Genomic DNA, 461,373 nt, shown 5'->3' with positions numbered 1-461,373 from the left:
TTTGTGCGATTTGTCGTGGATAAAGGGCTCACAGACAAACACGAAATCAAGGTCGAAACCGCCAGTGGCGTGATTACGCTCAAATTACAAGAAGACGGACAAGTCACCGTGAATATGGGCGCGCCTCGTTTTACACCCGCGCAGATCCCATTTGAGGCTGAGCAACAAGCAACCACTTATGAATTGCCATTGGCGAGCGAAACCATCACAGTCAGCGCAGTATCCATGGGCAACCCGCATGCAGTCATGCTGGTAGACAATGTGCATACGGCCGAAGTCGCCAGCCTTGGTCCGCAAATAGAATCGCATCCTCAATTTCCGCAACGCGTGAATGCGGGTTTTATGCAGGTCCTGAACGAGCATGAGATCAATTTGCGTGTCTATGAACGCGGCAGTGGTGAAACGCTGGCTTGCGGCACTGGCGCCTGCGCGGCAGCCGTCAGTGGCATCCAACTGGGTACACTACAAAGCCCGATCAAAGTCCATACCCGTGGCGGCATCCTCACCATCCAATGGGCAGGCGGAGAGTCGCCCGTCTTGATGACCGGGCCGGCAGAGATTGTATTTGACGGCGAAATTGAAATTTAAAACAAAGAACTTTAAGATAAAGAACAGCAGTATCATGGAAGAAAGCATCAACGAAAATGACATCAAGCATTACCTCAAAGCACATCCTGATTTCTTTGAGCGTCATGCCCACTTACTGGCAGAGCTGTTCCTGCCCAGCCCACATGGCAAAGGCACCATTTCACTGGCAGAACGTCAGCAAATTGCACAACGTGACAAAATCCGAGTCCTGGAGTCTAGATTTACCGAGCTGATCCTGACTGCTGAAGAAAACGAAACCACGGCCAACAAGGTGCACGAGCTGACTTTAGGCTTACTGTATGCCAAAGACGTGCCGGCCTTGCATGCGCATCTGGTCGAGTTTTTGTCCAGCCAGTTTCAGTTGCCAAATACGCAACTCAAACTATGGGCCAATGACGCCCATGCGCCAGACAGCCTGTTTATTGCGGCAGAAGACTCGCTCAAAAACTGGGCCAAAGACTTGAGCCAACCTTACTGTGGCACGCTGCCGACCATGGATATTGCTGGCTGGTTTAGTGAAACTCCGGCTTCGCTGGCCGTGATTCCGATGCGCTACCAGGAAGTGACGTTTGGTTTGATGGCCATCCCCAGCGAGCAACGCAGCCGCTTTTATGCGGGCATGGGCACCCTGTTCCTTAACCGCATTGGTGAACTGGTCAGCGCCTCGCTGGCACGCTATATCGTATGAAAGCCCCCGCTGAGGTTTCCGCCAAGAGGGATCTTCTTGCGGCAATTGTCAGCGTAAATCAACCATGGCAACGCGGCCAGATTGCAGCGTTAGCTGTGACCCAGAGTCCGCATGAACAAGCATGGTCACTCCAACTGCTGCGGGCACTGGCTGCCGCCCACTCATCTTTAAAGTACTGCGGATACTCGCATGCATGAATTGCTAGATGACTATCTCGATTTTCTGCATTTCGAGCGCGGTCTCAGTGAACACACCCGCAACAACTACCAGCGTGACCTCGAACAACTGCTCGCGCAACACGGGCAAACGCTACAATCGATCACCCCGCAACACATCCGTCGGAGCATCGCCACCCTGCACAGCCAAGGCCTGAGTGGCCGCAGCATCGCACGTATGCTCTCCAGCTGGCGTGGCTTCTTCCGTTATCTGGTCCTGCATCACCAATTCCCCTCCAATCCGGTCATCGGCTTGCGCGCACCCAAAGCCGCCAAAACGCTGCCACACGCGTTATCTATCGAGCAAACCATCAAACTGGTCGAACTGGAGGGCGATACCGCCATCGTTGTGCGCGACCGCGCCATGCTGGAACTGTTCTACTCCTCAGGCTTGCGACTGAGCGAACTGGTCGGCCTCAATCTGGACCGGCTGGATTTAAACGAAGGCATGGTCACCGTCATCGGCAAAGGCAATAAAACACGGATGGTCCCGCTGGGGAGCAAAGCCGTTGCTGCACTGAAGGCCTGGTTGGCCCAGCGGCCACTGTGGCTGCTCAAACAGCCACAGCAACCCGCGGTCTTCATTAGCCAGCAAGGCCGCCGCCTCAACGGTCGCAGCATCCAAAAGCGCATCAGTGACTGGGCCATCAAGCAGGGCCTACATAGCCATGTGCATCCCCATATGCTGCGTCACAGCTTTGCCAGTCATGTGCTGCAAAGTAGTGGCGATTTACGGGCCGTTCAAGAAATGCTCGGGCACGCCAATATCAGCACTACCCAGGTGTATACCCATCTGGATTTTCAGCACTTGAGCAAAGTGTATGACGCTGCACACCCGCGTGCCAAAAAAAAATAAATGGCTGAATCAATGGCCTAGCTTTTACCCTAGTCCTCACATGGTTTTGCAAGTGCATAAATTGTGGCAAAATAACCCTACTAAATTGGTAAACTTTCTACCAGTCTCGTGACTCTAAAGTCACATCGCCTGCGTTTAGTCATGACAGGCAGTTATTTCAATCAAACCTAAAAAAGGAAATTCCATGGAACACGTCTTACCAGCATTGCCTTTTGCAAAAAATGCATTAGCCCCACACATGTCTGAAGAAACTTTTGACTATCACTATGGCAAACACCACCAAGCCTACGTCACCAACCTCAACAACCTGATCAAAGGCACCGAGTTTGAAAATGCCAGCCTGGAAGAGATTGTGAAAAAATCTTCTGCTGGCATCTACAACAACTCTGCACAAATCTGGAACCATACCTTCTTCTGGAACTGCCTGTCACCCAACGGTGGCGGCGAGCCAACCGGTGCATTGGCTGCAGCCATCAATGCCAAATGGGGCTCTTATGAAGAGTTCAAAAAAGCCTTCCAAGCTTCAGCAGTCGGCAACTTTGGTTCAGGCTGGACCTGGTTGGTGAAAAAAGCCGACGGTTCTGTAGACATCGTTAACATGGGCGCCGCGGGCACCCCATTGACCACAGGCGACACTGCATTGTTGACCATCGACGTTTGGGAACACGCCTACTACATCGACCACCGCAATGCCCGTCCTAAGTTTGTGGAAACATTCCTCAATCACCTGGTGAACTGGGAATTTGCCGCGAAGAACTTTGCGTAAGCGATACGCCTAAAAGACAAAAAACCTCAAGCCTGTCGCTTGAGGTTTTTTTATCTTACTTAATCAAACGATACTATCCGCACATTTGAATAGACAGGCCCTCTCGTGCCTGCACCGCCAAAATGACTACTGGTGCCTATGTGCAGATAATTGAATTTATCTACAGGCTCATACTGCAAACCTTCAAAGTGTAATACCTTGTCGTCGATCCAGGTCGTCACTTTGCCATCATGCCATTCCACCCGGAAACGATAGGTATGCTGCGGGTCAAACGGTCCATCAAAGGGCACCCATTCTTTGGCTTTCCCAAACCCTCGGGCGTGATATTCGATCTTGAACTGCGCATGCGCTTTGCCTACCCTGAGTTCCCAATTGTCTGTTTCCGGCAGATTCATCCGCTCGTGATTGTTAAAAAGGTTGCCCCATAACCCAAGGAAAATATTTTTATTAGCCGTCAATTGTGTTCGAGGATCAAAGTTACGGATATCGACTTCAAGCAATCCATGAGAAGACATCGGCGGGATTTTCCAGACGATCCGGTCATTATCATTGAGCAGTGTCCATCCCCCGCCATCAACAAACTGACCGCCTTGTACCTGCCCTTGGCTGTTGCCATGTAAGCTGTCAGAGAGTACCACCTTGCCAACTTGATCTCTTAAGTGGGCTTTATAAATTGCGCTAGAACCATCCTCAAATGCCACCTGAAATGCCAGACCATCGGATGTTGCAGACTCCAGACTGAGATTAAAGCTTTTTGGGGTTTTACCGGAAAGCTTGATTTCAGGATGCACGATGGGAAAGCGGCTTCCCTTCTTCCAGGCATAGATACTCGCATGTCCCTGGGTATTTTTTCCAATAAAAAATACCCGATCCTTAAAGATATTGGGTTTGCTAAAGCTGCTGAAGTTGACCGAGCCACCGGCCATTTCTGCCTTGTTATCCGCTAACGTGTAGAGTTTACTGTCTATCCATGCATACATGCCGTTTAAGGTATTGTCTTTGGATGCCGTTTTGAACGCATAGTTTTGCGTCGCATAAGAGCGGTCTACAGTCCCGTCATTCAGGCCCTGAAAGGTTGCGTTAGGTGCATCGGGGATAGGGGTTGAAGCGTCGATTAGAGGAAGAATCGCACCACTTTGTTTGACGTAGATCCCGGTTTTCCCAAGCTGGTCTGAAGCAGTCAACAACACGCGATCATGGCTGACTGTCACATCATCCATTGCGCCAAAATAGCGCAACTGATGCGGGATTTTTGTTGTCCAGTCTGCAACAACACTGAGCTGCCCTGTTTGAATATCGTATTGATAAGCACCCTGATATTGGTGCGTTTCTTTCTTCTCCTTGACGTCGCCCCGGCCTACAAATACGACTGTCCTGCCATCGAAGACCGGGCGCTTGAAAGCGGTAAACCTGATTTCGCTATGGGGCATCAGGGTGTTGAGGTCAACAATCTTGCTAATCTTGCCTGCTGCATAGTGGTAAATGCCTTGTTGATGATCTGTTCCTACTCCACGAAAAACCAGTTGATCACCCACGCCCATCGGTGCGCCTTCAAAACTAATGAATTTGCCCACGCCTCCGGGGATATCATCCAGAGAACTGACCAGCATATCGATATTGCCCAGCCTGCTTTTAAAAATACCGGTTAATCCGTTGTCACGTGTGGCAGAAAAGAATATGGCGTCACCATCAACCACGGGCGCGGTTGCAAACTCTTTAAACTTGCCCCCTTCCCCCGAGAATATCGTGCTGGCATCGGCAATCAGCTCAAAGTTAATCACGGGAACAGGGCCTTCTGCTGCGAAGGCTGGATGCCAGGCCAGCATCAAAACCAAAAATAGTGTTTTACCAAACATCAAAACAGCACCTCCAGGCTCACCCTGGCATTGGCTGGCATGCCAGGGAAGATGGATTGCGCACCATTGCCGAAGTAATAGACTTTATCGGTGATATTTTCTGCATTAAAACGCCAAATTGCTTTATGGTTACCCAGATTGTGTTTGTAACTGGCGCCTATATCGTAACGGGTATAACCACTTAATTTGAAGGTATTGGCCGGGTCACCAAACACCTCACTTTGGCTGAATGCGCCGCCGTAGATGGATAAATTCCTGAATGGTCCGCTGGTGAAATCATAGGAAGTCCACACCTTGAACGCATTGGAAGGTGCTTGGTTCAGCGCGTTGCCCTTGTTGGTGCCCTCTTTGATTTCGGAATCAAGATAGGCATAAGAGGCCATGATATTCCAGCCATCCGCCACTTCGCCAATCGCTTCCAGTTCAAAGCCTTTACTTTGTACCTCGCCTACCAGCGTCACGGTGTTGGTAGAGACATCGGTAAACGTTAAATTGCCACGGGTTAACTCATACACGGCGGCATTGATGGCCAGTTTGTTATCCAGCCACATTGTTTTAATACCAGCCTCATATTGCTTACCGGTTTGGGGATCAAGCACCTGTCCGGCATTGGCAAAGGTTGGGCCCACACGACCATTTGGATTGAATGCACGGCTATAGCTGGCATACAAGGTGACTGGCTCGAAAGGTGTGTAAAGGAGGCCTGCACGGGGAGTAAAGTCACTGTTCCTGACGGTGTCACTTGCCGCTCCTGTTGCTGGGAATTTTGAACCTTGACTGAACCGGTCATAACGCCCGCCAATCATCAGGTTAAGCTTGGAGGTCAGCCCTATAAAATCCTCAGCATATACCCCCTGAAATAAATTGTTATTTTCTTGGGTAGGTAAGGCAACCATTGGAAGAGGTCTGCGTACAAAAGTGGCCGGGTTAAAAATATTGGATGCATAGACATTGCCAGTCCCGCTTTGCGAGTGGATAGTACGCTCCAGATCGACGCGCTGATAGCCAAAAACCGTTCTGTGCCGCATGCCCCAAATTGTATTATCCCCGATCAAATCAAAGATATAAGAGCGGGCATCCACATCCTGGGTCGAGCGTTGCTCGGTCACATTGAAATTACCCGTCACAACATTGGGCGCGGATTTGTTAGATTGATGTCGATCAATAAAATAATCCTGATAGGTATACTGATGTTTGAGCTTCCATTGATCGTTCAATTTCCAGTCTACCTCATACCCCAATGTGGTATTGACGGAAGATTGACTGCCCCATGGCAGCTCAAAGTAACGGCTTCTCGGCACATCATTCACGGCACCACGATAATAAAACTGGCCATTATCCCAAGGCGTGTCACGATTGACATAGTCGGCAAGCAAAGTGACTTTTAAATTATCAGTCACTTGCGCATCCAAGACCAAGCCAAGCACATCTCGATCTAAATAAACATTATCTCTAAAGCTGTCACTGCGCTCCCTCGCGACGTTAATCCTGTAGCCAATATGCTCATAATCCGGGACACGTCCCCCTGCGTCCAATTGCATGTGATTGTAGTCATAACTGCCCTTGCTCACCTTAAACGATGTAAACCTCTCTTGTGTTGGTCTTTTACGGATCAAGTTAACCACACCACCAGGTTGTGCGCGTCCATACTGAATGGATGCGGGGCCCCGCAAAAACTCCACCCGGTCCAACAGTTCAACTGGCTGATCAAGCAAACCATACAACGGCTGCCCATCGACAAAATAACCTGTTTCGTCGTCCAGCAGAAAACCTCGCGACCGAAGTGCAGCTTGTCGTCCTGCATTAAAACTTTCCTGATTAATTGAGGCAATATTTTTAGCCACATCAGCAAGCACTCTCACCGCTTGCTGATCCATGATTTTCTTTGGTATGACAGTGACTGAAACTGGAGACTCCTTAATTTCGAGCGGAATTCTGGATGCAGTTGAAGACTCCTTCTGCAAAAACTGCTGACCAGGCTCATCAATGATGAATTTATCAGTCACCTGGACTTCGGGTAAAACAGATACATTTTCTTCCGACTGTCTAACCGTTTTTTTGAGTAAAAAACTATTGGTTTCAATTTGCATGACCGACAGGCCGCTGCCTTGAAGCAAAACATCGAACCCCTGATGCAGACTGTAAGCGCCATTGAGTCCCATCGTCTGCTTGTTTTGAGTTAACTGAGGATCAAATGACAGCAGTACACCGGCCTGCGCGGCATACGCAGATAGCGCCGCCCCTAACGGACCAGCACTGATGTTGTAAGATTTTTTTGTAGTTTCTGCGACGGTGTTTTCAGCGGCGATCAATGACGTATGCCAGGACTGAGTCAACACCAAGGAAGCGGCAACCATCAAATGCAAGCGGCGCTTTTTGCTTGGTTTTAATGGAAGAAGATTTGAATGGGTAAATAACATATTGCACTCCTGAAAATATTGTTCTCATTAGCTATGCCAATCGAAAACTCAAAAGTGACAATACATTTATAAAAATTTACTGATTAAGAGGCAGGATCATTATCAAAAAACGTGTGTAGCGCTGAATTCTGACTGGAAATGTGTGGGCCAGACTGCGTAATGAAGCGTCGACATCATCTACCGAAAATGACCCTGAAATCATCAACTGCTCAATATCTCTGTGGCATTTTATAATTCCGTAACGGTATCTTTCCATTTCTTCGGCAAAATACTTGAGCGGCATATTATCCAACTCCAGATAACCGCTCTGCCAAGAGGGGGATAAGACACTTAACCGGCGCCTGAAAACAACACTACTGGAATACATGTCAATTTCTTGCTGAGGATGGATGAAAACGTGTTCACCACTTTGTTGGGGGGCTAGCTTGAGCACGCCCTCAAAAAGGGATACACGTGAGAATTGATCAAATCGCCGAACATTAAATGCAGTACCCAATGGAAGAATCCGACCATGACCGGTTTCAATCATCAATACTTGCGTTTTTTGATCTGACTTGGAAGTCGACACCAACACCTCACCATGATGCAATTGAACCATCATTGTGTGACGAGAAGAATGAATCGTGACCGCTGTTTTAGTGTTCAAGACAAGGTTGGTGCCATCCTTGAGGGTAATATTTTTTCGCTCTCCAACGTCAGTAGAATAGCCATCATTAATCTGTCCAAACAAAGCCTCTTTGAACACATATCCGGTTGGCAATAACACAGCGGCAAGTAATCCCAGCGCTTTGATAGCCTCTCTACGCTGAGGATTCACTTTAATTGGTGGTCGGCTAAGTACCTCAACGCCAAGATTGGATGGAATCCCCTCGAAGATGGAGAGCTTGCGTTTAATGTCTTCCCAAGCTTGCCGATGCATATCGGATTCATACATCCACCGATCCCATGCCTGCCGCTCTGCGTCAGTCACATGCTCGGATGAAAGCAGTACATACCAATTCACTGCTTCCGCAACGACATCTTCATGGGAGCGCATATTTAATTTTTATGCTGCATCAGATGTAGTAATGCTGTTGAAATATATTTCCGCACACTACTCACTGACACTTGCATTTCATTCGCAATGGCACCGTGAGCCATGCCTTCCAGTTGTGACAGCAGAAAAGCCTTCTTCACTTTTTGTTCCAGTCCATCCAGGATTAAATCAATTTGGTATAAGGTTTCTAAAATAATCGTCCGGGTTTCCACCGAATCATGAAATTCTTCAGAATGTTGGCTTAAGAATTCCAGATACTTAGACTCAATCTCTTTCCGCCTGAAATGATTAACCATTAAGCCATGGGCAAGATTGGTTAAAAAAGCGCGTGGCTCGATAATCTTATTTATGTCGCCCTTCAAAATTAACTTCAAGAAGGTATCGTTGGTTAAATCATAAGCATCTTCTACATTTCTGAGACGCTTTTTTAGATAAGACAAAATCCAGTGATGGTGGTCGGTATACAGTTTTGACACTAAAGTAGTTGACGAATGACTCATTTTCTAAACGCCCTATGATTATGAAAAATAATGAATCATGACTAGGAGCATAATCATTTAAAGGCACAAATCATTCCAATAAGCTAATCTATTGATTTGGCAAGATAAAAATTTGATTGCGATTAAAAATCGGCTGAAAGCATAAAATAAACTTCTGGAAGGTGGCTGCTATCAACCTTTTTAAGGCAGATTATCGTTACACTTAGGATTCAAAAGGCGGGTTAAATTACGTATTAATTTTTTGAACTGATAGTGTCTTGTGAGGCACACTGACAAAAATTACGCATTTATCAAAGCTTGTCTATTTTTCTAAATCTCTAAACCCAATAAAACTGGACTGGTGAGTTACGTATTAATTAACGTTAAATAGTCGTTGGCGACAATAAACTAAAAGTCGCAAACATTAACCTGTATATTAAAAGCGTTGTTTGGTGATACCAAACACCTGCGCTAAAGCCCCGGACCTTCTGGGGCTTTATTTTTTCCTGGTTGATCAGTTTGAATAGAGACGCTTAGTAATCATGCCTTTGTGAGGTGAGGCTGACTCTCTCTGAAAGTATTTTCTCTGTCATTTACAAGTGAATGATTGCATTTTTATCGTATTGCACGATTTTAATCACGCCCAAACTTGGACTTAACGCACTATCAAAGTGCATAAATATTGATCAATTTTATATAAAATCCATTTAAAACAAGGATTTACTGACTGGCATGTTAGTTGCTAGTTTAGTCATGTGGGGCAGCAGGTATGAACGCTGCATTACCTAATGGTTGGCTAGGGTTCCGACTTACGTGAGTGAGTGCTGGTCCGAGAGCTGACGACCTCCAAGAGGTTACACGGCGGGATAAAAGCCCGGGAGATAGCAACATTTTGAATGTTAGCTGCTCCCTTGCCGAATAATTTACTTGGAGTTCTCCTATGCTAGTTCGACGCTTTACAATCGCACTGACACTGCTTTGCTTTTCTCTGTTCAATACCACAGCATTCGCTGCTGACTCAAAAAAACAATTCAATATTTGCTGGACCATTTATGCTGGATGGATGCCATGGGATTATGCGCAAGCAAAAGGCATCGTCGCCAAATGGGCAAAGAAATACGGCATCACGATTAAAGTCACTCAGTTGAACGATTATGCTGAGTCCATTAATCAATACACTGCGGGGCAATTTGATGGTTGCAGTATGGCCAATCTGGATGCATTGGTTGTGCCAGCGGCGGGTGGCGTTGACTCCACCGCATTAATTGTCGGCGACTATTCAAATGGTAACGACGGTATTGTCATTAAGGGTGCGAATAAACAGATCAAGGACCTCAAGGGGCAAAGCGTACATTTAGTTCAATATTCTGTATCGCATTACTTACTGGCGAGAGCCCTGGAACAGGCCGGACTCGCCCAGAAGGACTTGAAGTTAGTCAATGTCTCAGATGCAGATGTTGTCGCCGCCTTTAGCACGCCGTCAGTCAAAGCCATGGCAACCTGGAACCCTCAACTCTCTGAGTTGGCCGCGCTGCCAAATACCTCAAAGGCATTCACCTCCAGCCAGATTCCTGGCGAAATCATCGACTTGATGGTCGTCAATACAGACACTTTACGAAAAAACCCCTCGCTAGGGAAAGCTTTAACGGGCGCATGGTTTGAAGTGATGGCACTCATGAAAGCAAAAGATAAAGAGGCGTTGCAATACATGGCAAAGCACTCTGGCACAACCCTGGATTCATACATGCAGCAAATTTCCACCACAGCCCTGTTTTATGAACCTGCTGCCTCACTGGCCTTTGTCAGGGACGCGAAACTGCCAACGGTGATGCAAAAGGTCTCTAGTTTTTCTTTCGAGAATGGATTGCTAGGGCCTGCAGCAAAATCCGCAACCGCCATTGGCATTGAATATCCCAACGGCGTCGTCACCGGTAATAGCAAAAATATCAAGCTCAGATTCACTGACACGTATCTGCAAATGGCGGTTGATGGCAAGCTCTAAACAGGTCAATCATGAGATTAATTAATCAACACCCCAGCCGGGGGACGAGATGGATGCTTGCCGCAATACCAATGATCTTGATCATTGTTGTGTATTTGGTGAACTCACATCTTCGCCTGGTTGAAAATCCAGAGGACAAGCTCCTGCCTAGTGTTTCTCAGATGTGGGAAGCCCTGAAGCTGATGGCCTTTACAGAAGATCCCTCCACTGGGACCTTTCTGATGCTGGATGACACTTTGTCCAGTTTGAAGCGACTAGGGATGAGCTTAGCCATTGTTGCATCGCTTGGGTTAACGCTCGGTATTTTATTAGGGTCGATCCCGTTGTTACGGGCATCACTCTCCCCCTTGGTCGCGATCATCTCCATGGTGCCGCCGCTGGCGATTCTTCCCATCCTGTTTATCGTGTTTGGCCTGGATGAGCTCTCTAAAGTCATGCTGATTGTGATCGGACTCACGCCCATGCTGGCGCGCGACCTGGAACAACGGGCACGAGAATTGCCCAAGGAAATCATCATTAAAGCGCAGACCTTAGGCGCTAACTCATGGACGTTAATGATACGGGTGGTACTACCGCAATTACTGGCAAGATTGATGACTTCCCTGCGCTTACTGATGGGTTCAGCCTGGTTGTTTCTGATTTCTGCGGAAGCCATCTCATCCACAGAAGGCTTGGGATATCGCATCTTTCTAGTGCGTAGATATCTCGCGATGGATGTGATCTTGCCCTATGTTTTGTGGATCACCTTGCTGGCTTGGCTGACAGATTACGCCCTCAAAAAACTGCACCAAGTCTGCTTTCCTTGGGCTGAAGGAGCGGACGCATGAGTTTTATAGAGTTTAAGAATGTGTGGCGAAGCTACGGAGACCATGTCGTTTTAGAAGGCCTGAATCTGAAGGTTGAAGAAGGCGAGTTTTGCACGCTGGTAGGCGCTTCCGGATGCGGAAAATCTACATTCCTGCGCATGCTACTGGGGCAGGAGACCCCCACCAAAGGTGAGATTCTTTTGGATGGGCAAAAACTTCCGGCAGAGCCAGACCCATCCCGCGGGGTGGTATTCCAAAAATACTCGGTGTTCCCGCACCTGACGGTTCTGGAAAATGTAGTCATAGGTATGGAGTTTTCGGCATCGCCTTTTTGGGGGCGCCTGTGGGGAGCTAAAAAGAAAGAAGCAAGACTGAGGGCCACGCAAATACTCACCCGTGTCGGGCTAGATCACCATTTACATCAATACCCTTCTGCGCTATCGGGCGGCATGCAGCAACGCCTCGCCATCGCGCAGGCATTGATTGCTCAACCTCGCATCCTGTTGCTGGACGAACCCTTTGGCGCGCTGGATCCTGGCATTCGCAAAGATATGCATGCACTCATGTTAGAGCTATGCAAAGAGACAAAATTGACGGTCTTCATGGTCACCCATGACTTGTCTGAGGGCTTTCATTTGGGCACCCGATTGATGGTATTTGATAAGGTGAGAGTCGATCCACATGCGCCCAAAGCCTACGGTGCGCGTATCACCTACGACATCAAGCTCAATCAAGACAGACGCCAGCAACAAGCACAGGTGGCGACATTGCCCACCCATGTGCTTAATCAAACGAATTAAAAGGTTTACCCATGAAAAACGATACAAATACATCCAACATCCTCTATGAAGAGTTTGTTCCAGGGGGCGGTCACACCTCCTTCATCCTGAAAAAAGATCAGGTTTTGCGCATGACCGACGTCGAAGGTCACGCCAATGTCAGCCTCATGATGTTGAATGCACATCAACACAGCGAGCGACTGAACTTACCAGACACCTTAAAAGCGCAACACACTGCCAAGCTCACAAAAGGACATTGCTTTTACTCGGACATGGGGAGAGTACTCGCCGCCATCACAGAGGACACATGCGGTTGGCATGACAGTTTGGGCGGGGTATTAAACGCTCAAGAAGTTAAAACGAAATATGGCGTTGGCCGCTATCAGGAACTCAGAAATAATTTCTATCGAAATGGTACCGACAATCTTTTGGTGGAGATGGGTAAATGGAACCTTGATCTTCAAGACTTGCTCATGGTCGTCAACTTTTTTAGCAAAGTGACCGTGGATGAGGAGGGATCCCTGTTCTTTGAGCCCAACCATTCTTGTGCAGGCAATTACGTGGAGTTGTATGCCCCGATGGATACCTTGGTGATTCTGACCGCCATTCAACATCCATTGGATCCCAATCCTGAATACCACCCACGCCCAGTACAACTGTCATGGCGCAAAGCAGAGACTGAAAGTATCAGTGAAGTGTGTCGACAGTCTCGACCGGAAAACGGTAGAGCTTTTCATAACACTGAACGCTTCTACCTGTGAGGAAAGAATGAATATGAACATCATCTCAAGCCAATTAGTTGCTGAAAACGCCTTTTTCCACCATGTCATTCCGGCAGGCGAACCTTACTTGTTTGAAGTCAAAGCAGGACAGACATTCAGGCTGTTAGACAGTGAAGGTAACCAGGCCGTGGATACCCTTTTTTATAGCGCGAGCAATCCAAGAGAGCGTTATGACGCGCAACGGACCATGCGCAATCAGAACAAGGTTTACCTGACGACGGGTACAACGCTGTACTCAAATCTGGGCAATCCATTAGCCACGATTGTGGCAGATACCTGCGGTCGCCACGACACGCTGGGAGGCGCATGCGCTCAGGAAAGCAACACCGTGCGTTATTCACTCGACAAGCGCTATATGCATAGTTGCAGAGACAATTTCATGTGCGCATGTTTACATGATGGCAGATTGAACAAGCGGGATATTGGCGCAAACATTAACTTCTTTATGAATGTTCCGGTCACTCAAGAAGGCGGCTTGACCTTTGCAGATGGCATTTCAGCGCCAGGCAAATATGTGGAATTAAAAGCGCACCAGGATCTAATTGTGTTGATCTCGAATTGCCCACAACTTAACAACCCATGTAATGGATGGAACCCAACCCAAGCGGAGGTGTTTGTATGGAATTAAGGCTTAAAAAAAGTATGCCCAGTGTCTTTAGAAAAATGCTCACGACGCTCTATCAAGGAATGGTTGCAAGAGCAGACTTTTCCAAATAGCGCGCTTTTAGCAAGTCACGCCGGCTACCCAAACGATCACCTAGCCAGTGGATCCCGCTGTGGACGACCTCAGCGTGGTTTCGTATATGCGGGACGACCCGCCCTCAGAAGATCATTTGTATGTTCAATAAACTACTGATTGCAAATCGAGGGGCAATTGCTTGCCGCATCCTCCGCACCCTAAAAGCCCTGAACGTGAAAGGGGTGGCGGTTTATTCAGAATCGGATATTGCCAGCTTACATATTCAGCAGGCCGACGAGGCGATTAGCCTAGGTGAAGGCCCGGCTGCAAATACTTATCTCAATGTAGCGCGAATACTTGAAGTCGCAAAAACCACAGGGGCGACTGCCATTCATCCTGGGTATGGTTTTTTATCTGAGAATGCAGCGTTCGCAGAAGCCTGCGAACAAGCAGGCATCGCCTTTATTGGCCCAACCCCGGAACAATTACGCGTTTTCGGGCTTAAGCACACGGCAAGGGCCATTGCAAAAGCCCATCAGGTGCCCATGCTGGAGGGCACTGAGTTGTTGGAGAGCGTGCACGAGGCGACCGCTGCAGCCAAGCAGGTAGGTTACCCGGTCATGCTGAAAAGTACCGCAGGTGGTGGTGGCATAGGCATGCGCGTATGCTGGAACGAACGCGACCTTGCCGAAGCGTTTGAAGCCGTGAGGCGCCTGGGACAGAACAACTTTAGTGACTCTGGTGTATTTATTGAAAAATACATTGAACGCGCCAGACACTTAGAGGTTCAGGTGTTTGGGGATGGCAAAGGCGAGGTCATTGCCTTGGGGGTGCGTGATTGCTCTGTGCAGCGCAGAAACCAAAAAGTATTAGAAGAAACCCCGGCGCCCAATTTGCCGGACGGCATGGCGCAGGCGCTATGTGAAGCGGCGATTAAATTAGCAAAAGCGGTTAATTACCGCAGTGCTGGCACCGTAGAATTTGTGTATGACAGCCTTGCCGAGCAATTTTATTTCCTCGAAGTGAATACCCGCTTACAGGTAGAGCATGGTGTTACCGAGCAAGTATGGGGCGTTGACCTGGTGCGTTGGATGATTGAATTGGCGGCTGGCGATTTACCGCCTTTGTCAGACATTCGCCAAACACTGCAACCCCATGGCCACGCAATACAAGCCCGCCTGTATGCCGAAGATCCGGGAAAAGACTTTCAACCCAGCCCTGGTTTGTTGACCAATGTTGCGTTTCCTCACGCGGATGGAAAAGCATTGCGTGTAGACACATGGGTTGAGGCAGGGTGTGAAGTGCCGCCCTATTTTGACCCCATGATTGCAAAAGTGATTAGCTGGTCAGCCACCAGGGAGGAGGCCAGAAAGCGTCTGGATGACGCGCTCGCAGAGACCGTGCTATACGGCGTAGAGACCAACCGTGACTACCTCAGACAAATATTATCCGACCAGCCATTTTCAGAAGGCCATCCCTGGACGCGCTGCCTTGAGTGTTTAGCCTATCAATCTCACACATTTGAAGTCCTTGTTCCGGGCACGCAAACCACCATTCAGGATTATCCTGGTCGCCAGGGATATTGGGCCGTCGGTGTTCCACCCTCAGGCCCAATGGATAGCCTTGCTTTCCGTTTGGGGAATCGTTTGCTGGGGAACGAAGAACGTGCCGCCGGATTGGAAATCACCATGAGTGGTCCCACCTTGCGCTTCAATACGGATGCCGTTGTCGCTATCACGGGTGCAAACATCCCGGTAAAAGTGGATGGCGAGCAGGCGCCACAACATGTCTCTCTCCACATCAAGCGAGGGTCAACGTTAACCTTAGGCAAAATTGCCGAAACAGGCGCCCGCAGCTATTTGCTTTTCAGGGGCGGCCTGGAGATTCCTGAATATTTGGGCAGTAAAAGTACGTTTACGCTGGGCCAATTCGGCGGGCATGCGGGGCGCGCTTTAAGGGCCGGGGATGTCATCCACCTGCCAGCATTAGAGGATGCTGCTGCGGGCATCGCGCTACCGCCAGACCTCTACCCCCCCCTTGCTGAGACCAGGCAGATCCGAGTCATTTATGGCCCGCATGGCGCCCCGGAATATTTCACCCAGCGCTACATCGAACAGTTTTTAAGCACAGATTGGGAAGTACATTTCAACTCCAGCAGGACCGGCGTTCGCCTGATTGGACCGAAACCTGAATGGGTCCGAGAAAGCGGGGGTGAAGCGGGTTTACACCCTTCCAATATTCACGATAATCCCTATGCGATAGGTGCGGTTGATTTCACCGGTGACATGCCGGTGATTCTCGGGCCTGATGGGCCCAGCCTGGGCGGCTTTGTCTGCCCGGTGACGATGATTGAAGCAGATTTATGGCACCTGGGACAACTGAAGGCAGGAGACAAAGTTCGCTTTATCCCGGTGACCATCGCCACCGCCAGACAGGCTTTTAAAGAACAACAGCAACAAATCGCAGGCCTGAGTCCAATCACTGCATCTTGGCAGGCGGCAGAACTGCAGTCGCCTATCGTGCTGGAAATTGGGGAAAAGGATGCCAAGCTCGTCGCAAGACTATCCGGCGATACGCACTTGTTGATTGAGATCGGCGCGCCTGAGCTAGACCTTGTCTTACGATTCAAAGCACATGCATTGATGCAAGCCATCGAACAAAGCAACCCTGCCGGCATTATTGACCTCACCCCTGGCATACGCTCCTTGCAAGTGCATTACCAGCCTGAACAGCTGCCATTAAAAACATTATTGGCGTTGATCCAAGAAATTTGGGGCAAACTCAGTTCAACGCAAGACATTACCGTGCCATCCAGGGTAGTGCATTTGCCATTGTCCTGGGACGATCCCGCTTGCCAATTGGCGATCGAAAAATATATGACCACCGTGCGTAAAAATGCGCCTTGGTGCCCGAGCAACCTGGAGTTTATCCGCCGCATTAATGAATTGCCGGATATTCAAAAAGTGCAGGAAATCGTTTTTGACGCCAGTTACCTGGTCATGGGGCTGGGTGATGTTTACCTTGGCGCACCAGTCGCGACCCCTTTGGATCCAAGGCACAGATTAGTCACTACCAAATACAACCCGGCCAGAACCTGGACGGCCGAGAACTCCGTCGGCATTGGCGGCGCTTACATGTGCGTTTACGGTATGGAGGGCCCAGGGGGTTACCAGTTTGTGGGTCGCACCCTGCAAATGTGGAGTCGCTATAAAAAGGTAGCTGCGTTTGAAGGAAAGCCATGGTTATTGAATTTCTTTGACCAGATTCGCTTTTACCCCGTGTCGGCCGAAGAATTACTTGTCATCCGGCGTGATTTTCCACTCGGTCGCTATCCATTAAAGATTGAAGAGACCAGCCTCAATCTTTCGCAATATCAGTCCTTCTTGGCGCGGGAAGCATCATCGATTCAAGCGTTCAGAACCCATCAAAAAAAGGCATTCGATGCGGAGCGTCAGCGCTGGATTGACACTGGGCAGGCAAATTTTGAAATAGATGAACAGTTAGCCAGTGACACTGAAGAATCCGCATTGGCCGAGGGTCAGGTCGGCGTGGAAAGTCACATTGCCGGCAATTTGTGGCAAGTCGTTGTGCAGATTGGGCAACAGGTGACCGCTGGTGAATCTTTAATCATTCTTGAATCCATGAAAATGGAAATTGAAATCCAAGCACCTGTCGATGGTGTCGTGGCAGAGATACGGGTCTCCCCTGGCTCACCAGTCAAAGCCGGGCAGTGTGTGGTCGTGATTAACGAAGCTTAAAGGACATTGAAATGAAACACCCATATAACCTGCAATTGGATGCCCTTAAAAGTGCGTATGCCAACCATGCATTCTCACCCCGTGAACTCATTCAAGCATTGCGCGAAAGAGCCCTCCAGTTAAATCCAGAATACAAGCTCTTCATCCACATTCTGACCGAAGAAGAATTAGCGCCTTATCTGGCAAATCTAGAGGCAACCGGGCCGGAAAGCTTACCGCTGTATGGCGTCCCATTTGCGGTCAAGGATAACATCGACCTGGCCGGTGTCCCGACCACGGCGGCATGTCCTGAGTTTAGTTACATCCCGGCAAAAAATGCCACCATTGTTGCGCAGTTGATCGCACTAGGCGCGATCCCCATCGGTAAAACGAATCTTGATCAGTTTGCAACTGGCCTGAACGGCACCCGCTCCCCCTATGGACTCTGCCGCAATAGCGTCCTTGCTGAATATCCCAGTGGCGGCTCCAGTGCAGGCTCCGCGCTGGCAGTGGCATTGGGACTGGCATCGTTTGCACTCGGGACGGATACCGCAGGCAGCGGGCGTGTTCCGGCAGCGCTCAACAACCTGATTGGATTGAAAGCCACCAAGGGCTTAATTTCAACAGCTGGCGTGGTGCCAGCTTGTCGCACACTGGATTGCACGACCTTTTTTACCGCGACTGCATTGGAAGCAAGCAAACTGCTCGCACTCACTGCGCATAAGGATCCAGAAGACGAATACAGTCGTGCCAATGTTGGCTGGAACACGGGCAGATCGTTTGGCATCCCCACCACTGGATTTAAGTTTGGCGTCCCTAAACAGTTAGAGTTTCTAGGCTGCGCTGAAAGTCAGGCCCTGTTTGAGCGTTCAGTCTCCACACTTGAGAACATGGGAGGCATCGCCATTGAAATAGACTTCAGTGCCTTTCTGGAGGCTGCGAAGCTTCTTTACGAAGGCCCTTGGGTCGCTGAGAGATACAGCGTCGTTGGCGAGTTGATTGAGAACAATCCAGAAGCGGTACTGCCTGTGATTAGAGATGTGCTGCAGAAAGCACCAACTGCCACAGCGGTGCAAGCGTTTAGAGCGCAATACAAATTACAAGCCCTGAAAGTCAAGACGGATGCCATCCTTGCTGAGCTGGACTTCATGATCACGCCAGCCTATCCGCGCCCAGTCACCTTGGCCGAGCTAGCGGCAGAGCCTGTGAAACGTAACTCTGATTTGGGGACTTACACCAACTTCATGAATCTGCTGGACTATGCGGCGGTAGCAGTTCCGGCTGGATTCATGCGGAATGGCCTGCCTTCAGGGGTGACTTTGTTTGGGCGGGCATTCTGTGACCAATATCTTTTAAGTATTGCTGACAGTTTTCAGCGCACCTCAAAACTACCGCTGATTGGTCAATTCGAACACATGGCCGCGCCCCCGACAACATTGGCAAAAAATGATCGCTCACAGCTTCTGGTGTGTGGCGCACATTTAGACGGTTTGCCCTTGAATTGGCAATTAAAAGATAAAGGCGGGCAATTACTCAAGAAAACACAGACCTCCCCTGCTTACCAGTTTTATGCCTTGGCGGGCTCACCGCCCAAACGACCAGGTTTAAGAAGAGTTGCAACCGGTGGCCGGTCATTTGAGGTGGAAATCTGGGAAATCCCCACCCAAGAGCTAGGCGCCTTTCTAAATGATATTCCGGCGCCATTAGGACTGGGCAAGGTTGAACTGATAGATGGCTCATGGGTCACCGGATTTATTTGTGAGGATTACGCCCTGGAAACTGCAGATGAAATTTCTCAGTTTTCTGGATGGCGAGATTACTTGCAACACCAATAGCTTTGCTGGGTCTGTCAGCGGACCGCTGACGTTTCCCTGATCCATTCAAAAATCTTTTTTGCTTTTAATAGGGATGTTGCACAAAAAGATGACTATCTTTAGCGCAGTGGGGAGGCCCTCCAGCCATTGCGTTTGCACAGGACAGCTTGGCTTCACTTTAGGACAATTTATGGCTTGGTTACAACTTTTCGCCGCTGGCATTCTGGAAATCATCTTCGCTTACGCGATCAAAGAGTCTGATGGTTTTTCAAAACTGCTACCGTCACTCATGACGCTGCTTACAGTGATAGGAAGCTTTTGGTTGCTGTCTTCAGCGATGCGCACGATCCCCATGGGCACTGCTTACACTGTTTGGACGGGGATTGGTGGCGTTGGTGCATTTATCGTTGGCATCACGGTGCTCTCTGAACCCATCACAATGTTGCGATTACTTGCGGCAACCTTAATCATTTCTGGGCTGATACTCATGAAAGTTGGCGGATCATAAACCATGAAATGGCAACAGCACTCGCCCTAAAGGGTCGCTCACTTAACGCTCACCTTGCGTGAGACGACGTATTTATTCTTTTAACAGCACGTCTGTGATCAAGCAGACTCTGCTGATGTAGCTTACTTTGTTGCAATTACCCAAGCTTGTACGATTCAAGCCCAACCTTAGGCAATCTATAGCGCGCAACCCATCATTGCGAAAATGGGATAGTTGAATTCACACGAAACTCGCATGATACGACCATGATTTTTAATTGCAAGGGGAAGCTGTCATGAGCGTATCGTTAAAGCCAACGCTGAATGGTTGGCATTTATGGGGACTGGCCGTCGGGCTGGTGATTTCCGGCGAATATTTTGGCTGGAGTTATGGCTGGGATAAAGCGGGAACCTTGGGTTTTTTGGTGACCACGCTCTTTATCGCGCTGATGTACACCACCTTTATTTTCAGTTTTACCGAACTGACTACTTCTATTCCACATGCCGGTGGGCCGTTTGCTTACGCCAGACGGGCTTTTGGTCCTAAGATGGCGTATGTTGCCGGTTATGCCACCTTGATTGAGTTTTTATTCGCACCGCCGGCCATTGCGATGGCGATTGGCGCCTATCTGAATGTGCAATATCCGGGCATAGACCCCAAGCTTTTTGCCGTGGGTGCTTATATTGTATTTGTCAGTTTGAATATTGTTGGGGTGCATATCGCTGCCACCTTTGAACTGCTGGTCACCTTGCTCGCGATTATTGAGTTATTGGTGTTTATGGGCGTGGTTGCCCCCGGTTTCTCGATGACAAACTTTGTCGCACATGGCTGGGCAGGTAATGACGTTTTTAGCAGCGCAGCGATTCCAGGCATGGTGGCGGCGATTCCATTTGCCATTTGGTTTTTTCTCGCCATTGAAGGCGTGGCCATGGCGGCAGAAGAAGCCAAAGATCCGAGAAGAACGATCCCCAAAGCCTATATTGCCGGGATTCTGACGCTGGTGTTTCTGGCCATAGGCGTGATGTTATATGCAGGTGGCGTAGGTGACTGGAGAACCCTGGCCAATGTCAACGATCCTATTCCACAGGCAATGAAAGTGGTGGTGGGTGAGAACAGTGGCTGGTTACATATGCTGGTTTGGATTGGCTTGTTAGGATTGATTGCCTCTTTTCACGGAATTTTGCTTGGTTGCTCACGGCAGATTTTTGCCCTGGCACGCGCCGGATTTATGCCGAAATACTTTGAGGCCACGCATGCGCGCTTTAAAACGCCTCATCGCGCATTGGTTGCAGGGGCAGTGGTCGGCCTGGCTGCTATTTTGAGTGATGACTTACAGTTTAATGGCATGACACTCACGGCAAACCTGATCACGATGGCGGTATTCGGGGCCATCGTCATGTATATCGTTTCGATGCTGAGCTTTTTTGCGCTGAGAAAAAACGAGCCTGCGCTGGAGCGCCCGTTCCGTACCATGGGTTATCCGTTGTTTCCGGCGGTTGCCTTAAGCCTTGCCGTGATCAGTTTGCTAACCATGATCTACTACAATCAGGCATTGGCGCTGGTGTTTGCCGTGCTGATGGCAGTGGGCTATATTTATTTCAGCCTGACAAAAGGGCAACGCGACACCGCGACTGACCGTTAAACGCGGGCAATCCATGCAGGGTACGTAAAGGAGTCCCCTGTTGATTCCTTGGAGAGTGAGAAAAAGATGGCTTACAGTTACAGCGTCGGAGTACATCAGTATCAGTTTAAAGACTTGAAAGAAGTGATGGCAAAAGCCTCACCGCCGCGCTCTGGCGACTTTCTCGCAGGCGTGGCTGCAGAGACTTATGTCGAACGGATGGCCGCCAGAATGTGTCTCGCCAGTGTGCCGCTCAAACGCTTTTTAGAGGAGTTGCTGCTGCCTTATGAACAAGACGAAGTGACTCGCTTGATCATTGATACGCATGATGCGCAGGCATTTAGTGAAATCAGCCATCTCACTGTAGGCGACTTTCGAGACTGGTTGTTGCTGGATACCACGGATACCGCCACGCTGACGCGCGTGGCCAAAGGTATCACACCGGAAATGGCGGCTGCAGTCAGCAAGCTGATGCGCAACCAGGACTTGATCCTGGTCGCCAAAAAATGCCAAGTGACGACCGCATTTCGAAATACCATCGGCCTGCCAGGTCGTTTGTCTGTGCGCCTGCAACCCAACCACCCGACTGACGATGCCCGCGGCATTGCCGCCTCTCTACTCGACGGATTATTGTATGGCTCGGGGGATGCCGTGATCGGCATCAACCCGGCCACCGATAGCATTCCTGGCTTGATGAACTTATATTACCTGGTTGATGAAATCATTAACCAATATGAGATTCCCACCCAGTCGTGCATCCTGACCCATGTCACCAACCAGATTCAACTGATCGAAAAAGGTGCGCCGATTGATTTGGTGTTTCAGTCGATTGCCGGCACCGAACAAGCCAATAAAACCTTTGGGATTAATCTTTCCATCCTGGATGAAGCTTATTCTGCAGCCTTGTCATTGCAACGCGGCACCGTTGGCCAAAACGTCATGTATTTTGAAACCGGCCAGGGCTCGGCACTCTCAGCCAACGCCAATTTTGGCATGGACCAGCAAACCTGCGAGGCACGTGCCTATGCCGTCGCCCGCCACTTTTCTCCCTTACTCACCAATACGGTGGTGGGCTTTATCGGGCCTGAATACCTGTACGATGGCAAACAGATCATCCGCGCCGGTCTGGAAGATCATTTCTGCGGTAAGTTGCTGGGCCTGCCGTTGGGGTGTGATGTCTGCTATACCAACCATGCCGAGGCAGATCAAGACGACATGGACACCTTGATGACCTTGCTGTCTGTGGCAGGCATCACCTTCATCATGGGCATTCCAGGGGCGGATGACATCATGCTCAATTATCAGACCACCTCCTTTCACGATGCGCTCTATTTGCGTAAAACGCTCAATCTGAAGCCAGCACCGGAGTTTGAGCAGTGGCTACAACGCATGAACCTGATGGATCACACCGGCATGATCCGCCCGGTAGACAATAGCCATGCCTTGTTACAAAATAAACCCAAGCAATTAATGAATACCCCTTAATATGCATCAGCCACCGGCAGACCCTAGTACAGGCATCGTCAGTGAAGATCCCTGGTCACAGCTCAAAAGCTTCACGCAAGCGAGGATTGCCCTCGGCCGGGTAGGCAGCAGCCTGCCTACACAAGAAGTCCTGGATTTCAGCTTGAGCCATGCATTGGCCAGGGATGCGGTTCATCTTGGCCTGGATACTCAGGCGTTGATGGCACAAATTCAAGCGACATTGTCAGTCGAGGTCCATCAGGTTCATAGCAAGGCGCCAGACCGGGCCTCTTATTTATTAAGGCCCGATTGGGGCCGTCAACTGAGTGAAGACAGCGGGCTACACCTCAAAGCAGCCAAACCAAAACAAACCATTGATTTATTACTGGTGGTGGCGGATGGCTTGTCTTCACTGGCGATCAAAAATCACGCGCTGCCGTTATTGCAGGAAATTCATGCGCAAGCCCCTGCGGAATGGCAACTGGGGCCGGTAGTGATCGCCTCTCAGGCAAGGGTTGCACTGGCCGATGAAGTGGGCGAAATGCTAGGCGCAAACATGGTGGCCATGCTGATTGGCGAGCGGCCTGGACTCAGCTCGCCGGATAGTCTGGGGATTTATTTGACACATCAGCCACGACTTGGGCGTAGTGATGCGGACAGAAACTGTATTTCCAATGTCAGGCCAGATGGCCTGGGTTATGCCGCCGCCGCAAAAAAATTGTTATGGCTGGCAAAAGAAGCCAACCGTTTAAAATTGTCCGGCGTTGCACTCAAAGATGAAAGCGATGTCGTCATGGTTCAAGACGCGTCTTCCTGCCAATGACGCTAAACTGCCACCTCATCCATGAAAGCGCTTGAAGGTGGTAGAGGGCGCTTCACCAAACATCTTTTTATACTCCTGCGAAAAATGTCCAAAATGCCAGAAACCCCATGACGTGGCTGCCTCCGTCACAGAATTGGCATGCCTCAGCATTTGACGGACGCCGTTCAACCGCTCGGTGCGCAGGTAGACGATCGGACTTTTCTCCAGGGTTCTTTGAAAGTGATATTGCAAGGTGCGGTGGCTCATGGCCAAAGACTCGCACAACTCGACGACACTGATAGGATCATCCTGGCGTTCACGCACGATTTTTCGGGTTTTGGTGACCACTTGCCAGGATTGATGCTGATAATAAACCGTCCTTGGCGCCGAATCGTCACAGAGCAATGTATCGGCCACCATTTGCAAAGCCATCATTTGTGTTTCTTGCACCAGCGTAGGGTATTGAATAAAGCCGGGCAATGCCTTTAGCGTCGCAAATACTGAACGTAAAAAGCGCACCAGGTTCAGATACTTCGTTTGGTTCAAATATAAAATCTTGGCACTCTTGCACTGCTGGTCCAGTCGCTCCTGATCGTCATCTGACAAGTACTGCATCAGAAATTTTCTCGAAATCACAATCAGGCCGATGGTGAGGTTTGCGGGCGAGACAAACTCAAAACCGTTTCTGCCAGAAAAAATATGCACCGCCTGCTGTTCGCAGAGGCTGCCACAAAACATGCCCTTTTGAATGCTATTCATCGGCACCCCGATGGAGATTTTTTCCTCATCCAGATAGCCTTGTTGATGGAGTTGCTGATTAGTAAACTCAAGGAATAATGACACCTCAGGCAAGTGTACATGGGTCAAAAAGCCATTAAAGTGCCCGGCCGAGAGCTGTGAGTAATCCTGATGCCAGCCTTGCAGGAACTGAGACTGCTCATCAAAATCCTGACTTTCCCTATGCAAATAGTTTGACTGTGGCAGCGTCAATAATGCCGCAGTGCGCGCGCAGTGTTCTAACATTATGGTATCCCTGAGTCTGCTTTATTATTGTGTGAGCTAACTGTAGTGCTGTGTTAGCAAATAACATTCCAACTCTCCTGTTTTAGCACACCGCCCAGCATTCAGCTTGCCATGCAGGTTTACAAAGCATTTCCTGCGCGCTTTTATTTCGTAGCATTGGTTACCCTCATCACAAAGTTATCAATCCAGGTGCAATTAGGCATGCTGCGCCTATTTTTAGTGCATTGCATGGGCGCAAAAAGCACTGTCTGCGCAGCAGGTTGCTCACCTAATCCTCAAACCTCCCATCGCCATTTTTATCTGCATCTTTGCCGATTTGGGATAGCCGCAGGGCACTGCAATCCGCAGAATGAGCTCACATTATTCATTAACAGGGACCCTCTTTATGCGTAAATCTATCCTTTTTTCTCTTGCACTCGTCTCCGCAAGTTTCGTCTCCACGCTTAGCCAGGCAGAAGAAAAGTCTGCCTGGACATTGTCCAGAAATGTGGCCTTTGTGTCGGACTACTACTCCCGCGGCATCTCTCAGTCATGGCACAAGCCTGCCGTGCAGGCCGGGATGGATCTTGCCCATGAGAGCGGCTTTTATGCAGGCGTTTGGGGGTCTAGTATCACGCCACAAACCTATGTCGACAGTACCACCGAGATTGATATTTACACGGGCTACAATGGTAGTTTCGCTGCAGTTGAAAAGCTCGCCTGGTCAGCTGGGCTGATTGGCTACCTCTATCCAGGCGGCAATTGGAACAAATGTAACTGTAAACGCAGCGACGGGGTTACCAGAGTGGGTAGCCAGCGCTTTGACACTTATGAAGCAAATGTTGCCCTCAGTTATGACTGGATTAGTGCAAAAGCCTCTGTCACGCTCACGGACTGGTTTGGCGCCAATAAGAGTACCGGTTTTGACAGTGATAGCCGTGGCTCCACTTACATCGAGTTAAATGCCAACTATCCGCTGCCGTTTTATGACCTGATTCTGGTGGGACACGTTGGGATGCTTGATGTAGCGGCCAAGGTAACACCACTCTCTTATGGTGACTACTCTGCTGGTAAAGGGAATCCAGACAACACTGACTACAAAATTGGATTGAGTAAAACGCTGGCAGTAGCGAATACGACTGGGCTGAACCTTGGCGTGTACTATGTGGGGGCGAATGACACTGGCTACTGGAGTCCCCAAGGTTACGGTGGCTCCAGTTTTAATGGCGGAAGCCGGTCCAAAGACCTGACAGATAATCGCTGGATAATCACGCTGAGTTCTACCTTCTGATCAACACCGCGTTTGATCCGTGGTCGCGCGTCAGTCTGATGCGACTGGCGCAGCCTGGAGCGCCACTCCAGGCCGTTAGCGACCACACACAGTCCTCTCTCATACTCCCGGTTGACCGGGAGTTTTTTTATGTAAGGCGCGTTAGATGCTGGCGCTGCCAAGCATCAGCCTGTCATGACAGACTGTCCGGTTGCGACTAAACGTTCAAAATCCTGCGTACGCTGCGGAACGGAGAAGTAATAGCCCTGGAACGTATTACATCCCAAACGGGTGAGAAGGTCGAGCTGCGCTTCGGTCTCCACCCCTTCGGCCAATACGTCGAGTTGCAGGCTGATCCCTAGTGAAATAATGGCATTGACGATACTTTGGTGATCCTGCCCCTGTAACATGTCGCGTACAAACGACTGGTCGATCTTGAGCTGATCAAACGGGAAGCGCTTGAGATAGGACAGTGAAGAATAGCCCGTGCCAAAATCATCCAGCGAAAAACTGACACCCGCCGCTTTGAGCGCGGTCATTTTGGCGATGATATCTTCCACATTGTCGATCAACATGCTTTCCGTCAACTCAAGTTGCAGTCGACCCGGGGCAATGTTGGCCTCGGTCAGCAACAGCTGCACCTCCGTGACAAATGCTGATTGCAGGTACTGCTTGGGACTGACATTCACGGCCAGCACCATTTGACTGAGTTGCGGATGAAATGCCCACTGCTGCAATAAGGCACAGGCCTGCTGTAAGACCCAGCGTCCCAGGGCGACAATTTGTCCGCTAGCCTCGGCGAGGGCAATAAACTCACCGGGCATGATCAGGCCACGTTCAGGATGTTGCCAGCGCAACAGTGCTTCTGCACCGACCATCTGATGCTGCTGGTTATATTGTGGCTGCAAATGCAAGACAAACTCCTGCTTTTGTATGGCCTCATGTACCTCCGCCTCCAGCGCCACGCGCTGACGGAGCTCGATTTCCATCTGCGCATCAAAAAACCGGTAGCCATTTCTGCCGGCCTCTTTGGCTTTATACATGGCCATATCGGCGCGTCTGAGCAGCTCATCTGTCTGACTCATGTCAGGATCAAACAAGACGACGCCGATGCTGGGGGTCGTGTAATGCTGGTAGTGATTGAGTTTGAACGGCTTTTTAAAGGCGCCTACGATTTTTTCACAAATTTTGCGCGCCTGCTTTTCCGCTTGGTCCGCCGCGGATGCCAAACTATCGAGCACGACCACAAACTCGTCGCCGCCCAGGCGGCTAACCGTATCCTGCCGCCGCACAGAGTGTTTAATGCGTTTGGCGACCTCAATCAGCAAGGCATCACCTACCGCATGGCCATGCGTATCGTTGAGTGTTTTGAAGTTATCAATATCGATAAACATCAAGGCACCACCGGTTTTTTTAAGTTGGGATTTACGGATATGGGCCGCCAGCCTGTCTTGCAGCAACAGCCGGTTGGGGAGGCCGGTCATGGTGTCGTAGTAGGCCAATTGGCGAATTTGCGCATCGGTGCGCTTGCGTTCGCTGATGTCTCTGAGTACAGCCACCCAATGCGTCACACGGCCACGCTTGTCATGCAGCGGCAAGGCATCCATTTCCAATGAAATGCCGTTACCTTGATGATCGACAGTCACCACTTCCGTTTTAATCGGTAATTGCTGCTGCCAGGCTTCCTTAATGCGTTGCAAATCGTTGGCAGGCGTACTGTTTTTAAACAGCTCAAACGGCGAAAGATGATTGTACTGGTCCACGGCCAAGCCGGTGATACGTGTAAACGCATCATTTAAAAAGACAATTTTTTGCTGTAACGGGGTGTGTACCGGCGCCTCAGTGATCATCACCATATCATTCAGCCGTGACACTCCGCTTTGTAACAGCTTCAATTGTTCATCGGCCTGCTCGCGCTCAATCGCCAACCCGAGAATATGGGCATAACTCTCGACCATGTCCAGCTCGGCTGTCTCTGGCAGGTGGCGTGACTGACGATACATCGCCAGCATGCCAAGCACCCGTTGGCTGCGTGAGAAGATGGGCAAGCTCCAGCAGGCACGCAAGCCATGTTTCAGCGCAAGGTCTGCATAGTCGGCCCATAGCGGATGCGTGCTGATGTCTTCGGCTATCACCCGGTTCTGGGTCAAACTGAGCATGCCATAACCTGCAACAGGCAGCTGACTCATCGCTTGTACGTAGCTGGCTGGCAAGCGGTGCGAGGCGGCATGATGCAGATGCCGCCCATCCTGATCCATTTGTAAAATCACACAATAGACCTCGGAAAAATGCGCCTCGATGAGCTGCACGGCCGCATGCAAAATCTCAGGTAACGGGATATCCGCCAGTAGCATCGCCTGTATTTTGTCTTGTCCCTGCTTGATCGCTTCAAGTTGTTTTTGTACCGTAATATCCTGTAACGAGCCTTGCACCTGAACAATCCGGCCGTGCTCATCGCGCAACGCCTGCCCCATTGCGCGCACCCAGAACCGGCGGCCATGCACGGTGACCTTTTCCAGCTCCAGATCATAGGGGGCTCCCTCCGACATGCATTTCTCAAGCGCGCTGGACATGATCGCCCGATAGGCTGGCACAAAAAGGCCCATGCCTTCCTCAAGGCTGGGAGAGTATCCAGGTGGCAATTCATGTAAGGCCGCCACTTCGTCAGACCAGCGCATGCGCTTTGTAGGCAGGTCTATGACCCAGCCACCGATTTTTGCCACATTGCCCGCCACTTTGAGCAAATACTCAGTCTGGCGCCGCTGATCTATTTCCTCTTGCAAGGCCCGCGTTCGCTCAGAGACCTGCCTGCGCATTTGCAGGTTCCACAACACGGTGACAGCCACCACCAGCACGAGTGTAAACACCCCGCGTATCAGCCAGTTCACATAGGGGCGTTCTATAGAAACATCATGGTGGTAGATAAAGCCTTGTAGTTGCGCATTGGCAGGAACCAGTCCCAGCGCGGCATAGGTCTGGGCAATCGACTGCCAGCGCTCTTCATTCATATGTCCCCAGGGCACCACCTCAGACAACACATAAGGCGCCATTAAACGCGCCTCCTGCAACAGAGACTGTTGATTGATATCGCGTTGCGCAACGCCAGGCATGCTGGCTATCGCATTGGCCATGGCCTCTTGATGATTGAACGCGTATTTCCAGCCTTTTTTGGTGGCGCGCAAAAAAGCCTCAACCCGTGCGGGATGTTGCAACAGCTCCTGTTCAGTCGTGAACAGTACATCGCCATAAAAATCTGCGCCATAGGCCTGGTTGCTAAGAATAGCGGGTGCATGGCCTCTTTGCTGTAATTGCATGGGCTCATCCATCGCATAGGCCATCATGGCGTCAACGCGCCCCTCAATCAAATCATCCAGATTTGAGCGATAAGGCAGAAGCGTCATTTGGTGAATATCCAGATGCTGCTTGAATAGCATGGCTTGAAATTGCAGACGGCCATGTTCACCCGAAAGCATAATGCGTTTGCCGATCAGATCTTGAGGCCGCTTGATTCCGCTGTTTTGCAAACTCAGTAACACATACGGGGAGTGCTGAAAAATGGCGGCCAGAGCGATTAGCGGCTGGCCAGACAAGCGTGAAATCAGAATTTCGGAATCGCCGATGGCGTAATCTGCTTGATCAGACAAGACCTGCTTTAAGGGATCGATGGACTGGTTACCCTCGATAATCTCGACCGCCAAGCCTTCATCACGGTAGTAACCCTGTTGCAAGGCAGCGTAATAACCGGCGAATTGAAACTGGTGATGCCATTTGAGTTGTAAGCGGATAGGCTCAGTCGGGGGTGCCGCATAGGCGAATACTGACCAAACCATGGCCAGCAGCGAGGTGCAGACTAAAACAATCCATCGGCGTGTCATGCGGATCCAGACAACATGAAAGATATCCTGACTGGATGCAAGGTGTTCTGTCAGGCCCAACTGTATTTATACGGCAGTGATATGCAAACAGATTGCAGAAATAAACACAGAATCCATGAGGTATCCGGAGAATTGATCTCATTAATGCTCCGGGTGTGAGTTAACAAGCCGGTTTAGCCCGACATGCAGGCATTGCCTGTGATCTCAGTTGCTCGTGTAAAATAGCGGCAAATCAACGCCAGCACGGCTTGTTGCACTGAATTTAAGGGGAAGATGGTTGAAACTCGCTACTTGGAATGTTAACTCGCTGACCGTGCGTTTGCCGCATGTGCTGGACTGGCTCAGTGCGAATCAACCGGATGTACTGTGCTTGCAGGAAACCAAACAGGAAGATAGCAAGTTTCCGTATGCGGCGCTCAAAGAGGCTGGCTACAATGCCGTGCATAACGGCCAGAAAACCTATAATGGCGTGGCGATCCTAAGCCCGCATGCAATAGAGGCTGTTCACCTGGACTTGCCAGACTATGCTGACACGCAAAAACGCATAATTGCGGCCACCATACAAGGCATTCGGGTGATTTGTGCCTATGTCGTCAATGGCCAGGCAGTAGACTCAGAAAAATACCATTACAAGCTGGCATGGCTTAATGGACTGCAAAGCTGGCTTCAAGCAGAACTGAGTCAACATGAAAAACTGGTAGTTCTTGGCGATTACAATATTGCACCAGATGACCGTGACTGCCACGACCCGCAGGCCTGGCTGGGCCAGGTGCTGGTAAGTCCGGCTGAGCGGGCCGCCTTTCAGCAATTGCTGGCCTTAGGCTTGCATGATAGCTTCAGGTTGTTTAATGATCAGGCAGGCGAGTTTAGCTGGTGGGATTACCGCATGGCCGCCTTCCGCCGTAATATGGGCATGCGAATTGATCACATTCTCGTCAGCAACGCCCTCAAACCACACTGCGAAAGCTGCGTGATAGATAAAACACCACGCAAGCTGGAACGCCCCAGCGACCATACGCCTGTGGTGCTGACCCTGGCCAACGCAATCCCTTAAACCTTTGGCATCACAAACTTGATGCCCTGCAACACCTCCAGAATGCGTGACTTAAGCCGTTTGTTCATGTCGTCTTCCATCGCCTGCAGTTGCATCGCCACCAAGGCAGCGACCTTTTCTTGCATGCTGGCAGCATTGACCGACAAGTCGTCCTGCATGCCCTGCTTGAAGGCCTCCAGTTGTTGTGCAGACAGTTCGTTAAACACTTGCTGCAACGATTGCTTATAGTCTGCAGCCAGGGTCGCCGCAGCCAGCTCATGGCTGGCGGACAAACGAGACTTGGCTTGTTCCTGTAATTGCTGCAAATGCGTCTCCAACGTTGATTCCAGTTGGCTACGCAATGCCAATACTCTGCTTTCGAGTTCGGTTTGCTGTTGCGCCAACAAACTGGCGAGCCGTTCATCCAGCCATTGCTGGCTATTGGCCTCCAACCGCTCAAGCAGTGTTTGTTGGGTAGCGGCAAATGTGGCCTGCTGCGACGCATTCAGCTGGACCAGCTTATCTTCGACCGCCTGCAACTGTTGCTCGGACTGACTTTCCAGCGCCTCGGTAAACGCTTGTTCACGTTGTTGCATCTGAGCGAGCTGCCCCTCTGTCAGCGCGCTCAGGCGCGCCTCCAGACCCTCCACCTGTTGCTTGCTGACATTGCCCATCGCTTCACGAAAAGCTTGCTCAATCGACTGTATGCTTTCGCCGATTTGGGTTTGCGCCTGTGATAACACGGTCTGTTGCAACGCGTTGGCATACTGGGTCAGCCCTTGCTGGTGCTGCGCGAGCGACTCACTGGACTGCTCGGCCAACTGCGTCGTGATGAGTTGCGTGATCTCAGGCAATAAAGCCTGTTTGAGCTGTGCCACCAGTTCGTTCATGTCTGGCATCACCACCTCGGCCACTGGCGCCGCAGATTTTTGAACAACTTTGGTTAACACCGGAATTTCTGAAGTTTCCACACACCCTCCCCGTTATGCTTGTGACTGCATGGACTTGATATGCTGAATCTCATAGCCCCGATCACGGTAAAACGCCCAGCGCTGGCGACCAGCCGCTTTTTCAGTTTCGTCTTGCCCAATGATTTCGAACACATGCCGAAAACGGCTAAAAAACTTGGGCAATGCTGTTTGGCAGTTAAACAATAAATCATCCTGCCGGATCTGCTCAGGCGCCCAGGCAATCTGCACAGGCGTCAGCGCTGCATGGTCGGCATCGGCGAGCACATGCGGTAAAAAGCCTTCAACCGGCTGCTGCCAAAGCTGAGTACTCAACTGCTCAGCCTGCTGACGATCTGACAAATAGACGGTGACACTGCGCTGCCTGGAAAACGCCTGCGATATTAAATGTTGCATCAATGCAGGCGTATCAGGCACATCCGTATAAAAACGAATTTTGGTCATGCCTTTTATTGTGCGGCTTGCGCCAACAGATAACTCATGAGCAAAGGCACTGGCCGGCCAGTGCCGCCTTTTTCCTTGCCTGATTTCCAGGCAGTGCCTGCGATATCCAGATGTGCCCAGTCATACTTTTTGGTATAGCGCGACAGGAAGCAGGCGGCTGTAATACTGCCCGCGGCGCGCCCGCCAATATTTGCCATGTCGGCAAAATTGCTGTCCAGTTGCGCTTGATAGTCATCCCACAAGGGCATTTGCCAGGCACGGTCACCGGCTTGCTCACCCGCCTCCAGCAACGCTTTGGCCAGCTGGTCATTATTGGCAAACAAGCCACTGACATGATGGCCGAGTGCAATCACGCAGGCACCGGTCAAGGTTGCAATATCAATCACCGCGGCAGGCTCAAAGCGCTCGGCATAGGTCAAGGCATCACACAGAATCAAACGGCCTTCGGCGTCGGTATTCAATACTTCTATTGTTTGGCCAGACATACTGGTCAAAATATCGCCAGGTTTGGTCGCGCGGCCGCTTGGCATATTCTCACAGGTCGGGATCAAGCCAACCACGTTGAGTGGCAGCTTCAACTCACCCAAGGCCTTGAACACGCCAAACACGGATGCCGCGCCGCACATGTCATACTTCATCTCATCCATCTCAGCGCCTGGCTTGAGTGAAATACCGCCAGTATCAAACGTAATGCCCTTACCCACCAGCACCACCGGTTTTTGCGATTTTTTACCGTGCAAATGCTGCATGACAATAAAGCGCGGCGGCTCTTCGCTGCCACGGGTCACGCCTAAAAATGAGCCCATATTCAGTTTTTCAATCGCAGCCTGATCCAGCACTTCGACCTTGAAGCCATATTCCTTGGCTAACTTTTCAGCCTGCTTGCCCAAATAGCTGGGCGTACAGATATTTGGTGGCAAATTGCCCAGATCCTTGGCCAACGCCACGCCCTGGCCAACGCTCTGCCCTTGTTTCAGCCCCAGCTCGGCCTCGGCTTGTGCGGATTTTTCAAGCAACACGCTGACGGATTGCAGCGGATGCGGCTCCACCGATTTCTCTTTGACCGCATTCACTTTGTAAGTGGCATCGAGCGCCACCTCGGCCAAAGCTGCCGTTTTTTGCTGCACACTGACTTTTTTCAACGCAAGCGCGGCAAAGTCGGTGGCGAGGTGATCTACGCCTGCTGGCAACGCTTTAATCGCGGCGCGGAAACTGGCACGCAATCCTTTGAGATTCAGCTCATCGGCTTTACCCAAGCCGACCAGCAGCACTCTGGGCGCCGCGACGCCTGCCAACTGGCGCAACATCAGAGTGGTACCAGCCTTACCTTCCATATCGCCAGACTTGACGGCCGCCGAGATGGCTTTCTCAGTGGCGCCATCCAGCAGCTTGGCTAAATCGCTGAGTTTACGGCCTTCAAAAATGCCCACCAGCAAGCAATCTGTACGCAATTTTTCCGGGGAAGTGCTTTTTATGCTAAATTCCATCTTTATCCTTTTTGGTTCCATGCAACTAGCTTAAGTGATGGTTGTATTATCTAGTGTTTTATGCTGATTTCAAAGCGGTGCATTTAAATTGAAAATTTTCAAACGTGCATTGTCTGCAGAGCTGATGTCTTCTGCCTCTGCCATCTTCCTGATTATCCTCGGCATCGTTGTCGCTCAGCGCGCGGGCAATATCGTACGCCAGGTCTCCAGAGGCATTTTACCTAACGATGCCATTGGCACCATCCTGACCTTTAGCCTGGTGCAATTCATGCCCATGATGATGTCGCTAGCCGTTTTTCTGGCCGTGCTATTGACGCTGACACGCTGGCACCGCGACTCGGAAATGGTGATCTGGATGTCCGCAGGGCTGAGTTTAAGACAATGGGTCTTGCCTATCATGCGGTTTCTGGCGCCGATTGTGCTCATCATCAGTCTGTTCAGCCTGATAATTATGCCTTGGGCCAGTGGCAAGGCTGACAGCTACCGCGAGCAGCTCAAAAAACGGGATGAACTGTCATCGATCAGCCCCGGGACCTTTAAGGAGTCGAGCGCGGGCGATCGCATTTACTTTATTGAGAGCTTTGACAAGCTTGGCTACGAAGTCAAAAACGTGTTCGTCCAATCCAAACAAAACGGCAAAATTGGCATTATTACTGCGAATCGTGGCAGCCGCTACAAAGCCAGTAACGGTGATAATTTTTTACGGCTGGAACATGGCCGGCGTTATGAAACCACGCCCAACAGTCTGGAGGTCATGACCACCGAGTTTGAGCGCTATGATATCCGGGTCGAAGCCAAAGAAACTGCGCCCGCCACCACCACCGCGCAGATTAAGTCCACGCAATCGCTGCTGAGCGATGCCAGCGCCGCAGACCATGCCGAGCTGCACTGGCGCATGGCGATTCCGATCTCAACCATCGTCATGGTCCTGCTTGCCATCCCGCTCAGTTTTGTCGATCCACGCGCAGGCCGCTCGCTCAACATCATGTTTGCGATCCTGATCTTTATCATCTACAACAACCTGCTCAGCATTTTTCAGGCCTGGATTACGCAAGGCAAAATCTCGGTACTGGTGGGATTGTGGCCCGTGCATCTGAGTTTTATCCTGCTCGGCTGGTATCTTTACCACCGACGCAAACATCTGAAACCGTTGATGCCGGGCTGGCTCAAACGCACTCCAAAAATCGCTAAGCCATGACCCTGACCCGTTTAAACCGTTATTTCTGGCAAGAGATCAGCTTCAGCATCATGCTGGTGCTGTTGGGCCTGCTTGCCATGTTTTCCTTCTTTGACCTGCTACAGGAGCTGGACAGCCTGGGGCGAGGTCACTATGGCATCAACAGCATGCTCACCTATGTCGCCCTGAGTATCCCTGGCCATATATACGAGGTGGCACCAGTCGCCGTATTGCTGGGCATCGTCTATACCTTGGGCGCGATGGCTGGGAACTCGGAGCTGATTGTCATGCGCACCAGCGGCATTTCATTGCAATCCATTGCCATGATTCTGCTTAAAATCGGCCTAGTGTTTGCATTAGTGACCTTTCTGATTGGCGAGATCATTGCACCCATCAGTGAAAAACTGGCGCAACGCATCCGTATTCAAGCCACTGATTCCGTCGTCGCGCAGGACTTTCAATCCGGCCTCTGGATTAAAGACGGCAGCAGTTTTGTCAATGTCAGCTCGGTCATGCCAGACACCAGCCTGGTCGATATCCGCATTTATGATTTTGATCCCCAGTTCAAGTTAAAGCACATCAGCCATGCCGAGAAAGGCTACTTTCAGGATGACCACTGGGTGCTGTCTAACGTCACCCAGACCAATATCAATCACAGCAAACAGATTCAGGATAACTCGATCACTTCACAGTTTTTCAAGCAGACGCGCTGGGAGTCACTGATCCGGCCAGAACTGTTGAATGTGCTGCTGGTATTGCCAGAAAAAATGTCGGCCTGGAACCTGTATAGCTTCATTCAATACTTGCATCAAAATGGACAACGCAGTACCCGCTATCAGGTCGCACTGTGGGCTAAGCTGGTCTATCCACTGGCCTGTTTGGTGATGGTGGTACTGGCCTTACCGTTTGGCTTTTTGCAACAGCGTGCCGGTGGTATCAGCGCCAAAATCTTTGCCGGTATTTTTCTGGGCGTGGTCTACCAGATCATGAACCGCGTGTTCGTGCATTTGGGTGTGCTCAATGACTGGCCACCGCTGGTGAGTGCCATCAGCCCGACGCTACTGTTTTTGCTGGTCGGCCTGGGCATGCTTTACTACGTAGAGCGGCGTTAAAACCAGCCTGACTCGTGCTTATGTGATGCTGATTATCCGCGTGCCAAGCAGCCGGTCATGCAAAAACTGCTGCTCGCGATCCAGTACTGCCCACCACAATGTCAGCCCAGCCGGGAGCAACAACAGTGTTGCCACCCCATAGCGCAGCAAAGCCAGGCGCCAGTCCAGCAAACGGCCCTCGGCATCTACCACTTTCAGCTTCCAGGTCTGGCTGGCCAGCGTTTGGCCGGTCACCACCCAACAGCGCACAAAGTAAGCGCCTATCGACAGCCACAACAGCATCTGCAAACCTAAACGCCGCCAGCCATGACTGGCATCCCCCACCACCAGCACATAAGCGGCGGTCAGTGCCAAGGCCAAGGCTAGCATCAACAAGGCTTCATAAATCACGGTCAGATATCGTTTAATTAAATATTTCATTGCGCGTCTGCCCACTTTCGCCGGATAACAAAAACCCCGCACATGCGGGGCCTATCTCACACAGGATAAACGGGGGATCCTGACTTATTTCTGATCCCAGCTATCTTCCCACATGCAGTGCTTGATTTTGTGACGGTTAGCAATCAGCTCATCAATGCTAGGCTCGTCGTTCAACGCGCGTTTCAAGGCCAGCTTGATCGCTTCGTAGTTGTTTTTGTACAGATCGGCTTTGTCCAGATTGGCTTCTTTGGCACAGCCCGGATCAATCCACAGCAAGGCAATAATGCACAGATCATTGACCAGCTCTTTAGGAACAATGCCTTCGATCACTGCATCGGTAATGCCATCAGCCACACCAGCTTGCACCACACCACCGAACAATTCGATATTCAAGGAATCTTTCAAGGTGACTTTTGGCACCATCATGGTCGCTGGACGCACCATCTGGTTGATGTCACGCACGGCAAACATGGCTGTGTGGCCTTTGGTTTGCGCCATCATGTTCGCGAAAGCCGTACCCACTGGGCCGTCCACGGCACCGATCACGATTTCTGGCATCGCGGCGGTCACGTCCTTGCCTTCGGAAAACACGGTAGCTTCACCCGCTTTAAATACGATTTTTGACATGAGAATTCCTTTGTATGTCTGGATGTTGGAGAAAATTCAAACCGTGATTATATCAGTTCAAGCTGCATATCGACATGCAGGATATTGGCATCCAGATACGGCTCGCTGCAAACCACAAACCCGGCTTGCTCATAAAAGCCAATTGCATGCCTCTGCGCCGACAAGCGCACATCGCTGAGCTCCCATTGCCGACAGATCTGTATTGCCTGCAACAGCATGGCCTCGCCAATTCCTCGCCGCCGCCATGCGGGCAATACCGCCATGCGGCCTATATAGCCCCCGGGCAGAACGCGGGCGCACGCCACGGCATCATGCGCGTGATGCGCTAACAGATGCACTGCAGTGTCATCGGCAGCATCCCACTCCAGCGCTTCGGGCACCTGTTGTTCATGTATGAAGACCTGTTGCCGTATCCGGCTACAGTCTGCCCATAAAGGATCTTGCTTGCTCAGTGTGCTGATTCGGAGCTCAATGCGCTTTACAGACATGACAGCCTCCAGAGCAAATATTGCAATTGTCACAGCCCGCAGGCATCATACATCCTTTATTAAAACAGGATTTGAGGAAAAGTTATGTGTCGTTTTCAAACCGCAGCGGCCAGGATTTTACTGGGGCTGGTGTTTTTTGGGGTGGTGATTTTAAAGCTGATGGCCATTTTAAATACGCCTGATGGTTATCTGCAATACCAAATGATGTTAGGGCAATTTGGCCTGCCAGCCGTCTTTGCACCATTGCTGATTTTCATTCAGTTTGTGTTTGGTCTGTTGCTGATCGTGGGGTACAAAACCCAACTCTCTGCGCGCGTTTTAGGCGTGTTGGCGGTATTTATGGCACTGGTGCTGGGCCAGGCTTCGCTGGACGCGTTTTTTGCCTACCTGGGCATCGCCGGTGGCATGTGGTTGTTGAGTATTTATCCGCAAACTGCTTGCAGTCTGGATAACCGCAACAAATAAACGATTCAGTCGTAAAAAGCCGGGTTAGCCCGGCTTTTTTTATCCCTTGATTTTGATCCCCAGCTGTTTGAGCTTGCGATAGAGGTGTGTCCGCTCCAGCCCCGAAATTTCTGACAACCGGCTCATATTATTTTTGACCAGCCGCATGTGGTACTGGAAGTAAAAACGCTCAAAGTCATCGCGCGCTTCACGCAAAGGCTGATCCAGATTAAGCGGCATATGCTGCTCGGACGACTCGCCGCGCTGCCCTTGAAAATTGGCCAGAACACGCTGCACATCGGTCTGGGTAATGCTTTCACCCAAACTGGTCATGAGCAGGTTCTGTACCACGGACTCCAGCTCGTCCAAATCACCAGGCCAGTCAGCATTGCGCAGCGCATTCAGCGCCGCCACATCAAACGCCTTGTAGTCAATCTTGCTGGCTTCAACCATCAAGGTCGCCATCGCATTGACCAGATCGGGAATATCCTCTTTGTGCTCATCCAGGCAAGGCACCTTGACCGCTGACCCGGCCAGCGTTTGCAGCAAGGCCTGCTCCAGCATGGCTTTTTCAATCAGTTGCGGCAAGCCATGCTCACTGGCACAAATCACGCGTACCCCGTATTTTTCGGATTTATTGATGAGCAGGTGCAGGCCTTTTTGTTCGGTCTTGCCCAGCCTGGTGACTTCATCCACAAACACCACACCTTCGCGGGCCTGCTCGAGAATTTCCATCGGTGCGGTGACCAGCTTCTCATACTCGGTCAAGGCCACCCACGGCGTATTCTGCGGACGCAAAAACTTGGCGCACAATGGCACACTGCCGCCTTTTTTACCAATCAGGAACAAGGTGTTTTTATGGCGCGCCAGCTGCTCCAAGCGCTGCTTGAGCTCCTGAATGACGGCACTTTTGCCAAAGCTGGACAGGTTAATTTCGGTATGCGCCAGATGCTCGGTATGTTTGATCGCTGCGCCTACGGTTTTGAGCAGCTTTTGCAAGGCAATCGGTTTTTCGAGGAAGTCGAACGCCCCGAGGCGAGTGGCCTCGACCGCGGTATCTATGGTGCCATGCCCAGACATCATGATCACCGGCATGGTCAGCAAGCCGGCATTGGCCCATTCTTTAAGCAGGCTGATGCCATCACAATCGGGCATCCAGATATCAAGCAACACCAGATCCGGTCGCTGCTTGAGCCGCTCGTCCCTGGCAATTTGTGCATTTTCTGCCAGGCGCACGACGTGCCCCTCATCCCGCAAGATATCGCTTAATAACTCCCTGATGCCGATTTCATCATCGACGACCAAAATATTACGTGAAGCCATGGTACTTCCTTACACGATGCGCTCAACGCGCCGACGTTGTTGTTGTTTATCGACCGGCAAGCTGATGGTGACGCTGGCGCCCCCTTGTGGCAGATTATCAATGCGTATCTGTCCACGCTGCTCTTCTATCATTTTTTTGACAATGGCTAATCCCAACCCGGTACCGTGTGACTTGGTTGTGACGTAAGGTTCAAACACCCTCGCCATCACCTCGGTGGGAAAACCACTGCCGTTATCCGTCACTGACAATTTTATACGCTCGCCATCATAATCGGTCAAGATCACAATTTGCGGTTGTTCAGTTTGCACCAATGCATCTTGGGCATTTTGCAGCAGGTTATGCAGGATTTGGCGCATCATGGTGGCATCGGCATAAATCTCGGGCAGCTGCTCATGCAGGGACAGCACCAGCTTGACCACAGAGGCGTTATAAAGGCGGCTCACATCGCGGATCAAGGCATTCAAATCCAGCCTTACCAGTTGGGCGGCAGGCGTTCTGGCATACTCACTAAATTCATTGACCATATTCTTCATCGCCTGCACCTGGTTGACGATGGTATCGGTAGACTTAAACAGCATCTCCGCATCCTTTTCTTCCAGTTTGTCGCGCAGCTTCAGCTGCAAGCGCTCGGCAGACAGCTGTATCGGTGTCAGCGGATTCTTGATTTCGTGCGCCAGCCGTCTGGCTACCTCGGCCCAGGCGGCATCGCGCTGAGCTTGCGCCATGGCGGTCACATCATCAAACACCACTACCAGGCCGTGCCCCGCCCCTTCCGGCAACCGCGTCACCCGCAGCATCAGCATCTGCTTGCCATGCACGCCTTCAATTTCGATCTGGCTGCTTAAATGCCGTTCATGATGGTCAAATTGCAACGTGTCTTCATAGTGCTGCATCACCAACGCTGTAAAAGGCGTGAGGTAATCATTTTCGGCCGCAATGTCGGTAAAGACTTTGTTTTTAAAGCCCACCAGCGAAATCCCCAAAATATTGGTGGCAGCCAGATTGTAAACACGCAGTTCCGCCTGTTCATTAATGGTCATCACGCCTGAGCTCAGGTGCGACAAAATGGCTTCCAGGTAAGCACGTGCAGACTCCACATGCTGACGGCTCTGCTCGGAAGCATTTTTCGCTTCCTGCAACTGGCGCGTCATGCTGTTGAACGACTTCACCAGCACACTGAGTTCATCCTTGCCAAACGATGGCAATTGCTGCGAATAATCGCCACTGGCAATCAGCCGCGTCCCTTCCGCCAGCACCGTCAATGGTTGCGCCATGCGCCGACTCAGCGCAAATGCGATGGTCAATGCGCCCAGCATGGACAGCAGCAAAATCATGGTCAGCGTCAGCATGAAAATGTCTTTGAGTGACTGCCGGCTGTACGACAAGGTCTGGTACTCGCGGTAGACCTCCTGCACCGATTCGGCAGTATTCGAAAGCGCCTTGGGCACCGGTTGCATCAATTGCAGAATCCGCATCTCGCCCGTGATCCCCAAGGACTCCACTGGAATAAGCACACGCATGTACAGGCCTTTGCCGGGGATAGGCTCGATTTTGCCGTAGATACGGCTACGTGCCTGGCGCAACTGCGGCACAGAAGGCAGTTCGGGTAAAAAGCTGCTGGGGTCAGAGCTGCTGACAGCCAGAATCGCACCTTGCGGGGTCAGCAATGCCGCATCCTGAACGCCAGCCTTTTCACGCAGATCGTTCAGTTGTCCATAATGTGAGCGGGCCGTTTGCAGTGATAGCGAGACCGCCATGCTTTGCGCTTTTTCCTTGACGTCCTCCAGCATGATATCCAGCGCCCGTTGCCCCAGATTCAGACCTCCATCCAGTGCGGATTCGACTTTGACGTTAAACCAAGACTCAATCGAGCGTGACAGGAAGTTCACAGAAACCAGATAAACGATCATGCCTGGAATCAATGCCATCAGGGCAAAAGACACCAGCAATCTGAAATTCAGCTTGCTGCCTACCTGTTTGGCTTTGGTGGTCTGGTAAAGATGGCGTAACTGGTAGGCAATCACCCCCAGCAACAACACGGCGAGGCCAGCATTGATATACAGCAGGATCAGGTAATAATCCCCACTGATGGCGGTGTTGGCACTGGCGAGAGACAGCAGGTACAGCAGGGCTGCCGCCAGTAGAATGGACAAAATCAGGACATACCGCATAGGGCTAACGCTGGGTGTCCTTTACCCACCAGCTAAACGTCGGCGTGACCAGCTCCCAGTCACTTTCGCCCAGGGCATCCAGCTGCAAGGCTTTAGGCAGCTTGCTGGTATCCAGATGCATTTTCAGCGCCGCCTGATAGGGCTGATTTTTTTCTAGTGTGGCATGCGGCGTCAAGCGCCAGTCGCGGATCAGGCCCAACTCACGTCTGGCTTCAGCCAGGCTGTCGAATCCTTTTTGCTGTTGCGGATAATTAAGCAGATATTGCTTGGTCAACGCGTGATAGTTGAGCGTGACGGCGCGACGCTCAGTCACCACCTCATCATCAAACCAGTACTTCATGGGTTTGATGATCTGGCATTCATACAAAAATGTCAGGGCGATGCCCTTACTCAAAGCTTCCTCAAGCGCGCGGCCAAAATGGATGTCCAGATCCGCATCCAGCGCCCAGGTATCTTCACGCAATACCAGCTCGGCACTTTTGACATGGGCATGATTGTTATTGGCAGCCAGTGCCAATGCTGTCATGGTCAGCAGAAAAAAAAGCGCCGAATAATATTTAATGTTTTTGTAAAAGCGCATAAAACAATCCGTCATGCGCGGCAGTGGGCAGCAATTGCCCGCCAATGGACTGCTGGCAAGGGAGGCCCGAGGCATCAAACTGCACTGGCAACCTGACCGCATCTGCATGCATGGTTAAAAACTGTTGAATCTGCATTTCATTTTCTTGTTGAAAAATCGAACAGGTGACGTACAGCAATTTACCGCCTTTTGCCAGCATATGCCACAAATTCAATAATATTTGCTGTTGCATCTGGGCAAATACCGTCAAATCCTGTGGCCGACGCAACCATTTCATATCGACATGCCTGCGCACGATGCCTGAGGCGCTGCAGGGCACATCAGCCAGAATGCGGTCAAATAACTGACCATCAAACCAGTCGGCTTTTGCCGCATCGCCTGTCCTGACCTTGGCTTGCAAGCCCAGACGCTGCAGGTTGTCGTGGACGCGGCGCAGGCGCTCTGCCTCCACATCCAGGGCAAGCAAGTCAATATCACTGGCTTCAAGCAAGTGACAAGTTTTACCGCCCGGCGCGCTACAGGCATCCAGCACGCGCATGCCTGCTTGCACATCCAGCAAAGGAACCGCCCACTGTGCGCCAGCATCCTGCACACTGAGCCAGCCTTGATCAAAATGCGGCAGCTTGTGCACCGGCAACGGCTGCTGCAACTGAATCGCCGTACCGCCCAACGCTTGCGCCGCAATCCCCGCATCATCCAGCGCCTGCATGTAGCTGGCGACATCCGTTTTGCGCTGATTAATGCGTAATGTCATGGGTGGGTGGCTGTTGCCTACGGTCAGAATCGACTGCCAATGCTGAGGATATTGTTGTTTGAGGGTATCAATCCACCATTGCGGATAGTTAAATTGCACCGTTTCCGACTGGCTCACTTGCGCCTGCAAGGTTGACCGTTGGCGCAAAAAATTACGCAATACCGCATTGACCAGCCCTTTTGCCCAGCGCAGCCCGGTTTTGCCCGCAGCCTCCACAGCCTGATTGACCACCGTAAAATCATCTTCGGCCCCATGCAACAGCTGCGACAGGGCAACCAGCAACAGCGCGTGTACACGTGTATCCGTCACTGGCTTGGCCGTCAGCGCCTGCAAATAAGCCGCTGCTTCGGCATACAAGCGCAATGTGAGGTAGCTGTAATCCTGTGCAGCCGCCTGCTGTTGCGGCGTCGCCGACTTGACCCTGCGCAATGCCTTGGGCATGGAAACAGTCAGGTTATGTCCGGCCAACACTTCGGCCACCGCAGATGCGGCTATGAGCTGGGCAACTTGCAAAAGGATACTCTGGTGAAAAAAAGACTATTCTACTTGATGCGCCCCAAATACACAGACAAAAACACACACAATAAAAAAGGCTTTCTTGCGAAAGCCTTTTTTGTCTGTTGAAATCGCGTTTAATACTGGTTAGCCAGCGCCAATAACCGGCGGATCCGCTCTTCGGTCTGCGGGTGGGTGCTGAACAGCCCCGCCAGATCTGCGCCTGATAAGGGGTTGATAATCATCATCTGCCCGGTTTCCGGGTGTTGCTCGGCAGTCATATTGGGAATCTGATGCGCATAATTGTGAATTTTCTCCAGCGCGGCCGCCAAGGCTTTCGGGTCGCGACTGATCTCAGCCCCCATGCGGTCTGCTTCATATTCACGCGACCGTGAAATCGCCATCTGGATCAGCGAAGCGGCCAAGGGTGCCAGAATCATAATCAAAATACCAATAATGGGATTGGGTCGGTCTTCGCCCTCCCGATGCCCGCCAAACATCAGACCAAATTGCGCAATCGATGAAATGGCCCCGGCCACGGTGGCGGAAATAGTAGAGATCAAGGTATCGCGGTGTTTCACGTGCGCCAGCTCATGTGCCATCACACCGCGCAATTCGCGCTCACTCAAAATCTGCATGATGCCGGTAGTAGCTGCCACGGCAGCGTTCTCGGGGTTGCGGCCGGTAGCAAACGCATTCGGCTGGCTTTCATTGATCACGAACACACGCGGCATGGGTAGTTGGGCCCGCTCGGCCAGCTCTTTGACCATGTTGTAATAGTTGCGGAACTGCCCATTACCAAAATTATTTTCAGCATTGATCTCAACTGCGCCATACATTTTCAGCACCGCCTGGTCGCTAAACCAGTAGGCATAAAAGTTCATGCCGCCTGCCAGCAACAGCGCCAGCAACATGCCGCCCTGGCCACCCAGCGCGCCGCCCACCGCAACAAACAGGGCAGTAATCGCGGCCATCAACACAAAGGTTTTGGTCCAGTTACCTAACATAGTGACTCCTTCACAATTCGGTGAGTAATATCGACTTTAATATGCGGGGATGGCAGGCATTTTTCAATGCCTGCACCAGATTGACTAGAAAAAGCGGTCGCCGACTTGCACATGCTGGCCCTGCACAAACTGTTGTGCCGTTTGGCGCTTGCCACCTGGCATCTGCAACTCGTGCAGTTCTAATGCGCCTTCGCCACAAGCCACCTGCAGCGGATGTGTCTGCAACACAGTGCCTGGCTCGCCTTGACCAGCCACAGCTTGAGCAAACCACAGTTTGCAGACTTGATCATTAAATTTGGCTGTAGCGACCGGAAAGGGATTAAATGCACGAACCTGACGTGACAGTTGCTGGGCAGATTGCGTCCAGTCAATGGCTGACTCGGCTTTTTCGAGCTTGTGCGCATAGGTCACCAGCGCCTCGTCCTGTACTTCAGAGGCCAGGCAACCGGTATCTTGCAAGGTCTGCATCGCCTCGACCATCAAGCGCGCGCCTTCACGACTGATCGCATCATGCAAGGTCAGCGTGGTATCCGCTGCAGTAATCGCCACCGACCATTTACTGATCATATTGCCGGCATCCAGCTTGGGCACCACCTCCATGATGGTGACGCCCGTCTCGGTGTCCCCGGCCAGAATGGCCCGGTGGATGGGCGCAGCCCCGCGCCAGCGTGGCAGCAAGGAGCCATGGATGTTGTAACAGCCTCGCGTCGGGATGTTCAGCACCGCGGTCGGAATAATCAGGCCATAGGCCGCAACGATCAGCACCTCGGCGTTGACCGCTGCAATCTCGGACTGCACCTCGGCGGGCTTAAGGCTTTCTGGCTGAAAAACACGTAAGCCGTGTTGCAAGGCGAGCTGTTTGACCGGACTCGCTTTTAACTGCATGCCACGGCCCGCGGGGCGGTCTGGTTGCGTCAACACCATGACAATGTCATGGCCCGCGTCTATGAGTCCTTGCAAAGCCGGTACTGCAAACTCCGGGGTCCCGGCATAAATAATACGCATGCAACCTTCCTGACTTAATAACTGTTGCGCTCGATTTCACGCGCGTGCTTGACCATTCTGGTCCGGATACGGTTACGTTTGAGCGTGGAGAGATACTCCACAAACACCTTGCCCAGCAAATGATCCATTTCATGCTGGATACAGACGCTCAGCAATCCATCCGCATCCAACCTGAAAGTGTTGCCATGCACATCTTTCGCTTCGACGGTAATAAATTCAGCGCGCGTGACACTTTCATAGATACCAGGCACTGACAGGCAACCCTCTTCATAATCCTGGCTACCCGACTGGGCAATGATTTTAGGATTGATCAGCACCAGCAAATCGTCTTTTTCCTTGCTCAAGTCAATCACGATCAACTGGATGTGCTGGTCGACCTGCGTAGCAGCCAAGCCTATGCCTGGCGCATCATACATGGTCTCAGCCATATCGCTGACCAGTTGCTGTAATGCCTCATCAAATACTTGCACCGGTTTGGCCACCGTATGCAGGCGTGGATCCGGATATTGCAAAATTGGAAGTAGTGCCATGCTCTACAAATCTTTCCATTCAAATAGTTTGTGCAAAAACAGGGCAAAACGCCTGCTTTTTCACCTTGATCAGAACTTTAAAGCCATGCTAGATTGGTTGATATTGCGCAGTGGCTGTGCGCAGGTACAGCCCATCCATTTGTGTCGCATAAAACAGAGACGCCACATGACGAAAATTGTTCAAATTATAACCTCGCTTGCGCTGGCTTGTAGCAGCTTATTGTTACAGGCAGAAGAAATTCCGTTGCGGCCGCAGCACCCCGACCGGCATGTCGTCGTCAAAGGCGATACCTTGTGGGATATTTCGGCCAAGTTTCTGAAAAATCCATGGCAATGGCCACAGATTTGGCAATTAAACCGGTCTAGCATTAAAGATCCGCACTGGATTTATCCGGGGGATGTCATCGTGCTCGACACCAGCAGCGGCCAACCCGTACTCAAACTGGTGCGCGAATCTGTCACCCTGGAGCCTGGCATGATAGTCACGCCAATCAAAGGCGATGCCATCCCCGCCATACAGCCCAATATCATCCAGCCCTTTTTGACCAAGCCCATGCTAATTGCACCAGAGGCGCTCAAGTCGGCGCCCAGAATTGTGGCGGCGCAGGAAGAACGTGAGATTCTGAGTCCTGGCACACGCATTTATGTGCAGGGCCTGCCAGACGGTCCACGCAACGCCTGGGCAATCTACCGAGAGGGGGAGGCGATCAAAAACCCTGAAAATGGTGAGCTGCTAGGCACAGAAGCCCATTATCTGGGGGAGGCTAAGCTGCTGCACGCAGGCCAACCTGCCACCTTGACCGTGACCCAGGCCAAAGAGGAAATTGCGGTTAAAGACAAACTGATTGCGATGGAAGATTCTCTCAGCCCGCCTTATGTGCCGCATGCGCCCGAACGCCAGATTGAAGGCCAGATTGCACGCGTGAGCGAAGGCATCAACGAAACTGGATATGGCCGTGTGGTGGTGCTCAATCGCGGCGAAGCGCAAGGCCTGGAGCACGGTCATGTGCTTTCGGTGCTGCGCAAAGGCGACAGCATGGTAGACCCCGAATCCCCAGACCCTAAACATCCGGTCACGATCCAGTTGCCGGATGAGCCTGTCGGCTTGGTGATGGTCTTCAAAACCTTTCCCAAGCTGTCATACGCGCTCGTCATGCAGGCCTCGCAACCTATCCATGTGGAAGACGTGGTGCGTACCCCCTGATCTCCGCACTGATGGTCACAGATCCTGAAGAGAGCGCAGCCTGGATTGCCTTAAGCCTGGTCGAAGGGCTGGGTAGTGTCACCTATTGCCAGCTGTTGCTGCACTTTAAAACCCCGCAGGCGATTCTGGCCGCCTCCTACAGCAGCTTGTGCGAACTGGTCAGCAAAGACGTCGCCGAAGGGATACAAAAAGCGCCAGAAGACCCGCATATTGCCAAGACACTGGATTGGCTCTCACAACCAGATAACCACCTGATCACATTGGCGGATGCCTACTATCCGCAACGCCTGCTCAGCATAGACCAGCCGCCGCCCGTGCTCTATGCCAAAGGCAACCTGCAAATGCTCAAGCGGCCTGGCCTGGCCATTGTCGGTAGCCGCCATGCCACACCGCAAGGCGAGTCAACCGCCGAACAGTTTGCCGAAAGCTTGTGCCGGGCCGGATTTGCCGTAGTCAGCGGGCTGGCATTAGGCATAGACGGCGCCGCACACAGAGGCGCGCTCAAAGCAGATGGTGCCACGATTGCCGTGGTCGGCACCGGGCTGGATATTGTCTATCCGGCACGGCATAAAGCCTTGGCCCATCAGATTGTGCAGTATGGCTTGTTGCTCTCCGAGTATCCACTAGGGACGCCATCTTTGACACACAATTTTCCCAGACGCAACCGTATTATCAGTGGCCTGTCTGAAGGCTGCCTGGTGGTAGAGGCCAATATTGATAGCGGCTCACTGATCACGGCAAGACTAGCGATCGAACAGGGCCGTGAAGTCTTCGCCATTCCGGGCTCTATTCACTCGCCGGTGTCCAAAGGGTGCCATGCGCTGATCAAACAAGGGGCAAAGCTCGTCGAGTCCACCGAGGACATTGTCAGCGAATTGAAGCATGTCCGCCTGCCCAACCCCGCACTTTCGATTAGCCCGAATGGGTCACTACCCGATTGGACTAATCTACCCGCCGAAGCCAGTCCTGTCCTGGCTTGCATGGGGTTTGACCCCATCTTTGCAGAGCTCATTGCGGCCCGCGCCGGGTTGACGCCCGAACAAGTTTCCACCATGCTAACACTACTTGAATTAGAAGGTGTGGTCAGCCATCTCGCCAACGGCCAATTCCAGCGATTGGTTTAAAGCTCGGTTCAGACCCACCCCAGTATCGCTGCTATTCACTACTAATAGCGGAGCAGCGTGTTTGAGGAGAATTTAGACATGTTGGAAGTACTGATATTTATCTATCAAAATTATTGGGATAAGCATGATGCGTTTGAGCTGAAAGAAACAGACGAAACCATCATGGCCTATGAGCTCTCCCAGGCCGGGTTTAACCACCAGGATATTTTACATGCCGTGGGCTGGGTGAAAGACCTGCGTCGCTCGGTGCAACAGCCGCAATACCAGCACGACCCGTTTGCGATTCGCGTCTATTGCGAGATGGAACGCAACAAGATCAGTGACGACAGTCTGAACTTTCTGGGCTTGCTACAAAGAAGCGACATCATCACGGCTTATGAGCGCGACCTGATTATTGATCGTGCCATGGTCTTGCCGCAAGAAACCTTGAGCATGGAAGATATCCGCTGGATCACCATGATGGTGCTGTGGGACGAAACGCGCAAGCAGGATTACCTGTTTGTTGAAGATGCCTTGTTTAACCCGCAAGGTTTGTCATTGCAATAACCCAACAGAGCGACACAAAAAAAAGCGCGGCTGATTCAGTCCGCGCTTTTTTGTTTACCAGTATTTTTACGACTACAGTTGCCTGATAATCTGGCCAATAATGCCGGCCTGGTTCAGGGTGTAGAAGTGCATTTTATCTACGCCTGCCTCAATCAGTTTGGTACAGATATCAGTGACCACCTCCGCGCCAAAAGCGCGCAATGAAGCCATATCATCGCCATAGGCTTCCAGCCGCATACGCAGCCAGCGTGGAATCTCGGCACCACACACACTGGAGAAGCGCGCCAGTTGCGTATAGTTATAAATCGGCATGATGCCGGGAATAATCGGTGCAGTGACACCCAGCTTCTGCGCCGCTTCTACAAAACGGAAATAGGCATCCACATTGTAAAAATACTGTGTAATGGCCGAATCTGCGCCAGCATCGATTTTACGCTTGAAGTTTTCAAGGTCTTTTTGTGCCGAGCCGGCTTCCGGGTGAAACTCGGGGTAAGCCGCCACCTCCAGGTGAAACCAGTCGCCGGTCTCGGCGCGGATAAAACTCACCAACTCATTGGCATATTTAAAATCCCCCGCACTCACTTCGCCTGAGGGAATATCGCCACGCAAGGTCACCAGTCTATTGATGCCTTTCGCCTGATAGGCTTGCAGCAATTCGCGGATTTCTTCTTTGCTGGAAGAAATACAGGAGATATGTGGGGCTGCACCATGGCCTTCAGCCTGGATTTCGAGCACACTGTCCATGGTACGGTCGCGGGTTGAGCCCCCCGCACCAAACGTGACGGAAAAAAACTCGGGAGAGAATACGGCCAGCTCTTTGCGTACTTGACGCAGGTTCGCCATGCCTTCCGCCGTTTTGGGCGGAAAAAACTCAAAACTGTAAGCGATTTTTTGATTCACTGTTTTCTCTTTTATTTCTAAACGCGTGATTTCAGGCAGATGCGGGGATGGTCAGGGGTCAGTCTTTTTCGTTGAACACAATCGCACTCAGGATCCAGGCAATCACGCTATACACCAGGGCGCCTATGACGCCAGTCATCACACTATTGACGACAAAGCCTTGCAACAGGTGGCCGACAAACCAGAAGAGCAGACCATTGATGACTAACAGAAACAGTCCCAACGTCAGCAAGGTAATCGGCAAGGTCAACAGCACCAGAATCGGCTTCACCAGCATATTGGCCAGACCAATCACGACAGCAGCCACCAGCGCAGCGCTGAAATTGGCCACTTGAATGCCTGGGACCAGATAAGCCACGGCCATCAGTGCCAATGCATTGAGTACCCAAACAACCAGTAGTTTAAACATGCCGCCTCCTTGGATGAAAGATGAGGCAAAGTGTACACCAAATCTGCGCCAGAACATCTGGCGCAGGGGCGGCATGGTTTAGCGCACGCTGAAAAGCGCGTGATTAATAGCGATAATGCTCAGGCTTGAATGGGCCGGTTTTGCTCACGCCAATGTAGGCTGCTTGTGCATCGGTCAAGGTGGTCAATTGCGCATTGAGTTTCTTCAACTGCAAGATCGCCACTTTTTCATCCAGATGTTTAGGCAGGGTGTAAACGCCAACCGGATACTTGTCGGTCTGGGTAAACAACTCAATCTGCGCAATGGTCTGGTTGGCAAAGCTGGAGCTCATCACATAGCTTGGATGACCTGTGCCGCAGCCCAAATTGACCAGACGGCCCTTGGCCAGCAAGATGATGCGCTTACCGTCCGGGAAAATCACGTGATCGACTTGTGGCTTGATCTCTTCCCACTGGTATTTTTCGATGCTGGCAACATCGATTTCATTGTCGAAGTGACCAATGTTACACACAATCGCCTGATCCTTCATTTTGGCCATGTGCTCATGCGTGATAACGTGGTAGTTACCCGTCGCTGTGACAAAAATGTCCGCATGTTCAGCGGCATAATCCATGGTCACAACGCGATAGCCTTCCATCGCGGCTTGCAGGGCACAAATCGGGTCAATCTCGGTCACCCAAACCTGGGCAGACAAGGCACGCAATGCTTGTGCAGACCCTTTACCCACGTCACCGTAACCCGCAACAACGGCAATCTTGCCTGCGATCATGACATCGGTCGCACGCTTGATGCCATCCACCAGAGACTCACGGCAACCATACAAGTTATCAAACTTGGACTTGGTCACAGAGTCATTCACGTTAATCGCAGGGAAAGCCAGCTTGCCTTCTTTATGCATTTGATACAAACGGTGCACGCCCGTGGTGGTTTCTTCGGTCACGCCTTTAATCGCAGCCAAACGCACGGAGTACCAGGTAGGGTCTGTTTTCAGCTTGGCCTTGATGGCGTTAAACAAACAGATTTCTTCTTCTGAAGTGGGGTTCGCCACCACAGACAAATCTTTTTCGGCACGGCTACCCAAATGCAGCAACAGGGTCGCATCGCCACCATCATCCAAAATCATGTTGGAGTAACCACCATCCGTCCACTCAAAAATACGGTGGGTGTAATCCCAATACTCTTCCAGCGTTTCGCCTTTCACGGCAAACACGGCAGTACCCGTCGCGGCAATCGCAGCGGCGGCATGGTCCTGGGTTGAGAAAATATTGCAAGAAGCCCAGCGCACTTCAGCACCCAAATCCTTCAGTGTTTCAATCAGCACAGCGGTCTGGATAGTCATATGCAGAGAGCCAGTAATGCGCGCGCCTTTCAGTGGCTGTTGCGCCGCGTACTCTTCGCGGATTGCCATCAGGCCAGGCATTTCAGTCTCGGCAATCGCAATTTCCTTGCGACCCCAGGCGGCCAGGCCCATGTCTGCGACTACATAATCTTTGATATCAGCTACAGTATTCATGTTTCAAATCCTTAAAAAAATGAAAACTGAGCAGGAAAAGTTCGATAAGAACCGGTGGCAACGTTGTTCACCTTTTTTCCGTGCTCGCACAGTGAAAAGTGAACGCCGTTGAGATGCTTTACAGCAAATGCTCTGAGCCTGGGAGTCGAGTGACTCTCGCAGCGTTCCTCAGAAGTTGCGAATTATACGCGAACCCAAGGATTTTACAAAAAACAAATCCTGAGCAATCAAAGAACAACCACTGAAAACCTGCTCAAATAGCTGCCTAGAAATACCCTCTTTACCGATTCATTAAATTGACCGAATTACCTGCTGCTACTCTGTCAAATCAGTTTCACCCGCCTGTGCCATGATGACATCACGTTCTCAAATATCCTCATTTAGTATAGAAAGGTGATTACTATGACCATGTATCAAGTAATGGATGAAGAAAATCATTGCATCGCAACCTTTCATCATTTTCAGGAAGCCATGTATACCGCACAAGACTTCACCCTGTGGGATGATGAACATTACTATCATGTCGAAGAGCTGGATCTGGCCGTCGCCTAAGCAAACCGTCCCGACATCAAAAGAAAAAAGCGCCAGTTAAGGCGCTTTTGTATTGGGGCTGACACAACACCGCCAGCCTCGCATCAAGGCAAGGTTTTCATCGCCACTTTGAGCTCTTCAGCCTTTTCGGCATCCAGCTGTGTCAGCGTATCCACATTGGCCAAGGCTTCGATATGTTTACCGTTGGACTCCGCAATCAGTCCCAGGTAATAAAAAGCCTGACTATGCTGATCGTTCATGCTGACGACACGGTGCAAGTGTTGCTCAGCCATGGTGAGATCCTTGGTTTCATATTCAGCGGCGGCCAGATAAAACCATGCTTCTGTATTATGAGGTTCCTGAGTCGTCCATTGCTGGGCAATTGTTTTCAGACCAGCCCAGTCCTTGTGCAGGTAAGGAAACACCACTTTCATGAAATAAGGCCATTCAGCTGCCGGCTTGCCCCAGAAAGGCAGCTCGCTTTTGACTACAATCGGGCCCGCTGGCTGCGCGATCAAAGCCTGAACCCAATCAATCGACATGTAATAGTAGTAGGCATCTTTACCAGGGCTCTTGAGTGTAATCAGGCCGACCAACGCACCCGTCTCATCAAACAGACCACCACCACTGGCGCCTTGTCTAAAACTGCTGGTTGCCCGCACAATCACGGAGTCATCCATGGCAAACAGCCCCTTGACCACCCCTTGGCTGCTCACAGGCGCGGCGACAAAACTCGGATAGCCGATATTAAACACTGCCTGTTCGTATTTGAGATCGCGGCTGGACTTCATGGTGACTGGGCTAATCGGCAGGTCATCCATTTGCAGCATGCAAACATCATGCTTCCAATCCGGTTTGACACCCACGGCATGGTAAGCCGCCCCGCCACTGACCACGCTGATACTAGTGGCATTGGCAACCACATGGCAGTTGGTCACGACCTGATTTTCAGCCACCACGACGCCTGAACCCAGCCCGTATTGCCCGTTTTTCAGGCCGACTTGCACACGCAGCACGCGGCTGTTCAACGCCTGCATGAGCTCGGCAGAAGGCTCTGCCATCAATGGGATTGCCAGGCAACCTAACAAACATCCGATCAACCATTTTGCCATGTCTTGCTCCAATCTGCGAAGGTAGGCAACAAGGAATGCACTACCTGTAATACGTTTTGGAAAGCTTCTTAAACTGTTTATAGCAAAACGTATTCCAAGCTGGAGAATGCGGGCTCACTTACCGCCAGACTATGGGGAGACCATGAGAAAGAAAGGAGAGATTTTATATTTATATATACAAATCAATGAGATACGGAAAAATAACTGTCGTATCACTGTAGTCTCTCAGTCGACTGCTTGAGCGAGCGGCCAGAAGTGCCGCAGCAGACCGCTCAGCACACGCACAAAATCAGTGCGCAAAATCAGTGCATGCACTACCGAGTCGCACACCTTATCGGTTTTGCAAACACCAGCAACGGGTGAACGGCTAAAACTGCAGTGAAAGCTGGGATGCTGCCAAGCTTTGTGCACTCACGGAAGCCGCACTCCGATTTGATTTTTTGCGGAGACTGCCACGGTCTACCTTGGGAAAATGGCGCGACTTGCGCGAAGCATGCCGCTGCAAAATATCTGCGACAGCATGCGCTGGCATGGTCTGCCTGATTGCAAACCAATCCTGCTTGGCTGTCTGGATGGCCTCGCCAATATCAACCATGGGCATAGGATAGTCGCGGCCAATCAGGCAGCCATACCGCCGCTGTAAACTCGGAGGCATGCGCCAGGGTTCAAAAATCCAGCTGTCTGGCACCTGTCTCAAAACAGGCAGCCACTGGCGGACAAACACCCCCTGAGGGTCCTGAGTCAAGGCTTGTTTAACCGGATGGTAAATGCGCAATGTATTGATGCCGGTCGTGCCAGACTGCATTTGCACTTGCGGCCAATGAATCCCCGGCTCGTAATCAACAAAAGCACTGGCCAGATGCAACCCGCTTGGCCGCCAGGGCAGTTGCAACAAATAGCTGGCGGTACTCATGAGCATGGCGCGCATGCGAAAATTCAGCCAACCGCTTTGATTGAGCATCTGCATGCAGGCATCTACCAGTGGCCAGCCGGTCTGGGCAGCCTGCCAGGCTTGTAAACGTAAGGCGACCCCAGCATCGGGTAACCGGGACTGTAGTGCCTCGAAGCCCCGGTAAAAACTCTGGTGTTCAATCCGCGGTTCGCTTTCAAGCTTTTGCATAAAATGGCAATGCCAGTGCAAGCGGCTTTCAAAACTGTGCAGCTGACGGCGCTGTTGCACGTTTTCAGTCTGCTGCGCACGGGCCCGGGTAGCCTGTACCACGGTACGCAGGCTCACAGCGCCCCATGCCAGATAAGGTGACAGGCGGCTACAGGCCTGGACAGCACTGAGCGGGCTGGAAATCCCCCGCTGATAACCATGTACGCGGCGCGTCAAAAAATCCGCCATCACCGCCTCAGCCATCCCTATACCGCCAACCTGACGTTCCGCTTGCGCGTGGCCAGCCACTGCTGGCAACCGCTCCAAGCCATGATCCGGTAACCGAACAGCAAGTCCGGATGCAGGCACCGCAATGACAGGGGCCTGCATGCGTAACGCCCACTGCGCTTGCCACTGTTGCCGGTCTGACAGGCGTCTCACCACCCCATTCTGCGGCCATTCCTGCCAGACGATTCCTTGCATCCTGCACCACGCTTGTACCTGCCGGTCGATGGTATAGGTGTGATGATTGCCGGTTTCTTCGTGGCTATACAGTCCGGCGATCCCAAATTTTGCATGCAGCCTCTGTAACAGCGTCAAGGGGTCGTGATGATAGACATGCAAATGCAATCCCAGCTGTTGCAAGGCATCTGCCAGCCCCTGCAAACACTCGCGCACGAACATGGCCTGACTGAGGCTGGCATCCTCTGCCGACCACACTTGTGGGGCCCAGATAAAGAGCGGCAAAACCGGCCCAGCCTCACAGGCGGCAGACAGCGCGGCATGATCCGCGACACGTAAATCGCGCTTAAACCAGACCACATGCACATCACGCAGAGGCATGCTGGCCAATCCAGTCGCAAATATCTTGCAGCAATGGACTGTTGCCGCGCAGGGGTCTGGCCAGCTTGGCGACCATATCCACATGGTTGTAGTTGGCATAAGTCAGCAACTTGACCTCGCTGCCTTGCGCCTCAAGCGCACGCGCCAGATTGATCGAGTTTCTGGGCCAAACGGTTTGGTCTTTCAGGCCGGCCAGCAGCAGTAAAGGCGGATGTTGGCCGCTGACAAAACGGATAGGCTGTGATTGCCACTCCTGCTCAGCAGGTGCAAAAATCGCGCGCAACGTATCCGAAGTGAGCGGCAAAAAGTCATAAGGCCCGGCCAGGCCTATGGTGCCTTTAATCGCCGTGGGTGATAATCCGACAGCCGCCAGATAGGCAGCATTCAGGGTCAGCATGACGGCCAGATGTGCGCCTGCAGAATGCCCCATCAAGAAGACACGCGACGCATCGCCTTGATACTCGGCCACGTGTTGCTTGACCCATTGCAATGCCAGAGCGGGGTCTTGCATCAATTGCGGAAACTTAAGTTCGGGATAGAGCCTGTAATCGGCAATCACAACCAGCATGCCTTGTGACGTCAACGCCTCCGCCACAAACAGGTAATCTTGCTTGCTGCCAGACTCCCAGCTACCGCCATAAAAAAACAACACCACAGGGCGTGGTGTTGCAGCATGGTCACGTGGCTGATAAATATCCAGGCGCTGCCTGCTGTACGGCCCAAAAGCGATATCGCGATGGATGCGCATACCTTTATCGGGAATCACCGCGTTTAACAAAGTGACTGGCCGACAGGCCGAAAGCAGCAGACCGGCCAAGCCAGTCAACCAGCTACGCCGCGTCAATTGAGGATTTTGCAGATTCATAGGCATTGATGACCATGCCCAAGATAGAAAATTCCCGTCGCAATAATGATTGCTATCGTTAATGATTGGCAATATAGACGCGGTTACGGCCCTGCTGCTTGGCCGTGTACAAAGCAAAATCTGCCATTTTCATCAGCTGCGTCAAGCCATCCTGCGTCCCCAATTGCGCGGTAGACACCAGCCCAAAAGAGGCCGTGTAGTGAATTTGCTCTCCTTGCTCGCTCATCACACTGTGATCAATTTCCGAGCGCAAGCGCTCAATCACATGTGCCGCTTCATGCAGATCCGTCATCGGCATCAGAATGCCAAACTCTTCGCCCCCCAGACGCCCAACCATGTCGCTGGTACGCAAGGCACTCACGCAGCGCAGGCAGAAGTTCTGCAAAACCAGGTCGCCAGCATGATGTCCATATTGGTCATTAATCTTTTTAAAAAAATCGATGTCCACCATGGCGAATGAAAACGAGGAGCCATAACGCTGATAGCGCCTGATTTCTGACTCCAACTCATGAATGAAGTGCCGCCGGTTGGCGATCCCGGTTAAAAAGTCAGTAAAGGCAAATTTGTCTGCTTCAAGATGCAAATGGTATATGCGGCCCCCAACAAAGAGGCCTACCAGCAAAAACAGGGTCACCAGCAGCGCTGCGTAAGTGATGCCTTGATGGGTGTGCCGCTCCATGCGCTTTTCACTCTCGGCCACATACTCGTTGGCGCGCAAGTCCGCATGCGCGAGTATGGCTTCGTTGAGCTTTGCCACCTTGGCAAAGCGCGCATTCCAGGCCGTCTCAATCAGGGTGCTTGCTTCGGTATACTGTCCCTCAGCCAATTGCTTGATTACCGAGGCTGTCATTTCGTCCAGCGCTTGAATATTCTGTTTGAGCAGCGGTAATGGCGCACGATCTCCCGAATAATTACGTTCTATGCTGGCGATTTTTTGTTGGGCAGCGGCCTCATGCCCCTTAATCGCAGCCACGGTATTGATCAAATGCACGCTGTCCGCCTGAATCAGCGTGGCATAGAGCAAATCGCTTCGGATCTGATGCAGCTGAGACTCCAGCGCCTGCGCAGCGTTGGAAACCGTAAAAGACTGCTCATAGAAATTGCGAGTGGTCTGGTGCATCTCCCGCATACTGGAAAAATAAATCCAGAGGAATAGCAGCACACCGATCAGAACGATCATAAAACCGGCGACAAGGATATACAAGACTGCTTTTCTACGCCTGATACTCATATCATGTACGCCACCAAAGTCGCCAAAGAGAAGGTTAAGTGCTGAGCAGGGCCGTGATAAACGCCCACTCTTTGGGATCGACCGGGGTAATCGACAAGCGGTTCCCTTTTTGCAAGACACGCATGGTGGCCAGGGCAGGCGTTTCCCGCATCTCTTTCAAACTCAGCAATCGCGTTTTGCGCACGAGCTTGACATCTACGTTCACCCAGCGTGGACTTTCCGGTGTAGACTTGGGATCAAAATACTTGTGCCCTTGCACAAACTGAAAACGGTCGGGATAGGCCAAGGTGCTGACCTCGCAAATGCCGACGATGCCAGGCTCAGCACAATTGGAGTGATAAAACAACACGCCATCGCCCACCTTCATCTGGTCACGCATGAAGTTGCGCGCCTGATAATTGCGTATCCCATACCAGTCTACAGTTTGATTGGGGAATCCCGCCAAATCATCAATGGAGACATCCGAGGGTTCGGATTTCATTAACCAGTAACGCGCCATGCCTGAAAACCTTCTTTACACATCTAAATGCCAGTATCATAAACCAAGTTAGAGCACAGTTGAAAATCATGACAAAAAACGTTTTAGGCACCCTTCTGATCCCTTGCAGTATGCAACCAGTCACAGGCTTTATGCGTGATGGTTGTTGCAGTCACCACCCGGAAGATTTAGGTAAACATACCGTCTGCGCAGAAATGACAGATGAGTTTCTGGCGTTTTCGCAAGCGCAAGGCAATGACTTGTCCACCCCCAGACCAGACTATGCATTTCCCGGGCTCAAGGCTGGTGATCGGTGGTGCCTGTGTGCGAGAAGATGGCTGGAAGCCAGTGAAGCCGGTTACGCGCCGCCAGTGATTCTGGAGTCTTGCCACGAAAACTGCCTGGAAATCATTAGCCTGGCGGACCTGAAATACCACGCCTTGAGATAACAAGACAAAGGTGCGAGAGGGGATGTGCTAAGGGGTTACCTGAGCCGCTAATCCTGAACCAAAAAAGTTCAGGTGGTAACAGCCTAAGGTACATTAGGTTCGCACGCCAAGGGCGTCTTAAAAGACCGCCCAACTTAGTGCGATCGCACCGCACCTGATGAGCCGAAACCTATAACAAAGACTAGTTCAAGGAATTTTGGACTCAGGCAACGCCTTAGCACACCACATTTATGATACGTCATTTAATACTAATGACGGTTAAAATTTTGTGAAATGAAGCGGATTACAATAATTTGTGCTGGCCGGACAAAACATCATCGATCTGCTGCTGCATGGTAGAAATGCGCTTTTTCACATCGCCCACATCAACCCCGCCGCTACGCGTATTCAACAACTCATGGGTAATGTTCAGCGCGGCCATGATCGCAATCCGCTCCACACTCACCATCTTGCCCACATCACGAATTTCGCGCATTTTACCATCAAGGTAACCCACCGCCTGCAATAAACTGTCGCGCTCTTCGTCGGTACAGGTCACGCTAAACGCGCGACCCATGATCTCGATATCAATCGGCTGCTTGGCCATGACTAACGACCTTCCTCAGGCAATGCCGACAACAACCGCTCCAGCTGTACACTGGCTTGCGTCATGTTCAGCTTTAGAGATTGTGACTCCTGATGCAAACGCGTGACCTCCTGACGTAACTCCACGTTTTCGTCACGCAGCTGGCTGCACAAAGCAATCAGCTTCGTCACACGCTCTTCAAGACTTTTCAAATCGGCATCCATCAGCCCATTATCTTTTAAAAAAACGAGTGTGGTCAATAGCTAAGCGCATTTTTTCAAAGTAAATTAAGAATTTGAAGCCCCTCGCAAGACACCATGCAACTGGTCAAAGTCAGTGCTTTAGACTAGAATGCCGAACAGTTGTCAGGTGCCTGCGTCTGCGTTCTTGCAGACAAGGGTGAAACTGGGAAACAGGTGCGCGAACCTCGTTCGCAATGCCTGTGCTGCCCCCGCAACGGTAAGCAAGTGCGGGTCTATCCATACGCCACTGAGTAAAAACTTGGGAAGGCGATAGACCAAAACTTGCCAGCCCGGAGACCGGCCTTATAACTTAAATAAGCATGGAAATACCGCGGGGTGACGGTTTCAAAACGAATGACATTCTCAAGCTATTAAATGTCTCCATCAATGTCTTTGATGTTGAGCCTGTCTACCTTGCGTTTCCTTTTTACTTTTTGCATGCGGGGTCGCATGCATTATCGGAAACAATCATGAATAAAAAAATCATTTTGGGACTCATCGCCCTTTCTCCTACGCTTACTCAAGCGCAAGAAGTCTTTTCAAATAGTAGTAGTGAAATTGCTTCACTGTCTTTGGATGAAGTTACTGTAACGGCAGCCAGGGTTCCCGTTTCGACTAAAACAGCTACTGGAGATGTTACTGTCATTACTCACGATGAAATTGATCGTTTAAAAGGCAGTTCACTTCCTGACTTGCTCAGACTGCAACCGGGTTTACAAATTTCCACCAATGGAGGCATGGGAACCGCAAGCAATGTATTTTTACGTGGCACCAATGCGGAACAGGTTGTGATTTTAGTGGATGGCTTGCGCATTAATTCGGCAACATTGGGTACGACTGCGATTGAAAACCTGCCGCTTGCGTTGATAGATAGAATAGAAATTCTTCGTGGCCCAGCTTCCAGCCTGTATGGCGCAGATGCCATTGGCGGAGTTATTCAGATATTTACTCGGCGGGGGAAAACCGATCAAACAAGATTTTTTGGTAGCGTAGGCGCAGGTAGCTATGATACCTACACAGGTAGCGCAGGGTTTGGCAGCCGCTATCGTGCCTTGCAATTTGGGGGGCAAATAAACAGCTATGACACACGCGGCATATCTGCCAAGAAACACCCACCTCAAGCCATTGATCGCGATCGGGACGGCTATCGTAACTTGAGTGGAAGTGCCTATGCCGACTTAGAGTTCAGAGAGGGACACAGCCTGGGCGTCAACTTCATGGAATCTGATGGACGGAATGATTTTGACAATGCATATAACAACTACTCTACAACCAATCAGCAGGCCTATGGCGCAACGCTCAAAAATCAACTTACTGAACATTGGAACAGTACCTTAAAATATGGAATCGGTCGCGAGCGCTCGTTTAGCCTGAATAGCGCTACCAGTAATAGTAAATTCGACTCAAAGCAGACTCAGATCACATGGCAACACGATTACTCCCTAGCTGTTGGGACCTTAACATTTGCCTACGATAGACTCGAACAAGATGTAGATACTTTGTCAAATGGCATTCCAAGCATTAGCAGAACAAGAAATGATGACGGCTTTCTTGTGAGCTTTGTGGGAAACCGTGCTGCACACAGCACCCAGATGTCAGTGCGTGAAGACCATAACAGTCAATATGGCAACTACGTTACGGGCGGTTTTGGTTATGGTTATACATTTTCGCCAGAATGGAAAGTCACTGCTCAATATGGTTCTGCGTTTAGAGCACCTACATTTAACCAATTGTATTTCCCTAGCTTTGGTGATCCAACGCTCAAACCAGAAAAGTCTGATAACTTTGAAACGAGCCTGCGGTACCAAAACACCGCCATACAGGCCAAAATGACTGTATTTGAGAATCACATTCGCGACCTGATTCAGAACGTTGGGCCTGCAACCTCAGGATGTTCCTTTACAGGATTCTGCCCCGTCAATGCCGGTAAAGTTGTTATTCAAGGACTAACCATCGAGGGAGGTGCCATGCTGGACGATGAATGGCAACTCGCTGGAAACCTCACTATTCAGTCCCCAAGAAGCGATGATACAAATAAACTGCTGCCAAGAAGAAGTCAGCGCTATGGCAATTTGCAGTTGCTATATAAATCAGGCAATTGGAATGCTAGCACCGAACTCTCAGCATCATCAGCTCGTTACAACGACGCGGAAAATAATTTCAGATTAGGGGGCTACACTTTATTAAACGCTTCGCTTGGCTATCAGTTAGCTTCCCACTGGAAACTTCTCGCGCGGGCAAACAACCTTTTGAATAAAGATTATGTATTGGCAACCACCAAGAGCTCGTTTTCCCCCAACGCGCCTGATTACAACACCATGGGTACCAACGTCTTTATCAGCCTGAATTACGATATGAAGTAAACCGGGAACGGGGGATTTTGCCCAAGCCCGTGCGAATTGGGCTAAAATCCACGTCTTATAATTAACCTTAATTTTGGAGTCGTTGGCATGCCACGTAACCTTTCAACTCAGTCTCTGGCAATTGGCTTTCTCATTGCCTTGATGGTCATTATCACGCGTGGTCATCATTTTGCTTCGATTGATTTTTTACCGAGCGCTTCTTATGCAGCGTTTTTTATCGCGGGTTATTACCTGCGCTCAACGCTGGTGTTTGTGGCCTTGCTGGGATTGTGTGCTGCGCTGGATATGGCAGCCATCACCTGGGGCGGTGTGAGTAATTTCTGCGTGACCCCTGCTTATGGCTTTTTGTTGCCGGCTTATGGCAGCATGTGGCTGGCTGGCCGTTGGACTGCGTCGAACACCACCTGGCAATTAAGCAGCCTGTTCAAGCTGACAGGGGCGGTATTGGTGGGATCTGTGCTTGCTGAGCTGTTTTCCAGCGGTGGGTTTTACTTCTTTGGTGGCCGCTACGCCGAACCGACCCTGGTTGAGTTTGGCGCGCGTCTGGTCAAATACTTCCCGAAACAAATTGAAGCGATTGCATTTTGGGTTGTGGTTGCAGTGATTGCACATGTGGCATTTGGCCTGGCCAAGCGCTCCGTGCGCGAAAACGCTTAAGTATTCCGCACCATGGAAACCAATGATCGCGACAGTCGCCACAAGGCGCGCATGATCCGCAAAAAAGCGGTCATTGACGAAAAAATCGAGCAGGCCAACCAAGAAAAGGGCCTGCTACTCATCCTCACAGGCAACGGCAAAGGCAAAAGCTCTTCTGCCTTTGGCATGGTGGCCCGCTCGCTGGGCCACGGCATGCGTGTTGGTGTCGCCCAATTCATCAAAGGCCGTTCAGATACGGGCGAAGAAGCCTTTTTTCGCCAGCATCCTGCTGTCACCTGGCATGTGCTGGGCGAAGGCTTTACCTGGAACACACAAGACCGCCAACGCGACACCGAAACCGCCATGCGTGGCTGGCAGATTGTGGCCGGGATGCTGCAAGACCCGGCCATTCAGCTGGTGGTGCTGGATGAGCTCACCTACACCTTCAAATATGGCTACCTCGATGAACAAATGGTGTTGGATGCCATCGCCAAACGCCCACCCATGCAACATGTGGTCATCACTGGCCGCGGCGCTTCCGAGGCATTGAGAAACGCTGCCGATACGGTGTCTGAACTGATGGATGTCAAGCATGCCTGGCGTGCAGGCATCAAGGCCCAGGCCGGGATAGATCTGTAATGCAAGCAACGGCGGCAAGCTGCCGAGCCATGTTAATGGCGGCCCCGGCGTCTGGGCAAGGCAAAACCATGGCTACCGCGGCATTGGCGCGCGTGTACCGCAACCGCGGCTTACGCGTGCAGGCGTTCAAATGCGGGCCGGACTTTATCGACGGCATGATTCTGCAAGTGGCAACTGGCAAGCCAGTGTATAACCTGGACCTTGGCATGTGTGGTGAAGCCGATGCACAACGGCTGCTGCACAAGGCCGCCCAAGACAATGACGTGATTCTGCTCGAAGGGGTGATGGGGCTATATGATGGCAAGCCTTCATGCGCCGATATTGCCGAGCGCTTTGGCATCCCTGTCGCACTGGTGCTTAATGCCAAAGCCATGGCACAGACCTGTGCCGCGGTTGCCTATGGTTTGTATGGCTTTCGGCCCGCCCTGCAGCGCGCCGGAGTGATTGCCAACCAGGTCGGCAGCGAGGGTCATGCCAATATGATTAAAGAAGCACTCCCCACGGACATCCCCTGGCTGGGTGCCATGAAATATGACACGCAACTGAGCTTGCCAGAGCGCCATCTGGGCTTGCATCTTGCTCAGGAAATCACGGACATAGACCAGCGCATAGAAGCCGCTGCGCAACTGCTGGGGCAAGACATGCCATTGCCGCCGAGCGTGCAGTTTGCCGCACCCGAACAGCAGGCGATAACACCATTATTGCAAGGCAAAACCATTGCCGTGGCTAAAGATGCTGCTTTCTGTTTTACCTATCAGGCCAATCTGGATCTGCTACAGACACTGGGCGCACAGATTGCATTTTTTTCACCCTTGCACGATACGCAATTACCGGCTGCGGATGCTTACTGGCTGCCGGGTGGCTACCCGGAATTGCATCTGGAGCGACTGCACCACAACCACAGCATGCGTGAAGGCTTACGCGCAGCCGCCGAATCAGGCAAACCCATATTGGCTGAATGTGGCGGCATGCTCGCACTGGGTGAAACACTAAATGGACAACCCGCCTTCGGTCTGTTGCCCGGCAGCGCCGCGCTTCAGCCCAAATTGCAAGGCCTGGGGACGCAGCATGCAACCTTTTCAGCGGCTGACAACAGCGCAACTGGCGATGACGCGGCGACGATTGGCGCGCACACTTTTCACTATGCCCGCTTTGAGACCAACTTGGCGGTCATTGCGCAAGGCAAAGGTAAATATGGCGCTGGCGAGCCAGTCTATCGGCACCAATCCATCACTGCCAGCTTTCTGCACTTTTACTTCCCATCCAATCCGGCCTTGGCCGCCCAATTTTTTCTGTCATGAGTTTCGCCTACCCTGATACCGACAAAGCGGCGATTTACAAAGTGATTGCCGAACGACGCGATATGCGGCATTTTTTACCCACGCCTATCGCCCCCGAGTTATTGCAGAAATTACTGCAAGCTGCCCATCACGCGCCCAGTGTCGGCCTGATGCAGCCATGGCGGTTTATTCGCATCAGCGATGTCGCACTGCGAAAAGCCATCCACACGCTGGTCGATGAAGAACGCAAACTCACGGCCCAGGCCATCGGCGAAGTTGAAGACACGGCGCGCATGGCCGAGTTTATGCGCCTCAAGGTGGAAGGCATTTTGGACTGTGGCGAAGTGCTGGTAGCCACCTTGTGCGACCAGCGTGAAAAACACATTTTTGGCCGCCGCACATTGCCAGAAATGGACCTGGCCTCGGTCAGCTGTGCGATTCAAAACTTGTGGCTGGCGGCGCGTGCCGAAGGCATAGGCTTGGGTTGGGTCAGCCTGTTTGACCCGCACCAACTGGCGCAATTATTGAATCTGCCCGAGGGCGCCAAACCAGTCGCCATTTTATGCTTGGGCTATGTGAATACGTTTTACAAATCGCCCATGCTGGTGGAAGAAGGCTGGACGACAGAAAAACCGCTCGCTGACATGCTGATGGAAAATGGCTGGCAACCTCACGAAAGCACACACACATGAAACGCTGGCCACAACGCATCGTCTGCCTGACCACCGAAACGGTGGAGGTACTCTACTTGCTGGGTGAGCAGGACCGTATTGTCGGTATTTCCGGCTTTACCACGCGCCCGGCCATCGCCCGCAAAGAAAAACCCAAGATCAGTGCCTTTACCAGCGCCAATATTGAAAAAATCCTGGCGCTGCAGCCTGATCTGGTGCTGTGCTTCTCTAACTTGCAGGCCGATATCGCGGCCTCACTGATCAAAGCCGGTTGCCAGGTGCATGTGTTTAACCAGCGCAGCCTGAATGAAACACTGCAGATGATACTCACCGTCGGTAATCTGGTCGGGGCCAGCGAAAAAGCAGAAGATTTAGTAGCTCGCTACCAGGCACAATTGGGGGCAGCCCGCCAGCAGGCAGCCAATTGGCCGCGCAAACCCAAGGTCTATTTTGAAGAGTGGGATGAACCCATGATGTGCAGCATCCGCTGGGCGGCTGAATTGATTGAAGCCGCCGGGGGCGAAGATTGCTTCCCAGAACTCAGCGCCTTTCATAGCGCACGTGACCGCACAGTCACGGCAGAACAAGTGCTGGCCAGACAACCGGATATCATCATCGGCTCGTGGTGTGGCAAGAAATTTCAGCCAGAAAAAGTCAAAGCACGCGAAGGCTGGCAAGCCATGCCTGCGATTCGTGACGGGCATGTTTACGAAATCAAATCTGTTGATATTTTGCAGCCTGGGCCTGCCCTGTTTAGCGAAGGCCTCCCGCAACTGCAGGCGATTATTCAACGCTGGCAACAGCAAAGGAGCGACACATGAGCACCCATTTGATTTTAGGCGGCGCCCGCAGTGGCAAAAGTGCCTACGCCGAGCGCCTGGCCTCTGTGCTTGAGCTGCCGGTCACTTATATTGCCACCGCGCAGGTCTACGACGATGAGTTCGCCAAACGCGTGGAGCATCACAAAACCCGCCGCCCGCCTTACTGGGGCTTAGTAGAAGCGCCATTTAACCTAGGCCAGACCTTGCTGGAAAATGATGCACCCGACACCTGCCTGATTGTGGATTGCCTGACTTTATGGCTTGCGCAATGTATCTGCCCGGACTGCGACAAACCTGAACGGCTGGACTGGCAGGCGGAAAAACAGGCACTGCTGGCGGCCTTGCCGCAATTGCAAGCACACGTATTTTTAGTGAGCAACGAGGTCGGCATGGGCATTGTGCCCTTGGGTGAAATCAACCGCCAGTTTCAGGATGAACAAGGTCGCCTCAACCAGCACGTGGCAGCGGTTGCAAACCACGTTAGTTTTATTGCCGCAGGCTTGCCATTAACGCTTAAATAACAAGAAAGACCTGTATGAAAAGATTGTCCCTCGCCCTGCTCGCTTTAGTCACCGCTTTGGCTGCCGAGGCGCATGTGCCCTTTTTAAAACCTAACCAGTTCAATGTGACGCATCATCGGCTAACCATTGAATCTGCGTTTACCGAGTTTCCATTCCAGGCCGACTTCGCCATGGACTCGCCTAACTTCACCATCACGTCCCCTGCCGGCGAAGTGACTGCCATCAAACCGATCGCCAAAACCAAGGCGGCGGTGTATCTGGAGCCCGAATTAAAAGAAGAAGGCACTTACCGCATCAGCACCGGCCAGCGTGTAGGGCCTGTTTATAAAGCAGTAGAGACGCCGGATAAAAAACTGTATTTTGCGGCCGACATGAAACGGGTTAGCGGCAAGCCGACCACCATGAACTATTACAGTTATGCCGACACTTATATTTTCAAAGGACAACAGAAATACAAACCTGTGCCTTTAAACAAAGGCCTGGAAATTATCCCCTTGGCCTCGCCCAATGGGGTGCAATTAGGGGGTGAACTCAGCTTGCAAGTCCTCGAACATGGCAAGCCGGTGCCTAATGCCCGCATTATCGTGGTTACCGATAACGAGCACTTTAGCAAGCGCCGCATAGAGGACCTTTACGATGTTGAAAACGTCAGGCCATCCAACCTCCATGCCAATCAGCAAGGCGAGTTTACCTTCAAACCACAAAAAGCCGGCTTGAACTTCCTGTTTGTGACGGTGCATCACCAGCTCAATGAACACCTGTGGGAAAGCCTGAACGCTTCGCTGACGCTGGAAGTGAATTTACCGCCAGAGACGGCAAACAAGCCTTAAAATGACTGCTTTGAGGTATTGAAGGGAAACACCATGCAAACGACGACTTTTGAACTGAGAGGCGAATACATCGCGCTCTGTGACTTGCTCAAACTCGAAGGGGTAGCCGACAGTGGCGGTCAGGGTAAGTCTATGGTGGCGGAAGGATTGATCAAGGTTGATGGCGAAATTGAACGCCGAAAAACCGCCAAAATCCGCGCCGGACAAGTGGTGCAGGCGTTTGAACAGACTATCCAGGTCGTGGCTGCTTAATCTGGCTTAAAGTCTTGCGGCAGATAAGCCGCCAGCGCAGACCAGTTGAAGTGCTGCTGCACACTGTCTGCCAATTTTTCCAGGCTCTGCTCGCGCAATTGCGTGTAATCGTAAGCCACTTGCTCAGACAAACCAGCCCATTGTAACCAGGCAGCGCAAGCTTGAGGATGGTCAAACAGGCCATGGATATAACTGCCTGCCACCTGCCCATCTTCGGATAACGCACCCTCTGCCTGGCCACTCAGCAGATGCACCGGGCGTGCTAATGCCCGTCCGGTACTGACGCCCATATGAATTTCATAGCCTTGCAATTGGGCATTGGCAAACGCCAACTGACCTGACACCTGCTTGAGCTGTTTGTGCGCCTCTAGGGTGGTTTCCATTTCCAGCCAGCCCAAGCCGGCACTACGGCCTATCTCGCCCTCCAGCCCTAGTGGATCATGCAATTGCTGGCCCAGCATCTGAAAGCCACCGCAAATGCCCAGCACTTTGCCACCGTAACGCAAATGGCGCGCGATCCGGGGCTCCCAGCCATGTTCACGCAAGGCCGCCAGGTCACCGCGTACATTTTTGCTACCAGGCAGGATGATAAGATCAGCCGCCGGCATCTCTTCACTCAACCGCACAAATCTGAGATCGACCTGCGGGTGCAAACGCAAGGCATCAAAATCAGTATGGTTGGCGATATGCGGCAATACGGGCACGACGATGGTCAACTGTATGTCTGATTTGCGTGCGCTTGTGGTGGCTACCGCATCTTCGGCTTCCAGATGCAAGTCATGCAGATACGGCAACACGCCAATCACGGGCTTGCCTGTGCGTTGCTCCAGCCAATCCAGCCCCGGTTGCAGCAAAGCAAGATCGCCGCGGAATTTATTAATCACAAACCCGACCACTCTGGCCTGTTCGCTTTCAGATAACAACGCCAGCGTGCCAACCAGGTGGGCAAATACACCACCCTTATCAATATCAGCCACCAGAATGACCGGACAATTCACTGCTTCGGCAAAGCCCATATTGGCAATATCGTTAGCGCGCAGATTGATTTCAGCCGGGCTGCCCGCCCCTTCTACCACGATGCAGCCATATTGCTGCTGCAAGCGCTGGTAGGATTGCAGCACGGCTTGCATGGCGGTCTTTTTGTAGTCATGGTAAGTACTCGCTTCCTGGTTACCCACCACCCGGCCATGAATGATCACCTGGCAGCCGGTATCCGAGTTAGGCTTGAGCAAGACCGGGTTCATATCGGTATGTGGCGGCAATCCGCAGGCCATGGCCTGCACCGCTTGCGCACGGCCAATCTCGCCGCCGTCTTCAGTCACCGCCGCATTGAGCGCCATGTTTTGCGGCTTGAATGGCGCCACCGCCACCCCGCTGCGGTACAATACGCGGCACAATCCTGCCACCAGCGTACTTTTACCGGCATCCGACGTGGTGCCTTGAACCATTAATGTTTTCACTGCCTGCTTATCCATCCCCTGATTATCTCACACTCGCCGGGCTTGCCTGTGGCGCGGTGCTGCTGGATGCCTGGCTGGGAGAGCCTCGGCGCTGGCATCCATTGGTCGGTTTTGGCTGGTTAGCGTCCACCCTTGAAAAACGGTTGAATCCCTTATCCATGCAACCGTTAGGCAGACAATATATCAGTGGTATCGTTGGTGTGCTCCTGCTGGCGTTACCAGTGCTGATTGCGTTGGTATTACTGATGCAAGTCTCCGTCTGGCTCGCGCTCGCATTGCATGTGTATTGCCTGTACTTTGCCATTGGTCAGCGCAGCTTGCGCCAGCATGGGCTGGCTGTTTATCAGGCCTTGCTGGCCGGGCAATTTAAGCAGGCACAGCTTGCCACCTCGTATATGGTCAGCCGCGATGTGGAGGCGATAGAGCCGGTCAGCGCAACCATAGAATCCGTGTTGGAAAATGGCAACGATAGTGTATTCGGCGCCCTGTTCTGGTTTTTTGTCGCGGGTGGCCCTGGGGCGCTGGCTTACCGCCTTGTGAATACGCTGGACGCCATGTGGGGCTATAAAACGCCACGTTATTTTTATTTTGGCTGGGCCGCCGCACGGCTGGATGATGTATTGAATTACATTCCGGCCCGCCTCACAGCCATCACCTATGCACTGCTCGGACACACCCGCCTTGCCTGGCAATCCTGGCGATCACAGGCATCGTTATGGGATAGCCCGAACGCAGGCCCGGTCATGTCCGCTGGGGCAGGCGCACTCAATGTACAGCTCGGCGGGCGCGCCCGCTATCATGGCGAATGGCATGAGCGCCCGCGTCTGGGCACCCACACGACCCCTACTGCAGAGGATATCCCACGCGCCTTGCAACTGGTGCGCAATGGCATGCTGAGCTGGCTGATGGTGGCGCTATTGATTGGAGGGTTAGCCTATGCTTGAGCACGGCGGCAACCTGCAGCAAGCGGCGCAGCAATACGGCAGACCACTGGCCGACTGGCTGGATCTCTCGACCGGCATCAACCCGCAACATTACCCGATCGCCGCACTGCCTGCCGCCTTGTTTCATCGGCTGCCTGCTGCGGCATACAGTTTGCACGCCATGGCAAAAGCCTATTACGGCGCACCGCATGTGCTCGCCTGTGCGGGCTCACAAGCGGCCCTGCAAGTGTTGCCGCGTTTGCGCGCGCCTTGCCACGTCGCCATGCCGCGCACCATGTATCAGGAACACGCACATGCCTGGCAACAAGCCGGTCACCAACTGCACTTTTTTGAACAGTCCCCAGACGACGTCCTGTTGCAACAATGCGAGGTGTTACTGGTCTGCAACCCCAACAACCCGACCGGCCAGAAGTACGCCGCTGAGACGCTGCTTGCCTGGCATGCCGCATTAGCGCGGCGGGGCGGCTGGCTGGTGGTGGATGAAGCGTTTATGGACAGCACGCCACAACACAGCCTCGCCAGCCAGAGCGGTCAGGCAGGGTTATGGGTGTTGCGTTCTCTAGGCAAGTTTTTTGGACTGGCCGGGCTCAGGGTCGGCTTTTTACTGGGGGAGCCTACGGCCCTGGCGCAAGTGGCCGCTCTGCTTGGCCCCTGGACCCTTGCCGGCCCCAGCCAATACCTGGCCGAGTTGGCCCTGGCGGATCGGTCATGGCAGCAACAGATGCGTGCACAGTTGCCTGTGCAATCGGCGAACTTAGCGCAACTGCTGACGCAATATGGACTGCCCCCTTACGGCGGCACGGATTTATTTCAATATGTACAACATCCTGGCGCGCACCAGTTTCACCAGTCTTTGGCCCAACATGGTGTGTGGACGCGTTATTTTTCTGCGCCACAAGCGCTGCGGTTTGGATTGCCCTCTGAGGTCGACTGGCCGCGGTTGGCGCAGGCGCTGGGATCACTTACCGTTTAACCCATTCACCGCCTGCACAATGGCAGCCAGGTCCCTGGCATGCGACGCCTCACTTGCCTGCAAGCCCTGCCATACGCCTTGCTGATTCTCCAGCGGCTGATTCTGGCTCACCTTCCATTTGCCAGTCAGTTGCGTGATTTCTATCGAGATGCCCACAGTCGCCTGCATCATCCGCTCAATATCGTCAGCCGGTGCATCTTCAAGCTGCCACGGCTGTTCAAACTCGGCCTCATGCTGCGCAGTCAGCACCCGCAAATGCTCGCGCAACCAATCCGCCTCTTCAATCAACCGTAATTGACCTTGCACGTGGACCACCACGTAATTCCAGGTGGGCACCCCTTTTCCGCGCTGCGCTTTGCTGTGGTACCAGGAGGGCGAAACATACGCATGCGGACCATGAAAAACCGCCATCACGGCTTGCGCTGACGCATTCTGTCGCCAGTGTTGCCAAAGCGGATTGGCACGCGCCAAATGCCCGCATAAGCGACCAGCCTGCAAAGACAGTGGCAGGTGGTTCACCTCCAGCCCGGTCGGCAACGAGGTAATCAATGTCGCAAAAGGATAGCGATGGATCAATGACAGCAGGGCTTCGTCACTCGGTGCAGAAAAATGTTTAGGGAGATACATTTGATTCATCCTGCGACTGAGCCTTAGCCTGTGACTGACTTGTGACCTGCGATTGATTGGTGACAGGCGATACCCACAACACCTGCCCCCTGACCATCACAGCCGCCTGTCGCGTTTGGTTACCAGGGTCGCATCCCAAAGGACGAGTCAGGTTTTGCAGGCATACCGGCGGCTGGCTGGGGGATAGCGCTTGTTGGTGAAAGGGATGTGCAGGGATCACACATGCAGCCAGTAGTGTCAGCACCAGCACACTGCTCAGAACCAAAGACATGATGACGCTCCTTCATGAAAGATAGCGTGATCGTAATCGCCAAAACCAGTACACTACATATACACTTTATGCATCAATCTACAAAACTGTACAGGCCCATCTACCATGCCAGTCACACAGCCGCTAATCACCATTAACCCGCTTGAACCGATACCACTGGTTGAGCAAATTGTCAGCGGGATCCAACAACAGATCGCTCAGCGGGTGCTACGCACCGGTGCGCGCCTGCCGTCTATCCGTGATTTTGCCGCGCAACATGGGGTCAGCCGCTTTACCGTGGTCGATGCTTACGACCGCCTGGTCGCGCTGGGCTACCTGCTGTCGCGGCGCGGCTCTGGCTTTTATGTGGCTCCCGTCACCCCTTTGCAAACGGCGGTAACAGATACGTCTTATCTGGAGCGGGCAGATGATGTATTGTGGCTGTTGCATAATACTTTCAGGGATGTGCCAGAGGCGATCCGGCCGGGCTGCGGCTGGCTACCCAAGGATTGGCTGGATCAAAAAGTCATTCAAAAAAGTCTGAATGAATTATCCAGAAAGTCTGGCGGCTTTTTAACGAGTTATGGCGACGTCAGCGGCTATTTACCGCTCAGGCAGTTGCTCGCCCAAAAAATCCTGGGCGAGATCGGTATCCACGCTGAGGCCTCGCAACTGCTCATCACCAACGGCGCTTCGCATGGGCTGGACCTGATCGCCAGACTCATGATCAAAGCGGGCGATGTGGTGCTGGTGGATGATCCCGGCTATTACACCTTATTTGGCCTGCTCAAATCCATGGGCGCCCAGATTGTTGGCGTGCCGCGCGGGCTCCATGGCCCAGATATCGCACAACTGGAGCAGCTGTTGCACATACACAAGCCCAAGCTGTTTTTCACCAACACCGTGCTGCATAACCCGACCGGCACCAGCACCAGCCTGGCGGTGGCACACCAGTTGTTACAGCTGGCAGAAAAATATGGTTTTTATCTGGTGGAAGATGATATTTATGGTGACTTTCACCCACAGACGGCGGTCAGGCTCGCCGCCCTGGACCAGCTCAACCGCGTCATCTATGTCAGTAGTTACTCCAAAACCATTTCTGCCAGCCTGCGTGTGGGCTTTATCGCCTGCCAGGCAGAATTGGCGCGCAGGCTGCTAGACCTCAAGCTCCTGACAGGGCTGACCAGCTCTGAAATCAACCAGCGCGTGATGTACCAGATCCTGGTGGAGGGCAGGTATCGCAAGCATATGGAGAAAGTACGCAACCGCCTGGCAGTCAAAAGAGGGCAAGTCATTCAGGCGCTGGAGCAATGCGGGCTGACGCTTTACACCGAACCGGCCGGAGGCATGTTCGTCTGGGCCAGCCTGGGCCATGGCAGGCAGGCGGCCGAAATCGCCAGTCTGGCGACCAGACAGAACGTCATGCTGGCCCCTGGCAACTTGTTCAGACCCTATCAAGAGCCTTCATCGTGGTTGCGCTTTAACGTGGCGCATTGCGAGGGCGACAAGGTATTTGAGCTATTAAGCACCGCCTAGCGTCTTAACGGGTTTACAAAACCGATCTTGGGAATCGCGCCTGACACATCCAGGTGGCGATGCTGGCAACGTGACGCTGCTGCCGCTCAGGGGTATAACAAGCGACCCAAGAGTAGGCGTCGACGTTAAGAGCACCCGGGCCGATCAGGCAACTGGTGCTGTGCCTGATCTTCGATGACCACGCGCCGATTGGGTTGCAAACATAGAATCAGTGGCTCTCCATGTATGCCCTGACAGCTGACTTTGGGATCGGCCTCGCCTTTGCCTACACTTTTCAGTCGGCCGGACGCTACGCCTGCCTGCACCAGATAGTCTTTGACCTGATTGGCTCTTTGTTCAGAAAGCCGCTGATTGTATTGTTGCTTGCCGATGCGGTCGCTGTAGCCGGTCACCATCACCAGCTCAAATTCAGGATGCGCGTTTAACTTGCTCACCACGTCATCCAGCAATGGTTTTGCGCCTTCACGCATCTGGGCTTTATCAAAATCAAACAGCTTTTCTGCCGACAGCGTAATTGTTTCAAACTGGGCTTTGCAATCAGGAGGCGGCGCGGCGACCGGGAGAGTCGCAGTTGTTCTGGGCTCAGATTGTGTGGCTGGTGGCATGGGGCGTGTGACCGGGGCATTGGGTGGCGGCATGTCGTTTACAGCCATAATGGCCGGCGGCGGTGCGCCAAAACGCCACATACCACCGACATTGAACAGATCGTTAGCAATGGTGCCTGAGGTATCCACGCTGGTACCCGGTGCATGGGCATCAGACTTTGACCATTGCCGTCGCCAATCCACCTGTACGCCAAAGCGATCGCTGATGATCCATTGCGCGCCCAGACCGGCATTGCCCATCCAGGAGGTGCGCATTTCATGATGCAGCCCAGGCAGATTGCTGTAATCCACATTATTACGTGCGACGCCACCGCCTATCAGTAGAAATGGCCGTAGCGCCTGACGGCTGAACAGATATAACACGTCAGCACCCAGGGTGATTTGTTTGTAATGCCCGCCGACGCCGGCGATGCCGGTATCTTCAGCCACGCGATTGTAAGTAAAACCGCCTTGCACATCCCAGTCAGGCGAGAGCTCCTTGCCCAGCTTGATAAAAAAGCCGCCGCCATGCTGTTTGGCATCCAGTTGGTCATCGGTGCGCAGGCTGCTGGCCCCCGGTAACACATACCAGTCGCCCTGATACATCTGCCCGGCATGTACCATGCCGATGTTCAGGGATAGCAAGGTGGCTATAGTTATAGTTTTAAGCGGAACATTCATGACAGCAGGATGCATACGATGCCTTAAGTAAGTAAAAATGGGGTGCATGAACCAGTGCGCAAGCCTGGCCAGGCGACATGTTGTCAGTCAATTAAATCCGTCCGGTCAACAGCAAGATGAGCAACACCAGCAATATCACCCCCAGCCCGCCGCTGGGCAGATAGCCCCAGTTCTGGCTATGCGGCCAGCGCGGCAAAGCACCAATCAGCATCAATATAAAAACAAGGATCAAAATCTGTATCATGGTCATGGTCTTCTCCGTAGGCAGCGTCAGCAAGTGCGCTTATTGGTGCGTGATGTTGTCACGCAAGGCATCAATCTGGTCATGCGTGAGCGTGCACTCTGCCGCTGTATGGTTTCGAGTGATCTTCAATATGAACCCGGCGCATCTCCGCGCCTGAGTTTTGTCTCTGTTAAAAAACTACTGTATCTTCAATTGATTATCGACTTTGCTCACCTCGGGCATCGCTTGCACAATCTCCACGGCCTTATCGCGGCTGGCCAGCGAAGTGACCACCCCATTCAGAGTGACGACCCCGTTGAGGGTGCTGACCGCAATATCCATGCTGGCAAGACTGGACTCGGCCAGAAACGCAGCTTTAACCTTAGTGGTAATAGCCGTATCAGAGAGCGCTTCCTTTGCGGCATCCGTCTTGTTTTCCAGTGGGTCTTGGGCCTGGCCCAGACGCTGCTCGGCACTTTCGACGGCCTGGTCTATCTCCTTACCCACATCCTGTGCGTTCTTGGGGTCATTGCAGGCGGTCACGGCCAGACCACACAGCCCGGCGATAAAAATATGCCTGATTGCTAAACGATTCATTCCCTGCTCCTCAATTTGTTAATCGCAGCCAGGTGACGATTGCATCACGCCTGCCCGGCCATGCTGAAAACACAAGCTGCATGTTGATTGCTGCCATTATTGGAATGAATGCACCCGGGGTCTGTGCGTTAGCGCGCTTAGCGGGCAGCCACCGGAATCATGGTCAGCCATTGCATCTACAGCTAGCGCACAGACTAAGTGTTGATGCGGAGATAAGCTCTTTGTCTACGCTTACTCAACCCTGACTCAAGAGGTCTCAACATGAATACGATGAATCACAAAAGCAACAAGCTGCTGGCTGCCATACTGTTTATATTGCTGACAGGATGCAGTGGCATGACCACACGAGATAAAAGTACAGCGATTGGCGCTGGCGTGGGCGGTGTAGCGGGTGCAGTGCTGACGGGTGGAGGTGCACTGGGTACGGTGGGTGGGGCAGCCGTTGGCGGCATCATTGGCAACCAGATTGGCAAAGACAAAAAATAAGCGGCTAGCTATGCCGCAGCGTCCTCGGACGCTGTCGCCCCACACAAAAAAACATCCCCCGCGGCGGATGCCAACAAGAGATGCAAGACGATGCGCTACACTACTTTAGTTGGCCGATGCCGAGCTTTTCCAATCCTTCATGGCTTGCTCACCAGAGCGATCTACCTGAATCTGATTGTTTTCTGTTGAAACGACCCAGCTCAGCGGGATAAAGTGGTGCTGGCCGCTTTTATCCTTCATTAATTTAATCGTTTGCTCACCTTCCATATGGTCGACCTTGGCAAACTCATTGTTTTGCGAACAGACCACCGACATATCCGGCTTGATGTCACTTGCTTTGACTGTATTCATTGTTCTCCATTCCACTTGTACCAAGTGTTTGCGTTTAGGGCCTTAGAGTGTCGCAGCCTTTTTAAGCCCCGACTGTACGCTAGCCCACGCTTGGTCAGACAGCGACGAAGCGGAATTCCCCTCCTGCCAATGGCAGAACAGACTGGTTTTTAGAGACGCATGCGTGGTGACCCACATGGAGAGCGTGCCTGCAGGTGATACAAGCCTGATACTAACGATTCACAAACGTAATTTTGGGAATGTCCCCGAAAAATTCCATGCGGGTCAAACTGGCGTAATCGATATGCAACCGGAACAAGCCTTTGAGTTGCATATTCAGCACATGCGCAATCAGCGCGCGTATCATGCCGCCATGGGTGACTACCAGCACATGTTCACCGGCATGGCGGGCTTGTATCTCTTGCAAAAAGTCCACACCGCGCGCCTGTAACTGGGCAAAGGTTTCGCCTTGTGGCGGCGAAAGTTCGGCATAGTTTTTGGCCCAGACATCAAATCGCTCACGCGGAATATCGTTCCAAGCCTGCATCTCCCATTCGCCAAAGTGCAGCTCCTTGAGGCGCACATCGGCCTGAATGTCTCCAGCATGCCCCAGGCCGTGGGCCAGACCCAGTGCGAGTTTGTGGCAGCGCTGCAAAGGGCTGGTATAGAGGGCGTGGAAAGCATCGGCTTGCAGCTTTTGCTGCACGCTGGCCAACTCGTGATGAAAGTTGGCCGAGACATCGACATCGCTTTGTCCGTAACAGATGCCTTCAGCGATTTGTAAACTGGTGTGTCTCACCAACGTCAATTTCATGCCAAGCGCTCCCAGGCCAGCAGGCCCAAATAAAAAGCGACTTCAGTCAGTTGCTGTGTCGCACCCAGCGTATCGCCGGTATACCCTTGAATCTGTCGTAACATCGTTTGCCGCCACATCTGCCAGACCACGAGCACAGGCAAGCTGGTGATCAGTAAAAAATGTCCGGCAGCCATCAATGACTGATTGATGCCCAGCATCAGGGCAAAGCCCAGCCAGCACAGCAGGCCGAAGACGCTGGCGTATACAATATCCTGCCGGGTCAGCGTAGTGGCTAGCGGTTTGGCCTTGCCCGCAGTGCGCACATAGTTGGCCGTCGCCATCACATACACCGCCGCCAGTCTGCTCAGGGCATGGCTGGCAATCAGGGCAAACGGCAAGATAGCGGGCGCCAGCGCAGACAAAGCCTCAAACTTGAACAGCAAGATGCCCACCAGCGCAATGGCGCCGTAGCTGCCAAGGCGAGAGTCATGCATGATCTCCAGCTTGCGCTCGCGCGTCATGCCTCCGCCCAAGCCGTCCGCACTGTCGGCCAGGCCATCTTCATGAAAGGCGCCTGTGGCAAGGATGGTGGCAGCCATGCTGCACAACACGGCCAATGCCGGGTTGAAGAGCCCATGCGCCAGCCACCAGACCATGGCGGCCAGTAAGCCCACCAACAGGCCGACCAACGGGAAATAGCGGGCCGCCTGATTCAGATCACTTTCTTTAAAGTCAGGCAGTGCAGGCACCGGGATACGCGTAAAGAACCCCACGGCCAGCAAAAAGGAACGCCATTGCGATTTCACTGCACTTGCTCGCTGACGCCAGCACTCTCAAAGCTGGCCATTTCGGTGAGAAAGGCAACCGCAGACTGCAACAGGGGATAAGCCAGTACGGCGCCGGTGCCTTCGCCCAGACGCAAGGACAAATGCAGCAAGGGCTGCGCCTTGAGGTGCGCCAGCATGATGCCATGGCCACTTTCGTCGGAACAATGCGCAAATACGCAATAGTCGACCACCTGCGGATACAGCTTGGCGGCCACCAGCAAGGCCGAGGTGGCAATAAAACCATCAATGAGCAAGGTGACACGGGCTTCGGCAGCGGCAAGCAATGCCCCAACCATCATGGCGACTTCAAAGCCGCCAAATACGGCCAATGCATGCAGAGGATCGCTGGCAGGCACATGATGCGCTTGCAAGGCAGAAGTGAGCACCGCCAGTTTGTGCTGCAACCCCTTGTCGCTGACACCGGTGCCACGCCCCACACATTGATGCATGGGTAAGCCACACAGCACACTCATGAGGCAACTGGCGCTGGAGGTATTGCCGATGCCCATCTCGCCCAGTGCCAGCACATTACAGCCCTGGGTAATGGCATCCCTGGCAATTTGCGAGCCGCGGTAAATCGCCTGTGCGCATTGCTCGGCCGTCATCGCCGGCTGATGCAGAAAACTGGCGGTGCCCATGCCCACCTTGGCATCAATCAACTTGGGGTGCGGGGCGAATACGGCATTGACGCCGCTATCCACCACATGCAGCTCAAATCCATGCTGGCGCGCAAACACATTAATGGCGGCACCGCCATTTAAAAAGTTGAATACCATTTGCGCCGTCACCGCTTGCGGATAAGGGCTGACGCCTTCGGCGACGATGCCATGATCACCTGCAAACACCAGCATGGTGGGCTGTTGCAACACCGGATGTACGGTTTGCTGGATCAGCCCCAGTTGCATAGCCAGGGCTTCCAGCCGCCCAAGGGCGCCTAAGGGTTTGGTTTTTTGGTTGATCTGCTGGGCCAGCGCGGCTTGCAGGGTCTGGTCTTCGATGGGGGTGATTTGAAATGTTTGCATATTGTTATTTTACCGGGCAAAAAGGTCAGTCTGGCAGAATTGTTAAACGCTTTGGCGTCTACACCGCTGCCTGAATAAAAAAGCCCCGCAACTGCGGGGCAAATGGCTAAGGAAGCAACACGTGAATCAACCTATTTTAACGGGAACATAGAGTTTGCTGTCCCCACGCATGACCAATAGGGCCACATTCTTGCTGTTTTGCGTTAACTTGTCCTGCAACTGGCTGACGCTTTTCACCTGATCGCCATTGACGGCCAGAATGACGTCACCTGGCTGGATGCCGGCATTGGCGGCAGGACCTTTGCCCACCTCTTCCACCAGCAAGCCCTGCTTAAGTTGCGTCTGCGCCAGCTCTTGCGAAGTGAGCGGGCGCACACTCACCCCTAATCTGGCTTGCTTGCTATCCATGCTGGCAGCAGGGTCTGCCTGCGCAGTTTGCATTTCATCAATACGCACAGTCAGTTTTTTGAGCTGTTTGTTGCGCCAGACTTCAACGCTGACCGTACTGCCCGGCTTGATACTGCCCACCATGGGCGGCAAGTCGCTGGAGCGGTCTATGCTCTGACCATTAAACTTCAAGATCACATCGCCAGGTTCTAGGCCGGCTTTATCCGCAGGGCCATTTTTCTCGACATTGCTGACCAGGGCGCCATTGGGGGCCTGCAAGCCAAATGAAGAAGCCAAATCCTGGTTAATGGCTTGCACACCAATGCCCAGACGGCCACGGCTGACTTTGCCTTTTTCGAGCAACTGCTGCTCAATGCCCATGGCCACATCAATCGGGATCGCAAATGACAGGCCCTGATAGCCACCGCTACGGCTGTAAATTTGCGAGTTAATGCCAATGACCTCACCATTCAGGTTGAAGAGCGGCCCGCCAGAGTTACCTGGGTTAATGGCCACGTCAGTCTGCAGGAAAGGTACATAGCCTTCGTCTGGCAAGGCGCGGGATTTGGCCGAGATAATGCCTGCCGTCACCGTGTTGTCAAAGCCGAAGGGCGAGCCTATTGCCACGACCCAGTCCCCCACATTGCTGCTCTTGGTACTGCCAATACGGACAGTCGGCAAATCTTTGGCATCAATTTTCAGCACCGCCACATCGGTCAGCTTGTCCACGCCGACCACCTTGGCTTGGAACTCACGCTTGTCAGACAGTTTGACGGTCACCACATCGGCTTTATCCACCACGTGGGCATTGGTCAGGATCACGCCATCAGACTTGACGATAAAGCCTGAACCCAGGCCATTCATCGGCGTTTCGGTTTGTGGCATATTGGGCTGAAAACGGCGGAATAACTCAAACATGGGGTCACTAGGATCCATGCCCGGAATCCCGGCGGTTTTCACGGTGCCACTGACGCTGATATTGACCACGGCAGCGCCCTGGGTAGAAGCGATACTGGCAAAATTAGGCAGCGTGATATAAGCACTTGGTGCGGTCATGGTTTTGGCCGACACCGGCGCAGTCGCCTGCGCATGATTCACCAGCGTGTAGCCTTTCATCCAGTAGCCAGCACCAAACAGTGCTGCCACGGCCAACGGCACAGACACCCAATGCGTCAATTTTGATTGTAAGAACGATTGCATCACAGTTTCCTTTCTTCTGCATCAATCAAGTTGTGTCCTTTCTTGCAGGACCATTCAGCGCTTATGAGCTTTAAAACAGGGCCTAAGTTTCCGAATTTTTGTAACCGAATTGTATCGGGAGAAATTCCCACTCATCGTCACACCAACATCCCCCCTAAAAAGGGTCCGTGTTACACTGCGGTCTTTGCTTTTTTGAGTTGGAATGGCAAAGCTCGCCCGTTTTTTAAAGCCTTATTGGCCGCGGCGCATGACCGGGTCGTTGCGCGATTACGCACGGGCGGCGCTGGGCGCGGGCCTGGGAATTTTGCTCACTGGCGGGATGGCCGGCCTAGTCATCGCAGAAGCGCCAGCGGCAGACTGGCATACTGCTGTGTTCCTGATTGCACCCATGGGGGCCTCGGCCGTCATTTTGTTTTGTTTGCCATCCAGCCCGCTGGCACAACCGTGGGCCTTGCTGGCAGGCAATACGCTGGCCGCCTTAAGCGGGGTATTGTTTGCACAATGGTTGCCAGATTTTCCGGTCGCCGCCGCAGCACTTGCTATGCTGTCGGCGATTGCGTTAATGTTTGCCTTTCGTTGCCTGCATCCGCCTAGCGGCGCGGTGGCCCTGACTGCCGTGTTGGGCGGCGAATCAATCTGGCAACTCGGCTTTGGCTTTATCTGGTGGCCGGTGCTGGCAAACAGCCTGTTACTGGTACTCACAGCCTGGATTTACCATCGTATGACCGGCTATCGATACCCGGTGGCGGATCATGACCATGCCGCAGCGACGCCCACGCACATGCGCTACCAGTTTGGATTCACGCCTGAAGATTTGCAGCAGGCACTGGGGCAGTCTCACGAAGTGCTGGACATTCACCCCTCGCAATTACAACACCTGCTTGAGCAAACCGAATTGATTGCCTACCACCGTAAACTGGAGGCGATTACCTGCGAACAGATCATGCGGCCAGTGGAGACCACCTTTGAATATGGCGACCCTCTGGAAGCCGCCTGGCACACCATGCTGGCGCAGACCGAGCCTGCGGTGCCTGTAGTCAACAAGGCAAAGCTGGTGATAGGGATATTGAGCCTGTCAGACTTTGTGCGGCATGCCCAGGCGAGCAGTTATCGCGAAGTGGGGCCTGCCCTGCAGCGACTGATCCGCTGGTCACCCACCACGCATAGCGACAAAGCGGAAGTTGTCGGCCAAATCATGACCACGCCAGCCATCACCATCCAGGCCCAGATGCATCTCATGCATACCATTCCGCTCATGACCAGCCATCACTTGCAACTGTTGCCCGTGGTGGATGCCTCCAACAAACTGGTCGGCCTGCTGACACAAACCGACGTGATCCGCGCACTTTACCGCTAGGACTTGCCCGCCTGCTTGCGCGCCGGTTTTTCCAATTGCTGATACGGCACGATCACTTCGCGTGAGGCAAGCACAATCTCGCGCAAGAAACACAGCAGTCCCAATATCAGTGACGCCATCGAGATAATAAACGACACCATCACCAGGTGCGGCAAGCGCAAGCCGGTTTCCACCGAAATAAACATGCTGGCGATAGAGACACAAATACACAAGGCGGCAAACGTGGCCAGGCCAATCGCCCGGCGTAGCCATTTGGTGCGCCTGACAATAATCTTGAGCTCATCCTTGAACCGCTCACGCTTCTCCTCCGGCGTATCGGTTAAAAACCTGGCACGGTCAATTGAGCGGCCCAGGCGGCCAATTAACACGCCGAGAATCGACCCGATGCCAGTGAGTAAAAACACGGGCGCCACCGCATCACGGATCGCTTCCGACACACTGTGGATTTCTATCATGGTATTAATCATGCGCTGGCGAACTCAGGAAAAAGGAAGGCCTATTTTGACATGAAAAACACCAGACACGCGTGCACCATTTTAGCCAACTGCGCACCAACAAAAGGCATGCGCACAAAGCAGGTAGCGTTTATTTGACCAATCACCAGCGAAATCATGTCCCTCAGGTTTTAATATTTAAATAAAAGCATTTTTCTTGCCATTGTTTTGCAATTCGACCCCGCTAAATGGGAACCATTCTTGCTATAAATAGGCGGAATTAATTGCAATCATGGAAGAACACTAGAAATATATGCACCCACAACCTTTGACTGAAGAGCTCGCCAGCCATTTTAAAAAGGTCAACGATTTCCGTTCACACATCTACCAGCTACAAAATGCCTGGGACAGTCTTGCGCTGATGGCGCAACTGTCCGGCACCGGCTCCGAAATGGAAGAAACACGCACGGCATTCAACAAAATCTCGAATGCCGTGTTACGCCACCTGTCAGAAGAAACCTTGCACAAAACGGCGGCACAGCTGACATCCAAGGCATTTGAGGTCATTAACCTGCTGATCCGCAACCTGTTTGAACGCACGGCGGATATCGGCTTTTTTGCCACCGACGATGATGTCAGGGGCTACCTTGAAAAACATGCGGCAGGCGCAGTCACGGCACATGAGCAATTGCGTATCACGCACCGCTTTCAGGAATATCAAAAGAAATATACCGTCTACGAAAATATTGCCCTTTTTGATATGGCGGGCAACTTGCTGCATCAGCTGGATGCCTCCCAGCAGACGCTGGTAGACCAACACGCAATTTTCAAGCTGGCAGTACAATCCAGTGCGCCTTATGTCGAGTATTTTTATGAAACGGAAATCAACGGCAAACCTTACCAATCCCTGATGTATGCGCATGAAGTACGCAGCAGTGATGGCCTGCGGCCTTTAGGCGTCCTGTGCTTGTGCTTCAAGTTTGTGAACGAACTGCAAACCATTTTTCAAAACCTGATTTCTGGCTCGGACTGGACCATAGGCATCCTGCTGGATGAGCATCGTCACGTGATTGCCTCTAGCGATCCACACCAAATCCCCATTGGCATCACCCTCTGTGCAGACACGGACAAGGACTGGTTTGTGGCACGGTTTGCGGGCCGTGAATACCTGTGTGTCACCAAGCAGGCCGAGAATTATCAAGGCTACTCAGGGCCAGGCTGGCTGGGACAAGCCATGATTCCGCTTGAGTATGCATTCAACCAGAGCATGCAGGGCATGATCAGCAATATTGATGCGGAAATCTTGCGCAAGGTGATGCGCAGCCCGCTGATTTTTTCTGAAAGCCTGCTGAATATTCCAAAACAGGCGGCCAACATTCAGAGCAAGCTGAACCAGTCGGTGTGGAACGGCAATATCTGGCAGAGCAACTACGTCAACACCCAGCAAAAGAACTTCTCCAAAAGCCTGCTCTCGGAGATCAGCAATACCGGACATAAAACCCAGCAAATTATTGAGGGCATGGTCTCTGAGCTGTATCAAACAGTGGTCTCGGTGATGCTCGAAAACTCCAGTTTTTATGCGCAGCTGGCGGTAGAGATCATGGACCGCAACCTGTACGAGCGGGCGAATGACGTCCGTTGGTGGGCACTCACCCACGTCTTCAGAGAATGCCTAGGTAACGCCCAGCTCTCTGCGCAGGATAAAAACCAGATCAGCTCAATTCTGCGCTACATCAATGGCTTGTATACCGTTTACGACAACCTGATCGTCTTTGACCGGCAAGGCACGGTGATTGCCGTGTCCAACCCACGTTACAATGAGTTGATCGACAGCCAGCTCACCGAAGAATGGGTAGGCCGCACGCGCAGCTGCACTTCCAGTCAGGACTATGTAGTGTCGCAGTTTGAACCGACGCCCTTGTACAACCATCAGGCAACCTATATTTATGCAGCGCCGATCCGGCATTTGGATGGCAACAGTATTGTCGGTGGCATAGGCATTGTGTTTGACAGCAAGCCGCAATTCCAGGCCATGCTCCGTGATGTGATTCCACGCGACAAAACCGATACACCGGTCAGCGGCAGCTTTACGCTGTTTGTCAACGAACAGCTCAAGGTGATCTCCAGCACGCATGCAGACTTTGCCACCGGCGATGACTTTGCGTTGATGCCGGAAATCAGCAATCTCAATGAAGGCCAGCGACTGTTTGATATTGCCATTTACCATCACACCTACTATGCGGTAGGGGTGCACGCGGCGTATGGTTATCGTGAATTCAAGGGGGCAGAAGACAACTACCGGAATAAAGTCTTTGCCTTGATCTTTACCCCGCTTGGCAATGTCAACGAAATCAACCAGCGCATCACGGCAGAGTCGCAGGTCATCCACAACAAATTTAACCCCAACCTGTTCCTGCAAAATGCTGAAGACAGCCAGGAGTACGCAACCTTTTATGTCGGCAACAGCTGGCTAGGGATAGAGGCCCGCTTTGTCCGCGAAGCGATTGACGAAGTGCAGTTACGCACGCTGCCAGAGTCGGCGCCGTTTATTGCGGGCATGCACCCCTATGGCGATCAGGTCATCCCTATTATTGACCTGGCGCGCATGCTGGGTCACGCGCACTACTTTACCGATTACCGGCAGATTGTGGTGATTGAAGACAAGGCAGCCGCCCTCAAATTCGGGGTCTTTGTCTCGGCGCTGGGCGAGATTCCTTACCTTGCCCCCAGCCAGATTCAGCCCATGAATACTTTTTTCAAGGGGATTAGCAACAACCCCGGCATTGCCATTGCCAATCTCGCCCAGCAAAGCATGCTGACCCTGATGAATGCCCAAAGCCTGTGGGAAAAAGTCACTATCGGCCAGCAAAGGCAAACTGAACAGGCGATGCTGTAATGCGTGGCCAGATCAACTGGGACATGATGCAAACACAAATCGTCGATGCCTTAATGACCTCACAGCAACAACGGCTGTTGGATACGCTACTGGATAATCTGGATGGCATGATATACCGCTGCCTGTATGATGATCAGTGGACCATGATTTATGTCAGCAAAGGCTGTGAGTCACTGACCGGCTATGCTCCGCAAGACTTGATCCTGAACAAGGTCAAGTCCTACGAACGGATCACGCACACTGAAGACCGTGCACAGGCGCGCAAAATCATTCATGAAGCGGTCAGTCGCAAACAACGGTTTGCACTTGAATACCGCATTGTGCGTGCCGATGGCGAAATCAGCTGGGTGGCCGAACGCGGCAGCGGCGTCTTTGATCCCGAGGGCAAACCCGTCGCCCTTGAAGGCATTATTCAGGACATCACGGAACGCAAACGCATTGAGCAGGCGCTCTACAGCACCGAGCAAAAATACCGCTCCATGTTCGAGAACTCGACGCTTGGCATGTTCCAGACCACAGAATCTGGCACCTACCTGAATGCCAACCTGGCGCTGGCCAAGCTCTATGGCTATGCCTCGCCGGCGGAGCTGATCAGCGACCTCAACAATATCAGCACGCAACTGTATGTAGAAGACAGCCGCCGTCACGACTTTACCGAAGCCATCCGCCTGCAGGGGCGTGTGCAGAATTTTGAGTCGCAAGTCTACCGGCTGAATGGCGAAACCATCTGGATCTCGGAAAACGCGCATGCCGTCTATGATGCACAAGGCAGTATTCTTTACTACGAGGGCACGGTCGAAGACATCACCGACCGTAAAAACTATGAGTTGCAAATCCGCCAACTGGCGGTGACAGACAACCTGACCGGGTTGTTAAACCGCCATGCCTTCAGTGGCAAACTGGCCAGCCTGATTGCGGAAGCCGACAAGTTTCACTACAAAATCGCGATTGCCTTTATTGACCTCGACCATTTCAAACTCATTAACGACACGCTGGGCCACCGCGCCGGTGACAAGCTGCTGGAGAACGTCGCGCAAAGGTTGATTCAGAGTACACGCCCGACGGATGCCATTGTGCGGTTTGGCGGCGATGAGTTTGTCATGCTCTACCCCGGCCTGCGCTCGGCAGAAGATGCCCAACCCTTGCTGTCACGGGTCATGGAAGCCATTTCGCAACCGATTGCCATTGGCGACTATGTGTTTAACATGACTTGTAGCGTTGGCGTCAGCATCTACCCGGACCATGCCCAAGACATTGATACCTTGCTGACGTGCGCCGACTCTGCACTGTATAGCGCTAAAAATGCCGGTAAAAATAAAGTGCAAATGTTTAGTGGCTCCCTGGCACAGCAACTGGGCGAACGTAACGAAATTGAATATGGCCTCGGACACGCCCTGCAACGGCAAGAACTCATGCTGTATTACCAGCCGCAAATCAATATGCAACACGGCAATATCAGCGCGCTGGAAGCCCTGATCCGCTGGCAGCACCCGGAGCGCGGCCTGATTCCGCCTGACCAGTTTATTCCGGTGGCTGAAGAAACCGGCCATATTTTTGCCATCGGTGAATGGGTCTTGCAGACTGCCTGCAAGAAAATCAAAGCCATGCAAACCGAATGGGGCTATCTGGTGCCGATTGCGGTCAACGTCTCGCCTATCCAGTTTTTGCGCGGCAACTTGGTGGAGACGGTGCAGCGGGTCTTACGGCAGGAACGCGTCCCGCCACATTTGATTACGCTGGAAGTGACCGAGAATGCGCGCTTTAAGGATGAAGCCATGTTTACGCGGACACTGGAGCAACTCAAACGCCTGGGCGTATGTATTGCCATTGATGACTTCGGCATCGGCTACTCCAATATGGCCTATCTGAAAAACTATCCGATTGACGAACTCAAGATTGACAAAGCGTTTGTGCAGGACCTGGAACAAAGCGTGACCAATGGCAATATCCTGCTGGCATTGATCAATCTGGGTAAAAGCTTGCATAAATCAGTGACCGCAGAAGGCATAGAAAACGAGTACCAGCACCGCTTTTTATTGCACAGCGGCTGCGATGTTGGCCAGGGCTATTATTACAGCAAGCCCTTGTCGGATGAAGCACTGGCACAGTTCATGCGCGAGCAACGGCCCAAGTTTGACCATTTGCAGGTGAGCCGCTAGGCGGTCACCTGCGATGTCCAGCTTGCAACCGACTAAGCGTTGCTGCGCTCGATTTCAGGCAGCGCTTCGTGTTTAATGGCTGCTTCAAATGCAGTCAACCGTTTGTAAACCGACAGCAGCTCGACAATGGTGGTCCAGGAGTTGACCAGATATTGAAACGAGTTACTCACTTGTGAGAACGCCGTCAGAATCTGCTGCAAAATACCAAACGTGATTTTACCCGCCGCAATGGTAGGCACCAGAATCAAGTAGGCAAAGATATTATCCGCCTGCAAATACAGGCTGCGCGCCACATTGAAATACATGTAGTGAAAATACAAGCGGAAGTAGTTTTTACGCACATCCAGAAACAAGGCTTTTAGCGTCTCAGGTTGCGCGCGTGCCGGGTCATCTTCGCCATACACCAGCTCTTTACGATACGCCGCTTCTACCCGCTGGTTTCTGAATTCCAGGCCTGGCAACTTAATCCCGACCGCAGCCAACAAAAAGGTACCGAACACAGACCAGGCAATTGCCGCCGTGAACAGCGGCGCAGGCACCGCCCCAAACACGGGCAGCTCACTTACATACGCAGACAAGCTCCACAACACCGGCAAAAACGCAAACAAGGTCATCACCGCCTCCACCATAGACACGCCCAGGCCCTCCATGATGGTCGCAAAGCGCATGGTGTCTTCCTGTACCCGTTGCGATGCCCCTTCAATGTTGCGCACCTGCGGCCACTGGTGGGTATAAAAATCGTTCATCGCCGTACGCCAGCGGAAGATATAGTGGCTGACAAAAAAGCGAGTCAGGACATAAATAAAAATGGCCACGAACGCGATTTCGGCAAACTGCAACATGAGGATATACAACTGCGCGGTCGTGACCTTGGAGTTGGGCGAAAGCGCCGCTTGCACCGCATCAAAGAAAGGCCGGCGCCAGTTATTGAGCGCTACCGATACCTGCACAGAGTAATAGGTCGAGAACAAAATAAAGGCGCTACCGACAATCGACCACCACTGCCAGCGGCTAGGTTTAAGCTTGAACCACATCAGCGCAAAAATCGCGACGCTCACCAGGTAATACAGATAAAACAGCTTGAACGGGTCAGTGACAAAATGCCCGAGTCCGATCACCGGCTCCTTCTCTACCATGGATAAACCCAATGCCGTGCCAATGGCAGAAGAATACTCGAACCATACGCCGCAACAGACCATTGCCCACAGAATGACAGAAGGCCAGAACCAGCGGGAGTCGGGAAAAAAGGATTTGAACATAGGCGATTGATATTCTTATTAACAAGTGTTCAGTGTATTGGCTCTTGCCCTGGCCTGCAACAAGGTCATGCAATCAGATTCATCAAGTTTTGCAGATCAAATAACGTCCGGCAACAAAAAAGCCCCCATGTGGGAGCTTGAGTATTGTGCGGGGAAAATGTTCAAAATCTTTTACATAGCCGACTTTAAAGCGGTCGTGTTAACTGTAATTGCCTCTAAAGCAGCACCCTAAAGGGGAGTTGCTTTGATAGCTGGCGCGTTGAAGCATAACTTTAGCCTTGGGTGAAGATTTGTGGCTGACCAGCCGGCGTTTTACCGGCGCTTTTCTTGCAGGCTCCTCCTTAACGGGTGTGGCTTGAACTGGCGTGGCTTGTGCGGCATCAACCATGGCGTCACTAGCCTCAGCCAATTGCACGTGCTGCTCAGGCTCAGGCTTAGCCCCTTCACCTGCATTCACAGCTTTAAGAAAATACCGGTTATCGGCAGGCGCTTCATGTTCAAAGGTAATCATCATCAAGGCCAACATGTTGAGGAAAATCAGTTTGGGAAGCATATACGATTTGTGGGAATGCATTTTATGCTCAATATTTGAAGGTTGAGTCAGGCACCATCTTAATGGTAAGCGCCGCACTTAGACGTAGGCTGCCGCTGATTTGCCTGTCAGAAAATGCTTACTCGCACCGTCCCGAAAACGTTTTTGATCCTGACAGGTCTTACCGCTTAAGAATTTGTTACTTAAACATCCGACAGACCTGAATAAAGAATAGAGGGGTTATGAAGTCAATCTTGCTCACCAGCTTGCTTTTGCTGACCAATGTTTTAAATGCTCAGCCCAGTATTGTTGATACGCTGGAACTCGGACACTCGATTGTCATGGTCACCACCGACTTGCCGGATGGCTCAAACGGCAGGGGCTCTGGTGTAGTGGTCAGCCCCGAATACGTGGCGACCAACTGTCATGTGATTGCCAATAGCAAAGGTGTGAATATCGCCAAATTTAGAGATGGTTATCAGCCGATAGGTCTGAAAGCCAACTGGAAACGCGATGTCTGCCTGCTCAAGTTTGACCCGCTGCCATTCAAACCCATCCCCATGCGAGACAGTCAAAGCCTGCAATATGAAGAAGAAGTCTTTAGCATGAGTTTTCCAGCCGGTGCGCCGGTGCCCCAGCTGTCTTATGGCGCGATCAAGGGCATTTATCCGTTTGATGGCAGCCTGATTGTGCGCTCGAACGCCTCTTTTTACATGGGCTCTAGCGGCGGCGCCTTGTTTGACCAGCACTACAACCTGATCGGCCTGACCACGTTCAAAAGCCCGGGCCAGCCAGCGTTTTATTACAGCCTGCCGGTCGAGTGGATCAAGGAGTTGATGGCGGCGCCTGAAACCACGTCACTCAAAACCAATGATGTCCCTTTCTGGGCGTTGCCGCTGGAACAACGGCCTTATTTCATGCAGGTGGTAATTCCTTATCAAAATGCAGACTGGCGTGATTTGAAAACCATTGCCGGACAATGGACGGGCCAAGAACCGGCTTCTGCCGATGCCTGGTATTTTTTAGGGCTGGCGGAAGAAGGCTTGCAGCATTATGTGCAGGCAGAGCAGGACCTGAAAAAAGCCTATGACCTTAACCAGCGCGATGTTGATGCCATGCTTGCGCTGTCCAGAGTCGCTTTTGTGCAAAAAGATCTGGCGACGCTTGAGTCTATACAGCCAGCGATTCAGGCGATAGACCCGGAACAAGGCGAAAAAGTCACGCAACAAATCCAGGCCTTGAAGCAAGCCAGTCCCTGAGCTGGTCTAATCTGACGCTGGCCTGGCTTTTAAAACTGCAACACCAGCATCGCGCACAAACACACTGTCACCAGCAGCGTGATTTGTGTGCGCAACTGGTAAAACCAGCGTTCAATCAGCCCCTCAGCCACCAGCTTGCGGTCTATCAGCCATAAAACGATAAAGGCGGCGATCTGCACCAGATATTGGGTGACCGGCACCACAAAAAACAGGGTAGCCCAGGCAAGTAGGGCCAGCAAATTGCTGGTGACCAGCAAATTCAGGCGGGTGTCTTGGGCATGGTTCAAAAACAAGCCCCAGTGTATCCCACATAAAAATGAGATAATAACGGCGCCATAGGTCAGCGCCAGATAGCCGGTATGATAATGCGCCATCCCCTGCATCTGCGCTACCACGGCGCCGGCAAAAGGCAGCGCGCCCATAAAGGTCAATGTTTTAGCCAGCTGAATATGTATAGGTCGCATGTGTTTTCTCCTCTTTGCAGCGATGTGACCATGGTCAATCATTTTGGTTTTGGGGCTGCAGACGAAAAAGCCTGCATGGCATGCGGGAACTAAATCAGCCGTTAAGCGCTCATGCCATCAACATAAAATAATACACGGATACACACCATGAACTTTCATCACGCATTGCCCGTGATTGGCACTTGTATGGCCATCACCTTCTTCAGTCCGCTTACATCTGCCGAATCCCGCATAGACCGGCAAACAGAAACTGCCGTACCCAGAGCACAAAACCTGTATGGGATTGGCGTTGGCGTCCTGCCAAAGACCTCTGGCTCTGATGAATACCGCGCGCTGGTGTTGCCGATTATTAACGCGAACTATGGCGACCGTTTTTTTATCAATGCCCTGCAAGCGGGCGCCTGGTTAGTGGATAGCGAGGATAAACGCTTACGCTTTGGCCTGTCTGCCGAGGCCAAGTTTGGCTGGGATGCCAGCAAGGGAGACCGTACGCGCGGCATGGATAACCGCGACTTTTCGATTTTTGTTGGGCCGCTGCTCCGCTGGCAAACCGACTATGGCACATTGAATGCGCAATGGACTACGGATGCCAGTGGCAACAGTAATGGCCAGCAGTTTCAGGTGCAATACATCAAGAGCCTGTTAAGGTCGCCAAACTTGCGTCTGAACGGCCTGGTGGGGGCGACCTGGAACAGCCAGAAATTCAACAACTATTACTTTGGGGTGCGCAACAATGAAGTCAACGCCAGTCGGCCGTTTTACCGCGCGGGATCCGGCGTTGAATGGCAGGCAGGCATCAATGGCATGATGCCTGTGATGACGAATCACTCACTGCTGTTTGGAGCATTCATCACCCGACTCAGTGATGAACAATACGACAGCCCGATCACAGAAACACGCATACAACCCATGGCTTACGTCGGCTATAGCATCCCGTTTTAACATAAACCGCCCATCGCGGCGGACATGCCGACGGAGGCTTAATGGCGGCCATTGGCATTGAAAAAGGCCCAGATCACATCGTTGGCGTCAATCGCCGTTGATCCAGCCTCCCCACCACGGGGTTTGCTGCCCCCCGGCCAGGAATGTCCGCCGCTGTCGGTGACACAGAGCTGTGCAGGCGCCAACCCGCCACGATGCACCTCACAATAGGCACCGCTGACTTCAAGGATACGCTCCGCCTGTGGATTGGCCTGGTTGAGCTTTACCCATTTCTGGATAGTGGCAGGCACCGAATTAAAACTGACATCTGTCATGGATTTCTCGCCCGGACCACCATTGAATGGGACATGGTCATCGTCTTTGGCGTGAATATGCAAAATCGCCACCGGTTTGCTGGGCAGACATTGCCTGGTATTGTCTGTCCCGGCGACAGCCGCGATCGCGCTGATGGTGCCTGACAACTCGCAGGCCAGCCGATAAGCCATCATGCCGCCATTGGACATGCCATCGACAAAAATGCGGTTGGCATCAATGGCTGTCTTTTGCTGCATGGCTTGAATCATGGCCCGGATCACACCCACATCATCACTTTGTTTTTTGAGCGCTGGACCACAACAGTTACCGGCATTCCAGGTGGCGAACTTGCCGCCCGGCAACCGGCTGTAACCATTAGGAAACACGGCAATATAGCCATGTTTTTCGGCCGCAGAAATCTGGTGATAAAACCGTTCGGTGGCCTGCACCTGCATATTGCCCATCCCGCCATGCAGCACCAGCACCATGGGCAAGGCCTGGCCTGCGCCGACCTGCTTGGGCACATGCACGAGATACTCGCGCGTCTCACCACCAACATTGACCTCAAAGGCATAATCGCCAGAGGCGAGATTTGCCCGGCACAGGGCGGGCAAACAGGTTACACTGCACAGCAAATACACCATCAAGCGCCGAAACCAGGACATGGGGACCCCCTCAACCAGAACAGAATATTGTCATGAACGCTCAAGTATACGATGATGTTGACGCAGCGCTGTAGCTGAACCCACCGCCTTATGTTAGAAAAGCATTTTTTAGACGATCAGGCCCAGATGCATACGCACCTTCCCTCTGACGCCCCCCCTGTAGGCCTGCTGTTAGCCGCTGGCTTCTCCCGCCGGTTTGGTGCGCAAAACAAACTCTTACAGCCCTTGCCTAATGGTGAGTGCATGGCAGTAGTGGCCGCCCGCAGCCTGATCACCGCCTTGCCTCACAGTGTCGCCGTGATACGCGCCAATGTGCCTGAGTTGAGTGCCGCACTCAAGGCCTTGGGATTGATAGTGGTCGAATGTGGCGAGCAGGAGCAGGTCATGGCCGATAGTCTCAAGCTGGGGTTGAACACCGTGTTAACGGCCTTTCCGCAGTACGCCGGCGTGGTGATCGCCTTGGCAGACATGCCCTTTATCCAGCCGCAGACCATACAGCATGTCGCGAATGCCTTGGCTCAGCATCCATTGGCACAACCGGTCATGGCAGGCAAAGCCGGTCATCCGGTGGGTTTCAGCCGTGCGCTGATTCCTGAATTAATCCGGGTGGAAGGCGACCAGGGCGCGCGGGAGGTGGTGCGCGCCCATCAGGGACAGAGCATACACATTGCGTGCGAGGACCCGGGCATCTTCAGGGATATTGATACCCCCGCCGACCTGAAATGATCAGGCCATCGCCAGCCTGTGCGCCCGTGAGACCAGGCCCGTTTGCTGCAACTGTGCGCGTTCCTGAATCAACTCAGCCAGGATAGACACGGCAATTTCGGCCGGCGTGCGGCTGCCGATACGCAGACCGACCGGGCCATGCAGGCGGTTCACCTCTTGCTCGGTGAGGTCAAAACTGCGCAAGCGCTGTTTGCGTTTTTCCTGATTTTTGACGGAGCCCAAGGCGCCAATATAAAACGCGTCTGACTTGAGCGCTTCAAGCAACGCCATGTCGTCCAGTTTGGGATCATGGGTGACGGCCACAATCGCCGTGTGTGGATCAGGCGCCATCTCCAACACCACATCGTCAGGCATGCCAGGCAACCAGTCTGCGCCTTCCACATGCCATTCAGCACGCATTTCCTCACGCGGATCGCAGATCATGACGTGAAAATCCAGCGCTTGTGCCATGGCCGCCAACACGGAGCCCAGTTGGTTGGCGCCAATAATCAGCAAGCGCCATTGCGGGCCAAAATAACTGTGAAACCAGTCACTTTCCAGATAAGGCTGTCCTTCAGGCAGCACGTATTGATGCCGCACCTCACCACTGTGTAAATGGACGGAGCGCTTAAGCAACCGCCGTTGTGACAAGCTCTCCAGCATAGGCGCTAATTGCGCCGTTTGCGTGAGCGGCTCGGCAAAAATCTTGAGCTGGCCACCACAAGGGATGCCAAAACGCTGTGCTTCTGCCTGATTGACGCCATACTCCATGATCGCTGGCCGCGCGGGCAGTTGTTGATGGCGGGCTTTGTCTGCCAGATCATCTTCAATACAGCCGCCAGAGACAGAGCCGACCAGATGGCCATCTTCACGCACCACCAGTATGGCACCTGGCAACCGGGGTGCTGAGCCCCAGGTCTGGATCACGGTAAACAGATGCGCGCCATAGCCCTGGTCCAGCCAGTCACGGGCACGTTGTAACACTTCCCAATCAGAGGACTGCATAGGGCTTAAGCCAGCTGATCACCAATCGGCAACCGGCGGATACGCTTGCCAGTCGCAGCAAAAATGGCGTTGGTCACGGCAGGTGCCAGCGGCGGCACGCCAGGCTCACCCACCCCACCCATTTTTTCGGTGCTGGGCACAATATGCACCTCCACTTTGGGCATATCTTTCATGCGTAACACCTGGTAGTTGTGGAAGTTGGATTGTTCTACCTGGCCGTCTTTGAAGCTCACCTCGCTACTGAGCGCGGCACCCAGCGCAAAGGCGACACAAGACTCCATCTGCGCTTTGACACCATCCGGGTTCACGGCCAGCCCGCAATCAATCGCCATCACCACGCGGTGCACTTTGACCTCGCCGTCTTTGACGGAGACTTCGGCCACCTGCGCCACATAACTGCCAAACGATTCGTGGACGGCAATGCCACGGAACACGCCAGTAGGCAACGGTTTGCCCCAGCCCGCTTTATCGGCCGCCAGATTGAGTGCCGCCAGATGACGGGGATGGTCTTTCAGCAACTGGCGGCGATACGCCAGCGGATCCTGTTTGCTGGCATGCGCCAGTTCATCAATCAGGCTTTCCATGACAAAGGCGGAATGGCTATGCCCGACCGATCGCCACCACAACACCGGCACATCACTTTGCACCGAGTGCAACTGCACCTCATGATGCGGAGTGCCTTTCACATAGGGCGAATCAGCCACGCCTTCCACCGAGGTGGCATCAATGCCGTCCTTGATCATGACGCCTTCAAAGGGCGTGCCTTTGATGATGGACTGTCCGACCAGCGTCTGCTGCCAGGCCAGCGGTTTGCCCTGTTTGTCGAGCGCGATACTGGCTTTGTGAACAAACATCGGCCGGTAGAACCCCCCCTTGATATCGTCTTCGCGGCTCCAAACCGTTTTCACCGGCATGCCTGCCGCTTTGGCCACTTCAACCGCTTCAGACACAAAGTCTGCACGGGGATTGGCGCGACGGCCAAAACCGCCCCCTAAAAACAGCGTGTGAATTTTCACTTGTTCTGGTTTCAGGCCCAGAATCTTGGCAGCTGACGCCTGGTCCGTGGTTTGCATTTGCGTCCCGGTCCAGATTTCACAACCCTGATCAGAGATTTTGACGGCACAGTTCAAAGGTTCCATCGGTGCATGCGCCAGATAAGGCAACACATATTCCGCCTGTATGGTTTGCTTGGCCTGCTTGCTGGCCGTGGCGACATCGCCCGCTTTCGCAGCCTGCAAGCCTGGCTTTTGCGCCAGCGCCTGATATTGCTTGAGCAAGGCAGGGGTATCCGGTTTGTCATGCCCGGCCAGCGCCCACTCCAGCTTGAGGGCCTCGCGCCCCTGCTTGGCGGCCCAGTAATGCTCGGCAATCACGGCAACCCCCGTGGGCACTTTGACCACCTTGATCACGCCCGGCACTTTGCGTGCAGCGGCATCATCCAGGCTTTTGAGTGTGGAGCCAAACACCGGCGCACGTGCCACCATGGCGACTTTGAGTCCTTCAAACTGCACATCCTGACCAAACTTGGCCGTGCCATTGATTTTTTCTGCGCTGTCCAGACGCTTGGTGGCCTTGCCGATCAATTTCCACTGCTCCGGTTTTTTAAGCGTGACGCTGGTCGGTGTCGGCAATTGACTGGCGGTCTCCACCAGCTTGCCATAACTGAGCTTTTGCGTGCCGTTGATGACAAAACCATTTTCGGTGCGCAAGCCAGCTACTGGTACCTTCCATTGCTTGGCCGCCGCCTCCAGCAACAGAACACGTGTCAATGCGCCCGCCTGGCGATAGCGGTCAAATTCTGACCAGGTGGTGGAAGAGCCGCCGGTAATCTGGATACCATATGCGGTATGCACATAAGCAGGCGCCGCAGGCGCATGCTCGACCTTGATCTTGCTCCAGTCGGCATCCAGCTCATCTGCAATCAGCATGGGCAAGGTGGTCCAAACACCCTGCCCCATTTCGCTATGCGCCAACATCACGGTAATACTGTCATCGGCGCCGATGCGCAAAAAGGCATTGGGCGCAGGCAGCGGCAGCGCCTCTGCCGCATTGGCTACACCCATAAAGCGTTTGGCTTGCGGAATACTGAATGCCACCACAAGGCCGCCAGCGACCAGGGCCGTGCTTTTGATAAAACTGCGGCGTGAGAGGTTAATGAGATCATTCATGGGGTCTCTCCTTAAGCCAGTTTGGCAGCGGCTTCGTGGATTGCTGCCCGGATACGTTGATAAGTCCCGCAACGGCAAATATTGCCACTCATGGCCGCATCAATATCGGCGTCGCTGGGTTTGGGGTTTTGCTTGAGCAGTGAGGTCGCAGACATGATCTGGCCGGATTGGCAGTAGCCACACTGCACCACATCAATCTGTTGCCAGGCGGCTTGTACGGCCTGGCCCACCTTGTCGTCATGCATGGCTTCTATGGTGGTGATTTTTTTACCCGCGGCCGCACTGACCGGGGTCACACAAGAGCGAATGGCCTGACCATCCAGATGCACAGTACAGGCCCCACATTGCGCCATGCCACAGCCAAACTTGGTGCCGGTCATGCCAGCCACATCGCGGATTGCCCATAAAAGAGGCATGTCATCGCTCACGTTGAGCTCGGTCTCTTTGCCATTGATATTGAGTTTCATCGTGTTTGTTCCTTTTTAAAATCTGATGCTGCAGTCGCAAAACCAATCTAAGGTTGGCTATCGTGAAAAATACTAACATACATGATTGTATGTATGGGCGTCCCGGAGCTGCATAAGTTTAAATTTAATCGTGTTAAGTCTACAGTATGCAGCCCGCGATGCAGCTAGTCGCGCAGCCGCTTTACATCTGTCGATCCAATCAGGACGAGATCCTGAAACAGTCTTTACATTACCTTCACTCCCGTCCGCCTGCTGGTGCCAGGCGATTTACTTTGTCTGCAAGTCAGGGCAGAATCAAACGCTTACCGTGAACACTCATCCCTATGAATACAATCCCCATGTCACGCTTGATTAGGAGAACGCCATGACGAAAGCCATTATTCTGCAACCGGGCGGCGGTTATCAAAATGTCACCGTCGGCACACGCGAAGCCCCTGCGCCAACTGCCGGGCAAATCACCGTCAGGCTGCATGCAAACTCGCTCAATTACCATGATTTTGCCGTGGTCAGCGGCATGTGGGGGCCCAGCGAGCCGCGTATCCCGATGGCGGATGGCGCGGGTGAAGTAGTCGCGGTCGGCGCAGGCGTCACCGAATTCAAAGTAGGCGATGCCGTAGTCAGTACTTTTTTCCCCACCTGGCAAGCGGGTGAACCGCTGGTTGAAGGCTTTGCCACCGTGCCAGGCGATGGTGTGGATGGCTACGCGCGTGAAATCGTCACCGCCAGCGTGGAATCTTTTACGCTGGCCCCCAAAGGCTGGAGCCATATCGAATCCTCCACCTTGACTACCGCTGCCCTGACGGCCTGGCGTGCGCTGATGTCTGATGATCAGCTCACGCCTGGCGATACTGTGCTGGTGCAAGGCACGGGTGGCGTTTCCCTCTTTGCCTTGCAATTTGCCAAGCTGGCAGGCGCAACCGTGATTGCCACCTCGTCCAGCGAAGCCAAGCTGGAAAAACTCAAGGCCATGGGTGCAGATCACCTGATCAATTACAAAACCACCCCGGCCTGGGGAACGCTGGCGCGCGAACTGACGGGCGGCCGTGGCGTCGATCACGTCGTCGAGGTGGGCGGTCCGGCCACCCTCGAACAGTCCATGCTGGCGGCGCGCGTCGGTGGCCACGTCTCTGTCATTGGTATCTTGACCGGCTTGGCGGGCGACTTTCCCTTGGTCACGGCCCTGATCAAGCAACTGCGCCTGCAAGGTGTGCTGGTGGGTAGCCGCAGCATGCAGCAAGCCATGATCAAGGCCATAGACGCGAATGGCCTGAAACCGGTGGTAGATAAGGTGTTTGCACTGGAGGAAATGGTGCAGGCCTTCCAGTATCAGGAGACCAATCAGCACTTTGGCAAAATTTGCCTGCAGATTTAACGGAGTAAAGCCCCCTGCTGCCGAAAAGCGCGGGGGGGGTCACCAAACTGCTGCTTAAAGGCCCGGCTGAAATGTGCAAAATCGTTAAAGCCGCAAGCCAGCGCGATCTCGGAAATGCTCCGGTGCTGCCAGGCCGGTTGCTTAAGGTATTGCGCACTCAGCGCCAGCCGCTGTTGCCAGACATAGCGCATCAAAGACGTCTGTTCATCGGCAAACAATTGATTGATATACCGGCTGGAAAATCCGGTGGCAGCGGCAATGGCGTCACTATCCAGGTCTGCATCCTGTAGATGCTTACTGAGCCACTGCTTGATTTGCAACAACGATAAACTGCGGCCAGGCGAACGCGGCAGCGCATGGTCTTGCAGGGTTTCAAGCGCATTGCCCAGCATGTCCAGCATAGGCACCGCGCTGGCTTCAAATGCCTGCATGGAGAGTTGATTCAGCTGACGCGTGAGCTGTTGCAAAAACGGCGACAACATGGCGGTCATGCCGTGCTGCAATCGCATGGGCATCGCCGTCAGATGCCCGGCCTGCGGCAAACGCTGATGCAACAAGGTTCTTGGGATAGAAACAATCAGCTTGGAAAACGCCTCTGGACAATGGATATAGTGCGGCACCGTGGCATCATAAATAGTCATGTCGCCAGGGCGCAAAAACACTTCCCGCCCTTGCTGTTGCAGACAATACCGGCCTTGCAGCAACAGGACGGCAAAATAATTATCCAACTGCGGACGACAGATTTCTCGCGTCCCGCGCTGGATGGTCAGGCTGTTGGAATGGATCACGGATAGTTGCAACGCCTGCCAAGGATAGAGCGTCATCTCGTTGTAAAGCGGGGCAGCCGTGGGCGGGACGATGTCCACCTCTGCATATTCACGTCCAATCACCTCACACAACCATGCCTTGCGCTGACTGGGTGCGACCAGATCGGAGCTATATTTGCGACCTGTCGCTGCGACTACTGTCCTTGCTTGCTGCGCCATGACCCTCTCCTTTGCTGAGCGAAATTAAGTCACAAACAGCTAGATTTCGCAAGCGAGTCATCTCCGTTTCAGTCAAGCGTGAGCTCCGTCCAGGTCAAGCAGGGCATGACAGATCGGCTATGCTGGGGACACGATATCCCCCAGGAGACTTTGATGCAATCGACCCCACAAGCCCACCAGATGTTATTGAAAGGGGCCGCATGCTGGCTGCTGATGGCGTTGTTACTGGCATGGTGTATGGTGGGCCTGAACTTTGGTGTGGCCCCACTCAAGGCGATTTTCGCGGGAAAATTCACGCGGCTGTTGCAAGCACATATCGATTTTCTGCTGATGACCGCCCTCATTTTTGGCATTGCGGCCAGCCGGGTCTCTTTGCCATGGCATGTACGCTGGGCGATGGTGATAGGCGCATTTACCAACTCTAGCCTGTTTTTGCTGATGGCCATTTTCCCGGCGCTGGACAATCCTGAGCTCCCGCCGCCCTTGCTGTTCCAGGTTTACCTGTTTGCCAGCCTGATCACAACCTCTTATGGGTTTGGCAAGGCTTCGGTATTGATTCTAAAATCTTCGCTCCGGCCTTAGGTCATCATTTTGCAGCACATGGGCGTGGCCGAGTCCGGCGCCCATGCAAAAAACCATGGTCGCGTTCAACCTATCATTGCTCTGGGTGACGACACTGATCGCAGCCACCCGACTCCAGCCACATGGCATTAAGGATGGCAAGCAGTACAGCAAAACCGACGCCTAACAACCAGGTAAAGTACCACATGTGTATTCTCCTTTAGTAGGCCTGATGACTGTTGGCTTGTATATCAGCCACGGTGACTTTGCCGCGCATGACGTGATAGGCCCAGCCGGTATAAAAAATAATCAGTGGCATGAAAATCAACGTGGCAAAAAACATCAGTTGCAGTGTCAGGTGACTGGAGACACTGTCCCACACGGTCAGGCTGGCGTTGGGCTGTGTCGAAGATGGCATGACAAACGGGAACATGGCGGCGCCTGCTGTCCCAATCACGCCGAATATACTCAGCGATGAAGCCACAAATGCACGCAGGGTCCGGCCTGACTGCACCAGCCAGGCGGCCAGTAAGGCGCCACAGATTGCCAGACAAGGCAACAACCATAACATGGGCTGCGCCCGATAATTCTGCCACCAGCCTTCCGCTGAACGTACCACGGTTTTGGCCAGTGGATCTGGTAAAGCTGCCGCATCCACACTGGAGGTGATGACATAGCCATCGATATGACCAAAACGCAGCCACACCCCAGCCAGCACAAAAGCCGCCACCATGACCCAGGCGCAGTATGCAGCCAGCGAAATGCTGCGAATCTGTATGCGGCCTTCGGTACGATGCGCCAGATACATTCCTCCCTGCATGGTGATCATGGCACTCGAAACCACGCCGCACAGCAGGGCAAATGGGTTGAGTAACGCCCAGAAGCTGCCGCTGTAATGCGACACCAGATTGTTATCCAGACTGAATGGAACGCCTTGCAGCAGATTGCCAAAGGCCACGCCGAAAATGAGCGGCGGTACGGCGCCGCCGACAAACAGGCCCCAATCCCAGGTGCTGCGCCAGCGGGCATTGTGAATTTTGCTGCGGTAATCAAAGCCCACCGGACGGAAAAACAGTGCCCACAAGACCGCCAGCATGGCCCAGTAAAAGCCGCTAAAGGCAGTGGCATAGACCAGCGGCCAGGCGGCAAAAATGGCCCCGCCACCGGTAATAAACCAGACCTGGTTACCATCCCAGTGCGGACCGACCGTGTTGATGACGACGCGTCGTTCATCATCGTTTTTACCGACAAACGGTAGCAGTGTGCCTACCCCCATGTCGTGGCCGTCCATGATGGCAAACCCGACCAGCAAAACGCCTACCAGCAGCCACCAGATGATTTTCAGGGTTGTGTAATCCAGCATGGTGTTCTCCTAAGCATGTACTTCCTGATCATAACGGCCGGTGCCCAGCGAGCCTGGTCCTTGCCGGGCAAACTTGACCATCAGATATAACTCGACCACCAGCAACACCGTGTAAAAGCCAACAAAGCCGATCAATGAACCATACAAGCTGGCCGAGCTCAGCGTGGATACCGATAAATGGGTAGGCAGCACACCATAAATGGTCCAGGGCTGGCGGCCATATTCGGCCACAAACCAGCCAAGTTCGGCGGCAATCCATGGCATAGGGAGCATCAACACCGCCCACTTCAGCAACCATGGTTTTTCGGTAAAACAGCCTTTGAGACTGCTCCACATGGCCAGCGCAAACAGCGCCAGCATAGCAAAGCCCAGACCCACCATGATGCGGAACGACCAGAACATCGACGCCACACGCGGCACGGTGTCATCCACCGCCTGTGCAATCATGGCTGGCGTGGCCTCAGCGACCTTATCGGTATAGCGCTTGAGCAACAGGCCAAACCCCAAGTCATGGATATGGGCCTTGAGCGTCACCTCGGCTTCGCTGTTATTGCGATCGGCCCGCAATTGCTCCAGCGCCACCACGGCGGGGATGCCATTCAGAATACGTTCGCGGTTTTTGGCCTTGATTTCGTCTATGCCGGGGATGGTTTTACTCAGCGAGCGGGTGCCAATCACTCCCATCACATAAGGCAGCTCAATTTCCCAGTTGTTTTTGTGCTCGGCCTCGTTGATGCCAGCCAGCAAGGTCAGCCCGGCCGGGGCCGGTTTGGTCTGCCACATGGCTTCAATCGCCGCCATTTTGGTTTGCTGTGCTTCACCCACGGTGTAACCGGACTCATCCCCGAGCACAATCACGCTGGCCGAAGCAGCCAGCCCAAAAGCGGCGGCGACGCTAAAGCTGCGTTTGGCAAATTCTACATTGCGTTTTTTGAGCAGATACCAGCTTGAAATAGAGAGCACAAACATGGCGCCGGTGACATAACCTGCCGAGACGGTGTGTACAAATTTCACCTGTGCATCCGGGTTCATCAGAATATCCCAGAAATTGGTCATTTCCATGCGCATGGTGTGCCAGTTAAACTCGGCGCCGACCGGATTTTGCATCCAGCCGTTGGCGATTAATATCCACAACGCCGACAGGTTGGTGCCTATGGCCATGAGCAGGGTCACCATCAGGTGCTTTGGTTTGGACAGCTTGTCCCAACCAAAGAAAAACAGGCCGATAAAGGTGGATTCCAGAAAAAATGCCATCAGGCCTTCTATGGCCAGCGGTGCGCCAAAAATATCGCCCACATAATGCGAGTAATAAGCCCAGTTGGTGCCAAACTGAAACTCCATGGTAATGCCGGTGGTGACGCCCAGCGCAAAGTTGATGCCAAACAGCTTGCCCCAGAAGCGTGTCATGTCTTTCCAGATCACCTTGCCGGTCATGACGTAAACGCTTTCCATGATCACCAGTAGCCAGACCATGCCCAGCGTCAGCGGCACAAACAGAAAGTGGTACATGGCGGTGGCGGCAAATTGTAGGCGGGACAAGTCCACCAGTTCGTGAGAAATCATTTTGAACCTCCAGTCTCTGCAGGGGATTTCGCCGACACACTGACCAAATGCCTGAACACACTTTCAATATCCGGGTGTTGCTTCTGCGGCTTGACGATACAGAACCAAAGCATCCACAGCAGAATCACTTTGATCAGCAACACCCACGTCAAATGACGAAACAGGACGCTGCTGCGATAATGCGTCACCAGTTTTTTCATGTTCACGACCAGGCCTGGTTAGGGAAAAAGATTGACGGATGCGCTACTTGCGAAACAGGGAGTACACTGGGCACCAGCCAATCAGCCCGGTTGCTAAAGGCACCACCCCCAGCCAGCCCCAGACCGCCCCCTCAAAAAACAGCGTCCATAGCAACAAGCCTCCCCCAACGATCACTCTTAAATATCGCTCGAACTGATTGATGTTATCTGCCATCACGGCCTCCTTGCTGTTGATCAAAATATTCTTGTTAATGACAGGACAGCGCTGCATAAGCCTGATGTTGGGTCAGATAAATCTTGCCATTGAGCTGCTGCCTGAGTGGAGCATGTTGCAACATGTCCATCACAGGGCCTTTGACCTCGGACAAATGAAAGCCAATTCCCAATGCAGATAAATGGTGATTGATCGCCTCAAGCACCTCCAGGGCACTGCCATCTACCTCGTTGACGGCGGAGCACATCAGGATCACATGTTTCAATGCCGGGTTGTCGGCGACCACTTCGAGCACTTTTTGCTCGAGATAGCGCGCATTGGCAAAATACAAACTCTCATCCACACGTAAAGTAATCACATCCGGGCACACACTGACCGCATGCCGCGCCACGTTTCTAAAATGCTCGGTACCCGGCACCTGCCCGACAATGGCAATGTGCGGCCGACTGCTGCGGTATAGATGCATGGCCATGGACAGCAACACGCCTGCACTGATGCCATGTTCAATATCGACCAGCAAGGTGATCATAAAAGTCACCAGCAAGGCGGCAAAGTCACTGCGGTTACGCCGCCAGGTCTCGATAAACACGCGTCCGTCCACCAGGCTCATCACCGCAACGATAATCGTGCTGGCCAAAATAAATCTGGGTAACGCACTGAGCCACGAGGCCAGAAAAACCGTGGCCAGCCACATGCCCAATGCGGTAAACAAACCCGCTGCCGGCGTTTGCGCACCCGCATCCATATTCACCACTGAGCGCGACACGCCGCCGGTGACCGGCTGTCCCCCACTCATGCTGGCCGCCAGATTGGCGCCGCCCAAGGCAATCAGCTCCTGGTCAGGATCTATGCGTTCGCGCCGCTTCATGGCCAGACTCTGCGCGACAGAAATCGACTCCACCGTGCCGATGATGGAAATCAGCAAGGCAGGGGCCAATAAAGACTGCCACATTGCCAGACTCCCATGCGGCAAGGCCAGCGCAGGCAGCCCGGCGGGAATCTGCCCCACGGTCCGCACCCCGGTGAGCAGGGCCCAACCGGCATGCATGACAATCGTCCCGATCAACACCAGCAGCGCAGGCACTGCCCGCACCAACGCCTGCGCCCAAAACGGCGAGCAGCCCAGACTTAGCAACAGCGATTGCCCTTGCCGCCTGGCCAGCACCAGCAATAGCAGGGTGAGCACCGACAGCATGGCCGTCGCGAGATGAATCTGCGGCCATTGCCCCAGCATACTCTGCCAGAGCGCCAGTACATGACTGCCCTCGGCCCGGATACCGAGCAAGGTGGGTAGCTGGCTACTGGCAATCACCAGGCTGGCGCCAGCAATAAAGCCGCTCATGACGGGGTGCGATAGAAAATTCGCCAGAAAGCCTAATTTGAACATCCCGGCCAGCATCAGAAACAGGCCAGACAAACACGCCAGGATCAGCGCCGCTTGCAGCCCCAGCGCGGGACTCTGTGCTGAATAAGGCGCCACTGCGGTCGCAGTCATCAGCGCCGCCACCGCCACCGGGCCTACAGCCAGCGTCGCACTGGTGCCTAACAAAGCATAGACGATTAACGGCAACAGGCTGGCATACAGGCCGACTTGTGGCGGCAAGCCCGCCAGGATGGCATAGGCCAGCGCCTGCGGAACCAGCATCAGGGTCACCGTCAGCGCCGCCATCAGGTCATGCATGGCCTGCTCGCGCCGATAATGCCGCCCCCAGCGGAGGGCGGGCACGTAATGGGCCAGCCGAGTCAACATCGCTGTGCTCATGCCGACTGCTTGATCACCACTTGCCCGCAAGCCTGGTTGGCAGGCAAGGCTACATCAATTTGTTTGGGATAGGCCAGCTTGAGATTGGCCATGATATTGATAAATTCAGCGCGGGAAGTTTGCCCGCCCAAGCGCTTGTTTTCACGCTTCTCGTGGCCGACCGTGGAGACGGTCCTACCGTGATAATCGTGGCCGGGATAAATCAGCGTATCCTCAGGCAAGCTGAAAATTTTGGCATGTATGCTGTCATACAACTGCCCGGCATTGCCCTGCTGAAAGTCGGTGCGGCCACAGCCATCAATGAGCAAGGCATCGCCGGTAAAGATGCGGTCACCGACCAGATAACTGACACAGCCGTTGGTGTGCCCGGGGGTGTAACGGACCTCGATATCCAGCGTGCCAACTTGCAAGTGCACGCCATCGGTCACCAGCACATCGCCGCATTGCGCGCCTGCATCACGATGCACCACACTTTTACTGCCCAGACGCTCGCGCAAGGTGGCGGCAGCGGTGACATGATCGGCGTGCACATGCGTTTCCAGGGTAAACACCAGCGTCAACCCATGCTGTTGCAAAGCCGCCACATACTTGTCTACCTCGCTGCCTACTGTATCAATCATCACCGCCTGCCGGGTTTCTTTACAGCCTAGCAGATAGGTATAAGTGCTACTTTCAGGCTCAAAAAATTGCTTGAAAATCATCCGCGTGCTCCTTATCAAGATGGCGTTGATTCAGCAAAACCAGTGCCAATGTTTCAATAAAAATTTAAAAACAGTAAAATCAATGACTTATATAAAAATATCACTTGCCCACCCCCGCCAAAAATGTTTCAATGAAACACAAAACCACAATCATGAAACGTTTCAAATAAAAAATGGAACAAACCACCCCCGATTTTTTCAGCCAGCAGGCCGGCCTGAGCCGCGCACAGGGCGAATCGCTGGCCCGCATGATTTCATTGATCATGCCAGATGCAGCCGTGTTTACCGTCGATGCTCAAAAGCGGATCAGTTACTGGAGCCCGGGTGCCGAAAAACTGCTAGGCTTCACCCAGGCTGCGCTCTTGGGTGAAAACTGCCTGACCGCCAACCGCTGCGAACAGTGTATGCGCGGCTGTGGGCTCACCGAGTCTGGCAAGGTCGAGGGCGCCCCCCTGCTGCTGCACCGGTCTGATGGTGAACGACAGGCAGTGTTGAAATATGCCATGGCCTACTTGCCTGAAGATGGCGCGTTTGCGGGCGGCCTCGAAATCCTGCTGCCCCAGCAGGCGGACGCAGGCAAGACCGCCGCACAATCCTCGCTGGGTGAAAAATATGGCTTGATCAGCCATGCGCCCGAAATGCAAAAAGTGTTTGAAATGATACGCCGCGTGGCAGTGACAGATATACCGGTGTTGATCCGCGGCGACTCCGGCACAGGCAAAGAGCTGGTGGCCCGCGCCATTCATGGCGAGAGTCTGCGTCACCGCGGCGCCTTTGTCGCCATCAACTGTGCCACGCTCAATGCGGGCATGCTGGAGAGTGAGCTGTTCGGCCACGTCAAGGGTGCCTTCACCGGTGCCATTCGTGATCACCAGGGCCTGTTTGGCCGGGCCGAGGGCGGCACGCTGTTTCTGGATGAAATCGCCGAACTGCCTTACGAATTACAGGCCAAACTGTTGCGCGTACTAGAAACCGGTGAATACCTGCCCGTCGGGGCCAGTCAGGCCATGCAAGCCAATGTCCGCATTGTTGCCGCCACACACAAAGCCTTGCGCGAAGAGGTTAAAGCCGGGCGTTTCCGGCAGGACTTGTTGTTCCGCTTGCGCGTGGTGCCCATCTTCTTACCCAGCTTGCAGGCGCGCAAACAGGATATTCCGCTCATCGTGCGTCACCTGCTTAAACAGCAATTTACCGGGGAACAGCTGCCCGTAGTGAAGGCCGCCGTCATGCAGCAACTGATGGCCTATGACTGGCCAGGCAATGTGCGCGAACTGCGCAATGTGTTGAATTACGCACTGGTGATGTCAGATGGCAAGCAGATCGATACCGCAGACTTGCCGCCCGAACTGCAAACGATACCCGCGTCAACACAGACAATGGCAGCGCCAGTCGCCAAACCAGGCCGCCAGGCGCTTTCAGAAGCCGCCATCGTGCAAGCCGTCACTGACTGCCAGGGCAACCTGACCCAGGCGGCCAAGCAACTTGGGATTGGCCGCACCACACTGTGGCGTTACCGCAAACTTTGGCAAAAAGACTGATACGGTCACAACCAGCCGCGACGCACCGCCAGCGTATGCACGGCCATGCCTGCCAGCATGCTGGCGACAAACAGCCAGACCGCCGGGCCACCCGTCAAGAGTGAGGCGATGGCTGGGCCGGGACAAAATCCGGCAATGCCCCAGCCGGTGCCAAAGATCACCGCCCCCAGCACCAGTTTGCGGTCAATCAGACGCGTGCCTGGTAACTGCACAGGCAGGCCCAAGACACTGGCGGAGTGCCTGGCCGCAGACTTGAAGGCAAAAAAGCCTACCGCAATCGCACCCATCATCACAAATGCCAGTGACGGATCCCAGTCACCGGTCACATCCAGAAAGGCCAACACCTTGGCTGGATTGGTCATCCCGCCTACAATCAACCCCACACCGAAGATCAGCCCGGCGATCAATGCCATCAGATTTGCCATCTTGCTTCTACCCTATCATCCACACATGGCGCCATAGCCAGACCACCAGCATCGCCACCAGCATAAACGTAAATGTCGCCACCAGCGAACGTGGCGACAGCCGTGACAAGCCGCAAACCCCATGACCACTGGTGCACCCCGACCCCAGGCGACTACCAAAGCCCACCAGCAATCCCGCCACGATCAACCAGGGCGTGGACGCCTGAATCTCCACCATAGGCAACGGCCGTGCCAGGACATAAACCAATGGCGACAGCACCAGACCCGCGACAAAAGCCAGGCGCCAGGCACGGTCACCGGCGGCGGCCGACCAGACCTGACCCACAATGCCACTGATGCCAGTGACCTTGCCCAGCCAGCGGATCATCAGCAAGGTGGAAAAACCTATGAGCAATCCACCCATCAGTGATTGCCAGGGGGTAAAAGAAATCATGCTTTTTTCTACATCCTCAACAGCGTTTATGAACAGGCCTAGCCAGCGTGATCACTCCTCAATCGACTTCGTCGGCCATGTCCTCATGGGCGGGTTCCGCAAGCTGGTTACATTCAAAACCGGCTTTTTCCAGCGCAACCCGATACTCGCAGCCGGGCAAATGCCCTTCCAGCTTGCCGTTGATATGGGTGGTTTCCTGCTTGCAGTAGGCGCAACGGTAACGGTGGGCCTGTCCTTCAAAGTGCTCTTGCGGATAGTCGATATAAAACAGTCGTTTCATGTTAATTGCTCCTCATCACAGCACTAGACAAGACCTATGCTACGCTGTCGACAGGAGGCTGGCAATACACAAAAAATCGCCTTGAGCAAGTTTTTTCATCAAATAATTTTAACGTGCATATTTTAATCAGGCCTAATTTCACACATAAAATCAATCAGTTAAGACACTCACCCACAGCTCACCATAAAAGTTATCCACAAAAAATGTGGACAGGCGCCCTTAACCACGGCTATGTAAGGCAGCGATTTCCTGAATGTCCAGATCACGTTCCATCAAATGCAGCAACTCGTCATGAATCTGCCCCGAGCGATGCAGTCTAAGCAGCTCTTCGCGACCGGCCGCCACGGCGGCCAGTACCACATTAAAATGCGCTTTGCGGAGGTCATCGGGCAGACTGTCTTCATGTTTATGTTTGTCTGACAGACTTTGCCGGTAGCTGTACTGCTCCAGCAACCGCGGGTGCATTAATGCGCCATGTTCGTTATAGGCCAGTTTGTTAACCACTGAAAACTGTGCCTGCTCAATCCGGGCCCACACCTGTGGCTCATTAAGGTAAATGTGCTCATGCTTGCTCGCCTTCAGTTTAAATGCCCGGATCACCTGGCCAATTGTCGTCCCCTGCACCACCACCGTCACCAGGATCACAGCAAATGCGCACATCAGCATCAAATCGCGTCCCGGCACCTGCGCGGGGACCGCCAGTGCCGCCGCCAGCGTGACCACGCCACGCATGCCTGCCCAGCTTTTGACAAAAGACTCGCCCCAGGTGCTGTGTCCATGCGCCGCATGCGGCTTGCGGATGAGTCTGGCCAGCCCATCAACCATGAAAATCCAGACAAAGCGTGACAAGATCACCACAGCCAGCACCAGCAACACTTCCAGTCCATAAGCCTCCAGGGACTTGTCGGCATGGGCGACACGCTCCCAGACGCCGCGCAAAGAGAGGCCGATAAAGATAAATACCAGCGATTCAAAGATAAAAATCATGATTTCCCAAAACGCGGCACCGCGCCGGCGCGCCGTGGCCGACATGATTTCATGCTGGTGCCAGCCCAGCATCATGCCGTAGGTGACCGTGGCGATCACGCCTGAGACACCGATGTGCTCGCCCACGACATAACAAATCCACCCCGGCAAGGCCGAGGCCAGCACCATGAGCTCAGTGCCATGCAGATAGCGCAGGGTTTTAAACACCACATAGCCCATGGCCGCGCCAAACAATACGCCCCCAACACTGAGCCAGGCAAAAGTTTCGAGCGCACCGCTCAGTGAAAACACGCCGGTCAGCAAGGCGACAATCGAAAACTTGTACAGCACCAGCCCGGTGGCGTCATTGAGCAAGCTCTCGCCTTCGAGCAACACCAGCAGCTTGCGTGGCAAGGCCACGCGTTGCAGCACGGCTTTGGCGGCAATCGCATCCGGCGGTGACACAATTGCGCCCAAGGCAAAACAGGCCGCCCACGGCAAGCTAGGGTTGAAGCTATGCAAGGCCAGCCCGACCGCCAGCGTGGTGAACAGCACCGCACCAATCGCCAGCAGTAAAATGCCGCCCAGGTGCCGCCTGAACTCATGCCAGACCGTGAAATAGGCTCCCGCCATCAGCAACGGCGGTAAAAACACCTCCATGACCAGGGCAGGATCAATCTCAAACGCCGGTAATTCTGGCACCAGCGCAATCAGGGCGCCACCCGCCAGCTGTGCTACCGCAGGCGGCCAGCGCAGCCGGTTGGCCAGGACCTCGAGTGCAATAATCGCCACCAGAAAAAACAGGATTAAATTGAAATAAAACGAATTACTCATGATAGACCGAGAGGGTCAGGCCCTCATGTAAACAGATGAAACCGCACCACTGAGGCGCGCCAGTGCCGCTAATCTAACACAGGCAGCTTGCGCCAGGCTTGCGTTAACAGGATTTGTCTGTTGTGAGTGTGCGGGGAAGCGCCTGTTTGACGCGGGCTTGAACTTGCATGCCCGCAATGGCTCAAACACAAAGAGTGTCCTTTTCAAAGATGAAGTGGCCGCACTGAATGCCATCAAGTTGGAGTAAGATGACGGCAGTCCGACACAGGATAAGGAGTAAACATGTTTAGCTTGAAAAAATGGATATGGCGGCAATGGCAGGCCTGGCGCGGTGCAGATCGGGCGTATGCCAAATATCTGGCGCATTTTCAGCATTACCAGTCGCAAGTGGTGGATCCCGCCTTGCAACAAAGTTTGCAACTGCAACCCATGAGCAAAGAAGCGTTTTTGCAAGCCTGGCAACAAAAAGGCCTCAAGCCTGCGGGTAAATCCTGCGGCTGCAAACCCGGCTGCTGCGGCTAGACCCTGATGGACATGATCAACACCCATGCCGGCAAGTTGCGTGCGATTGGCTATGATGCAGGCAAGCGGGCGTTGCGCGTGAGGCTGGAAGACGGCAGCACCCTCGAATATGCCAATGTCAGCGAAAGCGTCTGGCGTAGCTTCAAAAGCGCCAGTGCCCAATGGAGTTACTACCGCGACAACATTGAAGAAGCCTATCGTTGCCAACGGGTGAGCCCCTCAGTTACCTCGGCCCCGACCTTGGTCCGCAACCCGCTGGATGATTTGTTCCAGTAACCGCGGGGACAGAGACGCATTCAAGCCCCGCTTGCCGCAGATTGAGCAGCCGTTTGCCTGGCCTGTTGCCACCATAACAAAATCGCCAGCACCGCCACCCCTGTTAGCAAGGTAAAACTCATGGCGTAGCCATAACGCTGCGCGACCCAGCCTGCCATGGCCGGACTCAAGGCTGCCCCCAGGCCCTGGATGGTCAACACAAATCCCAGCCCGACATTGAAATGCCCACTGCCTTGCAACATCTTGGCCACCAGTCCTGGCAAAGCCACCCCTAACAGCCCCGCGCCGACGCCATCCAGTAGCTGCACGGGCACCACCGCCCAGGGCGAGTTCCAGGTCGACGCAATCACGCCGCGCACCGGCAAGGCAAGCAAGGCCAGCGTGACCAGCCGTTCGTAACTAAACTGCTCGGCATAACGCCCGGCTAGCAATGCCATGGGGATCATCACCAGTTGCGCAATCATTACCGTCAAAGCCGCAAACAGGCTGGCGTTGACCAGACCTTGCGACACCATGGTTTGCCCCAGCAAAGGCAGCATGGCGGCATTGGCAAGATGAAACAGCATCATGATGCAAGCCAGCATCAATAAGGGGCGTGACTGCAGCAAGGCCTTCCATACGGCACGGCCAGAATCACTGACCGCAGCATGTGACTCCAGACCGCGCGCCGCATGGTAATCAATCTCCTGCGGGCGAATGCGGCGGATGCACAGCAGCGCCAGCACCGCCATCACCGCCAATAGCATAAAGACGGCAGACAAGCCCCAGAAATAACCAAGCACGCCTGCCACGGAGACCGACACCAGGCTACCGGCATGACTCCAGGCCTCGTTCTGACCAAGCTGCCTGGACAAATATTTAGACCCGACCAGGCCCAGGCTGATACTGGCAATCGCGGGCCCAATCATGGCACGGACCACACCGGTAGCCGCTTGCGACAAGGCAATCGCCGCAAACGAGTGCCACAGCAACAACACCAGGCAACCGACCACCATCAGGATGGCGCACACAGACAGCCACAAGCGCTTGGCATGTGTGCGGTCCATCAGGGCACCCGCCGGAATTCCCGCCACCATGGTTGCCAACCCGCCTATGGTCATCACATAGCCGATCTCATCCGCCTGCCAGGACTGTGCCAACAAATACACGCCGAGAAAGGCGCCCAGCCCGTCGCGGACATCGGCCATGAAAAAATTCATTACCGCCAGCCATTGGCGGGAATCTGCAGGCCGTTTGAATAGACGCATGCTGTGCTCCTTAGACCACGGGGGCTTTAAAGATAAAAAAGGCACCCAAAGCAATCAGGGCAAAGCCGACGAAATGGCTGGAAGTGAAATGCTCGCCGAGGGAATACACCGAAAACACTACAAACACGCTGAGTGAAATGACTTCCTGCATGGTTTTGAGCGCTGCCACCGAATACACGGTATGGCCGATCCGGTTGGCCGGCACCGCAAAACAATACTCAAACAGGGCAATCAACCAGCTCACCACAATCACCACATACAGCGGCTTTTCGGTGAACTTGAGATGGCCATACCAGGCCACCGTCATAAACACATTGGAGATCAGTAACAATAGAATCGGGGCTAATTTTGCAATCATGATGCATCCTGTCAAAAGAGGGCGTCCAGCGTGGGCGGCGGCCTTTGGGCAGCACCGCTGTTGCCCAAAGCGCTTTAAGCAACACCTAACTTGCTTAAATCGCAGGCGACGCCGGATGAAGCGTTGGCTTGGGCTAAATCAGGGTCTAGCACTGGCCGGCTACCGCAGCCGCTGGCTGACAAGCTGGGGCCGCGGGCGCATAGAGTGGCTGCATCGTAGCGGCGGAGCTTCCCATGCGGATCGCCTCCAGCGACACACCATTGGCCGTCTTGGTCCCTAGACCCGCCACCGCAATACGCACCCCTGGGCGCAATGGCACACTCAGGCTTTCAGGCGGAAAGTGAACAATGCTCTGGTTATCCAGGATGACACCATCGACTTCGCCGCGCGGACCATTCAGGATCAGATCGACCTTGCCTTCCACCTGCAACGGCTGCAATGACTGCGCCCGCAAATGTGGAGGTAACAAGGGCAGGTTATTGGCGGGTGGCTGGTCCACCACAATATTGCCGGTGGTCACGTTGATAATGGCATCGGCTTTAACCATGGCTGGCGTTTCAGCATGCCCGAGAATACGCACATGCTGACCGGGTTGCACTGCGCCTAGCAAGGCCTGCGAACGGTGCGGGGGGAATTTGACAATCACGTCATTCGCCAAGCGCAAGCCATCCGCTTCCCCATACGGATTAAACAGGATGGCCTTGACAGTCGCCTCAGCTACCGCGGGCAGCGCCGCCGTCGCCTGTAAATCCAGCGCGCCTGCAGGCGCAAGCGGAGCGGGGACCATAGGCGAAGGCGCCAGTGGTGTCGATGCGCCTGGCCCCAGATTAAGTGGTGCAGGCGTCAGCGGAGAAGGATTCGCAGCTAAGGGCGGCAAGGCAAATGCTTGCAGGGGCAAACTTAGGGTGGTGATGAGCAGCGCGGCGCGCAGAGGACGGCTACCACGTGCAAGATGGCTGCTACGTATACATACAGAAGAAGTTAACATGAAATGCTCCTTGTCATCGATAGAGGTTATCTCCTCAATTGCAAGGGGCATGCCAGATAAAAAGTTATTTAAAATCAATTGCTTGAAAATAAACCTTGGCGCACTTGTCCGCTTTGGTGACACAACACTGTCCGCTGGGCGGACAGCTGTCAGCGCTTATGTCAGGCCATGTTCTTCGAGCTTGCGGTAAAGTTGCTGACGGGACAACCCCAGTTTACGCGCCGCTTCACTGCGGTTGTCACCGCTCTCGCGCAATGCGCGTTCTATCATCTCGCGTTCGACTTGCTGCAGGGTCTCGGCCAGCGTGCCGGTGGGAGCGCCACGACCAGAAGCGTCTGCCGCTTGAGGACGTGGCGTAAAAGAAATATGTTCAGCCTCGATCCAGGCATGATGACTCAAAATCTGCGCGCGCGCGATGGTGTTGCGGAGTTCGCGGATATTCCCCGGCCAGTCATGTTGTACCAGCTGTTGTGCGGCTTCAGCGGTCAGACGCTTGGGGGTACCCGCAGCTTCACTGGCCAAAAAATGCTGCGCCAGCAGTAACAGATCTTCACCGCGCGCGCGTAGTGGCGGCAAGGCAATCGGCATCACCTGCAGCCGGTACCATAAATCTTCACGAAACTGCCCGGCGCGGACGGCGGCAGGTAAATCTCTATGGGTGGCTGCAATGATGCGCGCATCCAGCGCAAGCACCGTTTGCGCGCCGACCGGGCTAAACTCGCGCGCCTCCAGCACCCGCAAAATCTTGGCTTGCAGCGCCAGCGGCATATCGCCAATCTCGTCGAGGAACAGGGTGCCGCCAGTCGCTTGCCGCAAATAACCTTTACGGTCAGCCACCGCCCCTGTGAACGCACCTTTGACATGCCCAAACAGCTCGCTTTCCATCAGTTCTGCCGGGATGGCGGCACAGTTGACAGCCACAAAAGGGCCATGAGCGCGCAAGCTGTTACGGTGCAATGCACGCGCCACCTCTTCCTTGCCGGTACCGGTCTCGCCCAAAATCAGCACGGTTGCCTCGGTCGCCGCAGCCAGGCCGATGTGTTTGAACACCTCGCGCATGCATTCACTGTTGCCAATCAAGCGTTCCGCCGTTGGGTTGTCTGCGGTTAGCGTGGCGTCGGCCTCCAGGCGAGACTCGCGGTCAGCGCTGCGCTCGGGCAGTGCGCGTTGCAAGGTTTCCATTAGCTTCTGCCGTGACACTGGCTTGGTCAAATGGTCAAACGCACCCAGCCGCATGGCCTCAATCGTGTTGTTGCCACTGGCATAGGCGGTAAGCATGATGCAGGGCACCGCCTTGATCGCCTGCGCCTGACGCAAGAAGGACAAGCCGTCTTCCCCGGTGAGTTTGAGATCGGTGATCACCAGCTCTACCGGCGCCGTCCGCAAGCAGTGCAGGCCCGCCTGCACATGGCCGGCTTCCAGCACATGGTGCCCCAGGTCAGACAGCATTTCAGACAGGCTGCTTCTAAAGGCGGGATCATCGTCAATAATCAGGAGGTGTGCCATGGTAATTCAATCTCAAAACGGGCGCCCGCGGCAGTATCGGCCAAGCGTAGCTCGCCGCCATGCGCCTGGACAATCTCGCGCGCCAGGGCCAGGCCCAGGCCGGTACCACCACTGCGCGCCGTACTAAAAGGTTCAAACACCTGGGGGCGCAAATGCGCGGGCACGCCACTGCCATTGTCGGCCACCCACAATCGCAGGTGCCCCGAAGTGACGCTGTCCAGCCCCAACTCAATCTCGCCTCCCACGGGGATATGCGCCAGCGCATTCAGGATCAGATTGTCCATCACTTGCGCCATTTTATCTGGGTCGAGCACGGCCTGCGCTTGAGCACGTGTCACTACGGCATCACTCAGGGTTAACTTCCAGCGTGCCTGCTGCGCAGTCAAGGCCTCTTGATGCAAGCTGGTCAGGCTGGTCAGCCAGGCGCGCAAATCCACTGCCTGCTTATGTAGTTGCAAGGGATGGGTCAGTGCCAGCAAACTGGAGATCAGGCTTTCGAGGCGCGAGGTTTGCGCCAGCACCGCCTCAAAGGCACTCTGGCTGCGTTGCTGATAGCGCTCAGGGGCCGCGGCCATGGCATTTTCAACCTTCATGCGCATGGTGGCCAGCGGATTACGGATTTCATGTGCCAACCCGGCAGAGACCCGGCCCAGCGTCGCCATGCGCTCAGACTGTGCCAGCTGTTGCATCAGTGTAGCCATCTGGCGCTGCCAGCGCAGCAGCATCCAGGCCAGCCAGGCGCCAGACATCACGACCAGGCCTATCAGCAGCGCCAACGCCAGGCTCAAATGATTGAGCACCTCAGCCTGAATCAGCAACACGCGTTTCATCACCCAGGCAACAGACGTGCCGGGGGCTTGGGTCAGTGGGCAGGCAGCAAACACAATGGCTTCACGCAAGCCGGGGCGCACCTCCAGAATCAACTGATGGCTGCGGCTGGCCAGTTCGGCCGTGGCAGTGATTTTTTCAAGTTCGGCCACCGGTGGATCACGCTTGACGCCGGTGCCATCATACGTAGGAAAGGCATACGCAAACACACCTTGGTCTGGCCGCCAAAAGCCGCCTTCACTGCCGGGCTCTTCGCGCAAGGCAAGATCTATCACCGCCTGCCAGCCTGCCTGCGCAGAAGCACTCTCCAGCCTCGCAAGGTGTACCCCATGTTGCATGGCCTGGCAGCTGGCAGCCGCATGCAGCCTGGCCTCGGCAATCTGCGAGGCCGCGCCCTGGCGGCTCAGTTCGATCAACAGCCAGACCAGCAAGGCCGAGACGGCCGCAATCACAGCCCAGAGCAGGAGCAGGTCTCGGCGCACCTTGTGGGTATGGGTCTGCATAAAAAGCCTGTGTAGAGTCGATGGTGTGAGTAAGAAGGTTAACGCGGCAACCACACGGTAGCACATCACTCACAGCGCTTCAATCAGGCTGGCGCTGACAAGCCTTGGCAGCTGACCAAGCGCACCGCAGGACTGGTCCCCGTGCGATTGTAAGCCCGCTGTAATCCAGCTTTGTTAGTCTGGTCATGGCTGTTAGTATTTCTGTTCCCACTCACGTCTGGAGTCGATGATGACGGATGACGCATTGATCATTGATCAACGTTTTGGCCTGGGCGCACGCGCCGCGGCCACTACGCCCTCAAATAGTGTCTCGCGGGCATTGCTGGACGAATTTAGCCGTTACCAGGCCTTGCCGCCATTGTGGCAGCAATACCAGCAAGCGCTACCGACCATTGCGCAAGAGATGCAGGAAATGCGCATGATCAATCAGGCCGGATCACCTGAGGACAAACTGCAGTTACGCCGCCAGATGCGTAACGAAGCGCGGGACAGCTATACCGAGGCAGTCCAGGTGCGGGCACAAGTGGCGCAGCAGACCGATACCCCGTTTGTGGAAAGACTGGTGCATTTCTGGTCCAACCATTTTGCAATCTCGGCACAAAAATCGCAGGTCACACAACTGGCCGGATTGTTTGAACTGCAAGCCATCCGTCCGTTTGTACTGGGCACGTTTAAAGACATGTTGTTTGCGGTCGAGAAGCATCCGGCCATGTTGATCTACCTAGACCAGCAGCAATCACGCGGGCCACAAAGCGAAGCCGTACAACGGCAAATGCGCCGCCAGCCGGACAAGAAAAGTGGCCTCAACGAGAACCTTGCCCGCGAAATTCTGGAACTGCACACGCTGGGCGTACGCAGCGGTTATAGCCAACAGGATGTGACCGAATTTGCACGCGCACTGACCGGCTGGACCGTGCCCGGTCCCAAGCTCACAGGCGAGACCGATGCGCGCTATCCTGGCTTTGTCTTTAATGAGCGCGTACACGAGCCTGATGTCCGTCAGTTACTCGGCAAAACCTATGCGCAACCGGGCGTGCAACAAGCCGAAGCCATCCTCACTGACTTGGCCGCCGCCCCGGCCACGGCCACGCATGTGGCGACCAAACTGGCCTGCCATTTTGCTGGCGACCAGCCACCGCCCGCTCTGATTAACCGGCTACGCGACACCTATCTGCAAACCGGGGGCCAACTTCCGGCACTGTATCGCGTGCTGATAGAAGCGCCGGAGTGCCGCGTGCCCACGCCGGTCAAGTTCAAAACCCCATGGGAGTGGCTGATTAGCAGTGTACGGGCGCTGGACATTGACCTTTCGCATGTCCGCGTCTCGCAAGTCATGACCCAGCTGGGACAACCGATCTGGAAACCAGGCTCCCCCGCCGGTTATGACGATGTGGCCGAAAGCTGGCTCGCCTCCAACGCCTTGTTGCGCCGGGTGGAGTATGCGCAGCGGCTGGCTTCGCTGACCAAGCTGAGCATGCCACCCGCGGTGCTGGCCAATACCGTCCTGCGCGGCAGGCTCAGCCAGGAGACCTTGCAGCAAGTGAGTCGCGCCGAATCTGCGCACACCGGTTTTGCCCTCCTGCTGGTCAGCCCTGAATTTTTAAGGAGATAGCCATGCAGCGCAGACAATTTGTGAAATTATGCGGCGCCGGGCTGGCCGCCTTTTGGCTCCCCAGCTTGAGTTTTGCGGCAGCAGCGACCGAACAACGTTTTATTTTCATCATCCAGCGCGGCGCGGCCGATGGTTTGAACACCGTGATTCCGTATGCAGATCCCGATTACCAGCGCTTGCGTGGCGCCTTGGCCGTGCAAGACATCAATGACACCAAGTTGGACAGCCTGTTTGCGCTACACCCTTCTCTGGTTACGGCCAAGGCGCTTTACCAGCAGCAACATGCACTGTTTGTACATGCGGTGGCCTCGGCCTACCGCGAGCGTTCCCATTTTGACGGGCAGAATGTGCTGGAAAGTGGGGGTACGCGTGCTTATCAGCTCAAAGATGGCTGGTTGAACCGCTTGCTCGGCCTGCTGCCGCCCGCCCAAAACGAGGCGATTGCATTTTCCCCCACCATTCCGCTGGCCTTGCGTGGCAACTATCAGGTCGATGCCTATGCCAGTGCCAAGCTGCCACAACCCTCCGATGATTTACTGTTAAGAGTCAGCCAGCTTTACCAGCAGGATGCCCAATTACATGCCGCCTGGGAAAGTGCGATGCAAGTCGAGAATATGGCGGACAAAGGCATGCAAGGACAAAACAGCCAGCAACCAGCAGCGCTGGGCAACATGGTCGGTGATTTTTTAAGCCGGCCAGACGGCCCGCGCATTGCCATGCTGGAAACCGGCGGCTGGGATACCCATAGCGCCCAAAACAGCCGTCTAAGCAAACAGTTGTCCGACCTGGATACCCTGCTCGCCAGCCTGCAAACCAATCTGGGGAGTCACTGGCAGCAAACGCTGATCATCGTCGCCACCGAATTTGGCCGCACCGCCGCCGCCAATGGGACAGGCGGCACTGACCACGGCACAGGCGCCGCCATGCTGGCATTTGGGGGCGCCCTGCCCGCCATCACGGCAAGCAATCGAAGCTGGACAGCCGGCAAAGTCATCGCCGACTGGCCCAGCCTCAAAGACAGCCAGCTGTATCAGGGGCGCGACTTGCAACCCACACTGGCGCTGGATAAGGCAATCACGGCATTGGTGAGCGCACACTATGGCTTGGAGCCAGGCAAGGTCGCCCGCACACTGTTTCCGGCATCCAGCTGATGTTTTTGCAGGGCGCCCCATAACAAATACACCCGGCAATCAAACTCATATTGCATGTAGTCGGGTTCCATATGCAGACAGAGCTGGTAAAACGCCTTGTCATGCTCGCGCTCTTTGAGATGTGCCAGTTCGTGTACCACGATCATGTTGAGAAATGCCAGCGGCGCCGTTTTAAAAAAAGCCGAAATCCGGATTTCTTTTTTGGCTTTGAGCTTGCCGCCCTGCACCCGCGAAATGGCGGCATTGAGCCCCAGTGTCTGCTTTTCTATGGTGAGCCGGTTGTCGAAATAGACCTTGTCGAGCAAGGGCGCGTTTTTCAAATAGCGCTGCTTGAGCGCATTACAAAAATCATACAGCGCCTTGTCACTTTGAATCGTGTGCGTCTCGGGATAACGCTGCTGCAGATAATGGCCCAGTTGGCCCTGGGCATGCAACTGGGCAATTTGCGCACGTAAATGCGCGGGATACCCCGGCAGAAATTGTTGAATCAAGGTCGCAGACATGCCGCCATTTTAAACGGCAACGGCCACAACATTCAAAAATCAGTTACATTGAAAAATCGGAAGACAAATCCATGGTGTTGGGACCAGTGTCCTCCTGATAGGTAGATGTCGTCACCGGCGGTGCTGACGCCCGTTTCCAGGCATCATATGCCTGTTGATCGACAGGACTCAGCTGCGCGATGGCCTCCGCATTCAGGCTCGCAAAAGGGCGGCCATCTTGCGTCGTCATGCCCGCATCTGCCGCGCAGGCCACCCCGACCACTGCAGACAAGATCGTCGCCAATATCCATACATTAGTGAAAGGTCTCATTGTTGGCCCGCTTGCATACCTATGACCGCATACACTAAGCCAGCTGCCGCCAGGCCACAACAGGAAAGCTTCCTGTTAACAGCTGTTTAAACCAGTTCATCCTGCGTCAGGCCCATCAAACCATCACAGGCCGGCCAATTTTCTGCCTCATCTACCGTCGCGCATGCGCGGTATCCATCAAAAATGCCATGAACACTGCGCGCGTGCAAAGACCATATAGATATCGCGTAAATATTGCAGTATGCTAATTACTCTGCTATGGACAATCGCACTTCGCCCTGGTCAACATTGGTAGCGCAAAAAACATCGCATGATCACGCATAAAAAGTTATTAACTCGCTTGACCGTTGTGCTCTGGATAGAACTTGTGCTCGCACTGTCTGTGCTTGGCGGCTTGATTGCGCTCAATATTTACCATGAGCGTGCGCAAATTGAAGCGAATGAACGCGACCGCCTGATTACCCAAGCCAATGTCATTTCAAAAAACCTGGCCTTCCAGTTTCAAGGTGCCAATCAAGCCTTACTGGCCATTATTCAAGAAATCCCGGAGTGGAAACATCAACAGCAAGTCGCGACCAAACGCTTGACAACCATGGCGAGCACCATGCCAGGAATACGAGGATTTGACGTGTTTGATGCCGATGGAACACTGATATACACTAGTTTTCCAGAATATCTCGGCATGAACTTCAGTTACCGTGATTATTACCAGACCGCCCGGCGGGTTCGAGATCCCGATAGGCTTTACGTTTCGCCCCCTTTCACCGGCATGAGCGGTAACTATATACTCAACCTGACCCGGATCATTCCTGGCAAGCAGGGTGAATTTTCCGGGATTGTCACTGCCATTCTGGATCCCGAATATTTTAAACCGCTGCTAGCCTCTGTGTTATACACGCAGGATAGCCGCAGTTCCCTGATACATAGCAAAGGCGTGCTGTTCATGAGCGTGCCCGACAACGGGCTCAAGCCGGGCACAAATCTGGCAACTCCTGGTTCATTTTTTACCCGGCATATCCAAAGCGGCAAAGCGGTGACCGTATTTAGTGGTCAGTTATATTCAACCCGGCAGCAGCGTATGGTGGCTCAAACCACACTGGCCCCCGGCGACCTCAAACTGCATAGCACACTCATGGTGGCGGTCAGCCGCGACCTTGAACGCATTTTTAGATACTGGTACGAAAATGCCATGATTCAGATCATCTGCTTCAGTATTTTTGCACTCTTTACATTCACTATGTTGTTTGTATTCCAACGCCGTGAAAGCAAACACGCGCGAATGGCGGCTGAACATTCACACGCCCTGTTTCAATCCGAAAAACTGTTTCGCTCAACCTATGACTCCGCAGCCATCGGCATGGCTTTGCTAGGCCTCGATGGCAGGTTTATGCAGGCAAATCGGGCCTTATGCCATATGCTGGGGGAAGATGAAGCGGCGTTATGCCAGAAAACCATCCAGCAGATCACCCACCCTGACGACCACCAACTTGACCATCTGCTGCTGGACTCGCTGCTCACTAGCCAGCGAGATAACTATCAGGTAGAAAAGCGCTTTTTTCATAGCCAAGGTCATACGCTTTGGGTCTTGTTGACCTACTCCTCCATTAAAGATGAAGCCGGCCAGCTCCAGCACTTTGTCGTACAAATACAAGATATTACTGAGTACAAGGCGCTACAGGAAAAATTGCAGAAGCAAGCCAATCAAGACTTTTTAACCGGATTGCCCAATCGACGACACTTTATCCAAGAGGCCAATATCGCGCTGGCAAGACTCAAGCGCCGTGGCGGCGCCATCGCTTTATTAATGATAGACATCGATCATTTCAAGAAAATCAATGACAACTATGGCCACCAGGCTGGCGATGTTGTATTGCAAGCGTTTGCCCGGCAATGTCAGACGCAGTTGCGCGATATTGATTTGATCAGCCGCTATGGTGGTGAGGAGTTTGCGATCTTGTTGCCAGATACGCAGAAAGAACAAGCGATAGAAGTCGCGGAGCGCTTGCGAACGACTGCAGCCAACACCGAAATGCACCTTGGAAACCACCGCGCTCTTCACCTGACTATTTCGATTGGCTTAGCTGCCACCTCGGAGACCAGCACCAGCTTGGAAAAACTGCTGATCAAGGCAGATGCGGCTCTCTATCAGGCCAAACAGTCTGGACGGAACGCCGTCAGTATTGCGCAAGCAGACTGACCAGAACGTATGCTGGACTGTCCGACAGCAAGATTATCCACGCTGATGTACTATACAAGAGTCAGCATGATGGGTGTAGACTGTGACTCATTATAAAAACCACAGTTCAGCGAGCGGCAAGAGTACTTTTGCAGCATCAGCTCTCTCGGCAGCATAGTGGTCGCATGTGCTTCTTTTCAACAGTGCAACATTAACTATTAAAATAAAATATTAAGTGCAGTCACCATGGGAGATTGGGTATGCATGATGAAAGTGGAGACGTTGCGCGTGCCAATCTGCGCTTCCGGCAAGTAGTAGAAGCCGCCCCGACCGCCATGGTGATGGTGAACAGTCGTGGCCTAATCGAACTCGTCAATACACAGACAGAGCTCATTTTTGGCTACCCCAGAGAGGAGTTGCTGGGACAAACCATAGACATTTTGCTACCTGAGCGCTTCCGACATCAGCACCCGCATCATCGCGCCGCCTTTTTCTCAGACCTCAGACCACGCGCCATGGGCAGCGGACGGGACTTGTATGGCCGCCGCAAGGATGGCACCGAGTTTCCTGTCGAGGTCGGGCTCAATCCCATCGAAACCGATGATGGCGTCAAAGTCTTGTCTGCCATTACCGACATTTCGGCACGCAAGCGCATGGAAGCGCGCTTTCGCCAGGTCGTCGAAGCTGCCCCCAATGCCATGGTGATGGTGAATAAAAATGGCTTGATCGAAATGGTCAATCCGCAAACAGAACGTATTTTCGGCTACCCGCGCGAGGAGCTGCTGGGGCAAACCATAGATATGTTGCTGCCCGAGCGCTTGCGCCATCAACATGCCCATCACCGGGCCTTCTTTTTTTCTGAGCTGAGTCCGCGAGCCATGGGCACCGGGCGGGACTTGTATGGCCGCCGAAAGGACGGCAGTGAGTTTCCTGTCGAGGTCGGGCTCAATCCGATAGAAACCGATGACGGCGTCAAGGTCCTGTCGGCCATTACGGACATTTCTGCCCGTGTCAAAGCCAGTGAAAAGCTGGCGCAACACCGCGATGAACTGGAGCGCAGCAATAAAGAATTGGCCACTTTTGCCTATGTGGCCTCCCATGACCTCAAATCGCCATTGCGCGGCATTTTCCAAATTTCGCACTGGATCGAAGAAGACCTTAACCAGGGCAAAGTGGAGGCCATTAGTGGACACATGACCCTCTTGCGCGGACGGTTGCGCAGAATGGAACGCCTGCTGGATGATTTACTCGCCTATTCGCGCGCCGGACGTTTGGAGGGCAGCGTCAGCCAGGTCGACCTGGGCAAAGTAGCGCAGTCCATTTTTGAGATGCAAGCCCCGCCTGCAGGCTTTAGCCTGAAGATAGCAGACGATTTGCCCACGTTTTATACGCTGGCCACCCCACTGGAACAGGTGCTGCGCAATCTGTTTAGCAATGCCATCAAACACCACGATCAAACGCGCGGCAGCATTCAGTTGCAATGGCAGCAGGCCAACCCGCATTACTATGAGTTCAGCGTCATTGATGATGGGCCGGGCATCTCTCCAGAATACCAGGAACGGGTTTATATCATGTTCCAGACCTTGAGGCCGCGCGATGAGGTGGAAGGTAGCGGCATGGGATTGGCACTGGTTAAAAAAATCGTCGAAGCCTATGGTGGCAGTACCAGCATCCGCTCCGATGGTCAGCGCGGCTGTGCGATCACGTTCACCTGGCCGATCAATATAGAAGAAAGGTTGATGCGTGCAAATCCTGCCCAAACATCGTTATAAGGAAGTATCGTTGCTGATTGTTGACGATGACGACATTGATGCCATCTCGCTGGAGCGCGCATTACGCAAATTAAGACTGTTGAACACCCTGTTTCGTGCCCGCGATGGCCGTGAAGCGCTGGAGTTGCTGCGTTCGGGCCAGATTCCTGCACCCTATATTATCCTGCTTGACCTGAATATGCCGCGCATGAATGGCCTGGAGTTTCTGGAAGCGTTACGCACGGATCCATTATTAACCCATGCTGTGGTGTTTGTGCTGACGACGTCAAAATCAGACGAGGACCTGGTCGCAGCCTACCGCAAACATGTCGCGGGCTATGTGTTCAAGCAGCACATGGACCGCGACTTTATGGAAGTCATGGGGCTAATTGAGCATTATTGGCGCATTGTTGAGCTGCCAGCCACGAAGGAGTAACCATGCGCCTGCTACTGGTAGATGATGATGAATTGGACCGCATGGCTGTGGTACGGGTGTTGCAAAACCCATCACTGGTGAAGGATATTGTGCATGCAAATACCGCCGTCAAAGCCTTGAAACTGTATGAAGAAAACGATTTTGATATCGTACTGCTCGACTACCGCCTGCCCGATATGGAATGCCTGGATGTGTTAAGCCAACTCACACAACACACAGAAAAGCAGGCCGCCGTGGTGATCCTGACCGGCATGGAAGATAACGAGACCATAGAAAGAAATTGCATCTTCGCCGGGGCCCAGGATTTTTTACTTAAAAAAGAGCTGTCTGAGCGACACCTGACCAAAGCGCTGGTACACGCGCAAGCCCGCCATGCCCTGAACAACAAGTTGATTGAAACGCACAAGCGATTGAAGTATCTGGCAGAGAATGACCCGATGACCGGATTATCAAACAGATATTATTTTGAAGAGCATTTGCGCAATGCCATGCAACGTGCGCATCGCCTCAACGTTCAACTCGGCTTAATTTATCTGGACATTGATAATTTCAAGTTGGTCAATGACAGCCTGGGACATGACTCTGGCGATCACCTGCTGAAGCAGGTCGCACAGCGACTGCAGGAAGTGGTCAGAGAAGGCGACATGGTCTGCCGCCTGGGAGGGGACGAGTTTGCCATTATCGTGCACGATCTGGAAAATGAAACCGCCGTCGGCGCCTTATCGCAGCGCATCCTCGAACAGGTGCGTGAGCCTTTTGCGCTGAATCAAACCGAACAATTTATTACCTGCAGCATAGGCATTGCCACCTTTCCCCGCTGCGCAAGCACGGCAGAAGACATGTTAAAGCGTGCCGACCTGGCGATGTATCATGCCAAGCGTGCAGGGCGAAATGGCTTTCACTTTTTCAGCGAAGTACTGCAAGAGCAGATTATCCATCGCATGATGGTAGAGAACGAACTGCGTTCGCAACGCCTGCAAAACCAGTTGGTGCAGTACTACCAACCGGTATTGAATGCACAAGACTTTACCGTGTGCGGTGCAGAAATGCTCATGCGCTGGCAGCATCCCACGCAAGGTCTGCTGCCACCGGCGGCCTTTATCGATGTGGTGGAAGAGCTTGGCTTTTTTGCCGAGATCGACAGCAGAAACCGGCAACTGGCCTGCTTACAGTTTGCACGCTGGCGCCAGAGCGGTCTGATTGACGCGGACTGCGTACTCGCAGTGAATGCCAGCGCACAATGGTTACAACATGAACACATGCTGACTGAAATTGAGCGTGATTTAAGGCAGATTGACCTGCCTGGCAGCTGTTTGTTACTGGAAGTTACCGAAAGTGTACTGGTGTCTGACTTTGACAAAACCTCGGCAAGACTCCGTCACCTCAAGCAGTTTGGGCTCAAAGTGGCACTGGATGATTTTGGCATAGGCTACTCGTCCATGACCTATTTGAAACACCTGCCTGCCTCTATCCTGAAAATAGACCGCAGCTTTGTGCAAAATGTGCCAGAGAATGAGGCGGATTGTCGCCTGCTCAAAGCCATGATCGTCATGGCCAAAAGTCTGGATCTTGAAGTCATTGTCGAAGGCATAGAAACCCTGCCACAAGCCACCCTGTGCCGAGCACTGGGTGCAGACAAGCTGCAAGGATTCCTGTTTGCAAAACCCTTGTCGCCTGACGACTTTGAACATTTTTTAAGCTCGCATCAGCCCGCCCGTTACCTGTCACTGTATGGCGAGCCAGACCAGGCAGGATGAGTCAGGCGTGATCAGGCAAGCAGTCTCAGCGCGGCATGTTGGAAAATTACCGGGGCTTGGGCAAGCGCCCAGCCATCAACACATCATTTTCAGCAGGCGCCACAAAACTTAGTCATCCGATTGATACTCGAACCAGACATACATAGATTGCAGCAGGCGCTCAAGCCTGTTCACCGCCCCCGACGATGATGGAGAATCCACCATGACCCAAGACCTCAAAACATCCAAGCTCGAAGCGCACTTGCAAGCCATCGAGGCCCATAAAAGCCTGCTGGAGAAACTGCATTTACATGATAACCAACCGCTGGATGAGGTGAATGCCTCACTGCAAAGATTGACGCTGACGCTGGAGGAATATCTCAAGCTGGTCGGCCTGCCTTAAACCGTTGCGTGCTGAAAGCCCGGAGTATCCCTTTCAGAACCAGCCTCGCGCAGACAACGCTTTGTACCCTTTTCCGGAACCGCCATGCCTATTTTAGACAGAATCCAACACTACAACGCCGGCCGCGACCCTGAGCGTCTGCACATGAAACTGGCCGCCATGTGCAAAGACCCGTTCGTGTTTTTGCGCGGCACCTGCCATTTGTTTTATGAAGACTGGCATCCAGCCCTCGCAAAGCTAAAAAGCCCTGCCGCCTGGATTTGCGGCGACCTGCATCTGGAAAACTTTGGCAGCTACAAAGCCGAAAACGGCCTGGCCTATTTTGACCTCAACGACTTTGATGAAGCCGCCCTGGCGCCTTGCCTGTGGGAGCTGACGCGCTTGCTGACCAGCCTGCTGGTCGCCCAGGACACACTCAAGCTCAAACCCAAACAAACCACTGCACTGCTTGACATCATGGTGCAGAACTACGCGCAGGCACTGGCGGAAGGCAAACCCAAATGGGTAGAGCGCAAAACGGCCCGTGGCTCGATCAGGCATCTGTTGTCAGACTTGAGCAAGCGCAGCAACCAGGCCTTTATCGCAAGCCGGACCAATGCCAAAGCACCGGACACACTCCTGATAGACGGCAAACGTGCGCTGGCCTTGGACAAAGCGCAAAAACAAGCCGCTTTGGAAAAATACATGAAGGCCATGCAAGTGCAGTCTAAAAAAGACTTCTTTTATCCGCTGGATATTGCGCGCCGCATTGCTGGCACCGGTAGCCTGGGCCTGGAACGCTATGTCGTGCTCGTGAACGGCAAAGGGTCAGAGCGCCGCGCACTCATAGACATGAAAGCCAGCAACCAGAGTGCACTAAGCCCTTACCTGAACACCGCAGCAATCAAACTCACGCAACCTGACTGGACGCTGGAATCTCAACGCGTCGCGACCATACAGGCAGGCGCCCAAGTCCTGCCGCCCGCCCTTCTCAAAGCCGTGTGCGTAGACAAACAGTCTTATTTGATCAAAGCGCTGCAACCCTCACAAGACCGGGTAGACCTCACGCAGTGGGATGGCAAACTCAGCGTGCTGGATAATATTTTTGCCAGCATGGCCGCCCTCACCGCCTGGGCCCATTTGCGCAATGCCGGTTATCTGGGCGCCGCCAACCGCGAAGCCTTGATGGCATTTGGGGCGCAAGTCGCCGACTGGCGAGGCCCCGTGCTCACGCTGGCGAAACAGGTGGCCGATCAGACCATCCATCAATGGCAGGACTATGTGAGCGCCTACCAGGCCGCCTTCAAGAAATCCTCTTAAGGCTGAAGGATCAGCAACGCCCAAGGCCGCGTTGAATGCGGGTGCCGCCTGCTTTGTGCCATGCGTCATGGCCGCAGGTTTTTTAGTCTGCTGGCGAGCCGGGATGAGGTGCTTAAGTTTGTCTGCGTAGCTTCAAGCATGCGCTCCCATCCACCCAGAACCTTCGCCCAAGCAAACGGGTCATAGTGTTTGTCTGTTTCATCAAGGAACTGCCATGGACCATGATCCGATACAGGAAAACGACCTCGTAATGCTGAGCTATACCAGCATTGCCGACCACCTGATGTCCAGCCAGGAGCTGATCCAGCTACTCGCCATGGCGCGAGAGAACAACCGCCACCTGCACATCACCGGCATGCTGCTGTACATGGAAGGATGTTTCTTTCAAGTGCTGGAAGGGGAGCGGGCGGTGATCGATGCCCTCTATGAAAAAATCGCGCATGATCAGCGCCACCATCATGTGATGAAGCTGATTGAAGAACCCATTGATGCGCGCAGTTTTAACGACTGGAGTATGGGGTATCGCCATGTGACGCGTGAAGACTTGGCTCATGTGACTGGATTGACCGACTTCCTGGATAGGGATCAACCCGGTTTTGACGGCATGCACAGTGAGCGGGCGAAAACCCTGATCAACGCATTTAGACAGGGTCGCTGGCAGACCCGTAATACCCAACAATACCGCTATCAGCACGTCGCTTAAGTCTGCTGACTCATCTACGTGCACACCTCAACCTCACTTGCACAACACAGGTCTCCACATGGGCGGTGTTGCTTGGGTCAAACACCCCTGCAACGCTGCTCGGATTCGCGTCTAAGGAATGGCGTTTTGACTGAAAACCACGCCTGACCCTGCAGGAATCAGAATCGCTGCCGTAATAACTGTATCCTAAAAATTAGGGCGGTTCTGTGTCTGTTTTTGTTGCCTCAACCTGACTACGATAAACACCATCCGCAATCCGCACAACCCACTGACAGACAAGTTGAATCTCGCCTGTTGTCACTGTTAAACGTACTGACGCAATCTTACTGGAAACTATGTCGCAATCCAAAGCTGTGATTAAACCGTATCACCACCCGGCCGCTGGCTGGGGCGCATTGAAGCAAGTGGCCGCCCAACTGGCGCTGCAAAAAATCCCTGTCAAAGGCGTGATGACGCTATTGTCACAAAACCAGCCCGATGGCTTTGACTGCCCAGGTTGTGCCTGGCCGGACAAAGAACACACCTCTACCTTTGAGTTTTGTGAAAACGGCGTGAAGGCGGTGGCCGCTGAGGCCACGGCCAAACGTGTCCCACCGGCTTTTTTTGCCCAACATACGGTGACGGAACTGATGGGCTGGAGCGACTTCGCCCTGGAAAATGAAGGCCGCCTGACCCACCCCATGCGTTATAACGCGGTCACCGACAAATATGAAGAAGTGTCCTGGGACGAGGCCTTTGCGCTGATGGCAACACAGCTTAACGGTCTGGATCATCCAGATGAGGCCGTGTTTTACACCTCGGGCCGCGCCAGCAATGAAGCCGCCTTTCTCTACCAGCTGTTTGTGCGTGCATTTGGCACCAACAACTTTCCTGATTGCTCCAACCTGTGCCATGAATCCACCAGTATTGCCTTGCCTGCCACGGTGGGCATCGGCAAAGGCTCAGTGACCCTGCATGACTTTGAGCATGCCGATACGCTGCTGATTTTTGGCCAAAATCCGGCCACCAACCATCCGCGCATGCTGGGTGAGTTACGTGAAGCGGCTAAACGCGGCGCACGCATTGTCGCCATCAACCCGCTCAAAGAGCGTGGCCTGGAACGTTTTGCCGACCCGCAAAGCCCGTTTGACATGCTGAGCTTTAAAGGCAGCAAGATCAGCAGCCTGTTTATCCAGCCCAAGCTGGGCGGGGACCTGGCGCTGATCAAAGGCATGATCAAGTTCGTCATTCAGTGGGATGACGAAGCCATTCTGCATGGCACCGAGCGCGTGGTCGATGTCGATTTCATTGCCGAACACACCAATAACTTTGCGGCGATTGCCGCAGATGCGCGTCTGGAAAGCTGGGACGTGATTGTTGAAGAGTCCGGCGTCCCCTTGGCACAAATTGAGGAAATTGCCCGTATTTATGCCACGGGGGATCGCGTCATTGCCACCTGGGGCATGGGCATTACCCAGCACAAACATGGCGTGGCCACCATTAAAACCCTGGTCAACCTGATGCTGTTGCGCGGCAATATCGGCAAGGAAGGCGCAGGCCTGTGCCCGGTACGCGGCCATAGCAATGTACAGGGCAACCGCACGGTGGGCATTTATGAAAAAATGCCGCTGGAGTTTCTGCAACGGCTAGACCAGGTGTTTGACCTCAATGTCCCCAAAGCACCAGGTTATGATGCGGTAGGCGCCATCGAAGCCATGATTGCAGGCAAAGTGAAATTCTTTTTTGGCCTGGGCGGTAACTTTTCAATATCCACGCCAGATACTGACCGCACCTGGCAAGGCATGCGCAATTGCGAGATGACCGCGCATGTCACCACCAAACTCAACCGCAGTCACCTGGTGCATGGCAAACAGGCCTTGATACTGCCCTGTCTGGGTCGCACCGAAATCGACACGCAAGCCACAGGCCCGCAAGGCGTGACGGTGGAAGACTCCATGAGCATGGTGCATATTTCTTATGGCATGAACAAACCTGCTTCCCCGCACTTGTTGTCAGAGCCGGCGATTGTGGCGCGCCTGGCCGCGGCAACGCTTAAAACAAGTACCATCCCCTGGCTGGCGCTGATTGAGGATTACAGCAAAATCCGTGACCTGATTGAACAAACCCTGCCGGTGGCGTTTAAAGACTATAACGAGCGCATCAAACGCCCGGGCGGTTTCCGCCTGCCCGTGCCGTCTAGCGAGCGCATCTGGAATACCGCCTCTGGCAAGGCTGAGTTCACGCTGCAAGCCATCCCTAAAAACTCGCCCATCCATCAGGCCCGTGAGCAATATGGCGATCAGTTATTTGTGCTGATGACCACGCGCTCACATGACCAGTACAACACTACCATTTATGGCATGGATGACCGCTACCGCGGCGTCTTTGGCGAGCGCCGTGTCATCTTCATGAACCCGGCCGATATTGCGCGCCAGGGTCTGCAAGCAGGGGACTGGATCAACCTGGTCAGCGTCTGGCAGGATGGCATCACACGCCGCGCAGACAAATTTTTGGTGGTGGCTTACGATATTCCGGCAGGCTGCCTGAGTGGCTATTACCCGGAAACCAATAACCTGGTACCGCTGGAAAGCGTAGCCGACGATTCGCGTACCCCAACCTCCAAATCGATTCCGGTAATCATCGAGAAAACCACTGCCCCCGAGGTCGCCCATGCTGCTTGAACGTGACCACACCTTACAGTCCATGCTCGAGGCAGAGGTGACACTGCCCTCTGCGGTTGAAGACTCGCAGGCTCGGGAAGACACTTCAATCAACCTGACCCCGCTGGACCCGAGTGCGGTCATGCTGCTCAGCATCCTCGAATGCCTGTATGCGGAACACAGCCAGGGCCGCGCGCACATGCCGCTGGCCGCGCTATGCAAACGTCTCGAGCTGCGCATGAGTACACTGCAGCGTCTGTTAACTGCGCTCGATGACCAGGCGCTGGTCAAGGTATGCGCACAAAAGGACCGGCTGGTGGCCAGTCTGACTGCCACTGGGGCTGAGGTTGCGCTGGCCTTGCAAACAGCCTGATCTTTTTTGATTCACCCAAGTGCGTTTAAACAGGGCAAGTGTGTTTAAACGCAGGCTGTTGTATCGTTGTTCTGGCAAATCCTCGCCCGCTGGCTTCACGTATAATGGTGAACATCTTGATACTCGCAAGCCTTGCCATCCATGAAGCTTTACGTCTCGCTCGCCGCCCGCATCCGCGCCATGATAGACGAAGGCGTCTTGCGGCCAGGTGAAAAAATCTTCTCGGTACGGCAAGCCAGCCAGCAATATGGCTTGAGTATCAGCACGGTGTTGCGTGCCTATTTATTGCTGGAGCAAGAAGGCGTCATCAGCAGCCATCCGCAATCCGGCTATTACGTCACCCCACGCAAACGCCTGCAGCAAAAGGCCGCCTCGCCGCTGGCCAAAGACCTGAATCTGGCCGAAGTCGACGCCAGCAAGTTAGTCCTCACTACGCTTAAATCCATCCGCGAATTTGGCACGGTGCCGCTGGGATCGCCATTCCCGGATCCGCAGCTATTCCCGCTCAAAAAAATCCACCAGTATGAAAAAGCGCTGACCGATGATCAGGGCGAATGGGGGGTCTTGAGTGATTTGCCCCCAGGCAACGAGTTATTACGCCAGCAGATTGCGCGGCGTTACCTGGCGCATGGCATGGATGTGTCGCCCGATGATATTGTCATTACCCACGGCGCAACCGAGGCGATTACCCTGTGCCTGCAAGCCGTGGCTAAAGCGGGCGATACCATCGCACTCGAATCGCCCGGCTACTATGCATTGGCACATACCGTCGAACGCCTGGGCATGAAAGTCGCCGAGCTACGCACCGACCCGCTCACGGGCATAGACCTCGACGCCTTGCAGGCCGTGAGCAACAACGTGCGTATTGCCGCCGTGATCCTCACCACCAACTTCCAGAATCCGCTTGGCTTTGCCATGCCAGAAGCCAAAAAGCAAGCACTGGTGAGCTTTCTGGCAGCGCAGCAAATCCCGCTGATTGAAGATGACGTGTACAGTGAGCTCTATTTCAGTGACGCGCCGCCCAAGCCTGCCAAAGCCTATGACCAGCAAGGCATGGTGCTGCATTGTTCGTCCTTCTCCAAATCGCTGGCGCCTGGCTACCGCGTCGGCTGGACCGTGGCAGGACGCTATCGTCAGGAAGTCGAGCGGCTCATGTTTCTCAACAGTCTGTCACTGCCTTCGCCGCCACAAATTGCCATTGCCAAATTCATGCAGCGCGACAGCTTTGAGCAGCACCTCAAACAGCTGCGCCACACCCTGCGCTCCAACTACGTGCTGATCCGCAACGTCATCGAGCAAAGTTTTCCGGCGGGCACCCAGCTGTCCGTGCCACAAGGCGGTTATGTGATCTGGGTCAAACTGTCACCCAGCATTGATGCGCTTGCCCTTTACCGTGCCGCCATTGATAACGGCATCACCGTCGCGCCAGGCACCATCTTCTCGCGCAAAAAAGAATTCACGCACTACATCCGCCTTAATTTCAGTCACTTGTGGACACTGGCCATTGAACAGGCCGTGCGTGAAGTGGGTGCGCTGGCGAACGCCATGCTGGTCAACGATTCATCCGCGCAGTGACCACCCCGTATGCTTGATGGCAGTGCGCCGATGGACATTAATGCTTTTTGTAGTGCCGCTCCAGCCAATGATCCAGCGAAGCCTTGCCTGCACCACAAATCGCCAGCCAGGTAAACACGGCAAAGTAAGTCGCCTCCTCAAAGCCGAGCAAGGTTTCCAGCGAATCGATATCCGCCAGTTTTGCCGAAATAATCGCTACCACCATCACCACCGCCAGTGCCCCGCCACAAATACGCGTCATCAACCCCAGAATCAGGCCTAACCCACCGAAAAACTCCCAGCCGGCTACAAATGGCGTCATGAATTCAGGGAAAGGGATGCCCCAGCTTTGAAAGTTCTCAATGATAGCGGGCAGGTTATTCAGCTTGCCCCAGCCCGTGAGCATAAAGGTGTAGCCCACCACGACGCGGGCGACCAACGGGCCCAGCCATTCAAAATGCGCAGCCACTTTTTTCGGCCAAGCGATCAATCCCTCAAACAAAATATGCATGTGTTTCCTCCTTTTGCAGATGAGTGGTGTCAGCCGCGGTAGCGTCAATCGTCGCCTCCAACTGAGTTGCGGCCAGCAAGCCGTTTCTCATCCATTTTGAAAAATAGGCCATGACCTCGGGGCCTGCTGCGTCATCCAGCCCAGCTAACGCCTCGCCCACGGTCGCCCCGCCAAACAAGGTACTGAGCAATGCGAACTCCTGCGCCTCCAGCGTCATGCGCCAAACCACATCCTCATGGCGATACACCACCAGATACTCGTCAACGGCTTCGTCCATCGGCGTCGGCAGCTCGTCCATCACGGACTGATAGTATGCATTCACACCGTGGCTAAAGTGCGCCAGTGATAACGCGGCCCTGGGCATCAGTTGCAAGTCCATCAATCCATCCGGCGTGAGCCCCTGTAGCTGCGAAGCTTGCAGCACAGGCGTTTCAGCCGGGTCCATCATTTGTGCGACCAGCGTTTCCAACTGGCAGAGCGCATGGGCAAAACCATGCTTAGGCAGCGCAATTTGAATAAACGCAGGCAGCTTAAGTGCAAAGCGGCCGATATTAAAATGGTCTGGTTGCACCGCCGCAATAAAATCCCACAGCAGCCGGTCAAAGACTGGCGGCGTTAAATAATGCGCCAACACCGGATAATCTTCAGCCACCACGTCAAACAAGCGGTAACGGTAGGCCTCGGTATACACCGACAACTGTGCCTCTGGCGCAAACTCGGCCTTGGCGCGTATCCACTCTGCCGGACGACTGTCCATGCGATCGCCCAGCACAATGGCTTGCTGAAAGTGGGTTTGCGCCTGCAGTAAAGACGGTTGCATGGCTGGGCTAGATGCCTCAACCGGCTTGGCTGTGTCTGGCAAGGCATAGGCGCTGGCCTGGCTGGCCACTTGCCGGGCTTTCTCCAGCTCAGCAGCCAACACCGGAAACTCCGGGATTTGGTCATCCCACTCAATCATGGTATTCGGCACGCGGCCAGCACGGTGCACCACATATTGGTACAGCCCCCACACCGCATCCGTCACATGGTCATCGTGGGTATCAACGATGTGACTGCCTTTGTTGCGGTGCCCCGAAAGATGCACCTGAATCACCCGCTCCATTGGCAAGGCATCCAGATAGGCTTGTGCATCCAGCCGGTGGTTGTAGCTCGTCACATAGACATTATTCACATCCAGCAGCAAATGGCAGTCTGCCGCTTGCGCCATGGCCGCAATAAACTCGGCTTCTGGAATGGTGGAATGCTTGAACTCCAGATAGGTAGACGGATTTTCGAGCGCGATTCTGCGGCCCAGCCTGTCCTGCACCTGGCAGATACGCTGCACCATATGCTTGAGCGACTCTTCGGTGTAGGGCAGCGGCAGCAAATCATGGGTATTTTTATGTGCCACGCCAGTCCAGCACAGATGATCCGACACCCAGGCCGGTTGCACCCAGTCAATCAGCGCCTTGAGCTTGGTCAGGTATTCAGAATTCAATGCATCCACACTGCCGATGGACATCGACACACCATGCATGACAATCGGGTATTGCTCTTTGATACGCGCCAGGTTGCGCTTGGGCTTGCCGTCGGTATCCATAAAATTTTCCGAAATAATTTCGAACCAGTCCACCGGTGGCTGATGTTCAAAAATATACGGATAGTGCGTGGGCCTGAGGCCCAGTCCAAAGCCCAGATGGGGTAATGCATTGGGTAAGGGATTGGGTAAGGGATTGGTCAGCGGCATGACAACTCACTCCTTGCAAAGCAGCAGGGCCACTGCCCCGCCGCCTTGACATGATTCAAGAAAATGACCAGCTTACTTACTGCCGTCCGTTGCGCATGAACCATGCCCTTTACACGCATTCTTGCCATCACCGCCCTGGCCTTTACAGGAATTTTTGCCTTTGCATGCATGCTTCTCTTTACCGTCAGCAGTTTTGCAATTGGCCTTTTCCATCTTGGCGTTATCTTTGCCATTGCAGCCAGACTTGCCTTCATCCCCAGCAAATGCCGGGCTTGCACTCATCACCGTTGCAGTGAACAAACCTAACAATGCTGCGCTGGCCAATTTTTGAGTCGTTTTCATACTATCTCCTAAGGATTCAATTAAAAAGTTAAACAGAAAATGTGTTCTGTAACCCTTAGTCGAGGCAAGCAACGCGGCCTTACAGATTTTTTGAAAATAATTTAAAAATAGTTGTGTGCTTGCAAAAGACGGCCTGAACAGCGCCGTCCTGGCAACAAAGATTGTGTCAGTGCCATGTTAAACTGGGGCCAACATTTCTCAGGCAATCGGCATGATTCAATACAACCCCAAAGACTGGCTGACCTTCATCTTTCGTTTTCACGAGTCAGATACCTTCCGCCAACTGATGCCGATGATGCTACTGATTGGCGCCTATGCCGGAGGCGTCGCCTATCTTGAAATCGAATACTGGAAGCTGGCCGACAGCAGCCATGTCAAAAATCTGTCGCTGATACACACCACCGTCGGTTTTGTCTTGTCCTTGTTGCTGGCCTACCGCACCAATACCGCCTACGACCGCTGGTGGGAGGGCCGCAAAGCCTGGGGGGCGCTGGTCAATAACAGCCGCAATCTGGCAATCAAGCTATCGGCTTATCTGGGCGATGACCATGATCGTGATTTTTTCAGAAAAATTATCCCCACGTATGCCACCGTGCTTTCCCAACATTTGATGAATGCCGAGGTGAGCAAAATGCTGTTTGAAGGCCTGGATCTGGACATTGACCACCATGAGCACCACCCGAACCAGATCGCCAAGCGCATTTTTCAACAAGCCAACCTGCTTTATACCTCAGGCAAAATCAGCGGTGACCAGTTTTTTATTATTCATGACGAACTCAAAGCCTTCACCGAAGTGTGCGGGGTGTGCGAACGCATCAAAAACACGCCCATCCCCTACTCTTATAGCGCGTTCATCAAAAAATTCATCTTCTTCTACGTGATGACGCTACCGTTCGGCTTTGTGTTTAGCCTGGGTTACTACGTGATCCCGGTGGTGGTGTTTATCTTTTACGTCTTAGCCAGCCTGGAGCTGATTGCCGAAGAAATTGAAGACCCGTTTGGCACCGACACCAATGATTTGCCCACCCCAAAAATGGCGGCAAATATCAAAAAGCACGTCGAAGAGTTACTTTAAACGTCATAACAAGTATTTATGCTCATCATATTTGTTATGATGTAAGTGCATTCTGTTAAAGCCTGTGCTCATGAACTTAAGTTTAGTGCATCGCGCAAGCACCCACTCCCGGTAAACTGGCAGCGATACCTCCATGCTGAACGACCTGAAAAATATCCTCGCCTCCATCAAAATGACTGATGTGCATCTGTGGCTAGGCCGTCTGATCATCTGGTCGGCGGCCATCATCACCGGGCTGGTCATTGTGTTGTTTGCCCGTGCCACCGAGTATGCCATCGCCTGGTTTGATCAGATGCAATCGGCGCTCTGGTGGCTACCGCTCATCGTCATGCCCGTGGTAGGCATTTTTATAGTCTGGGCGACCAAGCGCTGGTTCGCCGGCGCTGCCGGCAGCGGCATCCCGCAGACCATGGCGGCGCTGTCGTACGCAGAACACCAGCCGATTGGCCATTTGGTATCGATTAAAATTGCGGTCTCCAAAATGGGGCTGGTCATCCTCGGCCTGGCCGCAGGCTTTTCCGCAGGCAGAGAAGGTCCTTCGGTACAGGTGGGGGCCAGCATCATGCATGCCTTTCGCCGTTTTTTGCCGCAAACCTTTCAAATCGACCCTAAACACCTGATTCTGGCCGGTGGGGCCGCGGGCATTTCGGCGGCGTTCAATACCCCGCTGGCAGGGATTATCTTTGCCATAGAAGAGCTCAGCCGCAAATTTGAGCAAAGAACCAATGGCGTGATGATTTCGGCCATTGTCTTGTCCGGGCTGGTTTCGATTTCATTGCAAGGCAATTACACCTATTTTGGCAGCCTGAGCGTGAGTCCGATTGATACGCAAATTTTACTGCCCGTACTGATTGGCGGACTGGTGTGTGGCGTGTTTGGTGGTATCTTCAGCAAAACCCTGATTGAACTCACAGAAAACCTGCCCGGCAGAATCACCCGCTTGCGTACCCGTCATCCGCTGTACTGGACGGGCTTTTGTGCGCTGCTGGTAGCCGGCCTGGGCATTGTCAGTCATGGTGCCGCCAATGGCTCAGGGTATTCACTCACAAAAGCCATGCTCAATGGCTCCATCAATGAAACCTGGTACTACCCTGTGGTCAAATACCTCTCCACCATCTTCACCTATTTAAGCGGGATCCCCGGCGGCATTTTTGCCCCGGCACTCTCCATAGGCGCAGGCATAGGCTATGACTTAGCCAGCATTTTTCATTACCACCACCTCACCATTGCCTTTAGTGCCTTGTGCATGGCCGGCTTTCTGGCTGGCGTAACACAAGCGCCCATCACCTCGTTTATTATTGTCATGGAAATGATAGACGGCCATGAAATGGTGATCAGCCTGATGGCGGTGTCACTGATTGCCACCGTCACCTCGCGCATCTTCAGCCGCCCGCTTTATTCGGTACTTGCTGGCCAGTTTACCGCGGGCCCGCCAGATCAAAAGCGGCTGGATCACCCCTGAGGCCAGGCAGCCGTCAGAGAACCACTAGCCGACCAAGTTTCGGCGTAGACTGGTGACCTCAATGACCGCGCACGCAGGCAGGCGAATCGTTTGCCCGCCTCGCAGATGCCGTGCTTAGTCAACCTCACAACGTCAGGAGTCCGCCTTATGGAAGCGTCACTACACAGCCTCAACAATCTGTTTGCCCAACTCGGCTTGCCGAATAGTGATGCCGAGATTGAACAGTTTATCCACACGCATCGTCAACTGGCAGGCACCATTTCACTGGAGGATGCCCCGTATTGGACACCGGCGCAAGCCGCTTTTTTAAGAGAAGAAATATTGAAGGATGCGGACTGGGCAGAGGTCATCGACCAGCTGAATGCCAGGCTACATGCCAAATAAGGCGGAATGACTGTGCTGCTAAGCCTGTACAGCCTCTGATAAAAAAGCCGCACTAGGTGGCTTTTTTATCGGGCATGTCTGCCGTGCAAGGCCTGATACATCACCGGCAAAATAAATAACGAAATCACTGACGAGAAGAACAACCCCCATACGATTACCGTCGCCAGCGGACGTTGTACATCCGAGCCCAGCCCCGTCGCGAGTGAGGCGGGCAGCAAGCCCAATATCGCGACCAATGAGGCCATCATGACTGGCCGCATGCAAACGCTGGCCCCCTCAATAATCGCGGTATGCAAGGCCTGCCCCGGCGTTGAATAGTTTTTAATGGTTTTAACCATCAGTACCCCACTCATGATCGACACCCCAAACACGGCGGCAAAGCCAACCCCGGTAGACACATTCAGATGCATGCCGCGCATGAACAGCGCCAACAGCCCGCCCGCCAGCGCGGCGGGCAACACAGACAACACCACCAGCGTATCGCGATAGGATTTAAAAAAGAAAAACAGGATGGCAAAGATGATGGCCATGGTCAGCGGCACCAGCACCTTGAAGTGGTTGGCAGCACGGTCCAGATTTTCATACATGCCGATCCAGCTCATCCGGTAGCCGTTTGGAATCACCATTTTTTGTGCCAGCAACTGTTGCGCTTCGGCGACGAAGCCGCCCTGATCGCGGCCACGGATGTCGCTGCGCACGGTAATTCTATGCTTGCCATCGCCGCGGGCGATAATCGTTTGCCCATCCACCACGCGGATGGTAGCGACCTGCGACAGCGGGATCGTCACGCCATCGGTGTTGGTCACCGGCAAGCGCTCTATGGCATTGACAGAGCTGATGGCCGCCTTGTCAAACTTGGCCACAATATCAAACCTGCGCTCGCCTTCGTAAATCACGCCCACCGGGGCACCGCCAATCGCATTATCAATAAACGCCGAAAGATCATGAATATTGACTTTGTAGCGCGCGCACAAGGCACGGTTGGGCGTAATCACCAGCTGCGGCTGCGGCCCCTCCTGCTCGATATTCACATCCACCGCACCGTCCACCGTTTTCAGCCAATCCTCGGACTGTCTGGCCAAGCCCAGTAACACATCAAGGTCTGGCCCGGAAAACTCCACCGCCATATCGGCCGAGGTGCCGTTGGAATCCTCGGTCACACTGTCGATAATAGGCTGGGTAAAGTTGAATCGGGTGGTTGGAAACTCATTTCTGAACGCCTGCCCCAGGGCAACAATCAACTCCGCCTTGGTGGCAAACTGCTGCCAGCGCTCATGCGGTTGCGGCACAATCATCATCTCGATCCGGCTTGGCGGATACGGGTCGGTGCCGCTGTCATTGCGGCCGGTCTGAATGGTGGCATACTTCACCTCCGGGTACTGCAGCGCAATTTCGCGCAAGCGCTTGCCAAACAGTGCGGTCTGCTCAAGCGACGTCCCCTCCGGGAAATTGGCGCGTACCCAGACCACGCCTTCATCCATATACGGTAAAAACTCACTGCCGATTTTGGGCACCACCCACACCAGCAGCAAGACCAGGCTGGCAAACACCGCCAGCAGCGTTTTCGAGGCATGGCGCAACAAGTGCGTGATGCCACGGGTATACCACTGATTCACGCGCTCGAGGACTGGGTTGTGCCGCTCCTTGAATCCCTGTTTAAAGATCATGGTCGCCAGCACCGGCACCACAAAGAATGAGAATAAACTGGCGCCTATCAGTGCAAAAATAATGGTCATGGCCATGGGCCGGAATAACAAGCCCTCAATATGCGTGAGCGAGATCAGGGGCAAAAAGCCACCAATAATCAGCAAAATTGAAACGAATACTGGTTTTTCCACCTCCAGCGTGGCATTGAGCACCGTGAGCTCCACCGATGGCGGATCCGCGGCATGATTGCGCTCATCCAGACGTCTGGCTATGTTTTCAGAAATGATGATCGCCCCATCCACCAGCACACCGAAATCAATCGCACCCAAGGACAACAAGCCAATCGGGATATCGGTCAAATACATCACCAGCAAGGCAAACACCAACGCCACCGGAATAGTCAGCGCCACCAGAATAGCCAGCGAGGGCCGTCCAAAAAACAAGAACAGCACCAGCAACACCAGCGCAATGCCTAACACCACGCTATGCGTCACCGTATGCAAGGTGCTGTTGATTAGCTCACTGCGGTCATAAAATGGCACCAGCTGGACGCCCTTGGGCAGCATGCCGTCGTTCAACTCCTGTATCGCCTGTTTGACCCTGGCCAGCACCTCGGAGGGGTTTTCGCCTTTTCTGAGCAAGACGATGCCTTCGACGGATTCATCCACCGTATTCTTGCTAAAAATCCCGGCCGGAATCTTTTTGTTGATTTGCACACTGGCCACATCGCGCACGTAAATGGGCTGGCCATCGATATTCTTGAGAAAACTATCCTCAATATTTTTCTTGCTCTTGATCGCACCTTCACCGCGAATGACAAACGACATACTGCCTCGCGACAGCAGGCTGCCGCCCGAGTTGGCGTTGTTTAATTGCACCGCCTCAATCACATCATTCACCGACACATCGTAGCGACGCAATTGCGAGGGATTCAGAATAATGCCGTACTGTTTCTCATAGCCGCCGAAATTGGTGACCTCGGCTACCCCATCCGCCCGTAACAGCCTGGGGATCACCACCCAGTCATTCAGGGTACGCAACTGCACCAGATCGCTGCCCTCACCGCCGGTTAATTGATAGCGCACCATCTCCCCATACGCCGTCGCCAGTGGCCCTAGCTCGGCCTCAGCCCCCGGCGGCAACGTAAACAGTGAAAGTTTTTCCTGCACGCGCTGCCGGGCCCAGTAACTTTCGGTGCCTTCCTTGAAAATAAGCTGAATCACCGACAAACCAAAGATGGTCCGCGAGCGGACGGTCTCCACATTGGGGACATTTTTCATCAGGATTTCGAGCGGCACCGTGACCTGGCGCTCGACATCCTCGGGTGCCTTGCCCGGAAACACCGTAATGATCTGCACCATTTGCGATGAAATATCCGGATAGGCATCGATTTTCATGCGCGACAGGGAATACAGACTCAACAGACTCAGCGCCACCAGCACGCCGATGACGATCCATTTGTACTGCAATGCCTGGCGAATCAATTTCGCCATCATGATGCAGCACTCTCGTCCGCATTCACAATCTCTACCGCCTTGATGGCCAAGGGCTTGAGCAAAATGGCGCCATGCGCAATGATGGTGTCGTTTTCTCGCAAGCCGGACAGGACTTCAACCGATTTACGATCAAAATTATCGCCGATGGTCACTTCCACCAGCTTCCAGGTATTCGGCTGGCTCAAGACAAAGACATAGTCTTTTTTATTGAGATGAATCAGGGCCTCATTCGACACCAGCATTTTTTTGCGCTGTTCAGTGCCTAACTGGATATCGGCAAACATGCCGGGCCTGAGCTGATGCAGGCTGTCCTGCAGCGCATAGTAAATGCGTAAGGAACGCTTCTCAAATGACACCAGCGGAGAAATGCTCGCCAGCTTGCCCGCAAACGGTTTATCCGCATTGCCGTAAAACACGGTGGTCAGGGCCTGGCCCGCATACACCTTGCCAGCATTCATTTCCGGCACATCGCCCGCCACCAGCACTTCATCCGCCTTCAGGCGGATCAGTAAATCAATGTCTATGCCCTGCTGAAACAGCTGACGTTCCGCATCCGCACGGTTGTTTCTTGCCTGGTTTAAAGCGCTCTGAATATCAAATAGTGCTTTCTGCCCTTCCAGCTGCGCCTGCAGCAAGTTGGCTTCCGACAGGCTCAAGTCTCTGGCAGCTTCTGTGCCGATATCCACCAGTTTTTTCAGGCGCTCCACCTCTATCCGTTGCGAGTGCAACTTGGCCTCGTTCAGCTCGGCAGTTTTCTTGTACTGCTTGCTCAAAAACTCGATTTCATTGCCATCGTTTTTCCAGTTGGCATACAAACTGGAGATTTGCTGATTGATGAACTCATACTGCTCATCGTCGGCCGCGCTGGTCGGTTTTCGTTTGGCAATAATGCTGCCGGTCACGGTCAAGTCCGGCAAACTGACCGCTTGCAGTTGCAGCTGCTCGCGAAGAATCTTGCGATTAAAGGTAGAAGCCGGATCAATCAGGATTTGCCCGTTCCGCAACAGCGTCACTGCCTGACCCTGCTGGGCCGGTGCCGATGCGACCGCAGGCTTGACCGAGCGTGTAGCCATGTAATAGAGGCCGGCACCTACTATTCCCAACAACACCAGTGCAACCAGGGCGCCTTTTTTTTGTAATTGACTCATTTTAAAACCTGCTTCCCAATGGCTGCATTCAAAGCGTAGAGCGAATGCCAATAGTTGGATAACGTCATAATGTGTACGCGATTGGTTTCGCGGTAGTTTCTTTGCGCATCCAACAGCTCGAACAGACTCTTGCCGCCCAGCGCGTAAGCCGCTTTCATCTTGTCTCGGATCACTTTAGAAACACCCAGCTTGGTGTCTGCCTCATTGACCAGCACCAGATACGAAGCGTCATAGATCTGGTAATTTCGCTCAATTTCAGACCTGAGCTCAATCAACTGCGTGTCCAGATCCAGCTCACTCTGTCTTTTGAGTGATTTGGCCTTGGCAATATTGCCCTGGTTGCGGTCAAATACCGGCAAGGAAACATCAACGCCTATGCCCCAGGCATTCTGATCCGGGAAACCAATCGCCTCTTTCTGAAACTGGCGGGTCACCCCCACATGGGTCACCACCGAGGGATAAGCCTTGACCTCTTCGAGCTCGATATTGCCGACTGACTGTTCGATTTGCCTTTTTAGCATGGCGATATCCGGCCGGTTTTCCTCGGCCATCTGGATCAAATGCTCAGGATCACTGATCGGCTGCGGATGCTCAATCTCCAGGCTGCCAACTACGTGGATGACTTTGTTCTTTTGCATGCCAAGAAAGGCCTTCAGGCGGCTGATGGCATTTTCCACAGCCACCCGTTTGGCGCGCAACTCGGTTTGGCTGGAGAGCAAAGACAAATTCACTCTATCCAGCTCGATAGACCCGGCCCCGCCGATTAACACCCGTTTTTCCGTCAACTCCTTCAGGGCCGCCAGCTCGGTGAAATCCTCCTGCGCCAGCGCTTGCAGATTTTGCGCCTCCAGCACATCGTAAAAAGCTGCAATCGCCCCAGCAATGCGCAACCGGATAGTGTCATTCACACTCGCCCTGGCCACCTCCACCCCGAGTTGGGCAGCACGCATCTCAGCCGCACGCTTGCCAAACACAAACCAATCAATCGGATATGCCACCCCGAGGTCGAACTGCGGAGGGCCGCCTTGGCGATTGACGTTAAAAGACTGATTCAGCGGCATCAAGGTATTGGAGACGTTCATCACCGGGTTAGGCGGCAACTTGGCCGTGACCAGGTCCGCCTCGGCCTGATAAATGCCTTCCACCGCAGACTTGATTTGCGGGTCTGCCTGAAGTGCGAGATAGATGGTTTTGTTGAGATCGAGCGCCGTGTCTTCCAGCTGCTCAGCAGCCAGCGGTGAATGATTTTGATCGGGTAACCGGGCGGAGAGGCCGTCTTTGACAAAAGCGGGCGGAGCAATAACCTCCGCTGCAAAAGCAGGCATCTGCACGGCTGCCAACAGGAGCAGTAACAGCGGTCGGAGATGCGGAAACAATGACTTCATAAAGGCGGCATTTCAAATGTCGTCCATCATGAATCCATTTTGTGAAGGATTTATTACAACCGCCTAAAATGCCTGGTTTTCATGCCTAAAGCGCCTTTGCATGCCAGCCAGCATCGTAGCGAGATTGCAAGCCTGCAGCACTCATACCATCAGTGCGCTGACACCCTTGCAGAAAAACGGTTGAATGCTCACTTGTACCACACTTAAAATAGGTCACTATGATCGCCCGCTACGACTACAATCTACCCCCAGCACACAGCATCGTAAGGTTGCAAAACTTAAGCGTCACCGAGCAATCCCGGCTGCTGCCAAAAGTGTTTGCCCTTGCCCGCGAGCAATACCCGGAATGGCCCGCAGAGCAGTTGCCTAATTGGCTGGCTGCCTTGGCGGGCGGCAATGCCAACGGCACCAAAATGGCTGTGTCGGTGGTGCTGGATGCGCAGGGTGAAGTCGCTGCCGCCAGTGCGCTGGAGCTGTATCGCAACGGCACCGCCATGATCAACTACAGCCTGGCCCGAAAAAGTGTCGAGCATGCTAGTGCCGAGCGTGATAGTGCCAAGCATAGTAGTCCCGAACAGAGCGCCGCGCTGATTTACGCCGCGACCAAAGACATGGCGGCGGGGATTCAAGCCTTGCAGGCACAAGGCGAACCCATCCACTTTGTCGGCAAAGAGCATCATTTGCAAAGCCTGCGCGCGATTGCAGGCTATTATGCGGTGGGCCAGGTGCCGATTGACGGCCCGACCTCTTTGCTCATGCGTGAGGTGAAATATTACGAGGTCGCCTATGGTGACCCGAAACAAGTTGAAACTCAGGCCAGAATAGACCATGCACTCATGCTGGCTGACCCTAAAGCAGGCTACTCCCAAGAGGAGAATGTGCACCTGTGGCTGCTGGGTGACTTTATCCCCAGCGCGCCCAACAAGCCCTTGGCCGAATCGCTGCGAGCGCTGGCAGACACCTATGCCCAAGAGCACAGCATCTTCCGCGAAAAAGACATATGCTTAGACCCTGGCTACAGATCGCTACACCAGCTGGCTGACCATTTGCCAGCAACGGCTACCTATCAACAAGCCGTGCAGGCCTCAGCGGTGGGCGCGGCGCAATGGCTGGGTTTAATTGAATAACAGCCTTGCCGCCGTTTGCTGCGCACCCTATCCATCGCTACGACACAAATGCGTATCGTGCATTCAAATTGAACCAATCATTTCAAATGCTATTCAATAAACAAGCGCTGCCTGGGGATTTACATTCCCCCTGTGTGCGCTTATTTTCCAATCTCTAAAGATGCGCTTGATAGACAGGCCACGAAACCAATCACGACAGACATGACCAAACCTCCTCATCGCAGCCTTCTACTCAGCCAGGATCACACATCGCTCACCCGTGAGCAGATACGGGCTTATTTTCATGAGACCTCAGATATCTATGAAGCCTTGTTTACGTTACTCAGCAACGAGCAAGCGTACTACGTGAAACCCATTGCGCTGAGACATCCGCTGATTTTTTACTACGGCCATACCCATACCTTTTTTATCAACAAGCTGATTCTGGCCGGGCTCATCACCGAACGCGTGAATCCCAGGTTTGAGTCCATGTTTGCGGTCGGCGTCGATGAAATGGGCTGGGATGATGTGAACGAAGCCCACTACCAATGGCCAACGCCAGCGGAGGTGAAAGCCTATCGTGCACAGGTGCGCGAAGTGGTTGACCAACTGATCATGCGCCTGCCTTTTGAGCTGCCGATTGATTGGGAGAGCCCGTGGTGGCCGATTCTGATGGGCATTGAGCATGAGCGCATCCATCTGGAAACCAGCTCGGTACTGATCCGGCAACATGCCTTACAGTATGTTCGCCCCTCCCCCACATGGGCACCCTCTGCTGCGCGGGATGTAGTCGCCCCTGAAAATCGCTTGGTGCCTATCCCGGCGCGTGAAATTGTGTTGCGCAAGTCAGATGCGTATTACGGCTGGGATAACGAATACGGTCAATTTCACGGCCACTGTCCGGCCTTTGAGGCGGCCAAATACCTGACCTCTAATGCCGAGTTTTTACGCTTTGTGGAAGCGGGCGGCTACCAGGCAGAGGCCTACTGGCAAGAAGAAGGCTGGGCCTGGCGCACCTATACGCAAGCCGAGCATCCCACGTTTTGGATCAAACAAGCCTCCGGCTGGCAACTGCGCCTGCTGACGGAAGAAATCGACATGCCATGGAGCTGGCCGGTAGAAGTCAATTACCATGAGGCCAAAGCGTTTTGCAATTGGCTGTCGGCACAGCTGGGCAAACCAGTGCGTCTGCCCAGCGAGCAGGAGTGGTATAGTCTGTATGAACATGCAGGCTTGTCCGACGCCCAGGTCGCCAACGGCCATCATGCCAATCTGTTTTTAGACCATGGAGCATCGTCTTGCCCGGTCAATCAGTTTGCGCACGGTGAGCTGTATGATGTGGTGGGCAATGTCTGGCAATGGACAGAAACACCCATTTTTCCGTTTGATGGCTTTAAAGTACACCCGTTGTACGATGACTTTACCACCCCGACCTATGATGGCCGCCATAATCTCATCAAGGGCGGCTCCTGGATCTCAACGGGCAACGAGGCGATTAAAAGTGCGCGCTACGCCTTTCGCCGACATTTTTTTCAACATGCAGGATTCCGCTATATTGTGACTGATACCCCCGTAGAAAATAACAGCTCGTATTACGAATCTGACAAGCAGCTGTCGGAGTATGCCGAATTCCATTATGGTGACAGCTATTTTGGCGTACCCAACTTCCCCAAAGCGCTGAGCGATTATGCCCTGCAGCATTTGCAAGCCAAACCAAAACGCAAAGCACTCGATTTAGGCTGTGCCACCGGCCGTGCCACTTTTGAGCTGGCCACACAGTTTGAGCACGTCACCGGCATAGACTTTTCTGCCCGCTTTATTGGCTTGGCGTTACAAGCGGCCGAGCAAGGCGTGTTGCGTTACACCATGGTCAATGAGGGCGACTTGGTCAGCTACCAGGAGCGCACACTGAGTGCCTTAGGCTTAGACCAGGTAGTCGACAAGGTGGAATTCTGGCAGGGCGATGCCTGCAACCTCAAGCCTCAATTCACCGGCTACGACTTTATTCTGGCCGCCAATTTAATTGACCGGCTCTATCGGCCACGCCAGTTTTTGAGCACGATTCATGAGCGCTTGAATATCGGTGGCGTACTCATGATCACCTCGCCGTATACCTGGCTGGAAGAGCACACCCCGCGTGAGGAATGGATAGGCGGCTACAAGCAAGATGGCGAAAATGTGACCACGCTGGATGGCCTGAAAGCGCTGCTAAGCCCCCACTTCAAACGCATGCAAGCCCCGGTAGAGATTCCGTTTGTGATTCGTGAAACCTGCCACAAATTCCAGCATACGCTGTCAGAAGTGACGCTGTGGGAGCGCGTGCGTTGAGCAGCCGCTTTGACCAGCCCATCGCGCGGGAAGGTAGCGGCGCATTAAAATACGATGGCCGCCAGCAGACCTTCGGTACCAGCGAGATCATGCCCATGTGGGTGGCCGACATGGATTTTGCCGTGCCCGCAGCAGTGACCGAGGCGCTGCAAGCGCGCATCGCCCATCCGGTGTTTGGTTATTCCCTCGCACCCGATAGCCTGTATCAAGCGCTGATGGATTGGCTACTAATCAAGCACGGTTGGCCAGTCCAGCGCGAATGGATTGTGCTCACACCCGGCGTGGTGCCCTCGCTCAACCTGGTCGTCGCTGCCCTCACCGCCCCAGACGAAGGCGTGATCGTGCAACCACCCGTGTATTTTCCGTTTTTTTCAGCGGTCACCGGGCAGCAACGTCACTTAGTTGAAAACCCGTTGCGCCTGACCTCAGATCACGCACACCAGCCGCAATATCAGATGGATATGGACCACCTGACGGCGTGCGCGCAACAGGCGCGCATGCTGCTCCTCTGCTCACCGCATAATCCGGTAGGTCGGGTGTGGCAAACGGCAGAAATGGAAGCTATTTTAAGCATCGCCGACCAGCACGACTTAGTTGTGCTCTCCGACGAAATCCATGCCGATTTAGTCTATGCAGAAGCGCAACACCAACCGCTTAGCCGTTTGGCCATGCAAGCCGAAACCACCGAGCAAACCGCGTTGTCCCACCGCGTGATTACCGCCGTCTCGCCCAGCAAAACCTTCAATATTCCAGGCCTGGGTCTCTCAGCCTTGATTGTGCCAAACACCGCGCATCGGCAAGCCATTCAACGCCAGCTCAACACGCTAGGCCTCTCAGTGACCAACCCACTCAATATGGCCGCCTTTGAAGCGGCCTATCGCGGCGGCGGCAACTGGCTAAATGAGCTGATGCCTTATCTGCAAGCTACACGCGATGCGGCAGTGGCGTATATTCAGGCAGAGCTGCCCAGTATCAAAGTCATCGTTCCGCAAGCCACTTATCTGCTATGGCTGGATTGCCGCGCCCTCAATCTGCATGACGCCGCATTAAAACGCTTTTTTATTGAAGAAGCACAACTCGGCCTCTCGCCCGGTGCGATGTTTGGTCATGGCGGCGAAGGCTTTATGCGCATGAACATAGGCACACCCCAAGCCAAGGTGCTCGCGGCGCTGGCGCAATTAAAAGCCGCCTGCAGCCGTCACGGTCTCTCAACTTAAAACTCACCTCACCACACGCTAGGAACAGCCATGACGCAAGCAGCTAAAACAATGTTGGCGCAGTTATTCAGCAAAGCAATCTCCACCGCATTGATGCTGTGCGCGCTGTGTGCAGCCAGCCTCACGCAGGCAAACACGCTAGAAGAAGCCAGACAGAAGCTACTGCAAAAAGACTATGCCGCCGCCCACGCCATTTATCTGTCGCTCGCCAGTCAAAACGATGCCAAAGCCTGCTACAACCTGGCCCTGATGTCGCAGAACGGCGATGGCGTGCCCAAAAGCATGGACGAAGCGGTCAAGTGGTACACAAAATCGGCCGAGTTGAATTACAAAGAGGCGCAGTACACGCTGGGTTCACTGGTATTTCAGCGCCAGATTCAAAGCATCAGCTACCCGCAAGCGGTGGCCTATTACGAGCAAGCAGCCAAGCAAGGTCATGTAAAATCGCAACTCAATTTAGGCATGCTGTATTTGCGGGGCGAAGTGATTGCGCAAGACATGCCCGCCGCCGTGCACTGGTTAAGCCAGGCCGCCAGCAACAACAATAGTGAAGCCCAGGGCTACCTGGCCGAGCTTTACCAGCAAGGGGCCGGCGTTGAACAAAGCACCCTCAAAGCGGCGATGTGGTTGATATTGGCAACCCAAAACGAAGAAAAACGCCTGGTGAATCGCCACAGCAAAATGCTGAATTATCTTTATGCGCAAATGAGCGAGGAGCAAAAAGCCGCGGCCACCCAATTGGCTGCACAGTGTAAAAGCCAGCAACTGCAAGGCTGTTAAACGAGGATATGCGAAAAAAACCATGTAAACAGTGAGGTATTACGCGATTAATGTATCTAATTGATTAAAATAGGTTTAGTGTAGCAAGTACACTACAGCCTAATATTAGTGTGCAGTTCCTTTCGATTTTTTTGAAGCGCAGTATTTTTGAAAAGGAAATACAAATGATGCTCCCCAAGAAATTTGGCATACTAATCCTATTGTTCTTTTTAGCAGGCACTCAATCTGTCAACGCAAACGTCACGTTTGATTACGCCAATACGAGCAACTGCTTTCCCTTTGGCAGTTGTCCGGTCAATGAAACTATCGAGTACCAGCAGCTTTATTCGCATTATCAGTTTGGCACTGACCCTTTAGAAATTACAGGGATCAGTTTTAAGCCAGCACAAGGTGTCTCAGGTGCGTTTGACCCCACCCCGCTGAGCTTCACCTTGACGCTATCCACCACGCTGAGCAATGTCGGCTCTTTTTATGGAGATTACGCTGATCAAGCTCCTGCAAGTTCGTTTGCAGGGAACCTTGGGGTGAATACAGTGGCCGTCTTCTCAGGCACAGTCTCATTATCTTCCAGTGGTGATGATGTTTTCGATATTGCAATCCCATTTGCCACACCTTACTTGTACGACCCTCATGCCGGCAATCTTGTGATCGGGATTACAAACATCAGCGGCGGCATTCCGCTAAAAGGCTTTGCAGCGGGCTACTCTCCGTTAATGAGCCGGTTTGTGAATGGCATGTATGGCGGCAACCCCAACATCTTCTTTGAAGCCGGGTTTGGCTTAGCAACACAATTTATCTCATCCGCCTCACCAACACCTGAACCGTTCCCTGCTGGCCCACCGCAATATGTGCCTGAGCCTACTGCGTCGGCAATGCTTTTAGCCGGATTAGGGTTATTGTGCTTTTGGCGTAGCCGTAAAGCATTAAAAAGTCACTAAGTCACCGCGCTTTTAGCGATCCCATCAAGGGCTGCGTCAGGCAGCCCTTAGTCTGCAGGTTAAGCGCATCTCTCATCCTCAAGCACGTTGTCTAAGTCAACCGCGCCAAGAACTGATTAAAATAAACCGTGTCTAGGTGACTTGCACCCCATTGGTTCAGGGACAAAAAGCCGCTGCCACCCAATTGGCTGCGCAGTGTAAAAGCCAGCAACTGCAAGGCTGTTAAACAAGGATCACACGATGCCAATCACCACCCTTCAACGCGCAGACCGAATGCGCGGCGCCCTCTGGGGTATGTTTATTGGCGATGCGCTGGCCATGCCCGTGCACTGGTATTACAACATCGCCGCCCTCTGGCAAGACTTTGGTCAAATTCGCGACTATCAAGCGCCCAAAGCCAGCCACCCCAGCTCCATCATGCCCCTGGCCAGCACAGGCAAGGCAGGCCGCGGCACACAAGCGGGCGATATTGTCGGCAGTGTTATTTTAAAAGGCAAAAAACAATTCTGGGGCCTGCCTAACGGCCACTATCACCAAGGCATGCAGGCAGGCGACAACACGCTTAACCTGCTGTGTGCCCGTGTGTTGCTGCGCTCCCTTATCGCCCAAGGCCAGCATGATCCCGCAAACTTTTTGCAAGCCTATGTGCGCTTTATGACCGAACCAGATCAGCACAACGACACTTATGCTGAGTCCTACCACCGAGATTTTTTTGCCAACTATGCCAAAGGCGCGGCCCCGGAAAAATGTGCGGGCGACGAAGGCCATGACACCGCCTCCATCGGCGGCCTGGTGAACATTCCTATGGTGGTCATGGCCAGCGTGAAGGCGAACGGCCTGGCCGCCTGCAACCAAGCCGCCTTAACGCAACAAAACCTCACCCACCGCTCAACCGAGTTAGAGCGCCATACGCTGGCACTGAGCCAACTCTTGTTTGAAATTTTCAACTCACCACACCCTGACAACGAACAACTCGCCAGCGCTGCGGCCAGTCAGTTAGGATTCCCGGCCGCCAAAGTGGTGGCGCAAGTGCGTGCCACACAAAAATCTGACCTCGACGTGATTGGCGGCCTACTCAGCCCTGCCTGCTACATAGACCAATCATTTCCATCTGTGCTCTACCTCGCCACCCGCTATCACGATGACTTTGAAAGCGCGCTTATTGCCAACACCAATGTCGGCGGAGATAACTGCCACCGCGGTGCCGTGCTGGGTGCAATTTTGGGTGCTTCGTTGGGGTTGGAGGCGATTCCGCCACGCTGGATCAAAGGCCTCACCGCGCACGATGCCATTCACCACGAAGTTGAGCAGTTTGTGGCGCAGTTTGCCTAAACATTTTGACTAATCAGGCGGTGAAAACCATGCTTACAAAAATATTAGCAACCCTCTTTATGATGCGCTGCAGTGTTGCCTTTGCTGCCAATGACTTGAGCTTTATGACTGAAGGCAAACCATACAACGAGGTCAAGCAAACGCTGATTGATCAAGGGTGGGCGCCGATTAAAAACACCAAGATTGATCGGGCTAGTCTATACGCGCAAGAAATCTACAACATGGGCATGACAGAGGTCACCGACTGCATCTCGATGGAAATTGACGGCTGCACATTCCTCTACCAAAAAGGCAAGCAAACACTGGAAATCAAAACCATCACCAGGCAGTTGAGTGTAGAGTCTTTCCGTGTGTATAAGAAAAATACGCGGTGAATGCTTAAGGCAATTGTTTTTATGTAGCTCCCGCGCATGGTGCGTTGTATTTGAAATGAACCATGCGGCGCACTGAAAGCGAGTCCGCCCTACCGCGTTGGCATAAAATCATCGCTCACCGTCAAGTTAGCATTAAAAAAGCTATCCCAGGTTTCAGCAATCGGCGTGATAATGCGCTCGTTACCAAGTGCACGCACTTTCACCAGTTTCACATCCTCTGGCAAGCGCATTTCAGCAGGCAGGCGTACAGCTTGCGTGCGATTATTAATAAACACAGTGCTTATAGCCATCGTTCATCCCTCTCGTCAACACGCATGTAGCATTAGCGTATAGCACGAAAAATATAGTTGCAAACCTGCTTAATTCAAAGCGCATTAAACTGTGCGGCAGTCAAAATAGAGATGCCTTGAAAAGGATGCAACACCAACAAGTCAGCATCGCCCGTGATGATCATCGATGCACCACCATTCACGGCGACTTCTAAAAATTGATTGTCTTTTGGGTCACGGCAGGCATTCACGGGGTAGACAATATTCACACGTTCATACATGCGACTAAACAGTCTAAAAAAAGCTTGCCTGTCTTCAAGCGAAATATAGCGGTCAAACTTTGGGCGAGATAATACGTCCGCCAGTTCATTGAGCGTAGACTCTGACACCAGCAATACACCTCGCTCAAAAGCTTTACGCACGGCAATTGATGAAACGCTGTTCGGTAACAGCAAATAACTGATCAAAGTATTGGTGTCACAGACTACCCGTAACGCCTCACTCATTGGTCAGCAACTCGGCTAATTTGTCCTCGGTTAAGCCATTTGCCACCGCCTGCTGCCCGACACGGTCACAAAATGATTGAAACTCAGCCAGATTCAGCCCGCGCAAGCGTTGATATTCAGCGGGAGAAAGCACAATCGCAACATCACGGTTTTGACGACGAATCGTCACTGGCTCTCGTTGTGCCGTATCAATTAAAGCCGCCATATTTTGTTTAGCATCTGTTGCAGAAACATATTGCATAATCAACTCTCCTATTTGCCCAATAATAGTACAAAATGTCTATTTTGTACATTTTGAACAAACCATCGCATTTAGTCTTGAAACTGTGTCGGAGAACAAATACGTGTAAGGCATCAACAAGTCACACGACCAATCCACTCCAGCCAATTGATGGAGTGCCGTCATGAAAAAACAACCTCTGCTCACCGCTTTATGCGCCATCGTGTTTGCGTCAAACGTCATCGCGCAACCACAATGCAGTGCCGTCAGCGGCCCAAAAACCAATGCCCTGGTTGAGCTATATACCTCAGAAGGCTGTAGCAGTTGCCCGCCCGCTGACCAGTGGTTAACGCACCTGAAAACGCAAGGCAATCAGTTGGGCAACATCGTGCCGATGGCCTTACATGTGGATTATTGGGATTACATAGGCTGGAAAGACAACTTTGCCAACCCTGCCTTTGCCAGGCGGCAGCGTGACATGGCCGCCGCAGGGCATGCACGCGGCGTGTATACCCCACAAATTGCCATCAATGGTCAGGATACCCGCAGTTGGTTAAGTGAATCGCGCTTTAAAAATGAGATTGCCAGCATCAACCGCATACCTGCCAAAGCTGAAATTCGCCTTGCAGTAAATTCCACCACGGCAAAGTCGCTGCAAGTATCCACAAACATCAAAACCTCTGAGGCAGGGCCATTGGTCTATTACCTCGCGCTACAAGAAAACAACCTGCAATCCACCGTGAATGCAGGGGAAAACCGTGGCGAGCTATTGCGCCACGATTATGTCGTGCGCCAGTGGTTAGGGCCGTTTAAGGTGGGTGCCTATGGCAAAACGAGTGCAAGTCATGAAATTCAGCTTCAACCAGTTTGGAAGCAGCGTGATCTTAGCGTGGTGGCTTTTGTGCAGAGTCCTGCAACGGGGGAAATTTTGCAAGTACTCGCATTAGGCTTTTGTGAAGACTAGTTTACTCTGAGTTACTACACTCCGACCCCGATTATTTGATTGGTCACTCAAGATGGTGAGAGGGATAGTCTGGCGAACCAATTCTACTAAAAAACCCGCCCAACCGTTCAACCAAAGCCGGTAAAAATTCTGGTGCCAATGTGGCGAAACGTTGACTGTTCAATGATGCTAACAGCTCTTCTGATTTTTTTTCCGACCGAATGCAATCAAATCTGACAAACCATGGGCCTTCAATATTTCCATCCTTGTTAAACATTGGAGGTAAGAAATGTATAACGTTCTTTGATCGATGCTTAATAAAGCTTGAAATTTTATTCTTTGCCTTTTCTACTGTTTTTTTATCCTCAACTGTAAGATTAGCATGAGCCTCATTCCATTCGACTGATATATCTTCGCACTGCGCCAACTGAAGCGTTATAGATTTATCACTATGTGCGATATCGCAGCGTGGTGTAACAACAATCTCTATTGCTCCGGATTCATTTCTAATCATATCTCCGGTAGATATGCCACTCGAAGAGATTGCTGGCACAAAATACCACTCTTCGGAATGAGCCACCTCGTTTGTTGACTCCAATAGATCAGCATGCAAATGTGAGACGAAATGCCGGGTAAGCGCTGAAATTAACAAATCTGAATTTGCACCTGAAAATCTAGAATGAGTGCTCCAATTTTTCCATCTTGGCCAAATCGACCCATGAAATGTTAGTGCAATTTTGGACCGAATGATTTCTCCAACTTTCTGGATGTGAAATAGCATTTCACCTTGACCTTTAAGCCACTGCATTGGGGTTTCAAGTCCATCATCTTTAGGAATCACCTCTATTTTGCTTGTTCCATTAGGAAGCTGTGCCTCTTCTGGCTGACCGGTATAAATTGCCACCGCTGCCATTTCAGCATTAGCCAGAAGCTTCACCACTTCGTTACCATCTGCATTGTGATGTCCTCCCCCACCCGGGACTTTCAGGCGTAAATCTACGATTGCCGCATCAAAATTTGTGGCAACTATTGCCTCTTTTGCGAGCTCAAATGACTCAGCAAAAGTTGGGATAATTTCAAAAGATTTGTCATCCTCTGCATTGTGCCGCTCGAAATGCTTACCCCACTCATTAATTGCGGCAGCATCATCTTCTACAATTAGCAATCGTATTGAGAATTTCACTTTTCTAATCTCCCATTGGTATTTTTATTAAGAACTTAGTGAACTCAGATGTTTCATCGAAAAATAAATCACCTTTACTTCTTCGCAAAGCCTCTTTTGAAATGGCCAATCCTAAACCTGTTCCATCAGATTTGAGAGTAAACCCAACGTCAAATAACCTCGAAAAATATGACTCATCAACTACGGGCCCATTGTTTTCAATGCCAATGGTAATCAATTTGGGAGTACAAGAACAATCAATAGAAATACGTCGCTCCCCATCAATCGTAGACACCCAATGAACAGCATTATCAATAATGTTTAATAAAGCGGCTTGAAAATCAGACTCATAACCATGTGAGGTAAGACTTTTGTTAACTTCGACGGAAACCCGGATATTATTTTCAGCAATAGCGTCTTTAAACAGATCTAAACAGCGAGTGACAATTACGTTAACATTGAAATTGGAAGGCCTTCCCCGCTTACGACCAGAAAGGGGATCCAACTTCCTTAGCAACTGACCCAACCCTTTTACACCTTGGTACACAGTTCCAGCGTTGTCTGGTAATTGCTTTAAGTATATTCGCCCTCTGTTGCTATCCTCAGAAGCATAACCAACACCATCCATCAAGGCTTTAGCTGATGACATAACAGGGTTTATTAACCTTCGTCCCTCATGAATAACCTCAGCTACCACCAAACCTAGAGCTGAGCGTGATTGCAATATTTGCTGATATTCATCAATTTCAGATAACTCAATAGCCAGATTACTGGCATCTCTTTTAATGGCAGTCTCTATTTTTTCTCTGAACTCTAAAGGCAGAGCACGAGCAGCTCGTGTAATATTCTTCAAAGTGGCTGTATCTTTGACTTTAGCAAGATCTCCTTTGACTTTACGACTAAGTCCGGCCTTGTCTCGAAATTGGAATCGACGCTCTTCAGCATGCAACAAAAGATTTCCTACAAGTCGTTTAAGCCGCTCAAAGGCACCATTATGCTCCAAACCTTCCCTGCTACTTCTTTCATACAAATGGGAAACGCTTTCGTCTTCAATATCTAGATACCCGGATACTTGAGTAAGGCCCAGTCGCTTGGACGGGTCTTGGACACGTTGTCTTTCGAGCTCAAGCCAATCGAAATCCGGAGTACCATAAGGCCTAATTCTAAAGCCTCGTCTAAAAATAGAAATGCCTGCATTCTCAGTCAAGATTCTTCTAGCAACCATTACTCCAATATGGCCAAAATTTATTCCCATTCTTTCAAATAGTGCTTGAACAGCCTCTTTTTCTCGATCATAAATATTAATTGACACAGAAAAAGGTCCGCAATTAAACTCTTCCTCGGTTAAAACCAAGGGGGGAATTTGAATGTGCTGTATAGCATTGTCACCTCTAGAAATTATAAACTCACCGACGAACGCGCCTTGAGCATCAAAACTTCCCTTAAGAAAATAATCTGCATGATTTTGCAGGCCAAAAGGTCTTATTAAGAAAGGGTCATTATCGCCTTCAGACTCATGGGTTATTGGATTGACGTTTAATGTTTCCAATAAGCTTTGACCATCAAAGCCGCTATTATCCTCTGTAAAGTCACTGATATCTAACCGAATACGGAAGTTGGATATTTCATCTTCAATGGGGGAGGCAACTCGTTTTAACTCTCGTATTAGAGTCTCAAGATTTTTCTTTGTCCAAGTATCTCGCAGATCCGAAATTGTTAGCTTTATACCCGTATGTATCTCGGCATCAGGATCATTCCTTATTTCACTTAAAACATCTAATTCAACTTCATCCAAGTATTTTGAAGACTCGAACCAACTCCAGTCAATTTCCACTTTACTAATTTGTTTTACTTTACCTTCAAGTTCATAGACGCTTTCCAAAACCGTAAATCCGCCTAGCCTGGATGCGGCAAAACGACCGATGCCTTTTGCACCCAACATCCGGCGACCTAATGGACTTGTTCGTCTCTTGAGTTTTTCGTCAGTAGCAGGTTCAAACCATTTATTAATGATGTCATCCTCAGACATCCCATGACCTCCATCCGTCACAATAATTGAATCAGATATGGAAGGTGGTGTAATTTTTATTAAAATATAGGGAGAATCTGCATCATATGAATTTTTAACAAGCTCAATCAATGCGGCCTCTGGCCCACTTATTAGCTGATCACCGATTGTCCTTATAATTCGAGCACGAGGGCGAAGTTTTGCCATAACGAATCCATTATTTTATTTTTGACTTCAAGAGTCTCTTACGATTCAAATCAAATCAGGATATGGTAAATAAGTCAAATTTCTGTGATATCTGAATTTTCTTTATCCAGAAAATTCGCGACTATTTCTCCAATTTTCCGAGCCAAGAACGGCGGAACAGCATTACCGGCTTGATGGTATTGTTGAGTTCTATTACCTTGAAAAAAATAATTATCAGGAAAAGTCTGGAGTCTAGCTGCCTCTCTCACAGTAAGACTACGGCATTGTGCTGGATCAGGATGTATAAAATAATGCCCATCCTTAGATATATGACTAGTGACAGTCGTAGAGGGCCTATCATAGAGCTGAACCCTGAAACGATCAGCAAACTTTCCTGTCTCCCAATTGTCGTGATTGGGCTTCAATCCTTTGAGATTAAATTGCTCATGCCCTTTGGGTGAAATACCATTTACCTTAGCAAAAGATGAAGCATAAATATAGCGTCTTAAATCGCTAGTCATATGCCCTCTAGTCTCATGATTTAACCAATGAGTGAGTCTATCATCTCGGTACCATTGATGCAGGTCAGATGTACCCCAATGATTGTTATCCGTAATTTTTAATCGAAGTGCTCCATAATCAATATGTTTAGATAACTTTTTAGCAGCTTCTTTAAAGACTTTAGCAAGCTCACTTAAACTTTCATTTAGCTCGGCCTCTGCAAGAAGCTCTTCAATATGTTTGTTTACAACCGCTTGCCAGTTTCCAGAACTATCCTCTCGTTTACTCAAACGGCTCCGCAAAGCCGGTAAATTACCTATAGCATCCTTAACCGATAAAATCGAATCACTTTTTTTGAGCTGACCGGGACGATTATTCAGATCCTCTCGAACCCCTATTAAAATAACCCTATGGCGTGCCTGCGGGATACCATAGTCCTCAGCTCGAATAATGAAATCATGCACGTTGATGGAGTTAGGATCCATACCTCGTTTGAATACCGTAGGTAAAGTAAGAGAGTAAATCTTATAACCGACATCACACTTATGCCCTAATGCGGAATCAGGATCACTCAAGTCCTGCAAAATTGAATGGAATATCATTTTCCCTTCAATTTTTGAAGAGAGAATACCTTTAACATTTTCCATAACAAATACTGCTGGCTTGTATTTCTGAATAACTTTGAGATACTCGCGATAAAGATAATGCCTATCATCTTCTTCGGCCTTATATCCTTCTTTACCTCGATTACGTGCTCGACCAACAAGCGAGTAAGCTTGGCATGGTGGACCACCTATCAAAAGCCAAGGCTTCGCTTTACTCAAACCAGCTTTATCAATGATGCTGTAAAGCTTTTTATTGTCCGCTTCAATGCCAAGAGTTAGTTGCTGAGCCTCACTGCATGCATGTTCCCATGCAGATAACGTGTTGTCATCGTAAGGTTTTAGCGTTATACCATTACAGAAGTTGTAGTAGCTATTAAGGGCATCCACGCCTTTTAACTTGAGATTGCGATAAAACGCCCGCAATTTAAGCGTACTGTGAGCTGCGCCATCCATTTCTGCCGAAACAAGAATTTTAAAAGCTTTCCCATCGTTAACAGACGAGAATCCTTCCCCCAAGCCTCCCGGGCCAGCAAAAAGATCAACAATTGGAATGTAATTAGATTGATGCATGAACTGTTATAGTTATTTTATTTAGATGTCTTAATTCGCCAGGTTACCAAGAATGATAGATATAGTCGATACCCAAACACGCTCTCGCATGATGTCTGGCATAAGAAGCAGAAATACCAAACCGGAAATTATTGTGAGAAAGTTTTTACATGCGAACGGCTTCAGATATAGGTTGCACGACAAAAAACTTCCAGGCAGGCCAGATATAGTTTTACTAAAGTACAATTTGGCAATTTTTGTACATGGTTGTTTTTGGCACAGACATACCGGTTGCCGCCTTGTTTCTCAACCAAATCAAAACCAACAAAAGTGGGAAGAGAAATTTAAACAAAATATTGATCGGGATAAAAAACATATAGCCACTCTATCTTCTGCAGGATGGAGAATTTTAATCATTTGGGAGTGTGGTCTTCGGAAAGCCAATCCTGGTCTTTTATGGCTTCCAGAGTTTGTGAAAGGCCATCAAAAACTTACAGAATGGCCCTGCATCAATGGTGAAAAAGAGGCCGAAGCCCCTTTTCTAATTTAACCGCACTTACTATCGCCACAATTCAAGCAGGTCATACATCCATCCATCAAAATACTTGCTTTGGTATTACACTTTTTGCAAAGCTGAGCCCCTTTGGGGAAGCCTTCGTCGTTTGATTCTTCACCTGACTTGGCGTGTTTTTCCAGGTATTCGGCTTTTTTCTCTTCTACCAGTTTTTGCTGGTGTTCGTCTAAGCCCGGTTTTTTCAGCATGCCGATTTCTTGCAGGTGTTTTTCTACCACTTCACCGATCTCGGCCACCAGACTAGGCACAAACTTGCCGCCTTTTTTGAAGTAACCGCCTGAAGGTTCAAACACGCTTTTGAGTTCTTCTACCAGGAAAGTGACATCGCCACCTTTACGGAACACGGCGGACATGACGCGGGTGAGCGCGACGATCCACTGAAAGTGCTCCATGTTTTTGGAGTTGATGAAGATCTCAAACGGGCGGCGGTGCTCTTGTGGCGTGCCTTCGTTCATGATGACGTCGTTGATGGTGATGTAGAGCGCGTGCTCGGTCACCGGGGTTTTGATCTTGTAGGTGTTACCCACAAGCATGTCTGGGCGGCTTAATGGTTCGCCCATTTGGATAATATTCGTGACAGGCGCTGCTGCGGCCTCGGCTGCTTTTTTGTCTTCATCGGTCACCAGTTTGTAGGCGGTGATTTTTTTGTCGATCTTGATTGCCATGTTGTTCTCCCTATTGGAGTAATCAGTTCTTTATAAATTCAATCATTAAAAATAGTGCAATTTAGACAGAGTCAAACGAAGCGAGTGATGTTAAGACTAGGCGCGTTTGGATTTTTAACCGGAGTGTACAAGTAGTACATGAGGATTAAAAATTCAAACGCAACAACGTATTAACGAACGCAGTCGTTTGAAATGGCTAAATTTAGAATTTGCCGTAATATCCTTCTTTAAACGCATCAAACAGGTTCGCTGCCGTGTGAATCTCACCATCATATTCAATCTCTTCGTTGCCTTTGGCTTCGACCTCGGTGCCATCTTCCAGCGTAAACTTGTAAGTGGTGCTTTCCAAATCTTTCTCGGTCACCAGAACCCCTTGGAATGCCTCGGGATTAAACCTAAAGGTCGTGCAACCTTTGAGGCCTTTGTCATACGCGTAGAGGTAGATGTTTTTAAAGTCCTCAAAGTCGTAATCGGTAGGCACGTTAATGGTTTTTGAGATGGAGCTATCAATCCATTTTTGCGCCGCGGCCTGAATATCCACGTGGGCTTTTGCCATGATGGTGGATGAATCGAGGAAGTAATCTGGCAACTGCTCTTCTGGTTTATCACTAAACGGCATGGCGTTTGGGTTCACCAGTTCACGGTAAGCCAGCAACTCGTAGCTGAATACATCGACTTTCTCTTTCGATTTTTTGCCTTCACGGATCACGTTACGTGCATAGTGGTGGGCAAAGCTAGGCTCGATACCGTTGCTGGCGTTGTTGGCCAGGCTCAGGGAAATCGTACCGGTTGGTGCGATGGAGCTGTGGTGCGTAAAGCGTACACCCTTGGTCGCGATCTGGTTACGCAGGCCTTCCGGGAACTGCTGCATGTAGCGGCTGTATTTACCCAGCAATACTTTACCCGCCAGTTTCTGGCCAACCTTGATGCCGTCAGCCGCCATTTCCGGGCGCACGCGCAGCATGTCGGCAGTCACTTCAAATTTTTCATCCATGATCGGTGCCGGGCCTTTTTCTTCAGCCAGCTGCACGCCTACTTCCCAGCCCACTTCGGCCATGATGCGGGTGACTTCTTCAGTGAACTTCACTGAGTCTTCTTCACCGTACTTCATTTTGAGCATGGTGAGTGTTGAGCCCAGGCCCAGGTAGCCCATGCCGTGGCGGCGTTTGCGGGCGATTTCCTGGCGTTGCTGCTCGAGTGGCAGGCCGTTGATTTCAACCACGTTGTCTAGCATGCGGGTGAACACGGCCACCACTTCGCGGTATTCGTCCCAGTCAAAATGCGCGTTGTCGGTGAATGGCTCGCGCACAAATTTGGTCAAGTTGACTGAGCCCAGCAGGCAGGCGCCGTATGGCGGCAGTGGTTGCTCACCACATGGGTTGGTCGCGCGGATGTTTTCGCAGAACCAGTTGTTGTTCATCTCGTTGACGCGGTCAATCAAAATAAAGCCAGGCTCGGCAAAGTCGTAGGTGGAGGACATAATCACATCCCACAGACGTCGTGCCTTGATGGTTTTGTAAATGCGGCAAGCCACTTTACCGGCCTCAGGGCCTTCGGTTTTGGTCAGGTATTTGTGTTTAACCGGCCAATCACGCCACACCACTTGTGATTCGTCGTTGACATTGAGGCCGTCAATAATGGCTTCTTTTTCAGTCACCGGGAAAGCCAGGCGCCATTCGGCATCGGCTTTCACGGCTTCCATAAATTCTTTGGTGATGAGGCAGCTCAGGTTGAACTGGCGCAAACGGCCGTTTTCACGCTTGGCCTTGATAAAGTCAGTCACGTCTGGATGCGAAATATCAAAGGTGGCCATTTGTGCACCACGACGGCCACCGGCGCTGGACACGGTGAAACACATCTTGTCGTAGATATCCATAAAGCTTAATGGGCCGGAAGTATAGGCACCGGCACCGGCCACAAATGCGCCTTTTGGACGTAGCGTAGAAAACTCGTAACCAATGCCGCAACCGGCTTTGAGCGTCAGGCCGGCTTCGTGCACTTTGCCTAAAATATCGTCCATGCTGTCGGCAATCACGCCAGACACGGTGCAGTTGATGGTAGAGGTGGCTGGTTTGTGTTCTAACGCGCCCGCATTAGAGGTGATGCGGCCTGCCGGAATCGCACCACGGCGCAATGCCCACAAAAACTTTTCGTGCCATTCATTTTTCTTTTCTTCGGTGGTCTCGACGTCTGCCAGCGCGCGCGCAACGCGGCGATAAGAATCGTCCATGTCCTGATCCACATGTTCGCCCGACTTAGTTTTGAGACGGTATTTCTTGTCCCAAATATCGAGTGAGACGGGCTGCACTGGAATCTCCACGGCAACGCCTTCTGACTGGACTTTCTTTTGTTCAACAGCTTTTAACATCGAGTTCTCCCACACCTTGGTGATTCTTATTGGTTTGACAAACAGGGTTGTTACAACAAACATCCGCCACAAGCTTGGCAACGGCTGGGGCGGGATGCGTTTTGGAACGGGGCCAGGGTATGACAAGCTTTGTTGTGTATTTATGCCGCTTGCCCGGCCTGCACAGCGACATGGGTGCGGGCCCTGACCAAACACAATATCTTGTGTTGCTGGCGATAATTTATGCCTATAGCTAGTTGCCGTCAACCGATTTTTTGCGCTTTTTTTGATGCTTTTTTGCGTGCAACATCTTGCATTTTTTTTAGCGTGATAGAAACAGGCGCTACGGCATAGGTGAGTCATCACTCACCTGCTTTTGCTGGTGTCGGCAATACGCAACAGGTCAGTGTTGGGCAAATATGCGAAAATACCGCCATGCCTAGATTTGTCTACACCCTGCTCATGACCGTGATCGCCTTCCTGCTACCGCTCAAGCTGTTCTGGCGCGGCCTCAAGCAGCCGGAATACCGCCAGCATGTGGCTGAGCGCTACGGCTTTTACCGCCAATCGGTACGTGGTCCGCTGATCTGGGTGCATTGTGTCTCGGTGGGCGAAACACGTGCCACTCAACCGCTGATTCACGCCTTGCTGAGCACCTACCCGCAACACCAGCTGCTGATCACGCACGGCACGCCGACCGGCCGCGCGACCAGCAGCCAGTTATTCAGCGCCGAGATTGCCAGTGGCCGTGTCCTGCAAGCCTACCTGCCGGTAGACACGCCCGGCGCAGCCAGGCGCTTTCTCGCCCACTTTAAGCCGGCATTCGGCGTGCTGATGGAAACCGAGCTCTGGTTTCACTTAATTGACCAGGCCAGCCGCCAGCACATCCCCATGGCCTTGCTCAGCGCCCGCCTCTCGGAAAAGTCCGCGCGTGGCTATGCCAAACTCGGCAGCCTCACCCGCCAGGGCTTGCAGCAACTCACCCTCATCGCCGCCCAAACCCAGGCCGATGCCCAACGCCTGCACACCCTGGGCGCCGCCCAACCGATGATTTGCGGCAACCTCAAGTTTGATGTCACGCCCCCCGCAGACAGCACCGACAAAGGGACGGCCTTGCGCCAGCAACTAGGCCCACACCGCACGGTATGCATGGCCGCCAGCACGCGCGAAGGCGAAGAATCGCTGATTCTCGATGCCGTGCAAGGCCTAGATGTGCTCACCCTGCTGGTGCCCCGCCATCCACAACGCTTTGCCGAGGTGGAAGCGCTGCTCAAAGCCCGTGGCCTGCGCTATGTGTTGCGCACCGAACTGGTCCAGCCATTGCCTGCCGATGTGCAAGTCGTGCTGGGCAACAGCATGGGTGAAATGTACACCTACTATGCCGCCAGCGACTTTGCCGTGATGGGCGGCAGCCTGCAGCCGCTGGGCGGGCAAAACCTGATTGAAGCCGCCGCCATGGGCGTGCCGACCATACTGGGACCGCATATGTTTAATTTTGCGCAAGTGGCGCAAGCGGCGGTCATGGCGGATGCGGCGGTACAGCTAAAGGATGTGAGTGAGTTGCATGGCATGGTTGCTGCCTTGGCGGCAGATAAAACGAGAGTGCGAACAATGGCGGAAGCAGCAAAGGGGTTTACCTTGCAGCATAGAGGGACAACGGAAAGGTTGATGGCGGCGATAGGGCCGTTATTCAAAAGGTGATTTTTAGGCAAATAGTAGATCACATCGTTTAAGCCACATTTTATTTCGCCCGTAGGCGAGTTACTTTCTGTTGCTTGCCCCACAGAAAGTAACCAAAGAAGAGGGCACCCAGCCATCACGGCCTAAAGGCTACCTTGATTTCATTACTCGTCAGTCGCGGTTGCAGAACTCAACCTGGCAGCTTACACAACCCGTAAGCTGCTGCGGGATTCAAACAAGCTGCAACCTTATTCCGCCTGCCAAGCAATGAAATCAAGCGTGATGGGATGGGATTCATCTCGCCAAACGCTCACTGTTGAAGCTTGGACCGTTCAAAAACTCAAATTCGTTCTTTAATTCACAAAAGGTGGCGCTCACGGATTTTTCGGGCCCCTATCTGCCGCGCCGAGTAGCGCAGGCAAAACAAGAATAAAGGGAGCGACTGTTCGAGTCCCGCAGCAGCTCACGTATTTTGTGAGCTGCCAGGTCGAGTTTCGTGACCGCTTGTTTTGGTGAGCAACGCAGGGAACAAGCGGAAGCTAGGGTGCATTTCTTTTGGTGACTTATTCTTTGGGCAAGCAAAGAAAAGTCACTCGCTGAAAAAGCGAAAAGCAACCTAACAAACAACCACTTACGCGTGAGCATGCATACCCTACCCTACAACGCTCGCTTGTAGCATTGAGCTCAGTATTCACGCTACCTGGATTCCGGCCTACACCAGAATGACGGATCAAAGCACGACATTCAATCCATAAACAAAAAAGCGCACTATTCAGTACGCTTTTTCATCTGCCCTTACCCTAGGTTAGGCGCTAACCACCGCTCCAACCAAGCCTTATCCACATTCCTTCTCTGTGCCATGTCTTCCACCTGATCATTGCCAATCTTATCGACACTGAAATAGCGCGACTCAGGGTGCGCGAGGTAGAAGCCACTGACAGCCGCCGCCGGAATCATGGCGTAGCTATCGGTGAGTTGCATGTCAATTTCTTCTGCCTGCAACACCTTGAACATCTCGGACTTCACGGTGTGGTCCGGGCAGGCCGGGTAGCCGGGTGCCGGGCGGATGCCGCGGTATTGCTCTTTAATCAGCGCTTCGTTGCTCAAGTCTTCATCGGCGGCATAGCCCCAGAAATCGGTACGCACACGCTCGTGCATGTATTCGGCAAAAGCTTCAGCCAAACGGTCGGCCAGTGACTTGAACATGATGGCGTTGTAGTCATCGTGGTTTTTCTCAAACTCGGCCAGGCGTTTTTCCATGCCCAGACCCGCGGTGACGGCAAACAGGCCAATGTAATCGTCGACCCCTTTAGGCGCAATAAAGTCGGCCATGCACTGGTTGGGGCGGGCGACGCCATCGATCACCGGTTTTTGCGTTTGCTGACGCATGCCGTACCAGGTCAAGGCGACCTGGCTGCGGCTGTCGTCGGTGTAGATTTCGATATCGTCCGTATTCACCTGGTTGGCAGGCAGCAAGGCGATCACGCCATTGGCGCTGAGCCAGCGGCCATCAATGATGCGCTTGAGCATGATTTGCGCTTCAGCAAACACCTTGGTGGCGGCTTCGCCGACGACTTCGTCCTTTAAAATCGCCGGATAAAACCCGGCCAGGTCCCAGGTCTGAAAGAAAGGGCCCCAGTCAATATATTGCGCGATAAGCGCGAGGTCGATGTTTTTGAACACGCGGCGGCCAATAAACTTGGGTTTCAGTGGCGCATAATCACCCGTGAAAGTGAGTTGTGCGGCATTGGCGCGTGCTTCAGCCAGGCTCAGCATGGGCACGCCTTTTTTATTGGCGTGTTGCTGGCGGGCTTTTTCATAGTCGGCCTGGATCTCAGCCAGGTAAGCCCCACGCGTTTCCGGCGTGAGCAGGTTTTGCATGACGCTGACCGAGCGTGAGGCATCGGGCACGTAAATGACCGGGCCGGTGTAATTGGGTGCAATTTTTACCGCAGTGTGCGCACGTGAGGTGGTCGCGCCACCGATCAGCAAGGGGGTTTGCTGCTCAACAAAGTGCGGGTCGCGCTGCATCTCTTTGGCGATATAGGCCATTTCTTCGAGGGATGGTGTGATCAGGCCAGACAGGCCGATAATGTCAGCATTCTCGCGTTTAGCCATCTCCAGGATTTCAGCGGCGGGCACCATGACGCCCATATTCACCACCTCGAAGTTGTTGCACTGCAACACCACTGAGACGATGTTTTTACCAATATCGTGCACATCACCTTTGACTGTGGCAATCACCACTTTGCCCTTGGGCTTGGCGACCATGCCTGTGCGGCGCTCTTCGGCAGCTTTTTCTTCTTCAATAAACGGGATCAGGTGCGCCACGGCGGATTTCATGACGCGCGCGGACTTCACCACTTGCGGCAAAAACATCTTGCCTTGGCCAAACAGGTCACCGACCACGTTCATGCCATCCATGAGTGGCCCTTCAATCACGTGAATCGGACGGCCGCCCTTGCTCATGATGTCCTGACGCACTTCTTCAGTGTCGGCGACGATAAAGTCGGTGATGCCATGTACCAGCGCATATTCGAGGCGTTTATTGGCAGGCACCGGGTTTTCAGGGGTGCCGCGCCAAGCCAGCGTGGCTTCTGCTTTTTTGCCGCCTGCGACCAGCGTGCCGGCGATTTCGATCATGCGCTCGGTGGCAGCTAATGGATTGTCAGGGTCCACCACGCGGTTAAGCACCACGTCTTCGACGCGCTCGCGTAGCTCAGGCGCAATATCGTCATAGACACCGACCATGCCTGCGTTGACGATGCCCATGGTCATGCCGGCTTTAATCGCATGGTAGAGGAACACGGTATGAATGGCTTCACGCGCCGGCTCGTTGCCGCGGAAGCTGAAGCTCACATTAGACACCCCGCCGGAAATACGCGCATAGGGCAGGTTTTGCTTGATCCAGCGCGTGGCTTCGATAAAGTCCACGGCGTAGTTGTTGTGCTCTTCGATGCCGGTGGCAATGGCGAAAATATTCGGGTCAAAAATAATGTCTTCAGGCGGGAAGCCAGTGCTCACTAACAAGTCATAGGCCCGCTTACAGATCTCAGTTTTACGGGCAAAGGTATCAGCCTGGCCCTTTTCATCAAAGGCCATCACGATGACCGAAGCCCCGTAGCGGCGGCATAATTTGGCCTGGCGTAAAAACTCGGCTTCGCCTTCTTTCATCGAGATGGAGTTGACGATGGCTTTGCCCTGCACGCACTTGAGGCCGGCTTCAATCACGTTCCACTTGGAGGAGTCGATCATGATGGGCACACGGGCAATATCCGGCTCGGAAGCAACCAGATTGAGGAAATGCGTCATGGCCTTAACCGCATCCAGCATGCCTTCGTCCATGTTGATATCGATGACCTGGGCGCCGTTTTCCACCTGCTGGCGCGCGACGCTGAGCGCTTCTTCGTATTGCTCGTTGATGATCATGCGCGCAAACGCTTTGGAGCCGGTGACGTTGGTCCGCTCACCAACGTTGACAAACAGCGACTGCTCATCAATCACAAACGGTTCCAGGCCTGACAACTTGGTCGTCACCGGCAAGGTGGGCACCTGGCGTGGTGGCAGGTCTTTAATCGCGTTATAAATGGCGTTGATATGCGGTGGTGTGGTCCCGCAGCAGCCACCGGCAATATTGATAAAGCCGCTTTGCGCAAATTCTTTGACCAGGCTGGCGGTGATGTCGGGCGTCTCATCAAAGCCGGTATCAGACATCGGGTTGGGCAAACCTGCATTCGGGTAAATACAGACAAAGGTATCGGCTACTTTGCTCAGCTCTTCGGCATACGGGCGCATCAGGGTCGCACCCAGTGCACAGTTGAGGCCGACGGTCAGCGGTCTGGCATGGCGTACCGAATGCCAGAAGGCAGTCACGGTCTGGCCGGACAGGATGCGGCCAGAGGCATCAGTCACGGTACCGGAGATCATGATCGGCCAGGTCTTGCCCTGTTCTTCAAAAAAACTGTCGATGGCAAACAGCGCGGCCTTGCAGTTAAGCGTATCAAAAATGGTTTCCACCATGAGGATATCGGCGCCGCCTTCGACCAGGCCACGGATTTGTTCCAGGTAAGCAGTCACCAGCTGGTCAAAACTGACGTTACGGGCTGCGGGGTCGTTGACATCCGGCGAGATGGAGGCGGTTTTTGGCGTAGGCCCGAGGGCGCCCGCCACAAAACGCGGCTTGTCCGGCGTGCTGTATTTGACGCAGGCGGCCTTGGCCAGCTTGGCGGCTTCGACGTTCATCTCGTACACCAGATGCGCCATATGGTAATCATCTTGCGCCACACTGGTGGCACCAAAGGTATTGGTTTCAATGATGTCGGCACCCGCGGCCAGGTATTGCTCGTGAATTTCCTGAATCACCTGCGGTTGCGTGAGTGTCAGCAGCTCGTTGTTGCCTTTGACAAACAGCTCGCGTTCGCCTGCCGGGCCCTGAAAATCCTTGAAGCGCTCGCCACGGTAATCGGCTTCGGTCAACTTGTAGCGCTGGATCATGGTACCCATGGCACCATCCAGAATCAGGATGCGTTGGGAAAGCGCCTCACGGAGCCATTGTTCAGTCGCGGAAACCGGCAGTTGCGTCATGCGTATCAACTTGAAAACAAAAGTAATATTTTATCACAAGCACAAGGCGGCTCCTTGCCTGTCGGCGCAAGGCTTAATCTGGAGCATTGGGTGGAAATCCCGAGCTCGCCTAAACCGGATAGGCGAAATAAAAAAATGCATTTAACATAGCGCTGATTCAAAGGCGTATGGCTTTATCCATCACGCAGGGACCACACAGACAAACGGATTCACAGATGATTTCAGGCTTGGTACAACTTTTTTTATGGCAGGGGCTGGGCGAGCTGCTCAGTAAATTCTTTTTACCCGGCATCCCCGGACCGGTGCTGGGCCTGCTGCTCTTGCTGGTGTTTTTATGTGCCCGTGGGCAGGTGAATGCCGACCTCGGCCTGGTGGCCGACAGTTTCCGCCAGCATCTGGGATTGTTATTTGTACCCGCCTCGGTCGGCGTGCTGCTGTTTCTGCCCGAGCTGCAAACGCATGCCCTGGCGGTAGGCACTGCCCTGCTGGTGAGCGTGATTCTGACCATCGCCGTCACCGCCATTGTGCTCAAACTATTCTGGTATGTTTCACTCAAGCGCAATAAGGGGCACCGCCATGAGTAAGCGCCTGCCAATTGCCGAAATTTGGGTCTACCTGTCGGGTGACCCACTGTTTGCGCTGATTATTACGCTGGCCAGTTATCAGCTCGGCTACCTGTTGTATGTGCGCGCCAAGCGTCATCCGCTGGTCAATCCGGTCGCCATTTCGGTGCTGCTCACCTGCCTGACCATAGACCTGCTGGACATGCCTTATGAAAAATACTTTGAAGGTGCGCAGTTTGTGCACTTTTTGCTGGGCACGGCGACCGTCGCCCTGGCAGTGCCGATATACAACGGCTTCAAGCGCATGCAAGGCAAGATTTTTCACATCTGGGTGGCGCTCACCGTGGGCAGTACGGTGTCTATTGCCAGCGCGGTGGCCATTGCCAAGCTGATGGGCGCGACCGACAACATTGTGGGCAGCATGTATGCCAAATCGGTGACGGCGCCGATTGCCATGGGCATTGCCGAGCGCCTGAACGTGTCGCCGACGCTGACGGCGGTGTTTACCGTGATCACCGGCATGCTGGGGGCGATTCTGGCCCCCTATATCCTCAATGCGGTCAAAGTTCAGCAGTGGTGGATACGCGGCACGGCGATTGGGGTGGGCGCGCATGGTCTGGGCATTACACGCGCGTTTAGTGTCAATGAAGAAGCCGGGGTGTTTGCCAGCATGGCGATGGGGCTCAATGGCGTGATCAGTGCCATCGGCCTGCCCATTGTATTGACCTATTTACGGCCACATTTGGGCTTCTAGCTGACACCCAGCTTACAAACGGCCATTTTGGCCGAACTTGGCGCAAAATCGTATTGTCATTCCAAACGTAAAAGGGTTTAATGTAAGCATTGTAAATCCCATTTACGGCGATCAATGTGTGAAAGCGTCACCTGGCTGATCAAAACGATTAGCCAGTGAAAACAGTGCCTTATCACAGCAATAAACCGTAAACATACACCCCATACTAACAACTATTGATGATAGCCATTCACTGATATATGGATAAACCTCTGAATACAGCCGCATACAAGCTCAGACTGTGGGTCGTCACAGTGCTGCTGGCTGTGCTCGGGGTGGCCCTGGTGGCAGAGTTCTCTGACCACTCCAGCTACCGTGATGATGTGGTGCGCGTGCGGATTGCCGAGATTAGCGAACCTTCCGCCGATGGTGAATCGCCGTTTCCCTCATTATTGCCTTTGATTAACCTGCCCGCAAGCTTCGTCATTGCCTGCGTGATTCCGTTTGCGCTACTGGCTTTGCCACGTCAGCGCCTGATCAAACACCGCACGGTGGTTCGCCACCTGCACTCACGGGCTCCCCCCGCATCTGTTTAGGCCACTCTGTGCCCATGCGCATGCTGTTACTACCCGATTCAAGTTGATAGTGTTTGTAACCGATGCGCCCTCCCTGTCCTGCATCATGTCCGGTGACATGGTACTGGCGCCCAGAGTCCAACGGTGGGTGAACATTCCCTGGCGGCATACGCCTACAAGATGCCAGATGGCTGTTTAACCAGTATTCCTCTTCAATTTAATTAAGATAAGAACACACTTATGATGAAACAGCACTTAATCGTTTTAGGCTTGCTTGGCTCCCTGCTAGGCGCTTGTCATAAAGAAGAAGCGCCCAAGGAAGAGCTTCCCAAACTGGAAGTCACCACCCCGATGCGCAAAGACACCACGCTGATTAAAGAGTATGTCTGCCAGATCCATGCCATCCGGCATATTGAAATGCGCGCGCTGGAGCGTGGCTACTTGCAGGATATCTTTGTCGACGAAGGCAAATATGTCAAAGCTGGCCAGCCCATGTTCAAGATCATGCCGAATATCTACCAGGCGGAATTGATGCGCGCCAAGGCTGAGGCCAATGCCATTCAGATTGAATACGAAAACACCAAGGCGCTGGCCGAAAAAAATGTTGTGTCGCTAAACGAGCTGGCGATTGCCAAAGCCAAACTCGACAAGGCGCTGGCTGAAGTGAACCTGCACCAGACGCACTTGAACTTTACCGACATCAATGCGCCGTTTGACGGCATCATGGACCACCTGTTTGTGCGGAAAGGTAGCCTGATGCAAGAGGGTGACTTGCTGACCACGCTGTCTGACATCAGCAAAATGTGGGTCTACTTTAACGTGCCAGAATCCGAGTATCTGGACTTTAAAGCCCGTCATGAAGATGAAAAACAGGTCAAGGTGCATCTGCGCATGGCCAATGGCCAGGTGTTTAACCAGCAGGGGGTCATCGAAACCATCGAAGCCGACTTTGACAACAAAACCGGTAACATCGAGTTCCGGGCAGGCTTCATGAACCCTGAGCGTCTGTTACGTCATGGCGAGACCGGTAACATCATGATGGATATCCCTTACAAAAACGCCATGCTGATTCCACAAAAAGCGATTTTTGAAATTCTCGACCAACAGTATGTGTTCGTGGTGGGCAAGGATCACAAACTGGAACAACGACTGGTTAAAGTGGCGGCTGACATTCAAGACATGTCCATCATCGAGAGCGGCCTGCAAGACACCGATCATGTGTTGATTGAAGGCCTGCGCCGCGTCACCAAAGGTGACAAGATCATTGAGGACTTTAAAACACCCGACAAGGTTGTTCCTGAACTGAAGCTGTACGCAGAATAACGAAACATCAGGTGAACACATATGCTTAACATATTCCTCAAACGCCCAGTACTGGCCATCGTACTGTCCCTGCTCCTGACGTTTACTGGCTTCTTGTCCATTAAAAGTCTGCCGGTCGAGCAGTTTCCAGACATTGCGCCACCGCGCGTATTGATCTTCCTGGCTTATCCTGGCTCCAGCGCCAGCGTGCTGGTGCAATCGTCACTGATTACACTTGAGCGCGCCATTAACGGTGTGCCCGGCATGAAATACATCGTGTCCGACGCGACCAGTGCGGGTGAAGCCACCATCCAGGTCTATTTTGACCAGGGGGTAGACCCGAACGAAGCGATGGTGAACACCAAGGTCAGGCTGGACCAGGTCATCAACCGTCTGCCACAGCTGGTACAACTGGAAGGGGTGATCCTGAACAAGGTACAGCCTAGCATGTTGATGTACGTGAACATGTACAGTACCGATAAAAACGCGGACCAGAAATTCCTCTACAACTACTCACAAATTAACGTGATTCCTGAAATCCAGCGCGTGAACGGCATTGCCTGGGCGCAGATTTTGGGTAGCCGTCAATATGCCATGCGGGTGTATTTAAACCCTGACCGCATGCGGGCTTACAACGTGTCTTCCAAAGAAGTCATGGATGCGATGTCCAACCAGAGTTTGATTGGTCGTCCCGGCCGTTTGGGGCAAAGCTCGGGGCTGCAGGCGCAAGCCAAGGAATACACCCTGGTGTATAGCGCCAGCCGCTATGAAAAGCCTGAGCAATATGAAAATATTGTGATCCGCTCCACCCCCTCAGGTGAGATTCTGCGCCTGAAAGACATTGCCAAAGTCATGCTGGGCAGTGAGTTCTACGACATTTACTCCAACAAAGACGGTTATCCTTCTGCCTCGATTGTGTTGAAGCAAAACTACAACACCAACGCGAAAGAAGTGATTGAAAACGTCAAGAAAACGCTGGAAGAGCTCAAACCGACCTTCCCGGCTGGCATGACCTATGAAATCAACTACGACGTGTCACGCTTTGTAGATGCTTCTATCCACAAGGTCTTGCATACGCTGGTTGAAGCGTTTGTGCTGGTATCGCTGGTGGTGTTCATTTTCCTCGGTGACTGGCGCTCTACCCTGATTCCGTTGATCGCGGTGCCCATCTCGCTGATCGGGGCGTTTGCCGTGATGAGCTCCTTCGGCTTGAGTATCAACCTGATTACGCTGTTTGCCATGGTGCTGGCGATCGGGGTGGTCGTCGACGATGCGATTGTGGTGGTGGAAGCGGTACACGCCAAAATGGCCTCTGACCATGTCGGCCCTTACGCCGCGGTACAACGCGTCCTGGGTGAAATCGGCGGCGCGGTGGTCGCGATCACCTTGCTGATGACCTCGGTATTTGTGCCAATTACCTTCCTGCCGGGTCCGGTGGGTGTGTTCTACCGCCAGTTTGCGATCACCATGGCGTCCTCCATCGTGTTGTCAGGCATTATTGCGCTGACCCTGACCCCCGTGCTGTGCGCGATGATCTTGAAGAATACACATGGCCAGCCCAGAAGCCGTAACCCGATCAACCTGTTTTTGGACCTGTTCAACAAGGGCTTTGACAAGGTAACTGATTATTACACGGCCTTCCTTGAAAAACTGGTGACTCAGCGCACGATCACCTTTCTGGTGATTGGGCTGTTCTCTTTCGGGATTGTTTCGATTGTTAAAATCATTCCAGAGGGCTTCATTCCCGGTGAAGACCAGGGCATGATTTATGCAATTATCCAGACCCCTCCAGGCTCAACACTGGAAACCACCTATCAGGTGTCACAAGAGCTGCAAAAAGTAGCGAAGAAAATTCCTGCAGTGCAGTCTGTGACCGCCTTGGCGGGTTACGAGGTGCTGACCGAAGGGCGCGGCTCTAACGCCGGTACTTGTATTATCAACCTCAAGGACTGGGAAGAACGTAAAGAGACGGTTGCCGACGTACTCAAATTACTGGAGAAAGCCACCGAAAACTTTGGCGCGCGGATTGAATACTTTGAACCGCCTGCAGTGCCTGGTTATGGTACCGCGTCAGGCCTGGCCTTCCGCTTGCTGGATAAAACCGGCTCGCTGGATTACCAGAAGTTTGATGACATCAACAAAGACTTCATGAAGGCTCTGGCAAAACGCAAAGAATTAACCGGTTTGTTTACCTTCTATGCGGCCAACTATCCACAGTACGACTTGATCATTGATCCGCAACGTGCCATGCAGAAAAAAGTCACGATTGCCGATGCGATGGACAACCTCGACGTGCTGGTGGGCAGTACCTTTGAGCTGGCATTCATCCGCTTTAACTACTACTTCCGGGTGTATACCCAGGCTGCGCCTGAGTTCCGCCGCTTCCCTAGCGACATCCTGAACTACTATGTACGCAATGAAGATGGCGAGATGGTGCCTTACTCAGCCTTCATGACGATGAAGAAACAACAGGGTCCTAACGAAATTACCCGTTACAACTTGTTTAACTCTGCAGCGCTGCGTGCCGAGCCTGCTGAAGGCTACACCACCGCCTCTGCAATCAATGCCATCAAAGAAGCCGCTAAATCTCTGCCTAAAGGCTACTCAGTGGGCTGGGAAGGCTTGAGCTTTGACGAAGAACGCCGTGGCAATGAAAACATCATTATTTTCATGGTGGTGCTGGTATTCGTTTACATGGTGCTGGCCGCACAATATGAAAGCTTCATTATTCCGTTTGCGGTCATGCTGTCGTTGCCAGTTGGTATTTTCGGTAGCTTCCTGTTGCTGAAAATGGCCGGGTTGGCCAATGACGTGTATGCGCAGATTGGCTTGATCATGCTGGTGGGCTTGCTTGGTAAGAACGCAGTGCTGATTGTAGAGTTTGCGGTACAAGCGCGTGAAAAAGGCGCCTCTATCAAAGAGGCCGCCATCGCCGGGGCAAAAGCACGTTTCAGACCAATCTTAATGACCTCGTTTGCCTTTATTGCCGGCCTGATTCCATTGACGGTCGCGACCGGGGCCGGTGCGATTGGTAACCGGACCATCGGTACCTCGGCCTTGGGCGGCATGTTATTCGGGACGCTCTTTGGTGTGGTCGTGATTCCTGGCCTTTACTATATTTTCGCCAGCTTGGCGGACGGTAAAACGCTGATCCGCAAGGAAGATCAGAACCCACTGACTGAGTCCTACGAGTACAACAGACATGAAGAAGAAGACGAACATGACCACTAATAAATATCTGTATTGGCTGGTAAGCGGTGCAGTTGCAGCCATGCTGCAGTCCTGTGCGATCCCCAACATCATGACCAAGGAGGCCGACACCGCCTTACCCGCGCAATATAGTGGTAAAGCGGCCGCGGCCGACACACAAAGCAGTGCCAGTGTGAGCTGGAAAGAGTTCTTCCAGGACCAGAATCTGGTCTCTCTGATTGATACGGCCGTGGCCAACAATAAAGAGATCCAGATGATGGCGCAGCGTATCTCGATGGCGCAGAACGAAATTCAGGCTAGACGCGGTGCTTACCTGCCTTTTGTGAATGCCGGTGGTGGCATTGATTATGAAAAAACCAGCAAGTTTACCCGGCTGGGTGCGGTCGAAGATGGCCTCAAGATTCATAATCAATCCTTCCCGACCTTTCTTGGCGACTACCAGTTTGGGCTGGTAGCCTCCTGGGAAGTCGACATCTGGCACAAACTGCGTAATGCACAACAAGTTGCCGTGCTCGACTACATGGCGACCACAGAAGGCAAAAGCTTCCTGGTCACCAATTTGGTGGCTGAGGTGGCCAACAGCTACTACGAGCTGGTCGCGCTGGATAACCAGTTGCTGACGCTGCAAAAAAACATTGAGATTCAGCAGAATGCGCTCAATGTGATTCGTGAACTGCAGAAATACGCGCGCTCAACCTCACTTGCGGTCAAACGGTTTGAAGCCGAAGTGAAAAAGAACCAGAGCAAGCAGTACGTGATCAAGCAGCAAATTACCGAGGCTGAGAACCGCATCAATATGCTGCTGGGTCGCACCTCGCAACCAATTGCACGCAACAGCGATGGCTTCATGGAACTACAGCCTAAAGCAGTCGAGACTGGCCTGCCATCACAAATGCTGGCCAACCGCCCGGATATCCGTCGCTCAGAGCTCGAACTCGCAGCGGCCAAGCTGAATATTGATGTGGCCAGGGCTAACTTCTATCCCTCGTTCACCATGAACGCCGGACTGGGCTTTCAGGCCTTCAAGCCGCAGTATTTGCTGAATATCCCAGATGCACTGGGCGCTTCACTGGGCGCGGGCTTGATGGGGCCATTGATCAACCGGAACGCGATCATTGCCGAGTATAAAAATGCCAGTGCCTCGCAAATTGAAAAAGCTTACGAGTATGAGCAAACCATCATCAATGCTTATATGGAAGTGGCGAATCAAATTGCCAACGTCGATAACCTGAGCAAAAACTTCAGCCTGAAAACCGACCAGGTTAACCAGTTGACGCAGTCGATTGACGTGGCCAACCAGCTGTTTAAAAATGCCCGCGCGGATTACGGTGAAGTACTGCTGACGCAACGTGATGCGCTGGATGCCAAAATGGAGTTGATAGACACCAAGCAGCAACAGATGTCTGCCATGATCAATCTCTATCGCTCTTTGGGCGGTGGCTGGCGTTAAGCGTAACCCAAACCAAGCCTAAGCAGATCGCCTAGGCTAAAGCAGGCGATCTGACAAAACAAAGGGATTCCGAAAAATGGAATCCCTTTGTTTTTGCTGTCCTGCGAAATCAATCCACAACTTCAACCATCCCTTTTGTCTAAGTCACCTAGACCACCTGAGCGTGACAATGCTTGAGAGCATTCAATCGACCTCGGCACGCAAGTAGACTACATGGCACATGTGCTGTCTTAACGATGCATATGGTACACAGCCTAAGTTGAATAACGAGTAAACACCACTCACCCAATCCGCTCAAAAGCGACCCTCCCCATCACAAATACCATTGCTGCGGGATTTAGGACACCCTATTTAAACAGGCGTGTGCGTAACGAGCGCTGTAGCAGAGCGCCGGAGGGAGGAGTCGTGAAGAGATGCGCCGTATATTGCGTGACGCTGACAAGCACTCACCCGTGCCTAACCAAACAGGCTAGCCACGGGCAAGTTATTAGAATGGGGCTTATTTGCCGAGCAGGTTATCCAGCGAGCGCTGGTCCAGTGCGCCCAAATAGGTCGGGCATTGCTGGTTGATGACGGCGACCCAAGCTGCACAACCGTCTAAAGGTTGCTGGCTGGCTGGCACGGTCAAACCAAAATCTGCTGGTTTGCGCGGCGGGACTGATTTGTTGCCAAACCACATGACGCGCTTGTCCTTAGACAACGCGAAACAGCTCTTGGCCGCTTCACGCAAAGCCTCGCGCGCATCGCTCAGGCTGCCGCAAGCCGCACTGCCGTCAACCTCCATCAATTGTGCACCGACTTCATAGCGGGTTTGGTCCACAGTCAATATCGTACCGGCAGGCTTGTATTCATTCATGACCGCATAAAAGCCAAACAGAAAAATCAGCATGCCCAGGGAAAGACCACGATGCTGCTTCTCAAATACCTCAATGCCAAAATAATTCACCGCCAGCGCCATCAGCGTCAAGGCAAATGCGGCCATAGCCACCATCTTGTGCGGAATCTGTATCTCATAAATCCCCCAGGCAAACGCGATTACCGCGATGGCAAGGGTGACAATCCGCATCATTTTTTTATTCATTGCAACACACGCTCCACTAACTAAAGATAGAGGCAGTAGTGGCCCTCGCCACCGCTCACCCACGCGCAACATCTTAACCGATTTGCCTGAATGATTGATATTGATGCAGCCCGAATGTTCGCAAAGACGGTGCCAAATTAAGCTTGCTGTAAGTTTGCCGCCAGCCAATGCTCAATCACCACCACCAGATACGCCTGTTCCTCCAGGGTCAGCGCTCGGCCGGCAGGAATCTGGTGCCATTTGGATAAACATCCCCGGCAACATGTGGCGGTAGCATGTTGCGCGACAAACACCGGATGTCCGCGCATTGGCGTTTGCTGACCGTCATTGGCCGGAGTAGCCGGGGCCAGCCGCTCGGCAATAAATTTTTCTGCATGGTCTAGCACCACCGCCAACCCTTTTTGTTGCAAATAGTGCTGGTCTTTGGCGTTGAGTTTGAAGCGGGCACGGAAATCTGAGCGTTGCAGGGCTTGAAACAAGGCTTCGAGATCGCGCATGGCGTAGACACCACAATCAGTGCAACTGCGAAAGGTGCAGATCTCGCAGTTTTGGCGCCTTGAACGCCGTCACCCCTACCACTGCCAGCGTCATGCAGCCCCCAAACACCACCGAGGGCACCAACCCCATGAGTCTGGCGGTGAGCCCGGACTCGAACGCACCTAGCTCATTGGAAGAACCGATAAAAATGCCGTTGATGGCCGAGACGCGGCCGCGCATGCCATCGGGCGTGGCCAGTTGCAGAATGGTTTGCCGTAACACCACCGAGACGCCGTCCATCATGCCGGAGATGGCCAGGATCAGCATGGCTAATTCAAAATTGGTACACAAGCCAAATGCAATCATGCACGCACCAAAACCGGCCACGGCAAACAGTAGCCAGCGGCCACTGTGCTCATGAATCGGATGTTTGGCGAGCCAGACGCCGGACACAATGGCGCCCAGTGCGGGTGCGGCACGTAATAACCCCAGGCCTTCGGGGCCCATCTGGTAGATATCGTGCACAAAGGCAGGCAGCATGGCGACAGCACCGCCAAATAGCACGGCGAACATGTCGAGCAGTTGCGCGGCAAGCACCACTTGCGTACGGCGGACAAAGCGCAATCCTTCAGCAATGCTGGCAAAGACTTTCATTGGCTCGTGGCTATGGTGCTCGGTCACGCGCAAGGCCAGCGCAGCCACACAGGCGGCCAGTGCCAGCAGTGCAGACAGCCCATAAGCGATAGATTTGTCAGCAAACCCAATCAGCAAACCGCCGATGGCGGGGCCGACAATGAGCCCAATCTGAAACATGGAGCTGCCGATGCCAGAGGCCTTGGCGATGGAGGCACGCGGGATAATCAGGGCAAATAACGTGTTATAGCTGGGAGAGATCAAGGCGCGGGCAAAGCCGGTCAGGCAGACCGTGCCATAGATCCACCAGGCAGTATGGGCGGGCTGTTGCTGCGTAATCATCACCAGTAACCCGGCGTTCACCGCCAGAAAAAAAGCCGACACGGCGGCAAAACCGCGGCGCGAGAAGTAATGATCCACCGCATGCCCCGCAAACAGTGCGCTACCCATGTAAGGGATCACTTCTGCCAGGCCGACCAGCCCCAAGGACCAGGGATCGTGTGTCAACTCGTAAATATGCCAGCCAATGGCAACCATCATCATCTGGTACGACAGCACCATGAGGATGCGGTAGGCAAGCAACTTGGGGAATGCATAGCCCTGATGGGCAAGTATCTGGCGGATGGACAAAAACATAGGCAAGATTATACGCTATCGCTTCACATGGCTGCGGCGTGCAAAATCGCCTACAATCTGCAAGCGGGTGCGGTGAATCAGGCAGTAGGCGGTAACGCTGATGAGCCGTCGTTGACTCCGTGCGACTCTGCCGATATAGATGGGGCGCACCCGCAAGTCTTAAGCAACCGATTAAATGCGGCAAGATTTAATCGGGTAAGATGCCGGCCTGCTATCGCAAGCAGTCTGCCCCTTAACTAAAGGTTTATTTTCATGACATCACGTATTTCAGTATTCAGTTTGTGTTTTCTCTGGTTTGTGACGCTTTGCGCACATGCAGAGGAAAGTTTCGTCACCAAAGAGCCATTCAGGCAACCGGCAAAAATGCCTTCGGCCATCATGACTTTGCTGGCGCAAGAGCCGTCGGTGGCCAATAGTGCTAGTTGCGGGGAATCCAAGCCTGCCGCTTTACTGGAAACGCAAGTGGTACGCCTGAGCAAAACGGCAAAAGCTTATTTGGTGAAACCAGCACATGCTTGCCTGTGCCGTGAGGCCGCTTGCCCGGTATGGTTGTTTCAAATGAGAGGGGCGGCGGCCAAGCTCATTTGGCATACCCCTGCCGCAATCAAGGTGGCCGTATTAGACAAAAAATTTGATGGCTACCAAAAACTGGGCGAAACCGACGGCGATGCAGCGGCAGGGAGTGAGACGCACTGGTCTTGGGACAATACGCGTTATAAACAAACCTATAAAAATGCCTGGACCATGGACGCCGACAATAAATGCCGCCTGGGCGAGGAAACGATCCATCTGGTGGATGGAAACATTGTGAACCATACCATCAAGTGTCCCCAGGACTAACCCACGAGAAGCTCATGCGAGGCTAAGATGCGCATCGTGATCCAGAGACTGTTGCTGGGACTGGCATTACTGCTGACATCCGCCGCCATGGCGGCGGACACCATGCAACTCTGGATCACCGTCGATTGGGAAGGCTTTTCGCTGGATGAAGACCATCTACAGGCCATGCAACGCTTTCGGCAGCAGTTTCCAGACATTCCGATGTTGCATTTGGTCAATCCGGTCTATTTTATCCAGCCTGGGGTCCATCGCGCCCAGGTAGGCAGCCTGATTCGCAGCACGTTTTTACCGCAGGACACGGTGGGATTGCATCTGCACCCCATGCGCACATTGGTTGAGTATTGCGGGCTCACCTATCAGGCCACGCCCTCGATTTCTGGCCGTGATGAACATTGCAGACAGGCCAGTTGCGGTCACTCAGTTAGCCTGGAGTTTGCTTACAGCGAGACCGAGCTGACGCGGCTAGTACATTGCAGCAGTGATTTGATGGTGCAAAACGGCTTTAACCGTCCCCGGCATTTCCGCGCCGGCGCCTGGCAACTGGGGCCCAAGTTGCAAGCCGCACTGGTTGCGAATGGCTTTTATTGGGATAGCTCGCGCATTGATGCGCGCTTGCTGACCACGCGCTGGCCCAGCGACAGTCCCCTGATCAAGGGATTGCAACAGCTGCATGCGGGCAGCACACCGCTGGAACAACCGTATGCTTTGTCTTATCAATTGATGGAATACCCGGATAACGCCGCCCTGGCGGATTACACCAACACGCAACAACTGTTGCGCCTGTTTGAAGCTTTATTGAACCAGGCCCCTGCCGTCATGGTCATGGGATTTCATCAGGAATCGGCTGCAGACTACCTGTTGCAACTGGAGCGCGCCATTCCCCACATGCAGCGGCTGGCAAAACAGAAAAATGTCACGTTGGTGTGGATGCCCTAATTGCCGCAAGAATGCATGGACTTATTTGCACAAGACACCCCCTCTAAAGTGATGCTGGCCACGGGTGCCTGCTGGTTATCAGGCTTTGCACTGCCCTGCATGCCAGTGCTCTGGCCTTGTCTGGCACAGCATCTGTCTGCCCATCCGCCCCGGCAGATGATGACGCCCATGGGTTACCCGATGTCAGTGCGCACCAGCAGCATGGGTGATTGGGGCTGGGTAGGCAGTGCGGCTGGCTATGGTTACCAGGCGGCTGACCCCGCCAACCATCAACCCTGGCCAGCAATGCCGGAGGTGATTTTACAGCTGGCTGCGACCGCCGCGCAGCAGGCAGGCTATGCCGACTTTGTGCCCGACAGCTGTTTGATCAACGTGTATGCTCCCGGCAGCAAAATGGGCTTGCATCAGGATAAAGATGAGCAGGATTTTACGCAGCCGATTGTGTCAGTGTCGCTCGGCCTGCCCGCCACGTTTCTATTTGGTGGCGCCAGGCGGACGGACAAGCCGGTGAAAATCCCGCTGGTGCATGGCGATGTCGTGGTCTGGGGCGGCGCCAGCCGGCGCTTCTATCATGGCGTGGCGCCAGTCCAGCCTGGGCAGCACCTGCTCATTGGCCCGCAACGCATTAACCTCACCTTGAGAAAAGCGCGTTAGCATCTCGCCCTGACAACGCCTTAACAATAGCAGCATAAACGCTGATGAAGATCAAAAACCCCGCTCACTTCCGGGTTGCATCTGTTTTTCAAAAGAGTAAACTGAAACTGTCTTATCTACCCTAAGTTTTGCTGAATGATCCAGCAAAACCCTGATAAGACCCTTTCCGAAAACAAGGAGTTTGTCATGAATTTACAACTTACAGGACACCATTTAGAAATCACTCCAGCACTGCGTGAGTACGTATCATCGAAGTTCTCGCGTATCAGCAATCACTTTGATCATGTGATTGATGTCAAAGTCACCATGTCTGTTGAAAAGCTTGCCCAAAAGGTTGAAGCGACATTGCATGTGCCAGGCAACGACTTACACGCCGCCTGCTCAGACGAAAACATGTACAGTGCCATCGACATGCTGACCGACAAACTTGACCGCCAGGTCGTGAAACACAAGGAAAAAAATGGCGACCACCACAAATCCGGTGGCGCTGTGAAACACCAGTTAAGCTCATAAGCCTTAACGCCATTCTCTACCCGACCGGGTAGAGAATTCACCCCGCCCCCGCTACTTTTACGCCGTTTCACGCCACCCGAATCAATTCAGTTGTAAAATGAGTCCAACACTTTGTTGATGCGTTAACAACTTATGGCTCAAATCTCCGTAGCCGATTTATACAAGCAGATTCGCAGTAAACTCAAATTGAAATGGGTAGCAGGCGAGTCTGGCGGTCAGAAAATTCTCAATTCAGGCACTGTGACCAAGCCTTCACTGGCACTGGTCGGGCATTTGAATTTTGTGCACCCCAACCGGGTGCAAGTGTTGGGCTGTGCCGAAATGGACTACCTCGGTGGGCTCAGCATCCTGGCCATGCAACAGGCGGTAAGCAACCTGTTTTCAACCGACCTGGCCATGGTCGTGGTCGCCAATGGCGAAAAAGTACCCTCGGTCATGCTGGAAGCCGCACAACAATCGCAAACCCCCTTATTCACGACGCCCATGATCAGCCCGCAACTGATGGAATTACTCAGCCATTATCTGGCGGTGGCGACGGCAGAAACCACCAGCCTGCATGGCGTGTTTATGGAAGTACAAGGCTTTGGCGTGCTGATTACCGGCAGTGCGGCGATTGGTAAAAGCGAGCTGGCGCTAGAGCTGATTTCACGGGGCCATCGGCTGGTGGCAGATGATATTGTGGATTTTTACCGGGTCTCGCCCGAACGCATTGAAGGCCGCTGCCCGGAGCTGTTGCAAGACTTTCTGGAGGTGCGCGGTCTCGGCATTTTGAATATCCGCGCACTCTATGGCGATAATGCAGTCAAACCAACCAAACCGCTGGATATGATGATACAGCTGGAGCTGGCCGACGAATTGAAGCCGCAGGACCTGGACCGGCTCAGTGCCAACCGGCAGACGCAACAAGTGCTGGATGTAGAGATCAGCAAGGTGATTATCCCGATTGCGGCCGGGCGCAACATTGCGGTACTGGTAGAAGCCGCCGTACGCAATCACATGTTGCTGTTGCGTGGTGTCAATGCCACCAAACAACTGACACAGCGGCAAAAACAGATCATGCTCAGAGAAAGCAAATTACGATGACATCCACAGGGTTAAGCACATGCAACTGGTGATTGTGACCGGGCTCTCCGGCTCGGGTAAAACCATTGCCTTGCGCGTGTTTGAAGACAGCGGCTATTACTGCATTGATAACCTGCCTGCCACCTTGCTGCCGCATATCCAGAGCCATGTGGCCAACCGTGATGCGGCCAAAGTGGCGGTGAGTATTGATAGCCGCAGCATTGCGATTGAGTCTTTACCCGACATCCTGAAAACCCTCAAGAGCCAGGGCATTGCCGCGCATCTGCTGTTTCTGGATGCCAGCCTGGAGACGCTGGTCAAGCGCTTTTCTGAAACCCGGCGCAAACACCCGCTCAGCACGCCAGATCAAGCACTGGCCGAGAGCATTAAACATGAGCGTGACTTGCTGTCTGGCCTGAATAATCTGGGCCACCATGTGGATACCAGCAACCTGTCATCCAATGCCTTGCGCAACCACACCCGGGACTGGATGCTGCAAATTGAACAAAGCTATTTGCCCGCCCGCTCGCATTCGCTGGTGCTGTCGTTTATCTCGTTTGGCTTTAAACATGGCATTCCACTCGATGCCGACTTTGTGTTTGATGTGCGCAGCCTGCCCAACCCGCATTACGATCCGATTTTGCGACCCTACAATGGCACGCAGGCGCCGATACAGCAGTTTTTGCAAAATGAATCACAGGTGCTTGAAATGCAGCAAGACATTCAGCACTATATCGAAAAATGGCTACCAAGCTTTTATCACGACCATCGCAGCTATGTCACCGTAGGCATCGGCTGCACCGGGGGGCAACACCGTTCCGTCTATCTGGTGGAACAATTGGGGGCGTATTTCAAGCAACAGCATCAAGTCATGATTCGCCACCGCGAACTGGATGCCGCCGCGATCGCTACCCCGTAACGAGACTCTGAAAGTACATTTATGATTGGTGTTTTGATTATTGCGCACGGTAGCCTGGGACCCAGCCTGATTGACTGCGCCACGCATGTGATGGGCAACCGCCCGGCACAGCTGGATTATCTGGAAATTTCAAAAAATGATGACCCGGCAACGGTACTGCCCAAGGCGCAGGCACTGGTGCAAAGCCTGGACAGTGGCCAGGGGGTGCTGGTGTTGTCAGATATTTATGGCGCAACCCCTTGCAATATCGTCACCAAACTGCTGACACCAGACGAGACCGAGGGCGTGGCTGGCGTGAACCTGCCCATGCTGGTGCGCGTGCTCAACTACCGTCACGAGGGTTTGCACTCCTGCATCCAGAAGGCCCTCAGCGGTGGCCGCGACGGCGTTGTCCACTTTACCAAAACCACTTGTCATCACGCACAATAACCACATAAACCATGGCCAAACTTTCTTTAGAAATCATCAATAAACTCGGCTTGCACGCACGCGCCTCCACCAAATTCACCCAAACTGCCAGCCAGTTCAAGAGCGAAGTCTGGGTGGAAAAGAATGGCCGTCGAGTCAATGCCAAAAGCATTATGGGCGTGATGATGCTGGCCGCCGCCAAGGGCAGCACCATTGACATTGAAGCCACCGGCCCGGATGAAGATCAGGCGCTGGCCGCACTCGAAGCACTGGTTAACGACTATTTTGGCGAGGGTGAATAATTGACCAGCTTTAGTATGCATGGCGTCGGGGTATCGAGTGGCATTGCCATCGGCCATGCACACCTGATTTCGCATGCCCTGCTCGAAGTCGTGCACTTCAAAATTGAGGCGTCTGCCATCGACGAGGAAATTGCCCGCTTTGAACGCGCAATCGGTCTGGTCAAGCACGACCTGGAACAACTCAAAGCGCAACTGCCCAAAAATGCCCCGGCTGAACTGAGTGCCTTTATCAATACCCACTTAGCCATGCTGACTGACAAATCATTGTCAGAAGCGCCTAAAGCCATTATCCGCAATGAGCTGTGTAACGCCGAATGGGCACTTAAACAGCAAATGGATGATATCGTCGCCCAGTTTGACGCGATTGAAGACGCCTATTTGCGTGAGCGCAAGCAGGACGTGGTGCAGGTGGTGGAGCGTGTAATCAAGGTCTTGTTGGGCCGCGACCAACTCGCCGCCAGCGAGAAAAAACTGCAAGCCAGACAAGAGCGCGCCATGATTCTGGTGGCGCATGATGTCTCCCCGGCAGATGCCATCCAGTTCAAACATCACCAGTTTGCAGCCTTTATCACCGATGTCGGCGGGGTCACGTCGCATACGGCGATTCTGGCCCGCAGCCTGAATATTCCGTCCATCGTCGCCTTGCAGCGCGCCCGTGACCTGATCAATGACGGCGAACTGATGATCGTCGATGGCAGCGAGGGTGTGGTCATCGTCAATCCTGACCCTGAGGTGCTGGCGGAGTACCAACTCAAACAAAACCAGTGGCAACTCGCCCAGCAAAAGCTGCAACGGATTAAAACCACCAAAGCCGTCACCGTGGATGGGGTGGCGATTGACTTGCTGGCCAATATTGAAGTGCCGGACGATGTGGTTGCCGCCAAAGCCTCGGGCGCCGTCGGCGTAGGCTTATACCGGACCGAGTTCCTGTTTATGAATCGCACCGAAATGCCCGATGAGCAGGAGCAGTTTGAAGCCTACAAACATGTGGCGGAGGCCATGAAAGGCCAGCCGGTCACCATCCGCACGCTGGATATTGGCGCCGACAAGCAACTGAACCCGGATGAAGTGGTGACGGCCATCAACCCGGCGCTGGGCTTGCGTGCCGTGCGCTATTGCCTGGCCGAGCCGCATATTTTTCACAGCCAATTCCGCGCCCTGTTGCGTGCCTCGCACTATGGCCAGGTGAAAATCCTGATTCCCATGCTGTCCAACCTGGCAGAACTGCGACAAACCAAATTACTGTTCGCCCGTGCCAAAGAATCGCTGCGCCAGCAAGGCATCCCGTTTGACGAGCAAGTGCCTATCGGCGGCATGATCGAAGTACCGGCCGCCGCCATCAATGCTGACGCCTTTGCGCAGGAGCTGGACTTTTTGTCCATAGGCACCAATGACCTGATTCAATATACGCTGGCGATTGACCGTGCCGACGATGCGGTGGCCCATTTGTATAATCCTTTGCACCCAGCCGTCTTGCGCTTGATCCAGATGACGATTGCCGCCGCCGCCAAATATGACAAGCCAGTCTCTGTCTGCGGCGAAATGGCGGGTGACATCAAACTGACGCGCTTGCTGGTCGGCATGGGCATGCGCCAGCTATCTATGCATCCGGCGCATATCCTGAGCGTGAAGTCGCAAATCCTGCAGAGCGAAGAAAACGTGCTGGCCAAACAAGCCAGAAAAATTCTGTCGCTCAATGATCTGGAGAAAATTGACCCGCTGATTAAAAAATTAAATGGCGAAGTGCACTAACGCTGCACGGATGCCCTTGTATTAAACAAAACTCATCACCATCATCAATATATACAATGAGCCAAATGCGAACATTTGGCGAATAATACGCCTCTATCATCTATCGCATTCAACAAAGGATTTGCTGTGAGCACCAACCCATTACTTGCTTTTAGTGGCCTGCCCAAATTTAACGATATCCGTCCAGAGCACGTCTCACCCGCCATTGACCAGTTACTGGCAGAAGGCCGCGCCCTGGTAGAGCGCCTGGCAACTGCCAGCGAGACGCCTGACTGGCAAAACTTTGTGCAGCCGATTGAAGACTACTCGGAAAGACTGTCTCGCAGCTGGGGGCCGGTCGGGCACATGAACGCCGTGGTCAACACGCCAGAACTGCGTGAAGCCTATAACGAAAACCTGGCCAAACTGACCGATTTTTACAGCGACCTGTCACAGGATGAGCGCCTGTACGCCAAATACAAAGCCATCCAGGCCAGCGCGGGTTACGCACAATTGAGCCGGGCACAACGCAAGATTATCGACAACGAAGTGCGTGGCTTCAAACTGGGCGGTGCCGAGCTGCCGCCAGCCGAAAAAGTACGCTTCAAGGAAATCGCCGAACAACTATCCAAACTGGGCAGCAAGTTTGAAGAAAATATCCTTGATACCACCAATGACTTCAAGCATCTGGTGACAGACACAGCCGAGCTCACGGGCTTGCCTGAAGACGCGCTGCAAGCGGCTGCCGAAGCTGCAAAAGCCGAGGAGAAAACCGGCTATCTGTTTACGCTGCACTTCCCGTCTTACATGCCGGTCATGCAATACTGCGACAACCGCGCTCTGCGTGAAACGCTGTATCGGGCCTATGCCACGCGCGCCTCAGAATTCAGTAAACCCGAATGGGATAACACCGCCCTGATCGCTGACCTGCTCAAACTCAAGCAGGAAGAAGCGCAACTGTTAGGCTTTAAAAACTATGCTGAACTGTCGCTGGCGACCAAGATGGCAGATACGCCAGCACAGGTGATTGAATTTCTGGACACCCTGGCCAAGCGGGCCAAACCCTATGCCGAAAAAGACATGGCCGAACTCAAGGCCTATGCCGAAAAGCTGGGCTTTAGCGACATGCAGGCCTGGGATGTGTCCTACATCAGCGAAAAACTGCGCCAGGACAAATACGCGTTTTCAGATCAGGAAGTCAAACAATACTTCCCCGAAGACAAGGTGCTGGCAGGCCTGTTTAAAGTGGTGGAAACCATTTTTGGCGTGCAGGTGCGCAAAACCGATGCGCCGTTATGGCATAAGGATGCGGGTTTTTATGAGATCAGCGACCAGCAGCGCCAGCCAATTGCCTATTTCTATCTGGACTTGTATGCGCGGCATGGCAAACGCGGGGGCGCCTGGATGGATGAGTGCATTACCCGCCGCAAAATTGCTAATGGCATAGAGCTGCCGGTTGCCTACCTGACCTGTAACTTCTCGGCACCCGTTGGCGACAAACCTGCGCTGTTCACCCATGACGAAGTGATCACGCTGTTCCATGAATTTGGTCACGGCCTGCACCACATGCTAACCCAGGTCGAGGAATACAGTGTTTCCGGCATTAAGGGCGTGGAATGGGACGCGGTCGAACTCCCCAGCCAGTTTATGGAAAACTTCTGCTGGGAATGGGACGTGCTGCGCCATATGACGGCGCATGTCGATACTGGCGAGCAACTGCCGCGCGCACTGTTCGACAAAATGGTCGCCGCCAAAAACTTCCAGGCCGGCATGCAAACCGTGCGCCAGATCGAGTTTTCATTGTTTGATATGCGTTTGCACAGCAGCTTTGACCCGGCAGGCAAGCAGACGGCACTCGACGTGCTCGAACAGGTGCGTGATGAAGTGGCCGTGTTGCGTCCGCCGAAATGGAACCGTTTCCCCAATAGCTTTAGCCATATTTTTGCAGGCGGTTATGCCGCAGGCTACTACAGCTACAAATGGGCAGAAGTGCTATCTGCGGATGCCTATAGCCTATTTGAAGAGCTGGGCGTGTTGTCTGCCGAGGCAGGCAGCCGCTTTAAAAACGAGGTGCTGGCACAAGGTGGCGCACGTCCGGCCATGGAGTCTTTTGTTGCCTTTAGAGGTCGCGAGCCGAGTATGGATGCGTTGTTACGCCACAACGGCATGGCAAATTAATCACTTTGTACATCTAGCCAAGTGTCAGACACTTGGCTTTTTTACACGCACCCGCTATGCTAGCCAGATCGTTTTAAGGATTAAAAATGTCTCGTCTGCCCCTCTGTGTGTTACTGATTGCCTTGTTGCCGGCGGTGGCGTTTGCCGCCAAAGAAGAAGCAGATGATATTCAAGCCAAAACCGCCAATGGCGATGAAGTGGTGCTGCACGCCAATGGCTACTGGGAGTTTAAGGATGCCAAAAAAGCCGAGGAAGCCAAAGTCAAAGTCGAGCAATTTGAGCGGAGTAATAGCTGTCCCTTGGGTATGCGGCCCAGCTTTTTGGGTGTCGGCCGTTGCATCGCGTTTGACGATCCCATCCTCAAGCGGGGTTCACTGAGCGGCAAGGGCCGCTAATGTGCGGCCACGCGAACCTCAGACAAGCACTAAAACAGGGCAGCCATCGCTGCCCTGTGTCATTTTCAAATATCCCGCGCACAGCAAGTGCAGGGCACGGGCCGCAAGCACAAGCCATTGTGCGCAATATTTAGCCAACGTCACCCAGCAGGAACGCCACTTGCTTATTTCAGGTTTTAGATGCATTGATGGAGCCTCATGATTAATTCTCTCGATTTTGCCCGCCACGGCGACAAACAAAACTCCGCCTTTTTTGAAGAGTATTTGCAAAAGCTGCTCGAAGAGCGCGACCAGCTCGGGCTGACCGACATGATTCAGGAAATCGATGCGCTGATGATTACGGTAGACCCTGATCATTCGATCCAGTACATCGCCGAACTGTCTTTAATGACCTCTTACCATTATCTGGTGACACTGGAGAGTGAGAAGCACTGGACGCATATTCTGCGCATAGACCTCGACTCACCGGATTTACTGGTCCGAGAGGTGAAAGACCCTAACTTCAGGGGGATTTTCCGCGCACTCAACGAGATCTATCCTGTTGGGGCGCGCAAACCAAATAGCCGCTACATGGGTGAAATCATCCGCGTCACCAATATGCACGAGGTGGTGAAGTTACAGGAAGAACGCGAATTCCGCTTTTTTACCCAGGACGAAGTGCGCAAACTGGAATTGCCGGGCAATGTGGCGATCAGCAAACCTTCGCCCTACACGCATAATATCGTTGGCTATATGAAACGCGAGCCGGATGAATTACGCGTGTATGCGTTGGGTATCAGTACCATCCGCGCCGATGTGCAAGCCGCGTATGAAGAGGCTAAAAACCTGCAGGCCAAGCTGCGCATAGACGATTTGATTTTGCCGGTGGATCACCTGGCCACCCGCGTTTATAGCCAAAACCGTGAGGTGGCGATTCTCGAATACCTGTCCTGGTCCAGCTACTTTTTCTGGGGCGCCTATAACATCTGGGATCAGAACTCCTCCACCAATGTCACCAAGAGCGTGCATGGTTTCCCAGAAACCAAGAGCCCGGCCAAAGTGTTTACCGCCAACAATACGCCTTATTTTGTTAACCACCTGGAAAAACTGCCCTCGCCGACCGAGACCTTTGTGCGTAACTATGGCCCGCGCTTGCACCATATCGCCTTATCAGTCAAAGATGGCACCCGGGACGGTAAGGAAAATATCGAATTTGTCGTCGATGCCATTGCCAGCCAGGGCAAAGGCTTTCTGCTCGATGTGATTGGATCCAAGGAAGAAGGCCTGAAACAGATTTTCTCCAATGCCTCGGAGCACTCCTCGCTAATTATTGAATATGTACAACGCTATGACGGCTTTGATGGCTTTTTCACCCGGGATAATGTAGCCAAGCTAACAGAGGCCGCCGGGGTGGAAGAAGGCGTGCTGGAGCAACAGGCAAGATTGAGTCAGCGCACAGGGAAATAACAGACGCGCACAAGTTGATCTATACTTAAGCTCTTTACGCTCAGGCTTTGACGCCTAGACCAAGGATTTTGTATGGATCACGCATTCTGGCACAGTCGCTGGCAAACCCAGCAAATTGGCTTTCATCTCGACCAAGCCAACCCGCTGCTGGTCAGCCACTTTCATCATCTGGCATTAACGGCTTGGCAGTGTATTTTTGTGCCCTTGTGCGGAAAATCGCTGGATATCCCCTGGCTGTTAGACCAAGGACTACAAGTGGTGGGCATAGAACTGAGCCCACTCGCGGTAAAAGCGTTGTTCCAAGAGCTGGCGCTGACGCCAGAAGTAGACGAGATGGGGGCGATCACCTGTTACCGTGCCGGGCCACTGACTGTGTTTAATGGCGACTTTTTTGCCCTCAGCCAGACGCAATTGAAGCAGGCGCAAGTAGATCAGGTAGATGCGGTCTATGACCGCGCCGCACTGGTGGCCCTGCCCGCCGACATGCGCCCACGCTACAGTCAGCATTTGACCGCCTTGACCGCGCACGCCAAACAAATGCTGGTGAGTTTTGACTACGACCAGTCGCTGCAAGCCGGACCACCGTTTAGTGTCGATGCCCAAGCAGTGCAACAACTGTACGGCAAGGACTTTAAATTAAGCCTGTTGGCCGATGTACCGCTGGCGGGTGGCCTTAAGGGCAAATGCCCGGCACAAGAACAAGTCTGGTTGTTGCAGGCAAAAGAACGAGTTTAGGAACGTCACTCAGCCATGTCGGCGCTTGGCACGCAGCCCATGAGCGCATCATGATGCTGATGCCAGTGCAGCAAGCTTTCCACGACATGAAACGCCTGTGCCCGCACCAGGTCGCCCGGTTGTTTTAAATCAGGCACCACAATCACGCGCAAGCCTGCGGCAATAGCGGCTTGTGCGCCGAGCTCACTGTCTTCAAACGCAATGCATTCGTCCGCCTGCAAGCCCAGTTTTTCCAGGGCCAGCAGGTAGATGTCCGGGTTGGGCTTACCGCGCTGCACCTCCTGGCCACTAGTGACGTGGTCAAAGTAATCCAGCACGCCCGTATGGCTCAGACGGTGGGTAATATGCGGGATGGGGGAAGAAGAAGCGACACTGCAGGTGATGCCTGCGTCACGGTAAAACTGTAATAGCTCAAGCACACCCGTTTTGAGCGGGAATACATGGTTGCGTGCATCAAGATAGGTGTTCAGGCCAGCAATCACCTGCTGCATATGATGTTCGCCGTTGAGTTGCTCTGCCATGATCCGGCTGGAGTCTGACCAGATCCGCCCCACCAGTTGCACATATTGCTGCTCGGTATAAGTGATGCCTATGCTGGCGGCGGCTTCAATACAACCTTGCATGATGATACGTTCAGAATCGATCAGCAGACCGTCCATGTCAAAAATTGCGGCTTTAATCACTGGCAAACCCGTTAGGCGAACAAAGCGTTATTTTATCGCGTCTTTGCAGGTGGGATCACAGGAATATCACGCTTGCTCGGCGTAGGCCACCGGCGTGACGGTGACACTGACCTTGAGTTGTTGCTGACCGCCGCCCAGCACCACGCCGCGCATAGGTGAGACATCACCAAAATCGCGGCCCCAGGCCACGGTAATGTGCTCTTGCTGGACCAGACAATTATTGGTCGGATCAAAGTCTACCCAGCCATAGACCGGGCAATAGACAGACACCCAGGCGTGCGATGCATCGGCGCCGACCAGGCGCGGCTGGCCTGCGGGTGGATGGGTAAGGATATAACCGCTGACATAACGGCAGGCCAAACCGATAGAGCGTAGCGCGCCTATCATCAGATGGGCAAAGTCCTGGCACACACCGCGGCGGCCTTTGAGCACCGTATCCAGCGGGGTAGAGACATCGGTGGCTTGTGGGTCAAATTCAAACTCGGTATAAATTTTTTGCGTCAGCGCCATGGCGGCTTCTAGCAACGGTCGCTGCGGGGTAAAGCAGCTCAGGGCGAAACTGGCCAGCGCTTCGCTACAGGTCACGCGCCTGGTGGCATACACATAGGGCGCAGCATCCAGGTGGTGTGTGTCCTGATCTTTTAACAAAGTCTGCACCTGCTCCCAGGGTGGGCTTTGCACAAGCTCAGCCATCTTTGGCCGTGGCTGGATATCGACCTGGAATCTGGAGGTGACTTCGAGTGACTGGTGCGGTGTCAGTAGCGTGAAGTAGTCATTGTGATTGCCGAAGAAATCCAGCCGCCGCGACTGTTCTGCCGGCTGCGGCTCACAGGCCAGCGTATAAGAAACGCATTGCTGAAATGCGGTTTGCCGGGGCATTAAATGCAGTAATTGCTGTGATTGAATCACAGGCACATCGTAGCGATAAATGGTTTGGTGTTCGACCTGATAGCGCATGCGTGTCCTTAATGCCCAGAGATGACGACCGGACTGGCATAGCTGAAAAAGCGCAGGCTGAGGCGGTCAGACAGCGTTAAAGTCACCTCGTAGGTGTGATTGAGCCAGGCTGACAACTCTGGACTGCCTTGCATAAAGCAGGTGTCCGGGTCCAGTTGCAACAAGGCTTGCCAGCAGGCTTTCAGCTCGGCGGCAATGCCGCCTGCATTATCATGGGCATCCATCTCTTCGAGATATTTCACCAAGCCCTTGATTTGAAAAACGATGGCATTGGGATTATTGCCATCCATCAACAGTAAATCCAGCACAGGCAACCATTCGGGTTGCGAGGCGTAGCGGGCACGGTAAGTGACCAGGTTATTGGTCACTTGTAGCAACCACTCAAGATTACTATGTTGTGGCATTTGCAAGGCACGGCTTAATAACACACACATAAACTGCAAGCGCTCAATCCGCCGTCCGAGCGACATAAACCGCCAGCCCAGATCACGCGTCATCCAGTCCATGGCAAAGCCGGTCAAGGTAACAAAATGATTCACAGCCTGCTCGATATACGACATCGCATCCTGCAAGGTGGCATGCGCGTGCCGGGTAATAAACTGCCGTGACAATACGTTCACGGTCCGCCAGTGGTCATTGGAGATGCGCTCACGCAGGTTGAACGCCTGTTGATACAACTGCTGCACGCTGGTGGCCAGACTGCCGGACTGCTGCGAGAACACGGCTTGTACCAGCAACGGCTCAATATCATCATCACTGTAAGGTTGCCATTTCGCCCATTCTTCATCATCTTTAGGCGAGGGCAACAGGTCAAACCACTGACACAAGCCCTGCATGGTCGGCCACTCGCCTTCGCGCGATTCTGGCGTGTATTCGAGCAAGGCGCGCAAGGTGGCGCGTAACATCATGGCTTTTTGCAGGTTACGCACTGAATAGCGGCCATACCAGAACATGTTTTCTGCCATGCGGCTGGAGAGCGAGGTATTTTCACGCACCAGGTCCTGACTGGAGGTGGTTTTGCGCAACAAACTGAACGCCGACTGCGTAAACTCCGAAAGTACCCAGGTGTCTTTACTGGTGCCGCCACGCTGCATGGTCACCACGCGGCTATCTTTGCCGCTGGCGACGCGGGAAAGGCCGCCTGGCATCACCGCATAGCCATTGGGGGTAGCAAAGGCATAGACACGCAAACTCACTGCCAAGCTGCCCATTTGTGGTTGGTGATGATGATTGCTCAGCACAGGCGCATGTGAAATATCCACTTGTTCCTGGGCAATATAATGGCCGGGCTGCGCACGCAGCTTGGCAATCAGCGCCTCTTTTTGCGTGGCATTGAGATCCTCGCCAAAAATGGGCGAAGATTGCATTTGCGGGTAAGCCGGTTTGATCACCAGATCATCCAGATGCTGGATCACATAGTCAAGCGCCGCAGATTCACCACACCACCAGGTCGCCACCGAAGGCATGTGCAACGACTCCCCGAGCAGCGACTGGCACAAGTTGGGCAAAAAGCCCAGCAAAGCCCCAGATTGCAACAAGTTGGCGCCCAGCGCATTGGCAATCAGCACATTGCCCAGTCGGGCGGCCTGGGTCAACCCGGCCACGCCTAACAGCGACTCGGCGTTGAGTTCCAACGGGTCACAATAATCATCGTCAATGCGGCGCAAAATGGCGTGCACAGGCTTGAGCCCGGCGATGGTTTTGAGCCAGACCACGCCGTTGCGCACCGTCAGGTCGTTGCCTTGCACCAGAGGATAGCCCAGATAACCAGCTAAAAATGACTGCTCGTGGTAGGTTTCGTTATACGGTCCTGGCGTCAAAATCACCACCAGTGGCGGCTCCCCCTGACTCAGTGGGGCAATGCCAGGGACAGTCTGTGCCTGATTTTGTGCAACGCGGTGCCCCCAATGTGCCAGACTGTCACGCATGCTGGCAAAAAAGCCGCTCAAGCGCTCAATATTGAGGTCGCGGAACATTTCGGGGAACACACTGGAAATAATGGTGCGGTTTTCCAGCGCATAGCCAGCCCCGGTGGGCGACTGGGTCCGGTCAGACACCACCCACCACTGCCCGTTGGGCGAGCGCGCAATATCCACGGCATAGTTATGCAGGGCAATATTGTCGTAATGCGGGATGCCGACACAAGAAGGCAAAAAGCCGTTATGCCCGTAAATCAGCGCCGGCGGCAGTTGGCCGCTGGCAAACAGGCGTTGTTCACCATATACGTCCAGTAACACCTGATTGAGTAAGGTGGCCCGCTGCGCCACGGCAGCAGCGATATGCTGCCACTCATGCGAGGGGATAATCAGCGGTAAGACATCCAGATCCCACGGCCGCTGCACGCCATGCGTGTCTGCATAGACGTTATACGTGACGCCATTATCACGAATCTGACGCTGCACGGCCTCCATGCGCTTGCGCATGACGGCAGGCTCTTCACTCTCCAGCTGAGAAACCAGGGCCTGCCAGTGCGGACGTGGCTGGCCCCTGCTATCCAACAGTTCGTTATAGCGGTCAGAAAAATAAAGTTGATTAAGCACTGGTTGCATGCGTGGTTAGGCGAGGATCATGGTGCGACTCAAACGCGCGGCCTCTTAAACAAGACCTTGAGTGTAACAGGATGTTCACACATTCGGCTGCCATCGCAGGTCCAGCGTAAATGGAAAACGTGGATTCGGTGGTTCTTTTACCACAGTCACCTTGCCCGCCGTATGGCCATGCGCCCAGAAGCGTGCAAAACGCCGCGCCTCAGCTTCATTGGCATTCACCGGGAACGTATTGTAATTGCGCCCCCCTGGGTGCGAGACATGGTAGGTACATCCTCCCAGGGATTTTTCACTCCAGGTATCGACCAGATCAAACACCAGCGGCGCTTGCACCGGAATGGTCGGATGCAGCGCTGACCAAGGACTCCAGGCACGGAAGCGAATACCAGCCACATATTCCCCGGCATGGCCGGTTGGTTGCAGCGGCAAGGGTCGGCCATTACAGGTCACGACATGGCGGCCATCGGTCAGGCCCCGCACACGCAACTGCATGCGCTCGACGGAAGAGTCCACGTAACGCGCGGTGCCCCCACCCGCCATTTCTTCACCCAGTACATTCCAAGGCTCTATGGCCTGGCGCAACTCCAGCTCCACGCCATGATAGGCCGCGGTGCCATAGCGCGGAAAACGGAACTCGACAAAGGGCTCAAACCAGCGCTGTTCAAAGGCATAACCTGCATCGCGCAAATCGGCCACCACGTCGGCGATGTCTTGCGCCACAAAGTGCGGCAACATCCAGCGGTCATGCAGTTCGGTGCCCCAGTGCACCAGTTTGCCGGTATATGGCGTTTTCCAGAAGCGGGCCACCAGCGCACGCAGTAACAGGCTTTGCAGCAAACTCATGCGCGCATGCGGCGGCATTTCAAAAGCACGGAATTCCACCAGCCCGAGGCGGCCAGTGGGGCCATCCGGCGAATAGAGTTTGTCGATGGAAAACTCCGAGCGGTGCGTGTTACCGGTTAAATCCACCAGCAAATTGCGCAGTAGCCGGTCAACCAGCCACGGCTGCTCGCTTTCTTTGCCTGCGGGTAAGGCTTGTTCCATCTGCTGAAAAGCAATCGCCAACTCATACAAATTGTCATCTCTGGCCTCATCCACGCGCGGCGCCTGGCTGGTCGGACCAATAAAAGTGCCTGAAAACAGATAAGACAAGGCGGGGTGATTTTGCCAGTAGGTAATCAGACTACGTAATACATCCGGGCGCCGCAACATGGGGCTATCCGCCGGCGTTTCCCCACCCAGCGTGACATGGTTACCGCCACCGGTGCCGGTGTGGCGTCCATCCAGCATGAATTTCTCAGTGCCGAGCCGACACAGACGCGCCTCGTCGTACAAGACATTGATGTTTGTCACTAGCTCTTTCCAGGTTTTCGCCGGGTGGATATTCACTTCGATGACGCCGGGGTCCGGCGTCACACTGAGCAACTTGAGTCTGCTGTCACGCGGCGGGGTATACCCCTCCAGCCACAGCTTGAGTTTCAAATCGGCCGCAGTTTGCTCAATGGCACTTAGCAAATCCAGATAGTCTTCCAGTCGACTCACTGGCGGCATAAACACATACAGCCGGCCATTGCGCACCTGTACGCATAACGCGGTATGGACCACTTCCCGGGCCAGCGGCTGCACTGTTTTGTGCTTGATCCGCACCGTGGGTGATTTGGCGGTCGCCAACGCTGCCTGTGGCTCAAACGGGTCCAGGGGGAATTCTGGCTCCATCTCTGCAGGCAACTGCCATGGCAGCGACGACAAGGGCAAGCGCAAGCCCATGGGCGAGTCGCCACCCAGCAGATACAAATGTTCACGGCGCAACGGCCACTTGCTGGTCAGCCATGCCCCGGCAGACTGGCTCTCGTCCGGCTTGAGCGGCATAACATAGCCAACCACTTGCCCCAAGCCCTGGTTGAGCAAATCTGCCAGCCGTTTGCGCTCTGTCGCATCCTGCAAATCCAGCTTGAGCGGATCGAGATTCACCGGTAACTGCTGCTCTTGTTGCGCGAGACTCATCACGTCTTCATAAGCGGCAATCACACAAGCTTTGGGAAAGCCCAACATGTCGGCCAGATGCTGGGAAAAAGCTTCTGCCTGCGCTACGCCATAGCCGTCATTATGACCTTCGGCTGAAAACAGGCTGGCATCGCGCCACACTGGCTTGCCATCCGGGCGCCAGTAAATATTGATGGCCCAGCGCGGCAAAGGCTCACCGGGATACCACTTGCCCTGGCCATAATGCAAAAAGCCATCCGGGGCAAAGTGCGCTTTCAGGCGCAAAGCCAGGTCACCGGCCAGTTGCCGCTTGTGATCTCCCAGTGCCAGAGTGTTCCATTGTGCGCCATCCATATCATCAATCGACACAAAAGTCGGTTCGCCGCCTTGCGTCAGCCGCACATCGTGTTTTTTGAGCTCAACATCCACCTTGTCACCCAGCTTGAGGATGGCCTGCCAGTCCGCTTCGCTGTAAGGCTTGGTCACGCGCGGGTCTTCGTGAATGCGCGTTACTGTCATCTCATGCGTGAACGTGACCTCGGCGATATCGGTAAAGCCAGTCACTGGCGCTGCCGAGGAAGGGATCGCCGTACACGCCAACGGAATATGCCCCTCTCCGGCCATCAGTCCAGAGGTAGGATCCAGGCCAACCCATCCTGCGCCGGGGATAAACACCTCGGTCCAGGCATGCAAATCGGTAAAATCCTTGTCGGTGCCACTGGGGCCATCCAGCGCCGCAACGTCGGCCTTGAGCTGAATCAGGTAGCCGGAAACAAAGCGCGCGGCCAAGCCCAGGTGGCGCATGATTTGCACCAGCAACCAGGCGGAGTCCCGGCAAGACCCTGTGCGCTTCTGCAGAGACTCTTCCGGGGTTTGTATGCCCGGCTCCATGCGCACGGTATAGCCGATTTCAGCCTGCAAACGCTGATTGACGGCCACCAGAAAGTCGACAATGCCGACTTCGGGTTTGATCACGGCTTGCCGCATTTCCGTCATCCACGCCTGCAACAAGGGCCCGACCGGATCGGGCTGCAAATAGGCGGTCAGCTCGAACGCCTGCTGCTCGGTATAGTTAAACGGGTAATGCTCGGCATATTTCTCGACAAAAAAATCAAACGGATTGATGACGGTCATATCTGCCACCAAATCGACCGTAAAGTCGAGCTCACGCACCATTTCGGGGAATACGTAACGGGCAATGTAGTTGCCGTAGGGGTCTTGCTGCCAGTTGATAAAATGCTGCTCAGGATTAACCGTCAGCGAATACGACAAAATCGGCGTGCGCGCGTGGGCAGCGGGCTTGAGGCGGACTTCGTGTGGCGAAAGATTGACCAGGCGGTCAAATTGATAGCGGGTGCGGTGATGTAAAGCGACGCGTATAGCCACTGCTGATCCTCAATAATATTATGATTTTAAGCAGTGTGATGCAGGAAATATGCCAGCCACGCCAAAACCCAGCGCGTGGCGGCAATTAAACGCTAACCCTGATCGACTTACTTGCTGCCGCCTACCAGATTTTTGACCGCGCTCACCACATCGCCTGGCAGCACCACAATTTTGCTATTGTTGGAGTCGGCCATTTTTTGCATTGATTGAATATAGCGGTCACCCAGCAAAAAGGTGGCGGAGGTATTGTTTTCCTTGACCGCTTCCGCAATCATTTTAATCGCCGCCGCTGAGGCTTGGGCCCCCACCATTTGCGCCTCTGCGTCTTTACGCGCGGCCTCCAGGCGGGCTTCGGCATTCAAGATCAACGACTGCTTGGCGCCTTCGGCTTCGGTCACCACCGCCACACGCTCCCGCTCGGCCGCTGCCTGTCGCTCCATCGCATCCTGCATATTGGCAGAGGGTTTGATGTCTTGAATCTCCACACTTTTCACGGTGAGACCCCAGTCCAGCGCCTCATCGGCAATCGCCTCTTTAAGCTCCGCCTTGATCCGGTCACGCGAGGTCAGCGCATGATTCAGGTCCATGCCGCCGATGATAGAACGCAAACTGGTTTGCACCATATTGCGCATGGCTTCGCGAAAGTTTTCGATGCCGTAGACCGCACGCTCGATATTAGTCACTTTGATAAACGCCACCGCATTGGCCAGAATCACCGCGTTATCACGGGTGATCACCTCCTGCTCTGGGACATCGAGAATGATGTCTTTGGTGGTCACCTTGTAACTGACATTACTGAATACCGGGTTGATCACATTGAGGCCTGGCTTGAGAATGCCGGCAAATTTACCGAGCCGCTCGACCACCCATTCTTCGCCCTGCGGCACAATACGTACCCCTTTCACGATGGCGATCACTACCAGTACGATGACAATGACACTGACTTCGGTCATGACGACTCCCCTCAATAATTAAAACGATTAACCGTGGTGGGCAGGCGCCACACGCAGGCTGTTGCCTTCCACGGCGACAATGATTGCCGCTTGTTGCACAGCCATGGCCGTATCGGCATATGCCACCCATTCGCGGCTACCCAATACCCCTTGTGCAAACCGGATCTTGCCCGGTTGCATGGGAGAAATAGCCTCAATCACCACGCCTTCACGACCGATCTCCTCGCCCTGCGCCTGTCCAACCCGCAAGTCAGGCTTGCGTTTCTCCAGCTTGCGCATGATGGCCAAGGCCAGTGCCGCCAGCACGGCATAATTCAGGGCTTGCAAGGCTAATGACATCTCAGGCCAAAACAGGGTGAGCGCTGCCATTGCCAGTGCGGCAATGCCTAGCCATAACAAGTACAAGGTGCCGAGCAGCATTTCCGAGCATAACAGCACCAGGCCCAATCCGCACCACCATCCTGTCTGCATAACCCGCTCCCCCAAACCACGATGAATAAACGACCACGAATCTTTGAGCGCATGGTATCACTACTTGTGTCAAAATGGGGGAATGACTCAACCGCCTGTCCGCCTTACGCTTGCGACTGACCGCCGGGAACGGCTGGCACAAATCCGCACCTGCTTTCCGCAGGCCAGCGGACCAGATTTGGACGACCGCTGGCAAGGCGGCCGCGTCACGGCATTGCAGCGACTGGCGACCATTGATGCCGATGCGTATCACCAGACCCGGAATCATCTGGATGGCGCAGCCACCCGGCTTTCGCCTTACTTGCGCCATGGCTGTCTGTCCTTGCAAGAGACGGTGAACAGCGTCCGCCAAAGCGCTGGCAAGCGCGGTGTCAAACTGATTGCCGAGCTCAGCTATCGCGACTACTTCAGGCAGGTCTGGTACCGTTTTGGTGAGGCAATCAAACAACCCATGGAGTCACCTAAAGAGACCCTGGGCACACAACCCTTGCCTGACTTTATTGCGCAAGGATTCACCGGGCTGGTATGCATGGATGAAATTGTGCGTCAGCTGCGGCAAGAGGGTTACGTACACAACCATGCCCGCATGTGGTTTGCAGCCTATGTATTGCACTGGTTAAAAGTAGACTGGCGCCAGGCGGCAGAATGGTTTGAACAAAACCTGCTGGATGGTGACCTAGCTTCCAATCACCTCTCATGGCAATGGATAGGCGCCAGCTTTAGCCATAAACCTTATTTCTTCAACAAAGAGAATATCGTCAAATTCGGCGGCGGACACTGGTGCCAGCAATGTCCTGTGCGTTGCCCGTTCGATGCCAGCTACGAAACATTGCATCAACAATTGTTTGGCGCCCCTCCGCCGCAAACAGGTAATGAGGCTGCTGCCAGCCACAGCGTGTATTTGCCTGTGGAAATAACAGCGCAGCATTTGCCCCTTCGTGACAACAGTGCTGTGGTTTGGCTTCATGACGAAATGTTATCGCCAGAGCATGCTCTACTAAAGAGTAAGGCCCCTCGCGTCTTTGCATTTGACCCTGCACTTTATGGGCAATGGCCCCTGAAACGCCTGCAATTCATGGCCGATTGCCTGAGCGAAATTCCAGAGACAGAAATATGGCTTGGCAGCACAGCACAAGTACTGGCAAGCTATTCGCAGAGGCATATCATCAGCCAGAACACTCCGAACGCGCTGCTCAAAGCAGCGGCTGACGATGAACGACTTACTTGGCTACAAGAACCCAGCCTCTATGACACCCACTTCAGCGACCATGAGCTGATGCGGTTTAGCCGCTACTGGAAAAAAGTTGAGCCGCTGGTGTTTGCCAACGACGATTAACGATTTTCAAACGATCCAGCCGCATAAAAAAAGCCGCCCTGCAAAGGCGGCTTTTTACTCACAACAGCTCGATTAGCGCTGACGACGACGTTGCAACCAACCCATCAGAAACAGGCCAGAAATCAGCATCGAAACATTGGCTGGCTCAGGCACGGCACTGACGGACAATGCCTGGTTCACAAATTGACTGCCATTCAAGTCTGCATCGGTAAACTTGAACACGAAGAACTTGTTGTCCCCTGCGATGCCTGGCACAAAGTCATTATCATTGGCCACGTACAGGGTGTGATACAGCACGCCACCCTCCATGATATCCTCGCCAAAAGTCATGCCTTCGAGCTTGGCAGGTATATTAGTATTGCTGATACCAGCATTCACAAGTGCTGTTTTCAGGTCAAGGAACAAGCTTTTTTGCACAGCATAGCTCTGCAGGTTATTTTGGCCACTGATGCCAGCACCACTGTTCAATGAGCCAATATCTACCGCTTGGTCACCCACGACGCCATCGCCATTTGCATCATTCAGGTCGATTTTGTAGATACGTTTCACATCCGCCTTGGAACCATCGCCCGCGCCCTTGCCATCACGCTCAAGCACAAAGAAGGTATGGTCATTGACCGCCAGAATCTCGCTGATGTTGTAGCTCTTGTTTTTATCAGAGAGGAAGTTGTCATAGACATACTGCTTGGTAGCCCCCGTTTTCGTATCAATCGTCACGATACGGTTGGTACGACCACCATCGCCACCATCCTGAATCAGCGGGCTTTGCTCAAAACCAACCAGTGTTTTGCCATCAGGCGTAATGGCCAGGCCTTCCATGCCTTTGTTGGCCACACGGCCGCTGGTATTGCCACTGATTTCATTCGCACCCTGGCTGCTCAAATTTTGCGCAGTAAATGCTGAAGGCAAGTTGTAGACATTGGTTCTGGCGCCGGTCGCGCGGTCAAACTGATAGACATAAGGGCCATATTCATCGCTGATATAAACGCTTTTGCCATCGTTAGAAACGCGGATGGCCTCTGGGTCGAAACGGCCATTATTCGAGTTGCTGGAGTTGGTACCCGCCAAAAAGTTATCTGAACGGCCATTAAAATAATATTTACCTGCATTTACCGTCGCGCCACTGCCCAATGTGTAGTTTTGGCCGCCCACGCTACCTGTGCCAGCGGCCCCGGTGCCGTAGTTAAGTGGCGTATTGCTGTATAACAGCGTGGTGCCAGTTAATGTCGGGGTCAGGTTATAACTGTAGCTCGAACCATTGTAAGTTTGTTGCAAACTGAGATTCAGCGTTTGAAAGCGCGAAATGTAAGAAGTGGTATTGTCTACCAGCGGATTATACTCGGTAGCATTCGGGCCACGGTCTGGCAACGCCAGGAAAGTACTACCACCTGCCCAAGCCAGGCCAGAACCCATGCCACCCAATACATTCTGATGATCCACACCATTTTCCAACATGCCAGTGAAACTGGACAAGTCCGTGGTCCCGGACAAACTGCCCATCGCGATCAATGAAGGGGTTGCATTTGCCAAGGTAGGCAATGCCAGTGAAATCGCCACGGTCATGGCGGCTAGTTTAAAAGTCATGTCAAAACTCCAGAATTAAAAAATTTTGACTAAATTAATCGCTGACAGTGAATTTAATATGACAGGACTAGCGCGACATGGCGGCAAGCACCAGATCAACCAAGCGGCTGTGGTAAAATCACGCGCATGACTACTTCTACTCAAAACGCACAAACACCTCGCGAACTCGCTAAATCCTTTGATCCGAAAACCATTGAAAGCCAGTGGTATGCTTTTTGGGAAGGCAAAGGCTATTACGCCGCCGGCATGAACCCGGAGGTCAAAGATAATTTCTGCATTTTGCTGCCGCCACCCAACGTGACCGGCACGCTGCACATGGGCCACGGTTTTAACCAGACCATCATGGATGCGCTGACCCGCTATCACCGTATGCGCGGGGATAACACCTTGTGGCAACCAGGCACCGACCACGCAGGCATTGCCACGCAGATTGTGGTCGAGCGCCAGCTCGATGCGCAAGGCGTGAGCCGCCATAGCCTTGTTGAAGAGTTTGGGGCTGACGCGGGCCGCAAAAAATTCCTCGAAAAAGTCTGGGAATGGAAAGAATACTCCGGTGGCACCATCACCAAACAAATGCGCCGCCTGGGCACCTCACCCGACTGGAGCCGTGAGCGTTTCACCATGGATGCCGGCCTCAACAAGGTCGTCACCGAAAGCTTTGTCCGTCTGTACAACGAAGGCCTGATTTACCGTGGCAAACGCCTGGTGAACTGGGATGTGAAACTGGGCACTGCCGTTTCTGACCTAGAAGTGGTGCAGGAAGAAGAAGACGGCTCGATGTGGCATATCAACTATCCACTGGCGGATGGTTCCGGCCACTTGACTGTGGCCACTACGCGCCCGGAAACCATGCTGGGTGATGTGGCGGTGATGGTGCACCCTGAGGATGAGCGTTATGCGCATTTGATCGGCAAAAACGTGACTCTTCCGTTGTGTAACCGCGAAATTCCGATTATCGCGGATGATTACGTGGATAAGGAGTTTGGTACTGGTGTGGTCAAGGTCACGCCTGCGCATGACTTTAACGACAATATGGTCGGCCAGCGCCAGGGCTTGGATAAAGTTGTGATCCTGAACCTGCAAGGCTTCGTGCCAGAAGTTGCAGAAGTCTATGCCGCTGATGGCAGTGTCAAACCTGCGATTGCTTTACCCGCCCACTTGGTAGGATTAGAGCGCTTTGCCGCGCGCAAACAAGTGGTGGCCGACCTGGAGACTGGTGGTTTCCTGGTCAAAGTTGAAAAACACAAGCTCAAAGTGCCACGGGGCGACCGTACCAATGTCGTGATTGAACCCATGCTCACCGACCAGTGGTTTGTGGCGATGAGCAAGCCGGGCGAAGATGGCAAAAGCATCACCGAAAAAGCGCTCGAAGTGGTGGCGGATGGCCAGATCAAGTTTTACCCGGAAAACTGGGTAAATACCTATAACCAGTGGCTGAATAATATTCAGGATTGGTGTATTTCACGTCAGTTATGGTGGGGGCATCAAATCCCTGCTTGGTATGGTGAAAACGGCGAAGTGTTTGTCGCGCATGATGAAGCAGAAGCTACCGAGATGGCGGCCAAAGCAGGTTACACCGGTAATTTAAAGCGCGATGATGACGTGTTAGATACCTGGTACTCCTCTGCCCTGTGGCCATTTTCCACCTTAGACTGGACCGGCGACGAAACACTGGACGCGCAGAATCAGGCCTTGCAGCAATACCTGCCCTCCTCAGTATTAGTCACTGGTTTTGACATTATCTTTTTCTGGGTGGCGCGTATGGTCATGATGACCAAGCACCTGACCGGCAAAATCCCGTTCAAGCATGTGTATGTGCACGGCCTGATCCGCGACGCCGAAGGCCAGAAAATGTCCAAGTCCAAGGGCAATGTGCTGGACCCGATTGATTTGATTGATGGCATTGATCTGGAATCGCTGCTGAAAAAACGCACCACCGGCCTGATGAACCCGAAAGATGCGGAAAAAATCGAAAAACGCACCCGCAAGGAATTCCCGGAAGGCATTGCAGCGTATGGTACGGATGCTTTAAGGTTTACTTTTGCCAGCCTGGCTTCACCCGGCCGTGACATCAAGTTTGACCTGCAACGTTGTGAAGGTTACCGTAACTTCTGCAACAAGCTGTGGAACGCCACCCGCTTTGTGCTGATGAATACAGAAGGCAAAGATAATGGCTTTGGCGCCGAGAATTGCGAAGCCGGTGGCCGCAAATTCAGTCAGGCCGACCGCTGGATTGTGAGCTTGCTGCAACGCACCGAAGCCGAAGTGGAGCGCGCCTTTAACGACTACCGCTTTGACCTCGCTGCCAAGGCGATCTACGAGTTTGTCTGGGACCAGTATTGCGACTGGTATCTGGAAATTGCCAAAGTGCAGTTACAAGGTGGCACTGAAGCCGAACAGCGCGCGACCCGTCGTACCCTGTTAAGAGTGCTGGAAACCATCTTGCGGCTGGCACATCCGATTATTCCGTTTATCACCGAAGAGATCTGGCAGACGGTGGCACCGATGACCGAACTCAAGGACAAGTCGCGTGGCACTGAGAGCATTATGTTGCAGGTCTACCCGAAAGCCGATCTGGAGAAAATTGACGAACAGGCCGAAGCCTGGGTAGCCACGCTCAAAACTGCAGTGGAAGCCTGCCGCAGCCTGCGTGGCGAAATGAGCATCTCTCCGGCTGCCAAAGTGCCTCTGATTGCCGCAGGGGATGCCGAGGCATTGACCGCCTATGCGCCTTACCTCAAGTCGCTGGCCAAGCTGGATAATGTAGATATCGTCGCCGACCTGCCAGAAGCCGATGCACCTGTGATGCTGGCGGGTGACTTCAAATTGATGCTCAAGGTAGAAATTGATGTTGCCGCCGAGAAAGAGCGTTTAGGCAAAGAGATCGCCAGACTGCAAGGCGAAATCACCAAAGCCAATGGCAAACTGGGCAACGAAAGCTTTGTCGCCCGTGCCCCGGCGGCCGTGGTCGAGCAGGAAAAAGCCCGTTTGGCCGAGTTTAGCGCTAGCATGGAAAAACTGCAGGCGCAGCTGGCCAAACTCAGTTAATTGGCTCGTCGACATACCGCCTGAGTGCGAACAGCTTAGGCGGGTTGGACGCATCTGCGTAGATTAAACAATGAGATAAACCAATTGCTGTATTGTTGGTCTAGCTTGAAACGAATACGTTAATTGTGAGCACAATCACACTATCTGTCTGCGCTGAGACCCAATACACTTGGGCACAAAAGGAAATATGGCCGACCTGCTTGAAAATGATCCCCGAGAGGTGCTGTGCAGTTGCAGCGGCACCACGCGCGGCCTGATTATCGAGCTAGTCAGGCAAGGTAAAGATCTGGATGGCATCTCGCGCTATTCTGGCGCGCTGTCAGGGTGTGCCGGCTGCGAGTGGGAGATTACGGAACTGGTGGCGTCGTTACAGTCTCAGCCCACAGATTCCGCCTGACCACACACCGCGCAGGAAGGGTCTTTTTTGAGGCGTATGGTGCGCCATTCTGCACTGAGCGCATCCAGCAATAGCAACCTGCCTTTCATGGTCTGGCCCATATTGAGCAATACTTTAATGGCTTCAGCGGCTTGCGCTGTGCCTATCATACCCACCAGCGGAGCAAATACGCCGTTGTCTGCACAACGCAAGGCCTGGTCATCGCCGACGTCTGGATACAAGCAGTGGTAGCAAGGGCTGTCAGCATGGCGGAAATCAAACACGCTCAATTGCCCTTCAAAGCGGATGGCCGCCCCCGAGACCAGAGGCTTTTTACTCTCAAAACAAAGCTGGTTGAGCAAGTAGCGCGTGGCAAAGTTATCCGAGCAATCAATCACCACATCTGCCGCCAAGACCCGTGCGGCAAGCGCCTCGTCATTGAGCCGTGTCGTTTCGACATGGACGTTGACTTCAGGATTGAGGGCCGCAATCGTGGCCTGGGCCGACAAGGCCTTGTTTTGCCCAACCGCTGCCGTAGTATGGATAATTTGACGTTGCAGATTGGTGAGGTCTACCTGATCAAAATCACAAATGGTCAGCGTACCTACCCCGGCTGCGGCCAGATACATCGCCACCGGGGCCCCCAAGCCGCCAGCTCCCACAATCAGGGCATGACTTTGCGTGAGCTTTTCTTGCCCTGCATATTCAATTTGCGGCAACATGATGTGCCGACTGTAGCGTAACAACAAATCGTCTTGCATGTATTTTCCAATTATTCATGGCAGGCGTTGCGCTTGTACCATTTGCTGAATCAACACCTTGGGCGACAGCATGATCAGCCGGTCATCAAACACGGCCGTCCCCGTTTGTTGTTGTGCCTGATCAACAAAGGCCAGGTCGCCATCTGCATTTTCACGCTCATCCGCGTGCTCGGGTGCAGGCATGGCATAGGCGCCGCCGCCAGACACGGATTGTATGCCACCCAGCCCGTTTTCGCCATGTGAAAGGATAATCGCCGCCGGTCGGCTAGGCCCGCTGGTGGCCGGGCCAGTCTCACTGCTGACTTGAATATTGCTGGCACCTTCGGCCGCAGCTACCGAGAACCACTGGCTGTGATGAGTAAACGTGCTGTCTGCGCGATAGCGAAAGAAACGACCCCAGGCATCGGTGGCGACTACCCCTAATTGCTGCGATGGCAACCAGCCCTCATCACTGGCGCAGGTCTGGTTGGATAATACATTCTCCCACCCATCGGGCGGCTGGTCGGTATCAGGACACGGCAGGTAATGATAAATCAGGGCATGGCCAAGCAAGGCCTGTTGCGCCGTATTCAGCCGCTGTTCGGTTTGCTGATATTTCTGCAATCCGTATTGCACCTTGAGGGGCGTCATGAGCCAGCCCATCATCAGGCTTAAAATCACCAAAGCGATCGCCATTTCAAGCAGGCTGAAACCGCGCAGAGCAGATTGCGGTCGAGACAAATGCGCGCTGATATCCTTCATCTGGCGATTTGCTCCAACTGATCATTGCTGGGTGCATCCCATGCGGTAACGCCGGTCAAACCCAACACAGAGACTGTCGACATCTCGATAAAATTTGCATGCTCGCTTTTTTGCGTAGCCGTCTGTCGTAATTGCCCGGCTAACATCTCGCCAGACACAATTAAGAGCACTTGCGAGGACCGCGGCAGATAAAACACCTGCTCCCGCCAGCCATTTTGCTGAAACCAGTGATGCATGGCCTGACCATCCAGCATGGCTTGATTTGCAAGTGGGCCGTGCAGGTCGCTATCGACCGGCAAGCGGCCCAGCGTAGTTGTTTGAGCAGACATACATTGGCCGGCTTGCAATGATTGTGCACCTAAACAACTCGCGTCCGAAATGGATGCTGGCACAGGTAAAGGCGCACATGGCCTGGACGTGCAAGTAAATGCTCGCTTAAGCTCTGATAACACCTGCTTTTGCATGACTTGATGCATGCGACTTGCCGAGATTGGCCAGACCACGTCATTAAATTGTGTAGTCGGAGGCGACATGACAAAGCCGTGATCGCTGTGCTCTGTCGGGTTGGCATTATCCAAGGTCCCATCACTATCCAGATACTCCTTAGCACCATCGTCAGGCTGCAAGCGGCGTTGCTGCCAGCCATCCTGCCTCAACAGCGGCTGCATGGGGGCAATCACCACAGCCACAACGCCATTGCCCACACTGGCATCCCAAGTCGGCCCATTGTTGGCCATCATGCTCCAGCTGCCCTGCGTGTCCAGATTCAAAGGACGCAGGCGCGGATTATTTTTATAGCGCTCTGACACTGCGTACCACAAGCGCTCGCCACTGCCATCACGCAAGTCGCCTAAACCCAGTGTTTTCCAGGGTAACCTGCCCAAGCGGGCGGAGTTACTGCATGAGGTTTCGGCAATGCCGTCGTTATTACGGTCTGGGCAAGGCAAATCGCCCGGGCGAGGGCAGTTCAACTCACAAGGCGTAGTGCCCAAGGGTTGCTGCGCATAGGCAAGCAAGGCCTGCTCGGCCTTGGCCAAGGCCGTCATGGTTTTGTGCAACGACGCCTGACTGGAAAACTCACGGCCCACCAAGGGATAAACCAGCATGCCCGCCATGCCGGACAACAGCAGTAAAAGCGCCCAGATTGCAATTCCTCTTTGAAAATGTGAACAAACAATCATGGCTGCATAGGCGACGGATTGGGAAACATGTCAGGGAAATTAAACAGATGAAGCTCACATTGCGCATCAATCTGAACGAATGACGGCGTCACTGTCCAGACACAATGATGGACTTTAATCGCACCTGCATATTGTTTGGCCAACGCTTGTAACCATGCCAATATGTCTGCTTCATGCTTGACCGACCATGCGAGCTGTAGACGGCTAAGCATCACTTTGATGTCGGCTTGCTGGCCAGAGGATGCTTGCGGCAAACACAGGGCAAGATCACAAGGAGTGGTCGGCAAGAACTCATAGCGTAGATGACTCAGGCCAGATGCCTGCTGCATTTCGGCAAGGGTCTTTTCCCATGCAGGCACATTCAAGGGCGACATCACCCCGATGTTTTGCCATTGCTTGCGAAGCGCCAAATAGGTAGCGATCTCTGCAGCAAAATGCTGCTGATAAGCCGCTTGTTGTTGGCGTTGCTGCCACTGTGCCTCTAGCTGAGACAAGACTTGTTCGGCTTCTTCACGTCTTTGATACTGCAACAGGGTACACACCACTAACAAGCTCATCACGCCTAACCAAACCAAGAAGGTTTGTTTTAATGCCACCCACACTTGCCGAACCATCACCACCCCTCCTGTTGCACGGCTGCCCAAGTCAGCGTGAGCATCGGCTGCAACCCCAGCATGGCTAGCGGATCTGTACTGCCCTGGCGACCATTCGTCGTGCTTTGCTGACTGGAGGTCTCTGTTTGCAGCTGCTTGACTGATGGCAACTGATTTAAACGCTGCATCAACTGTTGCCATTCAAGTACGGCACGCGCGTGCTGACTTGTTTCTCGTTGTTGAAAAGTCATTTTCAATGACTGAGTTTGATGCGCATCAGGGTCTGCTGATTCAGGACGCTCTGCCTGCCATTCGAGTCGGATCAGTTGCCAATCTCGCAAGCCAGTCAGCATCGGCTGCAAGTCATGCAAGGCTTGATCGGGTAATCGGGTGGAGGCGCTGATCGCTTGCATCGTGCGGGTTAAGGCATGAATCGCTGGCAATTGTTCAGCGCGCAGTCCCCCGGCGAATGGCATCGCCTCTGGCTCATCAAGCTGGGCCTTCACCAGCCCGGCTTGCGTATTCAGTTGCTGAGTTGCCAGCGCATTGAAGCCGGCTAGCAGCGCCAATAGCAACGCAAGCCCCACGCCTGCCAAGTGGATATTTCGTTGTAGCCGCTTGAGTTTCTCTGGCAAGAGATTGGCCTCAGGGGCCAAGTTAGGGAGCGCCTGGTCTGCCAATATCGCATGCATGGCGACCCACTCGACCGCGCGGAGACCGGTAGGGAGCGAGCCTTCACCCACGGCCGCAATGAGCGCGGCCTCAGTCAGAGGTTGATATTGAAAAGGGGCGGGTAAAGTGAGCCTCTCAGCCTGCTGTATTTCTGCGATGATGCAAAACACCGGCAGACTTGCAGATTCGGATAAGCCAAACTGGCTGACCAGCTCACGATGCAACTGAGTCAGCGCCGGGATCATAGACGCCACATCCTGCATCCCTTGTGTTGACATTGAAAGGCGGCGCCTTAAACACAACCGTTGATACTTGAAATAACTCAAGTACAGTGTCGTATGCTCAGCGTGCACACAGATACAATCACTCAGGCGTTGAGCGTTTGCAGGCAAGCAATATGGCAACAATATTGCTTGCGTATAAATGCCTTGCAGGCTGAGTGCTGCCGCTTGCAACGCGGGCAAGCAGTGAGTCAGTGGTGGGGAAAACAGCCCGGCAAACAAAAAACGGTTTTCTAAACGGCTCGTCTTGATCGTTTCGAGTAGAAAGGCGGTATGCAAGCCTTGTGCATGTGGCCAAGCCGCCAGCTTGCGCTTGAGTAGTGCACGACCAGCCGCCCCTCGCACTACAGGCATCAGCTCAAGGTGATAGTGCTCCTCTGGCAGATTAGTTAACACCGCCACACGCGCGCCTGGGAAAGTTTGCATCCACCCTAACATGGCCGCTAGCCCTGCTTCATCCGGACCAAACGAACGCAGCTCGCAATACTGATTGCGCTTAAATAAGACCAGCCGCCATGCTTGCGCATCAATCAGGAGAATGAAGCGCTTGGCGGACATCTTTAGTACCTGATGGTTGAAAAGCTGTCATAGACCGGCAACATGACGGCGGCCATCAAAAACAGCAACATCAACCCCAGTGAAATGGTCAGCGCGGGCTCCAACATGCGCAATAGCGACTGGATCCGCGCTTGCACGTCCCGGTCATAATAGTCAGCCAACTGAAACAACATGCGATCCAGTCCACCTGTGGTTTCACCCACCTTGAGCAGGTGTAGCATCAGTGGCGGAAACTGCCCGGTAGCCGCAAAGCTGGCGGTGAGGCTTTCACCGGCCTGTACGCGCGCAGACACATCCTCAAGTGCGCGGGCCATGACACGCTGCGTCAGCAAGGGCTGGCACCATTGCAATGCCTGTAACAGCGGAATCCCGGCCTGGTACATCAATCCAAGAAACCTGCACAGCCGCGTGATCACCCATGCTCTTAGCAAGCGGCCAAACACCGGCAATCGCAACATCATGCTATCCCATTTATAAGCCCATTTTTCCGAGTGCCGCACGATTAGAGTCACACTCACCAGGGACAGCAATATCGCCAATAGCAGATAAGCCCCATAGTGCATGACACCCTCTGACAGGGCTAACAAACATCGTGTACTCCATGGCAGAGACTGCCCCAGGCTTTGCAAAAAACCTGCCATTTGCGGCACCAGAAAGGTCAGCATCACGTATGCGGCAATCATCACCATCACGCATAACACAGCGGGATAGCTCAGTCCCCGCTTGATTTGTGCACTCAGCTCAAATTGCCACGTGAGGGTGGCCTTCAATTGGCCAAATGTTTCAGGGAGCTGACCCGTCCGTTCACCAGCATTGACCAGTTGATAAAACAAGGCTGGGAAGACCTTGGGCTGCGCTTGCAACGCTTGTGAAAGTAATTTGCCCGCCTCAAGATCGCGCAACAAACCACGTAAGGCCTCGGTCATCACCGCCTGTTCGGCTTGTTCTGCCGAGACCGCAATGGCCTGACAGAGAGGCAAGCCGGCTTGCAATAGCTGCTCCAGCTGCACACAAAACACGATCAACATTTTGGGGTGCACGCGTGGCTGTCGCCAGCGCAATGGCTCACCCAGCTTCACCGTCAGCAATTCCAAGCCTTGCTGCTGCAGGGATGCAGCCAGCGCCTCTTCAGAGTCGGAGGTGCCATAGCCCCGTGTTAAGTGGCCCGTCTTATCAATCGCGGTGTATCGGTAGCTTGTCATCGTTTTAAACAGGCCTGCTTACATCCAGCACATTGGCCTCAAGCACACTTAAATCGACCACTCTTTTTAATTCTTGCAGACTAGTTTCGCCTGCCATCACTAATCGCACCCCCTCCTCGGCCAGCGTGGTGTAACCATATGATCGTGCGTTCTGCTGTAACCTTGGCAGCGAGAGTGGCGTGAGCGCCTCCTCCAAGCCAGAATGCATGGACAAAATTTCCATCACCACAGTCCGGCCTTGATAACCACTTTGTCGACAATGCTGACAACCAACCGCTTCAAAACACGTGAAACTTTCAGGAATGCACGCTGAATCGATGTATTGAAACATGGCTAAAAGGTGTGGGTCCGGGGAAGCTTGGCGCTTGCAGTGTTGACATAAGCGTCGCAATAAGCGCTGGGCAATCACCCCAACTAGGCAACCGGCCAGGGTATGCGGCTGAATCCCCAAATCCTGCAAGCGTAAAAAGGCAGCTGCAGCATGATTGGTATGCAAGGTGGTCATCACCAGATGTCCGGTCATGGCGGCGCGCACCGCCATAGCGGCCGTGGCTTCATCTCTGACCTCGCCAATCAGCATAATGTCGGGGTCTTGTCGCAAAATGGCGCGCACACCAGTGACAAAATCCACCTTATTGGCTTCGTTGACGGAGGTTTGCCGCATTAAATGGTGCGGATACTCAACCGGATCTTCCAGGGTCATGATATTCACCCCGGTCTGATTGAGATGCCCAAGCATGGAATAAAGCGTAGTGGTTTTACCGCTCCCGGTCGGGCCCGTCACGATTAACAAGCCCTCCGGTTTTGCCAGCATGGCTTTTAAAGACGCCAACTGCGCGCAGCGTATACCCATCTGCGACAGCGGAATAATGGATTTATGCCTGTCCAGCACGCGCAGCACCAAGTTTTCACCATGCAGGGTAGGATGACTGGAGACCCTGAAATCGACCTCGCGCCCGCACAAGAACAGATTCACGCGGCCGTCTTGCGGCATACGCTGCTCAGCGATATCCATGCCAGCCAAGACTTTGAGGCGCACACACATGGCGGGCCAATAGCGATCGTGCAAACAGCGGATCTGCCAAAGCACGCCATCAATGCGGTAGCGTATCCTGACAAACGCCTGTTCAGGCTCGAAGTGGATATCCGAGGCGCCTTGTTTGACGGCATCGACCAAGATGGCATCCACCAGCCGGATCACGGGATGAGAGGCGGAAGCCACCGGCGAAAGACTAACTGCAGCCTCTTGCTGCTCGATTTCCTGCAACAAGCGCTCTAGCGACAGGCTATGTCCATAACACCGATCCAGCGCCTGCTCTATCTGGACTTCGGTCGCCAGAACAGGCGTCAGTGTAATGCCACCACCTAATAAATGTTTCAGTGCTTCAATCGCGTGTGCGTTCTGGTGATCCTGTACCGCAATCCGCAACGATTGCTGATCTGGTGTCAGATCAAGCGGTAACAAGCGATGTTGCCTGGCAAAGGTTTCTGGCACTTTGGCGATCCACGCCGGGTCGGGCATCACATACTGCAAATCCATACTCTCTTGCACATGCAGCTGTGCCAGCACGTCTCTCACCATGGCGTCGGTGACAAAGTGCAGCCTGACCAACTGCTGACCAAGCAACAATTGTTGCTTGCGTTGCTCGATCAGTGCGATATCAAGCTGATCCGAAGTAATCATGCCTTTCGCCAGCATCCACTCTCCGATCCGCATCACTCTTGCTCCAGTAGTTGCGCAAATAAAGCAGCATTGGCTTCGACCCCTGGCATCAGTTGCCGAACGCGCAGCCAATAGTGCTCGTATTGCGCCTGATCACCCAGCCGTTGGCTGATATAAAGCATGCCGACTAAAGCCTCGAGTTGATGCGGATCTTGCGCCAACAGTTGCGCATAAAGAGGCTGCGCATTTTGCAGTTTCTCCTGTTGTAATGCCGTACGCGCCTGCGCCAGAAGACTGATGGAGGACAAGGTCGGCAATGGTCCACGCTGTACCTGCATGACCCAACGAGGCGGGTTATTTTGACGGAGTGAGGGTGATGGGCTCTGCGCAGGCTCACTCTGACTGGGTGTGGCTACGGAAGGTTGCTCAGCTTTTGCTGGCGCATGTAAAGCAAATACGCTAGGTTCCTCCTGCAATCGAGACTTTTGCTCACCGATTGGTGACGGCTTAACCGGAGTGACGAATGGCTTTGCATCTACCCATCTGGGCGCAGCATGATTGTCCAGCGCGGATGCCGCTGAAAAGATATCCCAGCCTTGTCGCACTACGCAGCAAGACGCAATGATCAGCATCAGCCACAACAATCCCATGATACGCCGCTCAAGCTGCTGCCAATCGGTGATCATCAGCGATTTTGCATATGCATTTTTATTTAAGCGCAAGGGGCGTTTTGAATCAGCCAGCCATGCTTGAAAAGCCATCATGATGGCTCCTCGACATTCATTTCAAATACATCAGTAGGCAAGGCGTCTGGCAGCAAGGGTTGAAACGATCGCAAATCGCCCGTGTTAACATCGGCCCGACCAATCACGGTGGGCCGCAAAAACACAATCAGCTCGGTCTTTTTGGCGGCCTGATTTTTGCCAATAAATGCCTGACCGATGATAGGCAATCGCGAGAGGCCAGGCACGCGGTCACTAAATTCACGCTGATCATCCTGCATCAGGCCGCCCAAAACGGCGATATGGCCGCTGGCTACATTGAGCACAGACTCCATTTCCCGTACCTGGATTTCGGGCACGCTACTCACAATCCGACTGCTGCCACTGCCTAATTGCGGATTGGGGTCTTCGACATAGCGCAGCACCTTGGACACCGTCGGCCTGACATTTAAATTGACGCGCTGGCGACTATTGATTTGTGCCGTGACAGCCATGACCAAGCCTACCGGCACCGTATTGGCCGTGGTCGTCACTGCTTGCAAATTAGCACCGCTATTACTGCTGCTTTGCGAAATTTGCGACTGGATGGTGAAGTAGACCAAGTTATCGACCACCTTGAGAATGGCCGTCTGATTATTGAGCACCATGAGCTTGGGACTGGAGAGGACACGCGTTTTGCCAAACTGCTCAAGCAAGGTGACACTGGCACTTAAATTACCAAAGCGGCTGAGAGGATTTAAGTAGCTCAACATAAACGCCACGTTACCATTGTTCTGACCCAAGGCATTTTTACTGTTATTGCTCTCCCACTGACCAGTGGTGCGGTTAAACTGGGCCGCATCGCTGCCCAAAGATTGCGAAAGCAGCCAGCCCCGTTGTTGCGCCGAGGCTGACAGGCGACTCCAGTCTATGCCCATCTGAAAACTTTTATTCAGCTCAACTTCTACAATGGTAGCTTCAATCAAGACCTGCCTGGCGGCAACCTGCATCACAGATTCCAGATAGGCTTTGACTTGCGCCTGCTGACTCTGCGAGGCACGTATGGTCAAGATGCCAGTTTCGGCGTTTGCAATCAGTTTGGAAGCCCGCCAACGGCGTTGCGCTTGCTGCGTCTTTTCTTGCAATGGCGACGGTAAGATGGGTTCAGCTGATGTTTTGAGTTCACTGACTTCGGCACTGCCTGGCGTGCTATCAGAACCGCTCGATGGCATGATCACGGTTGCGGGCAGGTGATCCATCACTTCTGCCCGTGCACTACCGGCTTTATCCGTTTCATCCAGCAGAAGCTGTACATTGTCTACCACGCTCTCCCACAGGTGATAGCGGGATTGAGAGGTGACTGCGGTTCTGGAACTATTACTACTGCCGCCTTGTGCCGGCAATGCTTGCACCTGCGCATTACTGTTACCGGCTGCGGCCATGCCGCCACGGCCAGCGCCATTGATTTCACTGGCCACGCCAATATAGCCATAGGTATCGCGGCTCATGTTCACATAATTGAGTTTGTAGCTACGAATCACCGGCGTGTCCGGTGTCACCAGCCACACCCCGTCTGACCATTCATAATACATATCGACTTGCCTGGCCATGCGCGCAAGAATCGCGTGCACCGACTGTTGCTGCGCATTTAAAGTGACTTTACCGATCAAGGCCGGATGCACATCAAAATTCAGGCCGCTTTCTTGAGCCATGGCAAACAGGACCTCCTGCACGGGGGCTTCGCGGACGACCAGATTGATCAAGATGGTGGGGATGGCCGACTTGAGCGCGGGGGGCTTGATGGCTGGGGTAGAAACAATGTCTGCCGTTTCAATTTCCGGGAAGCTAGCCGAACCGTTGTCGGCCTGAGGGGTTGAAGGGGTTGAGGGTAAATGCAACTGCGCATGCGTAGCGCTGCCCGGGGGCTGGCTTTTACAGGCAGCGAGTCCAATCACCAACCACAGGATGAGCGCAATACGCATCAACCCCCTCCAAATGATTATTGACATTTTTTAACATATATTAAATATAAGCAATGTTAACTGTCAATCCATCCGGCGCAATCTGGTCAACCAGTGCGAGAGAGGGCGTTTAAAAAAGCTCGATTTCGCCGCTAATGATGCTGTCGTTGAGTAAGCCTTGCTCAACCAGGGATTCGTAGCAGCAGACCTGGTCTCTGCCATGCTCTTTGGCATAATAGAGTGCTTCATCTGCCCGCTCTAGCACAGTGTTCGGCAGCAAATGCGGTGACATTTTGGAATAACCGATACTGATGGTAACTCGCCCGACTTGCGGGAAACGATATTCAGCAAGGGCTTGCTGAAAGCGCTCTAGCAGCATGACGATGTCATCTTTATCAGCACATGAAAATACGCCCACAAACTCTTCACCACCAAAGCGGAACAGCAAATCGCCATCACGGAAGGTTTCCTGCATGAGACGGGATAAAAGCAGCAAGACTTCATCGCCAATCAAATGACCATAGCTGTCATTGATCTTTTTAAAGAAATCGATATCAAAAATAACTAGATAATGGTGTAACGGAAACCGGAATTCTGGCTTGTAGTCATTAAGCAAAATCTTGCTCACACACTTATCAAAGGTTTTGCGGTTAAGCAATCCAGTCAGTGCATCCCGCTCGTTTTCAATAATCAAGCCGGCATAGTGATTAAATACCTGCAAACATTGTTCTACAAGCGCGATCGCTTCTGCGGTTAACTGCGCATGCTGAATCAACAGTATGGCATTTTTATGGGCAACACTTTGTTTGAGCGGAAAAATGTGCAACTTGCCCGCTGCAGTGTCCAGGCAAACAGATTGCCGAGTTTCCTGATCCAGGTAATTTAAAAGCAACGCATAAACATCGCTAGGCCACGCTTCAAAAGCAGGATCCATCTCATCTTGAGAGTCCATCACCGAGACCAACTGCCGACGCGACAATACCTGCATCCGGATCGGCTTTTCCTCGGCAGCAAAAATACACATCCAGTGCTGCATCAACGAGAGTAGCGCTGGATCCAATGCAAGGCTCTCCCTGACCTGTGTCAGGCCGATCAGGCTTTGCATAAATTTTTTCAAATTTAAATGACTAGGCATGTGTTCGACAGATGTTGTTTCGAACACTTTAACAAAGGGAAGAATGATTCTTAATTAGGAAAAGAACCGATTTGTAGGACTAAATTGTGAAGTTGAAGCAGAAAAGTGAAAATGGGGTGGCTAATCGGGCTCGAACCGACGACAACCGGAATCACAATCCGGGGCTCTACCAACTGAGCTATAGCCACCACTGAGAGAAATTGGCTGAAATTTTGGCCTGCCCGACAGGAATCGAACCTGTAACCCCCAGCTTAGAAGGCTGGTGCTCTATCCAGTTGAGCTACGAGCAGATAAAGTAGTTACATGCCGATCAGGCAATCCAGAGAAACTGGTCGGCGTGGAGAGATTCGAACTCCCGACATCCTGCTCCCAAAGCAGGCGCGCTACCAGACTACGCTACACGCCGAAAGCAGAAATATAACCGATTTCACGAATTTGTGTCAATCTCGATGTGATAAAATTATCTTTTTTACGACAAATTTTTTGCTCATGAGCGCTCAGATTATTGATGGCAAGCAAATTGCGAATCAACTATTAGAAGAAATCAAATCCAAAATCGACCAACGGCTGGCTGATGGCAAACGTGCTCCTTGCCTGGCCGTTGTCCTTGTCGGGGATGATCCGGCTTCGGCCATTTATGTGCGCAACAAGCGTCTGGCTTGCGAAAAAGTCGGGATCGTCTCAATTGCGCATAACCTGCCAGCCAACACCACGCAAGAGGCCTTATTCGCGCTCATTCAAACACTGAATGCCGACCCTGACACTGACGGCATTCTGGTGCAATCCCCGCTCCCCCATCATATTGATGAGTCTGCCATTCTGGCGCTGATAGATCCTGGCAAAGATGTGGATGGGTTTCACCCCTACAATATAGGCCGCCTGGCGGTACGCCAGCCCTTATTACGTTCCTGCACGCCTTACGGTGTCATCAAGATGCTGCAAGCCAGCGGGATCTTGATCAAGGGGCTGGACGCCGTTGTCGTTGGCGTGTCTAACCACGTTGGGCGCCCTATGGGCCTGGAGCTACTGTTGGCCGGGTGCACCGTCACCAGCTGTCACCGGCACACCAAAGACTTACAAAGCCATATTAGCCGTGCCGATCTCATTGTGTCCGCGGTGGGCAAGCCTGGCTTGGTCAAGGGTGAGTGGATTAAACCTGGCGCTATTGTGGTCGATATTGGGATTAATCGCCTGCCTGATGGCAAGATCACCGGCGACGTTGACTTTGCGATTGCCAGCCAGCGTGCCAGCCATATTACGCCGGTGCCTGGTGGCGTCGGCCCAATGACTGTAGCCACGCTGATGGAAAATACCTTGAAGGCGCTGGAACTCAGTGAGCAAGCTTAAGCCGAAGCAGTCTTGCCCTTGCGAATAGGCTTTGCAGGGGTTTGAAACTGGTGTAAACTCGCGCGATTGTTGATTGACGTAATGCAATAAACCATGCCGCTACAGGCATTCACTATTCGAAGTTTCGTTCGTTGGAACCATCATGGCAGATACCGTTAACAAATCCTTTACCCCTTACCAGCCCGCCGCCGGTGAGGAATACATGAATAAAAAGCAGCAGGATCACTTCCGCAAAATCCTGAATGACTGGAAAGCAGAATTGAGTCACGATATTGATCGTACCGTGCATACCATGCAGGACGAAGTGACCAGCTTTGCTGACCCGAATGACCGTGCCAGCCAGGAATCTGACATGGCGCTGGAACTGCGCAACCGTGACCGTGAGCGCAAACTGATCAAGAAAATCGACGAAACCTTGCGTAACATCGACAGTGGTGACTACGGATACTGCGAAGGCTGCGGGATCGAAATTGGCCTCAAGCGCCTGGAAGCCCGCCCAACCGCCACCTTGTGCATAGACTGCAAAACGCTGGATGAAATGCGCGAGAAACAAGTCGCCAAATAAGGCTAAAGCTATCAAGCAATAAAAAAGCTGCCTAAGGGCAGCTTTTTTATTGCACTTGTTTTATTGCATCGCAATCATCCACGCACTACCAGTGCTCCTCAACGGCAAACAAGCGTTTGTGCTCACGGATGGCATAACGGTCAGTCATCCCGGCAATGTAGTCAGCCACCGCCCGCGCCTGATCCTGCTTGGCTGCCAATTGGTGCTCGTCAGGCATCAAGGCCGGATTATCCATAAAGGTCTTAAATAACTCTTCAATAATCCGCCTGGCCTTGGCACTCATGCGATTTACCCGGTAGTGCTGATAGAGGTGCTTGCGCAAAAACTGTTTTAATTCGTGATTCTTTTGCACGACCGGCTGGCTAAAGCCGACTAGATAGGCGGGTGCTTTGCGCACATCGTCTAAGCTGCCCGGATTCAACTGCGCAATCGCTTGCTGGCTATGCTGACATAAATCGACCACCAGCACATTGATCATGCGGCGGATGGTTTCATGGATGAGCCGTTTTTCCTCAATCTCGCCATATTGCTTTTTAACCTCATGCATATTTTCGGCAAATAGCTGGATATTGGATAGCTGTTGGATGGTGATGAGGCCGGAACGTAAGCCGTCATCCACGTCATGATTGTTATAGGCAATTTCGTCAGCAAAGTTGGTGACTTGGGCCTCAAGGCTGGGCGACTCACCGCGCAAGAAACGTTCACCGACATCGCCCAGAAGTTGCGCATTTTTGCGCGAGCAATGTTTGAGGATGCCTTCACGGACTTCGAAAGTGAGGTTTAAGCCATCAAAACTGGCATAGCGGTTTTCCAGCAGATCGACCACGCGCAAGGACTGCAGGTTGTGCTCAAAACCGCCATAGTCTTTCATGCAATGATTGAGCGCATCTTGTCCGGCATGGCCAAACGGGGTGTGCCCAAGATCATGCGCCAGCGCGATAGCCTCGGCCAAATCTTCGTGCAAGCCCAAGGTGCGCGCGATACCGCGTGTCAGTTGCGCGACCTCGATACTATGCGTCAGACGCGTGCGAAACAGGTCACCTTCATGGTTTACAAATACCTGCGTTTTGTATTCGAGTCGCCTAAAGGCCGTGGAATGAATAATCCGGTCGCGGTCACGCTGAAAAACATTGCGCAACGGGGACTCCTGCTCGCCGACCTTGCGGCCACGAGACTGTTCTGGATGGGCAGCAAAAACGGCGAGTGTCATCATGGGCTTTCTGAATCAGGCCGCCAGCGAAAGCGTCTGTTTAAGTTTATCTGCATCGTAATCAGCCGTGATCACGGCTTTGCCTATCGCCTGTTGCAGAATCAGGCGAATGCGGCCATCGGCCACTTTCTTGTCCAGTTGCATCAAACGCAAATACTCATCCGCGCCTAAATCAGGGGCAGTCACCGGCAGGCTGGCGGCTTGCATGATGGTTTTGATACGCGCGACTTGTGCCGCATCTAGCCAGCCCATGCGTTGCGATAAGTCAGCCGCCATCACGGTGCCCGCCGCCACTGCCTCGCCATGCAGCCAGACACCGTAACCCATGGCATTTTCGATGGCATGACCAAACGTATGGCCCAGATTGAGCAAGGCGCGTTCGCCTTGCTCATGCTCATCCGCAGCCACCACTTCGGCCTTGTTCTGACATGAACGGTAAATGGCATAGCTGGCTACAGCATGATCCAGCGCCATCAGGGCGGGCATATTGGTTTCCAGCCAATTAAAAAAATCAGCATCCCGAATCAGCCCGTACTTGATAACCTCAGCCACGCCGGCAGACAACTCGCGTTGCGGCAAGGTCCTCAAGGTATCAATATCCGCTAGTACCAGCTTGGGCTGATAAAACGCGCCTATCATGTTTTTACCGAGCGGATGGTTGATGCCGGTTTTACCACCGACACTGGAGTCCACCTGCGAGAGCAGAGTAGTAGGCACCTGAATAAACGGTACGCCCCGCAAATAGGTTGCCGCAGCATAGCCGGTCAAATCGCCAATCACCCCTCCACCCAACGCAATCAGCGTGGTATTCCGCTCACAGCGGTGTTGTAGCAGATGATCATAAATCGTTTGTAAGGTCTCATTATTTTTATAGGCCTCGCCATCCGGCAAAATGATTTCAATCACGCTCACGCCGGCCTCTCGTAGCGGCTGGGCAATGCTCTGCATATACAAAGGCGCGACCGTTGTATTGCTGACAATCGCCACCTGCTTGCGCTTGAGGTGAGGCAATATCAGGTCTGCCTGATGTAACAGGCCATTCCCAATATGGATAGGATAGCTACGGTCAGCCAGGCTGACGGTTAAGGTTTGCATGACGGCTCCAACGCTTTCAGGGCGCTCTCAATTTTCTGGATAATCACTGCGACTGGCTGATGACCGGTATCGACGATCAGATGAGCAGTCTCGGTATAGAGTGGATTGCGGGCATGGAACAATTGTTCCAATTTGGCTTTGACATCGACATTCTGTAGCAGCGGTCGGTTTTTATCGTTGCGCGTGCGTAAATACAGCTCATTCACATTTGCACGCAAATAAATCACATAGCCATATTTTTTGAGAATTTCGCGGTTTTCCGGGGCGATGATGGCACCGCCGCCAGTGGCCAGCACGATATTTTCCTGCTGCGCAAACTCCTCTAGCGTGGCGGTCTCGCGCTTGCGGAAGCCAGCTTCGCCTTCCAGCTCGAAGATGGTCGGGATTTTAACGCCCGTGCGCTGCTCAATGACATGATCCGTGTCGTAGAAGGTCTTGCCCAGACTTTTGGCAATCAATTTGCCAACTGTGGTCTTGCCTGCCCCCATCAACCCGATCAAAAAAATGTTATTTGGTATTTGCGTACCCATAAAAATGCCCAACTGTTCAGTTGGGCATTTTAAGGCAAAGCCTGTCTGCTGTCAGTAATCGTTCAGCAAGCCATGCAATGATCAGTTCAAGGCCAGCGTTTCGTCCATGACTTTAGGCGTGATAAAGATCAGCAACTCCGTTTTATCTTCCTGTCTGGTGTTGCGCTTGAAGGCATAACCCACCACAGGCAAGTCACCGAAAAATGGCACCTTGTCCGTAGATTTACGTGACACTTGCTCATAAATCCCACCTAATACCACGGTCTCACCGTTACCCACCAGCACTTGCGTTTGCACGTTTTGCGTGTTGATCGCGACACCGCCGGACGTTTCTTCACCCTTGCTGTCTTTGCGCACATCCAGATCCATAATAATTTTCTGGTCGGGTGTAATTTGTGGTGTCACCTCCAGACTCAACTCAGCCTTTTTAAAACTGACCGCTGTCGCGCCACTACTCGTTGCGGTTTGATATGGAATTTCCACCCCTTGAGCTATACGCGCCTTTTGCTGATTGGCTGTAGTCACTCGAGGACTTGAAATCACTTTACCCCGCGAATCAGCCTCTAACGCTGAGAGCTCAAGATTCAGTAACAAGTTAGCCGAGAGTTTAAGCAGACTCAGCGCAATCCCGCCGTAAGCATTGGTGACAGGTAAATTTGACATCAAATCCGGCTGACCATTAGAGCTCACAATATAATCCCCAATTGTCGCGCTTTGGACAGTCCCTCCCTGAGTCCCCAAGGTATAAGTGCCATTAGTGCCTGCCGTTGTCGGCGCTGTATAAGCTGTTGTCTTATTTCCAAGACTGCCTCCAATTGACACGTTAGTATTGCTGCCTGGCGTTCCAGTCTGCGAAATTCCAAAACGCGCCCCTAAAGCTTTAGAAAAAGTATTAGAAGCAATCACCATGCGTGATTCAATTATAACTTGCTTAACCGGCACATCCACTTTATTGATTATTGCCTGAACTTCTTCGAGCTTTCTGGGCGTGTCCTGAACGAAAATGGTATTTGTCCTTGCATCAAAGGTGACACTGCCACGTTGAGATAAAATACGATTCATACGTCCAGCTGAAGAACTTGTGGAAGCACTAGACATGCTCGAACTACTGCCGCCTGTGCCTGCCCCTCCGCCCAACAGCATATTTCTAAAATCCATCGCCTTTTGATACTTTAGTGAAAACACTTCTGTACGTAATGTTTCCAGTGTTTCACGCTCAGCCTCAGCGGTCAGCTGTGCTTTTTCTTTAGCTGCAAATTCTTCTGCAGGCGCAATCGAAATAACGCTGCCGTTAACTCGCATATCAAGACCTTTGCTTTTCATAATCACATCCAAAGCCTGATCCCAAGGCACATCTTTCAAACCAATCGTCACACTTCCAGATACCGAGTCGCTAACAACAATATTTTTACCGGTGAAATCAGCGATCACTTTCAGAACATCCCTCACGTCTACTCGCTGAAAGTTTAGAGATAACTTTTCACCAGCGTAGCCCTGTTTAGAGCCTTGTATCAGTTTGTTAGGGTCCTTTGCGATTGGTCGGATATCCACTACTAGCCTTTTATCGGTTTGGTAAGCGGACTGCTCCCAATCGCCCTGTGGTTCAATGACGATTTGCGCTTGGTGGTGGTGACGTAATGCATCAACAAATAGCACGGGCGTGTTGAAGTTAATCACATTCAGGCGTCGCTGCAGTGACTCGGGCAGATCCGTATCTGCAAAATCAATTACCACTGTTTTTCCCGCATTGCGGACATTCACACCAACTCGACTATCGGACAAATCAACTAACACGCGGCCTTCACCATTTTTACCACGCATAAAATCGATACGTTGAATCTTGTGTGCTGCCCCTGCATCTTGCTCTGAAAAACGCTTGGCTGCAGTTGTAGCGACGGGGATCTCTTGCCCTTCCTGAATTAAACCGACCATTAAAGACAAACCATGTAACTCCAATTGATGTTGTACTGGTTTTGTTAAATTCATAACAATACGAGTACGATCATTGGTTTGTGCGATCTGCACTGACTTTAACACCCCTTGATTAATAGGGATCACATTCTTGCCTGTCGAATTGACTGCGTTTGGCAAATCGAATACTACTCTGGGCGGATTACTCAACGTGAAGCTGACAGGGGTAGTTGCCAGAGGTTGCGACAACTGTAGCTGCACATTCAATTTTGCGCCTGGCTGCATGGTGGCTTCAACCACTTGTAGCAGGTTTTTTCCGTCTGCCGGTTCTGCGGCCAGAATACAAGTGGAGACGACCATTGTGGCGGCCAACAAAATGATTCGTGCAAGATTATAGGTAGAAGTATTCATCATTGATGTTCCTGCAATTCCAATATTGTCATTTGCTCAGACCACTCAGCTGTGACCGGATCTTGTATGGTCTCTTTCACTCTTAACTCATACTTCAAAGTCTGGTGATTTTCCCCGAGTGCAGTTACTACGCCAAACTTTTCGCCCAAGTGCGCGCCTGTTTTAATCTGGTAAATATGGCTATCTGGAGTTTGTATGGTGGCATACATACTATTTTTTTTGCTGAGAACCCCGACAAATTTAAGGCTTTCTAGCGGATAGGCTTCCAGAGGTTCTTTAGGCCGATTCAAATCGGGCTGATTCGCATTTTGTATTGCGGCTTTGCGCGGATAAAACGGATCATGTAAGACGCCGTCCGCGTTATACATTTTCGGCGCAAATCCTTGCACCTCCGGCAAAGCCTCTACAGGTGCAAGCATGGTCTGATTCGCGTCATTCATAAACTGGGTTAAATCGTCATTTTGTGCATGCCCACATGCAGCCAGCAAAATTATCAACGCAGCTGGTAAAAGTTTTGATTTCAACCTCATTTTTTATTTGCCTTATTCTCTTGCATCTTGCGTGCAGCAAGCTCTTCTGCATCAAGATAGCGATAGGTCTTGGCAACAGCTTCCATAACTAGAATATCTTTTTGCGTCTGCTTCTCATCCTTACCTGCAGGGTGAATTTGCAGGTTGTGTAGCGTCACAATCCGGGAAAGTTTGGCCACCTCAGTGACAAAAGCGCCAAGACCATGATAGTGGCCTAATACTTTGATATTTATAGGTTTTTCAGCATAAAACTCAGCAAACACCTCTGGCAATGGGACAAAGCCCTCGAATGATAGGCCCTGACTGAGACCAGCTTGGTTGATATCTGTCAGCAGTCCATCCATTTCAGATTTATCTGGCAACTGCTTAAGCAGGTTACCGAATGTACGCTGAATATCAATCACCTGTTGTTCATATGTCTTCATTTTTAGTGCCTGCATTTTCTTCGCCAGATACTCATCACGTAACCCCTGTTCCTTTTCTTTTTCTAGCTTTAATTCCTTAAGATTGGGATTAAGTAAAAACAAGTAACCTAAAACAAATAAGATACCAGCCAACATCGCTAGCAAGGCGGCTTTCATCGGCAGAGGCAAGTTACCCGCATTTTTTAAATCAATATTATTAAAGTCAGACAGTTGCATTTTTGTCATCCTTTAGCAGGGGCCAGTTTTTGCTTATCGGCAGGACTAGTAGGCGACTCGCGCTTGAGCGTGACGCGTAAAACAAAGTCATATTCTTTGACCGATAGTGCATTCATGCTAGCTTTGATTTCAACCAGATTAGGGCTATGCATAATGGCTGAGCCACTCAGGTTATGTACTAATGTCGCGACTCTCGCATTAGTATCTGCAACCCCTTTCAGCTCAATTTCATCTTCGATTTGTTTCACACTTTTGAAGAAGACACCCTCTGGCAATTGTCTGGCCAGCTCATCTAGAATCAGAACAGCCTGATTACGGTCACTTTGCAATCCTTCCACAATCTGCTTACGCTCAAGCACACTCTTGATTTGCTCTTTCAAATTACCAATCTTGGCTATTTCCACATCCAGACGAGCCATTTCATCCTGCAATCGTTGATTACGAGATTGCTGCGCCTGAATCTTGCTATGGATGTAGCTCCAACTGACAAACAAAATAGCCGCTGCTGCTACTGCTACCAAGGATGCCATCAAGCCAAATTCACGCTGCCGCTCAGCGCGGCGGATCTGACGGTGTGGAAGTAGATTGACTTTAATCATGCGTCTACCCCTCGCAGCGCCAAGCCACAAGCGATCATTAGGGCAGGTGCATCTACTTGCAACTGGGAAGGTTTAATCTTGTTTGCCAACGTCATACCACCGAAAGCATTTGCAACCAAAGTATGCACACCGGTTTTTTCTTCAATCAGAGCGGTCAGCCCGTCAGTAGCTGCCACACCGCCCGCTAACAACAAATGGTCGACTTTGCTGTATTGGGTGGAGTTAGTGAAAAATGAAACGGCTCTGGCAGCCTCAGCCGCCAGGTTTTGTAAAAACGGCTGCAACACTTCCTGCGCATAAGAAGCTGGCAATCCGCCTTGACGCTTGGCGATTTCGCTTTCTTCAGGCGACAAACCAAACCGGCGCTGAATCTCTTGCGACAAGGACGCCCCACCAAAGGCTTGCTCTCGTGCATAGACGGACTGTGTGCCTACCATCACATTGATATGGGTCACAAAGGCACCGATATCCAGAATCATGGTCACGGTTTTTTTACTGTGATCAGGCAAATGTCTCAAAATCTGACGGTAAGCCGTTTCTGTCGCATAGGCCTCAACATCCATGATCTGCACCTTGAGCCCGGCTTCTTCAGCCACGGCCACCCGGTCATCGATTTTTTCTTTCTTGGCCGCCACAATCAGCACTTCTACTTCATCGGTGCTTTTCCCCATCGGGCCCAATATCTGAAAGTCCAGATTCATTTCGTCGAGCGGGAACGGGATGTACTGATTTGCCTCAGACTCGACTTGCAGCTCCATGTCTTCTTCGCGCAATCCGGCAGGCATAATCACGCGCTTGGAAATCACCGCCGCAGTTGGCAAGGCCAAGACTACCTGACGTGCACGCGAACCCAGCAATCGCCAGGCGGCACGCATGCTCTCAGCCACCTGGGTGAGATCATTGATATTGCCGTCACTGATTGCGCCTTTAGGCAACGTGACATTGGCATAGCCATCCAGCCGGAATTGCTGCTTGCCAATGGCACTGAGCTCCACCATCTTGACGGCGGTTGCACTGACATCCACACCAATAAAACTGGTTTTTTTGCGCTGTAAAAAGCCCAGACTCAACGGTATTGCCCTTCATAAATAGTTACATGCCCGACTTGCTATGCATCATCCATGCCAACTCATGCATTCGAGTGGGTAAACAATGGCTTACATGTATTTTTGCGAGTCAGGGAAATCCTGATTATTTGCATGATTCCATAATTAACTGCCTATGAATCAGCAAAAAAAGATTACAATTCATAGGTAATTCTCTCGATGGCAGCAAGACGCATGAATTCAAGAACCTGGTTGCAGTCCCTTCTTTTCCTCTTCATTACTGGCAGTTTGATCGTCGCAGCCTTGCTGGTATTGATGATCAGCATCCTCTATCCTTCCCTGCCTTCGATTGATGCACTGACGGATTACCATCCCAAATTGCCCCTGCGGGTCTATGACGCCGATGGCGGCTTGATGGCTGAATTTGGTCAGGAGCGCCGCGCATTTGTGCCAATTGAACAAACGCCCAAAGTCATGAAAGACGCCATTCTGGCGATTGAAGACCGTCGCTTTTACCAGCACAACGGCATTGATACCACAGGCATTTTGCGGGCGATTCGTAACAACCTGACCGGACGCGGGCACGAAGGCGCCAGCACCATCACCATGCAGGTGGCTAAAAACTTTTTCAGCAGCCCCGATACGCCGCGTAATCTGTGGACCAAGGTGAAAGAAGCGCTGCTGGCAATCAAAATTGAACATGCCATTAGCAAAGACAAGATTTTGGAGCTGTATCTCAACCAGATTTACCTCGGTGAGCGCGCCTATGGTTTTGCGACTGCCGCCAAAACCTACTATGACAAAGACTTGAAACAACTGAACCTGGCCGAAGCCGCGTTACTGGCAGGCTTGCCCAAAGCGCCGAGCAAATACGATCCCTACATTCATCCTGACTACGCCATCAACCGTCAGCACGAAGTGCTCCGTGACATGCACCGCTATGGCATGATCTCTGATCAAGCCTATCAAGAAGCATTAAAGGCACCGCTTAAATTCCAGTCATCCAGACGCCAAATCCAGGCACTGGGCGGGGAATACGTGGCCGAGATCGTCAGGGCAAGCTTGTATAAACGCTATGGTGAGAAGGCGTATACCAGCGGGCTGCGTGTTTACACCACGATCAACAGCAAACACCAGGCTGCTGCCAATACGGCCATGATTCAAGGCATCATCAATTTTGAGTTGCGGCACGGGTTCCGTGGCGCAGAGCAAATGTTGCCATTACCAGCAACACTCAGGGCGTCGGAAGCCGCTGATTTATTGCGTGATTTTGTCACTTACAACCAATTTGTGCCCGCCTTGGTCACCAAGGTGGAACCCAACCTGCTCACTTTGGTCACCAAGCGCGGCCAGGTGCTCAAACTGCAAGACAAATCATTGCTGCTGGTCAAAAACCATATGCCGCCCGCCAAACCCACGCCCTTGTCACTCAAGCCGGGCGCGGTCATTCGCGTATATCAAAACGGTGAAGAATGGTCGGTAGTACAACTGCCAGAAGTGGAAAGTGGCTTTATGGCACTCAATCCTGAAACCGGACAGGTACAAGCGCTGATCGGTGGCTTCAGTTTCCAGCGCAACAAATATAACCATGTCACCCAGGGTCGCCGTCAACCCGGCTCCAGCTTTAAACCATTTATCTATTCTGCCGCGCTTGAAAAGGGCTATTCCCCTGCCAGTGTGTTTGAAGACGCACCGATCAGTTTCACCTCCACCGAGACTGGCAGCAACAGCAGCTGGGAGCCGCGCAACTACGATGAAAAATATGCTGGTCCGATGCGTTTGCGTGAAGCACTGGCGCAATCCAAAAACACCATTTCAATCCGGCTTATGAATGCGATTGGCGCGCGTTATGCCCAAAACTACCTGCGCAAATTTGGCTTTGACCCCAAGGATCACCCGGCCTATTTGTCTACCGCCTTGGGCGCTGGCTCAACCACGGTCTGGCAGCTGACAGCCGCGTATGCCACCTTTGCCAATAGTGGCTATCAGGTGCATCCTTACCTGATCGAAAAGATCACGGACAGCCGCGGCAAGGTGATTCAAGCCGTGCAACCAGGCAAACATGTTTCCGCCGAGCGGGTGATTGACCAGCGCAACGCGTTCATTATTACCACCATGCTACAAGACGTGGTGAGAGATGGGACTGCGCGCGCAGCACTGTCATTGCGCCGCCCCGACATTGCCGGTAAAACTGGCACCACCAACGACCAGTTTGATGCCTGGTTTGCTGGCTACCACCCAAAAGAGGTGGCAGTCGCGTGGGTGGGTTATGACAACCCGCACAACCTGGGCCGTGGCGAAACCGGTGGCCGCGCAGCTTTACCTATCTGGATACGCTATATGCAACAAACCCTGTCAGGTCAGCCGATTTATCAATACAAAGTGCCTGAGGGCGTCTTGCAATTGAAAGTAGATGCTTACACCGGTGCGCAGATCAGCGAAGACGATGCGGGCATTTATGAGTATTTTTATGAAGAGCACTTGCCACAATCCAAACCCGAAACACTGCCTGGTTTGTTTGACCCGGAAGGTGAGCATGCGCCCGAAGAGGAAGAGCCCTCCTTTTTGGAGCGCCTGATCGGCGAACACAGTGGCAACAATGAGGATAGAAAACTGCCAGCCAATCCGGCAGCCAAGCTGCTGAGCCCGAATTAGCAATCAATCTACGAAAAGCCTAAAGTATGTTTGATGATTTTACGAGTGACTTGAGGCAAGAAATTGCCCAATCTGCCGCGCGCCTGATGTTTGAAGAAGGCATCAGTGACTATGCGCGCGCCAAACGCAAAGCCATCAAAGCCATGGGCATCACGCAAGATGCGCCCTTGCCGACCAACGGCGAAATTGATGCGGCCTTGCGTGAATATCACGCGCTTTACGCAGATGAAAGCGATGCCGCTCACCTGCTGGAACTGCGGCAGGCCGCGCTGCATACCATGCGGCTATTGCAGAAATTCCAGCCCTACCTGACCGGCGCCGTCATGGAAGGTACCGCCGGGCCCCATGCCGATACCGAAATCCATGTCTTTGCCGAGAGCGCCAAAGAACTGGAAATCTACCTGCTCAACCAGAATATCCCCTACCGCCTAGATGAACAGCACTACCGCATGTCAGACCGTCCGAGCAAACAAAAGCACGAATTGCTACGCAAACGGGTGCCGGTGGTGCTGGTAGAAACCCGGTACGGTACGCAACGCATCAGTATTTTTGAAGCCGACGACCTGCGTACCGCCCCGCGTAAACACGGGGAAAAGGCGGGAATCCACCGGATGACGCTGGCGCAGGTGGAAGCGCTGCTTAAACCAGTCCTGACCGAGTAATCGGATTGCCGCAGCTCGACTGCGCGTGACATCCCTCATTTAACAACTCAACCTGCTTGCAGAGATTCCCGTGCTCTTGCCTGAGTAATGCCTTCAAGTGCTGATCTCTTCACCTCAACTGTATTTTGAACGTATCGTCTACTAGGGGCATTCATCGCCAGCGGACTTCTAGGATGACCAAGCGCAAGCTGCGTGGTTATTGCGCTTGCAAGGTGAAGGAGAACGGGCATTTGAAGAAGGCATCCTCAGCCTGAAAGCTGGAGATTGTTTGAATATTACCGCTAAACACAGTGTGAAATGGTCCTAGCCAAACAGAGAGACCCTCTGACTAGCCGTGTTTTATGAAGGATAAGCGTTACTGGCCAGGTTGTTAGGCAGCATAGAAAATCGTTGCGTAGGGAGGCATGCCTGCACAGTAAACAATGTGTTTTTTCTTCTGATAGCCATCCCATCGCAACAAGTATCTAAAGTGTGCGATCACTTTGATGCTTGTCCTCAGAGAACCCCGAGAAAAACCTGAATAAACGCCTGAGTTTTTCTGATCCAGGCATCCGCACCGCTTCTTAAATCACTCAGCGCACAGATTTGATCAAGTAGCCTCATCTGCCTTGCACGTTATCCGAGGCTACCTTACTGCATGCTAATCTGCGTATAGCCCAACACCGTTCCGGTGGCAAAGGTCAGGTCTATCAGGGCAATCTGATAGTCATTAATGGCGCGAATTTCCTTGATTTGCGCCTCGCCTAGCCGCGTCAGTGTTTCCAGCACCTCGGTCATGGTACGTAAGCCTTCATTAAACTGCTTGAGTTCGGCTTCGTAGTTATAGCCGGCGATCATCACCTGCTGGCGTGCCGCGAGGATGCGCTGCCAGTTTTGCTCAAGCTTATCCAGGGCGTCGTGAATTTCGCGTTTGACGGTCAGCGCTTGCAGCGTTTTGTTTGTCAGGCGCTGCATACGCTGGGCAATCGCTTTATCCAGCTTGGCTTTGCGCGCTTCATTGCTCACTGGCATTTCAAACTTCAGGCCCACGGACCAGTCATTGTATTGGCCATTCAGCAAGTCCTGCCCGATATTGCCTGCCCGGTTGGCAGAACTGGACAGGGCGCCGTATTGGTAATCCAGCGTAAACATCGGCAGGGTCTGATTTTGCAGATAATCAATTTGTAATTGATCTGCGCTCAGTTTGAGCTCCTGATCGAGTAGCTCGATGCGGCTATCCAACGCATCTTTGAGCAGTTTTTCACGGTCAAACTCAAACTTGACCAGATTGGGCATGGTAGAAGGTACCCACGGCAAACTAGTCATGCCTTGCTCCGGCAATTCGTTGAGCAAAAACTGTAACTGGCGCTGGGCCAGCTTGAGGTTGGTTTCGGCAATAATCAGCGTTTCCATGCGATCCGCGACACCAATTTCAGCACGGTTGACTTCAATCGCGGCGGTGAGACCCTCCTGCACGCGGCGTTTGACCATGGCCAGATTTTGGCTGGCATATTCGTACTGGTTGCGGCGCACATCCAGGGCCGCCCAAGCCTCGTATAAATCCCAGTAGGCTTTATCCACCATGGTGACTATACGAATGCTTTGCAACCGCGTTCTGAGCTGGGCGCTATCCTGATCAAGTGCTGCAATGCGGATGCTGGCCTCGTTCACCTGTCGCCCGGCATTACGCAACAACGGCTGGCTAAAGGAGAAGCGCAAAGCACTGCGGTATTGGTCACTGGCCAGACTGCCCTTGCTCTGGTAGTTTTCCAGTGGCGCACTCAGGGTAACGCTACCACCAGTTCTTAACGGCACTTTGATGCCCGTTTCCAACTCCCAAAACTCCTTGTTTTGGGCTGCCGGATTCAGTTTGACCAGCTCGCTATCCAGCGCAGGGTTATCAGACTTTAGAATCACTTTGTCACCCGCCATCGCAGGCAAGTCTTTCTGGCCATATTTGGCGTAGGCAAAAATGACCTGGTCAAACTTGGCCTGCTCTTCACGCAACGATTGCGCAGCAATGGTCGGGTCGATTTTGGCCACTTGCAGATTAAGATTGTTTTGCAACGCCTTCTGCCGCACATCCGCAATACTCAGTTGCGGCCCTTGCTTGGGTGCATTACTGAGCATATTTGCAGTTTCTGGCGAGTCAAACGGTTGCAGCGCACTTTTCAGGTCTATCACTACCGGCTTATTGCGTTGTTGCTGCTGTTGTTTGACCGCATCATGCAGCGGCACACCCTTGCCCTTGGCATATGGCTCCAGGCCGCGGCCTTCTGTGTTCTGCAATCGCTGGCGCGCCCGGCTGTCACTCAATGACTCATCCGCACCGACAACTGTGGCCAATAGCATACTGGCCAGACCAAACAGCCTAGTCAAAACCGGTATTTGCACACCACGCTTCATTTACTTGCCCCAACGCCAGCAGGCAGATTGAGCGGTGCAGGCTCATGCGGGATTCTGGGCGGGAAGCCATTGAGCAGGCGCCACAATTCATAGCCTATCGTCACTTTCTCCAACAATACCCAACCCTTGGCACTGATACCCTGACGCAAAAAGCGGGCTTCTGGCCATTGCGGCGTGCCTTCTTTATGGATCACCATGATACGGAAATGCCCGGTGCCATTGTCAGTCGGGTCAACGAAAGCAATTTTGCCCTCAAACGTGCCCACACCGACTTGGGCCCAGCCAGGCACCTGAATCGCAGGCCATCCCTCAAATTCGAGACGCACAACACTGTCGCGAGTAATCAGTGGCGCATCGCGGCCATCAACCCATAACTCCACGGCACGCTGAGAGGTATGTGGCACAATAATCAGCAAGGGATCACCTTGCTTGATTATCTGGGATTGTGAATTGACCGGTAAACGGAAAATCGTGCCATCGCGGGGCGCGATGATTTTCTGCATGTTTTGCCGCGCCAGTGAAATCTCGGAGCTGTGCAGGCTATTTTCAGCATCTGAGACCTCGCCTTTGATTTTGTTGATATTGGCCGTCACCGAATCCAGATATGCTTGCGTATCGGCACGCACCTGGCGGATTTCTGCTTGTGCCGACTGCGCCTCGGCCATGGCCGATTGCAGTTGTGCCTGCACACTATTTAGGTTACGGCTGGCAATCGTATGGTCACGCTCAGCCACTTCGGTGTCTCGCTTGGAAACCAGGCCATCGCCCAGTAGGCGTTGCATACGCTTGACCTGCATCGTGGCAGCATCCAGCGTTGCTTGAGCAGAGTTCACCGCTTCACGTGCACTGAGAATTTTTTGGTTAGCGACATCCAACTTGTATTGGGCGGCTGTGATTTTGGCATCACGGCCGGCGGCCAGGTTGTCACGCTGCACCGAGTAAGCTGATAACTCGCTTTGCTTGGAAGCGAGTTTGTCCTCCAGGTTATCGCGCTGCGCTTGCAGGCGCTGCCTGAAGTTAGGATCAGTATCGCTGATTTCCAGCAATACATCGCCTTGCTTCACTTGCGAGCCTTCTTGCACATACCAGTGCTGGATGAGCCCGCTCACGGGGGCATCGACGGTTTGCACCCGCTCGGAAGGAGAATAGGCCGTGACCTTGCCTAGCGCGGTCACGTTTTGTTGCCATGGCAGAGGCAAAAAAGCAAGGGGCAGCACAACGAGCAGCCAGGCCATGCGTTTGATCCAAACCCTTAAATGCTCAGGGGTTTGTACGCTTTGTGTCAGCATACTTTCAACCGTATTACTCATGCTGACCTCCTGCCACGTCTGTCGCCGCTTGGCTTTGCAGATGAATGACTTGCTTGCATTGCTGGGCGATATGCTGATATCGCGTGGTGATCAACACCATCCAGTCCTGCTGATGACGCTTAAGCAACATCAGCACCTGATCCAGCTCATGTTGCGCCAGCTGATCCAGCAGGCCATCAATGATTAATACATCCGGTTGACCCAGCATCGCACGGGCAAGCATTAACCGTTGTAACTGTGTATGCGTCATCGGTGCGCCAAAGTCAGTCAAGACTGTTTCTACCCCATTGGGCAGCTTGCTGATTTCTTGCCACAACCCAAGCACCTGCAGTAACTCAATCACCTGATCAAGTGTCACCTCTGGCCGTTGCAACCTCAGATTATCCAGAATAGAGCCATGCTGCCACTCGACTTTGTTCGCCACGCCAATCCGGTCACGCAAATGTGCCAGGTCAAGCTGGCGCACATCAATGTCGTTGTAGCTGACATGTCCTTGCAGCGGCTGCCTCATGCCGGTGATCAGCTCCAGCAACGTCGTTTTACCGCTGCCTAAGCCACCGATCAACGCCAGGCTCTCACCACGTTGCAAGTGAAAACTCAGGTTGCTGACCAAAGCAGCTTGATCCGCGTGTTGAAAAGTCAGCTGATGCACCTTCAGGGTAGTGTAGCCTTCCTGACCTGACTGATGCTCCCCCGAGCGCTCTACAGGCAAGGTTTCCAGCACGCCAAGTTTATCGACCGCCGCAAGCAGATCATAGAAATACTCCAGCTTGGTCACAAATCGCACAAACGCAGAAAGCACCCCAAAAATAATCAGCTCTGCGGCAACAAACTGGCCCAGATTGATCTGGCCTTTAATCACCAGTGTCCCGCCTAATATCAGCATGCCCGTACCAATCAAGGCATAGAGGCCCACCGCGCCTATCAGTTGCATCATGAGCACTTTAAAGTGCTTGGTCCTGACTTGCAGATAGCCTTCTGCAAGCTGCGCGGTATTCGCCGTGTTGCGCTGAGTCGCACCATAAAACTTTGAGAGCCATTTATTGCGGGCAATGGTTTCCAGCCAGGCCGCCATTTCATATTTGGCTTTAGACTCTTTGATCGATGTCTCTTCGGCCTGTTTACCCAGGCCAAAAATAATCACCCACAGCACAATCAGCATGAGGATCACCAAAATGCCAAAATACAGACTATAAAAAAGCAGCACAATGCTGCCGATGATGCCTTGCAACAAGGCGGTCAAGCCAACCGTGAGCAAAGTCGCCATCGATTTCTGCACGGTTTGAATATCAAAATAACGATTTACCAGTTCTACCGGATTGAATTTGTCATACACAGAAATATGAATTTGCCCGGTATTTTGCGCAATCTGCAAGCTATACCGCACAAAAAGCCGTCGCTGGATCATCTCAACCAGAAAACTCTCAATCGCATAAATCGCACCAGACAACGCCAGCAAACAAAACAGGATAAACCCCACGACGTACAGCGGCTGCAATACGCCGCCCATGGTGACGATATTCACCATCGCCTGCACGGCAACAGGTGTCGCGATACCCAGCACACCGTAAGCCGCAGTTAAATAAAACAGCAGCAAAATGTCCTGTTTTTCAAATGAGAGTAATTTGACGACTCTTTGAAAAGGGCTGAGAGAGGTTGTATGAATGTTTGCCATAATAAGAATTGTTGTTAACTAGGCCCTGTAAATGGATAACAACCGTTTATATTAGTTCCCAAAAAAAAACGGCTCTAACTAGAGCCGTTTCTTTATACCACACAACGATTACAAGCTGTAAGCACGTTCGCCATGTTCAGTCGTGTCCAGACCTTCGCGCTCATATTCTTCACTCACACGCAGACCGACAACCGCATCTACCACTTTGTAAAGAATGACGCTCACAATACCTGTCCAGATCAAGGTCACGACCACTGCGATGATCTGAGTAGAGACCTGACCACCCATCGTCACACCTTCTGCGTAACCAACACCACCCAAACCTGGTGACATCAACACGCCAGTGCCCACCGCACCCCAGATACCGGCCAAGCCGTGCACACCGAACACATCCAGTGAGTCATCGTAGCCCAGCGCACCTTTCAGTTTAGTCACGCCCCACAGGCTGACAAAGCTGGCAGTGAAGCCAAGGATGATCGAACCCATCGGGCCGATAAAGCCGCAAGCAGGGGTAATCGCAACCAAACCAGCCACTGCACCAGAAGCGGCACCCAGCATGCTTGGCTTACCTCTGAACAACCATTCAGCAAAAATCCAGCCCAGTACAGCAGAACCTGTTGCCAATTGTGTATTGATCAGCACCATACCGGCAATGCCATCAGCAGCCAGTTCACTACCGACGTTAAAGCCAAACCAACCTACCCACAGCAAGGAAGCACCAATCATGGTCATCACCAGGTTGTGCGGAGGCATGGCTTCTTTACCGTAACCAATACGTTTGCCCAACATGATGGCACCAATCAAGGCAGCGATACCAGCGTTGATATGTACGACAGTACCACCAGCAAAGTCTTTGGCACCCAGCTCTGCCAGGTAACCACCGCCCCATACCATGTGTGCGATTGGGATGTAGGCAAAAGTCACCCACAATGCCGTGAACAACAATACAGCAGAGAACTTCATACGCTCAGCAAAACCACCAACAATCAACCCCGGTGTAATGGCAGCAAATGTCAGCTGGAAGGTCAAGAATACATACTCTGGAATCGTGCCAGACAAACTAGCAGGTGTAATACCCGCCAGAAACGCCTTGCTTAATCCACCGACAATCATGTTACCTTCGCTAAAAGCCATGCTGTAACCATACGCAGCCCACAATACAGAAATCATAGAGAAGACAACAAACACTTGCATCAGCACTGACAACATATTTTTCTGACGCACCAAACCGCCGTAGAACAACGCCAGGCCAGGAATCGTCATCAAAATCACCAGCACAGTGGCAACAATCATAAACGCGGTATTACCCACATCCAGCGTTGGGACTGGTGCTGCTTCAGCAGCAGGGGCAGCTTCGGCCGCTGCAGGCGCTTCGGCCGCAGGTGCCGCATCAGTAGAAACGGTTTCTTGTACTGTGATGGTTTCGGTCACAGTTTCTTCTGCATAACTGACTGGGCATGCCGCCAGACCCATCACGGCGACCAGCGATAATATGGAAAGAATTTTCTTCATAACAGAAGCCCTTTCTTATAGCGCATCCGGACCGGTTTCGCCGGTACGTATACGGTAAACTTGTTCCAAATCGAAGACAAAGACTTTGCCATCGCCGATTTTGCCTGTTGCGGCTGCTTTTTCAATCGCGTCTACGACCTGATCCAGCATGTCATCTTTGATCGCAACTTCGAGTTTAACTTTAGGCAAAAAATCTACGACATATTCAGCACCACGATACAACTCAGTGTGCCCTTTTTGACGGCCAAATCCTTTGACTTCAGTGACAGTGATGCCTTGTACGCCGATATTGGACAAAGCCTCACGCACCTCATCAAGCTTGAATGGCTTGATTATTGCGGATACAAATTTCATTTGCTTCTCCCGTTGTTAACTCTGGCAGGCACATGCCCGCCAGATCTAAAACTTGCTTACTTAGAATGTACGGCCTAATGTTAAAACAAAACGACCATCATTCAGGTTCTTAAATTGTGTTGATGGTGCTCCATTAAAGCTTGAGCCGCCATAGCCATTACGACCCCAATAACGAGAGTTGTCTGACTCAATCCAGTAGACCCCAGCATTCCAACCTTCAGTAGCACCAATTTTGAATGCTTTACTCAAACCAATCTTCCAGTCTGTGTAATCAGGATTAGTAGCGCCTGATGTAGATGCGCTAGGTGCTGAACCACCACCGATTGCAGAAAAGTCAGCATTAGGGTCTAGTTTACCAGCAACATTTAAACGTCCAACGTGAGCAATAAGCGTTAAATCCCACCAAGGCAATGGATACGCAGCATTCAACTCAAAGTAGGTAGATCCTTTAGTACTACCATCCCAGCCAGTATCTTTATCTGCACCGAACCAATCAGTTAAAGTGTAAGAAACTTTCGCACTAATCCAATCATATGAAAGACCTGCGTTGAATTCATATGTATCCCAACGACCACCCTTCGGAGTTTGACTTTTCAAAGTGCCATCTGGATTGTTATCACCTGTAAATTTATATTTCTTCCAAGAGCCACCTGGATAGAAATATCCATAAACACCAACGGTGTAACCCAGCTTCTCAACAACTGGGATAGAACCGTTGAACCCAGCATATAAATCAATCTCTGTGTTAGCATCCGGATAAGTGTTTGGTGTTACACCAGACCCCCATACCCCTGCATAAAAACCACTTGAATGAGTAATATCCATACCGCCTTGGGCAGTGGGCTTGTGCCATGATTGTGAAATACCGCGAAAGTAATAATCAGACACCAAAGCAACGTTACCAGTGGCAGTCCAGTCAGATTTGGCTTCTTCCTTGGCTTCTTCAGCTGCGTATGAAACTTGTGCAAATGACATTGCACTCAATACTGCTGTGAGCAAAATAGATTGACGCATTTATAGGTCCTCTCTCTGTGAAAATCTTGATCAAATTGTTGTAAACGAGAATGAAACAACATTGACCTAAAAGCAAGGCACGTGCCAACCCATATAAACATTAAAAATCAATATCTTAATTAAAATACTTAAATTAAATACTTACATTAGCAGCACAACAACATGTTTTTAATTGAAAACACATAAAAATCAACCATTTACACCCCTTTTTTCGAGGGCCTTACATGCTAGAATGTGACCCTAAGGAGAGCCTGCCATGCTATTTTCAAATGAAAAAATTAAAGAATTATCTTTTAAAATCAAACAACTAATTGATTCAAGCCCCATTTCAGAGCTTGAAACCAACTTGCATGCACTAATTCAGGGCATGCTCCCCAAAATGGAACTTGTTTCGCGCGAGGAATTTGATATTCAGGCCGCTTTGCTGGCACGCACGCAGCAACAATTAAAACAGCTTGAAGAAAAAATCAGCCAGCTAGAACAAGCCGACACCGCCAGAAAGTAAAATTTAATTTACAATTGTTAGCATTCTTTGGTGCGGGAGTGCTACATGAGTTTGGCCGTGTTATACAGTCGGGCCCTGAGTGGGATGGATGCACCAGAAGTGGTGGTAGAAGTGCATCTCGCCAATGGCCTGCCCAGCTTCACTATCGTCGGGCTGCCAGAAACCGAAGTGAAAGAGAGCAAAGACCGGGTTAGGGCGGCGATTCAAACCGCACAGTTTGAATTCCCGGCGCGGCGGATTACAGTTAACCTGGCACCGGCAGATCTGCCCAAAGAGGGTGGCCGTTACGATTTGCCGATTGCGCTTGGGATTCTGGCAGCCTCCGGGCAATTACCTAAACAAGCGCTGGCCAACTATGTCATCGCTGGTGAGCTGGCACTAACAGGCGAGTTAAGGCCGATACGCGGCGCCCTGGCGATGACTTACCAACTGATTCAGGGCCCGGCGCACAAAAGGGCGGCGATTTTGCCCCAGGAGAGTGCGCATGAGGCAAGCCTGGTTGAGGGATGTTCCATTTTTGCCGCGAATAGCCTGCTTGAAGTCTGTGCCCATCTGTCTGGCAAACAATCGCTGCCCCCTCACCCGCTGGTGCTGTCAGAATCCTCGTTAAGCTTTCCGGATTACTTCGAAGTCAAGGGTCAATTGCGCGCCAAGCGCGCCCTGGAAATTGCCGCGGCGGGCCAACATAGTTTATTGATGAGCGGCCCGCCAGGCACAGGCAAAAGCATGCTGGCGAACCGGTTTAATAGTATTCTGCCTGACATGACTACGCAGGAAGCGCTGGAAAGTGCGGCAATTTTGTCACTGACCGGCCAGTTTCCGGCCAGCCAATGGAAAAAGCGGCCATTCAGGGCGCCACATCACACCGCCTCTGCCGTGGCACTGGTGGGTGGTGGCAGTGTGCCCAGACCCGGAGAGATCAGCCTTGCCCATCACGGCGTGTTATTTTTGGATGAGCTGCCTGAGTTCGACAGGAAAGTGCTGGAGGTGCTCCGCGAGCCGCTGGAAAGTGGCAATATCACCATTTCTCGGGCAGCCAGACAAGCAACTTTCCCGGCCCAGTTTCAATTGCTTGCAGCGATGAATCCTTGTCCATGCGGCTATTACGGGCACTATAACCAACGCTGCCGCTGTACGCCTGAGCAAATTCTGCGCTATAAAAATAAACTTTCCGGCCCGCTGCTGGACAGGATAGACATGAATATTGATGTGCCATCACTCAAGCCAGAAGAGTTGTCACATGACCATCATGGTGAGCAGAGTACAGCCATTCGTGCGCGCGTGATTCAGGCGCGAGAGCGTCAACTGACCCGCCAACAGAAACCGAATGCAGCCTTGGGTGCGCTCGAAATTTCCACCCATTGCCAATTGGGTGAGCAGGCGAATCACTTACTGCAAATGGCGGTGCAAAAGTTTTCACTTTCTGCCCGCAGCTATCACCGCATCCTCAAGGTCGCCAGAACCATCGCTGACCTGGCCCAGGCCGAACACATTCTGGATAAGCATATTGCTGAGGCGCTACAATATCGGCGTCATGACTATTGAAAGCGTATTCCACATGCAACTTTATGATGCCAGTATCGCCCCGCTGATTCGTAACCTGCAAAATCTCGAGCACATTCTGCGGCAAGGGGAAGCCTATGCAGAACAGAAAAAAGTCGCACCAGAAGTGCTACTGAATAGCCGCTTGTATGTGGACATGTACCCATTAACCAAACAAGTGCAACTGGTGAGTGACATGAGCAAAGGGGCGGGTGGACGACTGGCTGGCATAGACATTCCGCAATATGCGGATGATGAAGCAAGTTTTGAACAGCTCTACGCCAGAATCACTAAGACAGTCGCGTTTCTCGAAGCCATCAAGCCTTCACAGCTGGAAGGCGCCGAACATAAAGAAGTGGTGTTAACCATACGTAAAGTGGATCTGACCTTCACCGGCTTGGATTATCTCGAAAAATGGGTCATGCCCAATGTGTATTTTCATGTCACCACGGCATACAACATTTTGCGCCATATTGGGGTGCCACTGGGCAAAACCGACTACCTGGGTCAAAAGCGTTGATGCCTCAAGGCCGTTTGCGCCAGTAGCCCGGTTGCTGGTCTGACTGCAACATGGCTTTACGGCGCAATGTCTCATAGGCTTCGCTGTCTGAAATTCCTTGGGCAGAGGCCATCGCTTTCGCCTGATTGTTCGCGGCAACCACCCAGTCAGGATTTTCCTGATAGCCCCGGTCTTGCATGCAATGTTCCAACACGCGTGACTGTCTAGCCGCTTTTTCCAGCTTCTGGAAGGGCAGTTGCTCTGGTAAGGCGGCCGCTGCCTTACTGGCAATCAAATCACACTCATTGATAGTATGAGCCAGCGCACTTTGCGCAGGTGCAGACGCTGGCAACTGCAGCGATTGCCAATACCAATACCCCACCGCCGCCAGCATGGCCATCAACACAACCCACATAAACCGACTCGCACGCATGCATCCGACTCCTTTTTGTTGTTCAACCCTGCCAATATTTTAAGCCAAACCGGCCGACAGCCCTTATAAAATCTGGATTGGTTCATTAAAGCGTCATACAAGACCATTAACATAGATTTAAATGATCGCATGAACAAATTAATTCAAGAATGGAAACCTGATGACGTTAATACAAGTATACATAAACAGAACTAAAGGACGCCCCATGAAAGACTTGCAACAAGACGAGCCGCTGACTTATACCGCCAGCATGCCAGAATTGATGACGGCGCAGGACATTATGTATCTGGCTGAAGATATCACTGCAGACAGCAACATTCAGGCAATTTACAAACCTGCTGAGCTGACGCTGGAAGTTGTGTAAAACACACCGGCAGTTTGCCTCACACCTCCACGCAGTTCATAGCGTGGCATTGCATCGCATATCGCTTGCCCAGACACCCAACTGGTCCAGCCCTCAACTGATAGACACCCGCCTGACGTTTGCCTACAATAAAACTTCTCTTCAACCGGACGAGAAGGAGGCAACCATGTTTTTAGGCGCAGCAGGCATCTACACACTGATTGGCATCATCGTCGCAATTTGCCTGATATTGTATGTATTTGCAAAAAAGGTAAAGTAATCCGCATCAAGTAATAAAAAGCCCCAATGCGCATTGGGGCTTTTGTATTTTCATGAACTGCCTGTACTTTCTTATTGGATTAACTCCCGCCAGCTCTGTTTAGTACCGTAGCTGCCATTCGTTTTCTGCTGAAAAATTTCATTGGACTTGATGGTATTTTGCAAACCGAAAACCTGCTTGCTTAATGTCGCCTCAAAAGGGGTTGGATCATTACTGCCAGTGATTAATACATGTGGTACGCCATTGGCATCGTAGACAATATTGAAACCTACCGCAGGTGTGGTCATTTTCTCTGAAACAATACCACTTGCGACAACTGAACCGCCTTTTTTATAATTAAAATAGTTGAACCATCCATATCCGGCGCCACTACAAGCCTCACTACTAGGGACTAATGTCGGCATTAATAAAACGCCATTTAGCAATAGTGGATCAAGATTCACACGTTCGCCAGCTGGAAAATCTAACAACCATCCATATCCACTTGTATAACTCACCGGATTAGCAGTCACAGTCCTGTTTCCACCCAATATTTGCGTCACTAATTGACTGCGTCCAATTGCCGTTGTTTGACCGTTATCCTTAAACGTATACACTGAGTTCTGAGGCGTATTTGTAAGATCAGCAGGCTCCAAAAATTTTCCGGTACCTATCATTACCACAACATTTTTATCAATCTTGCCTAACTCAGGCTTAGTGGTGATTTTTTGAACATTGCCACCGCCATCACGCAAACTGGCAATTTTAGTCACTGCATTAGTGTTGATATTAAAGCGCCAAACGTTACCATTTAAATCACCTCCATATACACTCACCGCGGTATTGTTCTCAAACATCTGCTCAGTATAAGTAGAAATTTTTGCAAGGCCGCTAGGATTAGCTGCACTTCCCTCACCAGTAGAAAGTGTTTTTAACAATGCGCCAGTGTTTGCATCTAACACATACAAATATCCCCCACCATCCCCAATTGGATTGTTGGTGGCAAAGCTACCATCATTTAATTTTCGCGCATAAGTCCCATTGTTGTATCCAGAAGTTAACAAAACTACCCAGCGCCCATCTTGCATTTTTGTAATGATGGGATTGCCAAAACTGTAACCGAGATTACTATTTGCACCAGAAGCTTGTGCATAAAATTCCCACAACAAAACTGGCGATTCAGGACTTGTAACATCAATCGCAAAATATCCGCGCCCTCCACCATTTAATCCTGAAACGAGAATAGTTCGCCAAACTGCAGAGCTGCCAGAGCAACCTGAGATACATACATCAGCTACGACTGGATTACCATTCACGTAATTGGTGTGATAATTGGCACCATATTCTTTATCAGCAAGATTTGCTAGATTAGTAATGACTGGTGTAGGAATAAATGCCCACATTTCAGTACCATCATTCGCATTAAATGCGTGTAGCATCCCATCATTTGCGCCCACGTATACTGCTGGTGTACGGGTGGACGTCGCGCTTTTATAGGCTTTGTAGTTAGCATCAAGATAGCTCACATTAGAGCTTTTGAAATACACCGGCCTAGATTGGGAAATATCACCGAGAACCGCTTGCCGCTCTCGAAACAATCGATTTGCAGCCACTGTATTTGAGCTAGAGTCTTCATAGGTTTTATTCCCTGAAATGAAGTCAACTATCTTAGTCACTTTTGTCGCATCAGTGATTTTAGGATCTGAGGCAGGTAGGCCTTGCATTTGACTCAATGCTAAATATCCATTGTTCAGCGCAGTTTTATGCTCAACCGGCAAATTATCCGCTGTGAACAGCGCCAGAGAGTTGTTGTAATTAAAGAATATCTTTCTCTGTCCTAGCTGATTCCGTAACTTTCCATTGCAACTACGTGCAATCTGCACATAACAAGAGGCCGGTTCGCTAAAGTTTAAAGCGGATCCTAATGAGCCTTGGGCGCCTTCACAAGTCGTTTGATCGGAGTTAGTGGTTTTACAGTAAAAATTACCATCTGGCGCAGCGTAGGAAGTAGCTGGCGGAGCACAAGTTTCAGCAGCGACATTCTCAATACACCAGATTGCGGCTTCAGAGGTTTGCAGGGAGGTTGTATTTACTGTTCGCGCCTCAAGGTTACCGGTCCATTTGACAGACTGGTAGCTTGCAACATACTGAAAGTTATCACCAGTGGTAGGTGCAAGACTACTAGCGGCGGCGGCGGCACTGGAACCTTGAATGGATTTGATTTCAGAAAGCCCCTTTGCAAGTGACTCCCGCAACAATTTTGGATTACTGGCACTGTAGTAAGTGCCACCTGCATTGACAGCAGCATGCCAGAGATCATCAATGCGAGAACCGTTCTCAGCCAACGTTGGATCAGGCCAGTTTTTTGTACCACTCGTCAAATCCTTAAAGTCACCTATCGTCTGCGTTTTGTAATCATCACTATATAAAAGCGTCCCATCTATGCCCAAACCTAACGTCAACGTAACCATATTTTGCTTAGGATAATCATCACCCGTTCCACACACTGAAGAGCCAAGTGCACCATTACAATTGGACAAGCTGCTATCCCTAAGATCGGTATCATAAAAATATTTAGCGGTGTCTGCTAAAGTATTCGATTTATTACTACTATCAAATTGAGGTCTTGCTGTACCTGTTCCATCCTGATTACCAATCGCTGTAGAGCCATTAATGCGTGTAGGGTTACTGGAATCATTCCAATAACCATCTGTGGTTAGGAGGGTAAAATTCGCCTGACAGGCGTATTGCATCGGATCGTCAGTTCCAAGTGTCTTTTTCCCAGCAAAGTGTCTGCCTACACTTGAAAGCGCTGTACGTAATGGCGTGCTGCCCGTCGGGTTCACAGCAAAAAGTTTATCGTACCAAAGACGCTTTTGTGTACTGTCAAATGCAGCCAAAGCCAAGTAGTTTGAAGCTGGTGAATTAATTGTCACGAATCCCACTCGATAACGTGAGTCAAGCGACTTGAAGGCCTGGCTAGCAGCAGTCTTCATCGACAGCATTCTCGTACGATAGTAAGTCACCCAGTTTGCAAAGTTTGTAAACTCTTCATTGTAAGTACATACACTTCCGGCGCAGTCTGTTCGATCTAATCCTTTGCTATTGGAGCCTGGCGCGGTGTAACTGGTTTGCCCTGTGCTAATTTCCTGATAAACCAAGCTGCCAGGAATGTCACTGTTACTAGGACTGACGACTGTTGCAGTGTAACTCCCGCCAGTACCAGAAAAGGTAATTTGAACTGGACTTGAAGGGTTAACCGGATCACCGGCAAAGGTACTAATGTTAAAACTACCACCGCTTACATTGCTAAGTGTATTTCCAGCAATTTTGCAATTGCCCGTGATACTGCTAGTACAAATATTATTGCTTACCCTAGTGGCAACTGTGGACGAAGAGGAGCTAGAACTTGTCGCTGACGAGAGCAACTCAATGTTGTTAATTTTGATGCTTGTTACACTCACAGAGCCAGTGATACTAAATGTCACCCGATAGGTGGCTCTTGGTTCACGTAGAAATGTATAGGTATTTGTATCATTTACAGTGGTTACATTATTTCGTATTGCTTGGCAGCGGTCTTGTACTCCGCCAGTTGTATCCAATTGCCTTTTTCCTGAAGCCGAGGCGGAGTTGCACCAACGTATTGCAGCAGGATACTTATTCGTGGCTGTAGGCGTTTTTGAAATAATGCAGCTCGTCAGCGCTGGGGTCGTACAGTACTCTCCCGGTACATATGCATAGTAATAAGCTGATCTACCTCTAGTGTAAGTGCCGTAAAATGTAGTGACTGTTTCAGAAAAGCCACTGTAGGATGTTTTGTTAGCCAGGCTCGTCCCAAGGTAGTTTAAAGGGGTGGAATAGGTCACCTGTGGATCATAAAATTGTGTATTAAAAGCTGAATTACTAAATAACCAGTCATCTGTATCGTAGGTATTCCACCTTCCTGAGCTGTAATAGGTTCTTGCATCAGGGTCATCCGCAGCCCAATCAGGGGTGTAATTAAAGCCCATACTGCCCGAGTTATCCAGCACAAACATCAAGTTAGGCTTCACATCTGAACTGCCTGAAGTCTGTAGCGGCATGGTTGCCAAATCAAGAAACTCAGCGTGCAAAATGGCAGGCATCAATACAATCAGCCAAACTAATTTATTCATAAAGCCTCGATTTTTCATCATGCTATCCGCCTAATTCGAGAGAAAAGACTGCAAAAATGTGACTGTATTTTTTGGCCCTGAAATTCGCAGCGTTACACGAAATAAAGGAAAATCTGATCCAGGGGTACAAGGCTCAAATTCTTCTTTTTTGCCTGAGTCATGCGAACTGTCTTCGCCACAAGCCCTGGTACTTGCCATTACACAACGGTTAGAGTCGACTAACGCACCACCAGCGGTAATTTCAGCATTGCTGTAGTTACACATACGCTCAACGATGTAACGGATTTCATTGCCTTGACGGTCTATGCCATTACGAATTTCGTCGTTGCCATCAGTTTGGTTAGGCGCAAGACGGCTATTCCCATCATTCCAAGTCATGGTTGTTAATTGGCTGCCATCACAGATTAATTGATCAGGATTTGTATCAAATTGGCTGCAGTTGGCGTAATACCCTAATGTTGGATGATTACTTAAACTGTCGGTGAGAGAAATATTGGTGGCAATGCTTTGCGCAATGCCCTCCAAAGCCACGTTAGATGTAGTACTCGCTGATTGACGATAGACAATATTCCCTGACAATAAAGCATTCGTATCTACACTTCGGATCAAGGCAACAGCAGCAATGGACATGACGGCTAATGCAAGCAATGCAAAAAACAGCACAATCCCCGATTGTCTCGAAGTGCGAGTACTTACCCCACCAGATAAAATCAAGTTATAGCGCATCACGATTCCAAATAATATTTCTCAACGGAACAGTGGCTTCAAACACGCGATACCGATACCGCTGCCAGTTGGGAACGCTACTTAAGTCAACATTTGCTGGAGTATTATCAGCTTGCCAGATGCATACCCTGGCTAAGCCTGTCGCAGCACCATTACAAGGTTGACTCACATCGCTCTTCTGCAAATTACCATCCCTTGCAACCACAGCAATACGGATTGCACGAATACGGTTACGATCCAAAAGCTCTATTGAGGGGCCATATATTCCGGTCGCATCCACCCACTGATCAACGCGATTCAGATAGTTTGCTGCTGAAAAGGGGGTGACAGCGCTTGAGTTTGCAGCAGCAAAAGTTGGGTCAATCGTATTAGTCACCCCATACTGGGCTTGTAGTGAAACAATATCACTGACAATTGGTACGATTGTACTATCAGGAAAAGGATTGCCGCCTTCGACTCCACCAGTTCGCGTAAGTTCGAATGCCGCATTTACAGCGTATTCATACTGATTCCATGCCCCTAAACACGAGAATCTAACCCACTCAGAACCATTCAAATCACTCACTGGGCTTGCAGTAGGGGTTGTGTTGAGCTCCGACAGAGTGTTAATCACACGGTCAGGATTCAGTCTTTGCAATCTCCCCAGGCTACAATTCGGATTCGAATTCGTTTGACGGTATAAAACAATATCGTTTTCACGGCAACCAATCAGGGCGCCATCCAGCGTGGGGCTAGTAATGGTTCCGGTGGCACGTAAAGAAGCGCCACCGGCTGACGGATTTCCATACCGTATGCGCAAAATGTCACTGCCAGCACCGCCATCCACAATCACCACAGGTGAAAGATTGATGATGACGCCTCCCTGATTAATAGAGGTATTAATCGGGCAAAGTAAAGGAGAAGGATCACTGCTATTATTGAGTGGTAAACCATAACCAGCATTCTGCGCATCTCGCTTCATGTAAAACATGGCAAGCACACCCGTCGATTGCGCATCTGAACCAGAGGTAATGGTACGTTTGCGTGCTTCGAAACCACTAAATAAATTACTGATTGCGAGCGTGGCTACCAAGCCAATCAATATCCCAACTAGCAGCTCAACAAGCGACATCCCAGACTGGAGTGAGCGCTTACGATATTTATGAATAAAATTGAAGTATTGCGTCATTGCATCACATCGAACAAATAGCTTGAAGCATTCACTACATGGCGGCTGCCACCGGGCACCTGCCATCCGACACTCACTGTGACCATACTGTTCGTGATCGCAGAAAAGGTAAGTGTTCCGTTTGGTAACTGCGTTTTAATTTTTTCAGCATCCACTTGTGAAACGTAGGTTGCTGCGTCTCCACCATATGCCATCATATTGGCAACATGTGTTTGAGCGATGAGTTGAGCTTCTGCCCGATAGCGATTATCACTGCTATTTTTTATCATGGCACTTTGCAAGCCAACCAGGGCTAAAACACCCATACTGAAAATAGTTACTGCCACCAAAGATTCAATCAAGACTGATCCTTGCTGACTCGCTAAATTAGCCATTCTTTTTTGAGAAAAAATCAACATTTTCTCGAGTCTCCATTTTCTGTCACTGAGGGGTCACATACTTTGATGTTACCGCCAGGCGTCAAAATAACCCTTAGTGCACGAAGCTCCTCGCTTCTCACTTGTGTATTGCTCACATTCACCACTGTCAATGCGATGGGTGTTGCTGCATCCCGCGTGCCAAAGCTACCAAACACTGCAGTATTATGATCTGCAGTAACAGTGATATTGCTTGATGATCCTTCGATAGCGCTTTTTTGTGCAATGAGCGCTGGACAGTTTGGCGTCACTGTGACGCAACCAACTTGCCATGCGCTATTCTGTTCTAGAGTCATCTTAACCCTAGCATTTCGCTTAATGGCTTCCGCCCTAGCTTGTTGCAGTCCATTACGAATAGACTCGGCAACAGTACGAACCTGAGCATTTCCAATAGATGTCTGGAATGCTGGAATTGCGATAGTACTGACCGACACCAACACTGCCATGGTGACTACCAGCTCAATCAAGGTAAAGCCTTGCTGCTGCATTAGCAACTTCCTGAGGATGAAGTCAGCCAGCAAGTAGCGCCAGTGGTGCCGTCGTAGGTGGAGGTCTTGGCGTTATCCTGGTTCACGGTAAATGAAAAATTACCCATTTTCTGCGCTGACTTGCCTGTCGCTTTCAGGGTGTAAGTCGTCGCTGACTGGTTATCAATCGAGTAATCGAAATACTTGGCATCACTTGGGTTGCAGACAAAGCCCACATAGGTAAAATTATCCTGATAAAACTGTTCGGCCTGGACACGACAGTTGGCAAGATTGGCTGGTGCCTCAGCGGCGTTGCCACTTCTAACATAATCTTGATACCCCGGCACAGCAATGCTGGCGAGCAAGCCGATAATGGCCACCACCACCATCACTTCAATCAGACTAAAGCCTTGTTGTAAAAGACGCTTCATGAATATCCCCTTTTTGCACAGCCTTATCATGCAAACAGCGATTCTTCCTGTCTAGCAGTAGCCGACTAGCGGTTACCCTTGGCCGACAAACGGTAGACTTGGCCCAAGCGCGCGCGACCAGGGATGGGCCTGCGCAGCTTTAGTGGTAAAATCTGGCTTTATTTTGATTGGACGCCAGGATCATGTTTGCCAGCTCTACAAAATTAATAGCACTTGCGCTGCTGTTATGCACACTTAGTGCTTGTGGCCTCAAAGGCAATTTGTATCTTCCTGAGCGTCAGTATCCTCAACCACAACCGCCATCAGACAAGTCGCCATCGTGATCCCGTTCTCAACCCAACAAGGCCTGCTACATGCCGAAAATGTAGCCTTGCGTGATATTGCGCAAACCCACCAAACCCCCACCTACGTCTATTCGCGGGCGGCACTCACCCAGGCGTTTGAGCATTTTGCTGCCGGGCTGCGTGGGCATGACCATTTGATCTGTTTTGCCGTGAAGGCCAACCCCAGCCTGGCGATACTGAATCTGTTTGCCCGCCTGGGTGCCGGCTTTGACATTGTGTCTGGCGGTGAGCTGGCCCGCGTGATTGCAGCCGGGGGTGATCCGAAAAAAGTCGTGTTCTCTGGCGTTGGAAAATCCCACGCTGAAATTGAGGCCGCCCTTGAAGCGGGGATCTATTGCTTTAACGTAGAGTCTATCAATGAGCTGGACCGTATCCAGCAAGTGGCGGCTCGCCTGGGTAAACAGGCCCCGGTTTCGTTGCGGGTCAATCCAAACGTAGACGCAAAAACCCACCCCTATATCTCTACCGGCCTTAAAAATAACAAGTTTGGCGTGGCATTTGAAGATGCACTGGCTTTGTATGAAAAAGCGGCACAATTGTCCAACATTGCCGTGCATGGCGTCGATTGCCATATCGGCTCGCAGATTACCGAGCTATCGCCGTTTCTAGATGCGCTGGATAAAGTCCTTGGTTTAGTGGATGCGCTGGCGGCCAAAGGCATCCCTATTCAGCATATTGATGTCGGCGGCGGCGTAGGCATTACCTACAGTGACGAAACCCCGCCGGACTTTGCCGCCTATACGGCCGCCATCCTGCAAAAACTGGCGGGCAGAAACGTCAAGGTGCTGTTTGAACCCGGCCGCGCGCTGGTCGGCAATGCAGGCGTATTACTGACCAAAGTCGAATACCTCAAGCCAGGTGAGACCAAAAACTTCGCCATCGTCGATGCCGCCATGAACGACCTCATGCGCCCCGCCTTGTACGACGCTTTTCACAATATCACGACCATTGCCCTGTCTACAGCACCGACTGCAGTCTATGAAATCGTAGGTCCCGTCTGCGAAAGTGGTGACTTTTTGGGCCATGACCGGACACTGGCAATTGCAGAAGGCGATTATCTGGCCATACACTCTGCCGGTGCTTATGGCATGAGCATGGCCAGCAACTACAACACGCGTGCACGTGCCGCAGAGGTGCTAGTAGACGGCGATCAGGTGCATGTGATTCGCGAGCGCGAGCAGATTGCTGATCTGTTTAAACTGGAGCGCGTCTTGCCGTAACATTGGCCGTCATTGCAATTTTCAGCAGTAAACAATAAAAAACCGAAGCATTTGATTGCTTCGGTTTTTTATTGTTAAAGATACGTGTTAATCAAAAATCACGGTCTTGTTCGCATAAAGCAAAATACGATGTTCAATATGCCAGCGCACGGCTTTGGAGAGCACAACCCGTTCCAGATCACGGCCTTTCTGAATCAGGTCCTCCACCTGGTCACGGTGAGAAATACGCGCCAGATCCTGCTCAATAATAGGGCCCTCATCCAATACCTCAGTCACATAATGGCTGGTCGCACCAATCAGCTTCACACCGCGCTCAAAGGCACGATGATAGGGGCGCGCGCCGATAAAGGCTGGCAAAAATGAATGGTGTATATTGATAATTCGCTGAGGATAGCGCGCGACAAACGCCGGGGACAGAATCTGCATGTATCTTGCCAGCACAATCAGGTCAATCTTGTGTTGGTCAAACAAGGCAAACTGCTGTGCTTCAACCTCAGCCTTGGTTTCCTTGGTCATCGGCAAATAGTGAAACGGGATGCCATAGAACTGCGCCAGTTTTTCCGTATCTTTATGATTACTGATAATGAGCGGAATCTCGCAGGCCAGCTCGCCACTATGATGACGGTGCAGCAGGTCTACCAGGCAATGATCATATTGCGACACCATGATCGCCATGCGCGTTTTTTGCTCAGACAACTTGAGTTGCCAGGTCATGGCAAAGCGTTGCGCCACCGGGCCAAACGCCTGCTCGAAATCGGCCACGGCCACATTGAAATTGGTCAGGTCCCACTCGACGCGCATCAAAAACAGATTATTTTCCGCATCCTGATGCTGGTCTGCGTGTAAAATATTGGCATTGTGCTCATACAAAAATTGCGCAATCGCCGCCACAATCCCTTTGGTATCCGGGCAGGTAATCAGCAAGGTAGCAGTGTTTTTCATAACATGGGCTTTAAGCGAGCAACAAAAATGCAGATTATACCTGATGCCTGCCAGCCCTTGTGGTTGAGCTTGGCAGTTGCAGGCGCAGACAGCAGTAGACTCTTGACGGAATTGATTATGCAAACAGAAGTGACACCTGAGATCGTATTGGCCAACCCGCGTGGCTTTTGTGCGGGGGTAGACCGTGCCATTATTATTGTCGAACAGGCACTCGAAAAATTCGGCGCGCCGATTTATGTGCGCAATGAAGTGGTTCACAACAAATTTGTCGTCGGTCAATTGCGCGACAAAGGCGCCATTTTTGTCGATGATCTGGAAAAAATTCCGGCAGGCAGCATTGTGATTTTTAGTGCGCATGGCGTTTCCAAAGCGGTGCGCGCAGAGGCAGAGTCGCGCGGCCTGACCGCGTTTGACGCCACTTGTCCGCTGGTGACCAAGGTGCATATCGAGGTCGCCAAAATGCGTAAAGATGGTCTGGAGATCATTATGATCGGCCACAAAGGCCATCCAGAAGTCGAAGGCACCATGGGCCAATCCGAAGCAGGCATGTATCTGGTGGAAACCCCGGAAGAGGTGACCGCCCTCACCGTCACCGACCCTGACAAACTGGCCTATGTGACACAAACCACCTTATCGGTGGATGACGCCACTCAGGTCATCAACGCCCTCAAAACACGCTTCCCCAACATTAAGGCACCCAAAAGCGATGATATTTGCTATGCCACGCAAAATCGGCAGGACGCGGTGAAAATCATGGCCAAAGACTGTGATCTGGTGATTATTGTCGGCTCACCCAATAGCTCTAACTCAAACCGTTTGCGTGAAGTTGCCAAAAACCAGGGCGTAGAAGCTTATATGGTCGATAATGCCAGCCACCTGCAAGCAGGCTGGTTACAAGGTAAAAAGAAAATCGGCATTTCTGCCGGTGCCTCAGCCCCTGAGGTGTTAGTACAGGAAGTGATTGCTGCTTTGAAAAACATGGGGGCTAACCAGGTGGAAGAGTTGCAAGGGGTAGTGGAAAACGTCGTGTTCCAGCTGCCCAAAAACCTGGTCAATGCAGAGAAGCGCAGCACGGTTTAAACGCTTGCCGCATTGATTGGCTGGCCGTCCCTTGCTAAGATTGGCAAACAATGTTCGCCTTGTTTGCCGGTGTAGCTCAGTTGGTAGAGCGGTTCATTCGTAATGAAAAGGTCGGGGGTTCGATTCCCTTCTCCGGCACCATCCACACATCAAAAAATTCCGACCGGCCACCGGCAAAAAAAAGCCCAAGCCATTTCAGCTTGGGACAAGCAATATCCTCGGGAAAGGATAGTCGGGAAACTCGCATGTGATTGTTGTTAACTGCCATTGCGATTAAATTCCACTACACTTATTCACGTATGCATGATTTGTGCCAAATCATTTAAACAGTCCAGGCACTTGATTTTAATTGAATAAATCTAGACATTGGGCGCACTCGCCCACAAGAACTGATTGATATCAACCACCAATCTGGTTTCATTGAACCAAATTGGTGGTTATTCAGCGCGCGGACGGCGCAGGTCGGAAAACAGCGGGAACAACAAAGGCAACAACAACAGTGTGAACAAGGTCGCGGTAATTAAACCACCGACAATCACCACCGCAAACGGCCGCTGGGTTTCGGAGCCAATGCCATGCGAGAGCGCCGCTGGCATCAAGCCCAACCCGGCCATCAAGGCCGTCATCAATATCGGGCGCAAGCGGGCAACCGCCCCTTCAATCACCGACTCTGACAGTTCTCTGCCTTCGCGCATCAAACTCTTGATCTGCTCGACCATGATCACCCCGTTTTGCACCGAAATGCCGGCCAGCGCAATAAAACCGACGGCGGCAGACACGGACAAATGCAGTCCGGCCACGGCCAGTCCGGCCAGGCCGCCCACCAGCGTAAATGGAATCATCAGCAACACTAGCAAAGCATTTTTGACCGACTTGAATGCCCAAAACAGCAAGATAAAAATCAACAACACAGACAAGGGCACAATTACCATCAGCCGCTTCATGGCCCGTTGCTGGTTTTCAAATTGCCCGCCCCAGGTCATGCTGTAGCCAGGCGGTAGCTTGACCTGTGCCTTGACCTGTTGCATGGCTTCTTGCACAAAGCTGCCCTGATCGCGGTCTGTAATATTGGCTTTAATAGAGACAATACGCGAGCCTGATTCGCGGCTGACACGTGAAGCCCCTTCCTTGATGGTCACCTCGGCTACCTCGCTGAGCGGGATGCTGCCGTTTCCATTTGGCAAGGCAATCGGTAACTCGTCAATATCATCCACAGAATCGCGGAAAGGCCTGTCCAGCCTTAACGTGACATCAAAATGCCGGTCGCCATCGTAAAATGTGTTCGCCGGATTGCCAGCCAACGCGGTTTGTACCGTATTGTTAACATCGCCCGCCATCAGGCCATAGCGCGATAATTGGGCACGGTTAAGCGTGATATCGAGCTCAGAGTTGCCTGAAATACGGACTGCCGCCACATCGGTTGCGCCTCGGACGTGATTGATGACATCGACCACCTCTGCCGCTTTCTGCTCGAGAATCGTTAAATCGGGGCCGAAAATCTTGACTGCAATTTCACCTTTCACGCCAGACAACGCCTCTTCCACACTGTCCTGAATCACTTGCGAAAAGTTGGTAGGCACGCCCGGAATCTCGTGGATACGGCGCGACATATCCTTGATAAGTGATTCCTTATCGGCAAACTTCCATTCGCTGTGCGGCTTGAGATCAGCCAGAATCTCCATGTGGTAGGGTCCCTTAGGGTCGGTGCCATCATCTGGCCGTCCGACATGCGACACCACCAACCTCACCTCTTGGTAGCTATTCAGAATCTTACGGATTTCTCGCTCGATCTCTTTGGTTTTTTCCAGGCCAGCCGAGGGTGGCAGATCAACGGTAAGCCAGATATTGCCTTCATCCAGCTTGGGGAGGAATTCCGAGCCTAACATGGGCGCAGAGAGCACGGATATAACCAAAATGCCCCCGGATAAAATGACCACCCATGCGCGGCATTTGCGGGTTTTAAGCAAAATATGACGATAGGCATTTTGCAAGTTTTGCATCCAGTGGCTGTGTTTTTCCGCCATATCCTCACGCTTCATGGTGTATGACAACAAGGCTGGCACCAGCGTCAAGGTCAGGATAATGGCGCCCAGCAAGGCAAAACTCAAGGTGAATGCCATCGGCGAGAAAATTTTTCCTTCTACGCGTTGAAAGGTAAAAATCGGCAAAAAGGCAGTGATGATGATGGCTTTGGAGAACAGAATCGGGTGCCCCATATCAATCGCCGTGCTTTTAAGCGTCTGCATGCGCCAGGCCAGCCCCATATTGCCTTGTGTTTTATCCACCTCAGCCACCGCCAGGCGCACCATCAGCGCCTCTACCAGCACCACTGCACTGTCAATAATAATGCCAAAGTCTACCGCCCCGAGCGAGATCAGGTTAGCGGAGACACCGCGTAAATCCATGACAATAAAGGCAAATAACAGGGATAACGGAATCACCGAAGCCACAATCAGGGCGGCGCGCCAGTTGCGCAAAAACACTACCAAAATCGTCACCACCAGCAATGCGCCGACAATCAGGTTTTCTGCCACGGTATGCACGGTGTGGTGAACCAGGCCGGTGCGGTCATAAAAAGGCACGATTTTGACGCCGGGCGGCAGGGTCTGATTGACCAGATCCACCTTCTCGCGCAAGGCGTCGATCACTTTGGCGGCATTCTGGCCCTTGGTCATCAGCACGATGCCTTCAATAATGTCATCCTGCTGATTAAAGGAAACGATGCCTGAACGGGGGCGGTCACCAATCACCACCTGACCAAGGTCGCTGACCAGAATCGGCTTGCCATCCCGCGTATCCACCACGGATTGCGCAATATCATCCAGACTGCGAAACAGGCCGATGCCACGCACCACCAGCGACTCGTCGCCTCTGTGCATGAGTCCGCCACCCACGTTACTGCTGTTGTTGCTGACCGCCTGGTTAACCTGATCAATACTCACATCAAACTTTTTCAAGCGGTAAGGATCCAGCTTGATTTGGTATTCCTTGACCGTCCCGCCAAAACTGGTGATATCGGCCACGCCTGGCACCATGCGCAGTTGCGGGATAATTTTCCAGTCCTGGATAGCGCGGATTTCGCGTTGCGGCATCTCTGCCGGCGCTTCAACCAAATAGCGGTAAACCTCCCCCACCGCCGTCGTCAGCGGTGCTAGCGTGGGCTGCAAGCCGATGGGCAAGCTCACCCCTTGTAAACGCTCTAACACCTGCTGCCGCGCAAAATAATCTTGCGTGCGCTCGGCAAAAGTGAGGGTGACCACGGAGAGCCCGGTAATAGACACCGAGCGGATTTGTGCCAGTCCCGGCACCCCGCTCATCCCATGCTCAATCGGCAGTGAAACGACGCGCTCGACCTCCTCTGGCGCCATGCCCGGCGATTGTGTCACGATAATCACGTGCACATCTTCAACATCGGGGAACGCTTCAATTGGCAGGTTTTGCACGGCAAACCAGCCAAAAATCATGAGCACAACCGCGCCAATCAGCAGAAAGACACGCTGTTGCAGTGAGAAGGTGATCAAGCCTTTTAACATCGCCTATTTACTCACGGACAAATCTGAATTGAGCAGAATGGCACCGCTGGTCACGATGCGCTCACCCGGGTTTAAGCCGGTTTTCACGGTGGCATATTCCCGCCGTTGTAAATCCAGTACGACTTTACGCTTGCTAAAATGCAAGGGCTGCTCTTCTACAAAGACATAGCTGTAGAGTCCCTCGGTAATCAGGGCACTGTTGGGCACGCGGATAACACGATGCTGGCTGGTATCCAGCGGCGTGATGCGCGCATACATTTCTGGTTTGAGCTTGCCTTTGCTGTCGAGCAGGCAACGCACAGGAATCCGGCGCGTGGTCGGGTCTACCATGATGCCTATTGTTTTAATTTCGCCGTCAAACACCTCGTCAGGATAGGCATCCACCTGGACACTGAGCTTTTGCCCTTGCGAAATCCGGCTCAAGTCCCGCTCTGGCAAATCGATACTGGCCCAGACATGGCTGGGATCCGTGATCAAAAACAAAGGATCTGCCGCATCGGGGCGGACCTCGCTGCCGGGATTCACTTTCCGGTCAACCACCACCCCCGCGATTGGCGAGCGCACGACATAGCGATCACTTGCCCCGGTCGACACCCGCAGGTTTTTCAACCTCGCCATCGCGCGCTCATGTTCTGCACGCGCACTCGCCCAGTCCGCCTGTGCGACTTCCATGTCTTTTCTGGCCAGCACGCCGCCCTCTACCAGCATGCGGCTACGCTCCAGCGCCTGTTGCTTGAGTCCCAAATCTGCCTGTGCTTTGCGCACATCCGCGACCGCTGCCCCCACATCCGGCGAGTCCATCACCAGCAAGGGCTGACCGGCTTTCACGGCTTCGCCTATTTGTGCCTGAATATTCAGCGCTCGTCCGGCCACTGGCGAATACACCCGTGCTGTCCGGTTTTCATCAAACACAATCTTGCCGTTGAGCGGCTCGGTCACCGGCACCGGGATCTCGGTGACGGGTTCAATTTTGAGACTGTTTAATTGTGGCGAACCCGGCGTCAGTACAATCTGGTTGGCAGGCTGCGCGGGCACGCGGGCATTTTTATCTGCCGCCATGGCTGAAGCCATGCAAACCCCTATCGCGCACAAGATAAATACGATCTGGCGCATCGCCTTGACGGTAGCAGGAGGGCAAGCCATGGAGGTGAATGAGCGCATCATAAAATTATTCTTGATAGACAAATGCCTGGCGGGTGGCCGCTAACCAGGCGGATAGGGACTTGGCATAATCAGCCTTGACGCTGACTGCCTCCAGTTGGAGCGTGCGTAAAATACGTCTGGCATCGAGCAGATCCATGACATTCATGGCGCCATGCTTGTAGGCAAACTCTGCCGCGTCTGCTGCATTTTGCGCTTCCCGCAGAATGCTCTGGTCAAAACGTCGATTTTTATCAATCGCGGCATCCAAATCTGCTTTGGCCTGTCTCATTTCGGCAATCGCCGCCGCCTGCACTCGCTCTCTGGCCTCGATTGCACTGGTATAGCCAACTTCAGCCCGTGCGGCCTCGCCCTCATACTGATAATTGGTAAACAAGGGAATGCTCAATGAAGCGCCTATGGTATCTGGTGCCGATCCAGGCTCCTGCCCAGGAAAATGCTGGTAAGCAAACGACCAGGTAAAATCTCTGACCTTGAGCGACTCTGCAAGCTTTCTGGTCTGCTGAGCCTGCTCCATGCGCGCTTCAGCCGCCTTCACATCCGGACGTTGTGGTAACCAGCCAGTGTCTTTCTCAGCCGCTGGATTGGCCGAGGGCTCTGCAATCAGGGCGGGCCAGGGGTCCGTCACACGGAGCTTGCTCGCGTCCTGATCCTTGCCAAGCAAGTAAGCCAGCATGGCTTGCGCTTTTTGCACAGTCGCCTCTGCCTGGCGCAAATCATTGCTGGCCCGCAGGGCATCTACCCGGATGCGCGCTACATCCGCCGACGCCACATCGCCTGCTTTCAGACGCAATTGCGCTGCCTGCAGTGTTTTCTCGTAGCTACTGACATTCGCCTGCTGAATGAGCAGACTTTCCTGGGCAAGTTTGAGATCAAAATAGGCCGTGGCCATGGCCAATGCCTGTTGACGATAGGTTTCCCCCAGGTCGAGCCGGCTCGCTTTGACCGCACTTTCCGCCACGGCAGAACGCAGTGCCCGCTTGTCACCACGCTCATACAACTGAGTGACCTGCACCGCCGAGTTATAGGTTTGATCCAACAGGTCTCGTTTGCCGTTTTGGTTTTTATTGCCTTGGCCGCGATTGAGGTTGAGACTGGAAAGGCCGAGTGACAAGACCGGGTTTGGTTTTTGGCCAGCAATCAGGGTATCGGCTTCTGCACTTTCAATCGCCCGCTTGGCAGCAAGCAGATCACGGTTATTGCCTGCAAACACAAGTTCCGCCTGCTGCAGGCTGAGCTGGTCCCATGCAATGGCTGGAGCGACACCGGAATCCGCAACCGCCTCAAAACAGACCATCAGCAACACGCAAAGCCAGCCCTGCTGACGCCTCAACATAACACCTATCCCTGTGCTCATCACTTAAATTTTTATGGTATACACCTGATTATCCTTATCATAGTAGGCTTATCTGCTTACGACAATCTTTCACTGAACGCATCCTGACAAAAAAGAGTCTATTGTAAACACCGTCAGCCATGGACAAGGCCGCGGGCTTTATAGACAATCCTCCTTATGACACAACATTTCAAGATTCCCGTTTCCGCATTGGTGTTGATTCATACGCCAGATTTGCAAGTACTGTTGATGGAGCGTACGGACAAACCGGGATACTGGCAGTCAGTGACCGGGAGCATAGAAGCAGAAGAATCGCCCTATCAGGCAGCGATTCGCGAAGTGCGGGAAGAAACCGGCCTGGACGCGCTGGCTTACGACTTTGAAGATTGGCACGCCAGCAATGTGTATGAAATCTACCCGCATTGGCGTCACCGATATGCGCCCGGCATCACGCAAAACACCGAGCACCTGTTTGGCTTGTGTCTGCCGGAACCACAACCAGTCACGCTGGCGCCAGACGAACACACGCGCTATGAATGGGTAGACTGGCGGCAAGCGGCTAAAAAAGTCTTCAGCTGGACGAATGTGGATGCCCTTAGACGGCTGGGTGAAAAACACCGTTTAACACTGTAATTGCCAGCTTTGCAATTGGGATAAATCCACATCGGTTGTAAAATAGCGTTTTACCCTCAACTAATGGCTATGACCATGCAAACCGCCACTATCAAATTTGAAAAGTTCCAGTCGGCCAAAGACGATGACTGTCAGGTCCGTATTCTGGCTGCCCGCGAAAAGCTGGGTAAGCGACTGGTGATTCTGGGCCACCATTACCAGCACGAGAGTGTTTACCGCCATGCGGATTACTCTGGTGACTCACTGAAACTGTCTAAATATTGTGACAGCCTGGATGCGGAATACATCGTCTTTCTGGGTGTGCATTTCATGGCCGAGGTGGCTGACATCTTGAGCCGCCCGGATCAGGTCGTGATCTTGCCAGACTTGGCCGCAGGCTGCTCCATGGCAGACATGGCCAATCTGGCCAAGGTTGAGCGTAGCTATCGAGAACTCAGCAAAGTGCTTAATTTTGATGAGACCATCACACCGGTCACGTATATCAACTCCGCGGCGGACCTGAAAGCCTTCTGTGGTGAACATGGCGGCATTGTGTGCACCAGCACCAACGCCTCCAAAATCCTGGAGTGGGGTTTCAGCCAGCGCGAAAAAATCCTGTTCTTTCCGGATCAGCATCTGGGCCGTTGGAGCGGCTACAAAATGGGTATCCCATTAGAGCAAATGCCTGTCTGGGATCCAGATCTGCCCATGGGCGGCTTGACCGAACAGCAAATCAAAGACGCAAAAATCCTGCTGTGGAAAGGTCATTGCTCAGTACACCAGATGTTCCGCAAACAGAATATCGACCAGTTCCGCGCCCAGCATCCAGATGGCAAAGTCATCTCTCACCCTGAAACGGCGTTTGAGGTCTGCATCAACTCAGATTATGTCGGTTCTACAGAATACATCTTGCGTACCGTGAGTGAAGCCGAGCCTGGGACGAAATGGCTGGTAGGCACCGAATTGAACCTGGTCACACGCCTGGCCGAAGAAATGAAACCGCAAAACAAGCTGGTACAGTTCATGAGCCATGTGGTTTGCGAATGCTCAACCATGGCACGTATTGACCCGCAACACCTGGCCTGGTGCCTGGAAAACCTGGCCGATGGCAATGTGGTCAACCAGATTAAAGTGCCCGCGCATGAAGCCAAACTGGCCAAACTCACACTGGATAGAATGCTGGCCGTTTCCTGATGCGTAATTGCCCGCTGTGCCAACCAACCCCCTACGACTTGCTATGGCAGGATGATTTTTGCCGGGTAGTGTTACTGCACGACGCAGATTACCCTGCCTATTGCCGGGTGGAATTAATTGCACACGTCAAGGAAATGACCGACCTGCCTCCCGCAGCGCGAGCACGCACCATGAAAGTCGTGTTTGCTGTCGAAACCGCACTGCGGGAAGTCATACAACCGGATAAAATTAACCTGGCCAGCCTAGGCAATAAAACGCCGCATATGCACTGGCATGTGTTGCCAAGATTCGAGAGTGACAAACACTTTCCGAATAGCCACTGGGGCAGCGCTATGCGGGGTTCCGAGAGTCGGCCACTGCAACAAGACCAAAGAGACAGGCTACAACAGTTAGTGATCGAACGCGTGGAATGTGCCTTAAATTCGTAATCAATATAGGCTGAAGTGGCGGCTGATCATGGTCGCAAAAAAAGGGGCTTTCAAAAGCCCCTTTCTACTTTTAGACCCTTATTTCAGCCATCTTGCGATATCCATCGCATAATAAGTCAGCACGCCGTCTGCTCCGGCACGTTTAAACCCAAGCATTGCTTCCAGCACGCAGGCTTTTTCATCCAGCCAGCCATTTTGTGCAGCGGCTTTGAGCATGGCGTATTCACCGCTGACATGATATGCATAAGTCGGTACGCCAAACTCGTCTTTGACACGGCGCACGATATCCAGATAGGGCATGCCTGGTTTAACCATGACCATATCCGCGCCCTCTTCCAAATCCAGTGTGACTTCTTTTAATGCTTCATCAGAATTGGCTGGGTCCATCTGGTAGTTGTATTTGTTGCTTTTGCCCAGATTGGCCGCTGAACCGACCGCATCGCGGAAAGGTCCGTAAAACGCTGAGGCGTATTTGGCAGAGTAAGCAAGAATTCGCGTGTAGATGTAGCCTTGCTCTTCAAGCGCATCACGAATGGCGCCAATCCGGCCATCCATCATGTCAGAGGGCGCAACTACATCGGCGCCCGCTTCTGCGTGACATAACGCCTGCTTCACCAGCACTTCAACAGTTTCGTCATTCAGGACATAGCCGGTATCGTCGATCAGGCCATCCTGGCCGTGAGTGGTGTACGGGTCTAAAGCCACGTCAGTGATCACGCCCAAGTCCGGGAAAGCCTTTTTCAGTGCACGCACAGTCCGTGGCACCAAGCCTTCAGGGTTATAGGCCTCTTTGGCATCCAGGCTTTTGTATTGTTGTGGCACCACCGGAAATAAAGCCAGCGCTGGAATACCTAGTTTTACGCACTCTTCAGCGGTCTTGAGCAGCACATCCAGGCTTTGACGCTGTACGCCAGGCATCGATTTGACTTCTTCAATCGCGCCTTCACCCTCAAGCACAAACACCGGGTAAATCAAGTCATTGGTGGTGAGAACGTTTTCACGCATCAAGCGACGTGAAAATTCGTCTTTGCGCATACGGCGTGGACGGATGGCTAAAAATTGATTACTCATATCGATTCCCTTTTTGACCACAGCATCTGGTCAAATTGCTTGCGCTTTCAATCATTGCGCCTGATTTGGATACGCTCATGCAGGGCATACCTTTGCACTCACGCTATTTAAAACTTCTCCTAACCAAAGACCCTGGCGAGTTCTGCACCTGGATCCTCTTGCCGCATAAATGCTTCGCCGACCAAAAAGCCATTCACATGATGGCTGCGCATCAAAGCCACATCTTCTGGTGTGAAAATGCCAGACTCTGTGACGACGAAACGGTCTTCCGGCATGTTCTCGAGCAGGTCGAGCGTGGTTTGCAAGGTGACATCGAACGTGCGCAAATTGCGGTTGTTGATTCCCAGTAGCGGCGTTTCCAGTTGCAGCGCGAGTTCAAGCTCATCCGCGTCATGGACTTCGACGAGTACCGCCATGCCCAGATTGTGGGCCGTCAGCTCCAGTTCCTGCATTTGTGACAGTTCGAGAGCAGCCACGATCAGCAACACGCAGTCAGCGCCCATGGCTCGGGCTTCGTAAATCTGATAAGGATCTATCATGAAATCCTTGCGCAACACGGGCAATTTGCAGGCAGCGCGCGCTTGCTGAAGGTAGGCAGCAGATCCCTGAAAATATTGCTCGTCAGTCAGTACCGATAAACAGGCCGCGCCGCCTTTTTCATAGCTTTTAGCAATGGCGGCCGGATTAAAGTCAGCACGGATGATGCCTTTGGACGGGCTGGCTTTTTTAATTTCAGCAATCACGGCAGGTTTATCTGCATCCACCTTTTTAACAATATTGCCGATAAAGTCACGGCAATCCGGCTGACTTAGCGCTTCCTCACGTATCGCATCCAATGACTTGCTGGCTTGCGCTTTGCTGATTTCTTCACGTTTGGTCGCTAAAATTTTATTTAAAATATCGGACATAATCTGCTCGCATGCCTTATTCGTAAGTGTGATTTTGATGTTTGATCCAGCCATGCTGGTGGCCCTGCGGGTCATGATGCGTCCAGTGCATAATGCCGCCTTTGGGGTTATAAATATATTCGCCTTTAAAACTGATCTGATCCCCTATGTTCAGGCTTTCTACCCTGGGCGCGAGGTCAATATTATGCGCAAATAATAATGTTTGTCCTGGCGACACGCTCACCAGAAACCGCTGGTGCCTGGCACCTTGAGTGTCATCGGGCAACAGCTTCTTCACCGTGCCGCTGCCTTCGAGCCAGACATGACTTTGCTTTTGGGCAAATGCCTGCTTAAGCGCCGCATTCTCTTCAGTGACGAGTCCTGCCGAGAGCGGTTGCAGGTGTACAGACTGCACCTGCGATTTCACCTCTAGCGCAGACTGTGGCTGATTCAGCGGATTGGATTGCTCTGCTTGCTGGCAGGCGGCCAGCAGGCAGAATATTGCAATCAGCGCCCCTTGTTTCATGCTGCCTGACTCAAGGCCTTCAATTGTTGCAGTTTACGCAACGCTGCGCCTGAATCAATCGATTGCGCGGCTTGCGCAATGCCTGATGGCAAGTCGCTTGCCAGGCCAGACACATAAATCGCCGCCCCGGCATTGAGCAAGACGATATCGCGGGCAGGGCCTTTTTCGCCAGAGAGCAGGCCTAAGATAATGTCACTCGAATGCTGCGCACTTTCCACATGGATGCTGTTCACATCATGCACGGGCATGCCAAACTGGGTAGGGTTTAAAGTGTATTGACTCACCTGGCCATGCTTGAGCTCGGCCACATAAGTATCCGCTGAAAAAGAAATTTCATCCATTTCATCCGCACTGTGCACCACCATGACATGCTCGCTGCCGAGCTTTTGCAAGGTTTGCGCCAGCAAAGGCACCAGGTCACGGTGAAAAACCCCCATCACCTGACGCTTGGCGCCGGCCGGATTGGTCATGGGGCCTAACAGGTTGAACATGGTACGCACGCCCAGCTCACGGCGCACCGGTGCGGCGTATTTCATGGCCGCATGGTGGTTAGGTGCAAACATAAAGCCGATTCCGGCCTCGTTCACGCAGCGCGCCACTTGCTCAGCCGTTAGGCCAATGTTGACGCCCAGTGCTTCCAGCACATCGGCAGAACCGCTCTTGGACGAAGCGGCCCGGCCACCATGCTTGGCGATTTTGGCGCCGGCCCCGGCCGCCACAAACGCGGATGCGGTAGACACATTAAAGGCTTTGTTGGGCGCGCCGCCGGTGCCGCAGGTGTCAATTAAATGCGTAGAATCAGTAATTTCTACCTTGCTGGACAGGTCGCGCATCACCTGTGCCGCAGCGGCGATTTCGGTGACGGTTTCACCCTTGACGCGCAGGGCCGACAAAAAGCCGGCAATCTGGATTTGGGTAAACTCGCCGCTCATGATCTGCTGCATGATTTCCAGCATTTCTTCATGCGTGAAATCTGTATGGTCAATCAGGCGCTGTAAGGCGATTTTAGGTGTGATGGCCATCAATAGCCTTTCAGGAAGTTATCCAGCAACTCATGCCCGTATTCGGTCAGAATAGACTCGGGGTGAAATTGCACGCCTTCCACGGCCAGTGTTTTATGCTTGACGCCCATGATCTCGCCATCTTCGGTCCAGGCCGTAATCTCCAAGCAATCCGGAATAGTTTCGCGCTCGATGACCAGCGAATGGTAACGCGTCGCGGTATACGGGTTAGGCAGGTTTCTGAACACACCGGTATTGGTATGGTGGATCAATGAGGTTTTGCCGTGCATCAGGGTTTTGGCCTTGATAATGTTGCCGCCAAAGGCCTGGCCTATGCTCTGATGCCCCAGGCACACACCCAGCAAAGGAATTTTCCCAGCGAACTCGTGAATCAACGGCACGGAAATCCCGGCTTCATTCGGTGTGCAGGGCCCTGGTGAAATCACAATTTTTTCCGGGGCCATGGCTTTGATCTGCTCCAGCGTGATTTCGTCATTGCGGTGCACATGAACATCTTGCCCCAGCTCGCCGAAATACTGCACGAGGTTGTAGGTAAAAGAGTCGTAGTTATCAATCATCAACAACATATCAGGCTCCTTTTCCTGCATGGGTTTGAACATTGGCTGCCTGGCTATCCAGTCCTGCCTGCACCAGCTCAGCGGCGCGGATGACGGCTTTGGCCTTGTTTTGGGTTTCTTCCCATTCGCTTTGCGGCACCGAGTCAGCCACAATGCCAGCGCCCGCCTGTACATAGAGTTTTTTGTTTTTGATCACGGCCGTACGAATCGCAATTGCCACATCCATATCGCCATTAAAGCCTAAATAGCCGACGGCGCCAGCATAAATGCCACGTTTGGAAGGCTCCAGCTCTGCTATGATTTCCATGGCGCGCACTTTAGGGGCACCAGACACGGTCCCGGCAGGGAAAGTCGCTTTAAGCACGTCAATCGCATCCAAGCCTGGCTTGAGCTGACCTTCAACATTGCTGACGATATGCATGACGTGTGAATAACGCTCTATCGTCATGTTGTCGGTGACTTTCACAGTACCCGTGAGCGCGACGCGACCCACATCATTGCGGCCCAGATCCATCAACTGCACATGCTCGGCACGCTCTTTAGGGTCAGCCAGCAGCTCGGCTTCGAGGGCCAGGTCATGATCACGGTTTTTACCGCGTGGGCGCGTGCCTGCAATCGGGCGCGAAGTCACGGTGGTCTCTTCCAGACGCACCAGAATCTCTGGCGAAGCACCAACCACATGGTGGTCATCCATATCGTAATAGAACATATATGGGGAAGGATTGAGGCTACGTAAAGCGCGGTACAAGCTCAATGGCGAGGCATCAAAGTCTTGCGACATCCGCTGGCTCAATACCACCTGCATGATGTCGCCTTCTAAAATATATTGCTGTGCCTTTTTGACTGCCGCTTTGAAGTTGTCTTCACCAAACTCAGAAATAGCCGCTGTTTTAGCGCTGGGCAATGCAGCAGGAATTTCTACGCTACACCGTAACTTCCCGACCAAGGTGTGCATGCGTGCGCATGCAGTTTCATAGGCATTGGCTTTAGCCGGGTCAGCATAAACGATGAAATACAGTTTGCCGGAGAGGTTATCCACCACGGCAATTTCTTCTGAAACCATCAACAATATATCTGGCGTACCAATCACATCTGGCTTTTTCTGCTTACCCAGACGTTTTTCAATGTATTGAATAGTCTCATAGCCAAAATAGCCAGCCAGGCCACCGGTAAAGCGCGGCAAACCATCGTAAGGCGGCGTTTTAAAGCGCGCCTGATAGGTCTTGATAAAGTCCAGCGGATTTTGATCGCTATGCGATTCAATGACTTGATGATCCTGAATCACCTGCAATTGCTGCTCACGCACCACAATTCGCGTGGTGGCAGGCAGGCCTATGATCGAATAGCGGCCAAAGCGCTCGCCGCCTTGTACGCTTTCGAGCAGGTAGGAATAAGGTTGATTGGCCAGTTTAAGATACAGTGATAAGGGCGTATCCAGATCGGCAAAGGTTTCTAGCACCAGCGGGATACGGTTGTAGCCTTGCGCCGCCAGCGCGTCGAATTCGGTCTTGCTTAATGTGCTTAACATGATGCTTTTTTCCAGTTTGATTCGTAGAGTGCCGTGCAAACAATCACAGCAGGTCGGTGCAAATGGCGCGCACCTGCGCGTGGGGCAGGACTAGCCCCGCCACGAACGACGCCAGCTTAATACTGGCCAACTGGAAGAATGATGAGCACAAAACATCATGGTAATTAAGGTCTGTTTTTTTATGATCCCTGCTTTAAGAGAGCAGGTAACTCCAGCAAGTTCACCACCTCGGTAAGTTGCTGTACGGTGGCATCCACCGTCGCGACATCAATTTCGCGGCCTTGATTATACCCATAAGGCACGGTCACGACAAAGCATCCGGCAGCATGCGCGGCCTGAATATCCGTCTCAGAATCCCCTACCAGCACCGCTTCAGCAGGCAGCACACCTAGCTTTTGGCAAATATGCAACAGTGGCAAGGGGTCAGGTTTCTTTTTGGGCAAGCTGTCGCCAGAAATAATGACCTCAAAAAAATCAGCCAACCCTGCTTGTTGCAGCAAAGGTAAGGTGAATTTTTCGGGTTTATTGGTCACGCACGCCAGGCGAAAGCCTTGTTTCTTGAGCTGCTGCAAAGCAGGGACAACCCCTGCGAATGGCTGGCTTTGGGTGGCGTTGGCGGTATAAAAATCATGATACAGCGGCTGCGCCTGCGCAAACAAATCAGCCTCCGGCTCCACCTGCACGCTCTCGGTGAGGCAGCGCTTGATCAGGTTTTGCACGCCTTCACCAATATATGTGGCGATTTGTGCTTGTGGCAACATGGGTTTGCCTAAAGCTACCAACATGCGGTTGGCAGCTTCGGCAATTTGCGGTGCGGTATCCAGCAGGGTGCCGTCCAGGTCGAACATCACCAACTTGACTTGAAACCGCATCACAACAGACTTTTTGAATTAAACAGTGGCTAAAGAAGCACGCATCGCCGCCACAACTGTGTCGTAACGGTTAGGATCGGTGTCTTTAGGTGAACCGAAAATCGCGCTGCCTGCAACGAAAGTATCAGCACCGGCTTTGGCGATCTCTGCGATGTTGTTGGCGTTCACACCACCGTCCACTTCCAGCCAGATTTGACGGCCAGTTTTTTCGTAATAGGCATCAATACGGGCACGCGCTTGTTTCAGTTTGTCCAAGGTGGCTGGAATGAATTTTTGGCCACCAAAGCCTGGGTTCACCGACATCAGCAAAATCATGTCCACTTTATCCATCACGTAATCCAGGTAGTGCAATGGTGTCGCTGGGTTAAATACCAGGCCAGACTTACAGCCGCTGTCACGGATCAAGGCCAGGCTACGGTCAATATGGTCAGAGGCTTCAGGGTGGAAAGTGATGATGTCCGCACCTGCTTTGGCAAAGTCAGGAATAATGCGGTCAACAGGTTTCACCATCAGGTGCACGTCGATGAGTGCGCCAACATTGTGTGACAGGTCACGAATCGCATCACAGACCAATGGGCCAATCGTCAGGTTAGGCACGTAATGGTTGTCCATCACGTCAAAGTGCACGATATCGGTGCCGGATTTGATCACGTTTTCGATTTCCTGGCCCAACTTGGCAAAGTTGGCAGATAGAATACTGGGGGCAATGCGGAAAGTTTTGTCCATGCGCTTGATGTTCCGTAATTGAATCTAATAAAAGTTAGCAAAACCAATATTTTAACGCCATTTTGTGACAAATTGACAGGATTCTTGCTTGCCGTCGCTGAATATAAGAAAATGTCGGCACTTTTGACATGGATGCCTCTCCAATTCGCCATGAACCACCTGCAAGCGCCCACGTGTTTCACTTTTGACCCTGTCCCGCAGGTAAAATAGCGCCATGCAACTGTATACCATTGGTGTCAACCACACCACCGCTCCCATTGCCATCCGCGAGAACGTTGCGTTTAACAACGAAACCTTGCCGCAAGCACTGGCTGATCTGGCACGACACAATGTGGCAGAGGTGGCGATCTTATCCACCTGCAACCGCACCGAAATCTATGTGCAATCCATCCGGCCAGAAGTGGTGATTGATTGGCTGGCAGCGTATCACCGCCTGGAGGCAGACAAGTTGCTGCCCTACACCTACACCTTGAGCAGCCACGAGGCCGTCAAACACGCGTTCCGCGTGGCCAGCGGGCTGGATAGCATGGTGTTGGGCGAGGCGCAGATTCTGGGTCAATTCAAGCAATCGGTAAAAATTGCCCAGGACGCAGGCACCTTGGGTACCCTCTTGCACAAACTGTTTCAACGCACGTTTGAAGTGGCCAAAGAAGTACGCACCAACACCGATATCGGCGGCAGCTCGATCTCAATGGCCGCCGCAGCGGTCAAACTGGCACAACGGATTTTTGGTGACTTGAGTGGGCAACGCGTGCTGTTTATCGGCGCCGGTGAAATGATAGAGCTCTGTGCTGACCATTTTGCCGCGCAAAAACCGAAAAAAATCACTGTGGCAAACCGTACACTGGAGCGCGGCGAACAACTGGCAGACAAGATTCGCGGCCAGGGCCTTAATGTGCAGGCCATTTTACTCAACGACCTGCCAGAGCGTTTTCAGGAATTCGACATCGTCATCACCAGCACCGCCAGCCAGCTGCCGATTGTTGGCCTGGGCATGGTCGAGCGCGCTATTAAAGCGCGTAAACACAGACCGATGTTTATGGTAGACCTGGCCGTGCCGCGGGATATCGAGCCCGAAGTCTCGGCGCTCGATGACGTATTTTTGTACACCGTAGACGATTTGGCGCAAGTGGTCTCCGAAGGCCTGGGCAATCGCAAAGAAGCCGCGATAGATGCAGAAATGATCGTCAACGCACGCGTTGAACATTTTATGCAATGGCTCAAGCAGCGCGAAGCGGTGCCCACCATCAAAGCCCTGCGTGATCAAGTAGACAGCCTACGCAAGGCTGAGGTGGAAAAATCGCTCAAATTGCTGCAAAAAGGCGAGCCGCCCGAAAAAGTACTCGAACATCTCAGCAATGCACTGACCAACAAGTTTTTGCATGGCCCCAGCCACGCGCTCAACAACACTGAAGGCGATGCCCATGCGCACATGGAGCATCTGGTCAAACAACTTTTTCAGTTAAAAGAATAACTTTTTCAAGATATCGGCCTCCGCTGACGCTTTGAATTTTAGGGTCCCACAATGAAACCAAGCATGTTGCAAAAGCTCGCCAACCTAAGCGAGCGTCTCGAAGAACTCAACCGCCTACTCAGCAGCGAGGGCGTGACTGACAATATGGATAACTACCGTAAAATCATGCAGGAACATACGGAAATCACTCCGATTGTCGAGCAGTATCACGTCTACGCGCAAACCGAGTCTGACATCAAAGAGGCACATGCCATGCTGTCTGACCCTGAGATGAAAGAGTTTGCCCAGGAAGAAATCGAGACTGGCAAAAAACGTCTGGAAGAAGTGGCGCTCACCCTGCAAAAACTGCTGCTGCCTAAAGACCCCAACGATGACAAAAATATTTTCCTCGAAATCCGTGCCGGCACCGGCGGCGATGAGTCTGGCCTGTTTGCCGGTGACCTGTTCCGTATGTATTCGCGCTATGCCGACCGGCAGGGCTGGAAGGTAGAAGTGGTCTCTGCCAACGAAGGCGAGGTCGGCGGCTACAAAGAAATTATTGCCAAAATTATCGGCTACGGGGCATATTCAAAACTCAAATTCGAGTCCGGCGGCCACCGCGTACAGCGCGTGCCGGATACCGAAACACAAGGCCGGATTCACACTTCAGCCTGTACAGTCGCGATTCTGCCAGAAGTCGAAGAGGTGGGTGATGTTGAAATCAATCCCGCCGATATCCGTATCGACACCTTCCGCGCCTCAGGTGCAGGTGGTCAGCACATCAACAAAACCGACTCTGCGGTGCGGATCACCCACGCCCCCACCGGTATCGTAGTGGAATGTCAGGATGGCCGTAGCCAGCACGCCAACAAGGCGCAAGCCATGCAGGTGTTGGCCGCACGCATCAAAGCCAAGCAAGTCGATGAACAACAAAGCAAAATCGCCTCCGAGCGCCGCAACCTGATTGGTTCGGGTGACCGCTCAGAACGTATTCGCACTTACAACTACCCGCAAGGCCGCATTACCGACCACCGTATCAACCTGACACTGTATAAAATTGACGCGATTACCGAGGGCGATATGGATGAGTTGATTAATGCGCTGGCGACTGAATATCAGGCGGATTTGTTGGCGAGTTTGGGCGAAGACGCCTAATCGAAAAATATGGTGACAGCAACTCATCTCCACCATCGAGGCAGTTGCCTATGTGAAACGGTGCACTATGAAGTCAGAGGCGCACTGGGAGAACTGGTATATTGCCACTGCCAGCGTTGCCGCAAAGCCACCGGCTCTGCCTTTATTGCAGTTGCCCCTGTGCCCAAGGCCAACTTCACAATCACGCAGGGCGAGACGGCACTTAAAACTTACCGCAGTGAAGCAGGGGTTTGTCGTGTATTTTGCAGTCATTGTGGCTCGCCCATCATGGCTTACCGCGAGAGTGCACCCGATATCTTGCGACTTCGAATCGGGACCCTAGATACGCCGCTCCCCACTCAGGTATCAGCCCATATCTTTGTTGGCTCAAAAGCAGACTGGCATGAGATTCACGATGATGCGCCACAATATGTTGAGCGCCCGTGACTGAATCGTCCCCGCACATGACCCCATTTCGCATCCCTGTTGCGCCGCGTAGTATCCAGAAAGATAACCCAATCAAGTTTTTACTGGATACTGAAGCCGTCGACTGCTTGGCACATAATATCGGATTAGTGCATTCGGCTTTTGATGGACACTCATTCAAAAGCTTGGCGCTCACCAACATTGCAGCGCTGGGGATTATGGATCGCTCAGCGCATATTGCGGCGGCATTAAAAGCGACCTTACCCGCAAAGTTTTCCGAAGCCACGGACATTCTGCTCAGCACGCTAACGCCGCCGAATGTACACACCGAACGTCTCGGCTTGAGTGTGTTTTTTTACTTGCCGCATACACGCTTCATTGCCGACTACGGGCGTGATCCGCAACACAACGCGGGCGAAGATCCTTTTGACACGGCCATGCGTGCCCAATATGAATTGACGCGCCGCTTTACCGCCGAATTTTCGATCCGTCCGTTCCTGATGCATGATTTTGAGCGCACCTTGAATCAACTGACCTTGTGGCTAAACGACGCAGATCCGCATGTGCGCCGCTTATGCTCTGAAGGCTGTCGTCCCCGCTTGCCTTGGGGTGCGCGCATTCCCCAGTTGATTAAAGACCCCAGACCGACACTGCCTATTCTGGAAGCGCTGAAAAATGACCCCAGCCTGTATGTACGCCGCAGTGTTGCCAATCATCTAGGCGATATCGCAAAAGACCATCCAGCATTGGCATTTGAGGTATGTGAGCGCTGGCTGACTAATGCGGATAAAGACTTGAAATGGGTGATCCGCCATGCGGTGCGCCATCCTGCCAAGCAAGGCAACGCGCAAGCGCGTGCTATCCGGCTGGCTGCGGGAGGAAAATAAATGCTACCGACCATCCGCGCCTGCCTGGATGCTGCAAAAATCCAATTGATGCAAACCATCCCGGCTGACGAAGCCAGCATAGAAGCCCGCATGTTATTAATGGAGGTGCTCAAGGTGAACCATGCCTGGCTACTCGGTCATGCATTGGATTTGCTGGACACACAAAAACAAGCGGACTTTAAGGTCTTAATTGACCGCCGCCTAAAAGGGGAGCCCATCGCCCATATTTTGGGCTATCGGGAATTTTTCGGGCTCGCGCTCAGAGTGACGCCTGACACCTTGATCCCTCGACCAGATACTGAAACACTGGTAGAAGCGGCCTTGGAAAAAATCAACCAGCATGCGCGCGGCAAACCGCTTGAAGTGTTGGACCTGGGCACAGGAACCGGGGCTATCGCACTCGCGCTGGCCAAACATGGACCAGACTGCCAGGTGACTGCGGTGGATGCCTCTGAAGCGGCCTTGGCCGTCGCGAAAGACAACGCTTATGCGCTGGGCATTGAGAATACGCAGTTTGTGTTAAGCGACTGGTTTTCAACGCTGGCTCCCAAACCTTACCATGTGATTGTGAGCAATCCGCCCTATATCGAAGCGGACGACCCGCATCTACAACAAGGCGATTTGCGTTTTGAACCCTTATCGGCGCTGGCTTCAGGGGCAGACGGTTTGCAAGCGATCCGGCAGATTATTGCCCAGGCGCCTGGCTATTTGACTGAAAATGGCTGGCTCATGCTAGAGCACGGTTACAACCAGGCGGACGCCGTGCAATCACTCTTAAAAGCACAAGGTTTTGCAGAGATTGCAACGATGCATGATCTGGGTAATCAGCCCCGAGTCACGTCAGGAAAATGGCCACTAGCAAAACCAGTATGATTTTTGCTAGATTGAAAACAAAACCTTTATCTAAGGAGTTGTGATGCAGCCTATCCCTAATATTAAAGCCGTGCTATTTGACCTGGATGGCGTGTTGTATATCGGCAATCAAGTCATCAATGGCGCGATCGCGGCCGTGAAACAACTGCGCGAAGCGGGCATTGCGGTACGCTTTGTCACCAACACTAGCACGCTATCCTTAGCGTCCTTGCAATCCAAGCTGAATGCGTTGGGCTTCAATGTAGTGCCCGAAGAAATCATGAGTGCACCACAAGCGACCATCCAGTACCTCAAAAAGCAGCCGAACCCGGTCTGTAAATTATTGCTGGCAGACGATGTGAAAAAAGATTTTGCCTGTTTTGATCAATCAGAAACCGCTGCCAATTATGTGGTCATCGGCGATATTGGCGACCGCTGGTCTTACCAACTACTCAATGAAGTGTTTACCTGCCTGGTGAATGGCGCGCAGTTAATTGCCATCCATAAAAACCGCTTCTGGCAAACCGAGACCGGCTTGCAAATGGATATTGGCGCGTTTGTCACCGGGCTGGAGTACGCCAGCAATACCAAAGCCATGCTAATGGGCAAGCCTTCGCAGCATTTCTTTCATATGGCCATCGATGCTTTACGGCTAAAACCTTCGGAAGTGCTGATGATAGGCGATGATATTGATGCAGATATTGGCGGTGCGCAAGATGCAGGCTTGCATGGCATTCTGGTCAAAACTGGAAAATATCGCGAAACCTATACGCGCTTATCCGCCGTGGAGCCGGATGCGATGATTGCTTCAGTGGCAGATTTACCGGCATTGCTAGGCTGTTTTTCTGCCTCCGCCCATTCCTCCTGACCGGGTCAGCCCGGTCTCGCCGTTTCGGCATGCCGCATAGTATAATTGCGGCATGTTTGAATCGAATTCTGTTGGTATCGTTAAAGCGCAAGTTGCGCATTTCACCCGGCCGCTCACGCTTAAAAGCGGCGCCGTGTTGCCACAATACCATCTTGCTTATGAAACCTATGGTGAACTTAACGCGGCCAAAAGCAATGCCGTGTTGATTTGTCATGCCCTGTCTGGCAACCATCATGTGGCTGGCCGTTATACGCCAGAAGATAAATATCCTGGCTGGTGGGATAACCTGGTGGGTCCGGGCAAACCGCTGGATACCAACAAGTTTTTTGTGATCGGGTTGAATAATCTGGGCGGCTGTCATGGCAGTAGCGGCCCATCCAGCGTGGATCCGCTGACAGACAAGCCTTATAGCGCTACTTTTCCGGTCGTGACCGTAGAAGACTGGGTAGAGTCACAAGCGCGACTGTTAGATTACCTGGGTATTGACCAACTGGCGGCGGTGATTGGCGGCAGTCTGGGGGGCATGCAAGCGCTGCACTGGAACATTGTGTACCCCGAGCGTGTGCGGCATGCCTTTGTGATTGCCTCGGCGCCCAACCTGACCGCACAGAACATGGCGTTTAACGAAGTGGCACGCCAGGCGATTATCACTGACCCCGAGTTTTTTGACGGCGATTATTACAACCATGGCACCGTGCCGCGCCGTGGCTTGCGCATTGCCCGCATGCTGGGTCATATCACCTATCTGTCAGACGATGCCATGGGTGAAAAATTTGGCCGCAAACTGCGTCATGGCGATGTGAAGTACAGCTTTGATGTCGAGTTTGAAATGGAGTCTTACTTGCGCTATCAAGGCGACAAGTTTGCCGGCGAATTTGATGCCAACACCTATTTACGCATGACACGCGCGCTGGATTATTTTGATCCGGCGCTGGATTTTGAAGGCAATTTGAGCAAGGCGCTCAGCCGCGCCAAAGCAAAGTTTGTCGTCATCTCGTTTACCACCGACTGGCGTTTTTCGCCTGCACGTTCGCGCGAGATCGTCCAGGCCTTGCTGGATAACGCCTTGCCCGTGAAGTATGCCGAGGTCACCTCGGCCCATGGGCATGATGCCTTCTTGATGCCTGATCCGCATTACCATGCCATCATGCGCGCCTATCTGGAGCAAATCAAAGTATGACGAATGTAAATATTACCAATGCTCGCCCAGACTTTGCATTAATTACAAAATGGGTGCAAATGAAAGCCAAAGTGCTGGATTTGGGTTGCGCAGATGGCACGCTGCTCACGCACTTGCATCAAACGCTTGGCATTACAGGCTACGGCATTGAAAAAGACGATGCCAATTGGTTGGCAGCATTAAAAAATGGCGTGGATGTGATTCAAATGAACCTCGAAGAAGGCCTGTCCGGCTTTGAAGACCAGTCGTTTGATACAGTCATTTTGTCGCAAACCTTGCAGGCCATGCACAATACTGAAAGCATCGTGCATGAAATGCTGCGGGTAGGGCGCGAAATCATCGTCACCTTCCCCAATTTTGGCTATTGGCGCAACCGCCTGCAAATCACGCTGGGCAACATGCCGGTCTCCAAAAGCCTGCCCTATCAATGGTACGACACACCCAACGTGCACCTATGCACCATCCAAGATTTTGACCACTTTTGCCGCCAGCACGACATTCAAGTGATTGAGCGCAAGGTAATTACCGACGGCCAGGATATCCACGTCTTGCCCAATCTGCTGGGCAACCTGGCCATGTACCGCCTAAAACGCGCGGCCTGACAACATCAAGCCAGCTATTTCAAGAAAGATTGAGCGCTTTTAAGCGCCGGTAAAGCGTATTTCTGCTTAACCCCAGCTGACGGGACACCGCTGAAATATTGCCGCCATGTTGCAACATGGCTTGCCGGATCGCTTCATCATTTTGCACTTTCAGACTGGCCGCTGGCAACGCGGTCATGCCGACCGCAGCCGGCTCAGCATCTGCTTTTTTCGCATGCATTTCATCCAGAAAATCCTGCATCAAATGCTGGCGACCAATCACGCCGCCATCCGCCAATGCCACGGCCGTGCGCAGTACATTATGCAACTGGCGTACATTACCCGGCCAGGGGTGGTCATTAAACAGCGCCACCACCTCTTCACTCAAGGTGGCTTGCGGCGCCTGTTCAATTTGCAGAATGACCTGAATCAACCTTGCCATATCCAGCCGCTCCCGCAGCGCAGGCAATTGCACACTGAGGCCATTGATGCGGTAATACAAATCACTGCGGAACTCGCCTGCAGCCACTTTATCTTTCAACTTCTGATTCGTCGCGCTGAGCAGCATAAAGTTGACCGGGATAGACTTGCTGCCGCCCAACGGCGTCACGCTGCGCTCTTGCAAGACGCGCAACAAGCGCGCTTGCAGTGACAATGGCATATCGCCAATCTCATCCAGAAACAAGGTGCCGCCATCCGCTTGCTGGATTTTGCCAAGATTGCCTTTACGCTTGGCCCCTGTATAAGCGCCTTCTTCGTAGCCAAACAGTTCGGCTTCAATCAACCCTTCTGGCAAGGCCGCACAGTTGACGGCAATAAACGGCTTGTGGCGGCGCGCACTGGCATCGTGAATCGCGCGTGAAAATAATTCTTTACCGGCCCCGGTCTCGCCGAGGATCAGCACCGGGATGTCTTTGTCCAGCACTTGCTTCACTTGCGTGATCGCCAGCTTGAATTGCGGGTCGCCACTGTCCAGCAGCTCCAGACTGGCGGCAGACTCGCGCGGCGCCAGCGGAGGCATTTTTTTCGGAGCGGAAGGCGTCTGGCTCGCCGAGGCGCGGGCATATAACCGCGCGCCATTACGCAGATGCAGTGGAAACAGGACATCGGCATTTAAACCGCGCTGCTTGAACGCGATCCACGACTCGTCAAAAATATCTTCAAATGCAATGCGCCGCGCAGACAGGCTATCCTGGTCCAGCGGCAAACCAAACTGGAACTGACCACTACGGTTGATCGTCTGTAACTGGCCAGCCGCATCAAACAAAGCCACCCCTTCCCACAAGGTACCAATAAATTCTGGCCGCACATGAAAATGCACGGCGATTTCACCCTCTGCGGTGGCATGAAACAGCCGGTTTTCGACCATTTGTGCCGCCATTTTGACCAGGGCCAGCGTGTGCTGCTGCGGCGCATTAAGGTCGTTGGATACGTCCAGCGTCGCAACCAAATGGTTATTAGCAGCAAAGATCGGCACGGCGGAACAACTGAGTGAATGATGATAGGCCATGAAGTGCTCAGCCCCCTGCACACTGATGGCCAGGCGCTCTACCAGCGCAGTGCCTATGGCATTGGTGCCCCGGTGTTCTTCGCTCCACGACGCGCCAGGCAATAATGAGGCGCGGATCTGATTTTCATCCACGCCTTCACCCATGGTGCGCAAAATCACCCCTTCGTTATCGGTCAAAATCACCAGGCTACGCGTATGGGCGATTTGCTCACTCAAGGTGATCATTTCCGGTTCAGCTTGCGCCAATAACAGGCGGTTTTTCTCCAGCCGCTGCGCCAATTCCTGGGCAGTGATAATCTGGTCTTCTGCCGGGGCTTGCTCATCCACGCCTTTGACCATACACCGCCGCCAGGAGCGGGCAATCGCTTCGGCAATCGCGCGCTGATCATCACGCAAGCCAACTTGCGGCAGGGGAGTGGAGGAGGGGGAATACTTGTTGGGCATGGAAAACTGAACACCTGTCACGTCGGATTGAACAACTGTACCAGTATGACACAGTCGTGAACAGTACAGGCTATCTTGCACAGAATCTCGAGCATTGATCATACTTTTATAACCTACTGATTTTAATATATTTTTTAAAAATTTCCAAAAGATGATTGCGGTTGGCACACGCATTGCAATGACTGATCAAGCCGTCACAAAAGAAGCATTTGTTAACGGCGTGTCAACACAACTCATCCAGCTTCAAAGCAACCATTTTGGAGGTTATTTATGCAACAACGTATCAAGCTTGCCATCAGCGCATTACTGTTAGGCAGCATCAGCACCAGCGTATGGGCAGATGCTGAACTGGACACTTTAATGAAAGATGACAACCAGTGGGCCATGCAGCGTAAAGACTACGCGAATCAGGGCTATAGCCGGTTGTCACAAATCAACAAAGGTAATGTCAAACAATTGAAAATGGCCTGGTCGTTTGCCACTGGTGTGAACCGCGGTCACGAAGGTGCACCGCTGGTGATCGGCAATACCATGTTTATCCACACCGCATTCCCTAACAACGTGTATGCGCTGGACTTGAACGATGACCAGAAAATTCTGTGGTCTTATTTCCCTAAACAAAGCCCGGATGTGCAATCCGTCATGTGTTGCGACAACGTGAACAAAGGCTTAGGCTACGGTGACGGCAAGATTCTGCTGCAACAGAATAATGGCGTACTGGTCGCGCTGGATGCAAAAACAGGGGCCAAGGTTTGGGAAGTAACTGTCAACGACCCAAGAACAGGCGCGGCCAACACCAACGCTCCACACGTGTTTAAAGATAAAGTAATCACTGGCTGTTCAGGCGGTGAATTCGGTGTACGTTGCCATATCAGTGCTTACAACATCAAAGATGGCAGCCTTATCTGGAAAGCCTACAGCACCGGTCCAGACAGCGAAGTGATGATTGGACCAGACTTCAACAAGGAAAACCCACACTACAGCGCACTGTCTCTCTACGAAGACGTGAATGGCGGTAACAAAATGGGTGGTTCCTTCAAGAATCTGGACAAAGCACAACTGAAATTTCCAGAAGCCAACCTGGGTGTACGCACCTGGCTCAAACCACAACAGCAGAAAGATGGCTGGCAAAATGGCGGCGGCCCAACATGGGGTTGGTATTCTTATGATCCAAAATTGAACCTGATGTACTACGGCAGCGGTAACCCAGGTACCTGGAACCCAGACGTACGTCCAGGCGACAACAAATGGTCGATGACGATTTTTGCCCGTGACCTTGATACCGGCTTGGCACGCTGGGGCTACCAGATGACGCCACACGACGAGTGGGATTATGACGGCATGAACGAAATCGTGTTGTGGGAAGCAAACGGCAAGCAATTGGCCACCCACTTTGACCGTAACGGTTTTGGCTATACCTTTGACCGTACCAACGGCACGCTGCTGGTCGCTGAAAAAATGCACCCGTTCGTCAACTGGGCAACCAAGATTGATCTGAAAACCGGTATTCCGGTCAAGGATCCAAAATACTCTACGCACCAGGATTACAACGCAAAAGGCGTTTGCCCTTCTGCACTGGGTGTTAAAGACGAACAACCGTCCGCGTTTTCACCGAAAACCAAAACGTTCTATGTCCCGCTTAACCACGTGTGCATGACCTATGAGCCTGTTGAGTCGAAATACGTAGCAGGTCAACCTTGGGTAGGGGCGACACTGACCATGTTTGCCGGTCCAGACGGCGTGATGGGTGGCTTTATGGCTTGGGATGGCCTCAAAGGCAAAGCTCAGTGGTACAACAAGGAGAAATTCTCTGCTTGGGGTGGCGCACTGGTCACCGCGTCTGATCTGGTCTTCTACGGCACACTGGACCGTTGGGTGAAAGCACTGGATGCCAAAACCGGTAAAGAACTGTGGAAATTCCAGGTAGGTTCCGGCGTGGTCGGCAACATGATCACCTACGGTCACAAAGGCAAACAATACGTCGGCGTACTGTCTGGCATTGGCGGTTGGGCGGCCGTGGCGATGAACCTGGGCTTAACCAATGATACCGATGGCTTGGGTGCTGCCGGTGGTTACAAGGAACTGACTAAATACAACGCCGCACCTGGTGGTGGCGCCATGAATGTATTCAGCTTATAAGAGAGGAAACCGCATGCAATTGTTTAACCAAACCTTGCTCGCCACGGCCTTGCTGGCTGCCACAGCCTCTGCCATTGCAGGGAGTGGCGCCGAGGCCTTGGCTCAAAAAAGCGGCTGCTTGCTTTGCCATGGCATCGACAAAAAAGTCGTTGGCCCGGCTTACAAAGAAGTCGCCGCCAAATACAAAGGTGATAAAACCGCTGAAGCCAAGCTGATCCAGAAGGTGAAGGCTGGTGGCAGCGGGGTATGGGGTGAAATGCCCATGCCACCGAACAGCCCACAAGTGAAGGACGAAGATATCAAGACCATCGTCCAGTGGGTGTTGAGTTTGTAGTTCCCCTGCGAAATAAGGCGTCAGTGGCCTGTGCAATATGGATGATTCACTTGCCCACTGACGTCCTGTTTCCAACCGTTTTACCATTGATCTCCGAGTGTGCCAACCCGCAAGGGTTGGCTTTTTTTTGCCGCCGAATTAGCCAAGCCTTAAAAGCGTTTACAATGCGGGCATGACGATCTCGCAAACCCTGTTTACACGCCGCATGCTGATGTGTTTCGCCCTAGGCTTCAGTTCTGGCCTCCCCCTGTATCTTTTGCTGCAACTGTTGCCTGCCTGGTTACGTAGCGAAGGCCTCAATCTCAAAACCATCGCCGCCTTTGCCTTTATGCAACTGCCCTATACCTGGAAGTTTTTGTGGTCACCCTTGATGGACCGCTATAGCTTGTTACAAGCGCTGGGCCGCCGCCGTAGCTGGATACTGGGCACTCAATTCGCGCTGCTTGCCAGTATTGTGGGCCTGGGCATGTTCCAGCCGCAGCAAGAAATCAGCATGGTCGCCCTGCTAGCGACACTGGTAGCGCTATTTTCGGCCAGTCAGGATATCGTCATTGATGCCTACCGCCGCGAAACACTGAGCGATGAAGAGCTGGGTTTGGGCAACAGCCTGTATGTCAACGCCTATCGGATTGCTGGCTTGGTTCCTGGCTCGCTGGCCCTGATTCTGGCAGACCATCTGGCCTGGTCGCAGGTATTTTTGGTCGTTGGCCTTTTTATGCTGCCCGGTATCGGCTTTACACTGTGGGCGCAAGAACCCGTGATGGCCAGCGCGCCCAAAACCTTGCTCGCTTCCGTGATTGAACCTTTCAAGGAGTTTATCCATCGTAGCGGCTGGCAGCATGCGCTGTGGGTGTTGCTATTTATCTTGCTTTATAAGCTGGGCGACAGCATGGCCACCGCACTCGCGACGCCGTTTTATATTGACATGGGCTTCAGCAAAACCGATATCGGCGCCATTGCCAAAGGCAGCGGCCTGGTCATGCAAATCGCCGGTGCCTTCGTTGGCGGCATCTGGATGCTTAAATTGGGCATTAACCGCGGTTTATGGACCTTTGGAGTCGTGCAGGCACTCTCCATCCTGGGGTTCGCCTGGCTCGCGGGCAGCGGCCCCTTTACCGAGATCGATGCCCCAGAACGCAGCATGCTTGCGATTGTGATCGGCTTTGAAGCCTTTGGCGTTGGCTTGGGCACCGCGGCTTATGTGGCCTACATGGCACGCGAAACCAACCCCGCCTATACCGCAACCCAGCTCGCCTTGTTTACCAGCCTATCCGCCGTACCGCGCTCCGTTTTTAATGCTCTGACTGGTGGCATGGTGGAGGCACTGGGATGGCAGCAGTTTTTTTATGTATGCACTTTGCTGGCAATCCCGGGGATGTTGCTGCTGTTTAAGGTAGCACCTTGGCGGGAAAAATAGGTTTCTCGCAGACAAATATGTTTCTTTTCGACTCTTGACGAGTTACTTTTCTTTGCTTGCACAGGCTGTGATTTACTTTTGAGTGCGCTTTGGGATTTTGGAAGGGTCTATTTCGCCTTTAGGCGACCATTCTTTCTTATGCTTTTCCATAAGAAAGAAGGCAAAGAACAAGACACCCTAGCTTCCGCTTCATTCCTGCGTTGCTCGCCAAAACAAGCGGTCACGAAACTCGACCTGGCAGCTCACAAAATACGTGGGCTGCTGCGGGACTCGAACAGTCGCTCCCTTCTTCCTTGTTTTGGCTGCGCTACTCGGTGCGGCAGATAGGGGCCCGAAAACCCATCAGCGCCACCGTTTGTGGGCTAAAAAGAAAAGAATTTGAGTTTTTGAACGGTCCAAATTTCAATAGTGTGAGTTTGGCGAGATGAATCCCATTCCATCACGCTGAGTAGCGGAGACGAAGTGGGGCATGTCGGCCATCGGCTGTTTGAGTTCCGCAACAGCTCACGTTTTGTGTGAGCTGTCAGGGCGAGTTTCGTGACCGCTTACTTTGTTGATAACTAAGACTGCGAAGCAGTCTGTTACGGCGTAGGCTAACTTGCGCAGCAATGTTAAGCGTAGCGGCCGTAGCCAACAACGCAAGGAAGCCAAAGGCCGTGATGGCTGGGTGCCCTCTTCTTTGGTTACTTTCTGTAGGGCAAGCAACAGAAAGTAACTCGCCTAGAGGCGAAACAAACTCTTCATGCATTCGGCATCATATTAACAAAGTACTCACTAGAGCACTTGGATTCCGACCTACGTCAGAATGACAGAACGCACTATCCCAGCAAGCTAAAAAGAACAACCTTGCTTACTCAATCCGCATAATCCACAATCAAAGGTGCATGGTCACTAAACCGTTCCGCCTTATACACGCTCGCCGCAGTCACTTTTGCACCCAATGCTGGCGTTGCCAGCTGGTAATCAATGCGCCAACCCACATTCTTGGCCCAAGCCTGCCCACGGTTACTCCACCAGGTGTAGCACGCATCGGTGGTGTCAGGATACAGCGTCCGATAAGTGTCAACCCAGCCGACACGTTGCAACACATCCCCCATCCAGGCGCGCTCTTCTGGCAAAAAGCCGGAATTCTTTTTATTGCCTTTCCAGTTTTTGAGGTCAATTTCCTGATGGGCAATATTCCAGTCGCCGCAAATTACGACCTCACGGCCACAGGCAATCAACTGCTCCAGATGCGGCAAAAATTTTGCCATCACGGCAAATTTGAATTGCTGCCGCTCTTCGCCGCTAGAGCCGCTCGGCAGGTATAAAGACACCACGCTTAGATTGCCGTACTGACATTCCAGATAGCGCCCTTCAGCGTCTATTTCGGCATGGCCCAAGCCAATAATCACCTTATCTGCAGGCTGCTTGCTGTAAATCCCCACACCGCTGTAACCTTTTTTCTCGGCATAATGAAAATAGCCGTGGTAACCAGGCGGCTGCAGCATGTCAGGCTGCATGTCACCTGCCTGGGCTTTGAGCTCCTGTAAACACACAATCTCGCCGCCACTATTCGCCATCCAAGGCAAAAAGCCTTTGTTGCAGGCTGACCGTATGCCATTGAGGTTCAAGGTTATAATACGCATTGTTTAAATACTTTCTGCTTTTTTAAAATGACTGCCAACACACTCAGTGCCGATTTTATTGCTTTTTCCATCCACAAACAGGTATTGCGCTTTGGTGAATTTAAAACCAAAGCCGGCCGCTTGAGCCCATATTTTTTTAATGCTGGCCTGTTTGATGACGGCGAGAGCATGCTCAAACTGGGTGAGTTTTATGCAAACAGCATTCTACAGTCTGGCTTGCAATTCGACATGCTGTTTGGGCCAGCTTATAAAGGCATTCCGCTGGTGACCGCGATCAGCATTGCATTTGCACGTCTGGGCCATAATTATCCGTATGCGTATAACCGCAAAGAAGCCAAGGACCATGGCGAAGGCGGGACGTTGGTCGGGGCTGCATTGAACGGCCGTGTGCTGATTATTGATGACGTGATTTCTGCGGGCACTTCTATCCGGGAGTCTGTTGAACTCATCCGCAAAGCGGGAGCCACGCCTTGTGCAGTGAGCATCGCCCTAGATCGCCAGGAAAAGGGGCTAGGGGAGTTGTCTGCCGTGCAGGAGGTTGAACAAACCAACCAGATGCCAGTGGTCAGTATTGCCAAACTGGCTGACCTGTTTGCCTATTTGCAAGGCAACGAAAAACTGGCGCAGTACTTTCCAGCCATCGAAGCGTACCGCGCACAATATTGCGTACGCTAAGCCGGCGGATCCCACTAAAAAGCGAGCATCGGCTCGCTTTTTTTATTTCAGCATGCCCATCAAGCGCGACATGATAAGTGCCGGATTATTCTCCACCACACCATTCGGCGTTAATTGATTCACCACATCGGGTAAATGTTCGGCAATTTTGCTACTCAGCTCATCGGTCGTCATATTCAACTTACCGGCGATCCCGCTCAATACTGCAGTACCCAAGGCAGCCCCGACTTGCTGAGCACTCACATTCAAATTCGCCCCTGTGCCTACCCACGAATCAACCTGCTCGCTCAAGCCGCCGTTTTTCAGCGTTTGCAAAATGCCAGGCAAGCCACCGTATTGTTGAAATAGCTCCATCGCCAGTTTTGCCAATGGACCTTTATCACCCATGACCTTGTTCATCATGGCACCAGCGACGCTATCGAATAATCCCATTCTGGGCTGCTCCTAGTTTATTGTCCAAATAGTTCTTCTTTTATTGCACCCAGGCAACGATTACCCCGCCTGGATCCGCTCTAGGCCGGAACGACAGATCCCAAGAGCTAATCAATCTGCTTTAATAACTATCTTAGAAGTAGATTGTTTACCGATTCAGAAAAGACCAATCAAAAACGCTCATGCTCGCCCAAATAACGCCATTGTCCCGGCGGTAACTTACCCAAGTTGATACTGCCTATGCGAATCCGTTTTAAGCCGACGACGTGCAATCCCACCAGTTCACACATGCGTCGAATCTGGCGCTTACGCCCCTCACGTAACACAAATCGCAGTTGATCTTCATTTTGCCAGGAAACTTTGGCAGGTTTTAACTGCACCCCATCCAGACTTAGGCCATGATTCAACAAAGCCAGGCCATTGGCACTGAGCTGACCTTCAACCCGCACCAAGTATTCTTTTTCAACGCTGGAGTCATCCCCGATCAGCTTGCGCGCAACGCGGCCATCTTGTGTGAGTACGAGCAGTCCGGTGGAGTCAATATCCAGCCGCCCGGCGGGGGCCAAGCCACGCAAATGGCCTCGCTTGAAGTGGATACCGCTGCTATCTTCGGGCCATTGATTGTCTGGATTGACCAATACCACTGCTGGTTCATAGCCATCTTCAGCCTGGCCGCTGACGTAACCCACTGGTTTGTGTAGCAGAATGGTGACGGTTTCGGCCTGATGCTCCTTGGCATAGGCACTGATAATAATCTCGGCCGCTGGGTCAATGCGGGTGCCCAAGGTTTCAATGATTTCACCATTGACCTTGACCCAACCGTTCACGATCCAGTCGTCGGCTTCGCGACGTGAGCACAAGCCGCGGTCGGCCATCACTTTGGACAAGCGAGGCTGCTGGTCAATGGCAGCGGGCGCAGGGGCTGACGGGCGAGGGGGGCGGTCATCGGTTTTTGCCATGCGTGGACGCTGCTGTTCGCGGTTGTATTGTCGACGGCCGTCGTTGGCGGTGGGTGAGCGTCTCTCTTTTTGTTCGGGTTTACCATCAAATGCACGTGGCTTTTTATCACGCACGGCTTTTTCTTTGCGTGCGGGTTGCGCTTGTGCGTCGCGCGCTTGTGGCTCGGCAGCAGCGCGTTCTTTTTTGACAGGGGGCGCTTTGCTGCGGTCACGCAGCTCGGGTGAAAGTGGCCGCACCGGCTTTTCTCGTTTTTGTTCTGTGGGCGCGGGAGATTTATTGAGTTTGAGCGTAGACAAAGTAGTCGTCTCACCATAGAAAATGAATAAGACGCTATTGTAATTTATTTGACTGGCAGCGGACGAAAATTCAGGGTGCCAGGCTGTTTGCGGGCACTTTCCGGCATATAGTGCAAAATACTTTCAGCACGCGACAATACGGGGTTTCTGGCAATAAACTGTTGTTTCCAGGCACGGTGCGGGTTGCGGATGATGCCCGCCAGCCAGGCGGCCTGAATCGGATTCATCTTGGCAGGCTCCAGGCCAAAATAATAGTTGGCCGCTGCGTGTGCACCACACAGCCCCGGGCCCCAATCCACCGTATTCAGATACAAATTAAGAATTTGTGTTTTATTTAAAGTGTGTTCGAGCTGCACCGCGTAGAGCAATTCTTCAATTTTACGCTTCCAGGTCCGTTCACCATTGGTGAACATGTATTTCACGACCTGCTGGGTGATGGTGCTGCCGCCCACCGCTTTATCCGTGCTTTCCTTGCCTAAGAGCTGCCGCATTTGCGTGAGCACATAGCCGGGATGGTGCCTGAACTCGGCATCCTCGGCGATGATCACCGCCATCGGCAGCCAATGCCCCATGTTTTCATAACTGAGCCAGTGGACTTTTTCAGGATGTTTTTGCTCATCAAGCAAGGGGCAATCATACTGCACCGTCGACGCTGTGACTTTGCTGAGATCAAGCCCTGTCACTTGCAGCTGTTCAAGCAGAGGTTGTGCACTCCAGCTCTGCTTGGGCCAGCGCAGGGTGCCGCTGGCGCTAAGAATGCCTGAGACATGCGCCTGCGCGATGCTGGAGGAATGACTGGCCAAAGGCGCCAGCAAGCTCGCTAAGGGGGTAGCAGGCAGCGTCCAGTTAAGCTTTAAGGCGTGCATGGTGACTTTGCCTTCAAAGTTGATTTTGAAGGCGGGCGTGGGCACTGCTGAAGGGGCATTGGGGAGCGCTGAGGACTGCGCAACCAGGTGTCCGCGAAGTTGCCGGCCATTCAGCTTGAGCCATAACTCGACACTTTCCAGCATCAGGGGCTTATCACTCACCGATTTAGCGATTAACCAGCATTGCTGGCAGTGGACACGCAAGCCGTCTGCATCATACAAGCGGATCTGGCCATGGTGCAGGCTAAATGCCTTGTGGTCCAGCCACCAGCGGCCAACTGGCGAGGTCGCCAGCATGAACAGCGGCAACACACGGACCTGAACACCACTGCCTATCGGCAGCTTTATTCGCCAGGCAGTTTTATCATAGGGCTGCCAAATCCAGGCAGTGACGGCGAGCGTTGTCAGCAGGACAGCTGCCAAGAGCGTGAGTAACAGGCGGTTGCACCAGAGTCTGACCATGTTGAGCAATGCTTAGACCACCAGGCGCTCCACAACCTTGCCTTGCTGCAGATGACTTTCGATGATGTCGTCAATATCGCTTTCATCGACAAAGGTATACCAGACCGCATCCGGATAGACGACCATGACCGGGCCAACGCCACAACGGTCCAGGCAACCGGCACGGTTAATCCGCACTTTGCCAGCCCCAGCCAAGCCTTGCTGTTTGACCTGCTTTTTCATGTAATCAAAAGCCGCTTCGGCACCTTTGTTCATACAACAGTCTTCACCGTTTTCACGCTGGTTCAGGCAGAAAAAGACATGGTATTGAAAGTGGCTTGGAGTCATCTAAATTGCCTCAGTAAATAGGGACTGCACATTACTCAGTCGAAAGTTGGTCATCCCTGGTAAAGTTCCAGGTACGGGTAATACTCAGCACATCGGTATCCTGACGAATATCTTCGGTGAATACCGGAAACGGCGCGGCCAATTGCACAATACGACGTGCGGACTCATCGAGCAACCTGTGCCCGGAGCTGCGATGAATACGAATATCTTCTATCGACCCATCGGCCTTGATCGACACCGTCATCTGCAATTGACCATATAATTTTTGTGTTCGGGCCGCCTGCGGATAATTCAGGTTTCCCACACGCTCAATTTTTTGCCGCCATTGCTCCACATAATTCGCAAAGCGATATTCACGCGTGCGGGCACCGATAAATTGTCGCTTGGGGCGATTTTCATAGGCCTCCTGCTGCTTGGCAATCAATGCTTCCAGCTTGGCCATTTCTTGCATGGCAGCCAATTGCGGCTGTGATTGCTCTGGCAGCAATTTTGCCGGCGGTTGCTCTTTGCTGGATGGATGCGGCAATGTGGACGGCGCCTGCAGACTAGTGACCGATGTACTGGCTTTTAGTTGCGTCAGTAGTGCCTGTGCTTCTTGCTCCAGCTGGGTCACCCGCTGTTTTTCTCGAACCAGCTCAGACTCTTGCGGGGCCGCAGCAGGCGTTGCTGAGGCGGTGTTTGCCTGTGGCGTAGCGGGCAAGGCTGCTTGTAATTGCTGCACGCTGGGCATCGGACTTTTCATCTGCCGCTTTTCATCGGTATTGCCGCCGCGATCGAGGTTGGCTTGTGCCAGCGCATCCGCTTTTTCTGGCGCACTGCGGGTTTTGCTGTTGACCAGCATCACCTGCAAAGAGGGAATCTGGTCTTTAAACGCCTTGAGTTCGGGCTGAAAATGGAGCGTCAGCAATACGGCGTGAACCAGTAAAGAAGCCCACAAGGCCCATACCAGTGGTGACTGTTTGCTGAAACCTTTCACGAGGCCCATGCGGCGTCTGCCTGTTTATCCCTGCAAAGACTGCAATAATTTCTGGTGCACGCCGCCGAACCCGCCATTGCTCATCACCAGCACATGGTCGCCAGGTTTGGCCATGGCGCTGACAGCGGCCACTAACTGTGTCAGGTCATCAAAGGTTTGGGCTTTGTGCTGAATCGGCGCCAGCGCCGCTGCAGCATCCCAGCCCAGGTTGCTGGCGTAGCAAAATACGGCATCGGCATCGCGCAGGCTATCGGGCAGTGCCTCTTTCATCACACCCAGCTTCATGGTGTTAGAGCGTGGCTCGAGGACGGCCAGAATGCGAGCTGCGCCCACTTTGGCGCGCAAGCCTGCAACCGTGGTGGCAATCGCGGTAGGATGGTGGGCGAAATCGTCATACACCGTGATTTCGTTAACCACGCCTTTGACTTCCATGCGGCGTTTGACGTTTTTGAATTCGCTCAAGGCCTCAATCGCAATGCAAGGTGCGACACCGACATGGCGGGCGGCGGCAATCACAGCCAGCGCATTATTACGGTTATGTTCGCCGAGCAGATTCCAGCTCACATTGCCCTGGCGCTCACCGTTAAAAAACACATCAAAGCGGCCTTGGGCATCCACATGTTGCACTTGCCAGCCTCTCGCGCTGTCTATGCGCTCCACGGCACTCCAACACCCGCGTGCAAGTACCCGGTCCAGGCTTTCTTGTTGGTTCGCGACCACCAGACCTTGCTGAGGCACGGTGCGCACCAGGTGATGGAACTGCTTTTCAATGGCGGCAAGGTCGTCAAAGATATCCGCATGATCGAATTCCAGATTATTCAGTACGGCTGTACGCGGACGGTAATGCACGAACTTTGAGCGCTTGTCGAAGAAAGCGGTGTCATATTCATCGGCCTCAATCACAAAGAAAGGGGAGACCGATTGCGGATCTTGCCTGGGTGTTTGTGGCAACCGCGCAGAAACACCAAAGTTTTCAGGAACGCCGCCAATCAAAAAGCCCGGCGCCAACCCGGCGTACTCCAGCACCCAGGCCAGCATCGAAGACGTGGTGGTTTTGCCGTGTGTCCCGGCCACGGCCAGCACCCATTTACCTTGCAGTACATTCTCTGCCAGCCACTGTGGTCCAGAAATATAAGGCAATCCTTGATTGAGGATTTCCTCCATTAAAGGATTGCCACGGGTCACCACGTTGCCAATCACATAAATATCAGGCTGCAAGCCCGTTTGCGAGGGATCAAAGCCTTGGATCAACTCAATGCCCTGAGCCTCGAGTTGGGTGCTCATAGGCGGGTACACATTGGCATCACAGCCAGTGACCCGATGCCCGGCCGCCTTGGCCAGCACGGCGATGCCGCCCATAAACGTGCCACAAATGCCAAGGATGTGAATATGCATAGAATTTACCAGAACAGATTAACGCATGCATTTTACCAAACAACGTCTGGCAAAACGGTAGTGATGTGATTCAATTTGACGCAAATAAAGACTGATATGCCCGGCAACGGGCAGTGATATCGTGCGACTGGAAAATATCGCTAATCACGGCCAGTGCATCCGCGCCAGCCGTGATCAATGGACGGGCATTCTCCAACGTTATCCCTCCAATGCCAACCACCGGCACAGACAACTGTTGCCTGGCTTGCGCAAACAACGCAGTCTCGGCACGCGGCGCATTCGGCTTGGTAGAAGAAGGATAACAGGCGCCGAAAGCCACGTAATCCGCCCCCGCAGCCTGCGCGTGTTCCGCCAGCGAAAACTGGTTATAGCAAGAAGCGCCAATGATTTTTTGTTTACCGAGCAGGGCGCGTGCCTGCGTGACGGCACGGTCATTCTGGCCCACATGCACGCCATCTGCATCCAGATGAGCGGCCAGATCAACATGGTCATTAATCAAAAAGGGAATCTGAGCGCCACGGCATAATGCCAACAAGGCTGCCGCTTGCTCCAGACGCAAGGCCTCGGTGGCCGTTTTATGACGGTATTGCACAATGGCAACGCCTCCACGCAAGGCCTGCGTCACCTGTTCGCACAACAGTGCAGTGTCATCACAATCTGGCGTGACCAGATACAAACCTTTAATGCTGAAGCTCACTCGCCTTTTCCTGTACCTCGGACTCACGTGCCCAGAAGAAACGGTCGGGAATAAACTGCCCCATGCCCGGCCTAAAGGCGTGACGCAGGGTTTGCCAGGTAAATTCCTGTGCTTCGTGCACGGCTTCTTCCATACTCAAGCCATGTGCCAAACATGCGGTGATGGCACTGGTGAGCGTGCAGCCAGAGCCATGATAACTGCCAGGCAAACGTTCCCAGTGATAATCCTTGATCAGGCCAGGCACGCCATTTTGTAAACCATACAAACTGTTAACGACGTCATTTGAACGCTCGTGCGTGCCCGTGATCATCACATATTCAGCCCCCATGCCCAGCAGGCGTAGCGCACATTCTTCAAGCGAGCTATGCTTCACCTCGTCGCTTTCATCGTAATAGGCCAGGCGACGGGCCTCCAGGCTATTAGGCGTAATCAGAGTGGCTTGCGGGAACAAGAGCTCGCACATCGCGGCCTGCATTTCTTCATTCGACAACTCGTCGCCGCGGCCGGATGCAAGAATCGGATCGATGATAAGCGGCACATCCGGGTAATCAGCCACTATCTCGGCAATCACTGCCACATTTTCAACGCTCCCCAGCAAACCCAATTTAAACGCGCTGACGGAAACATCTTCCAGAATGGTGCGTGCCTGATCATTGATCAGGTCTGCATCCAGCGGCATCACGCTCTCTACCCCCACTGTATCTTGCGCGGTAATGCCAGTAATCACTGACAAGGGGTAGCACCCGATGCTGGAGAGCGCCAGAATATCGGCCTGCACACCTGCACCACTGCTGGGATCTGTGGCCGCAAACGTTAAAACGGTGGGAGGGGTATTTGCCATGAAAAATCCTTTGGAGCGGCTGACGGGAATCGAACCCGCGTATCAAGCTTGGGAAGCTGGCGTTCTACCATTGAACTACAGCCGCAGATGAACGGGCTCTATTTTACTTGGTGTTAGCATGAATACAAAACATTATTCAGCATAAAAATAAAGCCGGACAATTGCCCGGCTTTATTAACACTCAACACATTAAATACAATTCGAGTTCACACCATCCGGCAATTTAACGCCGGAACTCAGGATAGGCGTACTACCCAGGTGATCTTCATTCACTGGACAAGCCACTGCATCCGGATCTTCATCATCCCCCGCAGCAGGGTTCAGTGAAACGATGGTCATCGTATTCAAAGCAGGGTTAGTTCCGACTAGGCCACCTAAACCAGCGTTGTCACGTGGTGAGATATTCAACGTTGTAGTCGTTGGGGTAGTAGGGGGCGTTGGAACAGCCAAAATACTAGCTGTAGTCGTTGCGGTATTATTAACCAGTGTATAGTTACCTGCATCTACACCACCTAAAGTGATGCCACTGATATTAACAGTTTTACCAGCACCTACGGCACTATCAATAAACTGTCCGTCAGCTGTCGCCACTGTCAGCTGATCATTACCCAATCGTCCATTAAATATGGCAGCACCCGTATTTAAAGAAGCAAGTGTATTACCATCAAAGACTTTGTCATTGGCTGTTATTCCAGCGACAGTTGAAAGGCTAGCCGGGGTAATTTGACCAATAGCTCCAGTTGCACTTGCTGAGGTCTGATTGTTGGTCAAGGTATAACCATACACCTGTCTCGCCACATCAACACCATTTCTACTTGTTGTATTAGTCACACTCAGGATCGAAATAGGATTAGTGGTCACGACCTTATTGTCGCCAACATTTTTGTTATCAAAAGTTGCAGAAACTATATTACTGTAATTAATCACATCACCATCTCGGCCCTCTGTCACCAATGATAAGCCTGCAATACTAGCATCTGTTGTCGTATCGTAAACACGACTTACAGACCCAGATAGCTTGGGATCAATCACAATATTTTCAGAGTAAATCAAGCCATTCCCTTTGGCTGCAGCATTGATCTGCTGCGTACCATTTTTTACACCATCATAAGTAGTGCCGTACTGCTTGAAATCATAGCCGTTGAGGATTTTTGTCCCGCGCTGCCCATTATCCGGTGACTGTGAATAAATGAGCCAACGACCATTTGCACCCGTAGAAATATCAAAGTTGCTGGTATTCCTATACCCTCTGCCTGCAACAATTGTCGTATTCAAACTCTGAGCATTAGTAATGATATTGCCAGACTGAATTACATCGCGGCCCGCACGAATAAAGAGATCAGGAGCCTGCCCAATTGTTCCATTGGCTAACGCAAAACCGACTTTGAGTGAAATTTCTTTAGTGACAACATCACCATCAGTCGAAACAAGTGAGACCGACCCAGCATTACCGCTTTGGCCTTTACCTGTTGCACCCGAAGCGTTGATATTGCCAACATTAATACCCGTACCCGCATTCACAGCGATATTACCTGCATTTGTACCGTTGTTATTGCCAGGATTGGAGGCATTCGTATTAATGTCCCCGGTATTAACGCTCCCATTGTTAGCGGTTAGAGTGACATTTGCTCCATTGGAGTTGCTGACGCCTTGAGTATTAATATTACCAATATTCAGATTGCCGCTAGCACTACTGATTTGAACTGCACCTGAATTACTGGCAGCAATATTATTACCAGCACCCGCCCCGCCAGCGCCAGTAGTGATGTTACCGACAGTAGCATTTCCGGAGGTGGAGATTGTCACTGCACCGCCATTACCACCTGGCAATGCAACAACTTGTCCGTTAGGGGCCACGACTGAAGAGCCCGAAGTATCAATATTGCCTGTCATATTGAGGCTGCCAGCATTGATCGTTACTGTGCCACCATTAAACCCAGCTGGCGGAAATGAGTTTTCACGCCCTTTGGCAGAAATATTTGCTGAGCCCAAATCTGCAGAACCAGTCACCGTAATATTCACATTACCAGCGTTTCCTGTGCTACTTCCGGCGCCAGGCGCACTGATATCACCCGCTGTATGCGTCAATGTCGCAGCTGAAAGTGTGACGCCGCCTGTCCCTGAAATATTGGCACCAATTGCTAAATTACCGGTACCGCTATTGTCAGCATCTGCCTTAAGGTTGATACTGCCTTTGCCAGTGGTTGTAATTGCAGCATTTACATTGATGTCATTATTTGCTTCCAGACGCACGCTACCATCACGATTCATCGTAAGCGCACTGTTAACGGTAATGTTATTGTTAGCTTGCAAATAGAGCTCGCTGTAACCCTTCACCTGAGTGACATTGACTTCAGTATTTGCCCCTGGATTACTGGCGAATGCATCATCTGGGGTGCCATCCGGTTGGTTTGCTGGTGCAGATGCCGCGGTGTTATTCAAAACAATGTTTTCAGGATCAAATAAAACGGTGCCACCGATGCCATTTGTGGCACCAACATTAACGTCACCTAGCATGGCCAAGTGCTGCTTGCCAGAGACCTCAACAAAACCACCGTTTCCACTCTTGGCACCGCCTTGAGCAGAAATCTCGCCATAGTAACGGGTCAAATCATCCGCCCAGACAACCACTTTACCGCCATTGCCTTCCTGAATGGCATCTGCTTTGATCGTTGCACCGCTGGCTACATAAGTGGTTCTAGCGTTGTAAACCGCATCATTTTTACCTTGGTAATCACCACCTACCAACACTTTGCCACCGCCTTTATCGCCGGAGGCATCCAGCACAGCGCCGTTCATCAAAGCGACTTGCTCGCCTGTGACCTCAATAGTGCCGCCAGTAGTGTGCTCACCTTTCGCAATCAAGCGGCCTGACACTTCGACTTTGGCATTATCGCCACCTTCCAGACGGATGACGCCATTACGTTCGACCAGTTGATTGGCTTCCACAATCCCGGAGATATTGATGGCTGAGGCACGGGCATTGGTTGCCATTTGCACAAAGCCACCATCGGCATAAATGGAACCACTGTTTTTAATGGTGGCCTCGAGTGCACCACCTGACAATTTGGTTTTAACCAGTCCATTGCCAAAAAAGTCCAATGTCGCTTGTTGGGCAGAGCCCAATACCACACTACCGTTGCTTGCGACCAAGGTACCACTGTTATCGACGGTTTTGCCTAAGAGAACAATGTAGCCTTCATTTTTTGCTTTGATGACACCATAGTTTTCCACGTTACCAACGATGCTGCCCACGGCAAAATTGTATTTGCCTTTAATAAAGTCATCATTAGAAATGTCCAAACTGGAGGCAACGATATTACCGACATTCACTTCTGCACCGTGACCAAATAAAATCCCGTTTTGGTTAATCAGGAACAGGCTTCCATTGGAATTAAGTGTGCCCATGATTTCGGAACGGCTATCTCCGATTACACGATAGAGCGCACGGCCAGCATCTGGCATCACAACATCTAGTTGATGGCCTTTTTCTACACCAAACTTGTAAAAATCAACAATATTGACATTGGCTGTATGGGTATACTGAGTATGCGTACTGCTCAAATCTTTGACTGCCAGATCACCCGCAACCACCCCAGCAACCACATTGGTATCAGCAAAAGAAGTCAATGGAGCGATGACCGCAGCAAATGCACTGGCGACAAGCATGCCACGTTTGGCAGAAGAGGTGATAGCACCAATATGTCGCTTGCCTACATAGCCAGAAGCCGGTTCAGGCACTTTTCCACTGACACTGGACTTACCTTGCGCGCGCGCGGTTTCTGCAACGGCAACCCAAGCTTGCTGAAGCCGACTCCACACAAGACGGTAGATATGGTTTAAGGATGCTGCTTTCATGACACTTCTCCTTGTTAATAATAAACGCCACTGATCTCATGACCAGTGGGTTACCATTACTTCTCTCATATTCCTGATATGAATGTAATTTTGGTTCAGGAATTTTTTTTTGTATGTAGCCCAGTATGACTAATGCCTATTCATCCGAGCTACTTATTTTATTTTTGCCAGGCCGAGACCTGTTGGTTTACTACTAGAAATTTTTTCTCAACTGACCCCAGAGCTGGTACTCAGTATTACTTGACGAACCATCCAGATCACGCTTTTGCTGGGAGTAGGTGGTCGTTAATACCCATTGCCCTGGAATCTGGATATCAGTACCGATACCCACATGTTGGGAGCGGACATAGTTGCTGCTGCCAATCGGGTCATGATTTAACTTGCCACGACCAGCATCGTAAAAAACAAACGGCGTCACAGCTTGGATGTAGGGAGTCACGTCAGCGCCCGTGGTCGCAAAAGTACGGCGTAAATCAGTTCCTGCCATCCAGCCTTGGTCTGCCTGGCTGGGGATATCAGAGAATTGACGCCAGCGGTTAATGGCACCAATACCAAAGCGCTCTGCGATATCAAGGTTACTATTTGTGCCTTGGTAATCTGCCCGCACAATCCAGTTAACGCCATTGTCGAATACCTGCGTACGGCTGGAAGTCCAGTTCCATTTGGTAAAACTGCCTTGAACATCCAGTTGAGTCTTGTCATTTGCTTTGGCTGCGTTGTCCTTAATTGAAACATTCCCCTGTGTCAGCACCAAACTCCACTGATAAGCAACATCACCTGCTTCATTGATCCAATCACCTAGCACACCTAATTCCACACTACTGATATTTCGACGGTTATCAATAGAAAATGCTTTTACTTCGTCATCGAGAATTTTGTAGTTACTGCCTACCTTGAACGAAATGCTTTTTTTGGTTTCACGTAACCAGGGATGTTCTAAAGACGCATAAAAATAATGCGCATCGCCCGACGCATCAAACTGTTTGAAATCGCGACCAAGCTCATAATCTACATAGCTGTAAGCCAGATTTAAAATATTACCTGCACTGCCAACAGGGGTCAGATACAATCCACTCAATGAGCGCTGACCTTCATCTCTGGAAACTTTACCCACCACCGCCAATTGATCTCCACGACCGTTCAGGTTGTTGACGGCACCGCCAAAACCTAATGTTTCTCGACCGGTGTAACGGTTGCCGTAAGTGTTCGCCGCCACATATCCACTGTAACGCGCTCTGGGTTCAACAGACACAGCCACATCTGAACTGCCCACAGCCTCACCGGGGTTGAGCTGAGAGGTGACCTGAATGCCCGGCAAGCCGTTCATCACCATGATATTGCGCACGAGGTTGCGCTCATTGAGCACATCGCCCTTGTTCAAGCCGTACTCGGAAACAGACTGGAAATACGACTGATCCAGCCCTTCACCGGTTTCGGCTTTCACCTCGCCCAAAGTACCTTCCAGAATCGCCAACTCAACCACAGCTTCTGCTTCAGTAGTTTTTTGCAAATCTTGCGTAGGCAAATAGACTTGTGTCAGCAAGTAGCCACGTTGGCGGTAATAGTTACGAATGGTACCCACCGCTTCATTCAGCTCGCGCATACCCACTTCATGGCCAGTCAGCGAGGCGACTTGTGCTGCAAGCACCTCATCTGAAAACTGTTTGTTGCCAGAAAATTTGAACGCCTTTACCACAATCTTCAGACTGGATTTCTTTTGTTTTTTTTCTGGCTGTGGCGTTTCTTGTGGTACCTGAATAATGGGCCGTGGCTCTGGAATAATCGGTCTAGGGATATTGGGCTGCAAGGGCTCCGGGAACGAAACGCCCCCTGCCAAAACCTGCGAGCAATATCCCATGACCAGCCAAGGAATCAGGCGCATACCTGTCGTGTGTTTTTTCAAGATGACTCCCCAAAACTTTTATTAAAATCAATATGCTACAAATAATATCGCAACCCTTAAATTTACCTTAAAAAACAATCAAACACTAACCCTTTTTTACAAAACACCCTGTCATTCGAAGACCACTTTTGCAAATTTGCTAGTATTCCAGGGCATCGACATCCAATACCCAGCGAATTTTCGCCTGTAATGGATGTGCTCTTACCCAGGCGACGGCCACTTGCAGTAGCTGCTGCAAGGCGTTGCGATGTGCAGATTGCATCATCACATAGCCACGCTCCATACGGTTCAGGCGTGCAAGCCCAGGTCTTACCGGGTCATAAATTAGCGGCTGGTCAGGCAAAGTTGCAGCATGCTGATCGACATAGGCTCTGGCGGCCAAACTAAACTCCGTCAGAAACTGGTTTACTAGGGCATACTCAGTGGCTTCTGCTTTCATCACGGCAATATAGGTAGCAGGCGGGAACTGCATCGCCATTCGCTCTTGCAACAAAGCCTGTGCAAACTCGGCGTAATTCTGCTCGCGCAAGGCGGCAAATAAAGGGTGCTGCGGGAAGGCCGTTTGTATTAACACCTCACCCGGTTTTTCACCACGGCCGGCACGACCGGCCACCTGCATTAATTGGGCAAACAAGCGCTCGCTGGCGCGGTAATCCGGGCTATACAATGCACTGTCGGTATCGAGCACACCCACCAAGGTCAGATTAGCAAAATCATGGCCTTTGGCCAGCATTTGGGTGCCCACCAAAATATCGATTTCACCGGCATGCACCTCGGAAAGCAATGTAGTTAAAGCATCTTTGGCCTGAATGGTATCTCTGTCCACGCGCGCGACGCGCGCCTGCGGAAACACCTGCTGCAGCGTTTCCTCGATGCGTTGCGTCGCCTGACCAACCGGGCGCAAATCCGGATTGCCGCAACTTGGACATTGCAGCGGAATAGGCTGCTCATCGCCACAGTGGTGACAACGTAGCACACGCTGCCGCAAGTGCAGCACCGCTTTGGCAGAGCACCGACGGCAATCAGCCAGCCACTGGCAGGCCGAGCAATGCAGCACCGGGGCATAGCCACGGCGATTAATAAACAACAAGCTTTGTTCGCCACGCTGCAAACGCTGCTCTATCGCCTGCTTCAACAGGGGCGTCAATCCGGCTTCTGGCGGCGGATGCGCAGTATCTATACAAAAAATACGTGGCAATGTGGCTTGCGACACCGCCCGCTTGTTTAATGTGAGCAAACGATAAATCGGCTTTCTGCCGCCTGCGTGCTCCTGATCGCCCGTTGCGTTGTACCAGCTTTCCAGTGAAGGCGTGGCACTGCCAAGCACCACGGGCACACCATGCTGCTTCGCACGTACCAGCGCAACATCGCGCGCATGATAACGCATGCCATCTTGTTGCTTGTAAGAGCTGTCATGCTCTTCGTCCAGAATCATCAGCTTGAGGTGAGGCATGGGCGTAAACACACTCAAGCGCGTCCCGATCACAATGCGTGCGGCGCCAGACTGTGCCGCTTGCCAGTTTTGCAAGCGCTCACTCTCACTCAAATGGCTATGCAAGGTAACCAATGCGTACTCACTGAGCCGGCTACGAAAACGGCTTTCCAGCTGCGGTGTCAGGTTGATTTCGGGCACCATAATCAGCACTTGCGACTGTGGATCAGCCAACACTTTTTCCAGCAAGCGAATATACACCTCGGTTTTACCCGAACCCGTGATCCCAAACAGTAGCCAGGGCTGAAATCCATGCAGGCGGCCCAGAATCGCCTCAACGGCCGCGGCCTGCTCGTCATTGAGTTCGGGGACCTGCGCGGAGGCAGGCATGGAGGGCCGGGTCGCGATGACTTCTCGCCTGTTTACATAGCCGCCATCCAGCAAGGGCTGTAACGCTTTGCGCCAAGTGGCTGAAACCGCAGCGAGCATGGCCTCACTGCATTCGGTGTGCTGCTGCAGCAAGGCCAGCAACCTCGCTAAGACTTGTTGCCGCTTGCCGATCAACGCATCAGGCACCGGTTGTGCCAGATGATAGAGCCACATTTTGCGCGACACCGCCGGCTTGATTTGCCGCAAGCGCAATGGCAGGCTGGATAATACGGTTTGCCCAAACGGATAGTGATAATAGTCTGCACAAAAGCGCAATAATTTGAAGCTGGCAGCATCCAGCGGCACGTCGTCAAACACTTGCAATACCGCTTTGAGCTTGTGCAAGGGGATATCGGTCTCATTGACCAGAGCCATCACGATCCCCACCAGTTGTCGTCCAGCAAATGGCACCACCACGCGGTTACCCACTTTGATCACCAGGCCAGGATTCAGGTAATCAAACTCACGGTCCAGCGGCACATCAAGCACGACGCGCACAATGCTGGCGGACGTGGTGACCTGAGGAGCGGCGGATGTTGAACACATGGGTGAAAAGGCTTAATTAGGTTAAAATGGCGGTTTGACGATAACGCATCATTTTAACCTTGAAACAAACGATCACAGAACTGATTCTGCAAGCGGTGACGCCGCTGGTGGCAGACACCTCCAGTCTCCATATCATCCTTGAGCGGCCAAAATCTGCCGAGCATGGGGATTTCGCGACCAATATCGCCATGCAACTGGCTAAACCGCTCAAGCAAAATCCGCGCATGATTGCCCAGCAGATTATCGACGGCTTGCCCGCCAACCAGGTGATCAGCAAGGTGGAGATTGCGGGTGCAGGCTTTATCAATTTCTTTTTGTCGGCAGATAGCAAACAGGCCATCGTGCACGATATTTTGAAACAAACCGACCAGTTTGGCCGCAACCCGGCAGGGCAAGGCGAAAAAGTCCAGGTGGAGTTTGTCTCTGCCAACCCCACTGGCCCGTTACATGTGGGCCATGGCCGCGGTGCTGCGGTCGGCGACTGTTTATGCCGATTACTGGCCGCCAATGGCTGGGAGGTGACGCGTGAGTTTTATTACAATGATGCAGGCGCACAAATCGATAACCTGACCAAATCGGTGCTGGCGCGCGCGCAAGGGATAACGCCAGACGATGCAAGCTTCCCTGAAGATGGTTACCGTGGGGACTATATCCTCGAAATTGCAGAGGCCTTTTTAGCCAAAGCGACGGTGACTGCTGACGACATGCAGGTGACTGCCAGCGGTGATGTCAATGATACGGAATCCATACGCAAGTTTGCGGTGGCTTATTTGCGCCATGAGCAAGATCTCGACTTGCAGGCATTCCAGATCAAATTTGATGTGTTCTCACTCGAAAGCGCGCTATACACCGAAGGCAAGGTAGACAACACCGTGCAATCGCTGATCGCCAGTGGTCACACCTATGAACAAGACGACGCCTTATGGCTGCGCACAACGGATTTTGGTGATGACAAAGACCGCGTCATGCGCAAAAAAGAAGGTGGCTACACCTATTTTGTGCCGGATGTCGCTTACCATCGTGAAAAGTGGCAGCGCGGTTTCAAACGTGTGATCAACGAGCAGGGCGCAGACCACCACAGCACCATTACGCGCGTGCGCGCCGGGCTACAAGCCCTCAATGTTGGCATTCCGCAAGGCTGGCCCGAATACGTGCTGCACCAAATGGTCACGGTGATGCGCGGCGGTGAAGAGGTCAAGCTCTCCAAACGTGCAGGGAGCTATGTGACTTTGCGCGACCTGATTGAAGAAGTTGGCTGTGATGCCACGCGTTACTTTTTGGCGGCGCGTAGCCCGGATTCGCAATTGGTGTTCGACATCGATCTGGCACGTGCGCAAACCAATGACAACCCGGTTTACTATATCCAATACGCGCATGCGCGCATTTGCAGCGTATTGAATCAATGGGGCGGCGATGTTGGCAGCCTCACCACCACCGACCTGTCACCACTCAACAGCGCAGCAGAAACAACCCTGATGCAAGCCTTGGGGCAATACCCTGAAGTGGTCAGCAGCGCCTGCCAGGCACTGGCACCGCACATGGTGGCCAACTATCTCAAGGAGCTAGCCAGTGCCCTGCATAGTTATTACAATGACACCAAATTTTTGGTGGATGATGCACAAGTCAAACTGGCACGCCTGTCGCTGATTACCGCAACCCGCGTTGTCCTTCGCAATGGCTTGTCTTTGCTGGGGGTAAGCGCCCCGGATAAAATGTAAGCACCTGAAAAGTGCCCGAATTGATTGGTTCAAATTATCTATGAGTCGCGACTACAAACCCTCACAAGCCAAAGCAAAAAGCAAGAGCAGCGGCAGCACCTTCTTTAACGGCCTGCTGGTCGGCTTGTTTTTGGGCGTCGCCTTGACGGTCGCGCTCATCATTTATATCAAAGGTGACCACAGCCCGTTCTCCAGCGCCTTCAAGAATGACAGCGGCTCGCAAGAGCTGCCGATCAAAAGCACCGTCACCGAAGAAGAAGTCAAACCTGGGAGCACTTCGATTGAGGACCCTAACAAATTTGACTTCTACACCATTTTGCCGGATACCGAGAGCAAAATCAGTGAAGAACAAGTAAAAAAGAACCCGACCATCAAACAAGAAAGCTACTTTATTCAGGTGGGCGCGTTTGCCAAAGAGGATGATGCCAACAATCTCAAAACCCGACTGGCACTGGTAGGCTTTGAGGCCGTTGTACAAACGGCAGAAATTCCGAACAAGGGCACCATGCACCGTGTACGCATTGGACCGCTCAACGATCTGGCAAAAATTACAAAAATCAGCCATGACCTGGAAACCAATGGCTTTCAGCCTAATCTGATCAAGGTCAATATCGAATCTTCAGCATCGCATTAATGCTGTCATCGTATCGCCAGCTGTCACGTTAAACCATTACTTTCCACACATAAGGAAACGAATATCATGAAAAAAATGTTGTTAAGTTTGATGCTCTGGGCAGGCTTCACCGCCACTACTGCCTTGGCTGAGCCGCAAATGGGTGAGCAATTTGATCAGGTCGCACAACAAATGACGACGGATCAACCGGCCAAAATCGAAGTCATGGAGCTGTTCTGGTATGGCTGTCCGCACTGCTATCACATGGAACACCCGCTGGAAGCCTGGGTGAAAAAGTTACCTGCAGATGTGTATTTCAAACGCATGCCAGCCTTACCCAATGCCAGCTGGGCGCCCATGGCCAAAACCTATTTTGCCATGCAAGAACTGGGCGTACTGGATAAACTGCATACCCCATTGTTTGACGCCATTCATAAAACAAAAAGCTTGAACCCGGCGGACGAAGCTGCAGCCATTGACTGGGTGACCAAACAAGGCGGTCTGGACAAGATTAAAGTTGAAAAAGCCTTTAAGTCGTTTGCGCTGAACATGCAAATGAATAAAGCCATGCAGGTGTTCCGCGCTTCCGGCGCCACAGGCGTACCTGCCTTGATTATTGATGGCAAATACATCACCGGCAGTTCCATGGCCGGAGGCAATGAAGCCGCCTTGCAAACAGCGGACTTTATTATCCAGAACGTGCGCAAGGACCGCGCAGCGGGTAAAAAATAGGCACCAATGACAATAAAAAACCCTGCTTAGGCAGGGTTTTTTATTGTTTCAGCCAGCGGCCAATCCAGGTTTCAGGCATCTCATTGCCTGTCACCAGATAATGCAAGGTTTTCAGGTCGTGCAGCAGATAGCGCTGGATAGATTTGGCCTGATCCAGACCACAGAATAAAATTTTATCGCCCATCTCCAGCGGCGTCGCCAAGTCTGGTAATAACATTTTTTCACCCGCGCGCAGCAACATTAACGGCACCACCGGCATTTCATGCCGCTGTTGCCCGGCAGGATTCATGAGTAAATGCTTGAGCGCTGGCCGCATGCCTTGCTGCATGAGGCCACACACCGCCACGGCCATGTCATCCGCAATCGTAATATCCCAGGTATCTGGCACTTGCTCACCGAGCTTGGAAACCAGTTGCGCAATCACGGCATTGGCCCAAGCATTGCCCTGATGCCGCGCCGTGGCCAGAAACTCGGCCAACATGGGTGAAACCATATAAGACAAACAGGTGTGTGCAATCACATCACTGGGCTGCATGGTGATGTCGGCATCAAAGTGTTGAAACAGCGGCTCGTTATGGCGCTTGTTCTTGCGGATGATCACAAACAGATTAGGGTTGAGTTCCAATGCCGTCATGACGATAGACAAGTTATTAATGTCATTGTCGGTGCCCGCTACAATACCCACCGCCTGCTCAATCCCGGCCTGTTTCAAGATGTGCGACTCCACACCGCTGCCGATAATGCATTGCTCACATTGCGTGCCTGCCGGATCTGCCTCGATGATCGTGACATGCATGGCCTCATTTTGCAGGCTATTGACGACGGACTTGCCAAAGCGACCAAAGCCACAAGCAATCCAGTGGCCTTGCGGGATAGCGGCCGGGGTTTCGATCGCATCACCCGGTGCACGCGTCAACCACTCATGCAGCAGGTAAGTGCCCAATGCGTTGAGCCGCATGGCCAAGTGTTCCCCAAAAATATGGTAAGGATTAATAATGCGGTCTGTGCCAAACGAGGCCATATTGGCGGCGATGACATCATCCTGTACACGCGACAGCACCGGCAATCCAGGCTTGATCAGCTTCACCGCCACCGAGATTGCCAGGTTGGCATGGTCATCATCGGTCAGCGCCGCCACCCCGCGGCACATGGGATTTTTAATGCCGGCGTAGAGCAACACCTCGGATAACTTTGCATCTGCGCATAAGTGCGGAATATGAAACTGGTAATTCGTCAGCTCAAGTTCATTCACGCGTTCTGGCGAGCGTTCAAGCACCACCACCCGCAACTCGTTTCTATCCAGCGCCCTGACCAGCTCGCCGCCGGTTTCCCCATAGCCACAAATCAGGTAAAACGGCTCCATCAGGTTTTTGACATCGCGCTGGAAAATCGCAGTTTTAAACGCCTGCTTGAGTGCGCCCTCCTGAAACAACCCGATAATCGCCCCGATGGCGTAAAACCAGGAGATCACCGTCACATAAATCGAAAAAGTCATCCACAGACGCTGTGGCGTGGTAAACGGGTAGGGGAGCTCACCAAAACCGATGGTGGTCGCGGTATAACTCAGAATATAAAAGGCATCGAAGAAATTCAGATGATAGGCTTGGCCGCGGTCATTTACCCCGGGGATCAACACAAAGCCAATCATCGCAATGGCATAGCTGACAATCAACATCAGCAGCGGCGCACGCATGCGCCGCAAAATCCAGAACACAATTTGATTGAGCGTCATGCTGACTACGTGCTTAGCGACGCAGGGTCACGGTTTCATAAATCAGCAAAATGACCGACGTGATATTGGCGAGAAATGCACCACCAGACAAAGAAACCACCCCGACAATCACCTCAGTATCCGCGCCGTTGCTACCAGCAACGGTCCAGATAATTGCTGCGGCAATCAACTGTAAATCAGCGACCAGGCTGGTAGCCAGGTGGATCGCGCCAATCTGCGTCCGGTCACCAAATTTAAGTACGGTGGCGATCAAATTCACCACAATGGCGACATACAACTCGTAATGCAAGTGATGTTGCGGGTTATCAATATCACCAACAAAAAATCCAAAGTTAAGTGTCATGGCTAGAATAATAAAAAAGCCAAAAATCACTTTTTCTAAATTCATCTACGTTTCCCCGACCAGTGTTTTATGGCATTCTACCCGATTAAAATTTGTTTACTGCAATGTATTTTATGGCGAAAACCAATTCTGACTGCCTGCATATTGTGATTACCGGTGCCTCCAGTGGCCTAGGCGCCGCCATGGCCACGGCCTATGCCCAACATTATCGGCAACAGTTGCAACTAAGTCTGTGCGGTCGCAATACGGGCGCACTGCAAGCGCTTGCCAGTCAGCTGAGCAGCCAATATCAGGTTGCCTGTACAACTTACACCGTCGATGTAAGACAGGCAGACCAGATGCAAGCCATGGCGCAAGCCGCCATCCAGCAATATGGCACCCCGCATATCGTCATCGGCAACGCCGGCGTCAGCCGTGGCACCCTCACCGAATACCAGGACGACATCCCCGCCTTTCAAGCCGTGTTTGATACCAACGTCATGGGACTGGTGCACACCTTTCAACCGTTTATCGAGGCCATGAAACAGGCAACAGTGCAGGGCAAGATGGCGCAACTAGTTGGCATCGCCAGTGTGGCCGGGATTCGCGGCTTGCCTGGCGCCGGCGCTTACAGCGCGAGTAAAGCAGCGGCCATTACCTACCTCGAAAGCCTGCGCGTCGAAATGCAGCAATATGCGATTACCGTCACCACCATCGCCCCCGGCTACATCCGCACGCCCATGACCGACATCAACACCTACCCGATGCCCTTTCTGATGGATGCCGATGTCTTCGCCCGCAAAGCCATGCGCGTGATTGCCCAACAACGCCGCTTTAGTGTCATCCCCTGGCAAATGGGTATCGTCGCACGCCTGCTCCGCCTGATCCCGCCCGGCCTGTGGGACTGGATCATGAAAAAAGCACCGCATAAAGCCAGGCTACCCGATTAAATTTAGCCGCCATCAAGGTCGATTAGCCCGAACAGGCTATTGAGTAGATATTTCAGTTGGAGATAATCAAACAAACCCACCTTGTTTTAAGAGAAGTATGGACAACACCCAACCCCGCCAACACCCTCTACAGCCACAAGCACACGAGGTCTGGCAAGACCAATGCCGCATCTGCCTGATTAACGGCAAGCTGGTTGCCTTGCCTTATATTGAAGCGTCACGCTTTGACGATTACGAATTCGGTGCCACGCTGGCAGCCATTAATGCCAACCGGCTGATACGTAAACTGGTGAACAAAGAGCAATCTGCTCCACGCTAGTCAAACCAGCCTCTGCGACGTCCTGCCAGGTCAGGATGCATGGGGTAAAGGTTTTTACGTCGACAACCCAAAGAGGGTTTTAAGCGTATCGCTACGCTCACTCTTCGGTATGATCCTTTTTGTCACCACGCCATCGGTGATGGTTTTCAAGGTGTCGCCGAATAAAATCATCCTGCCTGCCGGCTGATGTAATACGACCAGCAATCTCTGCACAAAAATCGCCTCAGGGTGAGTGGAGTTCATAAAGTTTGCCGGATAAAAATCAATCCACTCCCAGGGATGCAGGTCAAACGCAAACTGGTTTTGCCAGTCCTCATCGACGCGTGCCTGTACTAAAAACTCGCGCTCGCCCTGCGTACGCAACATAAAGCAATCATGGTCCTGCATGGTTTCCGTATCCAGCCTATTTAAGGCCAGTGGTGCGCGGATACCATAGCTGCCAAAACCCAAATCACATAACCAGGCTTGTTGCTCGAGATGCACCACAATTGCCATATGCGTTTTGGGTCTGCGCACCGGATAAAACATTGGTCGCGCCGCGACCAGCTGAAAGCGAAAGCCCAGCGCCTGTAATGCCATGGCAAAGACACCATTCACCTCGTAGCAATATCCCCCGCGTTGCCGATAAATAACTTTCTCGACTATCTCCTCTGGCACCATGGAAACCACCTTGCCAGCCTGTACATCCAGATTTTCAAACGGCACACTGAATAGCTGACAGCGCATGAGTGCACGCAAGGTCTCGATATTGGTGTCAGGCTGTCCCACATAGCCTATGCGGTTGAAATAATCTTGCAGTTTGAAATTGGTTGCTTGCATGTGAATAGGATCCTGTGAACAAGTTGCTCTGAAGTGCGCTCCACAGTAACACGATCACCATAAAAAAGCCCACCTTGCGGGTGGGCTGTCTTTTATCGCGTAATCGGTTTATAGCGGATACGTTTGGGTTTGGCACCTTCTTCACCCAGGCGTTTTTTCTTGTCGGCTTCGTATTCCTGATAGTTGCCGTTGAAAAACGTCCATTGCGAGTCGCCTTCGGCGGCCAGAATGTGCGTGGCAATCCGGTCCAGGAACCAGCGGTCGTGCGAGGTCACCAGTACGCAACCTGAAAACTCAAGCAAGGCATCTTCGAGAGCGCGCAGGGTTTCCACATCAAGGTCATTCGATGGTTCATCCAGCAGCAAGACATTAGCCCCGGAAATCAGGGTCTTGGCCAAATGCAAGCGACCACGTTCACCACCCGAGAGTTGACCAACGATTTTTTGCTGGTCGCCGCCTTTGAAGTTGAAGCGGCCAATATAAGCCCGGCTAGGCATTTCAAATTTACCAACGCTGAGCACATCCAGCCCGCCAGAAATCGCTTCGAATACGGTTTTATCGTTGTCCAGGCCATCACGGGTCTGGTCGACTGCAGCCAGTTTAACCGTTGGGCCGGTGATGATTTCACCACTATCAGGCTGCTCCTTGCCTTGCAGCATGCGGAACAGCGTGGACTTACCGGCACCGTTGGGGCCGATCACGCCAACAATCGCGCCAGGCGGAATGGTGAATGAGAGATTATCAATCAACAAGCGATCCCCAAAGCCTTTGGAGACGTTGCTAAACTCAATCACCTGGTTGCCAAGACGGTCACCGGGCGGGATAAAGATTTCCTGCGTCTCGTTGCGGCGCTGGTATTCGACGCTGGACATTTCTTCATAACGTGCCAAGCGCGCCTTGCTCTTGCTCTGACGCGCTTTTGCCCCTTGGCGCACCCATTCCAGCTCTTGCTTCATGGCTTTGCGGTGGGCGTCTTCCTGTTTTTGCTCCAGCGCTAAGCGGTCTTCTTTTTGTTCCAGCCAGCTGGAGTAGTTGCCTTTCCATGGAATACCCTCACCGCGGTCCAGTTCCAGAATCCATTCAGCAGCATTATCCAAGAAGTAGCGGTCGTGGGTGACAGCCACCACGGTGCCGGGGAAGCGCACCAGAAACTGTTCCAGCCACTCGACGGATTCCGCATCCAAATGGTTGGTCGGCTCGTCCAGCAACAGCATGTCAGGTTTTGACAGTAACAATTTGCACAAGGCCACGCGGCGTTTTTCACCGCCTGACAACGGGCCGATTTTTGCGTCCCAGGGTGGCAAGCGCAGTGCATCGGCGGCAATCTCTAATTGCTGCTCGACATCACTTCCGCTGGCGGCCAGGATATTTTCGTACTTGGCCTGCTCTTCGGCCAGTTTGTCAAAATCGGCATCAGGTTCAGCATAGGCGGCATAAATTTCTTCCAGCTTTTGCTTGGCTTCCATGATAGCGCCCAAGCCGGCTTCGACCTCCTGACGCACGGTTTTATCAGCATCCAGCTGTGGCTCTTGTGGCAGATAGCCAATCGAAATATTCGGCTGCCATTGCACTTCGCCTTCAAACTCTTTATCCGCGCCCGCCATGATGCGCAGCACGGTCGACTTGCCTGAGCCGTTTAAGCCCAGCAAGCCAATTTTTGCGCCCGGGAAAAATGAAAGGGAAATATTTTTGATGATTTGCCGTTTGGGCGGCACGATTTTGCTCACGCGGAGCATGGACATCACATATTGCGCCATTTGTATTACATCCAGAGTATGGTTGGAAGCGGCTATTTTAACGCAGAGCGAGGATAAACAAGGAATTCTTTAGCGTTAGATAACCGCGGATGAGCGTGGCTGGCGGACAGTGACATGCGCATGCAAGCCGGTTGACTGGATGCCTTTGCTCAGCGACTAAACAGATTTCTATTCTGCAGCTAAATATGAAAAAAGGGCCAACTGGCCCTTTTTTATACCCTCTGGTTAAGCTGCTTTTTGCTCGATCAAGTTAGCGCTTGCATTTGGGACTGCGGTGCCAATTTCAATTTTGCGTGGCTTGAGTGCCTCAGGAATCTCACGCACCAAAGCAATCGTCAACAAGCCATTTTCGAGCTGTGCCCCGGTCACTTTCACATGATCGGCCAACTGGAACTTGTGCTCAAAGTCCCGGGTGGCAATACCCCGGTGCAAATAGGTGGTTTCCTGTTCTTTTTTGGCTTTGCGGCCAGTCACGCGCAAAGCCTGGTGTTCAGTTTCAATCTCCAGCTCATCTTGCTGGAAGCCAGCCACTGCCATCACGATTTTGTAGGCGTTTTCGTCTACCAGTTCGATGTTGTAAGGTGGATAGCTGATTTCGTTTTCACTGCGCTGGCTTTCGTTGAGCATTTTAGCCAAACGGTCAAAGCCAATTGCGGTTCTGTAGAAGGGGGTTAAGTCATAACTACGCATACGTTGATCCTTTCAAAAATAAGCGATTAACATGATTCACAGACCTCAAACTGCAAGCATCTGTATCGTGTAAATGGGTATGCGCTTTATCTTTTCAAGAGGGTCAGGTATTGATTTATATTCCCAGAGCCTCGGTCCAGGCCAGGGCCTCCATATGGCACTGATTTACTTTTTCCGGCTTGAGTTGCAGCATGGCAGCCATCTCTAAAATTTCTTCATTGTTGGCATCTTCGCAAGCTTCGGTGAGCTTGAGGAAAGGGCCAAAAATACCCTGGCGCTCAACCAGTGCATCGACGATCGTCTCAGGTAATTGTAGTTTTTCGAGGATATTTTCCATCGGCACTTTAAGCATCACATCCAGCAGCGAAAATACGCCCACCACAAACAGATTGTCACGGTCGCGCTTTTCAAAAAAAGGTTCGCCCAATAACTCGGTCAAGCGGCCACGTGTAATTGAGGTTTTCATCAGGGCAGGGGAGCTGCTGTTGTTTCCCGCCGTGACCATAAGTAAAGTCAGCCAGCGATAAAGCTGGTTGCGACCCAAGATGGTCAAAGCATGACCGATGGATTGCACTTCGCATGACAAGCCAAAGCCCACAGAGTTGATATAGCGCAGCAGTTTATAACTCAGCGTGGTATCACGTTTAAACCCATTTTCGATGTCCTTGTTTTCTGCCTCCTGGCTGACCAGGTTCAACAAATGCAACACGCCATCAAAGCTTGGATTAATGACCTTGCTGCTGATATTTTCTGGCTTGGCATAAAAATAGCCTTGGAACTGGTGGTAACCCGCATCCAGCAGGTCCTGAAACTGGTTATTTTCCTCCACCTTTTCTGCAATGAGGGAACATTGATCGTGCTGGTATTTTTTTAACCATTGTTTAGCTTGTGCAATGTCCACATTGCGCATATCGATCTTGATAAAGTCGGCATAAGGCAACAAGGCTTCCAAATGCGGATAGTGTTGCGGATTATCCAATGCGATACGGAATTTTAGTTGTTTCAACTCCTGGCAACGTGCCAGGATTTCTGGGGTGACCTGAAGGTGATGCACCACTTCGAGCACGGTTTTTTCTGCCGGCATCAATTCGAGAAACACGCTATTGAGCATGACATGATCGACGTTGATGAATGCCAGCTGCTGGCCGAGTAACCAGCTCTCATGCATTTCGTCCATGGTGGTATTCAGGATACGCGCGCAGGTTTGAATATCTTCCTCAAATGGCGTGTTGCTGCCATCCGTCTCATTACGGAAGAAAAACTCGTAGCCTATGATTTGTTGTTGATCATTAACAACCGGCTGGCGACCGATAATACTGTGTTGTGACGTGGTCATGACTGCATTCCTGATTAGCACCGATTACCAGTTTATGGCAGTCATCGCCATTTTGTATTGAAAAAAAAGCCCCGAATCTCGGGGCTTTTCTGGGGTTTATGATTATTCGACGGTCACACTCTTGGCCAGGTTACGTGGTTTGTCTACATCGGTGCCTTTAAACAAGGCGGCGTGATACGCCAGCAGCTGCACCGGAATCACATGCAATACCGGGGAGAGCGCGCCGACATGGCGCGGCGTGCGGATGACCTGTACGCCTTCAGACGCATGAAAGTGACTGTCTGCATCCGCAAACACAAACAACTCGCCACCGCGCGCCCGGACTTCCTGCATGTTGGACTTGACCTTTTCAAGCAAGGCATCGTTGGGGGCAATCACCACCACAGGCATATTGCTATCAACCAGCGCCAAGGGGCCATGTTTTAACTCACCGGCAGGATAGGCTTCGGCATGGATATAGGAAATCTCTTTAAGCTTGAGCGCGCCTTCCATCGCAATCGGGAAGTGGATGCCACGACCGAGGAACAGCGCATGCTCCTTATCGCCAAAGCGATGGGCCCATTCGCGAATCTGCGGCTCCAGATTCAGCGCAATTTGCACGCTGCCGGTCAGTTGGCGCAGCTCGGCCAGGTATTGTTGCTCTTGCGCATCGGTCAAGAGACCGCGCACTTTGCTCAGGGTAACTGACAGGACAAACAATGCAATCAATTGCGTGGTAAACGCCTTGGTACTGGCCACGCCGATTTCTGCACCAGCACGTGTGTAGTAAATCAGGGATGATGCCCGTGGGATGGCGCTTTCTTGCACGTTGCAGATGGCAAGACTGAAAGGATGCCCCAGTTTTTGGGCATGTTTGAGCGCTTCCATCGTATCCAACGTTTCACCGGATTGCGAAATGGTGACGATCAGCTGCTTGGGATTAGGCACCGAATCACGATACCGGTATTCGCTGGCGATTTCGACTGAGGTTGGAATTTTTGCGATGCTTTCCAGCCAGTATTTGGCGGTCATGCCCGCGTAATAGCTGGTCCCCGCCGCTAAAATCAATACGCTATCAATCTGTTTGAAAATGTCAGCTGCTGTCGCACCAAACAATTCACACCTGAAAGCGCCATCATCAATAAGCGCCTCAATGGTATCGCTAATCGCGCGTGGTTGCTCATGAATCTCTTTTTGCATGAAATGGCTATATGGGCCCAATTCCAATGAGGCCAGAGAGACATCACTCATGTGCACTTTGCGCTGCACGGTTTCACCTTGCTTATCGATAATCGTCACGCGATCAGTTTGCAAGGTGGCGACATCGCCATCTTCCAGATAAACCACTTTACGCGTGGCTGACAGCACCGCAGACACATCGGAAGCAACGAAATTTTCGCCTTCTCCATAGCCAATCAACAGTGGGCAGCCCAAGCGGGCAACAATCATGGTTTGTGGCTGGGCCAGGGCGATCACACTGATCGCATACGCCCCGGTCAGCTCACTGATCGCTTGTCTGACAGCCACCAGCAGGTCTTTGCTCTGCTGGTAATAATAATGCACCAGATGGGCAATCACTTCGGTATCAGTTTGTGAAGTAAAGTGATAACCCAAGGCTTGTAAACGGTCACGCTGTTCATCGTGGTTTTCGATAATGCCGTTATGTACCACGGCGATTTCAGCCTGGTCTTGCGTAGGCGAAACATGCGGGTGTGCATTTTGTTCGGTGACGCCACCGTGCGTTGCCCAACGCGTGTGGCCTATGCCGATCTGGCTGGTTAAGCCCTGTGCTTTGCGCTCTAATTCAGAGACGCGGCCGACCGCACGCACACGTACGATGGACTGGTTGAGTACAGCAATCCCCGCTGAGTCATAGCCGCGATATTCCAGCCGGCTAAGGCCTTCAATTAACAAGGGAACAATATTACGGTTTGAAACTGCACCGACAATGCCACACATATGTTTATTTTTTCACCTTTTGCGGACGTTTCCATCCTTGAATTGAACGTTGCTCACGTGCACGACAGAGCGTTAATGTCTCTGCCGGCACATCTTTAGTGATGGTGGAGCCTGCGGCAATCGTCGCCCCTTTGCCTATGGTCACAGGAGCGACCAATTGACTGTCAGAACCCACAAACACATCATCTTCTATCACAGTCTGATGTTTATTGGCCCCATCATAATTGCAAGTAATCGTTCCCGCACCAATATTGACGTTTGCCCCGACTGTGGCGTCCCCCACATAACTCAAGTGATTGACCTTGCTACCCAGGCCGACGCTGGCATTTTTAAGTTCGACGAAGTTACCCACATGGGTCTCGGCAGCCAGGTGCGTGCCTGGCCGCAAACGCGCAAATGGGCCAACTTTACTATCCTGTCCGACCCTGGCCTCTTCTATATGGGTAAATGCAGCTAATGTGGTATTGCGTGCAATCACAGCATTTTTGATCACACAATTTGGACCGACATCAACACCATCTTCCAAGGTGACTTCCCCTTCAAAGACACAGTTCACATCAATACGCACATCACGGCCGCAGTTCAGGTGACCTCGAATATCAATTCGCTGTGCATCCATGAGGGTGACGCCTTGCGTCATCAAGTTGAGCGCCTGTCTGTGTTGATATTCACGCTCCATCTGTTGTAAATCCAGCTTGGAATTGATGCCGGTAACAGACCAGGCATCGGCGACCACATGTGGTAGTACCGCCCGTCCTTCGTTCACAGACATTGCAATGATATCTGTCAGATAATACTCTTGCTGCGCATTGTTGTTTTGCAGTTGAGCCAGCCAATGCTTCAGCGCTGCATTAGGCATGGCCATAATGCCGGTATTCACTTCCTGAAGGGCTCGTTGTGCTTCACTGGCATCCTTATGCTCAACAATGGCCACAACCTGATTTTGTGCATTGCGCACGATACGGCCATAACCGGTCGGATCATCCTTGATAAACGTTTGCACAACCAGATGTGCATCTGCCTGTGACAGCATGTCGCGACAGGCCTCAACATCGACCAGCGGCACATCGCCAAGCAGAATCAGTGTTTTTCCTTGCGCAGGCAGATGGGGGAGGGCTTGCTGAACGGCATGTCCGGTCCCCAGTTGCTCGGCTTGTAAAACCCACACCAAATCCTCGCCCGGGGTTTGTTGCTGGACCTGTTCACCCCCAAAACCATAGACCACAATGATTTTTTGAGGATTGAGTTTGCGTGCGGCGTTGATCACATGATGCAGTATCGGTGTGCCGCCAATGGCATGCAGTACCTTAGGCAGATCTGAGCGCATACGGGTGCCTTTGCCTGCCGCCAGAATTACAATATTCAAATCAGTCATGCGATTATTTTATCTCAGAAACAAAAAAGGCGGCTTGAAAGCCGCCTCATTTGTCATTGTCTGCATTAAATTTAATGTTAAACGCTAATGCAACAACTAGTGGACTGATTTACGCAATTTCTGAATTGCCTGGATTTGTGCAACAGCCTCTGCCAACTCAGCTTGCGCTGCGGCATAGTCAATCTCCGAAGAACGGTTTTTCAATGCTTCTTCCGCCGCTTCCTTAGCTGCAATAGCCTTGGCTTCGTCCAGATCCTGCCCACGAATGGCTGTATCCGCCAGTACGGTAATCATGCCTGGTTGCACTTCCAGCATGCCGCCAGAAATAAAGATCAGGGTTTCTTCCTGTTCTGCAGATTGCTTGATACGCAATGCACCGGGCTTGATCGTGGTAATCATTGGTGCGTGATTTGGGTAAATACCCACTTCACCTGCACCTGCCGGGGCCACGACAAATTCGGCTTCACCGGAGAAGATAGATTCTTCGGCACTCACCACATCGACATGCACTGTATTTGCCATAATGTTCTCTTTTCTATATCACTGAAATAAACAGGCAGATGGCACCCATCTGCCTGTAGTCATATCCATTAGTTCAGTGTTTTAGCCTTTTCAACAGCCTCTTCAATGCCACCTACCATGTAGAAGGCTTGTTCTGGCAAGTGGTCATACTCACCATTTACAATGGCTTTAAAGCCTTTAATGGTTTCTTTCAGTGGTACATATTTACCAGGCGCACCGGTAAACACTTCTGCCACGTGGAAAGGCTGTGACAAGAAACGTTGGATCTTACGTGCACGGCCAACCACCAGTTTATCTTCAGGTGACAGCTCGTCCATGCCCAGAATCGCAATAATGTCGCGCAGCTCTTTATAACGTTGCAGTGTAGACTGCACCGCACGTGCAACGGAGTAGTGCTCTTCACCCACAATTTGTGGATCCAGCTGACGTGAAGTTGAATCCAGTGGGTCAACCGCTGGGTAAATACCCAATGAAGCAATGTCACGTGATAGAACCACGGTCGAGTCCAAATGCTGGAATGTGGTTGCTGGGGATGGGTCAGTCAAGTCATCCGCAGGTACGTAAACGGCCTGGATAGATGTAATAGAACCGACTTTGGTTGAAGTAATACGCTCTTGCAGACGGCCCATTTCATCAGCCAGGGTAGGTTGGTAACCTACGGCAGATGGCATACGGCCCAGCAACGCAGATACTTCAGTACCGGCCAGTGTGTAACGGTAAATGTTGTCTACGAAGAACAACACGTCACGGCCTTCGTCACGGAATTTTTCAGCCATGGTCAAACCGGACAACGCGACGCGCAAACGGTTACCAGGAGGTTCGTTCATCTGACCGAACACCATCGCCACTTTGGACTCTTTCATATTGTCCAGCTTGATCACGCCAGCTTCTGCCATCTCGTGGTAGAAGTCGTTACCTTCACGGGTACGCTCACCTACACCGGCAAATACGGACAAACCGGAGTGCTGTTTAGCAATGTTGTTGATCAGTTCCAGCATGTTCACGGTTTTACCTACACCCGCACCGCCGAACAGACCCACTTTACCGCCTTTAGCAAACGGGCAAACCAGGTCAATCACCTTGATGCCTGTTTCAAGCAGGTCAACAGAAGGAGACAGCTCTTCAAACGCTGGCGCTTTCTGGTGGATAGAACGGAATTCTTGTGAGTCGATAGGACCGACTTCGTCGATTGGGCGGCCCAATACGTCCATGATACGGCCCAATGTGCCTTCACCGACTGGGACAGAGATCGCTGCACCTGTGTTTTTGAACGCAGTGCCACGTGCCAGACCATCGGAGGAACCCATGGCGATGGTACGGACAATACCGTCGCCCAATTGCTGTTGCACTTCCAAAGTCAAGCCAGTCTCAGCTTTGGAATCTTTGTCATCAATAATCAATGCATCGAATACTTTAGGCATCTGATCGCGTGGAAACTCCACGTCAACCACAGCGCCGATACACTGCACTACTTTACCTGTTACTGCTTGATTTGCCTTTGCCATTTTCTTTTCCTAACTGTATGAGTCAGATCTAATTGAATTCTTAAACTTGCTGCCTTAAAACGCACCCTTAGGACGAAACCGCAGCTGCACCGCCGACGATTTCAGAAATCTCTTTGGTAATGGCAGCCTGACGCGCCTTGTTGTAGACCAGTTTCAGTTCACCAATCACGCTCTTAGCGTTATCTGAGGCTGATTTCATCGCTACCATACGGGCAGATTGCTCAGAGGCCATGTTTTCAGCCACTGCGTTATAAATCAATGACTCAATGTAACGCATCATCAATTCATCTACGACCGGTTTTGCTTCTGGCTCATAGATGTAATCCCAATGACCATTAGGACTGCCCAGTTGCTCGCCAGTCAAAGGCAACAATTGTTGCATGGTTGGCACTTGCTTCATGGTATTGATGAATTTGGTATAGCAGATGTAAAGCTGATCAATTTCACCGGCAATGTACGCATCGAGCATCACCTTGATGGTGCCGATGAGTTTTTCCAGATGCGGAGTATCGCCCAAACCGGTGATATGGGATTTCACTTGTGCGCCCACCCGGTTCATGAAGCCATAGCCTTTGTTACCAATGGCGCTGACGCTGATGCCTTTGCCTTCGCTTTCCCAGGTTTTCATCTGGTTCACCGACATGCGCAGTACGTTGGTATTCAAGCCACCGCACAATCCTTTGTCCGAGCTGACGACAATCAGACCCACGTTTTTCACCACGTCACGTTTAATCAAAAACGGATGACGATACTCTGATTGTGCAAATGAAAGGTGAGCCGCCACGTTGCGGATTTTTTCCGCATAAGGGCGGGAGGCACGCATTCTATCCTGCGCCTTGCGCATTTTAGAGGCGGCCACCATCTCCATCGCTTTGGTGATCTTGCGTGTATTTTCTACACTCTTGATCTTGGTTCTAATCTCTTTACTTCCTGCCATATGCGTTTCCTAAGTCGAAGTGTCAGAGATTAATAAGCGTTGGTCGCTTTGAAGTCCTGAATTGCTGCTTCCAGTGCCTTTTCGTTATCACCGCTCAAATCCTTGCTGGATTCGATCGTATCAACGATATTTTTGTACTTGGAGCTCAGGAAACCGTGCAATGCGTTTTCAAAGGCCAAGACTTTGTTGGTTGGCACATCATCAAAGTAACCTTTGTTAGCAGCAAACAGGCTGATACCCATATTCGCCACACTCAAAGGTGCGTATTGGGCTTGCTTCATCAACTCAGTAAACATACGACCGCGGTCCAGCTGTTTGCGGGTCGCTTCGTCCAAGTCGGAAGCAAACTGCGCAAACGCAGCCAATTCACGATACTGCGCCAAAGCCAGACGGACACCACCGCCCAGTTTTTTGATCACTTTAGTTTGCGCTGCACCACCCACACGAGACACGGAAATACCGGCGTTGATCGCAGGGCGGACACCAGCGTTAAACAGGTCACTTTCCAGGAAGATCTGACCATCGGTAATCGAAATCACGTTGGTTGGAACGAATGCAGACACGTCACCAGCTTGTGTTTCAATCACTGGCAAGGCAGTCAATGAACCTGTTTTGCCTTTAACTTCACCGTTGGTGAATTTTTCAACATATTCTTCATTGACGCGCGCAGCACGCTCCAGCAGACGGGAGTGGATGTAGAACACGTCACCTGGGTAAGCTTCACGGCCTGGTGGACGACGCAGCAACAGGGAAATCTGACGGTATGCCACAGCTTGTTTGGACAAGTCATCGTAGACAATCAATGCATCTTCACCACGGTCACGGAAGTATTCACCCATGGTACAACCAGCATAGGGTGCCAGGAATTGCAGGGCAGCCGAGTCAGAAGCAGTTGCCGCCACCACGATGGTATAGGCCATCGCGCCGTGCTCTTCAAGTTTGCGTACCACGTTAGCAATGGTAGAAGCTTTCTGGCCAATCGCAACGTAGATACAGGTCATGTTCTGACCTTTTTGGTTAATGATCGCATCGACAGCAACCGCTGTTTTACCTGTCTGACGGTCACCAATGATCAATTCACGCTGACCACGACCCACTGGCACCATGGAGTCAATAGACTTCAAACCAGTTTGTACAGGCTGTGACACGGATTTACGTGCAATCACGCCTGGGGCGATTTTTTCAATTTTGTCTGTCAACTTGGTGTTGACTGGACCCTTGCCATCAATCGGCTGACCCAACGCGTTCACCACACGGCCAATCAGCTCGGGGCCCACTGGCACTTCCAGAATACGACCTGTACATTTACAGACGTCGCCTTCAGTGATGTGTTCATACTCACCCAGCACCACGGCACCCACGGAGTCACGCTCCAGGTTCAATGCCAGACCGAATGTGTTGCCTGGAAACTCGATCATCTCACCAGCCATGACGTTAGACAGGCCGTGAATGCGCACAATGCCGTCTGTCACAGAAATCACAGTACCCTGGGTACGTGCTTCTGCGGCGGTAGAGAAGTTTTCCAAACGGCTCTTAATAAGCTCGCTAATCTCTGATGTAGATAACTGCATTTAATTCTCCTATGCCTTATGCTGTGAGCGTATAGGCTAAATTTTGTAACTGACCTTGGACAGACGCGTCGATAACGGTGTCGCCAACAATAATTTTGATGCCGCCGATGATTTCCGGATCAACGGAAACGCTTGCTTCAATTTTCTTGCCGAACTTGGCTTCCAGACGCTTGACCAAATCTTTGGTTTGCGTTGCCGTGATTTTGGCAGCGGCAATGATTTGTGCGTCCAAGGTGCCTTCATCTTGCGCTTTTAAAGCCTCAAAGGCTTCAGCAATGGCAGGCAATAAGGATAAACGGCCATATTCAACCAAAGTCTTGATCAAATTTTGACCATGCTCGTTAAGATTGTCGCCACAGACTTTGAGGAATGCGCCTTCAACATCTGCAGCATTCAGTTTGGGGTTATCAATCAGGGTTTTCATTTGGTCATTAGAAGCCACTCCGGCTGCCAATGCCAACATATCAGACCATGTTGCCAATGCATTTTTCTCTTTGCCCAACTTGTAGGCAGCGACAGCATAAGGCCTTGCAATGGTTGAGAGTTCAGCCATGTTTTATCCCTTTAACCTTATAGTTCCGCAGCGAGTTTAGACAACATTTCGCTATGTGCTTTGGCATCAATCTCTTTGCGCAGGATTTTTTCTGCACCAGCCACAGCCAGTGTTGAAACCTGTGCACGCAGACCCTCTTTGGCACGGTTCACTTCCTGATCGATTTCAGCTTTGGCACCGGCAATAATGCGATCACCTTCAGCCTTGGCGTTTGCTTTGGCTTCATCAATGATTTGAGCGGCGCGTTTTTCGGCTTGCCCAATGATCTCACTTGCTTTTTGTTTGGCCTCGTTCAATGTTGCTTCAGATTTTTTGGCAGCCACTTCCAGGGCATTCTTGCCCTCTTGGGCAGCAGCCAAACCATCTGCGATTTCCTTTTGGCGTGTTTCGATCGCTTTTAACAGCGGCGGCCAAACGAATTTCACTGTGAACCAGATCAACACTGCAAATGCGATAGCTTGCGCGATGAGTGTGAAATTAATATTCATGTTGGATCCATCATACTGATTGGTTGAAAGGTTTAAGTCACTACTTAAACCCTACCGGGCGGTGATTACCGAGTAAAAATTACTTGGCAACAACGCTCAACAATGGGTTTGCGAATGCAAACATCATTGCCAGACCAACACCGATAATGAAAGAAGCGTCGATCAAACCCAACAGCAGGAATACTTTACCTTGCAGGGCAGGGATCATTTCTGGTTGACGAGCAGCGCCTTCCAGGAAACTTGCACACATGATACCAATACCGATACAAGCGCCAGCGGCACCCAAACCAATGATCAAACCAATACCAACGCCTGTGTAGGCTTGAATCAATGCTAATGCTTCCATTTAATACCCTCTCTTATAAAGAATTAAAACAACGACAAAGTTAAAAATTAGTGCGATTCATGCGCCATGGCCAGGTAGACCACAGTCAGCATCATGAAAATAAACGCTTGCAAGGCCACAATCAGGATGTGGAAGATAGACCATCCAGCACCCAGTACAGCACCGGCAACGGTACCAGTCAGGCCAGTGGCAGCCCACATACCCAACAGCAAGAAGATGATTTCACCAGCGTACATGTTACCGAACAGACGCAATGAGTGAGAAAGTGGTTTTGAAACGTATTCAATCAGGTTAAACAAGAAGTTGGCAGGCCATACCAAAGGATTGCTACCAAATGGCGCACAGAACAATTCGTGAATCCAGCCACCCAGGCCTTTGGCTTTGATAGAGAAGAAAATCATCAGGAACCACACCGCCAGTGCCAAAGCAAACGTGGTGTTAATGTCAGAAGTAGGGACGATACGCCATTTGGTATGCTCACCACCAATTGCTGATGCCACATTTGCTACGTGGTCTACCGGCAGGAAGTCCATCGCGTTCATGACCAGCACCCAAACAAACACGGTCAGCGCAGCCGGCGCAATAAAGGAATGACGGTTACCGTGGAAAATGTTTTTAACCTGGTCATCGACAAAACCGAATAACAACTCAACAAACGCCTGACGCTTAGTCGGTACGCCAGCGGTCGCTCCGCGTGCCACCCACCAGATCAGCCCCATCACCAGCAAACCCAGCACGACTGAAGTCAGCAGGGTGTCATAGTGCAATACCCAAAAGCCTTCAGAGGTGGCATTGCCATTCACACCTTGTGCATTAAAGCTCAGGTGGTGCGCGATATATTCAGAAGGAGTCAGTTCTGCGTGTTGTGCGTGTTCGGTTGTCATATGTTCAAACTATTTTTAAGTTAACTGGTCTACACATTTGCTTGTGATTTTGCGAGCGCGGCGCCAGAAAAAAGCGCAGCGGCTGCCAAGCCTGCAATCAATGCAAAAGGCACCAATGCATGAAACAGCTTGAAAACCACAAACAGGATAATCGCGATGATTAATATTTTTACTGCTTCTGCCTTGAGTAAATTGAGTAATACCGCCGTGGGATCTGTTTTCAGCTGACCTTTGGCTGCAATTCTTGCAGCAAACCAGGCACCGATCACAACAGAAATGCCGCCCATCAAGGCTGATAATGCTGCATTGATCCCTGCCAATGCAAATGCTGCTATGGTCACTGCCGCTGTCGCCATGAGTTGCCAGCGCAGCATGTTACGGTAAAGCGACATGCCAGCCGCTTGGGTTTCGAGACCACTCATGGGGTTAGCCCGCAAAAATTCTAGACAAAATACTACAAAGACGCGAGATTTTGAATTATTCACCCGACGAAGTCAAGCACCAAACTAGCCATAACTGCCTGAATGAGCTGGAAAAATCGAGGCCTGCAGGTTGGCTACGTCATTTTGCTTACGATTTTAGGTGATTGTCGGTCAGTTTCGCTATCCAATCATCAAGCTGATCCAGATTTGCAAAACTCAGTTTCAAGACACCCGCACCGTTCGCCTTACTGCTAATACTGACCTCAGCCCCCAACTGTTCACTGAGTTGGTTTTGCAGAGTCGCCACATCTGGATGCACGGCAGGCTTGGCTTTTTTGCCGCTCGCCGGCTCGGATTGAATCATGCGCTCTACTTCACGCACAGATAAGCCATCCTGAACCACCTTGTTTGCCAATAAGATTTGCTGGGCCGGCTCTATGCCCACCAACGCACGGGCATGGCCCATGTCGATCTGGTTATCCAGCAACATATCCTGCACCATAGGGGTCAATGTCAGCAGGCGCAACAAGTTGGACACCGCCACTCTCGAGCGACCCACAGCTTGTGCCGCTTTTTCGTGCGTCATCTCAAATTCGTCAATCAGGCGCTTAATGCCCATGGCTTCTTCGAGTGGATTGAGGTTTTCACGCTGAATATTTTCAATCAGCGCCATCGCCAGTGCGGCTTCGTCGGCAATTTCCCGCACCAGCACGGGCACTTCGGTCAGGCCCGCCTTTTGCGAAGCACGCCAGCGACGTTCACCGGCAATAATCTCAAATTTTTCCGGGGCAATTTCACGTACCAGAATCGGCTGCATAATGCCTTGTGCCGCGATCGAGTCAGCCAACGTTTGCAGAGCTTCTTCGTTCATATAGGAACGCGGCTGATACTTGCCTGGCTGCAACTGCCCTACAGGCAATGTGCGCAACATGTCTGACTGGGCAATTGTTTCCGCATCCCCTGATAACAATGCGTCGAGTCCGCGACCGAGTCCCTTGGGCTTCACCATGCTGCTACTTCCTTATAAATGTATGTCTGAAATGAAAAGGATGAATAATTAATTTTTTTGAATGATTTCTTGCGCCAATTCAAGATAAGCCTGCGCACCCTTGGAAGAACGGTCATACAGCAAAACAGGCATGCCGTAACTGGGCGCCTCAGCCAGTCTGACATTGCGCGGAATAATGGTTTGATACACCTTTTTGCCAAAGTGATTCACCAGCTGGGCTGACACTTGCTGTGCCAGCATATTGCGGTTATCAAACATGGTACGCAGCAAACCCTCTATCTCCAGAACAGGATTTAAGTGAGCGCGCACTTTCTTGACAGTATTGACCAGATCAGACAAGCCTTCCAGTGCATAATACTCACATTGCATCGGGATCATGACTGAGTGTGCTGCAGTTAATGCGTTAACGGTCACCAGATTTAATGAAGGCGGACAGTCCAGCAAGACAAAATCGTAGCGATCATCACCCAACTTTAGAATTGCATTTTTCAACCGCGTTTCACGTGCCATTTCATTGACCAATTCCACCTCAGCCCCAGCAAGGTCGCGATTAGAAGCCGCCACATCATACTTAGCAGCTTCAGCATGAATCACCACCTCCTGCAGTGTCTTGTTACCAATCAGCACCTGATAAATACTGTCTTTTAAATGTGATTTATCAATACCACTGCCAGTACTGGCATTACCCTGTGGATCCAGATCGACTAACAAGACTTTTTTTCCGTGCTCGGCCAAACTGGCAGCCAGATTGACGCAAGTGGTGGTTTTACCGACCCCCCCTTTTTGGTTGGTGATGGCAATTATTTTCATTATGTATTCTCAAACACGATTAAATGTCTTTCGGCCTGCAAGTAGGGTACATGAAGACGGATCACTTCTTTGGGGATGACCTTTGCCTGCGCCAACTCATCGCTTGGCACCACTCCCTTCATGGCTAACCATCGCCCCCGTGGCGCAATTAGATGTGCAGTCAACTGCTTGAACAAAGCAATATCGGAAAAGGCTCTCGAGATCACTTGTGAAAAGCGAGTAGGGGGCGCATACGCTTCAACCCGGCCATGCACCACTTGCGCGTTTGACAATCCCAGCTCAGCCTTGACCTGCCGCATAAAGATAGCTTTTTTTTGTACAGTATCAATCGTGGTGACTTCGACCTCGGGACGCGTAATTGCGATTATCAACCCTGGCAAGCCTCCACCACTGCCTACGTCCAGCACATTACCGGCCTCTACAAAAGGCAGAACGCTCAAACTATCCAGCACATGTAGCACCAGCATCTCTTCTGAATCACGGACCGCAGTCAGGTTATAGACCTTGTTCCACTTTTGCATAAGCGCCATATAAGCGAGACACTTCTCCTGCATTTCAGGCGTAACCATCGCCTGCAAACCGAGCAACTCGACACCGGCCGCTAACTTTGAAGCCAATTCCATCATGCTGCTGCAATATCGCCAGACTGGCTCTGCTTTTTCTGTTTACGCTTGAGATAAACCATCAACAAAGAAATCGTGGCAGGGGTAATCCCCTGGATGCGACTGGCTTGGCCAATTGTTTCCGGTTTCTGTGCTAGCAGTTTTTGCCGCGCTTCAATACTCAAGCCATGCACATCATTATAATCGATAGCATCGCCCAACTTGACGTGCTCACTATTTTTTTGGCGTGAAATTTCCTCATTTTGGCGATCAATATAGCCTTGATACTTGGCAGCAATTTCTACTTGCTCCATCACATCTTCGGCCAACACTTCAGAGGAGGGAACAATCTCCAGCAATGATTGATAACTCACCTCTGGACGCCGTAATAATTCAAACAACGAATACTCATGCTCCAAAGCTTTACCAAAAACCAACGTTTGTGTTTCACGTGAAACAATTTTATTTTGGCTATTGCCCAGGGGTTGACCTTGGTCAGGCTGTAAAAACGTGCGCTTCAATCTTGCTTGCTCACGCGTGATCGCTTCCTGTTTTTTACAGAAGGCCGCCCAGCGCACATCATCAACCAACCCCAGTTGACGACCGACTTCGGTCAAACGCATATCTGCATTATCTTCACGCAACTGCAATCGGTACTCTGCACGGCTAGTAAACATCCGGTATGGCTCATTCACACCCGTTGTAATCAAATCATCCACCAACACACCCAAATAGGCTTGTTCACGGGAGGGGCACCAACCGTCTTTATCCTGCGCATAAAGTGCGGCATTTGCACCCGCTAACAGCCCTTGTGCTGCCGCCTCTTCGTAGCCGGTTGTCCCATTGATCTGCCCGGCAAAAAACAAGCCCTGCACAGCCTTAGTTTCGAGAGTTGACTTTAATCCTCTTGGATCGTAATAGTCGTATTCAATGGCGTATCCGGGGCGCAAGATATGCGCTTGCTCCAGCCCGCGAATTGAACGCACCAACGATAACTGAATATCAAAAGGCAAACTGGTGGAAATACCGTTCGGATAGATCTCATGGGTGGTCAACCCCTCAGGCTCAAGAAATACCTGATGAGACTCTTTGTCGGCAAAGCGATGAATTTTGTCTTCAACAGAGGGGCAATAACGCGGGCCCACACCTTCAATCACACCCGTGTACATCGGCGAACGATCCAATCCACTGCGGATAATGTCATGCGTCTGCTGATTGGTATGCGTAATCCAGCAAGGTAACTGTTGCGGATGCTGGGCTATATTACCCAAAAAGGAGAACACAGGCACTGGTGTATCACCAGGCTGCTCAGTCATCACACTGTAATCAATGGTTCTACCATCAATACGTGGTGGTGTTCCAGTTTTTAGCCGGCCAGCCGGGAGACCAATTTCTCTTAGCCTAGCGGCCAGGGAGATTGCGGGCGGGTCTCCGGCGCGCCCGGCGCTATAACTTTGCAAACCCACATGCACCAAGCCACCCAAAAATGTCCCTGCAGTGAGCACCACCGACTTTGCATAGAAACGCAAACCAATCTGCGTTACCACTCCCGCAGCGCGATGATTCTCAAGAATGATATCGTCTACAGCCTGCTGAAACAGCCACAAATTTTGCTGGTTCTCCAGACGGCGTCGAATGGCCGCCTTGTACAAAATGCGATCGGCTTGCGCACGCGTGGCACGCACAGCCGGGCCTTTGCTAGAATTCAAGATACGAAACTGGATGCCTCCCTCATCAGTGGCGGCCGCCATGGCGCCACCGAGGGCATCAACCTCTTTGACCAGATGACCCTTGCCTATGCCACCAATAGAAGGGTTACAGGACATTTGCCCCAGAGTTTCAATGTTGTGGCTCAACAAGAGGGTTTTTTGACCCATACGGGCAGCCGCCAGTGCAGCCTCGGTGCCGGCATGCCCACCACCCACCACAATGACATCGAATCGATCAGGAAAGTCCATCATAAAGAATCTTGAACTGTTTGATTTAAAAAGATTTATGATTTTAGCTTAAACTTACTAAATGGTCATTTAAATCACTGCATTGTTACACCTAAACTATGATTTAATACAATGTATTTACGGTTTAATACAAATCAATAACAAGCAGGCCATATTTGCTTAACATAACAAGAATAGAATTTTTCCTAAAACAACCAAGGAGCTATTACCATGAAAATCAAAACAATCATTGCCGTATTCGGGGTTCTTTTTTCTGCGCACGCATTGGCTGATGTCACCAATGCAGAAAAACTGGTATACAAATATACCAACATTGCACACTCTGCAAACTCCATGTACGAAGCCCCATCCATTACTGATGGTAAAATTTTCTTTAACCGCAAATTCAAAACACCTAGTGGTAAAGAAGCGGCATGTGCCTCTTGCCACACTAACAACCCTGCAAACGTTGGCAAGAACATCGTAACTGGCAAGGAAATCCCTCCACTGGCACCACGCGTGAATACCAAGCGCTTTACCGATATTGATAAAGTAGAAGAAGAGTTCACCAAGCACTGCAATGATATTTTGGGTGCAGACTGCTCACCTTCAGAAAAGGCAAACTTTATCGCTTATCTGTTAACCGAAACAAAACCTAGCAAATAATCAATGCTACGTTACGTATGGGATCCGTTTATACGGATCTTCCATTGGTCACTGGTCGCGGCGTTTGCTTATGCCTTTTATACGCACGACTCGATGTGGGATCGGCTACATCATGCTTATGCGGGTTATGTGGCCGGCACTCTGATCGTGGCGCGCATTATCTGGGGCATTATTTCCACAGGTTATGCCAACTTTCATAGCTTCCCGCTGAACCCTGTGTGGGCGCTGAAGCATCTCTACAAGCTTATCCATGGAACAGCCAAGCACTATATCGGCCACAACCCTACAGGTGCGATAGCAATTTATGCGATGCTGGGCCTAGGCATCCTGACGGTAGGTTCCGGCTGCATTGTTTATAACAATGGCTGGGACTTTATTGATGATGAAATGGCCAAAACCTTACATCACTATGTGACTTGGACATGGCTGGGTGTGGTGGTGGTCCATGTCTTCGGTGTGATTTTTGAAAGCATCATCAATCGTGATAACCTGATCTGGGCGATGATTACAGGGTGTAAACGCGTATGCAGTATTGAAGAACGGTTTGACCAAAAAAACACACCGTTCCCCCGAAAAAAAACCCGCTGATGCGGGTTTTTATTTACCTATACAAAAACGACTGAATATTTCCCCAAGCAAATCATCCGGCGTAAACTCGCCAGTGATACTACCCAACGCCTCTTGTGCGCAACGCAACTCTTCTGCAATGAGCTCCGCAGCATTCATTTGGCTCACCGCATAACTTAAGTGCTCTGATACGGCTTGCAACGCCTGCAAGTGTCTAGCCCTTGCCATAAACACACCTTCTCCGCCAGGTTGATAACCAATCATCTCCAGCAAAGTTTTTTGCAACAAAGGAATACCTAGACCTGTCTTGGCTGATAAAAACACGTGCTGCTCATGATCAATAACATCAGTGTGCGATGTTTCACGTGAAACATCTATCTTATTGTGCACCCAAACTTTTTTGACCTGACTCGGTAACTTTTCAAGAATGGACTTTTCAAATGCACCAATGCCATGCTGACTATCCACAAGTAACAAAGCCACATGCGCACTTGCAATCGCTTTCCAGGTCCGGGCTATGCCAAATTGCTCCACGGTATCTTCGGTCTCACGCAAACCTGCAGTATCAATGATATGCAAAGGCACACCCTGGATTTGAATGACGTTTTTGATGGTATCACGTGTCGTACCAGCTATCGGTGTCACAATCGCAACCTCTTCACCAGATAAAGCATTTAATAAACTGGATTTGCCAACATTGGGCTGTCCAATCAACACCACATTCATGCCTTCGCGCAGCAAAGCACCCTGTTTTGCCTGGTGGAAAATTCTTTGCAAGGTGACCTGATTTTGTTGAAGCTTTTCCAACACTCGCCCTTGCGTGATGAAATCAATCTCTTCCTCAGGAAAATCCAGGCAAGCCTCGACATACATCCGCAAATCAATCAATTGATGCAACAAGTCCTGTACCGCATTAGAAAACTCACCAGACAACGATCGAACTGCACTGCGGGCTGCTTCCTCGGTCGAGGCATTGATCAGATCAGCCACTGCTTCAGCTTGTGCGAGATCCAGTTTGTCATTCAAATATGCGCGTTGTGTGAACTCGCCGGCCACGGCGTGGCGTGCACCGCATTCGATGCAACGCGCAAGCAAGATTTGCATCAACGCAGTCCCGCCATGCGCCTGTAGCTCAAGCACATCTTCACCTGTATACGAATGAGGATTGGGGAAATAAATCGCAATGCCACGATCTATTAATACACCGTCGGCTTGTAGAAAAGAAAGATACGCTGCGTGACGCGGGGGTGGGCAGTGCCCGAGAATTTTAGCAGCAATACTGGCTGCTAGCGGGCCGGAGACCCTGACGACACCAATGCCGCCTGCACCGGGGGCGGTTGCAATCGCGGCAATGGTATCGTTGGCAATCGGAAGATTATTTGCCATGTCCTTTTTTCGCCAGCGCTTCGGCGTGGATCATGCGATTAATTGCCCATTGTTGCCAGATAGACAGGATATTGTTGACCAGCCAGTACAACACCAATCCGGCAGGAAAGAAGAAGAAGAATACGCTGAACAACACAGGCATAATCTTCATCACTTTGGCTTGAATCGGATCAGTCGGTGGTGGATTCAAGAAGGTTTGGATGATCATGGTGGCGCCCATCAATATGGGCAACACAAAATAGGGATCGGTGGCGGAAAGATCCTGTATCCAGCCAAAAAATGGGGCATGCCGTAATTCTACAGAGCCCAACAATACCCAATACAAGGAAATAAACACCGGGATTTGTACCAGTATGGGCAAGCAACCACCCATCGGGTTAATTTTTTCGGTGCGATACATTTCCATCATGGCTTGCTGCAGCTTTTGCTTGTCGTCGCCAAACTTGTCTTTCAGTGCTTGCATGCGTGGGGCAATTTCGCGCAAATGCGCCATATTGCGATAGCCAGAAGCTGACAGTTTGAAGAAAGCTGCCTTGATGAGGATGGTCAGCACAATAATCGACACACCCCAGTTTTTCACCAGATCGTGGATATGACTCAACAACCACATTAACGGTTTAGCAATCACGGTCAAAATGCCGTAATCGACCACATATTCCAAGCCAGGCGCCGTCGCTTCCAAAGCTTGCTGAACTTGCGGTCCACTGAATAATTTTGCGTCTACTGTTTTACTTGTCCCTGGTGCAATTTCACCTACAGGCAAAATAGTACCAATTGAGAAGTCATGCTCACTGAGTTTTGTCGTGTAAAACTTGCGTTCAGCTTTTGATTGTGGAATCCAGGCGCTGACAAAGTAATGTTGTACCAAGCCAATCCAACCATCTTTAGCATTGATAGAAACATCCTTTTTGGCCATTTCATCAAATTTCACCTTGTTGTATTTGTCTGCTTCGGTGAAATAAGCGCCGCCAGTAAAGGTCGGCATCATTTTAGAACCCTGATTGGATTCATTATCGTGAATGATTTGGTAATACACCGAAGGCGAAATGGCTTTTTCGCTGTTATTCTTAATTTCATACAACACATCAATGACATATTCACCACGATGAAAGCGGTAAATCTTGTCTACTGCAATACCATTCTTCTCCGGGGCAGTTAAACGGATATCCAACGTTTGTTGATCCGCTTGCATTTGGTAGCTGCTAGCCTCAGAGGTAAAGCTTTCATAATGCGTAGGCAAGCCTTCACCCTTGAGGCCGGTTTGCGCAACATATAATTTGTCTTTACTGCTATCACTCATCAACTCATAAGGGCCAGCGCCATTATCTGCTTTATGTTCTAACAAGGATAATTGACGTAAATCACCGCCGGCAGTGTCAATCACCGCCGAATAACGATCAGTTGTGACGGCGATACGTGTGCCTTTGTTTAAATGAAAGCCATCTACCTGCGGTTTATCAGCAGTTTCAGGCAGCGCTTGTGCCACTTGCTCGGCAGTTGGTTGTGGTGAATGGTCTTGTTGCCAGGCATCCCACAGCAACATGATGGAAAAAGAAAAAATCACGAACAGAATTAGACGGCGAGTATCCATAAGATTTCGTTTAAAAGTCAGGGTAGGGGGTCTACACCACCTGGATGCCAGGGATGACAACGACCGATGCGGCGTAAGGCTAACACACTCCCACGCCACGCACCATAGCGTTGCAAGGCCTCAATGGCATAGTGTGAACAGGTAGGGTGAAAACGACATTGTCTTCCCAACCAGGGACTGAGTCCCCATTGGTAACACTTGATCAAGAATATCAACAACGTCTTCATCGGCAAGAATTCATCAGGAAGCATGCACATGCACGGATTTGCTTAAACGGCGTAGCAAAGTCTCTACATCTTGACGCACTTGAGCAAATTCACCTTGTTTGAACGGCTTACGCACTTGTACCACCACATCAAAACAAACAGGCGCAATTGCTGGGTGAGCACGCAAGACTTCTCGCAACACCCGTTTCATGTAATTGCGTCTGACCGCCAGTTTGGACACTTTTTTTGAAACAACCAGACCGTAGCGGTGATGTGAAAGCTGATTTGGTTTGATATTGGCAAATAACCATTCACCATAAAACCGCTTCCTGAAACTAAAAACGGATGAAAATTCATCCGTTTTTTTTAGCTTATACAATGTCATGCATTGAGTATCCGCAATGCATCGTCAGGGATTACAGACCCAAACGTTTACGACCTTTAGCGCGACGAGCAGCAATCACTGCACGACCACCTTTGGTTTTCATACGTACCAGAAAGCCATGGGTACGTGCACGACGGGTTTTAGATGGTTGATAGGTACGTTTCATTATTAAACTCCAGCCAAAAATGGCAATTAAACTCTAATCCGGCAAGCTTGATTATTACGCTCAATATTTGCCGATTTCAAAAACCCTTAATTAAACATCAAATTCAGAGTTTATGTCAATGATTTTTTTTAATTTTTTATGATGGCGGGCTGTGGATAACTCGCCTTAAAACGTTTAGAATACTCAACAGATGGTCATGACAACAACCAAGACAAGACCACTTCTTCTGCCACTCTTTCCTGGCAATTATAACGAATAAATATTCAACACACTGATCCGTCTTCGCGATCAATGTGTTGCAATTACTTTTAAAAAAGCACTGGAGCAATGGAAAATTTTTGGGCCTATTGTTTGTTAAAGTTCGAGCAAGAGCTGTCAGCACAACAATACAACACCTGGATCAAACCCCTGAAAGCACGCATTAATGGGGAATCCGTGCAAATTGTTGCGCCCAACAAATTTGTCATGCAATGGGTTAAAAGCAAGTTTTTTTCACGCATAGAGACGATAGCGACCGAACTCTCTCCAACAGCCATTCTTGAACTGATTGTCGACAGTAGTGAATCCTTGGCACCGGCAGCACCCACCGTTGTTAACAAGGCAGTCAGTGTGAGCGAAAACCCGGTTGAAGCCGCCATTGCAACAGCACCGACAAAAACCGTAACCAAACCAAATCGGCCCCCCATTCAACGAGCAAGCGCAAAACCGGTTAAAAACGAGAAGAGTAGTGGGCTCAATGACAGCTTCTTGTTTGATAACTATGTCACTGGCCGTGCAAACCAGCTGGCACGCGCTGCGGCAATACAGGTGGCAGGCAATCCTGGCCAAGCATATAACCCACTGTTTATTTATGGCGGTGTCGGCTTAGGCAAAACACATTTGCTACAAGCCATCGGCAACGAATTAAAGAAAATTAAACCAGAAGCGAATATCCGTTACCTGCACGCAGAACGTTATGTCTCCGATGTGGTAAAAGCTTATGAAAACAAGGCGTTTGATGAGTTCAAACAACTTTATCATTCGCTGGATCTATTGCTAATTGATGATATTCAGTTTTTCGCCAAAAAAACACGCACCCAGGAAGAGTTCTTCTACGCATTTAACACGCTGATTGAAGAAAAAAAACAAATAGTCATCACTTGCGATACCTATCCTAAAGAAATCGCAGACATGGATGAACGGCTACGTACCCGCTTCAGCTGGGGGCTTACTGTCGCAGTGGAACCACCAGAACTGGAAATGCGGGTAGCCATTCTGCGCAAAAAGGCTGAAAACCTGAATATAGATCTGCATGAAGATGTGGCCTTTTTTGTCGCCAAACAGATACGCTCCAGCGTGCGAGAACTCGAAGGCGCATTGAATCGTATTATTGCCATGGCTAACTTTACCGGTCATGCCATTGATGTCCATCTGGCCAAAGACGCACTACGAGACCTGATTGCCGTACGCGGCCGCCAGATCACCATCGAAAACATTCAAAAGACAGTGGCTGACTATTACAAAATCAAAGTCAGCGATATGTTTAGCAAAAAACGCTCACGCAATGTCGCCAGACCGCGCCAGGTGGCCATGTCTTTGGCGCGAGAGCTTACCAATCATAGCTTTCCAGAGATCGGGGAAGCTTTTGGCGGACGTCACCACACAACCGTGATGCATGCCTGCGAAGAAATTGAACAATTACGCTTGAATGACCAGACGCTGGCACGTGATATTGGTTTACTCACACAAGTGATCAGGGATTAAAACAAGCAAGTCATGCTGTGGATAAGTTGAGAATGACGTGTGCTTAAATATTGCGTATAGACTGAATAAAATCAGTTTACAATATCAGCCACAAACGATTCAGGTTTAAACCGCAATTTATGCACAAGGCAATATTCGGATAAGTCTTTGAATTATTTATATTTTTAGACTTACCCACAAAAAAACGTAACATTACTATTATTCTTATCTTTTATATATTGAAATAAAGTTATTAATTAGGTCAGGCCATGCAAATCAAAATTAACCGTGAGGTTTTGCTTAAACCACTCAATAGTGTGACTGGCATCGTAGAGCGTCGGCATACATTACCTATCCTTTCTAACCTGTTGGTTAATATCAAACAGGATGAAATGCATTTGACCGCCACCGACCTCGAAATGCAGATTTCTCTGAAAGTACATGGCGGCATTGAAGGTGAATTGAGTACAACGATTTCAGCAAAAAAACTGCTGGATATCTGCCGTTCATTGCCTGACAGCACCACAATAGAAATGAATAATCAGGATAATCGCATTACACTGAAAGCAGGCAAGAGCCGTTTTAACCTGCAAACACTGCCTGCAGCAGATTATCCTTTGATGAGCAAAGCCAGTGGCCAAAACATCAGTTTCAGCCTGGCACAATCCGAGTTCAAACGCTTGCTCAAGCAAGTAGAATTTGCCATGGCGCAACAAGATATCCGCTATTATTTGAATGGCTTATTGCTGGAAGTAAATGGCAACCAGTTGCACGTGGTGGGCACTGATGGACACCGTTTAAGCTATACCAATACCACCCTGGCGCAAAGCTTTGAAAAAACAGAAGTGATCTTGCCGCGTAAAACAGTGCTGGAATTGACGAAGTTACTGGATGAGCAGTCAGATTCGCCTGTCGTGATTGAAGTCTTGAACGGACAGGTCAGCTTTGAATTTGGTGATATCCAACTGATCAGCAAAGTGATTGATGGCAAGTTTCCGGATTACAACCGTGTGATTCCCAATGGTCATCAAAATACTTTTCTGGTCAATCGCACACAAATCCTGAGCGCCTTGCAACGTGCTTCTATTCTGTCGAATGAAAAATATCGCAGTATCCGCATGGTCATCACCAATAATCAGCTAAAACTGATTAGCACCAACACCGAGCAAGAAGAAGCAGAAGAAGAACTCGATATCGACTACAGCAATGCCGCACTGGATATTGGTTTTAATGTCACTTACCTGATTGATGTGCTTAACAATCTGAGTGATGAACAAATTCAATTTGCGTTCGCAGACGCCAACAGCAGTTGCCTGATCACCGCAAGCAGCGATGCCAACTATAAATATGTTGTGATGCCAATGCGCATATAATGCTGGTAGCCGTGTTTCACGTGAAACACGGCCAATGTTAGGGTGATGGTCTTTTAACTCTCAATTAAAGAAACTTTTGTTATGGCACAGCCACAAGAATATAACTCAGACAGTATCAAGATTTTGGAAGGTTTGGACGCTGTACGTAAGCGTCCTGGCATGTACATCGGTGACACGTCAGACGGTTCTGGTTTGCACCACATGGTATTCGAAGTGCTGGATAACGCCATTGACGAAGCACTAGCCGGGCATTGTGACGATATTAAAGTGATTATCCACCCGGATAATTCCATCAGTATTTCTGATAACGGTCGCGGCATTCCGACCGATGTCAAAGATGACGATAAACATGAGCCCAAACGCTCCGCGGCTGAAATCGTGATGACCGAGTTGCATGCCGGCGGCAAGTTTGACCAGAACTCTTACAAGGTGTCTGGCGGTCTGCACGGTGTGGGTGTGTCTGTCGTTAATGCGCTGTCAGACTGGTTAAAACTCAAGATTTACCGTAAAGGTAAGGTACATCAGATGGAATTCCATCGTGGCGTACCGCAAGCGCCATTGGCCGTGACTGGAACCACAGATAAAACCGGGACAGAAGTACATTTTCTGGCTTCTGTAGACACGTTTGTGCTGGTTGAATATCACTTTGAAATCCTGGCCAAGCGTATTCGCGAATTGTCCTTCTTGAACAACGGCGTCAAGATTGAATTAATTGATCAACGTACCGGCAAGTCAGAAAACTTTGCGTTCAGTGGTGGTGTAAAAGGGTTTGTGGAGTACATGAACCGCAGCAAAACGGTTTTGCACCCTAAAGTGTTTTATGCCATTGGTGAAAAAGACAACATCACGATAGAAGTAGCCATGCAGTGGAATGACAGCTACTCAGAAACCGTGCAATGTTTCACCAACAATATTCCGCAACGTGATGGTGGCACCCATTTAACCGGTTTGCGCACCGCCATGACACGGACGCTGAACCAGTATATCGAGCAAAACGAGTTCGCTAAAAAAGCCAAGGTCGAAACCACCGGTGACGATATGCGTGAAGGCATTACCTGTGTGCTTTCGGTCAAAGTGCCAGATCCAAAGTTCAGTTCACAAACCAAAGACAAACTGGTGTCCAGTGAAGTGCAACCAGTAGTCTCCGAAATTGTGTCCGCTAAACTGGCTGAGTTTCTAGAAGAAAACCCGATTGATGCCAAAATCGTATGTGGCAAGATTGTCGAAGCAGCGCGCGCACGTGAAGCGGCCCGTAAAGCCCGTGAAATCACCCGCCGTAAAGGCGTAATGGACACCATGGGCCTGCCAGGCAAACTGGCTGATTGCCAGGAAAAAAATCCGGCGCTCTGCGAACTCTATCTGGTCGAGGGGGACTCTGCGGGTGGTTCTGCCAAACAAGGCCGTGACCGTAAATTCCAAGCCATTTTGCCACTCAAGGGTAAGATTTTAAACGTGGAAAAAGCACGTTTTGACAAGCTGCTGGGCTCTGCCGAAATTGCCACACTGATTACGGCCATGGGCACCGGCATAGGCAAAGATGACTTTAACCTGGAAAAATTGCGCTATCACCGCATCATCATCATGACCGATGCGGACGTTGATGGTGCGCACATCCGTACCTTGTTACTGACTTTCTTCTATCGCCAGATGCCAGAATTGGTTGAAAATGGCCATATTTACATCGCACAGCCGCCGCTGTACAAAGTCAAACAAGGCCGTGACGAGCGTTATCTCAAAGACGAACACGAGCTAGATGAATACCTGCTTAATTCAGCCTTGCGCGATGCTATTCTTGTGACCAAAGAGGGCGGCGAGATTCTGAAAGATGAAGCCTTGACCAGCATCGCCAAACAAATGGTGCTGACCGAAGCCGTAATCCGCCGCATTGCTAATCTGTATGACGAAAGCGTTTTACGCGCCATTCAGGATGTGGGCGAGGTTGACCTGAGCACAGAGGCCGCCGCTAACAATGTGGCAGAAAAACTGCGTCCTATCCTCGGTGCAGTCGGCTCAGAAGTGATTGTGTCACAAGATACAGAGACTAGCGCCTATCGTCTGGAAGTGAACAAATACGTGCACGGTAACCTGCAAAGTTGCGTCATTGATGCAGAGTTTGTAGGCAGCGGCGATTACCGCCAGATCAACCGCACTTCACAAATGGTGAATAACCTGCTGGGTGAAGGCGCCATGATCAAGCGCGGTGAAAAAGAGCAAAAAGTCAGCACCTTTAAACAGGCGTTAGACTGGTTGCTAGGCGAAGCCAAACATAACCTGAATATTCAGCGGTATAAAGGTCTGGGCGAAATGAACCCGGAACAACTGTGGGAAACAACCATGGATCCGACCGTACGTCGCTTGCTCAAAGTACAGATTGAAGATGCCATCGGTGCCGATGAAATCTTCACTACCTTGATGGGTGATAACGTGGAACCGCGCCGCGCCTTTATCGAAAGCAACGCCTTAAGCGTCAGTTCACTGGATATTTAAGCGCTTGTAGGTTCCATGAGATTTCTTTCAAATTCCAGAATTTTTTAAAAAATGATGAAATAGTTAGAAAATCACATTAAAGATAAAGGGACTCAATTTGAGTCCCTTTGTTATTTAAACATACACTTTTAGTATGCGCTTAACGACTATTAAATAATCCATTGTTCTGCAGCGCTTACAGCTGGAAGGGAATAAAGTGGTTGAGTTAGTTTTCCTCTAGTTTTATTACCGCCCCAATTGTTTTTTATTTTAGTACGCAGTTCAAACCAAGTTTCTGCCCTTAACAACATGGGCCAAATAAGTACAGGATGCCTTAATATCCAATCGTTAACAGCCCTACAAGCCTTTAATGCACTCCAATGATACCCTTTATTGGCTGAAGCATTTTTAGCAAGCTTGAAACAATATTTTTGTCATTTATTGGTAATGCATCAGATTTCAATTGGTCTGTCACGTTAGGTCGTCTATTCAAGAGACAATGGTAGATGTGCTTAGTGGGTAAAAAATAAGAAAAATAATTCTCACCATTGAGAAACTCAAAGGTTTCATAAGCGTACATTTAGTACATAAGTTAAAGATTGTTGAGTGGAATTAATAGATACTGAACTTTCCGTATTGCCAGACTCGTCGCCACCAGAAAGGAATTCGCTTGTTGGCTGGTGAGAATATTCTAAATTTTGTGTATATACCAAAATAAACCTATACCAGTCATCTCAACACCAACCGCATCACTAACTTCAGTACCTAAGACAGTTCCTACGACTTAAAATGCTACCAAGGTTGTACGAGTGCATGAGTAATCTTCTTTACTACCGGTAATATCATTAGCAAGGTTGGGAAAGCAATCACCCATGACAAAGCCCATGCACCCATCCAAAAATGGAAAAGATGTTCAGAGAATCCAACACTGCGCAGGGTGCTAATAAATGACACCACAAAAGTCATGAAGATTGAAAGTATCAGGGGCATCACAAAAATGGCGTATGGTGCTGGGATTACTTGAAATTTTGTAAACTTCTTTGGGGTGTAGTTACTTGATGTCATTTTCTACTCCATAAGGTTTGCCGTATTTAATCGAATACAGAGTATTATAGGTGTCAGATATAATCATTTTTAGACAATAAATATCTCAAACAAGACATTTTTAATGAGCATCCTAAATATTGCGCCTGATATCTATCAGGCTCTTCCTCACAAAGTCACGGCAAAGGCCGCCGATTATGATGGCGGCTCAACCCCCATGCATAGCCATCCAAGAGCTCAATTGATTTATGCATCTTCTGGCGTCATGCGCATTGAAACAGAGTATGGTTGCTGGATAGTGCCACCGCTTAGAGGTGTTTGGATACCGCCTGAAGTGATGCATACAGCTCATATGCAAAGTCGTGTTCAGGTACGTACGCTCTATATCAGGGCTGATATTGCTGCCAATTTATCTAAACACTGTTGCTTAGTTGAGGTATCGCCATTACTCCGCAGTCTTGTAATTGCGCTAACAGAAGATAACGTCGACTATGATGAAACCGGACGTTCAGGGTTAATTGCACAATTGGCCTTACTAGAAATCAAGTTTCTGAAAACACCTGCTTTGCATCTACCGCTCCCCCGTAACCCCAAGCTCATGCTAATTTGTCAGGAGATGCTAAAGCGACCCGATGTACAAGTCACCATCGAGTTGATAGCAGATCAACTGGCCATGAGTACCAGGACGCTTGCTAGAAAATTCAAAAAAGAAACGACTTTAAGCTTTAGTCAATGGCGACAACAGGCCAGATTAATTGAAGCCTTGAGTAAGCTCGCTGATCAGCAACCTGTTGCAAAAATTGCCAGTGACTTAGGCTATTTAAGTGCTAGTGCATTCACCGCTATGTTCAAACGGACATTGGGGATAGAACCCAGCAGATATTTCAAATAAAGGGGGTATGCATATGCAAAGCAGTCCCAAATCATTGCATTTGTATAATGAAGCTACCCGCAATAAGAAACCACTTTAAGATAAGTTTTTGAAGAAGGGGATGCGCTTGGCTAGGCAAACAACAATTTTTCAGGTCTTTGTTGCATCACCTAGTGATGTAATAGAGGAGCGTGCAATACTTGAGCAAGTTATTTCTGAATTAAATCAAATATGGAGTCGAAGCCTTGGCTTGACCTTAGAGTTGCTAAGGTGGGAGACAAACGTTCGACCAGCCTTCTCTTTAGATCCACAAACAGTAATCAATGATCAAATAGGCACAGATTACGACGTATTCATTGGTATTTTTTGGGGGCGTTTTGGAGCAGCCACCTCAAGGGCCGAATCTGGTACTTTGGAAGAGTTTGAGCGAGCTTACTCACGTTTTACGAATAGTGAAACTGTTCCGGAAATTATGTTGTATTTTAAAGATGCTCCTATAGCACCTTCTAAACTTGATCCAGCTCAGCTAAAAGGTGTACAAGATTTTAAGCGGTCGCTTAGTGCACGGGGAGGTCTTTATTACGATTTTGAGGATTCATCTGGCTTCGAGTCGTCGGTCAGAGCCCATTTATCTGCAGTTGCGCAAAAACTTTCACAATCAAGATTTTCAACAATATTAGCTAAAGAAGCACAGGCTATAACTGTGGCTGAAGACGAAGATGAGCTGGGATACTTTGATCACATCGAAATGTATGAATCAAAAATTGAGGAAATGACAATAGCTATAGAAATAATAAATGAAGCCACAATAAGAGTTGGCGAGCAAGTTAGCCAACACGCTAAAGAGGCAGAAAAGGGCGATCCTCAAAATATAAAAGCCGCAAGGCGTTTTGTCACTCGTGCTGCTGATGATATGGATAGTTATGCAACAATTATGAAGGCTCAGGTTTCAACACTTTCCTCCACTCGTGTTGTTGCTTTTAATTCACTTAGTAGCGCACTTTCATTGCGTAATGATTTTTCTCGAAATGGAGATGAGGATTTGCGTGAGCTGCGGGAATCTTTAAGCTCTATGAAGGAGGGCTCACTGACCGCAAGAAATGCAATGGCAGGAATGAGAGTAGCAACTGATGGTCTTCCACGTATGAGTAAGGAACTCAATAAGGCAAAGCGAGCTGTAGTCTCTCAAATCGATGGGCTTTTGTCTGAACTAGACAGCGTACACTCCACTATAAATAACATTGTCGAGGCCATAGATCAGATGCTTGGCGAGTAAAGTCAATGCCCCATGGCGGTCATATTAGAACAACTCAAAATTGTAGTACTTGTGTATGAAAATTTTTAAATGAAAAAGTCCTTTATTATTTAGAGTCCACACTCAACGTACTAATAAAAAAGAATATTGTATGAAGCGCTGCAGTAAAGCCACCAGTTTTAAGCTTAGGTTTTATCTATCAGACTGCTTTCTGATTCAAGCAGGGCTTTAAGATCCTCACGCCCTTGCGCCATGACAGTCGACAAGGCTTTTCTGTCATGGCGGATTTTGAGCGTGGTTTCCAGTTGTTCCACATCATGCTTTTCAAATTGCTGAATGATTCGATTTGCTGCTGTGGCTGTTTCACCAATGACCAATAAGGCTTGTCTGGCGGCTTCGAGTGAGGAGTAAAACGTCTCGCGGATGGGTTGCAAATCCAGCTCGCGCAAATCAAACGCATCGGTCCGGCTTCTGGCCCTGACCACAATATTGACTTGTGGCCAGCGCTCCTTGACCAGGCGGGCCATTTCTAGTGTGGCATGGGTGTCATTCAAAGCAATGACTAGCAATTTGGCCGAGCCTATGCCTGCTTCTTCAAGCACATCCAGTCGTGACGCATCACCGTAGTAGCATCGCCAGCCAAACTGGCGGGTTAAATCAACCTGGTTGGGGTCGTTATCAATCAGGGTGGCGCTGATGCCTTTGGCTAACAGTACACGGCCAACAATCTGGCCAAAGCGGCCAAACCCGGCAATGATGACGTTATTATTTTCAGGGATGGCATCGCGTGGACGCTCCCCGCATTGCAGGGTTAAAAAGCGGTCATACAATAACAGCAGCAGCGGGGTGATGAGCATAGACACGGCGACGATGGCATTGAGGGTGTTATAGCTGCCGCGAGACAAGGATTCCTGGCTTAACGCCAAGCCAAAAATCACAAACGCAAACTCGCCAATTTGTGAAATAGACAGGCCCAATAACAGTTTGTCGCGTAACGAGTACTTGAAAACCTGGCCCAGGCCCATCAATACGACCATTTTGATCGCCACAATGAGCAGGGCAAAGCCAAAAATCAATCCAGGCTGTTGCGTGATCAGTGAGATATCCACGGTCATGCCGACCGAAATGAAAAACAGCCCTAACAGCAGACCTTTGACTGGTTCAATGTCCAGCCTGAGTTCATAACGGTATTCAGAGCCTGCGAGCAACACGCCCGCCAGAAAGGTACCGAGGGCCATCGACAAGCCGACCGATTGCATGGCCAGGGAGACCCCGATCACCAGTAACAATGAAAAAGCGACAAACATTTCGCGCAAGCCGGTTTGGGCAATCACGCGCATGACCGGGGGCAACAGCGTGCGGCTGGCAAAAATAATGGCAACAATCACGGCAATGGCCTTGCCTACCGCCATCACATCAAACCCGGTGCTTGCGTGATGCGGGGCAATCAAGGCCAGGATCATAAACAGCGGGATCACTGATAAATCCTGAAACAGCAGAGTGGCAAAGGCCGCTTGTCCGCCCGGCGTGTGTAACTGCTTTTTCTCAATCAGCGCTGTCAATCCAATGGCGGTCGATGACATCGCCACGCCCATGCCGATAATCAGCGCCTCCTGCCATGAAAAGTGCATTAAGTAGGCGATGCTGCCAACCACGGCGATGGTCAGTGTTACCTGCAAGCCACCCAGGCCAAACAACAGCTTGCGCAACTCCCATACTTTTTGCGATTCCAGCTCCAGACCAATTAAAAACAACATCAATACCACGCCAAACTCGGCAAAGTGCAGCACTTGCTCCGGGTCGGCAATCAACTTCAAGGCATAAGGGCCCAGCAAAATCCCGGCAATCAGATAACCCAGCACCGAACCCAGGCCGAGCCGCTTGAACAATGGCACCAGAATAATGGCGAAAGACAGGTAAATGGCCGCTTGCACCAGAAAGTCAGAAGTGGAATGCATGATGCCCTTAAGAGAAATAAAGATTGAAATAACGGCTGCTAAAAATACTTTGCCAGATAAATCTGACATAACTATCAGATTGCTACCAATATATTACTGACAAACGCTTGTTTAAAGTGTCTATCAGCCATTCATAAACGCCATTTTAAAGAATTAACCGCTATGCAGACGCCTAAAGAATTTGCTGATCAGATTTTTGATGTATTAAGTTTTTCGATTGACTTAGCCTGCCATGAAAAAGAGTGGTTTAACGTCAGCCGCGATGCCCTCGCGTTTGGCTTTAACCAAACAGATGTCTCCAGTGATTTTGCCTACGCCCAGCGCTTTGACCTGGAAGTCTCCCCCGACATTTTCATCAGCCTGCATTACCGCTCGTTTGACCCCTCCGGCCCTTTCCGCCGCCTGCCTGGTGTCAGCAAGTTTGAGCTCACTCTGTCTGTTCAAGACAAAATGCAGCGCTTTCATCAAAACAGCTTTGATGAACCGCTCACGGCTAACGACCCCTCGGCTTGGGATGAGCTCTCCTACGCATAACGCCGTTTAAGACGGCCTTTGCCTTTTAGAGAGTCATCCACTGCCGGATCAGCGGCGCATGTTGCGCCCAACCTTTCTCGCTTACACACCAGTGTTGTACTTGCCCGCCCGCCAATAATAATTTTTTCGCATAGGCGGCTGCTTCATCCACAAGCGGATGGCCTTGTTCGCTAATGATGAGCGCATTAACCAGCCCCGCCAGTCGGCACGACTGGACAGGCGAAACATAAGGATGCCAGGCCAAACTGGGGCAGGGCGCATAGTCAGCCCATGCCGCCCGGCAGGGACTCTCGGTCAGGCTAGCGAGCGACGGCGAGGTTTGCAAGGCATCCAACATGGGGTTAATCAAGACTTGCCCTTGCAGTTGGGCAGGTGCACGCAGCCCGCGGTCTCTGTAAAGCAGGGCGGTGACGGCTGCCAGATTGCCGCCAGCGCGCTCGCCACCTACAAATAGCAGCTTCGCATCTGCCCCTAATACTTTTGCATGTTCACTGAGCCATTGTAAGGCCTGGTAGGCGACTTCTATGCTATGTGGAAACTGCACACCCGGCGCCAGTGGATAATCTACACATACCACGACACAGCTGTCTGAGAGGGCTTCAGCCAGTGCATGCGCGCTCTCAATCTGGCCCTGATTAAACAGGCCATCATGAAAATACAGCAGTGCTGGCCCTCGCTTTTGGCGGTGGTGGCGGCCAAACACCTGCAGCTTGATACTGTGGCCGGTGGCTGCATATTCAAAGGTAGTGGTCCACATGGTGTAGGGTTGATGCAAACGATAAGGCAGGCACTGCGTGCCTGCATTTGGGCATCCACTAGCGCAAACCGCCCCCCACCAGCAATTGCTCACCCGTCAGCCAATAAGCATCTTCAGAGGCCAGAAACACTGCGACAGAGGCAATATCATTCGGTTGCCCACTGCGCCCCAGTGGCGTCTGTGCCACATAGGCGGACTCCATTTCTGAACCGATCACCCCGGCGGTATGCGTGCCTTCTGTTTCCACCAGGCCAGGGTTCAAGGCGTTTACGCGAATCTTGCGTGGTCCCAACTCTCTGGCCAGCACGCCGGTGATGGCATCCACTGCGCCTTTGGTACCGGTATACACGGCACTCGCAGGGGGTGTTAAACGGCTCACTACCGAACCAATATTGATAATGCTGCCACCCTCAGGCAAGTGTTTGACCGCGGCTTGCGAGGTCAGTAACAGGCCCAGCACATTAATGTTGAATTGCTTGCGAAAATGGTCAGGCGTGATTTCTTCAAGGGGGGCAAATTCATACACCCCGGAGTTGTTGACCAAAATATCCAGCTTACCAAAGTGAGTGATCGCTGCGTCTACCAGCGCGTGTGCATCAGCCACCTCACTCACATTGCCGCCCACCGCCACCGCCTTGCCACCCGCTTGTGTAATCTCGGCCACTACTTTGTCAGCCCCAGCCTTGCTCGATAAATAATTCACCACCACCGCTGCACCCTCGCGGGCAAAGCGTTTGGCAATTTCTGCCCCTATGCCTTTAGAGGCCCCAGTGACTACAGCGACTTTTCCTTCCAGTTTCTTGCTCATCTTGATGCTCCTCAATTAATAAAGTGGTTTAAAACTGGTGACCACTATAAATAAATAAAAACCCCAGATAAATCACCTAAAAATGCAATCACTGTGCTAATTTATTGGACAATCAAGTCAAACAAGGACGGATATGGACCGTTTTGACACCATGTTGGCCTTTACTAGGGTGGTCGAGCTAGAGAGCTTCACCAAAGCCGCTATGTCGCTCAACCTGCCCAAAACCACGGTCTCGGCCCAGGTGCTGGCGCTGGAAAAACGCTTGCGCGTCAAACTACTGCACCGGACTACCAGACGCATCAGCGTGACTACGGATGGCGCTGCCTATTACGAGCGCGCCATTCGGCTTTTAAACGAGCTCGAAGAAATCGAAGCCGCACTCACGCAGTCCACCGCCAGCGCAAAAGGGCGCTTGCGCGTAGACGTGCCCACGCCTTTAGGCCGGTTAGTAATTATTCCGGCCTTGGCCGAGTTTTTTAAACGCTATCCCGAGATCCAGCTGGAAATCGGCTGTGACGACAGGCCAATTGATTTACTGGAGGAGGGCGTCGATTGCGTGATCCGTGTCGGCAATCCTCAAGACGCCAGCCTGGTTGCCAGGCGCGTAGGCACCATGCAGTTTTTACTGGTCGCCGCCCCGCAATACCTCAACACTTATGGCAGGCCCACACAGCCAGAAGCGCTGCAACACCACCAGGGCGTGCACTTTTTTTCCTCCAAAACCGGAAAAATCCGCTCCTTTATGCTTACACATTCAGGCGAAGAACAAGAGGTCCCCGCCATGCGTAAACTTGCCATCAACAATGGTGATGCTATCGTCGCCGCTGCGCTGGCAGGGCTAGGCATCAGTCAGCTGCCCGCATTCATGGTGCAAGGGTATTTAACTGAGGGTAAATTAGAAAAGGTCTTGGCCGATTTTCCGGCCGGGAGTTTGCCGATTAACGCACTCTATCCACAAAATCGTCACCTCTCATCCAAAGTGCGGGCATTTATCGAGTGGGTGGCAGAGTTGTTTGAAGGGTGTCGTTTACTGCAAAAAACCAGTTAACTGAAATCGCCTAGTGAATAGGAAGCAAAATGAGCCAACGCGAACAAAATTTTGAAGAAACCTTGTTTCAACGCATCCCCCAAACTAAAAACCTGGGGATACACATTGCTAGGATGGATGAACACCAACTCACCGCCTACGGCGATTTTTTGCCCAACAAAAACCACCTCGATATCGTGTTTGGTGGCAGCATCGCCGCTATTTCGATTACCACAGCTTGGTCACTGCTGCAGTCCAAAATTGAACAAGCCGGGCTTAAAGGCAGCCTGGTCATCAAACGGCAAGAGATTGATTATCTATTGCCAGTGAAAACAGACTTTGAATGTGTGGCGAGCTTTCAATCAGCTGATGATTGGGAGCAGTTTAAAGGCATTTATCAGCAAAACGGCAGGGCGAAAATTATAGTCATGGCTAAAGTGATCAGCGAAGCCAAAGTCACCTCAAGATTTCAGGGAGTGTTTGTTTTGTATCAATGATGCTTAATGCCCATGATGCACTTACGAGGATGATTAAATGGAAAATACAGAACCTACCCGCAAAGAGATCAATGCCCTCATAGGTGCCACGCTGCTAGAGTTTGGCGCCAGCTGGTGCGGCTACTGCAAGGCAGCACAACCTACAATCAGCGCTGAACTCACCCAGTTTCCATCTATCCGCCGCATCAAAATTGAGGATGGGAAAGGCCGCCGGTTGGGACGATCGTTTCACGTGAAACTGTGGCCGACGCTGATTTTTATGAAAGATGGCGTTGAGCTGAAGCGCTTGGTGAGGGAGATTGACGCGGGAGAGTTGAAATCAGCTTTAGCGTTGATTACTACCGATCAGGCGACTGCGGAATAATGGTTAAACTGCACTTTTCCAACAAGCGTGCATATCAATTTCATCAAAGGGTTTGGGTTTGCTAAAAAATAGTCTTCAGCATTTTTAATCGGCATAGTGGCTGCACTGGATGCCACCCGCACCATGTTGGCATAGGCAATATTTGCCACGGAGATGCAGCTGTCCTCGTCCTTGAGCCAGACCATGAAAGGAAAGGTATCAAGCAGGGTCTGTATATATTGATCGCTCTCAATATTCTAAATATTGATTTATTCCCATCTTCAGCGCTGGGTAAAGCAGGCTTTTAACCCCAGGACGCCTTTCTCCAGTTCTGCCGTGGTCAGGCTGCCAAATCCTAGCCGGATGGCATGCACACTTTGCTGTGATTCTGAAAAGAGTGTGCCGGGCAAAATGCGCACTTTGTGGACTAATGCCTGGGCCGCCACCGTTTCAACCTCGTAACCCTCCTTCAAACGTAACCAGATGGCGAGCCCACCATCGGGGGCGTCGAAAGTAACGTATTCTTTGAGCTCCTTTTTAATCAACGCAATCAACAGGTTTCGGCGTTCGTTGTATACCTTAAAGGTTTTGCGGATATGGCGTTTGATTTCGCCGGCGTTCATAAGCTCGGCGACGGCAAGCTCGGTGATGGAGTTACCTTGCCGGTCTATGAGCATCACCTCCTGTGCACAGCGGTCTATCAGGCTGGGTGTGGCAACCAGGTAACCGACACGCAATCCGGGGGCGAGCACTTTGGAGAGCGAGCCGACATAGATGACACGGCCACCGTGATTGGTGCTCGCCAGGGGGAATACCGGGTGATAAGAAAAATGAAATTCGTGGTCGTAGTCGTCTTCTACAATGGTGAAGTCGTATTGCTCAGCCAGCATCAACAGTTTTAAGCGCCGCTCGGCGGTCATGATCACGGTGGTGGGGAACTGGTGGTGCGGGGTGACATAAATGGCGCGGATCGGGTGTTGTTTGCACAGTTTTTCCAGTGCAGTGACATCGATACCGTGTTTGTCTTGCCCCACGGTGAGGATGTTGGCACCGCAGGAGCGGAAGGCTTCTTTGGCAGCGGGGTAGCTCAGTTGTTCCACCACCACATTGTCATTGGGTCGGGTGAGGATACGCGCGGCCAGGAAGATGCCCATCTGGCTACCGCGTGCGATGCAGATTTGGTCAATGTCCACACTCAGGCCTCTTTCCATATTGAGCATGGTGGCAATCGATTGCCGTAATGCAAACGTGCCACGCGGATCACCATAGCCAAGGTTGTTACCTTTGCTGGAGCCGATTAACGCATGGCGGAATGCACGCGACAAAATGTTGAACGGGATCAGCCGTGAATCAGGAATGCCATCATTGAAATCAATCACACCATTGAGGGGTGACTGGTAGTTGAGGAGTGGATGCGTGGAGCCCTCCACCACATTGGCGGGCTGATGACCGGTTTTGCTTGCTTGCGGTTGTGCAGTGAAATTGGGCAGATTGGCCGAAACAAACGAGCCACGTCTTTGCTCGGTGACCAGCCAGCCTTGGGCGATGAGTTCATCATAGGCGAGGATGACGGTTTTGCGGTTGACCTTAAGTTGTTCCGCCAGCTCACGTGTACCCGGCATGGCGGTAGACGGGGCCAATCTTCCTTTCTGGATTTCTTCCATGATTTGCTGGGCGATTTGCAGGTAGACCGGCAAGCCCGAGGTCTCGGCAATGGTTAATTGCAGGCTCCAAGAACGCAGCATTTTCCTCTCCTTTTTTTGTGATACCCGATGCAACAACGGGAATAATTCCCTTTATTTTGTTGGTAATCTGGATTAGCAAACAATCACTATATCGCATAAATGACTGGACCAGTAAGGTTCTCTAAACTGGAGGATTGTGGACCTGTAACACTCTGTTACATTTTTGAAACATTTTATTAAAGGAAAGATTCATGTCCACTACCTCTGATATTCGATTGGCATTAGATACCCAACTGACAGACTGGCGTCAGCATGCTTTGAACCTTGAAAAACAAGTGAATCAAGTGATTGTGGGACAAAGCAAAGCCGTCAGATTAATGAATATTGCGATTTTTGCCCGCGGCCATGTGTTGCTGGATGGTGGTGTTGGTGTAGGTAAAACAACCTTGCTGCAATCCATTGCCCGGGGCATAGGTGGGGCGTATGAGCGGATTGAGGGCACGGTGGACTTGATGCCGAATGATCTGATTTACCACACGTTTCTGGGGCCGGATGGCAGGCCGCAAATTGATGAAGGGCCATTGTTGCGGGCGGGTGAAAATTTATCAGTCTTCTTTTTTAATGAAATCAACCGCGCCAGGCCGCAGGTACATGCACTCATGTTGCGTGTGATGGCGGAGCGTCATATCAGCGCATTTAAAAAAGAATACCGCATGCCGCACATGATTGTGTTTGCTGACCGCAACCAGGTGGAGAAAAACGAAACTTTTGAGATTCCTTCTGCGGCGCGTGACCGTTTCATGATGGAAATTCCAATTGAGATTCCTTCAGATCGCGAGCTTAAAAAGTCTCTGGTGTTCAATACCAAATTCCAGCACGCGGAAAAACTCACGCAGCAGGTGGAAAGCAATATTCTGCAATTTGACCAGTTGAATGCGTTTTCCGACCTTTTGCAAAATCATATCCAGTCCAGCGACGTGCTTGAAGAGTACACCATGGATTTGTGGGACGCGACCCAGCATCCGGAGAAGTTTGGCGTGACCATGGACAGTGTGGATGTCAGCCGCGTGATCCAGACCGGCGCCAGTCCGCGCGGCATGGGCATGCTGATGAAAGCCGCACGTGTGAATGCCTGGTTGAATGGCCGCGACAGTTTGTATCCTGAGGACATTCATGCCCTGTTTCATGAGGTGATTTCACATCGCCTGGTATTTAACGCAGCTTACGAAAATCGCCGTACGGCGCTGGCCAGAGAGTTGACCAACAACATTATCCGCACGGTGGCCGTGCCTAGCTTGTCGTTTAGCAAAGCAGCTTAAAAGCAGGCCATCATGCGATCAACACTCAAACATGCTTGGAAAAAAGCCGGGCAGAAAATGCCGGTGCATCACGATGAGGGCGAATATGCGCGACCCTTCGAATATGTCATTGGCTGGAAATCTGACAGCATTCAGCTCGGTGATCATCCTGGCACGCAGCGCGGTATCGGTTCCGATTACCGTGGCACCATCAACCTGGTGGATTACCCGGATGCGAGGCGCATGGATTTACGGCAGACGATACGTGACCCGTTTGAACAGGTGCAGGTGCGGCAGTTTAACCAGGACAGCACGACGCCGATTTATGCCGTGTGTGATTTATCTGGCTCTATGCAGTTCACGGGGCAGCAGCGCAAGCTGGATACGGCAATAGAAATCGCCACGGCGGTGGCGAACTCGGCTTACCAGGCCGGAGATCTGTTCGGCTTTATTGGCTATCACCAGCAGGTGATTGAAGATTTTACCTTGCCTCTCAGCCGCAGTTTTCACCAGAGCAAACAGACTATCGCCTTGCTGCATACCTATCAATCGCAGCGCATGGGCATGGACGGCGTCACCGACATGCCTAATTTCCTGGGACAGACGCGCGCGCTGGTGTTCTGGATTTCGGATTTTCATATGCCATTGCCTGTGATTGAGAAAACACTGCTGGCCATGTCTGCACACAAAGTGGTGCCTATCGTGCTGTGGGACGATGAGGAATATAAAAAGCTGCCCAAGTTCGGCTTTGGCACCATGATAGACCTGGAAACCGGGCGTAACCGAACCCTGTTTTTCCGTGGTGAAGTAAAAGCCAAATTCCTGGCGGCATTTAATGCCCGCAGAGAGGCATTGGAAGCGTTGTTTTTGCGTTTTGATAGTCCGGCGTTGTTTATGCATGGCGATTACCGGCCGGAGCTGATGACGCATTATTTTGAACAAACGATGTGAGTGAAGTTTACCTAAGCGAGAGTGACAAGCATGCGTAATCAAATTTCAAACAATCCCCTGGTCAAGGCCATGCAAGGCCTGCTATGGGGAGCAGTCATGGTGTTGACGGTGAATGCTGCAATGGCGGCAACGCCAGTGAGCCAGGCAACTGTAACCCCAATCATTAGGGTCATCAATCCTGCCTTAAATAATCATGTGCATATCGGCGATGTATTGCAGCGGACTGTCGTGTTACAGGTGCCAGCGGCATATCAGTTTTCAGACCAAGCGTTGCCCAAAAAAGGGCGCAAGCATGACGGGATAGCGTTGGTGAATGTTGCGGTGCAATCCAAAGCGGAATCGGACCATACACAATACACCCTGCAACTCAGTTACCAGGTGTTTGCGGCAAGCATGACACCGACCGTGATGCAGTTACCCACTGAAAAACTCGTATTCACCAGTAAAACTCCGCCGGTTTCAACCAGTGTAGAAGTACCTGCCTGGGGTTTCTGGTTTTCACCACTGGTGACTGGCGGTAGCGTGACAGCCAAGAAAAATATGTTGCCGGAAGTGGCTACCCCGCTGATTGATCATCGGGCACACCAACAACGGCTGGTCGTGTTTCTCGCTTTGCTGGTCGGCAGTTTATTGGCGCTTTTATACATCAATGCAGATGGCCACTGGTTGCCGTTTATGGGCGGTGCCTTTGCCCGTGCGCACCGACAGCTCAAACGGCTGGCGAGATCATCCACACCAAAAACGGCCGTTGATGAGAAAAAGGCGTTGGTATATCTGCATCAAGCATTTAACCAGCATTACGGTGCCAATATTTTTGCGAGGGATGTGCAAGCATTTGTCAAATTGCGCCCGGGCTTTAAAAGCCTGCAACAGGAAATCAGCCAGTTTTTTGAAGCTTCCAATCAATCGTTGTATGACGTGAAGACACGCGATAGCCGCCAGGTGATTGCGCAATTGGTACAGCTTAGCAAGCGTCTGCGTGATTGTGAGCGGGGCGTGTCATGAGTATTTTACATCCATGGGCATTTGCCCTATTGCCCATCGCATTGCTGCCTTTCTGGTTAAAAGGACATCAGGGTCAGCATTACAGCTGGCTGGAGCTGATACCGGAGGACCTGTTTTCGGACCGGCTCAACCTGGCAGTTAAAGGGGTGATGTCGTTGTTACTGCTAAGTATCGTGATTGCATTGGCCGCCCCCAGGGGGTCGGATGAGCAAATCCCGCGTGTAGGCAAGGGTGCACAAACCGTGATGGTGATAGACCGCAGCGTGAGTATGGATCATCCGTTTGCGGGCGATGCTTCCGGCCATGTGGCGGAAATCAAGTCTGCCGCGGCACGCCGCATTATTACGCAGTTTATTGATTCGCGTCCGAACGACATGATGGGGGTGGTGGGATTTACCAACTCGGCGTTGTATGGCATCAAAATCACGACCAACCGTGATGCCATCCATGCCGCGATTTTGGCCGCCACCAGCCCCTCGCTCAACCAGACCAATATCGGTGCAGGCCTCACGGAGGCGGTCGGCCTGTTCGATAACATCGAAAACTCCGGCTCACGCGCGCTAATCCTGCTGTCTGACGGTGCAGGCAAATTAAGCCCGCGCGTGAAGTATTTGCTGAGCGAGCGCCTGAAAAGCCGCAAGCTGAGTATTTACTGGATCATGTTACGCGAACCGGGCGAGCCGAGTATTTTTTCCAAAGCCGAATATGGCGAGGACCGTACGCCTAACTCCATCGTGCTGCATAAGTATTTCCAGTCATTGGGCCTGAAATATAAAGCGTATGAAGCGGATGATCCAGAAACCTTGCAGTCGGCCATTAATGACATTGATTCGCGGGAAAAAAAGGCCATTAAATATCGCGAGACCATTGCCGGCTATGACTATTCCAAGGTGTTTATGGTCTCTGCGCTGGTGTTGGTGTTGTTGATGTTGGTGATTAAAAATCTGAGGGTGTATGAATGAAAAACCATTTAACGCGCAAAAACCAGGTGTTGGGGTTGATGCTGATTATCAGCGTGCTCGGCAGTGCTTATGAAAGTTACGAGGTCAGTCATATTGCGACGGCCAACCGTATGTTGCAGGCTGGCGAAGTGCTGCAAGGGGATCCATTTCCTTTCCATCAGAAATTTGCCGATGCTTACCAGCAAGCTAAAACAGGCAACTACAAACATGCCATCCAGAATTTTAGCCAATTGCTCGAAGCGCCCAAGCAGCAGGATTCGGCGCTCTTTGACCCGGACCAGGCATTGAAATCACAGATCCATTTTAATATTGGCAATCAGTTGTTCCGTTCCGGTTTGCAGCGCCTGGTCGAAGCCGATGGCGCCATCCAGGAGCAGGCCAAATTTGATTACTTGCAGGCGCGGGCGGCCTATGAACAATCACTCAAGCTGGATCCACACAACCAGGCGGCCAAGTTTAATTTGAGCTTACTGCATGGGGTGATTCCCAAACATATCAAAACTGTGCCGCAAGATCCTTCCGGCATGGAAATCAGCAATTTGCCACAGGGGTTGCCATGAAACGCTTTTTTAACCTGCTGAAAGCGCATTATGAGACCTGCTTGTTGCTGGCTGCAGCGGTCTTTTTGTTGTTGGCCTTAGTGAAGCCTGAGATTCAGCTCAAGCAAGAAGTACACAACTATTTATTACTGGCCGATATTTCGCAAAGCATGAATGCCGAGGATATGCACATTGCCGATAAACCCGTGACCCGCCTGGCCTACACACAGCATTTGATGCGGCAAGTTGTCAAAACATCGCCTTGCGGTACTTATGTCAGTGTGGGCGTATTTGCGGCGGAAAATGTCGCTCTGCTATTTATGCCACTGGAAGTGTGCGCTAACTTTGACATTATTAACGACAGTATTAACCACCTCGAATGGCGCATGGCCTGGAGTGGTAACAGCCGCATGACGTTTGGCGTTAAAGCTGCCGAGGCGACGTTTGATTACCTGAATATTCCGGCACAAATGCTGTTTTTTACGGATGGTGACGAAGCGCCCAAAGCCAATGGCATTAATAAACTGGACATCAGTGATGTACGTATAGGCAAAAACGTCATATTTGTCGGCGTGGGCGGCAAAGAGCCTGCACCGATCAAACGCTTTAATGCCAACAATCATTTTGTCGGCTATTGGGGGACGGATGCGGCAGCAGAAAGTGCGAGCGGAGGCGTTAATTACAGTGATGCCAGCAAGGATGATCCTGATCCACCGGTGGCTTATGCCGAGTTTGACCGCTATTTATCCAGCCAGGATGTGGAGCATCTAAAAGAGATGGCCACGGAAATCAAAGGCCAGTATATCGAAGGCATAGATCAACCATCATTTTATGCATTTGTGCAATCGCAAACGCCCGCTGCCAAGTTTGTCACCAGCTATTCAGTAAAGTGGATATTCCTGAGCCTGGCGGCATTGATGGTCATTGCGACTTACCTGCCGGATCTATGGGGATACATGCATCAGCGCCGCGTCATATGAGAATGCGAAGGGATGATTTGCGGCTTAACACAAATCATCCAGACTGGTGGGTTCGCAGATGCGAGCGTCTTCTTTTTCTGCCCGCATTTTTTTAGCCATCTCATAGCTCATTTTCCTGAGCCGCATCACGGATCCCAGTGGGCGGTGAGAGGCAATGCCATGCCAGGGTGAGAACAGCATGCCTTCATCCACCACATGCGAACGGTATGGACTCCAGGCAATTTGGGGTTTGGCGGTGATGCGGGCGACTGGGATATAAGGGGAGTGGTCTTCTGGCCAGATGATGGTGGCGTCTTCGATGGGCATGGTTTGGAGATCGGTGCAGAGTTGTACGCGTAGCTCCCAAACGGCGGTGCGTTTGATAAAAAAATCGACGATGGATTTTCTGAGGCCGTCGGAGGCGAACAGGTCTATGGGTTTGTTGCTGAGGGCGATGAGGTCGGGGGCGATGGGGACAACCGCGATTTTAGCCATGTAGTCGCCGTACATGATCGGGTCCTGGCTGATGTAGGTTTCACCGAGCAAGTTGGTTTCTTGCGACTGGTAGAGGTGGTTAAGCTGCGATTGCTGGCCATATTTGAGCGACTCGACCAAATGTGCGGTAGAACGGAACAATTGCGCGAGGAAATGCCGGAATTCTGTACTGGTGTTGGGCGAACACGCTAAGTGTTTGAGGTTGTTTAAAAACACCTGCACGCTGGAGGATAAAAAACTGGCGCCGTTTACAAATAAAAAATTTTGCGTGATGGCGTCTTCACTGCCTGGCAGGCGCTCGCCTTCTACACCTACCACCTTCAGCGCGAGGCTGCGGGGCGTACCGGGTTTGTCGTGCAGGATGTCACCAGGGACAGTGGAAAAGCGCATAATCAGCGGCAGGGTTTGCGGGCGTGAAAACAGGCCTTGTGCATAGGCAGGCGGCAGTTGGTTATAGATTTGCATTTCGGCTGTGAGCAGGCCGTGGCTTTTCAGGTGCACACTGCGTGCAGCATGGGTGGCGGTCTGGCTGCTGATTTCTGAAAGCTTGTGCAGAGTTTGCTGCAGGTGCTGCTGGCGGGTGCGTTCGGTGGTGGCTACCACCTCGTAATCAGGCTGGTAACTTAGGGGCGAGACTACAAATTGATCTGTTTGCTCCATCACAACCCCCTTTTGCAATTGGGTTTATCGGATCAGTGCCAAGCACATTGATTTCTAGAGGGCGGGGTACCGCCCACTCTGGTATTACTCTTTGGTCTCACCGGCTTCTTTGCGTTGTTTATTCACAATACGTGCAGCGACTTCTTCTTCGCGGCCAGGATAGCGGTGATCCTTTTTAAATTCCTCTTTGAGTTTTTCATATTCACGTTCACGTTTCGGGCTGGAACCTCTGGGCATGTCACACCTCCTTTTGCGTGAGTGCAAACGGCAGCCGTTATGGCTGCCGTATTGTCTTGTTATCAAACTGAAGTCGAAAATTCATTCAACCTTCATTTTCAAACGCGACAATTGCAGATTACGCGGGTAACTGGCGGTAGGGCATCCGGTTCAGGCTTAAGCGACTGTAGGAAGCGCTTTATGCCACGGGTTGCCAGTCATAAGCTTTTGAACGCATTTAGGCTAAAAAAATCCTTAAACCGGGATTCTTTACGCTTGCAAAGCCTTAAGGGTTGGCGGCAGACAAAGCATGGTAAGACGTCATCAAGTTTCGGTAATCTGGAATATGGTTGGCACAAAGGGCACCCAGGCCTTCAATATCGTGGCGCCAGTCGCGCTGCAGTTCACAGGCCACGCCAAACCAGGTCATCATGTGTACCCCGGCGGCTTGCATGCGTTGCCAGGCGGCATCGCGGGTGAGGGCGTTAAAAGTGCCTGAGGCATCGGCGACCACAAATACTTCAAAACCGGCTTCAATGGCTGAGAGTGCGACAAAAGCGACACAAACCTCGGTGACGACGCCAGCAATAATGAGCTGCTTTTTACCTGTCGCCTTGATGGCCTGTACAAAGTCCGGGTTATCCCAGGCATTAATCTGGCCGGGGCGAGCGATGTAGGGCGCATCGGGGAACAGTGTCTTGAGCTCTGGCATAAGCGGGCCGTTGGGGCCGGTTTCAAAGCTGGTGGTTAAGATGGTGGGCAGGTTAAAAAATTTGGCGGCATCGGCCAATGCAAGCACATTGTTTTTAAAGCGGTCTGGCTCGATATCGCGTACCAGTGATAATAAGCCAGCTTGGTGGTCTACCAACAATACGGCAGCGTTGTCACGGTCCAGACGGGTGTAGGGTGTATTTTTCATAATGTAATCCTCTCGAGATGTGGTTGGCTGGGTCACCGCCGTTTGTACTGCTGGTTGACGGCGGTGCCTGCTGTTTTATGTGATCAAGATGCCTGGCCTTTAAGCCGTGGCAAAGCGGCCCTGGTTGTAGTCATTAATGGCCTGGTCGATTTCCTCCCAGCTATTCATGACAAAAGGACCATGCCCGATCACCGGCTCATTGAGCGGCTCACCATTGAGCAATAGCAACGTGGTGTCTTGCTGGGCCTGCAATACCAGTTCAGTCCCTTCACGCTGCATCACGGCCAGTTCACTAGGGCGGATGGTATGCACTTCACCGGTTTTCACTGCGCCATGCAACACAAAAATCGCCGTCGTGTGTCCCTCAGGCAAGGTGAAGGTGGTGCGCGTGCCTGCATTGAGGCGTACATCCCACACATTCATTGGCGTGAAGGTCTTGGCCGGGCCTGGGTTGCCGTCATATTCACCGGCAATGACACGTACCTTGCCTGCCTCTTGTGGCAGAGTGACCTCAGGAATCTGGGCATGGGTAATGCCTTGATAGCCTGGCGCGGTCATTTTGTCCTTGGCGGGCAGGTTGACCCATAACTGGATCATTTCAAACGGACCGCCCGTGCGGGCATAGTCATCGCCGTGATACTCCTCGTGAATAATGCCTGAGCCCGCGGTCATCCACTGGACTTCCCCAGGGCCGATGGTGCCGCCCGCGTTGGTGGAGTCATGGTGCGAGACTTGGCCATCGTAGACGATGGTGACCGTCTCAAAGCCACGGTGCGGGTGTTGGCCGACGCCGCGTCTATGTGCTGTTGGCTCAAAGCTAGTGGGGCCTGCATAGTCCATCAGCAAAAAGGGTGAAATATCACTGGCGATATCGCGGTAAGAAAAAATGCTTTGTACCGGAAAGCCGTCACCGACCCAGTGGTTGCCGTTACTGCGTTTGATAAATGCCAGTTTTTTCATGGTTTGCTCCTTGTTCAGGGGTGTGCGTGATTGCATGGATCACACTATAGACAGATGACAATCAGGTGACTAGATGGTTAAATGTGAAATTACTTTTCATTTAATTGAATAATCATGGACTTTAACGAAGCGGCTGTGTTTGTCAGGGTGGTGCAGGCCGGCAGCTTTAGCGCGGCCGCCCGTCAACTGGGATTGCCGACGTCGACAGTGAGCACGCGGGTGGCAAGACTGGAGCGGCGGCTGGGTGTGACCTTGCTGCAACGCACTACGCGCCGTTTGCACCTGACCGAGGCGGGCAGCCTGTATTTTGAACATGCTTCGACCGGGCTGGGGTATTTAATGGAGGCAGAGGCCGCACTTGATGAGGCCAGGCAACAGCCGCAAGGGACATTGAAAATGACGGCTCCGGCGGATTTGGGCGATGCGCTGCTGGGACATTTGCTAGCCGAAACGCAGGCGCGTTATCCGGCATTGTCACTGGAGCTGTGGTTGACCGAGCGTTATGTCGATTTGGTCGCAGAAGGCGTGGACGTAGCGATCCGCATGGGGGAGTTACGCGACTCCAGCCTGATTGCCAAATCGCTGGGAACCATACAATGGGCATTATTTGCCAGCCCGGCTTATTTGCAGCAGGCCGCGCCTATCAACTCTCCGGCTGAGCTGGCAAAGCATCCCTGTGTGCAGTTTACGCCCATGGGGCGGCATCATTGGGAGTTGCAGCGGGGCGCCAATCAGATCAGGGTGCCCTTGCCGGGTCAGGTGTTGGTCAATAATATCGGTGTTGTCAAAACCATGGTCGAGAGCGGGCAGGGGGTGGCTTTGTTGCCAACCTTTATTTGTCAGGCGGCGGTGCGGCAGGGTGGCTTGCAACGTCTGTTGCCAGAGTGGCGTGGCCAAGCTGATGCGGTGCACCTGGTGTATCCTAAGCAGCGCTTTATGCCACCCAAGCTACGCGGGTTTATTGACCTGGCAGTGACTGCCCTGAAGCCATTGTTTGTGGCCTAGCCGGACACGAATTCTAAAGACTGCCTCCCGCAATCCATTGAGGGGCCTCGCTTTCTTTCTACAGGCGCTGTAGATGCCCCCGTGACCCGGGGCGACTGAAGTTACGCTTGCATCACTGACATTTCTTAGTATTTTTTTGCCATTCTTCAGCTAAAAATCGTGGCTTGGCTGCTGTCATTTTGCGTTTTTTGGCGCATGATACCAAGATAAGCAATTAAAGTATCAGCCGCTTTTAACCGTTGTTAAGACATTAACAATTATAGGCAGGGGGATGCGTGCGTTGAACAACACCACGGCAGAATCATCAGCGCTACACATTGAAATTGTGGATATGCTGTATGGCAATAACCGCAGGTCATTACTGGCTGCGTTTATTGTCATGGCTGCGTTGCTGCTCGTGCAACGGCATTTGATCGCCTCACCGATTCTGCTGATTTGGAGCGTACTTTTTCTGCTGGCCTATGGCGCACGTGCCTTTTTAACCTACCAATATGCCAAAGACCCGGTGCGTGAGGCACACACCCGGCAATGGTTGCAGTGGTTTCGCGCCACCTCTCTGTTTTGCGGCATCGCCTGGGGTCTTGCGGGGATCCTGCTGTTTCCTGAGACCGATACCGAACATCAGGCCTTTTTAATCTTTGCGCTGGTGGGGGTCTGCGGGGCAGGCATCGTCATTTATTCGGTGGATACCACGACGAGTAATCTGTTCACGGGTGGGATTTTGTTGTTCATGATTCCACGCTTTGTGCTACATGGCACACAGTTGTCGCTGGCGCTGGCGGTGCTATTTATAGTCTATGTGATTTATGTGACGGTGGCCGGCCGAAGCCTGGCCAGCAGTTTGCGTGACAATATCATGCTACGCATTGCCTCTAACCTGGACAATAAAAAAGTCCACCAATTGGCCTATTATGATTTTTTAACCGGGCTGCCTAACCGCCGTCTGTTAACGGATAGGCTCAACCAGTCATTTGCCCGCTGTGCACGGCACAAAAGTTATGGCGCGGTCATCTGCCTGGACCTGAATAATTTCAAGGGCCTCAATGACAGCAAAGGCCATCAGGCTGGCGATGAATTGCTACAGCAGGTGGCGGCGCGCTTATCCTTGAGCTTGCGCAAACGCGATACGATTGCACGCATGGGCGGCGACGAATTTATTGCCGTGCTGGATGACCTCTCTAAGGATAAGGCTGAGGCGGTGGTCGCCGCGCATCGGGCGGCCGAAAATATGATGGCGGTATTTTCTGCGCCGTTTGAGCTGCAAGACAGTTTGTACCGCACCTCGCCCAGTATCGGTATTTGCCTGTTTATGGGGGATCACTTCGACGAAGCAGAGGTGTTGCGTCGCTCAGATATTGCCATGTATCAGGCCAAAAAATCGGACAAGCTCAACAGTATCCAGATGTATGACGAGACGCTCCATCCCGCCATCGAGCAACGTGCGTCGCTTGAGAATGAGCTGGCATTTGCCTTGCAGGCCAATCAACTGTTGTTGTATTACCAGGTGCAGGTGAATGCGGATCAGCAACCCATTGGTGCCGAAGTCTTGTTACGCTGGCAACACCCGACACTGGGCATGATTCCGCCCGACCAGTTTATCCCGATTGCAGAGGAGACGGGCGACATTGTGCCCATCGGGCATTGGGTGCTGGCTCAGGCCTGCCAGCAACTCAAGCATTGGGCAGATTCTGCACACACGGCTGGACTTAAACTATCCGTCAATGTCAGTGCCAAGCAGTTTAGTCAGCCCGACTTTGTACGGCAGGTGACAGAGATTGTGCTGGCCAGTGGCTGTGATGCGCGCCACCTGTGCCTGGAGTTGACCGAGAGTCTGATCGTAAAAAACATTGATGAGGTAATTGGCAAGATCAAGGCACTTAAGGCGCTGGGCATCACCTTCTCGCTGGATGATTTTGGCATAGGCCAGTCTTCACTGTCGGTATTAAGACGTTTGCCGCTGGATGAACTCAAGATCGACCGCAGTTTTATTAAAGATATTGCACATAACAACTACGATTCATTCATTGTGCAAACCATCATCAATATGGGCAAAAATTTGAGTCACTCTGTGATTGCCGAAGGCGTGGAGTTACAGCAGCAGATGACCATGTTGCAGCATATGGGCTGCCAGCGTTTTCAGGGCTATTTGTTTAGCAAACCGGTGCCACTGGCTGAGTTTGAAGCCTGCTTGCAGGCGATTCTGACGCAGCCTGAGGCTTTGGCCAGATTGCAGACTGGCCTCTATTAAACCTTGATCCACTCTTCCGCCTGACTTAGCCAGCGTTGCAAATGTGCGCTCACCGCTGCAGGGTCTGTCTGCAGCAGTTTTTCGGCCACGGGCTTCGCCGCGTCAAGCAGGTGCTCGTCCCGTTCCAGGTCGGCAATTTTGAGCATGGGCACGCCGCTCTGACGCGTGCCTAGCAGCTCGCCAGGGCCGCGAATATGCAAGTCGGCTTGCGCAATGGCAAAGCCATCATTGCTCTCATAAATCACTTTCAGCCGTTGGCGGCCAATTTGTGAGCATTGCTGTTTGCTATATAGCAGGATGCAGGTACTTTTTGCAGCACCGCGGCCGACGCGTCCACGTAACTGGTGCAACTGACTCAGGCCCATGCGTTCGGCGTGTTCAATCACCATTAAACTCGCATTCGGTACATCCACGCCGACCTCAATCACGGTGGTGGCCACCAGCAACTGAATCTCATTGCCCGCAAACGCCTGCATGACGGCCTGCTTCTCTACGGGTTTCATGCGGCCATGCACCAGCCCGACCTTGAGGGTAGGGAACACCTGCTGCATATAGGCAAACGTGTCATTGGCGGTTTGCAATTGCAAGGCCTCAGACTCTTCAATTAGCGGACACACCCAGTAGGCTTGATGTCCTTGCGTGCAGGCCTCATAGACGCGCTGCAAAATCTCTTCACGTCTGTCATCCGCCACCAGTTTGGTGACGATAGGGGTCCGGCCCGGCGGTAGTTCGTCTATCACCGACACATCGAGGTCGGCGTAGTAGCTCATGGACAAGGTGCGTGGAATCGGCGTGGCTGACATCATGAGCTGGTGCGGTTCCAGCGCCGTGGCTTGTCCGCTGGTCGCACCTTTTTTTCTAAGGGCCAGCCGCTGGCCGACACCAAAGCGGTGCTGCTCATCCACAATTGCCAACCCCAGTTGCTTGAACTGCACTTCGTCCTGAAACAGCGCATGTGTACCTACGGCTAACATGGCTTCACCATTGGCAATCATTGACAGTGACTGCTCACGTTCCCTTTTCGGCTGGCTACCTGTCAGCCAGGCCAGTGTGATGCCCAAGGGCTGTAACCAGCTACTGAGTTTCTTGTAATGTTGTTCGGCCAGGATTTCCGTGGGCGCCATCATCGCCACTTGCCAGCCGTGTTCGATCAGTTGTAGCGCGGCCAGGCAAGCGACGATAGTTTTGCCACTGCCAACATCGCCTTGCAGCAAGCGCTGCATGGGGTAGGGCTGGCTCAGGTCCTGGCGGATTTCTTTCACCACTTTTTGCTGCGCTGAGGTCAGTTCAAACGGCAGCATGGCGAGCAGGCGGTCAGCCAGCGCATGGGTGTCTGCAATGGCGGGGGCCGTGGCACGTTTGCGCCGGGCATAATGCTGGCGCATGGATAACTGTTGGGCCAGCAACTCGTCATAAGCCAGGCGTTGCCAGGCCGGATGGCTGCGGTCTTCCAGGCTGGGGAGCGGGCTGTCTGGCGAGGGTTGGTGCAGCAAGTGTACGCTGCTGGCAAAGTCTGGCAGGGCCAGGGAGGCATATACCCAGGCGGGCAGGGTTTCGGTTAACAATGCAGGCTGCAATACCAGATTGACCGCTTTGCGCAGGCTATTCTGGCTCAAGCCTGCGGTGGTGGGGTAGACGGGCGTCAGTGCCTGATTGACGGGCGTTTCTTCACTGACTTTGCGTTGGGTGGGGTGCACCATTTCATAACCAAAAAAACCTGGACGGATTTCGCCAAAGGCGCGTAAGCGCTGGCCGGGCTGCATGGCTGAAACCTGGCTGGGGTAAAAATGTAAAAAGCGCAGGTTGATGACGCCGGTGTCGTCCTGTACCCGCACATTGAGCATTTTGCGGGGTTTGTAGCTGACCTCGTGATGGACCACCACGCCTTCAATCTGCGTCTGTTCGCCTAGCCGTAAATCGCGGATGGCAGTAATGCGTGTTTCGTCGAGGTAGCGCAGGGGTAAATGCAGCAGCAGGCTTTCCACACTGCGGATGCCCAGTTTATCCAGCTGGCTGCACAGGGCAGGCGTAAAACCTTTGATGTCGCTCAAGGGACGCATGCGGGCAGGACGGTTACTGGATGCGCTGTTCCAGCTGATTGCCTTTGACCCGGTTGATCCGTACGATTTGCTGGATCTTGCGCAGGTTGCGGATCAGGGTTGCCAGGTGCACACGGTTATGCACCTGCACGGTAAAGTTGACGTTGGAGTACTGGCTGCCGTCGCTGGTCTCCACGCTCACATTGTCAATGTTGGCTTCTGCATTGGAAATGGTGGCCGCAATCTTGGCCAGCATGCCGCGCTCATCCACCACCGTGATGCGCAAGTTGACGCTGAACAGTTTTTTCGGGTCCGCATCCCATTCCACATCCAGCCATTTTTCCGGATCCAGCCGGAATTTGCGGATGGCGGGGCAATCATGCGTGTGAATGACCAGGCCTTTATCTTTATTGATAAAGCCCAGAATCGGGTCGCCAGGAATCGGGCGGCAGCAGGGCGCAAACTGAACAGCCATCCCCTCGGAGCCACGGATGGTAATCGTATCGAGTACCTTGCCGGTTTTATCTTCGGTTTCGGCTGGATGGGCCAGCAGCTGGTGCGCTACCATCAGGCTGTTACGTTTGCCGAGGCCGATATCGGTCAGAATGGCCTGGCGCGTTTTGCTGCCATAGTCATTCATGACTTTTTGCCATTGTTTGTCGCTAATGTCGCCAGGCTCGATATGCATGGCGCGTAACGCCACATTAAGCATACGCTCGCCCAGTTGTGCCGACTCTTCCACCTTGACCGTTTTCAGGTAATGGCGGATATGCGAGCGCGCCTTGCCGGTCACCACATAATTGAGCCAGGCCGGATTGGGTTTGGCCAGCGGGGCAGTAATGATTTCCACATGGTCGCCATTGCGCATTTCACTGCGTAGCGGTGCCAGCTCATTATTGATCTTGACCGCGACACAGCTATTGCCCACATCCGAGTGGACGGCATAGGCAAAATCCACCGCCGTCGAGCCACGTGGCAAGGCCATGATGTTGCCTTTGGGCGTAAACACATAGACCTCGTCCGGGAACAGGTCGACCTTGAAGTTCTCCAGAAATTCGTGGCTATCGTCGCTTTCGGTCTGGATTTCTACCAAGCGTTGCAGCCACTGGTGGGTTTGTTGTTGCAGCTTGGTCAGGTGGGCATCGGTGGTTTTATACAGCCAGTGCGCGGCCACCCCGGCATCGGCAATGTTGTGCATCTCCTGGCTGCGGATTTGTACCTCAATCGGCGTGCCAAACGGACCAAACAGGGTGGTATGCAACGATTGATAACCGTTGGCCTTGGGGATGGCAATATAGTCCTTGAAGCGGCCGGGAATAGGTTTGTAAAGCGCATGCAGCGCCCCTAACGCCAGATAGCAGGCGGCGTTGTCCTTGACGATGACGCGAAAACCGTAAATGTCGTTAATTTGCGACAATTTCATCGATTTTTCGCTCATCTTTTTATAAATACTGAACAGATGCTTTTCGCGGCCCTGTACATCGTACTCAATGCCGTATTGCAATAGCTGGTTCTGGATGGCCTCCAGGATCTTGCTGATCACTTCTTTACGGTTACCGCGTGCCAGCCGGATGGCTTTGTCGATCACGTGATAGCGGTTGGGGTATAAATACTTGAGGCTCAGGTCTTCCAGCTCATGGTAAATCGGGTTCAGGCCCAGCCGGTTGGCAATGGGCGCATAAATATCCAGCGTTTCACGGGCGATGCGCTTTTGCTTTTCTGGCCGCATGGCGTCCAGTGTTTGCATGTTATGCAGCCGGTCAGCCAGCTTGACCAGGATCACGCGTACATCCTGGCTCATGGCCAGCAGCATTTTTCGGAAGTTTTCCGCTTGTGCCTGCATGGCAGTTTGCAACTCGACCTTATCCAGCTTGGTCAGGCCGTCTACCAGGTCAGCCACTTGTTTGCCAAAGCGCTCGGCAATAGCGGCACTGTCGACTTCGGTATCCTCGACCACATCATGCAGCAATGCGGCCAGCAGGGTAGGCAGATCCAGGTGCAGTTTAGCCAGAATACAGGTCACCGCCACCGGGTGCGAGATATACGGTTCACCGGTTTTGCGGGTTTGTCCCGCATGCGCCTGGTCGGCATAGCGATACGCTTGCCAGACCAGTTGCACTTCTTCTTCGTTGAGATATTTGCGGATCAGCTGGGTAAGGGGGGAATCCTCACGGTCAGCGGGGAGCAAGTCCGCTTCGCTCAGCGGCGGTTTGGACTTGCGATGGGCATGGTCGCCTTGGGTGTGGGGCATGGCTGCTTAAGCGTGGCCCTTTTTCTCTAAGATCTCTACACCGATTTTACCGGCAGCAATTTCACGCAAGGCAATCACGGTCGGTTTGTCTTTTTGTGAATAACCACTGACGAGTGGATCGGAACCGTTGGCCAATTGTCTGGCGCGATAAGCCGCGACCAGCGTCAGTTGAAAACGGTTAGGGATGTTGTCCAAGCAATCATCGACAGTAATACGTGCCATAAAAACCTCTATCTGTGTGAACCTGAAGTGCGGCGTGCGCCGGCTTAGGTAAGGGATTGAATCAATGACGCGTTGCAGGCTACCTGGCGGTTTAACTGCAAGCGCTGGGCGCGAACAATCGCCATCAGATCCTGCAAGGCCACGTCAAAATTATCATTAATTGTAACATAATCAAACTCATGCACGTGACGCATCTCCTCACGCGCGGCGGACAGTCGTTGTGCAATCACGGCTTCACTGTCCTGGCCGCGGCTGTTGAGGCGGTGCGCCAGCGCTTCGATGGAAGGCGGCAGAATAAAAATAGAGGTCGCGTCAGGGAATAAGGTTCTGATCTGCTGTGCGCCTTGCCAGTCGATTTCGAGGATCACATCGCGGCCGGCAGCCAGGGCGCCTTCGACTTCGCTTTGCGCGGTGCCATAGCGGGCGCTGTGCACATGTGCGCTTTCCAGAAAACCGCCGGCGTCTAGAATCTCCAGAAATGCGGGCTCTGAAACAAAATGATAGTGGATGCCGTCTTCTTCACCCGGACGCGGTGCACGCGTGGTGTGCGAAACAGACAGTTTCAGGATCGGGTCTTGCGCCAGCATGGCGCGCACCAGGCTGGTTTTACCGGCGCCAGAGGCGGCAGAGATAATAAATAAATGGCCGTGACTCATCATGCACACCATTCAGGGTCAGGCAAGGAAGAGAACACGGCTTTCAGGCCCTCGCTCCAGCCTTTACGGATGCTGGAATAACAAGGGTCATCTTCTGTCAGGCGTTGCCGTTTGCCGGCGCTTAAAGTATCAGTTCGGTATATCATCAAATCAATCGGTAAGGCCACAGAAATATTGCTGCGGATGGTGGAGTCAAAAGAAATCAGCACGCATTTTACCGCATCTGTGACATTGGTTTGATGTTTGATCACGCGATCAATGATCGGCTTGCCGTATTTGGTTTCGCCGATTTGCAGGTAAGGCGTATCCGGGGTCGCTTCGATAAAATTACCGGCGGCATACACATTAAACAGCCGTGGCTTTTCGCCCTTGATTTGCCCTGCGACCAGCACGCTGGCACTAAAGTCTATGCCGTGCTCCTTGAGTGCTTTGCCGTCACGCTGATGCACACTGCGCATGGCCGCGCCCACTACGCTGGCGGCTTCAAACATCGAATGCACATTGTGCAGGTTGGCATGGCCTTCTGCCGACTTGAGTTGTTCGCGGCACAAGTTGACCACGGATTGCGTGATCGCCAGATTGCCTGCGGTTAGCAGCACAATCATACGTTCGCCCGGCACTTCAAACACATGCATCTTGGGTGCAATCGCCACCTGGTCCACCCCGGCATTGGTGCGCGTGTCTGAGGCCAATACCAGACCTTGTTCAAGCAGGATTCCTACACAGTAAGTCATCTCAAGTCAGTCATTTATCAAGTTAACAAATATCATAGCATGCGAGTACTTGCTATTGCTGGGCGGCTTGTGCCTGCTCACGTAATTGCTGTAAGTGTGCCTGCCGTTGCGCTTCGCTCAGCGCTGTCTGGCGGTTGACGCTCACCATGCTGGCCATGCCTTCCTGGCCGCCACCCATACGTGAGCCAGTCACCGGACTGGCACTGCGGTAGTCGAGACCGACCGCCAGTTTGACATGGGTTTCATCCACCGGAATACCATTGGAGACATCCAGCCCCAGCCATGTCTCTTGTTGCCAGACTTCTACCCAGGCATGGGTTTGCATCAGGCTGCCATCCTCGGTAAACAGGTAGCCACTCACATAACGGGCGGGCCAGCCCAGGCTGCGGCAGCAAGCGATAAAAGCATGCGCATGGTCCTGGCAGACGCCCTTGCCCAGTTCAAAGGCGAGGGCGGCGGGGGTGTTCACCTCGGTGGCGCCCTTGCTGTATTGCATGCGGTCGCGCAAGGCCTGCATCAGCGCGTGCGCGGGCGCATGGGCAAAGTCTTTGGCAAAGGCCATGATGGCATCATCGGGCTGGGTGAGGGGCGTGTCTCGCAAAAAAACAGTCACTGGCAAGGTTGCCGTATCTGCGCTGGTCGCGGCGCCCGTTTCGACCTCACCGCTCACCGTGATCAGTAAAGCCTGGTGCGGCTGGTCGACGACCAGCGTGTGCGCCAGGTTGCCAAACGCATCTGCAAACGGGGTCAGCTGCCCGGCTACCTTGATCTCCCAATGTCTGACTTGCTGGCGCGGGTCCGTGCGGGGTGTCAGGCGCAGTTGCTGTATTGTGTATGGCACCATTTCGCTGTACACATATTGGGTTTGATGTTCGATGGTTAACCGCATGTCGCTTCCCAAATAAAAAAGCGCAGTGCTGTCTTAGAGCAATCTGCGCATGAGGGGTTCATGGCAATCGTGTGTCAGGCGTCAGGCCGTGGCGCTTAAAAAATTACGTTGTATTTCCTCGCCCAGTTTGCGGTTGGCCAGAATAAATTCATCCAGAAAATGGTGTACGCCATCTTTTAAAATGTCCAGCATGCGGCCGTAATGCAGTCTGGCATGCATCTGGCCAGCCAGCCGCTCGGCTTCGGTGTGGCGGCTGCCGGCGACCTGACGCAAAATCGGCATGATCTCGGCGTAACAGGCATGCAGAGACCGCGGCATGTCTTCACGCAGAATCAATAATTCAGACACCTTGGTCGGTTCAATGGCATCGCGGTAGACTTTTTGGTAAGCCTGAAATGCCGAGACCGAGCGTAACACCGCACTCCATTCGTAGTAATCCACCGCGCCGTAATTGGCTTCTTGCATGGGCATCAAGTACTCATACTTCACATCCAGCAGGCGGGCAGTATTGTCTGCGCGTTCCATAAAGGTGCCCAGGCGCACAAAGCTAAAGGCCTCGTCACGCAACATGGTGCCAAAACAGACGCCACGGAACAGGTGCGAACGGCTTTTTACCCATTCGCAAAATTCGCTCAAGCCGGATTGGGTCAGGTCCTGTTTGATATATTGCCCAAACTCAATCCACAGTGTGTTCATGTTTTCCCAGGTCTCGGTGGTCATGGCCACACGCACGGCACGGGCGTTTTCACGCGCACTACGCAATGAGCTGTAAATGCTGGACGGGTTCTGGCTATCCATGACCAGATGCTTGATGACGTTGGCGGCCGACAGCTCTTTGTAATTGCTGTCATAAATGTCGCGGATCCCGGCAATTTCAAGCACGGCATCCCAGAGTTCGGCTTCGTTGCTGCTGTCTGAAGGCAACAGGGACATGTTATAAGTCACGTCCAGCACACGGGCCACGTTTTCAGTACGCTCAATATAGCGTGCCATCCAATATAAATGATCTGCGGTACGGCTTAACATATGACGGCCTCTTGCGTTGCTTGTTGGGCAGCCATTTGCGACTGCACGGTTTCTGCACTGACATCGTCCCGCTCCAGCACCCAGGTATCCTTGGTGCCGCCCCCTTGCGAGGAGTTCACCACCAGTGACCCTTCTTTGAGCGCTACGCGCGACAGGCCACCCGGCACCACACTGACCGTTTTGCCAGACAGCACAAATGGCCGTAAATCCACATGACGCGGCGCAATGCCCTGGTCGACCAGCGTTGGGCAGGTTGACAGTGCCAGCGTCGGCTGCGCGATGTAGTTAGCGGGTTTGGAGACGATGCGTAAACGGAATTCTTCAATTTCCTGCTTGCTGGCTGTGGGGCCCACCAGCATGCCGTAGCCGCCTGAGCCCTGCACTTCCTTGACGACCAGCTCGGGCAGATGATCCAGCACAAAGGCCAGATCATCTTCCTTGCTGAGTTGATACGTAGGCACGTTCTGCAAGATGGGGGATTCACCCAAGTAGAACTTGATCATCTCCGGCACGTAAATATACGTCGCCTTGTCATCGGCCACGCCGGTGCCTACAGCGTTGGCCAATGTGACGCCACCATTGCGGTAAACGGAGAGCAGACCTGGCACGCCCAACAGGGAATCGGGCTTGAACACCAGAGGGTCGAGGAAGTCGTCGTCAATGCGGCGGTAGATCACGTCCACCCTTTGCGGGCCTTGCGTGGTGCGCATATAGACGGCGTTATTACGGACAAACAAATCCTGGCCTTCCACCAGTTCTATGCCCATTTGCTGGGCGAGGAAAGCATGTTCAAAGTAAGCGCTGTTGTAAGCGCCGGGTGAGAGCAATACCACGGTCGGGTCAGTGACGCCGGTCTGGGCGACCGAGCGCAGGTTGTTTAGCAGTACACTGGGGTAATGCTCCACCGGGGCAATCGGGTATTTTTTAAACAAATCCGGGAACAGCCGCATCATCATCTTGCGGTCTTCGAGCATATAAGACACGCCGGAAGGGGTACGCAGGTTGTCCTCCAGCACGTAAAACTGCGACTCGCTGGTGCGGACCAGGTCTATCCCTGCCACATGCGCATACACCTGGTTAGGCACAGTCACACCCACCATTTCCGGGCGGTATTGCGAATTGGTCAGGATGCTGTGCGGGACAATGCCGGCCTTGATGATTTCCTGATCATGATAAATATCATGCAGAAACATATTGAGGGCGCGTACGCGCTGGACGGCACCTTTGGACAAATGCGCCCATTCACTGGCCGAAATCATGCGTGGAATCACATCAAATGGAATCAGGCGCTCGGCACCATCTTCTTCACCATACACGTTAAACGTGATGCCGACGCGGCGGAACAGGACTTCTGCTTCTGCGCGTTTGGCCGCCAGTTGCTGGGTAGGCACATTCGCCAACCAGCGGTTATAGGCCTGGTAAATCGCCCTTACATTGCCCCCATAGCCCTGCATTTCATCAAAAAACTGTTTGGCCGTTTGCGTCATCGTGCTGGACCTTTGCCTTACTTGTAAAATTCATTTAAACAAGAGCAAGCCGTGTGCCAGCCTGTAAAACCCATTTAAATCATGAGTTTATGTTTTATATGAGCGGGTTTTAGAAAGAAAGTGCACCTAAGTGGTGCACTCTCGAATCACGGTTTTGGTGCAAACCGCGTGTTAAATAGGGCTTATTCAATATTCTGAATCTGTTCACGCATCTGTTCGATCAGCACTTTCAGTTGCATGGACACTTGTGTCGTTTCAATCGCCACCGATTTGGAGCCTAGTGTGTTGGCTTCCCGGTTCATTTCCTGCATCAAAAAGTCCAGCTTTTTGCCCATGGTGCCGCCAGCCGTAAGGATACGGTCCATTTCAACAATGTGGGCATTGAGCCGCGCCAGCTCTTCATCGACATCAATCCGTTGGGCATAGAGCACGATTTCCTGACGTACGCGGTCATCCTCTGCCTGCATGGCTTCACGCAGTTTGGTGGTCAGTTTATCCTGATATTGGCTGATCAGGGCAGGTAACAGCGGTTTGACGATGCTGATCTGCTCACGGACGCCTTGCAGACGGTCGAGCAGCACTTGCTTGAGTTTTTCACCTTCGCGCTGGCGGGCGGCAATCAGTTCATCAATGGCCTGCGACAAGCCATTGAGCAGGCTCTGTGCCATGGCCTCGGTATCGATGCTCTCCGTTTGGCAAACACCGGGCAGCTTGAGCACTTCAACCAGATTGACGGGTTGCGCCTGCGGAAAATGTTGCTGTAAAGCGGCCAGGGTTTGCGCGATCTGCCCGACCATCTCAGGGTTGAGCGTCAGGTTAGCCACCGCGGCATCGCTTTTGAGATTGATGCGGCATTCAACTTTGCCACGTCCCAGGCGGGACTGCAGCAATTCACGTACTTGCGCCTCAAACTGGCGCAAGTTGTCATCGATTTTGACATTGAGCTCGAGATAACGGTGGTTGACTGCTCTCAGCTCAATCAGCAGCAGTCCGCCAGTAAAGCGGCTTTCGGTGGCCGCAAAGCCGGTCATGCTCAACATCGGTTGGCTAGCGGGGGAATTTTTTATCGTCATCATCTGGCTCCTGGCAAACTCACTGATTGTATCAAATGCGGTATCGTTATGCGAAAATGGTACAAACAAGGCGGCGCGCAGAACAAATCACAACCTCTGCTGATGCCATGCCCTTAATAAAAGCCATGATTGTGACGTTAAAGCGCTAGTGAAGCTCGCTCATAAATACGATTTTGCCTTGCCGGTAGGCACTGTGCTGCATGACTACACCATTACCAAGGTGCTGAGTCTGGGCGGGTTCAGCTTCGTCTATCTGGCGCAAGACGCGCAGAAAACCACGGTTGCTATCAAGGAATACATGCCGGTGACCTTGGCCGAGCGCGAGGGCGATACGCATATCCGCTCTAATGGCAAAAATGAAGCCGCCTACAAACATGGCATGAAGTGCTTTTTTGAAGAAGGTCTGGCGCTGGCCAATATCGAGCACAAAAATATCGTGCGCGTGAAAAACTTCTTCCGCGCCAACAGCACCGTCTATATGGTCATGAAATATGAGCGTGGCAAATCGCTGCAAGACTACATCATGGCGTTAGCGCAGCCTGTGCCCGAGAATTTTCTGATCCGCATGTTCGTTGAGTTGCTCAATGGATTGCGTGAGGTGCACTCACGCAAATTGCTGCACCTTGATATCAAACCGGCCAATATCTATATCCGCCTGGATGGCTCGCCAGTGCTGCTGGACTTCGGTTCGGCGCGCCAGGCTTTGTCCGAGGTGACGCTGGCGCCCACTTACACGCCGGGTTATGCCCCGCCTGAGCAATATATAGACCGCAAACATCTGGGCCCCTGGAGCGATATTTACAGTATAGGCGCCAGTATGTATGCCTGTATGCACCGGGCCTCGCCGATCGCGGCCAACCAGCGCCTCAAGCACGATATGCTGGTGCCGGCCGTGGAGTTGGGGCAACAGATCTACTCTGAAAAATTGCTGGCGATTATTGATGAGTGCATGCAGCTGGACTACATGCTCAGACCGCAAAGTGTGTTTTCATTGCAGAAAAAAATGATCGGCATCCATGTGGCTGAAGATCCGCGTGGCTCGCTGGTGGATAAAATTATTAAAGTGTTGACCAAGCCACTATGAAATTCATCCTATGAAATTCACCATTGCACAAGGTAGTCGCCAGGGGCCGCGACCCTATAATCAGGACCGGCTGGCCTACTCTTACCATCGGCATGCCATTTTCATGGTATTGGCAGACGGCATGGGCGGGCACCAGCATGGCGATGTGGCGGCCGAAATCGCGGTCAAAACCATGATCGATGCCTTTCAGCGCGAATCAAAGCCCATGATTGCGCAACCCGCGCAATTTTTGCGCGAGCAGATTGCACAGGTGCATGAGGTGATCGAAAACGTCCGCCTGCAAAAGCGTCTGCAAGAGTCTCCGCGGACCACCATCGTCGTGGCTTTGATTCAACACAACAAACTGTTTTGCGCCCATGTCGGCGATTCCCGCGCCTACCTCTACCGCAACGGCCTGGTCGAGTTTCAAACCGAAGATCATTCTGTGGTGCAATCCTTGTTGCGCGAGGGTAAAATCCGCGCTGACGAGGTCAACCATCACCCGCACCGCAATAAAATTTATAATTGCGTCGGCGGGGATCGTGAACCGCAGGTCGAGCTGACCGCGCCGATTCCGTTGCGTGAGGGCGATGTGGTGTTGCTATGCTCGGATGGCGTCTGGAACGTGGTGTCCGAGATCAGTATGGCGCAACACATGCTGGCGGCGGATATCCATGATGGTGTCACGCGTTTGCTCGACGATGCCGATGCCGCCAGTATTACCGTTGGTGATAACATGAGCGCCATTGCGCTGCAGTGGGGCGAACGCATTGTCACCCCGCTGACGATTTCAACGCTGGATTTACCGCTAGACGTCACCACCACCATGATGAATGAAAGCCCGGTCACGCCCAGTCCGTATGCGTTAGACCTGACTGACGAAGAAATCGAAAAGGCGATTGCCGAGATTCAGGAAGCGCTGGGCAGAACCCGGCAATTGATTAAATAAGAGAAAGTAACCATGACCAGACCCAGCCAGCGCGCCAACGACCAGTTGCGTGCCATCGAAATCATTCGCCATTACACCAAGCATGCAGAAGGCTCAGTACTGGTTAAATTTGGCGATACCCAGGTGATTTGCACTGCCAGCGTAGAAGAAAAAGTGCCTGGCTTTTTAAAAGGCAAAGGCCAGGGTTGGGTGACGGCAGAATACGGCATGCTGCCACGGTCTACCGGTTCCCGCATGGACCGTGAGGCCGCGCGCGGCAAGCAAACTGGCCGCACGCAAGAGATTCAGCGCCTGATCGGCCGCAGTCTGCGCGCCATCATCGACCTCGAAAAACTCGGTGAACGCACCATCCACTTTGACTGTGATGTGATTCAGGCAGATGGCGGCACCCGCACCGCCAGTATCACCGGCGCCTATGTTGCCATGGTCGATGCCGTGTCAACCTTGCTGCAAAAAGGCCTGTTGGCCGAGAGCCCGATCAAAGACTCTGTGGCCGCCATTTCCGTCGGCGTTTACCAAGGCACACCCGTGCTGGATTTGGACTATATCGAAGACTCTGACTGTGATACAGACATGAACGTGGTCATGACCGGCAACGGTGGCTTTGTCGAGATTCAGGGCACCGCCGAAGGCGAGCCCTTTGCCCGCGAAACCATGAATCAGATGCTGGACCTTGCCGCCAAGGGCATCAGCGAAATTGCCGTGATTCAGCAAACCGCACTGGCCGCCTAATATGGCCTTGCCGTTTGAAAAACTGGTGATTGCTTCAGGCAACAAAGGCAAACTCCGTGAAATCACCCATTTGCTGGCACCCTTGAATATCGAGGTGCTGCCGCAATCCGAGTTTAATGTGCCAGAGTGCCCCGAGCCGTATGGCACCTTTATTGAAAACGCTCTGGCCAAGGCGCGCCATGCCAGCGAGCATACCGGCTTGCCCGCGCTGGCCGATGATTCCGGCCTGTGTGTCGATGCCTTGCAAGGCGCACCAGGCGTGATTTCTGCACGCTATGCCGGGCCACAGCCAGCCAAAAGCCTGCTCACGCAAGACGAGCGCAATAACGATAAATTGCTCACAGCCATGGAACGCATTGCCGACCGCCGTGCCTATTTTTACAGCGTGGTTGTGCTGGTGCGCCATCCGCAAGATCCGCAACCGATCATTGCCGATGGCCTATGGCGCGGTGAAATCCTGCGTGAGTTCCGCGGTACCGAAGGCTTTGGCTACGACCCACTGTTTCTGGATACGCAGACGGGCAAAACCGTGGCAGAATTACCGCTTGAGATCAAAAGTCAGTTGAGTCACCGCGGTCAAGCGATGGCCAAACTGCTGCAACAACTGAAAACACTCAGTCATTAAACAAACAAGATGAGTAAACAAGACCATGAGTAATGAATGGCCAAAATGGGTACGCGATGACGGTTCGGTGGTGTCCTGCACCGAAAAGGTCAAAGTCATGGCCGAAAATTTTGACGAGCTGAAACAAATTGCCCAAGACGCGCTGGAAGACGGCTTGCTGATGGAGGTCAGCGAAGCGCAGATGCGTAAAGCGTTGCACGAGCTTGTTGACGCCTTAGTTAATCCTTATAACAATATTTAGGCCTGCCAAATGGCAAGCCTCTCACCGCAACAAATCCTCCAAGACGTTTTCGGTTACAACCAGTTTCGCCACCAGCAACAAGCCATCGTAGAACATGTCATCAGCGGGCAGGATGCGCTGGTGCTGATGCCCACCGGTGGTGGCAAATCGCTTTGCTATCAAATTCCAGCCTTGGCGCGTGATGGGCTGGCGATTGTTGTCTCGCCCTTAATTGCCCTGATGCAAGATCAGGTCGAAGCCTTGCAACAACTGGGCGTCAACGCCGCCTTTTTAAATTCCAGTTTAAGTGCTGAAGACAATGCCCGCATCACCCGCGAGGTGGTCAGCGGTGAAATCAAATTACTCTACGTTGCCCCCGAGCGCCTGATGGTCGGCAGCTTTTTGAGCCTGCTCGACGAAGTGCAGCAGCACACCGGCCTCGCCCTGTTTGCCATTGATGAAGCCCATTGCGTCTCGCAATGGGGGCATGATTTCCGTCCGGAATATCGCCAGCTCACCGTGCTGCACAACCGCTTCCCCGAGGTGCCGCGCATCGCACTCACTGCGACGGCAGATGCACCGACGCGAGCCGAAATTATCAGCCAGCTCAACCTCGAAAACGCCCGCCAGTTTGTCTCCAGTTTTGACCGCCCGAATATTCGCTACCACGTCGGCATTAAAAACAATGTCCGCCAGCAATTGCAGGCCTTCCTGGAGCGCGAACACCCTAATGACGCGGGCATTATCTATTGCCTGTCACGCAAAAAGGTTGAAGAAACCGCCGCCTGGCTGGTTGAAAAAGGCTGGCCTGCGTTGCCTTACCACGCCGGGTTGCCTGCGCAATTGCGTGAGCTGCATCAGCGACGTTTTTTGCGTGAAGAAGGCATCATCATGGTGGCAACCATCGCATTCGGCATGGGCATCGATAAACCCAACGTCCGCTTTGTCGCACATTTAGATTTGCCAAAAAGCATGGAAGGCTACTACCAGGAAACCGGACGCGCCGGGCGCGATGGCCTGCAAGCAAATGCCTGGATGGTCTACGGCATGGGCGATGTCGTCTCCATGCGGCAAATGCTCGATAGCGGCGAAGCCTCAGAAGAACGCAAACGGCTGGAGCGCTTAAAACTGGATGCCTTGCTAGGCTACTGCGAATCCACCGCCTGCCGTCACCAAAGTATTCTGCGTTATTTTGGCGAGAGCCACCCAGGTGCCTGCGGCCAATGCGATAACTGCCTGCACCCGGTCGAAACCTGGCAAGCCACCCAGGTCGCGCAAATGGCGCTTTCCTGTGTCTACCGCACCGGTCAAAGATTCGGCGTCGGCCATCTAATTGATGTGCTGATAGGCAAAGTCACGCCACAAGTCGAGCGCTTTGGTCACGAGAAAGTCAGCACCTTTGGCATCGGTAAAACACTCAATCAAAACCAGTGGAGCGGTGTTTATCGCCAGCTGATTGCGGCCGGGTTACTGGAAGCAGACATGGCTGCCTATGGCGGCTTGAAACTCACTGAAGCTGCAAGGCCAGTATTAAAAGGCGAGCAAGAAGTCTGGTTACGCCGCGATGCCGAACCCGAAAAACGCATGAGCAAAGCTGAACGTAGCGCCCGCGCCAAAGAAGCCTTTGAAGGTGCCAATGATGACCCACTCTGGCAAGCGCTTAAAGCCAAGCGGCTGGAACTGGCAAGAGAACAGGGTGTACCGCCTTATGTGATTTTTCACGATAGTACGCTGTTGGAGATTCATAACCGCAAACCACAGACACTGGATGAAATGGGGCAGATTAGCGGGATAGGGCAGGCGAAGTTGCAGAAATATGGAGATGCTTTTTTGCAGGTGCTTGAAGAAATGGCTTAAATCTAAAAAACGCATGCGCGTTAAAACTTCCATTGCACAAGGCGTAACAATCAACAATACTTTTTAGCTCATCATTTTGTTAACATATTTTAATAATTTAATTTAAGATATGAACACAAAATATTCCATTGACGGAATGTTGTAAGGGGGGCTAAGATGGCATGGTTGGTTGAATATACTGATGAATTCGAAGCTTGGTGGCATTCTCTGAATGAAGATGAGCAAGTATCTATTGCCGCTTCTGTTGGGTTGCTGGAATCGTTGGGCACTCAGTTACCTTTTCCACATTCATCAGCAATTAACCAGTCACGGCATTGCCACATGCGTGAATTGAGAACACAGCACGATGGCCGTCCATTAAGGACACTGTATGCATTTGATCCTCGCAGAGCTGCCATTTTGCTGATTGGCGGCGATAAGACAGGTGATGGTCGATGGTATGAAAAATATATTCCAGTCGCTGATCAACTCTACGATGAACATATCAAGGCATTGATAAAGGAAGGATTGATAGATGGCAAAAAACTTTAGTGCACTTAAAGCCGCGCTCTCGCCAGAAGCGCAATCCAAAGTGACTCAAAAAACGGAGCAAATGCTGCAAGAAATGCCTTTGCACGAGTTACGCCAGGCACGTGGTTTGTCGCAAAAAATGATGGCAGAAGCGCTGCATATTCAGCAACCTGCTGTGGCAAAAATCGAAAAACGCACCGACATGTATTTATCTACCCTGCGTAGCCATATTCAGGCCATGGGTGGGGAACTCGAGATTGTGGCAAGGTTTCCAGAGGGTTCGGTCAAGATTCAGAATTTTTCCGATCTGTGATTTTCGTCGTGTAAGAGGCTAGTTTTGCTGCTAGAAATGTTATTTTGCAAGACTTGACCCCCATTCTTTCCTAGTTCTGTATTACTTAATGTGGAGGTTAGAAAATAACTGTGAGTACAGCGCGACGCCATCATTACATTTCTCAAGGATATCTGTCTGCTTTCACCGATAACGGTACGAAAGATGGGCAATTTTGGGTGATGGATGTTAAGACCGGGAATTGTTTCTCTACAGCTCCCAAAAATGTTGGCCTAGAGCGTGATTTCAATAGAATCGATATTGATGGGCAGCCTCTTGATGCTTTAGAGACCTCTTTAGCTTCTTTTGAGAGTGAAGCAATAGATGCTGTTCGTAAAGTCCTCACTAATCTGGAGTTCCCTGAAGCTAAAGACTTTAATCTTATTCTAAATCTTGTTGGTTTAATTGCTGTTCGGAATCCTCGTGCACGTAATACCTTTAATCAAGCAAGGACGCGAAGTCTCAAAATGATTGCAGATATCCTTGTTTCAGATCGTTGTATATTTGAATCTCATATGCGCAAAGCATCTAAGGATGGGTATATTCCAAATGCAGACGTTTCGTTTGAAGATTTAAAGAAGTTTGTAGAAAATGAAAGGTATACAATTGAGTTTCATCCACAGGGTAACTCTAATATTGAATTTGAGGTTTTTGATAAATTACTACCGGTTCTTGCACAGAGACGCTGGTCAATTCTGCTTACGCCACCAACTGGACCAGAGTTTATATGTTCAGACCATCCCGTAACGCTTATTCATAAAAATGGTAGCAAAGGCCCTGTTGGATTTGGATTGAAACAAACAGAAGTTTTCATACCATTAGGGCCTGATGTTGGTCTGTACGGGACTTTTGAAGACCCATTGCCAAGAGTGGTGAATGTTACAGATAAAGAGGTTGCTGAAATAAACACAAGGTTAGTTGCAAATGCAGAGCGTTATGTATTTTCTCGTCTGAAATCTTTCAGCATATGGTATGAAGGTAGTATTAGAGAGATTGAGTGTTATTAAGTGCGTATCGGTACATTTGAAAAGTAATTTGAATAATCTTTTAGAACCAAATATTTAATACATTACTTGGCTGATTTGATATTGTTTTTAAGTAACGGTTTTAAAGTCGGCCAAATATTCTCCAATATTTTTACCTGTGCATTCACATTCGGGTGCAAGCCATCTTCCAGCACCAGATCACTATGCCCACTAATTCCATCCAGGAAAAATGGGATAAATGGTGTTTTGTATTTTTCCGATAAATCCAGAAAAGCTGCTTTAAAGCCGTTGGTGTATTTCGGGCCATAATTTGGCGGTATAAACATGCCCAATAAAACCACTTGCGCATTGACCTGCTTGCTGGCCTGGATCATTTTTTCAAGGTTGTTTTTCATGGCATCCAGCGGTAAGCCGCGCAGGCCGTCATTGGCGCCTAGTTCTATTAACACAATACTGGGTTTAAACTGCTGAATTGCGGCAGGCAAACGGCTGAGGCCGCCCGCAGTGGTTTCACCACTGACGCTGGCGTTGGCAACTTCGTAGGGTAATTGCTTGTCTTCTATTCTTTGCGCCAATAAATTCACCCAACCTTTTTCTTTGGGGATGCCATAGGCGGCGGATAAACTGTCTCCAAACACCAGAATCACCGGTTTGGATGTTGTTTCAGCCAGGGCGGCATCGGCAAAAAATAGAGTAGTGCAAACGCTTAATATCTTGAGAAATCGGAACATCATTAATGCAAAGTCCTTATGCCGTTGAAGCGGTATTGTTAAGTAAATCGGTTGTTAGCAATGATACAACACTCCCTATTTTGACTGGTTTGAATCTGGCCGTGCCGCAGGGTGAGCGGCTGGCGATTATTGGCAGCTCGGGGTCGGGTAAATCGACATTGCTGGGCTTATTGGCTGGATTGGACACAGCAACCAGCGGAAAAGTCCTGATTGCCGGTGAAGATATCGGCGTGATGGATGAAGATGGCCGTGCGGCGATGCGTGCCAGATACATGGGATTTGTCTTTCAATCATTCCAATTGCTGGGTTCACTGACCGCGTTGGAAAATGTGATGCTGCCTTTGCAGCTGGCGGGCCAGCGGGATGCGCAGGCGATTGCCATCGCTGCTCTCGACAGTGTAGGTCTGGCAGCACGGGCCACGCATTACCCAAAACAGTTGTCAGGCGGTGAGCAGCAGCGGGTGGCAATTGCCAGGGCATTTGCTGCCAAGCCTTCTATTTTATTTGCCGATGAGCCAACTGGGAACCTGGATGTGGCAACCGGTGAGGCGATTATCAAATTGCTGTTTGATTTAAACGCCAAGAGCGGCACCACGCTGGTGCTGGTCACGCATGATATGAATCTGGCAAGGCGTTGCCAGCGCGTGTTGAATTTGCAGGGTGGCGTGCTCAGCGAGATCGCGATAGCCGATACGCAGGCAGGGGCGCACTAATGCTGGCCTTCTCCATTGCTTGGCGTCAGTGCCGCAGCCTGTGGTCTTCGGGTGAAATACGCGTATTGCTGTTTGCGCTAATCCTGGCGGTCACGGCAACCACCTCAGTCAGCTTTTTCACGGACCGTATCAAAGCCAGCATGCAAACCCAGGGCAATGTGTTGCTTGGGGCGGATCTGGTGGTGAATTCAGACCATGTTCTCCCGGAAAAATACCTTGCTGAGGCACAGCGGCGCCAATACCAGACCACGCAGGCGCTGGAGTTTTCCAGCATGGTGTTGAAAGACGACAGTAGTGAGCTGGCCGAAATCAAGGCGGTGGAAGCAGGTTTTCCGCTACGTGGTCATTTGACCATTAGCAGGCAGTCAGCCGTGACGGCAAAGGCTGAGCCGCCTGCCACAGATATTCCTGCTCCCGGAACGGTGTGGATGGAGCCACGACTGGCGCAAAAGCTTGCGTTGAAGATTGGCGATGAAATTAGCGTCGGTGACAGCCAGTTTATGGTCGCGGCCTTTGTATTGCAGGAGCCGTCGCGTGGCGGCGATATGTTCAGCATTGCGCCGCGCCTGTTTATGAACAGTGCCGATGTGCCTGCGACTGGCCTGGTCCAGTTTGGCAGCCGGGTGAAATACCAGTTGCTGGTCGCCGCCCATACCGATGGCGCAGCGGTGAATCAGGCTATGGAAGACTACGCCGAATGGCTGAAACCGCAATTAGCCCGCGGTGAGCGGGTAGACGATATCCGCAGCGCGCGCCCTGAAATGCGCAGTGCGCTCAACAAGGCGCAACAGTTTCTCGGCATTGCCTCCATGGTCGGCGTGATTCTGGCAATGGTGGCCATGTTGCTGGCGAGTATCCCCTATGTGCAAAAGAGCCTGGATGCGTATGCGCTGATGCGCTGCTTTGGTGCAACCAAAAAGCTGATTACGCAGATTCTGCTTTACCAGACTTTGCTGCTGGCGTTGGTGGGTAGTGTGATAGGTTGTGTACTGGGCTTTGCCGCGCAATATGGCTTGGCGATACTTGCTGGCCGCCTGTTTCTCGAAACGTTGCCAGCCCCTGGCTGGATGCCGGTCGTATTGGGTTTCGCCACTGGCTTTGCTACTTTACTGACGGTGGTGTGGCCGCAATTGCAGCGTTTACGGGCGGTGCCAGCACTGCGTATTTTGCGTCAGGATTTAGAAGGCAATGTGCGCAGCCATGGTCTGATGTTTTTACCCGCATTGCTGGTATTGGCCGGGCTGGTGTTTTGGCATGCGGGGGATATCAAGCTGGCCGGGATTGTATTTTCTGCGCTATTTGGATTGGTCGTGGTGGCTGGTTTGCTGGCTTATGCGGGCATGCGTTTCGTGCAGACGTTCAGTGTGCGAGATTTCGGTGTGATCAAGCTCGGGTTCATGGGCTTAAGACGCCGACCGATGTTGACCATCGCCCAGGTGGTTGGCTTAAGCATGGGCCTGATGGCGATCTTGCTGCTGGCGTTTGTGCGTAATGACCTGCTGAAAAACTGGCAGACCTCGTTACCCGCAGATGCGCCTAATCGCTTTGTCATCAATATCCAGGCCGACCAGATTCCCGGCATCAATGCGCTATTAAGTACGCATGCTATTCAGCATGCGGATATTTTCCCCATGGTGCGCGCAAGGCTGATTTCTGTGAATGGCAAACCCATCAAGATTGAGGATTATAAAGATGACCGCGCCAAGCGTCTGGCCGAGCGGGAGTTTAATTTATCTTGGGCGGCAGAAATGCAGGCAGATAACGAACTAGTGGCAGGGCAGTGGTGGAGCGCTGAAGATGCTGGCAAACCGTATCTCTCTCTGGAACAGGGGCTGGCCGAGACACTTAACTTAAAGCTGGGCGATAAATTGTCTTACGATGTGGCTGGCACTCAGCTTGAGCTCACCATCACCAGCGTGCGCAAGGTGGAGTGGAACAGCATGCATGTGAATTTCTTCGCGGTGACGCCACCCCAGGTGCTGGATAATTACGCCGCCAATTACCTCACCAGTTTTCACCTGCCAGCGGGCAAAGAAGACGCCCTGAATCAGCTGGTCAAAACATTCCCCAATTTAACCATCATCAATGTAGCGGCCGTGCTGGAGCAGATTCAAAGCCTGATCAGCAAAATGAGCTATGCGATTGAATTCGTGTTTGGTTTTAGCCTGCTGGCGGGCTTGGCCGTGTTGTATGCCGCGCTGATGGCCACCCGCGAAGAGCGGGTGCGCGAAAGCACCTTGATGCGGGTGTTGGGCGCTTCAAGAAAGCAGGTGGTGCTGGCGATGCTGGTGGAGTTTTTATGCATAGGCCTATTGGCCAGTATCGTTGCCACTATTTTTACCAATATTGCCGCTTATGCCCTGGCGACGCGGGTGCTGGAGATGGACTATCAATTCAACGCCTGGCTGACCATGCAAGCCTTGCTGGCGGCGATGGTGCTGGTGCCCTTGTCGGCCTGGCTGGTGGCGCGCCACCAGTTTAACCAGCCGCCCAGAGCCTTGTTGCAAAGCGTTTAAGTCCCTGTGCCTGGATGGATACAGGTTAAAATACGCGCATGATTCCGATTTATCCTGCAAATAGCCTGAAAGATGCCCCGCTACAAGGTGACATTACGCTGAGCGGCCTCACCAATCCGCCGCCACTTTCGTTGTATATCCATATCCCGTGGTGCGTGCGCAAATGCCCTTATTGCGACTTTAATTCGCACGAAGCACGGCAGGAGATCCCGGAAGCCGCTTATGTGGATGCCTTGATTGCCGACCTTGAACAAGCGACGCCGCTGGTGTGGGGCCGCAAAATCCGCAGCGTGTTTTTTGGCGGCGGCACGCCCAGTATTTTCTCTGCCGAGTCGATTGATAAGATTTTGAGCCATGTGCGTATGCTGACACCACTGGAATATGGCGCTGAAGTCACGCTCGAAGCCAACCCGGGCACAGTGGATATCGCCAACTTCAAGGGTTACAGAGAAGCAGGCGTCAACCGCGTATCGCTCGGCATTCAAAGCTTTCAGCCGCAATACCTCAAAGCGCTGGGCCGCATTCATGACCGCGACCAAGCGCTGGCCGCCGCCGAGTTGGCGCTGAATACCTTTGAAAAGGTGAATCTGGATGTGATGTATGCATTGCCGGAACAGAGCCTGGAAGATGCATTGCTAGATGCTGAAACTGCCTGCCAGATCAAGCCCGCGCATCTGTCGTTCTATCACCTGACGCTGGAACCCAACACGCCGTTTCACCGCACGCCACCGAGCTTGCCCGACGACGACACCAGCGCCACCATGCAGGAAGAAATCGAGAAAATACTAGCTGCAAATGGCTACCAGCATTACGAAACCTCCGCGTTTGCCCAGCCTGGCCAGCAGTGCCAGCACAACCTCAATTACTGGACGTTTGGCGATTACCTGGGCATCGGCGCAGGCGCGCATTCAAAGCTGAGTTTTCATGACAAGATCATTCGCCAAAGTCGTCACAAGCATCCGAAAAAGTATCTCGAGTCTATCGTTACTGGACAGATGGTGGATAGTGAATGGCAGATTGGGCGTGAAGACCTGGCGTTTGAATTTATGATGAATGCGTTAAGGCTGGTGGATGGGGTAGAGGCTAGTTTGTTTCAGCAACGGACGGGATTGCCATTAAGGACTATTCAATCGACCTTGCTGGCTGCGCAGCAACAAGGGTTGTTGGCGGAGCAGAGTGGGGTGATTGCACCGACATTGAAAGGGCAGCGGTTTTTGAATGAGTTATTGGAGATGTTTTTACCGTAACACCTGACGCAAGCAGGAGTTTGAAAGTGGTAGGGTGGGCATATATGCCCACGCGTGTGATCGGTGATTGGTTGTCACGCTCTCTGTCGCCCCTCGGCGAGTCACTTTTCTTTGCTTGCACAAAGATAAAGTAACCAAAAGAAAGTGCACCCTAGCTTACGCTTGTTTCCTGCGTTGCTCACCAAAACAAGCGGTCACGAAACTCGACCTGGCAGCTCACAAAATACGTGAGCTGCTGCGGGACTCGAACAGTCGCTCCCTTTATTCTTGTTTTGCCTGCGCTACTCGGCGCGTCAGATAGGGGCCCATAAAACCACACGCCTTCATCTATGCGAAACTTTTTACATCGCAGCCCGCTCGATCACCGTGAAAAAATGGTTTGTAGTTTCAGTTTTGAAATAGAAAAGTAACCTAGCACTCTGAATTCAACATGCCCGACTAACGTTTCATTGTGGTGGGTTTAAACGGGCCCCTATCTGACGCGCCGAGTAGCGCAATCAGCGTGGGAGCTGTCGGCCATTGCCTGTTTGAGTTCCACAACAAGCCACGAAGTATGTGGCTTGTCAGGGCGAGTTTCAATGGCCGCCCACGCTGATGAGCAACGCAGGAAACAAGCGTAAGCTAGGGTGTCTTGTTCTTTGCCTTCTTTCTTATGGACAAGCATAAGAAAGAACGGTCGCCTAAAGGCGAAAAAGAATGTAATGCAAAGGTTACCGCTTAGGCCGTCGCTCTTCCAAAACACCCCAAACCAAACTCAACACCAGCAACAAGAGCGCACTCAATACAATCACCGCCAATTGCGGTGTTTGATAAAGCTTGTTGAGCGGGGTGTTAGCAATCGCTGTTGCATTAGCCTGGTAGGTGTCTACCACATGCGTTCTCACGGCCATGACACGGCGCGTTAAATGATCCACCGAGAAGGAATAGCCTTTAAGTGCCGGTAATTCTGGCAGGTGCACGGTTGGCAGCGAAAGCTTTGGCAAATGCCACCCCGAGCTTTGCTGGGCGCCTTGCGAGAGTTGCACACTCATTACCAGGCCGGGTGTGACAAAGGTTTGCGGATCGACTTCATCGGCTTTTTTGATGCGGTGGGTGATGGTGTGCAGGGTTTGTGCATTGGGCACAGCGATTAATTGCGCATACTTGGCCGCTTGGTCGGCCTTGAGCAGGATGCCGCGGCTGCGGCTCAGCGTGAGTGATTGCTGCACAAAGCGTTGCTGGAGGACGGGGCTTTGCGGGTAAAGTTTGGCGGCGAGGCTGTTGACGCTTTCACCGGGCAGCAAGGGCCAGAGCATGGATTGCTCTTGCTTGGGATTGGCTATGCCAAACGCGGCCTGCACGGGATGGTTAAATAGCCGGAGCATCACGCCGATGACAATCATCAAGCCCGCCATCATCACCAAGTATGATCTGAGATTCCATTGGTGAGGGTGGCGGAGGATCATCAGCGCCCTAACTGTACTCTGGCTTGCGCAATGGCGCGGCGCACTTGTTCTGGGGCGGTGCCGCCAGTGTGGTTGCGGCTGGCGACGGAGCCTTCGAGCGTCAGCACTTCAAACACGTCGTCGCTGATGGTGCTGCTAAATGCTTGTAACTCAGCCAGGCTGAATTCGGCCAGGTCGCGGCCAGATTCCACACCCGCTTTGACAGCATGCGCGACGACTTCGTGCGCATCACGGAACGGCATGCCTTTTTTCACCAGGTAATCGGCGAGGTCGGTGGCGGTGGCAAAACCTTCCAGCGCCGCCTGGCGCATATTGTCGGCCTTGACGGTGATGCCGCGCAGCATATCGGCATAAATCTGCAAGGTCACCAGCAAGGTGTCGGCCACGTCAAACAAAGGCTCTTTGTCTTCCTGGTTGTCTTTGTTGTAGGCCAGTGGCTGGCCTTTCATCAGAGTCAGCAGCCCGATTAAATGGCCATAGACGCGGCCGGTTTTGCCACGCACCAGTTCTGGCACATCCGGGTTTTTCTTCTGCGGCATGATAGACGAGCCGGTACAGAAGCGGTCGGCAATATCAATAAAGCCGAAACGTGGACTCATCCATAGAATCAGCTCTTCGGAGAAGCGCGACAAGTGCATCATGAGCAACGAGGCAGCGGCATTAAATTCAATGGCAAAGTCGCGGTCAGACACGGCATCGAGCGAGTTCTGGCATACGCTGTCAAACCCCAGCAGTTCAGCCACCAGCTCGCGCTTGATCGGGTAGCTGGTGCCCGCCAGTGCGGCAGCGCCCAAGGGCAGGCGGTTGATCCGCTTGCGGGCATCGGCAAAGCGCTCGGCATCGCGGTTGAGCATTTCAAAATAGGCCATCAGGTGGTGGCCAAAGGTCACCGGTTGCGCGACTTGCAGATGGGTAAAGCCAGGCATGATGGTGGCAGCGTTCTGTTCGGCCAAATCTAGCAATGATGTTTGCAGGGCGCGGATACCGGCAATCGCGTCATCGACCACGCTACGCAACCACAGCCGCACATCGGTGGCAACCTGGTCATTGCGTGAACGGCCGGTGTGCAGGCGTTTGCCAGCATCGCCGATTTTCTCGGTCAGGCGTTTTTCGATATTCAGGTGTACGTCTTCAAGATCGAGCAGCCATTCAAATTGGCCTGCTTCAATCTCCGCCAGAATTTCGCCCAGGCCGCGTTTGATCTCTTCTACATCTTGCGCCGAAATGATGCCTTGCGCGCCGAGCATGGTGGCGTGGGCAATCGAGCCTTCAATATCAAACCTGGCCAGACGTTTGTCAAAATCGACCGAGGCTGTATAACGTTTAACCAGTTCGGCGACCGGCTCATTGAAGCGGCCGGACCAGGCTTGGTCTTTTTGATGCAAAGAAGACTGGGTTGTCGGTTTGGGTGCGGTCAAAACAAATTCTTTCTGCCAATAAGGCTGGCTTGCGCGCGAGGCGCTGAATACTTATGATGCTGGAGCCACATTATAAATGAACATCACGCTGTGCGTAAAACTAGCCGCATTCCCAATTTCCGCAATCTAGGCATACACTTACGTGTGCTGTTGCTGCATCTGTGTTTGCTGGCGTTGCTGGTGGTCTACGATGGACAGCCGGACGCAAGTATTAGCGCCTGGTTAAACGCACTGACGCAGATCAGTAGCCAGTGGCTGCCGCCATTGTTGCTGGTGATGGGGGCGCTGACCCTGGCTTATCCGTGGATGAGCCGCTGGGCGTATCGCCCGGCCCTGGCAGGGATCGTGCTGCTGGCGGTTGGCCTGACCGCATTGGCCACGGAAGGCTACCATGTCTGGATTATGCCTTTGCGTGCCGCGCAATGGTGTCAGGTGCTGTCGCTCTCTGCTGCCGATGTCCTCCTGTGCCTGTATTACCTCGATCTGCTGCAGCGGGCGTATTCGCCTGCCATCGCCGAGGCACGGTTGCAGGCCTTGCAGGCGCGCATTCGCCCGCATTTTTTGTTTAATAGCCTGAATGCAGCTTTGTCATTGATCCGCAGCCAGCCGCAGCGTGCTGAAACGGCGCTGGAGGATATGGCTGAACTATTCCGCGTGCTGATGGCGGATAACCGTGACCTGGTGCCGTTGTCGCAAGAAATTGCCTTGTGTCACCAATACCTCAATATCGAAAAACTGCGTCTGGATGAACGGCTGCAATGTGACTGGCAATTGTCTGAGCTGCCACCAGAGATAATGATTCCGCCGCTGATTTTGCAGCCTTTGCTTGAGAATGCCATTTATCACGGCATTGAGCCGCAGCCGCAAGGCGGCGTGGTGCATATTGAGATCAAACCCAGCGGCAAAAGCTTGCTGTTAAGGATAAGCAACCCACTCCCCCCGCCAAGCAACCGGGCGAGTGGCAATAAAATGGCGCTCAAGAACATTCGTGAACGCCTGCGCTTGCATTACGATCTCGAGGCGCAGTTGCGTCAGTACGAAGCGGATCAACGTTATATCGTTGAAATCGTCATCCCGACCCGGCCCTTGTCCGAGGTGGTGCATGGCTAGCCAGCGTCTGTTGATTGTAGACGATGAGCCCTTGGCCAGGCAGCGCTTGCGCGACCTGGTGGGGGATATCGGTGGTTATGAGATTGTTGGTGAGGCAGCCAATGGCGTGGAGGCATTATCGCTGTTGCAGCAACACGCAGCCGAGATTGTGCTGGTGGATATCCGCATGCCCGTGATGGATGGCATTGAGCTGGCCCAGCATTTGCGTGGCCTGGCAACGCCGCCCAAACTGATTTTTACCACGGCTTATGACCATTATGCGCTGCAAGCCTTTGATCTCAATGCGATTGATTATTTGCTGAAACCGATTCGAAGTGAGCGCCTGGCAACGGCCTTGGCCAAAGCGCAGCCTTTGCCAGCGGCGCAGTCACAAGCATTGCAGCCTTTGCAGCAAACCCATGATCATTTAAGCATCCACGAACGTGGCAAAATCATGTTGGTACCCATCGCCGAGGTGCTTTATTTGCGCGCTGAGCTTAAATACATTACCGTGCGCACGCGCGAAAAAAGTTATTTACTCGAGGGCTCGCTCACACAGCTGGAGCAAAGTTATCCCGATCTGTTCATCCGTATACACCGCAACGCACTGGTGGCACGCGCAGCCATCAGCGGCTTTGAAAAACAACGCATGACCGAGGGCGATGAGGCGGGCGAGGCAGCCTGGGTGGTCTTGCTTAAGGGTATTCCCGAGACCCTGATGGTCAGCCGCCGTCACCAGCACATCATTAAGGCCACTTAAGTAGTGGCCCTATGCCGCTATTTTTTCTTCTGTTGCGCCTGGTCTATCACTTTTGCGGCCCAATCACGGCCACCCAGACCAAAGGCGATGGCTAGCGCTAAAAACACCGCGCCAAACACAATCACAAATAATGAATGTATCAGTTGCATGCCGATGCCTAATTGCTCCAATGCGATGAAAATCGCCAGGATCTGGATGCAATACTCGGCCGAAGTGCTGATCACTAGCGCCTGGTCAAATTTGATGCTGTGCAGCCAGGCAAACACCAGGCGATTGATAAAGCGGGCAAATAGCGTCCCAAAGATCACGACCAAAATCGCCACAATGATGTGTGGCAGATAGCTGGCCAGTTCTTTTAACAGGGCGGCCACTTCACTCAGGCCCAGCGAATTGGCACCGGTAATGACAAACAGCAGAATCACCAGCCAATACACTACCTGGCTGATAATGCCGCTCAGGCTCACTTTGTAATTGGCGCTACGCATAAAGGCTTCCAGGCCTGACTTTTGCGCAAAGGTATCAAAATGCGAGAGTTCCAGAATACGCTTTACGCCCAACCGGACTGCTTTGGCTACCAGCCAGCCAAAAAACAGGATCACCATGGCCGCCAGTAATTTGGGCACAAAATGTACGAGTTCGATCCAGAATTGATTGAGAGAAGAAAGAAAAATTTCGATTTGGTACTGCATGAGTAGTCCTCCTCTTTATGTTTAAAAGCATGACTTTTATCGCCACTTGAGGTGTTTGCCGAATGCTCAGCATAACTCAATCCGACTCCCTTGTGGCTCAAAGGTTCATCTCCGCTGCTTGCGCGGCTATCTGGACATGCCGTGTTAAAATGCGCAGCTTAATCCAGCTAACTTCATCACAGGTTATTCATTTTGAGCACACTGAACTCTCCCGCCAAGTTGGTCATTGCCTCCCGCGAAAGCGCACTTGCCATGTGGCAGGCCAAGCACATCCAAGCCAGATTACAAGCCTTGTATCCACAATGCGACGTCAGTATTTTGGGCATGACAACCATGGGCGATCAGATTCTGGATTCGCCGTTATCGAGAATTGGCGGTAAAGGCCTGTTTGTCAAAGAGCTTGAAAACGCGCTGGCAGATGGCCGTGCCGATTTGGCTGTGCACAGTATGAAAGATGTGCCCATGCACCTGCCGGAAGGCTTTACGCTGGTGGCAACCGGCGAGCGCGAGGATCCGCGCGATGCGTTTGTCTCCAATGATTATGCCCGTCTGGAAGACCTGCCTGCTGGCAGTGTGGTGGGCACCTCCAGTTTGCGCAGACAAAGTCAGTTACAGGCGCGTTTTCCCACGCTTAAGATTGAATCCTTGCGCGGTAATCTGCAAACCCGGTTACGCAAGCTGGACGAAGGCCAATATGCCGCGATTATTCTGGCGGCGGCTGGATTGATCCGTCTCGAATTGGGTCATCGCATCCGCCAGTTTATTTCTCCGCAAGAGAGCATTCCGGCAGTGGGTCAGGGTGCCTTAGGCATTGAGATCAATGCCGCGCGGACAGACTTGAAAACTATTCTGGCACCGCTTAATCACCCCGACACCGAGCTTTGCGTGCTGGCAGAGCGTGGCTTTAGCCGCGCATTGGCGGGGAGTTGCACGGTGCCGCTGGGCGCTTATGCCACCAAGCAAAATGACACTATCACCATGCAGGGATTTGTCGCCAGCGTGGATGGTCAGCAAATGCTGAAAGAGACCGTCACGGGATCCGCAGCAGAGGCTGAAAAACTGGGTCAGCAACTGGCACTGCAATTGGTGGCGCGCGGTGCCGACAAGATTCTGGCATTGCTGGATGGCATAAAATGACCCTGCCGTTGGCCGGACGCTGGATTGCAGTCACGCGCCCCCCCGAGCAAGCGACCAAGCTAACGGCCGCCATCGAGGCCGCCGGCGGTGCGGTGATCTCGTTTCCGCTACTGGATATTCAGGCATTGCCTGATCTCAGTGGCTTTGATCAAGCCATCACGCCCTTGGCCCAGTTTGACTGGGTCATTTTTATCAGCAGCAATGCAGTGCAACATGGCATGCCTTTACTGCAGCAGGCAGGCATCCCACCCAGCCTCAAGTTTGCCGCGATTGGCCCAACGACTGCAGCCAGTTTGCAGGCGTTTGGTATTCCGCAAGTACTGACCCCGCAAGACCGGTTTGATAGTGAGTCGCTGCTGGCATTAGAGGCCTTCCAGGCAATGTCAGCGCAACGCGTGTTGATTGTGCGCGGGGTGGGCGGGCGTGAAGTGCTGGCCGAGACCTTGAAACAACGCGGGGCCGAAGTGGTGTTTGGCGAATGCTACCGCCGCGTCAATCCGCAAAGCAGTGCACAAGTGCTGGCGCAGGCCTATGCCCTAGGCCAGCTGCATGGCATTGTCGTTACCAGCAGTGAAGCCTTACGCTTTTTGCTTGACCTGGCGCAGGATGCAGCCTGGCTGCAAGCCACGCCGTTGTTTGTTAACCACGCCCGTATCGCCGAGCAGGCGAGCACGGCGGGTTTGACGGTTTACTGCAGTGGTGTTTCCGGGGATAGCGCCATGCTGGCGTTATTGCAAAACCATCTTCAGGCTTAAAGTGCCTTTTCGCGCTGGCGGATTAACAGGCTCTGCGTCTTAACGCTAACAAGCCCAGCCCTAGCAATAACATTGCGCCTGTGTTTGCCTCCGGGACGGATGAACCCGCGATTGGATTATTAGTCAGTGTGGCAGAGGTAATCTTGACATCGCCTGCATTGATAACGATTTGACCATTACCTTGAATTCTATTCAAGACGCTGCTGCTTGCGTCTGGCATGTTGAAGTGAATCAAGCCGCCAGGGTTGAGCGTCACGTCAAAAGGTTTCCAGTCAATGATCGGGTGCACTGGGCCTTGATTGATCACCACTTGCCCACCAATTTTGCCATCGTTTTGAACAGCTTTAATGGACACTGTGCTCGCAACCTGAATGCCGCCTTGGATCGTCGAAAACGAAATCTCTGGCGCATTCAGATTTAGGTTTTCAAGCAGTAAATCACCGTCTGCGCGAATAAAGATACTGTCGTCAGAGTTTATCCAGCCGCCATTTAGAGTCAGGTTGCCTGCACAGCTGAGCGAGGCACCAGTGAGTGATGAGATGTACAACGCACCACTGCAGCTGGTGCTGGCAAGGTTGATCACGGTATTGGCATGCGCCGCCACAGGTAGTGCTGAGATCAATGAAAAAAGTGCGGCGTATCGTCCCATTTTTTATTCCCTGAATTATTTATATTTAAATGTTTTAACATAGTGTAACGGCCTCTGTTTTGCGGTGAATGATGATTTAATGAAACCCGGATTAGGGCTGGGACTAAATATTTTGCGGTCAGCGCTTGACAAAATAAACTAAATAACTAATTATTTAGTTATATGAAAACAGTCACTCACATTCCAGAAGCCTGGACAGACATCTCGGCCCTCTTTGAGGCGCTGGGGGATGCGCACAGGCAACGGATTTTGCTATCGTTTGAAAAAAACGAGCGGTTGACCATCCTGCAGATTGTGGAAAGCTCTCAATTAAGCCGCACAGCCGTCACCCACCATCTCAAGGTGCTGGAGCGTGGTGGCGCGTTACAGAGTGAAAAAATCGGACGCGAAGTCTTTTTCTGGGTCAATAAAGCGTTCATGCAACAAGCACTGGAAAATGTGCTGGACTATATAAAAAACGAAATATAAAAGGGTAGGAAGTGAATATGCTAGTCAGTTTATTAAGGGGTGTCTGTCGTTTATTGTTCAGGGTGCGTGTTACCGGCCTCGAAAATGTGCCAAACGAAGACCGGTTGTTGATTATTGCCAACCACGAATCTTTTCTGGACGGCCTGTTGCTTGGCCTGTTTCTGCCCAAGCGGGCCACTTTTGTCGTGCATACCGGGGTTCTAAAGCATTTCTTCTTCCGGCTATGGCTGAAGATGACACCGCATTTGTCGGTGGATCCCGCGAGCCCTCTGGCAATGAAAAAAGTCATTCAGCGGCTGAATGCCGGTGAAAATGTGGTGATTTTTCCTGAAGGCCGTATCACGCTGACGGGGGCCTTGATGAAGGTGTATGACGGCCCTGGTTTTGTCGCGGCAAAAACCGGCGTCAAGATTTTGCCCGTGAGGGTAGAGGGGGCGGCGCAGTCATATTTTGGCCGCTTGTCAGATGCGCATCCACGCAAGCTGTTGCCTAAAGTCACCTTGACCATTTTACCGCCCACCCAGATTCAGATTGAGCCGCACGGGCATCACGCGCCGTTGACGGCCAAGCAGCGCCGCCGCATAGCTGGTGAAGCCATGCGCAATATCATGCAGCACATGCTGTTCAAGACGCAGCGCAGCACCACCCTGTTTGAGGCCATGCTGGATGCCATGGATAAATATGGTGCCAAAACGCGCATCATCGAAGACATGAACCAGGTCGAAGAGACGTATCAGGAAGTGCTCAAACGCAGCCTGGCGCTGGGCCGCATTGCCACCAAAGTCAGTCAGCGGGATGAGGCGGTTGGCGTGTTGATGCCGAATATCACCAATACGCTGGCTTTGCTATTAGGGATGACCGCGTTTAGGCGTGTCCCGGCCATGCTCAATTACACCGCAGGGGCAGAGGGCATGCGTAACGCCTGTATTGCCGCCAATGTCCGCACCATTATCAGTTCGCGCAAGTTTATTGAAGCCGCCAAGCTTGAAGACACCATCGCTAAAATGCGTGATCTGAATATTGTGTATCTAGAAGACTTGCGTGCCCAGTTTGGCATGCTGGATCGCGCCTGGCTCATGGGCTATGCCTTGCATTATCCGCGTGCCGCCATGGAGCCCGCGACAGAAAACGACACCGCAGTCATCCTGTTTACTTCCGGCTCCGAGGGCAAGCCCAAAGGCGTGGTGCATAACCATAAAAGTATTGTGGCGAATACGCACCAGATTCTGGCCATGCTGGATTTCAATCCTGCTGATAAATTCATGATGGCATTGCCACTGTTTCATGCCTTTGGCTTTACCGGCACCTTGTTGCCTTTCCTGAATGGCATCCCGATTTTGCTGTTCCCGTCGCCGTTGCAATATAAATTGATCCCGGAAGTCATTTATGACAAGGGCTGCACCGTGTTTTTCTCTACCAGCACCTTTCTGGGCAATTATGCGAAGTTTGCGCACCCCTATGATTTTTACAAGTTGCGCGTGGTGTTTGCCGGGGCTGAAAAACTCAATGAAGAAGTGCGCAAAATCTATCACGAAAAATTTGGCATCCGCATCCTCGAAGGTTATGGCACGACCGAATGTGCCCCAGTACTCGCGGCCAATACGCCGATGGCGAATCGCCATGGCACGGTAGGCCAGTTTTTCCCGGGGATCGAATACCGTTTGGAGCCGGTGCCAGGCATCGACAAAGGCGGCTTGCTCTATGTCAAGGGCGACAACATCATGCAGGGCTACTATCTGTATGACCAGCCTGGCGTCCTGGTTTCGCCCAAGGATGGCTGGTATGAAACCGGCGATGTGGTAGAGGTCGATACCGAGGGGTTTATCCACATCAAGGGCCGGGTGAAACGCTTTGCCAAAGTGGCCGGTGAAATGGTCTCGCTCGAAGTCGTCGAGAAAATCGCCCATACCGCCGCACCCGAGCATCAGCATGCCGCGACGACGGTCGCCGATGCCAGCCGTGGCGAGAATATCGTGCTGTTCACCACCGATGCCAGACTCAAGCGTGAGGATTTGCAGATTGTGGCCAAAAACCTTGGCTCCCCAGAAATCGCCATTGCCCGTAAATTGGTGGTGGTGGAGCAGATTCCGGTATTGGGTACGGGTAAAACTGACTACGTCACCCTCAAACAAATGGCGGAAAAAGCGGCATGAAGAGTCCTTTCCAATTACTAAGCCAGCAACGGTTTGGCCCTTTTTTCTGGACGCAGGGTCTGGGGGCGTTTAATGACAATGTGTTTAAAACCGCATTGATTACCCAGGTGGCGTTTAATACGGCCAGCCTGACCACCCTGGATGGCAAGATGCTGGCGACTTTGTTGCCCGGCCTGTTTATTCTGCCGTTTTTCCTGTTTTCGGCGTCGGCCGGGCAATTGGCGGATAAATACGAAAAGTCGCAGTTGATTCGCTGGGTAAAACTATTGGAGATTGGCATCATGCTGTTTGCGGGCATCGGCTTTTTAAGCAGCAGCCTGGTGATGCTGGCCCTGGCCCTGTTTTTAATGGGGGTACATTCAACCTTGTTTGGTCCAGTGAAATATTCCTACCTGCCGCAACATTTGCAAGTGAACGAGTTGACCGCGGGCAATGGCCTGGTCGAGATGGGCAGTTTTGTCGCCATTTTGCTGGGGCAGGTATTGGGGGCATGGTTAGGCAGTTTGGAGCAACATGCCTTGTTCACCAGCTTGAGTGTGCTGTTGATTGCGATTTCTGGCTATCACTTGAGCCGCAGCATTCCGCTTTCTCCGCCACCGGTGCCCGAGATCCAGGTGAACTGGAACCCCGTGACCGAGACCATCAAGAACGTACGGACCTTTTGGGCGCAGCAAACGTTGTGGGTCGCGATTGTTGCGATCTCCTGGTTCTGGTTTTTTGGCGCGACCTTGCTGGCGCAATTTCCCAACCTGGCCAAGCATGTATTGCAGGGCACGGAGCGTGACTTTATCAGTCTGTTATCGATCTTTTCGGTGGGGGTAGGCGTCGGTTCTGTCTGGTGTGAAAAGCTCTCCAAAGGCAAACAGGAGCTAGGCTTAGTCATGCTGGGGGCGGCTGGCATGTCTGTGTTTGCCTGGGATTTTGCCCAGGTGACTGGTGATATCCAGCAACAGTTATTGGCACATCCGGGCCTGACTTTGCATCGCTTGCCTGGCTGGAGCGATGAGCGCATGTTGCTGGATGTGGCCTTGCTCGGCATTTGTGGCGGTTTGTATATTGTGCCCTTGTACGTGTTGCTACAGAGTCGCGCGCAACCAGGCTATCAATCCCGTGTGATTGCGTCTAACAACATCATGAATGCACTGTTTATGGTGCTCTCTGCCGGATTTTCAGTCTTGCTGTTTGGTATGGGCGTCAGCATCCCGCAGTTGTTTGGTATCACGGCCATGCTCAATGTGCTGGTGGCAATTTATTTGTGCTGGCGCCAGCCAGAATATTGGGTCAGTGTGTGCAATTACTTGCGTGTTTGGGGGCGATAGCATGCGGCGTATGGTTGGGGTCGGATTTGGATTCGGCATCGGCTTGATGTCGTCGTTTGTTCATGCGGAGTCCGAAGTGGATAAATTAGGACCCTATGCCAACACGCAATTTCAAACGATGCGGGGGGCTTGCCAGCACTGCCAGACGTTGCCGCAAACCTTATGGTATTTCCGCCATGAGACGTTTTCTGTCCCGGCTGATGGCGAGCCAGTAACACGCATCGACACCCAGATGCGTGGAGTCGAGGATAGTGCGGCACTCAATCCTGTGGCTTTACCGTCACTGGTCTGGACCGGCGCAACTCAACGCTGGTCAGAAATGACGTTAACCGCTGCAGGCAGTTCGGTCTCAACCGCAACAGGCGAGCGCTTCCATTTTAAATTGGTGCCCAAACTTGCCAGTAACCGATCTTACTGGAATGCGGATACGAGTGCTTATTTCAGCCAGTCCAAACTGTGGATACGCGGTGAGTTAGAGGGCGAGACCTTGACGGCGCGCACCGTATGGCCACATGCGTTTAAGCTTGATTTAACCGCTGACCCGCAACCGTTGCAAAAGGATGAAACCTTGCAATCCCTGGTACAGTTTGCCAACGGGGGTGCCCGCAGCCCCTATCAAAGCCGGCTGTTATGGGAGAGGTCACCAGGCCTGGCGCAACAGTCGTCAGGCAAAACCGCCGTCGGCATTTTGCTCAATGGTGCCCAGGGCGATGATGATGAGGCCCATGGCGGTCACTTTGCCCTGGCTACCGGGATCGTCGGTGCGCAAGGCGAATATGCAAACTGGCTGGTCAATAACTACTATAACCTGGCCATCAATAGTGAAAAGGGCGTCATTGCCGGGGTCACGCCTTTCGATAAATACATGGGCGACCTCAATAGTGGGCAGGCATTTTACCGGCCATCCTATATGCTGGTGGCGGTGTTCAGTCAGACGACGATTCCCCAGCAAGTTCAGGCATTGAATAACCGGGTCATGCAGCATTTTTACCACAATGACTTTGTATATGATCACGCCAGGGATAACTGTGCTGGCATCAGCATAGATACTTTACGCCAACTGGGCTGGCAAGTGCCCCGGCGTGGAGTCGAGAGCCTGCTCAAGGCCAGTGCCGCTTACTGGTATGTGGCTGCCACGCAGCAGAGTCTGCAAAAAGGCCGTGCCATTTATGATTACCTGAATACTGAAATGACTCGGCTGTTTCCTGCGGTAGCATTTGACGCCATCGGGCATGACCTGCTCAATATGGCTCAAACTGGTGACCGGTCCACATTAACTTCACCTCGTATGGCGCCTCTGGCCGATCAGCTTGAAGCGATTTACTTTGTACGTATTCCGCAAATTCCATCCAGCCGTGAGTTTGGTCTCGCGCCTGTATATAGCTTTGCCCAGTATCTGCAACAAGCGCCAGCGGATCGTAGCCAATGGAAAGTGATTCCAGTGACGCCAAACCGGTTGCCGGCGTCTTTAAAAGAGGGGCTTGCGCGTCAGCCGCAAGCTGTGAGTCTGATTCCATTGCCTGCAATCCTATGTTTGCTTAGTGTGATCGGGGTCTTGGTGCTGTTGGGCATGCAGATGGTGAGATGGCTAAAACACAGAAAACGTTAAGGCATCCAAGGGCAGCTGGCCTGGCAAATGCGTGTATAGGCCATGGGCCTGGCTGGCGAACTTGAATTCCCGGTGGAGCCGACGCTGGCTTTCAGGATCAGCGTACTCAAACACGCAGGGCTGTTTGCAACTTTTAACGCCTCTGTTGTCACACTTATCATTAAAACAAGCCATTCATTCAGAGGAGTGTGACATGCAAGTTGCGATGAACCGCAAGCTGATACTAACCGCCATCATTTGTTTATTGCTGTATCAGGTAGGGACCTGGATTACGATCGTTGCCGGGGCTATCTGGGGTGCCGGGGCTGCCATTATTGTGGCGCTGGTCACATTTTTTTGTGCGCGTTTGGCCAAACGCGGGGCAAGCAGCACCGTCTGGTTTCTGATTCCCACGCTGTTATTCACGGTCGTACCTTTGTTGGCTAAAGGCTGGAGCCTGTTCACCAGCCAGACCGGTATGGTGGATATGCTGGTGGATTTGGTGCCTTTGCTGGTGGGCTTTGTGATCCCGGTCGCTTTGCTGTCGATGGTCTACCTCGATTTACGTAAAAAATCCTTTTAATCGCACATCTGCAGGCGGATGCTTGCCGGTAGGGCCATAAACGAGATAACCCGTTATAATTCCAAGCTTGATTCAAACAGATTAAGCCTTTATGCAACCTATCTATTTCGGCACGCCTCGCCCGTCTTCAAAACTGTGGAGATTTGCCCACTGGTTTGGCCCTTATGCACCGCTGATTGTCATGTTTATCAGTGGGCTGGTCTTGCTTTCTCTCACGCGCCTGGGGCTGGTGATCTGGAAGTGGGAGCGCGTACAGGCGACCGGTGAACTTTGTCAGATCTTGTTGCAGGGCGTGCGTGTGGATGTCATTCAGCTTGGTTTGCTGGCCTTGATCCCGGTGTTAGTGTCGCCGGTGCTGGCGACCCGTGGCCTGTTCAAGTTTTGGCGCCGATTCACCTTTTGGTGGGTGTTGCTCTCATTGGTGTTGTTGGTGTTTTTAGAGGCGGCCACGCCAGGATTTATTCTTGAGTATGATGTCCGCCCCAACCGCATCTTTGTCGAATATCTCAAGTATCCGCATGAAGTGTTTGGCATGTTGTGGCAAGGCTTTAAAGTCGAACTGTTTTTTGGCTTGGCCATGAGCTTGGTGGCTGTTGCACTGGTTGCGCGTTTATTGAAACCCTGGCGTCAAGCCGAGCCTAAATGGAATAATTTGGCGGTATGGCTGGTCTGGCCATTATTGCTGGTGTTGACGATTTTCGGCATCCGCTCTAGCCTGGGCCACCGCCCGGCCAATCCGGCCTTGTTTGCCATTACCCAGGACAGCATGGTCAACAGCCTGATTTTAAACTCAAGCTATTCGGTATTTTATGCCGCCTACAGTTTGCAGCATGAGGCAAAATCCAGTGCCATTTACGGCAAACTGCCGCGCGAAAAAATCTTTGCCTTGACCGGTGCGCAAGATACCGATATCCCGACCCTGACCACGCTGACACCCAGTGTGCAGCGAGACAAACCATTGAACCTGGTGATTTTGCTGCAAGAGAGTCTGGGCGCAGGCTTTGTCGAATCTCTGGGCGGCAAGCCGGTGACGCCAAATCTGGAAAAGCTCAAAGCTGAGGGCATCTGGTTTACGCATCTGTATGCGACCGGGACGCGCTCGGTGCGCGGGATTGAGGCGGTCGTTACCGGTTTTCAGCCGACGCCGTCAGACAGTACCGTCAAGCTGGACTTGAGCCAGAAGAACTTTTTTACGCTGGCTTCGCTATTGTCCAAACGTGGTTACCTGACCGAGTTTATTTACGGGGGGGAATCCCATTTTGACAATATGCGCAGTTTTTTCATGGGCAATGGTTTTCAGCAGATCACGGACCAACCGGATTTCATCAATCCGGTGTTTGTTGCCAGCTGGGGGGCTTCTGACGAAGATTTGCTCAACAAAACGCATGAGCAGCTGATGGCACACCACGCCAGCGGCAAGCCGTTTTTTACACTTGCGTTCAGCTCGTCTAACCATGCACCCTTTGAGTTCCCGGATGGGCGTATCGAGCTGTATGAGCAGCCCAAGGCGACTGACAACAATGCAGTGAAATATGCCGACTACGCCATCGGCGAGTTCTTTAAAAAAGCCAAAGCCAGCCCTTATTGGAACGATACCGTGTTTTTGATTGTGGCCGACCATGACATTCGCGTGCGTGGCGATTCGCTGGTGCCGATCGAACACTTTCATATCCCGGCGTTGATTCTGGGCGGGGCGGTGCAACCTAAAACCGTTGAAGCAATTGCCAGCCAGATTGACCTGCCGGTGACCGTGTTGTCACTGATGGGCATAGACGCCAAGCATCCGATGACCGGGCATGATTTGTCCAATGTGAGCGCTGACTATCGTGGTCGCGCCATGATGCAGTACAACTACAACTTTGGCTGGATGCAGCAAACTGGCCCAACGGTCGCAGATAACGAAGTGGTGGTGTTGCGTGAGGGCAAGGCGCCTGCCTTTGGTCACTACAATCCACTCAGTAAGCAGTTGCAGAATACCGCACCGCCAGCGGATGCCGCGGCATTGGCTGAACGCGCCCTAGCTAACAGCCTGTTGCCTGCCTTGTTGTATCAAGAGCAGCGTTATCGCTTGCCAGAGTAAGGGCTGACTTTGAAAAAACAACCCTCCATGCTGACCCGACAGGTCATTCTTGATGGCTTGAAATATCTGGCCACAGGTGGTTTCTGGCTCAAACACAGCCACTTACCAAAACTCGACCATGCCATCCCTGACGACTTTATCGGGATCTGTGTCGCGAGTAATCAGGATCCTGCCACAGATGATTACGTCTTGACGCAATTGCAGATGCTGGGTGTGACCAGGTTACGGCTCGATATCAGCGATGATGATGCCCGCCCCCATCAAGAGCGTTTTTTGCGCCGTTTGTTAGCGGCTGGCCTCTCGGTGACCTTGCATGTGGTGCAGCCATTTACCGCGGCCAGAAATATGCGTGACGCCAGTGTGCAGCAAGCGTGGGCAACTTTTGTAAATGAGCTATTGCAAGCCTATGCGGGGCGCATTGCGGCGCTGGAGATTGGCAACACGGTCAACCGCAAAAAATGGGCGGGCTATGACATGCCTGGCTTTATGTTGGCCTGGCAGCTGGCTTACGATCTGGCCAGACAATATCAGGTGCGGGTGGTGGGCCCGAATGTGCAGGATTTTGAGCCGCTGTATAACGTCAGTCTGCTGAAAACGCTGGCTCAGACCCGGCGCTTGCCCGATGTGCACAGCAACAACCTGTTTGTGGAACGCGTGATTGAGCCAGAGCTGTCCGATGAGCGTATTTTCAAATATCAGTGGACCCGACACCTCAAGTTTAACCTGATCAAAAAAGCCCGTTTGTTGCAAAAAGTGGGGGAAGATTTTGGTGTGCCTGCGCTGGTGTCGCCGGTGGCCTTCTGGGCGATTTACCGCATCAAACGCCACTTGCCGGATGGCGCGCAAAAACAGGCCGATTACGTGGCACGCTACTTTACTTTGTTGGCCGCCTCTGGGGCTTTGCAGCACGCAAACTGGGGCGCCTTCATTTGTCACCGTGAAGGCTTGATTGATGATGGCCTCAAAGATGCAGAGTATCCTGCTCTGGAGCGCGTCGCCTATTACAAATCGGCCGATGGCCTGCGCGAACACTATCAGCACAGACCCAGTTTTGCGGCATTTAAAACGGCATGCGACTGGCTGAACGGGGCGCACTATATTGCGCCTGTGAGTACCGGCCATGGACTCGAAATCCACGAATTACAGCAGCATGGGAAAACCGTGCATATCGCCTGGACCGTCAACGGTCAATGTGCAGTGCTCGACCAAGTCTATTCCCCGCATTGTTTGCAGCTCGCGCAAATTTTTGACCGTGACGGCCAACCGGTACCAGACCGGCAATTAGTGACCGAGTCACCGGTGTATCTGGTGTGGCCAGAGCCGGACCAGATGTTACTACGCACGGCGCAACCTGCCTTGAGTGGCACGGTGATTCATGCGCATATAGGCGGTAAACAGTATTTTCCGGTACATGAAGGCGATTGGCGCGGCTTGATTCTGGCCAAGGATGCCGAAGAAGCCAGACAATTATGGCAGGCCTGGCATCCGGAAACGCTGACTCCGCCTGCCAAACAGCAGGCGTTGCGCCATGCCAGAAATGCGATTTGGTCCTTGCCTGATCCGAGAACTCCCGGTCAGCAAGTGACTGTGAAAAAACCGGTGCGCATGTATTGGCATAAAACGCTACTGGACAGATTTAAACCCAGCAAAGCCAAGCGTAGCTGGAACGGGGCGATGGAATTGCTGCGGCGAGGCGTGGGCACCGCCATGCCTGTCGCATTCATCGAGCATACGCATGACACTACATTGCGCCGCAATTTTTATATCTGTGATTTTGTGCCGCATCAGTTTGCCATTTCCAAGGCGTTTTTGGCTTTTCGCGAGGGCGCGACCGAATACGAGGGCCTGACTGCCGAGCATTTGTATCAGGCCTTTGCCCGGTTTTGCCTGCATATGCACCATTCGGGGATTTATTTCCGCGACTTTTCCGGGGGTAATATTCTGGTGCAGCGTGAAGGGGATCAGTTACAGTTTGTGCTGATAGACACCGCCCGCTTGCATGCAACGCCTAGAGCGACGCCGATGTCAAATCGTTTGGCAGATTTGACACGCGCCTTGAACAAACTGCATTGGGAAGGCCGCAAGCAGTTTTTGCAAATATATCTCGGCATGAGCGGTCGCCGCCTGAGCTGGCAGTTTTTATGGCCGTTTTACGTCTATGACTTCAAGGTGAGCCTCAAGCGCACCATCGGCCGCAAAGGCATCAGCAAATTGTTGCGCCAGATCAAGTCACGGGTGGATTAAGGGGTATATCAGGCGATACTCATGAAAATCATGAACGCATGTTGCGCAGTTTAATCACGACAATCTTTTAGCCGAGTTTTAATATAGTCACACGTTGATAGCAAGTGCTAAGACGAATTTAGGATAAAGGAGAAATGACTATGTGGACTAAACCAGCTGCTACCGAAATGCGTTTCGGCTTTGAAGTAACTATGTACGTTATGAACAAATAATTTGTTCCTGATGGCATGAACGGGCGCTTTAGCGCCCGTTTTCATTTCCGGCTACTCTGTTATCTTGATAAAAGATGCCGCACAAAACTTTTCTGGTCAAGCCTGCTCAAATGCCAGAATCATTTGAGAGAATTCACTATGCCTGGCCTTACGAAATGCCTGACTCAAATCAGCTCCGCCCTGGTGTTATGGATGGTCCATGCCACCGTCATTGCCTGTCTGGATGAGCAGTCTTTAAAAAGTCTGGCAGACAAGGAAATGCAATACATGCTGCAGCGTATCCCACCTGCATTTGCGGATGCAGTGGCTGATCAGCAGGTCAGTGGCAGCATGTCCGTCACCACGACGCAACCTTGTCAGATCCACTGGCAGTTGCAACTGCCAGCGGCAGACCTCGCCGAAGCACACGCCTTGTTGCAAGCCGATCCGGCCAAGCAAATCATGTTGGCTGCACAAGGCTATCAAGTGCCTGAGACGACAGACAATCAGGCTGATTTTAGTCTAGATGCGGCCAGCTTGCAGCCGCTGCATCGCGATACCTTGCAGACTGCGCCACTGGGTAAATTGCGCGCCAGCGTGGAACTCATGTATGCGATGTTGACCCAGGCCAGGGCCGATGCAGTATCCACGCCCAAGCCCTGGACGGGTGCGGATCAGCAGGCACTGAAGCAGACTTGCCAGCAGCGCTACCATGCCGACGATATGACGCAGGCCTGCGACTGCTATGCACTCGGTCTTGCGCAAAAGTATAGTTACCGGCAAGTGCGTTACAACCACTATCTTTTGACCAATCCATATGCTTTTGCGACCGGCAATGGTGCGGCTTACAAGCAACTGGACAAAGCCTTGCAGGCGACTTGCGGTCTGCAGACGCTCAAATAATGACTTGTGGGTTCACTTAGTAATTTAACTGGCCTGAGAAGTACCAACCGGTCTGGTCGTCCTTGTTGGCGATTCTGCCCAAATCAATATAGGCGCCAGTGATAGACACGTTGCGGTGCGGAAACCAGGTCATGAAAATATCGTGCGCACTGTTTTCTTTGTATACCGACAGGTTATTTGGTTTTCCGCGATATTCAGTGCCGATGAGCCAGTTATCCGAAAGCATGATCGCTGCCGAGGCGGCTGGCAGGATACGATAGCGGTCATGCCGGTCACCGCCAAATCCCAAGAGGCCAAACTGGTTGGCTTTACTGGCATGCAGATTGGCATTGATGAGCAAGTTGTAGCCATTAATCGCACCCAAAAATAACTTGCTGGTGGCCACATAATAATCAATGCCATCGCGATCTTTGGCGCCCAGCGCCTTGGGCACAAAGTGGTAGTCCTCGTTATATTTGTATTGGGCCCCCACCGAGATTTGTGGCAGCCAGCTGTCCTGTTCATAGACGGCGTCGCCTATCAGGCGTAATTTTATGCCTAATGTGTTCAGACGGACTTCCTCGCCAGGCACCGTATCGCTCAAGCCGAACCGCGCCTGGCTGGCACTGAGTTCGATGCGATTGAAAGCACCAATCGCGATCCCAGAGGTATTTAATTTAAAGTCGCCCTTGGTTTGTGCATGCGTATAAAACGCCGAGCCGCCAATTTGTTTGTCTGTGCCATAACCGCTAATCACAGCCCAAGGCATCAAGCCACCGCCTGCCGCCCCCTCAATCTGGGTGACGCCACCGGTCGCTAACAGGCGATCGCCTGCGTTGGCTACGAAAGGCAAGGTCATTGCTGTTGCCACTGCAATGCAGCCGATCAGAAGGGGAGAAGAATGCATGGTAACGCTTTCAAAATTTGATCGAATAGCATCATTATCTCGTTTTCGCGATAAGAATCATTGCGAAAATAGCGATTGATTTGATTGGCTTTTTCATCGTTTCAAACTTTTTAAGCTCACGTAATATGCTGATAGTGTGGCAATTTAACGGAGGAAGAAATGCGAAGGTTGATCTGGATTGGCTTGTTGCTGTGCATGGCGGGGTGTACCGCCCAGCCCAAGCCTGATGCAAGCTTGTTCAGCCGTATCGGTGGCCTGCCGATGCTGAGCCGCTTGTCGAATCAAACTTTGGATATTGTCAGCAAGGATCCACGTACAGCCCGCTCATTTGAAGGGGTGAAAATGGTCACGCTTAAACAGAGTCTGACCAATTTTTTATGTGTTAAAACTGGCGGGCAATGTGAGTATGAGGGCGAGACCATGAAAAATGCGCATGCCGATGTCCATATCACCATGGCAGAATTCGAAATCATGGTTGAGGTATTGCGGGAGCGCATGGATATCAATGGCGTAGGCACCAAAGAAAAGAATGAGCTGTTGAAGATACTGGCGCCCATGAAGCGGGACGTGGTCAGTGATTAAGCTTGCAAAGGATAAAAACATGCGTTTTTTGAGCAGGCCGCTGCTTGGCGCAGGACTCTGGTTACTCTGTCTGGGGCTGTCTGCGCACGCCGCGGAAGTGACGCTCATTGTGACGGATGCTGCGGGCCGGCCGGTCACCGATGCGGTCGTCGCGTTTTATGACAAGAAAACCCCGGCAATCAGTCCAGCCCCTGGCAAGATCGTGCAAAAAAACAAAATGTTTAACCCCAAGGTAACCGTAATCCAGACCGGTACCAAGGTGAATTTTCCGAATGAAGATACGGTGAGGCACCATGTCTACTCATTTTCACCTGCCAAAAAATTCGAGCTGAAGTTGTATTCCGGCGTGCCGACGGACCCCGTCTTGTTTGATCAGGCGGGATTGGTGACATTAGGGTGCAACATTCATGATTCTATGGTAGGGTATATTTATGTCGTCGATACCCCGTTTTTTGTCAAAACGGACGACCAAGGCAAGGCCATGATCAAGCTCAGTGATGGTCAATACAGTTATCAAGCCTGGCTACCAGGACAAAATAAACCTGGTACAGAACAAAAGGTAAATATTGAAGGGGCCGCAACCGAGCTGAAAATTGCGCTTCCCTAACATTCTCACTGCATGATCCAGTTCAAACACATTCGTTCGCGAATTGCTTTTACATTCTTAACCGTGGTCATTGCCATTCAGTTGGCAGGTCTGGTTCCGCTTAAATACGCCCTGGTAAAACATGCCAACCGCCTGGCCAAAGAGCAGATGGAGGTCGGCGAACGGGTATTTGTCAATTTGCTGCAACACAACACGCAAAGTCTCAAACAGGCGACGCAAGTACTGGCTGCGGATTATGCCTTTAGGGAAGCCGTTGCCACCAACGATGCGGAAACGATTGCCTCTGCATTGGAAAGCTACCAGGGCCGCATCCATGCCCAGGTCGCCTATTTCGTCAGTCAAGATGAAGCGATGGTCATCGGCACCCAGGAAAGCGAGTCTGCCATTTCTGGCAGTGCAGCCCATCAGGAGTTTGTACAGGCCATTACTGAGAATCAAACCGGCACACTCAAGTTTGATCTTGTGGATGGCAAGCCTTATCAGTTGATAGCCGTGCCGGTCAAAGCGCCAGATGTCATTGGCTGGATTGTGATGGGCTTTGCCGTGGATAATCGCCTGGCCGCGCAAATCAAGCAACTGACACATCTGGATGTCACCTTTGTACAAAAAAACCATCAGCGTGACTGGGCGCTGGTTACGGGGACCGCCAACCACGAACTTTCAAACCTGCTGGTCAAAACCGTTTCCGATGTGTATGCGCAGAAGCTGTCTTTACACAAGGTCGACCTGGATGGCATTACCTACCATCTTAAAATACGTTCCTTGCATGAAACCAAGGATGAAGCTTTGCTGGTGGTGCTGCAGGGCTCGGTAGAACCTTACCTGCAGGATTTGAACACGCTGTTTAAAGTGATGATTTTCCTGACCTTGCTTGGTGTGGTCATTTTCGCTGCCTTGATCTGGTATGTTTCGCGCAAAACTACCGAACCGATTGCGACGCTGGTTAAAAATGCCGATGACATTGCCATGGGCAATTATGACAAGCCAATTCAGGTGACCAGTACGGATGAGATCGGATTGCTGGCAACCGCCCTCAACAGCATGCGTGAAGCGGTGTTGCAACGCAGCTTGCGCATCCAGCGGCTGGCATTTAATGATGAGCTGACTGGTCTTTCCAACCGCCTGGCATTTACCCAAGGCGTACATCAGGCCATGCTGGCCCATGCCCAGAGCAATGCCAAGCTGAGTATTCTGGTCATCAATATTCACCGCTTCAAGCCCATCAACAAAACGCTAGGTCGGGATTTTGGCGATGATTTGCTGCGCCACGTCGGTCAGGTGCTCAAACAGCATGTATTGAGTGAGCAAGACATGGTGGCGCGCCTTGATGCTGATGAATTTGCCGTGTTGTTACAGCATGCCGATCAGGCGCAAGCCACCCGCTTTGCAGATGCCATCCAACAGGTATTTGAGCAACCGGTGCAGGTGCAGGGCCAAGCCATTGATGTACAGGCGGGCATGGGGATTGCGCTGTATCCCGAACATGGCATGGACGAAGAATCTTTACTCAACCACGCCGAGACGGCACTGCAAGAATCCAGACTCAAAAAGACGCCCTGGATTGTCTACAATACCTCGCTGGAAATTGACCAGTCCGAGACATTGACCCTGATCTCTGACCTTAAGGAAGCCATCCAGCAAAACCAGTTATTGCTCTACATCCAGCCCAAGGTCGATGTCTCGACCCGCCGTGCGCTGGGCGGTGAAGCCCTGATTCGTTGGGTGCATCCGCAAAAAGGCATGATTTTCCCTGACCAGTTTATTCCGTTTGCAGAACAGACCGGTATTATCAGTGACCTCACGCAATGGATGTTGCGCCGCGCCTGTGAAGCGTTGGCGGATTTCAAAAAACAAGGCTTGCATATCAGCCTGGCGGTGAATCTTTCAACCCGTGACCTCAACAACATGGAGTTGCCGCAACAGATTGCCGATTTGTTGGCCGCACATGGCTTGACCACCAAATCACTCAAGCTTGAAATCACCGAAGGCAGCTTGATGCAGGATCCTGAGCGGGCGGAAATTGTCGTGCGCAAACTGGCGGCTATGGGATTGCATCTGGCCATTGATGACTTTGGTACCGGCTACTCCTCGCTGGCTTATTTGCGTCAACTGCCGGTGCAAGAACTTAAAATTGACCGCTCATTTGTCATGTTTATGGATAAAAACGCCGGCGATGCCAGCATCGTGAAATCGACCATCGATCTGGCGCACAACCTGGGCTTGATCGTGGTGGCCGAAGGGATAGAAAACGAACTGGTGCTCAACCAGTTGGCCAAGCTCGGTTGCAATGAAGGGCAAGGCTACTTTATTGGCAAGCCCATGCCAGAAAAAGACTTTTCGATCTGGCTCGAGCGCTGGCAAGGTCAAAACGACATAGACATTGATATCGGCGATGATTTTAACTATGCCGTCAATCCGCTCGATATCGAGCCGGCGCCTCAAGACCCCTACACGCTGGATAACCTCAATTAATTCAATGCTGCGCACCAGGCCTTGATTTCAAGGCAACTGGCCTGTCTATAAGAATTATTTATTGATTGAATTAAATAATTCAATTTTATTTAAAAATAAAAGCGTTTTATCATGCATCTCATACATGAAAGGAGCGCCAAATCAGAATGCACAAGAAAGCCAACTTCATCATTCACTATATGATGCAGTGGCTGAACAAATAAGATTAAAAATTTGTTGAAAATATAATAGCACGCGATTTATAATCGCAGTATATGAATAATTCTGCATCAACCCAAACGCCATTACTTAATGAGCAGTTATGTTTTTCTGTGTATTCGCTGTCGCTGGCGATTAACAAAGTATATCGCCCACTGCTCAAAACACTGGAATTAACCTATCCGCAGTATTTGGTCATGATGGTGTTATGGGAGAGCGATCAGCGTACCGTCAGTGATATTGGTGAGCAGTTGTTTCTGGATTCGGCAACGCTGACCCCTTTGTTGAAAAGGCTGGAAGCCGCTGAATTTTTGCAGCGTGTGCGCTCGACCGAAGATGAAAGGCAAGTGATTATCTGCCTGACGCAGACCGGCCGTCAGCTGAGGCTGAAGGCCGCCGGGATTATGGATGACATGTTGTGTGCCATGGGCTGTTCATTGCAAGAGGTCGGTGAGTTACGCGAGCGCTTGAATGCGCTGCGCAACCATTTGATTCAGCATCAAGCGTAGTAAACATAAACAAATGGTTTATGGTGTTTTAAGTAGTGTGCGATTTAATTTTAAACAATATGAATTTTCATAGAAAGGATTCAACATGAAGATACAAGCGTTAGTTGCCGTGTTATTTGCCACAGCATTGACTGTCTCCAGCCCGTCGGTATTTGCAGAGGAAAAACCGGTGACCGAACAATTGGTGGACACCTTGACCACTTTATCCGGCGGCCCCCATGCCGGCTACCGCGCCAACCATGCCAAAGGCGTGATGGTGGAGGGGACATTCACCCCTTCTGCACAGGCGGCTTCGGTCAGTAAAGCAGGACACTTCCAAAAGGCAACGCCGGTGTTGGTCCGCTACTCGAATGCCACCGGCGTGCCAAATATTCCGGATGCTAATGGCAATGCGTTTCCTAAAGGCATTGCGATCCGCTTTCAATTACCGGATGGCACCGCAACGGATATCGTCAGTATCTCGGTGAATGCTTTTCCAACGGCGACGCCAGAAGATTTTCTGGGCTTGCTCAATGCCGTGCGTGACTCTCAGGGCAGTACGGCCAAGCCTAGCCCCGTCGAGCAGTTTTTAGGCAGCCATCCAGCTGCACTCAAATTTGTGACCACACCCAAACCGGCGCCTGTGAGTTTTGCGACGCAACCTTTTTATGGGGTAAACGCGTTTGAGTTTACCAATGCTGCAGGTAAAACCGTCTTTGGCCGGTACCAGATTGTGCCCGTGGCCGGCGCCAAATTTTTGAGCCAGGAAGCGGCAGACAAAGCCGCACCTGACTACCTGATGACCGATATTGTCGAGCGCGTAAAAACAGGCGGGGTGCAATATAAATTATTGCTGCAACTGGCTGAAGCCGGGGATGAAGTCAACAACGCGACCGTCGTTTGGCCGGACAGCCGCAAGGTGATTGAGTTGGGAACACTGACCTTGAATAAGGCTGTGGCAGACAGTAAAGCGGCTGAAAAGCCCATCATGTTCAATCCGCTACAGCTGACAGACGGCATTGCGCCTAGCAAAGATCCTATTTTGCTGGCCAGACCAGCGGCTTATGCCGTCAGTTATGGCAGAAGATTGGCGCATTAAGCTTATTCAGCAAAGCATGGCGAGCTGAATGTGGAACGGCGTTGTTTGCGTGAGCAAACCGCGCCGTTTGCTTTTAACGCCGGCCAACTACTGGGCGACAAATGCAATCGCTTTGCCATTAATGCAATAGCGCAGTCCACTCTCTGTTTTGCCATCGGGGAAGACGTGGCCCAAATGCGCATCACACACATTGCACTTCACTTCTACGCGTTGCATGCCATGGCTATCGTCGGCGTAATAAGCAATCGCATTCTTTGCAAGGGGCTGGTCAAAGGAAGGCCAACCTGAGGCAGAGTCAAACTTTTGGCTAGAATCAAACAGCGTTTGCGCGCAACAGGCGCAGGCATAGCGCCCTGGCGTAAACGCCACACACATTTCTGACGAAAACGGCCGCTCGGTGGCACTTAAACGTGTAATGGCAAACACATCGTCATCCAAAATCTCGCGCCAGGCACGCACGGATTTTTGCAATTTGCGTTCTGGGGGCAGATTCCCTTCGCGCGAGAGTTTAAGTATATCTTTCCATTTAAGCATGATATCCATCCATCAATTTCCAACCCGGTGACTTGTTACTGTTGAAGGTTTTAATCTTGTATAGCGCTGGGAAAACGGCGTTAAATCATGCATTTCCATGTCTTATCGCCACATTTGCGACTCGCGCTGACAGATAAACTACAAACTATCGAGTATATCACTGGTGTGATAGTTCACCAGACGGGAGACATGCCTTGATTGTTAGACCCAGACCGCACTTGTTTGAACTGTTTTTTATCATCAAAGGTTCTATCGTGCTCAAGATCATGCCGCTGCTGACATTTGTAGCAACACTGTCAGCTATCGTGGTCTCGATTTATACCTTGAAGCCCGACTGGTTACCCAAGTTTGATGGCGGGCCGTTCGCCTTGCTTGGCATCACGCTGTCTATTTTTCTTGCCTTTAGAAACAACGCCTGCTATGAGCGCTGGTGGGAGGCGAGAAAGGTGTGGGGTGAGTTTATGCTCACCGCGAGAAACCTGGCACGCTTGAGCCAGATACTGGATACCCAGGGTGAACTCAGTGCCGCCCGCAAGCAATTGCTGGAATGCAATATTGCTTACGCGCACGCGTTGCTGAAGCAGCTGCGTCCAGGGGATCAACTGCCACGGATCAAGCAACTGTTAGCCGCGCCCGTGGCAGAAGCATACTTGCAGAGCAAAAATCCGCCAGAAGTCATTTTACGTGCCATGGAGCGCATCCTGATTCAGGCCTTAGCGGAGGGGCGCATCCAGCCCATACAGTTTAACCTGCTCGAAGAATTGATTCAGAAGCTGGCGGCGACGCAAGCCGCCTGTGAACGGATCCAGAATACGCCGATTCCGTTTGGCTACACCTTATTGTTACACCGCACCGCCTATACTTTTTGTTTTTTGATGCCCTTTTGTTTTGCCAATACCCTGGGCTGGGCCACACCGTTTGTGACTGCGTTGGCAGCTTATACCCTGTTTGGACTCGATGCTCTCGGTAACGAACTCGAAGAGCCTTTTGCCCCGATTGCCAATGCGCTGCCGATCAACGCGCTGACTGAAGTCATAGACATTGAGCTCATGGAAGCCTTGGGGCAAAGTGATTTGCCCGCGTTGCCGACCGCCAAAGAATTTGTACTAATGTAACTGCACAGACGATTTCTCTACTGAGTGATTTTACTCAGTAGCAGCGATGGATTGGGTGACCGCGGCTAGAGATAGCGGGAAAGTTGCAGGTCTTGCGTCTCGATGGCCGGTGTCTCCTGCGCCATCAAATCGGCCAGTACTTGCCCGGAGCCGCAAGCCATGGTCCAACCCAGCGTGCCGTGCCCAGTATTGAGCCACACATTGGGGTAAGCCGCGCTTGCCTGGCCGATCAGCGGCGTGCCATCCGGGGTCATGGGGCGCAACCCCGTCCAGAATTGCGCTTGTGCGACATCCCCGGCATACGGGAACAAGCCGTTGAATACAAATTCCAGCGTGGCCCGGCGGCTTGGGTTGAGGCTTAAATCAAACCCATGCAATTCCGCCATCCCGCCCACCCGGATGCGCTGGTCAAAGCGCGTAATGGCGACCTTGTAAGTCTCATCCATCACGGTGGACACGGGGGCGGCGGCAGCGTTGATCAGGGGCACGGTCAAAGAATAGCCTTTTACGGGATAGACAGGCAGATTGAGCCCCAATGCCTGCGAAAGTTGGCGCGAGTAGCTGCCAAGGGCGACCACATAATGGTCTGCCTGCAACACTTCCACGCCACTTGCCGTTTGCACTTCTACGCCAAGCAACTGGCTTTGCTGTGTCAGTAAGCGGTGTATTTGCGTTTCTTGTCTGAACTTCACCCCAAGCGCTTGCGCCTTGGCTGCCAGTTGCGTGGTAAATAGCTGACAATCCCCGGTTTCATCCCCAGGCAGATACAACCCACCCAGCAACGCATCTTGTACGTGAACCAGAGCGGGTTCAATGCGCACGCAGCCTGCCGCATCCAAATGCTCAAACGGCACGCCCATGCGTTCAAGTACGGCAATATCCTTGGCTTCGGCGGCGAGTTGTTTTTGGGTGCGGAATACCTGTAAGGTCCCTTGACTGCGTTGCTCATAATGCAAGCCCGTCTCTGCACGCAAACGACGCAGACAATCGCGGCTATACTCAGCCAGACGCACCATGCGCGATTTATTCAATTCATAACGTTCGAAGGAGCAATTGCTTAAAAACTGTGCAATCCATTGACATTGCCAACGCGTGAAATCCGGTTTGAGTGAGAGTGGCGCATGGCGCTGAAACAGCCATTTAAGCGCCTTGAGGGGCACATCCGGGCTGGCCCAAGGGGCGGAATAACCCGGTGAAATTTGCCCTGCATTGGCAAAACTGGTCTCCAGGGCGACCGCTGGTTGACGGTCTATGACCGTGACTTCAAAGCCTTTTAACGCCAGATAATAAGCGCTTGTCACGCCTATCACCCCGGAACCCAGCACTAAGACCCGCATGATGACACTCCTGCAACGATAGTGAGGCAGTCATGATGGACTTACTCGCACTGGATGATGTTAACAAAATCGGCTGTCAGCAGGGGGAATATGATCGCGTTAAGGTTGAGACGGGCGGTCAGGCTATCTGCTTTTCCAGTGCCTCTAGCATCACTCTGGCCGGATCACAGTCTGTTTGTGCCGCAATTTCTACCATGCCAGTCGGACTGGTGACATTCACTTCGGTCAGGTAGTCGCCAATCACATCCAGCCCGACTAAAAACAGGCCGTGTTGTTTCAGCACACTGCCGACGGTCTCGGCAATTTCTTTGTCACGGGCAGTCAGGGGTTGGGCCACGCCTTTGCCGCCGGCGGCCAGGTTGCCACGGGTTTCGCCGGTTTTTGGGATGCGGGCGAGGGCGTAGGGCAGGGGGTCACCGTTGATGATCAGGATGCGCTTGTCACCTTTGACGATCTCTGGAATATAGCGCTGGACCATGATGGTTTGTGCTTCAAATCGGGTCAGCGTTTCCAGGATGGCGTAAATATTGGGATCGTCCTGACGCAAGCGGAAAATGCCGCTGCCACCCATGCCATCCAGCGGTTTGACGATGATGTCCTGATGTTCGGCCAGAAAGGCCAGAATTTTGCTTTGCAGGCTGGTGACGATAAACGGCGGGGCAAATTGCGGAAAGCGCGCGACAGATAGTTTTTCGTTCCAGCCGCGAATGGATGACGGGTCGTTAAAGATACGTGCCCCTTGCTGTTGCGCCAGCTCAAGCAAATAGGTGCTATACAGGTATTCGTTATCAAACGGCGGGTCTTTACGCATCAGCACCGCATCAAAACTTGCGGGGGCTTGTGTGGTTTTGTCACCGGTTTGCCAGTGCTCGTCTGCATTAAACGCAAATGTCTGCGCATCCACCTTGACCTCGGCTTGCTGCAAGTGCCAGTCGTGTTGTTCGCAGACCCATAGCACGTGTCCACGCGCTTGCGCCGCGCGCATGATGGCAAGGCTGGTGTCTTTGTAACTTTTGAGTGAGGCCAGCGGATCAAGAATAAACAGCAGTTTCATGATGAACCTTTGCTATGCGGTGAGCAGGTCGTTTTCCGGCAGGTCCCGCGCTTGCAGCTCGAGGCCAGCCGCTAACAGGGCCAGTCTTGCGACCACGCCATAAGCATAGAAGCGGTTGGGTGGCGCATCGGGGGCGCCGGCACAGTCGGGTAGGGTACAGGGTTTTTCAAACGCGAGCGGGGCAAAGTGCATGCCGGGCGCATTCAGGTTCTCATCGACGCCACGGCCGGTGTGCACACGGTAAAAACCGCCAATCACAAAGTGATCCATCATATACACCACTGGCTCGGCTACCGCGTCATTGATGCTTTCAAAGGTATAAACGCCTTCCTGGATCATCACTTCAGACACTTGCATGCCTTCTTTGATCACCGACATTTTATTCCGTGCCTTGCGGTTGAGGTCGCGTACCTCGTCAGCAGATTTCACGCTCATAATGCCCATGCCATAGGTACCTGCATCGGCTTTGACAATCGCAAACGGTGGCTGCGTGATGCCATATTCGTCGTATTTAGCCTGCGTTTTTTTCAGGATGGCTTCGACCTTATCGGCCAGCAGGTCTTCACCTACCCGGGCGTGAAAGTCCAGGCCGCTGGCGGTATCAAAGTAGGGATTTAGCAACCAGGGATCAATTTGCAGCAATTGCGAGAATTCATCGACAACAGTGTTATACGCGCTAAAGTGCTGCGATTTGCGTCGGCTGAACCAGCCTGCATGTAACGGTGGAATCAGGGTTTGCTCCAGGCCTTGCAGCAGGTCGGGCACGCCACCGGACAAATCGTTATTGAGCAGAATGGCACAGCTGTCAAAGGCCGGGTATTCCACGCCTTCAAACGTTGCCGCCTTCAGTTGCAGGCGGTTTTTTACGCGCACCAGCGGTTCCAGTACCAGCGGCAAGCCATCATGGGTTTCTAGTTTGGTGATCTCGGTAATCTCTGGCGACAAGCTGCCGACACGGACTTCCATGCCGGCGGTTTTGAGAATGTGACAGAGCTCAACCACATTACGCAGGTAGTAGGTGTTGCGGGTATGGTTTTCGGGGATCAGAAGTAAACGGCGTGCATCTGGGCAGATTTTTTCGACCGCCATTTGTGCGGCTTGCACAGCCAAGCTTAAAAATTCGGGATTCAGGTTATTAAAACCGCCTGGAAACAGGTTGGTATCCACCGGGGCAATCTTGAAGCCGGCATTGCGCAGGTCCACACTGGCATAAAACGGGGCGGGAATTTCCTGCCATTTGGTGCGGAACCAGTGCTCAATATCCGGCATGGCTTGCAAAACGCGTTTTTCCAGTGTGTAGAGAGGGCCGCTTAAAGCCGTGGTTAAGTGTGGAACCATGGTTGCTCCTGTGCTTGTTATTTTATTCACCGGTTACCCGGCAGTGCTGATGCAATGATTAGGCGATGACCGCATGCGCCTGCTGGTCGGCATGATAGCTGCTGCGCACCATGGGCCCGCTCGCCGCATTGTCAAAGCCCATGGCATCGGCTTGTTGTTTAAACCATTCAAAACGCTCTGGCGTGACATATCTCAACACCGGCAAGTGATGGACGCTGGGTTGCAAGTATTGCCCCAGGGTAAGCATGCTGACGCCATGTGCGCGCAGGTCACGCATGACCTCTAAAATTTCCTCATCTGTTTCACCCAGGCCCAGCATCAAGCCAGATTTGGTCGGCACCGTTGGGTACAGTTCACCAAACTGTTTGAGCAAATCCAGCGAATGCTGGTAGTCAGAACCAGGGCGCGCCTGTTTATACAAACGCGGCACCGTTTCCAGGTTATGGTTCATGACATCTGGCGGTGCTTCACGCAGAATTTTGAGCGAGATGTCGAGGCGGCCCCTAAAATCTGGCACCAGAATTTCAATTTTAATGGCTGGGGATTGGGCGCGAATGGCGCGGATGCAGTCGACAAAATGCTGCGCGCCACCGTCAGGCAAATCATCGCGGTCTACTGAGGTGACGACTACATAGCGCAGTTTCATCTGTGCGATGGTGCGGGCGAGGTTTTCTGGCTCATTTGGATCGGGTGGTAAGGGTTTGCCGTGTGCGACGTCGCAAAAGGGGCAACGGCGGGTGCAGATATCGCCCAGAATCATAAAGGTCGCCGTGCCGCCACTAAAGCATTCGCCAATATTGGGGCAGCTGGCTTCTTCACAGACGGTATGCAGATTGTTGTCGCGCAGGACTTGCTTGATTTCCTGGAACCGTGCCGAGTCCGGCACTTTCATGCGTATCCATTCGGGCTTGCGCAGCATGGGTTGCGGCACGATCTTGATCGGGATACGCGAGGTTTTTGCTGCGTCTATTTCTTTCACGCCAGCCACTTTCTTGGCCGGGCGGCTGCTTGCATCTATTGGGGTCGAATTATCTGACATGCGTCAGTTTCTCTTTCAATCGGTGGGTTAAATCGGCGGCAATGTCAGGCATTTGCAGCGCAATATTTAATTCCCGGGTTTGCGTCATTTGCATGCCGGCATAACCACACGGGTCTATATCGGCAAACGGCTGTAAATCCATGTCTATATTCAAACTCAGGCCATGGTAGCAGCACTGGTTTTTCAGGCGTAGCCCCAGCGAGGCAATTTTTTTGCCGTCTACATACACGCCAGGGGCATCCGCGCGGGCCACAGCCACCACGCCTTGTGCGGCCAGCCATTCTATCAGGCTGTCTTCCAAGATGGAGACAAGTTGCCGGACATTCAAGTGGCCGCGTGCCAGATCGATCAGGCAATAAATAATGAGTTGGCCCGGGCCGTGGTAAGTGATTTTGCCACCGCGGTCTACATTCACCACCGGAATTGCATTCTGTGGCAGGCGCACGCCGCGGCGGTTGAGGCCTAGCGTATACACAGGCGGATGTTCGGTGACCCAGAGCTGGTCAGGAGTACTGGTCGTGCGTTGGGCAGTGTATGCCTGCATGGCAGCCAGCGTGGCTGCATAATCAGTCAGCCCCAACTGGCGGATTTCCAAGGCAGGCATGATCGAAAAAGGCTTACAGCACAACCTTGACCATGGGGTGAGCGGTCAGGCTGCGGTAAATATCATCCAGTTGTGGCTTGGAGGTGACATACACCAGACAGGTCAGGCTCAGGTATTTGCCATTGCTGCTGCCACGCATTTCAATCAGGTGCGTATCAAAGTCTGGCCAGTGCAACTGGATGGTGCGGGTAATTTCGCTGGCGAAATCATCATGCGTTTCACCCATGACCTTGATCGGGAAATTGGTGGGAAACTCAATCAGGGTCTCTTCTATTTCCGGTAATTGCTCGAACTTGGTCATATGTTACCTACCTTTTAAACAGTCAGTGACGGTCAGCCTGTTTATTGCAAATACAAGCGGACCTGATCGATCATGCGTGAAAAGATATTGCTGGCCTCGACTGCCTGCATGGTGACCAGCGGCACGCTATGCACCACCTTGCCATTGAGGCTGAAATCCACCGCACCAACCGTTTGATGTGCTTTTAACGGCGCTTCAAGCGGTTTGGGCACGCGTAGATTCGCTTTCATATTGGCATATTCACCCTGGGGCAGCGTCAGGTAAACCGGTTTTACCACTGTGAGGTCAACCTGGTTTTCTGTCCCTTTCCATACCTTTTGCCGCGTAATCGCTTTGTCCGCCGCATAAATCAGTCTGGATTCATAAAACTGGAAGCCAAAATTCAGTAATTTTTGACTCTCAGCGGCGCGTACATTGTCAGAGGTGGTGCCAAGTACCACAGAAATCAAGCGGAAGTCATTGCGTTTGGCCGAAGAAATCAGGCAGTAACCGGCGGATTCGGTATGGCCGGTTTTCATGCCATCAACCGTGGGGTCTATAAACAGCAAGCGGTTGCGGTTAGGCTGGGTGATGTTGTTATAGGTGTAAGACTTTTGCGAATACAAGCGCGCGTAGTCTTGCGGAAAGTCCCGAATCAGCGCATTGGCCAAAATGGACAAGTCACGTGCGGTGGTGACATGGGCCGGGTCTGGCAAGCCTGTCGCATTCATAAAGTGGCTGTTTTTCATGCCCAGCGCGGCCGCTTTTTTGTTCATCAGCGTGGCGAACAATTCTTCACTGCCCGCAATGCCTTCGGCCAGGGTAATGGCCGCATCATTGCCTGACTGAATAATCAGGCCATGAAGCAACTCATCCACAGTGACGGTCATCGTCGTGTCGATAAACATTTTTGAGCCTTCGACCTTCCAGGCTTTTTGACTCACGGGCAAAGTCTGTGTCAGTGACAAGCGCTTTTGCTTGACCGCTTCAAAGGTCAGGTAAGCGGTCATTACTTTGGTCAGTGACGCAGGTTCCACCGGCATGTCGGGGTTGTTCGCAGCCAGCAGATTGCCGGTATTAGCATCGCGCAGCACAAAGGCTTTGGCCGCCAGCGTGGGTACAGGTACATTGCCGGTAATGGCTTCAGCCGCCACCGTCATTAAAGGAATGGAAAGTAGAAAAGCAATACAAGAACGCCACATGGTCATCATTTAACGAGAAAAAATACTTAACGAGAAAACGGTGCTAGCGGGAAAAAACAAGCGCTGGCAACTGCAATTGGTCACGCATCTGATTGGCTGCTTGCGCGGCCATGGCGTGATCAGGATATGGGCCCAGAACAACCTGGAACATCTTGCCATTATACACTTTGTTCAGCAGGCTTTGTGTCTCGGGTACCGCATTGGAAATGCGCTGCTGCAGGCGGTCGGCATTTTCTTCAACGCCAAAGGCGCCGACCTGTACATACACACCGGTGTTGTCGAGTGAGGCAGATGGTTTTGCCGATGCTTTGGGCATGCTTGCCGGCGCAATGTCTCTGGCGACGCCTGCACTGCTCGGGGCCGCAGCTATCTCCGGCTGGTTGGGATCAATTAAAGTGATCTCTACCTGGGCCGAGCCATGCTGGGTGATATCGAGTTGTTTGGCGGCGGCATACGATAAATCGATGATGCGGTCGCGGCCAAAAGGGCCGCGGTCATTGACCCTGGCAATCAGGTTTTTGCCATTGCTCAGGTTGGTGACGCGCACATAACTTGGAATTGGCAGTGTGCGGTGGGCGGCGCTGAGTTTATACATGTTATAAGGCTCACCACTGGCGGTACGGCGGCCATGAAATTTTTTACCATACCAGGAAGCGTGTCCGGTTTGCGTAAATGGCGTTGTAATTTCCGACATTGGCGACACCAGTTCCCCATTCACGATATAAGGCTTGGTGGTCCCTTTCACGATGGGCTCCAACTTGGGCGTCACCGAGGTTTCCAGTGGAATGTTCGGATCAATGCCTTCGGTGGCATTGCCAGTGCTCTCGGGTTTGGGGTCAATATTAATGACTTTGGGTGCGCCTAGGGGCGCACTGCTGCCCGGCAATACCGCAGGCGGCGCAGGCGAGGCTGCGGGCGCGGCAGGGCGTGGCGTGGGCACGGGTTTTATTGGCGCAGGCGCCGTTGGACGTGACGGCATGCTGCTTTCGCAGGCAACCAGCCCGGCAGCCAGCAGCACGATAAAGAGTCTTTGTAGGGACAATGACATCAAGGTCCTTCAGTGGTTTCTGGCCACGTTAATCGGTGGCTACCAGCCGTTTATGCGACTGCACGCTCATCAGCAAACCCAGGCTTAGCCCTAAGGTCAAGAGTGAGGTGCCGCCATAACTGACCAGCGGCAAGGGAATGCCGACCACAGGCAGAATGCCGCTCACCATGCCCATGTTGACGAAGCAATAGGTAAAAAAGGTGGCGGCAATGCTGCCAGCCAATAAGCGGGAAAAAGTACTCTTGGCTTGTGACGCGATGATGAAAGCGCGGCCAATAATAATGGCGAACAGCAGCAATAACAGGCTGCAGCCTACCAGACCAAACTCTTCTGCAAACACGGCAAAAATAAAGTCTGTGGTGCGTTCTGGCACAAAGTCTAACTGTGACTGGGTGCCGTTGAGCCAGCCTTTGCCGGTCATGCCGCCAGAGCCAATGGCAATGGTGGCCTGAATAATGTGATAACCCGCGCCAAGCGGGTCCTGGCTAGGATCGATGAGAATTTCCACCCGACGCCGCTGATAGTCATGCAGCATGGACCATAAAATGGGCAGCGCCGCGCCAAAGGCAATCGCGCTGCCAAAAATAAATTTCCAGCTCAGACCAGCCAGAAAAATCACATAAAAACCGGCGGCAAAGACCAGGGTGGCGGTCCCGAGGTCGGGCTGCTTGGCAATCAGCAAGACCGGCACCAGCAAAATGACCCCGGCGACGACATAGTCCGTGGTGCGTAACAAGGATTCACGTTTTGAAAAATACCAGGACAGCATAATTGGCACCGCCAATTTCATGAGTTCCGAGGGCTGGATTTTGGTCACGCCCAGATTGAGCCAGCGCCTGGCGCCATGGCTAATATCGCCGACCAGCGCTACCGCAATCAACAATGCCAGCCCGAACAAATAGGCGGGCAGGGCAATGCGTTCAATGTGTTGCGGCTGTGTGTTTGCAACCAGAAACATCACGCCCATCATCACCAGGATATTAATCAGCTGTGCATTAACCTTGAGCAGGGACTGCCCAGAGGCGCTATAGAGCACCATAAGCGCAACCACCAGCACCATGAGGACGGTGGCCAGCAAGATGGAGTCAATATGGCGGATAAAATGGCCGATCCACTGTTTAATCATGCTCTTCCTCCTCAACGACTGGGGGTGGGTTCTGTGCTTGTGTTTCGGCGGGCACCGCAGGGGCTGCCACTGCGGGTATTTTGCCCAGCAGGTAATAGTCCATTACTTTGCGTGCAATCGGCCCCGCCGCCGAGCCACCGTGGCCACCGTTTTCCACAATGACGGCCACGGCAATTTTGGGGTCTTCAGCCGGTGCGTAAGCAATAAACCAGGCGTGGTCGCGATGGCGTTCTGCCGTGGCTTTTTCGTTATATTTTTCATTTTGCTTGATACCTACCACTTGCGCCGTACCGGTTTTGGCAGCGATGTCATAGCCTGCATTGGCGCCTACTGACGCGGCTGTGCCTCCCGGGCGTGTCACATCCATCATGCCCAGTTTCACAATCTCCAGATTCTCCGGGCTGAGGTTCAACTGGTCCGCCACTTTATGCGGCAACATCCTGACCTCGTTGGTTTTGGCATTCACAATCGCATTGACCAGATGCGGCTGGATGGCCTTGCCACTATTGGCCAGCGTGGCCGTGGCGTAGGCCAATTGCATGGGCGTGACCAGCGTATACCCCTGACCAATGCCTACAATGACAGTTTCACCCATATACCAGGGCTGTTTGAAGCGTCTTTGCTTCCAGCCTGGCGTCGGCAGCAAGCCCGCCAGCTCGCCCTGGATATCAATATTGGTTTTTTCACCAAAACCAAAATGTCTGACAAAGTCGGTCAGCCGGTCTATGCCAAGCTCGACGGCCAGCCCATAAAAAAACGTATCGCAAGACACGGTAATCGCCTTGCGCATATCGACCGAACCGTGGCCGGATGGTTTCCAGTCGCGGTAGCGGTGATGGCTGTTGGGCAGCATGTAGTAGCCCGGGTCGCTGATGGTAAACGGCGGTTGCCGCTTGCCTGATTCCAGCCCGGCTAGTGCGACAAAGGGCTTGAAGGTGGAGCCAGGCGGGTAAATCCCCTTCAAGGTACGGTTGATCAGCGGTTTATCCAGCGAATTGTTCAACAGGTTCCAGTTATCAAAATCAATGCCATCCACAAACAGGTTGGCATCAAACGACGGCATGCTGGCCATGGCCAGGACTTCCCCTGTTTTGGGTTGGATCGCCACCAGCGCGCCGCGACGTCCGGCAAATTCCTGCTCGGCGATTTCTTGCATTTTGGCGTCCATGGACAGCACCACGTTGTTGCCAGAGGTGGGCGAGGCGCTTGACAGCACGCGCACAGCCCGGCCATCTGCATCAATTTCTACCTGCTGAAAGCCGGTGACGCCATGCAGCTCGGTTTCATAGGCTTGCTCGACGCCCGCCTTGCCAATATGCTCAGTGCCTTTGTAGTTGGAGAGCTGGTTGTTTTCCTTGAGCTGCTTGAGATCGTGTTCATTGATCCGGCTGATATAGCCGATACCATGCGTGCCCAGGGTGCCATAGGGGTAATGGCGAAACAGGCGCGATTTGAGCTCAACGCCAGGAAACCGGAAGCGGTTCACGGCAAACTTGGCGGCTTCGTATTCATTAAGGTGGGTACGGATTGGAATGCTTTCAAACGTATGGCTTTGCGCCCGCAGTTTTTTAAAGCGCTTGAGATCCGTTGGCGAAATCTCGACCAGTTTGCCCAGCTCGGCAATTGTGTCCTGCAAGTCTTCGGTTTTGGAGGGCGTGATTTCCAGCGTATACACAAAAAAGTTATGCGCCAGAATAATGCCGTTGCGGTCAGAAATCAGGCCACGGTTCGGGGTGATGGGGACAATCGAAATCCGGTTGTTTTCTGCCAGTGTTTGATAATAGTCATAGCGAAAGACTTGCAGAAAGTAAAAACGGCCCAGCAGCGCAGAAAACGCTGCCAAAACCAACAGTACCAGAAAAACCAGACGAACCCGGAACTTGTGCTGTTCGTTTTGATGGTTTTTGAGTTCAGTGCTATACCCCATGTGCTTACAATTTCTTCGGGCGGGTCAGTTCGCCAAACCAGATAATCATGAATTGCCACAGTATCAGGTCAGACACGATGGGGAAGGCGTAGGTCCAGTCGGGCAATTCGCCGCCGGCAAACAGCTTGAGCAGCAAAATCAGCCCGCGCTCTACGCCAAACAAAAACAACACATATAAATAGAGCTGCCAGCGATTGAACAGCACCAGCCTGCGTTGATAGATCAGGCCGAGAAAGGCGGTGATTGCAAATGTCAGGGCATGTTGTCCGAGCAGGCTGCCCGTGGATAAGTCCACCAGCAAGCCAGCAAACCACACCCAGCCAATATTGCAGTGGTAGGGGGCTTGCAACAGCCAATACAGCATGATAACCAGCAGAAAATCCGGGCGCACAATAATGCCCGCATTTGACCAGGGGTAAAGTTGAAAAATCAACCCGACCAGCAAGGTGAAAAAGAACGTGCTGAACTTAACCGGTTTCATCGACGCTCCGGTGTGGTTGGTGGAGTGGGCGGCGCCACTGGGTCAGTAGGCACTGCGCTGTCTGGTTGTGCGGTCATTTCGGTGTCTGGCGGCTGTCCGGCATCCAGTACGGGCGGTGTGGTGACCGGGTTGGGGTCAACCAGCGCATTGTTCTTTTGCAAGACATCCACTACGGACTGATCCAGGTGCTGCGCGTTGTTGCGTTGCAACATGGGGCGGCTTTCGGACATCGGATTGGTGGCCGGGGACTCTGGCACTTTGAGGATCAGCACATGTTTGTGGTTATTCACGCCGGCAATCGGGCGGCTGATGATCTTGGCAAACGGCGAATCCTGGCTTTGCTTGATCTGGGTGACGATGGCCACTGCCAAACCGGCGGGATAGACGCCGTCAATGCCCGAGGTTACCAGTTTGTCACCAACCTTGATGTCGACGCTGGTGGGCAGGTAGGGGATGTCCAGCGTGTTGCGTTTGCCCTCCCCAAAGGCAATGGCGCGTAATTGGTTGCGCTCGATCTGAATAGGAATCGACAGTTTTTTATCCGTGATCAGCGTGACTTCGCTGGTGAACGGATACACGCGTGTAATCTGGCCGACCACCCCCTGTTCATCAACCACGGCTTGCCCGGGGGTGATGTGGTGGTGACTGCCGCGGTTCAGCGTGATGATGTTGCTAAATGGGTCGCGCCCCATATGCATGACTTCACCCAGCGTGGCTTCCGGGATAATCGGTGCATCCCCGGCCAGCAATGTGCGTAAATGCGCATTTTCGGCATCGACAGTGGCCAGGCGCTGCAAGGCTGCATGATCGATCAGCGCCTGCTGTTTGAGCTTGAAGTTATCCTGAATCAGCTGGTTATGCGAGGTAAAGTAGGTATTGATGTTGCGCCCCCATTCGTTAGGGGCGCTGGCGATCACTTCAAGCGGGTGCAGGGCGGTACTGAACCATTGCCTTACCTGGCTCAAATAATCAAAGCGTGCATCGACCGCCATCATGACCAAAGACAGCGTACAAAAAAACATCAGGCGCGAGAAAGGCTTGGGCCCCTGGATAAAAAAGGCCGGCGACTCTTGCGGATCAAGCTGTTGGTGGATGCCTTTAAGCATAGTCAGGGTCGCGCCAACTGGGTGCGGATTTATTCGCTAGCGAATACGTTGCCCAGCTTGTCCATTTCCTCAAGTGCGCGGCCACAGCCACGGGCGACACAGGTCAGTGGATCTTCAGCCACGATGACTGGCAAGCCGGTTTCTTCTACCAGCAAACGGTCCAGGTCGCGCAACAAAGCACCACCACCGGTCAACACCATGCCTTTTTCGGCAATGTCTGCGCCCAGCTCTGGCGGCGTTTGTTCAAGTGCGGATTTCACTGCACCGACGATGGCATTCAGTGGTTCAGTCAAGGCTTCAAGAATCTCGTTGCTGGAGATGGTGAATTTGCGTGGCAAGCCTTCAGCCAGGTTGCGGCCAGTCACTTCCATTTCAAGCACTTCAGAGCCCGGGAAGGCGGAGCCGATTTTTTTCTTGATCGCTTCAGCGGTGGGCTCGGAGATTTGCATGCCGTAGTTACGGCGGATGTAGTCAATGATCGCCTGGTCAAACTTGTCACCACCGACGCGCTCGGACTTGGCGTAGACAATGCCGCCCAGTGAAATCACGCCAACTTCAGTCGTGCCGCCACCAATATCGACGACCATGGAGCCGGTGGCTTCCGCCACAGGCATATCGGCACCAATCGCAGCGGCCATCGGTTCTTCAATCAGGAACACCTGTTTAGCACCTGCGCGCTCGGCAGATTCTTTAATGGCACGACGCTCTACCTGGGTGGAGCCCACGGGGACGCAGATGATGATGCGTGGGCTGGGTGAGAACCAGCGAGATTCGTGTACCTTGCGGATAAAGAATTTGAGCATTTGCTCGGTGATGGTGAAGTCGGCGATCACACCGTCTTTCATCGGGCGGATGGCCTGAATGTTGGCTGGCGCGCGGCCCAGCATGCTTTTTGCATCAGAGCCGACTGCCAGCAGTACTTTTTTGCCGTTGGGGCCGCCTTCGGTACGAATCGCCACCACTGAGGGCTCATCCAGCACCACCCCTTTGCCGCGTACGTAAATCAGCGTGTTGGCGGTGCCAAGGTCAATGGCAAGGTCATTGGAGAAGTAGCTGTTGATTGAACCGAACATGTTTTATCCTGTGAAAATTCTGACTTTGGTGCTGCCCGCTGGGTGCGGCATAAAATCAAGGTATAATAGCGCAAAACGCACATGAAATTAAGATGTGTTTTCAAAATCTTATAGACAATTAACCACACATGGCACTGAATCTAGATGATATCAAGCGTATCGCGCACCTGGCCCGCATCGAGGTCAGCGACAGTGAAGCGCAAGAAACCCTAAGCAAACTTTCCGGTATTCTGGGGCTGATTGAGCAAATGCAGGCGGTGGACACCACCGGCATCACCCCCATGTCGCACTCGCAAGACGTGACACAGCGTCTGCGTGAGGACGTGGTGACTAAAACCAACCAGCGCGAACTGTTTCAATCCATTGCACCAGCCACGCAAGATGGCTTATACCTGGTGCCCAAAGTCATTGAATAAGCGCTTGCCAGCCCCTGCTTTGACGGTTCATTTTTACGGTTTCCATTATGATAAACAGTAGTTTAAAACAGCTGGGCCAGCAGTTGGCCAGCAAACAAGTTTCCAGCGTGGAGTTAACGCAGGCCTATTTGCAACGCATGGCCAAACTCAACCCCAGCATCAATGCCTATGTCACCATAGACGAACAAAAAACCCTGGCGCAGGCGCAAGCGGCAGATGCCCGCATCGCCGCCGGTACAGCCGGCCCGCTCACTGGCATCCCCATCGCGCAAAAAGATATTTTTTGTGCCCAGGGCTGGCGCACTACCTGTAGCTCCAAAATGCTGGAAAACTTCATTGCCCCCTATGACGCGCATGTGATCAGCCAGTTTGATGCGGCCGGTGCGGTCAATCTGGGCAAAACCAATATGGACGAGTTCGCCATGGGTTCCTCCAACGAAACCAGTTATTTTGGCGGCGTCAAAAATCCATGGGACTTTGATCGTGTGCCTGGCGGTAGCTCTGGCGGTTCCGCGGCGGCTGTGGCCGCCCGCTTATGTGCAGCGGCCACCGGGACGGATACCGGCGGTTCCATCCGCCAACCCGCTTCATTGTGCGGCTTTACTGGCCTGAAGCCAACTTATGGCCTGGTCTCCCGTTACGGCATGATCGCGTTTGCTTCCTCGCTGGATCAGGCAGGGCCCATGGCCAAGTCGGCCGAAGATTGTGCGCTCATGCTCAATGTCATGGCCGGGTTTGACGAGCGTGACTCCACCAGCGTGCAGCGCGAGCAAGAAGATTACACCCGTGGCTTGAGCGCCATGCAAGGCACGCAGCCACTCAAAGGCTTGCGGATTGGCCTGCCCAAAGAATATTTTGCCGAAGGCTTGAATGCTGACGTGGCTAAAGTGATTGAAACGGCGATTGCAGAATACAAAAAGCTGGGTGCAGAGATTGTCGAGATCAGCTTGCCAAACAACAATCTGTCGATTCCGGTGTATTACGTGCTCGCTCCAGCCGAGGCATCGAGCAATCTGTCACGCTATGACGGCGTCCGTTATGGTCACCGTGCGGCGGAATACAATGACCTGCTCGACATGTACATGAAGTCGCGCGCAGAAGGTTTTGGTGCCGAGGTCAAGCGCCGTATCCTGATTGGTACCTATGTGCTCAGTGCTGGTTATTACGATGCCTACTACCTCAAGGCCCAGCAAATCCGTCGCCTGATTGCCCAGGACTTTGTGGAAGCCTTCAAGCAGTGTGATGTAATCATGGGCCCGGCCGCGCCTTCAACAGCCTTTAAAGCCGGTGAAAAAACCAGCGACCCCGTCGCCATGTATCTCGAAGACTTATACACCATTGCCGTGAACCTGGCGGGCTTGCCAGGCATGAGCATCCCGGCCGGGTTTACCACCAGCAGTGAGGGCAAGGCTTTGCCGGTTGGTTTGCAGATTATTGGCAATTATTTTGATGAGGCGCGCATGCTCAATGTTGGCCATGCCTATCAACAAGTCACAGACTGGCATACACGCATGCCAGCCGGTTTGGAGAACATCTAACATGCAGTGGGAAGTCGTGATCGGGTTGGAAACCCACGTACAGTTACAAACTAATTCCAAACAGTTTAGCGGGGCCTCCACCACTTATGGGGCGGCGCCAAATACGCAAGCCTGTGAGGTGAGTATTGCGCTGCCAGGGGTGTTGCCTGTGCTCAACAAAAAAGCCGTGGAATGCGCGATCAAGTTTGGCCTGGCGATTGATGCCGAAATGGCGCCGCGCAGCGTATTCTCGCGTAAAAATTACTTTTATCCCGATTTGCCCAAGGGCTACCAGATCAGCCAGTTTGAGCTGCCGGTAGTGGGTAAAGGTCAGCTGACCATTCAGGTCCCAGCCGGCAAAAATACCGAAGCCTATGAGAAGGTGATCAATATCACGCGTGCGCACCTTGAAGAAGATGCTGGTAAATCTGTGCACGGTGCCGTCGAAGGCATGTCCGGCATAGACTTGAACCGTGCGGGGACGCCCTTGCTGGAAATCGTGACTGAACCCGATATGCGCAGTGCCGCCGAAGCGGTCGCTTATGCCAAGAAGTTACATGAACTGGTGCAGTGGATAGGCATTTGCGACGGCAATATGCAGGAAGGATCTTTCCGTTGCGACGTCAACGTCTCGGTGCGCCCCAAGGGAACTGAAAAGTTCGGTACCCGCCGCGAGATCAAAAACCTGAACTCGTTCAAGTTCATGCAGCAAGCCATTGAGTATGAGACCCAGTGGCAAATCGAAACGCTGGAGGATGGCGGCACCATCCAGCAAGCAACTGTCCTGTTTAACCCGGACACCGGTGAAACGCGTGCCATGCGTACCAAGGAAGAAGCCAATGATTATCGCTATTTCCCTGACCCGGACCTGCTGCCGCTGGAAGTGACTGAGGCCGATAAAGCACGCGTGCGTGCCGAGATGCCAGAGTTGCCACAAGCCTTGCAGGCGCGGTTGGTGAGCGAGTACCAACTCTCTGCTTATGATGCCAGCACATTGACGGCTTCACGCAGCATGGCTGATTATTTTATGGTCACGGTACAAGCAGGTGCTGAGCCTAAACAGGCGGCTAACTGGGTGATGGGCGCGCTTTCTGCCAAGCTCAATGCGGAAGAAAAAACGATTGCTGACAGTCCCGTCTCTGCCCAGCAGTTGGCTGCCTTGCTCAAGCGTATTGCAGACAATACGATTTCCAACAACGCTGCCAAACAGGTGTTTGAAGGCTTGTGGGCAGGCGAGGGTGAAGTAGATGCCATTATCGAAGCCAAAGGACTCAAGCAAGTGTCTGATACAGGCGCGATTGAAGCCATCATCAAAGAGGTGCTGGCGGCGAACCAGGCCATGGTCGATGAGTACAAATCTGGCAAGGAGAAAGCCTTTAATGCGCTGGTAGGCCAGTGTATGAAAGCCTCTAAAGGCAAGGCGAATCCGGCGCAGGTCAATGAGCTACTTAAGAAGATGTTGGGCTAGTCCCTTAATTGGCAGTTGGATAAAAAAAACAAACCCCGCTTTTGGCGGGGTTTGTTTTTTTGACACGACTCTCTAAGCTTGGTGGCTCAGGATTACTTGCAATGCTCTTTGTCGTGATGGTCTTTGCAATGCTCATCTGCAAAAGAAACATTTGAGAATACGGCCATCATTACCAATACTAAAGCTGCGAATTTTTTCATTCTGATCTCCTGTTAGCATTTCAAGTGTAAAGTCATTTGCTGCCTGCGCATGACGACCGTCACACGCATAAATAGTTATCGGCAGGCAAGCATCAAACTAAAACTGGATAAACCCGGGTTAGAGACCTCAGTTCATCTATTCGCTATTGGCCCAAGGCATGGCAAATCAGCTGCCATGAAATGGTCATAAAGCCGATGGTCGTGAGCACGAAGCTGATAGCAGAATAAACTTTCCATTTGGTTTTGTTCCAGAAGTCGGGATCAAATGCGGCAATCACAAACACGGTCGGGTTGGTAAAGCCGCCGATAGCCACGCACGCACAGGCAAAATAATGCAACTCTATGCCTGCGGCCTTAGCTGCGCCATAAAATCCCAGTCCAAACAGGGCCATAAGGGCGTAGTCGACATGGGCGCGTATCATGGTTTTATAGTCCACCAAAAACTCGCCATCTATACCCTTGATCGGAAACCAGCGGGCAAAAGTCATCAGCCATGCAGACAAAATCAACGCAGTGATACAAGCCACTGCACCTATTAATAACACGTTCATATTTTCTCTCCTGAGCCTATTAAAAAATTAACCCGTGATGTTTTTTGTGTCGGGCAGGTGAATTGTAGACAGGTCTGTCTACTTGTCAAGCGCAGGCAGACGCAAAACTTTGTTTTACTTGCGTTATCAGGCGTTTTCCCGCACAATTCGTCCGTTGCTAGGGGTCTGTAAATACTTCATTTTGTGAGGTTTTTGCAGTGAGAGTTACCCTTCGAACCTGATGCGGGTCATACCGCCGTAGGGAATGCAAGTCTTCGCATCCTTACGTCTTTTCTTTTAAGGATGCCTAATGAACGCTATTGATAAGAACATCAAATTCGTCAACGCGGATGCCAAAGTTGACGAAGCTGCTACCAAACCGTTTGCCAAATCGCGCAAAATTTACGTTGAAGGTTCACGCCCTGATATCCGTGTGCCATTTCGTGAAATTTCACTGAGTGATACCCCTTCCAGCTTTGGTGGGGATACCAATCCACCTGTGGTTGTGTATGACACTTCCGGCCCTTACACTGACCCGAATGTAGAGATCGATATCCGTAACGGTCTGCCAGCCTTGCGTGCGCAATGGATTATGGAGCGGGGTGATGTAGAGCAGCTGGATGGCCCGACGTCTGAATTCGGTCATCAGCGCCTGGTCGATCCAGAATTGTCACAAATGCGCTTTAACCTGCATCGCAAACCGCTGCGTGCCAAAGCGGGTAAAAATGTTAGCCAGATGCATTATGCGCGACAAGGCATCATCACACCCGAGATGGAGTTTATCGCCATCCGTGAAAACCAGCGCCGTGAAAACATGAGCGAGCTGTTGCAAACGCAACACCCTGGCCAGAACTACGGTGCCAGTATTCCCCCTGTCATCACGCCAGAATTTGTGCGTGACGAAGTGGCGCGTGGCCGTGCCATTATCCCTGCCAACATCAACCACCCGGAAATCGAACCGATGATTATTGGCCGTAACTTTTTGGTCAAAATCAATGCCAATATCGGTAACTCGGCGCTGGGTTCTTCCATCTCTGAGGAAGTGGAAAAAATGGTATGGGGCACCCGTTGGGGTGGCGATACCGTGATGGATCTGTCCACTGGTAAAAACATCCATGAAACCCGTGAGTGGATTATCCGTAACTCACCCGTGCCGATTGGTACTGTGCCTATCTACCAGGCGCTGGAAAAAGTGAACGGCAAGGCTGAAGACCTGACCTGGGAAATCTTCCGCGACACGCTGATTGAACAGGCAGAGCAGGGCGTAGACTATTTTACGATTCACGCTGGTGTGCGCCTCGCGTACATTCCAATGACCGCCAAACGCATGACCGGTATCGTGTCACGTGGCGGCTCTATCATGGCCAAATGGTGTCTGGCGCATCATAAAGAGTCTTTTCTGTATACGCACTTTGAAGAAATCTGCGAGATCATGAAGCAGTATGACGTGTCATTCTCGCTGGGTGACGGCTTGCGTCCAGGCTCTATCTACGATGCCAATGATGAAGCGCAATTTGCCGAGCTGAAGACCTTGGGTGAGTTGACCCAGATCGCCTGGAAGCACGACGTGCAGTGCATGATCGAAGGCCCGGGTCATGTGCCTATGCACCTGATCAAGGAAAACATGGACCTGCAACTGGAGCACTGTGGCGAAGCCCCGTTCTACACGCTGGGCCCATTGACCACCGACATTGCGCCTGGCTATGACCACATCACTTCCGGTATCGGTGCGGCCATGATCGGCTGGTATGGCTGCGCCATGCTGTGCTATGTCACCCCGAAAGAGCATCTGGGCTTGCCGGACAAGGAAGACGTCCGCGTAGGTATCATTACCTACAAGATTGCGGCGCATGCCGCTGACCTGGCAAAAGGCCATCCTGGCGCACAGATCCGGGACAATGCCTTGTCCAAGGCGCGTTTCGAATTCCGCTGGGAAGACCAGTTTAACCTCGGGCTTGATCCTGAAAAAGCCAAGGAATTCCACGATGAAACCTTGCCGCAAGAAGGTGCCAAACAGGCACACTTCTGCTCCATGTGCGGCCCGCACTTCTGTTCAATGAAAATTACACAGGATGTGCGCGACTACGCCGATAAACTGGGGGTGGATGAACAGGTGGCGCTGGAAAAAGGCATGCAGGAAAAAGCCATCGAGTTTGTGAAAAAAGGCGCTGAGGTTTATCAAAAAGTGTAATTTTTTGGTGCCTTAAGCTTTTAAAAACCGGCCTCGTGCCGGTTTTTTTATGGCCAGCAATCTTGTCATTTAGTCCACAAAATGACTGTTTTTTGCGCCATGTCGCCATGGTCAAACGCGCTATAGTTTGCCATCACAATCGCGGTCAGGAGACTGCACATGCCAGACAATCTGCACACCAGTATCGTCAGGGATTTTCGGCAAACTTTGCTGTGGCCCGTGCAATTGATGACTGATCATCTTGTCCCCGGCGCCGTAGATGCGCCCTGGGAAACGCTCAAGGCCATCAAGGATTCGCCCTGGGTAGAAATTGAGGATGATTTTTTACACAGCGCCCCGCACTTAAGTGAAACGCGCTATCAAGAGTTCGTCACCTTTATGCCTTTTGCCCAGCGTTTTTTATATGGCGAGGGCAAGCATGGCCATGCAGCTGGCGGCTATGGCGAATCGCCACTGCATATATTTAGCCGTCAGGATATCCGTGCCGTCCGTATCACCTTGCCAGAGCATGCGACCCCGCTCACTTTGCGCGTCGCGCATATCGAGCTGTATTTCTTTTTTGATATTGATGTTGCCATGCTGGCGCTTGAAGTCACTGCCAGCGATCTCGAGCTCAATGACGCCATGGAAATCCTCTACCGTCTGGGCCGCACCTATCCCAATTACTGGGATGATACCGGCGAGGGCGGGCATTGCGCAAAACGCGTGGAGTGGCTGGATCAGTACGGCCAAGTGATTGCCGCCTCTGATTATGAAGACAAGGCCCGCTACCTGGCCTTTGTGAAAGAGAATCACGTACCTTGTGTCTCATTGCACTGGTCAGCACTGATGTCGCCGCTCGTGCAACATTACTCTGGCCAGGGCGGCGATTTGCGGTACCGTGAAATTGAATATCAGCGCATGCCCTTGATGGCTTATCTGGCGTTTGACGACGTGAGCACCTTGTCGCGCGGAGACTTGATCCGGCTGGGTCTGGTTTGCCAGCCCTGGCATTCAGATACCTTGCCGTTTAGTGAACAGTTTTTGCAAGACTTTGAGCAACAGCATTGCTATGACCGCTACTGGGATGAGGTCCGCCAAGACCCCTGGAGCACCACGCGCATAATGTGTACCGGCCAGAATTTTGTCGTGGTAGGCAGTCATCAGCACCGCGTGTTCAGCAATGACAAAAACGGCATCAAGCGCCATTACCAAAACCAGTATTTTCTATTGTTCTTAATCGCCCATTTTCAAAAAGCGGCCTTGCTGATGCTGTCAGACCGCATGGTGCAAGCCATCAGCCGCCTGAATATGCAGAGTGAGGACTCGGTCAAATCTTTCCGCAACAATATCCGGCATGTCACGGCCGTGTTTCTGCGCTTTACACACCGCTACTGGTTTGAAAATGTGTCTGATCAGGCCGTCGCCAAAGACCTGTTTGCCTTGATGCTCAAGCAACTTGATTCGGTCAGCCTGTTTGAGAAAACTCGCCGCCGCATTATGGATATGGCCGAATATCTGGAAGGCGAAGAAATCAAGCGGCAGGCGGATACGGTCGTCCGCCTTACCGTGGTCACTATTCTGGGCCTCATCGGCACCATGACCAGTGGCTTGCTGGGTATGAATTTAATCGACCTGACCCAAACCAGTCTGCTGGAGAAGCTGGCATATTTTGGTATCGTCTTTGTGCCTGTCAGCCTGCTTACTTTTTATACTGTGATTAAATCGCGTCGGCTGTCATTATTTCTGGATGCGCTTTCTAATGAGAGCACAGGCATGCGCTATAAATTATCAAAACTGGCCCGTGTATGGAGCGGTCAATTAGAGGACCGTTAGTGATTCTGTTGGCGTGAGCCTGTTTCAGCCATACAGGTGTTAAAAAGTGAATCTTCAACGCATTCTTCTATCCATCAATATATTGATGACAATATGGATAGGAGAACACGATGAGACGCAGACTCTATTTTGTTTTACCCAATCTTCACAGTGCTCAGGCCGTGATGAATGAATTACTGCTTGATCGTATTGATGAAAATCACATCCATTTTCATGCCCGGCATGAACATTTGCTAGAGCAATTACCAAAAGCCGGTGCCGTAGAAAAATCCGATGTTCTTTATAGTGCGATGGCCGGGTTTGTCTTTGGCGCAATCGTTGGCTTGTTAAGCGGCTTACTCGCCTGCTTTTTCCCATGGTGGTTTGGCGAAGTTGCTTTCACTGTGATTCCGTATTGCATGGTCATTGGAGCACTCGCCTGTGCTGCGTGGGCAGCGGCCATCGCGACTGCGGCGCCCGGGTATCGCTTGCGTGCCCACAGTCAACAGCTGGAGCAAGGCAATATCCTCATGGTTGTATCCGTCCCATTGCGCAGGTTACGCGAGATCAGGCAGCGCCTGATGCTACGCCATCCTGAAGCCTTGTATGGCGGTGTTTGGCCCGCCGAGCATCGCTTGTTTCCTTGAGCATACCTCTGGTTTGCTGGCATTCACCTGGCGAGCAATCTCAGCGCATTGGTTGGCTAGGCACTTACTTTCAATAGCCATCTAAATAATGATGTATGCCGTTAGGTATATACCAAACTACGTATATCGAGAGATTCTTTCTTGTCTGCTGGCTGGCAAAATGCAAACCATCGTGATTGAGCAAACATGTAAACGAGAAGACATGAATCACATTAACCGTATAAGGAGACACATGATGCGTAAATTTATTTCTGTGGGTTTTATGGTTTCAAGTTTGTTCGTGGCCTCAACGGCCGTGGCATTTGAAGGTGAGAAAAATATTCAACAAACCGCGCATACACAGCATTTTTTAAGCAAACGGCCTTATGCCACACCTGCCGTGGTGGCTAGCGCAGCGGCTGATCAAGCCTGGGTAGGTGCGACTTTGGTTGTAAATCCTGCATCCGCACAAGCGCAGCAAGTGATGAAAATGCATCAATTGTCCAAACGTGCGTTTTAGTCAGGTAGTTGTCAGGTAACTATGCCACCATAAACCTGACCGTTACTCACCCTAACGGTAAAAACTATTAAAGAATGAGCGATTTAAGGAGCGTAAAATGAGTAAATTGTTATTAGCAGTACTGGTAACATTTGGCTTCATGGCGAATGTTCAAGCAGGCGATACCTCTGACGCTGAGAGTGGTGTACACAATCTGCATCAGAACCACTTCCTCGGCAAGCGGCCTTACAGTAAAGCCCCGCAGGCAAAACAGCAAAGCCCAGAAGATAAATGGGAAGGCACAGGCTTGATCACAGATAACCCGGATAAAGGCCTGGACAAGCACCAGCAAATGCGCCTGAACTTTATTGGCAAGCGCCCTTACATGGGCTCACCGGCAGACTGAATTTAATTGAGTGCTGTTGAGCGCCGGCTGTGCCGGTGCAACAAAAACCCTTCATGTGATCCATGGAGGGTTTTGTTTTTGAGCCTGTGCTCGACAGTTTCCAAGGCGGAAGAAGGATGCTAGGCCTTGAGGATGACGGGAGAGAGCTCAAAACTCCCGTTGTCATGACTCACTAATAATTGCTGATCTTGTATGGTGACGCTCATGCTCAGGCTGCGTGAGGCAGCGGCTGTGAGTGCCTGGGTTTCCGGCAGGTTAAGCACCGTGACATTATCCAGTTTAAGCATGGCTTTTTGGTGTTGCTCCCACCACATCTCTGCACTTCTGCCACCATAAAGCACTTGCACCACTTGCTTGGCTTTTCCGCAGGCTTTGCGAATCTCACGCTCGTCAGGCAGGCCGACGCCTATCCAGCGTTCTATTGCCCCGGTAAGGTCTTTTTGCCAGAGATCCGGCTCATCGTCGTCACTCAGGCCTTTGCCAAATTGCAAGGCTTCATCCGCATAGAGCACAAACGCCAGCAGTCTGACCATCAGTCGCTCTTCTGTTTCCGAGGGGTGCTTGGCCAAGGTCAGCATATGCGTCTGATAGTAATGCCTGTCCATATCCGCAATATTGAGATTGATTTTATAAATGGTGGATTTGAGAGCCATGGCGACTGCCTGCGATTAAAAAGTGCAGCGAGTATAACAAACTAAACTATCCTCTTAAGCGCTTTGTAGCCAGCCAGATACAACAAACTGCTTGCGCTTTTTTAGAATCTTCATAAAATTGAAAATAAAACGTTTTATTTTTATTTTATGGATACGCAGGACGACATGCCTTCTACACGCACAGCCGCTGCCAAACCTAAGGTGGGGCGGCCAAAAACCGGGACAACACAGGAGCGGCACGCCCAATTTCTGGCGCAGGCCCTCGAACTGTTTATGACCGAGGGCGTGGCACGGACCAGTATTGCGCGGATTGCCGCAACCTGTGGCGTCTCGACGCGAACCATCTATGAGCGTTACAGCAACAAGGATGCGTTATTGATCGCGGCGCTCAAGCACATGGTGGAGCAGGATGTGCGTGCCATGACCAATCTTGAGCAGTTAGCCGACCCGTCGCTGGCCACAGTGCTCACGCATATCGGGCGACTGATGTTGAAAAAAGTCCTTGAACCGCGCATGGTGTCCTTTTTTAGAATTGCGATTTCAGAAGTATCACATTTGCCGGAGTTGGCGAGGGCAGTCAAAGAAGTGGGGCCGGAGCGCATCTATCAAATGTTGGCAAATATCTTTAAAACGTATGCGGATAAAGGCGAGTTGCCACAACTGAATTTTATGCGGGCGGCTGAGTCTTATTGCGAGCTACTGATCGCCGGCCCTCGCCATAAAGCATTATTCGGGGTGCAAGAAGCAGATTGGGATGCAGAAGCACACATTGCATTTGTGGTGCAGTTATTCTTGAGAGGATTACACGGGATGGAACAAAAATGAAGCAGCCTGTCTTAAAGGTTGCGGTAAACCTGCGTCGCCTGCCGCTATGGTTGGCTGTCGTGTGTTTGCCGCTGGCGAGTTGCTCGGTGATGGATGAATATATCCGCCCAAAACCCAAGGTAGCTACAGAATGGCAAGCGCCGTTGCCGCATGGCGGCAATCTGGCGTCGCTGAACAATTGGTGGGGGCAATTCAACGATCCTGTGCTTAACCATCTGCTGACTGAGGCACAGAAAGAAAGTCCCTCGCTTGAAATTGCGCTGGCCAATATCCGTGTGTCGCGCGCCAATGTCTTGTCTGCCCGTGCGCAAGGGATCCCTGATTTAACCAGCACCGGCAGTGCCACCAAGAGTAAAGGCGGTGGTGGTGGCGCGTTTCCGGCCAGTACCATTGAAGTTGATTCGATTTCACTGGATGCCAGCTGGGAAGTGGATTTGTTTGGCAAGGTGAAAGCCGCCAAGCAGGCAGCCAAAGCGCAACTGGAGTCCAAAAAAATTGCCTGGCACGATGCACGCTTGAGCCTGGCCGCCGAGGTAGCAAATAATTATGTCAATTACCGTGCCTGCCAGGCATCGGTAGACGCCCTGCAACAAGCCTATGACTCCCGTAAAGAGACCGCGCGTTTGACAGGCATTTCTGCCAAGGCTGGTTTCTCCGCTCCGTCAGACCTCGCACTCGCAGAGGCAGCGACACGCGCCAGTGAGTCTACGCTGGATGGGCAGCAAGCCGAATGTGATGGACTGGTAAAAGCGATGGTGGCGTTGACCAATTTGCCTGAGCCTGAGTTGCGTCAATGGTTGGCGAAAGGCAAAAGCTTGCCAGAGCCTGCCATGTTTGACGTGCAGGCCTTGCCGGCCAGTTTACTGACCCGGCGCCCAGACCTGGCCATTGATGAGCGCAACTTGGCGGAAGCCAGTGCCAATATCGGCGTCTCCAAAGCCCAGATGTACCCTAGCCTGACCCTGACCGGATCGATCGGCTATCGCCGCACCAACTTTAATGGCACGGTGACACGCACCGACTCCTGGTCGTATGGCCCTTCTCTCAAGTTGCCGATTTTTGATGGAGGCACTTTGCGTGCGGATCTGGCAGAAGCGCGTGCCAATTACGATAGCTTGCTGGCAACCTATCAGCAGGATGTGCGTAATGCTGTCAAAGAAGTAGAGCAGGCTTTGGTGAATCTGGAAAGTGCTACCCGCCGTGCCACCTCCGAGCAGGCCAGTGCCCAGCAATATCAGCAATATTTCAAGGCCGCCGAGATCAACTGGAAATCAGGCGGGCTGGATTTATTGTCACTCGAAGATGCCCGCAGGCAAAAAATTAATGCCGAGCTGAACGTTATCACCCAGCAAAAAAACCGTGTGTTGCAGTGGATTGCGTTATACAAGGCATTTGGTGGTGACTGGCTGGAAACACAGGCGACGGTGAAACCCATCATCCTCAAGCCCATGGAAAAAAGGTAAATAAAAATGGCGAGCAGACTGACAAAAAAAACCAAATTCTTAATCATTGCGGCCGTGCTGGTGGGCGTGAGTGCCTGGTTCTGGCAACATCCGCGGCATCAGGCCGAGCTGGCAGAAAAACGTGCTAACCGCGCGGCCGTCAATCAAACTGAAACAGAACATGCGCCGCAGTCAGCGGGCAAGGGCAAAGCCGCCCTGAGCGTGGAGGTCACCCGGCCCGTGAAGGTGCAATGGCAGACGACTCTGATGCTAAATGGCAGCGTCTATCCCTGGCAAGAGGCCCTGGTCAGTGCGGAAATTGCCGGATTGCGCATACAGCAAGTGCTGGCCGATGTCGGCGCGCAAGTGAGCAAGGGACAGTTGCTGGTTGTCTTGGCCGATGAAACCGTCAAGGCGGATTTGCAAAAACAGCTCGCCACGGTTGAAAAAGACAAGGCCGCGCTGGCTGAAGCAAAGAGTAATGCAGACCGTGCGCGTGAAATCAAGGACAGTGGCGCGCTATCGGCGCAAAAAATCAATGAATACATGATTGCCGAGCAGACGGCACGGGCCAATCTCGCCTTGTCCGAGGCGGAGCTGGAGAACCAGAAAATCCGCTTGCGCCAGACCAAAGTGGTGGCGCCTGACGATGGGGTCATTTCATCACGTTCTGCCAATTTGGGGAATGTGGTGTCGGCCGGGGCGGAGTTATTCAGACTGGTGCGGCAAAGTCGTATTGAGTGGCGCGGTGAGGTGAATGCGGATCAGCAAAATACTTTGCATGCCGGACAAGCGGTCAACCTGAGTTTGCCGGGCGGCAAGAAGGTAGCTGGGACCGTGCGGTTGATCTCGCCGACCGTCGACAACAATACCCGTAATGCGCTGGTATATGTGGATATCCCCAAAGGCAGTGCCAAGCCTGGCATGTATGTGCAGGGACAGGTGGATATCGGCCAGCAGCAAGGGTTGGCGGTCCCACTGAGTGCCGTCACCTACCGCGATGGCTTTGCCTATGTGTTTGAACTGGCGCCATCCGGGTCTGACGGTATCAGCCAGGTCGCACAGCGCAAGGTACAAACCGGCCGTACCCGCGAGCAGCTGATAGAGTTGCTTGGTGGCGTGGAGGCAGGGGCCTCGCTGGTGCTCAGTGGTGGCGCTTTTCTCAACGATGGGGATAGGGTCAAAATCGTGACGGTGACCAAACCTGAGGCTGCAAAATGAATTTTTCAGCCTGGTCTATCCGCAATCCGGTTCCCGCCATTCTGCTGTTCGTGGTGTTGAGCTTTCTTGGTCTCAAATCACTTAATCAATTAGGCAAACAGAACTTTCCGGATATTGAGCTGCCGGTGATTTCGGTCAGTGCGACGCTGGAAGGTGCGGCCCCGCCACAGCTGGAAACCGAAGTGGCCCGCAAGATTGAAGACAAGATTGCGACCATTGGTGGGATTGAGCATATGACCACCAAAATCACCGATGGCAGTGTCAGCATCAGTGTGCAGTTCACTATAGATACCAACAGTGAAGAGGCACTGAATCTGGTACGCAATGCGGTTGATAGCGCCCGTTCGGAGTTGCCCGCTGCGGTACTGACGCCTACCGTGTCTAAAGTGACAACCTCCGGCAGTGCAATCCTCACTTTCGTCGCCTCGGCTGACAATATGGATGAAGGCGAGCTATCGTGGTTTGTCGACAACGAAGTGAGCAAGGCCATGCTGGCAGTGAATGGCGTGGGCAAGATTACGCGTACCGGTGGCGTAGACCGCGAAGTGCAGGTTAATCTTGATCCGACCTTGATGGCGGGTTTGGGTGTCAATGTCAGCGATGTGTCTGCACAGCTCAAACGCGTACAGCAGGATGCCTCGGGCGGGCGAGGGGATATTGGCGACAATATTCAGTCGGTACGCACCCTGGGCGCCTTGCATAGTGCGGATGAAGTCCGCAATCTGGATATTCCCATCGGCGATGGTCGCCACATCAAGTTGTCGCAAGTGGCGGAGGTGATTGATACCTATGCCGAGCGCACCACCTATGCCAGCTATGATGGCAAGCCAGTCATCCGGTTTGAAATTACGCGTAGCAAAGGCACCAGTGAGGTGACGGTGGCCAAAGATGTGCGTGCCGCGCTGGAAAAATTCAGGGTCTTGCATCCACAAGTGAAGATTGTGGAGGCTTTTAACATGGTCAAGCCGGTAGAAGATAACTATCACGGCTCCATGCAATTGCTGTACGAGGGGGCTTTGCTCGCTATTCTGGTGGTGTGGTGGTTTTTGCGCGACTGGCGCGCCACCATTATTGCCGCCGTCGCTCTGCCTTTATCCATGATCCCGACCTTTGCATTTATGCAATATTTCGGCTTCTCGCTCAATATTCTTACTTTGCTTGCCATGGCGCTAGTGGTGGGGATTCTTGTCGATGATGCCATTGTGGAAATCGAAAACATTGTCCGCCACCTGCGCATGGGCAAATCCCCTTATCAGGCCGCCATGGAGGCCGCTGATGAAATCGGCTTTGCGGTGATTGCCACCACATTTACGCTGGTGGCGATTTTTCTGCCCACCGCATTTATGGGCGGCATACCGGGTAAATTTTTCAAGCAGTTTGGCATTACGGCGGCTATTGCCATCATGGGCTCGCTGGTCGTCGCCCGCTTGTTGACGCCCATGATGTCAGCCTATTTGTTAAAACCGCACCCAGTCAAGGAAGAACAAATCTCTGGCTTTATGCGCGCTTACTTACGCAGTGTGGAGTGGTGTTTGCGCCACCGCAAAACCGTGGTGCTCGCATTTGTATTGTTCATTGTCGGCTCATTGAGTTTGATGCCACTGTTGCCCAAAGGCTTTGTGCCTTCCTCTGATAGTAGCCAGACCAAGGTCAATATTGAGTTGCAGCCGGGGACCGCGCTGGAGCAGACGCGCGAAGTGGTTAGTCTGGCAGAGCAGATCGTCAAGCAGCACCCGGAAGTGAAAGCGGTGTTTAGCGCCGCGGGCACGGCCAGTACCGGTGGGGGTGGCCCCAATGCTTCGCAGAATAGTACGGATGTGCGCAAGGGCAGCCTGGTGATTAGTCTGACGGATCGTAGTGAGCGGCATCAGAAGCAATCCGAAATTGAAGCCGAGTTACGTGAGCGACTCAAGGCCTTGCCGGGCGCACGCGTCAACGTCGGCATTGGGGAATCCGGTGAAAAACTGCAGATCACATTGGCCAGCGATGATGGCATTGCGCTGGGCAATGCCAGCCAACAGCTGGAGCAACAATTGCGTACCTTGAGCGGTGTCGGCAACATCACATCCAGTGCCAGCCTGCAACGGCCAGAGGTGCAGATCATCCCCGATATCGACAAGGCCGCCGAGCTGGGGGTGACGGTAGAGTCGATTGCACAGGTGATTCGTATTGCTACCTCGGGCGACTTCTCCAACACGATGCCCAAGCTCAATTTGCCTCAGCGCCAGGTGCCAATCCGGGTGCGATTGGGTTCCAGTGTACGCACCAGTTTGCAAGAAATTGCCCAACTACGGGTACCCGCACGCAACGGCAGTGTTAGCCTGGAAACCGTGGCCACCGTTCGCATGGGCAGTGGGCCGCAGCAAATTGACCGTATGGACCGCATGCGTAATGTGACCTTTGATATCGAGCTCAACAAGCGTCAGATTGGTGAGGTCATGCGTGAAGTACAACAGCTGCCCGCCATGCAATCGCTGCCGCCCAGCGTGAAGCAGCTGGAGTCGGGCGATGCCAAACGCATGAACGAATTGTTTGCCAGCTTTGGCGGCGCCATGGTCATCGGCGTGATGTGCATCTATGTGGTGCTGGTCTTGCTGTTTGGCGACTTTCTGCAACCAGTGACCATTTTGGGGGCGCTGCCCTTGTCACTGGGTGGGGCCTTCTTTGCCCTGCTGGTCACCCACAACAGCTTCTCCATGCCGAGTGTGATTGGGTTGTTGATGTTGATGGGTGTGGTGACCAAAAACTCGATCTTGCTGGTGGAGTACACCATCATGGCCAGAAAAGAGCGCCAGTTAAGCCGGTTTGATGCGATTATCGATGGGTGCCATAAACGTGCGCGGCCGATTGTCATGACCACCATTGCCATGGCTGCCGGTATGCTGCCGATTGCACTGGGCTGGAGTGCGGATCCTAGTTTCCGCGCGCCAATGGCGATTACGGTGATTGGCGGATTAATTACTTCAACCGTGCTGAGTCTGGTGGTGATCCCGGTGCTGTACACCTACGTGGATGATTTGCTGGGATGGTTGAGGGGGCTGGCAAGATGGGCTAAACAGCATGTTTGATCAGGCGTGTCCCTGCGAGCGAGCGGGTTGTTTTTGCGTCCTCACACAATCAAGGGCTCTGCAGAGCCCTTGATAAAACGATCAGTGAAGCGCGCTGATCGCCGCGCCAGTCGGTTTACTATAGCCCGTTAATTGGGCGCAAACGTAAACGCATCGCTATAAAATTCTTCTTCTGGCAGGCCCTGTTTCACAAACGTTGCTTTCGCAATCTCCACCATGCCTGGTGCGCCGCATGCATAGACCTCAAACCCGCTTAAATCGGCGTGATCTTCCAACACGGCTTGATGTACCAGACCACGGCGGCCTTGCCAGCCATCGTCGTCGTGACCGTCGGAAATGACGGGGATATACTGAATATTCGGCATGAACTGTGTCCAGCGCTGGCAGAGGTCATCCATATATAAGTCGCCGGTTCGTCTCGCGCCGCGGTAGAGGTAAACGGGGCGCTGGATCTGATTGAAAATCACGTGTTCTATCATGCCTTTGACCGGGGCAAACCCCGTACCACCCGCCACCATGATGATGGGTTTTTGGTTTTGCTCTCGCAGGAAAAAACTGCCGAGAGGCGCTTCCATACGCAATATGGTTTTAAGCGGCATGTCATTGAACACTTGCTCGGTAAAATGCCCGCCAGCAATTTTACGGATATGCAATTCAATAAACCCTTTTTCATGTGGCGCATTGGCGATGGAGAAAGCCCGGCGGCGGCCATCCTTGAGTAAAAATTCGATGTATTGTCCAGCCATAAAGGTCAGTTGTTCAGTGGCAGGTAATTGCAGGTGCAAGACCATTACATCGTCGCCGAACTGCTGTTTGTGTTGAATGCGTACCGGCAAAATACGCGGTTTGATGCCTTGCACCATATCGATCTGGCGGCATTCAATGACCAGGTCTTCAAGGGGTCTGGCACAGCAAAACAAAGCCATGCCAGCTGCAAGCTCGGCATCGGTCAAGGCGTTGCCTTGGTAATCATCATGCATGACTTTGCCGGTCAGCACCTTGCCTTTGCAGGCGCCGCAAGCGCCATTACGGCAGCCATAGGGTAAGTTGATACCCGCTTCTATGGCGGCTTCGAGCACGGTTTGGCTGGGGCGGACATCAAAGGTATGGCCACTGTTTTCAATCAGGACACGGTTCATAAGACGATATTTTCCAAGCGTTAATCTTTGCGCGGGAGATGCACGACATTATCTACCGGTTTGCTGTCAGGGACTTCGGTAAATTCCCCCTCAATCACCTCGTCATTCGCGCTGTGACGGTAGCGTGCATGGGGTTGTTGATGCTGCCCGCTGACGTTTGGGTTGTTGGTTGGAATCAGTAACAGAATCACGGCAATGACATCGCTAATGACGCCCGGAATCAGGAGTAATACTCCGGCCAGCAAGTTTCTGGCAGTGGAAAAGATGGCGGCTACCGGGTTGCCACCGGCCGTCATTTGCTGAAACAAGCGTGACGCGATCAGGTCTTTTTCACCACGAATCAGCTTGAGGCCCAGGTAGCCGATGATGATCAGGTACACCAAGACCCACCAGCCATAGCGCTGGCTGAGTTCGATCAGGACCGCTATCTCCAGAAACGGAAAAGCCAGTAGAATAGCAAGGATGAGAAAACGCATGTCAGAATCCTGTCTGTGAGTCAGCGCGCGATGACGCCAAAAGAGGAAATTATAATCGTGTTTACGCATGTGCCGAACAAGGCATGTGCCGAGCATATCGCGCAGACGTTGCTTACAGACAAGTTGGCGGCATGCGTCAATATTTCAAGTCCGGTTACCTCTATTTATCGCTGGCAAGGGCAGATTGAGCAAGCGGAAGAAATCGCCCTGAGCATTAAAACCACGCGGCAGGGGTATGCCGCCTGTGCGGCCAGGCTTAGAATGCTGCATCCTTATGAACTTCCAGAGATTGTAGGCATCCATGTGAGCGAGGGTTTGCCGGAATATTTGGCATGGGTGGCGGCCGAGACAGGGATGCAGGAGTGAAGCGTTGATCAAAAATGGGTTTAAAGTAGCATGGGTGCTGGTCATGTTGTGCGTGATGGTGTTGCCTGTGCACGCGGCGTCACAATTCTCAAAACTATTCACTGAAGATAGCAGCGAAGATTTTTTGCCTGTCGATCAGGCATTCAAGGTCGATGCGGCACTGACGGATGCCACGCATGCCCAGATCCGGTTTACTGTAGCACCAGGCCACTATTTATATAGAGGCCGCATACAACTCTTACCGGCCAGCGACACGACACAGCTCAGCTTGCCAGCCGGTGAAACCAAGCATGATCCCAATTTTGGCGAACAGCAGGTGTTTCACCACGATACCGTGGCCGAGGTCACGTTTGCAGGGGCCGCCCCTCAGGTGTTGCAAGTACGCTATCAAGGCTGTAGTGAAAAAGGCCTGTGTTATCCCCCACAAACCAAATCACTTGCATTGGACGCGGTTGCCTCGGCGAATAATATTCGCAGTGCACAGCCCGTCAACGCGGAGAGTGAGGACGAGTTTTCTGGCAAGCTTTTGGCCTCTGGCCACTGGTGGCAGATTGTGGCAGGCTTTTTTGGTGCAGGCCTGTTGCTGGCATTCACCCCTTGCGTGTTCCCCATGATTCCTATTTTGTCTGGGATTATTGTGGGCAAAAATGCCCATGTGTCGCGTGGCAAGGCGTTTACTTTGTCATTGGCATACACGCTGGGTATGTGCCTGACTTATACCCTGGCTGGCGTCGCCGCCGGGCTCTCTGGGCAACTCTTGAGCAGCGCGCTGCAAACGCCTGCCGCCCTGATCATCGGTGCCCTGATTTTTGTGGTGCTCTCATTCTCCATGTTCGGCTTTTACGAGCTCAAACTGCCGTCAGCGGTTGAAAATTACTTTTTTAACTGGAGCAGTCGTTTCAAGGGTGGTCATCTGGCCAGCGATTTCTTGATGGGGGCCATATCTGCCTTGATCATCAGCCCTTGTGTCGCTGCGCCGCTGGCGGGTGCGCTGCTTTATATCAGCCAGACGCATGATGTGGTGCTGGGCGCGGTGGCATTGTTTTCATTGTCGCTGGGCATGGGCGTACCGTTATTGCTGATTGGCGCATCAGCGGGCACGGTCTTGCCCAAGGCGGGCGAATGGATGAATGCCGTTCGTCGTTTGTTTGGGGTGTTGATGTTGGCTGTCTCGGTCTGGATCGTCAGCCCGTTGCTGCCTGTGTCAGCGCAACTGGTTTTATGGGCGGCCTTGTGTATTGTCCCGGCCATTTACCTGCGCGCAATAGACCCTTTGCCTGCGGATGCGGGGAGCACCGCGCGTCTTTGCAAGGGATTTGCGGTCATGTTGCTGCTTTATGGCGCCGCGCTGCTGGTCGGTGCCTGGTCGGGTGCACGCTCACCGCTACAACCTTTGCAAAGGGTCATGTCTGCTTCGGCGACGGATGTGCAAGCACTGCCATTCAAACGCGTGCAAAGTGTACAAGCGCTCGAAAATGCGCTTGCGGCCGCGCGGGGCAAACCCGTGATGCTGGATTTTTACGCAGACTGGTGTGTCTCGTGCAAAGAATATGAGCAGTTTGTCTTTAGCCAGCCAGAAGTGCGGGCTGCGCTCAAAGATGTGGTGCTGTTGCAGGCAGATGTGACCGAAAACCGGGCGGAAGATGCCGCATTGCTCAAGCGCTTTGAATTGTTCGGGCCGCCAGGGATCGTGTTTTTTGATGCGCAGGGACGGCCGTTGCAACCTGTGATCAAAGGCTATCAGGACGCCACACAATTTCTTGACCGTTTGCGCAAATTGCCTTTAAGCGCCATGGAGAAGTCTGCACATGCATAATATTGCGCGTTTGGTCATGACGATATTACTGATCGTTGTTCTCGGTAGCGGATTCCGTTGGCTTTACCTTCACCGTGATCAATGGATGACGTCTGCCCCTACTCAAACGGCGATGATGGTACCTGACGCGGTATGGAGCGTCGGTTTGCAGGATGCTGGTGGCAGGGAGTATGCGCTTTCAAGCTTTAAAGGCAAGCCTGTGATCATGAATTTTTGGGCGACATGGTGTGAGCCTTGCCGTGAAGAAATGCCCGAAATCTCAGCGCTGGCGGCCGAACACTCCGAAATTGCAGTATTAGGCCTGGCCATTGACGAGGCAGCCGCTGTGCATGAGTTCGCGGAGAGTACGCCCGTCAGTTATCCTTTGTTAATTGCCGAGAACGAAGGCATGCCTTTGGCCGAGCAACTGGGCAACACCAAAGGCGTATTACCTTACACCGTGGTGATTTCTGCCAACGGCCAAGTGACACACACCTTCTTCGGCAGAGTCAATCGCCAAATGCTGCAAAAAGCACTCAACTTGCCTTAAATGCCTGCCCAGTTCTGTGCGCAAACAGGCCGCTTATGGCTTAGGTTTGTCGCCTGATCTGTACCAGTTGCTGCCGTTTTGGCGACTTTCCATTTGTTCCAAATTGCGAATTTTACTGGACAAAATGCAATAACTTCGGCAAACTTCGACGCCATGAAGGTTGTATTTTTCTCTTTGAGAGGCATCTGAAATGGGCGCCAAATCCATCCTGGTGATACATGGACCCAACTTGAATATGCTGGGGACACGTGAGCCACAGCACTACGGTAGCCAAACGCTTGCAGATATCAACCAGCATCTGCTGGAATTGGCGCGGGCCGATCAGGTACGTCTTGAATCCTTTCAGAGCAACTCTGAGGCGGAGATCATAGAGAAAATTCATGCATTGTCTGTGAACCGGGTGGATTACGTCATTATCAATCCTGCCGCCTTCACGCATACTTCTATTGCCATCAGGGATGCCCTTTCGGCAGTGAACATTCCATTCATTGAAGTGCATCTCTCCAATGTGCATGCCCGCGAGTCATTCCGGCATCATTCTTATTTCAGCGATCTGGCAACCGCCGTCATCTGCGGTTTGGGCGCAGAGGGATACTACGCCGCCTATCGCTACATCCAACAACGCTAATAACATTTAAAACATTTACATTCGAGGCTAATATGGATTTACGCAAACTCAAAAAACTGATTGATCTGGTCGAGGAATCGGGGATTTCCGAGCTGGAACTGACTGAGGGTGAAGAGAAGGTACGTATCAGTCGCGCCATGGCACCGGGTGCTGCACCAGTGACTCAATATGTCGCTGCGCCTGTTTCCGCGCCTGCAGCAGCACCCGCAGCAGCCGCTGCTCCCGCCGTTGCAGCGGCAGAAGTGCTAGAAGGCACGGTAGTTAAATCACCGATGGTCGGTACGTTCTATCGCGCGTCTTCTCCAGATGCAAAAGCGTTCGTCGATGTTGGTAGCACTGTCAATACAGGGGACACCCTGTGCATTATTGAAGCCATGAAGCTGCTCAACGAAATTGAGAGTGAATATGCGGGCACGATTAAAAAGATTTTCGTTGAAAACGGTCAGCCTGTGGAATACGGCGAGCCTCTGTTCCTGATTGGTTAATCGTGATGGTTGAAAAAGTACTGATTGCCCGTGGCGGCGACCAGCAGCCCTCTGCGGGTTTCGCAGCAACGAAGTTTAATTGTCTAGCGGCTATTGAGACGCGGAGTAAATAATGTTCGAGAAAATCCTGATTGCCAACCGCGGCGAAATTGCCTTGCGCGTGCAACGTGCTTGTCGTGAGTTGGGGATTAAAACGGTGGCTGTGCACTCTGAGGCTGACCGTGATGCCAAATATGTGAAGCTGGCCGATGAGTCTGTTTGTATTGGCCCAGCACCTTCTGCAAAAAGCTACCTGAATATTCCTGCCGTGATCAGTGCGGCTGAAGTAACGGATGCGCAAGCGATTCACCCCGGGTATGGCTTTTTATCCGAGAATGCCGACTTTGCCGAGCGGGTTGAACAAAGCGGTTTTGTCTTTATCGGCCCCCGCGCAGAGACCATTCGCCTGATGGGTGACAAGGTGTCTGCCAAGGACTCCATGAAAGCGGCGGGTGTGCCATGTGTGCCTGGCTCAGATGGTGCGCTGAATGATGATCCGGCTGAAATCATTAAAACGGCCAAGCGCGTAGGCTACCCGGTGATTATTAAGGCAGCGGGTGGCGGTGGTGGTCGTGGCATGCGCGTGGTGCATACCGAAGCCGCCTTGCTCAATGCGGTCAATATGACCAAAGCCGAGGCACAGGCTGCTTTTGGCAACCCGATGGTTTACATGGAAAAATTCCTTGAAAACCCGCGTCATATCGAGATCCAGATTCTGGCTGACCAGCATGGCAACGCCGTGTTCTTGGGTGACCGCGATTGCTCCATGCAGCGCCGCCATCAAAAAATTATTGAAGAAGCACCCTCGCCCTTGTTGCCAGAAAGACTGCGCGACAAAATTGGTGAGCGTTGTGCCGAGGCCTGCCGCAAGATTGGTTACCGTGGCGCCGGCACCTTCGAGTTCCTGTATGAAAATGGCGAGTTCTACTTTATTGAGATGAACACCCGCTTGCAGGTGGAGCATACCGTCACTGAAATGATCACGGGTATCGACCTGGTTCAGCAGCAGATCTTCATCGCTGCTGGTGAGAAGCTGCCGTTCCGTCAGCGCGATATCGTGCTCAATGGCCATGCCATCGAATGCCGGATTAACGCCGAGGATCCTTATACCTTTGTGCCTTCACCAGGCTTTATCAATCGCTTTCATATGCCCGGCGGCCCTGGCGTACGCATGGATACGCATGTGTATGGCGGCTATACCGTGCCACCGCATTATGACTCGATGATAGGCAAGCTGATTACACACGGTGCGACACGCGAACAGGCGATTGCCAGAATGCGCGTGGCCTTGTCCGAGATGTATGTCGAAGGCATTAAAACCAATACTGCGCTGCATTCTGATCTGATGGCCGACTTGGCTTTCCAGCAGGGCGGCACCAGCATTCACTATCTGGAGCAGAAGCTGGGTATCAGCTCGAAATAATTTTGCATTGGCTGTTACTTAAAATTCAATCAACCGAGCCGCAGGCCGAGGCACTCAGCGATGTGCTGATGGAGCAGGGTGCGTTGTCCGTCAGCATTGAAGATGCGCACGCTGACACCTTGGCCGAGCAGGCAATTTTTGGCGAGCCGGGGGATCCCCCGCCCGGCATCTGGCAGCAAAACATTGTCACGGCCATGCTGGATGCAGAAGCCGATGTCCAGGGTCTACTGGCCCGTGTACAAGCCGAGCTGCAACTGGATGGTCTCAAATATCAGTTAGAGCAGATCGAGGAGCAGGATTGGGTGCGGGCCACGCAAGCGCAGTTTGACCCTATCCGCGTGACCGATAGATTGTGGATCGTGCCTTCCTGGCATGAGGCGCCGAATGCGGAGGCGATCAATATTGTGCTGGATCCGGGCCTGGCATTTGGCACTGGCAGTCATCCGACCACGCATTTGTGTTTGAGCTGGTTGGCGCAATTACCTGAAACACTGTTGCGCAGTGCCAATGTCCTTGATTACGGATGTGGCTCAGGCATTTTGGCGATTGCCGCCAAAAAACTGGGCGCCAACACCGCCACAGGCGTTGATATTGACCCGCAGGCAGTGATTGCCAGTCGTGATAACGCGCTCAATAACCAGGTCGAGGCCATTTTTTATGACTCTGCCGAATACCTGCATGAGCCGTTTGATCTGGTCGTGGCTAATATTCTCTCCAGCGCCTTGATGGTGCTGGCCCCAGTGATTGCCAAATCTTGCAAAACTGGCGGTAAAGTTGCATTATCCGGCATATTGGAGAGCCAGCAGCAGATGTTGCTGGCGCATTATGCCGAGTGGTTTGAAATGGATGCCACCATCCAGCAAGATGGATGGGTCTTGCTGACGGGAACCAGAAAATGTCCTTGATTACGGCCTGCCCGGCCTGCCAAACACAATTTGAAGTCACTGACGAGCAATTGCAGGCCTATGCTGGCAAGGTGCGCTGCGGTGAATGTGACCATGTGTTTGATGCGCGCTCGCATTTGCTGTCGTCATCTGCTGCCACTGCTGCAAGCGAGGCGGTAGATCCCCAGCCTGCCAGCGATGCCGCGATTTACTTTCAGGTGAGTGCCGAGGCCGCACAGGCGCATCCGGTGCCTGACGAGCCGTTTGAAGCAGTCATGCCGGAGCTGTCTATTCGGCCTGACGAGGCGATTGAGCCTGAAATCCCAGCTTTTCTGCGTGACGTTTCACTCGAGGATGAGCGCCCGCAATCCCGGGTGACGCCCGCCACCCCTTGGGCATATAGCCTGCTTTCTGTCCTGCTGCTGGTGACTTTTTTTCTGCAAACACTGTATTTCTCTCGCACCACGCTTGCCGCCAGTTACCCGCACACCAAACCATGGCTGCAAGCGCTATGTAAGCCACTGCATTGTGAAGTGGGCTTGCCTAGAGATATTGCGCAATTGACGATAGATGATGCGGATATTCAAGAGCACAAGACACGCGCCGGCGTGCTCGTGTTTTCCAGTGTGCTCATGAATCACGGTGAGGTGCGACAGGCCTATCCGATGATAGAGCTGACTTTGACCAATACGGCTGATGAGCCGGTATTGCGCAAAACGCTCAAGCCGGAAGACTATCTGCCCAAGACGGTCGATGCCAGCAATGGCTTGGCGGCCTTGCAAGAGCAGTCCGCCAAAGTGTTGTTAGGTGTAGACGAAAAACTGGTAACGGGTTTTCGCGTCGCCATTGCCTACTAGTTGTTTGTGCACCTAAACCGGGTCAATCTGTTGTTGCGCAGCGCCCACTTCAGCCATCACTTTTCCTAATATTTCAATCGCCTCTTTGCGCACAAAACTTTTGCGCCAGGCCAGCGCAATACGTCGGCTAGGGGCAGGGCGGGTAAACGGGATCACGCGAATCAGCGCGTTCTGATAGCGCGCCGCAGTTGCCATGGCTGGCAGCACCGTGATACCCAAATTCGAAGCCACCATATTTCTGATTGTTTCCAGCGAATTGCCCTGTAACACTTCGCCTTTACGGCTGAGCTCTGGGCAAGCCTGGGTTACCTGATTGCTGAAGCAATGCCCGGTGTTGAGCAATAACACTTTCTCCTGGCTCAATTCATCCGCCTCGACCGATGTGCGCTTGGCCCAGGCGTGACTCACGGGTACGACGACATTAAAGTCCTCGTCATACAGTGGCAAGGTTTCAATGCCCGGCACATCAAACGGTAAGGCGACTACAGCCGCATCGATGAGCCCGTTCTTCAGCTGCTGCTCCAGGGTCGCCGTGATGTTTTCCTCAACCTCCAGCGGCATCTGCGGCGCCACCTGGATGAGTGGCGGAATGATTTCGGGTAACAGATAAGGCCCGACCGAGTGAATCATGCCCAGCTTGAACAGGCCGTTGAGCGGATCGTTACCGTGTTTCGCCATCTCTTTAATCTTGGCTGCTTGCTCCAGCACGATATTGGCTTGTGCAATAATCTGCTCACCAATTTCGGTGGGGGTCACCTCGTTGCGGTTACGTTCAAACAGAGAGACACCCAGCTCTTCTTCCAGTTTTTTGATGCCCAGACTGAGCGCCGGCTGGGTCACAAAACATTTTTCTGCTGCGCGTCTGAAGTTTCTCTCTTGCGCCACCGCCAATACAAACTTTAATTCAATCAAGGTCATTTGCTTGTCTCGCTGTTTTCACCATCACTAGTCTATATACATTAATTTTATTAATCAATAATATCAAAACATACAATTATACAAATTAAATGGAGCGCCCTAGAATGCGATGCATGGATGACAACATAAGGAGACAAGATGTGGACCTGGCTTAATCAGGAATCAGCCGTGTGGCAGGAAGCTTTAGCCGCTTACGCTGCCAGTTTTTAACTCTGTAGTTTATTTTATATCAAATTATTATCGTAACAATCAAGGCGTAGTATATTTGAGTCTTGATGAATTTTTTGCCGCACTCATCAATTAACAACAAGGAGCTAACACATGCAGAATCAAAACACGGGCGCCAAGTGCCCATTCGCGCATGGCGCAATCACGACAACCGCACAAACCAATACGAATTGGTGGCCGAACGCCCTCAATCTGGATATCTTGCATCAACATGATCGTAAAACCAATCCGCTTGGTGAGTCATTTGACTATAGACAGGAAGTATCCACGCTGGATGTAGATGCGCTTAAAAAGGACATGCATGCCTTGATGACGGACAGTCAGGCATGGTGGCCTGCAGATTGGGGTCATTATGGTGGCTTGATGATTCGCATGGCCTGGCACGCCGCCGGGACTTATCGCGTAGCAGATGGCCGTGGTGGCGCAGGTACAGGTAACCAGCGCTTTGCACCACTCAACAGCTGGCCTGATAACGTCAATCTAGATAAAGCGCGCCGCCTGCTGTGGCCGATCAAGAAAAAATATGGCAACAAGATCTCCTGGGCGGACCTGATTGTACTTGCGGGCACCATTGCCTATGAATCCATGGGCCTCAAGACTTTCGGATTCGCTTTTGGTCGTGAGGATATCTGGCATCCGGAAAAAGATATCTACTGGGGCAATGAAAAAGAATGGCTGGCAAAAACCGGTAGCGAAGGTAGTCGTTATTCTGGTCAGCGTGACCTCGAAAACCCGCTGGCTGCCGTGATGATGGGCCTGATTTATGTGAACCCGGAAGGCGTGGATGGCAACCCTGATCCGCTGAAAACCGCGCAGGATATCCGCGTTACCTTTGCCCGCATGGCGATGAACGACGAGGAAACGGTAGCGTTGACGGCAGGCGGCCACACGGTGGGCAAAGCACACGGGAACGGTCAGGCCAGCAACCTTGGTGTCGACCCGGAAGCCGCCGACGTACATGAGCAGGGGATGGGCTGGAACAACCACACCAGACGCGGAGTGGGCCGGGATACGGTGACCAGCGGCATTGAAGGTGCCTGGACTACACACCCGACCCAATGGGATAACGGTTACTTTGCCATGCTGTTTAACCATGACTGGGAACTTAAAAAGAGCCCGGCCGGTGCGTGGCAATGGGAACCCGTGAACATCAAGGAAGAAGACAAGCCAGTCGATGTCGAGGATCCTAGCATTCGTTATAACCCCATCATGACAGATGCGGATATGGCCATGATCAAGGACCCGATTTACCGCAAAATCTCGGAGCGATTCCGTGACGACCAGGCGTATTTCTCTGAAGTGTTTGCCCGTGCCTGGTTCAAGCTGACACACCGTGACATGGGTCCCAAAGCCCGTTACATCGGCCCGGATGTGCCGCAAGAGGATCTGATATGGCAAGATCCGGTGCCTGCAGGTTCAGCCATCAGCGAGACAGACATTGCTGCACTCAAAGCACACATTCTGGCGAGCGGCTTAAGCACCGCAGAACTGGTCGCGACCGCTTGGGATAGCGCACGTACTTTCCGTGCCTCAGACTACCGCGGGGGCGCAAATGGTGCACGTATTCGTCTGGCGCCACAAAAAGACTGGGTAGGCAACGAGCCCGTCAGACTGCAAAAAGTGCTGACCGTGCTCGAAGGCATACAGCAGGGCTTTGGCAAACCTGTCAGCATCGCTGACCTGATTGTCCTCGGTGGTTCTGCTGCCGTTGAGCAAGCCGCCCAAGCCGCCGGAGTGAACATCACGGTACCGTTTGTTGCAGGCCGTGGTGATGCGACGGCAGAGCAGACAGACATTGAGTCTTTTGAGGTGCTGGAACCTGTGCATGATGGTTACCGCAACTGGCTCAAGGCCGACTACGTGCCCTCGGCAGAAGAAATGCTGCTGGACCGTACCCAGCTGATGGGTCTGACTGCACCAGAAATGACCGTCCTTGTGGGTGGGATGCGTGTGCTGGATACCAACCACGGTGGTAGCAAGCACGGTGTATTTACCGATCAGCCCGGTGTGCTCAGCAATGACTTTTTTGTCAACCTGACCGATATGCGCTACACCTGGGTGCCTGCTGGCAACAACCTGTATGAAGTCCGTGAGCGTGACACAGGTGCAGTTAAATGGACGGCTACCCGTGTGGATCTGGTGTTTGGCTCCAACTCCATCCTGCGTTCTTATGCCGAGGTGTATGCACAAGATGATGCCAAGCAGAAGTTTGTGCACGACTTTGTCGCCGCCTGGACCAAGGTCATGCATGCGGATCGTTTTGATCTTAAATAATTAAAAATTTCTGTGACTCTGTCGTCATGCCAAGCGCCTTGAGGGATCAAGGCGCTTTTTTATTGATGGCTTAGTATGTATGCAGACATGGGTCATGATGCGTATCACGGACATTTTCCAGGCGTAAGCAACGTGCGCCCATGCATTTTCAATCGTGAAATTTCTATGGCCACGGCAAGTCTGCAAAACTGTCTGTTAGAATAACTGCATGGATATCTATTTGATGCTGAAGGCCGTGATCATGGGCCTGGTCGAAGGCGCGACCGAGTTTATTCCTGTGAGTAGTACAGGGCATCTGATCATTACCGGGGAGTGGCTGGACTTTCTCTCTAAAGATAAACGTGATGTGTTTGAGATCATCATTCAGCTGGGCGCGATTCTGGCGGTCTGTGTCGAATACCGGCAACGGCTCTGGCATACCGTGCAGCGCATTCAAACGGATACCAACGCCCAGCACTTTGTGCGCAATCTCATTATTGCTTTTTTACCTGCCGCCTTGATTGGCCTGGCATTTCATCACCAGATTAAAGAGTATTTATTTTCCTCCTTCACCGTTGGCATCGCACTGGTCGTGGGTGGAGTATTAATTTTGCTGATTGAAAAATTTGTGCCAGCAGGTAATACGCGGGATATCGACCAGATTTCAGCCAAGCAAGCCTTGCAGATTGGCTTTGCGCAATCGCTGGCATTGTTTCCGGGCATGTCACGTTCAGGCGCGACCATTCTGGGCGGCATGTTTTTTGGCCTGAGCCGTCAGACCGCGACTGAGTTTTCATTCTTTTTAGCCTTGCCCATCATGTTCGCAGCCACCGGGCTCGACCTCTATCAAGCCCGTGACTTACTGTCTGTGGACGATGCATTGATCTTTTTGATCGGTTTTGTGGTCTCATTTTTGTCAGCCTTGGTGGTGATTCGCGCCCTGATCCGATTTGTCGCCCAGCATTCGTTTGCCGTGTTTGCCTGGTACCGTATCGTGTTTGGCATTCTGGTGCTGGTTTTCTTTGCACATTAATTTGTTTTAAGGTGTATGCATGAACCGTGCGCTGTTTAAAAAGATAGCTTATGTGCTTGCCGCCATCCTGGCGGTGTTGCTGTTGCTGGTGGTTTATCTGGCTGCGACGTTTAATCCCAACGATTACAAGTCGACTATCATTCAACTGGTCAAAGACAAGAAACAGCGTACGCTAGACATCAAAGGTGACATCAAGCTGAGTTTCTGGCCAAAAATCGGCGCCGATTTAGGTGCAATCAGCTTGTCCGAGCATCAGTCAGAACAACAGTTTGCCGCGATTAAAAGCGCAAAAGTGGCATTGGCCGTGCTGCCCTTGCTCAAAAAAGAAATTGTCGTCGATACGGTCTATCTGGATGGCGCGCAGGTCAATGTCATCCAGCATGCTGATGGCAGCTTCAACTTTGATGATCTGCTGAGCAAAGAGGAAGAAGAGTCACAGCAGATCAACTTTGATGTGCAAGGCATTAAAATCACCAATACTGAGGCCAGTTTTACGAATGAGAAAAGCGGTGCCAAGTATTCAGTTGACCAGCTAAACCTCACCACCGGCCAGGTGGCACTGAAAAAGCCGTTTGATATTGCGACCGATTTCCATCTGACGGCAAACCAGCCCGTCGTGGATGCCAAGGCGTTGATTAAAGCCAATGTCATGGCCGATCCGGAAGCCAAGCACTTTGCGATCAAGGGTCTGGGTGCGCAGCTCAAAGGCGCCTTGCTAGATGGCCAGGCGGTGACGGTTACGGCGCAAGGGGGCATTGATGTGGATGCCGCTAACACTGCCCTGGATGTTTCTGATCTCAAGTTGGCGATGCAAGGTACTTTTAAAGGTGCCGAGCGCGCAGTCAGCCTGCAGGCGCCTGCGCTTGCCGTCAATCCGCAACTCATCAGCAGTGACAAGGTTACCTTGTCACTCAAGCAAAAAGATGGCAACGGCGATCTCGATCTGGCCGTGGTCTTGGCCGAATTAAAAGGCAACCAGCAAACCGTCGAAAGCAAAGGGTTGACCGCGGATGTTAGTCTGAATGCCGGTGCACGCAAGGTTGAAGGGCATTTTGCTTCGCCTGTGACCGCCAATCTGGCCGACTTGATGTTTGAAGTGCCTGCGCTGGCAGGCAAATTTGATATTAAAGACCCCGCCTTGCCGAATGGAACCATGCAAGGGCAGTTCAAGTTGGCCCTCAACGCAAACGTGAAGCAAGAGCAAGTTAACACCACGTTTGATTTGAGCTTGGCGGAAACCAAGCTCAATGGCGATGTGCGCGTGGCAGGGTTTGCGACGCCGCATATAGGTTTTAAAGTGCACGCCGACACCTTGAACCTGAATGCGTTGCTGGGCAAGGCCAAGCCTAAAAAAGAAACCGTTGCCAGCCCAAATGCCAATCGCGCGCAAGCAGACAAACCTGCCGATTTGAGCGCGTTAAAAACCTTATTCCTTGATGGCAGTATCAATATCGGCAAGATTTTATACAGCCCCTATACCCTGACTGGCCTGAACGTGGGCATCAAGGCCGATGGCCAGAAGCTGGCTTTGCAGGGCCTGGATGTCAAACTGGATGACAGCCGTATCCAGGGCAATGTTGGCATTAGCCAGTTTAGTAAACCGCTGTATACCTTTGATCTCAACATCGACAAGCTGGATTTGAACCGTTATCTGCCTGCTGCAGAAGCCAAGGCGAGCGAAGCGACGGCCAAGCCTGCCGAGAAAACCGCGCAAGCGGAGCAGCCGCTGGATTTGTCTGCCTTGAAGGCGCTCAATGCGCAGGGCAACATCCGCATTGGCTGGTTGAAATATGGCAAAACCGAAGCCAAAAACCTCAATATTGGACTGAAAGCGCAGGAGGGCTTGGCTAGCCTGAATCCACTCAATGCCGATGTCTATCAAGGCACGGTGCGCGGTGCCGTCAAGCTGGATGCACGTGCCACGCCTGCAGTCACCATACAGCAAAGCCTGCAAAACATCGCTGTCGGCCCGTTGTTAGTCGATACCATCAACAATGACATGCTATCTGGTAACGGCAATTTGAATGTGAACGTGACCGCGCAAGGAAATACGGTGACTGCACTAAAAAAGTCACTGGGCGGCTCGGTTGATTTACGCATGGCCGATGGCGCCGTTAAAGGGTTTGATCTGGCCGGAACTATCCGCGAGGCGAAAAGCAAGCTCAACTTGCTCAAGGGTCAATCCAGCGCAGACGCAGATAAAAGTAAAAAAACTGACTTTAGTGAGCTGACCGCCAGTTTTAATATCAAGAATGGCGTGGCTCACAATGATGATCTGGCCATGAAGGCACCGGTTTTTCGGTTGACTAAAGGCGAAAGCAAAGGCGATATTGATATAGGCAAAGAACAGATCAACTATCTCGCCAAGCCTACTTTGGTGAATTCGCTCAAGGGGCAGGGCGGTAAAGAGGCTGAGCAATTAGGCAGTCTTGGCATTCCGGTGAAGGTCACCGGTAGTTTTAGTGCGCCAAAATTCGGTGTTGATATGGCGGCTTTAGGTCAGGCACTGGCCAAATCGGTGGCTATGGACGCCTTGACTGAGAAAATCGGCGGAGACAAGGCCGAAGCTCTTAAAGGGTTGCTGAATGGAAAAACGCCGGGGAATAGCGGTAGCGAGGCTGCCAATCCTGAAGGTGGTAATAGCACTGAGCCTGCCAAGCCCGTGGACCAGCTCAAACAAAAAGCACTCAAAAAGCTGCTGAATTTTTAGGGCCAGCAGACAAGCTTTTAAGTGTGAGTGATTTTGCAGAAAAACTGATCGCCTGGCAGCAGGCGCATGGCCGCCATGATTTGCCATGGCAGCAGACGCGTGACCCTTACGCTATTTGGGTCTCAGAAATCATGTTGCAGCAAACGCAGGTGTCGGCGGTCATTGCTTATTATGATCGGTTCATGCAGCGCTTTCCTACCATTGCCAGCCTAGCCGAAGCCGAACAAGATGAAGTCATGCGCTATTGGAGCGGGCTTGGCTACTATTCACGCGCGCGCAACCTGCATCATGCCGCCCAAACCATTATGCGTGAGCATTGTGGTATTTTTCCAACAGATTTCGAGACCATCCAAACTTTAAAAGGCATCGGGCGCTCTACCGCCGCAGCGATCAGCGTGTTTGCATTTAACCAGCGGCAAACGATTCTTGATGGTAATGTGAAACGTGTATTGGCAAGGCTGTATGCTATTGAGGGTTGGCCAGGGTTACCAGAAGTAGAGAAGAAATTGTGGCAAATCGCCGAAAGTGTGTTGCCTAGCCAAGGCTTGCCCGCCTATGTGCAAGGGTTGATGGACTTTGGTGCGACCTTGTGTACGCGTAGCAAACCAAATTGTCATCGTTGCCCGATGCAGGCGAGTTGTCTGGCGTATCAGCAACAAATGGTCTATGTGCTGCCTGCCCCCAAGCCTCGTAAAGCCTTGCCAGAAAAACAGACCACGGTATTGATGATTTTAGATGCCGGGGAGATTTTGCTGGAGCGACGGCCGAACCATGGTATATGGGGCGGTTTGTGGAGTTTGCCTGAGTTGTCCCCCAGTGCGCTTGCCGTCCCCCATGTAAAAACTACCTTCGACATGGATGTGGAGCCACTGGAAACATTGCCCGTGCTCTGGCATACCTTTACACATTTCAAGCTTGAAATAACGCCACAGCCACTGCTATTGCAGGGGAAACGCCCGCCAGCAGCGCCCAATCAGCAATGGCTCGCCTTGGCGGATGCTGTCGCCGCAGCCTTGCCAACCCCAATACGCACGCTGATCAAAGGGCTTCAACAATTACGCTTTTAAATGCGTAGGCCTGCAGCTTAGAGATTGGCTAGACGGAAAACATGGCTGGCCAATTCCCGCTGATTGTTTTTGAGATGTTGTAACAAGGCGTGCCCTCTGTCAGGCTTCACCAACGCTTTTTGGTAAATCAGCGGCAATTCAAAAATAGCGATTTCACGCTCTACGATGTTCAATGTCTGATGCTTGGAGCTTTCAAGCACATCAAGCAGTTTTTCATACACGTCATCTTGCACACGCGTATAAGGAAACAAAATCCAGAAGTCTGTCCCTTCCCGGCCTACCAGGTCAGATCTTCTAAAAGAGTTTTGCAGATCATGGGTTAACGATGAGAGTTGACGCAAGGCCTCAGGCGCGCCGTAGGCCTCACCCAAACTATTGTCATCCCCATAAGCAATTTTAACCAGGGCAATATTGAAATCCTCAGAATGCCTGATCAGCACTTGGCATATCCAGTCCAAGGTCTCTACAAAGCGACTACATAACTGAATGTCCGAAATCATTCTCTTCCCCTGCGGATGTGCTTCACTTAAATAGAGGCGCACGTGTAAATTTAAATAAGGTGCAAATTGTTCCTATGCTAGCAGAAAGATATATTGATGTTGATGGGAAATCAGCTAAAAAACGGTAGCAATTCAAAAAAACACCCTAGTCCGGCAGGTGTTAGATTGTTGCAAATCTGCAACAACGTTAACTAGGACTAAGCAATTTGACGTATTCACTTGCGCCACCTAGGCCGCTTTTGCAAAAATTGCTCTGACCTTGCAGGAAATGCTTTAAGTGATTCCGCAGGAGTTATTAGAAAGAGCATTCAATGGCTCTTTACTGGAAAGCAATATCCTTACACAAGTTGTGAAAACAACATTTTTGGAGATTCGTATGAATACAAAATTGAACGTTGCAGTTGCAGCAGCTCTGTTCGCTGCCGCTACTGGCGCACAAGCTGGCATCACTATCCCAGCTGGTGACTGGACTCTGGACATCGGTGGCGTTGTTAACGCTTACTACACTCACACTACTTTCAGTGGTGACACAGGTGCTGGTACTGGTCCTTTGGGTTTAGGTGATGGTAATGCAGACAGCTCTGCAAACATCACTACTGGTTTGCTGCCAAACTACTTGAGCGTTTCTGGTAAAACACGTCAGAACGATCTGGATGTTGGTTTCACAATCAGCATTAACCCAGGTGCTTCTACAACAAACTCTGGCCGTCAAACATCACAACAAGAAAACCGTCAAGCATTCTTGACATTCGGTGATGCTTCATGGGGTTCTATCAAGCTGGGTAAAGATCTGGGCATTTTCGCTTCAGACGCTATCTTGAATGACATGACTCTGTTGGGCGTTGGTTCTGGCGCAGGTTCCTTGGCTGGTAACACAACGACATTGGGCCGTATTGGTACAGGTTTTATGTATGCTGACTGGAAATCTCAAGTTGCTTACACATCACCAAACTGGAATGGTTTCCAATTCACAGCTGGTGTGACTCAGGCTTGGAATGCCGTTGGTGATGGCAGTGGTACTGCCGGTGCCTTGACAGCTTCTACAAGCGCATTTAGCTCTACTCGTGGCGGTTCTCAACCAGCCTTCGAAGGTAAAGCTTCTTATGAGTGGACTGGTGATGTAGCTGGTAAAGTTTGGGCTTCTGCTATCAGCCAAAAAGTTGACAACCTGCAATCATTTAATGGTGTAAGTGGTACAGCAGTTTCTTTGGGTAGCGAGCGCGCTTACGCTTGGGATTTGGGTACAACAATCAAAGTTGCTGACTTTGGTTTGACTGGTTATTACTACGATGGTAAAGGTATTGGCCAGACACTGCAACTGAATGGTGGTTTCGACAGAAACGGTAAGCGTCGTGATTCCAAAGGTGGTTATGTACAAGGTACATACACAGTACCAGGCGCTGGTACTAAACTGGGCTTGAGCTGGGGTCAGTCTAAACTGGACGGTAACACTGTAGACACCTTCGACGAAATCAAAGATGAAATGTGGACTGTTGGTGCTTACCATCCTTTGACCAAGCACTTGAACTTGGTTGCTGAGTACTCTGACGTTAAACGTAAAGTTGATAACGTTTCAGCAGCGACTGCTGAAGGTAAAGCAAAAACCATCTCATTTGGTGCTATCCTGTTCTTCTAATTTAGTTGCAGTTTAGCTGCGTAAATTATAAGTCAGTAAAAACGGCAACTTCGGTTGCCGTTTTTTTATATATATCAACTATTTATCTTTAATTGTGGCTTAATTATTATGAATTTGTATCCTGTGACAATCGTGGAGAATTTTTATGAAGATCCAGACGCTGTTCGTACATTTGCGTTAAATCAGAAATATCAATATCGACATCAATTAGGTAACGTTCCCTATGTTTTTCCAGGGTGTCGAACCAAGGATTTGTCTGTTATTAACAAGCCCCTCTTTGAGAAGCTTAGTACCAAAATCATTTCACTTTTTCATAACTCGGAATATGAGCGTATGCGTTGGGCAATTTCGACCAACTTTCAAAGTGTCACTGAGGATTATGGTCGCGGTGTAATTCATACCGATGGGAATGCTGTTTTTGCAGCGGTGTTATATTTAAGTCCTGATGCGCCTTTGGATTCCGGGACTTCTTTATTTAGGCCTAATAAAAGCTTTGATCAGGCTTTATACGAAAAAGCACTTAAGGTGAATGATAGGCGCTTTGCAGAGGGTACTGTAAAGATGGATACCGCTTATCACAGCATGTTTGATGAGATTGTGAGAATCAATAACGTTTATAACACCTTGATACTCTATGAAGGCAGACATTTTCATGCCGCAAATAACTTTTTTGGGAAGACATTAAAAGACTCACGACTGGCGCAAGTCTTTTTTGTCAGTAGTATTGATGCACAACGGCACAGCTCGTTCCCGCTTTGGCGCAGTCAGCAAGTACACATTTAATTTGCTAATCATCAATCCCTAACTCCTGTATCTTGCGAGTAAGTGTATTCCTTCCCATCCCTAGCTGATTGGCAGCTTCAATCCGGCGGCCATCGGTATGGGCGAGGGCGCGGGTGATCAGGATACGCTCAAACTCTTTGGTTTTGGCGTCTAGAATATTGGTTTCCCCGCGGTTGAGCGCGTCGGTGACTTCTTGGGCTAGCGCTTCTTGCCAGGAGCCTCCGCTACTATGTTTGCCAGTATCCTCTTTAAGCTCTGGGGGTAAGTCATTGACGTCCACGTTTTGACCTGGGGCCATCACGGTGAGCCAGTGGCACACGTTTTCGAGCTGGCGAACGTTACCGCTCCAGTTGACCGACATCAGGTATTTGATGGCTGCCTGCGACAGTTGCTTAGGCTCAACCCCCAGTTGCTGTGCGCTGTGGGCGAGAAAATGCTTGGTCAGCAAGGGGATATCTTCTCTACGTTCACGCAAGGGCGGTAAGCGCAGACGAATGACGTTCAGGCGGTGAAACAAGTCTTCACGGAACAGACCTTGTTTGACGCGTTCTTCGAGGTCCTGGTGAGTGGCGGCAATCACGCGTACATTGACTTTGATTGGTTGATGTCCACCC

Annotated in this window: 422 protein-coding genes, 5 tRNA genes and 4 riboswitches (2 of these 431 running past the window's edge); of the genes, 204 read left to right on the top strand and 223 right to left on the bottom strand. The window is 52.2% G+C overall.

Annotation, left to right across the window (positions count from 1 at the left end):
• From dapF to Q9292_RS04650, 4 genes are all read left to right on the top strand, one after another.
• Nucleotides 1–588, top strand: partial view of a diaminopimelate epimerase gene (dapF, locus tag Q9292_RS04665; protein WP_194748786.1) — the 3' portion only. It extends 243 nt beyond the left edge of the window; only the last 588 of its 831 coding nucleotides appear in the window; its start codon lies beyond the left edge, outside the window; its stop codon occupies nucleotides 586–588.
• A 34-nt stretch (nucleotides 589–622) separates the two neighbouring features.
• Complete coding sequence (locus tag Q9292_RS04660) at nucleotides 623–1,276, top strand: DUF484 family protein (protein ID WP_194748787.1); 654 nt, start codon at nucleotides 623–625, stop codon at nucleotides 1,274–1,276.
• Between the two features lie 189 nt (nucleotides 1,277–1,465).
• Complete coding sequence (gene xerC / locus Q9292_RS04655; RefSeq protein WP_275357680.1) at nucleotides 1,466–2,347, top strand: tyrosine recombinase XerC; 882 nt, start codon at nucleotides 1,466–1,468, stop codon at nucleotides 2,345–2,347.
• Between the two features lie 184 nt (nucleotides 2,348–2,531).
• Nucleotides 2,532–3,113 carry a superoxide dismutase gene (locus Q9292_RS04650; RefSeq protein ID WP_194748789.1) on the top strand — a complete coding sequence of 194 codons (582 nt, stop codon included), beginning with the start codon at nucleotides 2,532–2,534 and terminating at the stop codon, nucleotides 3,111–3,113.
• Nucleotides 3,114–3,172: 59 nt separating this feature from the next.
• Here Q9292_RS04650 and Q9292_RS04645 read toward each other — a convergent pair whose 3' ends face one another.
• The 4 genes from Q9292_RS04645 to Q9292_RS04630 form a co-directional block, all read right to left on the bottom strand.
• Complete coding sequence (locus Q9292_RS04645) at nucleotides 3,173–4,969, bottom strand: hypothetical protein (protein WP_313985342.1); 1,797 nt, start codon at nucleotides 4,967–4,969, stop codon at nucleotides 3,173–3,175.
• Nucleotides 4,969–7,389 (bottom strand): TonB-dependent receptor, encoded by a 2,421-nt coding sequence (locus Q9292_RS04640; RefSeq protein WP_313985339.1) that lies wholly within the window; start codon nucleotides 7,387–7,389, stop codon nucleotides 4,969–4,971. The genes Q9292_RS04645 and Q9292_RS04640 overlap by 1 nt, the downstream gene beginning before the upstream one ends.
• 76 nt (nucleotides 7,390–7,465) lie before the next feature.
• Nucleotides 7,466–8,425: a FecR domain-containing protein gene (locus tag Q9292_RS04635; protein WP_313985337.1), complete on the bottom strand. Its 960-nt coding sequence runs from the start codon at nucleotides 8,423–8,425 to the stop codon at nucleotides 7,466–7,468.
• Nucleotides 8,426–8,427: 2 nt separating this feature from the next.
• Nucleotides 8,428–8,925, bottom strand: a complete 498-nt coding sequence (locus Q9292_RS04630) for a sigma-70 family RNA polymerase sigma factor (RefSeq protein WP_313985334.1) — start codon at nucleotides 8,923–8,925, stop codon at nucleotides 8,428–8,430.
• A gap of 764 nt (nucleotides 8,926–9,689) precedes the next feature.
• Nucleotides 9,690–9,787: riboswitch (guanidine-I (ykkC/yxkD leader) on the top strand.
• 57 nt (nucleotides 9,788–9,844) lie between these two features.
• Between Q9292_RS04630 and Q9292_RS04625 the strand changes: the two genes are divergently transcribed.
• The 11 genes from Q9292_RS04625 to eutC all read left to right on the top strand — a co-directional run bounded on the left by Q9292_RS04625 (nucleotide 9,845) and on the right by eutC (nucleotide 23,898).
• On the top strand, nucleotides 9,845–10,906 hold the full coding sequence (locus Q9292_RS04625; protein WP_313985331.1) for a putative urea ABC transporter substrate-binding protein: 1,062 nt from the start codon (nucleotides 9,845–9,847) through the stop codon (nucleotides 10,904–10,906).
• 11 nt (nucleotides 10,907–10,917) lie between these two features.
• A complete protein-coding gene (locus Q9292_RS04620) occupies nucleotides 10,918–11,733 on the top strand; it encodes an ABC transporter permease (RefSeq protein WP_313985328.1) in 816 nt (271 codons plus the stop codon).
• Nucleotides 11,730–12,512 carry an ABC transporter ATP-binding protein gene (locus tag Q9292_RS04615; protein WP_313985326.1) on the top strand — a complete coding sequence of 261 codons (783 nt, stop codon included), beginning with the start codon at nucleotides 11,730–11,732 and terminating at the stop codon, nucleotides 12,510–12,512. The genes Q9292_RS04620 and Q9292_RS04615 overlap by 4 nt, the downstream gene beginning before the upstream one ends.
• An 11-nt stretch (nucleotides 12,513–12,523) precedes the next feature.
• Nucleotides 12,524–13,252 (top strand): urea amidolyase associated protein UAAP1, encoded by a 729-nt coding sequence (locus tag Q9292_RS04610; RefSeq protein WP_313985323.1) that lies wholly within the window; start codon nucleotides 12,524–12,526, stop codon nucleotides 13,250–13,252.
• Nucleotides 13,253–13,259: 7 nt separating this feature from the next.
• A complete protein-coding gene (locus Q9292_RS04605) occupies nucleotides 13,260–13,901 on the top strand; it encodes an urea amidolyase associated protein UAAP2 (protein ID WP_409934467.1) in 642 nt (213 codons plus the stop codon).
• A gap of 209 nt (nucleotides 13,902–14,110) precedes the next feature.
• The gene (uca, locus tag Q9292_RS04600; protein WP_313985320.1) at nucleotides 14,111–17,710 is read left to right on the top strand and encodes an urea carboxylase; all 3,600 of its coding nucleotides are present in this window, start codon (nucleotides 14,111–14,113) and stop codon (nucleotides 17,708–17,710) included.
• Nucleotides 17,711–17,721: 11 nt separating this feature from the next.
• On the top strand, nucleotides 17,722–19,524 hold the full coding sequence (gene atzF / locus Q9292_RS04595) for an allophanate hydrolase (RefSeq protein WP_313985317.1): 1,803 nt from the start codon (nucleotides 17,722–17,724) through the stop codon (nucleotides 19,522–19,524).
• A gap of 169 nt (nucleotides 19,525–19,693) precedes the next feature.
• Nucleotides 19,694–20,011 (top strand): DMT family transporter, encoded by a 318-nt coding sequence (locus Q9292_RS04590; protein ID WP_194748797.1) that lies wholly within the window; start codon nucleotides 19,694–19,696, stop codon nucleotides 20,009–20,011.
• A gap of 274 nt (nucleotides 20,012–20,285) precedes the next feature.
• Nucleotides 20,286–21,632 (top strand): ethanolamine permease, encoded by a 1,347-nt coding sequence (gene eat, locus Q9292_RS04585; protein ID WP_313985314.1) that lies wholly within the window; start codon nucleotides 20,286–20,288, stop codon nucleotides 21,630–21,632.
• Nucleotides 21,633–21,698: 66 nt separating this feature from the next.
• The gene (locus Q9292_RS04580; RefSeq protein ID WP_313985312.1) at nucleotides 21,699–23,096 is read left to right on the top strand and encodes an ethanolamine ammonia-lyase subunit EutB; all 1,398 of its coding nucleotides are present in this window, start codon (nucleotides 21,699–21,701) and stop codon (nucleotides 23,094–23,096) included.
• Between the two features lies 1 nt (nucleotide 23,097).
• On the top strand, nucleotides 23,098–23,898 hold the full coding sequence (gene eutC / locus Q9292_RS04575; protein ID WP_313985309.1) for an ethanolamine ammonia-lyase subunit EutC: 801 nt from the start codon (nucleotides 23,098–23,100) through the stop codon (nucleotides 23,896–23,898).
• Between the two features lie 15 nt (nucleotides 23,899–23,913).
• Here the strand turns inward: eutC and Q9292_RS04570 are convergent, their stop codons facing one another.
• Nucleotides 23,914–24,900, bottom strand: coding sequence for a helix-turn-helix domain-containing protein (locus tag Q9292_RS04570; RefSeq protein ID WP_313985306.1), 987 nt, complete (start codon nucleotides 24,898–24,900; stop codon nucleotides 23,914–23,916).
• A gap of 385 nt (nucleotides 24,901–25,285) precedes the next feature.
• Here Q9292_RS04570 and Q9292_RS04565 point away from each other — a divergent pair, with 385 nt between their 5' ends.
• Nucleotides 25,286–26,170, top strand: a complete 885-nt coding sequence (locus Q9292_RS04565; RefSeq protein ID WP_313985304.1) for a TorF family putative porin — start codon at nucleotides 25,286–25,288, stop codon at nucleotides 26,168–26,170.
• A 164-nt stretch (nucleotides 26,171–26,334) separates the two neighbouring features.
• Here the strand turns inward: Q9292_RS04565 and Q9292_RS04560 are convergent, their stop codons facing one another.
• Nucleotides 26,335–30,024, bottom strand: coding sequence for an EAL domain-containing protein (locus Q9292_RS04560; RefSeq protein WP_313985301.1), 3,690 nt, complete (start codon nucleotides 30,022–30,024; stop codon nucleotides 26,335–26,337).
• A 277-nt stretch (nucleotides 30,025–30,301) separates the two neighbouring features.
• Here Q9292_RS04560 and xth point away from each other — a divergent pair, with 277 nt between their 5' ends.
• Nucleotides 30,302–31,078 (top strand): exodeoxyribonuclease III, encoded by a 777-nt coding sequence (gene xth / locus Q9292_RS04555; protein WP_313985299.1) that lies wholly within the window; start codon nucleotides 30,302–30,304, stop codon nucleotides 31,076–31,078.
• Here the strand turns inward: xth and Q9292_RS04550 are convergent.
• Genes Q9292_RS04550 through Q9292_RS04540 form a run of 3 tightly spaced genes read right to left on the bottom strand, consistent with a single transcriptional unit; the run spans nucleotide 31,075 to nucleotide 33,956 of the window.
• A complete protein-coding gene (locus Q9292_RS04550) occupies nucleotides 31,075–32,028 on the bottom strand; it encodes a hypothetical protein (protein ID WP_313985297.1) in 954 nt (317 codons plus the stop codon). The two genes, xth and Q9292_RS04550, sit on opposite strands and share 4 nt — an antisense overlap.
• A gap of 12 nt (nucleotides 32,029–32,040) precedes the next feature.
• Nucleotides 32,041–32,469, bottom strand: a complete 429-nt coding sequence (locus Q9292_RS04545; RefSeq protein WP_194748806.1) for a DNA polymerase III subunit chi — start codon at nucleotides 32,467–32,469, stop codon at nucleotides 32,041–32,043.
• 5 nt (nucleotides 32,470–32,474) lie between these two features.
• Nucleotides 32,475–33,956, bottom strand: a complete 1,482-nt coding sequence (locus Q9292_RS04540) for a leucyl aminopeptidase (protein ID WP_194748807.1) — start codon at nucleotides 33,954–33,956, stop codon at nucleotides 32,475–32,477.
• A gap of 88 nt (nucleotides 33,957–34,044) precedes the next feature.
• Between Q9292_RS04540 and lptF the strand changes: the two genes are divergently transcribed.
• Nucleotides 34,045–35,154 carry an LPS export ABC transporter permease LptF gene (gene lptF / locus Q9292_RS04535; RefSeq protein WP_194748808.1) on the top strand — a complete coding sequence of 370 codons (1,110 nt, stop codon included), beginning with the start codon at nucleotides 34,045–34,047 and terminating at the stop codon, nucleotides 35,152–35,154.
• Nucleotides 35,151–36,245 (top strand): LPS export ABC transporter permease LptG, encoded by a 1,095-nt coding sequence (gene lptG / locus Q9292_RS04530; RefSeq protein WP_194748809.1) that lies wholly within the window; start codon nucleotides 35,151–35,153, stop codon nucleotides 36,243–36,245. Before lptF ends, lptG begins: the two co-directional genes overlap by 4 nt.
• A gap of 18 nt (nucleotides 36,246–36,263) precedes the next feature.
• On the opposite strand, the gene Q9292_RS04525 is transcribed toward lptG, so the two are convergent.
• From Q9292_RS04525 to Q9292_RS04515, 3 genes are all read right to left on the bottom strand, one after another.
• Nucleotides 36,264–36,665 carry an RDD family protein gene (locus Q9292_RS04525; RefSeq protein ID WP_313985288.1) on the bottom strand — a complete coding sequence of 134 codons (402 nt, stop codon included), beginning with the start codon at nucleotides 36,663–36,665 and terminating at the stop codon, nucleotides 36,264–36,266.
• An 84-nt stretch (nucleotides 36,666–36,749) separates the two neighbouring features.
• Nucleotides 36,750–37,292, bottom strand: a complete 543-nt coding sequence (fae, locus tag Q9292_RS04520; RefSeq protein WP_313985285.1) for a formaldehyde-activating enzyme — start codon at nucleotides 37,290–37,292, stop codon at nucleotides 36,750–36,752.
• A 47-nt stretch (nucleotides 37,293–37,339) separates the two neighbouring features.
• A complete protein-coding gene (locus Q9292_RS04515; RefSeq protein ID WP_313985282.1) occupies nucleotides 37,340–37,780 on the bottom strand; it encodes a GNAT family N-acetyltransferase in 441 nt (146 codons plus the stop codon).
• 84 nt (nucleotides 37,781–37,864) lie between these two features.
• Here Q9292_RS04515 and Q9292_RS04510 point away from each other — a divergent pair, with 84 nt between their 5' ends.
• Nucleotides 37,865–38,245 (top strand): DoxX family membrane protein, encoded by a 381-nt coding sequence (locus Q9292_RS04510; protein WP_194748817.1) that lies wholly within the window; start codon nucleotides 37,865–37,867, stop codon nucleotides 38,243–38,245.
• A gap of 39 nt (nucleotides 38,246–38,284) precedes the next feature.
• Here Q9292_RS04510 and Q9292_RS04505 read toward each other — a convergent pair whose 3' ends face one another.
• From Q9292_RS04505 to def, 7 genes are all read right to left on the bottom strand, one after another.
• The gene (locus tag Q9292_RS04505) at nucleotides 38,285–39,547 is read right to left on the bottom strand and encodes a sigma-54-dependent transcriptional regulator (protein ID WP_194748818.1); all 1,263 of its coding nucleotides are present in this window, start codon (nucleotides 39,545–39,547) and stop codon (nucleotides 38,285–38,287) included.
• A gap of 9 nt (nucleotides 39,548–39,556) precedes the next feature.
• Complete coding sequence (locus Q9292_RS04500; RefSeq protein WP_313985275.1) at nucleotides 39,557–41,719, bottom strand: sensor histidine kinase; 2,163 nt, start codon at nucleotides 41,717–41,719, stop codon at nucleotides 39,557–39,559.
• Between the two features lie 4 nt (nucleotides 41,720–41,723).
• Nucleotides 41,724–42,299, bottom strand: a complete 576-nt coding sequence (locus Q9292_RS04495) for a DUF4390 domain-containing protein (RefSeq protein WP_194748820.1) — start codon at nucleotides 42,297–42,299, stop codon at nucleotides 41,724–41,726.
• Entirely contained in the window at nucleotides 42,277–43,566 is a 1,290-nt protein-coding gene (rsmB, locus tag Q9292_RS04490; protein ID WP_313985272.1) for a 16S rRNA (cytosine(967)-C(5))-methyltransferase RsmB, read from the bottom strand. Before rsmB ends, Q9292_RS04495 begins: the two co-directional genes overlap by 23 nt.
• A 119-nt stretch (nucleotides 43,567–43,685) precedes the next feature.
• The gene (gene htpX, locus Q9292_RS04485) at nucleotides 43,686–44,555 is read right to left on the bottom strand and encodes a zinc metalloprotease HtpX (RefSeq protein ID WP_194748822.1); all 870 of its coding nucleotides are present in this window, start codon (nucleotides 44,553–44,555) and stop codon (nucleotides 43,686–43,688) included.
• Between the two features lie 84 nt (nucleotides 44,556–44,639).
• Nucleotides 44,640–45,560: a methionyl-tRNA formyltransferase gene (gene fmt, locus Q9292_RS04480; protein ID WP_313985268.1), complete on the bottom strand. Its 921-nt coding sequence runs from the start codon at nucleotides 45,558–45,560 to the stop codon at nucleotides 44,640–44,642.
• A gap of 14 nt (nucleotides 45,561–45,574) precedes the next feature.
• Nucleotides 45,575–46,090, bottom strand: coding sequence for a peptide deformylase (gene def, locus Q9292_RS04475; RefSeq protein WP_194748824.1), 516 nt, complete (start codon nucleotides 46,088–46,090; stop codon nucleotides 45,575–45,577).
• Nucleotides 46,091–46,256: 166 nt separating this feature from the next.
• On the opposite strand from def, the gene Q9292_RS04470 reads away from it, so the two are divergent.
• From Q9292_RS04470 to Q9292_RS04460, 3 genes are all read left to right on the top strand, one after another.
• The gene (locus Q9292_RS04470) at nucleotides 46,257–47,294 is read left to right on the top strand and encodes a LysM peptidoglycan-binding domain-containing protein (RefSeq protein WP_275357716.1); all 1,038 of its coding nucleotides are present in this window, start codon (nucleotides 46,257–46,259) and stop codon (nucleotides 47,292–47,294) included.
• 11 nt (nucleotides 47,295–47,305) lie between these two features.
• The gene (gene dprA / locus Q9292_RS04465; protein ID WP_194748826.1) at nucleotides 47,306–48,418 is read left to right on the top strand and encodes a DNA-processing protein DprA; all 1,113 of its coding nucleotides are present in this window, start codon (nucleotides 47,306–47,308) and stop codon (nucleotides 48,416–48,418) included.
• A gap of 78 nt (nucleotides 48,419–48,496) precedes the next feature.
• A complete protein-coding gene (locus Q9292_RS04460) occupies nucleotides 48,497–48,964 on the top strand; it encodes a DUF494 family protein (RefSeq protein ID WP_275357717.1) in 468 nt (155 codons plus the stop codon).
• A gap of 72 nt (nucleotides 48,965–49,036) precedes the next feature.
• On the opposite strand, the gene metF is transcribed toward Q9292_RS04460, so the two are convergent.
• The 3 genes from metF to ahcY all read right to left on the bottom strand — a co-directional run bounded on the left by metF (nucleotide 49,037) and on the right by ahcY (nucleotide 51,786).
• Nucleotides 49,037–49,864, bottom strand: a complete 828-nt coding sequence (metF, locus tag Q9292_RS04455) for a methylenetetrahydrofolate reductase [NAD(P)H] (RefSeq protein ID WP_194748828.1) — start codon at nucleotides 49,862–49,864, stop codon at nucleotides 49,037–49,039.
• 58 nt (nucleotides 49,865–49,922) lie between these two features.
• Nucleotides 49,923–50,273, bottom strand: coding sequence for a phage holin family protein (locus Q9292_RS04450; RefSeq protein WP_194748829.1), 351 nt, complete (start codon nucleotides 50,271–50,273; stop codon nucleotides 49,923–49,925).
• A 103-nt stretch (nucleotides 50,274–50,376) separates the two neighbouring features.
• Nucleotides 50,377–51,786 (bottom strand): adenosylhomocysteinase, encoded by a 1,410-nt coding sequence (gene ahcY, locus Q9292_RS04445; RefSeq protein ID WP_194748830.1) that lies wholly within the window; start codon nucleotides 51,784–51,786, stop codon nucleotides 50,377–50,379.
• A gap of 93 nt (nucleotides 51,787–51,879) precedes the next feature.
• Nucleotides 51,880–51,962, bottom strand: a riboswitch (S-adenosyl-L-homocysteine riboswitch).
• Nucleotides 51,963–52,188: 226 nt separating this feature from the next.
• Here ahcY and Q9292_RS04440 point away from each other — a divergent pair.
• Nucleotides 52,189–52,338, top strand: coding sequence for a hypothetical protein (locus Q9292_RS04440; RefSeq protein WP_194749138.1), 150 nt, complete (start codon nucleotides 52,189–52,191; stop codon nucleotides 52,336–52,338).
• Nucleotides 52,339–52,421: 83 nt separating this feature from the next.
• Here Q9292_RS04440 and Q9292_RS04435 read toward each other — a convergent pair whose 3' ends face one another.
• The 5 genes from Q9292_RS04435 to Q9292_RS04415 all read right to left on the bottom strand — a co-directional run bounded on the left by Q9292_RS04435 (nucleotide 52,422) and on the right by Q9292_RS04415 (nucleotide 57,966).
• Complete coding sequence (locus Q9292_RS04435; RefSeq protein ID WP_313985254.1) at nucleotides 52,422–53,429, bottom strand: serine protease; 1,008 nt, start codon at nucleotides 53,427–53,429, stop codon at nucleotides 52,422–52,424.
• Between the two features lie 367 nt (nucleotides 53,430–53,796).
• Nucleotides 53,797–55,371 (bottom strand): FAD-binding domain-containing protein, encoded by a 1,575-nt coding sequence (locus tag Q9292_RS04430; RefSeq protein WP_313985251.1) that lies wholly within the window; start codon nucleotides 55,369–55,371, stop codon nucleotides 53,797–53,799.
• Entirely contained in the window at nucleotides 55,358–56,236 is an 879-nt protein-coding gene (locus Q9292_RS04425) for an alpha/beta hydrolase (protein ID WP_313985248.1), read from the bottom strand. Before Q9292_RS04425 ends, Q9292_RS04430 begins: the two co-directional genes overlap by 14 nt.
• Nucleotides 56,237–56,294: 58 nt before the next feature.
• On the bottom strand, nucleotides 56,295–57,416 hold the full coding sequence (locus Q9292_RS04420; protein WP_379074392.1) for a sensor domain-containing diguanylate cyclase: 1,122 nt from the start codon (nucleotides 57,414–57,416) through the stop codon (nucleotides 56,295–56,297).
• Nucleotides 57,417–57,501: 85 nt separating this feature from the next.
• The gene (locus Q9292_RS04415) at nucleotides 57,502–57,966 is read right to left on the bottom strand and encodes an EVE domain-containing protein (RefSeq protein ID WP_194748834.1); all 465 of its coding nucleotides are present in this window, start codon (nucleotides 57,964–57,966) and stop codon (nucleotides 57,502–57,504) included.
• 68 nt (nucleotides 57,967–58,034) lie between these two features.
• Between Q9292_RS04415 and Q9292_RS04410 the strand changes: the two genes are divergently transcribed.
• Complete coding sequence (locus Q9292_RS04410; RefSeq protein WP_275357727.1) at nucleotides 58,035–58,394, top strand: DUF2237 family protein; 360 nt, start codon at nucleotides 58,035–58,037, stop codon at nucleotides 58,392–58,394.
• A 283-nt stretch (nucleotides 58,395–58,677) separates the two neighbouring features.
• Here the strand turns inward: Q9292_RS04410 and Q9292_RS04405 are convergent, their stop codons facing one another.
• Both Q9292_RS04405 and Q9292_RS04400 read right to left on the bottom strand, forming a co-directional pair.
• Nucleotides 58,678–58,980, bottom strand: a complete 303-nt coding sequence (locus Q9292_RS04405; protein WP_194748836.1) for a cell division protein ZapA — start codon at nucleotides 58,978–58,980, stop codon at nucleotides 58,678–58,680.
• 2 nt (nucleotides 58,981–58,982) lie between these two features.
• On the bottom strand, nucleotides 58,983–59,219 hold the full coding sequence (locus tag Q9292_RS04400) for a hypothetical protein (RefSeq protein ID WP_194748837.1): 237 nt from the start codon (nucleotides 59,217–59,219) through the stop codon (nucleotides 58,983–58,985).
• 90 nt (nucleotides 59,220–59,309) lie between these two features.
• A riboswitch (cobalamin riboswitch) is annotated at nucleotides 59,310–59,522 on the top strand.
• Here Q9292_RS04400 and Q9292_RS04395 point away from each other — a divergent pair.
• The 9 genes from Q9292_RS04395 (at nucleotide 59,522) to Q9292_RS04355 (ending at nucleotide 67,214) form a co-directional block, all read left to right on the top strand.
• Nucleotides 59,522–61,564, top strand: coding sequence for a TonB-dependent receptor domain-containing protein (locus tag Q9292_RS04395; RefSeq protein WP_313985239.1), 2,043 nt, complete (start codon nucleotides 59,522–59,524; stop codon nucleotides 61,562–61,564). Its footprint overlaps the riboswitch before it by 1 nt.
• 87 nt (nucleotides 61,565–61,651) lie before the next feature.
• Nucleotides 61,652–62,221, top strand: a complete 570-nt coding sequence (locus tag Q9292_RS04390) for a hypothetical protein (protein WP_194748839.1) — start codon at nucleotides 61,652–61,654, stop codon at nucleotides 62,219–62,221.
• 12 nt (nucleotides 62,222–62,233) lie between these two features.
• The gene (gene cobO, locus Q9292_RS04385) at nucleotides 62,234–62,839 is read left to right on the top strand and encodes a cob(I)yrinic acid a,c-diamide adenosyltransferase (protein ID WP_194748840.1); all 606 of its coding nucleotides are present in this window, start codon (nucleotides 62,234–62,236) and stop codon (nucleotides 62,837–62,839) included.
• Nucleotides 62,839–64,140: a cobyrinate a,c-diamide synthase gene (locus Q9292_RS04380; RefSeq protein ID WP_313985232.1), complete on the top strand. Its 1,302-nt coding sequence runs from the start codon at nucleotides 62,839–62,841 to the stop codon at nucleotides 64,138–64,140. Before cobO ends, Q9292_RS04380 begins: the two co-directional genes overlap by 1 nt.
• Nucleotides 64,137–64,811 carry a 5,6-dimethylbenzimidazole synthase gene (bluB, locus tag Q9292_RS04375; protein WP_313985229.1) on the top strand — a complete coding sequence of 225 codons (675 nt, stop codon included), beginning with the start codon at nucleotides 64,137–64,139 and terminating at the stop codon, nucleotides 64,809–64,811. Before Q9292_RS04380 ends, bluB begins: the two co-directional genes overlap by 4 nt.
• Nucleotides 64,808–65,611, top strand: a complete 804-nt coding sequence (locus Q9292_RS04370; RefSeq protein ID WP_313985226.1) for a cobalamin-binding protein — start codon at nucleotides 64,808–64,810, stop codon at nucleotides 65,609–65,611. The genes bluB and Q9292_RS04370 overlap by 4 nt, the downstream gene beginning before the upstream one ends.
• A complete protein-coding gene (cobU, locus tag Q9292_RS04365) occupies nucleotides 65,608–66,132 on the top strand; it encodes a bifunctional adenosylcobinamide kinase/adenosylcobinamide-phosphate guanylyltransferase (RefSeq protein WP_313985223.1) in 525 nt (174 codons plus the stop codon). The genes Q9292_RS04370 and cobU overlap by 4 nt, the downstream gene beginning before the upstream one ends.
• Before the next feature lie 14 nt (nucleotides 66,133–66,146).
• Nucleotides 66,147–66,962 (top strand): DUF4198 domain-containing protein, encoded by an 816-nt coding sequence (locus Q9292_RS04360; RefSeq protein ID WP_313985220.1) that lies wholly within the window; start codon nucleotides 66,147–66,149, stop codon nucleotides 66,960–66,962.
• Between the two features lie 33 nt (nucleotides 66,963–66,995).
• Entirely contained in the window at nucleotides 66,996–67,214 is a 219-nt protein-coding gene (locus Q9292_RS04355) for an RNA-binding S4 domain-containing protein (RefSeq protein WP_194748846.1), read from the top strand.
• Here Q9292_RS04355 and Q9292_RS04350 read toward each other — a convergent pair.
• Nucleotides 67,211–68,662 carry a cobyric acid synthase gene (locus Q9292_RS04350; RefSeq protein ID WP_313985797.1) on the bottom strand — a complete coding sequence of 484 codons (1,452 nt, stop codon included), beginning with the start codon at nucleotides 68,660–68,662 and terminating at the stop codon, nucleotides 67,211–67,213. The genes Q9292_RS04355 and Q9292_RS04350 overlap by 4 nt on opposite strands.
• A 2-nt stretch (nucleotides 68,663–68,664) precedes the next feature.
• Between Q9292_RS04350 and cbiB the strand changes: the two genes are divergently transcribed.
• Entirely contained in the window at nucleotides 68,665–69,618 is a 954-nt protein-coding gene (gene cbiB, locus Q9292_RS04345; RefSeq protein ID WP_313985215.1) for an adenosylcobinamide-phosphate synthase CbiB, read from the top strand.
• Nucleotides 69,611–70,591, top strand: coding sequence for a threonine-phosphate decarboxylase CobD (gene cobD, locus Q9292_RS04340; protein WP_313985212.1), 981 nt, complete (start codon nucleotides 69,611–69,613; stop codon nucleotides 70,589–70,591). Before cbiB ends, cobD begins: the two co-directional genes overlap by 8 nt.
• On the opposite strand, the gene Q9292_RS04335 is transcribed toward cobD, so the two are convergent.
• On the bottom strand, nucleotides 70,577–71,218 hold the full coding sequence (locus Q9292_RS04335; RefSeq protein WP_313985209.1) for an FMN-binding negative transcriptional regulator: 642 nt from the start codon (nucleotides 71,216–71,218) through the stop codon (nucleotides 70,577–70,579). The genes cobD and Q9292_RS04335 overlap by 15 nt on opposite strands.
• Nucleotides 71,205–71,489: a hypothetical protein gene (locus tag Q9292_RS04330; RefSeq protein WP_313985206.1), complete on the bottom strand. Its 285-nt coding sequence runs from the start codon at nucleotides 71,487–71,489 to the stop codon at nucleotides 71,205–71,207. Before Q9292_RS04330 ends, Q9292_RS04335 begins: the two co-directional genes overlap by 14 nt.
• 105 nt (nucleotides 71,490–71,594) lie before the next feature.
• Here Q9292_RS04330 and Q9292_RS04325 point away from each other — a divergent pair, with 105 nt between their 5' ends.
• A complete protein-coding gene (locus Q9292_RS04325) occupies nucleotides 71,595–73,004 on the top strand; it encodes a PLP-dependent aminotransferase family protein (protein WP_275357754.1) in 1,410 nt (469 codons plus the stop codon).
• Nucleotides 73,005–73,129: 125 nt separating this feature from the next.
• Here the strand turns inward: Q9292_RS04325 and Q9292_RS04320 are convergent, their stop codons facing one another.
• From Q9292_RS04320 to Q9292_RS04310, 3 genes are all read right to left on the bottom strand, one after another.
• Complete coding sequence (locus Q9292_RS04320) at nucleotides 73,130–74,284, bottom strand: OmpA family protein (RefSeq protein WP_313985200.1); 1,155 nt, start codon at nucleotides 74,282–74,284, stop codon at nucleotides 73,130–73,132.
• Nucleotides 74,285–74,360: 76 nt separating this feature from the next.
• Complete coding sequence (locus Q9292_RS04315; RefSeq protein WP_275357757.1) at nucleotides 74,361–74,519, bottom strand: DUF3309 family protein; 159 nt, start codon at nucleotides 74,517–74,519, stop codon at nucleotides 74,361–74,363.
• A gap of 171 nt (nucleotides 74,520–74,690) precedes the next feature.
• On the bottom strand, nucleotides 74,691–75,089 hold the full coding sequence (locus Q9292_RS04310) for a BON domain-containing protein (protein ID WP_275357758.1): 399 nt from the start codon (nucleotides 75,087–75,089) through the stop codon (nucleotides 74,691–74,693).
• A gap of 261 nt (nucleotides 75,090–75,350) precedes the next feature.
• Between Q9292_RS04310 and Q9292_RS04305 the strand changes: the two genes are divergently transcribed.
• Entirely contained in the window at nucleotides 75,351–75,575 is a 225-nt protein-coding gene (locus Q9292_RS04305) for a glycine zipper 2TM domain-containing protein (protein WP_194748855.1), read from the top strand.
• Between the two features lie 105 nt (nucleotides 75,576–75,680).
• On the opposite strand, the gene Q9292_RS04300 is transcribed toward Q9292_RS04305, so the two are convergent.
• The 5 genes from Q9292_RS04300 to Q9292_RS04280 all read right to left on the bottom strand — a co-directional run bounded on the left by Q9292_RS04300 (nucleotide 75,681) and on the right by Q9292_RS04280 (nucleotide 80,137).
• A complete protein-coding gene (locus Q9292_RS04300) occupies nucleotides 75,681–75,926 on the bottom strand; it encodes a DUF2171 domain-containing protein (RefSeq protein ID WP_194748856.1) in 246 nt (81 codons plus the stop codon).
• A gap of 211 nt (nucleotides 75,927–76,137) precedes the next feature.
• A complete protein-coding gene (gene cobC, locus Q9292_RS04295; protein ID WP_194748857.1) occupies nucleotides 76,138–76,719 on the bottom strand; it encodes an alpha-ribazole phosphatase in 582 nt (193 codons plus the stop codon).
• Nucleotides 76,716–77,507, bottom strand: a complete 792-nt coding sequence (locus Q9292_RS04290) for an adenosylcobinamide-GDP ribazoletransferase (RefSeq protein ID WP_194748858.1) — start codon at nucleotides 77,505–77,507, stop codon at nucleotides 76,716–76,718. The genes cobC and Q9292_RS04290 overlap by 4 nt, the downstream gene beginning before the upstream one ends.
• Nucleotides 77,504–78,550, bottom strand: a complete 1,047-nt coding sequence (gene cobT, locus Q9292_RS04285) for a nicotinate-nucleotide--dimethylbenzimidazole phosphoribosyltransferase (protein ID WP_194748859.1) — start codon at nucleotides 78,548–78,550, stop codon at nucleotides 77,504–77,506. Before cobT ends, Q9292_RS04290 begins: the two co-directional genes overlap by 4 nt.
• A 126-nt stretch (nucleotides 78,551–78,676) precedes the next feature.
• Nucleotides 78,677–80,137, bottom strand: coding sequence for a DegQ family serine endoprotease (locus tag Q9292_RS04280; protein ID WP_313985187.1), 1,461 nt, complete (start codon nucleotides 80,135–80,137; stop codon nucleotides 78,677–78,679).
• Between the two features lie 247 nt (nucleotides 80,138–80,384).
• Between Q9292_RS04280 and Q9292_RS04275 the strand changes: the two genes are divergently transcribed.
• The gene (locus Q9292_RS04275; protein WP_313985184.1) at nucleotides 80,385–81,494 is read left to right on the top strand and encodes an HPP family protein; all 1,110 of its coding nucleotides are present in this window, start codon (nucleotides 80,385–80,387) and stop codon (nucleotides 81,492–81,494) included.
• Here the strand turns inward: Q9292_RS04275 and Q9292_RS04270 are convergent.
• Entirely contained in the window at nucleotides 81,491–81,949 is a 459-nt protein-coding gene (locus Q9292_RS04270; protein WP_275357768.1) for a DUF2721 domain-containing protein, read from the bottom strand. The two genes, Q9292_RS04275 and Q9292_RS04270, sit on opposite strands and share 4 nt — an antisense overlap.
• A 292-nt stretch (nucleotides 81,950–82,241) precedes the next feature.
• Between Q9292_RS04270 and Q9292_RS04265 the strand changes: the two genes are divergently transcribed.
• Both Q9292_RS04265 and Q9292_RS04260 read left to right on the top strand, forming a co-directional pair.
• Nucleotides 82,242–84,824: a chemotaxis protein CheW gene (locus Q9292_RS04265; RefSeq protein WP_313985181.1), complete on the top strand. Its 2,583-nt coding sequence runs from the start codon at nucleotides 82,242–82,244 to the stop codon at nucleotides 84,822–84,824.
• On the top strand, nucleotides 84,824–86,983 hold the full coding sequence (locus Q9292_RS04260) for a bifunctional diguanylate cyclase/phosphodiesterase (protein ID WP_228518846.1): 2,160 nt from the start codon (nucleotides 84,824–84,826) through the stop codon (nucleotides 86,981–86,983). The genes Q9292_RS04265 and Q9292_RS04260 overlap by 1 nt, the downstream gene beginning before the upstream one ends.
• 32 nt (nucleotides 86,984–87,015) lie before the next feature.
• On the opposite strand, the gene sbmA is transcribed toward Q9292_RS04260, so the two are convergent.
• Nucleotides 87,016–88,242, bottom strand: a complete 1,227-nt coding sequence (gene sbmA / locus Q9292_RS04255; protein WP_313985177.1) for a peptide antibiotic transporter SbmA — start codon at nucleotides 88,240–88,242, stop codon at nucleotides 87,016–87,018.
• Nucleotides 88,243–88,441: 199 nt separating this feature from the next.
• Nucleotides 88,442–88,816 (bottom strand): hypothetical protein, encoded by a 375-nt coding sequence (locus Q9292_RS04250; RefSeq protein ID WP_313985175.1) that lies wholly within the window; start codon nucleotides 88,814–88,816, stop codon nucleotides 88,442–88,444.
• Nucleotides 88,817–89,016: 200 nt separating this feature from the next.
• Between Q9292_RS04250 and Q9292_RS04245 the strand changes: the two genes are divergently transcribed.
• Nucleotides 89,017–90,033 (top strand): trypsin-like peptidase domain-containing protein, encoded by a 1,017-nt coding sequence (locus Q9292_RS04245; RefSeq protein ID WP_313985173.1) that lies wholly within the window; start codon nucleotides 89,017–89,019, stop codon nucleotides 90,031–90,033.
• A gap of 29 nt (nucleotides 90,034–90,062) precedes the next feature.
• On the opposite strand, the gene Q9292_RS04240 is transcribed toward Q9292_RS04245, so the two are convergent.
• Nucleotides 90,063–90,497 (bottom strand): DUF3429 domain-containing protein, encoded by a 435-nt coding sequence (locus Q9292_RS04240; protein WP_194748867.1) that lies wholly within the window; start codon nucleotides 90,495–90,497, stop codon nucleotides 90,063–90,065.
• A gap of 147 nt (nucleotides 90,498–90,644) precedes the next feature.
• On the opposite strand from Q9292_RS04240, the gene Q9292_RS04235 reads away from it, so the two are divergent.
• Entirely contained in the window at nucleotides 90,645–91,439 is a 795-nt protein-coding gene (locus tag Q9292_RS04235) for a MipA/OmpV family protein (RefSeq protein ID WP_313985169.1), read from the top strand.
• Between the two features lie 38 nt (nucleotides 91,440–91,477).
• Here Q9292_RS04235 and Q9292_RS04230 read toward each other — a convergent pair whose 3' ends face one another.
• A complete protein-coding gene (locus Q9292_RS04230) occupies nucleotides 91,478–92,398 on the bottom strand; it encodes an alpha/beta hydrolase family esterase (protein ID WP_313985166.1) in 921 nt (306 codons plus the stop codon).
• Nucleotides 92,399–92,524: 126 nt separating this feature from the next.
• On the opposite strand from Q9292_RS04230, the gene Q9292_RS04225 reads away from it, so the two are divergent.
• Nucleotides 92,525–93,124, top strand: coding sequence for a nucleotidyltransferase family protein (locus tag Q9292_RS04225; RefSeq protein WP_313985163.1), 600 nt, complete (start codon nucleotides 92,525–92,527; stop codon nucleotides 93,122–93,124).
• Here the strand turns inward: Q9292_RS04225 and Q9292_RS04220 are convergent, their stop codons facing one another.
• The 3 genes from Q9292_RS04220 to Q9292_RS04210 are packed head-to-tail and all read right to left on the bottom strand — an operon-like array spanning nucleotide 93,125 to nucleotide 96,743.
• Nucleotides 93,125–94,108, bottom strand: a complete 984-nt coding sequence (locus Q9292_RS04220) for an XdhC family protein (protein WP_313985161.1) — start codon at nucleotides 94,106–94,108, stop codon at nucleotides 93,125–93,127.
• A gap of 5 nt (nucleotides 94,109–94,113) precedes the next feature.
• Nucleotides 94,114–96,276 (bottom strand): xanthine dehydrogenase family protein molybdopterin-binding subunit, encoded by a 2,163-nt coding sequence (locus tag Q9292_RS04215; RefSeq protein WP_313985158.1) that lies wholly within the window; start codon nucleotides 96,274–96,276, stop codon nucleotides 94,114–94,116.
• An 11-nt stretch (nucleotides 96,277–96,287) separates the two neighbouring features.
• Nucleotides 96,288–96,743 carry a (2Fe-2S)-binding protein gene (locus Q9292_RS04210; RefSeq protein ID WP_194748873.1) on the bottom strand — a complete coding sequence of 152 codons (456 nt, stop codon included), beginning with the start codon at nucleotides 96,741–96,743 and terminating at the stop codon, nucleotides 96,288–96,290.
• Between the two features lie 364 nt (nucleotides 96,744–97,107).
• Between Q9292_RS04210 and Q9292_RS04205 the strand changes: the two genes are divergently transcribed.
• Entirely contained in the window at nucleotides 97,108–98,115 is a 1,008-nt protein-coding gene (locus Q9292_RS04205) for an NAD(P)-dependent alcohol dehydrogenase (protein WP_313985153.1), read from the top strand.
• On the opposite strand, the gene Q9292_RS04200 is transcribed toward Q9292_RS04205, so the two are convergent.
• The gene (locus tag Q9292_RS04200; RefSeq protein ID WP_313985150.1) at nucleotides 98,112–99,101 is read right to left on the bottom strand and encodes a helix-turn-helix domain-containing protein; all 990 of its coding nucleotides are present in this window, start codon (nucleotides 99,099–99,101) and stop codon (nucleotides 98,112–98,114) included. The genes Q9292_RS04205 and Q9292_RS04200 overlap by 4 nt on opposite strands.
• Nucleotides 99,102–99,254: 153 nt before the next feature.
• Between Q9292_RS04200 and Q9292_RS04195 the strand changes: the two genes are divergently transcribed.
• Nucleotides 99,255–99,683, top strand: coding sequence for a hypothetical protein (locus Q9292_RS04195; protein ID WP_313985147.1), 429 nt, complete (start codon nucleotides 99,255–99,257; stop codon nucleotides 99,681–99,683).
• 73 nt (nucleotides 99,684–99,756) lie between these two features.
• On the opposite strand, the gene cydX is transcribed toward Q9292_RS04195, so the two are convergent.
• Genes cydX through Q9292_RS04160 form a run of 7 tightly spaced genes read right to left on the bottom strand, consistent with a single transcriptional unit; the run spans nucleotide 99,757 to nucleotide 105,465 of the window.
• Nucleotides 99,757–99,870 carry a cytochrome bd-I oxidase subunit CydX gene (gene cydX / locus Q9292_RS04190; RefSeq protein WP_313985144.1) on the bottom strand — a complete coding sequence of 38 codons (114 nt, stop codon included), beginning with the start codon at nucleotides 99,868–99,870 and terminating at the stop codon, nucleotides 99,757–99,759.
• A gap of 12 nt (nucleotides 99,871–99,882) precedes the next feature.
• Entirely contained in the window at nucleotides 99,883–101,025 is a 1,143-nt protein-coding gene (gene cydB, locus Q9292_RS04185) for a cytochrome d ubiquinol oxidase subunit II (protein ID WP_313985141.1), read from the bottom strand.
• Nucleotides 101,026–101,034: 9 nt separating this feature from the next.
• Complete coding sequence (locus tag Q9292_RS04180; protein WP_313985138.1) at nucleotides 101,035–102,588, bottom strand: cytochrome ubiquinol oxidase subunit I; 1,554 nt, start codon at nucleotides 102,586–102,588, stop codon at nucleotides 101,035–101,037.
• Nucleotides 102,585–102,788, bottom strand: a complete 204-nt coding sequence (locus tag Q9292_RS04175; RefSeq protein ID WP_313985135.1) for a hypothetical protein — start codon at nucleotides 102,786–102,788, stop codon at nucleotides 102,585–102,587. The genes Q9292_RS04180 and Q9292_RS04175 overlap by 4 nt, the downstream gene beginning before the upstream one ends.
• A gap of 43 nt (nucleotides 102,789–102,831) precedes the next feature.
• The gene (locus tag Q9292_RS04170) at nucleotides 102,832–103,002 is read right to left on the bottom strand and encodes a DUF2892 domain-containing protein (RefSeq protein ID WP_124552636.1); all 171 of its coding nucleotides are present in this window, start codon (nucleotides 103,000–103,002) and stop codon (nucleotides 102,832–102,834) included.
• Nucleotides 103,003–103,036: 34 nt separating this feature from the next.
• Nucleotides 103,037–104,764, bottom strand: a complete 1,728-nt coding sequence (locus Q9292_RS04165; protein WP_313985131.1) for a sulfate permease — start codon at nucleotides 104,762–104,764, stop codon at nucleotides 103,037–103,039.
• Complete coding sequence (locus Q9292_RS04160) at nucleotides 104,761–105,465, bottom strand: MBL fold metallo-hydrolase (RefSeq protein ID WP_313985129.1); 705 nt, start codon at nucleotides 105,463–105,465, stop codon at nucleotides 104,761–104,763. Before Q9292_RS04160 ends, Q9292_RS04165 begins: the two co-directional genes overlap by 4 nt.
• A 173-nt stretch (nucleotides 105,466–105,638) precedes the next feature.
• Here Q9292_RS04160 and Q9292_RS04155 point away from each other — a divergent pair, with 173 nt between their 5' ends.
• On the top strand, nucleotides 105,639–107,003 hold the full coding sequence (locus tag Q9292_RS04155; RefSeq protein ID WP_313985126.1) for a sigma-54 interaction domain-containing protein: 1,365 nt from the start codon (nucleotides 105,639–105,641) through the stop codon (nucleotides 107,001–107,003).
• A gap of 5 nt (nucleotides 107,004–107,008) precedes the next feature.
• On the opposite strand, the gene Q9292_RS04150 is transcribed toward Q9292_RS04155, so the two are convergent.
• The 4 genes from Q9292_RS04150 to Q9292_RS04135 all read right to left on the bottom strand — a co-directional run bounded on the left by Q9292_RS04150 (nucleotide 107,009) and on the right by Q9292_RS04135 (nucleotide 109,941).
• Nucleotides 107,009–107,428 carry a DUF6691 family protein gene (locus Q9292_RS04150; protein WP_313985124.1) on the bottom strand — a complete coding sequence of 140 codons (420 nt, stop codon included), beginning with the start codon at nucleotides 107,426–107,428 and terminating at the stop codon, nucleotides 107,009–107,011.
• 7 nt (nucleotides 107,429–107,435) lie between these two features.
• Entirely contained in the window at nucleotides 107,436–107,861 is a 426-nt protein-coding gene (locus Q9292_RS04145; protein WP_313985122.1) for a YeeE/YedE family protein, read from the bottom strand.
• A 58-nt stretch (nucleotides 107,862–107,919) separates the two neighbouring features.
• On the bottom strand, nucleotides 107,920–108,141 hold the full coding sequence (locus Q9292_RS04140) for a hypothetical protein (protein ID WP_194748882.1): 222 nt from the start codon (nucleotides 108,139–108,141) through the stop codon (nucleotides 107,920–107,922).
• Between the two features lie 219 nt (nucleotides 108,142–108,360).
• Nucleotides 108,361–109,941 (bottom strand): Na+/H+ antiporter, encoded by a 1,581-nt coding sequence (locus Q9292_RS04135; RefSeq protein WP_313985117.1) that lies wholly within the window; start codon nucleotides 109,939–109,941, stop codon nucleotides 108,361–108,363.
• A gap of 282 nt (nucleotides 109,942–110,223) precedes the next feature.
• On the opposite strand from Q9292_RS04135, the gene Q9292_RS04130 reads away from it, so the two are divergent.
• Both Q9292_RS04130 and Q9292_RS04125 read left to right on the top strand, forming a co-directional pair.
• Entirely contained in the window at nucleotides 110,224–110,463 is a 240-nt protein-coding gene (locus Q9292_RS04130) for a hypothetical protein (protein ID WP_194748884.1), read from the top strand.
• Between the two features lie 6 nt (nucleotides 110,464–110,469).
• Entirely contained in the window at nucleotides 110,470–110,739 is a 270-nt protein-coding gene (locus Q9292_RS04125) for a KTSC domain-containing protein (RefSeq protein WP_313985113.1), read from the top strand.
• A gap of 20 nt (nucleotides 110,740–110,759) precedes the next feature.
• Here Q9292_RS04125 and Q9292_RS04120 read toward each other — a convergent pair whose 3' ends face one another.
• The 5 genes from Q9292_RS04120 to Q9292_RS04100 all read right to left on the bottom strand — a co-directional run bounded on the left by Q9292_RS04120 (nucleotide 110,760) and on the right by Q9292_RS04100 (nucleotide 116,169).
• Complete coding sequence (locus Q9292_RS04120) at nucleotides 110,760–111,986, bottom strand: MFS transporter (protein WP_313985110.1); 1,227 nt, start codon at nucleotides 111,984–111,986, stop codon at nucleotides 110,760–110,762.
• Between the two features lie 10 nt (nucleotides 111,987–111,996).
• On the bottom strand, nucleotides 111,997–112,344 hold the full coding sequence (locus Q9292_RS04115) for a DMT family protein (RefSeq protein WP_313985107.1): 348 nt from the start codon (nucleotides 112,342–112,344) through the stop codon (nucleotides 111,997–111,999).
• Nucleotides 112,345–112,489: 145 nt separating this feature from the next.
• Nucleotides 112,490–113,332, bottom strand: coding sequence for a hypothetical protein (locus Q9292_RS04110; protein WP_313985104.1), 843 nt, complete (start codon nucleotides 113,330–113,332; stop codon nucleotides 112,490–112,492).
• Nucleotides 113,333–113,488: 156 nt separating this feature from the next.
• Nucleotides 113,489–114,838 (bottom strand): sigma-54 dependent transcriptional regulator, encoded by a 1,350-nt coding sequence (locus tag Q9292_RS04105; RefSeq protein ID WP_313985101.1) that lies wholly within the window; start codon nucleotides 114,836–114,838, stop codon nucleotides 113,489–113,491.
• Entirely contained in the window at nucleotides 114,823–116,169 is a 1,347-nt protein-coding gene (locus Q9292_RS04100) for a sensor histidine kinase (RefSeq protein ID WP_313985098.1), read from the bottom strand. The genes Q9292_RS04105 and Q9292_RS04100 overlap by 16 nt, the downstream gene beginning before the upstream one ends.
• Before the next feature lie 226 nt (nucleotides 116,170–116,395).
• Here Q9292_RS04100 and Q9292_RS04095 point away from each other — a divergent pair, with 226 nt between their 5' ends.
• Both Q9292_RS04095 and Q9292_RS04090 read left to right on the top strand, forming a co-directional pair.
• On the top strand, nucleotides 116,396–117,781 hold the full coding sequence (locus Q9292_RS04095; protein WP_313985095.1) for a DUF1800 domain-containing protein: 1,386 nt from the start codon (nucleotides 116,396–116,398) through the stop codon (nucleotides 117,779–117,781).
• A 2-nt stretch (nucleotides 117,782–117,783) separates the two neighbouring features.
• Nucleotides 117,784–118,932: a DUF1501 domain-containing protein gene (locus tag Q9292_RS04090; protein WP_313985092.1), complete on the top strand. Its 1,149-nt coding sequence runs from the start codon at nucleotides 117,784–117,786 to the stop codon at nucleotides 118,930–118,932.
• Here Q9292_RS04090 and Q9292_RS04085 read toward each other — a convergent pair.
• Together Q9292_RS04085 and Q9292_RS04080 are read right to left on the bottom strand one after the other, a co-directional pair.
• A complete protein-coding gene (locus Q9292_RS04085; RefSeq protein WP_313985089.1) occupies nucleotides 118,878–119,435 on the bottom strand; it encodes a YgjP-like metallopeptidase domain-containing protein in 558 nt (185 codons plus the stop codon). The genes Q9292_RS04090 and Q9292_RS04085 overlap by 55 nt on opposite strands.
• 43 nt (nucleotides 119,436–119,478) lie before the next feature.
• Nucleotides 119,479–119,745: a hypothetical protein gene (locus Q9292_RS04080; RefSeq protein WP_313985086.1), complete on the bottom strand. Its 267-nt coding sequence runs from the start codon at nucleotides 119,743–119,745 to the stop codon at nucleotides 119,479–119,481.
• A gap of 310 nt (nucleotides 119,746–120,055) precedes the next feature.
• Between Q9292_RS04080 and Q9292_RS04075 the strand changes: the two genes are divergently transcribed.
• From Q9292_RS04075 to Q9292_RS04030, 10 genes are all read left to right on the top strand, one after another.
• A complete protein-coding gene (locus Q9292_RS04075; protein ID WP_313985083.1) occupies nucleotides 120,056–121,942 on the top strand; it encodes a diguanylate cyclase in 1,887 nt (628 codons plus the stop codon).
• Nucleotides 121,943–122,181: 239 nt separating this feature from the next.
• Nucleotides 122,182–123,693 (top strand): PAS domain S-box protein, encoded by a 1,512-nt coding sequence (locus Q9292_RS04070; protein ID WP_313985080.1) that lies wholly within the window; start codon nucleotides 122,182–122,184, stop codon nucleotides 123,691–123,693.
• Nucleotides 123,665–124,108: a response regulator gene (locus Q9292_RS04065; protein ID WP_313985077.1), complete on the top strand. Its 444-nt coding sequence runs from the start codon at nucleotides 123,665–123,667 to the stop codon at nucleotides 124,106–124,108. Before Q9292_RS04070 ends, Q9292_RS04065 begins: the two co-directional genes overlap by 29 nt.
• A gap of 2 nt (nucleotides 124,109–124,110) precedes the next feature.
• Nucleotides 124,111–125,865 (top strand): putative bifunctional diguanylate cyclase/phosphodiesterase, encoded by a 1,755-nt coding sequence (locus Q9292_RS04060; protein ID WP_313985074.1) that lies wholly within the window; start codon nucleotides 124,111–124,113, stop codon nucleotides 125,863–125,865.
• A gap of 202 nt (nucleotides 125,866–126,067) precedes the next feature.
• Nucleotides 126,068–126,247, top strand: coding sequence for a hypothetical protein (locus Q9292_RS04055; RefSeq protein WP_275357824.1), 180 nt, complete (start codon nucleotides 126,068–126,070; stop codon nucleotides 126,245–126,247).
• Between the two features lie 84 nt (nucleotides 126,248–126,331).
• Nucleotides 126,332–127,546, top strand: a complete 1,215-nt coding sequence (locus tag Q9292_RS04050) for a DUF2252 domain-containing protein (RefSeq protein WP_313985070.1) — start codon at nucleotides 126,332–126,334, stop codon at nucleotides 127,544–127,546.
• A 214-nt stretch (nucleotides 127,547–127,760) separates the two neighbouring features.
• On the top strand, nucleotides 127,761–128,249 hold the full coding sequence (locus Q9292_RS04045) for a BLUF domain-containing protein (protein ID WP_275357828.1): 489 nt from the start codon (nucleotides 127,761–127,763) through the stop codon (nucleotides 128,247–128,249).
• 335 nt (nucleotides 128,250–128,584) lie between these two features.
• Nucleotides 128,585–130,909 (top strand): FdhF/YdeP family oxidoreductase, encoded by a 2,325-nt coding sequence (locus tag Q9292_RS04040; protein ID WP_313985067.1) that lies wholly within the window; start codon nucleotides 128,585–128,587, stop codon nucleotides 130,907–130,909.
• Nucleotides 130,899–131,261 (top strand): hypothetical protein, encoded by a 363-nt coding sequence (locus Q9292_RS04035; RefSeq protein WP_275357832.1) that lies wholly within the window; start codon nucleotides 130,899–130,901, stop codon nucleotides 131,259–131,261. The genes Q9292_RS04040 and Q9292_RS04035 overlap by 11 nt, the downstream gene beginning before the upstream one ends.
• A gap of 141 nt (nucleotides 131,262–131,402) precedes the next feature.
• Entirely contained in the window at nucleotides 131,403–132,836 is a 1,434-nt protein-coding gene (locus Q9292_RS04030) for a PLP-dependent aminotransferase family protein (protein ID WP_313985063.1), read from the top strand.
• Nucleotides 132,837–132,873: 37 nt separating this feature from the next.
• On the opposite strand, the gene Q9292_RS04025 is transcribed toward Q9292_RS04030, so the two are convergent.
• From Q9292_RS04025 to Q9292_RS04015, 3 genes are all read right to left on the bottom strand, one after another.
• Nucleotides 132,874–133,326 carry a DoxX family protein gene (locus tag Q9292_RS04025; protein WP_313985061.1) on the bottom strand — a complete coding sequence of 151 codons (453 nt, stop codon included), beginning with the start codon at nucleotides 133,324–133,326 and terminating at the stop codon, nucleotides 132,874–132,876.
• Nucleotides 133,310–135,052: a DUF692 family multinuclear iron-containing protein gene (locus tag Q9292_RS04020; protein WP_313985058.1), complete on the bottom strand. Its 1,743-nt coding sequence runs from the start codon at nucleotides 135,050–135,052 to the stop codon at nucleotides 133,310–133,312. Before Q9292_RS04020 ends, Q9292_RS04025 begins: the two co-directional genes overlap by 17 nt.
• Before the next feature lie 72 nt (nucleotides 135,053–135,124).
• Nucleotides 135,125–135,394, bottom strand: coding sequence for a hypothetical protein (locus Q9292_RS04015; protein ID WP_194748904.1), 270 nt, complete (start codon nucleotides 135,392–135,394; stop codon nucleotides 135,125–135,127).
• Between the two features lie 211 nt (nucleotides 135,395–135,605).
• On the opposite strand from Q9292_RS04015, the gene Q9292_RS04010 reads away from it, so the two are divergent.
• From Q9292_RS04010 to Q9292_RS04000, 3 genes are all read left to right on the top strand, one after another.
• Nucleotides 135,606–136,469: a bestrophin family protein gene (locus Q9292_RS04010; RefSeq protein WP_313985053.1), complete on the top strand. Its 864-nt coding sequence runs from the start codon at nucleotides 135,606–135,608 to the stop codon at nucleotides 136,467–136,469.
• 133 nt (nucleotides 136,470–136,602) lie between these two features.
• Nucleotides 136,603–137,931 carry a chloride channel protein gene (locus Q9292_RS04005; protein WP_275357839.1) on the top strand — a complete coding sequence of 443 codons (1,329 nt, stop codon included), beginning with the start codon at nucleotides 136,603–136,605 and terminating at the stop codon, nucleotides 137,929–137,931.
• Nucleotides 137,932–138,078: 147 nt separating this feature from the next.
• Entirely contained in the window at nucleotides 138,079–138,315 is a 237-nt protein-coding gene (locus Q9292_RS04000; protein ID WP_313985048.1) for a DUF2789 domain-containing protein, read from the top strand.
• 65 nt (nucleotides 138,316–138,380) lie between these two features.
• On the opposite strand, the gene Q9292_RS03995 is transcribed toward Q9292_RS04000, so the two are convergent.
• Genes Q9292_RS03995 through Q9292_RS03985 form a run of 3 tightly spaced genes read right to left on the bottom strand, consistent with a single transcriptional unit; the run spans nucleotide 138,381 to nucleotide 143,991 of the window.
• Nucleotides 138,381–141,458 (bottom strand): CusA/CzcA family heavy metal efflux RND transporter, encoded by a 3,078-nt coding sequence (locus Q9292_RS03995; RefSeq protein WP_313985046.1) that lies wholly within the window; start codon nucleotides 141,456–141,458, stop codon nucleotides 138,381–138,383.
• A complete protein-coding gene (locus Q9292_RS03990; protein WP_313985043.1) occupies nucleotides 141,455–142,606 on the bottom strand; it encodes an efflux RND transporter periplasmic adaptor subunit in 1,152 nt (383 codons plus the stop codon). The genes Q9292_RS03995 and Q9292_RS03990 overlap by 4 nt, the downstream gene beginning before the upstream one ends.
• Complete coding sequence (locus tag Q9292_RS03985) at nucleotides 142,603–143,991, bottom strand: TolC family protein (protein WP_313985040.1); 1,389 nt, start codon at nucleotides 143,989–143,991, stop codon at nucleotides 142,603–142,605. The genes Q9292_RS03990 and Q9292_RS03985 overlap by 4 nt, the downstream gene beginning before the upstream one ends.
• 218 nt (nucleotides 143,992–144,209) lie before the next feature.
• Here Q9292_RS03985 and Q9292_RS03980 point away from each other — a divergent pair, with 218 nt between their 5' ends.
• The 7 genes from Q9292_RS03980 (at nucleotide 144,210) to Q9292_RS03950 (ending at nucleotide 152,066) form a co-directional block, all read left to right on the top strand.
• Nucleotides 144,210–145,118: a hypothetical protein gene (locus Q9292_RS03980; protein ID WP_313985037.1), complete on the top strand. Its 909-nt coding sequence runs from the start codon at nucleotides 144,210–144,212 to the stop codon at nucleotides 145,116–145,118.
• 201 nt (nucleotides 145,119–145,319) lie between these two features.
• Entirely contained in the window at nucleotides 145,320–147,425 is a 2,106-nt protein-coding gene (ovoA, locus tag Q9292_RS03975; RefSeq protein ID WP_313985035.1) for a 5-histidylcysteine sulfoxide synthase, read from the top strand.
• On the top strand, nucleotides 147,422–148,642 hold the full coding sequence (locus tag Q9292_RS03970) for a PatB family C-S lyase (RefSeq protein WP_313985032.1): 1,221 nt from the start codon (nucleotides 147,422–147,424) through the stop codon (nucleotides 148,640–148,642). Before ovoA ends, Q9292_RS03970 begins: the two co-directional genes overlap by 4 nt.
• Before the next feature lie 30 nt (nucleotides 148,643–148,672).
• The gene (locus tag Q9292_RS03965) at nucleotides 148,673–149,422 is read left to right on the top strand and encodes a tetratricopeptide repeat protein (protein WP_313985029.1); all 750 of its coding nucleotides are present in this window, start codon (nucleotides 148,673–148,675) and stop codon (nucleotides 149,420–149,422) included.
• Nucleotides 149,423–149,586: 164 nt separating this feature from the next.
• Complete coding sequence (locus Q9292_RS03960) at nucleotides 149,587–150,360, top strand: PEP-CTERM sorting domain-containing protein (protein WP_313985026.1); 774 nt, start codon at nucleotides 149,587–149,589, stop codon at nucleotides 150,358–150,360.
• 240 nt (nucleotides 150,361–150,600) lie between these two features.
• Nucleotides 150,601–151,692 (top strand): ADP-ribosylglycohydrolase family protein, encoded by a 1,092-nt coding sequence (locus tag Q9292_RS03955; protein ID WP_313985023.1) that lies wholly within the window; start codon nucleotides 150,601–150,603, stop codon nucleotides 151,690–151,692.
• A 59-nt stretch (nucleotides 151,693–151,751) separates the two neighbouring features.
• On the top strand, nucleotides 151,752–152,066 hold the full coding sequence (locus Q9292_RS03950) for a hypothetical protein (RefSeq protein ID WP_313985020.1): 315 nt from the start codon (nucleotides 151,752–151,754) through the stop codon (nucleotides 152,064–152,066).
• An 89-nt stretch (nucleotides 152,067–152,155) separates the two neighbouring features.
• On the opposite strand, the gene vapB is transcribed toward Q9292_RS03950, so the two are convergent.
• From vapB to Q9292_RS03935, 3 genes are all read right to left on the bottom strand, one after another.
• The gene (gene vapB / locus Q9292_RS03945) at nucleotides 152,156–152,356 is read right to left on the bottom strand and encodes a type II toxin-antitoxin system VapB family antitoxin (RefSeq protein WP_313985017.1); all 201 of its coding nucleotides are present in this window, start codon (nucleotides 152,354–152,356) and stop codon (nucleotides 152,156–152,158) included.
• A gap of 74 nt (nucleotides 152,357–152,430) precedes the next feature.
• A complete protein-coding gene (locus tag Q9292_RS03940) occupies nucleotides 152,431–152,841 on the bottom strand; it encodes a putative toxin-antitoxin system toxin component, PIN family (RefSeq protein ID WP_194748921.1) in 411 nt (136 codons plus the stop codon).
• Complete coding sequence (locus Q9292_RS03935) at nucleotides 152,834–153,082, bottom strand: type II toxin-antitoxin system Phd/YefM family antitoxin (protein WP_194748922.1); 249 nt, start codon at nucleotides 153,080–153,082, stop codon at nucleotides 152,834–152,836. The genes Q9292_RS03940 and Q9292_RS03935 overlap by 8 nt, the downstream gene beginning before the upstream one ends.
• Before the next feature lie 163 nt (nucleotides 153,083–153,245).
• Between Q9292_RS03935 and Q9292_RS03930 the strand changes: the two genes are divergently transcribed.
• A complete protein-coding gene (locus Q9292_RS03930; RefSeq protein ID WP_313985009.1) occupies nucleotides 153,246–154,025 on the top strand; it encodes a DUF1223 domain-containing protein in 780 nt (259 codons plus the stop codon).
• Between the two features lie 43 nt (nucleotides 154,026–154,068).
• On the opposite strand, the gene Q9292_RS03925 is transcribed toward Q9292_RS03930, so the two are convergent.
• The 3 genes from Q9292_RS03925 to Q9292_RS03915 form a co-directional block, all read right to left on the bottom strand.
• Complete coding sequence (locus Q9292_RS03925; RefSeq protein WP_313985006.1) at nucleotides 154,069–155,187, bottom strand: hypothetical protein; 1,119 nt, start codon at nucleotides 155,185–155,187, stop codon at nucleotides 154,069–154,071.
• Between the two features lie 4 nt (nucleotides 155,188–155,191).
• Nucleotides 155,192–157,381, bottom strand: a complete 2,190-nt coding sequence (locus Q9292_RS03920; RefSeq protein ID WP_313985003.1) for an ATP-binding protein — start codon at nucleotides 157,379–157,381, stop codon at nucleotides 155,192–155,194.
• A 74-nt stretch (nucleotides 157,382–157,455) separates the two neighbouring features.
• The gene (locus Q9292_RS03915; RefSeq protein WP_313985000.1) at nucleotides 157,456–159,036 is read right to left on the bottom strand and encodes a DNA (cytosine-5-)-methyltransferase; all 1,581 of its coding nucleotides are present in this window, start codon (nucleotides 159,034–159,036) and stop codon (nucleotides 157,456–157,458) included.
• A gap of 52 nt (nucleotides 159,037–159,088) precedes the next feature.
• On the opposite strand from Q9292_RS03915, the gene Q9292_RS03910 reads away from it, so the two are divergent.
• Nucleotides 159,089–159,565 (top strand): very short patch repair endonuclease, encoded by a 477-nt coding sequence (locus tag Q9292_RS03910; RefSeq protein ID WP_313984997.1) that lies wholly within the window; start codon nucleotides 159,089–159,091, stop codon nucleotides 159,563–159,565.
• On the opposite strand, the gene Q9292_RS03905 is transcribed toward Q9292_RS03910, so the two are convergent.
• Together Q9292_RS03905 and Q9292_RS03900 are read right to left on the bottom strand one after the other, a co-directional pair.
• A complete protein-coding gene (locus Q9292_RS03905; protein ID WP_049637539.1) occupies nucleotides 159,562–160,254 on the bottom strand; it encodes an NrdJb in 693 nt (230 codons plus the stop codon). The two genes, Q9292_RS03910 and Q9292_RS03905, sit on opposite strands and share 4 nt — an antisense overlap.
• A gap of 202 nt (nucleotides 160,255–160,456) precedes the next feature.
• Nucleotides 160,457–162,622, bottom strand: coding sequence for an adenosylcobalamin-dependent ribonucleoside-diphosphate reductase (locus Q9292_RS03900; protein WP_313984989.1), 2,166 nt, complete (start codon nucleotides 162,620–162,622; stop codon nucleotides 160,457–160,459).
• Between the two features lie 414 nt (nucleotides 162,623–163,036).
• Between Q9292_RS03900 and waaA the strand changes: the two genes are divergently transcribed.
• Nucleotides 163,037–164,302 (top strand): lipid IV(A) 3-deoxy-D-manno-octulosonic acid transferase, encoded by a 1,266-nt coding sequence (gene waaA / locus Q9292_RS03895; protein WP_409934471.1) that lies wholly within the window; start codon nucleotides 163,037–163,039, stop codon nucleotides 164,300–164,302.
• A gap of 774 nt (nucleotides 164,303–165,076) precedes the next feature.
• Here waaA and metH read toward each other — a convergent pair.
• On the bottom strand, nucleotides 165,077–168,865 hold the full coding sequence (gene metH, locus Q9292_RS03890) for a methionine synthase (RefSeq protein ID WP_313984983.1): 3,789 nt from the start codon (nucleotides 168,863–168,865) through the stop codon (nucleotides 165,077–165,079).
• A gap of 215 nt (nucleotides 168,866–169,080) precedes the next feature.
• Here metH and Q9292_RS03885 point away from each other — a divergent pair, with 215 nt between their 5' ends.
• The 6 genes from Q9292_RS03885 (at nucleotide 169,081) to Q9292_RS03860 (ending at nucleotide 176,698) form a co-directional block, all read left to right on the top strand.
• The gene (locus Q9292_RS03885; RefSeq protein WP_194748945.1) at nucleotides 169,081–169,449 is read left to right on the top strand and encodes a CidA/LrgA family protein; all 369 of its coding nucleotides are present in this window, start codon (nucleotides 169,081–169,083) and stop codon (nucleotides 169,447–169,449) included.
• Nucleotides 169,442–170,182: an LrgB family protein gene (locus tag Q9292_RS03880; protein WP_194748946.1), complete on the top strand. Its 741-nt coding sequence runs from the start codon at nucleotides 169,442–169,444 to the stop codon at nucleotides 170,180–170,182. Before Q9292_RS03885 ends, Q9292_RS03880 begins: the two co-directional genes overlap by 8 nt.
• A gap of 239 nt (nucleotides 170,183–170,421) precedes the next feature.
• Nucleotides 170,422–170,757 carry a hypothetical protein gene (locus tag Q9292_RS03875; RefSeq protein WP_313984976.1) on the top strand — a complete coding sequence of 112 codons (336 nt, stop codon included), beginning with the start codon at nucleotides 170,422–170,424 and terminating at the stop codon, nucleotides 170,755–170,757.
• Nucleotides 170,758–170,976: 219 nt separating this feature from the next.
• A complete protein-coding gene (locus Q9292_RS03870; RefSeq protein WP_275357881.1) occupies nucleotides 170,977–172,059 on the top strand; it encodes an efflux RND transporter periplasmic adaptor subunit in 1,083 nt (360 codons plus the stop codon).
• 21 nt (nucleotides 172,060–172,080) lie between these two features.
• Nucleotides 172,081–175,269 carry an efflux RND transporter permease subunit gene (locus Q9292_RS03865; RefSeq protein ID WP_194748949.1) on the top strand — a complete coding sequence of 1,063 codons (3,189 nt, stop codon included), beginning with the start codon at nucleotides 172,081–172,083 and terminating at the stop codon, nucleotides 175,267–175,269.
• The gene (locus Q9292_RS03860) at nucleotides 175,259–176,698 is read left to right on the top strand and encodes a TolC family protein (RefSeq protein WP_313984969.1); all 1,440 of its coding nucleotides are present in this window, start codon (nucleotides 175,259–175,261) and stop codon (nucleotides 176,696–176,698) included. Before Q9292_RS03865 ends, Q9292_RS03860 begins: the two co-directional genes overlap by 11 nt.
• Before the next feature lie 499 nt (nucleotides 176,699–177,197).
• On the opposite strand, the gene Q9292_RS03855 is transcribed toward Q9292_RS03860, so the two are convergent.
• From Q9292_RS03855 to Q9292_RS03845, 3 genes are all read right to left on the bottom strand, one after another.
• On the bottom strand, nucleotides 177,198–177,779 hold the full coding sequence (locus tag Q9292_RS03855; RefSeq protein WP_313984966.1) for a hypothetical protein: 582 nt from the start codon (nucleotides 177,777–177,779) through the stop codon (nucleotides 177,198–177,200).
• Between the two features lie 137 nt (nucleotides 177,780–177,916).
• A complete protein-coding gene (locus tag Q9292_RS03850) occupies nucleotides 177,917–178,276 on the bottom strand; it encodes a DUF4186 domain-containing protein (protein WP_313984964.1) in 360 nt (119 codons plus the stop codon).
• 16 nt (nucleotides 178,277–178,292) lie between these two features.
• Nucleotides 178,293–179,525 carry an MFS transporter gene (locus Q9292_RS03845; protein WP_313985794.1) on the bottom strand — a complete coding sequence of 411 codons (1,233 nt, stop codon included), beginning with the start codon at nucleotides 179,523–179,525 and terminating at the stop codon, nucleotides 178,293–178,295.
• Nucleotides 179,526–179,777: 252 nt separating this feature from the next.
• On the opposite strand from Q9292_RS03845, the gene Q9292_RS03840 reads away from it, so the two are divergent.
• The 13 genes from Q9292_RS03840 (at nucleotide 179,778) to tmpT (ending at nucleotide 191,644) form a co-directional block, all read left to right on the top strand.
• Complete coding sequence (locus tag Q9292_RS03840; protein ID WP_313984962.1) at nucleotides 179,778–180,365, top strand: hypothetical protein; 588 nt, start codon at nucleotides 179,778–179,780, stop codon at nucleotides 180,363–180,365.
• Nucleotides 180,366–180,392: 27 nt separating this feature from the next.
• Entirely contained in the window at nucleotides 180,393–181,301 is a 909-nt protein-coding gene (locus tag Q9292_RS03835; protein WP_313984959.1) for a hypothetical protein, read from the top strand.
• 15 nt (nucleotides 181,302–181,316) lie between these two features.
• Nucleotides 181,317–181,955: a DNA oxidative demethylase AlkB gene (gene alkB / locus Q9292_RS03830; protein WP_313984957.1), complete on the top strand. Its 639-nt coding sequence runs from the start codon at nucleotides 181,317–181,319 to the stop codon at nucleotides 181,953–181,955.
• Nucleotides 181,956–182,141: 186 nt separating this feature from the next.
• Nucleotides 182,142–182,468 (top strand): ribosome hibernation-promoting factor, HPF/YfiA family, encoded by a 327-nt coding sequence (gene hpf / locus Q9292_RS03825; RefSeq protein WP_194748955.1) that lies wholly within the window; start codon nucleotides 182,142–182,144, stop codon nucleotides 182,466–182,468.
• A gap of 132 nt (nucleotides 182,469–182,600) precedes the next feature.
• Entirely contained in the window at nucleotides 182,601–183,551 is a 951-nt protein-coding gene (gene hprK / locus Q9292_RS03820) for an HPr(Ser) kinase/phosphatase (RefSeq protein WP_194748956.1), read from the top strand.
• A gap of 19 nt (nucleotides 183,552–183,570) precedes the next feature.
• Nucleotides 183,571–184,449 carry an RNase adapter RapZ gene (gene rapZ, locus Q9292_RS03815; RefSeq protein ID WP_313984953.1) on the top strand — a complete coding sequence of 293 codons (879 nt, stop codon included), beginning with the start codon at nucleotides 183,571–183,573 and terminating at the stop codon, nucleotides 184,447–184,449.
• A 21-nt stretch (nucleotides 184,450–184,470) separates the two neighbouring features.
• Nucleotides 184,471–184,878 (top strand): PTS sugar transporter subunit IIA, encoded by a 408-nt coding sequence (locus Q9292_RS03810; protein WP_194748958.1) that lies wholly within the window; start codon nucleotides 184,471–184,473, stop codon nucleotides 184,876–184,878.
• A gap of 11 nt (nucleotides 184,879–184,889) precedes the next feature.
• On the top strand, nucleotides 184,890–185,159 hold the full coding sequence (locus tag Q9292_RS03805; RefSeq protein WP_275357897.1) for an HPr family phosphocarrier protein: 270 nt from the start codon (nucleotides 184,890–184,892) through the stop codon (nucleotides 185,157–185,159).
• Nucleotides 185,160–186,911, top strand: coding sequence for a phosphoenolpyruvate--protein phosphotransferase (gene ptsP, locus Q9292_RS03800; protein WP_313984942.1), 1,752 nt, complete (start codon nucleotides 185,160–185,162; stop codon nucleotides 186,909–186,911). It begins immediately after the preceding gene.
• Between the two features lie 126 nt (nucleotides 186,912–187,037).
• Nucleotides 187,038–189,068, top strand: a complete 2,031-nt coding sequence (locus tag Q9292_RS03795; protein WP_313984939.1) for a M3 family metallopeptidase — start codon at nucleotides 187,038–187,040, stop codon at nucleotides 189,066–189,068.
• 86 nt (nucleotides 189,069–189,154) lie between these two features.
• Complete coding sequence (locus Q9292_RS03790) at nucleotides 189,155–189,463, top strand: hypothetical protein (RefSeq protein ID WP_313984937.1); 309 nt, start codon at nucleotides 189,155–189,157, stop codon at nucleotides 189,461–189,463.
• A 198-nt stretch (nucleotides 189,464–189,661) separates the two neighbouring features.
• Nucleotides 189,662–190,909 carry a hypothetical protein gene (locus tag Q9292_RS03785; RefSeq protein ID WP_313984935.1) on the top strand — a complete coding sequence of 416 codons (1,248 nt, stop codon included), beginning with the start codon at nucleotides 189,662–189,664 and terminating at the stop codon, nucleotides 190,907–190,909.
• A gap of 72 nt (nucleotides 190,910–190,981) precedes the next feature.
• Nucleotides 190,982–191,644 (top strand): thiopurine S-methyltransferase, encoded by a 663-nt coding sequence (gene tmpT / locus Q9292_RS03780; protein ID WP_313984932.1) that lies wholly within the window; start codon nucleotides 190,982–190,984, stop codon nucleotides 191,642–191,644.
• Between the two features lie 5 nt (nucleotides 191,645–191,649).
• Here the strand turns inward: tmpT and Q9292_RS03775 are convergent, their stop codons facing one another.
• The 6 genes from Q9292_RS03775 to Q9292_RS03750 all read right to left on the bottom strand — a co-directional run bounded on the left by Q9292_RS03775 (nucleotide 191,650) and on the right by Q9292_RS03750 (nucleotide 200,623).
• Nucleotides 191,650–192,327: an HAD family phosphatase gene (locus Q9292_RS03775; protein WP_313984929.1), complete on the bottom strand. Its 678-nt coding sequence runs from the start codon at nucleotides 192,325–192,327 to the stop codon at nucleotides 191,650–191,652.
• Nucleotides 192,328–192,393: 66 nt separating this feature from the next.
• Nucleotides 192,394–193,284: a transglutaminase family protein gene (locus Q9292_RS03770; RefSeq protein ID WP_313984927.1), complete on the bottom strand. Its 891-nt coding sequence runs from the start codon at nucleotides 193,282–193,284 to the stop codon at nucleotides 192,394–192,396.
• An 8-nt stretch (nucleotides 193,285–193,292) separates the two neighbouring features.
• Nucleotides 193,293–195,833: a circularly permuted type 2 ATP-grasp protein gene (locus Q9292_RS03765; RefSeq protein ID WP_275357910.1), complete on the bottom strand. Its 2,541-nt coding sequence runs from the start codon at nucleotides 195,831–195,833 to the stop codon at nucleotides 193,293–193,295.
• 75 nt (nucleotides 195,834–195,908) lie between these two features.
• Nucleotides 195,909–199,199, bottom strand: a complete 3,291-nt coding sequence (locus Q9292_RS03760) for a transglutaminase family protein (RefSeq protein WP_313984924.1) — start codon at nucleotides 199,197–199,199, stop codon at nucleotides 195,909–195,911.
• A 107-nt stretch (nucleotides 199,200–199,306) separates the two neighbouring features.
• The gene (locus Q9292_RS03755; RefSeq protein WP_194748970.1) at nucleotides 199,307–200,152 is read right to left on the bottom strand and encodes an SPFH domain-containing protein; all 846 of its coding nucleotides are present in this window, start codon (nucleotides 200,150–200,152) and stop codon (nucleotides 199,307–199,309) included.
• Between the two features lie 27 nt (nucleotides 200,153–200,179).
• Nucleotides 200,180–200,623, bottom strand: a complete 444-nt coding sequence (locus Q9292_RS03750; protein ID WP_313984919.1) for an NfeD family protein — start codon at nucleotides 200,621–200,623, stop codon at nucleotides 200,180–200,182.
• Between the two features lie 82 nt (nucleotides 200,624–200,705).
• On the opposite strand from Q9292_RS03750, the gene Q9292_RS03745 reads away from it, so the two are divergent.
• Nucleotides 200,706–201,959: an FAD-binding domain-containing protein gene (locus tag Q9292_RS03745; RefSeq protein WP_313984916.1), complete on the top strand. Its 1,254-nt coding sequence runs from the start codon at nucleotides 200,706–200,708 to the stop codon at nucleotides 201,957–201,959.
• Nucleotides 201,960–202,031: 72 nt separating this feature from the next.
• On the opposite strand, the gene Q9292_RS03740 is transcribed toward Q9292_RS03745, so the two are convergent.
• Entirely contained in the window at nucleotides 202,032–203,543 is a 1,512-nt protein-coding gene (locus Q9292_RS03740; RefSeq protein WP_313984914.1) for an esterase-like activity of phytase family protein, read from the bottom strand.
• A 126-nt stretch (nucleotides 203,544–203,669) separates the two neighbouring features.
• Here Q9292_RS03740 and Q9292_RS03735 point away from each other — a divergent pair, with 126 nt between their 5' ends.
• Together Q9292_RS03735 and Q9292_RS03730 are read left to right on the top strand one after the other, a co-directional pair.
• Entirely contained in the window at nucleotides 203,670–206,591 is a 2,922-nt protein-coding gene (locus tag Q9292_RS03735) for a valine--tRNA ligase (RefSeq protein ID WP_313984911.1), read from the top strand.
• Between the two features lie 187 nt (nucleotides 206,592–206,778).
• Nucleotides 206,779–206,988: a (2Fe-2S)-binding protein gene (locus tag Q9292_RS03730; RefSeq protein ID WP_194748975.1), complete on the top strand. Its 210-nt coding sequence runs from the start codon at nucleotides 206,779–206,781 to the stop codon at nucleotides 206,986–206,988.
• Here Q9292_RS03730 and Q9292_RS03725 read toward each other — a convergent pair.
• The 13 genes from Q9292_RS03725 to Q9292_RS03665 all read right to left on the bottom strand — a co-directional run bounded on the left by Q9292_RS03725 (nucleotide 206,967) and on the right by Q9292_RS03665 (nucleotide 218,822).
• The gene (locus Q9292_RS03725) at nucleotides 206,967–207,728 is read right to left on the bottom strand and encodes a molybdopterin-synthase adenylyltransferase MoeB (protein WP_313984905.1); all 762 of its coding nucleotides are present in this window, start codon (nucleotides 207,726–207,728) and stop codon (nucleotides 206,967–206,969) included. The genes Q9292_RS03730 and Q9292_RS03725 overlap by 22 nt on opposite strands.
• Nucleotides 207,729–207,743: 15 nt before the next feature.
• A complete protein-coding gene (locus Q9292_RS03720; RefSeq protein WP_313984902.1) occupies nucleotides 207,744–208,469 on the bottom strand; it encodes a type II secretion system protein in 726 nt (241 codons plus the stop codon).
• Nucleotides 208,466–209,650: a hypothetical protein gene (locus Q9292_RS03715; RefSeq protein ID WP_313984899.1), complete on the bottom strand. Its 1,185-nt coding sequence runs from the start codon at nucleotides 209,648–209,650 to the stop codon at nucleotides 208,466–208,468. Before Q9292_RS03715 ends, Q9292_RS03720 begins: the two co-directional genes overlap by 4 nt.
• Complete coding sequence (locus tag Q9292_RS03710) at nucleotides 209,647–210,267, bottom strand: hypothetical protein (protein WP_313984896.1); 621 nt, start codon at nucleotides 210,265–210,267, stop codon at nucleotides 209,647–209,649. Before Q9292_RS03710 ends, Q9292_RS03715 begins: the two co-directional genes overlap by 4 nt.
• Nucleotides 210,264–211,754, bottom strand: a complete 1,491-nt coding sequence (locus Q9292_RS03705; protein ID WP_313984893.1) for a hypothetical protein — start codon at nucleotides 211,752–211,754, stop codon at nucleotides 210,264–210,266. Before Q9292_RS03705 ends, Q9292_RS03710 begins: the two co-directional genes overlap by 4 nt.
• 2 nt (nucleotides 211,755–211,756) lie before the next feature.
• Nucleotides 211,757–212,956 carry a type II secretion system F family protein gene (locus Q9292_RS03700; protein ID WP_313984890.1) on the bottom strand — a complete coding sequence of 400 codons (1,200 nt, stop codon included), beginning with the start codon at nucleotides 212,954–212,956 and terminating at the stop codon, nucleotides 211,757–211,759.
• Between the two features lie 4 nt (nucleotides 212,957–212,960).
• Nucleotides 212,961–214,673, bottom strand: coding sequence for a GspE/PulE family protein (locus Q9292_RS03695; protein WP_313984887.1), 1,713 nt, complete (start codon nucleotides 214,671–214,673; stop codon nucleotides 212,961–212,963).
• Nucleotides 214,673–215,383 carry a hypothetical protein gene (locus Q9292_RS03690; protein WP_313984884.1) on the bottom strand — a complete coding sequence of 237 codons (711 nt, stop codon included), beginning with the start codon at nucleotides 215,381–215,383 and terminating at the stop codon, nucleotides 214,673–214,675. The genes Q9292_RS03695 and Q9292_RS03690 overlap by 1 nt, the downstream gene beginning before the upstream one ends.
• Nucleotides 215,380–217,302: a hypothetical protein gene (locus Q9292_RS03685; RefSeq protein WP_313984882.1), complete on the bottom strand. Its 1,923-nt coding sequence runs from the start codon at nucleotides 217,300–217,302 to the stop codon at nucleotides 215,380–215,382. Before Q9292_RS03685 ends, Q9292_RS03690 begins: the two co-directional genes overlap by 4 nt.
• Nucleotides 217,303–217,411: 109 nt before the next feature.
• Nucleotides 217,412–218,386: a GGDEF domain-containing protein gene (locus Q9292_RS03680; protein ID WP_313984878.1), complete on the bottom strand. Its 975-nt coding sequence runs from the start codon at nucleotides 218,384–218,386 to the stop codon at nucleotides 217,412–217,414.
• Nucleotides 218,387–218,528: 142 nt separating this feature from the next.
• Nucleotides 218,529–218,604 (bottom strand) — tRNA-His (locus tag Q9292_RS03675).
• A 25-nt stretch (nucleotides 218,605–218,629) separates the two neighbouring features.
• Nucleotides 218,630–218,706, bottom strand: a tRNA-Arg gene (locus Q9292_RS03670).
• A 39-nt stretch (nucleotides 218,707–218,745) separates the two neighbouring features.
• Nucleotides 218,746–218,822, bottom strand: a tRNA-Pro gene (locus Q9292_RS03665).
• A gap of 83 nt (nucleotides 218,823–218,905) precedes the next feature.
• Here Q9292_RS03665 and folD point away from each other — a divergent pair.
• The gene (gene folD / locus Q9292_RS03660; protein ID WP_313984876.1) at nucleotides 218,906–219,763 is read left to right on the top strand and encodes a bifunctional methylenetetrahydrofolate dehydrogenase/methenyltetrahydrofolate cyclohydrolase FolD; all 858 of its coding nucleotides are present in this window, start codon (nucleotides 218,906–218,908) and stop codon (nucleotides 219,761–219,763) included.
• A 142-nt stretch (nucleotides 219,764–219,905) separates the two neighbouring features.
• Entirely contained in the window at nucleotides 219,906–220,328 is a 423-nt protein-coding gene (gene dksA / locus Q9292_RS03655) for an RNA polymerase-binding protein DksA (protein WP_018986915.1), read from the top strand.
• A gap of 85 nt (nucleotides 220,329–220,413) precedes the next feature.
• On the opposite strand, the gene Q9292_RS03650 is transcribed toward dksA, so the two are convergent.
• The 8 genes from Q9292_RS03650 to Q9292_RS03615 all read right to left on the bottom strand — a co-directional run bounded on the left by Q9292_RS03650 (nucleotide 220,414) and on the right by Q9292_RS03615 (nucleotide 228,325).
• A complete protein-coding gene (locus Q9292_RS03650) occupies nucleotides 220,414–221,541 on the bottom strand; it encodes a deoxyguanosinetriphosphate triphosphohydrolase (protein WP_313984872.1) in 1,128 nt (375 codons plus the stop codon).
• Nucleotides 221,542–221,553: 12 nt separating this feature from the next.
• Nucleotides 221,554–222,633: a 3-dehydroquinate synthase gene (aroB, locus tag Q9292_RS03645; RefSeq protein WP_313984869.1), complete on the bottom strand. Its 1,080-nt coding sequence runs from the start codon at nucleotides 222,631–222,633 to the stop codon at nucleotides 221,554–221,556.
• On the bottom strand, nucleotides 222,621–223,163 hold the full coding sequence (locus Q9292_RS03640; protein WP_194748987.1) for a shikimate kinase: 543 nt from the start codon (nucleotides 223,161–223,163) through the stop codon (nucleotides 222,621–222,623). The genes aroB and Q9292_RS03640 overlap by 13 nt, the downstream gene beginning before the upstream one ends.
• An 81-nt stretch (nucleotides 223,164–223,244) precedes the next feature.
• Nucleotides 223,245–225,434 carry a type IV pilus secretin PilQ gene (gene pilQ, locus Q9292_RS03635; RefSeq protein WP_409934470.1) on the bottom strand — a complete coding sequence of 730 codons (2,190 nt, stop codon included), beginning with the start codon at nucleotides 225,432–225,434 and terminating at the stop codon, nucleotides 223,245–223,247.
• A 50-nt stretch (nucleotides 225,435–225,484) separates the two neighbouring features.
• Entirely contained in the window at nucleotides 225,485–226,015 is a 531-nt protein-coding gene (locus tag Q9292_RS03630; RefSeq protein ID WP_313984862.1) for a pilus assembly protein PilP, read from the bottom strand.
• The gene (locus Q9292_RS03625) at nucleotides 226,012–226,656 is read right to left on the bottom strand and encodes a type 4a pilus biogenesis protein PilO (protein ID WP_313984859.1); all 645 of its coding nucleotides are present in this window, start codon (nucleotides 226,654–226,656) and stop codon (nucleotides 226,012–226,014) included. The genes Q9292_RS03630 and Q9292_RS03625 overlap by 4 nt, the downstream gene beginning before the upstream one ends.
• A 5-nt stretch (nucleotides 226,657–226,661) precedes the next feature.
• A complete protein-coding gene (locus Q9292_RS03620) occupies nucleotides 226,662–227,255 on the bottom strand; it encodes a PilN domain-containing protein (RefSeq protein ID WP_313984856.1) in 594 nt (197 codons plus the stop codon).
• Nucleotides 227,252–228,325 (bottom strand): pilus assembly protein PilM, encoded by a 1,074-nt coding sequence (locus Q9292_RS03615; protein WP_313984854.1) that lies wholly within the window; start codon nucleotides 228,323–228,325, stop codon nucleotides 227,252–227,254. Before Q9292_RS03615 ends, Q9292_RS03620 begins: the two co-directional genes overlap by 4 nt.
• Before the next feature lie 210 nt (nucleotides 228,326–228,535).
• Here Q9292_RS03615 and Q9292_RS03610 point away from each other — a divergent pair, with 210 nt between their 5' ends.
• Complete coding sequence (locus Q9292_RS03610; RefSeq protein WP_313984851.1) at nucleotides 228,536–230,956, top strand: PBP1A family penicillin-binding protein; 2,421 nt, start codon at nucleotides 228,536–228,538, stop codon at nucleotides 230,954–230,956.
• A gap of 26 nt (nucleotides 230,957–230,982) precedes the next feature.
• Nucleotides 230,983–231,618, top strand: a complete 636-nt coding sequence (locus Q9292_RS03605; RefSeq protein WP_275357971.1) for a hypothetical protein — start codon at nucleotides 230,983–230,985, stop codon at nucleotides 231,616–231,618.
• A gap of 630 nt (nucleotides 231,619–232,248) precedes the next feature.
• Here Q9292_RS03605 and Q9292_RS03600 read toward each other — a convergent pair.
• The 6 genes from Q9292_RS03600 to Q9292_RS03575 all read right to left on the bottom strand — a co-directional run bounded on the left by Q9292_RS03600 (nucleotide 232,249) and on the right by Q9292_RS03575 (nucleotide 239,868).
• Nucleotides 232,249–233,991 (bottom strand): TolC family protein, encoded by a 1,743-nt coding sequence (locus Q9292_RS03600; protein WP_313984846.1) that lies wholly within the window; start codon nucleotides 233,989–233,991, stop codon nucleotides 232,249–232,251.
• Nucleotides 233,992–233,999: 8 nt separating this feature from the next.
• On the bottom strand, nucleotides 234,000–235,313 hold the full coding sequence (locus Q9292_RS03595; protein ID WP_313984843.1) for an HlyD family secretion protein: 1,314 nt from the start codon (nucleotides 235,311–235,313) through the stop codon (nucleotides 234,000–234,002).
• The gene (locus tag Q9292_RS03590) at nucleotides 235,306–236,988 is read right to left on the bottom strand and encodes a peptidase domain-containing ABC transporter (protein ID WP_194748997.1); all 1,683 of its coding nucleotides are present in this window, start codon (nucleotides 236,986–236,988) and stop codon (nucleotides 235,306–235,308) included. The genes Q9292_RS03595 and Q9292_RS03590 overlap by 8 nt, the downstream gene beginning before the upstream one ends.
• Before the next feature lie 108 nt (nucleotides 236,989–237,096).
• Complete coding sequence (locus Q9292_RS03585; protein ID WP_275357611.1) at nucleotides 237,097–238,500, bottom strand: ammonium transporter; 1,404 nt, start codon at nucleotides 238,498–238,500, stop codon at nucleotides 237,097–237,099.
• A gap of 15 nt (nucleotides 238,501–238,515) precedes the next feature.
• The gene (gene glnK, locus Q9292_RS03580) at nucleotides 238,516–238,854 is read right to left on the bottom strand and encodes a P-II family nitrogen regulator (protein ID WP_018986930.1); all 339 of its coding nucleotides are present in this window, start codon (nucleotides 238,852–238,854) and stop codon (nucleotides 238,516–238,518) included.
• 60 nt (nucleotides 238,855–238,914) lie between these two features.
• Nucleotides 238,915–239,868: a TorF family putative porin gene (locus Q9292_RS03575; RefSeq protein ID WP_275357602.1), complete on the bottom strand. Its 954-nt coding sequence runs from the start codon at nucleotides 239,866–239,868 to the stop codon at nucleotides 238,915–238,917.
• A gap of 256 nt (nucleotides 239,869–240,124) precedes the next feature.
• Between Q9292_RS03575 and Q9292_RS03570 the strand changes: the two genes are divergently transcribed.
• Genes Q9292_RS03570 through Q9292_RS03560 form a run of 3 tightly spaced genes read left to right on the top strand, consistent with a single transcriptional unit; the run spans nucleotide 240,125 to nucleotide 242,435 of the window.
• Entirely contained in the window at nucleotides 240,125–240,373 is a 249-nt protein-coding gene (locus tag Q9292_RS03570; RefSeq protein ID WP_275357601.1) for an accessory factor UbiK family protein, read from the top strand.
• 45 nt (nucleotides 240,374–240,418) lie between these two features.
• Nucleotides 240,419–241,918, top strand: coding sequence for a YifB family Mg chelatase-like AAA ATPase (locus tag Q9292_RS03565; RefSeq protein WP_275357599.1), 1,500 nt, complete (start codon nucleotides 240,419–240,421; stop codon nucleotides 241,916–241,918).
• A gap of 13 nt (nucleotides 241,919–241,931) precedes the next feature.
• Complete coding sequence (locus tag Q9292_RS03560) at nucleotides 241,932–242,435, top strand: DUF1993 family protein (protein ID WP_275357598.1); 504 nt, start codon at nucleotides 241,932–241,934, stop codon at nucleotides 242,433–242,435.
• Nucleotides 242,436–242,439: 4 nt separating this feature from the next.
• Here Q9292_RS03560 and Q9292_RS03555 read toward each other — a convergent pair whose 3' ends face one another.
• Complete coding sequence (locus Q9292_RS03555; RefSeq protein ID WP_313984826.1) at nucleotides 242,440–242,847, bottom strand: hypothetical protein; 408 nt, start codon at nucleotides 242,845–242,847, stop codon at nucleotides 242,440–242,442.
• 205 nt (nucleotides 242,848–243,052) lie between these two features.
• Here Q9292_RS03555 and Q9292_RS03550 point away from each other — a divergent pair, with 205 nt between their 5' ends.
• Entirely contained in the window at nucleotides 243,053–243,211 is a 159-nt protein-coding gene (locus Q9292_RS03550) for a hypothetical protein (protein WP_194749004.1), read from the top strand.
• A 330-nt stretch (nucleotides 243,212–243,541) separates the two neighbouring features.
• On the opposite strand, the gene Q9292_RS03545 is transcribed toward Q9292_RS03550, so the two are convergent.
• Genes Q9292_RS03545 through Q9292_RS03520 form a run of 6 tightly spaced genes read right to left on the bottom strand, consistent with a single transcriptional unit; the run spans nucleotide 243,542 to nucleotide 250,811 of the window.
• Nucleotides 243,542–247,624, bottom strand: coding sequence for a pilus assembly protein (locus tag Q9292_RS03545; RefSeq protein WP_313984822.1), 4,083 nt, complete (start codon nucleotides 247,622–247,624; stop codon nucleotides 243,542–243,544).
• 9 nt (nucleotides 247,625–247,633) lie between these two features.
• Nucleotides 247,634–248,329: a pilus assembly PilX N-terminal domain-containing protein gene (locus Q9292_RS03540; protein WP_313984820.1), complete on the bottom strand. Its 696-nt coding sequence runs from the start codon at nucleotides 248,327–248,329 to the stop codon at nucleotides 247,634–247,636.
• Nucleotides 248,319–249,497 (bottom strand): PilW family protein, encoded by a 1,179-nt coding sequence (locus Q9292_RS03535; protein WP_313984817.1) that lies wholly within the window; start codon nucleotides 249,495–249,497, stop codon nucleotides 248,319–248,321. Before Q9292_RS03535 ends, Q9292_RS03540 begins: the two co-directional genes overlap by 11 nt.
• Complete coding sequence (locus Q9292_RS03530; RefSeq protein ID WP_313984813.1) at nucleotides 249,494–249,895, bottom strand: hypothetical protein; 402 nt, start codon at nucleotides 249,893–249,895, stop codon at nucleotides 249,494–249,496. Before Q9292_RS03530 ends, Q9292_RS03535 begins: the two co-directional genes overlap by 4 nt.
• A complete protein-coding gene (locus Q9292_RS03525) occupies nucleotides 249,889–250,401 on the bottom strand; it encodes a GspH/FimT family pseudopilin (protein ID WP_313984810.1) in 513 nt (170 codons plus the stop codon). Before Q9292_RS03525 ends, Q9292_RS03530 begins: the two co-directional genes overlap by 7 nt.
• Nucleotides 250,401–250,811, bottom strand: coding sequence for a type IV pilin protein (locus Q9292_RS03520; protein ID WP_313984807.1), 411 nt, complete (start codon nucleotides 250,809–250,811; stop codon nucleotides 250,401–250,403). The genes Q9292_RS03525 and Q9292_RS03520 overlap by 1 nt, the downstream gene beginning before the upstream one ends.
• Nucleotides 250,812–250,993: 182 nt before the next feature.
• Between Q9292_RS03520 and lptM the strand changes: the two genes are divergently transcribed.
• Together lptM and lysA are read left to right on the top strand one after the other, a co-directional pair.
• Nucleotides 250,994–251,134 carry an LPS translocon maturation chaperone LptM gene (gene lptM / locus Q9292_RS14320; RefSeq protein ID WP_379074049.1) on the top strand — a complete coding sequence of 47 codons (141 nt, stop codon included), beginning with the start codon at nucleotides 250,994–250,996 and terminating at the stop codon, nucleotides 251,132–251,134.
• Nucleotides 251,131–252,375 carry a diaminopimelate decarboxylase gene (lysA, locus tag Q9292_RS03515; protein WP_313984805.1) on the top strand — a complete coding sequence of 415 codons (1,245 nt, stop codon included), beginning with the start codon at nucleotides 251,131–251,133 and terminating at the stop codon, nucleotides 252,373–252,375. The genes lptM and lysA overlap by 4 nt, the downstream gene beginning before the upstream one ends.
• Before the next feature lie 87 nt (nucleotides 252,376–252,462).
• Here the strand turns inward: lysA and purU are convergent, their stop codons facing one another.
• Entirely contained in the window at nucleotides 252,463–253,317 is an 855-nt protein-coding gene (gene purU, locus Q9292_RS03510; RefSeq protein WP_275357583.1) for a formyltetrahydrofolate deformylase, read from the bottom strand.
• Nucleotides 253,318–253,434: 117 nt separating this feature from the next.
• Between purU and ispH the strand changes: the two genes are divergently transcribed.
• Complete coding sequence (ispH, locus tag Q9292_RS03505) at nucleotides 253,435–254,397, top strand: 4-hydroxy-3-methylbut-2-enyl diphosphate reductase (protein ID WP_313985792.1); 963 nt, start codon at nucleotides 253,435–253,437, stop codon at nucleotides 254,395–254,397.
• A gap of 65 nt (nucleotides 254,398–254,462) precedes the next feature.
• Nucleotides 254,463–254,538, top strand: a tRNA-Thr gene (locus Q9292_RS03500).
• Nucleotides 254,539–254,834: 296 nt separating this feature from the next.
• On the opposite strand, the gene Q9292_RS03495 is transcribed toward Q9292_RS03500, so the two are convergent.
• Genes Q9292_RS03495 through Q9292_RS03485 form a run of 3 tightly spaced genes read right to left on the bottom strand, consistent with a single transcriptional unit; the run spans nucleotide 254,835 to nucleotide 260,427 of the window.
• Nucleotides 254,835–257,930 (bottom strand): CusA/CzcA family heavy metal efflux RND transporter, encoded by a 3,096-nt coding sequence (locus Q9292_RS03495; RefSeq protein WP_313984801.1) that lies wholly within the window; start codon nucleotides 257,928–257,930, stop codon nucleotides 254,835–254,837.
• Between the two features lie 3 nt (nucleotides 257,931–257,933).
• Nucleotides 257,934–259,094, bottom strand: coding sequence for an efflux RND transporter periplasmic adaptor subunit (locus Q9292_RS03490; protein ID WP_275357578.1), 1,161 nt, complete (start codon nucleotides 259,092–259,094; stop codon nucleotides 257,934–257,936).
• A 4-nt stretch (nucleotides 259,095–259,098) separates the two neighbouring features.
• Nucleotides 259,099–260,427 carry a TolC family protein gene (locus tag Q9292_RS03485; protein WP_275357576.1) on the bottom strand — a complete coding sequence of 443 codons (1,329 nt, stop codon included), beginning with the start codon at nucleotides 260,425–260,427 and terminating at the stop codon, nucleotides 259,099–259,101.
• Between the two features lie 177 nt (nucleotides 260,428–260,604).
• Between Q9292_RS03485 and nudB the strand changes: the two genes are divergently transcribed.
• The 3 genes from nudB (at nucleotide 260,605) to Q9292_RS03470 (ending at nucleotide 262,661) form a co-directional block, all read left to right on the top strand.
• A complete protein-coding gene (gene nudB / locus Q9292_RS03480) occupies nucleotides 260,605–261,060 on the top strand; it encodes a dihydroneopterin triphosphate diphosphatase (RefSeq protein ID WP_275357575.1) in 456 nt (151 codons plus the stop codon).
• 75 nt (nucleotides 261,061–261,135) lie between these two features.
• On the top strand, nucleotides 261,136–262,233 hold the full coding sequence (gene nadA / locus Q9292_RS03475; protein WP_313984793.1) for a quinolinate synthase NadA: 1,098 nt from the start codon (nucleotides 261,136–261,138) through the stop codon (nucleotides 262,231–262,233).
• The gene (locus tag Q9292_RS03470; RefSeq protein WP_313984790.1) at nucleotides 262,233–262,661 is read left to right on the top strand and encodes an HIT family protein; all 429 of its coding nucleotides are present in this window, start codon (nucleotides 262,233–262,235) and stop codon (nucleotides 262,659–262,661) included. The genes nadA and Q9292_RS03470 overlap by 1 nt, the downstream gene beginning before the upstream one ends.
• A gap of 78 nt (nucleotides 262,662–262,739) precedes the next feature.
• Here the strand turns inward: Q9292_RS03470 and hemB are convergent, their stop codons facing one another.
• The 8 genes from hemB to rpe form a co-directional block, all read right to left on the bottom strand.
• Nucleotides 262,740–263,732, bottom strand: coding sequence for a porphobilinogen synthase (gene hemB, locus Q9292_RS03465; protein WP_313984787.1), 993 nt, complete (start codon nucleotides 263,730–263,732; stop codon nucleotides 262,740–262,742).
• A gap of 119 nt (nucleotides 263,733–263,851) precedes the next feature.
• Nucleotides 263,852–264,640: an indole-3-glycerol phosphate synthase TrpC gene (gene trpC, locus Q9292_RS03460; protein ID WP_313984784.1), complete on the bottom strand. Its 789-nt coding sequence runs from the start codon at nucleotides 264,638–264,640 to the stop codon at nucleotides 263,852–263,854.
• A gap of 16 nt (nucleotides 264,641–264,656) precedes the next feature.
• Nucleotides 264,657–265,145 (bottom strand): DUF3465 domain-containing protein, encoded by a 489-nt coding sequence (locus Q9292_RS03455; protein ID WP_313984781.1) that lies wholly within the window; start codon nucleotides 265,143–265,145, stop codon nucleotides 264,657–264,659.
• Complete coding sequence (trpD, locus tag Q9292_RS03450) at nucleotides 265,142–266,167, bottom strand: anthranilate phosphoribosyltransferase (RefSeq protein WP_275357566.1); 1,026 nt, start codon at nucleotides 266,165–266,167, stop codon at nucleotides 265,142–265,144. Before trpD ends, Q9292_RS03455 begins: the two co-directional genes overlap by 4 nt.
• Entirely contained in the window at nucleotides 266,167–266,733 is a 567-nt protein-coding gene (locus Q9292_RS03445) for an aminodeoxychorismate/anthranilate synthase component II (RefSeq protein WP_026295541.1), read from the bottom strand. The genes trpD and Q9292_RS03445 overlap by 1 nt, the downstream gene beginning before the upstream one ends.
• A 1-nt stretch (nucleotide 266,734) precedes the next feature.
• Nucleotides 266,735–268,252, bottom strand: coding sequence for an anthranilate synthase component I (gene trpE, locus Q9292_RS03440; RefSeq protein WP_313984772.1), 1,518 nt, complete (start codon nucleotides 268,250–268,252; stop codon nucleotides 266,735–266,737).
• A gap of 179 nt (nucleotides 268,253–268,431) precedes the next feature.
• Nucleotides 268,432–269,124 (bottom strand): phosphoglycolate phosphatase, encoded by a 693-nt coding sequence (locus Q9292_RS03435; RefSeq protein ID WP_275357561.1) that lies wholly within the window; start codon nucleotides 269,122–269,124, stop codon nucleotides 268,432–268,434.
• Nucleotides 269,125–269,142: 18 nt separating this feature from the next.
• Nucleotides 269,143–269,850, bottom strand: coding sequence for a ribulose-phosphate 3-epimerase (gene rpe, locus Q9292_RS03430; RefSeq protein ID WP_049639627.1), 708 nt, complete (start codon nucleotides 269,848–269,850; stop codon nucleotides 269,143–269,145).
• Between the two features lie 214 nt (nucleotides 269,851–270,064).
• Here rpe and hemA point away from each other — a divergent pair, with 214 nt between their 5' ends.
• Genes hemA through metW form a run of 8 tightly spaced genes read left to right on the top strand, consistent with a single transcriptional unit; the run spans nucleotide 270,065 to nucleotide 277,252 of the window.
• On the top strand, nucleotides 270,065–271,324 hold the full coding sequence (gene hemA, locus Q9292_RS03425; protein ID WP_275357559.1) for a glutamyl-tRNA reductase: 1,260 nt from the start codon (nucleotides 270,065–270,067) through the stop codon (nucleotides 271,322–271,324).
• A 51-nt stretch (nucleotides 271,325–271,375) separates the two neighbouring features.
• Nucleotides 271,376–272,458: a peptide chain release factor 1 gene (gene prfA / locus Q9292_RS03420; protein WP_194749604.1), complete on the top strand. Its 1,083-nt coding sequence runs from the start codon at nucleotides 271,376–271,378 to the stop codon at nucleotides 272,456–272,458.
• Nucleotides 272,459–272,467: 9 nt separating this feature from the next.
• On the top strand, nucleotides 272,468–272,884 hold the full coding sequence (locus Q9292_RS03415) for a GFA family protein (protein WP_313984763.1): 417 nt from the start codon (nucleotides 272,468–272,470) through the stop codon (nucleotides 272,882–272,884).
• 17 nt (nucleotides 272,885–272,901) lie between these two features.
• Nucleotides 272,902–273,750, top strand: a complete 849-nt coding sequence (locus Q9292_RS03410; RefSeq protein ID WP_275357556.1) for a DNA alkylation repair protein — start codon at nucleotides 272,902–272,904, stop codon at nucleotides 273,748–273,750.
• Entirely contained in the window at nucleotides 273,751–274,623 is an 873-nt protein-coding gene (gene prmC, locus Q9292_RS03405) for a peptide chain release factor N(5)-glutamine methyltransferase (RefSeq protein WP_275357554.1), read from the top strand.
• Between the two features lie 43 nt (nucleotides 274,624–274,666).
• Nucleotides 274,667–275,470, top strand: coding sequence for a TIGR01458 family HAD-type hydrolase (locus Q9292_RS03400; RefSeq protein WP_194749608.1), 804 nt, complete (start codon nucleotides 274,667–274,669; stop codon nucleotides 275,468–275,470).
• Nucleotides 275,471–275,522: 52 nt separating this feature from the next.
• Nucleotides 275,523–276,650 (top strand): homoserine O-acetyltransferase, encoded by a 1,128-nt coding sequence (locus Q9292_RS03395; RefSeq protein WP_313984758.1) that lies wholly within the window; start codon nucleotides 275,523–275,525, stop codon nucleotides 276,648–276,650.
• On the top strand, nucleotides 276,647–277,252 hold the full coding sequence (gene metW / locus Q9292_RS03390) for a methionine biosynthesis protein MetW (RefSeq protein WP_313984755.1): 606 nt from the start codon (nucleotides 276,647–276,649) through the stop codon (nucleotides 277,250–277,252). Before Q9292_RS03395 ends, metW begins: the two co-directional genes overlap by 4 nt.
• A gap of 19 nt (nucleotides 277,253–277,271) precedes the next feature.
• Here metW and Q9292_RS03385 read toward each other — a convergent pair whose 3' ends face one another.
• Nucleotides 277,272–279,185, bottom strand: coding sequence for a sigma-54-dependent Fis family transcriptional regulator (locus Q9292_RS03385; protein ID WP_313985789.1), 1,914 nt, complete (start codon nucleotides 279,183–279,185; stop codon nucleotides 277,272–277,274).
• Between the two features lie 270 nt (nucleotides 279,186–279,455).
• Between Q9292_RS03385 and Q9292_RS03380 the strand changes: the two genes are divergently transcribed.
• The 3 genes from Q9292_RS03380 (at nucleotide 279,456) to Q9292_RS03370 (ending at nucleotide 283,075) form a co-directional block, all read left to right on the top strand.
• On the top strand, nucleotides 279,456–281,324 hold the full coding sequence (locus Q9292_RS03380; RefSeq protein ID WP_194749611.1) for a methanol/ethanol family PQQ-dependent dehydrogenase: 1,869 nt from the start codon (nucleotides 279,456–279,458) through the stop codon (nucleotides 281,322–281,324).
• A 13-nt stretch (nucleotides 281,325–281,337) separates the two neighbouring features.
• Nucleotides 281,338–281,658: a c-type cytochrome gene (locus Q9292_RS03375; protein ID WP_194749612.1), complete on the top strand. Its 321-nt coding sequence runs from the start codon at nucleotides 281,338–281,340 to the stop codon at nucleotides 281,656–281,658.
• Between the two features lie 172 nt (nucleotides 281,659–281,830).
• Nucleotides 281,831–283,075 (top strand): AmpG family muropeptide MFS transporter, encoded by a 1,245-nt coding sequence (locus tag Q9292_RS03370; protein WP_275357547.1) that lies wholly within the window; start codon nucleotides 281,831–281,833, stop codon nucleotides 283,073–283,075.
• Nucleotides 283,076–283,929: 854 nt separating this feature from the next.
• On the opposite strand, the gene Q9292_RS03365 is transcribed toward Q9292_RS03370, so the two are convergent.
• Entirely contained in the window at nucleotides 283,930–284,703 is a 774-nt protein-coding gene (locus Q9292_RS03365; RefSeq protein WP_275357545.1) for an exodeoxyribonuclease III, read from the bottom strand.
• A 27-nt stretch (nucleotides 284,704–284,730) separates the two neighbouring features.
• Between Q9292_RS03365 and pyrE the strand changes: the two genes are divergently transcribed.
• Entirely contained in the window at nucleotides 284,731–285,378 is a 648-nt protein-coding gene (gene pyrE, locus Q9292_RS03360; RefSeq protein ID WP_194749695.1) for an orotate phosphoribosyltransferase, read from the top strand.
• 42 nt (nucleotides 285,379–285,420) lie between these two features.
• On the opposite strand, the gene Q9292_RS03355 is transcribed toward pyrE, so the two are convergent.
• The 12 genes from Q9292_RS03355 to Q9292_RS03300 form a co-directional block, all read right to left on the bottom strand.
• Nucleotides 285,421–285,810 carry a YidB family protein gene (locus Q9292_RS03355; protein WP_194749694.1) on the bottom strand — a complete coding sequence of 130 codons (390 nt, stop codon included), beginning with the start codon at nucleotides 285,808–285,810 and terminating at the stop codon, nucleotides 285,421–285,423.
• A gap of 170 nt (nucleotides 285,811–285,980) precedes the next feature.
• Complete coding sequence (locus Q9292_RS03350; protein ID WP_313984746.1) at nucleotides 285,981–287,066, bottom strand: pseudouridine synthase; 1,086 nt, start codon at nucleotides 287,064–287,066, stop codon at nucleotides 285,981–285,983.
• A 44-nt stretch (nucleotides 287,067–287,110) separates the two neighbouring features.
• Nucleotides 287,111–288,394, bottom strand: coding sequence for a biosynthetic peptidoglycan transglycosylase (locus Q9292_RS03345; RefSeq protein ID WP_313984743.1), 1,284 nt, complete (start codon nucleotides 288,392–288,394; stop codon nucleotides 287,111–287,113).
• A 12-nt stretch (nucleotides 288,395–288,406) separates the two neighbouring features.
• On the bottom strand, nucleotides 288,407–288,721 hold the full coding sequence (locus Q9292_RS03340; RefSeq protein ID WP_194749691.1) for a (2Fe-2S) ferredoxin domain-containing protein: 315 nt from the start codon (nucleotides 288,719–288,721) through the stop codon (nucleotides 288,407–288,409).
• Nucleotides 288,722–288,752: 31 nt separating this feature from the next.
• Nucleotides 288,753–289,706, bottom strand: coding sequence for a TonB family protein (locus tag Q9292_RS03335; protein ID WP_313984738.1), 954 nt, complete (start codon nucleotides 289,704–289,706; stop codon nucleotides 288,753–288,755).
• 15 nt (nucleotides 289,707–289,721) lie between these two features.
• Nucleotides 289,722–291,092, bottom strand: coding sequence for a UDP-N-acetylmuramate:L-alanyl-gamma-D-glutamyl-meso-diaminopimelate ligase (gene mpl, locus Q9292_RS03330; RefSeq protein ID WP_313984735.1), 1,371 nt, complete (start codon nucleotides 291,090–291,092; stop codon nucleotides 289,722–289,724).
• Nucleotides 291,093–291,162: 70 nt separating this feature from the next.
• Complete coding sequence (gene thiE, locus Q9292_RS03325) at nucleotides 291,163–291,789, bottom strand: thiamine phosphate synthase (protein ID WP_313984733.1); 627 nt, start codon at nucleotides 291,787–291,789, stop codon at nucleotides 291,163–291,165.
• Entirely contained in the window at nucleotides 291,773–292,630 is an 858-nt protein-coding gene (locus Q9292_RS03320) for a hydroxymethylpyrimidine/phosphomethylpyrimidine kinase (protein ID WP_313984730.1), read from the bottom strand. Before Q9292_RS03320 ends, thiE begins: the two co-directional genes overlap by 17 nt.
• A gap of 11 nt (nucleotides 292,631–292,641) precedes the next feature.
• A tRNA-Gly gene (locus tag Q9292_RS03315) sits at nucleotides 292,642–292,715 on the bottom strand.
• A 104-nt stretch (nucleotides 292,716–292,819) separates the two neighbouring features.
• Nucleotides 292,820–296,488 carry a YDG domain-containing protein gene (locus Q9292_RS03310; protein ID WP_313984728.1) on the bottom strand — a complete coding sequence of 1,223 codons (3,669 nt, stop codon included), beginning with the start codon at nucleotides 296,486–296,488 and terminating at the stop codon, nucleotides 292,820–292,822.
• 193 nt (nucleotides 296,489–296,681) lie between these two features.
• A complete protein-coding gene (locus tag Q9292_RS03305; protein ID WP_313984725.1) occupies nucleotides 296,682–298,391 on the bottom strand; it encodes a ShlB/FhaC/HecB family hemolysin secretion/activation protein in 1,710 nt (569 codons plus the stop codon).
• Between the two features lie 139 nt (nucleotides 298,392–298,530).
• Complete coding sequence (locus tag Q9292_RS03300) at nucleotides 298,531–300,798, bottom strand: primosomal protein N' (protein ID WP_313984722.1); 2,268 nt, start codon at nucleotides 300,796–300,798, stop codon at nucleotides 298,531–298,533.
• Between the two features lie 59 nt (nucleotides 300,799–300,857).
• Between Q9292_RS03300 and argS the strand changes: the two genes are divergently transcribed.
• From argS to Q9292_RS03285, 3 genes are all read left to right on the top strand, one after another.
• Complete coding sequence (gene argS, locus Q9292_RS03295) at nucleotides 300,858–302,516, top strand: arginine--tRNA ligase (protein WP_313984719.1); 1,659 nt, start codon at nucleotides 300,858–300,860, stop codon at nucleotides 302,514–302,516.
• Between the two features lie 40 nt (nucleotides 302,517–302,556).
• Nucleotides 302,557–303,150 (top strand): SPOR domain-containing protein, encoded by a 594-nt coding sequence (locus Q9292_RS03290; protein WP_275357522.1) that lies wholly within the window; start codon nucleotides 302,557–302,559, stop codon nucleotides 303,148–303,150.
• A 66-nt stretch (nucleotides 303,151–303,216) separates the two neighbouring features.
• Complete coding sequence (locus Q9292_RS03285; RefSeq protein ID WP_313984714.1) at nucleotides 303,217–303,861, top strand: thiol:disulfide interchange protein DsbA/DsbL; 645 nt, start codon at nucleotides 303,217–303,219, stop codon at nucleotides 303,859–303,861.
• 40 nt (nucleotides 303,862–303,901) lie between these two features.
• Here the strand turns inward: Q9292_RS03285 and Q9292_RS03280 are convergent, their stop codons facing one another.
• A complete protein-coding gene (locus Q9292_RS03280; RefSeq protein WP_313984711.1) occupies nucleotides 303,902–305,593 on the bottom strand; it encodes a potassium channel family protein in 1,692 nt (563 codons plus the stop codon).
• 13 nt (nucleotides 305,594–305,606) lie between these two features.
• Entirely contained in the window at nucleotides 305,607–305,981 is a 375-nt protein-coding gene (locus Q9292_RS03275) for a DUF6394 family protein (protein WP_313984707.1), read from the bottom strand.
• A gap of 59 nt (nucleotides 305,982–306,040) precedes the next feature.
• On the opposite strand from Q9292_RS03275, the gene Q9292_RS03270 reads away from it, so the two are divergent.
• Both Q9292_RS03270 and Q9292_RS03265 read left to right on the top strand, forming a co-directional pair.
• On the top strand, nucleotides 306,041–306,865 hold the full coding sequence (locus Q9292_RS03270; protein ID WP_313985787.1) for an SDR family oxidoreductase: 825 nt from the start codon (nucleotides 306,041–306,043) through the stop codon (nucleotides 306,863–306,865).
• A 97-nt stretch (nucleotides 306,866–306,962) separates the two neighbouring features.
• The gene (locus Q9292_RS03265) at nucleotides 306,963–307,184 is read left to right on the top strand and encodes a hypothetical protein (protein WP_313984704.1); all 222 of its coding nucleotides are present in this window, start codon (nucleotides 306,963–306,965) and stop codon (nucleotides 307,182–307,184) included.
• 54 nt (nucleotides 307,185–307,238) lie between these two features.
• On the opposite strand, the gene Q9292_RS03260 is transcribed toward Q9292_RS03265, so the two are convergent.
• The 19 genes from Q9292_RS03260 to mnmG form a co-directional block, all read right to left on the bottom strand.
• The gene (locus Q9292_RS03260) at nucleotides 307,239–308,003 is read right to left on the bottom strand and encodes an arylamine N-acetyltransferase family protein (RefSeq protein ID WP_313984701.1); all 765 of its coding nucleotides are present in this window, start codon (nucleotides 308,001–308,003) and stop codon (nucleotides 307,239–307,241) included.
• 92 nt (nucleotides 308,004–308,095) lie between these two features.
• Nucleotides 308,096–309,760 carry an energy-dependent translational throttle protein EttA gene (gene ettA, locus Q9292_RS03255; RefSeq protein ID WP_194749677.1) on the bottom strand — a complete coding sequence of 555 codons (1,665 nt, stop codon included), beginning with the start codon at nucleotides 309,758–309,760 and terminating at the stop codon, nucleotides 308,096–308,098.
• Between the two features lie 225 nt (nucleotides 309,761–309,985).
• Complete coding sequence (locus Q9292_RS03250; protein WP_275357513.1) at nucleotides 309,986–310,450, bottom strand: Hsp20 family protein; 465 nt, start codon at nucleotides 310,448–310,450, stop codon at nucleotides 309,986–309,988.
• Nucleotides 310,451–310,565: 115 nt separating this feature from the next.
• Entirely contained in the window at nucleotides 310,566–311,786 is a 1,221-nt protein-coding gene (locus Q9292_RS03245; RefSeq protein WP_275357511.1) for an EAL and HDOD domain-containing protein, read from the bottom strand.
• A 102-nt stretch (nucleotides 311,787–311,888) separates the two neighbouring features.
• Entirely contained in the window at nucleotides 311,889–313,724 is a 1,836-nt protein-coding gene (glmS, locus tag Q9292_RS03240) for a glutamine--fructose-6-phosphate transaminase (isomerizing) (RefSeq protein ID WP_275357509.1), read from the bottom strand.
• A gap of 4 nt (nucleotides 313,725–313,728) precedes the next feature.
• Nucleotides 313,729–315,099, bottom strand: coding sequence for a bifunctional UDP-N-acetylglucosamine diphosphorylase/glucosamine-1-phosphate N-acetyltransferase GlmU (gene glmU / locus Q9292_RS03235; RefSeq protein ID WP_275357508.1), 1,371 nt, complete (start codon nucleotides 315,097–315,099; stop codon nucleotides 313,729–313,731).
• Between the two features lie 96 nt (nucleotides 315,100–315,195).
• Nucleotides 315,196–315,621 (bottom strand): F0F1 ATP synthase subunit epsilon, encoded by a 426-nt coding sequence (locus Q9292_RS03230; protein WP_194749672.1) that lies wholly within the window; start codon nucleotides 315,619–315,621, stop codon nucleotides 315,196–315,198.
• A 68-nt stretch (nucleotides 315,622–315,689) separates the two neighbouring features.
• Nucleotides 315,690–317,126 carry a F0F1 ATP synthase subunit beta gene (gene atpD / locus Q9292_RS03225; RefSeq protein WP_194749671.1) on the bottom strand — a complete coding sequence of 479 codons (1,437 nt, stop codon included), beginning with the start codon at nucleotides 317,124–317,126 and terminating at the stop codon, nucleotides 315,690–315,692.
• 67 nt (nucleotides 317,127–317,193) lie between these two features.
• Complete coding sequence (gene atpG, locus Q9292_RS03220) at nucleotides 317,194–318,063, bottom strand: F0F1 ATP synthase subunit gamma (protein WP_275357504.1); 870 nt, start codon at nucleotides 318,061–318,063, stop codon at nucleotides 317,194–317,196.
• 29 nt (nucleotides 318,064–318,092) lie between these two features.
• Nucleotides 318,093–319,634, bottom strand: coding sequence for a F0F1 ATP synthase subunit alpha (gene atpA / locus Q9292_RS03215; protein WP_194749669.1), 1,542 nt, complete (start codon nucleotides 319,632–319,634; stop codon nucleotides 318,093–318,095).
• A gap of 16 nt (nucleotides 319,635–319,650) precedes the next feature.
• Nucleotides 319,651–320,187 (bottom strand): F0F1 ATP synthase subunit delta, encoded by a 537-nt coding sequence (locus Q9292_RS03210; protein ID WP_194749668.1) that lies wholly within the window; start codon nucleotides 320,185–320,187, stop codon nucleotides 319,651–319,653.
• Nucleotides 320,188–320,204: 17 nt separating this feature from the next.
• Complete coding sequence (locus Q9292_RS03205) at nucleotides 320,205–320,675, bottom strand: F0F1 ATP synthase subunit B (protein WP_313984686.1); 471 nt, start codon at nucleotides 320,673–320,675, stop codon at nucleotides 320,205–320,207.
• A gap of 79 nt (nucleotides 320,676–320,754) precedes the next feature.
• Nucleotides 320,755–321,021, bottom strand: a complete 267-nt coding sequence (atpE, locus tag Q9292_RS03200) for a F0F1 ATP synthase subunit C (protein ID WP_018987204.1) — start codon at nucleotides 321,019–321,021, stop codon at nucleotides 320,755–320,757.
• Nucleotides 321,022–321,068: 47 nt separating this feature from the next.
• Nucleotides 321,069–321,905 carry a F0F1 ATP synthase subunit A gene (gene atpB, locus Q9292_RS03195; RefSeq protein WP_124552423.1) on the bottom strand — a complete coding sequence of 279 codons (837 nt, stop codon included), beginning with the start codon at nucleotides 321,903–321,905 and terminating at the stop codon, nucleotides 321,069–321,071.
• A 29-nt stretch (nucleotides 321,906–321,934) separates the two neighbouring features.
• Nucleotides 321,935–322,327 carry an ATP synthase subunit I gene (locus Q9292_RS03190; RefSeq protein WP_194749665.1) on the bottom strand — a complete coding sequence of 131 codons (393 nt, stop codon included), beginning with the start codon at nucleotides 322,325–322,327 and terminating at the stop codon, nucleotides 321,935–321,937.
• 148 nt (nucleotides 322,328–322,475) lie between these two features.
• Entirely contained in the window at nucleotides 322,476–323,336 is an 861-nt protein-coding gene (locus Q9292_RS03185; RefSeq protein ID WP_194749664.1) for a ParB/RepB/Spo0J family partition protein, read from the bottom strand.
• Nucleotides 323,337–323,384: 48 nt separating this feature from the next.
• Entirely contained in the window at nucleotides 323,385–324,146 is a 762-nt protein-coding gene (locus Q9292_RS03180; RefSeq protein ID WP_228518953.1) for a ParA family protein, read from the bottom strand.
• A complete protein-coding gene (gene rsmG, locus Q9292_RS03175; protein WP_313984676.1) occupies nucleotides 324,146–324,769 on the bottom strand; it encodes a 16S rRNA (guanine(527)-N(7))-methyltransferase RsmG in 624 nt (207 codons plus the stop codon). Before rsmG ends, Q9292_RS03180 begins: the two co-directional genes overlap by 1 nt.
• A complete protein-coding gene (gene mnmG, locus Q9292_RS03170) occupies nucleotides 324,769–326,706 on the bottom strand; it encodes a tRNA uridine-5-carboxymethylaminomethyl(34) synthesis enzyme MnmG (protein WP_313985784.1) in 1,938 nt (645 codons plus the stop codon). Before mnmG ends, rsmG begins: the two co-directional genes overlap by 1 nt.
• A 210-nt stretch (nucleotides 326,707–326,916) precedes the next feature.
• Between mnmG and cycA the strand changes: the two genes are divergently transcribed.
• Both cycA and Q9292_RS03160 read left to right on the top strand, forming a co-directional pair.
• Nucleotides 326,917–327,351, top strand: a complete 435-nt coding sequence (gene cycA, locus Q9292_RS03165; RefSeq protein ID WP_194749662.1) for a cytochrome c'' — start codon at nucleotides 326,917–326,919, stop codon at nucleotides 327,349–327,351.
• Between the two features lie 3 nt (nucleotides 327,352–327,354).
• Entirely contained in the window at nucleotides 327,355–327,939 is a 585-nt protein-coding gene (locus Q9292_RS03160) for a cytochrome b/b6 domain-containing protein (RefSeq protein ID WP_194749661.1), read from the top strand.
• A 9-nt stretch (nucleotides 327,940–327,948) separates the two neighbouring features.
• Here the strand turns inward: Q9292_RS03160 and mnmE are convergent, their stop codons facing one another.
• From mnmE to rpmH, 5 genes are read right to left on the bottom strand one after another with little or no spacing between them, the layout of a single operon-like run.
• Nucleotides 327,949–329,304: a tRNA uridine-5-carboxymethylaminomethyl(34) synthesis GTPase MnmE gene (gene mnmE, locus Q9292_RS03155; protein ID WP_313984671.1), complete on the bottom strand. Its 1,356-nt coding sequence runs from the start codon at nucleotides 329,302–329,304 to the stop codon at nucleotides 327,949–327,951.
• A complete protein-coding gene (gene yidC, locus Q9292_RS03150; protein ID WP_313984669.1) occupies nucleotides 329,294–330,895 on the bottom strand; it encodes a membrane protein insertase YidC in 1,602 nt (533 codons plus the stop codon). The genes mnmE and yidC overlap by 11 nt, the downstream gene beginning before the upstream one ends.
• 17 nt (nucleotides 330,896–330,912) lie before the next feature.
• On the bottom strand, nucleotides 330,913–331,122 hold the full coding sequence (gene yidD, locus Q9292_RS03145) for a membrane protein insertion efficiency factor YidD (protein ID WP_194749703.1): 210 nt from the start codon (nucleotides 331,120–331,122) through the stop codon (nucleotides 330,913–330,915).
• A 13-nt stretch (nucleotides 331,123–331,135) separates the two neighbouring features.
• The gene (gene rnpA, locus Q9292_RS03140; RefSeq protein WP_313984664.1) at nucleotides 331,136–331,486 is read right to left on the bottom strand and encodes a ribonuclease P protein component; all 351 of its coding nucleotides are present in this window, start codon (nucleotides 331,484–331,486) and stop codon (nucleotides 331,136–331,138) included.
• Nucleotides 331,487–331,517: 31 nt separating this feature from the next.
• On the bottom strand, nucleotides 331,518–331,652 hold the full coding sequence (rpmH, locus tag Q9292_RS03135) for a 50S ribosomal protein L34 (RefSeq protein WP_018987191.1): 135 nt from the start codon (nucleotides 331,650–331,652) through the stop codon (nucleotides 331,518–331,520).
• Nucleotides 331,653–331,979: 327 nt separating this feature from the next.
• Between rpmH and dnaA the strand changes: the two genes are divergently transcribed.
• From dnaA to gyrB, 3 genes are all read left to right on the top strand, one after another.
• Nucleotides 331,980–333,395 (top strand): chromosomal replication initiator protein DnaA, encoded by a 1,416-nt coding sequence (gene dnaA / locus Q9292_RS03130; protein WP_313984657.1) that lies wholly within the window; start codon nucleotides 331,980–331,982, stop codon nucleotides 333,393–333,395.
• A gap of 248 nt (nucleotides 333,396–333,643) precedes the next feature.
• Entirely contained in the window at nucleotides 333,644–334,747 is a 1,104-nt protein-coding gene (dnaN, locus tag Q9292_RS03125; RefSeq protein ID WP_194749656.1) for a DNA polymerase III subunit beta, read from the top strand.
• Between the two features lie 81 nt (nucleotides 334,748–334,828).
• Nucleotides 334,829–337,234, top strand: coding sequence for a DNA topoisomerase (ATP-hydrolyzing) subunit B (gene gyrB / locus Q9292_RS03120; protein ID WP_194749655.1), 2,406 nt, complete (start codon nucleotides 334,829–334,831; stop codon nucleotides 337,232–337,234).
• A 771-nt stretch (nucleotides 337,235–338,005) separates the two neighbouring features.
• On the opposite strand, the gene Q9292_RS03115 is transcribed toward gyrB, so the two are convergent.
• A complete protein-coding gene (locus Q9292_RS03115; RefSeq protein ID WP_313984652.1) occupies nucleotides 338,006–338,278 on the bottom strand; it encodes a DUF2798 domain-containing protein in 273 nt (90 codons plus the stop codon).
• 103 nt (nucleotides 338,279–338,381) lie between these two features.
• On the opposite strand from Q9292_RS03115, the gene Q9292_RS03110 reads away from it, so the two are divergent.
• Both Q9292_RS03110 and Q9292_RS03105 read left to right on the top strand, forming a co-directional pair.
• A complete protein-coding gene (locus Q9292_RS03110) occupies nucleotides 338,382–339,149 on the top strand; it encodes a helix-turn-helix transcriptional regulator (protein WP_313984650.1) in 768 nt (255 codons plus the stop codon).
• A gap of 106 nt (nucleotides 339,150–339,255) precedes the next feature.
• Nucleotides 339,256–340,404, top strand: coding sequence for a DUF4062 domain-containing protein (locus Q9292_RS03105; RefSeq protein ID WP_313984647.1), 1,149 nt, complete (start codon nucleotides 339,256–339,258; stop codon nucleotides 340,402–340,404).
• 164 nt (nucleotides 340,405–340,568) lie between these two features.
• On the opposite strand, the gene Q9292_RS03100 is transcribed toward Q9292_RS03105, so the two are convergent.
• Nucleotides 340,569–342,341 (bottom strand): monovalent cation:proton antiporter-2 (CPA2) family protein, encoded by a 1,773-nt coding sequence (locus tag Q9292_RS03100; protein ID WP_313984644.1) that lies wholly within the window; start codon nucleotides 342,339–342,341, stop codon nucleotides 340,569–340,571.
• A 162-nt stretch (nucleotides 342,342–342,503) separates the two neighbouring features.
• On the opposite strand from Q9292_RS03100, the gene Q9292_RS03095 reads away from it, so the two are divergent.
• Nucleotides 342,504–342,875: a hypothetical protein gene (locus Q9292_RS03095; RefSeq protein ID WP_194749653.1), complete on the top strand. Its 372-nt coding sequence runs from the start codon at nucleotides 342,504–342,506 to the stop codon at nucleotides 342,873–342,875.
• Between the two features lie 25 nt (nucleotides 342,876–342,900).
• Here Q9292_RS03095 and Q9292_RS03090 read toward each other — a convergent pair whose 3' ends face one another.
• Together Q9292_RS03090 and Q9292_RS03085 are read right to left on the bottom strand one after the other, a co-directional pair.
• Nucleotides 342,901–343,632: an alpha/beta hydrolase fold domain-containing protein gene (locus Q9292_RS03090; RefSeq protein ID WP_313984641.1), complete on the bottom strand. Its 732-nt coding sequence runs from the start codon at nucleotides 343,630–343,632 to the stop codon at nucleotides 342,901–342,903.
• 58 nt (nucleotides 343,633–343,690) lie between these two features.
• Entirely contained in the window at nucleotides 343,691–344,440 is a 750-nt protein-coding gene (locus tag Q9292_RS03085) for a glucose 1-dehydrogenase (RefSeq protein ID WP_313984639.1), read from the bottom strand.
• Nucleotides 344,441–344,573: 133 nt separating this feature from the next.
• Here Q9292_RS03085 and Q9292_RS03080 point away from each other — a divergent pair, with 133 nt between their 5' ends.
• From Q9292_RS03080 to Q9292_RS03070, 3 genes are read left to right on the top strand one after another with little or no spacing between them, the layout of a single operon-like run.
• Complete coding sequence (locus tag Q9292_RS03080; RefSeq protein ID WP_313984636.1) at nucleotides 344,574–345,488, top strand: LysR family transcriptional regulator; 915 nt, start codon at nucleotides 344,574–344,576, stop codon at nucleotides 345,486–345,488.
• 29 nt (nucleotides 345,489–345,517) lie between these two features.
• Nucleotides 345,518–345,964: a YiiD C-terminal domain-containing protein gene (locus tag Q9292_RS03075; protein WP_313984633.1), complete on the top strand. Its 447-nt coding sequence runs from the start codon at nucleotides 345,518–345,520 to the stop codon at nucleotides 345,962–345,964.
• Nucleotides 345,965–346,001: 37 nt separating this feature from the next.
• The gene (locus Q9292_RS03070) at nucleotides 346,002–346,328 is read left to right on the top strand and encodes a thioredoxin family protein (protein ID WP_313984630.1); all 327 of its coding nucleotides are present in this window, start codon (nucleotides 346,002–346,004) and stop codon (nucleotides 346,326–346,328) included.
• Between the two features lie 260 nt (nucleotides 346,329–346,588).
• Here the strand turns inward: Q9292_RS03070 and Q9292_RS03065 are convergent, their stop codons facing one another.
• Nucleotides 346,589–348,052 carry a PLP-dependent aminotransferase family protein gene (locus Q9292_RS03065; RefSeq protein ID WP_313984628.1) on the bottom strand — a complete coding sequence of 488 codons (1,464 nt, stop codon included), beginning with the start codon at nucleotides 348,050–348,052 and terminating at the stop codon, nucleotides 346,589–346,591.
• A 191-nt stretch (nucleotides 348,053–348,243) separates the two neighbouring features.
• On the opposite strand from Q9292_RS03065, the gene Q9292_RS03060 reads away from it, so the two are divergent.
• The 6 genes from Q9292_RS03060 to Q9292_RS03035 are packed head-to-tail and all read left to right on the top strand — an operon-like array spanning nucleotide 348,244 to nucleotide 353,727.
• On the top strand, nucleotides 348,244–349,311 hold the full coding sequence (locus Q9292_RS03060) for a MoxR family ATPase (protein WP_313984625.1): 1,068 nt from the start codon (nucleotides 348,244–348,246) through the stop codon (nucleotides 349,309–349,311).
• Between the two features lie 12 nt (nucleotides 349,312–349,323).
• Nucleotides 349,324–350,241 (top strand): DUF58 domain-containing protein, encoded by a 918-nt coding sequence (locus tag Q9292_RS03055; protein WP_409934466.1) that lies wholly within the window; start codon nucleotides 349,324–349,326, stop codon nucleotides 350,239–350,241.
• Between the two features lie 30 nt (nucleotides 350,242–350,271).
• A complete protein-coding gene (locus tag Q9292_RS03050) occupies nucleotides 350,272–351,246 on the top strand; it encodes a hypothetical protein (protein ID WP_313984622.1) in 975 nt (324 codons plus the stop codon).
• Nucleotides 351,243–352,208, top strand: a complete 966-nt coding sequence (locus Q9292_RS03045) for a vWA domain-containing protein (protein ID WP_313984619.1) — start codon at nucleotides 351,243–351,245, stop codon at nucleotides 352,206–352,208. The genes Q9292_RS03050 and Q9292_RS03045 overlap by 4 nt, the downstream gene beginning before the upstream one ends.
• The gene (locus tag Q9292_RS03040) at nucleotides 352,205–352,768 is read left to right on the top strand and encodes a hypothetical protein (RefSeq protein ID WP_313984617.1); all 564 of its coding nucleotides are present in this window, start codon (nucleotides 352,205–352,207) and stop codon (nucleotides 352,766–352,768) included. The genes Q9292_RS03045 and Q9292_RS03040 overlap by 4 nt, the downstream gene beginning before the upstream one ends.
• Entirely contained in the window at nucleotides 352,765–353,727 is a 963-nt protein-coding gene (locus Q9292_RS03035; protein WP_313984614.1) for a VWA domain-containing protein, read from the top strand. The genes Q9292_RS03040 and Q9292_RS03035 overlap by 4 nt, the downstream gene beginning before the upstream one ends.
• A gap of 24 nt (nucleotides 353,728–353,751) precedes the next feature.
• Here the strand turns inward: Q9292_RS03035 and Q9292_RS03030 are convergent, their stop codons facing one another.
• From Q9292_RS03030 to Q9292_RS03015, 4 genes are all read right to left on the bottom strand, one after another.
• Nucleotides 353,752–354,861, bottom strand: a complete 1,110-nt coding sequence (locus tag Q9292_RS03030) for a catalase family protein (protein WP_313984611.1) — start codon at nucleotides 354,859–354,861, stop codon at nucleotides 353,752–353,754.
• An 84-nt stretch (nucleotides 354,862–354,945) separates the two neighbouring features.
• Nucleotides 354,946–355,098, bottom strand: a complete 153-nt coding sequence (locus tag Q9292_RS03025; protein WP_313984608.1) for a hypothetical protein — start codon at nucleotides 355,096–355,098, stop codon at nucleotides 354,946–354,948.
• Nucleotides 355,099–355,363: 265 nt separating this feature from the next.
• Nucleotides 355,364–355,996: an isochorismate family cysteine hydrolase YcaC gene (gene ycaC / locus Q9292_RS03020; RefSeq protein WP_313984604.1), complete on the bottom strand. Its 633-nt coding sequence runs from the start codon at nucleotides 355,994–355,996 to the stop codon at nucleotides 355,364–355,366.
• Between the two features lie 99 nt (nucleotides 355,997–356,095).
• Nucleotides 356,096–356,956 (bottom strand): pirin family protein, encoded by an 861-nt coding sequence (locus Q9292_RS03015; RefSeq protein WP_313984601.1) that lies wholly within the window; start codon nucleotides 356,954–356,956, stop codon nucleotides 356,096–356,098.
• A gap of 114 nt (nucleotides 356,957–357,070) precedes the next feature.
• Between Q9292_RS03015 and Q9292_RS03010 the strand changes: the two genes are divergently transcribed.
• Nucleotides 357,071–357,961, top strand: a complete 891-nt coding sequence (locus Q9292_RS03010) for a LysR family transcriptional regulator (protein WP_313984598.1) — start codon at nucleotides 357,071–357,073, stop codon at nucleotides 357,959–357,961.
• A 271-nt stretch (nucleotides 357,962–358,232) separates the two neighbouring features.
• Complete coding sequence (locus Q9292_RS03005; protein WP_313984594.1) at nucleotides 358,233–360,209, top strand: putative bifunctional diguanylate cyclase/phosphodiesterase; 1,977 nt, start codon at nucleotides 358,233–358,235, stop codon at nucleotides 360,207–360,209.
• Here Q9292_RS03005 and recG read toward each other — a convergent pair.
• From recG to Q9292_RS02960, 9 genes are all read right to left on the bottom strand, one after another.
• The gene (recG, locus tag Q9292_RS03000) at nucleotides 360,206–362,269 is read right to left on the bottom strand and encodes an ATP-dependent DNA helicase RecG (protein WP_313984592.1); all 2,064 of its coding nucleotides are present in this window, start codon (nucleotides 362,267–362,269) and stop codon (nucleotides 360,206–360,208) included. The two genes, Q9292_RS03005 and recG, sit on opposite strands and share 4 nt — an antisense overlap.
• A gap of 13 nt (nucleotides 362,270–362,282) precedes the next feature.
• A complete protein-coding gene (locus Q9292_RS02995; protein WP_313984589.1) occupies nucleotides 362,283–364,499 on the bottom strand; it encodes a bifunctional (p)ppGpp synthetase/guanosine-3',5'-bis(diphosphate) 3'-pyrophosphohydrolase in 2,217 nt (738 codons plus the stop codon).
• 6 nt (nucleotides 364,500–364,505) lie between these two features.
• Nucleotides 364,506–364,721, bottom strand: coding sequence for a DNA-directed RNA polymerase subunit omega (rpoZ, locus tag Q9292_RS02990; protein WP_194749635.1), 216 nt, complete (start codon nucleotides 364,719–364,721; stop codon nucleotides 364,506–364,508).
• Nucleotides 364,722–364,765: 44 nt separating this feature from the next.
• Nucleotides 364,766–365,377: a guanylate kinase gene (gene gmk / locus Q9292_RS02985; RefSeq protein WP_313985778.1), complete on the bottom strand. Its 612-nt coding sequence runs from the start codon at nucleotides 365,375–365,377 to the stop codon at nucleotides 364,766–364,768.
• Nucleotides 365,377–366,111 (bottom strand): proteasome-type protease, encoded by a 735-nt coding sequence (locus tag Q9292_RS02980; protein WP_313984586.1) that lies wholly within the window; start codon nucleotides 366,109–366,111, stop codon nucleotides 365,377–365,379. The genes gmk and Q9292_RS02980 overlap by 1 nt, the downstream gene beginning before the upstream one ends.
• A gap of 52 nt (nucleotides 366,112–366,163) precedes the next feature.
• Complete coding sequence (locus tag Q9292_RS02975) at nucleotides 366,164–367,000, bottom strand: transglutaminase family protein (RefSeq protein ID WP_313984583.1); 837 nt, start codon at nucleotides 366,998–367,000, stop codon at nucleotides 366,164–366,166.
• A gap of 81 nt (nucleotides 367,001–367,081) precedes the next feature.
• Nucleotides 367,082–368,026 (bottom strand): alpha-E domain-containing protein, encoded by a 945-nt coding sequence (locus Q9292_RS02970; RefSeq protein WP_313984581.1) that lies wholly within the window; start codon nucleotides 368,024–368,026, stop codon nucleotides 367,082–367,084.
• The gene (locus Q9292_RS02965; protein WP_313984577.1) at nucleotides 368,020–369,513 is read right to left on the bottom strand and encodes a circularly permuted type 2 ATP-grasp protein; all 1,494 of its coding nucleotides are present in this window, start codon (nucleotides 369,511–369,513) and stop codon (nucleotides 368,020–368,022) included. Before Q9292_RS02965 ends, Q9292_RS02970 begins: the two co-directional genes overlap by 7 nt.
• A 182-nt stretch (nucleotides 369,514–369,695) precedes the next feature.
• Nucleotides 369,696–370,589, bottom strand: a complete 894-nt coding sequence (locus tag Q9292_RS02960) for a YicC/YloC family endoribonuclease (protein WP_228518950.1) — start codon at nucleotides 370,587–370,589, stop codon at nucleotides 369,696–369,698.
• A gap of 145 nt (nucleotides 370,590–370,734) precedes the next feature.
• On the opposite strand from Q9292_RS02960, the gene Q9292_RS02955 reads away from it, so the two are divergent.
• The 9 genes from Q9292_RS02955 (at nucleotide 370,735) to Q9292_RS02915 (ending at nucleotide 377,880) form a co-directional block, all read left to right on the top strand.
• Nucleotides 370,735–371,670, top strand: coding sequence for a serine/threonine-protein kinase (locus Q9292_RS02955; RefSeq protein ID WP_313984573.1), 936 nt, complete (start codon nucleotides 370,735–370,737; stop codon nucleotides 371,668–371,670).
• A gap of 10 nt (nucleotides 371,671–371,680) precedes the next feature.
• Nucleotides 371,681–372,598, top strand: a complete 918-nt coding sequence (locus Q9292_RS02950; RefSeq protein ID WP_313984570.1) for a PP2C family protein-serine/threonine phosphatase — start codon at nucleotides 371,681–371,683, stop codon at nucleotides 372,596–372,598.
• 12 nt (nucleotides 372,599–372,610) lie between these two features.
• Nucleotides 372,611–373,330 (top strand): ribonuclease PH, encoded by a 720-nt coding sequence (gene rph / locus Q9292_RS02945; protein ID WP_194749628.1) that lies wholly within the window; start codon nucleotides 372,611–372,613, stop codon nucleotides 373,328–373,330.
• Nucleotide 373,331: 1 nt separating this feature from the next.
• A complete protein-coding gene (gene rdgB / locus Q9292_RS02940) occupies nucleotides 373,332–373,955 on the top strand; it encodes an RdgB/HAM1 family non-canonical purine NTP pyrophosphatase (RefSeq protein WP_313984565.1) in 624 nt (207 codons plus the stop codon).
• A gap of 25 nt (nucleotides 373,956–373,980) precedes the next feature.
• Nucleotides 373,981–374,196 (top strand): hypothetical protein, encoded by a 216-nt coding sequence (locus Q9292_RS02935; protein WP_313984563.1) that lies wholly within the window; start codon nucleotides 373,981–373,983, stop codon nucleotides 374,194–374,196.
• Between the two features lie 9 nt (nucleotides 374,197–374,205).
• Nucleotides 374,206–376,032 (top strand): DNA helicase RecQ, encoded by a 1,827-nt coding sequence (gene recQ / locus Q9292_RS02930; RefSeq protein ID WP_313984560.1) that lies wholly within the window; start codon nucleotides 374,206–374,208, stop codon nucleotides 376,030–376,032.
• Between the two features lie 156 nt (nucleotides 376,033–376,188).
• On the top strand, nucleotides 376,189–376,563 hold the full coding sequence (locus Q9292_RS02925; RefSeq protein ID WP_313984557.1) for a type II toxin-antitoxin system RelE/ParE family toxin: 375 nt from the start codon (nucleotides 376,189–376,191) through the stop codon (nucleotides 376,561–376,563).
• A complete protein-coding gene (locus tag Q9292_RS02920) occupies nucleotides 376,547–376,855 on the top strand; it encodes an XRE family transcriptional regulator (RefSeq protein ID WP_275357403.1) in 309 nt (102 codons plus the stop codon). Before Q9292_RS02925 ends, Q9292_RS02920 begins: the two co-directional genes overlap by 17 nt.
• A 110-nt stretch (nucleotides 376,856–376,965) precedes the next feature.
• Nucleotides 376,966–377,880 (top strand): DUF4238 domain-containing protein, encoded by a 915-nt coding sequence (locus tag Q9292_RS02915; RefSeq protein WP_313984553.1) that lies wholly within the window; start codon nucleotides 376,966–376,968, stop codon nucleotides 377,878–377,880.
• 62 nt (nucleotides 377,881–377,942) lie between these two features.
• Here Q9292_RS02915 and Q9292_RS02910 read toward each other — a convergent pair whose 3' ends face one another.
• The gene (locus Q9292_RS02910) at nucleotides 377,943–378,593 is read right to left on the bottom strand and encodes an arylesterase (RefSeq protein ID WP_313984550.1); all 651 of its coding nucleotides are present in this window, start codon (nucleotides 378,591–378,593) and stop codon (nucleotides 377,943–377,945) included.
• Nucleotides 378,594–378,595: 2 nt separating this feature from the next.
• Here Q9292_RS02910 and Q9292_RS02905 point away from each other — a divergent pair, with 2 nt between their 5' ends.
• From Q9292_RS02905 to hemW, 3 genes are read left to right on the top strand one after another with little or no spacing between them, the layout of a single operon-like run.
• Nucleotides 378,596–379,303 (top strand): ABC transporter ATP-binding protein, encoded by a 708-nt coding sequence (locus Q9292_RS02905; RefSeq protein WP_313984547.1) that lies wholly within the window; start codon nucleotides 378,596–378,598, stop codon nucleotides 379,301–379,303.
• Entirely contained in the window at nucleotides 379,303–381,819 is a 2,517-nt protein-coding gene (locus Q9292_RS02900) for an ABC transporter permease (RefSeq protein WP_313984544.1), read from the top strand. The genes Q9292_RS02905 and Q9292_RS02900 overlap by 1 nt, the downstream gene beginning before the upstream one ends.
• A 38-nt stretch (nucleotides 381,820–381,857) precedes the next feature.
• Complete coding sequence (hemW, locus tag Q9292_RS02895; RefSeq protein WP_313984541.1) at nucleotides 381,858–383,066, top strand: radical SAM family heme chaperone HemW; 1,209 nt, start codon at nucleotides 381,858–381,860, stop codon at nucleotides 383,064–383,066.
• A gap of 710 nt (nucleotides 383,067–383,776) precedes the next feature.
• Here the strand turns inward: hemW and Q9292_RS02890 are convergent.
• Both Q9292_RS02890 and argH read right to left on the bottom strand, forming a co-directional pair.
• A complete protein-coding gene (locus Q9292_RS02890) occupies nucleotides 383,777–384,448 on the bottom strand; it encodes a hypothetical protein (RefSeq protein ID WP_313985775.1) in 672 nt (223 codons plus the stop codon).
• Between the two features lie 62 nt (nucleotides 384,449–384,510).
• On the bottom strand, nucleotides 384,511–385,929 hold the full coding sequence (gene argH / locus Q9292_RS02885) for an argininosuccinate lyase (RefSeq protein ID WP_313984538.1): 1,419 nt from the start codon (nucleotides 385,927–385,929) through the stop codon (nucleotides 384,511–384,513).
• 90 nt (nucleotides 385,930–386,019) lie between these two features.
• Between argH and Q9292_RS02880 the strand changes: the two genes are divergently transcribed.
• Together Q9292_RS02880 and Q9292_RS02875 are read left to right on the top strand one after the other, a co-directional pair.
• A complete protein-coding gene (locus Q9292_RS02880; protein WP_313984536.1) occupies nucleotides 386,020–387,039 on the top strand; it encodes a sensor histidine kinase in 1,020 nt (339 codons plus the stop codon).
• Nucleotides 387,032–387,778: a LytR/AlgR family response regulator transcription factor gene (locus Q9292_RS02875; protein ID WP_275357385.1), complete on the top strand. Its 747-nt coding sequence runs from the start codon at nucleotides 387,032–387,034 to the stop codon at nucleotides 387,776–387,778. Before Q9292_RS02880 ends, Q9292_RS02875 begins: the two co-directional genes overlap by 8 nt.
• Before the next feature lie 17 nt (nucleotides 387,779–387,795).
• On the opposite strand, the gene Q9292_RS02870 is transcribed toward Q9292_RS02875, so the two are convergent.
• Complete coding sequence (locus Q9292_RS02870) at nucleotides 387,796–388,467, bottom strand: mechanosensitive ion channel family protein (protein WP_194749073.1); 672 nt, start codon at nucleotides 388,465–388,467, stop codon at nucleotides 387,796–387,798.
• Nucleotides 388,468–388,668: 201 nt separating this feature from the next.
• Here Q9292_RS02870 and hemC point away from each other — a divergent pair, with 201 nt between their 5' ends.
• Together hemC and Q9292_RS02860 are read left to right on the top strand one after the other, a co-directional pair.
• Nucleotides 388,669–389,604 carry a hydroxymethylbilane synthase gene (hemC, locus tag Q9292_RS02865; RefSeq protein ID WP_313985773.1) on the top strand — a complete coding sequence of 312 codons (936 nt, stop codon included), beginning with the start codon at nucleotides 388,669–388,671 and terminating at the stop codon, nucleotides 389,602–389,604.
• The gene (locus Q9292_RS02860) at nucleotides 389,601–390,359 is read left to right on the top strand and encodes a uroporphyrinogen-III synthase (RefSeq protein WP_313984531.1); all 759 of its coding nucleotides are present in this window, start codon (nucleotides 389,601–389,603) and stop codon (nucleotides 390,357–390,359) included. The genes hemC and Q9292_RS02860 overlap by 4 nt, the downstream gene beginning before the upstream one ends.
• 22 nt (nucleotides 390,360–390,381) lie before the next feature.
• On the opposite strand, the gene Q9292_RS02855 is transcribed toward Q9292_RS02860, so the two are convergent.
• Complete coding sequence (locus tag Q9292_RS02855; RefSeq protein WP_313984529.1) at nucleotides 390,382–391,008, bottom strand: PEP-CTERM sorting domain-containing protein; 627 nt, start codon at nucleotides 391,006–391,008, stop codon at nucleotides 390,382–390,384.
• A 162-nt stretch (nucleotides 391,009–391,170) separates the two neighbouring features.
• Between Q9292_RS02855 and Q9292_RS02850 the strand changes: the two genes are divergently transcribed.
• From Q9292_RS02850 to Q9292_RS02810, 9 genes are all read left to right on the top strand, one after another.
• On the top strand, nucleotides 391,171–391,476 hold the full coding sequence (locus Q9292_RS02850; RefSeq protein WP_194749070.1) for an ArsR/SmtB family transcription factor: 306 nt from the start codon (nucleotides 391,171–391,173) through the stop codon (nucleotides 391,474–391,476).
• A 17-nt stretch (nucleotides 391,477–391,493) separates the two neighbouring features.
• Nucleotides 391,494–393,629, top strand: coding sequence for a bifunctional acyl-ACP--phospholipid O-acyltransferase/long-chain-fatty-acid--ACP ligase (aas, locus tag Q9292_RS02845; protein WP_313984524.1), 2,136 nt, complete (start codon nucleotides 391,494–391,496; stop codon nucleotides 393,627–393,629).
• Nucleotides 393,626–394,948 carry an MFS transporter gene (locus Q9292_RS02840; RefSeq protein WP_313984521.1) on the top strand — a complete coding sequence of 441 codons (1,323 nt, stop codon included), beginning with the start codon at nucleotides 393,626–393,628 and terminating at the stop codon, nucleotides 394,946–394,948. The genes aas and Q9292_RS02840 overlap by 4 nt, the downstream gene beginning before the upstream one ends.
• Nucleotide 394,949: 1 nt before the next feature.
• Entirely contained in the window at nucleotides 394,950–396,557 is a 1,608-nt protein-coding gene (locus tag Q9292_RS02835) for a hypothetical protein (protein WP_194749067.1), read from the top strand.
• 193 nt (nucleotides 396,558–396,750) lie between these two features.
• Nucleotides 396,751–397,119 (top strand): hypothetical protein, encoded by a 369-nt coding sequence (locus Q9292_RS02830; RefSeq protein WP_194749066.1) that lies wholly within the window; start codon nucleotides 396,751–396,753, stop codon nucleotides 397,117–397,119.
• 91 nt (nucleotides 397,120–397,210) lie between these two features.
• Nucleotides 397,211–399,199, top strand: a complete 1,989-nt coding sequence (locus Q9292_RS02825; RefSeq protein WP_313984518.1) for an LTA synthase family protein — start codon at nucleotides 397,211–397,213, stop codon at nucleotides 399,197–399,199.
• Nucleotides 399,200–399,208: 9 nt separating this feature from the next.
• Nucleotides 399,209–401,443 carry a lipopolysaccharide kinase InaA family protein gene (locus Q9292_RS02820; protein WP_313984516.1) on the top strand — a complete coding sequence of 745 codons (2,235 nt, stop codon included), beginning with the start codon at nucleotides 399,209–399,211 and terminating at the stop codon, nucleotides 401,441–401,443.
• A 140-nt stretch (nucleotides 401,444–401,583) separates the two neighbouring features.
• Entirely contained in the window at nucleotides 401,584–401,655 is a 72-nt protein-coding gene (gene pqqA, locus Q9292_RS02815) for a pyrroloquinoline quinone precursor peptide PqqA (protein WP_081624291.1), read from the top strand.
• 138 nt (nucleotides 401,656–401,793) lie between these two features.
• Complete coding sequence (locus Q9292_RS02810; RefSeq protein ID WP_275357374.1) at nucleotides 401,794–402,537, top strand: hypothetical protein; 744 nt, start codon at nucleotides 401,794–401,796, stop codon at nucleotides 402,535–402,537.
• A gap of 16 nt (nucleotides 402,538–402,553) precedes the next feature.
• On the opposite strand, the gene Q9292_RS02805 is transcribed toward Q9292_RS02810, so the two are convergent.
• Entirely contained in the window at nucleotides 402,554–403,375 is an 822-nt protein-coding gene (locus Q9292_RS02805) for a DUF3034 family protein (protein ID WP_313985771.1), read from the bottom strand.
• Between the two features lie 207 nt (nucleotides 403,376–403,582).
• On the opposite strand from Q9292_RS02805, the gene Q9292_RS02800 reads away from it, so the two are divergent.
• From Q9292_RS02800 to Q9292_RS02780, 5 genes are all read left to right on the top strand, one after another.
• The gene (locus Q9292_RS02800; protein ID WP_313984512.1) at nucleotides 403,583–404,005 is read left to right on the top strand and encodes a group 1 truncated hemoglobin; all 423 of its coding nucleotides are present in this window, start codon (nucleotides 403,583–403,585) and stop codon (nucleotides 404,003–404,005) included.
• Between the two features lie 19 nt (nucleotides 404,006–404,024).
• Nucleotides 404,025–404,612 (top strand): methylamine utilization protein, encoded by a 588-nt coding sequence (locus tag Q9292_RS02795; protein WP_313984509.1) that lies wholly within the window; start codon nucleotides 404,025–404,027, stop codon nucleotides 404,610–404,612.
• Between the two features lie 12 nt (nucleotides 404,613–404,624).
• A complete protein-coding gene (locus Q9292_RS02790; protein ID WP_313984506.1) occupies nucleotides 404,625–407,084 on the top strand; it encodes an EAL domain-containing protein in 2,460 nt (819 codons plus the stop codon).
• Nucleotides 407,085–407,338: 254 nt separating this feature from the next.
• Nucleotides 407,339–407,791 carry a MarR family winged helix-turn-helix transcriptional regulator gene (locus Q9292_RS02785; RefSeq protein WP_194749059.1) on the top strand — a complete coding sequence of 151 codons (453 nt, stop codon included), beginning with the start codon at nucleotides 407,339–407,341 and terminating at the stop codon, nucleotides 407,789–407,791.
• An 85-nt stretch (nucleotides 407,792–407,876) separates the two neighbouring features.
• Nucleotides 407,877–408,869, top strand: a complete 993-nt coding sequence (locus Q9292_RS02780; protein ID WP_313984499.1) for a catalase family peroxidase — start codon at nucleotides 407,877–407,879, stop codon at nucleotides 408,867–408,869.
• An 87-nt stretch (nucleotides 408,870–408,956) separates the two neighbouring features.
• Here Q9292_RS02780 and msrB read toward each other — a convergent pair whose 3' ends face one another.
• Nucleotides 408,957–409,403 carry a peptide-methionine (R)-S-oxide reductase MsrB gene (msrB, locus tag Q9292_RS02775; RefSeq protein ID WP_194749056.1) on the bottom strand — a complete coding sequence of 149 codons (447 nt, stop codon included), beginning with the start codon at nucleotides 409,401–409,403 and terminating at the stop codon, nucleotides 408,957–408,959.
• 194 nt (nucleotides 409,404–409,597) lie between these two features.
• Between msrB and Q9292_RS02770 the strand changes: the two genes are divergently transcribed.
• A complete protein-coding gene (locus Q9292_RS02770) occupies nucleotides 409,598–410,518 on the top strand; it encodes a bestrophin family protein (protein ID WP_313984493.1) in 921 nt (306 codons plus the stop codon).
• A gap of 65 nt (nucleotides 410,519–410,583) precedes the next feature.
• Here Q9292_RS02770 and Q9292_RS02765 read toward each other — a convergent pair whose 3' ends face one another.
• From Q9292_RS02765 to Q9292_RS02705, 13 genes are all read right to left on the bottom strand, one after another.
• Nucleotides 410,584–411,855 (bottom strand): D-amino acid dehydrogenase, encoded by a 1,272-nt coding sequence (locus tag Q9292_RS02765; RefSeq protein WP_313984490.1) that lies wholly within the window; start codon nucleotides 411,853–411,855, stop codon nucleotides 410,584–410,586.
• 118 nt (nucleotides 411,856–411,973) lie between these two features.
• Entirely contained in the window at nucleotides 411,974–412,909 is a 936-nt protein-coding gene (gshB, locus tag Q9292_RS02760) for a glutathione synthase (RefSeq protein ID WP_313984487.1), read from the bottom strand.
• Nucleotides 412,910–412,921: 12 nt separating this feature from the next.
• Complete coding sequence (gshA, locus tag Q9292_RS02755; RefSeq protein WP_313984485.1) at nucleotides 412,922–414,247, bottom strand: glutamate--cysteine ligase; 1,326 nt, start codon at nucleotides 414,245–414,247, stop codon at nucleotides 412,922–412,924.
• Between the two features lie 58 nt (nucleotides 414,248–414,305).
• Nucleotides 414,306–415,286, bottom strand: coding sequence for a lipoyl synthase (lipA, locus tag Q9292_RS02750; RefSeq protein ID WP_313984482.1), 981 nt, complete (start codon nucleotides 415,284–415,286; stop codon nucleotides 414,306–414,308).
• Nucleotides 415,276–415,890 carry a lipoyl(octanoyl) transferase LipB gene (lipB, locus tag Q9292_RS02745; protein WP_313984480.1) on the bottom strand — a complete coding sequence of 205 codons (615 nt, stop codon included), beginning with the start codon at nucleotides 415,888–415,890 and terminating at the stop codon, nucleotides 415,276–415,278. The genes lipA and lipB overlap by 11 nt, the downstream gene beginning before the upstream one ends.
• Nucleotides 415,891–415,903: 13 nt before the next feature.
• The gene (locus Q9292_RS02740) at nucleotides 415,904–416,191 is read right to left on the bottom strand and encodes a YbeD family protein (RefSeq protein WP_194749045.1); all 288 of its coding nucleotides are present in this window, start codon (nucleotides 416,189–416,191) and stop codon (nucleotides 415,904–415,906) included.
• Nucleotides 416,192–416,232: 41 nt separating this feature from the next.
• Nucleotides 416,233–417,330, bottom strand: a complete 1,098-nt coding sequence (locus tag Q9292_RS02735) for a D-alanyl-D-alanine carboxypeptidase family protein (RefSeq protein WP_313985768.1) — start codon at nucleotides 417,328–417,330, stop codon at nucleotides 416,233–416,235.
• 85 nt (nucleotides 417,331–417,415) lie between these two features.
• The gene (locus Q9292_RS02730; protein ID WP_275357361.1) at nucleotides 417,416–418,420 is read right to left on the bottom strand and encodes a septal ring lytic transglycosylase RlpA family protein; all 1,005 of its coding nucleotides are present in this window, start codon (nucleotides 418,418–418,420) and stop codon (nucleotides 417,416–417,418) included.
• Nucleotides 418,421–418,448: 28 nt separating this feature from the next.
• Nucleotides 418,449–419,546: a rod shape-determining protein RodA gene (gene rodA / locus Q9292_RS02725; protein WP_194749041.1), complete on the bottom strand. Its 1,098-nt coding sequence runs from the start codon at nucleotides 419,544–419,546 to the stop codon at nucleotides 418,449–418,451.
• Nucleotides 419,539–421,473 (bottom strand): penicillin-binding protein 2, encoded by a 1,935-nt coding sequence (mrdA, locus tag Q9292_RS02720; protein ID WP_275357360.1) that lies wholly within the window; start codon nucleotides 421,471–421,473, stop codon nucleotides 419,539–419,541. Before mrdA ends, rodA begins: the two co-directional genes overlap by 8 nt.
• A 4-nt stretch (nucleotides 421,474–421,477) precedes the next feature.
• Complete coding sequence (mreD, locus tag Q9292_RS02715; protein WP_194749038.1) at nucleotides 421,478–421,954, bottom strand: rod shape-determining protein MreD; 477 nt, start codon at nucleotides 421,952–421,954, stop codon at nucleotides 421,478–421,480.
• Nucleotides 421,951–423,060 carry a rod shape-determining protein MreC gene (gene mreC / locus Q9292_RS02710; RefSeq protein WP_313984473.1) on the bottom strand — a complete coding sequence of 370 codons (1,110 nt, stop codon included), beginning with the start codon at nucleotides 423,058–423,060 and terminating at the stop codon, nucleotides 421,951–421,953. The genes mreD and mreC overlap by 4 nt, the downstream gene beginning before the upstream one ends.
• A gap of 29 nt (nucleotides 423,061–423,089) precedes the next feature.
• Nucleotides 423,090–424,133: a rod shape-determining protein gene (locus Q9292_RS02705; RefSeq protein ID WP_194749035.1), complete on the bottom strand. Its 1,044-nt coding sequence runs from the start codon at nucleotides 424,131–424,133 to the stop codon at nucleotides 423,090–423,092.
• A 128-nt stretch (nucleotides 424,134–424,261) separates the two neighbouring features.
• On the opposite strand from Q9292_RS02705, the gene gatC reads away from it, so the two are divergent.
• Genes gatC through gatB form a run of 3 tightly spaced genes read left to right on the top strand, consistent with a single transcriptional unit; the run spans nucleotide 424,262 to nucleotide 427,534 of the window.
• Nucleotides 424,262–424,549, top strand: coding sequence for an Asp-tRNA(Asn)/Glu-tRNA(Gln) amidotransferase subunit GatC (gene gatC, locus Q9292_RS02700; protein WP_194749033.1), 288 nt, complete (start codon nucleotides 424,262–424,264; stop codon nucleotides 424,547–424,549).
• Between the two features lie 47 nt (nucleotides 424,550–424,596).
• Complete coding sequence (gene gatA / locus Q9292_RS02695) at nucleotides 424,597–426,087, top strand: Asp-tRNA(Asn)/Glu-tRNA(Gln) amidotransferase subunit GatA (RefSeq protein ID WP_275357356.1); 1,491 nt, start codon at nucleotides 424,597–424,599, stop codon at nucleotides 426,085–426,087.
• Between the two features lies 1 nt (nucleotide 426,088).
• Nucleotides 426,089–427,534 (top strand): Asp-tRNA(Asn)/Glu-tRNA(Gln) amidotransferase subunit GatB, encoded by a 1,446-nt coding sequence (gene gatB, locus Q9292_RS02690; protein WP_313984467.1) that lies wholly within the window; start codon nucleotides 426,089–426,091, stop codon nucleotides 427,532–427,534.
• A 343-nt stretch (nucleotides 427,535–427,877) separates the two neighbouring features.
• Here the strand turns inward: gatB and Q9292_RS02685 are convergent, their stop codons facing one another.
• Nucleotides 427,878–428,285, bottom strand: a complete 408-nt coding sequence (locus tag Q9292_RS02685; RefSeq protein WP_313984464.1) for a hypothetical protein — start codon at nucleotides 428,283–428,285, stop codon at nucleotides 427,878–427,880.
• Between the two features lie 149 nt (nucleotides 428,286–428,434).
• Nucleotides 428,435–428,547, top strand: a riboswitch (TPP riboswitch).
• Between the two features lie 27 nt (nucleotides 428,548–428,574).
• Between Q9292_RS02685 and thiC the strand changes: the two genes are divergently transcribed.
• The 5 genes from thiC (at nucleotide 428,575) to Q9292_RS02660 (ending at nucleotide 433,780) form a co-directional block, all read left to right on the top strand.
• A complete protein-coding gene (gene thiC, locus Q9292_RS02680) occupies nucleotides 428,575–430,455 on the top strand; it encodes a phosphomethylpyrimidine synthase ThiC (protein WP_228518868.1) in 1,881 nt (626 codons plus the stop codon).
• A gap of 159 nt (nucleotides 430,456–430,614) precedes the next feature.
• The gene (locus Q9292_RS02675; protein ID WP_313984461.1) at nucleotides 430,615–432,270 is read left to right on the top strand and encodes a hypothetical protein; all 1,656 of its coding nucleotides are present in this window, start codon (nucleotides 430,615–430,617) and stop codon (nucleotides 432,268–432,270) included.
• Between the two features lie 110 nt (nucleotides 432,271–432,380).
• Nucleotides 432,381–432,896, top strand: coding sequence for a hypothetical protein (locus Q9292_RS02670; protein WP_313984458.1), 516 nt, complete (start codon nucleotides 432,381–432,383; stop codon nucleotides 432,894–432,896).
• 232 nt (nucleotides 432,897–433,128) lie between these two features.
• Nucleotides 433,129–433,395, top strand: coding sequence for a hypothetical protein (locus tag Q9292_RS02665; RefSeq protein ID WP_313984455.1), 267 nt, complete (start codon nucleotides 433,129–433,131; stop codon nucleotides 433,393–433,395).
• A 97-nt stretch (nucleotides 433,396–433,492) separates the two neighbouring features.
• Nucleotides 433,493–433,780, top strand: coding sequence for a hypothetical protein (locus tag Q9292_RS02660; RefSeq protein WP_194749024.1), 288 nt, complete (start codon nucleotides 433,493–433,495; stop codon nucleotides 433,778–433,780).
• A 119-nt stretch (nucleotides 433,781–433,899) separates the two neighbouring features.
• On the opposite strand, the gene Q9292_RS02655 is transcribed toward Q9292_RS02660, so the two are convergent.
• Nucleotides 433,900–434,433 (bottom strand): YaeQ family protein, encoded by a 534-nt coding sequence (locus Q9292_RS02655; RefSeq protein ID WP_313984451.1) that lies wholly within the window; start codon nucleotides 434,431–434,433, stop codon nucleotides 433,900–433,902.
• 165 nt (nucleotides 434,434–434,598) lie between these two features.
• Between Q9292_RS02655 and Q9292_RS02650 the strand changes: the two genes are divergently transcribed.
• Genes Q9292_RS02650 through Q9292_RS02635 form a run of 4 tightly spaced genes read left to right on the top strand, consistent with a single transcriptional unit; the run spans nucleotide 434,599 to nucleotide 440,989 of the window.
• Nucleotides 434,599–435,258, top strand: coding sequence for a TetR/AcrR family transcriptional regulator (locus Q9292_RS02650; protein ID WP_194749021.1), 660 nt, complete (start codon nucleotides 434,599–434,601; stop codon nucleotides 435,256–435,258).
• Complete coding sequence (locus Q9292_RS02645) at nucleotides 435,255–436,721, top strand: efflux transporter outer membrane subunit (RefSeq protein WP_313984446.1); 1,467 nt, start codon at nucleotides 435,255–435,257, stop codon at nucleotides 436,719–436,721. The genes Q9292_RS02650 and Q9292_RS02645 overlap by 4 nt, the downstream gene beginning before the upstream one ends.
• Before the next feature lie 6 nt (nucleotides 436,722–436,727).
• Nucleotides 436,728–437,921 (top strand): efflux RND transporter periplasmic adaptor subunit, encoded by a 1,194-nt coding sequence (locus tag Q9292_RS02640; RefSeq protein WP_313984443.1) that lies wholly within the window; start codon nucleotides 436,728–436,730, stop codon nucleotides 437,919–437,921.
• On the top strand, nucleotides 437,918–440,989 hold the full coding sequence (locus Q9292_RS02635; RefSeq protein WP_275357339.1) for an efflux RND transporter permease subunit: 3,072 nt from the start codon (nucleotides 437,918–437,920) through the stop codon (nucleotides 440,987–440,989). Before Q9292_RS02640 ends, Q9292_RS02635 begins: the two co-directional genes overlap by 4 nt.
• Nucleotides 440,990–441,117: 128 nt before the next feature.
• Here Q9292_RS02635 and Q9292_RS02630 read toward each other — a convergent pair whose 3' ends face one another.
• Together Q9292_RS02630 and Q9292_RS02625 are read right to left on the bottom strand one after the other, a co-directional pair.
• Nucleotides 441,118–442,128, bottom strand: coding sequence for a CDP-6-deoxy-delta-3,4-glucoseen reductase (locus tag Q9292_RS02630; RefSeq protein WP_313984438.1), 1,011 nt, complete (start codon nucleotides 442,126–442,128; stop codon nucleotides 441,118–441,120).
• Nucleotides 442,129–442,148: 20 nt separating this feature from the next.
• Entirely contained in the window at nucleotides 442,149–442,604 is a 456-nt protein-coding gene (locus Q9292_RS02625) for an FxsA family protein (RefSeq protein ID WP_275357336.1), read from the bottom strand.
• 57 nt (nucleotides 442,605–442,661) lie between these two features.
• Between Q9292_RS02625 and cutA the strand changes: the two genes are divergently transcribed.
• From cutA to Q9292_RS02585, 8 genes are all read left to right on the top strand, one after another.
• On the top strand, nucleotides 442,662–442,970 hold the full coding sequence (gene cutA, locus Q9292_RS02620; RefSeq protein ID WP_409934465.1) for a divalent-cation tolerance protein CutA: 309 nt from the start codon (nucleotides 442,662–442,664) through the stop codon (nucleotides 442,968–442,970).
• Between the two features lie 43 nt (nucleotides 442,971–443,013).
• Nucleotides 443,014–444,786: a protein-disulfide reductase DsbD gene (gene dsbD, locus Q9292_RS02615; RefSeq protein WP_313985765.1), complete on the top strand. Its 1,773-nt coding sequence runs from the start codon at nucleotides 443,014–443,016 to the stop codon at nucleotides 444,784–444,786.
• Nucleotides 444,779–445,315 (top strand): TlpA disulfide reductase family protein, encoded by a 537-nt coding sequence (locus tag Q9292_RS02610; RefSeq protein ID WP_313984431.1) that lies wholly within the window; start codon nucleotides 444,779–444,781, stop codon nucleotides 445,313–445,315. Before dsbD ends, Q9292_RS02610 begins: the two co-directional genes overlap by 8 nt.
• 190 nt (nucleotides 445,316–445,505) lie before the next feature.
• Nucleotides 445,506–445,943 carry a type II 3-dehydroquinate dehydratase gene (aroQ, locus tag Q9292_RS02605; RefSeq protein ID WP_275357328.1) on the top strand — a complete coding sequence of 146 codons (438 nt, stop codon included), beginning with the start codon at nucleotides 445,506–445,508 and terminating at the stop codon, nucleotides 445,941–445,943.
• A gap of 32 nt (nucleotides 445,944–445,975) precedes the next feature.
• Nucleotides 445,976–446,428: an acetyl-CoA carboxylase biotin carboxyl carrier protein gene (accB, locus tag Q9292_RS02600; protein ID WP_194749587.1), complete on the top strand. Its 453-nt coding sequence runs from the start codon at nucleotides 445,976–445,978 to the stop codon at nucleotides 446,426–446,428.
• A 112-nt stretch (nucleotides 446,429–446,540) separates the two neighbouring features.
• Entirely contained in the window at nucleotides 446,541–447,890 is a 1,350-nt protein-coding gene (accC, locus tag Q9292_RS02595; RefSeq protein ID WP_194749586.1) for an acetyl-CoA carboxylase biotin carboxylase subunit, read from the top strand.
• 2 nt (nucleotides 447,891–447,892) lie between these two features.
• Nucleotides 447,893–448,795: a 50S ribosomal protein L11 methyltransferase gene (prmA, locus tag Q9292_RS02590; protein WP_313984424.1), complete on the top strand. Its 903-nt coding sequence runs from the start codon at nucleotides 447,893–447,895 to the stop codon at nucleotides 448,793–448,795.
• Nucleotides 448,786–449,631 carry a DUF3426 domain-containing protein gene (locus tag Q9292_RS02585; RefSeq protein ID WP_313984421.1) on the top strand — a complete coding sequence of 282 codons (846 nt, stop codon included), beginning with the start codon at nucleotides 448,786–448,788 and terminating at the stop codon, nucleotides 449,629–449,631. Before prmA ends, Q9292_RS02585 begins: the two co-directional genes overlap by 10 nt.
• Nucleotides 449,632–449,643: 12 nt before the next feature.
• Here the strand turns inward: Q9292_RS02585 and Q9292_RS02580 are convergent, their stop codons facing one another.
• The gene (locus Q9292_RS02580) at nucleotides 449,644–450,549 is read right to left on the bottom strand and encodes a hydrogen peroxide-inducible genes activator (protein WP_275357322.1); all 906 of its coding nucleotides are present in this window, start codon (nucleotides 450,547–450,549) and stop codon (nucleotides 449,644–449,646) included.
• A gap of 321 nt (nucleotides 450,550–450,870) precedes the next feature.
• Between Q9292_RS02580 and katG the strand changes: the two genes are divergently transcribed.
• The 4 genes from katG (at nucleotide 450,871) to mutY (ending at nucleotide 457,840) form a co-directional block, all read left to right on the top strand.
• Nucleotides 450,871–453,051 carry a catalase/peroxidase HPI gene (gene katG / locus Q9292_RS02575; protein ID WP_313984416.1) on the top strand — a complete coding sequence of 727 codons (2,181 nt, stop codon included), beginning with the start codon at nucleotides 450,871–450,873 and terminating at the stop codon, nucleotides 453,049–453,051.
• A 208-nt stretch (nucleotides 453,052–453,259) separates the two neighbouring features.
• Nucleotides 453,260–454,063 carry an undecaprenyl-diphosphate phosphatase gene (locus Q9292_RS02570; RefSeq protein ID WP_194749581.1) on the top strand — a complete coding sequence of 268 codons (804 nt, stop codon included), beginning with the start codon at nucleotides 453,260–453,262 and terminating at the stop codon, nucleotides 454,061–454,063.
• A 19-nt stretch (nucleotides 454,064–454,082) separates the two neighbouring features.
• A complete protein-coding gene (locus Q9292_RS02565) occupies nucleotides 454,083–456,773 on the top strand; it encodes an AsmA family protein (protein ID WP_313984412.1) in 2,691 nt (896 codons plus the stop codon).
• Nucleotides 456,774–456,796: 23 nt separating this feature from the next.
• Complete coding sequence (gene mutY / locus Q9292_RS02560) at nucleotides 456,797–457,840, top strand: A/G-specific adenine glycosylase (RefSeq protein WP_313984409.1); 1,044 nt, start codon at nucleotides 456,797–456,799, stop codon at nucleotides 457,838–457,840.
• A gap of 17 nt (nucleotides 457,841–457,857) precedes the next feature.
• Here the strand turns inward: mutY and Q9292_RS02555 are convergent, their stop codons facing one another.
• Nucleotides 457,858–458,340, bottom strand: coding sequence for a hypothetical protein (locus tag Q9292_RS02555; RefSeq protein ID WP_194749578.1), 483 nt, complete (start codon nucleotides 458,338–458,340; stop codon nucleotides 457,858–457,860).
• A 376-nt stretch (nucleotides 458,341–458,716) separates the two neighbouring features.
• Here Q9292_RS02555 and Q9292_RS02550 point away from each other — a divergent pair, with 376 nt between their 5' ends.
• Together Q9292_RS02550 and Q9292_RS02545 are read left to right on the top strand one after the other, a co-directional pair.
• Nucleotides 458,717–459,976, top strand: coding sequence for a porin (locus tag Q9292_RS02550; RefSeq protein ID WP_313985762.1), 1,260 nt, complete (start codon nucleotides 458,717–458,719; stop codon nucleotides 459,974–459,976).
• Between the two features lie 108 nt (nucleotides 459,977–460,084).
• Complete coding sequence (locus Q9292_RS02545) at nucleotides 460,085–460,759, top strand: DUF6445 family protein (RefSeq protein ID WP_313984405.1); 675 nt, start codon at nucleotides 460,085–460,087, stop codon at nucleotides 460,757–460,759.
• 4 nt (nucleotides 460,760–460,763) lie between these two features.
• Here Q9292_RS02545 and ntrC read toward each other — a convergent pair whose 3' ends face one another.
• Nucleotides 460,764–461,373: the final stretch of a nitrogen regulation protein NR(I) gene (gene ntrC, locus Q9292_RS02540; RefSeq protein ID WP_194749576.1), read on the bottom strand. 782 nt of this gene lie beyond the right edge of the window; the window shows 610 of its 1,392 coding nt (coding positions 783–1,392); its start codon lies off the right edge, out of view; its stop codon occupies nucleotides 460,764–460,766.

This window comes from Methylophilus sp. VKM B-3414, from assembly GCF_032248435.1.
Lineage (GTDB): Bacteria > Pseudomonadota > Gammaproteobacteria > Burkholderiales > Methylophilaceae > Methylophilus > Methylophilus glucosoxydans.
Note: the sequence above shows the minus strand (reverse complement) of the source record. Positions and strands in the feature narration are given on the sequence as shown.

Excerpts from the sequence above, each read along its gene's own strand:
- Q9292_RS03940 (WP_194748921.1), bottom strand. The coding sequence starts at position 152,841 with ATGAGTGAGGCGTTACGGGTAGTCTGTGACACCAATACTTTGATCAGT.
- Q9292_RS03470 (WP_313984790.1), top strand. The coding sequence starts at position 262,233 with ATGCGTAATTGCCCGCTGTGCCAACCAACCCCCTACGACTTGCTATGG.
- gmk (WP_313985778.1), bottom strand. The coding sequence starts at position 365,377 with ATGAGTCACGGCCATTTATTTATTATCTCTGCCGCCTCTGGCGCCGGT.
- Q9292_RS03485 (WP_275357576.1), bottom strand. The coding sequence starts at position 260,427 with ATGTTGAGGCGTCAGCAGGGCTGGCTTTGCGTGTTGCTGATGGTCTGT.
- Q9292_RS03960 (WP_313985026.1), top strand. The coding sequence starts at position 149,587 with ATGATGCTCCCCAAGAAATTTGGCATACTAATCCTATTGTTCTTTTTA.
- Q9292_RS03055 (WP_409934466.1), top strand. The coding sequence starts at position 349,324 with ATGCGATCAACACTCAAACATGCTTGGAAAAAAGCCGGGCAGAAAATG.
- Q9292_RS02765 (WP_313984490.1), bottom strand. The coding sequence starts at position 411,855 with ATGCGGGTCTTAGTGCTGGGTTCCGGGGTGATAGGCGTGACAAGCGCT.
- Q9292_RS04095 (WP_313985095.1), top strand. The coding sequence starts at position 116,396 with ATGATGACGGATGACGCATTGATCATTGATCAACGTTTTGGCCTGGGC.
- Q9292_RS04120 (WP_313985110.1), bottom strand. The coding sequence starts at position 111,986 with ATGCGTCTATTCAAACGGCCTGCAGATTCCCGCCAATGGCTGGCGGTA.
- atpA (WP_194749669.1), bottom strand. The coding sequence starts at position 319,634 with ATGCAGTTATCTACATCAGAGATTAGCGAGCTTATTAAGAGCCGTTTG.
- dsbD (WP_313985765.1), top strand. The coding sequence starts at position 443,014 with ATGTTGTGCGTGATGGTGTTGCCTGTGCACGCGGCGTCACAATTCTCA.
- Q9292_RS03375 (WP_194749612.1), top strand. The coding sequence starts at position 281,338 with ATGCAATTGTTTAACCAAACCTTGCTCGCCACGGCCTTGCTGGCTGCC.
- Q9292_RS03090 (WP_313984641.1), bottom strand. The coding sequence starts at position 343,632 with ATGTGGACCACTACCTTTGAATATGCAGCCACCGGCCACAGTATCAAG.
- Q9292_RS04615 (WP_313985326.1), top strand. The coding sequence starts at position 11,730 with ATGAGTTTTATAGAGTTTAAGAATGTGTGGCGAAGCTACGGAGACCAT.
- Q9292_RS02830 (WP_194749066.1), top strand. The coding sequence starts at position 396,751 with ATGCAAGTTGCGATGAACCGCAAGCTGATACTAACCGCCATCATTTGT.
- Q9292_RS03245 (WP_275357511.1), bottom strand. The coding sequence starts at position 311,786 with ATGACCACGTCACAACACAGTATTATCGGTCGCCAGCCGGTTGTTAAT.
- Q9292_RS04245 (WP_313985173.1), top strand. The coding sequence starts at position 89,017 with ATGAAGTCAATCTTGCTCACCAGCTTGCTTTTGCTGACCAATGTTTTA.
- atpE (WP_018987204.1), bottom strand. The coding sequence starts at position 321,021 with ATGGAAGCATTAGCATTGATTCAAGCCTACACAGGCGTTGGTATTGGT.
- waaA (WP_409934471.1), top strand. The coding sequence starts at position 163,037 with ATGCCTAGATTTGTCTACACCCTGCTCATGACCGTGATCGCCTTCCTG.
- Q9292_RS02580 (WP_275357322.1), bottom strand. The coding sequence starts at position 450,549 with ATGACCTTGATTGAATTAAAGTTTGTATTGGCGGTGGCGCAAGAGAGA.
- Q9292_RS03650 (WP_313984872.1), bottom strand. The coding sequence starts at position 221,541 with ATGATGACACTCGCCGTTTTTGCTGCCCATCCAGAACAGTCTCGTGGC.
- Q9292_RS04410 (WP_275357727.1), top strand. The coding sequence starts at position 58,035 with ATGACAAAAAACGTTTTAGGCACCCTTCTGATCCCTTGCAGTATGCAA.
- Q9292_RS04300 (WP_194748856.1), bottom strand. The coding sequence starts at position 75,926 with ATGAATACAGTCAAAGCAAGTGACATCAAGCCGGATATGTCGGTGGTC.
- Q9292_RS02610 (WP_313984431.1), top strand. The coding sequence starts at position 444,779 with ATGCATAATATTGCGCGTTTGGTCATGACGATATTACTGATCGTTGTT.
- Q9292_RS04080 (WP_313985086.1), bottom strand. The coding sequence starts at position 119,745 with ATGAGACCTTTCACTAATGTATGGATATTGGCGACGATCTTGTCTGCA.
- Q9292_RS04115 (WP_313985107.1), bottom strand. The coding sequence starts at position 112,344 with ATGATTGCAAAATTAGCCCCGATTCTATTGTTACTGATCTCCAATGTG.
- accB (WP_194749587.1), top strand. The coding sequence starts at position 445,976 with ATGGATTTACGCAAACTCAAAAAACTGATTGATCTGGTCGAGGAATCG.
- prmC (WP_275357554.1), top strand. The coding sequence starts at position 273,751 with ATGCTACCGACCATCCGCGCCTGCCTGGATGCTGCAAAAATCCAATTG.
- xerC (WP_275357680.1), top strand. The coding sequence starts at position 1,466 with ATGCATGAATTGCTAGATGACTATCTCGATTTTCTGCATTTCGAGCGC.
- Q9292_RS03355 (WP_194749694.1), bottom strand. The coding sequence starts at position 285,810 with ATGGGATTATTCGATAGCGTCGCTGGTGCCATGATGAACAAGGTCATG.
- Q9292_RS03915 (WP_313985000.1), bottom strand. The coding sequence starts at position 159,036 with ATGCATCAATCTAATTACATTCCAATTGTTGATCTTTTTGCTGGCCCG.
- Q9292_RS04515 (WP_313985282.1), bottom strand. The coding sequence starts at position 37,780 with ATGTCTGTAAAGCGCATTGAGCTCCGAATCAGCACACTGAGCAAGCAA.
- Q9292_RS04505 (WP_194748818.1), bottom strand. The coding sequence starts at position 39,547 with ATGGCTTCACGTAATATTTTGGTCGTCGATGATGAAATCGGCATCAGG.
- bluB (WP_313985229.1), top strand. The coding sequence starts at position 64,137 with ATGAGTTTCGCCTACCCTGATACCGACAAAGCGGCGATTTACAAAGTG.
- Q9292_RS04315 (WP_275357757.1), bottom strand. The coding sequence starts at position 74,519 with ATGACCATGATACAGATTTTGATCCTTGTTTTTATATTGATGCTGATT.
- Q9292_RS04395 (WP_313985239.1), top strand. The coding sequence starts at position 59,522 with ATGGAAATACCGCGGGGTGACGGTTTCAAAACGAATGACATTCTCAAG.
- Q9292_RS04510 (WP_194748817.1), top strand. The coding sequence starts at position 37,865 with ATGTGTCGTTTTCAAACCGCAGCGGCCAGGATTTTACTGGGGCTGGTG.
- Q9292_RS04415 (WP_194748834.1), bottom strand. The coding sequence starts at position 57,966 with ATGGCGCGTTACTGGTTAATGAAATCCGAACCCTCGGATGTCTCCATT.
- hpf (WP_194748955.1), top strand. The coding sequence starts at position 182,142 with ATGAATTTACAACTTACAGGACACCATTTAGAAATCACTCCAGCACTG.
- rsmG (WP_313984676.1), bottom strand. The coding sequence starts at position 324,769 with ATGGAATTGGCTTCAAAGTTAGCGGCCGGTGTCGAGTTGCTCGGTTTG.
- Q9292_RS03010 (WP_313984598.1), top strand. The coding sequence starts at position 357,071 with ATGGACTTTAACGAAGCGGCTGTGTTTGTCAGGGTGGTGCAGGCCGGC.
- Q9292_RS03285 (WP_313984714.1), top strand. The coding sequence starts at position 303,217 with ATGAAAAAAATGTTGTTAAGTTTGATGCTCTGGGCAGGCTTCACCGCC.
- Q9292_RS03160 (WP_194749661.1), top strand. The coding sequence starts at position 327,355 with ATGCTACGTTACGTATGGGATCCGTTTATACGGATCTTCCATTGGTCA.
- Q9292_RS02545 (WP_313984405.1), top strand. The coding sequence starts at position 460,085 with ATGAATTTGTATCCTGTGACAATCGTGGAGAATTTTTATGAAGATCCA.
- Q9292_RS03035 (WP_313984614.1), top strand. The coding sequence starts at position 352,765 with ATGAAACGCTTTTTTAACCTGCTGAAAGCGCATTATGAGACCTGCTTG.
- Q9292_RS03985 (WP_313985040.1), bottom strand. The coding sequence starts at position 143,991 with ATGAAGTCATTGTTTCCGCATCTCCGACCGCTGTTACTGCTCCTGTTG.
- atzF (WP_313985317.1), top strand. The coding sequence starts at position 17,722 with ATGAAACACCCATATAACCTGCAATTGGATGCCCTTAAAAGTGCGTAT.
- Q9292_RS03685 (WP_313984882.1), bottom strand. The coding sequence starts at position 217,302 with ATGCGTATTGCGCTCATCCTGTGGTTGGTGATTGGACTCGCTGCCTGT.
- rdgB (WP_313984565.1), top strand. The coding sequence starts at position 373,332 with ATGGCCTTGCCGTTTGAAAAACTGGTGATTGCTTCAGGCAACAAAGGC.
- cobU (WP_313985223.1), top strand. The coding sequence starts at position 65,608 with ATGAGCACCCATTTGATTTTAGGCGGCGCCCGCAGTGGCAAAAGTGCC.
- recG (WP_313984592.1), bottom strand. The coding sequence starts at position 362,269 with ATGCGTCCCTTGAGCGACATCAAAGGTTTTACGCCTGCCCTGTGCAGC.
- Q9292_RS02645 (WP_313984446.1), top strand. The coding sequence starts at position 435,255 with ATGAAGCAGCCTGTCTTAAAGGTTGCGGTAAACCTGCGTCGCCTGCCG.
- Q9292_RS03590 (WP_194748997.1), bottom strand. The coding sequence starts at position 236,988 with ATGGCAAACATTCATACAACCTCTCTCAGCCCTTTTCAAAGAGTCGTC.
- ycaC (WP_313984604.1), bottom strand. The coding sequence starts at position 355,996 with ATGAAAAATACACCCTACACCCGTCTGGACCGTGACAACGCTGCCGTA.
- Q9292_RS04630 (WP_313985334.1), bottom strand. The coding sequence starts at position 8,925 with ATGAGTCATTCGTCAACTACTTTAGTGTCAAAACTGTATACCGACCAC.
- Q9292_RS02925 (WP_313984557.1), top strand. The coding sequence starts at position 376,189 with ATGGCATGGTTGGTTGAATATACTGATGAATTCGAAGCTTGGTGGCAT.
- cydB (WP_313985141.1), bottom strand. The coding sequence starts at position 101,025 with ATGCTGGATTACACAACCCTGAAAATCATCTGGTGGCTGCTGGTAGGC.
- cobC (WP_194748857.1), bottom strand. The coding sequence starts at position 76,719 with ATGAAATTGACGTTGGTGAGACACACCAGTTTACAAATCGCTGAAGGC.
- Q9292_RS03075 (WP_313984633.1), top strand. The coding sequence starts at position 345,518 with ATGAGCCAACGCGAACAAAATTTTGAAGAAACCTTGTTTCAACGCATC.
- Q9292_RS03990 (WP_313985043.1), bottom strand. The coding sequence starts at position 142,606 with ATGAGTCAATTACAAAAAAAAGGCGCCCTGGTTGCACTGGTGTTGTTG.
- Q9292_RS02935 (WP_313984563.1), top strand. The coding sequence starts at position 373,981 with ATGAGTAATGAATGGCCAAAATGGGTACGCGATGACGGTTCGGTGGTG.
- rpe (WP_049639627.1), bottom strand. The coding sequence starts at position 269,850 with ATGGACAAAACTTTCCGCATTGCCCCCAGTATTCTATCTGCCAACTTT.
- Q9292_RS03690 (WP_313984884.1), bottom strand. The coding sequence starts at position 215,383 with ATGATGGCTTTTCAAGCATGGCTGGCTGATTCAAAACGCCCCTTGCGC.
- yidC (WP_313984669.1), bottom strand. The coding sequence starts at position 330,895 with ATGGATACTCGCCGTCTAATTCTGTTCGTGATTTTTTCTTTTTCCATC.
- Q9292_RS03045 (WP_313984619.1), top strand. The coding sequence starts at position 351,243 with ATGAGTATTTTACATCCATGGGCATTTGCCCTATTGCCCATCGCATTG.
- vapB (WP_313985017.1), bottom strand. The coding sequence starts at position 152,356 with ATGGCTATAAGCACTGTGTTTATTAATAATCGCACGCAAGCTGTACGC.
- Q9292_RS03750 (WP_313984919.1), bottom strand. The coding sequence starts at position 200,623 with ATGCAGACAGGATGGTGGTGCGGATTGGGCCTGGTGCTGTTATGCTCG.
- Q9292_RS03550 (WP_194749004.1), top strand. The coding sequence starts at position 243,053 with ATGAAAGACTTGCAACAAGACGAGCCGCTGACTTATACCGCCAGCATG.
- Q9292_RS04560 (WP_313985301.1), bottom strand. The coding sequence starts at position 30,024 with ATGACACGCCGATGGATTGTTTTAGTCTGCACCTCGCTGCTGGCCATG.
- mreC (WP_313984473.1), bottom strand. The coding sequence starts at position 423,060 with ATGCTTAAAGGCATCCACCAACAGCTTGATCCGCAAGAGTCGCCGGCC.
- Q9292_RS03870 (WP_275357881.1), top strand. The coding sequence starts at position 170,977 with ATGATGAAACAGCACTTAATCGTTTTAGGCTTGCTTGGCTCCCTGCTA.
- Q9292_RS04405 (WP_194748836.1), bottom strand. The coding sequence starts at position 58,980 with ATGGCCAAGCAGCCGATTGATATCGAGATCATGGGTCGCGCGTTTAGC.
- Q9292_RS03115 (WP_313984652.1), bottom strand. The coding sequence starts at position 338,278 with ATGACATCAAGTAACTACACCCCAAAGAAGTTTACAAAATTTCAAGTA.
- Q9292_RS03345 (WP_313984743.1), bottom strand. The coding sequence starts at position 288,394 with ATGGTCAGACTCTGGTGCAACCGCCTGTTACTCACGCTCTTGGCAGCT.
- uca (WP_313985320.1), top strand. The coding sequence starts at position 14,111 with ATGTTCAATAAACTACTGATTGCAAATCGAGGGGCAATTGCTTGCCGC.
- tmpT (WP_313984932.1), top strand. The coding sequence starts at position 190,982 with ATGGATCACGCATTCTGGCACAGTCGCTGGCAAACCCAGCAAATTGGC.
- gyrB (WP_194749655.1), top strand. The coding sequence starts at position 334,829 with ATGGCACAGCCACAAGAATATAACTCAGACAGTATCAAGATTTTGGAA.
- Q9292_RS04035 (WP_275357832.1), top strand. The coding sequence starts at position 130,899 with ATGCTGCTTGAACGTGACCACACCTTACAGTCCATGCTCGAGGCAGAG.
- Q9292_RS02660 (WP_194749024.1), top strand. The coding sequence starts at position 433,493 with ATGAGTAAATTGTTATTAGCAGTACTGGTAACATTTGGCTTCATGGCG.
- Q9292_RS03725 (WP_313984905.1), bottom strand. The coding sequence starts at position 207,728 with ATGCAAGACGATTTGTTGTTACGCTACAGTCGGCACATCATGTTGCCG.
- def (WP_194748824.1), bottom strand. The coding sequence starts at position 46,090 with ATGGCACTACTTCCAATTTTGCAATATCCGGATCCACGCCTGCATACG.
- Q9292_RS03530 (WP_313984813.1), bottom strand. The coding sequence starts at position 249,895 with ATGTTGATTTTTTCTCAAAAAAGAATGGCTAATTTAGCGAGTCAGCAA.
- Q9292_RS03275 (WP_313984707.1), bottom strand. The coding sequence starts at position 305,981 with ATGAATTTAGAAAAAGTGATTTTTGGCTTTTTTATTATTCTAGCCATG.
- yidD (WP_194749703.1), bottom strand. The coding sequence starts at position 331,122 with ATGAAGACGTTGTTGATATTCTTGATCAAGTGTTACCAATGGGGACTC.
- Q9292_RS02970 (WP_313984581.1), bottom strand. The coding sequence starts at position 368,026 with ATGTTAAGCCGTACCGCAGATCATTTATATTGGATGGCACGCTATATT.
- Q9292_RS03935 (WP_194748922.1), bottom strand. The coding sequence starts at position 153,082 with ATGCAATATGTTTCTGCAACAGATGCTAAACAAAATATGGCGGCTTTA.
- Q9292_RS03290 (WP_275357522.1), top strand. The coding sequence starts at position 302,557 with ATGAGTCGCGACTACAAACCCTCACAAGCCAAAGCAAAAAGCAAGAGC.
- Q9292_RS04620 (WP_313985328.1), top strand. The coding sequence starts at position 10,918 with ATGAGATTAATTAATCAACACCCCAGCCGGGGGACGAGATGGATGCTT.
- Q9292_RS04320 (WP_313985200.1), bottom strand. The coding sequence starts at position 74,284 with ATGCATCCTGCTGTCATGAATGTTCCGCTTAAAACTATAACTATAGCC.
- lptG (WP_194748809.1), top strand. The coding sequence starts at position 35,151 with ATGACCCTGACCCGTTTAAACCGTTATTTCTGGCAAGAGATCAGCTTC.
- Q9292_RS04580 (WP_313985312.1), top strand. The coding sequence starts at position 21,699 with ATGGCTTACAGTTACAGCGTCGGAGTACATCAGTATCAGTTTAAAGAC.
- Q9292_RS04140 (WP_194748882.1), bottom strand. The coding sequence starts at position 108,141 with ATGAAACGACTGTTTTATATCGACTATCCGCAAGAGCACTTTGAAGGA.
- Q9292_RS03520 (WP_313984807.1), bottom strand. The coding sequence starts at position 250,811 with ATGAAGCGTCTTTTACAACAAGGCTTTAGTCTGATTGAAGTGATGGTG.
- Q9292_RS03085 (WP_313984639.1), bottom strand. The coding sequence starts at position 344,440 with ATGAGCAAGAAACTGGAAGGAAAAGTCGCTGTAGTCACTGGGGCCTCT.
- Q9292_RS04260 (WP_228518846.1), top strand. The coding sequence starts at position 84,824 with ATGCGTGGCCAGATCAACTGGGACATGATGCAAACACAAATCGTCGAT.
- Q9292_RS03605 (WP_275357971.1), top strand. The coding sequence starts at position 230,983 with ATGTTTGATGATTTTACGAGTGACTTGAGGCAAGAAATTGCCCAATCT.
- cycA (WP_194749662.1), top strand. The coding sequence starts at position 326,917 with ATGAAAATCAAAACAATCATTGCCGTATTCGGGGTTCTTTTTTCTGCG.
- Q9292_RS03770 (WP_313984927.1), bottom strand. The coding sequence starts at position 193,284 with ATGCGCTATCAGGTCGAACACCAAACCATTTATCGCTACGATGTGCCT.
- Q9292_RS04525 (WP_313985288.1), bottom strand. The coding sequence starts at position 36,665 with ATGAAATATTTAATTAAACGATATCTGACCGTGATTTATGAAGCCTTG.
- Q9292_RS04215 (WP_313985158.1), bottom strand. The coding sequence starts at position 96,276 with ATGAATGATCTCATTAACCTCTCACGCCGCAGTTTTATCAAAAGCACG.
- Q9292_RS03365 (WP_275357545.1), bottom strand. The coding sequence starts at position 284,703 with ATGCGTATTATAACCTTGAACCTCAATGGCATACGGTCAGCCTGCAAC.
- Q9292_RS04175 (WP_313985135.1), bottom strand. The coding sequence starts at position 102,788 with ATGAAAAAACTGGTGACGCATTATCGCAGCAGCGTCCTGTTTCGTCAT.
- Q9292_RS04370 (WP_313985226.1), top strand. The coding sequence starts at position 64,808 with ATGAAACGCTGGCCACAACGCATCGTCTGCCTGACCACCGAAACGGTG.
- Q9292_RS04220 (WP_313985161.1), bottom strand. The coding sequence starts at position 94,108 with ATGCAGTCCTCTGATTGGGAAGTGTTACAACGTGCCCGTGACTGGCTG.
- mrdA (WP_275357360.1), bottom strand. The coding sequence starts at position 421,473 with ATGGGGTATAGCACTGAACTCAAAAACCATCAAAACGAACAGCACAAG.
- Q9292_RS03280 (WP_313984711.1), bottom strand. The coding sequence starts at position 305,593 with ATGACGCTCAATCAAATTGTGTTCTGGATTTTGCGGCGCATGCGTGCG.
- Q9292_RS04205 (WP_313985153.1), top strand. The coding sequence starts at position 97,108 with ATGACGAAAGCCATTATTCTGCAACCGGGCGGCGGTTATCAAAATGTC.
- Q9292_RS04545 (WP_194748806.1), bottom strand. The coding sequence starts at position 32,469 with ATGACCAAAATTCGTTTTTATACGGATGTGCCTGATACGCCTGCATTG.
- Q9292_RS04145 (WP_313985122.1), bottom strand. The coding sequence starts at position 107,861 with ATGATTTCTTTTACCCCCTGGCAATCACTGATGGGTGGATTGCTCATA.
- Q9292_RS03565 (WP_275357599.1), top strand. The coding sequence starts at position 240,419 with ATGAGTTTGGCCGTGTTATACAGTCGGGCCCTGAGTGGGATGGATGCA.
- fae (WP_313985285.1), bottom strand. The coding sequence starts at position 37,292 with ATGTCAAAAATCGTATTTAAAGCGGGTGAAGCTACCGTGTTTTCCGAA.
- Q9292_RS02965 (WP_313984577.1), bottom strand. The coding sequence starts at position 369,513 with ATGACGCAAACGGCCAAACAGTTTTTTGATGAAATGCAGGGCTATGGG.
- Q9292_RS04090 (WP_313985092.1), top strand. The coding sequence starts at position 117,784 with ATGCAGCGCAGACAATTTGTGAAATTATGCGGCGCCGGGCTGGCCGCC.
- Q9292_RS04040 (WP_313985067.1), top strand. The coding sequence starts at position 128,585 with ATGTCGCAATCCAAAGCTGTGATTAAACCGTATCACCACCCGGCCGCT.
- Q9292_RS04635 (WP_313985337.1), bottom strand. The coding sequence starts at position 8,425 with ATGCGCTCCCATGAAGATGTCGTTGCGGAAGCAGTGAATTGGTATGTA.
- Q9292_RS02675 (WP_313984461.1), top strand. The coding sequence starts at position 430,615 with ATGCCAGACAATCTGCACACCAGTATCGTCAGGGATTTTCGGCAAACT.
- Q9292_RS04050 (WP_313985070.1), top strand. The coding sequence starts at position 126,332 with ATGCCTATTTTAGACAGAATCCAACACTACAACGCCGGCCGCGACCCT.
- Q9292_RS02555 (WP_194749578.1), bottom strand. The coding sequence starts at position 458,340 with ATGATTTCGGACATTCAGTTATGTAGTCGCTTTGTAGAGACCTTGGAC.
- Q9292_RS03095 (WP_194749653.1), top strand. The coding sequence starts at position 342,504 with ATGCAGACGCCTAAAGAATTTGCTGATCAGATTTTTGATGTATTAAGT.
- Q9292_RS04030 (WP_313985063.1), top strand. The coding sequence starts at position 131,403 with ATGAAGCTTTACGTCTCGCTCGCCGCCCGCATCCGCGCCATGATAGAC.
- Q9292_RS02740 (WP_194749045.1), bottom strand. The coding sequence starts at position 416,191 with ATGACCAAGTTCGAGCAATTACCGGAAATAGAAGAGACCCTGATTGAG.
- gatC (WP_194749033.1), top strand. The coding sequence starts at position 424,262 with ATGGCACTGAATCTAGATGATATCAAGCGTATCGCGCACCTGGCCCGC.
- Q9292_RS03980 (WP_313985037.1), top strand. The coding sequence starts at position 144,210 with ATGATCGCCCGCTACGACTACAATCTACCCCCAGCACACAGCATCGTA.
- Q9292_RS03875 (WP_313984976.1), top strand. The coding sequence starts at position 170,422 with ATGGATAAACCTCTGAATACAGCCGCATACAAGCTCAGACTGTGGGTC.
- gatB (WP_313984467.1), top strand. The coding sequence starts at position 426,089 with ATGCAGTGGGAAGTCGTGATCGGGTTGGAAACCCACGTACAGTTACAA.
- Q9292_RS04650 (WP_194748789.1), top strand. The coding sequence starts at position 2,532 with ATGGAACACGTCTTACCAGCATTGCCTTTTGCAAAAAATGCATTAGCC.
- katG (WP_313984416.1), top strand. The coding sequence starts at position 450,871 with ATGCAGAATCAAAACACGGGCGCCAAGTGCCCATTCGCGCATGGCGCA.
- Q9292_RS02785 (WP_194749059.1), top strand. The coding sequence starts at position 407,339 with ATGAATAATTCTGCATCAACCCAAACGCCATTACTTAATGAGCAGTTA.
- Q9292_RS04640 (WP_313985339.1), bottom strand. The coding sequence starts at position 7,389 with ATGTTATTTACCCATTCAAATCTTCTTCCATTAAAACCAAGCAAAAAG.
- Q9292_RS04460 (WP_275357717.1), top strand. The coding sequence starts at position 48,497 with ATGTTGGAAGTACTGATATTTATCTATCAAAATTATTGGGATAAGCAT.
- Q9292_RS04150 (WP_313985124.1), bottom strand. The coding sequence starts at position 107,428 with ATGGCAAATCTGATGGCATTGATCGCCGGGCTGATCTTCGGTGTGGGG.
- Q9292_RS03415 (WP_313984763.1), top strand. The coding sequence starts at position 272,468 with ATGGTGACAGCAACTCATCTCCACCATCGAGGCAGTTGCCTATGTGAA.
- Q9292_RS03810 (WP_194748958.1), top strand. The coding sequence starts at position 184,471 with ATGATTGGTGTTTTGATTATTGCGCACGGTAGCCTGGGACCCAGCCTG.
- Q9292_RS02630 (WP_313984438.1), bottom strand. The coding sequence starts at position 442,128 with ATGAACCGTGTCCTGATTGAAAACAGTGGCCATACCTTTGATGTCCGC.
- Q9292_RS03060 (WP_313984625.1), top strand. The coding sequence starts at position 348,244 with ATGTCCACTACCTCTGATATTCGATTGGCATTAGATACCCAACTGACA.
- Q9292_RS03370 (WP_275357547.1), top strand. The coding sequence starts at position 281,831 with ATGACGATCTCGCAAACCCTGTTTACACGCCGCATGCTGATGTGTTTC.
- cydX (WP_313985144.1), bottom strand. The coding sequence starts at position 99,870 with ATGTGGTACTTTACCTGGTTGTTAGGCGTCGGTTTTGCTGTACTGCTT.
- Q9292_RS03585 (WP_275357611.1), bottom strand. The coding sequence starts at position 238,500 with ATGAAGAAAATTCTTTCCATATTATCGCTGGTCGCCGTGATGGGTCTG.
- accC (WP_194749586.1), top strand. The coding sequence starts at position 446,541 with ATGTTCGAGAAAATCCTGATTGCCAACCGCGGCGAAATTGCCTTGCGC.
- htpX (WP_194748822.1), bottom strand. The coding sequence starts at position 44,555 with ATGTTAGGTAACTGGACCAAAACCTTTGTGTTGATGGCCGCGATTACT.
- Q9292_RS03850 (WP_313984964.1), bottom strand. The coding sequence starts at position 178,276 with ATGCGCGATCTCGAAGCCTTGTTTCAAGCCCTGCAACGCTCAGATTTC.
- Q9292_RS04495 (WP_194748820.1), bottom strand. The coding sequence starts at position 42,299 with ATGCGCTTTTACAAAAACATTAAATATTATTCGGCGCTTTTTTTTCTG.
- Q9292_RS02855 (WP_313984529.1), bottom strand. The coding sequence starts at position 391,008 with ATGGGACGATACGCCGCACTTTTTTCATTGATCTCAGCACTACCTGTG.
- Q9292_RS02960 (WP_228518950.1), bottom strand. The coding sequence starts at position 370,589 with ATGATGACGATAAAAAATTCCCCCGCTAGCCAACCGATGTTGAGCATG.
- Q9292_RS04360 (WP_313985220.1), top strand. The coding sequence starts at position 66,147 with ATGAAAAGATTGTCCCTCGCCCTGCTCGCTTTAGTCACCGCTTTGGCT.
- Q9292_RS02790 (WP_313984506.1), top strand. The coding sequence starts at position 404,625 with ATGATCCAGTTCAAACACATTCGTTCGCGAATTGCTTTTACATTCTTA.
- Q9292_RS02685 (WP_313984464.1), bottom strand. The coding sequence starts at position 428,285 with ATGAACGTGTTATTAATAGGTGCAGTGGCTTGTATCACTGCGTTGATT.
- Q9292_RS04070 (WP_313985080.1), top strand. The coding sequence starts at position 122,182 with ATGCATGATGAAAGTGGAGACGTTGCGCGTGCCAATCTGCGCTTCCGG.
- Q9292_RS03720 (WP_313984902.1), bottom strand. The coding sequence starts at position 208,469 with ATGAAGGATATCAGCGCGCATTTGTCTCGACCGCAATCTGCTCTGCGC.
- Q9292_RS03840 (WP_313984962.1), top strand. The coding sequence starts at position 179,778 with ATGACATCACGTATTTCAGTATTCAGTTTGTGTTTTCTCTGGTTTGTG.
- Q9292_RS02640 (WP_313984443.1), top strand. The coding sequence starts at position 436,728 with ATGGCGAGCAGACTGACAAAAAAAACCAAATTCTTAATCATTGCGGCC.
- Q9292_RS04450 (WP_194748829.1), bottom strand. The coding sequence starts at position 50,273 with ATGTTTAAACTACTGGTTGTTTGGGTACTCAATGCATTGGCACTGATG.
- atpD (WP_194749671.1), bottom strand. The coding sequence starts at position 317,126 with ATGGCAAAGGCAAATCAAGCAGTAACAGGTAAAGTAGTGCAGTGTATC.
- Q9292_RS04500 (WP_313985275.1), bottom strand. The coding sequence starts at position 41,719 with ATGCGGTATGTCCTGATTTTGTCCATTCTACTGGCGGCAGCCCTGCTG.
- Q9292_RS04310 (WP_275357758.1), bottom strand. The coding sequence starts at position 75,089 with ATGAATCGTTTAGCAATCAGGCATATTTTTATCGCCGGGCTGTGTGGT.
- Q9292_RS03040 (WP_313984617.1), top strand. The coding sequence starts at position 352,205 with ATGAAAAACCATTTAACGCGCAAAAACCAGGTGTTGGGGTTGATGCTG.
- hemB (WP_313984787.1), bottom strand. The coding sequence starts at position 263,732 with ATGAGTAATCAATTTTTAGCCATCCGTCCACGCCGTATGCGCAAAGAC.
- msrB (WP_194749056.1), bottom strand. The coding sequence starts at position 409,403 with ATGCTTAAATGGAAAGATATACTTAAACTCTCGCGCGAAGGGAATCTG.
- Q9292_RS02625 (WP_275357336.1), bottom strand. The coding sequence starts at position 442,604 with ATGCGTTTTCTCATCCTTGCTATTCTACTGGCTTTTCCGTTTCTGGAG.
- Q9292_RS03190 (WP_194749665.1), bottom strand. The coding sequence starts at position 322,327 with ATGAGTGGTCTCGAAACCCAAGCGGCTGGCATGTCGCTTTACCGTAAC.
- Q9292_RS04170 (WP_124552636.1), bottom strand. The coding sequence starts at position 103,002 with ATGGCAGATAACATCAATCAGTTCGAGCGATATTTAAGAGTGATCGTT.
- atpG (WP_275357504.1), bottom strand. The coding sequence starts at position 318,063 with ATGGCAGGAAGTAAAGAGATTAGAACCAAGATCAAGAGTGTAGAAAAT.
- Q9292_RS02860 (WP_313984531.1), top strand. The coding sequence starts at position 389,601 with ATGACCCTGCCGTTGGCCGGACGCTGGATTGCAGTCACGCGCCCCCCC.
- Q9292_RS04610 (WP_313985323.1), top strand. The coding sequence starts at position 12,524 with ATGAAAAACGATACAAATACATCCAACATCCTCTATGAAGAGTTTGTT.
- Q9292_RS03785 (WP_313984935.1), top strand. The coding sequence starts at position 189,662 with ATGATTAATTCTCTCGATTTTGCCCGCCACGGCGACAAACAAAACTCC.
- Q9292_RS04020 (WP_313985058.1), bottom strand. The coding sequence starts at position 135,052 with ATGCCGCTGACCAATCCCTTACCCAATCCCTTACCCAATGCATTACCC.
- Q9292_RS03965 (WP_313985029.1), top strand. The coding sequence starts at position 148,673 with ATGACGCAAGCAGCTAAAACAATGTTGGCGCAGTTATTCAGCAAAGCA.
- Q9292_RS04275 (WP_313985184.1), top strand. The coding sequence starts at position 80,385 with ATGACCGGGTCGTTGCGCGATTACGCACGGGCGGCGCTGGGCGCGGGC.
- Q9292_RS04195 (WP_313985147.1), top strand. The coding sequence starts at position 99,255 with ATGCAATCGACCCCACAAGCCCACCAGATGTTATTGAAAGGGGCCGCA.
- cobO (WP_194748840.1), top strand. The coding sequence starts at position 62,234 with ATGGAAACCAATGATCGCGACAGTCGCCACAAGGCGCGCATGATCCGC.
- Q9292_RS03555 (WP_313984826.1), bottom strand. The coding sequence starts at position 242,847 with ATGCGTGCGAGTCGGTTTATGTGGGTTGTGTTGATGGCCATGCTGGCG.
- Q9292_RS03755 (WP_194748970.1), bottom strand. The coding sequence starts at position 200,152 with ATGACCGAAGTCAGTGTCATTGTCATCGTACTGGTAGTGATCGCCATC.
- Q9292_RS04180 (WP_313985138.1), bottom strand. The coding sequence starts at position 102,588 with ATGATTTCTCACGAACTGGTGGACTTGTCCCGCCTACAATTTGCCGCC.
- Q9292_RS04570 (WP_313985306.1), bottom strand. The coding sequence starts at position 24,900 with ATGTTAGAACACTGCGCGCGCACTGCGGCATTATTGACGCTGCCACAG.
- Q9292_RS03995 (WP_313985046.1), bottom strand. The coding sequence starts at position 141,458 with ATGATGGCGAAATTGATTCGCCAGGCATTGCAGTACAAATGGATCGTC.
- Q9292_RS02950 (WP_313984570.1), top strand. The coding sequence starts at position 371,681 with ATGAAATTCACCATTGCACAAGGTAGTCGCCAGGGGCCGCGACCCTAT.
- Q9292_RS03955 (WP_313985023.1), top strand. The coding sequence starts at position 150,601 with ATGCCAATCACCACCCTTCAACGCGCAGACCGAATGCGCGGCGCCCTC.
- lipA (WP_313984482.1), bottom strand. The coding sequence starts at position 415,286 with ATGTCAGATAATTCGACCCCAATAGATGCAAGCAGCCGCCCGGCCAAG.
- Q9292_RS03700 (WP_313984890.1), bottom strand. The coding sequence starts at position 212,956 with ATGACAAGCTACCGATACACCGCGATTGATAAGACGGGCCACTTAACA.
- fmt (WP_313985268.1), bottom strand. The coding sequence starts at position 45,560 with ATGCGTATTATTTATGCCGGGACCCCGGAGTTTGCAGTACCGGCTTTG.
- Q9292_RS02800 (WP_313984512.1), top strand. The coding sequence starts at position 403,583 with ATGCGAAGGTTGATCTGGATTGGCTTGTTGCTGTGCATGGCGGGGTGT.
- aroQ (WP_275357328.1), top strand. The coding sequence starts at position 445,506 with ATGGGCGCCAAATCCATCCTGGTGATACATGGACCCAACTTGAATATG.
- Q9292_RS04350 (WP_313985797.1), bottom strand. The coding sequence starts at position 68,662 with ATGGTTCAAGGCACCACGTCGGATGCCGGTAAAAGTACGCTGGTGGCA.
- Q9292_RS02805 (WP_313985771.1), bottom strand. The coding sequence starts at position 403,375 with ATGACCTTGCCTTTCGTAGCCAACGCAGGCGATCGCCTGTTAGCGACC.
- Q9292_RS02795 (WP_313984509.1), top strand. The coding sequence starts at position 404,025 with ATGCGTTTTTTGAGCAGGCCGCTGCTTGGCGCAGGACTCTGGTTACTC.
- glnK (WP_018986930.1), bottom strand. The coding sequence starts at position 238,854 with ATGAAATTTGTATCCGCAATAATCAAGCCATTCAAGCTTGATGAGGTG.
- Q9292_RS03265 (WP_313984704.1), top strand. The coding sequence starts at position 306,963 with ATGGACAACACCCAACCCCGCCAACACCCTCTACAGCCACAAGCACAC.
- Q9292_RS04165 (WP_313985131.1), bottom strand. The coding sequence starts at position 104,764 with ATGAGCACAGCGATGTTGACTCGGCTGGCCCATTACGTGCCCGCCCTC.
- trpD (WP_275357566.1), bottom strand. The coding sequence starts at position 266,167 with ATGGCCATCACACCTAAAATCGCCTTACAGCGCCTGATTGACCATACA.
- Q9292_RS04305 (WP_194748855.1), top strand. The coding sequence starts at position 75,351 with ATGAATACGATGAATCACAAAAGCAACAAGCTGCTGGCTGCCATACTG.
- nadA (WP_313984793.1), top strand. The coding sequence starts at position 261,136 with ATGCAAACCGCCACTATCAAATTTGAAAAGTTCCAGTCGGCCAAAGAC.
- Q9292_RS03630 (WP_313984862.1), bottom strand. The coding sequence starts at position 226,015 with ATGAGGTTGAAATCAAAACTTTTACCAGCTGCGTTGATAATTTTGCTG.
- Q9292_RS03735 (WP_313984911.1), top strand. The coding sequence starts at position 203,670 with ATGACTACTTCTACTCAAAACGCACAAACACCTCGCGAACTCGCTAAA.
- mpl (WP_313984735.1), bottom strand. The coding sequence starts at position 291,092 with ATGCATATTCACATCCTTGGCATTTGTGGCACGTTTATGGGCGGCATC.
- Q9292_RS02670 (WP_313984458.1), top strand. The coding sequence starts at position 432,381 with ATGAGACGCAGACTCTATTTTGTTTTACCCAATCTTCACAGTGCTCAG.
- gshB (WP_313984487.1), bottom strand. The coding sequence starts at position 412,909 with ATGAAACTGCTGTTTATTCTTGATCCGCTGGCCTCACTCAAAAGTTAC.
- Q9292_RS03495 (WP_313984801.1), bottom strand. The coding sequence starts at position 257,930 with ATGTTAAAAGGCTTGATCACCTTCTCACTGCAACAGCGTGTCTTTCTG.
- Q9292_RS04605 (WP_409934467.1), top strand. The coding sequence starts at position 13,260 with ATGAATATGAACATCATCTCAAGCCAATTAGTTGCTGAAAACGCCTTT.
- Q9292_RS03695 (WP_313984887.1), bottom strand. The coding sequence starts at position 214,673 with ATGCGGATCGGAGAGTGGATGCTGGCGAAAGGCATGATTACTTCGGAT.
- mnmE (WP_313984671.1), bottom strand. The coding sequence starts at position 329,304 with ATGGCAAATAATCTTCCGATTGCCAACGATACCATTGCCGCGATTGCA.
- Q9292_RS04335 (WP_313985209.1), bottom strand. The coding sequence starts at position 71,218 with ATGTATCTCCCTAAACATTTTTCTGCACCGAGTGACGAAGCCCTGCTG.
- Q9292_RS02735 (WP_313985768.1), bottom strand. The coding sequence starts at position 417,330 with ATGACGGTGGCGGCTGAAGCCATTACCGGCAATGTACCTGTACCCACG.
- Q9292_RS03765 (WP_275357910.1), bottom strand. The coding sequence starts at position 195,833 with ATGCAACCAGTGCTTAATCAACTTTATTTTTCTGACCGCTATAACGAA.
- Q9292_RS02650 (WP_194749021.1), top strand. The coding sequence starts at position 434,599 with ATGCCTTCTACACGCACAGCCGCTGCCAAACCTAAGGTGGGGCGGCCA.
- Q9292_RS03025 (WP_313984608.1), bottom strand. The coding sequence starts at position 355,098 with ATGCCCAGAGGTTCCAGCCCGAAACGTGAACGTGAATATGAAAAACTC.
- Q9292_RS04425 (WP_313985248.1), bottom strand. The coding sequence starts at position 56,236 with ATGAATCTGCAAAATCCTCAATTGACGCGGCGTAGCTGGTTGACTGGC.
- Q9292_RS02995 (WP_313984589.1), bottom strand. The coding sequence starts at position 364,499 with ATGCCCCACACCCAAGGCGACCATGCCCATCGCAAGTCCAAACCGCCG.
- Q9292_RS04435 (WP_313985254.1), bottom strand. The coding sequence starts at position 53,429 with ATGGCAAAATGGTTGATCGGATGTTTGTTAGGTTGCCTGGCAATCCCA.
- eutC (WP_313985309.1), top strand. The coding sequence starts at position 23,098 with ATGCATCAGCCACCGGCAGACCCTAGTACAGGCATCGTCAGTGAAGAT.
- Q9292_RS04325 (WP_275357754.1), top strand. The coding sequence starts at position 71,595 with ATGCCAGTCACACAGCCGCTAATCACCATTAACCCGCTTGAACCGATA.
- hemW (WP_313984541.1), top strand. The coding sequence starts at position 381,858 with ATGATTCCGATTTATCCTGCAAATAGCCTGAAAGATGCCCCGCTACAA.
- dnaA (WP_313984657.1), top strand. The coding sequence starts at position 331,980 with ATGGAAAATTTTTGGGCCTATTGTTTGTTAAAGTTCGAGCAAGAGCTG.
- Q9292_RS03230 (WP_194749672.1), bottom strand. The coding sequence starts at position 315,621 with ATGGCAAATACAGTGCATGTCGATGTGGTGAGTGCCGAAGAATCTATC.
- Q9292_RS03380 (WP_194749611.1), top strand. The coding sequence starts at position 279,456 with ATGCAACAACGTATCAAGCTTGCCATCAGCGCATTACTGTTAGGCAGC.
- Q9292_RS03865 (WP_194748949.1), top strand. The coding sequence starts at position 172,081 with ATGCTTAACATATTCCTCAAACGCCCAGTACTGGCCATCGTACTGTCC.
- purU (WP_275357583.1), bottom strand. The coding sequence starts at position 253,317 with ATGAAAAACACTGCTACCTTGCTGATTACCTGCCCGGATACCAAAGGG.
- Q9292_RS03110 (WP_313984650.1), top strand. The coding sequence starts at position 338,382 with ATGAGCATCCTAAATATTGCGCCTGATATCTATCAGGCTCTTCCTCAC.
- mnmG (WP_313985784.1), bottom strand. The coding sequence starts at position 326,706 with ATGGACTTTCCTGATCGATTCGATGTCATTGTGGTGGGTGGTGGGCAT.
- Q9292_RS03570 (WP_275357601.1), top strand. The coding sequence starts at position 240,125 with ATGCTATTTTCAAATGAAAAAATTAAAGAATTATCTTTTAAAATCAAA.
- nudB (WP_275357575.1), top strand. The coding sequence starts at position 260,605 with ATGACACAACATTTCAAGATTCCCGTTTCCGCATTGGTGTTGATTCAT.
- Q9292_RS04055 (WP_275357824.1), top strand. The coding sequence starts at position 126,068 with ATGACCCAAGACCTCAAAACATCCAAGCTCGAAGCGCACTTGCAAGCC.
- Q9292_RS03015 (WP_313984601.1), bottom strand. The coding sequence starts at position 356,956 with ATGAAAAAACTGGCATTTATCAAACGCAGTAACGGCAACCACTGGGTC.
- Q9292_RS04110 (WP_313985104.1), bottom strand. The coding sequence starts at position 113,332 with ATGTTAACTTCTTCTGTATGTATACGTAGCAGCCATCTTGCACGTGGT.
- Q9292_RS03080 (WP_313984636.1), top strand. The coding sequence starts at position 344,574 with ATGGACCGTTTTGACACCATGTTGGCCTTTACTAGGGTGGTCGAGCTA.
- folD (WP_313984876.1), top strand. The coding sequence starts at position 218,906 with ATGAGCGCTCAGATTATTGATGGCAAGCAAATTGCGAATCAACTATTA.
- Q9292_RS03205 (WP_313984686.1), bottom strand. The coding sequence starts at position 320,675 with ATGAATATTAATTTCACACTCATCGCGCAAGCTATCGCATTTGCAGTG.
- Q9292_RS04210 (WP_194748873.1), bottom strand. The coding sequence starts at position 96,743 with ATGAAACTCAATATCAATGGCAAAGAGACCGAGCTCAACGTGAGCGAT.
- Q9292_RS03250 (WP_275357513.1), bottom strand. The coding sequence starts at position 310,450 with ATGCGTAGTTATGACTTAACCCCCTTCTACAGAACCGCAATTGGCTTT.
- Q9292_RS03595 (WP_313984843.1), bottom strand. The coding sequence starts at position 235,313 with ATGAGTAATACGGTTGAAAGTATGCTGACACAAAGCGTACAAACCCCT.
- Q9292_RS04225 (WP_313985163.1), top strand. The coding sequence starts at position 92,525 with ATGCATACGCACCTTCCCTCTGACGCCCCCCCTGTAGGCCTGCTGTTA.
- Q9292_RS02875 (WP_275357385.1), top strand. The coding sequence starts at position 387,032 with ATGGCTAGCCAGCGTCTGTTGATTGTAGACGATGAGCCCTTGGCCAGG.
- Q9292_RS02570 (WP_194749581.1), top strand. The coding sequence starts at position 453,260 with ATGGATATCTATTTGATGCTGAAGGCCGTGATCATGGGCCTGGTCGAA.
- atpB (WP_124552423.1), bottom strand. The coding sequence starts at position 321,905 with ATGACAACCGAACACGCACAACACGCAGAACTGACTCCTTCTGAATAT.
- Q9292_RS03065 (WP_313984628.1), bottom strand. The coding sequence starts at position 348,052 with ATGCTGCGTTCTTGGAGCCTGCAATTAACCATTGCCGAGACCTCGGGC.
- pilQ (WP_409934470.1), bottom strand. The coding sequence starts at position 225,434 with ATGGTCGTCTCCACTTGTATTCTGGCCGCAGAACCGGCAGACGGAAAA.
- Q9292_RS02975 (WP_313984583.1), bottom strand. The coding sequence starts at position 367,000 with ATGCGGTTAACCATCGAACATCAAACCCAATATGTGTACAGCGAAATG.
- Q9292_RS02905 (WP_313984547.1), top strand. The coding sequence starts at position 378,596 with ATGCAAAGTCCTTATGCCGTTGAAGCGGTATTGTTAAGTAAATCGGTT.
- Q9292_RS02705 (WP_194749035.1), bottom strand. The coding sequence starts at position 424,133 with ATGTTCGGTTCAATCAACAGCTACTTCTCCAATGACCTTGCCATTGAC.
- Q9292_RS03920 (WP_313985003.1), bottom strand. The coding sequence starts at position 157,381 with ATGGCAAAACTTCGCCCTCGTGCTCGAATTATAAGGACAATCGGTGAT.
- rapZ (WP_313984953.1), top strand. The coding sequence starts at position 183,571 with ATGCAACTGGTGATTGTGACCGGGCTCTCCGGCTCGGGTAAAACCATT.
- cbiB (WP_313985215.1), top strand. The coding sequence starts at position 68,665 with ATGTTTTCACTGCCTGCTTATCCATCCCCTGATTATCTCACACTCGCC.
- Q9292_RS02730 (WP_275357361.1), bottom strand. The coding sequence starts at position 418,420 with ATGTCATTGTCCCTACAAAGACTCTTTATCGTGCTGCTGGCTGCCGGG.
- Q9292_RS03560 (WP_275357598.1), top strand. The coding sequence starts at position 241,932 with ATGCAACTTTATGATGCCAGTATCGCCCCGCTGATTCGTAACCTGCAA.
- rodA (WP_194749041.1), bottom strand. The coding sequence starts at position 419,546 with ATGATTAAACAGTGGATCGGCCATTTTATCCGCCATATTGACTCCATC.
- glmS (WP_275357509.1), bottom strand. The coding sequence starts at position 313,724 with ATGTGTGGCATTGTCGGTGCAGTTTCAAACCGTAATATTGTTCCCTTG.
- lipB (WP_313984480.1), bottom strand. The coding sequence starts at position 415,890 with ATGCCTGCCTTGGAAATCCGCCAGTTGGGGCTGACTGATTATGCAGCC.
- eat (WP_313985314.1), top strand. The coding sequence starts at position 20,286 with ATGAGCGTATCGTTAAAGCCAACGCTGAATGGTTGGCATTTATGGGGA.
- Q9292_RS03625 (WP_313984859.1), bottom strand. The coding sequence starts at position 226,656 with ATGCAACTGTCTGACTTTAATAATATTGATTTAAAAAATGCGGGTAAC.
- Q9292_RS04250 (WP_313985175.1), bottom strand. The coding sequence starts at position 88,816 with ATGCATTCCCACAAATCGTATATGCTTCCCAAACTGATTTTCCTCAAC.
- Q9292_RS04380 (WP_313985232.1), top strand. The coding sequence starts at position 62,839 with ATGCAAGCAACGGCGGCAAGCTGCCGAGCCATGTTAATGGCGGCCCCG.
- Q9292_RS02565 (WP_313984412.1), top strand. The coding sequence starts at position 454,083 with ATGAACCGTGCGCTGTTTAAAAAGATAGCTTATGTGCTTGCCGCCATC.
- Q9292_RS04160 (WP_313985129.1), bottom strand. The coding sequence starts at position 105,465 with ATGATTTTCAAGCAATTTTTTGAGCCTGAAAGTAGCACTTATACCTAT.
- Q9292_RS03300 (WP_313984722.1), bottom strand. The coding sequence starts at position 300,798 with ATGTGTTCAACATCCGCCGCTCCTCAGGTCACCACGTCCGCCAGCATT.
- Q9292_RS02585 (WP_313984421.1), top strand. The coding sequence starts at position 448,786 with ATGTCCTTGATTACGGCCTGCCCGGCCTGCCAAACACAATTTGAAGTC.
- Q9292_RS04155 (WP_313985126.1), top strand. The coding sequence starts at position 105,639 with ATGGAACAAACCACCCCCGATTTTTTCAGCCAGCAGGCCGGCCTGAGC.
- Q9292_RS03950 (WP_313985020.1), top strand. The coding sequence starts at position 151,752 with ATGATGCGCTGCAGTGTTGCCTTTGCTGCCAATGACTTGAGCTTTATG.
- Q9292_RS04130 (WP_194748884.1), top strand. The coding sequence starts at position 110,224 with ATGTTTAGCTTGAAAAAATGGATATGGCGGCAATGGCAGGCCTGGCGC.
- Q9292_RS03210 (WP_194749668.1), bottom strand. The coding sequence starts at position 320,187 with ATGGCTGAACTCTCAACCATTGCAAGGCCTTATGCTGTCGCTGCCTAC.
- Q9292_RS03745 (WP_313984916.1), top strand. The coding sequence starts at position 200,706 with ATGACTCAACCGCCTGTCCGCCTTACGCTTGCGACTGACCGCCGGGAA.
- Q9292_RS03835 (WP_313984959.1), top strand. The coding sequence starts at position 180,393 with ATGCGCATCGTGATCCAGAGACTGTTGCTGGGACTGGCATTACTGCTG.
- Q9292_RS04590 (WP_194748797.1), top strand. The coding sequence starts at position 19,694 with ATGGCTTGGTTACAACTTTTCGCCGCTGGCATTCTGGAAATCATCTTC.
- Q9292_RS02980 (WP_313984586.1), bottom strand. The coding sequence starts at position 366,111 with ATGACTTACTGTGTAGGAATCCTGCTTGAACAAGGTCTGGTATTGGCC.
- Q9292_RS04235 (WP_313985169.1), top strand. The coding sequence starts at position 90,645 with ATGAACTTTCATCACGCATTGCCCGTGATTGGCACTTGTATGGCCATC.
- prfA (WP_194749604.1), top strand. The coding sequence starts at position 271,376 with ATGAAACCAAGCATGTTGCAAAAGCTCGCCAACCTAAGCGAGCGTCTC.
- Q9292_RS03845 (WP_313985794.1), bottom strand. The coding sequence starts at position 179,525 with ATGTTTTTGTCCATCCGCCAGATACTTGCCCATCAGGGCTATGCATTC.
- Q9292_RS03335 (WP_313984738.1), bottom strand. The coding sequence starts at position 289,706 with ATGGGCCTCGTGAAAGGTTTCAGCAAACAGTCACCACTGGTATGGGCC.
- ovoA (WP_313985035.1), top strand. The coding sequence starts at position 145,320 with ATGACCAAACCTCCTCATCGCAGCCTTCTACTCAGCCAGGATCACACA.
- Q9292_RS03320 (WP_313984730.1), bottom strand. The coding sequence starts at position 292,630 with ATGGCAAATACCCCTCCCACCGTTTTAACGTTTGCGGCCACAGATCCC.
- Q9292_RS04125 (WP_313985113.1), top strand. The coding sequence starts at position 110,470 with ATGGACATGATCAACACCCATGCCGGCAAGTTGCGTGCGATTGGCTAT.
- Q9292_RS04270 (WP_275357768.1), bottom strand. The coding sequence starts at position 81,949 with ATGATAGAAATCCACAGTGTGTCGGAAGCGATCCGTGATGCGGTGGCG.
- Q9292_RS04025 (WP_313985061.1), bottom strand. The coding sequence starts at position 133,326 with ATGCATATTTTGTTTGAGGGATTGATCGCTTGGCCGAAAAAAGTGGCT.
- Q9292_RS03900 (WP_313984989.1), bottom strand. The coding sequence starts at position 162,622 with ATGTTAAAAGCTGTTGAACAAAAGAAAGTCCAGTCAGAAGGCGTTGCC.
- alkB (WP_313984957.1), top strand. The coding sequence starts at position 181,317 with ATGGACTTATTTGCACAAGACACCCCCTCTAAAGTGATGCTGGCCACG.
- gshA (WP_313984485.1), bottom strand. The coding sequence starts at position 414,247 with ATGGTTCCACACTTAACCACGGCTTTAAGCGGCCCTCTCTACACACTG.
- aroB (WP_313984869.1), bottom strand. The coding sequence starts at position 222,633 with ATGCAAACCTTAACCGTCAGCCTGGCTGACCGTAGCTATCCTATCCAT.
- Q9292_RS02910 (WP_313984550.1), bottom strand. The coding sequence starts at position 378,593 with ATGATGTTCCGATTTCTCAAGATATTAAGCGTTTGCACTACTCTATTT.
- Q9292_RS03805 (WP_275357897.1), top strand. The coding sequence starts at position 184,890 with ATGGCCAAACTTTCTTTAGAAATCATCAATAAACTCGGCTTGCACGCA.
- Q9292_RS03180 (WP_228518953.1), bottom strand. The coding sequence starts at position 324,146 with ATGAAAATAATTGCCATCACCAACCAAAAAGGGGGGGTCGGTAAAACC.
- trpE (WP_313984772.1), bottom strand. The coding sequence starts at position 268,252 with ATGTTAAGCACATTAAGCAAGACCGAATTCGACGCGCTGGCGGCGCAA.
- Q9292_RS03715 (WP_313984899.1), bottom strand. The coding sequence starts at position 209,650 with ATGATTGTTTGTTCACATTTTCAAAGAGGAATTGCAATCTGGGCGCTT.
- thiC (WP_228518868.1), top strand. The coding sequence starts at position 428,575 with ATGAACGCTATTGATAAGAACATCAAATTCGTCAACGCGGATGCCAAA.
- Q9292_RS02810 (WP_275357374.1), top strand. The coding sequence starts at position 401,794 with ATGCCTGGCCTTACGAAATGCCTGACTCAAATCAGCTCCGCCCTGGTG.
- Q9292_RS03855 (WP_313984966.1), bottom strand. The coding sequence starts at position 177,779 with ATGAATAAAAAAATGATGCGGATTGTCACCCTTGCCATCGCGGTAATC.
- Q9292_RS03790 (WP_313984937.1), top strand. The coding sequence starts at position 189,155 with ATGTCTCGTCTGCCCCTCTGTGTGTTACTGATTGCCTTGTTGCCGGCG.
- rph (WP_194749628.1), top strand. The coding sequence starts at position 372,611 with ATGACCAGACCCAGCCAGCGCGCCAACGACCAGTTGCGTGCCATCGAA.
- Q9292_RS03030 (WP_313984611.1), bottom strand. The coding sequence starts at position 354,861 with ATGGAGCAAACAGATCAATTTGTAGTCTCGCCCCTAAGTTACCAGCCT.
- ettA (WP_194749677.1), bottom strand. The coding sequence starts at position 309,760 with ATGGCGCAATATGTGATGTCCATGCTCCGCGTGAGCAAAATCGTGCCG.
- Q9292_RS04540 (WP_194748807.1), bottom strand. The coding sequence starts at position 33,956 with ATGGAATTTAGCATAAAAAGCACTTCCCCGGAAAAATTGCGTACAGAT.
- Q9292_RS04105 (WP_313985101.1), bottom strand. The coding sequence starts at position 114,838 with ATGGCACACCTCCTGATTATTGACGATGATCCCGCCTTTAGAAGCAGC.
- Q9292_RS02635 (WP_275357339.1), top strand. The coding sequence starts at position 437,918 with ATGAATTTTTCAGCCTGGTCTATCCGCAATCCGGTTCCCGCCATTCTG.
- Q9292_RS03395 (WP_313984758.1), top strand. The coding sequence starts at position 275,523 with ATGTTTGAATCGAATTCTGTTGGTATCGTTAAAGCGCAAGTTGCGCAT.
- hprK (WP_194748956.1), top strand. The coding sequence starts at position 182,601 with ATGGCTCAAATCTCCGTAGCCGATTTATACAAGCAGATTCGCAGTAAA.
- Q9292_RS04440 (WP_194749138.1), top strand. The coding sequence starts at position 52,189 with ATGACCATGTATCAAGTAATGGATGAAGAAAATCATTGCATCGCAACC.
- Q9292_RS03860 (WP_313984969.1), top strand. The coding sequence starts at position 175,259 with ATGACCACTAATAAATATCTGTATTGGCTGGTAAGCGGTGCAGTTGCA.
- Q9292_RS03540 (WP_313984820.1), bottom strand. The coding sequence starts at position 248,329 with ATGCGCTATAACTTGATTTTATCTGGTGGGGTAAGTACTCGCACTTCG.
- Q9292_RS04075 (WP_313985083.1), top strand. The coding sequence starts at position 120,056 with ATGATCACGCATAAAAAGTTATTAACTCGCTTGACCGTTGTGCTCTGG.
- cobD (WP_313985212.1), top strand. The coding sequence starts at position 69,611 with ATGCTTGAGCACGGCGGCAACCTGCAGCAAGCGGCGCAGCAATACGGC.
- Q9292_RS04280 (WP_313985187.1), bottom strand. The coding sequence starts at position 80,137 with ATGCAATCGTTCTTACAATCAAAATTGACGCATTGGGTGTCTGTGCCG.
- Q9292_RS03535 (WP_313984817.1), bottom strand. The coding sequence starts at position 249,497 with ATGACGCAATACTTCAATTTTATTCATAAATATCGTAAGCGCTCACTC.
- Q9292_RS04045 (WP_275357828.1), top strand. The coding sequence starts at position 127,761 with ATGGACCATGATCCGATACAGGAAAACGACCTCGTAATGCTGAGCTAT.
- Q9292_RS03445 (WP_026295541.1), bottom strand. The coding sequence starts at position 266,733 with ATGTTGTTGATGATTGATAACTACGACTCTTTTACCTACAACCTCGTG.
- Q9292_RS03610 (WP_313984851.1), top strand. The coding sequence starts at position 228,536 with ATGAATTCAAGAACCTGGTTGCAGTCCCTTCTTTTCCTCTTCATTACT.
- Q9292_RS02890 (WP_313985775.1), bottom strand. The coding sequence starts at position 384,448 with ATGATTGTCATCGGCGTGATGCTCCGGCTATTTAACCATCCCGTGCAG.
- Q9292_RS04010 (WP_313985053.1), top strand. The coding sequence starts at position 135,606 with ATGATTCAATACAACCCCAAAGACTGGCTGACCTTCATCTTTCGTTTT.
- Q9292_RS04355 (WP_194748846.1), top strand. The coding sequence starts at position 66,996 with ATGCAAACGACGACTTTTGAACTGAGAGGCGAATACATCGCGCTCTGT.
- Q9292_RS03100 (WP_313984644.1), bottom strand. The coding sequence starts at position 342,341 with ATGCATTCCACTTCTGACTTTCTGGTGCAAGCGGCCATTTACCTGTCT.
- Q9292_RS03910 (WP_313984997.1), top strand. The coding sequence starts at position 159,089 with ATGATAGATATAGTCGATACCCAAACACGCTCTCGCATGATGTCTGGC.
- gatA (WP_275357356.1), top strand. The coding sequence starts at position 424,597 with ATGATAAACAGTAGTTTAAAACAGCTGGGCCAGCAGTTGGCCAGCAAA.
- Q9292_RS02850 (WP_194749070.1), top strand. The coding sequence starts at position 391,171 with ATGAAAACAGTCACTCACATTCCAGAAGCCTGGACAGACATCTCGGCC.
- Q9292_RS04625 (WP_313985331.1), top strand. The coding sequence starts at position 9,845 with ATGCTAGTTCGACGCTTTACAATCGCACTGACACTGCTTTGCTTTTCT.
- Q9292_RS03260 (WP_313984701.1), bottom strand. The coding sequence starts at position 308,003 with ATGCAAGCAACCAATTTCAAACTGCAAGATTATTTCAACCGCATAGGC.
- Q9292_RS03705 (WP_313984893.1), bottom strand. The coding sequence starts at position 211,754 with ATGTCCGCCAAGCGCTTCATTCTCCTGATTGATGCGCAAGCATGGCGG.
- Q9292_RS03455 (WP_313984781.1), bottom strand. The coding sequence starts at position 265,145 with ATGAAACAAGGGGCGCTGATTGCAATATTCTGCCTGCTGGCCGCCTGC.
- pyrE (WP_194749695.1), top strand. The coding sequence starts at position 284,731 with ATGACTGCCAACACACTCAGTGCCGATTTTATTGCTTTTTCCATCCAC.
- Q9292_RS03730 (WP_194748975.1), top strand. The coding sequence starts at position 206,779 with ATGGCCGACCTGCTTGAAAATGATCCCCGAGAGGTGCTGTGCAGTTGC.
- cobT (WP_194748859.1), bottom strand. The coding sequence starts at position 78,550 with ATGCAAACATTTCAAATCACCCCCATCGAAGACCAGACCCTGCAAGCC.
- Q9292_RS04005 (WP_275357839.1), top strand. The coding sequence starts at position 136,603 with ATGCTGAACGACCTGAAAAATATCCTCGCCTCCATCAAAATGACTGAT.
- Q9292_RS04060 (WP_313985074.1), top strand. The coding sequence starts at position 124,111 with ATGCGCCTGCTACTGGTAGATGATGATGAATTGGACCGCATGGCTGTG.
- mreD (WP_194749038.1), bottom strand. The coding sequence starts at position 421,954 with ATGAAACCGGTTAAGTTCAGCACGTTCTTTTTCACCTTGCTGGTCGGG.
- Q9292_RS04230 (WP_313985166.1), bottom strand. The coding sequence starts at position 92,398 with ATGTCCTGGTTTCGGCGCTTGATGGTGTATTTGCTGTGCAGTGTAACC.
- Q9292_RS03185 (WP_194749664.1), bottom strand. The coding sequence starts at position 323,336 with ATGGTGAAGCCCAAGGGACTCGGTCGCGGACTCGACGCATTGTTATCA.
- Q9292_RS03385 (WP_313985789.1), bottom strand. The coding sequence starts at position 279,185 with ATGCCCAACAAGTATTCCCCCTCCTCCACTCCCCTGCCGCAAGTTGGC.
- Q9292_RS02900 (WP_313984544.1), top strand. The coding sequence starts at position 379,303 with ATGCTGGCCTTCTCCATTGCTTGGCGTCAGTGCCGCAGCCTGTGGTCT.
- Q9292_RS04330 (WP_313985206.1), bottom strand. The coding sequence starts at position 71,489 with ATGTCTTTGGTTCTGAGCAGTGTGCTGGTGCTGACACTACTGGCTGCA.
- Q9292_RS03525 (WP_313984810.1), bottom strand. The coding sequence starts at position 250,401 with ATGCAGCAGCAAGGCTTTACCTTGATTGAGCTGGTAGTCACCATGGCA.
- Q9292_RS03070 (WP_313984630.1), top strand. The coding sequence starts at position 346,002 with ATGGAAAATACAGAACCTACCCGCAAAGAGATCAATGCCCTCATAGGT.
- Q9292_RS04265 (WP_313985181.1), top strand. The coding sequence starts at position 82,242 with ATGCACCCACAACCTTTGACTGAAGAGCTCGCCAGCCATTTTAAAAAG.
- Q9292_RS02835 (WP_194749067.1), top strand. The coding sequence starts at position 394,950 with ATGCGGCGTATGGTTGGGGTCGGATTTGGATTCGGCATCGGCTTGATG.
- Q9292_RS02825 (WP_313984518.1), top strand. The coding sequence starts at position 397,211 with ATGCAACCTATCTATTTCGGCACGCCTCGCCCGTCTTCAAAACTGTGG.
- ispH (WP_313985792.1), top strand. The coding sequence starts at position 253,435 with ATGCAAACAGAAGTGACACCTGAGATCGTATTGGCCAACCCGCGTGGC.
- Q9292_RS03620 (WP_313984856.1), bottom strand. The coding sequence starts at position 227,255 with ATGATTAAAGTCAATCTACTTCCACACCGTCAGATCCGCCGCGCTGAG.
- Q9292_RS03885 (WP_194748945.1), top strand. The coding sequence starts at position 169,081 with ATGATTTCAGGCTTGGTACAACTTTTTTTATGGCAGGGGCTGGGCGAG.
- Q9292_RS02920 (WP_275357403.1), top strand. The coding sequence starts at position 376,547 with ATGGCAAAAAACTTTAGTGCACTTAAAGCCGCGCTCTCGCCAGAAGCG.
- hemA (WP_275357559.1), top strand. The coding sequence starts at position 270,065 with ATGCAACTGTATACCATTGGTGTCAACCACACCACCGCTCCCATTGCC.
- Q9292_RS04420 (WP_379074392.1), bottom strand. The coding sequence starts at position 57,416 with ATGATCGTTCTGATCGGTGTGCTGCTATTCCTCTGGATTTATTTTTCC.
- Q9292_RS04015 (WP_194748904.1), bottom strand. The coding sequence starts at position 135,394 with ATGAAAACGACTCAAAAATTGGCCAGCGCAGCATTGTTAGGTTTGTTC.
- Q9292_RS03435 (WP_275357561.1), bottom strand. The coding sequence starts at position 269,124 with ATGCGGTTTCAAGTCAAGTTGGTGATGTTCGACCTGGACGGCACCCTG.
- glmU (WP_275357508.1), bottom strand. The coding sequence starts at position 315,099 with ATGACTGATTTGAATATTGTAATTCTGGCGGCAGGCAAAGGCACCCGT.
- dprA (WP_194748826.1), top strand. The coding sequence starts at position 47,306 with ATGGTCACAGATCCTGAAGAGAGCGCAGCCTGGATTGCCTTAAGCCTG.
- ahcY (WP_194748830.1), bottom strand. The coding sequence starts at position 51,786 with ATGAATACTGTAGCTGATATCAAAGATTATGTAGTCGCAGACATGGGC.
- Q9292_RS02665 (WP_313984455.1), top strand. The coding sequence starts at position 433,129 with ATGATGCGTAAATTTATTTCTGTGGGTTTTATGGTTTCAAGTTTGTTC.
- Q9292_RS04470 (WP_275357716.1), top strand. The coding sequence starts at position 46,257 with ATGACGAAAATTGTTCAAATTATAACCTCGCTTGCGCTGGCTTGTAGC.
- Q9292_RS04390 (WP_194748839.1), top strand. The coding sequence starts at position 61,652 with ATGCCACGTAACCTTTCAACTCAGTCTCTGGCAATTGGCTTTCTCATT.
- trpC (WP_313984784.1), bottom strand. The coding sequence starts at position 264,640 with ATGTCCGATATTTTAAATAAAATTTTAGCGACCAAACGTGAAGAAATC.
- Q9292_RS03340 (WP_194749691.1), bottom strand. The coding sequence starts at position 288,721 with ATGACTCCAAGCCACTTTCAATACCATGTCTTTTTCTGCCTGAACCAG.
- dnaN (WP_194749656.1), top strand. The coding sequence starts at position 333,644 with ATGCAAATCAAAATTAACCGTGAGGTTTTGCTTAAACCACTCAATAGT.
- Q9292_RS03270 (WP_313985787.1), top strand. The coding sequence starts at position 306,041 with ATGTATTTTATGGCGAAAACCAATTCTGACTGCCTGCATATTGTGATT.
- Q9292_RS04645 (WP_313985342.1), bottom strand. The coding sequence starts at position 4,969 with ATGTTTGGTAAAACACTATTTTTGGTTTTGATGCTGGCCTGGCATCCA.
- dksA (WP_018986915.1), top strand. The coding sequence starts at position 219,906 with ATGGCAGATACCGTTAACAAATCCTTTACCCCTTACCAGCCCGCCGCC.
- Q9292_RS04200 (WP_313985150.1), bottom strand. The coding sequence starts at position 99,101 with ATGGCGCAGCAAGCAAGGACAGTAGTCGCAGCGACAGGTCGCAAATAT.
- rnpA (WP_313984664.1), bottom strand. The coding sequence starts at position 331,486 with ATGACATTGTATAAGCTAAAAAAAACGGATGAATTTTCATCCGTTTTT.
- Q9292_RS03640 (WP_194748987.1), bottom strand. The coding sequence starts at position 223,163 with ATGGGTACGCAAATACCAAATAACATTTTTTTGATCGGGTTGATGGGG.
- Q9292_RS03680 (WP_313984878.1), bottom strand. The coding sequence starts at position 218,386 with ATGCAAAGCCTGATCGGCCTGACACAGGTCAGGGAGAGCCTTGCATTG.
- Q9292_RS04660 (WP_194748787.1), top strand. The coding sequence starts at position 623 with ATGGAAGAAAGCATCAACGAAAATGACATCAAGCATTACCTCAAAGCA.
- lptM (WP_379074049.1), top strand. The coding sequence starts at position 250,994 with ATGTTTGCCAGCTCTACAAAATTAATAGCACTTGCGCTGCTGTTATGC.
- Q9292_RS02655 (WP_313984451.1), bottom strand. The coding sequence starts at position 434,433 with ATGGCTCTCAAATCCACCATTTATAAAATCAATCTCAATATTGCGGAT.
- Q9292_RS03490 (WP_275357578.1), bottom strand. The coding sequence starts at position 259,094 with ATGATGCGCTCATTCACCTCCATGGCTTGCCCTCCTGCTACCGTCAAG.
- Q9292_RS03575 (WP_275357602.1), bottom strand. The coding sequence starts at position 239,868 with ATGCGTCAATCTATTTTGCTCACAGCAGTATTGAGTGCAATGTCATTT.
- Q9292_RS04135 (WP_313985117.1), bottom strand. The coding sequence starts at position 109,941 with ATGAGTAATTCGTTTTATTTCAATTTAATCCTGTTTTTTCTGGTGGCG.
- Q9292_RS04430 (WP_313985251.1), bottom strand. The coding sequence starts at position 55,371 with ATGCCTCTGCGTGATGTGCATGTGGTCTGGTTTAAGCGCGATTTACGT.
- Q9292_RS02550 (WP_313985762.1), top strand. The coding sequence starts at position 458,717 with ATGAATACAAAATTGAACGTTGCAGTTGCAGCAGCTCTGTTCGCTGCC.
- Q9292_RS03410 (WP_275357556.1), top strand. The coding sequence starts at position 272,902 with ATGACCCCATTTCGCATCCCTGTTGCGCCGCGTAGTATCCAGAAAGAT.
- rpmH (WP_018987191.1), bottom strand. The coding sequence starts at position 331,652 with ATGAAACGTACCTATCAACCATCTAAAACCCGTCGTGCACGTACCCAT.
- Q9292_RS02780 (WP_313984499.1), top strand. The coding sequence starts at position 407,877 with ATGAAGATACAAGCGTTAGTTGCCGTGTTATTTGCCACAGCATTGACT.
- Q9292_RS03050 (WP_313984622.1), top strand. The coding sequence starts at position 350,272 with ATGCGTAATCAAATTTCAAACAATCCCCTGGTCAAGGCCATGCAAGGC.
- Q9292_RS04240 (WP_194748867.1), bottom strand. The coding sequence starts at position 90,497 with ATGCGACCTATACATATTCAGCTGGCTAAAACATTGACCTTTATGGGC.
- Q9292_RS03400 (WP_194749608.1), top strand. The coding sequence starts at position 274,667 with ATGCAGCCTATCCCTAATATTAAAGCCGTGCTATTTGACCTGGATGGC.
- Q9292_RS03310 (WP_313984728.1), bottom strand. The coding sequence starts at position 296,488 with ATGAAAGCAGCATCCTTAAACCATATCTACCGTCTTGTGTGGAGTCGG.
- Q9292_RS03740 (WP_313984914.1), bottom strand. The coding sequence starts at position 203,543 with ATGACTTTTAAACTAGCCGCCATGACCGTGGCGATTTCACTGGCATTG.
- Q9292_RS03880 (WP_194748946.1), top strand. The coding sequence starts at position 169,442 with ATGAGTAAGCGCCTGCCAATTGCCGAAATTTGGGTCTACCTGTCGGGT.
- Q9292_RS02840 (WP_313984521.1), top strand. The coding sequence starts at position 393,626 with ATGAAGAGTCCTTTCCAATTACTAAGCCAGCAACGGTTTGGCCCTTTT.
- Q9292_RS03905 (WP_049637539.1), bottom strand. The coding sequence starts at position 160,254 with ATGGCAATCAAGATCGACAAAAAAATCACCGCCTACAAACTGGTGACC.
- Q9292_RS03545 (WP_313984822.1), bottom strand. The coding sequence starts at position 247,624 with ATGATGAAAAATCGAGGCTTTATGAATAAATTAGTTTGGCTGATTGTA.
- Q9292_RS04085 (WP_313985089.1), bottom strand. The coding sequence starts at position 119,435 with ATGTCTGCGACCTTGATTCAACAATTTCTGCCGGGGTATCCCGCGCAT.
- Q9292_RS03005 (WP_313984594.1), top strand. The coding sequence starts at position 358,233 with ATGCGTGCGTTGAACAACACCACGGCAGAATCATCAGCGCTACACATT.
- rpoZ (WP_194749635.1), bottom strand. The coding sequence starts at position 364,721 with ATGGCACGTATTACTGTCGATGATTGCTTGGACAACATCCCTAACCGT.
- aas (WP_313984524.1), top strand. The coding sequence starts at position 391,494 with ATGCTAGTCAGTTTATTAAGGGGTGTCTGTCGTTTATTGTTCAGGGTG.
- recQ (WP_313984560.1), top strand. The coding sequence starts at position 374,206 with ATGGCAAGCCTCTCACCGCAACAAATCCTCCAAGACGTTTTCGGTTAC.
- Q9292_RS02870 (WP_194749073.1), bottom strand. The coding sequence starts at position 388,467 with ATGCAGTACCAAATCGAAATTTTTCTTTCTTCTCTCAATCAATTCTGG.
- metW (WP_313984755.1), top strand. The coding sequence starts at position 276,647 with ATGACGAATGTAAATATTACCAATGCTCGCCCAGACTTTGCATTAATT.
- sbmA (WP_313985177.1), bottom strand. The coding sequence starts at position 88,242 with ATGTTCAAATCCTTTTTTCCCGACTCCCGCTGGTTCTGGCCTTCTGTC.
- Q9292_RS03930 (WP_313985009.1), top strand. The coding sequence starts at position 153,246 with ATGAAAAAACAACCTCTGCTCACCGCTTTATGCGCCATCGTGTTTGCG.
- Q9292_RS04565 (WP_313985304.1), top strand. The coding sequence starts at position 25,286 with ATGCGTAAATCTATCCTTTTTTCTCTTGCACTCGTCTCCGCAAGTTTC.
- Q9292_RS04100 (WP_313985098.1), bottom strand. The coding sequence starts at position 116,169 with ATGCAGACCCATACCCACAAGGTGCGCCGAGACCTGCTCCTGCTCTGG.
- metH (WP_313984983.1), bottom strand. The coding sequence starts at position 168,865 with ATGACGCAACTGCCGGTTTCCGCGACTGAACAATGGCTCCGTGAGGCG.
- Q9292_RS04000 (WP_313985048.1), top strand. The coding sequence starts at position 138,079 with ATGGAAGCGTCACTACACAGCCTCAACAATCTGTTTGCCCAACTCGGC.